This is a genomic window from Pantoea sp. UBA5035 (genome assembly GCF_002415245.1).
Classification (GTDB): domain Bacteria; phylum Pseudomonadota; class Gammaproteobacteria; order Enterobacterales; family Enterobacteriaceae; genus Pantoea; species Pantoea septica.
Genome location: NZ_DICD01000003.1, coordinates 114524 through 464300, shown reverse-complemented (window position 1 = coordinate 464300; position 349777 = coordinate 114524). Strand labels below are relative to the sequence as shown.

Annotated in this window: 324 protein-coding genes, 7 pseudogenes and 1 riboswitch (1 of these 332 only partly in view); of the genes and pseudogenes, 169 read left to right on the top strand and 162 right to left on the bottom strand. The window is 56.6% G+C overall.

Annotated elements, in window-relative coordinates; genetic code table 11:
- The first annotated feature begins 521 nt into the window (after window positions 1-521).
- The 3 genes and pseudogenes from B3229_RS03050 to B3229_RS03040 all read left to right on the top strand — a co-directional run.
- A complete protein-coding gene (locus B3229_RS03050) occupies window positions 522-1484 on the top strand; it encodes a chromate resistance protein ChrB domain-containing protein (protein ID WP_349679554.1) in 963 nt (320 codons plus the stop codon).
- Window positions 1447-2820 carry a chromate efflux transporter gene (gene chrA, locus B3229_RS03045; protein WP_286868469.1) on the top strand — a complete coding sequence of 458 codons (1374 nt, stop codon included), beginning with the start codon at window positions 1447-1449 and terminating at the stop codon, window positions 2818-2820. Before B3229_RS03050 ends, chrA begins: the two co-directional genes overlap by 38 nt.
- A gap of 298 nt (window positions 2821-3118) precedes the next feature.
- A pseudogene (locus B3229_RS03040) lies at window positions 3119-3375 on the top strand (VOC family protein); the annotation flags it as partial.
- Window positions 3376-3615: 240 nt separating this feature from the next.
- On the opposite strand, the gene B3229_RS03035 reads toward B3229_RS03040, so the two are convergent.
- Both B3229_RS03035 and B3229_RS03030 read right to left on the bottom strand, forming a co-directional pair.
- Window positions 3616-4245, bottom strand: coding sequence for a TetR/AcrR family transcriptional regulator (locus tag B3229_RS03035; RefSeq protein WP_286868466.1), 630 nt, complete (start codon window positions 4243-4245; stop codon window positions 3616-3618).
- Between the two features lie 158 nt (window positions 4246-4403).
- On the bottom strand, window positions 4404-4922 hold the full coding sequence (locus B3229_RS03030) for a hypothetical protein (protein WP_286868463.1): 519 nt from the start codon (window positions 4920-4922) through the stop codon (window positions 4404-4406).
- A gap of 102 nt (window positions 4923-5024) precedes the next feature.
- Here B3229_RS03030 and B3229_RS03025 point away from each other — a divergent pair.
- Window positions 5025-5486 (top strand): annotated as a pseudogene (locus B3229_RS03025) (zinc-binding dehydrogenase); the annotation flags it as partial.
- Window positions 5487-5565: 79 nt separating this feature from the next.
- Here B3229_RS03025 and B3229_RS03020 read toward each other — a convergent pair.
- Window positions 5566-6312: an SDR family oxidoreductase gene (locus B3229_RS03020; RefSeq protein WP_286868461.1), complete on the bottom strand. Its 747-nt coding sequence runs from the start codon at window positions 6310-6312 to the stop codon at window positions 5566-5568.
- Window positions 6313-6411: 99 nt separating this feature from the next.
- On the opposite strand from B3229_RS03020, the gene B3229_RS03015 reads away from it, so the two are divergent.
- Together B3229_RS03015 and B3229_RS03010 are read left to right on the top strand one after the other, a co-directional pair.
- Window positions 6412-7299 (top strand): AraC family transcriptional regulator, encoded by an 888-nt coding sequence (locus B3229_RS03015; RefSeq protein WP_286868458.1) that lies wholly within the window; start codon window positions 6412-6414, stop codon window positions 7297-7299.
- Between the two features lie 440 nt (window positions 7300-7739).
- The gene (locus B3229_RS03010) at window positions 7740-8825 is read left to right on the top strand and encodes an acyltransferase family protein (protein WP_277268393.1); all 1086 of its coding nucleotides are present in this window, start codon (window positions 7740-7742) and stop codon (window positions 8823-8825) included.
- Here B3229_RS03010 and B3229_RS03005 read toward each other — a convergent pair.
- From B3229_RS03005 to fetA, 3 genes are all read right to left on the bottom strand, one after another.
- Window positions 8815-9060 (bottom strand): hypothetical protein, encoded by a 246-nt coding sequence (locus tag B3229_RS03005; RefSeq protein WP_286868456.1) that lies wholly within the window; start codon window positions 9058-9060, stop codon window positions 8815-8817. The genes B3229_RS03010 and B3229_RS03005 overlap by 11 nt on opposite strands.
- A gap of 141 nt (window positions 9061-9201) precedes the next feature.
- Window positions 9202-9981, bottom strand: a complete 780-nt coding sequence (gene fetB, locus B3229_RS03000; protein ID WP_286868454.1) for an iron efflux ABC transporter permease subunit FetB — start codon at window positions 9979-9981, stop codon at window positions 9202-9204.
- Window positions 9968-10636 carry an iron efflux ABC transporter ATP-binding subunit FetA gene (gene fetA, locus B3229_RS02995; protein ID WP_286868451.1) on the bottom strand — a complete coding sequence of 223 codons (669 nt, stop codon included), beginning with the start codon at window positions 10634-10636 and terminating at the stop codon, window positions 9968-9970. The genes fetB and fetA overlap by 14 nt, the downstream gene beginning before the upstream one ends.
- Window positions 10637-10843: 207 nt before the next feature.
- Between fetA and B3229_RS02990 the strand changes: the two genes are divergently transcribed.
- Together B3229_RS02990 and B3229_RS02985 are read left to right on the top strand one after the other, a co-directional pair.
- A complete protein-coding gene (locus B3229_RS02990; protein ID WP_286868449.1) occupies window positions 10844-12256 on the top strand; it encodes a hypothetical protein in 1413 nt (470 codons plus the stop codon).
- A gap of 267 nt (window positions 12257-12523) precedes the next feature.
- Complete coding sequence (locus B3229_RS02985) at window positions 12524-13264, top strand: GntR family transcriptional regulator (protein ID WP_286868446.1); 741 nt, start codon at window positions 12524-12526, stop codon at window positions 13262-13264.
- Here the strand turns inward: B3229_RS02985 and B3229_RS02980 are convergent.
- From B3229_RS02980 to B3229_RS02965, 4 genes are all read right to left on the bottom strand, one after another.
- Window positions 13251-14231, bottom strand: a complete 981-nt coding sequence (locus B3229_RS02980) for a PfkB family carbohydrate kinase (protein ID WP_286868443.1) — start codon at window positions 14229-14231, stop codon at window positions 13251-13253. The genes B3229_RS02985 and B3229_RS02980 overlap by 14 nt on opposite strands.
- Complete coding sequence (locus B3229_RS02975) at window positions 14218-15246, bottom strand: ADP-ribosylglycohydrolase family protein (protein ID WP_286868440.1); 1029 nt, start codon at window positions 15244-15246, stop codon at window positions 14218-14220. The genes B3229_RS02980 and B3229_RS02975 overlap by 14 nt, the downstream gene beginning before the upstream one ends.
- An 11-nt stretch (window positions 15247-15257) precedes the next feature.
- The gene (locus B3229_RS02970) at window positions 15258-16532 is read right to left on the bottom strand and encodes a nucleoside permease (RefSeq protein WP_033748399.1); all 1275 of its coding nucleotides are present in this window, start codon (window positions 16530-16532) and stop codon (window positions 15258-15260) included.
- Window positions 16533-16684: 152 nt separating this feature from the next.
- Window positions 16685-17119, bottom strand: a complete 435-nt coding sequence (locus B3229_RS02965; RefSeq protein WP_277268418.1) for a rhodanese-like domain-containing protein — start codon at window positions 17117-17119, stop codon at window positions 16685-16687.
- Window positions 17120-17214: 95 nt separating this feature from the next.
- On the opposite strand from B3229_RS02965, the gene ftrA reads away from it, so the two are divergent.
- The 4 genes and pseudogenes from ftrA (at window position 17215) to B3229_RS02945 (ending at window position 19939) form a co-directional block, all read left to right on the top strand.
- Window positions 17215-18207 (top strand): transcriptional regulator FtrA, encoded by a 993-nt coding sequence (ftrA, locus tag B3229_RS02960; protein WP_286868439.1) that lies wholly within the window; start codon window positions 17215-17217, stop codon window positions 18205-18207.
- 133 nt (window positions 18208-18340) lie between these two features.
- On the top strand, window positions 18341-18859 hold the full coding sequence (locus tag B3229_RS02955; protein WP_286868438.1) for a DUF2569 domain-containing protein: 519 nt from the start codon (window positions 18341-18343) through the stop codon (window positions 18857-18859).
- Between the two features lie 105 nt (window positions 18860-18964).
- Window positions 18965-19552 carry a TetR/AcrR family transcriptional regulator gene (locus B3229_RS02950; protein WP_286868437.1) on the top strand — a complete coding sequence of 196 codons (588 nt, stop codon included), beginning with the start codon at window positions 18965-18967 and terminating at the stop codon, window positions 19550-19552.
- 31 nt (window positions 19553-19583) lie between these two features.
- Window positions 19584-19939: pseudogene (locus B3229_RS02945) on the top strand (MmcQ/YjbR family DNA-binding protein).
- Window positions 19940-19999: 60 nt separating this feature from the next.
- On the opposite strand, the gene B3229_RS02940 reads toward B3229_RS02945, so the two are convergent.
- Complete coding sequence (locus B3229_RS02940) at window positions 20000-21343, bottom strand: FAD-binding oxidoreductase (RefSeq protein ID WP_286868435.1); 1344 nt, start codon at window positions 21341-21343, stop codon at window positions 20000-20002.
- Window positions 21344-21627: 284 nt separating this feature from the next.
- On the opposite strand from B3229_RS02940, the gene B3229_RS02935 reads away from it, so the two are divergent.
- Complete coding sequence (locus B3229_RS02935; protein ID WP_048781418.1) at window positions 21628-22743, top strand: mechanosensitive ion channel family protein; 1116 nt, start codon at window positions 21628-21630, stop codon at window positions 22741-22743.
- A 51-nt stretch (window positions 22744-22794) separates the two neighbouring features.
- On the opposite strand, the gene B3229_RS02930 is transcribed toward B3229_RS02935, so the two are convergent.
- From B3229_RS02930 to B3229_RS02920, 3 genes are all read right to left on the bottom strand, one after another.
- Entirely contained in the window at window positions 22795-23109 is a 315-nt protein-coding gene (locus B3229_RS02930) for an ArsR/SmtB family transcription factor (protein WP_048781417.1), read from the bottom strand.
- 14 nt (window positions 23110-23123) lie between these two features.
- Window positions 23124-24242 (bottom strand): alkene reductase, encoded by a 1119-nt coding sequence (locus B3229_RS02925; RefSeq protein ID WP_277268405.1) that lies wholly within the window; start codon window positions 24240-24242, stop codon window positions 23124-23126.
- A 241-nt stretch (window positions 24243-24483) separates the two neighbouring features.
- Window positions 24484-25212, bottom strand: a complete 729-nt coding sequence (locus tag B3229_RS02920) for an SDR family NAD(P)-dependent oxidoreductase (RefSeq protein ID WP_048785470.1) — start codon at window positions 25210-25212, stop codon at window positions 24484-24486.
- Between the two features lie 98 nt (window positions 25213-25310).
- On the opposite strand from B3229_RS02920, the gene B3229_RS02915 reads away from it, so the two are divergent.
- The gene (locus B3229_RS02915) at window positions 25311-25694 is read left to right on the top strand and encodes a winged helix-turn-helix transcriptional regulator (RefSeq protein ID WP_286868426.1); all 384 of its coding nucleotides are present in this window, start codon (window positions 25311-25313) and stop codon (window positions 25692-25694) included.
- Between the two features lie 118 nt (window positions 25695-25812).
- Here the strand turns inward: B3229_RS02915 and B3229_RS02910 are convergent, their stop codons facing one another.
- From B3229_RS02910 to B3229_RS02895, 4 genes are all read right to left on the bottom strand, one after another.
- A complete protein-coding gene (locus B3229_RS02910; protein ID WP_286868425.1) occupies window positions 25813-26310 on the bottom strand; it encodes a surface-adhesin E family protein in 498 nt (165 codons plus the stop codon).
- A complete protein-coding gene (locus B3229_RS02905) occupies window positions 26307-26927 on the bottom strand; it encodes a hypothetical protein (RefSeq protein ID WP_286868423.1) in 621 nt (206 codons plus the stop codon). Before B3229_RS02905 ends, B3229_RS02910 begins: the two co-directional genes overlap by 4 nt.
- A gap of 437 nt (window positions 26928-27364) precedes the next feature.
- A complete protein-coding gene (locus B3229_RS02900; RefSeq protein WP_053092205.1) occupies window positions 27365-27841 on the bottom strand; it encodes an ester cyclase in 477 nt (158 codons plus the stop codon).
- A 10-nt stretch (window positions 27842-27851) separates the two neighbouring features.
- The gene (locus B3229_RS02895) at window positions 27852-29279 is read right to left on the bottom strand and encodes a gamma-aminobutyraldehyde dehydrogenase (protein WP_286868419.1); all 1428 of its coding nucleotides are present in this window, start codon (window positions 29277-29279) and stop codon (window positions 27852-27854) included.
- Window positions 29280-29601: 322 nt separating this feature from the next.
- On the opposite strand from B3229_RS02895, the gene B3229_RS02890 reads away from it, so the two are divergent.
- Complete coding sequence (locus tag B3229_RS02890) at window positions 29602-30327, top strand: FadR/GntR family transcriptional regulator (RefSeq protein ID WP_033748378.1); 726 nt, start codon at window positions 29602-29604, stop codon at window positions 30325-30327.
- Between the two features lie 23 nt (window positions 30328-30350).
- Window positions 30351-31043, top strand: a complete 693-nt coding sequence (locus B3229_RS02885) for a cache domain-containing protein (protein WP_286868416.1) — start codon at window positions 30351-30353, stop codon at window positions 31041-31043.
- A 138-nt stretch (window positions 31044-31181) separates the two neighbouring features.
- Here the strand turns inward: B3229_RS02885 and B3229_RS02880 are convergent, their stop codons facing one another.
- From B3229_RS02880 to puuE, 3 genes are all read right to left on the bottom strand, one after another.
- Entirely contained in the window at window positions 31182-32663 is a 1482-nt protein-coding gene (locus B3229_RS02880) for an APC family permease (RefSeq protein ID WP_286868413.1), read from the bottom strand.
- A 240-nt stretch (window positions 32664-32903) separates the two neighbouring features.
- The gene (locus B3229_RS02875; RefSeq protein ID WP_286868410.1) at window positions 32904-34352 is read right to left on the bottom strand and encodes an NAD-dependent succinate-semialdehyde dehydrogenase; all 1449 of its coding nucleotides are present in this window, start codon (window positions 34350-34352) and stop codon (window positions 32904-32906) included.
- A 12-nt stretch (window positions 34353-34364) separates the two neighbouring features.
- Window positions 34365-35630, bottom strand: coding sequence for a 4-aminobutyrate transaminase (gene puuE / locus B3229_RS02870; protein WP_286868407.1), 1266 nt, complete (start codon window positions 35628-35630; stop codon window positions 34365-34367).
- A 102-nt stretch (window positions 35631-35732) separates the two neighbouring features.
- Between puuE and B3229_RS02865 the strand changes: the two genes are divergently transcribed.
- The 3 genes from B3229_RS02865 (at window position 35733) to B3229_RS02855 (ending at window position 40556) form a co-directional block, all read left to right on the top strand.
- Complete coding sequence (locus tag B3229_RS02865) at window positions 35733-37211, top strand: PLP-dependent aminotransferase family protein (protein ID WP_286868404.1); 1479 nt, start codon at window positions 35733-35735, stop codon at window positions 37209-37211.
- A gap of 532 nt (window positions 37212-37743) precedes the next feature.
- Complete coding sequence (locus B3229_RS02860) at window positions 37744-39069, top strand: APC family permease (RefSeq protein WP_048785491.1); 1326 nt, start codon at window positions 37744-37746, stop codon at window positions 39067-39069.
- 59 nt (window positions 39070-39128) lie between these two features.
- Window positions 39129-40556, top strand: a complete 1428-nt coding sequence (locus tag B3229_RS02855; protein WP_286868401.1) for an NAD(P)/FAD-dependent oxidoreductase — start codon at window positions 39129-39131, stop codon at window positions 40554-40556.
- Between the two features lie 207 nt (window positions 40557-40763).
- On the opposite strand, the gene B3229_RS02850 is transcribed toward B3229_RS02855, so the two are convergent.
- Both B3229_RS02850 and B3229_RS02845 read right to left on the bottom strand, forming a co-directional pair.
- A complete protein-coding gene (locus B3229_RS02850) occupies window positions 40764-41474 on the bottom strand; it encodes a lysogenic protein (protein WP_286868398.1) in 711 nt (236 codons plus the stop codon).
- 448 nt (window positions 41475-41922) lie between these two features.
- On the bottom strand, window positions 41923-42090 hold the full coding sequence (locus B3229_RS02845) for a hypothetical protein (RefSeq protein ID WP_286868395.1): 168 nt from the start codon (window positions 42088-42090) through the stop codon (window positions 41923-41925).
- 352 nt (window positions 42091-42442) lie between these two features.
- Here B3229_RS02845 and B3229_RS02840 point away from each other — a divergent pair, with 352 nt between their 5' ends.
- Complete coding sequence (locus tag B3229_RS02840; protein WP_286868393.1) at window positions 42443-44035, top strand: methyl-accepting chemotaxis protein; 1593 nt, start codon at window positions 42443-42445, stop codon at window positions 44033-44035.
- Window positions 44036-44089: 54 nt separating this feature from the next.
- On the opposite strand, the gene B3229_RS02835 is transcribed toward B3229_RS02840, so the two are convergent.
- Genes B3229_RS02835 through B3229_RS02825 form a run of 3 tightly spaced genes read right to left on the bottom strand, consistent with a single transcriptional unit; the run spans window position 44090 to window position 47190 of the window.
- Entirely contained in the window at window positions 44090-45031 is a 942-nt protein-coding gene (locus tag B3229_RS02835) for a sugar phosphate isomerase/epimerase family protein (RefSeq protein ID WP_048785496.1), read from the bottom strand.
- Window positions 45032-45040: 9 nt separating this feature from the next.
- Window positions 45041-46219, bottom strand: coding sequence for a Gfo/Idh/MocA family protein (locus B3229_RS02830; protein ID WP_286868389.1), 1179 nt, complete (start codon window positions 46217-46219; stop codon window positions 45041-45043).
- 47 nt (window positions 46220-46266) lie between these two features.
- Window positions 46267-47190 carry a substrate-binding domain-containing protein gene (locus B3229_RS02825; RefSeq protein WP_286868386.1) on the bottom strand — a complete coding sequence of 308 codons (924 nt, stop codon included), beginning with the start codon at window positions 47188-47190 and terminating at the stop codon, window positions 46267-46269.
- 370 nt (window positions 47191-47560) lie between these two features.
- Here B3229_RS02825 and B3229_RS02820 point away from each other — a divergent pair, with 370 nt between their 5' ends.
- Window positions 47561-48571 carry a LacI family DNA-binding transcriptional regulator gene (locus tag B3229_RS02820; protein WP_204372957.1) on the top strand — a complete coding sequence of 337 codons (1011 nt, stop codon included), beginning with the start codon at window positions 47561-47563 and terminating at the stop codon, window positions 48569-48571.
- A 132-nt stretch (window positions 48572-48703) separates the two neighbouring features.
- Here the strand turns inward: B3229_RS02820 and B3229_RS02815 are convergent, their stop codons facing one another.
- The 4 genes from B3229_RS02815 to B3229_RS02800 all read right to left on the bottom strand — a co-directional run bounded on the left by B3229_RS02815 (window position 48704) and on the right by B3229_RS02800 (window position 53944).
- Entirely contained in the window at window positions 48704-49504 is an 801-nt protein-coding gene (locus B3229_RS02815) for an inositol monophosphatase family protein (protein ID WP_048785501.1), read from the bottom strand.
- A 21-nt stretch (window positions 49505-49525) separates the two neighbouring features.
- Window positions 49526-50587 carry an ABC transporter ATP-binding protein gene (locus B3229_RS02810; protein WP_048785503.1) on the bottom strand — a complete coding sequence of 354 codons (1062 nt, stop codon included), beginning with the start codon at window positions 50585-50587 and terminating at the stop codon, window positions 49526-49528.
- Entirely contained in the window at window positions 50584-52818 is a 2235-nt protein-coding gene (locus B3229_RS02805; protein WP_286868380.1) for an ABC transporter permease, read from the bottom strand. Before B3229_RS02805 ends, B3229_RS02810 begins: the two co-directional genes overlap by 4 nt.
- 97 nt (window positions 52819-52915) lie before the next feature.
- Window positions 52916-53944: an ABC transporter substrate-binding protein gene (locus B3229_RS02800; protein ID WP_286868377.1), complete on the bottom strand. Its 1029-nt coding sequence runs from the start codon at window positions 53942-53944 to the stop codon at window positions 52916-52918.
- A gap of 217 nt (window positions 53945-54161) precedes the next feature.
- Between B3229_RS02800 and B3229_RS02795 the strand changes: the two genes are divergently transcribed.
- From B3229_RS02795 to B3229_RS02775, 5 genes are all read left to right on the top strand, one after another.
- Window positions 54162-55196 (top strand): LacI family DNA-binding transcriptional regulator, encoded by a 1035-nt coding sequence (locus tag B3229_RS02795; RefSeq protein WP_286868376.1) that lies wholly within the window; start codon window positions 54162-54164, stop codon window positions 55194-55196.
- Between the two features lie 64 nt (window positions 55197-55260).
- The gene (locus B3229_RS02790) at window positions 55261-56241 is read left to right on the top strand and encodes a LacI family DNA-binding transcriptional regulator (RefSeq protein WP_286868504.1); all 981 of its coding nucleotides are present in this window, start codon (window positions 55261-55263) and stop codon (window positions 56239-56241) included.
- Window positions 56242-56366: 125 nt separating this feature from the next.
- Complete coding sequence (locus B3229_RS02785; RefSeq protein ID WP_286868374.1) at window positions 56367-57176, top strand: inositol monophosphatase family protein; 810 nt, start codon at window positions 56367-56369, stop codon at window positions 57174-57176.
- Between the two features lie 109 nt (window positions 57177-57285).
- Window positions 57286-58644, top strand: a complete 1359-nt coding sequence (locus B3229_RS02780; RefSeq protein WP_048785528.1) for an MFS transporter — start codon at window positions 57286-57288, stop codon at window positions 58642-58644.
- 22 nt (window positions 58645-58666) lie between these two features.
- A complete protein-coding gene (locus B3229_RS02775) occupies window positions 58667-59953 on the top strand; it encodes a histidine-type phosphatase (protein ID WP_286868372.1) in 1287 nt (428 codons plus the stop codon).
- A 243-nt stretch (window positions 59954-60196) separates the two neighbouring features.
- On the opposite strand, the gene B3229_RS02770 is transcribed toward B3229_RS02775, so the two are convergent.
- From B3229_RS02770 to B3229_RS02755, 4 genes are all read right to left on the bottom strand, one after another.
- Entirely contained in the window at window positions 60197-60412 is a 216-nt protein-coding gene (locus B3229_RS02770; protein ID WP_033748357.1) for a YdgH/BhsA/McbA-like domain containing protein, read from the bottom strand.
- Window positions 60413-60709: 297 nt separating this feature from the next.
- Window positions 60710-61171, bottom strand: a complete 462-nt coding sequence (locus tag B3229_RS02765; RefSeq protein WP_048785529.1) for a MarR family winged helix-turn-helix transcriptional regulator — start codon at window positions 61169-61171, stop codon at window positions 60710-60712.
- A 14-nt stretch (window positions 61172-61185) separates the two neighbouring features.
- Window positions 61186-61605 (bottom strand): SRPBCC family protein, encoded by a 420-nt coding sequence (locus B3229_RS02760; protein WP_286868367.1) that lies wholly within the window; start codon window positions 61603-61605, stop codon window positions 61186-61188.
- 89 nt (window positions 61606-61694) lie between these two features.
- The gene (locus tag B3229_RS02755) at window positions 61695-62525 is read right to left on the bottom strand and encodes an SDR family oxidoreductase (protein WP_286868366.1); all 831 of its coding nucleotides are present in this window, start codon (window positions 62523-62525) and stop codon (window positions 61695-61697) included.
- A gap of 100 nt (window positions 62526-62625) precedes the next feature.
- Here B3229_RS02755 and B3229_RS02750 point away from each other — a divergent pair, with 100 nt between their 5' ends.
- Window positions 62626-63522: a LysR family transcriptional regulator gene (locus B3229_RS02750; RefSeq protein ID WP_286868363.1), complete on the top strand. Its 897-nt coding sequence runs from the start codon at window positions 62626-62628 to the stop codon at window positions 63520-63522.
- A gap of 77 nt (window positions 63523-63599) precedes the next feature.
- Here B3229_RS02750 and B3229_RS02745 read toward each other — a convergent pair whose 3' ends face one another.
- Window positions 63600-64802 carry a lactonase family protein gene (locus B3229_RS02745; protein ID WP_286868361.1) on the bottom strand — a complete coding sequence of 401 codons (1203 nt, stop codon included), beginning with the start codon at window positions 64800-64802 and terminating at the stop codon, window positions 63600-63602.
- Between the two features lie 150 nt (window positions 64803-64952).
- The gene (locus B3229_RS02740) at window positions 64953-65864 is read right to left on the bottom strand and encodes a LysR family transcriptional regulator (RefSeq protein ID WP_286868359.1); all 912 of its coding nucleotides are present in this window, start codon (window positions 65862-65864) and stop codon (window positions 64953-64955) included.
- 135 nt (window positions 65865-65999) lie between these two features.
- Between B3229_RS02740 and B3229_RS02735 the strand changes: the two genes are divergently transcribed.
- Window positions 66000-66719: an SDR family oxidoreductase gene (locus tag B3229_RS02735; RefSeq protein WP_376747190.1), complete on the top strand. Its 720-nt coding sequence runs from the start codon at window positions 66000-66002 to the stop codon at window positions 66717-66719.
- A 156-nt stretch (window positions 66720-66875) separates the two neighbouring features.
- On the opposite strand, the gene rclR is transcribed toward B3229_RS02735, so the two are convergent.
- Window positions 66876-67754 (bottom strand): reactive chlorine-specific transcriptional regulator RclR, encoded by an 879-nt coding sequence (gene rclR / locus B3229_RS02730; protein WP_286868355.1) that lies wholly within the window; start codon window positions 67752-67754, stop codon window positions 66876-66878.
- 150 nt (window positions 67755-67904) lie between these two features.
- Here rclR and rclA point away from each other — a divergent pair, with 150 nt between their 5' ends.
- The 3 genes from rclA (at window position 67905) to B3229_RS02715 (ending at window position 70624) form a co-directional block, all read left to right on the top strand.
- The gene (gene rclA / locus B3229_RS02725; protein WP_286868353.1) at window positions 67905-69236 is read left to right on the top strand and encodes a reactive chlorine resistance oxidoreductase RclA; all 1332 of its coding nucleotides are present in this window, start codon (window positions 67905-67907) and stop codon (window positions 69234-69236) included.
- 338 nt (window positions 69237-69574) lie between these two features.
- Complete coding sequence (locus B3229_RS02720) at window positions 69575-70111, top strand: carboxymuconolactone decarboxylase family protein (RefSeq protein WP_048781007.1); 537 nt, start codon at window positions 69575-69577, stop codon at window positions 70109-70111.
- 90 nt (window positions 70112-70201) lie between these two features.
- On the top strand, window positions 70202-70624 hold the full coding sequence (locus B3229_RS02715; protein WP_048781008.1) for a cupin domain-containing protein: 423 nt from the start codon (window positions 70202-70204) through the stop codon (window positions 70622-70624).
- Between the two features lie 495 nt (window positions 70625-71119).
- Here B3229_RS02715 and B3229_RS02710 read toward each other — a convergent pair whose 3' ends face one another.
- The 5 genes from B3229_RS02710 to B3229_RS02690 all read right to left on the bottom strand — a co-directional run bounded on the left by B3229_RS02710 (window position 71120) and on the right by B3229_RS02690 (window position 76141).
- On the bottom strand, window positions 71120-71506 hold the full coding sequence (locus B3229_RS02710; protein ID WP_286868350.1) for an acyl-CoA thioesterase: 387 nt from the start codon (window positions 71504-71506) through the stop codon (window positions 71120-71122).
- A gap of 47 nt (window positions 71507-71553) precedes the next feature.
- Window positions 71554-72753, bottom strand: coding sequence for an L-dopachrome tautomerase-related protein (locus tag B3229_RS02705; RefSeq protein WP_286868348.1), 1200 nt, complete (start codon window positions 72751-72753; stop codon window positions 71554-71556).
- A 58-nt stretch (window positions 72754-72811) separates the two neighbouring features.
- On the bottom strand, window positions 72812-73813 hold the full coding sequence (locus B3229_RS02700; RefSeq protein WP_286868346.1) for a zinc-binding alcohol dehydrogenase family protein: 1002 nt from the start codon (window positions 73811-73813) through the stop codon (window positions 72812-72814).
- A gap of 189 nt (window positions 73814-74002) precedes the next feature.
- A complete protein-coding gene (locus B3229_RS02695; protein ID WP_286868344.1) occupies window positions 74003-74857 on the bottom strand; it encodes an N-acyl homoserine lactonase family protein in 855 nt (284 codons plus the stop codon).
- A 78-nt stretch (window positions 74858-74935) separates the two neighbouring features.
- Window positions 74936-76141, bottom strand: a complete 1206-nt coding sequence (locus B3229_RS02690; protein WP_286868342.1) for an MFS transporter — start codon at window positions 76139-76141, stop codon at window positions 74936-74938.
- Between the two features lie 157 nt (window positions 76142-76298).
- Between B3229_RS02690 and B3229_RS02685 the strand changes: the two genes are divergently transcribed.
- Together B3229_RS02685 and B3229_RS02680 are read left to right on the top strand one after the other, a co-directional pair.
- Window positions 76299-76853, top strand: coding sequence for a TetR/AcrR family transcriptional regulator (locus B3229_RS02685; protein WP_048781013.1), 555 nt, complete (start codon window positions 76299-76301; stop codon window positions 76851-76853).
- A 48-nt stretch (window positions 76854-76901) separates the two neighbouring features.
- A complete protein-coding gene (locus tag B3229_RS02680) occupies window positions 76902-77867 on the top strand; it encodes a LysR family transcriptional regulator (RefSeq protein WP_286868339.1) in 966 nt (321 codons plus the stop codon).
- A gap of 43 nt (window positions 77868-77910) precedes the next feature.
- Here B3229_RS02680 and B3229_RS02675 read toward each other — a convergent pair whose 3' ends face one another.
- Both B3229_RS02675 and B3229_RS02670 read right to left on the bottom strand, forming a co-directional pair.
- The gene (locus tag B3229_RS02675) at window positions 77911-78120 is read right to left on the bottom strand and encodes a DUF1471 domain-containing protein (RefSeq protein ID WP_286868337.1); all 210 of its coding nucleotides are present in this window, start codon (window positions 78118-78120) and stop codon (window positions 77911-77913) included.
- 481 nt (window positions 78121-78601) lie between these two features.
- Entirely contained in the window at window positions 78602-78811 is a 210-nt protein-coding gene (locus B3229_RS02670; RefSeq protein WP_286868335.1) for a YdgH/BhsA/McbA-like domain containing protein, read from the bottom strand.
- A gap of 301 nt (window positions 78812-79112) precedes the next feature.
- On the opposite strand from B3229_RS02670, the gene B3229_RS02665 reads away from it, so the two are divergent.
- From B3229_RS02665 to B3229_RS02650, 4 genes are all read left to right on the top strand, one after another.
- Window positions 79113-80051 carry a GlxA family transcriptional regulator gene (locus B3229_RS02665; protein ID WP_081141706.1) on the top strand — a complete coding sequence of 313 codons (939 nt, stop codon included), beginning with the start codon at window positions 79113-79115 and terminating at the stop codon, window positions 80049-80051.
- Between the two features lie 150 nt (window positions 80052-80201).
- On the top strand, window positions 80202-81017 hold the full coding sequence (locus tag B3229_RS02660) for an SDR family NAD(P)-dependent oxidoreductase (RefSeq protein WP_286868328.1): 816 nt from the start codon (window positions 80202-80204) through the stop codon (window positions 81015-81017).
- Between the two features lie 53 nt (window positions 81018-81070).
- Window positions 81071-81832, top strand: coding sequence for an SDR family oxidoreductase (locus B3229_RS02655; RefSeq protein ID WP_048781019.1), 762 nt, complete (start codon window positions 81071-81073; stop codon window positions 81830-81832).
- Between the two features lie 44 nt (window positions 81833-81876).
- Entirely contained in the window at window positions 81877-83079 is a 1203-nt protein-coding gene (locus tag B3229_RS02650; RefSeq protein WP_286868325.1) for an MFS transporter, read from the top strand.
- Between the two features lie 50 nt (window positions 83080-83129).
- Here B3229_RS02650 and B3229_RS21265 read toward each other — a convergent pair whose 3' ends face one another.
- On the bottom strand, window positions 83130-83405 hold the full coding sequence (locus B3229_RS21265) for a hypothetical protein (RefSeq protein WP_410477768.1): 276 nt from the start codon (window positions 83403-83405) through the stop codon (window positions 83130-83132).
- Between the two features lie 99 nt (window positions 83406-83504).
- On the opposite strand from B3229_RS21265, the gene B3229_RS02645 reads away from it, so the two are divergent.
- On the top strand, window positions 83505-83972 hold the full coding sequence (locus tag B3229_RS02645) for a DUF4174 domain-containing protein (protein ID WP_286868322.1): 468 nt from the start codon (window positions 83505-83507) through the stop codon (window positions 83970-83972).
- 276 nt (window positions 83973-84248) lie between these two features.
- Here B3229_RS02645 and mqo read toward each other — a convergent pair whose 3' ends face one another.
- Complete coding sequence (gene mqo, locus B3229_RS02640; RefSeq protein ID WP_286868320.1) at window positions 84249-85904, bottom strand: malate dehydrogenase (quinone); 1656 nt, start codon at window positions 85902-85904, stop codon at window positions 84249-84251.
- 663 nt (window positions 85905-86567) lie between these two features.
- Here mqo and B3229_RS02635 point away from each other — a divergent pair.
- On the top strand, window positions 86568-87020 hold the full coding sequence (locus B3229_RS02635) for an acyltransferase (protein ID WP_048781023.1): 453 nt from the start codon (window positions 86568-86570) through the stop codon (window positions 87018-87020).
- A gap of 118 nt (window positions 87021-87138) precedes the next feature.
- On the opposite strand, the gene B3229_RS02630 is transcribed toward B3229_RS02635, so the two are convergent.
- On the bottom strand, window positions 87139-87627 hold the full coding sequence (locus B3229_RS02630) for a DinB family protein (RefSeq protein ID WP_048781024.1): 489 nt from the start codon (window positions 87625-87627) through the stop codon (window positions 87139-87141).
- Window positions 87628-87894: 267 nt separating this feature from the next.
- Here B3229_RS02630 and B3229_RS02625 point away from each other — a divergent pair.
- From B3229_RS02625 to B3229_RS02590, 8 genes and pseudogenes are all read left to right on the top strand, one after another.
- Window positions 87895-88323, top strand: a pseudogene (locus tag B3229_RS02625) (DUF6130 family protein).
- Window positions 88324-88342: 19 nt separating this feature from the next.
- On the top strand, window positions 88343-89335 hold the full coding sequence (locus B3229_RS02620; RefSeq protein ID WP_286868501.1) for an alpha/beta fold hydrolase: 993 nt from the start codon (window positions 88343-88345) through the stop codon (window positions 89333-89335).
- A gap of 69 nt (window positions 89336-89404) precedes the next feature.
- Window positions 89405-90145 carry a response regulator gene (locus B3229_RS02615; protein ID WP_286868316.1) on the top strand — a complete coding sequence of 247 codons (741 nt, stop codon included), beginning with the start codon at window positions 89405-89407 and terminating at the stop codon, window positions 90143-90145.
- Complete coding sequence (locus B3229_RS02610) at window positions 90142-91449, top strand: ATP-binding protein (RefSeq protein WP_286868314.1); 1308 nt, start codon at window positions 90142-90144, stop codon at window positions 91447-91449. The genes B3229_RS02615 and B3229_RS02610 overlap by 4 nt, the downstream gene beginning before the upstream one ends.
- Before the next feature lie 136 nt (window positions 91450-91585).
- On the top strand, window positions 91586-91783 hold the full coding sequence (locus tag B3229_RS02605; RefSeq protein ID WP_286868311.1) for a hypothetical protein: 198 nt from the start codon (window positions 91586-91588) through the stop codon (window positions 91781-91783).
- Between the two features lie 10 nt (window positions 91784-91793).
- Window positions 91794-92984 (top strand): cytochrome c biogenesis protein/redoxin, encoded by a 1191-nt coding sequence (locus B3229_RS02600; protein ID WP_286868309.1) that lies wholly within the window; start codon window positions 91794-91796, stop codon window positions 92982-92984.
- Window positions 92985-93804: 820 nt separating this feature from the next.
- Window positions 93805-95010, top strand: coding sequence for an HD-GYP domain-containing protein (locus tag B3229_RS02595; protein ID WP_286868307.1), 1206 nt, complete (start codon window positions 93805-93807; stop codon window positions 95008-95010).
- On the top strand, window positions 94979-96427 hold the full coding sequence (locus B3229_RS02590; RefSeq protein ID WP_286868499.1) for a GGDEF domain-containing protein: 1449 nt from the start codon (window positions 94979-94981) through the stop codon (window positions 96425-96427). Before B3229_RS02595 ends, B3229_RS02590 begins: the two co-directional genes overlap by 32 nt.
- A 110-nt stretch (window positions 96428-96537) precedes the next feature.
- On the opposite strand, the gene B3229_RS02585 is transcribed toward B3229_RS02590, so the two are convergent.
- The 3 genes and pseudogenes from B3229_RS02585 to B3229_RS21260 form a co-directional block, all read right to left on the bottom strand.
- On the bottom strand, window positions 96538-96768 hold the full coding sequence (locus B3229_RS02585) for a hypothetical protein (protein ID WP_286868306.1): 231 nt from the start codon (window positions 96766-96768) through the stop codon (window positions 96538-96540).
- Window positions 96752-97321, bottom strand: coding sequence for a hypothetical protein (locus B3229_RS02580; protein WP_286868304.1), 570 nt, complete (start codon window positions 97319-97321; stop codon window positions 96752-96754). The genes B3229_RS02585 and B3229_RS02580 overlap by 17 nt, the downstream gene beginning before the upstream one ends.
- A 189-nt stretch (window positions 97322-97510) precedes the next feature.
- Window positions 97511-97717, bottom strand: a pseudogene (locus B3229_RS21260) (DnaT-like ssDNA-binding domain-containing protein); the annotation flags it as partial.
- A 120-nt stretch (window positions 97718-97837) separates the two neighbouring features.
- Here B3229_RS21260 and B3229_RS02575 point away from each other — a divergent pair.
- From B3229_RS02575 to urtE, 10 genes are all read left to right on the top strand, one after another.
- On the top strand, window positions 97838-98083 hold the full coding sequence (locus B3229_RS02575; protein WP_033790797.1) for a ParD-like family protein: 246 nt from the start codon (window positions 97838-97840) through the stop codon (window positions 98081-98083).
- Window positions 98080-98868, top strand: coding sequence for a type I methionyl aminopeptidase (gene map / locus B3229_RS02570; RefSeq protein ID WP_048781032.1), 789 nt, complete (start codon window positions 98080-98082; stop codon window positions 98866-98868). Before B3229_RS02575 ends, map begins: the two co-directional genes overlap by 4 nt.
- 174 nt (window positions 98869-99042) lie before the next feature.
- Window positions 99043-100839 carry an allophanate hydrolase gene (atzF, locus tag B3229_RS02565; protein ID WP_286868301.1) on the top strand — a complete coding sequence of 599 codons (1797 nt, stop codon included), beginning with the start codon at window positions 99043-99045 and terminating at the stop codon, window positions 100837-100839.
- Between the two features lie 2 nt (window positions 100840-100841).
- A complete protein-coding gene (uca, locus tag B3229_RS02560) occupies window positions 100842-104459 on the top strand; it encodes an urea carboxylase (protein WP_286868299.1) in 3618 nt (1205 codons plus the stop codon).
- 9 nt (window positions 104460-104468) lie between these two features.
- Window positions 104469-105167: a GntR family transcriptional regulator gene (locus B3229_RS02555; protein WP_286868297.1), complete on the top strand. Its 699-nt coding sequence runs from the start codon at window positions 104469-104471 to the stop codon at window positions 105165-105167.
- A gap of 29 nt (window positions 105168-105196) precedes the next feature.
- Window positions 105197-106465 carry an urea ABC transporter substrate-binding protein gene (gene urtA, locus B3229_RS02550; protein ID WP_048781036.1) on the top strand — a complete coding sequence of 423 codons (1269 nt, stop codon included), beginning with the start codon at window positions 105197-105199 and terminating at the stop codon, window positions 106463-106465.
- 57 nt (window positions 106466-106522) lie between these two features.
- Window positions 106523-108085 (top strand): urea ABC transporter permease subunit UrtB, encoded by a 1563-nt coding sequence (gene urtB / locus B3229_RS02545; protein ID WP_286868295.1) that lies wholly within the window; start codon window positions 106523-106525, stop codon window positions 108083-108085.
- Entirely contained in the window at window positions 108085-109161 is a 1077-nt protein-coding gene (urtC, locus tag B3229_RS02540; RefSeq protein ID WP_286868294.1) for an urea ABC transporter permease subunit UrtC, read from the top strand. Before urtB ends, urtC begins: the two co-directional genes overlap by 1 nt.
- Complete coding sequence (gene urtD / locus B3229_RS02535; RefSeq protein WP_286868292.1) at window positions 109154-109945, top strand: urea ABC transporter ATP-binding protein UrtD; 792 nt, start codon at window positions 109154-109156, stop codon at window positions 109943-109945. Before urtC ends, urtD begins: the two co-directional genes overlap by 8 nt.
- Window position 109946: 1 nt before the next feature.
- Window positions 109947-110645: an urea ABC transporter ATP-binding subunit UrtE gene (gene urtE, locus B3229_RS02530; RefSeq protein WP_286868290.1), complete on the top strand. Its 699-nt coding sequence runs from the start codon at window positions 109947-109949 to the stop codon at window positions 110643-110645.
- An 84-nt stretch (window positions 110646-110729) separates the two neighbouring features.
- Here the strand turns inward: urtE and B3229_RS02525 are convergent, their stop codons facing one another.
- Complete coding sequence (locus B3229_RS02525) at window positions 110730-111791, bottom strand: diguanylate cyclase (RefSeq protein ID WP_286868288.1); 1062 nt, start codon at window positions 111789-111791, stop codon at window positions 110730-110732.
- Between the two features lie 242 nt (window positions 111792-112033).
- Between B3229_RS02525 and B3229_RS02520 the strand changes: the two genes are divergently transcribed.
- The 3 genes from B3229_RS02520 to B3229_RS02510 all read left to right on the top strand — a co-directional run bounded on the left by B3229_RS02520 (window position 112034) and on the right by B3229_RS02510 (window position 114511).
- The gene (locus B3229_RS02520; RefSeq protein WP_048781047.1) at window positions 112034-112942 is read left to right on the top strand and encodes an aliphatic sulfonate ABC transporter substrate-binding protein; all 909 of its coding nucleotides are present in this window, start codon (window positions 112034-112036) and stop codon (window positions 112940-112942) included.
- A gap of 12 nt (window positions 112943-112954) precedes the next feature.
- Window positions 112955-114274: an NtaA/DmoA family FMN-dependent monooxygenase gene (locus B3229_RS02515; protein WP_286868285.1), complete on the top strand. Its 1320-nt coding sequence runs from the start codon at window positions 112955-112957 to the stop codon at window positions 114272-114274.
- A 78-nt stretch (window positions 114275-114352) separates the two neighbouring features.
- Window positions 114353-114511: a hypothetical protein gene (locus tag B3229_RS02510; protein ID WP_156943229.1), complete on the top strand. Its 159-nt coding sequence runs from the start codon at window positions 114353-114355 to the stop codon at window positions 114509-114511.
- Here the strand turns inward: B3229_RS02510 and B3229_RS02505 are convergent.
- The 9 genes from B3229_RS02505 to B3229_RS02465 all read right to left on the bottom strand — a co-directional run bounded on the left by B3229_RS02505 (window position 114508) and on the right by B3229_RS02465 (window position 121622).
- Window positions 114508-115026 carry an O-acetyl-ADP-ribose deacetylase gene (locus B3229_RS02505; RefSeq protein WP_286868498.1) on the bottom strand — a complete coding sequence of 173 codons (519 nt, stop codon included), beginning with the start codon at window positions 115024-115026 and terminating at the stop codon, window positions 114508-114510. The genes B3229_RS02510 and B3229_RS02505 overlap by 4 nt on opposite strands.
- Window positions 115027-115095: 69 nt before the next feature.
- On the bottom strand, window positions 115096-116037 hold the full coding sequence (locus B3229_RS02500; RefSeq protein ID WP_286868280.1) for an ABC transporter substrate-binding protein: 942 nt from the start codon (window positions 116035-116037) through the stop codon (window positions 115096-115098).
- 9 nt (window positions 116038-116046) lie between these two features.
- Window positions 116047-116781: an ABC transporter permease gene (locus B3229_RS02495; protein ID WP_286868277.1), complete on the bottom strand. Its 735-nt coding sequence runs from the start codon at window positions 116779-116781 to the stop codon at window positions 116047-116049.
- Entirely contained in the window at window positions 116774-117508 is a 735-nt protein-coding gene (locus B3229_RS02490) for an ABC transporter ATP-binding protein (RefSeq protein ID WP_286868274.1), read from the bottom strand. The genes B3229_RS02495 and B3229_RS02490 overlap by 8 nt, the downstream gene beginning before the upstream one ends.
- On the bottom strand, window positions 117505-118473 hold the full coding sequence (locus B3229_RS02485) for a HesA/MoeB/ThiF family protein (RefSeq protein ID WP_048781052.1): 969 nt from the start codon (window positions 118471-118473) through the stop codon (window positions 117505-117507). The genes B3229_RS02490 and B3229_RS02485 overlap by 4 nt, the downstream gene beginning before the upstream one ends.
- A gap of 12 nt (window positions 118474-118485) precedes the next feature.
- Window positions 118486-119244 (bottom strand): thiazole synthase, encoded by a 759-nt coding sequence (locus B3229_RS02480; protein WP_286868271.1) that lies wholly within the window; start codon window positions 119242-119244, stop codon window positions 118486-118488.
- A gap of 3 nt (window positions 119245-119247) precedes the next feature.
- Window positions 119248-119445, bottom strand: coding sequence for a sulfur carrier protein ThiS (gene thiS, locus B3229_RS02475; protein ID WP_033748282.1), 198 nt, complete (start codon window positions 119443-119445; stop codon window positions 119248-119250).
- Entirely contained in the window at window positions 119429-120370 is a 942-nt protein-coding gene (locus B3229_RS02470) for an FAD-dependent oxidoreductase (protein ID WP_286868269.1), read from the bottom strand. Before B3229_RS02470 ends, thiS begins: the two co-directional genes overlap by 17 nt.
- Before the next feature lie 140 nt (window positions 120371-120510).
- A riboswitch (TPP riboswitch) is annotated at window positions 120511-120630 on the bottom strand.
- 41 nt (window positions 120631-120671) lie between these two features.
- Window positions 120672-121622: a DMT family transporter gene (locus B3229_RS02465; RefSeq protein ID WP_286868266.1), complete on the bottom strand. Its 951-nt coding sequence runs from the start codon at window positions 121620-121622 to the stop codon at window positions 120672-120674.
- Window positions 121623-122224: 602 nt separating this feature from the next.
- Between B3229_RS02465 and B3229_RS02460 the strand changes: the two genes are divergently transcribed.
- The 4 genes from B3229_RS02460 (at window position 122225) to B3229_RS02445 (ending at window position 126059) form a co-directional block, all read left to right on the top strand.
- Complete coding sequence (locus B3229_RS02460) at window positions 122225-123118, top strand: SDR family oxidoreductase (protein ID WP_048781060.1); 894 nt, start codon at window positions 122225-122227, stop codon at window positions 123116-123118.
- Between the two features lie 85 nt (window positions 123119-123203).
- Window positions 123204-125045 (top strand): glycoside hydrolase family 15 protein, encoded by a 1842-nt coding sequence (locus B3229_RS02455; RefSeq protein WP_286868263.1) that lies wholly within the window; start codon window positions 123204-123206, stop codon window positions 125043-125045.
- On the top strand, window positions 125045-125569 hold the full coding sequence (locus B3229_RS02450; protein ID WP_048781064.1) for a VOC family protein: 525 nt from the start codon (window positions 125045-125047) through the stop codon (window positions 125567-125569). The genes B3229_RS02455 and B3229_RS02450 overlap by 1 nt, the downstream gene beginning before the upstream one ends.
- 322 nt (window positions 125570-125891) lie before the next feature.
- Entirely contained in the window at window positions 125892-126059 is a 168-nt protein-coding gene (locus B3229_RS02445; protein ID WP_071997418.1) for a general stress protein, read from the top strand.
- Window positions 126060-126329: 270 nt separating this feature from the next.
- On the opposite strand, the gene B3229_RS02440 is transcribed toward B3229_RS02445, so the two are convergent.
- The 3 genes from B3229_RS02440 to B3229_RS02430 form a co-directional block, all read right to left on the bottom strand.
- On the bottom strand, window positions 126330-128309 hold the full coding sequence (locus B3229_RS02440) for an autotransporter outer membrane beta-barrel domain-containing protein (RefSeq protein WP_286868496.1): 1980 nt from the start codon (window positions 128307-128309) through the stop codon (window positions 126330-126332).
- A 259-nt stretch (window positions 128310-128568) separates the two neighbouring features.
- Window positions 128569-128895, bottom strand: coding sequence for a gamma-glutamylcyclotransferase family protein (locus B3229_RS02435; RefSeq protein ID WP_286868258.1), 327 nt, complete (start codon window positions 128893-128895; stop codon window positions 128569-128571).
- 439 nt (window positions 128896-129334) lie between these two features.
- Window positions 129335-130384: an NAD(P)-dependent alcohol dehydrogenase gene (locus B3229_RS02430; RefSeq protein ID WP_286868256.1), complete on the bottom strand. Its 1050-nt coding sequence runs from the start codon at window positions 130382-130384 to the stop codon at window positions 129335-129337.
- A gap of 109 nt (window positions 130385-130493) precedes the next feature.
- Here B3229_RS02430 and B3229_RS02425 point away from each other — a divergent pair, with 109 nt between their 5' ends.
- Window positions 130494-130883, top strand: a complete 390-nt coding sequence (locus B3229_RS02425; RefSeq protein ID WP_048781072.1) for a winged helix-turn-helix transcriptional regulator — start codon at window positions 130494-130496, stop codon at window positions 130881-130883.
- Window positions 130884-130917: 34 nt separating this feature from the next.
- Here the strand turns inward: B3229_RS02425 and B3229_RS02420 are convergent, their stop codons facing one another.
- Entirely contained in the window at window positions 130918-131739 is an 822-nt protein-coding gene (locus B3229_RS02420) for a Cof-type HAD-IIB family hydrolase (RefSeq protein ID WP_286868253.1), read from the bottom strand.
- Window positions 131740-131983: 244 nt separating this feature from the next.
- Between B3229_RS02420 and B3229_RS02415 the strand changes: the two genes are divergently transcribed.
- Both B3229_RS02415 and B3229_RS02410 read left to right on the top strand, forming a co-directional pair.
- Complete coding sequence (locus B3229_RS02415) at window positions 131984-133246, top strand: DUF1479 domain-containing protein (RefSeq protein WP_286868252.1); 1263 nt, start codon at window positions 131984-131986, stop codon at window positions 133244-133246.
- 75 nt (window positions 133247-133321) lie between these two features.
- Window positions 133322-134071, top strand: coding sequence for a DNA-binding transcriptional regulator YciT (locus B3229_RS02410; RefSeq protein ID WP_033748258.1), 750 nt, complete (start codon window positions 133322-133324; stop codon window positions 134069-134071).
- 8 nt (window positions 134072-134079) lie between these two features.
- Here B3229_RS02410 and B3229_RS02405 read toward each other — a convergent pair whose 3' ends face one another.
- Window positions 134080-134964, bottom strand: a complete 885-nt coding sequence (locus B3229_RS02405; protein WP_048781076.1) for a LysR family transcriptional regulator — start codon at window positions 134962-134964, stop codon at window positions 134080-134082.
- 99 nt (window positions 134965-135063) lie between these two features.
- Here B3229_RS02405 and B3229_RS02400 point away from each other — a divergent pair, with 99 nt between their 5' ends.
- Window positions 135064-135789: an SDR family oxidoreductase gene (locus B3229_RS02400; RefSeq protein WP_286868247.1), complete on the top strand. Its 726-nt coding sequence runs from the start codon at window positions 135064-135066 to the stop codon at window positions 135787-135789.
- An 83-nt stretch (window positions 135790-135872) separates the two neighbouring features.
- On the opposite strand, the gene B3229_RS02395 is transcribed toward B3229_RS02400, so the two are convergent.
- From B3229_RS02395 to B3229_RS02385, 3 genes are all read right to left on the bottom strand, one after another.
- A complete protein-coding gene (locus B3229_RS02395; protein ID WP_048781080.1) occupies window positions 135873-136094 on the bottom strand; it encodes a YdgH/BhsA/McbA-like domain containing protein in 222 nt (73 codons plus the stop codon).
- 101 nt (window positions 136095-136195) lie between these two features.
- The gene (locus tag B3229_RS02390) at window positions 136196-136894 is read right to left on the bottom strand and encodes an aspartate/glutamate racemase family protein (RefSeq protein WP_048781082.1); all 699 of its coding nucleotides are present in this window, start codon (window positions 136892-136894) and stop codon (window positions 136196-136198) included.
- Between the two features lie 143 nt (window positions 136895-137037).
- Entirely contained in the window at window positions 137038-139086 is a 2049-nt protein-coding gene (locus B3229_RS02385) for an FUSC family protein (protein WP_286868244.1), read from the bottom strand.
- A gap of 190 nt (window positions 139087-139276) precedes the next feature.
- Here B3229_RS02385 and B3229_RS02380 point away from each other — a divergent pair, with 190 nt between their 5' ends.
- Window positions 139277-140221, top strand: coding sequence for a sulfonate ABC transporter substrate-binding protein (locus B3229_RS02380; protein ID WP_286868494.1), 945 nt, complete (start codon window positions 139277-139279; stop codon window positions 140219-140221).
- Window positions 140222-140586: 365 nt separating this feature from the next.
- Here B3229_RS02380 and B3229_RS02375 read toward each other — a convergent pair whose 3' ends face one another.
- The 3 genes from B3229_RS02375 to B3229_RS02365 form a co-directional block, all read right to left on the bottom strand.
- Window positions 140587-141561 (bottom strand): ParB family protein, encoded by a 975-nt coding sequence (locus B3229_RS02375; protein WP_286868241.1) that lies wholly within the window; start codon window positions 141559-141561, stop codon window positions 140587-140589.
- Window positions 141562-141568: 7 nt separating this feature from the next.
- Complete coding sequence (locus tag B3229_RS02370; RefSeq protein ID WP_048781090.1) at window positions 141569-142768, bottom strand: AAA family ATPase; 1200 nt, start codon at window positions 142766-142768, stop codon at window positions 141569-141571.
- Between the two features lie 1410 nt (window positions 142769-144178).
- On the bottom strand, window positions 144179-145111 hold the full coding sequence (locus tag B3229_RS02365; protein WP_033748239.1) for a RepB family plasmid replication initiator protein: 933 nt from the start codon (window positions 145109-145111) through the stop codon (window positions 144179-144181).
- A gap of 436 nt (window positions 145112-145547) precedes the next feature.
- Here B3229_RS02365 and B3229_RS02360 point away from each other — a divergent pair, with 436 nt between their 5' ends.
- On the top strand, window positions 145548-146918 hold the full coding sequence (locus B3229_RS02360) for an aldehyde dehydrogenase family protein (protein WP_286868235.1): 1371 nt from the start codon (window positions 145548-145550) through the stop codon (window positions 146916-146918).
- A 162-nt stretch (window positions 146919-147080) separates the two neighbouring features.
- Here B3229_RS02360 and B3229_RS02355 read toward each other — a convergent pair whose 3' ends face one another.
- Entirely contained in the window at window positions 147081-147971 is an 891-nt protein-coding gene (locus tag B3229_RS02355; protein WP_286868233.1) for a LysR family transcriptional regulator, read from the bottom strand.
- A 105-nt stretch (window positions 147972-148076) separates the two neighbouring features.
- On the opposite strand from B3229_RS02355, the gene B3229_RS02350 reads away from it, so the two are divergent.
- Window positions 148077-148586 carry a phenolic acid decarboxylase gene (locus B3229_RS02350; RefSeq protein WP_048781095.1) on the top strand — a complete coding sequence of 170 codons (510 nt, stop codon included), beginning with the start codon at window positions 148077-148079 and terminating at the stop codon, window positions 148584-148586.
- 60 nt (window positions 148587-148646) lie between these two features.
- Here B3229_RS02350 and B3229_RS02345 read toward each other — a convergent pair whose 3' ends face one another.
- From B3229_RS02345 to B3229_RS02330, 4 genes are all read right to left on the bottom strand, one after another.
- Complete coding sequence (locus tag B3229_RS02345) at window positions 148647-149879, bottom strand: sensor domain-containing diguanylate cyclase (protein WP_286868492.1); 1233 nt, start codon at window positions 149877-149879, stop codon at window positions 148647-148649.
- Window positions 149880-150418: 539 nt separating this feature from the next.
- Entirely contained in the window at window positions 150419-151963 is a 1545-nt protein-coding gene (locus B3229_RS02340; RefSeq protein WP_286868229.1) for a methyl-accepting chemotaxis protein, read from the bottom strand.
- A gap of 358 nt (window positions 151964-152321) precedes the next feature.
- On the bottom strand, window positions 152322-152840 hold the full coding sequence (locus tag B3229_RS02335; RefSeq protein ID WP_048781102.1) for a GNAT family N-acetyltransferase: 519 nt from the start codon (window positions 152838-152840) through the stop codon (window positions 152322-152324).
- 88 nt (window positions 152841-152928) lie between these two features.
- On the bottom strand, window positions 152929-153474 hold the full coding sequence (locus B3229_RS02330; protein ID WP_286868226.1) for a helix-turn-helix domain-containing protein: 546 nt from the start codon (window positions 153472-153474) through the stop codon (window positions 152929-152931).
- Between the two features lie 102 nt (window positions 153475-153576).
- Here B3229_RS02330 and B3229_RS02325 point away from each other — a divergent pair, with 102 nt between their 5' ends.
- Both B3229_RS02325 and B3229_RS02320 read left to right on the top strand, forming a co-directional pair.
- Complete coding sequence (locus tag B3229_RS02325) at window positions 153577-154242, top strand: AzlC family ABC transporter permease (RefSeq protein WP_286868223.1); 666 nt, start codon at window positions 153577-153579, stop codon at window positions 154240-154242.
- Window positions 154239-154562 carry an AzlD domain-containing protein gene (locus B3229_RS02320; RefSeq protein WP_033748218.1) on the top strand — a complete coding sequence of 108 codons (324 nt, stop codon included), beginning with the start codon at window positions 154239-154241 and terminating at the stop codon, window positions 154560-154562. Before B3229_RS02325 ends, B3229_RS02320 begins: the two co-directional genes overlap by 4 nt.
- Here B3229_RS02320 and B3229_RS02315 read toward each other — a convergent pair.
- The 3 genes from B3229_RS02315 to B3229_RS02305 form a co-directional block, all read right to left on the bottom strand.
- Window positions 154544-155089, bottom strand: a complete 546-nt coding sequence (locus B3229_RS02315) for a GNAT family N-acetyltransferase (RefSeq protein WP_286868219.1) — start codon at window positions 155087-155089, stop codon at window positions 154544-154546. The genes B3229_RS02320 and B3229_RS02315 overlap by 19 nt on opposite strands.
- Before the next feature lie 82 nt (window positions 155090-155171).
- Window positions 155172-156125: a glycosyltransferase family 32 protein gene (locus tag B3229_RS02310; protein ID WP_286868216.1), complete on the bottom strand. Its 954-nt coding sequence runs from the start codon at window positions 156123-156125 to the stop codon at window positions 155172-155174.
- Window positions 156126-156144: 19 nt separating this feature from the next.
- The gene (locus tag B3229_RS02305) at window positions 156145-157098 is read right to left on the bottom strand and encodes a glycosyltransferase family 32 protein (RefSeq protein ID WP_075203151.1); all 954 of its coding nucleotides are present in this window, start codon (window positions 157096-157098) and stop codon (window positions 156145-156147) included.
- A 286-nt stretch (window positions 157099-157384) separates the two neighbouring features.
- Between B3229_RS02305 and B3229_RS02300 the strand changes: the two genes are divergently transcribed.
- From B3229_RS02300 to B3229_RS02265, 8 genes are all read left to right on the top strand, one after another.
- Window positions 157385-158281 (top strand): alpha/beta hydrolase, encoded by an 897-nt coding sequence (locus B3229_RS02300; protein ID WP_286868210.1) that lies wholly within the window; start codon window positions 157385-157387, stop codon window positions 158279-158281.
- 43 nt (window positions 158282-158324) lie between these two features.
- Complete coding sequence (locus B3229_RS02295; protein WP_286868206.1) at window positions 158325-159023, top strand: DJ-1/PfpI family protein; 699 nt, start codon at window positions 158325-158327, stop codon at window positions 159021-159023.
- A gap of 449 nt (window positions 159024-159472) precedes the next feature.
- Entirely contained in the window at window positions 159473-162184 is a 2712-nt protein-coding gene (locus B3229_RS02290; protein WP_286868203.1) for a cation-transporting P-type ATPase, read from the top strand.
- 309 nt (window positions 162185-162493) lie between these two features.
- Complete coding sequence (locus tag B3229_RS02285) at window positions 162494-163693, top strand: M20 metallopeptidase family protein (protein WP_286868200.1); 1200 nt, start codon at window positions 162494-162496, stop codon at window positions 163691-163693.
- Window positions 163694-163703: 10 nt separating this feature from the next.
- The gene (locus tag B3229_RS02280; protein ID WP_286868198.1) at window positions 163704-164552 is read left to right on the top strand and encodes a transporter substrate-binding domain-containing protein; all 849 of its coding nucleotides are present in this window, start codon (window positions 163704-163706) and stop codon (window positions 164550-164552) included.
- 6 nt (window positions 164553-164558) lie between these two features.
- Entirely contained in the window at window positions 164559-165284 is a 726-nt protein-coding gene (locus B3229_RS02275) for an ABC transporter permease (protein WP_033790876.1), read from the top strand.
- 9 nt (window positions 165285-165293) lie between these two features.
- Window positions 165294-165980, top strand: coding sequence for an ABC transporter permease (locus B3229_RS02270; protein WP_048781121.1), 687 nt, complete (start codon window positions 165294-165296; stop codon window positions 165978-165980).
- Window positions 165977-166756, top strand: a complete 780-nt coding sequence (locus B3229_RS02265) for an ABC transporter ATP-binding protein (RefSeq protein WP_048781123.1) — start codon at window positions 165977-165979, stop codon at window positions 166754-166756. Before B3229_RS02270 ends, B3229_RS02265 begins: the two co-directional genes overlap by 4 nt.
- Before the next feature lie 81 nt (window positions 166757-166837).
- On the opposite strand, the gene B3229_RS02260 is transcribed toward B3229_RS02265, so the two are convergent.
- From B3229_RS02260 to B3229_RS02240, 5 genes are all read right to left on the bottom strand, one after another.
- Window positions 166838-168871: an acyltransferase family protein gene (locus tag B3229_RS02260; protein ID WP_286868193.1), complete on the bottom strand. Its 2034-nt coding sequence runs from the start codon at window positions 168869-168871 to the stop codon at window positions 166838-166840.
- Window positions 168872-168975: 104 nt separating this feature from the next.
- Window positions 168976-169389 carry an ASCH domain-containing protein gene (locus B3229_RS02255; RefSeq protein WP_048781124.1) on the bottom strand — a complete coding sequence of 138 codons (414 nt, stop codon included), beginning with the start codon at window positions 169387-169389 and terminating at the stop codon, window positions 168976-168978.
- Entirely contained in the window at window positions 169389-170186 is a 798-nt protein-coding gene (locus B3229_RS02250) for a molybdate ABC transporter permease subunit (RefSeq protein WP_048781179.1), read from the bottom strand. The genes B3229_RS02255 and B3229_RS02250 overlap by 1 nt, the downstream gene beginning before the upstream one ends.
- The gene (locus tag B3229_RS02245; RefSeq protein ID WP_286868190.1) at window positions 170186-171103 is read right to left on the bottom strand and encodes an extracellular solute-binding protein; all 918 of its coding nucleotides are present in this window, start codon (window positions 171101-171103) and stop codon (window positions 170186-170188) included. The genes B3229_RS02250 and B3229_RS02245 overlap by 1 nt, the downstream gene beginning before the upstream one ends.
- Window positions 171104-171247: 144 nt before the next feature.
- Window positions 171248-172180 (bottom strand): diguanylate cyclase, encoded by a 933-nt coding sequence (locus tag B3229_RS02240; RefSeq protein ID WP_286868187.1) that lies wholly within the window; start codon window positions 172178-172180, stop codon window positions 171248-171250.
- A 577-nt stretch (window positions 172181-172757) separates the two neighbouring features.
- On the opposite strand from B3229_RS02240, the gene B3229_RS02235 reads away from it, so the two are divergent.
- The 3 genes from B3229_RS02235 to B3229_RS02225 all read left to right on the top strand — a co-directional run bounded on the left by B3229_RS02235 (window position 172758) and on the right by B3229_RS02225 (window position 175239).
- Window positions 172758-173282 carry a phenolic acid decarboxylase gene (locus B3229_RS02235; protein ID WP_033748190.1) on the top strand — a complete coding sequence of 175 codons (525 nt, stop codon included), beginning with the start codon at window positions 172758-172760 and terminating at the stop codon, window positions 173280-173282.
- Window positions 173283-173832: 550 nt separating this feature from the next.
- Entirely contained in the window at window positions 173833-174240 is a 408-nt protein-coding gene (locus B3229_RS02230) for a DUF2382 domain-containing protein (RefSeq protein WP_033790887.1), read from the top strand.
- A 24-nt stretch (window positions 174241-174264) separates the two neighbouring features.
- The gene (locus tag B3229_RS02225) at window positions 174265-175239 is read left to right on the top strand and encodes a YsnF/AvaK domain-containing protein (protein WP_286868182.1); all 975 of its coding nucleotides are present in this window, start codon (window positions 174265-174267) and stop codon (window positions 175237-175239) included.
- A gap of 478 nt (window positions 175240-175717) precedes the next feature.
- Here the strand turns inward: B3229_RS02225 and B3229_RS02220 are convergent, their stop codons facing one another.
- Complete coding sequence (locus B3229_RS02220) at window positions 175718-176275, bottom strand: DsbA family protein (protein ID WP_048781134.1); 558 nt, start codon at window positions 176273-176275, stop codon at window positions 175718-175720.
- A 289-nt stretch (window positions 176276-176564) separates the two neighbouring features.
- On the opposite strand from B3229_RS02220, the gene B3229_RS02215 reads away from it, so the two are divergent.
- The 3 genes from B3229_RS02215 to ahr all read left to right on the top strand — a co-directional run bounded on the left by B3229_RS02215 (window position 176565) and on the right by ahr (window position 178575).
- On the top strand, window positions 176565-176834 hold the full coding sequence (locus B3229_RS02215; protein WP_033749046.1) for a hypothetical protein: 270 nt from the start codon (window positions 176565-176567) through the stop codon (window positions 176832-176834).
- 113 nt (window positions 176835-176947) lie between these two features.
- Complete coding sequence (locus tag B3229_RS02210) at window positions 176948-177529, top strand: flavin reductase family protein (protein ID WP_033748183.1); 582 nt, start codon at window positions 176948-176950, stop codon at window positions 177527-177529.
- A 29-nt stretch (window positions 177530-177558) separates the two neighbouring features.
- A complete protein-coding gene (ahr, locus tag B3229_RS02205; protein WP_286868174.1) occupies window positions 177559-178575 on the top strand; it encodes an NADPH-dependent aldehyde reductase Ahr in 1017 nt (338 codons plus the stop codon).
- A gap of 32 nt (window positions 178576-178607) precedes the next feature.
- Here ahr and gstA read toward each other — a convergent pair whose 3' ends face one another.
- On the bottom strand, window positions 178608-179210 hold the full coding sequence (gene gstA / locus B3229_RS02200; RefSeq protein ID WP_277268491.1) for a glutathione transferase GstA: 603 nt from the start codon (window positions 179208-179210) through the stop codon (window positions 178608-178610).
- Between the two features lie 203 nt (window positions 179211-179413).
- Between gstA and B3229_RS02195 the strand changes: the two genes are divergently transcribed.
- From B3229_RS02195 to B3229_RS02185, 3 genes are all read left to right on the top strand, one after another.
- Window positions 179414-179770, top strand: coding sequence for a type II toxin-antitoxin system RelE/ParE family toxin (locus tag B3229_RS02195; protein WP_286868170.1), 357 nt, complete (start codon window positions 179414-179416; stop codon window positions 179768-179770).
- Window positions 179763-180068 (top strand): helix-turn-helix domain-containing protein, encoded by a 306-nt coding sequence (locus B3229_RS02190; RefSeq protein WP_048781140.1) that lies wholly within the window; start codon window positions 179763-179765, stop codon window positions 180066-180068. The genes B3229_RS02195 and B3229_RS02190 overlap by 8 nt, the downstream gene beginning before the upstream one ends.
- 150 nt (window positions 180069-180218) lie before the next feature.
- Window positions 180219-180752: a sterol desaturase family protein gene (locus B3229_RS02185; protein WP_048781141.1), complete on the top strand. Its 534-nt coding sequence runs from the start codon at window positions 180219-180221 to the stop codon at window positions 180750-180752.
- Here B3229_RS02185 and crtB read toward each other — a convergent pair.
- The 7 genes from crtB to B3229_RS02150 form a co-directional block, all read right to left on the bottom strand.
- Entirely contained in the window at window positions 180691-181620 is a 930-nt protein-coding gene (crtB, locus tag B3229_RS02180; RefSeq protein ID WP_048781142.1) for a 15-cis-phytoene synthase CrtB, read from the bottom strand. The two genes, B3229_RS02185 and crtB, sit on opposite strands and share 62 nt — an antisense overlap.
- Window positions 181613-183094 (bottom strand): phytoene desaturase, encoded by a 1482-nt coding sequence (locus B3229_RS02175; protein WP_286868164.1) that lies wholly within the window; start codon window positions 183092-183094, stop codon window positions 181613-181615. The genes crtB and B3229_RS02175 overlap by 8 nt, the downstream gene beginning before the upstream one ends.
- The gene (gene crtY / locus B3229_RS02170) at window positions 183091-184254 is read right to left on the bottom strand and encodes a lycopene beta-cyclase CrtY (protein WP_286868162.1); all 1164 of its coding nucleotides are present in this window, start codon (window positions 184252-184254) and stop codon (window positions 183091-183093) included. Before crtY ends, B3229_RS02175 begins: the two co-directional genes overlap by 4 nt.
- Window positions 184238-185527, bottom strand: coding sequence for a glycosyltransferase (locus tag B3229_RS02165; protein ID WP_286868160.1), 1290 nt, complete (start codon window positions 185525-185527; stop codon window positions 184238-184240). Before B3229_RS02165 ends, crtY begins: the two co-directional genes overlap by 17 nt.
- Window positions 185524-186558, bottom strand: coding sequence for a type 2 isopentenyl-diphosphate Delta-isomerase (gene fni / locus B3229_RS02160; protein ID WP_286868157.1), 1035 nt, complete (start codon window positions 186556-186558; stop codon window positions 185524-185526). Before fni ends, B3229_RS02165 begins: the two co-directional genes overlap by 4 nt.
- Before the next feature lie 34 nt (window positions 186559-186592).
- Window positions 186593-187450, bottom strand: coding sequence for a polyprenyl synthetase family protein (locus B3229_RS02155; RefSeq protein ID WP_048781182.1), 858 nt, complete (start codon window positions 187448-187450; stop codon window positions 186593-186595).
- 275 nt (window positions 187451-187725) lie between these two features.
- On the bottom strand, window positions 187726-188313 hold the full coding sequence (locus tag B3229_RS02150; protein ID WP_286868156.1) for a YtfJ family protein: 588 nt from the start codon (window positions 188311-188313) through the stop codon (window positions 187726-187728).
- A 183-nt stretch (window positions 188314-188496) separates the two neighbouring features.
- Here B3229_RS02150 and B3229_RS02145 point away from each other — a divergent pair, with 183 nt between their 5' ends.
- Window positions 188497-188709, top strand: a complete 213-nt coding sequence (locus B3229_RS02145; protein WP_286868155.1) for a hypothetical protein — start codon at window positions 188497-188499, stop codon at window positions 188707-188709.
- A 31-nt stretch (window positions 188710-188740) separates the two neighbouring features.
- Here the strand turns inward: B3229_RS02145 and B3229_RS02140 are convergent, their stop codons facing one another.
- From B3229_RS02140 to glsB, 4 genes are all read right to left on the bottom strand, one after another.
- Window positions 188741-189451 (bottom strand): pirin family protein, encoded by a 711-nt coding sequence (locus tag B3229_RS02140; protein WP_376747221.1) that lies wholly within the window; start codon window positions 189449-189451, stop codon window positions 188741-188743.
- A gap of 126 nt (window positions 189452-189577) precedes the next feature.
- Window positions 189578-191305: a DUF2534 family protein gene (locus B3229_RS02135; protein WP_286868153.1), complete on the bottom strand. Its 1728-nt coding sequence runs from the start codon at window positions 191303-191305 to the stop codon at window positions 189578-189580.
- A gap of 75 nt (window positions 191306-191380) precedes the next feature.
- Entirely contained in the window at window positions 191381-191800 is a 420-nt protein-coding gene (locus B3229_RS02130) for a DUF2946 domain-containing protein (protein WP_286868150.1), read from the bottom strand.
- A 121-nt stretch (window positions 191801-191921) separates the two neighbouring features.
- A complete protein-coding gene (glsB, locus tag B3229_RS02125; protein WP_048781151.1) occupies window positions 191922-192842 on the bottom strand; it encodes a glutaminase B in 921 nt (306 codons plus the stop codon).
- A 114-nt stretch (window positions 192843-192956) separates the two neighbouring features.
- Between glsB and B3229_RS02120 the strand changes: the two genes are divergently transcribed.
- Window positions 192957-193307, top strand: coding sequence for a cupin domain-containing protein (locus tag B3229_RS02120; RefSeq protein WP_286868146.1), 351 nt, complete (start codon window positions 192957-192959; stop codon window positions 193305-193307).
- Between the two features lie 4 nt (window positions 193308-193311).
- Here the strand turns inward: B3229_RS02120 and B3229_RS02115 are convergent, their stop codons facing one another.
- Window positions 193312-194517 (bottom strand): CynX/NimT family MFS transporter, encoded by a 1206-nt coding sequence (locus B3229_RS02115; protein ID WP_286868144.1) that lies wholly within the window; start codon window positions 194515-194517, stop codon window positions 193312-193314.
- 458 nt (window positions 194518-194975) lie between these two features.
- Between B3229_RS02115 and B3229_RS02110 the strand changes: the two genes are divergently transcribed.
- From B3229_RS02110 to B3229_RS02100, 3 genes are all read left to right on the top strand, one after another.
- Window positions 194976-195452, top strand: coding sequence for a ferritin-like domain-containing protein (locus B3229_RS02110; protein ID WP_033749031.1), 477 nt, complete (start codon window positions 194976-194978; stop codon window positions 195450-195452).
- A gap of 56 nt (window positions 195453-195508) precedes the next feature.
- Window positions 195509-196015: a ferritin-like domain-containing protein gene (locus tag B3229_RS02105; protein ID WP_048781154.1), complete on the top strand. Its 507-nt coding sequence runs from the start codon at window positions 195509-195511 to the stop codon at window positions 196013-196015.
- 61 nt (window positions 196016-196076) lie between these two features.
- Window positions 196077-196982, top strand: a complete 906-nt coding sequence (locus B3229_RS02100; RefSeq protein WP_048781155.1) for a manganese catalase family protein — start codon at window positions 196077-196079, stop codon at window positions 196980-196982.
- A 94-nt stretch (window positions 196983-197076) separates the two neighbouring features.
- Here the strand turns inward: B3229_RS02100 and B3229_RS02095 are convergent, their stop codons facing one another.
- From B3229_RS02095 to fucO, 4 genes are all read right to left on the bottom strand, one after another.
- Entirely contained in the window at window positions 197077-197250 is a 174-nt protein-coding gene (locus tag B3229_RS02095; protein ID WP_193390062.1) for a hypothetical protein, read from the bottom strand.
- A gap of 147 nt (window positions 197251-197397) precedes the next feature.
- Window positions 197398-197571, bottom strand: coding sequence for a GhoT/OrtT family toxin (locus B3229_RS02090; RefSeq protein WP_065426280.1), 174 nt, complete (start codon window positions 197569-197571; stop codon window positions 197398-197400).
- Between the two features lie 219 nt (window positions 197572-197790).
- The gene (locus B3229_RS02085) at window positions 197791-198303 is read right to left on the bottom strand and encodes a 5' nucleotidase, NT5C type (protein ID WP_053092175.1); all 513 of its coding nucleotides are present in this window, start codon (window positions 198301-198303) and stop codon (window positions 197791-197793) included.
- Between the two features lie 197 nt (window positions 198304-198500).
- Window positions 198501-199649, bottom strand: a complete 1149-nt coding sequence (gene fucO / locus B3229_RS02080) for a lactaldehyde reductase (protein ID WP_286868137.1) — start codon at window positions 199647-199649, stop codon at window positions 198501-198503.
- Between the two features lie 231 nt (window positions 199650-199880).
- On the opposite strand from fucO, the gene B3229_RS02075 reads away from it, so the two are divergent.
- Window positions 199881-200918, top strand: coding sequence for an NADP-dependent oxidoreductase (locus B3229_RS02075; protein WP_048781157.1), 1038 nt, complete (start codon window positions 199881-199883; stop codon window positions 200916-200918).
- 31 nt (window positions 200919-200949) lie between these two features.
- Here B3229_RS02075 and B3229_RS02070 read toward each other — a convergent pair whose 3' ends face one another.
- The 3 genes from B3229_RS02070 to B3229_RS02060 all read right to left on the bottom strand — a co-directional run bounded on the left by B3229_RS02070 (window position 200950) and on the right by B3229_RS02060 (window position 207985).
- Window positions 200950-202017 (bottom strand): SDR family oxidoreductase, encoded by a 1068-nt coding sequence (locus B3229_RS02070; protein ID WP_286868134.1) that lies wholly within the window; start codon window positions 202015-202017, stop codon window positions 200950-200952.
- A 109-nt stretch (window positions 202018-202126) separates the two neighbouring features.
- Complete coding sequence (locus B3229_RS02065) at window positions 202127-202864, bottom strand: helix-turn-helix transcriptional regulator (RefSeq protein WP_286868132.1); 738 nt, start codon at window positions 202862-202864, stop codon at window positions 202127-202129.
- 528 nt (window positions 202865-203392) lie between these two features.
- A complete protein-coding gene (locus B3229_RS02060; protein WP_286868130.1) occupies window positions 203393-207985 on the bottom strand; it encodes an ATP-dependent helicase in 4593 nt (1530 codons plus the stop codon).
- 175 nt (window positions 207986-208160) lie between these two features.
- Here B3229_RS02060 and B3229_RS02055 point away from each other — a divergent pair, with 175 nt between their 5' ends.
- Window positions 208161-208718: a YbhB/YbcL family Raf kinase inhibitor-like protein gene (locus B3229_RS02055; protein WP_286868128.1), complete on the top strand. Its 558-nt coding sequence runs from the start codon at window positions 208161-208163 to the stop codon at window positions 208716-208718.
- Window positions 208719-208762: 44 nt separating this feature from the next.
- On the opposite strand, the gene B3229_RS02050 is transcribed toward B3229_RS02055, so the two are convergent.
- From B3229_RS02050 to B3229_RS02020, 7 genes are all read right to left on the bottom strand, one after another.
- A complete protein-coding gene (locus B3229_RS02050) occupies window positions 208763-209620 on the bottom strand; it encodes a PfkB family carbohydrate kinase (RefSeq protein ID WP_286868126.1) in 858 nt (285 codons plus the stop codon).
- A 2-nt stretch (window positions 209621-209622) separates the two neighbouring features.
- On the bottom strand, window positions 209623-210480 hold the full coding sequence (locus B3229_RS02045) for a MurR/RpiR family transcriptional regulator (protein WP_286868123.1): 858 nt from the start codon (window positions 210478-210480) through the stop codon (window positions 209623-209625).
- Window positions 210480-211451 carry an ABC transporter permease gene (locus tag B3229_RS02040; protein WP_286868120.1) on the bottom strand — a complete coding sequence of 324 codons (972 nt, stop codon included), beginning with the start codon at window positions 211449-211451 and terminating at the stop codon, window positions 210480-210482. The genes B3229_RS02045 and B3229_RS02040 overlap by 1 nt, the downstream gene beginning before the upstream one ends.
- A 36-nt stretch (window positions 211452-211487) precedes the next feature.
- Window positions 211488-212987, bottom strand: coding sequence for a sugar ABC transporter ATP-binding protein (locus B3229_RS02035; protein ID WP_286868118.1), 1500 nt, complete (start codon window positions 212985-212987; stop codon window positions 211488-211490).
- Between the two features lie 16 nt (window positions 212988-213003).
- Window positions 213004-214044, bottom strand: coding sequence for a substrate-binding domain-containing protein (locus B3229_RS02030; protein WP_286868116.1), 1041 nt, complete (start codon window positions 214042-214044; stop codon window positions 213004-213006).
- A 56-nt stretch (window positions 214045-214100) separates the two neighbouring features.
- Window positions 214101-215081, bottom strand: coding sequence for a TIM barrel protein (locus tag B3229_RS02025; protein WP_286868114.1), 981 nt, complete (start codon window positions 215079-215081; stop codon window positions 214101-214103).
- A 468-nt stretch (window positions 215082-215549) separates the two neighbouring features.
- Window positions 215550-215738: a general stress protein gene (locus tag B3229_RS02020; RefSeq protein ID WP_286868112.1), complete on the bottom strand. Its 189-nt coding sequence runs from the start codon at window positions 215736-215738 to the stop codon at window positions 215550-215552.
- Between the two features lie 432 nt (window positions 215739-216170).
- Here B3229_RS02020 and B3229_RS02015 point away from each other — a divergent pair, with 432 nt between their 5' ends.
- The 4 genes from B3229_RS02015 (at window position 216171) to gap (ending at window position 220499) form a co-directional block, all read left to right on the top strand.
- Complete coding sequence (locus B3229_RS02015) at window positions 216171-216332, top strand: hypothetical protein (RefSeq protein WP_161801235.1); 162 nt, start codon at window positions 216171-216173, stop codon at window positions 216330-216332.
- Window positions 216333-216954: 622 nt separating this feature from the next.
- Entirely contained in the window at window positions 216955-218880 is a 1926-nt protein-coding gene (locus B3229_RS02010) for a methyl-accepting chemotaxis protein (RefSeq protein ID WP_286868488.1), read from the top strand.
- A gap of 193 nt (window positions 218881-219073) precedes the next feature.
- Entirely contained in the window at window positions 219074-219304 is a 231-nt protein-coding gene (locus B3229_RS02005; protein ID WP_048781162.1) for a hypothetical protein, read from the top strand.
- Window positions 219305-219497: 193 nt separating this feature from the next.
- Window positions 219498-220499 carry a type I glyceraldehyde-3-phosphate dehydrogenase gene (gap, locus tag B3229_RS02000; RefSeq protein ID WP_286868107.1) on the top strand — a complete coding sequence of 334 codons (1002 nt, stop codon included), beginning with the start codon at window positions 219498-219500 and terminating at the stop codon, window positions 220497-220499.
- A 15-nt stretch (window positions 220500-220514) separates the two neighbouring features.
- Here the strand turns inward: gap and B3229_RS01995 are convergent, their stop codons facing one another.
- Window positions 220515-221402 (bottom strand): LysR family transcriptional regulator, encoded by an 888-nt coding sequence (locus B3229_RS01995; protein ID WP_286868105.1) that lies wholly within the window; start codon window positions 221400-221402, stop codon window positions 220515-220517.
- A 123-nt stretch (window positions 221403-221525) separates the two neighbouring features.
- Between B3229_RS01995 and B3229_RS01990 the strand changes: the two genes are divergently transcribed.
- The gene (locus B3229_RS01990; RefSeq protein WP_033790929.1) at window positions 221526-222251 is read left to right on the top strand and encodes a pirin family protein; all 726 of its coding nucleotides are present in this window, start codon (window positions 221526-221528) and stop codon (window positions 222249-222251) included.
- 67 nt (window positions 222252-222318) lie between these two features.
- Here B3229_RS01990 and B3229_RS01985 read toward each other — a convergent pair whose 3' ends face one another.
- The 6 genes from B3229_RS01985 to B3229_RS01960 all read right to left on the bottom strand — a co-directional run bounded on the left by B3229_RS01985 (window position 222319) and on the right by B3229_RS01960 (window position 228778).
- Window positions 222319-222996: a hypothetical protein gene (locus B3229_RS01985; RefSeq protein ID WP_286868101.1), complete on the bottom strand. Its 678-nt coding sequence runs from the start codon at window positions 222994-222996 to the stop codon at window positions 222319-222321.
- 246 nt (window positions 222997-223242) lie between these two features.
- Window positions 223243-223881 carry a glutathione S-transferase family protein gene (locus B3229_RS01980; protein ID WP_286868099.1) on the bottom strand — a complete coding sequence of 213 codons (639 nt, stop codon included), beginning with the start codon at window positions 223879-223881 and terminating at the stop codon, window positions 223243-223245.
- Window positions 223882-224187: 306 nt separating this feature from the next.
- Entirely contained in the window at window positions 224188-224889 is a 702-nt protein-coding gene (locus tag B3229_RS01975) for a glutathione S-transferase family protein (protein WP_286868096.1), read from the bottom strand.
- Window positions 224890-225196: 307 nt separating this feature from the next.
- Entirely contained in the window at window positions 225197-225640 is a 444-nt protein-coding gene (locus B3229_RS01970) for a hypothetical protein (protein ID WP_286868095.1), read from the bottom strand.
- 407 nt (window positions 225641-226047) lie between these two features.
- Window positions 226048-226578, bottom strand: a complete 531-nt coding sequence (locus B3229_RS01965) for a GDYXXLXY domain-containing protein (RefSeq protein WP_286868093.1) — start codon at window positions 226576-226578, stop codon at window positions 226048-226050.
- A complete protein-coding gene (locus B3229_RS01960) occupies window positions 226571-228778 on the bottom strand; it encodes a DUF4401 domain-containing protein (protein WP_286868092.1) in 2208 nt (735 codons plus the stop codon). The genes B3229_RS01965 and B3229_RS01960 overlap by 8 nt, the downstream gene beginning before the upstream one ends.
- 401 nt (window positions 228779-229179) lie before the next feature.
- Between B3229_RS01960 and B3229_RS01955 the strand changes: the two genes are divergently transcribed.
- Window positions 229180-230538 (top strand): esterase-like activity of phytase family protein, encoded by a 1359-nt coding sequence (locus B3229_RS01955; RefSeq protein ID WP_286868487.1) that lies wholly within the window; start codon window positions 229180-229182, stop codon window positions 230536-230538.
- Between the two features lie 180 nt (window positions 230539-230718).
- Here B3229_RS01955 and B3229_RS01950 read toward each other — a convergent pair whose 3' ends face one another.
- From B3229_RS01950 to B3229_RS01940, 3 genes are all read right to left on the bottom strand, one after another.
- Window positions 230719-231783, bottom strand: a complete 1065-nt coding sequence (locus B3229_RS01950) for an alkene reductase (RefSeq protein WP_286868089.1) — start codon at window positions 231781-231783, stop codon at window positions 230719-230721.
- A gap of 32 nt (window positions 231784-231815) precedes the next feature.
- Complete coding sequence (locus B3229_RS01945) at window positions 231816-232568, bottom strand: SDR family oxidoreductase (protein WP_286868086.1); 753 nt, start codon at window positions 232566-232568, stop codon at window positions 231816-231818.
- Between the two features lie 153 nt (window positions 232569-232721).
- Window positions 232722-233672 carry a LysR family transcriptional regulator gene (locus B3229_RS01940; protein ID WP_277268561.1) on the bottom strand — a complete coding sequence of 317 codons (951 nt, stop codon included), beginning with the start codon at window positions 233670-233672 and terminating at the stop codon, window positions 232722-232724.
- 286 nt (window positions 233673-233958) lie between these two features.
- On the opposite strand from B3229_RS01940, the gene B3229_RS01935 reads away from it, so the two are divergent.
- The 8 genes from B3229_RS01935 to B3229_RS01900 all read left to right on the top strand — a co-directional run bounded on the left by B3229_RS01935 (window position 233959) and on the right by B3229_RS01900 (window position 242322).
- On the top strand, window positions 233959-234348 hold the full coding sequence (locus B3229_RS01935; RefSeq protein WP_286868084.1) for a Rid family hydrolase: 390 nt from the start codon (window positions 233959-233961) through the stop codon (window positions 234346-234348).
- A gap of 461 nt (window positions 234349-234809) precedes the next feature.
- Entirely contained in the window at window positions 234810-236180 is a 1371-nt protein-coding gene (purB, locus tag B3229_RS01930) for an adenylosuccinate lyase (RefSeq protein WP_048782436.1), read from the top strand.
- Window positions 236177-236680: a GNAT family N-acetyltransferase gene (locus B3229_RS01925; protein ID WP_286868082.1), complete on the top strand. Its 504-nt coding sequence runs from the start codon at window positions 236177-236179 to the stop codon at window positions 236678-236680. The genes purB and B3229_RS01925 overlap by 4 nt, the downstream gene beginning before the upstream one ends.
- 34 nt (window positions 236681-236714) lie before the next feature.
- Window positions 236715-237512 carry an amino acid ABC transporter substrate-binding protein gene (locus B3229_RS01920; RefSeq protein ID WP_286868080.1) on the top strand — a complete coding sequence of 266 codons (798 nt, stop codon included), beginning with the start codon at window positions 236715-236717 and terminating at the stop codon, window positions 237510-237512.
- A gap of 62 nt (window positions 237513-237574) precedes the next feature.
- Window positions 237575-238246 carry an amino acid ABC transporter permease gene (locus B3229_RS01915; RefSeq protein WP_033748973.1) on the top strand — a complete coding sequence of 224 codons (672 nt, stop codon included), beginning with the start codon at window positions 237575-237577 and terminating at the stop codon, window positions 238244-238246.
- A 7-nt stretch (window positions 238247-238253) separates the two neighbouring features.
- Entirely contained in the window at window positions 238254-239015 is a 762-nt protein-coding gene (locus B3229_RS01910) for an amino acid ABC transporter ATP-binding protein (protein ID WP_048782442.1), read from the top strand.
- Between the two features lie 50 nt (window positions 239016-239065).
- Window positions 239066-240217, top strand: a complete 1152-nt coding sequence (locus B3229_RS01905; RefSeq protein ID WP_286868076.1) for an amidohydrolase — start codon at window positions 239066-239068, stop codon at window positions 240215-240217.
- Window positions 240218-240369: 152 nt separating this feature from the next.
- Window positions 240370-242322: a methyl-accepting chemotaxis protein gene (locus B3229_RS01900; protein WP_048782453.1), complete on the top strand. Its 1953-nt coding sequence runs from the start codon at window positions 240370-240372 to the stop codon at window positions 242320-242322.
- 55 nt (window positions 242323-242377) lie between these two features.
- Here the strand turns inward: B3229_RS01900 and B3229_RS01895 are convergent, their stop codons facing one another.
- From B3229_RS01895 to B3229_RS01885, 3 genes and pseudogenes are all read right to left on the bottom strand, one after another.
- Window positions 242378-242857, bottom strand: coding sequence for an Hcp family type VI secretion system effector (locus tag B3229_RS01895; RefSeq protein ID WP_286868073.1), 480 nt, complete (start codon window positions 242855-242857; stop codon window positions 242378-242380).
- 220 nt (window positions 242858-243077) lie between these two features.
- Window positions 243078-243769 (bottom strand): annotated as a pseudogene (locus B3229_RS01890) (hypothetical protein).
- A gap of 248 nt (window positions 243770-244017) precedes the next feature.
- On the bottom strand, window positions 244018-244659 hold the full coding sequence (locus B3229_RS01885) for an HD domain-containing protein (protein ID WP_048782459.1): 642 nt from the start codon (window positions 244657-244659) through the stop codon (window positions 244018-244020).
- A 113-nt stretch (window positions 244660-244772) separates the two neighbouring features.
- Here B3229_RS01885 and B3229_RS01880 point away from each other — a divergent pair, with 113 nt between their 5' ends.
- A complete protein-coding gene (locus B3229_RS01880) occupies window positions 244773-245756 on the top strand; it encodes a GlxA family transcriptional regulator (RefSeq protein ID WP_286868069.1) in 984 nt (327 codons plus the stop codon).
- 79 nt (window positions 245757-245835) lie between these two features.
- Here the strand turns inward: B3229_RS01880 and B3229_RS01875 are convergent, their stop codons facing one another.
- The gene (locus tag B3229_RS01875; protein WP_286868067.1) at window positions 245836-247044 is read right to left on the bottom strand and encodes a zinc-dependent alcohol dehydrogenase; all 1209 of its coding nucleotides are present in this window, start codon (window positions 247042-247044) and stop codon (window positions 245836-245838) included.
- A 343-nt stretch (window positions 247045-247387) separates the two neighbouring features.
- On the opposite strand from B3229_RS01875, the gene fdhF reads away from it, so the two are divergent.
- Genes fdhF through B3229_RS01855 form a run of 4 tightly spaced genes read left to right on the top strand, consistent with a single transcriptional unit; the run spans window position 247388 to window position 253149 of the window.
- Window positions 247388-250360 carry a formate dehydrogenase subunit alpha gene (gene fdhF, locus B3229_RS01870; protein WP_286868064.1) on the top strand — a complete coding sequence of 991 codons (2973 nt, stop codon included), beginning with the start codon at window positions 247388-247390 and terminating at the stop codon, window positions 250358-250360.
- Window positions 250360-250848: a DUF1641 domain-containing protein gene (locus tag B3229_RS01865; RefSeq protein ID WP_048782468.1), complete on the top strand. Its 489-nt coding sequence runs from the start codon at window positions 250360-250362 to the stop codon at window positions 250846-250848. The genes fdhF and B3229_RS01865 overlap by 1 nt, the downstream gene beginning before the upstream one ends.
- Window positions 250841-252208, top strand: coding sequence for a cytochrome ubiquinol oxidase subunit I (locus B3229_RS01860; RefSeq protein ID WP_286868063.1), 1368 nt, complete (start codon window positions 250841-250843; stop codon window positions 252206-252208). Before B3229_RS01865 ends, B3229_RS01860 begins: the two co-directional genes overlap by 8 nt.
- Complete coding sequence (locus B3229_RS01855) at window positions 252205-253149, top strand: cytochrome d ubiquinol oxidase subunit II (protein WP_286868062.1); 945 nt, start codon at window positions 252205-252207, stop codon at window positions 253147-253149. Before B3229_RS01860 ends, B3229_RS01855 begins: the two co-directional genes overlap by 4 nt.
- Here the strand turns inward: B3229_RS01855 and clcA are convergent.
- Together clcA and B3229_RS01845 are read right to left on the bottom strand one after the other, a co-directional pair.
- Window positions 253146-254546, bottom strand: coding sequence for a H(+)/Cl(-) exchange transporter ClcA (gene clcA / locus B3229_RS01850; protein ID WP_410477767.1), 1401 nt, complete (start codon window positions 254544-254546; stop codon window positions 253146-253148). The two genes, B3229_RS01855 and clcA, sit on opposite strands and share 4 nt — an antisense overlap.
- Before the next feature lie 97 nt (window positions 254547-254643).
- Window positions 254644-255321, bottom strand: a complete 678-nt coding sequence (locus tag B3229_RS01845; protein ID WP_286868483.1) for an SOS response-associated peptidase family protein — start codon at window positions 255319-255321, stop codon at window positions 254644-254646.
- Between the two features lie 167 nt (window positions 255322-255488).
- Between B3229_RS01845 and B3229_RS01840 the strand changes: the two genes are divergently transcribed.
- The 3 genes from B3229_RS01840 to B3229_RS01830 all read left to right on the top strand — a co-directional run bounded on the left by B3229_RS01840 (window position 255489) and on the right by B3229_RS01830 (window position 257044).
- Complete coding sequence (locus B3229_RS01840) at window positions 255489-256175, top strand: hypothetical protein (protein ID WP_286868060.1); 687 nt, start codon at window positions 255489-255491, stop codon at window positions 256173-256175.
- A 317-nt stretch (window positions 256176-256492) separates the two neighbouring features.
- Complete coding sequence (locus B3229_RS01835; RefSeq protein ID WP_179944755.1) at window positions 256493-256666, top strand: hypothetical protein; 174 nt, start codon at window positions 256493-256495, stop codon at window positions 256664-256666.
- Window positions 256667-256696: 30 nt separating this feature from the next.
- Window positions 256697-257044, top strand: coding sequence for a hypothetical protein (locus tag B3229_RS01830; RefSeq protein WP_286868057.1), 348 nt, complete (start codon window positions 256697-256699; stop codon window positions 257042-257044).
- A 37-nt stretch (window positions 257045-257081) separates the two neighbouring features.
- Here B3229_RS01830 and B3229_RS01825 read toward each other — a convergent pair whose 3' ends face one another.
- Window positions 257082-258275 carry a zinc-dependent alcohol dehydrogenase gene (locus B3229_RS01825; protein ID WP_033748946.1) on the bottom strand — a complete coding sequence of 398 codons (1194 nt, stop codon included), beginning with the start codon at window positions 258273-258275 and terminating at the stop codon, window positions 257082-257084.
- Between the two features lie 287 nt (window positions 258276-258562).
- On the opposite strand from B3229_RS01825, the gene B3229_RS01820 reads away from it, so the two are divergent.
- Window positions 258563-259270: a phage antirepressor KilAC domain-containing protein gene (locus B3229_RS01820; RefSeq protein WP_033749107.1), complete on the top strand. Its 708-nt coding sequence runs from the start codon at window positions 258563-258565 to the stop codon at window positions 259268-259270.
- Window positions 259271-259337: 67 nt separating this feature from the next.
- Here B3229_RS01820 and B3229_RS01815 read toward each other — a convergent pair whose 3' ends face one another.
- Together B3229_RS01815 and B3229_RS01810 are read right to left on the bottom strand one after the other, a co-directional pair.
- Window positions 259338-259622, bottom strand: a complete 285-nt coding sequence (locus B3229_RS01815; protein ID WP_286868049.1) for a DUF1330 domain-containing protein — start codon at window positions 259620-259622, stop codon at window positions 259338-259340.
- 3 nt (window positions 259623-259625) lie between these two features.
- Window positions 259626-260303: a GntR family transcriptional regulator gene (locus tag B3229_RS01810; RefSeq protein ID WP_286868047.1), complete on the bottom strand. Its 678-nt coding sequence runs from the start codon at window positions 260301-260303 to the stop codon at window positions 259626-259628.
- Window positions 260304-260759: 456 nt separating this feature from the next.
- Between B3229_RS01810 and B3229_RS01805 the strand changes: the two genes are divergently transcribed.
- The 7 genes from B3229_RS01805 to aroD all read left to right on the top strand — a co-directional run bounded on the left by B3229_RS01805 (window position 260760) and on the right by aroD (window position 268153).
- On the top strand, window positions 260760-261362 hold the full coding sequence (locus tag B3229_RS01805) for an amino acid synthesis family protein (RefSeq protein WP_048782477.1): 603 nt from the start codon (window positions 260760-260762) through the stop codon (window positions 261360-261362).
- The gene (locus B3229_RS01800; protein ID WP_286868043.1) at window positions 261334-262179 is read left to right on the top strand and encodes an alpha/beta fold hydrolase; all 846 of its coding nucleotides are present in this window, start codon (window positions 261334-261336) and stop codon (window positions 262177-262179) included. The genes B3229_RS01805 and B3229_RS01800 overlap by 29 nt, the downstream gene beginning before the upstream one ends.
- Window positions 262166-263086, top strand: a complete 921-nt coding sequence (locus B3229_RS01795) for a flavin reductase family protein (protein ID WP_048782482.1) — start codon at window positions 262166-262168, stop codon at window positions 263084-263086. Before B3229_RS01800 ends, B3229_RS01795 begins: the two co-directional genes overlap by 14 nt.
- Window positions 263087-263106: 20 nt before the next feature.
- Entirely contained in the window at window positions 263107-264144 is a 1038-nt protein-coding gene (locus B3229_RS01790) for an LLM class flavin-dependent oxidoreductase (RefSeq protein WP_033748929.1), read from the top strand.
- 11 nt (window positions 264145-264155) lie between these two features.
- Window positions 264156-265622, top strand: coding sequence for an aldehyde dehydrogenase (locus B3229_RS01785; RefSeq protein ID WP_286868039.1), 1467 nt, complete (start codon window positions 264156-264158; stop codon window positions 265620-265622).
- 208 nt (window positions 265623-265830) lie between these two features.
- Complete coding sequence (locus B3229_RS01780; protein WP_286868037.1) at window positions 265831-267219, top strand: purine-cytosine permease family protein; 1389 nt, start codon at window positions 265831-265833, stop codon at window positions 267217-267219.
- 94 nt (window positions 267220-267313) lie between these two features.
- Window positions 267314-268153: a type I 3-dehydroquinate dehydratase gene (aroD, locus tag B3229_RS01775; RefSeq protein ID WP_286868035.1), complete on the top strand. Its 840-nt coding sequence runs from the start codon at window positions 267314-267316 to the stop codon at window positions 268151-268153.
- 99 nt (window positions 268154-268252) lie between these two features.
- Here the strand turns inward: aroD and B3229_RS01770 are convergent, their stop codons facing one another.
- Window positions 268253-268963: an IclR family transcriptional regulator gene (locus B3229_RS01770; protein ID WP_048782493.1), complete on the bottom strand. Its 711-nt coding sequence runs from the start codon at window positions 268961-268963 to the stop codon at window positions 268253-268255.
- A 171-nt stretch (window positions 268964-269134) separates the two neighbouring features.
- Here B3229_RS01770 and B3229_RS01765 point away from each other — a divergent pair, with 171 nt between their 5' ends.
- Complete coding sequence (locus B3229_RS01765; RefSeq protein ID WP_286868034.1) at window positions 269135-269827, top strand: RraA family protein; 693 nt, start codon at window positions 269135-269137, stop codon at window positions 269825-269827.
- The gene (locus tag B3229_RS01760; RefSeq protein ID WP_286868032.1) at window positions 269827-270774 is read left to right on the top strand and encodes an NAD(P)-dependent oxidoreductase; all 948 of its coding nucleotides are present in this window, start codon (window positions 269827-269829) and stop codon (window positions 270772-270774) included. The genes B3229_RS01765 and B3229_RS01760 overlap by 1 nt, the downstream gene beginning before the upstream one ends.
- 55 nt (window positions 270775-270829) lie before the next feature.
- Here B3229_RS01760 and B3229_RS01755 read toward each other — a convergent pair whose 3' ends face one another.
- Together B3229_RS01755 and B3229_RS01750 are read right to left on the bottom strand one after the other, a co-directional pair.
- A complete protein-coding gene (locus B3229_RS01755; protein ID WP_286868030.1) occupies window positions 270830-272158 on the bottom strand; it encodes an MFS transporter in 1329 nt (442 codons plus the stop codon).
- Window positions 272159-272430: 272 nt separating this feature from the next.
- Window positions 272431-272853 (bottom strand): DUF2000 domain-containing protein, encoded by a 423-nt coding sequence (locus B3229_RS01750; protein WP_048782503.1) that lies wholly within the window; start codon window positions 272851-272853, stop codon window positions 272431-272433.
- 147 nt (window positions 272854-273000) lie between these two features.
- Between B3229_RS01750 and B3229_RS01745 the strand changes: the two genes are divergently transcribed.
- Window positions 273001-273465, top strand: a complete 465-nt coding sequence (locus tag B3229_RS01745) for an Lrp/AsnC family transcriptional regulator (RefSeq protein ID WP_048782505.1) — start codon at window positions 273001-273003, stop codon at window positions 273463-273465.
- Between the two features lie 29 nt (window positions 273466-273494).
- Here B3229_RS01745 and B3229_RS01740 read toward each other — a convergent pair whose 3' ends face one another.
- Window positions 273495-274085 carry a CGNR zinc finger domain-containing protein gene (locus B3229_RS01740; protein WP_286868027.1) on the bottom strand — a complete coding sequence of 197 codons (591 nt, stop codon included), beginning with the start codon at window positions 274083-274085 and terminating at the stop codon, window positions 273495-273497.
- A 168-nt stretch (window positions 274086-274253) separates the two neighbouring features.
- Between B3229_RS01740 and B3229_RS01735 the strand changes: the two genes are divergently transcribed.
- Window positions 274254-275135, top strand: coding sequence for an alpha/beta fold hydrolase (locus B3229_RS01735; RefSeq protein WP_286868025.1), 882 nt, complete (start codon window positions 274254-274256; stop codon window positions 275133-275135).
- Window positions 275136-275208: 73 nt separating this feature from the next.
- On the top strand, window positions 275209-275424 hold the full coding sequence (locus tag B3229_RS01730; protein WP_033748899.1) for a hypothetical protein: 216 nt from the start codon (window positions 275209-275211) through the stop codon (window positions 275422-275424).
- Between the two features lie 55 nt (window positions 275425-275479).
- Here B3229_RS01730 and B3229_RS01725 read toward each other — a convergent pair whose 3' ends face one another.
- Window positions 275480-276685 carry a diguanylate phosphodiesterase gene (locus B3229_RS01725; RefSeq protein WP_286868022.1) on the bottom strand — a complete coding sequence of 402 codons (1206 nt, stop codon included), beginning with the start codon at window positions 276683-276685 and terminating at the stop codon, window positions 275480-275482.
- A 500-nt stretch (window positions 276686-277185) separates the two neighbouring features.
- Window positions 277186-278142 carry a LysR family transcriptional regulator gene (locus B3229_RS01720; RefSeq protein WP_286868021.1) on the bottom strand — a complete coding sequence of 319 codons (957 nt, stop codon included), beginning with the start codon at window positions 278140-278142 and terminating at the stop codon, window positions 277186-277188.
- A gap of 96 nt (window positions 278143-278238) precedes the next feature.
- On the opposite strand from B3229_RS01720, the gene B3229_RS01715 reads away from it, so the two are divergent.
- The 3 genes from B3229_RS01715 (at window position 278239) to B3229_RS01705 (ending at window position 280228) form a co-directional block, all read left to right on the top strand.
- Window positions 278239-278673 carry a DMT family transporter gene (locus B3229_RS01715; RefSeq protein WP_048782770.1) on the top strand — a complete coding sequence of 145 codons (435 nt, stop codon included), beginning with the start codon at window positions 278239-278241 and terminating at the stop codon, window positions 278671-278673.
- 1 nt (window position 278674) lies between these two features.
- Entirely contained in the window at window positions 278675-279133 is a 459-nt protein-coding gene (locus B3229_RS01710; RefSeq protein WP_048782514.1) for a DMT family transporter, read from the top strand.
- A 108-nt stretch (window positions 279134-279241) separates the two neighbouring features.
- Window positions 279242-280228, top strand: a complete 987-nt coding sequence (locus tag B3229_RS01705) for a UV damage endonuclease UvsE (protein ID WP_286868018.1) — start codon at window positions 279242-279244, stop codon at window positions 280226-280228.
- Here the strand turns inward: B3229_RS01705 and B3229_RS01700 are convergent.
- The 4 genes from B3229_RS01700 to B3229_RS01685 all read right to left on the bottom strand — a co-directional run bounded on the left by B3229_RS01700 (window position 280200) and on the right by B3229_RS01685 (window position 282486).
- Window positions 280200-280733, bottom strand: a complete 534-nt coding sequence (locus B3229_RS01700; protein WP_048782518.1) for a hypothetical protein — start codon at window positions 280731-280733, stop codon at window positions 280200-280202. The two genes, B3229_RS01705 and B3229_RS01700, sit on opposite strands and share 29 nt — an antisense overlap.
- A gap of 37 nt (window positions 280734-280770) precedes the next feature.
- Entirely contained in the window at window positions 280771-281064 is a 294-nt protein-coding gene (locus B3229_RS01695) for a hypothetical protein (protein ID WP_065426294.1), read from the bottom strand.
- Window positions 281065-281233: 169 nt separating this feature from the next.
- Entirely contained in the window at window positions 281234-281473 is a 240-nt protein-coding gene (gene ycgZ / locus B3229_RS01690) for a regulatory protein YcgZ (protein ID WP_033791039.1), read from the bottom strand.
- Between the two features lie 263 nt (window positions 281474-281736).
- The gene (locus B3229_RS01685; protein ID WP_048782522.1) at window positions 281737-282486 is read right to left on the bottom strand and encodes an SDR family oxidoreductase; all 750 of its coding nucleotides are present in this window, start codon (window positions 282484-282486) and stop codon (window positions 281737-281739) included.
- A gap of 154 nt (window positions 282487-282640) precedes the next feature.
- Between B3229_RS01685 and B3229_RS01680 the strand changes: the two genes are divergently transcribed.
- The gene (locus B3229_RS01680) at window positions 282641-283546 is read left to right on the top strand and encodes a LysR family transcriptional regulator (RefSeq protein ID WP_286868014.1); all 906 of its coding nucleotides are present in this window, start codon (window positions 282641-282643) and stop codon (window positions 283544-283546) included.
- A 30-nt stretch (window positions 283547-283576) separates the two neighbouring features.
- Here B3229_RS01680 and mdtI read toward each other — a convergent pair whose 3' ends face one another.
- The 5 genes from mdtI to B3229_RS01655 form a co-directional block, all read right to left on the bottom strand.
- Window positions 283577-283906 (bottom strand): multidrug/spermidine efflux SMR transporter subunit MdtI, encoded by a 330-nt coding sequence (gene mdtI / locus B3229_RS01675; protein WP_048782527.1) that lies wholly within the window; start codon window positions 283904-283906, stop codon window positions 283577-283579.
- Window positions 283893-284243 (bottom strand): multidrug/spermidine efflux SMR transporter subunit MdtJ, encoded by a 351-nt coding sequence (mdtJ, locus tag B3229_RS01670; RefSeq protein ID WP_048782528.1) that lies wholly within the window; start codon window positions 284241-284243, stop codon window positions 283893-283895. The genes mdtI and mdtJ overlap by 14 nt, the downstream gene beginning before the upstream one ends.
- Window positions 284244-284847: 604 nt before the next feature.
- Window positions 284848-287391, bottom strand: a complete 2544-nt coding sequence (locus tag B3229_RS01665; protein WP_286868012.1) for an excinuclease ABC subunit UvrA — start codon at window positions 287389-287391, stop codon at window positions 284848-284850.
- Between the two features lie 236 nt (window positions 287392-287627).
- Complete coding sequence (locus B3229_RS01660) at window positions 287628-287957, bottom strand: DUF1471 domain-containing protein (protein WP_048782532.1); 330 nt, start codon at window positions 287955-287957, stop codon at window positions 287628-287630.
- 251 nt (window positions 287958-288208) lie between these two features.
- Window positions 288209-289009 (bottom strand): MetQ/NlpA family ABC transporter substrate-binding protein, encoded by an 801-nt coding sequence (locus B3229_RS01655; RefSeq protein ID WP_033748873.1) that lies wholly within the window; start codon window positions 289007-289009, stop codon window positions 288209-288211.
- Window positions 289010-289250: 241 nt separating this feature from the next.
- Here B3229_RS01655 and B3229_RS01650 point away from each other — a divergent pair, with 241 nt between their 5' ends.
- The 8 genes from B3229_RS01650 (at window position 289251) to B3229_RS01615 (ending at window position 298094) form a co-directional block, all read left to right on the top strand.
- Window positions 289251-290252 (top strand): zinc-binding alcohol dehydrogenase family protein, encoded by a 1002-nt coding sequence (locus tag B3229_RS01650; RefSeq protein ID WP_048782534.1) that lies wholly within the window; start codon window positions 289251-289253, stop codon window positions 290250-290252.
- 455 nt (window positions 290253-290707) lie between these two features.
- Window positions 290708-290965: a sugar dehydrogenase complex small subunit gene (locus B3229_RS01645; protein ID WP_286868008.1), complete on the top strand. Its 258-nt coding sequence runs from the start codon at window positions 290708-290710 to the stop codon at window positions 290963-290965.
- Between the two features lie 83 nt (window positions 290966-291048).
- Window positions 291049-291552, top strand: coding sequence for a sugar dehydrogenase complex small subunit (locus B3229_RS01640; RefSeq protein WP_286868006.1), 504 nt, complete (start codon window positions 291049-291051; stop codon window positions 291550-291552).
- Window positions 291553-291572: 20 nt separating this feature from the next.
- Window positions 291573-293177 carry a GMC family oxidoreductase gene (locus B3229_RS01635; protein ID WP_286868005.1) on the top strand — a complete coding sequence of 535 codons (1605 nt, stop codon included), beginning with the start codon at window positions 291573-291575 and terminating at the stop codon, window positions 293175-293177.
- Complete coding sequence (locus B3229_RS01630; RefSeq protein WP_286868004.1) at window positions 293170-294507, top strand: cytochrome c; 1338 nt, start codon at window positions 293170-293172, stop codon at window positions 294505-294507. The genes B3229_RS01635 and B3229_RS01630 overlap by 8 nt, the downstream gene beginning before the upstream one ends.
- Window positions 294508-295154: 647 nt before the next feature.
- Window positions 295155-295691, top strand: a complete 537-nt coding sequence (locus tag B3229_RS01625) for a GNAT family N-acetyltransferase (protein ID WP_286868002.1) — start codon at window positions 295155-295157, stop codon at window positions 295689-295691.
- Between the two features lie 286 nt (window positions 295692-295977).
- Window positions 295978-296709 carry a complement resistance protein TraT gene (traT, locus tag B3229_RS01620; RefSeq protein WP_286868001.1) on the top strand — a complete coding sequence of 244 codons (732 nt, stop codon included), beginning with the start codon at window positions 295978-295980 and terminating at the stop codon, window positions 296707-296709.
- A 269-nt stretch (window positions 296710-296978) separates the two neighbouring features.
- On the top strand, window positions 296979-298094 hold the full coding sequence (locus B3229_RS01615; RefSeq protein WP_286868000.1) for a metallophosphoesterase: 1116 nt from the start codon (window positions 296979-296981) through the stop codon (window positions 298092-298094).
- 6 nt (window positions 298095-298100) lie between these two features.
- On the opposite strand, the gene B3229_RS01610 is transcribed toward B3229_RS01615, so the two are convergent.
- Window positions 298101-299039, bottom strand: a complete 939-nt coding sequence (locus B3229_RS01610; RefSeq protein ID WP_286867999.1) for an alpha/beta fold hydrolase — start codon at window positions 299037-299039, stop codon at window positions 298101-298103.
- Window positions 299040-299222: 183 nt separating this feature from the next.
- Window positions 299223-300110 carry a LysR family transcriptional regulator gene (locus B3229_RS01605; protein ID WP_286867997.1) on the bottom strand — a complete coding sequence of 296 codons (888 nt, stop codon included), beginning with the start codon at window positions 300108-300110 and terminating at the stop codon, window positions 299223-299225.
- 90 nt (window positions 300111-300200) lie between these two features.
- On the opposite strand from B3229_RS01605, the gene B3229_RS01600 reads away from it, so the two are divergent.
- From B3229_RS01600 to B3229_RS01565, 8 genes are read left to right on the top strand one after another with little or no spacing between them, the layout of a single operon-like run.
- The gene (locus tag B3229_RS01600) at window positions 300201-301568 is read left to right on the top strand and encodes an MFS transporter (protein ID WP_286867996.1); all 1368 of its coding nucleotides are present in this window, start codon (window positions 300201-300203) and stop codon (window positions 301566-301568) included.
- Window positions 301547-301954, top strand: coding sequence for a hypothetical protein (locus B3229_RS01595; protein ID WP_286867995.1), 408 nt, complete (start codon window positions 301547-301549; stop codon window positions 301952-301954). The genes B3229_RS01600 and B3229_RS01595 overlap by 22 nt, the downstream gene beginning before the upstream one ends.
- Window positions 301951-302889, top strand: a complete 939-nt coding sequence (locus tag B3229_RS01590) for a flavin reductase family protein (protein ID WP_286867994.1) — start codon at window positions 301951-301953, stop codon at window positions 302887-302889. Before B3229_RS01595 ends, B3229_RS01590 begins: the two co-directional genes overlap by 4 nt.
- An 8-nt stretch (window positions 302890-302897) precedes the next feature.
- Entirely contained in the window at window positions 302898-304193 is a 1296-nt protein-coding gene (locus tag B3229_RS01585; protein WP_286867992.1) for an aromatic ring-hydroxylating dioxygenase subunit alpha, read from the top strand.
- Window positions 304183-304665 carry an aromatic-ring-hydroxylating dioxygenase subunit beta gene (locus B3229_RS01580; RefSeq protein WP_286867990.1) on the top strand — a complete coding sequence of 161 codons (483 nt, stop codon included), beginning with the start codon at window positions 304183-304185 and terminating at the stop codon, window positions 304663-304665. The genes B3229_RS01585 and B3229_RS01580 overlap by 11 nt, the downstream gene beginning before the upstream one ends.
- An 8-nt stretch (window positions 304666-304673) precedes the next feature.
- Entirely contained in the window at window positions 304674-306374 is a 1701-nt protein-coding gene (locus B3229_RS01575) for an NAD(P)/FAD-dependent oxidoreductase (protein WP_286867988.1), read from the top strand.
- Between the two features lie 13 nt (window positions 306375-306387).
- On the top strand, window positions 306388-307725 hold the full coding sequence (locus B3229_RS01570) for an amidase family protein (RefSeq protein WP_286867986.1): 1338 nt from the start codon (window positions 306388-306390) through the stop codon (window positions 307723-307725).
- A gap of 21 nt (window positions 307726-307746) precedes the next feature.
- Entirely contained in the window at window positions 307747-308994 is a 1248-nt protein-coding gene (locus tag B3229_RS01565) for an aromatic amino acid transporter (protein WP_286867984.1), read from the top strand.
- Window positions 308995-309263: 269 nt separating this feature from the next.
- Here B3229_RS01565 and B3229_RS01560 read toward each other — a convergent pair whose 3' ends face one another.
- From B3229_RS01560 to B3229_RS01550, 3 genes are all read right to left on the bottom strand, one after another.
- Entirely contained in the window at window positions 309264-309644 is a 381-nt protein-coding gene (locus B3229_RS01560) for a hypothetical protein (protein WP_286867982.1), read from the bottom strand.
- A gap of 108 nt (window positions 309645-309752) precedes the next feature.
- Window positions 309753-309923, bottom strand: a complete 171-nt coding sequence (locus B3229_RS01555) for a hypothetical protein (RefSeq protein ID WP_193390076.1) — start codon at window positions 309921-309923, stop codon at window positions 309753-309755.
- A gap of 191 nt (window positions 309924-310114) precedes the next feature.
- The gene (locus B3229_RS01550; RefSeq protein WP_286867979.1) at window positions 310115-310315 is read right to left on the bottom strand and encodes a hypothetical protein; all 201 of its coding nucleotides are present in this window, start codon (window positions 310313-310315) and stop codon (window positions 310115-310117) included.
- 760 nt (window positions 310316-311075) lie between these two features.
- Here B3229_RS01550 and B3229_RS01545 point away from each other — a divergent pair.
- Window positions 311076-312437, top strand: a complete 1362-nt coding sequence (locus B3229_RS01545; RefSeq protein WP_286868481.1) for a carbohydrate porin — start codon at window positions 311076-311078, stop codon at window positions 312435-312437.
- 199 nt (window positions 312438-312636) lie between these two features.
- Entirely contained in the window at window positions 312637-313530 is an 894-nt protein-coding gene (locus tag B3229_RS01540; RefSeq protein ID WP_286867978.1) for a GntR family transcriptional regulator, read from the top strand.
- Between the two features lie 96 nt (window positions 313531-313626).
- On the opposite strand, the gene B3229_RS01535 is transcribed toward B3229_RS01540, so the two are convergent.
- Window positions 313627-316275: an aconitate hydratase gene (locus tag B3229_RS01535; RefSeq protein ID WP_286867977.1), complete on the bottom strand. Its 2649-nt coding sequence runs from the start codon at window positions 316273-316275 to the stop codon at window positions 313627-313629.
- Between the two features lie 31 nt (window positions 316276-316306).
- Window positions 316307-317377, bottom strand: coding sequence for an isocitrate/isopropylmalate dehydrogenase family protein (locus B3229_RS01530; RefSeq protein ID WP_286867975.1), 1071 nt, complete (start codon window positions 317375-317377; stop codon window positions 316307-316309).
- 358 nt (window positions 317378-317735) lie between these two features.
- Between B3229_RS01530 and B3229_RS01525 the strand changes: the two genes are divergently transcribed.
- Together B3229_RS01525 and B3229_RS01520 are read left to right on the top strand one after the other, a co-directional pair.
- Window positions 317736-317927 carry a tautomerase family protein gene (locus B3229_RS01525; protein WP_286867973.1) on the top strand — a complete coding sequence of 64 codons (192 nt, stop codon included), beginning with the start codon at window positions 317736-317738 and terminating at the stop codon, window positions 317925-317927.
- Between the two features lie 119 nt (window positions 317928-318046).
- Complete coding sequence (locus B3229_RS01520) at window positions 318047-318631, top strand: DJ-1/PfpI family protein (protein ID WP_048782588.1); 585 nt, start codon at window positions 318047-318049, stop codon at window positions 318629-318631.
- A 32-nt stretch (window positions 318632-318663) separates the two neighbouring features.
- Here the strand turns inward: B3229_RS01520 and B3229_RS01515 are convergent, their stop codons facing one another.
- Complete coding sequence (locus B3229_RS01515; RefSeq protein WP_048782590.1) at window positions 318664-320691, bottom strand: choline transporter; 2028 nt, start codon at window positions 320689-320691, stop codon at window positions 318664-318666.
- A 231-nt stretch (window positions 320692-320922) separates the two neighbouring features.
- On the opposite strand from B3229_RS01515, the gene betI reads away from it, so the two are divergent.
- Genes betI through betA form a run of 3 tightly spaced genes read left to right on the top strand, consistent with a single transcriptional unit; the run spans window position 320923 to window position 324712 of the window.
- Window positions 320923-321519 (top strand): transcriptional regulator BetI, encoded by a 597-nt coding sequence (gene betI, locus B3229_RS01510; RefSeq protein WP_286867969.1) that lies wholly within the window; start codon window positions 320923-320925, stop codon window positions 321517-321519.
- Window positions 321520-321532: 13 nt separating this feature from the next.
- Window positions 321533-323005, top strand: coding sequence for a betaine-aldehyde dehydrogenase (gene betB, locus B3229_RS01505; protein WP_286867967.1), 1473 nt, complete (start codon window positions 321533-321535; stop codon window positions 323003-323005).
- Between the two features lie 27 nt (window positions 323006-323032).
- Window positions 323033-324712, top strand: coding sequence for a choline dehydrogenase (betA, locus tag B3229_RS01500; protein WP_286867965.1), 1680 nt, complete (start codon window positions 323033-323035; stop codon window positions 324710-324712).
- 33 nt (window positions 324713-324745) lie between these two features.
- Here the strand turns inward: betA and B3229_RS01495 are convergent, their stop codons facing one another.
- Genes B3229_RS01495 through B3229_RS01485 form a run of 3 tightly spaced genes read right to left on the bottom strand, consistent with a single transcriptional unit; the run spans window position 324746 to window position 327518 of the window.
- A complete protein-coding gene (locus tag B3229_RS01495) occupies window positions 324746-326074 on the bottom strand; it encodes an NAD(P)/FAD-dependent oxidoreductase (protein ID WP_286867963.1) in 1329 nt (442 codons plus the stop codon).
- A 26-nt stretch (window positions 326075-326100) separates the two neighbouring features.
- Entirely contained in the window at window positions 326101-326706 is a 606-nt protein-coding gene (locus tag B3229_RS01490) for a cupin domain-containing protein (protein WP_216493239.1), read from the bottom strand.
- 47 nt (window positions 326707-326753) lie between these two features.
- Window positions 326754-327518 (bottom strand): ABC transporter substrate-binding protein, encoded by a 765-nt coding sequence (locus tag B3229_RS01485; RefSeq protein ID WP_048782601.1) that lies wholly within the window; start codon window positions 327516-327518, stop codon window positions 326754-326756.
- Window positions 327519-327809: 291 nt separating this feature from the next.
- Between B3229_RS01485 and B3229_RS01480 the strand changes: the two genes are divergently transcribed.
- The 4 genes from B3229_RS01480 to B3229_RS01465 all read left to right on the top strand — a co-directional run bounded on the left by B3229_RS01480 (window position 327810) and on the right by B3229_RS01465 (window position 334945).
- Window positions 327810-328460, top strand: coding sequence for an amino acid ABC transporter permease (locus B3229_RS01480; RefSeq protein ID WP_286867959.1), 651 nt, complete (start codon window positions 327810-327812; stop codon window positions 328458-328460).
- A 1-nt stretch (window position 328461) separates the two neighbouring features.
- Window positions 328462-329229, top strand: coding sequence for an amino acid ABC transporter ATP-binding protein (locus B3229_RS01475; protein WP_033790397.1), 768 nt, complete (start codon window positions 328462-328464; stop codon window positions 329227-329229).
- Between the two features lie 441 nt (window positions 329230-329670).
- Window positions 329671-333426: an NAD(P)-binding protein gene (locus B3229_RS01470; RefSeq protein WP_286867956.1), complete on the top strand. Its 3756-nt coding sequence runs from the start codon at window positions 329671-329673 to the stop codon at window positions 333424-333426.
- A 418-nt stretch (window positions 333427-333844) separates the two neighbouring features.
- The gene (locus B3229_RS01465; RefSeq protein WP_286867954.1) at window positions 333845-334945 is read left to right on the top strand and encodes an NADH:flavin oxidoreductase/NADH oxidase; all 1101 of its coding nucleotides are present in this window, start codon (window positions 333845-333847) and stop codon (window positions 334943-334945) included.
- A 255-nt stretch (window positions 334946-335200) separates the two neighbouring features.
- Here B3229_RS01465 and licT read toward each other — a convergent pair whose 3' ends face one another.
- The 3 genes from licT to B3229_RS01450 are packed head-to-tail and all read right to left on the bottom strand — an operon-like array spanning window position 335201 to window position 338295.
- Window positions 335201-336070 carry a BglG family transcription antiterminator LicT gene (licT, locus tag B3229_RS01460; RefSeq protein ID WP_286867952.1) on the bottom strand — a complete coding sequence of 290 codons (870 nt, stop codon included), beginning with the start codon at window positions 336068-336070 and terminating at the stop codon, window positions 335201-335203.
- 54 nt (window positions 336071-336124) lie between these two features.
- Window positions 336125-337456, bottom strand: a complete 1332-nt coding sequence (locus B3229_RS01455; protein ID WP_286867950.1) for an OprD family outer membrane porin — start codon at window positions 337454-337456, stop codon at window positions 336125-336127.
- A gap of 50 nt (window positions 337457-337506) precedes the next feature.
- Window positions 337507-338295 (bottom strand): histidine phosphatase family protein, encoded by a 789-nt coding sequence (locus tag B3229_RS01450; RefSeq protein ID WP_286867948.1) that lies wholly within the window; start codon window positions 338293-338295, stop codon window positions 337507-337509.
- Window positions 338296-338834: 539 nt separating this feature from the next.
- Between B3229_RS01450 and B3229_RS01445 the strand changes: the two are divergent.
- Together B3229_RS01445 and ascB are read left to right on the top strand one after the other, a co-directional pair.
- Window positions 338835-340214: pseudogene (locus B3229_RS01445) on the top strand (PTS transporter subunit EIIC); the annotation flags it as partial.
- 30 nt (window positions 340215-340244) lie between these two features.
- A complete protein-coding gene (gene ascB, locus B3229_RS01440; RefSeq protein ID WP_286867946.1) occupies window positions 340245-341642 on the top strand; it encodes a 6-phospho-beta-glucosidase in 1398 nt (465 codons plus the stop codon).
- A gap of 34 nt (window positions 341643-341676) precedes the next feature.
- Here ascB and eptA read toward each other — a convergent pair whose 3' ends face one another.
- Window positions 341677-343311: a phosphoethanolamine transferase EptA gene (eptA, locus tag B3229_RS01435; protein WP_277268609.1), complete on the bottom strand. Its 1635-nt coding sequence runs from the start codon at window positions 343309-343311 to the stop codon at window positions 341677-341679.
- 154 nt (window positions 343312-343465) lie between these two features.
- Here eptA and B3229_RS01430 point away from each other — a divergent pair, with 154 nt between their 5' ends.
- On the top strand, window positions 343466-344482 hold the full coding sequence (locus B3229_RS01430) for a lipoate--protein ligase A (RefSeq protein ID WP_286867943.1): 1017 nt from the start codon (window positions 343466-343468) through the stop codon (window positions 344480-344482).
- On the opposite strand, the gene B3229_RS01425 is transcribed toward B3229_RS01430, so the two are convergent.
- The gene (locus B3229_RS01425; protein WP_286867941.1) at window positions 344479-345495 is read right to left on the bottom strand and encodes a LacI family DNA-binding transcriptional regulator; all 1017 of its coding nucleotides are present in this window, start codon (window positions 345493-345495) and stop codon (window positions 344479-344481) included. The genes B3229_RS01430 and B3229_RS01425 overlap by 4 nt on opposite strands.
- Before the next feature lie 269 nt (window positions 345496-345764).
- Here B3229_RS01425 and ascF point away from each other — a divergent pair, with 269 nt between their 5' ends.
- The 3 genes from ascF to B3229_RS01410 all read left to right on the top strand — a co-directional run.
- Window positions 345765-347219 (top strand): PTS cellobiose/arbutin/salicin transporter subunit IIBC, encoded by a 1455-nt coding sequence (ascF, locus tag B3229_RS01420; protein WP_286867939.1) that lies wholly within the window; start codon window positions 345765-345767, stop codon window positions 347217-347219.
- An 8-nt stretch (window positions 347220-347227) separates the two neighbouring features.
- A complete protein-coding gene (locus tag B3229_RS01415) occupies window positions 347228-348658 on the top strand; it encodes a 6-phospho-beta-glucosidase (RefSeq protein ID WP_286867937.1) in 1431 nt (476 codons plus the stop codon).
- Window positions 348659-348754: 96 nt separating this feature from the next.
- On the top strand, window positions 348755-349777 hold the 5' portion of the coding sequence (locus B3229_RS01410; RefSeq protein ID WP_286867935.1) for an esterase. 153 nt of this gene lie beyond the right edge of the window; the window shows 1023 of its 1176 coding nt (coding positions 1-1023); the start codon lies at window positions 348755-348757; its stop codon lies off the right edge, out of view.

The window sequence follows — 349777 nt, the reverse complement described above, 5'->3', positions numbered from 1 at the left end:
TCGATTTATTCAACAAAGCCAAGCTGGAGCAGCTAAAACGGCGAAACCTATAACAAGTGCAAATGCTGCTTTAAGAGTGCGATGCTTGAGCATGATATTTCCTCAATGTTATTTATTATTCGAATGAAATATAAGATGAAGCCGCAAACCTGACAATGTCAGTACGGCCTGAATTACTCCCAGCCAATGGTTAAAGCTAAAATCAACTTTCATGCTTTTAAGTTTATGAAAAGACGTGAGCAATAGCCTGACTGTAATACCGAGCCAGACCATTTACAGGACTGGCGCAAACTTTCTTCCTGCCATCGCAAAAAGACAGTGCGGGCGCTTCCGGCTCGTCTGAAAACGCTTAATGACACACAGAAATCGCTTTGCTGATGTCAGACTGACATAAGGTCAGGCTGGTGAGCTCTCCTACTCTCCCATTTACCAGTCAGCCGTAACACTCTCCTTTTAATGGCACACCCCACTAAAAATATGTAGCACTTAAAACAAATTGTAGTAATGTCTACATCATGAAAATGCACATATTAGTACTTAAGCTTACAACGGCCCAGTCTACGCTGCGTATGCGTGTCTGGCGAACCCTTAAAAACAGTGGTGCTGCTGTCCTGCGCGACGGTGTTTATCTCGTCCCCGACGCAGAGGAAGGATATCAAACCTTCTTGGCAACGTGCCGGGAGATAAAAGATGAAGGCGGAGCGGCTTATGTCTTTACTGCTGACGTTTCTGAAGAGGAGGGATTCCAGCCGCTGTTTGATCGTTCTGAGCAGTACGGGGAAATTTTAAAAAAACTCTGCGCATTCCGGAGCGCACTTCAGGCTGACGGTCTGCCGGGAGAACTTAAAAAGCTGCGTAAGCTGCGCAGGGAATTCGACAGGCTCGGAAATATTGACTTTTACCCAGGTGAAGCCCGACAGCAGGCGGCATCGGCGCTTGCCTCTGTGGAGCTGGAGATAAACCAGCTGATATCCCCGGGGGAACCGCATGCCGTGCCGGGCACACTGATGCGACTCAGCCGGGAGGATTACCAGGGCCGGATCTGGGCGACGCGCAGCCGTCCCTGGATTGACCGGCTTGCCAGCGCCTGGCTAATCCGGCGTTTCATTGACTGTGACGCGCGTTTTCTCTGGCTTGAGGACACGGGAGCCTGTCATCCGGATGCGGTGGGCTTTGATTTTGACGGCGCCATGTTCAGCCATGTCGATAACCTGGTCACCTTTGAAGTGCTCATCAGACGCTTCGGGCTGGAGCAGAGGATACCCGACGATATGGGTCTGCTTATTCACTATCTGGATATCGGAGGCGTACAGCCTTCTGACGCTGCAGGTGTGGAAAGCATTCTGGCAGGCCTGCGTGAAAGCATTACGGACGATGACAAACTGCTGGCAACAGCCTGTGCGCTGTTTGACGGTTTACTGATGTCTTTTGAAATGAGGTCTGGCAATGAGCAAAATGATGGAACTCCCCCACGCTCAGGATAGCGCTGAGCCGCCATCGGTATCCTTCAGAGAGGCCATCCTCTTCTGGCTGAAGCTCGGCTTTATCAGCTTTGGCGGCCCGGCAGGACAGATTTCGATTATGCATCAGGAACTGGTGGAAAACCGGCGCTGGATATCAGAGCAGCGATTCCTGCATGCGCTGAATTTCTGCATGGTATTACCCGGCCCGGAGGCACAACAGCTGGCAACCTATATCGGCTGGCTGATGCATAAAACCTGGGGCGGTATCGTTGCCGGTCTGCTTTTCATTTTGCCATCGTTGCTGATTCTGATTGCGCTGGGCTGGATATATATTGCCTGGGGTGATGTAGCCGTAGTGGCCGGGATTTTTTACGGCATTAAACCCGCCGTTGCGGCGGTAGTGTTGCAGGCTGCACACCGGATCGGCTCGCGCGCCCTGAAAAATGGTGCCCACTGGGCGATAGCCGCAGCAGCATTTGTCGCTATTTTTGCCCTGAATGTACCGTTTCCGCTGATTGTACTGGTCGCCGCCGTTACCGGATTTATCGGTGGGCGTATAGCGCCGGACAGGTTCAGGGCCGGTGGGGGCCATAAAGCTCAGGATAAAGGCTATGGGGCTGCCATCATCGACGATCATACACCGCTGCCCGCGCATGCCGTCTTCAGCTGGATGCGCATGGCAAAAGTCATTGCTGCCGGGGTGCTGCTCTGGCTTATACCTATGAGCATGCTGACGCTGATGCTGGGATGGACCCATCCGGTGACGCAGATGAGCTGGTTCTTTACTAAGGCTGCACTGATGACCTTCGGCGGTGCCTATGCAGTCCTGCCCTACGTTTATCAGGGCGCGGTAACGAATTATGGCTGGCTGACGGCGGGGCAGATGATGGATGGTCTGGCACTGGGTGAATCAACCCCCGGTCCATTGATTATGGTCGTGACCTTTGTCGGTTTTGTGGGCGGTTATACAAAAGCCGTGTTCGGCACCGATGCTCTTTTTTTAGGAGGCACAGTAGCCGCCTGCCTGGTAACGTGGTTTACCTTCTTGCCATCATTCATTTTCATTCTCACCGGCGGGCCGTTTATTGAAACCACCCATAACAATGTCGGGTTTACGGCTCCTCTGACGGCCATAACTGCTGCTGTGGTGGGCGTCATCCTCAATCTGGCGCTCTTTTTTATCTGGCACATTGTCTGGCCAGCAGGTGCAGGCGGTAGTATTGACCCGTGGGCCGCTGCCATTGCCGTAGCCTCTGCTGTTGCGCTTTTTCGCTTCAAATGGAAGGTTACGCACGTTATTGCTGCCGCGGCGATAGCGGGCCTGGTTATACACACAACAGGACTTTCCGGTGCATGATGAAGAAATAAAGAATTGTATGAGCCTGATCGTTTTCTGAAAGTCACTGCGAACCTCGATATCTCAGTGCTCAGTTTCTGCATCAAAAAGTGAGATTGCCGTGTGTTAGCTTTGAAAAAGTGTCCGCTCCTCGCTCACACCGGACCTCGCCCTGCGCGCCTGTCTGCTCAGAACCAGAAGCGGACGTTAGCACCTAAGATTTGGCTATTATCTTTTGTGATAAAAAGGCGCCTCCAGGCAAATATGTTAGAAACCTGATGGAGCAAAAATAACAACGCAAATGCGATGCATGGGATAGGTGGCCGTAGGGGTTGATGATGACGATCGGGCGAGTATTACACGGACAAGCCAGGCTTTACGCTTGCCGAGGACACGCCGCAGCCAGATAAGCGCTGGGCCGTGGTGATACCCAACCCTAAAAGCGACTGCAATATTCTTCTGGCCCGCGCCTTAAACGAGAATCATTAAAGTTTTATCGGCAATCAGTGTGACAGGCGCGTATTCCTGTTTCTACAAACGGATGACTTCTGGCGCGACTTCAGTGCCATGAAAGCAAATTAAATTTTGGCAAGATTACAACTTCTGTCGGCTTCAACTACGTTGTACCGCAACGCATTCAGGTAAAAGGCCAAAAACATGAATAGGGCACGCAGGTTTTCAGCTGAGATAGCGGAAAACGTCTTTTGAAAAAGCGCCCTTTATCGATCCAACCGCACAGCGCCATGCCCTCTTCGCATTCAAGCACAACCATTGTTCTTCTTCTTTTTCGACGTCGCACAAGCGTGCCTGCCTCCATCATATTGAGGCCTTTACTGAATGATCAGCATCTCTGTTTATCAGCACCGATTCGACAATAAACGCATTACACTGTTTAAGTTCCTCGTTGTCTGGCTGGATTTTTCCATATACCCGCATGCCTTCCAGCATCATAAAAATGCTCAGGGCCATGACTCGCGCGCTCTCATCGCGTCGAAAAAGCCCCTGCGCCTGGCCTTCGCATACTATTTTTTCTAACCGATTAATTATCGAATTGAATTTATTATTGACCTTACTCTTTACCTCTTCATCGCCCGGTAAAAGTTCACTGGCAGCGGCAATGGTAAAACACCCCTTCTCTCCATCAGGCGTGGATGACAGAAGCGCCACAAATTCGAGCGTTTCGCGCAAGGCCGCTTCTGGCGATAAATCTGTATCGTGTTTCGCTCCTCTGGAAGCGCCCTCATCCATGTAATGCTGCAATGCCGCGAGATAGATTGCTCGCTTATCGGGATAGAGCTTATAGATACTGGCGCTGGCTAAACCTGAGGCTTTCATAAGATCGCTCATCGAGGTTGCCCGATAACCTTTCTGCCAGAAGCACTCCAGCGCAGTGTTGAGAAAGTCCTCTGGATCGAACTCTCGGGGTCTGCCAACAGATGATTTCATTGCTTTCTCCTGTGCTGATGATCAATTGTAGATCGATCAATCTACAATTAAAAGCGCTTGTTTATATCTGGCTTTCTCCTCATTGCTGGATGCTGCTTTATGACATCCTTAGCTGTCTCAGGGATTAACCCTACGGCAGCTAAGGCGCGTCGCGGATATCAGTCAGGCTTGCAGTGGTAGCGCATGCCGGTTGGATCGTCGGGAGCGGGCGCAATCTCCCAGGACGGAAAGTGGGTGGCGTCGAACTCTTCAAATCGCAGGCGGGTAGTGCCGTTGGCACGAACAAAGCGAGCAATCTCATCGGCCTCTTTTTTACTCTCCGGGAAAATGACGTGGACGCTGTCCGGATCGAGTTCAGTAACCTCTGCATCCTGTTCCAGCCATGAGGTCACTTCATAGGTATAGCGGGCGTAAACCACGCCATCCACCGTACCGATGCTTTCGGCTCGTGAGCGCTGTCGCCCGTCCTGGAAGGAGAGGATTTTTCCGCGTACATAATTTCTGACCGTTACGCGATGCATCCCGGCGGAAAGACTCCCCTCGCCCTGGCAGATCAACACCGTGCCTGGCGGCTGGGCGTTTTCGAAGCGCTCTATTTCTTCCCTCGTGGCCGCTCCGGCTCCGGCGGCGTACAACATTATGGCTGGCAACAGCCAGGCGGCTTTTCCATGCGTCATTTTACTTTCCTTGCTATAGCGAGTGATCGATCGGTTATCGGCAAGAACAGGCTCGATCATGAGAGTTAATGTTAACGTCCGCTTTTCACTCACCGCAACCCCCACCTCGCCGTTCAGGTCGCCAGATGGAAAGGCGCGCAGGTGACAGCCGTGGCTTCAGGTAAACACGAGGCGCTGTTACGCGCGCTGGGCGTCGAAGCCTTTATCGACTATCGCTAGCAGGCCGCCGAAACCGCCGTGCAGCCTGTCGATCTGGTCATTGACGCCGTTGGCGGCGCGAATATGGAGCGGTTTCTGGCAGTTATCAAACCTGGCGGAGCGCTTTATCTGGTTAATCCGCTGGGGTTCGCCGGGCATCAGGAAGCCGCCAGACGCGGCATAACGGTATCATCAACCCAGGTTCGTTCAAGCGGGAAACAGCTTGAAGAAGCGGGTCGCTTACTGGAAAGCGGCGCCCTGCGCGTGGTGACAGACAGTATCTACCCGCTTTCAGAGGCCGCGGCAGCGCACAGACGGGCGGCACAAGGCGGCATTCAGGGCAAGATCGTCTTGATCGTTGACTGACCCAGCTGCCAGCAGGTAGACCCTGATGAAATGGCGAGCTGCCACTAACTGATGCAGTAGCAGTCGTAAACGCGCAGGATTAACCCACTTCGTGCATCAGCGCCACCGCATCGTCTCCCGCAGGTATACGCAGCGGCGTACCGGGATCGGTGGCGGCACGCCATATCGCTTCCGCAACGTCAATCGCCCTGGTGGTGGGTTGCGGCTGCTGCATACCGGTGAACACGCGCTCCAGCAGCGGCTGATAGGGTTCAGGCTGGGTGTTCTCCATACGCGACCGGGCGTTTTTGCCGAAATCCGTGGTCGGAGCCAGGCCCGGCAGAACCAGGCGCACGTTGATGTTGAACGGCTGTAATTCCAGCGCCAGCGATTCGGTAAAAGCGTTCACCGCTGCCTTGCTTGCCGTATAAACCGCCAGCAAAGGCAGAGATTTAAGCGTCACGGTAGAGGTGACGTTAATCACCGTGCCGCTCTGCTTCGCGCGAAACTGCGGCAATACAGCCTGCGTCATCGCGATGGTGCCGAGCGTATTGGTCTCGAACACCTCACGCACCGTGGACATCTCCATACCTTCCAGCGCGGCGAGCACGCCTATTCCGGCGTTGTTTACCAGAACATCAATCTCGCCCGCTTCTGCGATAGCCTGCCTGATGCTGGCCTCATTGCTGACATCCAGCGGCAGCAGACGCAGATTATCGGCATCCGGAAAGAGATCGGCTCGTGGATTACGCATGGTGGCAATCACCTTCCAGCCGCGTTCAAGGAAATAATGCGCCGTTTCATGACCAAAGCCTGAAGAACATCCGGTGATTAAGATCGTTTTCATAATTTACGCCTGCCTGGTGTTGGGATAGGCGATTACTATATAGTCAGTTTTATGTACGGACTATAATGCATAGTCCAGCATTCATTCGCAGGAGTCCAGATGATCGATCCCTTGGCTGAAATCGTTTCGCTGCTACAACCGCAAGCGGCGTTCTCTAAGCGCGTGTGCGCCAACGGCCGCTGGCGGGTAGAGCGCAACGAAACCGGTCAGCCGTTCTATTGCCTGCTGCTGGAAGGCTGCAGTCAGCTCACCATGAAAGGAAACCCGCCAATCATTCTGGAGCCTGGAGACTTTGTGCTTATCCCCGCCGCGCTGGAATTTTCTATGAGCAGCATCGAACCGCCTGCGGCCGATGCGCCAGACACTCTGCCGCAAATGCTCGCGCCTGGTGAATTCTGGATAGGCGATCCTGAACAATCCGCCGAAGTGCAAACCCTGATTGGCTATTGCCACTTCGACGCGCCCGATGCTGGGCTGATTGTCTCGCTGCTGCCGCAGCTGATTCATGTTCGCGGTGAATCGCGGTTGACGCTGCTGGTGCAGCTGGTGATGGACGAATGCCGTGCACAACGTTCGGCACGCGATATCGTCCTGGAACGATTGCTGGAGCTGTTATTAATTGAAGCGTTACGATCGATAGCGCTCGGCAGCGCATATCCGGGTGTGATGAGTGGACTGGCCGATGAACGCGTGGCAGCGGCGATCCGTGCCATTCACGCCAGACCAGAGCATAGCTGGACGGGCGCCGAACTGGCGAAAGCAGCAGCGCTATCGCGTTCCGCGTTCTTTGTACGCTTCCGTGAAACGGTGGGCCTGGCGCCAATGGACTATCTGCTGACCTGGCGCATGGCGCTGGCGAAAAAACTGTTACGCGATAAAAATATGGCGGTGTTCGAAGTGGCCGAGCGCGTCGGCTATCGCTCTGCCAGCGCTTTTAGCGTTGCATTTACCCGCTATACCGGTATTGCGCCCGTAAAATATGGATAATTTATAAGTATGCTAATTAATTTATAAGTCTGCTAACTATTCTCTTGTCGAAGAATAAACGGGAAAGATAACGTATAAATTCCGCTCGATACCATACCACCCTATCCTTCTGATAATAAATTTGTAATGTAGATAAATTTGGCATATAGCTTCAGGCTAAGACAGCAACGGGACGACTAAGGTTAACGTCAGATGACGACGGAAGCTGGACTTAATTCGCTTCTAAAAAATGCAGGTTACTGAAAACCAGCCAAATGATATTTTACGCTTTTCGCTCACAGCAGACCTGTCGCCATCGATAATATTAAAGCCATAACGGCTCAGAGCATGGCGCTGTTAATTCCTCACAGCCGTCAGTTCGCGTTTATTTTATGCGCAATTTTCCAGGATAATTCTGGTTGAGTGTAAATCTACGTCAGTGTTAATTTAGCCTTAACACTTTGCACCATTTTTCTTTACTAAGGGAATATATGCACGCACGTATTACGCATCTCGATGGCATGCGCGGTTTAGCCATTCTGATGGTCATTGCTTATCATGCCTATGCACGATGGCCTGAACTATTACCTTACGTGGCGACGACGCAACATATTCCGCTGCTGGCGTTTGGCTGGGTAGGCGTGCAGCTATTTTTTATGATCTCTGGCTTTGTCATTTTTATGACGCTGGACAAATCGCGCAGCTATAATCACTTCCTGAAAAAACGCTGGCTGCGCCTGTTCCCGGCGATGCTGATCGCCAGTCTGCTGCTCTATATCGCGGGCGGATTTTTTACCGAATCGTCAGTGATTACCACAGAAAGCAAGAACCTTCTTCCCGGCCTGATATTTGTCAATCCAGAAACCCTCACGCAATTTACCGGAATCGAATTCAGCTCCATGGCGGGCTCGTTCTGGTCGTTATATGTCGAAGCGCTGTTTTATCTGATTATCGGCGCTGTTTACTTTACCCTGGGACGAAAATATTGTCTGCCAGCGCTGATCGTGCCGATGTTATTACTTTCGGCATCATCGGTGCTGAAATCTCTTGGTCACCCCTTGCTTATTGATGTGATTTCAAAATTTGGTTTTATCCATTACGCCTGGTTTATGGTGGGCTGTCTGGTTTATGAACGACTGCACGGCCGCGATAAAGCCTATCACTATGCTCTGGTATTACTGGCGCTGCTGATTAATTTTAGTTACTACGTTAAACACGATGGTGCTATCACTATCCTGCCATTATTAATGGTGATGTTCTTTTTTATAGCCAGCTTTTATTCAAAACAGATGGAGCGCTGGCTTTCGGTGCGCTTTTTTACCGCCATCGGCTTTGTCAGTTACGCACTCTATCTGATCCATGAAAATCTGATGATCGCCATGATGATCAAGCTAAATATTTATATCAAGAGTGAAGCGGTGATGATAGCGCTGCCGGTGGTGGTGGTCAGCGTGCTCTATTATATCGCCTGGCTCATCAGCAAATATGCCGAGCCGGCGCTGCGGAGTGCTTTAGGCAATGTCGTTGACAGACCCGTCAGGGCGTAAGATAGCCTTTCAACGCTGACTGCGTTTTATATATCAGCGTCTCATCAACGCTTTGCTGAGCAGGCTGAGAATATTCAGCCTGCTGCTCGCTTAATCCTGAAGATACCTCTGATAAGGCCGGCTCTGTGCCAGAAGCGGCCTCTAGTGATGCATACCAGTCAGAACGCAGCCTGAGAATGTTGGTCACTGTCAAATGGCTAATCAGGACGTTCAGCTTCCTCTTTTTGTTGAGCATACACTACTAACCTTAAATGTCTCTCTTCATCCACAATCAGTGACGTGAATTCGAAAGACACGGGCATTAGCTAAGAAATCATCTCCGCTAAATTGCGTTAAGTTACGCAGAATGAAACACACAGAGGAATGACGATCGGGCTTAATCTCCCTGTTTATCGGACATTTTTAGCTGTGACCTGGCATTGTAAAATCGTCGATAGGATAAGTAGACCGCGATGATAGTTGAGAGGCTGGCGGTCCCTATAAGCATAAATGTCACCATAATCTGATATTTAATCGCCTTTAGCGGGTCTATTCCCGCGAATATCAGCCCAGACATCATACCCGGCAAACTGACCAGCCCAACGGTTTTGGCCGCATCTACTGTCGGGATCATGGCTGTACGAATACTGTCAGCAATAATGCGGCCCGACGACATTTTTACCGACGCGCCAAGGCTCAGCATCTCCATTATCTTCTGGCGGTTGTCGCTGAAGCGCTGGTTCAGATTGCTGTAACACAGCCCTACCGCGATCATGGCGTTCCCCGCGATCATCCCTGAGATGGGAATAACCTGCATCGGCACAAAGGCTATCGCGCCGCTTAATACCAGAATAGTAAGCGTGATAACGGTGCCGCTAAAAATAGCGGCAAAAGATATCGCAAAAACGTTAGCAATATTGCGACCGCGTTTACCGGCATTGATCGCGGCATTGACGCAGATAAACAGCACCATCAGCACCGTCAGCCAGCGATTATTAACATCAAAAATCGACTTCAGCACAAAGCCGACGATAACCAGTTGTATAATCGCCCGACAAACGCTCCAGAGAATATCTTTGCCCATACCGAGCTTTTCTTTCTGGCTGATAAGCAACGCTATCATGACCAGAGAGAGCGACAGTATTAGCGAGGTATCACTGATATTATGCTGATTCACGCCTGCTCTCCTTTTTTGGCGGCTCAAGGCGAAGCACATGCTCAGCCTGCTGAATATCATTTACATCATGACTGATCCGCACCACGGCTACCTTCTCTTCGGCTGAGATCCGGTTAATCAATGAAAGCACTGCCAGCCTGTTCTCTTCATCGAGGGCGCTAGTGACTTCATCCAGTAACAGTACCTCAGGCATAAACTGCAGATTACGCAGCAGTCCGATACGCTGCTTTTCTCCGCCTGAAAGTTGTTCTACAGATTTATTCAGCATATCCGCAGAGAGATTGACGCTCTCCAGCCCAGCAACCATTTTATCCCGCTGGGGTTTTTGCCGGCGAATCTGCCATGGCAACGCAAGGTTTTCATATACCGTCTGGCCAAACAGCTGCGGGGTCTGAAAACAGTACGAAACCTGCTGACGATAGCTTTCTGGACTGAGCGTCGTGATATCACTGTTTTTAAAACGGATATGTCCGGTCGTTGGGGTGACAAGCGAAGCAAGAATTTTCAAAAGTGTGCTTTTTCCGCTTCCAGAGGGGCCGGTCAGCAACAGGGAGTCGCCCTGATGTAATTGCACCGATACGGGTTGCAGTAGCTGACGTTCACCAACGGAAAAAGCCACGTTTTGCACATCAAGCAGGGGCAAAACATTGTTCATAGTTACCATTCAGGTTTTTATAAAACGGGAAAGAGTGATGTTGTGGGTACAGCACACGCATTGAGGCTGCTCGCTTTTGCATGTGTCCGCTATGTGCCACCAGCGATAATAGCTTACCTCAGTCCAGGCTTTACACATCAAGTAAGACTAACAATCAACGTCCTGGTGCCGATACCCACATTTCTTACTCGATATGAAGGAACATAGATGTACAGCATACGCCCTTTAATGCGCCCCCTTTTTTTTCTGTCGCTGCTGCCGTTTTCTTTCGCTCAGGCTGTTGATAAGCCGGTATCGACAGGGGGTAATATTACTCCTTTTTATATAACCAGAATCCACGATCGCGTGAATTACATGGTGTCGCTAAACCTTAATAACGGAAAAACAGTTCAGGAGTGGCGAACCGTGGATTGTAAACAGGGCAAAGCACAGCTTCTGTATAAAGACTGGCTGAATGATAAAGGGTTGACTCAGACTCGCTTTTACGGAAACAGCTACCTTCGTTACGCGCCGGCACAGGATGACAGGCAGATGACGGCTGAGGATATCAGCAGGGTTTGTCGGTTACCGATTAAAGAGGCTCGCTGGGAAAGATTATCCGCAACAGATAGCGTCGGCATAACCGATTTGGTCGATGTTAACAGCATCAAACGTATTGACGATATTTTATCGGTACGTATGGGATATGACTTTGCGGATATTATCTGGGAACCGCCGTTTGACGCGCCGCTTGGATTAAAGATTGAGCATTACCTGTATAACTGTACAACGCATCAGGGAGCCGTTGTCGCATTAATGAACATTGACAGCGAAGGCCGCGTTACGGACTCGCTTATTACCGCGGATCTTGTGCGCCGCAAGGATGAGTTCAAAATTGACGCGCAAAAGACGCAACGCTTCGAGCAGCTTTGTCAGTTGCCAGCAGGAAAAGCCTTCACCGCCAAAGGGCATTTTATCCCCGCCGCCCATAAGCCCGAATCGAAGCTCATGGGGCCATCCCTGCCCGACCTGAGTAATAATAACCCGCAGTGGCTGAATAAATTCCCCCTTTCAGCGGCAATTGAGCAGCAGGCGCAGTTACTGATTAAACCCTGGGCCCTTCCGCGCTTTAAGCAGATTCGTTATACGCAAGTCAGCGCGCAAGGTAAGATCAAAGTCCAGCTGGATGCACAAAGGGATGGCTATATACGCAAGCTGGAAGACTATGGCATCTGGACGGTGCAACGCTTAACGCTGGCTAATCAGCTACAGCTGAAGTTCACCATGTCGATCAGTAGTGGCGCCTCGCTGCTTAATAAGTTGCAGACGGATCTGCGTTTTCCGCTGGTAGCTGGTCAGCGATACCAGGCGCAGTGGGACGATATCGATTCCGACAAGAAAGTTACGGCTTCAGCGTTAAGTTGCAACGTTACGGGCGAGGGAGATGCAGGTAAAATTTCCCCTCAGTTTAGCGGCAAATATCTGTTAGTTGAGTGTCATGAAACTAACGAAGGCCAGGCGGGAAGCCATGACAAACTCGCCTGGCTGCAAGACCTTAACATTTTTGTCCCGGTCGCTATGCAGGTAGGTGATAAACCTGAAAGCCCCGTGACGCTGCAAGATGTTAACGTGACGCGTTGATAAACAAGCAGGCTCACTGCTTTAACTGGTGAGTCTGCTGCCAGTCAGCCGACTGAAGCCTCTTCTCGACGTCTCTTTCATACGGCAAACTGGCATCGTGCGCCCCTGTGTAGTCTGATTGTTACAGGTTATAAGCCCGGCCGCTTTTCGAGCGGGCCGGTTCAAGCCAGACAAAAATCTCTTCTACCGATGATGGCGCTTCGCCGCCGCCGAAAATTCAGTATCATAGCCCATCCGCCGCTTACTGAAATGAGTGCCCAGCCTGTTATGACCGATCACGATGCGCTATTTTCGCGGCTTACCGCCACGCTGGCGCAAGAGAGCCGCACGCCGCTGTACAAACGCTTCGCCAGCACGATCAAAGAGGCGGTGCGCGACGGCACCCTGGTGCATGAAGAGATCCTGCCGGGCGAACGGGAATTCAGCCAGTCGCTGAATATTTCGCGTATCACCGTGCGTAAGGCGATGGATGAGCTGGAAAAAGAGGGCGTGGTGTTTCGCTCGCGCGGATACGGCACGCAAATTTGCAGCCAGCTTGAATACTCCTTAAAAGAGCCTAAGGGCCTGTCGCAGCAGGCGGTATTGCGCGGCAAAAAGCCCGATACCGTCTGGATCAATAAAAGTAAGATCTCTTGCAGCGCGGACATCGCGGAAAAACTGGGACTGAGCACCGGCAGCGACGTTTATCTGCTGAAGCGTATTCGCTATGTCGATCAGCAGGCGGTTTCCGTCGAAGAGTCGTGGGTGCCGGCGCGCTATATCGCCGACCCCGATAAGATTGGCATTTCGCTCTACGACTACTTTTACCAGCAGCAGATTTTGCCGGTGAAGTCGCAGAGCAGAGTGAGCGCTCGTATGCCGGACGAGGCGCTGCAACAGCAAATCGCCCTGCCCGCCACCGTGCCCGTGCTGGTGATTAAGCAGCTGACGCTCGACGCGCAGGGCAATCCGCTGGAGTACAGCATCAGCTATTGCCGCAGCGATATGTACGTGTTTATCGCGGAGTAAGGCGCTGCTGCCAGTAAGCGCGCAGCGCCGTGCGATCCGGCGCGCAGTCGCCGCCGCGCTGTGAGACTACGTACGAGGCGACCGCATTGCCCAGCGCCACGCTCTCCCCCAGCGGCCAGCCGGACGCGAGCCCCGCTAACAGCCCGCCAGCGTGGCTGTCGCCTGCGCCGATCTTATCGACGACCTGGGTCGCCAGCGCCGGGATCCAGCCCGTACCGGCGTCGTCGATAAAGCCCGCGCCTTCGCTATCCAGCCGCACCACCATCGCGCCGCTAAAACGCTGCCGCCAGCGCGCCATCAGCTGCTGCGCGTCGAAAGGCGCCGAGAGAGACAAACGCTCGCGCCATAACAGTTCAGCCTCCTGTCGGTTGACGGTAATCAGCGGCCGCAGCGCCATAATGCGGTCAAAATGCGCATCGCCGATATCCGCCAGCCGCGGGCCAAAATCGATCAGCAGCTGGAAGGGCTGCGCCTGCCGCTCCAGCCAGTCGATCAGCACCTCACCGCTTTTGCTGGTGAGCTGATAGCCGGAAAGATAAATCCAGCGGTGCTCAGGCTGCGGCAGCGTGCTCAGCTGCGCCGCATCCCACAGGTTCTCTACGCCGCTCACCGATAAAAAGGTGCGTTCGCCGTCCGGCTCCACCAGCGCCAGGCACCAGCCGTTATCCCCTTTGGCGCTTTCCAGCACGCTGTGAATGCCGTAGTCAGCGAGTTTTTGCCGCACGATACTGGCCCAGATACCATTGCCAAGCGGCAGCGCGTTGATTGCCGGAATACCGAGGCGATGCAGCGCAATCGCCACGTTGAGGGCGCAGCCGCCAACGTTGACGCCCTGCTGATGCAGTTCAATATCGCTGCCGCGATGCGGCAGCGTGTAGGCATCGGCAATCACATCGACCACCGCCGCGCCGATGACGCACACCGGCAGCTGACCCTCCAGCCGCGCCAGATCGTCAGGCGTCAGCATAGGCGGCCTCGCGCTGCTGGCGGAAGCGCAGAAAAGCGCGACTGTAGTGGGTGAAATCCAGCGCATTGGCGGCGTCCAGCTCGGCTTTCAGCGTCTCGTCAATCGCGTCTATGCCGTGCAGCGCGCCGCAAATTGCCACCGCCATCGCGCCGATGGTGTCGGTATCGCCGCCCAGGTTGGCGCACAGGATCGCGCAGCGGTTCGGGTTGGTTTGCGCCAGCTCGACCATGGCGATGGCCGCGGGCACGGATTCTATGGTGCTGGTGCCGGTGCCCACCACATCGTAGATCTGCTGCATAGCGGATTCCACGCCTCGGCTCTGGGAGACAACCTGCAGCGCCAGCTCAATACGCGCCGCCATCGACGCGCTAAAGGTGGTGATGCGTTTCTCCTGCGCCGCGCGGGCGATGGCCGGCAGTTCGTCACGAATCGTTGCCCAGTCGCCGCCGTCGATGGCGCGCGAAACCGCCCAGGCGATGGCCGTGGCGCCGGCAATCGCCACATCCGACTTATGCGTCGGGCTCGACGCCAGTGCGACGGCGTCAATAAAAGCGCTGAGATGGCGCGCGGGCAGCAGGCAGCCCAGCGGCGAGACGCGCATGGCGGCGCCGTTAGTCATGCCGTTATTCTCCAGCTGCGCCACCGGCGTGCCGTTTTTCAGCGCGTTCAGCGCGATTTTGGAGGTCGGCCCAAGGACGTTCTTATTAAAGGCGTCGAAGGCTTCAGCCCAGCGTAGAATATTGGCGCCGATGGTTTCGGCATTGATTTCGCCGTCATGGCTGATAATCGCATCCGCCAGCGCCAGCGCCATCGAGGTATCGTCAGTGAACGCCGCACGGCCGAAATAACAGGCGGCGCTGTTCTCGGCAGGCCCCGGCAGAAAGCGATCGATCCAGCCAAAGTGCTGCTTAACGCGGCTGCGCGGCCACAGCTCCGACGGCATGCCCATCGCATCGCCCAGCGCCTGGCCGTAAAACGCGCCTAAAATCCGTTTTTCCTGGTGTGTTATCGTCATGTTTACATCTCTTATTTATGGCTGTCAGCGGTGGCTGAGTGGTCGAAAGTGGTTAATTCGTCGCTGCGCTTTTTGCCGTCGCGGAACAGTACGATAAAGGCGACGGTGATGATGACGATCATCACGCTGCCGAACAGCCACATGCCTGCCCAGTTAAAGGTCTGGCCGTTGCGCGGCTGGTCATAGGCGAACATCTCCTGCATCAGATAACCGCCGAGTCGGTAGCCCAGCAGGCTGCCGACTCCCTGGCATGCCAGCGTAATCAGCCCCTGCGCCGCGTTACGCATTGCTACCGGCGCTTTTTTATCGACATAGATATAGGCGGTGATGAAGTAGAAGTCATAGCTGACGCCGTGCAGCAAAATGCCCATAAACAGCAGGCCGAAGGTCAGGAGGTTCTGATCGCTGCCGAAGATAAAGAACAGGTAGCGCAGCGCCGCCGTCGTCAGGCCCAGCAGGAGAACCTTGCCGATGCCGAAACGTTTGATAAAAAAGGGCAGCGCCAGCAGGAAGAAAATCTCCGACACCTGGCCAAGCGTCATCCAGCCCGTGGCGTGCGGCAGACCGACTTCGGTCAGGTAACCTTCGGCAAAGATGTAGTAAAACGCCAGCGGCATGCTGAACAGAAAGGAGCAGACAAAAAACACCAGAAAGCTGCGATCTTTCAGCAGGTGCAACGCATCTAGCCCCAGCGCGACGCGCAGGCTAAATTTCGCCGTGCTTTTCGGTTCAGTGGCGGGCAGCGTCAGCGCGAACAGGCCGAGCAGCAGCGAGCTGGCGGCGGTGATCAGCAGTGGAACATTGCTGGCGGAGATATCGCCGAAGCCGAACAGCGGCGGCAGAAAACCGCAGGCGATGCCGGAGGCGATCCAGCCGATAGTGCCCATCACGCGGATGCGCGGATAGTCGCGTTCGACATCCCCAACGTGGGAAAAAGCGATGCTGTTGGTCAGGGCGATAGTCGGCATGTAAGTGAGCGCATAGAGCAACAGCAGCGGAAAGAAGCCGCTGAAGTGGGTTTGCTGAGCGGCGAAAAACATCAGTAGCGCGCCGACAATGGTCAGCAGCGACAGGACCTTTTGCGCCTGGAAAAAGCGATCCGCCAGCGATCCCACCAGGATCGGCGACAGAATGGCGGCGATAGAGGTACAGGCGTAGCACCAGGCGATCTCAACCGGTGAAAAGCCGTTTTTGCTGAGAAAGGCCCACAGCGGCACGAACCATGCCCCCCATATGAACCACTCAAGGAACATCATAAAAGCCAGTTTTGGTATTGTTGTTTTCATTGGAAAGGACTCCCCGGTGTTGGTAGAGGCAACCTAACACCAATGACAATACCTTTATAATACCTTTAGCGGAAAGCTTGAGCTACCCCACAACATTTTTGCGGGGTAAGCGACCGCCCTTTCCGGTTGGGAAACAGAAAAGGCGTCCCGATTCAGCATTCGCAGGAGAAGCCATCAACGGGAGCAGTGCCGTTTTCCTGCTGCAGCGCAAGCCCTTCGTCAACCCAGCCGGTCATGCCGCCAATCATCTCTTTAACAAAGAATCCCAGGCTTGCCAGACGCACGGCGGCGCGATGGACGCCGTTGCAGTGTGGACCGGCGCAATAGACGACAAACAGCGTATCGCGCGGATATTCGGCCATGCGCTTTTCAGTGATGGCGCGCGTTGGGATATTGATCGCGCCCGGCACGTGCGCTTTTAAAAAGGCTTCGTTGCTTCTGACATCGACCAGCACATAGTCGATATCGCCTGTTTTCTGGCTGTGGTGAACATCGGAGCAGTCGGTCTCAAAAGCTAAGCGACGGCTAAAATGCTGCAAAGATTCCGCAGGGGTGGCTGGCGCGATTTCGCTGATTAAACTGGTCATCATTTCTCTCTCCTGTCTGAATGTGTGTTGATTGTATGAAGCACTATCAGACTGTTAAAGTGGCGGTTCTGACAATAACCGGTAGTTTTCCGCCAATGATGAATCAAGCAGGTTTAGTGGCCGTTCTGGCCTATGACGGACTCTGTACCTTTGAGTTTGGCATTGCGGTAGAGATATTTGGCCTGCCTCGACCTGAATTCGATTTCCCCTGGTATCGTCACCGCATCGTCTCGGTCGACGCCTCGCCGATGCAGGTTGCAGAAGGGATTCAGATCGTATCGAGTTTCGGCATTGCGTCGCTCAGCGAAGCGCAAACCATTATTATTCCCGGCTGGCGTAATCGCGATGAAAGGCCGCCGCAGGCGTTACTGGACGCCTTATGCGAGGCTTATCAGCGCGGGGCGCGCCTGTTGTCTATCTGTTCGGGCGTCTTTGTTATCGCTGCGGCTGGCCTGTTGAACGGCAAGCGTGCCACCACCCACTGGCGCTACACCGACGAACTGGCAGCGCGCTATCCTGACGTTACGGTGGATCCGAACGTGCTGTATGTCGACAGCGGGCAAATCATCACGTCAGCGGGCAGCGCGGCGGGCATTGATGCCTGTTTGCATTTGATTAGCCGGGATTACGGCACCCATATCGCCAATATCGTAGCAAGACGTTTGGTGATGGCGCCGCAACGCGCCGGCGGGCAAATCCAGTTTATCCCCTCTCCTGTCGCGCAGAAGCCTCGCGATGAGATTACGCCGGTGCTGGACTGGGTGCTGCAGCATTTGCACTGCCCTTTGTCGGTCGGCGAGATGGCGCAGCAGGCGCTGATGTCAGAGCGGACCTTCCTGAGACGATTCAGAGAAGCGTTGGGTACCACGCCCAAAGCCTGGCTGCTGCAGGCGAGAATGAATCTGGCGCGCGAGCTGCTGGAAAGTAACCAGCTCGCTAACGAGCAAATCATGACGCGCTGTGGATTTGGATCGATGGAGAGCTTCCGCGCCGCATTTCGTAAGTCGGTCGGGATCTCGCTCTCATCCTATCGCAAGACGTTTGGCGGAATGCGTCGTGAGAGAACGAGCGCTGTGGAAGTGTGCTAACGCTCTGACGTCCAGAATGGGCATAAAAAACGCTAAAGAATGCCCCTCGGTTGGCCGATAGCGATCTACACGACTTTTATCCGCTCTGCTACGATCGGTGACCGTAAGAACGGAATAACAACAAGGATGAATAATGACCGACGCCCCTTTCAAATGGACATGTATAAAGTGCGATAACGAAATCTCTCAATATCAGGAATATTGCGCTGAATGTGAGGAGAAGCAGTTTCGCAAAATTGGCGGCTTCTTATATCTGCCACTGTTAAACCTGTTTGTTTTAGGCTACAGCTATTTCTCTTCGCTGCAGATTACTTTAAAAGCCGCTCTCTATACGGCAGGCCGCGCGCCGATCGCGCAATCGAGCTATTTTTTTATCGCCTCTGGCGTTAACTTTTTCGCGCTGCTTTATATTATTTACACGGCTTCTCTCTTCGTACGTAAAAAGAGAGCATTACCCCGAGCTTATATGCTCTTGCTCGCCGTTGGCGTGGCGATCATGCTGCTTGACCTGGCCTGTACTAAATATCTTTTCCCGGAAGTTTCGCTGGGTTATGAGCAGATAATGCCGATTTTCAGGCATATCCTTCACGCCTGTATCTGGATACCTTACTTTCACTATTCGGTACGCGTTAAAAAAACCTTTATTCACTAATAACAGAGTTTTTGCAGGCTGGGGTGCCAGCCTCAGCCTGCGGCAATATTGCGTTATCTGGCCGGTTCGCTACTCTATGTACACATGTACTTATAAGGGGCGACCATGGCTGAAGAGAATCAGGAAAGCGCAAAAAGGCTTCGTCGCTACGATCCGCACCGCAAGGAAAAGATCCTCGATAAGGCTTTTGAGCTGATTGCCGAGTGCGGCGTTGCGGGGATAACCCATCGCCGTATTGCCGCGCATGCTGGCGTGCCGCTAGGATCGATGACCTACCATTTTAACAGCATGGATGAACTGCTGTTCCTTGTATTCAGTCGCTTTGCCCAGGGCGCCGCGGATTTTGTCAAAGCCAAACTTGAACCAGCCAGCACGCCTGAAGAGGCGATCAGCGCATTCGCCTCCCTCATGACCGACAAAGGCTGGGTGAACCGCCGAAATATGGCGGCGCTTTATGAATTTTACTCGCTGGCTACCCGCGAACCGGCCTATCGCCAGATACTGAACGCCTGGTCAGACTCAACCAGACGCTGCCTTGAACGGTTCTTTTCCCCTGCAACGGCACGGGCGTTTGACGTGTGCATAGAGGGCGTTCTGCTGCAGAACTTTCTCAATCCTGACGGCGGCCTGCCGCGAGAGGAGATCATCGCCCTGCTCCGGCGCATATCCGTTCAAGACTCACCGCCGCATTGATAACTATTAACCAGTTAACCCGGGAGATACGATGAAACGAGAGACGCTATTCAAATATGCCCGCGAGCACTACCAGGCGGAACCGGAATATTTATGGAGTAATCTGCCTGGCTATGCTGTGCTCCGGCATCACGACGGAAAAAATGGTTCGGCATCGTGATGAACGTGCCCGGCAGCAAACTGGGGCTTGCAAGCGACGAAGAAATTGACGTGCTGGAGGTCAAGATCCGGCCTGAGCATATCGGGTCCCTGAGGCAGAAAGAGGGTATCCTGCCGGCTTACCATATGAATAAAGAGCACTGGATAAGCGTTGTTCTCTCCGGCCCGCTATCGCCGAAAGAGATTCACGATCTGCTGTCGGAGAGTCATGAGCTGACCGCCGGCTGAACGTTAATACGCCGCTCTTGAGCGGCGTATTAACGCTGCCTGAGATTAATAAAATATCTTTTAAAATAGCCCGTACGGGGCGTTAAATCGGTTTTCTGGATCAAACCTTTTTTTCATCTCATGCAGTTTGTTCAGCGATCCCGCATAAAACGCCCTGGCGCGCTGCTGGCCTGTCGCTCCCACCACGGCCGGGTAAGCGCTGCCATCGCTGACCGGCTCGATGATACGCTGAATCTCCGCCATCCACTCCTCTCCCTCTATTTTTTCCGCAGGCGTTTGCCAGCTTGCCACTACCTGCATATTGAAATGATTGCGGCGGTGGGAAAAGGCCGTTTCTTCTGGGGCAACGCACGCGGCCGCGCCGCGGAAATCGTGCAGCATAATGCAGTTTTGTGCGGAGGGCATACGCTGGCAGCAAGCTAAAACCGCCTCGACGGTTTCCCGATCCAGACGGCTAAGGTTGAAGGCATCCATCCGATAGCCTCGCCCTTTGGGCCAGGAAGATTGATCGGAGGCGCTGTCGTAGGTGTCCCGGTATTTAGTCCAGCCCTTATTGATCACGCTGGCGCCCCTCAGCGACGCTAACTGACGTAGCCACAGCTCGCCTTTGGCTTCCTCTCCCGTCCACAGGGGTTCAAGAACAAGTCCCGTTCCTCTGCCTGGCAGAGCGGAGAAAGTGGAAAACACGCTCAGCCTGTCGCCTGCCTCATCCAGTATTGCCTGCAGGCTTTGCCACCCCTGCTGTGCATATTCCGGTTCGATAAACAGCGTCGCGCTCAGCACCGGCGAGAGAGGGTGAATGGCAAACTCTGCCGATGCCACAACCCCGAAGTTTTTGCCCGCGCCCCTGAGTGACCAGAATAAATCCGCATTCTCTGTAGCGCTGGCGGTAACCAGAGAGCCATCCCCCAGCACCACCTCTGCCTTTTTAAGATTATCGGTCACCAGTCCGAAGCGGGAATTGAGCTTTCCATAGCCTCCGCCCAGCGCCAGCCCGGCAATCCCAACCTCAGTGTGCACGCCGGTGACCACTCCGTAGCCATCAGGCAGCATGTCGATAGCATTTTTTACCCGCGCGCCGCCGTCGGCAGTAAGCGTCAGGCGTTCCCGGTTAACTGAAACTTGCCGCATCGCGCGAAGATCGAGCGTGATGCCCTGCGCGCAAACAGATCGTCTGTTCCAGTCGTGACCGCCACCCAATACGGAAACAGGCAGATCGTGCTCAGCGGCGATGCGGATAGCGTTTTGCAGGTCGGAGAGATGAGCGCAACGTACGGAAACAGGAGCGTTGACCTCATCGAAGCCGTTCCAGAGGCCGGTCTGGAGTGATGCTCCCGCCTCACGACCAGACAGTATCTTCTCCCCCAGATGCTTTTTTAGTGAGCTAATGATCTGCTGGTGCATGCTACCTCCCATATGTACAAGCGTACTTATAAAGGTAGCAGAATTAGAACAGCCCAGCCTGGACGCAAAAAAATCTCATTAAATATCAGACAAATGAGTTTAAAGCCTTATCGGATTAATGACTCTTTTCGATTTTTCATAGGGTAAACCAGGCAGGTCACTCACTTTCTCATAAACTAAGGGGGGGTTAATTATGTCATCAGCAGATAACCGAGATGAAAACGGTTACTGAATTTTGCGACTTATCTGACAGCATTGTTGTCAGCTGAACATAAGGGAAAATAATGCCTTTACTATCTGGTGAGTTATCTGACATGCCAACATGGGTGCCTGCTGTATTGCTCGTCATCGGCTCGTTAGCCACGGGCTTTCTCTCCCGATTCTTACTGTTGAGATTCATTCGCTACTGGCAGGGACGTGACAGGAAGCTGTTCAAATCTCTGGAAAAACATCTGCGCGGCTCGATGTTTCTTTTCATCCCGCTACTCATGATCAATGTCGGCGTGAATTATATTGATATTCACCCGGAATCATTTTCGTTTGTCACAACCACGCTTAATATCGTTATTATATTATCCGTATGTTCAGTTTTAATTCGCCTGATTAATGTCGCGCAAGATATGCTTTTTATCCGCTATGACATTAACCTTTCCAACAATCTGCGCGCCCGTAAAATCCGTACGCAGATTATCTATGTTAAAAAGGTCGCGATTGTTCTGCTTGTTTCCATCTGTCTTTCCCTTATTTTGCTCAGCTTTCCTGGGGTGCGGAAATTCGGCACCACCATCCTCGCCGGGGCCGGGGTGGCGGGCATAATCATCGGCTTTGCCCTGCAGAAGTCGCTGGTCAATCTGTTTGCCGGCATCCAGATAGCCTTTACCCAGCCGATTAAAATAGATGACGCAGTAGTGGTTGAAAAGGAATGGGGCTGGATTGAAGAGATCAACCTGACCTATGTGGTCGTTCGTCTCTGGGATCTGCGAAGACTGGTGTTGCCCATTACCTATTTCACTGAAAATCCCTTTCAGAACTGGACGCGGACCAATGCGCAAATTTTAGGTTCCGTTTTTCTTTACCTGGATTACTCCATGCCGCTGGAGCCGCTGCGTAAGCACTTTGAAAAAGTCCTTAGCGAAACCAGACTCTGGGATCAACAGACCCAAGTGCTTCAGGTCACCGATGCCGATGACAAAACCATGACCATCCGACTCCTGATGACGGCGCAGAACTCCCCAACGGCCTGGGATCTTCGCTGCCACGTGCGGGAGAAAATGATTGAGTTCGTTCAACAGAATTATCCGCATAGCCTCCCTCGCATGAGGGCGACGCTGACGGATCCCGCGCTGGATACCCCAGCAGGCCCGACAGAGCGTTCTGAAGATGCGGGGATAAAGGCATAGGCTGACGCGCACGAAGCGGCTGCTCAGCGCAGCCGCCTGCATATGACCGCTTTACAGCTCCTGCAGAGACTGAATAACCATCTGGTTCATCTCGCGCACGGCCTGTTCACGCCGCCGATAGTAGGTCCATTTACCGACCTTGCTGGCCTCAAGCAGGCCCGCATCATGCAGCGCTTTAAGGCACAGCGAGGTGGCGGGCTGCGACAGGCCCGCCTTGTCCTGAATGAGACTGGCACATACGCCGTACTGCTCGAAGGGATAGAGCTGAGTGTAATCAGCAAAGGCTTCGTCAGGGTTTTTAAGCCATTTCAGCACCGCAACCCGCGTCGGGTTGGCCAGTAATTTAATGGCATTTTCTGGTGACATGCCGTCTCCGAACGTCAGGCGGAATAAAAAGGATAGTCAGTATATCCTTTCCGGCTCCCGCCATACAGTGAGGCTGCGTCGACCTTATTCAGGGGATGGCCCGCCTTAAAACGCGCCGGTAAGTCCGGGTTCGCAATAAAGGTGCGTCCAAAGCCGAAGAGATCGCCCCAGCCCTTTTCCAGCATGCGTTCCGCTTTTTCTCGGGTGTAGCGGCCGGAATACATAATGGGCGAGCGGAAGGTTTCCCGCAGCGCAATGCGGAACGACTCCGGCATCTCTGGGCTATTATCCCAGTCGGCTTCGGCGATGGATAAATAGCCGACTTCAAGCTCGTTCAGGAGCTGCGCGGCGCGGATGTAGGTGGCATGCGGATCGCTTTCAACCAGCCCCAGATAGACGCGTTCTTCATCTGTGCTTGAGAAAAGCGGCGCGAAGCGTACTCCGACGCGGTGGCTACCGAATACGCCGCTGACCGCTTCGGTGACTTCGCGCAGGAAACGCAGGCGGTTATCGAGTGAGCCGCCATATTCGTCGCTGCGGAAGTTGGTATGTTCAGAAATAAACTGATTGATGAGATAACCGTTAGCCGAATGAAGTTCGACGCCGTCGAAGCCCGCTTTTTTGGCATTCTCTGCCGCGGTACGGTACATCGTCACCAGCGCTTTCACTTCTGCCGTCGTCAGTTCGCGCGGCATGCTGGGCGCCGTCAGCATCCCGGCGCCTGGCCCGGTTTCGATAAACACTCTCACGCCGGTAGCGGCAACGGCTGAAGGCGCAACAGGCGGCTGCTTGCCTGGCTGAAGTTCATGGTGCGACACGCGGCCGACGTGCCAGAGTTGACAAAAAATCGTCCCGCCCTCTGCATGCACGGCATCGGTCACTTTTCGCCATCCCGCAATTTGCGCCTCGCTGTGTATGCCTGGCGTCCAGGCATATCCCTGACCGCGAGGTTCAATTTGCGTGCCCTCAGTAATCATAAAGCCGGCGCTGGCGCGCTGGCGATAATAGTCCACCATCATCTCGCCAGGAACGTTGCCAGGCTGATCGCTGCGGCAGCGGGTCAACGGCGGCAGCGCAATGCGGTTGCGCAGCATGAGATCGCCTAAAGGCAGGGGCGCGAACAGAGACGACATAACAAACATCCTCAGATAAAAAAGAGAGGGCATTATATTTACACATTTAAATTTGTAAATGTGTAAATAGTGCCATTTCTCTCTCTGCTTTCGTTTTCTCGCGCCTGCCTGCGCCATATCAGCTTTAAGCTACGCCCTGGTCTGCCTGACACGCTTCCGCATCAGCGCAATATGCCCTGATGCGGCCTGTGCCCTCTATGTGTGACCTTTACTCAGCGCGACAGTGCGCAAGGGATGCCCTTCACGCCGTCATCCCGCCATCAATAACCAGTTCTGCGCCGCTGACGTAAGCGCTGTCGTCCGAGGCCAGGTATAAGGCCGCGGACGCCACCTCATCGGCATTCCCCAGACGCCCGGCCGGTATCCGCGCGGTCAGCGTCTGCCTGACGTCGTCGCTGGCCCGGTCGAACATCGGCGTGTCGGTAGGTCCCGGGCTCAGCGTGTTGACCCTGATGCCACGCGGCGCCAGCTCCGTGCTCCAGGTGCGGGCATAGGAGCGTACCGCAGCCTTGCTGGCGGAATAGGCGCCGTAGCCCGGATTAGCGATGCTGCCGGCAATAGAACCGACCAGCACGATAGCGCCGCCCTCGCCCATATGCTGGACCGCATGCTGCACCGCAAACACCATGGCGCGCACGTTCAGGTTGAAGGCGCGATCGAAATGCTCCTCAGTGGTATCGAACAGGCTTGCAGGCTCGGAGACGCCTGATGAATTGACAAAAATGTCGAGACGGCCTGCTGTGGCGTGGATGGTCTCGAACAGACGAGCAAGGTCGCTGGCACAGGTGAGGTCGCCGGCTATCGCCTCGACGCGGCCGCCGATAAGCCTGACCGCCTCAGCCAGCTGCGCTTCGCGTCGGCCGGTAATGAAAACATGGGCGCCTTCTTGCACAAAGCGGCGCGCGACCGCAAGGCCGATACCGCTGCCGCCGCCGGTCACCAGGGCGGTCTTTCCTTCGAGTTTCAACATGGCTGCTCCAGAAATAGGGTGGAAGCCAGATAATATATTTCGTATATTTAGTGTCAATTACGCACTTAATCTATACCAGATATACAGAGGGAAACTATATGGCGACCGATATCCCGGCTCTGCTGGCAGAGATCAACAGCACGCGCCCTATCCTGGAACAGGTGGCGAACAAGTGGTCGGTATTGATCCTGACCGTGCTGTGCAGCGAACCGGCGCGCTTTAACGCTATCAAGCGCAGGCTTGATCCGATTACGCACAAGGCCCTGACAGAAGCGCTGCGCCGACTTGAGCGCAACGGTCTGGTCAGCCGCCGCGTAATCGCATCATCACCCGTGGCGGTGGAGTATGCCATCACTCCGCTGGGCCGGACCTTGCAGGCGCCTTTTGTAGCGCTGGTGGGCTGGGCCAGGGAATATGGCGCGGCCATTGAGCAGGCGCAGGCGGGTTATGACGCGCAGCGTGCCGATGAGGCGTTGGCGTGAGCGCCGCATAATCTATTTGAACTTCGGCTGGCCGTGAGATGGGTTTTCGGACAGAACGCCGCACGCTTAGCCAATGGCAGATAGCCCGCTATCAAATCAGGCTATCTGCTAACGCTGATTAATCCAGCAGCGGCTTGCGCGTCTCTTTTGGCGGCTCTGGCTTGAGTTTCTCTACGGGAATAAGACACATGCTTTCAGCGACGATCCCCAGCAGAGACTCTTTCGAATAGGTTTCCCATTGCCCTATTTCCAGTTCCGCATGGATAAGATCCCCTTCCGCGAACGGTTCGGAAAACAGCGTTCGTCCCATAACGGCACGCTGATTTGTGTCGCAGTTGATCACGTCAATGGCCCGGGAACTGGAAACGTAGACAGGCGGCTCTTTAATAATCAGCGTCCGCTCTGCGTAGTTATTGATGAAATAGAACCGACGCAGGCGGCTGTTACCCTGGTAAGTTGAAATCACCCGGAAATCGATATAGGAAGTCACCCGGTCATCTTCCAGAATTTTTATTAACCCAGCCGGTGCTTTGGCAGGCGTTCGCGGTTGTGGTTTACCGGTCGTGGCGCAGCCCGTCAGCAGCATCACTGATGCCAGCCATATTAGCTTTCTCATTTTGCCGCCCCATGGGTTAAATCCGGGCGTAATGTCGTAAGCATATCGGCTGTGACATTTCCCTGAATCGAACAGAGCAATAATGTCCCGTCCTTGCCCTTATCGAGCATTAACAGCTTTTCAGTGCTTTCTTTGGCCGGCGCGATGCCCGACACCGCCTGCCTGTTTATTTCCCAGGCACTTTCTGGCGTGGCTTTAATCATCGCCTGCGATAAGTAACCCTCATCAGATTTGCTCCAGCTTAAGCGATCAAGCCGGGACTTAACCTCTTCGGGCGACTCCTTGAAAACCAGTCCCCAGTAATAGTACTTACCGTAATTAATTTCATCGAGGTTGCTGGTTTGTAGAAAATACCCCATCACCGTCAGATTTAATTCATGGAGAGGCTGGGCAAACCAGACGGTGCCGTTACCGTTAGCCGGCGCTTTGAACCAGGCGTAATGACGCTCGACGGTTAAAGGCGCTACGCGGCTAAGAGCAGATCGCTGACGATAGATCTCACTGAAAAAAGTGGTGTCGCATTGCGTCAGACTTTGCGTCAAGGTTTTGGCGTAAACAGGTAATGTTGCTCCTGTCATGCCCAGAAGGAGGCCAATGGTGCAGGCAATTTTACGCATCTAATATCCCTATCATTAAAATTCACTTATTTATCGGCGCTCAGCGCTAAGACTTTATGCCTCGATGATTTATTTCCCGACCGAGTGCATTAAATATGCCGAATGGCAATTTTCTCTGATCGTGAACCTGACGGCCGCTCTTAGCCGCCCTGCGTGTGCTGAAGCAGAATACCAAGCTGCGTAATTTTTTTTCCAATACCGATTCCGCCTGAACGGATTTAACAGATAGCTCGCTACGCTGAACAGAAAGGAATACAACTGCCTGGCCGGATTTTCGGCTATTAATGAAGGGCAAAAAAGAATTGACTAATAAAAAGTGGAGGTAGTGCAAGCGGCGCACGAACGCACTATGTTCGCCCGCTATACAGCCGCTGAGCTTCCGGTCTACCGTCCTGTTCTTCTCCACGCCTGCTGGTGGAGAAGAACAGGCGCCTGCGTTACGGCTTCTTCGCTTCCAGTTCAGCCTCTAGCTTTTTCGAATCATAATAGTCGCCCTGATAAGCAATCTTACCGTCGACAACCTTGATAAAACTGACGCCTTCAAACTTGATATCGTTGTTGGTGGCTGGCGCGCCCGCCCATTCACCGGAGTTCTTTCCGCTAAATTCCCACTGAAAAGCGATGGTGTCCTGGTTGAAGACGGGCTTGCTGGTCATCTTCCACTGCAGGTCGGGCACCGCCCGGATAAACGCGCCGATCACCTCTTTTTCCGCACTCTGCTGCCCCTTGACCGGCGAGCCAGTTGCCGCGTCGTAATAGACAACATCTTTCGCCAGATACTGCGCAGCCTGTGACGCGCTGTGGGCATTCCATGCGGCCATATAACTGTTTATCACGGACTCAGGCGACGCTTTTGCCATCACGCCGCATGAGATAAGCGCCAGAGAGAGCGCAGCGATTCGAATCGATTTCATCTTGCTTCCTTTAGTCGTTGATGTCGCACATGATGTGTTTTACGCGGGTGTACTCATCAAGTGAGTAAGAAGAGAGATCTTTACCATAACCCGATTTCTTAAAGCCGCCGTGCGGCATTTCCGCACACAGCGGGATATGGTTATTGATCCACACCGTGCCAAAATCGAGTTCGATGCTGAAACGCTGCGCGCGGCCGTGGTGCCGGGTCCAGACGCTGGCCGCCAGTCCATATTCCACATCGTTGGCTTTGTTCAAGGCGTCCGCTTCGTCAGAGAAGCGCTGGATGGTCATCACGGGACCAAAAACTTCATGCTGGATGGCTTCGTCATGCTGGTGAAGGCCAGAGATGATGGTGGGTTCGAAGTAGAAGCCCGGTCCTTTTCCGGCGCGGCCCCCGGTTTCGATTTTGGCATGCGCAGGCAGGCGCGCGATAAAGCCGCTTACCTGTTCCAGCTGGTTACGGCTGTTTAACGCGCCATAGAGGGCATCGCGATCGTCGGGCGTGCCGAAGGTAATGTTGCGCGTCCGGGCAACCAGCTTTGCAAGAAAATCGTCATAGGCTGACTCCTCAACAAGGATGCGCGTTGCAGCGGTGCAATCCTGACCGGCATTGAAAAAACCGGCCGTGGTAATCGTCTCAACCGCCTTATCCATATCGGCATCCGCAAAGACGATAACCGGCGCTTTGCCGCCTAGCTCAAGATGTGCTTTGGTCAGGTTTGCGGCGGCGGAGGCGGCAACCTGCAGTCCGGCCCGCACCGATCCGGTAATCGAGACCAGCGACGCCACAGGATTTGACACCACCAGCGAACCCGTCTCCGCTTTACCCAGCACGACGTTAAACGCGCCGGCGGGAAACAGGGGCGCGGCCAGTTCAGCAAGCAGCAAAGTGCTGACGGGCGTCGTATCGCTTGGCTTCAGGACCACCGTATTGCCGGCGGCCAGCGCCGGGGCGATTTTCCACACGGCCATCATAAAGGGGTAGTTCCAGGGCGCTACCTGTCCAACGATGCCAAGCGGCTCGCGACGGATCACCGACGTGAAGCCGGCAGCGTACTCGCCGGCCGCCTTGCCTTCCAGGCAGCGAGCGGCGCCCGCAAAAAAGCGGATAGCGTCGCATGACGCCGCGATCTCCTCTTTCTCAATAAAATGTTTGAGCTGCCCCGTTTCTTTACTTTGCCATTCTGCCAGGCGGGTGACGTTTTTTTCGATTTCATCCGCTAAACGGAGCAGCGCTTTTTGTCGCTCTGCCGGCGTCGACTTTTTCCAGACTGAAAACGCTTTCTCAGCCGCCGCGTAAGCGAGATCGACTTCCGCCTTGCCGCCATTGGGCGACTGCGCATAAATTTCACCATCAACCGGACTGACCAGATCGAAAAAATCGCTTCCCTGACTTGATACATACTGCCCATTGATAAAGTGCTGTAGGGTTTGCATCGCCTTCTCCGCTTACGTTAATACATAAAAGATATTATGTAATATATTATAAGGCGTTGTTTCAATGCTCGTGTCCCTACAATATGAAGCGCATCGCATTTCTAACAAATTGATTACAATCCGCTCAGCCGCTCCTGCACGCTGGTTAACACTATGCAGGTAAAGGCGCTATGTACCCGGCGGCATTGGCTAACAACGGCAGCAGGATGGCCTGCTAACTTTCGGCATCTTTTAACAAACTATTGACGTTATTTACTTCTTTCGTGACAGGTATGTTTATGCTAAGTATGGCGGCCTGTATAAGGGACTTTCAGAGAAGATTATGATTACTCACGCGGTTATATTCGCTCCTATCGGCCAGGCCAGCCGTTCCGATCAAATCGTTCAGCGCCTGACCAACGCCATCGTCACCGGCCTGCTTGAACCGCATGAACAGCTGCCAAATGAGTCGGATCTCGCCAGGATGATGGGCGTCTCCCATATTACCATCCGCGAAGCCTTGAATACCTTGCGCGCCAACGCGCTGATACATACGGTGCGCGGCCGCAACGGCGGCAGCTTCGTCTGCGAAACCGTGCCCGAATCGGGCAAGAATCTTCACCCCTTTCGCAGCATCAGTACGGATTACCTGGCGGACCTGGGAGAGATGCATTGCGCGATCATCAGTCACAGCGCGAGGCTCGCTTCGAGGAGGATGACTCACGCGGATTTGAATCGTCTTCTGGAATTTACCGAGGTGCTAACGAACGCTGAAACGCCCGAGCAGCGAACGCAGGCGGATATGCGCTGCCTGCTGGCGATCGCGGCGAGTTCGCAATCTGCCCGACTGGCCAACCAGGAGCTGCAGTTGCAGGCGGAATGGGCTTCACTGGTCGCCGCGCTTTACCGCTCCGATGACATTCATCGCGAAGTCATCGCGCTTTACGCCGGGCTGACGGATGCGCTCGCCGCGCATGCAGAGCAGCCTGCCGTTCAGGCCGCCACACAGCTTATCGATACGTTCACCGACTATTTATTAGAAAAGAAAATGAATTATCACTCTGAATAATCACCGTATAGGCAGTGTAGAAAATGAATCACTCAGAGCACCTTAGCGCGCTAACCCGTAAAATTGACGACATCATTAACTCCACTGTCGAAAGTACTGGTTTATTAGCAGACGAGATCAGGCAATCTCTTAACGTTCATCAGGAAAGCCGCCCTGAAATGTTGCTGGAGCCGGGCGTTAAAGCGGCGATCCAGTCTTACATCAAAAAAACGCTTAACCATCACCACTACTGCTCGGGAACGGGCTTCGCGAGCCACATTGAAAGCGCCGGCACGGTGCGGGAGTACTGGCTGCTGGAGTGGTGGTATAAAAAAGATAATGGCTTAAAGCAGGTGAGTCTCGATCTTGACCAGGCGACGCAGCAGCGACTCGATTTCCGCACCTTTGAATGGTTTAAAACCCCCGTCTCGGAAGGCAAAGCCTATATCCACGGCCCCTACGTCGACTATATCTGCAATACCTCGCTGACGCTGACCGCCGCCGTGCCCGTGCTTATTCAAGGCCAGGTGCTGGGCGTCGCCGCGCTCGATATTCTCGTCAGCCGCGTTGAAGAAGAGCTGCTGCCACTCTGCGGCAAGGAAAAATTGCTCCTGACCAACCTTGACGGCAGGATCATTTTTTCAACTAATCCACGGTTGCGCATCGGCGAACTCTTCAAGGCGGACGAGCGGAAACCGGTCTACCAAAACAGCTACGTGCTTCTCTACCAACTGTAGCCCTGCCCGTCAGCGTTCAGGCGAAAGCAGCCTGAGCGCCATGCCTTCTCTGTCAGGACGCAAAAAAAAGCCGTAGCGTGAAAGCTACGGCTCAGGATGATGCACTTAAAGACAGTGTCGACAGCGAGCGTAAATTTTTTAGAAGCCCTCTTTTGCCCGGAGCCTGGTGGCGTGCTCAATGGCGTCGTTTTCCGGCGCGCTGGAACGCCCAAACGGTTTGGCAATCATCATATAAAGCAGGCCGGCGATCAGTACCACCGCCAGGCCCACCAGCACCGTCCAGCGATCCAGGAAGCTATTGCCGTCGGCAGGCTGTGCGAGGAGCCAAATTCCGCACAGGCCATAGATCAGCGCGAAGAGATTGACGATGAAACCCCAGGAGCCGAGCGTCCACTCGCCTGCCGGTTTCCAGCCTTTCAGACGCTGGCGTAGCGCGGCCAGCACCACCAGCTGGAAAGAGATGTAAATACCGATCACGGCGAACGCGGTGATGCGAGAAAGGTTATCCGGCTGGAAGTAGACCCAAACGCAGATGATGACGGGCAGGATGCAGCTGACCAGCATGGCGTTATCCGGCACGCTGTTTTTGGAAATTTTCGCCATCCATTCGCTGCCGGGCAACATCCTGTCGCGTGAGAAAGAGAAGATCAGACGGCTTAGCGCGGCCTGAAGCGAGAGAATGCAGGAGAGCATCGCGATGATTGCGACCACGATAAACACCGTGGCGCCCGTGCTTCCCAGCGCCTCGTTAAGAATAGCCGGGATGGGATCGGCGATTTTACCGGTGACGATATTAACCAGATCGGGCGAAGAGAGCAGATAGCCCATGACCGAAATCACCGCTGAAATGGCGCCGAAAACGATGCTCAGGATCATCGCCAGGGGGATCTTTTTGCCTGGATTTTTCACCTCTTCCGCCACGTTGCCGCAGGCTTCGAAACCAAAAAACATAAACAGGCCCATCAGCGCGGCGGACATGAACGCCGTCGTGTAGCTGCCATCTTTAGCGATCACGCCCATCGAGTCGAAGAGAACGGAGAACGGCTGAGAGCGATGGAAGATCAGCAGATAGATGCCCAGCGCGATCACGCTGACGATTTCACACCAGAAACCGATCTTCGCCACGCGCGCCAGGTTTTTGGTACCCGACATATTCACGCCCATCATCATCAGCAGCAGCACCACCGAGGTCATCAGCAGATTAAGCGGCGTCTGGGCAAAATGAAACAGCGAGGCGACGAAGGTTGAGGTGTATTCAGCAATGGAGGTAATGGTGACCACCAGCGCCCACAGATAGATCCAGGCGGCGATCCACGCAAACTTCTTGCCCCACAGGCGTCTCGCCCAGGGATATAAACCGCCGGTAATCGGATACTGAGAAGCCACTTCGCCAAACACCAGCGCCACCAGCAGCTGTCCGCATGCGACAATCAGGATCCACCAGACGGCGGGCGGCCCGGCCAGGGTAACGGCAAGCGCAAACAGCGAATAAACAGCCGTCAGAGGCGAAAGGTAGGTAAAGCCGAGGGCAAAGTTAGAGATGAGTCCAATAGATCGCTTGAACTGTTCTTTGCTTTCGGGCTGATTATTATAAAGATTTTTTTCAGGTGTCTGTTCCATATGTCGTTCTCTTTAATGGCATAATCGCAGGCGATAGAGACTAATTTATAAAACATATTAAGTTATATGTATATTGCGCATGTCACAGTTTTGTTAAACATTTACAAGTGATTTGAGCGGCGGCATGAAACCGCTTAAGAGGAAAGTTGCCCCGCGCGGCGGGGCAAAAACGAGAGGAAAAAAAACGACGATAAGCGCTATCGTCGTGGCTCTTAAGAGCAAAGTACTACGGCATCAGGTTTACAGAGCGACGCAAACATATTTAATTTCGAGGTATTCATCCATGCCGAAGCGCGACCCTTCGCGCCCTAATCCGGACTGCTTAATGCCGCCGAAAGGCGCGACCTCATTGGATATCAGGCCGGTATTGACGCCCACCATGCCATATTCCAGCGCCTCGGGAACCAGCCACTGACGGCGGGCATCGCGCGTAAAGATATAGGCGGCCAGACCAAATTCCGTATCGTTGGCATAGCCGATCGCTTCTTCATCGCTGCTGAACTGGAAAAGCGGCGCCACCGGACCAAAGGTCTCTTCGCGCGCAAAACGCATCGACTGCGTGACGTCGCCGATCACCGTCGGCATAAAGAAATTGCCGCCCAGCGGATGGCGTTTTCCGCCCGTCAGCAGCGTTGCGCCTTGCTCCAGCGCATCGCTGATATGCGATTCGACTTTGCTGACCGCCTTCTCATCAATCAGCGGTCCCTGCTGGCTGGTTTCATCCAGACCATTGCCGACTTTAAGTGACTGGACCGCGTTCACCAGCGCATCCGACAGCGCGGCGTAAATGCCGCGCTGCACATATATCCGGTTAGCGCAGATGCAGGTCTGGCCGCTGTTGCGGAACTTCGAGGCCATAATGCCGCTCACAGCCTGCTCAATGTCAGCGTCGTCGAAGACGATTACCGGCGCGTTGCCGCCAAGCTCAAGGGAGAGCTTTTTAATGCCCGGCGCGCACTGCGCCATCAGGATGCGCCCGGTTTCGGTCGATCCGGTAAAGCTCAGTTTGCGAACCGTGGGATTCTGACAAAGTTCGCCGCCTATCGCCCGCGGGTCGCCGGTGAGCACCTGCAACACGCCGGCGGGCAGGCCAGCCTCTTCGCCCAGCTTTGCCAGCGCCAGCGCCGTCAGCGGCGTCTGCTCCGCGGGCTTGACGATAATGGCGCAGCCGGACGCCAGCGCGGGCGCCACTTTGCGCGTGATCATCGCCGCCGGAAAATTCCATGGCGTGATCGCCGCGCAGACGCCGACAGGCTGTTTGGTCACGACATAGCGCTGCGAAGCGTTGACCGGCTGCAATATCGCGCCGTCCACCCGACGGGCTTCTTCCGCGAACCACGTCAGGAACGACGCCGCGTAGCCGACCTCGCCCCGCGCTTCGGCCAGCGGTTTCCCTCCCTCTGAGCTCATCAGGCGGGCGATATCCTCACGCTTTTCCTCGATCAGGGCAACCCAGCGGTGCAACACCTTAGCGCGTTCGCCCGCGGTGCGACGTTTCCACTCGCGCTGCGCCTTTTGCGCGCCCTCGATGGCACGCTCTGTTTCAGCACGCCCCATCAGCGGCACGCTGGCAATGGTCTCGCCTGTCGCGGCGTCTGTTACGGCCAGCGTCGCGCCCGAATCGGCGCTGACCCACTGGCCATCCACCAGGTTTTTCTCGATCAGAAGAGCCGGATTATTCAGTTTCATCGCTTCGCTCTCCTACTGTTTCGTCACGGATTCGATAATTCTCAGCGCCGCTTCGAACTGGGCGTCTGGAATGGTCAACGGATAGAGGAAGCGGATCACGTTGCCATACTGGCCGCAGGTCAGCAGCAGCAGTCCCTGCTCAAGCGCCAGCTTTTGAACTTTTTGCGCCGCGGCGGCAGACGGCTCGCCGGTCTGCGCGTCGCAGAATTCCGCCGCGATCATCGATCCCAGACCGCGTACTTCCGCCAGCTCGGCGCACCAGGCCTGACAATCCCTTAATACCACGCGCAGGCGCTCGCCCAGCGCGTCGGCGCGCTGACAAAGCTTTTCATCCTCAATGATATCCAGCACGGCGTGCGCGGAAGCCACCGCCATGGGATTGCCCGCATAGGTGCCGCCCAGACCGCCCGGCGCCGGCGCGTCCATAATCTCTGCTTTGCCCACGACGCCAGAGAGCGGCATACCGCCCGCCAGGCTTTTCGCCATGGTCATCAGGTCGGGCTGGTGCTGATAGTGATCCATGGCAAACAGCTTGCCGGTGCGGGCGAAGCCGCTCTGTACCTCGTCCGCGATCATAACGATGCCGTGCTTGTCGCAGATTGCACGGATAGCGGCAATCAGCTCTGGCGGAGCCACATTAAATCCGCCCTCGCCCTGTACGGGTTCAAAGATAATCGCCGCGACCTGGGTCGGCTCAATATCGCATTTAAACAGGCGCTCGATGGCGTTGACCGCATCAGCGGTGGTCACCTTATGCAGTTCGGCAGGATAAGGCACATGAAAAACCGAACCCGGGAAAGGCCCGAAACCGATTTTGTAAGGCGCCACTTTGCCCGTCAGCGCCATCGTCATATAGGTGCGCCCGTGGAAGCCGCCGCCGAAGGCGATGACCCCAGGGCGTTTGGTATGGGCGCGCGCGATTTTAATCGCATTCTCCACCGCTTCGGCGCCGGTTGAGAAAAAAGCGGTTTTTAGCTCGCCCTGGATCGGCGCGGCGGCGTTGATTTTCTCCGCCAGCGAAATGTAGCTCTCGTAAGGCACGATCTGATAGGCGGTATGGGTAAAGGCCTTAAGCTGTTGCTCCATCGCCTCCACCAGGCGAGGATGACGATGCCCCGTGTTGAGTACGGCGATGCCTGCGGCAAAATCGATATACTGATTTCCCTCGACATCCGTCAGCGTACTGTTTTCCGCCGAGCTGGCGTAGAAGTTACACATTACGCCCACGCCGCGCGGCGTGGCATTCAGACGGCGCTGCTGAAGATTGTTATTACTCATAGTAAGCCCCTTCCCTTCACAATTTATTTGAACTCTTGGGGACAATCTGTCAGCGTTTGGTACCTTATTCGAGAGCCAAATCATTTTATTTGCAGGATCCAAATGCACTCACTTGCTGGAGATGTGATCAGACAAGCATTTTTTAACGGCACGGAAGGAAAGCTGCATAAGCGATTGTATATCGCCATTTGCAACGCCATTCTTTCGGGCAATCTGACGCCCTCTTCGCGCATGCCGCCGACTCGCGATCTGGCCAGTGAGCTTGAGCTGTCGCGCAATACGGTACTGCGGGTGTATGAGCAGCTGCAGGCGGAGGGCTATATCTCCTCTCGTGCGGGCAGCGGAACGGTCGTCACGCACAGCGTGCTCGATAATTTAGAGTGCCGGCCTGCCGTGAGTCAGGATGAGGCGCCCGCTGAGGACTATTCCCTGCTGTCGGAGCGCGGCCTGCTGTTACTGGAGCACGCCAGCGCAAGCCCCAGACAGTGGGGAGCCTTTTTACCCGGCGTGCCCGACGTTGCGAACTTCCCTCACCGCGTGCTAAAAAAATTCTACGACCGTCAGGCTCGTCAGCTGTCCCCGGCGCTTTTAACCTATGACACCACGGGCGGCTCCGAGGTGCTTAAAGCCGCTCTGACCGATTACCTGCGCACGGCGCGCGGCGTCCAGTGCACGCCGGATCAGATCCTGATTACCGAAGGCATTCATCAGGCGCTCGATCTGGTGACGCGCTCGCTCTGCAATCCGGGAGACCGCGCCTGGACAGAGGAGCCTGGCTACTGGGGAATCAAAAATATCCTGCGTATGAACGGTGTTGAGATCGTCACCATGCCCGTGGACGAACAGGGGCTGATCCCCGACGGTGAGGGGATCGTCCCGCCTGAGCTGATCTTTGTTACGCCCTCTCACCAGTATCCTCTGGGTTCGGTGATGAGCCTGAGCCGCAGGCAGCAGCTGCTGGCGCAGGCGCGTAAAACCCATAGCTGGATCGTGGAAGATGACTATGACAGCGAGTTTCGCTTTGCCGGCCAGCCTATTCCCGCGTTACAGGGTCTGGAGGCCAACAGCTCGGTGATTTACGTAGGCACCTTCAGTAAAACCCTCTATCCCGCACTCCGGCTCGGCTATATGGTTTTGCCTGAGCAGCTGAAAACACCGCTGAAAAGAATGCATAGCGAGCTCTATCGCGGCGGACATCAGCTGACGCAGGCAGCGCTGGCCGATTTTATCCGGGAAGGCTATTACGCGGCGCACATACGGAAAATGCGTCAGCTGTATAGCCGTCGCCGGCAGGTTCTGGTGAATTTAATCAACAACGAATTAGGCGGCGGTTTTTTAGGCCAGTACAACAGCAATGCCGGGCTGCATTTGATTTTGCAACTGCCCGCAGGCGTGGACGACGTCACGCTGGCGCAGCGCGCCAATCGCCAGGGTATCCTGGTGCGCGCCCTGTCGAGTTATTATGCCGGCGAAAAAAGCCAGTCAGGCTTATTGCTGGGCTTCGCCAGCATGGAGGAGAGCGAAATTCATACCCAGTTCCACAGGCTGGCCGCGCTAATCAAAGAAGCGCAGCAGGCGTAAGCTCTCGACAGGCGTTTTTTACCGCTGGCGCTGAAGCGGTAGCCACATCAGCAACGCTTCAGTGCGTTTTATCCTCCGAGCCTGAAAAAGTGACTGTGCCTGCGCTCATCTGGCTCGCTCCGCCTCACCTCACTCCGCTAACTGTCTGAATAATCGGTATTCATGGGCGAGAAAGGCAACAGCGATGCGGCATGAATCTAAAATGGCTTACATTACATCGCGATAAGACAAATTTAACATTTTTGTGACACCAACCATATACATATATAATATTATGTTTTATATATTGTCATATCAGGATTAGCAGCTGACCTGATAAACCAGCAGAGAGGCTAAATCATTCTCACTCCCGCTGTGAGGAGCTGGTTGCCCATAGCGATCATGCTGGAATAGCAGACATGATGAATTTTTAACACCTTAAACTGGACACGCTAAGAGACAGGCCCGGTTCACTACGTTGCGCATCTTTCTAATTGCTAAATGCTTCAGAGGTTAAAAGTCATTCAACTGAAATTTCGAGTGAGATATTGCTATGAGATTAAAAGAGACAAATAGCGCCTGCCTCTCATTATGGCAGGTTGTCATTATCGGCATCGCTTATATGACACCGATGACGGTATTTGACACTTTTGGGATCGTTTCAAATATAACGGAAGGAAGAGTGCCGCTGGCTTATCTGCTGGCGCTGGCCGCAGTATTATTGACGGCAATTAGCTATGGCAGAATGGTTCGTCTGCATCCCTCGTCGGGATCGGCTTATACCTATGCGAGAAAGGTGTGTGGCAATAAAACCGGATTTATCGTCGGCTGGTCCTCCCTGCTGGATTATGTTTTCCTGCCGATGATAAACTCATTGCTGGCGGGGATATATTTACAGACTCTGCTGCCTGAGGTGCCTGTCTGGCTTTCTATTTTAGTGTTCACCTCGCTGGTTACCTTCGTTAACTGCTGCAATATTAAAACGCTGGCAAATGCGAACTTCATATTTGTCGGCATTCCGGTCATTCTTATGGGCGTCTTTATCTATTTCGTCATCCATAATCTCCTCAGGGATTATGGCGATAGCCATATCTTTACTACGCAGCCCCTGTTCAACGGGCATAACAGCATTATCCCGTTGATCAGCGGCGCGGCGGTGCTCTGTTTCTCCTTTCTTGGCTTCGATGCCGTTACAACGCTCACGGATGAAACCAAAAGCCCGGTCAGCACCATCCCTAAAGCGGTGTTTTATACGGCGCTGAGCGGAGGCTGTATCTTTTTTGTCGCCGCATGGTTTATCCAACTCTACTTTCCGGACAACTCGCAGTTTAAAAACCCCATGGAAGCGCTGCCGGAAATCGTATTGAACGTAGGCGGCAAACTGTTTCAAACGCTGTTTCTAATCGCCATTCTGCTCAATACCTTTGCCTCAGCGCTGGCTTCCCACGCCAGCGCCGCCAGGCTGTTGCATATCATGGGTAAAAACAACAACCTGACGCACCGCTTTTTCGGCTACCTGCATCCTGCAAATAAAAACCCGGTCTACTGTATTTTATTGATCGGCCTGATATCGCTGACCGCGATTTTTATCCAGCTCGATACCGCCGTCTCCTTAATCAGCTTTGGCGCGTTAGTGGCTTTTAGCGCGGTCAATTTATCCGTCATCATACACTTTGCCATTATTAAAAAAGAGACTATTGGTATAAAGAAAATATTCCACAATATTCTTTTGCCGCTGGCGGGTCTGGGCTGCGTCGCCGTTATGTGGGTTAACTTAAGCTTTGATGCCTTTATATTGGGCCTGACCTGGGCAACTTTAGGTCTCGGCTGGATCCTTTACTGTAGTTTTACCAAAAAAGAAGTCGCTATATCTGAATAAACAGGTTTTGCATTCACAGTGAAGTCTCCTGTGGTACACGCTACTTACCGAGAAAACATATGAGTGGAAATAAAACGTTAATCAAGCCGCAATTAATATCTGACGCGAAAATTACCATGATGAGTCAGGCCGACCCAGATGCAGACTGGAACTGGGTGCGAAATAAAGAGGATACGCAGATCAGCGATCCTGGAAACCCCGCAAATTACTACGAGTCGACACTTGCACCCTGGATCGACTTTCCCTCTTTGAAAAAAGAGGAAGAGTGTGAACTCGTAGTGATCGGTGGCGGGCTGCTTGGCGCTTCAACCGCGCTTCATCTTTCTGAAGCGGGTATTGATACCATCCTGCTGGAAAAGAACACCATCGGTTCTGGCGCCTCTGGCAGAAATGGCGGACAGCTCACGCCTGGCCTGGCGCGCTGGGAAGCCGAGTCGATGATTGAACATCTCAGCTTCGAAGAGGCGAAACGCCTGTGGCATTTTACCTCGACGGAAGCCATGTCGCTGATTGATGAAATCGCGCAGCGCTACGATTTAAATTTCGACCGTCATCACGGCCATATCACCGCCGCCGTTCATCCCGGACATATGAATGCACTGGTACAGGGCGTTGATGCCAGGAAATTCCTTGGCGAAGATAATGTTAACGTGCTCGGCAGCTATGAGCTGCAGGAACATATCAACTCTGACTTATATTATGGCGGCGTGTTAGATAACCTGGGCGGTCAGGTACACTCATTAGCCCTGAATCGCGGGCTGGTTTATGGTTTCCTGAAAAATGGCGGCAGCGTCTATGAACATAGCGAAGTCATTAAAATTGAGAAAACCAGCAGCGGCACCCGAGTGATTACCCCTGAGGGGGTCATTCTTGCTAAAAAAGGCGTGGTAATTGCCGTACATGACGCCACCCATAAACTTCTCGATGAAAACAAAGAAACCACGATCCCCTTCTATACCTATGTCGGCGTCACGTCTCCTGTAGCAGGCGGTTCAAAAACGCTGCTGCCCACGGGAAAGCCCGTTTACGATACCCAGTTGCAAATCGATTATTATCGCCCCGTGCGCAATGAGAGGATCTTATTCGGCGGCCAGGGAACGGGTCTGCGCTGGGATGACAGCAGAACGGTGGAATATTTAACCTCGAGCATACGCGCCGTTTTTCCCGAACGGGACGATATCGAACTCGATTTCGCCTGGAGCGGCACCACCGACTTAACCCTGAATGGCGCCACGGACTGTAGAAGAAACGGCAATATTTATTCGGTTCATGGCTGGAGCGGCCACGGCATCGCGCAAACGGTCAGGATCGGCAAAGCGATTAAAGATGATATCCTTAAGGCCAATAAAGATTTCGCCATGCTGACCACCATCAAGCATACGCCGCTCATGATAGGTCGCGCGCTGGCGCCGGTCGCCATCCCGCTCGCCAAAACCCTGTTAGGGATTACTACAAAGATTGCTCCTGGCAAGATGATTTCGTTCTGACATGCACCTGCCGCTCAGGCGGCAGGTTTTTTATAGCGGCTAATGAGGTATGGGATGTAAAAAAATAAGCAATTAATCAAAATTTTTAGAATGAATGTATATCATATCAAGAAGTTTGCGTAGTTCATAAATATAAAACCATATTTAAAACATATCTAATTCATTGCGATATTCAGCATTTTATTAACTTGTGTCAAGTGTGATATTTTATATCTTCGTGCGCTCTCTACCATTAATTCTTACTTGTTTGGGGTCGAGATAGTCAAGCAAATCAATTAATGCATGTTGTAATCTTAGCAGGCGAGGACGATAATCATTTATATTTCCTGTCATTTTCATGACTTCTCCTTTCAATTCCTCAAATAAAAACTCATTGCAAAATGCGTCTTTTTTTAAGAACTCCCCATATCCTATACAGTTATACCCTTTATCTATTTTTGTTAACATTTGCTCACCAAGAGCTCTTTGCTCTCCCGCAAAAAAAACAAAACTAGCGCCAAGGGTATCGGTTTGCATTAAAGAATATATTTTACTTTGTAGTTCAGATAATTCTCTAGTTCTTAAATCATTTTCAAGATTCAGGAATTGAACATCAATGCGAGCAGCTTCAGTCCATGCAAAGAATTGAGCTACAAGAAAAACAGTATTATTTATCACATAATTTTTATTTCTGACACTTCCATTATGGTAATATCTTTCTATAAAATTACCCTCCAGTATATTGTAAATCCGACTTTGTAGGTCTGCAGCTGATCGAATTAATGGTTCAAGGTAATACTGATGCTTCCTTCTTGACTCTATAGAATTATTTATTTTATTGACCCTGTTCTGATTGAAAGTGGTAATTCCAACAGATATTGCAACAGAAGCTATAGCAAAAAAACCGCTGATTATGCTCGAAATTAAAGTCACGTTCATCTATCAAATCCTCTTTGAAAATACTGTCATTTTTTATAGACTAACATTTTACTATAAACATAGTGAGACTTGTCATTCAATTTATCTAGTGAACGTTTATACCTAGAACTTGCGAAAAAGGCAATATTATGAAAACAGATTATAATGTTAACTCGCTATCAGACAGCGTTTTTTCCTTCACATTAAGTAAATTAATCAAGAGTTCGTGCCTTTCCAATGTAAATAGAATAGATTAATCCAGAGCATTACCCCAAAAAAACATATGCTACGAAATATATACAATGCGTTTTGTCTAAAAACCAGGCTACTTTACTAAAAAAGATAGCAAAAAAGTAGTTGCATTGAAAACCTGTCACATTGCAACAGCAGAGCATAACAGATTACATCTTATGCATAATATGTGAAAACGCAACATGACAGGCTAACAATCAGCTCGGTTATCCTCGCTTTATAAGCTGATTTTAAAACAATACTTCCACTGAATAAGCGCGCCGATAAGCAGGTACATTTCCAGAATTTCTTCCTGGGAAGCGGTGTCAACTTGCTCCTGACTTCCCGCAGAAAGCGCACGAACAAGGTCAGCGAAAGCGGCTGAGATAGCTGGATAGGCTTCCATATTTTTTCCCTGTGTTAATTGCTTTAAACCCTAGAATTTTTCTAATCAGGCTAAATCGTGTAGTCGATAGTAACAAATGCAACATTCATGTATATCAAATGCAACATTACAAAAATCGACTTCGCAATACCAGAGAAAAGTAAGCCTTCCGTGAGTAAAAGCTGGACCTAATACCCCCTCTATCACGTAATGAAGTGTCACTCGCGCTGCTTACTCCCTTCTGTTCGCCTGTTCGACGCACCTGACGCGCCCGTATGGATGAAGCCAGAAAACATGTGTCCGGCATAATCACTAACGGAAAGAAATTTCCTGCCGATAATCTCATCGACTCTTCTCTTGCGGACCCACACCTATGTTCAGAAATCTCAGACTGACGACCGGCGTTATCGCAGTGCTTATTATTTTTACGCTCCTGCTGGCTGTGACCGGCGCGCTTTTTTACGCCTCAGCCCTCAAGGCGGACAAAAACTTTGTCACCGCCCAGCAGCTGACTCAGCAGCAGCAATATCTGGGCGATACGGTCCAGACGCTGATCAAGACGCGCGTGACCATCACCCGCGTCGCGATTCGCTTTTTAAAAAACCAGAAAGATCCTGCTTCGCTTGCCGCTATAGCGACGCTGCTTAATAAAGCGGAAGGAACGGCCGACGATGCTCAGAAGCTATTCAAAAGCTGGCAAGCCATTCCGCCCAGCGTCGGCCAGAGCCCGCAAGAAGCCGAAAAAGTGGTCAGCGCCTGGCAGGAGATGTACTCCACCATGAAAGCGTCGATAGGTTTTCTCAGGCAGGGAAATTATCAGGCATACGGCAATCTCGATGCGCAGCGGGTGCAGGATCAGCTCGATCTGGCCTATGAGAGCTGGCGCGCGCGCAATAATGACCTGATGAAGCAGACCTTTCAGCAGAACCAGCAGAGCCTGACGGATGCGCTGCGCACGCTGCTGGTTATCGCGCTGTCAGCCTGCGCGATTATTCTAGCCGTCTGGGCGGGACTCAAGGCGCTGCTGCTCGGCCCGGTAAACCGGCTTACCGGTTATATGCGCGCTATCTCGGCCGGCGACCTTGCTTCGGAGATCAAGAGCGAGGGCCGTAATGAACTGGGGCTGCTGGTCACCGAGATGCAGCTGATGCGGGACGCGCTGATTACCACGCTCAGCTCTGTAAATGAAGCTACCCGTGCGATCTTCACCGGCGCATCAGAAATCTCTTCTGGCAGTACGGATTTGTCGTCGCGTACCGAGCAACAGGCGGCCGCGCTGGAAGAAACCGCAGCCAGCATGGAGCAGATCACCTCTACGGTGAAACTCAACGCCGAGAATGCCCAGCAGGCTTCCGCCGCCGCCAAAGAAGCCTCGGGCATGGCCACGCACGGCGGAGAGACCGTGGATCGGGTCATCGCTAACATGGAAGAGATCAGCGAAAGCTCGGCGAAAATCGCCGGTATCATCGGCATTATCGATGGCATCGCTTTCCAGACCAATATCCTGGCGCTCAATGCCGCCGTTGAAGCCGCCCGTGCAGGCGAACAGGGTCGCGGATTCGCCGTTGTGGCAGGAGAGGTGCGTTCCCTGGCGGGTCGCAGCGCCAGCGCCGCGCAGGAAATAAAAACGCTGATTGAACAGTCGGTGCAGCGCATCAAAAGCGGCGCCGGGCACGCCTCGGAGGCCGGGAAGTCGATGTCTGGCATCGTCACCTCGGTTAACCGCGTGACCCTGCTGATGGAGGAGATCGCCTCTTCCTCTGCAGAGCAGACGCGGGGTATCGAGCAGGTGAGCAAAGCCGTGTCAGAGATGGATGGCGTGACGCATCAGAATGCGTCGCTGGTTCAGCAGTCTGCCAGCGCCGCGGCCTCGCTTGAAGAGCAGGCGATGCATCTGCGACAGGCCGTCGCAACCTTTAAGATAGGCACCATGGTGGCGCAAAGCGTGCCGCAGCCAGCCGTTTAATCTTGTGGTATCCCGCTATGGCTGCCGTCCAGCACGGCAGCCATAACAGCGATCTTACTGACTGATGGTCTGCTGAAGGGCGGCAACGGATGAGGTGATACCCGCTTCCACCGACATGGTTAAATCTTCCATCTCCAGCGAAACCCACTCGTTATAGCCCATCATGCGCACCACCGAGAAGAACTCTTTCCACCACTGAAGATCCTGACCGCAGCCTACCGCCACATAGTTCCAGGCGCGATTCGCGACATCCTCCACGGGTTTGGTTTCCAGCAGACCGTTTACGTTGACCAGCCCACGCTCCAGCCGCACATCTTTGCCGTGGCAGTGATGTATCGCCGGTCCCAGCGCGCGCGCTGCGGCAATCGGATCGGCACCCATCCAGATCAGGTGGCTGGGGTCGAGGTTCATCCCCACCATCGGCCCCACGGCGTCGCGCAAGCGGAACAGGGTTTCCGGATTCCAGACCAGCATCGAGCTGAAGTTCTCCAGCGCGAACTTCTCGACGCCGCAGGCTGTTGCCCGTTCAGTCAGCCCCCGCCAGTAGGGAATAGCCACCTCGTTCCACTGGTAATCCAGGCAGTTTTTCAGCGTCGGCGGCCAGCTGACGGTATAGGTGATCCAGTTAGGCACGGTATCGTGCGGGCTGGCGGGCGGCAGGCCGCTCATCATCACGATTTTCTTCACGCCGAGCTCGCCGGCGAGGCGCAGCGCGTTTTCCGTATCCTGCTGATGACGCTGGCCCAGCTCGCCGGGATCGAGGGGGTTGCCGGAAACATTCAGCGCGGCGATGGTCATGCCGCGACTTTCGATAGCCTGAAGAAACTGCTGGCGCCTGGTAGCGCTTTCCAGCAGCGCGGCCGTGGGAACGTGCGGCGCAGCGGACCAGCCGCCCGTGGTCATCTCTATGCCATAGACGCCGAGTTCAAGCAGCTTATCCAGCATTTGCTCAAACGGCAGATGGCCGAGACTGTCGGTGCAAAAAGAGAGTTTCATTGCCGTTCCTTATTCGTAGTTGACCCAGCTTGCGCCGCTGTCCGCGGAGCGCACACAGTTTTCAATCCAGCGCACGCCTTCAGCGCCCGCGTTGATATCGGGGTAAATCAGCCTCTCCAGCGTCTTGCTGTCGCCGCGCTGCGCTGCGCTGATTGCGACAGCAAACTTCAGATAAATGTTGGCCCAGGACTCCGCCAGCCCTTCGGTATGCAGCGCCCCAAGACGCTCATCCGCCAGGGCGCTTTCATCGAGATAGGGCATCCCGTGATGCAGGGTCTGGTTGGGCTGGCCCTGTACCTCGAACTTCAGCTCGCCCGGGTGAGAGTCGCTCCACTCCAGGCTGGCGCGAGAGCCAATAACGCGGATGCTCTGGCTGTCCATCGATCCGGCATTGATAGCGGAAGCCCACATCCGCCCTACCGCACCGTTTTCGTAATGCATCAGCACCATCGCGTTATCCTCCAGCGGCGCGCGAGACGGAATAAAGCTCTGGCGATCGCACAGCAGGCTTTTGATTTTCAGATCGGGCAGAACCAGCTGGGATATGTAAAACGTGTGGGTGGAAATATCCCCCAGCACAAAAGAAGGCCCGGCGATTTTCGGGTCGACGCGCCACTTCTGCGCATCGCTGAACTTGTCGGCGCTGTCGCTGGCGCTGAAGCCGTGGGTGTACTGCAGCTCGACCATGCGTACCTCGCCGATTTCGCCTTTCGCAATCATCGCGCGCATCTGCATCAGAAGCGGATGGCCGGAGAAACCATAGGTGACGCCGACAATCAGCCCTTTTTGCGCCGCCAGCGCCTTGATTTCCTGCGCTTCTGCGGAGGTAAAGAACAGCGGCTTTTCACAAATCACATGCACGCCAGCGTTTAGCGCCGCCCGGGCAATCTCAAAGTGAGTGCCGTTGGGCGTGGCGATCGTCACCGCTTCAACGCCGTTCTCGCGCTTCGCCTCTTCTTCCAGTAGCTGCTGATAATTGTCATAACAGCGCTCGGCAGGTACGCCGAGATTGACGCCAAACTCGCGGCCGCGCGCGGCGTCAATATCAAAGGCGCCAGCCACCAGCTGGAAAGCTGTGTTATCCCGTAGCGCGCCAGAGCGATGCTTATAGCCGACCTGGCTAAGCCGACCGCCGCCGATCATGGCCCAGCGTAGCGGGCGGGGAATGCTTTTTTCACCGTTTAACATAGGTTCTCCTGTTTTTTGCAACCGGGTGCAATGCGGGTTAAAAAAACTTATTTTTGATTAAGTTTGCTGAACTGCGCGTAATTCTCTTTGGTCACGGTTTGATACGGGATCCAGTGATAGTTCTCCGTTTTCTGCTTATTAAGCAGCTGCGAGGCCACCTTCACCGCACCCGTCGCCTGCGCGCGGGCATCCTGAAAAACCGTTACCGCCATTTCGCCATTTTTAATGAACTGAAGACCATCCGGCGTACCGTCGATACCGGCCACCAGGACATTCTTTTTTCTCGCCTGATTCAGCGCCATGATGGCGCCAATCGCCATTTCGTCGTTATTGGCGACAATCGCATTGACTGGCGTGCCGTTAAGCACCCAGGCTGAAACCACGTCCACCGCCTCATTGCGCTGCCATTTGGCGGTCTGTTTCTCCACCACCTTCATCTCTTTGTGCTGCGCGACAAACGCTTCGACGGCCCGGGTACGCTCGCGCGCCTCCTCGTTCGACAGTGCGCCCATCAGGATGGCGATATTGCCGCGGTAATTCATCAATTTGGCCAGCGCTTCGATCTGCATTTTTCCACTGAGGGCGGAGTCCGAGCCGACATAGGCCATGGCGCCGGTCAGCGGCACTTCGGGCTTACGGTTGACGAAAATCAGCGGTATTCCTGCGTTCTTCGCCGCATTGATCATCGGAAGGACGCCTTGCGTATCCACCGGGTTAAGAATGATGGCGTCCACGCCCTGATTGATAAAATCATCAACCTGCTGCACCTGCAGCGCGACGTCCCCTTTGGCGTCCGAGAACTGCCCTTTCATCCCCTGTACATCCAGCTCGTGCATCATCTGCGTGCGCAATATCGAAACAAAATTCAGGTCAAAATTCGCCAGCGCTACGCCAACCTGCGCCGTTTTTGCCTGCACCGCACTGCTCAGCGTTAGAGTGATCAACATCAGTAAACAGAATGTCTTATTCATCGTCAGGCCCTGTCAGATAGGATTTTTACGTCCTCAAGGTAAAGAGCGACCGCTTTCTGCTCAGACTCTCTTCAGTCTCTGCCCGCCTGTAAATCCCCTTATTGCACCCGGGTGCAAAAAAGTTTGCACGCGTGTTAATCAGGCTTGCGGGCACATCTCTGCTGAAGACGCCTCGACAGTGAGTCAGATAAAAAATTTAGTCAACATTGCTTTAACCAAATGCATACGCACGATCACAAAATTTTTGCAACCGGGTGCACGAACCGATGTTATGCTGTAAAAACTTGACGCTAATGGCATAACAGATCCTGATAAACAGTAGAAGCAGGCTGATTCACTTAACCTTTTTGCCTATAAAGACAGGCCCCGAATGACGACCAAATCCGTAAAACGACAAAAAATCACCGCCAGCGATGTCGCCATGCGCGCCGGCGTATCGAAATGGACGGTATCGCGCGCCTTTACTCCCGGCGCCTCTATTTCCGAGAAGGCGCGTGAGGCCGTTTTGTCTATCGCCGAGGAGCTGGGCTATCGCCCCAACCTGCTTGCCCGCGGACTGTCGCAGAAACGCACTCATATCATTGGCGTGGCGATTGATGAACTGAAAAACCCTCACTCCATGCTTATGCTGGACGAAGTGACCCGTCAGCTTCAAAAGCGCGGCTATATGGCGCTGCTGCTCAATATTACCGGCGACAATTACGCGGCCGTTATGGCGCTTGCCGATCAGCTCCAGGTAGATGGCATCCTCTTCCTGGCGACGGTGCTGACGCCCGAATTCGTCTCGATCGCCACAGAGATGCATGACGTTCCGCTGGTCCAGGTCGGGCGCAACGCTGAGGGACAAAAAATCGAGACGGTGAATATTGACGACTATCAGGCTGGCCGCGTTATCGCCCGTCTGTTAACCGAACAGGGCCATAAGCGGTTCGGTTATATAGCTGGCCCAGGCAGCGAGGCGGAACATCTGCAGCGGAAAAAAGGATTTTGCGATGAACTGCAGGCGCGTGGATTCAAGCTGGCGCTTGAATTCAGCGTCGAACACTACGATCGTCAGCTAAGTTCCGCCCTTATGAAAGCGTATTTGCAGCGAACATCCGCCGCTGAGCGCATTGAGGCGCTCTTTTGCGAGAACGACATACTGGCGTTAGGCGCATTAGAATCGCTGCGGGACGCGGCAGATAATCCGCCACTTGCTGTAGTAGGCTTCGACGATATTGATGAGGCGGCCTCTGCCGGATGGCAGCTGACAACATACAGTCAACGCCTTGACCTGCTCATGGCAGAAGCGCTTAACCGCCTGATAGACGGGAAGGAAAACCCGGATGGCAGCTGGAAACAAGGCGAGCTGCGCATTCGGCGTTCGCATCTGAAACGCTGAACGGGCAGGTAACGTTAACGATCGGCAATCACACCCATTCGCCATCCAGCACCAGAGAATTCACGCCAGCCGGAGAGGCTTTCGTGCCGATTATCAATACGCCTGACCAGGCTGACGTCAGGCGTATTCATGCTAAACGCCGGCGATTTTCTTCAGCTCATCGCGGGCGCCGGGCGCAACGGCCAACACTTTTGCTCCTTTCGTTAAGCGCTCGCCTTCCGTGTTAAAAGGTAAATACCAGCCGCCGGCTTCGCGCACCAGGCAATACCCTGCCATGCAATCCCAGGCATGCATGTAAGGCTCCAGATAGCCCACCACCCGCCCGGCCGCGACCCATGCCAGCATTAACGCGCCCGACCCGATGCGAATAAAATTTCCGCCTGCCGCTAACAGTGCGGTCAGCAGTTCGCCTACGGCTTGCGGTGTAACGTAACTGTTCGCGCCAAAGCCGACCACATGATTTTGCAGCGTTCTGTCAGGGTCAACCTGCAAGGCGCGACCATTGAGCGTCGCGCCCTTTCCTGTCGCGGCAACATAGCATTCGTCAAAGCATGGCGCGAAAATCACGCCAATCACCGGCTCCCCCTGATACAACACCGCGATAGAAACACACCAGTTCGGCATTCCGTTAAGAAATGGGCTGGTGCCATCAATAGGATCGACCACCCAGGTAAAGCCCGACGTGCCGGGTTGTAAGCCGAACTCCTCGCCCAGAAAACCGTCTTCCGCAAATGTCTCACGGATACGGGCATCAATCATCTGTTCCACATCGCGGTCGGCCCTGGAGACGACATCCTGTAGATCTTTTTTAGTTTCTACCACTAAACTGTCGCGCTGGTGAAACCAGCTCAGCGCAAGACTCCCGGCGTCGCGCGCCGTTTTTTCTGCCAGCGCCAGACGCGTCATCAATGCACTATTATCAAGCTCACTCATATTGTTTCCTTCATGGCCGGTTTAGGGGACGATCAGCGCCAGTCCCTGTGGTTTAAAATCTACGTTGACGTTCGCAGCAAGCGGCAGTCGCTGCTCCATCTGGTTATCCACGATAAACAGCGCCCCGAGAGGGGTTTCCACTTCATACTCAATATGATCGCCTAGCCAGGTGGCATGAATAATTTCGCCCGGCAGCGCACCTTCGCCAGAAGGGCACAGCGTAATGAACTGCGGACGCACCGAAAGCTGTGCTTTTCCCGGCGTGGCGCCGCTGCCGCGCACGCGATAAAGTCGCTTGCCAAGGCGAACCATCGCCTCCTCACCCTCCAGCGACTCCACTTCACAGGCCAGGATGTTGGCCTCTCCCATAAAATCGGCGATGAAAACCGAATTGGGCGACCGATAAAGCGTTTCGGGCGCGCCCTGCTGGGCGATTTCTCCTTCTTTCATCACGATGATTTTGTCGGAGACGGCCAGCGCTTCCTCTTGATCGTGCGTGACGTAGACCGCGGTAAAGCCCAGACGCTGCTGCAAATCGCGAATATCTGTGCGCACGCGGCGGCGCAGTCGCTCATCCAGATTAGAAAGCGGCTCGTCCAGCAGCAGCACCTGCGGTTCCAGTACCAGCGCGCGCGCCACCGCAATACGCTGCTGCTGGCCGCCGGAAAGCTCCGACGGCAGTCGTTCCCCCTGATTTTCCAGCCCGACCAGCTTTAGCCCTTCCCGCGCGCGATCACGCGCTTCACGCTGACTCATGGCACCGGAAAGCAGGCCGTACATTACATTTTCCAGCGCCGACATATGAGGAAACAGCGCATAGGACTGGAACACCATCGCAACGTCGCGCTCGTTGGCAGGCAGATGCGTTACCTCTTTGCCGCCAATCAAAATGCGCCCGGAAGTGGGATGCTCCAGACCTGCCAGCAGACGCAGCGTCGTGGTTTTGCCACAGCCGGACGGGCCCAGCAGCGTCACCAGCGTGCCGGCCTCCACCGTTAGCGAGAGGTCCGGCACGGCGGTAAACCCGGCAAAGCGTTTAGCGACATGTTCAAAGACAACGGTTCCTGCTTTTGCTGTGCTCATACGGCATTCTCCTGAGTTAATGACGTTGGTGCGCCGGGCGCTGCGGCGATTACGCTGCTTTTGGCTGCCCGACGCAGGCGTCGTTCGCCAACCAGCAGCTGAAAGAGCGCAATGATGGCGAGCATCACGACGATCAGCACAGAGGAATAGGCTATCGCCACGCCATACTCACCATTTTCGACCAGGCCAACGATGTAGGATGTCGCCATGTTGTACTGCGCGCTGACCAGAAAAATCACGGCGCTGATAGAGGTAATGGCACGGACAAAGGCGTACACCAGCGCAGCGCTGATGGCCGGTTTCAGCAGCGGCAGCACGACTTTGCGCAGCGTGCGGAAGCTGGTTGCGCCCAGCGTCAGAGAGGCTTCATCCAGACTTTTATCGAGCTGGCTCATGGCGGCTATTCCGCCGCGCACGCCGACGGGCATATTACGGAAAACGAAACAGACGATGAGAATTAACGCGGTGCCGGTGATCTCCAGCGGCGGCAGGTTAAAGGCCATCACGTAGCTGACGCCGATAACCGTGCCGGGAATGGCAAAACTCAACATCAGGGCAAATTCAAACGCCTGACGTCCGGCGAACTTCTGCCGTACGATAAGCCATGCGGTCAGTAACCCGACGATAGCCGTCAGGGGCGCCGCAATCAGGGCAATTTCAATCGTGGTCCAGAATGAGTTCCACGCAACGCCGCTCCAGACCAGATGTCCCTCCTGCAGCGTGATGCGAAAGGCGTGAATGTAGTGCTCCAGCGTCAGGCTGTTATCCAGTCCCCATGACTGTACAAACCCGCCAACCATAATCATGCCGTAGACCACCAGCGTGAACGCGCCCCAGGGGATCACCAGTCCGTAAATGCCTACGCGCATCGGCCTGGGTAACACGCTATGCGTGCCGCCATCGCCTTTGCCGGTCACGGTGGCGAAATTTTTGCCGGACAGCCACAGACGCTGAATGATAAAGGCGCACAGGGTAAAACAGAGCAGGATCATCGCCAGCACCGCGGCCCTGCTGGGATCGTTTTGCGCGCCGACCACAGAGAAAAAGATCTCCGTCGAAAGCACGCCGTGACTGCCGCCCAGCACCATCGGATTACCGAAATCGGCCATACTTTCGATAAAGCCGATCAGGAAAGCATTTGCCAGCCCCGGCGCCATCAACGGCAGCGACACGCGAGTAAAGGTGCGCCAGCGGTTGGCGCGTAGGGTTTGCGAGGCCTCTTCCAGCGACGGGCTAATTCCTTCCACGACGCCAATTAAAACCAGAAACGCCACGGGCGTAAATGACAGCACCTGGGCGATCCAGATACCGGTCATGCCATATAACCAGCGGCCGGGCTCAATGCCGAACAGCGTCGCCAGATAGCTGGTCACCACGCCGGAGCGGCCAAACAACAGGATCAGCGCCAGGCCGATGACAAATGGCGGCGTGATGATCGGGAGGATAGTAAGAAGACGCAGCGCTTTTTTGAATGGCAGCGCGGTGCGCGTTGCCGCCAGCGCAAAGGCCAGCCCCAGCAAAGTGGAACCGGTAGCGGTCATCAGCGCCAGCATCAGCGTGCGCCAGGCGGTTCCGCAGGTGCCGCCTGCAAGACAAGACAGACTCCATATCGATGGGTCGCCCATATTCGCCAGCAGGCCATCTGGCTTGAAGCTACCGTCCACATCTTGCACCGACACCACAAACAGGCTCAGCACTGGATAGAGCACGAAGGCGCTGACCAGCGCCACCAACAGCACGATAGAGGCGACCACAAAGGCATCACCTCTCAGCACGCCGCGCTCAGCCAGGGCAAACGCGAACAGCAGCAGAAAAGTGGTCAGCATCAGCAGCGCGCCTGCGCCAAAAGCGGGCTGGCCTTGCTCCAGCGTTCCCATCACGCTTTCCAGCCACGCCCAGCTCCAGCCGCTGTAGCCAATGGCATGGCCCTCTGCGATCATAAACAGCACGCCGATGGCGCTAACGCCTGACAGCAAAGCGCTTCGCCATGCGCGGTTTTTAATTAATCCGCACAGAGCCGCAAGGGCAAGCAGCCCTATGACAACAGCGAGCCATGGACGGCGCCAGACGACCGTTTGCCACAATGCCGGGGCGGCGGCTTCGTCGTGCCAGAGGCCGCCGAGCCATGATAAATCAAAAAAGCCCGCCTCAAGGCTGTACCACGGAAGCAGCGTTAACGACACGGCCCCCAGAGCCAGCGCGCCGGTTAAGCGCCGGTTATTTGCATTCATGAATCACCTCGACCTGAGCGTTCAGGCTGAAGCGGACATCAGGCTTACGCCACCGCCGTTGAATTGGTTCGTCGGGCATTACGCCGACAAAACAGGATTATTGAGCGCTGGCGCCGATTTCTTTATCCCAGCGGCTAAGCAACGCTTTGCGCTTCGCGGAATCCCCGTAGGTTTTGAAGTCGTAATCGATCAGTTTGATGTTTTCGAATCGCGGCGCGTACTGAGAGATTTCCGCCTGAGTATTGGAAGGAAGCTGAAAGGATTTCGCCTCTTTCATGTGCGACTGCGCTTCGGCGCTGAGCGCCCAGTCATACCAGATTTTGGCACTGGCCAGGTTGCGCGCGCCCTTCACGATGGACATCGATCCAATCTCGTAGCCGGTGCCTTCGCAAGGCGCAACGGTTTTAATGGGAAAACCGTCGACCTCCATCGCCACCGCATCGTGCATAAAAACGATGCCGACGGTTGTTTCTCCGCGCGCCGCGGCTTTTACCGGCGCGGAACCCGATTTGGTATATTGCGAGATATTCGCATTGAGTTTTTTCAGATATTCAAAAGCTTTGTCTTCACCCATGATCTGCACCAGCGTAGCCAGCGTGTTATACGCGGTACCGGAAGAGTTAGGATTGGCGATCTGTATTTCGCCCTTGAAACTCGGATCAAGCAAATCTGACCAGCAGACAGGCGCCTTTAGTTTTTTTGCGGCAAGAAGTTTCGTGTTGTAGCCCCAGCCCAGCGCGCCCGCATAAATGCCCACCGTGCGAAAATCTGAGATTTCAGCCTGTTTTTGCGCCCAGTCATGCTGCTGGCTCAGCAAGGGAGATTTATAGGGCTGCGTCAGCTTTTCTTCAGCCGCCTGCATATGCGGATCGCCCGTCCCTGCCCACCAGATGTCGGTGCGCGGATTACGCGCTTCGCTGCGAATGCGCGCATAGGCTTCACCGGCAGAGAGCCGCACCATGCTGACCTTGATGTCCGCATGCGACTGGCTAAACAAGCGCGTCATATGTTCGCATACCACCACATCAGCGGAGCAGATCATATTAAGATTACCGGCGGCATGGGCGGTGAACGGCAGGGTCGAGCAACACAGGGTTATGGCTGGGACCAACAAGGTATAACGCATGGTGTTCTCCTGGGGTCAGAGGTGATGCTGCACTGGCATCTGTTTTTTGCACATGTGTGCAAATTAGTAGAGAACAAAAAATAGCCTGTCAATCTGCTTACGATGCAATTGATTAGTCATGTCACAAAATTGCAACATTATGTCGGACTTTTCTTTTGCACATATGTGCAATCTGATACAGACTCTTTCTGGGCCTGTGGCCATGACGAGGAGAAACATGAATCAGGGGAAAATGGTTGTCAGCGCTGAGGATGTGGCCCGCCGCGCCGGGGTCTCACGTTCCGCGGTGTCCCGCACCTTCACGCCCGGCGCCAGCGTATCGGAAGCGATGCGCGCTCGCGTAATGAAGGCGGCAGAAGAGCTGGGTTACCACGTTAATCATCTGGCGCGCAGCCTGGTGCGTAACCGCAGCGGTATTGTCTGTTTGATCGTCTCTGAAGTCGCCACGCCTTACCGTGCCAGCCTGGTAAGCTGGATGACGCAATGTCTGCAGGCGGCAGGCAAAGTAGCGATGATAATTAATACCGATCGCTCGGACAGCAGCGTCTCAGCCGCGCTACAGCAGGCCATTAACTTCCGCGCCGACGCCTCCATCATTCTTTCCGGCATGCCTGACAGCGGGATTACTCACCTGTGCTACCAGCATGGTCAGCATCTGATGCTGATCAATCGTGATGAAACCCTGCCCGGCTCGCTCAGTATTAATCTTGACTCCACGCAGGCGGCGGAAACTGCATTGATGGCGTTTTTGCGCGCCGGCTGTCGCCGCCTCGCCTTTGCTAACTCGCTGGCTGGCACGCCCAGCCTGATGAAACGTGAAGGCGACTTTCTTGCAGCAGCGTCGCGCGCAGGTGTGGCGGTCACAGTTGAACGTTACGGAAGCACCTCTTATGAAAGCGGACGGATTCTGGCGCATCGCCTTCTCACCCGTCCGCAGCGGCCTGATGCCGTATTCTGCGTAACCGATTTGGTGGCGTGCGGCTTTATGGACGAAGCGCGTCATAGCTTCGCGTTGCGTATCCCTGAAGATCTTTGCGTGGTGGGCTATGACAATATCCCGCAAAGCGGCTGGTCATCCTATAACCTCACCACCTTCGCTCAGCCGGTCGAGCAATTTGCACATGACGCGGTGCAGTGGCTAATCGCCCAGGAGGAACACCAGGAAGAGCTGCGTCCACGTGCGGAACAGCAAAACGACCGTTTAATCTATGAGGCCAGTGTGGTATGGCGCGGATCGGTGCGGCGTGGCTGAAGGGCTGGATTATAACGTGCCGGATGCATAAGCTATGGCTGATGAAAATCAGCGTGGATGCAGCATGAGCGACACTAAAAAGAACTGGGTAAAAGCGGAAGACGTCGCGCGGCTGGCAGGCGTGTCGCGATCGGCCGTCTCGCGAACTTTTACGCCGGGCGCTTCCGTTGCAGAGAAAACGCGCGCCAAAGTCATGCATGCTGCCGAGCAGCTGGGCTATCAGGTCAACATTATCGCTCGCACCATGAACACTGGCAGCAGTAACTTTATTGGTATCGTCACCGCCGGCTTTGATAATCCCTTCCGCAGTAAACTGCTCTCTCCGCTGGTTCATCAGCTGGCCCTGCATGGATTTATGCCGCTTCTGATGAACGCTGACGATCCTGACCAGCTGGCGCCTTCGCTTAAACAGCTTTTGAGTTACCATGTGGCGGGCGTGATCATCACTTCCGGCGCGCCACCCCTTTCGCTGGCAGAAGAGTATCTACAGCGTAAAATCCCCGTTACCCTGATTAACCGTCATGCCGATCTTGAAGGCTGCGACCGAGTGGCCAGTGATAATAAACAGGGAATGCAGCTGATAACTTCCTATTGTCGCCAGCGAGCCTGGAAAAATATTGGGTTTATCGGCGAGGATCACGATAATTTCAGTACCATGGAGCGTTATCAGGCGTTGCTTTCTGCAGCAGGAGAATTGTCGATCTCAACCCGTTTTATGGCGGGAGGCGGATATGCCGCTGGCCGGGCCGCTTCACTTGAGCTTCGCCGCTGCCACGCCCTGGTATGCGCAACAGATATGCTGGCATTAGGAGCTATCGATGGCCTGCGATCGTCCGACGACAAAGGTAACATTCCCGCTGTTGTTGGGTTCGATGATATCCCTCAGGCAAGCTGGGATCCCTATCAACTCACTACTATTCAACAAGATACAGATGGCCTGGCTCAGCAAGCCGTTGACCTCCTGGTAACCCGTATCGCTCGGTTTGATCTTCCATCCCGGCATCGCGCCGTACCAGTGAAACTAATCGTTCGTAAAAGCGCATAATGGAAAATTAATTTTATGCGGGTCTGGTCACAGACTCCTTTCTCTAATATCGCCACACTCCTTCCTGCCCTTCGGGGCTTATTTTTTGGCAACTAATGCACACGTGTGCATTTTGAGGAGAAGTTATGGCTACCCATGAAGATGATTCACTGTTGGCGCGATACCGCTTCGCCTGTGATCTTGCTGAGTCCGGTGGGAAACTGGCCAACAAGTTTTATTTGCAGCGTGACACGCTTCAGATCGATCACAAGGGTACGGACCTGCAGGACGTCGTCAGCCTCGCAGATCGTGAGGTTGAAACCTTCATCAGGTCGCGCATCGCTGAAGCCTTCCCTGAAGACGGTTTTTTAGGGGAAGAGAGCGGAACGACCGATGCCAATAAGCACGTGCTTTGGGTAGTGGATCCTATTGATGGCACCAGCTGCTTTCTTAACGGTCTGCACACCTGGTGTCTGTCACTTGCCGTTGTTGTCGACGGCGAGCCGGTAATAGGAATTGTGTATGACCCAAATCACCACGAACTGTTTCACGCGTTAAAGGGCCAGGGTGCGTGGCTGAACGATCGCCAGATTCAGCCTCATTCAGCACCCACGGTCGCAGGCGGCGTCATGGGCGTGGGCACATCACATCGTGTATCGTCCTCCAGTTTTCTGCCGTTTCTGGACGCGCTTTTGCAACACGGTGGCATGTTTGTTCGCAACGGTTCCGGTGCGCTGATGAGCGCCTGGGCTGCTGCCGGGCGACTGATTGGCTACTACGAACCTCATATGTACCCATGGGATGGTTTACCCGGCGTTGTACTCATGCGTGAAGCCGGGGGCGCCACCAATGATTATCTGTCGGATGAGGGGATCGCGCGCGGTAACCCCGTGTTACTGGCAAGCAAAATTCTCTATCCACAATTACAACAATGGGTTAAGCACCCGTTGCGCTAACCTGCACGAGCAAGGCGTCTGATTCTGTACTCTACACAATAACAGGGACTCGACCGTCAGGGATGATATACAGCACTCAGCTGCGCCTCCGCCTACTGGAGATAAGATGATGTCTGGATTACTCAGTTTTTTCCGTGCGAGTCCCGAAAAACAGGCAGGGGCTTTTAATGAGCAAAAGTTCCGCTTTGTCCGCTGGCAGACGTTTCTGGCTATGACACTGGCCTACGTCACGTTTTATGTTTGCCGCCTTTCCTTCACCGTCGCCAAGAGTGCGCTGGTGGATCTTGGTATCTCGCCCTCTGAATTGGGCATGATTGGTTCCGCCCTCTTCTTCAGCTATGCCATTGGCAAGCTGGTTAACGGCTTCCTGGCCGATCACGCTAACGTGGTGCGCTTTATGAGTCTGGGTCTGCTGCTTAGCGCGGGCATGAACCTGATGATGGGCATGACCACCAACGCCATGATGCTGGCGATCTTTTGGGGCATCAACGGGTGGGCGCAATCCATGGGCGTCGGTCCCTGTGCAGTTTCATTAGCGCGCTGGTACGGAACCCAAGAGCGTGGCACTTTCTACTCTGTCTGGTCTACTGCTCATAATATCGGGGAGGCGGTGACCTATATCGTCATCGCTGCGGTAATTGCGGGATACGGCTGGCACATGGGTTATCTCTCCACTGCGGCGTTGGGTGCAGCAGGCGTCGTGCTCATGCTGTTGTTCATGCGTGATTCACCGCAAAGCAGCGGCTTCCCTTCTATTCATGAAATCTGCCATGAACCGATGGAAGAAGAGGAGGCGAAAAGTTCCATTCTGAAAAACCAGCTTCTGGCGCTGCGCAATCCGGCCCTCTGGACGCTGGCGCTGGCCTCGGCCTTTATGTATATCGATCGCTACGGAGTGAACTCGTGGGGCATCTTTTTTCTGCAGCAGGGCAAAGGGTATACCACGGTTGAGGCCTCAGCCATCATTGGCGTGAATGCGATTGCAGGTATTGTGGGTACTATTCTGGCCGGGATACTGTCCGACCGTTTCTTTGCCCGTAACCGCAGTATTATGGCCGGATTTATTAGCCTGCTAAACACCGCAGGCTTTGCCCTGATGCTGTGGTCTTCGCACAGCTATTATACCGACATCATCTCAATGGTGATCTTTGGCGCAACCATTGGTGCGCTGACCTGCTTTTTAGGTGGGTTGCTGGCCGTTGATATTTCGTCACGCAAGGCGGCTGGTGCTGCACTGGGCACCATTGGCATTGTCAGCTACGCCGGGGCAGGTTTAGGCGAATTCCTCACGGGTATCATTATCGACAAAACCTCGGTTATTGAAAACGGTAAAAAGCTCTACGATTTTCATACGCTCTCCCTGTTCTGGGTGGCAGCTGGTCTCGTTTCCGCGCTGTTGTGTTTTGTCACCGCTGCGATGGTGGCGAGGCGTAACGCTAACGAACATCGCACTCTCTGTTCATCTTAATTAGCCCCATAAGGAAGACATTATGATGCCACGCAGATATCAGGCCGCTGCACGCCTGTTCATGGCCGGCGCGCTGTGGTTAAGCGTAACGCAGGCGCACGCGGAAACTCAGTATCAACTGGAGAAAGTGGTTGAGCTGAGCCGTCACGGTATTCGCCCGCCTACGCCGGGGAATCGCAAAGATATTGAGGCAGCTACCCATCAAGCCTGGACAATCTGGACGACACACGACGGCGAACTCACGGGTCACGGCTATGCCGCGGTGGTCAATAAAGGCCGCTGGCAAGGCGAGCACTACCGCGGGCTTGGCTTGCTGACCGGGGGTTGCCCACAGCCGCAGGATGTTTATGTCCGCGCCAGTCCGCTTCAGCGCACACGTGCGACCGCACAGGCGCTGGTGGATGGGGCATTTCCCGGCTGCGGTGTTGCCGTTCATCGTGTGGAAGGAGAAGACGACCCCCTGTTCCAGACTGAGGCCTTTCCGGCAACAAATACCGATCCTGCGCAGCAGCTGGCGGCAGTGAAGCAGAAAGCGGGTGATTTAGCCGCCCGTCAGCAGGCTCTGCAGCCTGCGGTGAAGGCGCTTAAATCTGCCGTCTGCCTTCCCACCGAAGACTGCTCATTCTTTGATAAGGCCTGGCAAATCAGACAAGGAAAAAGTGGTAAAGCCTCAATTGAAGGATTAAGTGTGCTGGCTAACATGGTGGAAACCCTGCGGCTCGGCTGGAGTGAGAATTTACCCCTCAGCCAGCTGGCGTGGGGACATATTACTTCTTCTCAGCAAATCACCGCTATTCTTCCCCTGCTGACCGCAAACTACGATCTGGGCAATGACGTGCCTTATACGGCGCAGAAACGCGGATCCATCCTGTTGAATGCGATGATTCAGGGAGTCGAACAGGGAATCATTAAAACCGCAGACGCCATGCCGGACACTCGCTGGTTATTGCTGGTTGCCCATGACACGAATATTGCGATGGTACGCACGCTGATGGACTTCAGCTGGACCCTGCCTGGCTATTCGCGCGGCAATATACCGCCCGGCAGCAGCCTGGTGTTTGAACGCTGGCGTGATATGAAAAGTGGCGAACGATTCCTGCATGTGTACTTTCAGGGACAAAGTCTGGATGATTTACGCGCGCTGCAATCTGTTGATCGGACACACCCGCTGTTGCGGGCAGAATGGCGACAATCAGATTGTCGTGTTACGGGTATTGGCACGCTATGTCCAATGAAAACAGCGTTACGGTCGTTGAGCAAAAATCTTGACCGTAGTGCAATAACGCCCGTCAGTTATCCGACATATTAAAGGAAGACAAACAGCAGGAGGATTCGCCTGCTGTTTCACGGTGAGCAAATTCCGCGGGCCGCTATTACAACGGTTATGTACGAGTGTTGCTTAAAATTCATCTTATCAGGCGCGGTAAAAGAGAATGTGTAGCTAGCGAACGGGCAGGTTGCGCATCATCAACTCTTTTCGTTCATGTTAGCAAATGCGAAAGAGGTCGCCCTCTGGGCGACCTCTTTCGGCACTTCCTTTTGCGACCATTCCTTATTTGTAGAGCTCAGCGGTCATATGGACGCGATTATTGGTGTTAGCCTCAGTAATTTTATACTGAGCGCCCTGCTGCTGAGCCTCTGCGGCGATTTTGGCTTCTGCACCGTCAAGCGTGCCGGAGGTGACAGAGATGCTCTGCGCGAAGCTGGCTGCTGACATCAGTGAAAGGGCGGCGACGGCGGCGATAGAGATTGCTTTGATGGTTTTCATGGTCTTAATCCTTGGTTTGTATGGTTGAAAGCACGTTTGCTTTCGATGGGATAATGATACCCAAGGTTACTATTCGAATGTTATCAATAAGTGCTGGTATTGTTACCATGCTAACTATCACACCAATAGGTGGCTTGTATAAACGCCCAGCCGCGTGTGCATTGCTCACCTGCCTTTTCTTTTTATGCTGGAAATCACGTGACAGGTGACTTTCGCTTGTGCCAGAGCGGCCTGCGCTGACGGCGGAGATTGAGTGGCTAACCCTTTTAAAGAGCTGGCACAGGCTAAAAAAGTGAATCAGGCTGAGCTGAGCAGCTTTTGGAAAAGTGTAATAAGTGACGCGCCGTGATCGTCAAGCGGCCCGAAGAACGCCTTATCTGTCGCTTCTACAACCTTAACTGCTCGCGCTGCCAGCGTCTGGCCTGCTTCAGAGACCAGGATAACTTTGGAACGGGTATCTTCTGGATGGGGGGCGCGCTGAATATATCCTTGTTTTTCGAGCGCCCGTACGACCTGAGAAATCGTCATCGTATCACTGCCCGTTAGCTGCGATAGCCGCGCTTGCGTCAGGGATTCTTTTTCCTGAAACCAGCTGGCTACGGCCAGAACAACGAATTGCGTATGGGTCAGGCCCAGACTTTGCAGGGCATGTCGTTGCTCACGTTGCCAACTGTTTGACACTCTCCACAGTAAAAATCCCGGGCTGTCGTCCGGCCCTTCAAACTGGGTTGGGAGAGGTTTGTGGTCTTTAGATGACACAGGCATTCAACCTTTTACTCGGCAAGATAGTTCGCCAGTCCGGCCATAACATCTGGAAAATCCTCGCTAACAGCTTCTCCAGTAGCCTGAGCATCTGGACCCTGCGTGCTGATTGCATAGATAAGCCTGCACTGACCGGCATGTAATGCCTCGATACGGTGTTCGACTCTGACCAGAGTCTCATCTATCAGGGTCTCATCAACAAACTGTTTTTCTTCAGAGACGTCGATGAGCTGACTACGAATAACCTCTCCTTCAGGTAACGTCATCGAAAACCATGTTCCCGCCTGAAACGGCCCTTCCAGATGCATTGCTTTTACGCCCGGATTCCATTGTTGCCAGGCTGAGGTGTCGCTCAATGCCTGCCATATCTTCGCCGACGTACTGCTGACGTCACGTTCAAAGGACTTACTCCAGACGTTATCTTTGCTCATGCTTGCCTTCAATATTAGAAGTATGGGAATTATTGTAAGTGCACTTACAATATCAGGCGCGTTAAGGATGTCAAACATGTACATACCGGCTACTTCTCCGGATTGTCAGCACTGTACGCCACGGTTTTCATTGCCCGCAGCGCCTCAAGCCGCATATTTAGCGCCGTTTCAATATTGTTATAGGCCGTGCTGCCAAGCGGTAAGCGCAGTGGCGGATTGTCAGCATCAGCGGCAGCGATCATCGCCGTCACGCATTTTTGCGCATTCCCTTTAATCTCAAACTCGCCGTTGATTAGCGCTGCCCGCAATTTTCCTGCCGCTGTATCGCCGTAAACGGGTAAAGCATCCGCAATATCGAGCCCCGCACCAAATCGCGTCGCCGTCGGCCCTAGCTCCACTAACAAAAAGTCGATGCCAAACGCGGCCACTTCCTGTCGTACGGCTTCGACAAAACCTTCTATTCCCCATTTAGTGGCGTGATACAAACTGAAGTCAGGATAAGCAATCTGACCGCCTTCCGAGGAAACCTGCACAATACGACCGCCGCCCTGTTGCCGCAAAAACGGAATCACCGCGCGAATCAGTTGAATGGAGCCGGTGAGATTAGTCGCAATCTGACGTTCAATTTGCGTATCACTCAGTTCCTCCGCTGCGCCAAACAGCCCGTAAGCCGCGTTGCTTACCACCACATCTATAGTGCCCGCCTGAGCGAATGCGGCCTCAATAGCGGGTTTAATCGTTGCGGTCTCGCTGATATCCAGCAGCATAAGCTGTAGATTATCGCCGTATTGCGCACGCATATCCTCTAATGCGGTTTCGCGACGGACGCTTGCGACTACCCGATCGCCACGGGCCAGCAGACTTTCACACATCAGTCGACCAAGGCCGCTGGATGCGCCGGTAATGAGCCAGGTTTTCATCAATATTCTCTCTGTTTAGTGAACCGACATTCATCATAAAACGAAAGATTGATGCCATAATCTCCCCAAACCGGCATGCGATGGTGGGAAATTTTAAACAATGAAGCGTCCGTCCTGGAATGAACTGCTGGCGGTGAAAACGGTTGCTGACCAGCGCAGTTTTCGCCGCGCGGCGGATCTGCTCGGCCTGAAGCGTTCAACGCTCAGCCATACCATAAAAGGGCTGGAGACGGCGCTTGGCGTGCGGCTTTTCCATCGAACAACGCGAAGCGTGGCGCTGACCGAAACTGGTGAAATGCTGATTGCGCGCATGACGCCGCTGCTCGCTCAAATGGACGAGTTGCTGAATGAGGTCACCGCCAGCGATCGCCAACCCTACGGAACACTACGCATCAGCGCCAGCGATGCAGCGATTGGCCTTCTGCTGGAAACGACATTGCCAACCTTCATGCAAAAATATTCAGGGATTGAAATTGATTTAGTTGCGCAAGGTGAGCTGGTTGATATTGTCGAGCAGGGTTTTGATGCCGGTATACGGCTGTTTGAAGATGTGCCTAAGGATATGGTGGCCATTGCACTGAGCGGGCCGTTACGCTTTGTTACGGTGGCATCGCCTGATTATTTAGCAGCACGTCCACCCATTAAGCACCCGCAAGATCTTATGCAGCACACCTGCTTACGGCATCGTTTACCGGGCGGGAAACGGTACCATTGGGAATATGAGCAAAATCAGGAGCGGTTTGCGCTGGATGTCCCCGGGAGTTTGACGCTCAACAGCGGTGCGTTAATGACAGAGGCCGCCATCGCCGGATTAGGGGTAGCCTATGTGCCGCAGCGCTATGCTCAGCACGGGCTGGACAGAGAGCGCCTGGTTACCTTGCTGGATGACTGGACCATCGCTTCGCAAGGGATCGCGCTCTACTTTTCGCAGCATCGTCATATGCCCCTCGCGTTACGCTTGTTTGTCGATACAGTCAAAGCAACCACGCGCGTCTGATACTCATCAGCTACAGGGATAGCTGACTGATGCCAGGGGCGCCCAGTACGGTCGCCCCTGGCGAGTGAGCATTTGCCTTAATTAAAGAATTTAATATCCGTTGGCGTAGATATTTTCGCCGCATCGCCCGCCGCTTTCATTTCGCCGGTATGCTCATTGAAATGGAACAGAGAAATAGTGTTGGTGAACACGTTCGCCACGTAAAGATATTTGCCGCTACCGTCGAAGGCAAAGGCACGCGGTTCAATACCGTTAGCGTTATAGCTCGCGGGCTTACCCAACATGCCATCCGCTTCAATTTTGAACACCAGCAATTTATTATCTGAGCCGCGATTCGAGGCAATCACATATTTACCGTTCGGACTTAAAATAATGCCTCCACCGCTGCGGTATTCTGCGCTACTGTTCTCCGTATTCAGCTTGATATGGCCAACCGGCTCAAGACGATCCTGATTCACACTGAACACGACAATTTCACCGGCCATTTCAGTAATGACATAGGCATGCTTACCATCTGGCGCAAACACCATATGGCGAGGGCCCGAACCGGCAGCAAAACTCACGTCGCGCGCGCTATCCGCCTCCAGCGGCTGTGCTTTATCAGCGTGATAGCTATAGGCGTGCAGCTTGTCACCGCCGAGGTCGGCTGCGTAGAGATACTTGCCATCATGGGTAAAAGTGGTGGCGTGCGCATGGCCGCCGTCCTGACGCCCTTTAACGGCACCGGTACCCTGCTCGAAAGGGAAATGTTGAACCTGTTCGCCCAGTTTGCCATCGTGATGGATCGGGAAGACCGATACGCCCGCTCCCCCCTTCGCCACGGAGTAGTTGGAGACAAACAGGAACTTTCCGTCCGAGCTGATTGTCGCATGGGTAGGCTGCTGACCGTGACTCTCCACGCTATTAAGCACCCGCACCTGTCCGCTTTCATCCACACTCAGCGCGGTAACCGCGCCGTCATTCTCTTCATTGGTGGTGTAGGCAAAACGCCCATCGCGGGATTTCACAATCCACGACGGACTTTTCATCTTGATCACATCGAGTGGCGTCAGCGTACCGTCGCTGTTCACCTTCAGGCGGTATAACCCTTCACTGGGATGGTCGGGTTTTTGCGCTGACGGCGCATCTGGAATCGATGTCCATGTTCCTACTAATGCTGTTTGATGCTCTACTGCGGCATTTGCCATTGTGCTTCCCGCCAGTGAAAAAACAGCCAGAGATAATGCCATGGTTATGTTTGCGGCTAAACGGCTGTGCACCGCTTTTTTATTTCTTTTCATTTTAGTAACCCACCGTAATCGGAATGTTTAACGACTATAGTGGGATTCGTTTGAATAGCGTCCGGCGAGGAAGTGACCGGGTTCACAATACAGAAGATTAAATGCAGGACATTGCCGACTCGCGCAAAGGCTGGTTGAGAGAGGTCTCGCTCATTCTTTTTTTAGCCAGTCGATAAAAAACTCACTGAATGCCGCCACCTGTAAAGGTTGAAGCTTACGCTGTGGATAGACAAACTGCAGTCCAACATCTTTGCGATCGAAGCGGCTGAACCCTATAAAGCTGTCTGCAAACAGGACACAAAGCCTTCCCTGTTCTACATCTTTTTTTACATCCCACCAGGATTTGCAGGCAATTCCCGCGCCATCAAGAACCCACTGACGCAGAAGAGCGCCATCGTCACACACCATGACAGGATTCACATGAATAGCTCTGCTAACGCCTTCTTCTTCAAATCGCCATTCATTGATGACAACCCCGTGTAGCTCCAGAGCCAGGCACCTGTGGTCGTGAAGAGTGTCAGGCGTAGAGGGCATTCCAAAGCTCTGGAGATACCTATCTGATGCGACAAGCACCCTGTGATTAGGCGCGATATTCCTGACGATCAGGCTGCTGTCCGGCAAATTACCGAAACGGATACTCATGTCCAGCCGGTTAGCGATCAGGTCCTCAACGCGCTCTCCCAGGTAAACCGACGGATTTACATCAGGATGGAGGCGAGAAAAATCCAGTATCGCAGGGCTAAGATATTGCCTTCCGAAATCAGACGGGGCAGAAATACGAATGTTCCCGCTGAGTACTCCCTCTCTCTGTATCAGCAGCGATTCTGCGTGTCGTGCTTCGTCCAGTACCCGAAGAGCGGCATGATAAAAACTCTCTCCAGCTTGTGTCAGCGTGATGGCACGTGTTGAACGATGAAAAAGCCGCGTCTGGTAGCGCTCTTCAATTGCTTTCAGTCTTGCCGTCATTGACGCCGGTGAGAGTGAAAGACGTCGCCCGGCTGCCGACAGTCCGCCGGTCTCGGCCACTTCGACAATAAGCGCCATGTCCTCAAGCTTTCCCATATTTCATCTTTTCCGAAAAGCAATTGCACTTTCGCTGTCATTATCAAAAAAGGACTTAGAAAGTAAAGTGCTTTCAACATCACCTTTCGGAACGGCTTACAGAGTTTCATCTTTTGATAAATATGAGGAATAAATCTGATGAGTAAAACATTAATCATTGGCGGCGCGTCAGGCATTGGTTTTGCTGTGGCCAGCGCACTGGCGGAGCATGAAAACGAGCTTATCCTTGCAGGACGAAATAATGAAAAACTGGAAGCCGCACGCCAGTTGCTTAATCTGAGGCCTGCAGATGTCAGGACATTAAAACTGGATGTCAGTAACGAAGCTGAAGTTATTGCGCTGAGTAGTTCACTGGGCAATGTAGATAATATTGTGTTTACGGCAGGCTCATATGCACCCGGTGGGTTTCTTTCTGAAATGGATCTCAGCGCGGCGCGGCTGGCTTTTGATACCAAATTCTGGGGCAGCATCTATACCGCCCGTCATCTCAGCGGAAATATCCGGCCCCGTGGAACGCTTACGCTGACCAGCGGCTTTGTGGCACGACGTACGCTGAGCGGAACCATTGTTAAATCAACGATGAATGCTGCCATTGAATCAGCTGCAAAGGTGCTGGCTAAAGAACTCTCTCCGCTGCGCGTGAACGTAGTGAGTCCGGGGCTGACCGATACGGAGGCGTACGCAAGTATGGACCCCGCTGCTCGTGAAAGAATGCTCCAGTCTGCTGCTGAAAATCTGCCGGTGAAAGCATATGGCCGCGCGCAGGATATCGCTAAAGGTTATCTGTTTTTGCTGGATAACCCGTTTGTCACCGGCACGGTTATTGATATTGAAGGCGGTGCGCTCATCAACTGACCCATCATAATGACGTTACAGCTTACCGTGATGCCGAATGAATTGTCTTCGGCATTCACGAATGCTGTACTGAGGATGTACCACCACGAGTTAATCTCAGTACTACAGCATAAAACTCAGCGCCAGGAGCTAACAGCGTCTGAAAAGCTTTAAGCATTATGCCCGAAAAAGCATCACATCCTCTTTCGCCAGCATTTCTGTTCGCCGGCGGTACTCGCCCGGTGTGCAGTCAAACTCCCGCAGAAAAGCTTTATGAAATGAGGACTCACTGGCATAGCCCACAGCCAGGGCAATATTGATTATCGGTGCGGAATCGCGCGCCAGCTGCTGAGCGGCCAGCTGCAGACGAATAGAGGTCAGCACGGCAAGCGGCGTGGTTGCGCTCAGCTGGCGGAACAGCTGCGCAAAAGATGCGCGCGACATAAAAACGCGCTGTGCCATTTCTTCCACGGTCCACGGCTGTTCCGGCGCCGCACACAGTTGCGCAATCAGCGTACCGACCCGTGGGTGCAGTGCCAGCGCCAGCAGGCTTTTATTCTGCAAGGTATCAGATAGCCCGTTGCGGATAGCCAGGGTAAACATCGCGCTGATTTGATGGCTGCACAGAGCCTCGTCGCCCGGCGCACTGGCGGTATTACTCTGGATAAGTAAAGGCAGTGCGGCGGCCAGCCAGCGTGCTTCATTACTCTCCGCCGCTGGCGCCAGCATCAGTATTTCCGGCAGCGCCGTAAGAAAAGCCTGGGCTGACGCGGGCAATTCCAGCACTCCGCATACCAGTTGCGTTGGCAACGTACTCTGCTGATAAAGGCGGTGTGCGGCATTTTGCGGCAGGAATACCACGCTGCCGGAAGACAGCTCGACTTTCGTTGAGCCAGGCATATCCAGCATTACAGAGCCACCGATTACGGTGTGCCAGCGTACTACACACAGATGACCCGCCCGATGCGGCAGCTGCCAATCCCCACTCAGTACGCAATTCTTGTCGATACTTCCCTTCGAGTTATGCAATAGCAGCAGATGACTCAGTGGATCCATACTCGTCCTCTGTTTTCCATTTCCTGTTCTCAAATCCGTTAATTCAGACGCAAAGACAAAAAAGCCAGCGTTACGGCGTAAAAGCGCGTCGCCGTCAATCGTAAGCTGAGGGTGTTGACTATTTCTACAGCTTTTATTGCGGAGAACATCATGAACCATTATCAGGCAGCGATTATTGGATTTGGTAAAGCAGGCAAAACGCTGGCCGCCGCTCTTGGGCGTGCTGGCTGGCGCGTGGCGATCGTTGAAAAATCTAAAGCGATGTACGGCGGCACCTGTATTAACGTCGGCTGTATTCCTACCAAGGCGCTGGTGCATGATGCGCAAACCACCGCCGACTTCAGTGAAGCGATGCAGCGCAAAACCGCTGTCGTCGAGCTGTTACGTGAAAAAAATTACCTGAATCTGGCCAATATCGCGCAGGTCGAGGTGATTGATGGTCATGCGGAATTTATTGACCCCCACACGCTGAAAATTACCACTGAGCAGGGAAGCCGTCAGCTCAGCGCCGATCGCATTTTCATTAATACTGGCGCCGAGGCGGTTATCCCGCAGATTGACGGCCTAATCCCCGGGCCACGCATTGTCGACAGCACCGGCATCCTGAATTTATCCAGCCTGCCAAAACGGCTGGCTATTCTGGGTGGGGGTTATATTGGCGTCGAGTTCGCTTCTGTGTTTGCCAGCTTCGGCAGTGAGGTCACCCTGTTTGATACCTCATCGCAGTTTCTGGCGCGTGAGGATGCGGATATCAGCGCGGCGATAAAAAACATTCTGCAGGACCAGGGGGTAAAAATTGAGCTGAACACCAGCGTGCAGTCGGTTACCAGTGACAATAACAGCGTTACGCTCCATACGGGTCACGGCGATCGTCAGGCAGATGTATTACTGGTGGCAACCGGGCGCCGTCCGGCAACGCAGACACTGAAACTGGAAAACGCTGATGTAACCACGGATACGCGTGGTGCCATCCTGGTTGATAAGCATCTGAAAACGTCAGTGGACCACATATGGGCGCTGGGTGATGTCACTGGTGGCCCGCAGTTTACTTACATTTCGCTAGATGATTTTCGCATTGTGCACGATCAGCTTCTGGGTAAAGGAAAGCGAACCACAGACGATCGCGTGAATATCCCCTATTCCGTATTTATGACGCCAACGCTGTCGCGCATCGGTCTCACTGAAGCGCAGGCGCGTGAACAGGGCAGGAATTTTCAGGTGGTGTCACTGTCCGTGGCGGCCATTCCACGTGCTCGCGTTATTAACGATACGCGAGGCGTCCTGAAAGCGCTGGTAGACAATGACAGCAAAAAAATTCTCGGCGTGGCGCTGTTGGCAGCAGACTCTCACGAGGTGATCAATATTGTAAAAACCGTCATGGATGCGGGATTGCCGTACACGGTGCTCAGAGATCAAATTTTCATGCACCCTACCATGAGCGAATCGCTTAATGACCTGTTCGGGCTGGTAAAACAGGCGTGAAGAAGAGATCTGTGCCAACAGCAAAACGGTGACCGGTGCGAACGCGCCGGTTTTTTTCAGGCGCGCCGCGACGCTATTCCCTCAACGTTAGCCGCTCTTTTTCCTCTTCTGGCCTGAGCCAGACCTCTGACCGTCAAAGTCTGATGCTGAGCTTTAAAAAAAGCTTAGCAACGTACTCCCCATTTTACCTTTTCAAGATAAAGTCCTGACTCCGCCAGCAGCTTTTTCATATCTTACAGCCGCAGTACTGTACTCCTGACTTCAGCGCGACAGAGTCTGATAAGCCAAACGACTCTGGCACCTGTACCCCTACCCGTAGATAAAACCAGGAGTTGACTATGAGCCGTTTACATACCATCACTGAAAGCGATGCCACGGGCATAACCGCCCAGCTGTTTAGCGCGATTAAAGGCAGCATGGGTAAAGTCCCCAATGCCTATCTGACCATCGGCAGCAATTCGCCTGACGTTCTGGGTCAGATGCTTCAGCTGAATGCGGCCCTGCACAAAGGCAGCCTGAGCGCCCGTGAGCTGGAAGCGATTAATCTTGCGGTTAGTGAAGAATCGGGCTGCGACTATTGCCTGGCCGCTCATACGCTGATGGCTAAAAAGGCGGGTTACACCGACGAGCAAACGCTGGAGCTGCGTGAAGCCCGCTTCAGCGGCGACGCGCGTATCGATGCGCTGGTGCAGTTTGTTCAGTATCTCGTTTCCACTCGTGGAACAGTCTCTGCAGATCGCGTTGCGTCTTTTCGCGAGGCCGGATTCAGCGACCAGCAGGTTGTGGAAACCATTGGCGCCGTCAGCGCCATTCTGTTTACCAACATGGTGAACAGGGTAAACGACACCGTCGTTGACTTCCCTAAAGTGAGCTGATGCTCAGGACTTCAGTGGCGCAGAGGCGGGAAAGAATTCGCCGCTTCTGCTCCCTGCCCTTATCCCTGGAATCGCTAAGGAGAAACTGACATGGCGGATATCACCGCGCAGAAGTCAGCGCGCTTCAGACCGGCCGAAATCGCAAAGAACCTGCCGGAGTCGGCCACCACGATGCTGGCCGATATTTATTTAACCGACCGCCCGGATGCCAGCAGCCGTGTGTTCCGGGCTTACCGGGGTGTTCCCCCTCACTTTCATCGCGAATGCGATGAGTACCTGTACGTGCTTTCAGGCCGCGGAACGTTCTGGATGGAAGATGCGTCGACCGAGGCCGAGTTCGGACCCGGCGATATGCTTTTTTTCGAGCGCAACGTCGTACACGCGCTTCCCGTTCTGCTGGAAGAACCCGTGATTTTCCTGACGCTGGACACGCCCCGCCGCTCACCCGGTGACGTCGTGTTTATCGACCCGGACGCCGGCTCTGCCGGTACGTTTATGGACAGAAACCGCTGAATCTTCCTTTAGCGGTTATAGATTGTCGGCAAAAGGCCCCGTACGCAGCGCGTCGGGGCTTTTAACATTCCCGGCGCCTTTGTCTTAACTCCCTGTTCCGACGGCTTCTAAGCAACCTGGCCTGAAACCATCTGCAGTGAGCAAAACGGTCAGCTGCCACAAACGCCCCTCGAGTTAATACTAATGGAGCACTGGCCTGATTTGAGCAGCTGTCTTTCTCCGCTGCGCCGTCGCAGCTTCTCAGCATCAGTTTGCCGCCGGGGTATGGTCGACAGCGCATATTTCCCGCCTTCATGAGGTGAGTGCTGAATACCGCGATTTATCGCTTCACATTACACTGGAAGAAATGGCGACAGGGCTGGAAGGCAGTTAGGGTATGGCGTATCTGACCCTCACGTATCGCAGGAAATTAAGGACGTTCGGGCAGCCAGAGGTGATGCAGAAAACCCGGCGCATGTAAACTTCGTCACGGACGCGCCGGGTCTGACGGCAATATCAGAAAGTTAACGCGTTTGTCACCGCTTCGGGCATAAATGGCCGGCCATTGAAAAGGCATGTGGCGGTGAAGGCCGCTTCAGCGCAGGTTACGCCTTCAACCCGGATTTGCTGGTAAAAATTCACGCGGTTGCGCTTCACATTTTTTTCCAGCTGGCAGGTCACCTCCATTCTGTCTCCCTTTTTCAGGCTCTGACGGAAACGCAGGGAGTACTCCAGCACCATATAAATGCGTCCCTGGCTGAACTCCTCTTCAATATCAATCCCCAGCGCTTCTTTCATGAAGGCGTGACGGGCCCACTCCATATAAAACGGGTAGTAAAGCCCGTCGACCACCTCCTGAAAATCAATGTGGTCTTCATCAACGTCATACATTTTACTGAACATGCCTTCTCCTGTTAGCGGGGGCCCCGGGCCCCCTGATGTAGAGTGATTTAGTGCGTTGGTGCGGGTGCTGCATTAATTTTGATGCGTAACAGGGCATAAGGCTTCTGGCGCAAATCCTTACCGCCGTGGAAGCCAGGCTGACGGTTCAGCTGGTTCGTGGTGAAGTAGAGATAGCCATCCGGTCCGACGGACAGGGTATCCGGCCACAGAATCTCAGGACCGTGCGCAATGGTTGTCCACTCCCCGCCTGCCGGCAGCTTACGGATAGCATTACGCTCATAGTCACCGGCATAAACGGCTCCTTTCGCATCGCTTTCCAGGCCGTCTGACGCCCCTTTTTCACCCAGGTCCTTCACGGATGCCGAGAGCTGAGACTCTGTGACGGCCGGATCGCGAAGCAGCGCCGTGGAAACGGCATACAGATGACGCCCCGAGAGCGGGCTGTAGTAGAGCGTTTTACCGTCCGGAGAGATGGCAATACCATCGGAGGCTACGCTGAACGGCGCGGTTGTTCCATCCGCGTGACGCTGAAGCAGCGTTTCGCCCTCTACGACAGGTGAAAAGCCCGCCTCAGGTGACGTTGTGCGGTCGCCTTCCAGACGGCGCAGCGCTTTGCCGGTGTCCAGGTCAATGACGATAATCGCGCCAGTACCGGACAGTGAAGAGTCAGTCACGTACGCCACGCCGGCTTTACCGATGCGAAAATCAAAGCGCATATCGTTGACGTAGGTGGCGGGTTTGATTACGTCAGCCGGGAAAACAATGGTTTTCTCAACCTGATTTGTTTTCAGGTTAACCGCGACAAGCTTTGCGCCGCCTGCAACCGGTTTTGAAAAGCCCGGCGCGGCGGTATCGAGTATCCAGACCCGGCCCCGCCCGTCGGCCACCACGCTCTGTACGCTCAGCAAATGCGTACGGGGAGCAGAATTGTCAGCGGTATTTATCGCGGCGTCCGGGTAGGGCACCAGCCGGTTCCCTTTTACCTCGGCCACGGTAAACGGAACGTCGTCACCCCAGCGCGGGAAATTCACAAAAATACGGCCCGTTTCGGTAACGGTGACCCCGGTCGGCATGGCGCCGCTGAACGTCGCCACCACTTCAGGTTTGCCAATTGCGCGGTCCTGAGCAAGCTCGCTGAGGGCAGGTAGCGCGTGGGCGTCTGCCGCCAGCGCATTCAGGGCATTGCTGCCCGCCACCAGAGCCACAGACAGCGCTAACGCCGTTTTCATCATACGTGTTTTCATCATTGCATCTTCCTGAGATATTGAATGGGCCAGCCAGCCTGTGGCATGACTGGCAGGGAAATCAGAAACCTTCCAGCACGATTTTTCCGCGCGCCCGTCCGCTTTCGATAAAGGCGTGCGCCCGGCGAAGGTTTTCCGCGCTGATTTTTCCGTAGTGCTCACCTTTAGTGGTACGCAGGGTGCCGTCCTCGATCAGGCGGCGTACGCTCTCCAGAATCTCGTTCTGGCGGATCATATCCGGCGTCTGAAACAGCGAGCGGGTGAACATCAGTTCCCAGTGCAGGGAAGCGGCCTTACGCTTGAGCGGTAAGGCATCCAGCGTTTCCGGATCGTCAATAACAGCCAGCCGGCCCTGAGGCGCCAGCGCTTCGACAATCTGCTGATAGTGTTTGTCGGTGTGCGTCAGGCTCGCGACGTAACGTACGGAAGAAACACCGATTTCACGCAGGCCCTCCAGCAGCGGACGGGAGTGATCGATGACGTCATGAGCGCCGAGTTCGCGCACCCATTCCGCCGTCTCCGCGCGGGAAGCGGTGCCGATAACGCGAAGACCGGTCAGCTTGCTGGCCAGCTGAGTGAGCACCGAACCCACGCCGCCGCCGGCACCAATGATGAGAATGGCGTCGCCGTGTCCTTCCTTCACTTCAAGGCGGTCGAACAACAGCTCCCAGGCGGTAAGGGAAGTGAGCGGGAGCGCAGCCGCGTCGGCATCGCTCAGTGAAGCGGGCTTATGAGCGGCAATACGCTCGTCAACCAGACTGTATTCTGCATACGAGCCCGGGCGGACAATGGAGCCAGCGTAATAGACCTTGTCGCCAGGCCTGAACAGGGTGACGCGCTCACCGATAGCCTCCACTATACCCACGGCGTCCCAGCCAAGGATGCGCGGCTGCGTCACAGGCGAGCCCGCACGAACTTTGGTATCCACTGGATTCACCGAAATCGCGCTGATTTTCACCAGCAGATCGTGCGCGTCCGGGCGAGGTTTCGGTAATTCAGTTTCGTAAAGAGACTGCGGACTGCTAACCGGCAATCCGTTCTGGCTGTAAACAATGGCTTTCATGTTGTGGTCCCCGTTTGTTATGGCGTGAGCAGCATCGCTGTCGATTCGTTGATGGGAGATTACGGGCTCAGCGCATGCAGAAAAACGGGGGAAAACCATCAGCACTTTCACTCCTGCAGTGAAAATCATTACGGAACAGGTTCATCAAAGGACAAAGTAAAAGCGGAGCCTGGCAGGCTCCGTGGAGTCTTACAGCAATGTGTAGGCAGTAGAGTCAGTGACGCGGGCTTCGGGATTAGAAATCGCATTATGCAGGAGACCAATAACCCTGCCTCCCTGAACAAGTGCAGGCACATCATGGCTGGGCAGCATAAAGCGGACGCCGGCCAGGGCTTTTTTGATCGCGGTCTTCTCCTCAAGCGTCGACATTGCCCGGTTGCCGGTAATGGTCGGTTCGCCAGGGTTCAGACTGTCGAGGAAGGGATCGATAAGACTGCCCTGCAGGTTGTACACCACATCGCCGCTGATGTTGGCAATGCCCTCGGCGGTATCCACCAACACGGAAATCGAACCTGGCGTATGACCGCCGCTCAGGCGCACCGTTACCCCCGGGATAACCTCCTCTTCATAGCTACCGTCCACATCGAACAGGCGCAGCGCGCCTCTGGTATACAGGCGGTCAAGCAGATGGCGGGTATCTTCAAGCGCATACATTGCCGGCCCCATAATGCCTGAGGCGGCAAACGACAGCTCACGTCTCGACAGGCAAACCGTCGTGGTCATGGGAAAGAGATAATCTCCCCCTGCATGATCAACATGCGCATGCGTATGTATAACGTAGCGAATATCGGCAGGCTTCAGGCCATGCTGGGCAAGCAGCCATGTAAGGGTCATCTCGCGCGTCTGTTCAGCCTCAAATCCGAACTGACGGTAATATTCCGTTGAGCGCGAGCCGGTATCAACCAGCACCGGATACTCGCCGCCGGTGATGAGGAAACCCAGCGTGGGGATCGTGGTTTTCACGCCCGCATCCTGAAATAACACCAGACCTGATTTATCGAGCGTAATATTGCCCAGGTTGAGCGGATAGATGTTTAAGGACATTGTATTCTCCTGAATTTCGGTAAAAGAAACCTGTAGCGCTGCATGACATCTCAGCGCCGGTGAGTGGTAAGAAACGTTTCAGATGTCGGCTGCAGAAAGCCGGTTAGTGCTGCGCAGCTGAAATAAACCAAGAATAATCAGCACTGCACAGATGAAAATAAGGATCAACGCGCCGGTGAACACCGCCACCGCCAGGTTCAGCTGTGTGGCCATTTTGCCGAGGAAAACGGCGAGCCCGCCGGTAAAGAGATAGGCAAAAACGAACAGCATAGACATGGCGCTGCCGCGATCCGACTGCCGTGCCTCGCGCGCAATCAGGCCCAGTCCGCCAAAGGTCATAAAGGCATAGCCGGCGCCGGAGATAAGTGAGGCGCTGATAAAAAAAACCAGACTGTGTTCAGATACGGATATACACAGGCTGACCATACCCGTCGCGGAGACAATCGATCCCGTTATGACTGAACGGCGAGCCTCAATCTTTCTGGCAAGGCTTCCAGCGATCCCCAGCGCCACGGGAAAAAGCGCCAGCGCCACGCTGTTAATCCACGGGCTGGGTGAACCGATGAGCGAACGGGCAATCTGAGCGCCTACAGATGATATAAGCACCCCGTGGGTATAGGCGCCCGTTACCGCCAGCGCGGCATAGATGAAAGTGTGGCGCAGGTATACTGGCACGTCAGGACGGGCCAGCAGTCTGGAAGGCATCCCCACAGGACGGTCGCCCGGGATGAACAGACAAAGAACGATCAGGACTATCAGCAGCGCAAAGAGAACATAAAAACTCAGGCGCGTAGGCGCCGGTGCCCACGTGACCAGCGCCCCGGCCAGTAAAAGGGCAGCGGCGAACCCCACCGACTGCGCCCCGAGCGTCACAGCACCCGCGCGCGCTGAGCCGCCCTGACCGGCGTAATCTACCAGTGCCGCGGCCGAAGGCCCTGCTGATAATCCCACGCCTATTCCCATCATGACCCGCCCCGCCAACAGGACAGCTACGCTGTCTGCAGCCGCAAACATCAGCACGCCCGCAGCTGAGCTGAGCAGGCCAGCGAGCATGACATATTTTCTGCCTGCTCTGTCGGACAGGCCCGCAAACAGCAGCATCGTCACCACGACTGTCAGCGGATAAACAGCAAAAATCACCGTTACAAGAGTAAAGGACAGGTGCCACTGTGCGGCATAGAGCGGATAGATCATTGCGGGCGCTGCGCTGGTCCAGAGCGTATGGGCCACTACGGCGGCACTAATCCAGAAGGCATATCGGGCTGAAAGCGACTCGGTTTTCATGTTGGAACCCTGTTTTAAACTGTTCGTTTTAAAACTAGTCGTTAATGTCGGGAGAAAGCAAGCGGTTTTGAACTAATCAGTTTTTTATTTTTATCAGGCTGGTAATTTTTGCGGGTAAGATGCATATTAAAATGATTGGTTTAAAACGGAGATCCTGATGGCCAGACCGAGGAAAATAAGCAATGAAGACGTTCTGAGTCGCGTTATTCCGGTCTTCTGGAAGAACGGGCTGGCTGGAACCAGCCTTGGCCAGCTTGAAGAAGCGACGGATATTAACCGCTCAAGCCTGTACGCAACCTTCTGCAGTAAGGAACAGCTTTTTGTCAGCGCGCTTGAACACTATGTCAGTAGCGCGCCTGCCCAGTTTCTGTTACAAAAACAGCCGTATGGCTGGCAAAATATTGAGCAGTTTCTGCTGGCTGCGCCTTTTAATAATCCCGCGTTTACCGGTTGCTTCATTATCAACTCAACGCGGGAAGTTGCCGTTCTGCCCGCGGCTGCGCTGGAGATCGTGCGTGACTTTCGTGGGACGGTCATTGAACAGATACGGATGAACATCCCCGTACAAGAAAACGCCGGCGTAATGGCAGAAATTATCTGGTCTTTTCTGGTTGAAGCCTGTCTGGAAGCGAATGACAGACTTGAGCCGCAGGGCTGGCAGGCGCGCGTGACCTCCCTGCTCCGCTTTATCAGGCCTTCTGATAGCCAGTAATGTCTTAGCCTGACCGGATCCGAATACGTTTTGCATTCTGGAGTCTGAATGATACGTCTTGAAGATGTTACGTTGTTCGTCCGTTCCGCCGCGCTGGGCAGCTTTTCCAGTGCAGCCCGTGAAGCCGATATTCTTCCGGGGCAGGTCAGTGCCGCCGTCAACCGCCTGGAGCGCGACCTGAATAAACGATTGTTTGCGCGATCCACGCGCAGCCTGCGCCTTACCGCAGAGGGAGAAACCTGGCTTCCTTATGCACAGGAAATGCTGACCATCCTGCAGGCAGGCACCGAGCGCCTGCAGGGCAGTGAAGATGAAATGCAGGGTGAACTGAAAATTGCCATTCCGTCAGACATCGGGCGAAACATCATCCTGCCGGTGATCACCGCTTTCTGCGAAAAACATCCCAAAATATCCCTTCGCCTCTTTCTGTCCGATCAGGTCAGCGATGTTTTTCGCGATCCGGTGGATGTGGCCATCCGCTATGGCACGCTTGAAAACAGCAGTTATGTGGCGTTGCCGCTGGCCGAAGATAACCGGCGCGTGCTCACCGCTTCGCCCGCCTATATCAACAAACACGGCAGGCTGCAGCACCTTGATGATTTGCTCAGGCACCACTGTCTGCTCTACACCCTTAACGGACACGCTTACGATAAATGGTCATTTCCAGAAAATGGCGTTCGGCGCCAGTTGACGGTGAGCAGCAGAATGCTGTGCGATGATGCCGATCTGGTGAGGCGCTGGGCAGTAGCGGGAATGGGCATTGCCTATAAGTCGTGGATAGATGTCAGCACCGATGTGCTGGCCGGTCGGCTGGAAGTGCTGCTTCCCGAACAGCCTGGGGAAGCCGTGCCGCTAAATCTTATTTGCCCCCACCGTAAACAATTTTCGCCAGCGATCCGGGAGCTACACGCCCTGCTGCGCGAACATCTAAAGTCCATTACAGCGTTAATGCGTACACATCCGGCTTTCGCGCAGGGAGCGCAGGCTGTATCAGCCGCAAACCAGAGCGCCTGAATTAAAAGGGCCATTTCACTGAAATGGCCCTTCCAGACTCAACTTATTTATGCAGCGTCGCCGTCATGTGTACCTGATTACCTGAATAGCTTTCGGTAATTTTATAAGTGGCGCCTGCTTTCTGAGCCTGCTGCGCAATATGAGATTCAGCGTCATCAATTGTCGAACCTGTCGCAGTAATGCTTTGCGCGAAACCAGCGAATGAAACAGCAGTAAGAACGATTGCAATCAGTGCGGATTTTACAGTTTTCATTTTCATTTCCTTTAAAAGTAGTCGTGATGTCAGGTCAGTGTTTTAAGGTGGCCGTTTAATTCGACCGCCTTGTATGAGTTAAATATTAATAAACACTCCCGTAATGAAAAAGAGCCTTTTTCGGGAAAGACTTTCACGTGTGGAATGAAGATAAGCCGGGCTTGTCTTAATTGCTTCAGCTCTTAGATAAACATTGCTGATAAAAAGCAATTGGTTAAACGCAGGCTCAGGCTGCTTTTCAGTATGACTAATTTTAAGCGAGCAAAGGAAGCCACACCTCAGATGTCATGATTAACCTATTGATAGGCAATCAATTTAAACGAATTTCCTTGATAGCGAGCTTGTCAGTGATATCACTACTGAAGGAGCGGGACGGGTTTATAGCGGCGTTTTTCTAAAAGGTTAAATAAAATAAGGATATGGGGAATATAAAAAAGAAAAGGCCATTCAGATAAATGGCCCTTTTTCATCATTTTAATATTTACTTAATCAGCTCGGCCGTCATATGGAACTGATTACCAGCATAGCTTTCGGTAATTTTATAATCAGAGCCCGTTTTTTTAGCCTGCTGTGCAATTTGTGACTCCGCTTCATCCAGCGTCGAACCCGTTGCGGTAACACTCTGAGCGAAGCTGCCAAATGAAATGGCGGTCAGGGCGGCAATAATCAGAGCAGATTTTACAGTTTTCATTTTCATTTCCTTAATCAGTGATTGAGATGTTCAGGGTTATCTATCAGGGCAGCCGGTTATTTCCGCTGCCTTGTGTGAAATGAATAATAGTGCGGACATCTGCTGTAAAACAGGTGCAATAACAGCAAACACTTTCACGTGAAAAGTGAAGATGGAAAGTCCGGTTCTGAAGGAAGATTTACGCAGACTGAAAAAGGCAGTACGTGAAGCGTCTTATTCAGGGTATTGTTAATGCTCAACGTTTTCAGCGATACCGGCAAACCCAGAGGGTTCCGGCGCCAGGCTGTAACAGGAGAATATGATGCATCGGGTAGGCTTACTGATTTCTGATTACTTTCAGGTTTTAGGATTGTCCACGCTGAGTATCTTTGAGTTCGCCAATCAGGTTAAGGGAGAACCTTTCTATGATTGCGCGGTTTACTCTGAAAGGGGTGGATCCGTTTTATCTTCGTACGGCTTCAGCGTCGACAGCAAACCGCTTGATGCGGACGCGCCCGTTGATACCTGGCTTATCGCCGGGGTGCTGACGCCGGTTGAGCTGCCGGCAACGCCCGGCGTGGTGACCTTTTTGCAGACCCATGCGCTGAAAGCGCGCCGCGTGGCCGGTATCTGTACCGGCGCCTTTGTGCTGGGCCAGGCGGGACTGCTTGCGCAGCGCCGCGCCACCACCCACTGGATCCATGCGCAGACCTTGAAAACGATGCACCCCACCACCCGGGTGGAGGAAGATCGCATTTTCATCATCGATGACCACGTCTGGACGTCCGCCGGCTTAACCGCCGGTCTTGATATGGCGCTAGGCATGGTGGAGAAGGATCTGGGAACAGAGGTCGCGCGCAGCGTGGCGCATCTGCTGGTCATGCACCACCGCCGCTCAGGTGGGCAGACCCAGCATTCGGAGATGCTGATGCTCTCGCCGCGCAGCGATCGCCTGCAGTCTGCGCTGGAATACGCGCGCAAAAACCTTAGCAAGCCTTTAACCATTGAAGAAATGGCGGATGCGGTGCACGTCAGCGCGCGCCAGCTCAGCCGTCTGTTCCGCTCTGAAACCGGCAAGTCGCCGGCGAAAGCGGTGGAGGCGTTGCGTCTCGAAAATGCCAGGCTGCTGATTGAGCAGAGCAGGCTGTCAATGGAAGTGATTGCGCGTGAGTCAGGATTTCGCGACCGGCGACACATGCGCGAGGTCTTTATGCGTGGCTATGGCATTCCGCCGCAGTCTATACGCACCGGAAAAGCCTGACGCCCCCGCCTCTCTTGCTGCTTCTTCCATCATGATGTCCATTAATCCGGCCATCATGATGTCCTGAAACACACCCTTTCTTGTCAGCCGCGCCGGTGCGTGGCTGCGTACTATGAATTCACCAACCCGATAACTGACAAGGTGAACATCATGACGCAGCAAACACACACCGACCACGGTACCGCCGTTGTCACCGGCGCCTCCACCGGCATGGGCGCACTTTACGCCGGCCGCCTGGCACGCATGGGCTATGACCTGATTATCGTGGCACGTAACCACAACCGCCTGAACCAGCTGGCAGAGCATATCACTACCGACAGCGGCCGCAGCGTCGAGGTTGTCGCGGCTGACCTGGCCGATGCCGTCCAGCTTGCCAGAGTGGAAGAAAAGCTGCGTCAGGACGCCAGCATCACGCTGCTGGTTAACAATGCCGGCATCGGCACCCACACGCCGCTGCTGCAGAGCAGCGCAGAGCAGATGACCGCCATGATCAACCTGAACGTCACGGCTCTGACCCGCCTGACCTACGCCGTGGTACCCGGATTTGTTGACCGCGGACGCGGCGCCGTCATCAATATTGCCTCTATCGTCAGCGTCGCGCCCGAGTTGCTGAACGGCGTCTACGGCGGCACTAAGGCCTTTGTTCTGGCATTTACGCAGTCGCTGCATCACGAACTGGCCAGCAAAAGCGTTCAGGTGCAGGCCGTACTGCCTGGCGCCACCGCCACGCCTTTCTGGGATAACGGCGGCCTGCCTGTCGGGCAGCTCGACCCGAAAATCGTGATGAGCGCACAGGAGATGGTGGATGCCGCCCTGACCGGCTTTGCCCGCGGCGAGCTTATCACCATTCCCTCCCTGCAGGACGAAACCCTGTGGACAAATTACGAGCAGGCGCGCCAGGCGATGATCCCACACCTTGGCAGCGATGCGCCAGCTCCACGCTATCAGCCTGTTTCCATGCACTGATCCACCCTGACAACTTAATAACCTTACAACTTATCATCTGAAGGAATATGACCATGAAACTGACTAATAACACTGTCTTCATCACCGGCGGCACCTCTGGCATCGGCCGCGCAATGGCCGAGAAATTCCACCAGCTGGGTAACCAGGTGATCATCTCCGGACGCCGTGAGGCGCTGCTGAAGGAGGTGACGGCGGCCAGTCCGGGCATGGATTATGTGGTGCTGGATGTGACGAGCGCCGACAGCATTAAAGCCGCCGCGCAAAGCGTGCTGGCGCGCTATCCGGCACTGAACGTGGTGATCAACAACGCCGGCATCATGCCGTTCGACAACGCGGCTGGCGAGCTGGACGATGCGCAGGCGGTCACCCTGCTGGACACCAATATTCTTGGGCCGGTGCGCGTCAGTGCCGCCTTCATCGAACACCTGAAGCAGCAGCCTGACGCGGTGCTGATCAACAACAGCTCAGTGCTGGCGTTTCTGCCGCTGGCAACCAACGCGCTCTACTCCGCCACCAAGGCCGCCATTCACTCTTACACCCTGTCGCAGCGTTTCCTGCTGCGCGACAGCGGCGTACAGGTGATTGAAATTTCTCCGCCGTGGGTTGATACCGACCTGATTTACAAGAGCGGTGATCCGCGCGCCATGCCACTGGAAGACTTTATTCGCGAAACCTTTGACAAGCTCGGCACCGACACCATCGAAGCCATTGTCGATCGCGTGCTGCCGGTGCGCGATAACCCGGGCGCAGACGAGCATACACTGGTGAACCAGTTCAACCAGTCCGTGGCGGATAACCCAATCCCTGTTCAGTAACATCATCAGGGGCCTCAGGCCCCTGCTCTATCTGGAGCTGAATCATGAACGCTGCTATCACGTCTTCCCAGCGCCGCGCCTTGCGCGCACTAAGCATCGCTTACTTTGTACAGGCTACCGGTGCGCTGTCTGTCGCCGGCAGCCTGCCTGCTATCTCTGCTGCCTGGCAGCTGACTGATGCGCAGAGCGCGCGCTTACTGAGTATATTCGGCCTGACCTTTGCGCTCGCCGCCCCGCTGGTTCAGGTCATGTTTGGCCATCTGCGCCGTCGCCAGCTGGTACTCACGGGTATCGGGCTTTTTGGACTGGGCGCCTTCGCTTTTGCTCTGTCTCCGGCCTACGGTGCGCTGGTTGCCTCCCGCATACTAATGGGCGTAGGTGCAGGGTTTATCGGCCCGGTGCTGGTTGCGCTGGGTTCTGAACTGGTACATGAACAGCAGCGCGGGCGGGCTATCGGCATGGTGCTCCTCGGGGTATCGATGGCGAGCCTGGCCGGTATTCCGCTCGCCGCGTGGGTTGCCGGCATGTGGGGGGCGAAAGCACTGTTTGCGTTGGTCGGACTGGTGAGCCTGCTGAGCGGGCTGAACGTCCTGCTGACGGTGCCAGATGAAAGTGTGGGTTCGCGTATCCGGCTCACCGAGATGGCGGGCGTCCTGTCTGAGGGGAAATACCTGACGGCCTTCATGGTGGTGTTTTTCATCACCTCCGGGGTCTACAGCTTTTACTCTTTTATCGCCCCGCTCATCCGCGACACCTACGCCGGTGGCACACATGCGGTCTCCGCGGCGCTGGCGGTGCTGGGCGTAGCCGGGGTGTTGGGAAACCTCTGGGTCACCCGGGCGGCGACACGCTTTACATCTGAAAAGCTGCTGCTGACGGGCATGATACTGCTCATCACAGATACGGCGCTGATTGCCCTGCTGCCGAAAGCGCTGGGGGTGCTGCTTGCGGCGCTCGTTTTCTGGGCCTTTGCCACAGACCTGCTCTGGCCCAGCCAGCAGCGCAGGATCGTTGAACTGTCGTCTGCCCGACATCGCGGCATTGCGCTGGCGCTGACCAGTGCCTTTATGTTCGGGGGCATAGGCTTTGGCTCAGCGGTGGCCTCCTGGGTTTATCCGGTGGCAGGATTTTACGGGCTAGCCGGGATGTCGGTGGCCTTCATTGTACTGGCGCTGGTCAGCCTGCAGCTGTCCGAGAAGCTCAGGAAGCCCGTAGCGACTGCTGAGCCCTGTCAGAGTGAAGCCTGATCCCCGCATCCACGGGCTATCCTTCAGGTATCGCTTGCCGGGAAGCGCGTTTATTCCGATCGGATCATTCTTCCGATCATGCGCTGTAGCATATTCCTGATGTCATCGGCCGGCACGCCATCGCAGAATGCTCCAAACGGACTGGCGACGGACCACGCTACAAACAGGGCCATCATGGTAGTCAGCAGAAACGCCGGCGGGAAGATTTCGCTTACCTGTCCGGCGGCCTGCGCCTGGCTAAGCGCTGCCAGAGTGCGTCTCCAGCGCAGTCTTGAAGAGCGTTTCTTGTTCCCTCTCGTTGTAAATATACGAAAGGAGACGTTCATACCTGGCCAACTCCACTACTGTTGATATATGACCGGCATTTATCTGTCCGATCATTCTTTCTGTCTGAATGCCCCCAGCCTGACCAGGAGGAGTAAAGGATGCGTATGAAAAATTTACTACCAAAACAAGTATATCTGTCTCACAGCTGCTTCATGGCTTCAGGCATGTTGATGCTGTCATTGTTCTTTTACAGTTCTGCGCTGACGGCAGGTACCACGATGTTCAACTCTTTGCCCCCTGATACAGCAAGCCTTGAACAGTATCAGTGGCATAGCCGCCCTGTTGTTATATTTGCTCCATCGGAAAAAGATGCTGACTATGTCAGGCAAATTGCCATGCTTGAGCAAAGCAAAGCTGATTTAGCGGATCGCGATATCATCGTGCTGAGCGATACCTCACCTGCTGCCAGTGGCCAGCTGCGTTCGCAATTTAAGCCCGACGGTTTTGAAGTGGTACTGGTCGGTAAGGATGGCGGGGTGAAAATTCGTCAAAAAACACCGCTTACTTCAGAAGATTTGCTGGCTACCATCGACAGAATGCCAATGCGTAAGGCTAATTTGCGTTAATACCTCATGTTACGCGACAAGAGTATTAAACGGGGTATAGCAGATAACAGTTATTTGGCATTTACAAAATGCCTTTTGTATAGAAAGTGACAATGCTGAATAACACCGTAACTCGCCCAACTACAATTCACACAATTATAAAATAGTGAGTATTTATATCTGGCTTTTTTAGTTCTAACGCAGATTACATTGCAAAGATGAAATTTGATTGTGTAGCGGCTTAATAATAAAAGCCCCTGAAGAGAACGTCAGGGGCTTTATCATCATCCGTAAGGATTAGAGAGCCATATCATGCTGAGCTTCAGCGGCGGCTTTTGGTTTCTGAGGTTGAGCCTGAGGAGATTCCTGCGCGTCCTTCATCTGGATCACTGGCGGTTTTACCAGCTGCAGCGTTGCCGCCGTTTCATCCCAAACCTGCTGGGTCAGCGCAACGTTGCCGTTCAGTTTCTGTCCATAGCTAGGAACGATGCTACGGATCTTGCTCTGCCACTCCGCCGACTTGAATTGCTCAGGGAACAGCTCCTTCATCACATTGATGGAAATAGGCGCGGCGGTCGATGCGCCCGGAGAAGCGCCCAGCAGCGCAGCCAGGGTTTTCTGTTTATCGGTAACGATTTCAGTTCCCAGTTTAAGTACGCCGCCTTTTTCAGCATCTTTCTTGATGATCTGTACGCGCTGGCCTGCCTGAATGAGTTTCCAGTCCTCTTTACGCGCTGACGGATAATACTCTTTCAGCGCCTCGAATCGATCTTCGTCACTTAACATCACCTGGCCAATCAGGTATTTCACCAGGTCAAAGTTATCCAGCCCTACGTCAGTCATCGGACCTACGTTTTTGGTCGTAGTGGTACTTAACAGATCGAGGAAAGAGCCGTTTTTAAGGAACTTGGTCGAGAAAGTCGCAAAAGGCCCAAACAGTACGACACGTTTACCATCCAGGAAACGCGCATCCAGATGCGGTACCGACATCGGTGGCGCACCCACGGAAGCCTGTCCATAAACTTTTTGCGCGTGTTGACGGGCTATGTCCTGATTCTCTGTTACCAGGAACGAACCGCCGACAGGGAAACCTGCATAATTCTCAGCTTCCGGAATCCCCGTTTCCTGCAACAGTTTTAAGGCCCCGCCGCCTGCGCCAATAAAGACATATTTAGCGTCTACAGCGTGCTCTTTGCCGCTTTTCACGTCAGTGATAGTGACGTGCCAGGAGTTATCGCTGTTACGTTTAAAACCCGTAACTTCAGATGAGGTTTCCAGCTTAAAGTTATTGTCTTTTTTCAGGCTACCCACCAGCTGGCGTGTAATTTCGCCATAGTTCACGTCGGTGCCAACCGGCGTCCAGGTTGCAGCCACTTTCTGGTGGGGATCGCGTCCGGCGATAATCAGAGGAGCCCATTGCTTGATCTGATTCTGATCGGTAGAGAACTTCATCCCCTGAAACAATGTAGTCTGCTGCAGAGCAGCATAACGTTTAGTCAGGTAATCAACGTTCTTGTCACCCCATACAAAACTCATATGTGGCGTAGAGTTGATGAACGAGTGCGGATCGTTTAATACGCCACGCTTTACCTGTGATGACCAGAACTGGCGAGAAATCATGAAGGATTCGTTGATTTCAAGCGCTTTAGACACATCAATCGAACCGTCTGGACGTTCTGGCGTATAGTTCAGCTCCATATTGGCGGAGTGACCCGTACCGGCATTGTTCCAGCCATTAGATGATTCGAGCGCAACGCCATCCAGCTTTTCAATCATAAGCTGTTTCCAGTCAGGCTGGAGCTCTTGCAGTAATGTGCCCATTGAGGCACTCATAATACCGCCGCCAATCAGAAGTACGTCTGTTTTTTCGTTGGTGTCTTCCGCATGTGCAGTCGCACTGACTAACATCGCGATGAGAGATAACGCAGGGAAAATTTTATTTTTTTGCAGCATTATAGTTAGTACTATCGAAAATAAATGAGTGAAGCAATATTTTAACTTACTCGTATCTATTTTTAAACACTACATATAAAACACTACCTCAAAAAGATGACAATATTTAATTTTTAAATTAAATAAAAAATATTTTAACTAAAAAAACCAAGCCACCTTGTTTTTAATTATCAATTCCTGGAATTTGCCGCAGAAACTAAAAAATCAGGCAGCGCGGAACTCGAAAAAGATAACAGACGGGTTCCGTACGATGTGTGCGGACAAAAAAAGATCTACATTGGCATCTAACTTAAATTTTTATTATTTCATTGCAAGTGGCCTTCTTCACCCACCTAATGTCGGGGTCAGGTTTTTTCTCTTTTATGCGAAATTAATGACGCAAGAGAGAGCATATTTTTAATTCGCAGGGATTTAAAATTATTTATTTTCTTTGCTCAAAAAACCATGGAATTTCTTAAGCCTAAAGGAATATCCCACTCAGACTAAGACGCCAGCCGTTTCGTCACTGTCAGCACGAATATTTATTGTCCGCTTTTCGAGAAGCGGACCCTGGTTCGCTAATAAGCGGAGGCGGGTTATTGGGCCACCTGATGGAAATAAAAACGTGTTCAAGCTTTTTAAGCTATTCTGAGCCGAATCATCCCGAGTAAGGACGCAGCCTATATGAAGATTATCGAAAGCGGCATTCGTGACGTAGAGCAAGGTAAAAATGTGAAAGTCGTCATGCCGGTAAACATCTATGAATGTGAGTTAGGCGATGATGTTTTTGTAGGACCATTCGTAGAGATACAAAAAGGATGCGTTATAGGCGACAGAACCAGAGTACAGTCTCACACTTTCATTTGTGAGAACGTTACCTTAGGCAAGGACTGCTTTATAGGTCATGGCGTAACCTTTGCAAACGACCTGTTCAGGAGTGGCGGCCCTGATGCGTCTGCAGAAAGCTGGATACATATCGTATTAGGTAACGCGGTAACCGTGGGTAGCGGAGCAACCATTTTAACAACGGAAATTTGCAGCGGTGCGGTGATTGGTGCAGGTAGCGTGGTTACGAAGCCCGTGCTGGTAAAAGGCGTGTATGCTGGCAATCCTGCCAGGCTTTTGAGAAAGCTCTAAACATTACCTCTGCAAATTTTTAGCCCAAACTATAGCCATCCTGGGTCGTTAAGGTCGGCGTGTCGCCAGGGCGGCCATCGAAGCCGCCAGACAGATAATGAGCAGAAGAACAGACCTGTCAGTGATGATGATCCCTCAGGAAAACAGTCAGCACATCTTTCGGAGGAGCGCTTCCGCACGCTGAAATTAACCATCCGACTGCCCCACGGTGGTAGGTTCCATGAAAAAGCATATGGTTCAGCATATCTATGGCTGTCATTTCTCCCTCTCCACCATCGACAAAGCTGAACTTAATCGTTTCCCCTAAATCGGCCGGAGCCATTGATCTGACGTGCTGAATATACCAGTTGGTACAGTCGTCCATTTTGACCTCAAGCTCATCTACAGAGGGTGTTTCAGGGGTATTCAGGGCAGTGTAACCATGCTGCTGTCCCGAAATATTTGCTCTGAAGATCAGGTCTACCACATGAATATGGTTCATCAGTCTTAGCATCAGATGACGTTTTTCAGCATAAGCAGATTCGCTGATGCCTTTAATCGTTTTTAGGGTTTCAGCATCAATCCAGCGTTTGAATTTTAAGAGTGTAACCAGCGTGTTCTTGTCCATGAATTTTATCCTGATTTGCCTGTTCCGATAGCATATCAATAAAGCATACTCCTTAGCAGACTATCCGCGGCGCTTTTCTTCGCCTGGCGTTGTGAATTTTCACTGTTTTTGTATCGCAGTGTATCTGCCTGCTGAACATATACACCCCGTTGCACAAGACGCCATTTCGAACATATCCCCCGTACATTGTCGTGTTCTTCTTAACGCATCAAATCACTGCGTGGAGATACCCCAATGTTAACCCGACTACTGATTTCATCTTTTCTGATGGGCGCTTCAGCGACCTGTGCCTAGGCCGACAGGCTCAGCGACCTCAGCGCCGGCGATGTACTGGGTCCGGCTGCCGTCGCGCCGCTGGAAAACCCTCAGCCTCCGGCGAAATTGATTGTTGATGCGCCGCTGGCCGGCCCGCTGCGCAAAGGCGCGGTTTTTATTCAGTACCGGGCCGAAAATCTGCGCATCGAGCCGGTCTTTGGCCCAGAGGCGCTGAAGATCACCCCGCGCATTGGGCATATTCACGTGATTGTTGATGACCATCCGTGGCACTGGGCAGACACCAGCGGTGAACCCGTCATTCTGGTCGGGCTGCCCGCCGGCAAGCACAAGGTGACCCTTATTCTTGCCGATCCCACCCATAAGCCGCTCGATAGCAAAACCGTTATTTTCACCGTACCCGACCATGCTCAACACCACTGACAGATTAAGGAACACCGCTATGAACGCTTTCTTCCGTAAGTCACTGCTGGCCGCGCTGGCGCTGAGCGCTGGAACCTCCGCCCTCGCGGCCTCGACAGAAACCGACTATGCCGCCGCCTTCAGCAAGATTCATCAGGTCAAAGCCGGCGTGCTGAACGTGGGTTATGTGGATATTGGCCCGCGAGATGGGCAGCCCATTATTCTGCTGCACGGCTGGCCCTATGACATCCAGAGTTATGCCACAGTGGCGCCGAAGCTGGCGGCCAGGGGCTATCGCGTTATCGTGCCCTGGCTTCGTGGCTACGGCAGCACGCGCTTTATGTCAGACAGCACGCCGCGCAACGGTCAGCCTTCGGCCATGGCGGCCGATGTGGTGGCGCTGATGGATGCGCTTAACATCAAACAGGCTGTTTTTGGCGGATTTGACTGGGGCGCACGTACGGCGGATATCGTCGCCGCGCTCTGGCCAGAGCGTGTGAAATCGCTTGTGTCCGTCAGCGGCTATCTGATTGGCAGCCAGGCGCTGGGCAAAAAACCACTGCCGCCGAAGGCGGAACTGCAGTGGTGGTATCAGTTCTATTTTGCCACCGAGCGTGGCCGGCAGGGCTATGCGCAAAACACGCATGATTTTGCCCGCCTGATCTGGCAGCAGGCTTCACCAGGCTGGAAGTTTAGCGAGGCGACCTTTAATCAGTCCGCTAAGGCGCTGGATAATCCGGATCAGGTGGCCATCACAATCAGCAATTATCGCTGGCGCATGGGTCTGGAAAAAGGCGAGCAAAAGTATGATGCTTATGAGAAAAAGTTAGCCGCTCTGCCGGTTATTACCGTGCCTGCGATCACTATCGAGGGCGATAACAACGGCGCGCCTCATCCGGCACCGGAAGCATACCGGGCAAAATTCAGCGGAAAATATGAACACCGGACCTTCACCGGGAATATCGGACACAATCCACCAGCTGAAGATCCGGACGAGTTTGTTAAAGCCATCACGGATGCCGCGGCTCTGTAACGGCGCCTTAATTCGTTGCACCGGTTCTCACCATCGCTATTAGCGTATATCGCACAGAAGGAGGATGTTTTGGAACATACCGATCACATTCTGGTCGTTGACGATGACCGCGATATACGCGAGCTGGTCACTGGTTACCTGGAAAAGTCCGGCTATCGCGCAACCGGTGCCGCTAACGGGCGTGAGATGCGTGCGGTGCTGGCGTCGCAGCATATCGATTTAGTGGTGCTGGATATTATGATGCCAGGAGATGACGGCCTGACGCTGTGCCGCCAGTTGCGCAGCGACACGCAGCGTAATCTGCCGGTGCTGATGCTGACCGCACGCAGCGAGGATACCGATCGTATTCTCGGTCTGGAGATGGGCGCGGATGATTATCTGATCAAGCCTTTTGTTGCGCGCGAGCTGCTGGCGCGCATTAAAGCGATTCTGCGGCGCACCCGGGCGCTGCCGCCTAATTTACAGATTACAGAAGCTGGACGTCTTATTGCATTTGGCGAATGGCAGCTTGATACCTCTGCGCGCCATCTGATTGACAGCAGTGGCGTCATCGTGGCGCTCAGCGGCGCCGAGTATCGTCTGCTGCGCGTCTTTCTCGACCATCCTCAGCGCGTGCTCAACCGCGATCAGCTGCTAAACCTGACTCAGGGACGCGATGCCGAGTTGTTCGAGCGATCTGTCGATTTGCTGGTCAGCCGACTGCGTCAGCGGCTGCGAGAAGATGCGCGCGAGCCGGCTTACATCAAAACGGTGCGCAGTGAAGGTTATGTGCTGGCCACGTCGGTAATGATAAAAGAGGCGCGTGAATGAAACTCTGGCCACGCTCGCTGCTGTCGCGCCTGCTGATTATTGTGCTTGGCGGACTGCTGCTGGCAAATGCCTCCACGCTGGTCAGCCTGATGATTGAACGTATGAGCAGCGCCAAAAGCGTTATGCTGGGTAACCTTGAATATGATGTTGCGACCAGCGTGGCCATTCTTGATCGCCTGCCCGCGGCGGAGCGTCCTCTGTGGCTGGCGAAGCTGGCGCGCGGCAACTACCGCTATCTGCTGGCGCCTGGCGAGCAGGGTCCCTTCCCCAGCAGCTGGCGAGCACGCGACGCGGTGCGCTCCTTACAGGAGACGCTGGGCGGACATTACCAGATGAGCATTCATGCCATTCCAGGTCCGCGCGAGCATATTCAGGTGCATCTGACGCTTCATGATGGCGCGCCGCTAACGCTCGACCTCTGGCCACGCATGCCCGCCATCGCACGCTGGCTACCGCTGGTGCTGGCGGGTCAGCTGCTGCTGCTGCTTTTCTGCGCCTGGCTGGCTGTACGTCAGGTTGTACGCCCTTTTCTGCGCTTCACGCAGGCGGTCGATGCCCTGAAGCCTGAAGGCAGCACACAGATGATGGCAGAGAGCGGTCCGGCAGAAGTGCAGCAGGCGGCACGCGCGTTTAATGCCATGCAGACCCGTATCCAGGATCATCTGAAAGCGCGCGCGCAGATTCTGGCAGCCATTTCTCACGACCTGCAAACCCCTATTACGCGCATGAAGCTACGCGTAGAGATGGCAGAACAGCCGGAACTGCGCGACAAGTTGCTGAGCGATCTCGACAATATGAGTCAGCTTGTGCGCGAGGGTATCGCTTATGCGCGCGCTTCTGACGTGCGGGAGGAGAAGCGCCAGAACGTCAGCCTGAATGCGTTTCTCGACAGCATTGCCTGCGACTATCAGGATGTCGGCAAAGCGGTGACGTTTGTGCCCTGCAGCGGAGAGGATACCTTTGCCGTCCGGCCGCAGGCGTTGCACCGTATTATGACCAACCTTATCGACAATGCCCTGAAGTTTGGCAGCCAGGCGGAGATTCAGCTTTGCGCGCCCCATGAGGAGAGCGTCACGATCCACGTTCTGGATAACGGTCCAGGCATACCCGAAGAAGAGCTGCAGGCGGTGCTGGAGCCGTTTTACCGCGTGGAAAGCTCGCGCAATCGTCACACGGGTGGAACCGGACTGGGGCTGGCTATTGCCACCCAGTTAGTCGGCCAGATGTCCGGCGCGCTGCGCCTGAGCAACCGCCCAGAAGGCGGACTCGATGCGTGCGTCACGCTGCGGCAAACCGATTTGTAGCCTTTTGTATCCCTCGGGCAGTTATACATACCATCCAACAAAACCGGCAATCGCGGAAACAGGCTGAACACATGCGGTGGGTTTAATGAGGACGCTGCCAGCAGGCAGACATTCATCCACCGTTATGAGGTTACCTATGAAAGCCATTGCCAGCTTTTTCTCCGCGGGCCAGCTGGCCCACTCTGTCGCTCAGTTCGCCCACGCCGGCGACATCCGCTCTGTCGTGCTGGTGCACGGCGCCTTTGCCGACGGCAGCCGCTGGGATCGCATGATCAATCCCGATCTGGAACGCGCCATGGCGCGCATCATCACGGCGGCCGTTCAGGCTAAATAAGGAGCTGACTATGTCACTGTTTATTGCTTTTCTGGCTGGCATGCTGACGCTGCTCAGTCCCTGCACCCTGCCGGTTATTCCGTTTGTATTCGCCAGCGTGCGCGGCCGTAAAGGGCAGCTGCTGGCGCTGCTGGGCGGTATGGTCATCATGTTTACCTCTGTGGCGTTGCTGGCGGCGGTGGCGAGCCAGTGGGTCACTCGCGTGACCGCCGCCGGACGCTGGATTGCTCTGCTGTTTCTGACCCTGACGGCGCTAACGCTGCTCTCTTCGCGCATAGCGCAGTTTATTACCCGGCCATTTGTCGCGATGGGTAACCAGCTGAATAGCGCCAGCAGCCGTAACAGCGGCCTGCTTGCGGCCCTGCTGGCAGGAGTGGCGACCGGCTTGCTCTGGTCGCCGTGCGCAGGTCCGGTCCTGGGTGCCATTCTCAGTCTGGCCGTCGTGGCAAAAAATCCGGTCTCGATCGGCCTGCTGCTTGCGGCCTACGGCAGCGGCGCGGCCTTTATGCTGGGGCTAATCTGGCTCGCCGGACGCAGTCTGGTCATCCGCCTTCGCCCGGGGCTCGCCTTCACGACGCGTCTGCGCCAGGGAGCCGGCGTTCTGATGCTGGCATCGGTCGCGCTGATCGGCAGTGGCTCCTTGAGCCTGCTGCAAAGCGCGCCAGCCTTTGCAAAGAATCTTGAGCAGCAGATGAGTCAGTGGATGGCAAAACCGAAATCCGCTGTTCGCCTTGAACCCGTGGCGATGCCGCAAACCAGCAGCGCGCTACCCTCTCTGGATGGCGGGACGGCATGGCTGAACGGCACGCCGCTCACGCCGGAAAAGCTGAAAGGTAAAGTGGTGCTGGTGGATTTCTGGACCTATGACTGCATTAACTGCCAGCACACCTTGCCTCACGTTCGCGACTGGGCGAATCAATTTCAGTCACAGGGGCTGGTGGTGGTCGGCGTACATACGCCCGAATATCCGTGGGAGCGAGACGAGAAAGCCGTGAGCCGCGCGATCAAACAGTGGCAGCTGCCCTACCCCGTCGTGGCAGATAATAATTATGTTATCTGGAACCGCTTTGGCAATCAGTACTGGCCTGCGCACTATCTTTTCGATGCGCACGGACAGCTGCGCTATACCGCCTTTGGCGAAGGAAACTATGCAGAGCAGGAGAGAGTTATTGAGCAACTGCTGAAAGAGGCGCAGGGGTAGCGGACTTTAATCATCATAGAGGCCGTCTTCCCAGACATAAGCCCTTACCCTGTAAAGCACTCGCCCTGTCGCGCAAATTTCGCAGATGGACATTACCCGCGAGAACAGCCTCTGGAATTGAGCCTTGAAAATCCAGAGGCGCCGATGGTCTGATATGAATTTAAACCCTTTCTCTCGCGTGAATGCTGGCCAGGCTCGATTATATAGCGCCGGGAACTGCCTGCTCTAAGTGACTGATGTCTCACACCCGCTTGCCAGCGGATGCTGGCAGGTAACCTGTAATAATGAAAAGCCTTTTAGTTTTCTGATTGAAAATAATTTACATTTCTTGACAGCTAAATGAAGCACGAACCTGAGCCATCTTCAGTCCAGACCCTCCACAGCGTTATTGATTATCATTTATATAAATTGCGTCCGGATGAAAAAGTATTTCCCGACGGTGAGGTATCTTTTGCCCAAAAGTGAATGGTAACGTTCAGCCAGACAGATCTGCCACCGCGATAACCTGGGCTTTAATACTCTGCGGCGACCTTCAGCCACGCTAACTATGCCAACCCTTAGTACGATAAAACATGCAGATGTAATCATGGTGTCGCCAGAGGCTTCTGTTCCCGGAACCGCTGTGGCGAATAAGCCATAGTGAGATTAAGTAATTTTTCAGCATCCTTTTGATATAGTCGCAAACCGACAGCAAATTATCTTTCCCTCTCAGGAAACCACTTAGCAACGACATCATACAATTCATATTAATTTGATTTAAATCTATTTCTGGAAAGTTAGATCGCCGTAACATCCTCGGTTTTTTGAACGGTAGATGTATATGATTTTTAACATCGGCAACACTTTAATTTTACTCTACAGAGCCCACCGGTTAGTCAGGGAGAAAAATCTCATTAACGGTGAGTACTCCGCTTATATCGCCTATCGCCTGTCGCTGATTATGGGGCTGGATGAAAACTTCTGCGCTAAATCGCTGGTTTGCAGCTTGTTGCAGAACTATTCCTCAAGCGCCAAAAACTATAACGGCAGAGAAATGAACCTCGATCACGCGCCGAGGCGAATTAAACTGAGCGACTGCTCTGTCTTTCAGGAAATCTCTATTCCCGCACGTTACAGGGAATATGGCTTCGCGGAGCTCAAAAAACTCAACATAACAACGCATGAGTTATTAATGAGCTCGATATTAAAAATAAGCCATCTTTTCAATAACTTTTTGCAAGAGACAGGTTTTTTAGCCGCGCTCGAAAAGGACAGAATGCTTGCCATACAAAGCTTCGACTTCGAAAACTTTAAAAACAGGGTCGTTAGCGAAGATTTTCATCCGGGATTACTCACTGAGTTAGAGAGATTGTCTCAAATGGACGACTTCTGGTTTTACCTCAGAGATGACTATATAGAGGGAATGATCAGGACGATGAATTTCAACAATGTATTACCCGCCATGAATGACGAACATGCTCTAAGTCTGGCGCGTCTTCTTTCAACCATTGTCGATATGAAAAGTCCCTTAACGTATCAGCATTCTATTAAGGTCGGTGAACTGGCCTGTTTCATCGGTAAAAAAATGCACCTTGATAAAAAAACCTGTACGCGTCTGCATCTTGCCGGTCTGTTACATGACATCGGTAAAATAAATGTTGAGGACGCCATATTGAACAAATGTGGCAAGCTAACGCCCAGCGAGTACAGAAAAATACAGGCGCACGCAACAGATACCAGAGGTATTCTTCGCAGTATTATCATCGACGCAAATGTCGTTGCCTGGGCGGCAGAGCATCATGAGCGACTTGATGGCCAGGGATACCCGATGAAAAAAACAGGAGAGCAGCTGACATTGCCCAGTAGAATACTGGCTATCGCCGATGTGTTTCAGGCCCTGTGTCAAAAACGAAGTTATCGTGACAAGCTTAATCTCGAAGAGGTTTTAAACATCATACGCTCAGAGTGCGATCAGAATAAATTATGTTCCAGAACGTTCGCCGTGTTTGAAGAAAATGCTGAGCAGTGCTACGAGATCGCCAAGTGAATTATTACCCATGATTAAATCAATACTCAAAACTAAAAACGACAAAAGACTGACATTCATTGTGGTCTTTCTGGTGCTTTTTCCTGTAACAGCCTATATACTAGGCTCCTTTAGCTATTTGAATAAAATCTCAAACAATTCAATTGATGCAATAACCGGAATTTTGCTGCATGAACAAGCAGTAAATGATGGCATTGCTTCAATGATGTCAATCTCAGCAATACCAGAGGTCAATTTACAGAAAAACTCATTAAACTTATCAGGTGTGCTGTATAAAAACAGCAGTTACTCTGAACAGTCATACCATAAGCTCAGGGCAATAAGCCTTATCGAGAGTTATGTGTCTAGAGAAATATTAGAAAACAGGTATTATTCTTCACCAAAGTATGGCTTCGTCTATTTCTTTAACAAAGATAAATATCAAAATCTCAAGCCAGAAATGTACAACGACGTTGTTAGCCTTACCGGTAACTTTGCCAGGTTTGTATCGAAAAAAAATCTTGGGGGAGATTTTTGGGATAATCACCTTTCACTGAATGAAATCTACAAAGACGCGGTTACTCAAAAAATGGTGATGACCATTGCGTCGCCAGTTCTGAGCATTTCCACAAAAGAAATCACTGGGTTCTTTTATTCCGATCTCAGTGAGGAAGAGCTATGGAAGCGCGTACACAGTAAAATCAAAATCCCGACATGGCTAAGCATTACGGCTAATAACATTTCTCAGGATCGCGCGGGCAGCCTGTGTGTCACAAAAAACTGTGACGCTAATAACTTAATGATTAAACTGTCATCTCGACCTCTTGCTGACATTCTTATCCTTGAGTCCGCCGTTAATGTCAAAACACTTATCATGAACAACGTCACGTTCATGCTCTTGACTTTATTATGTTTCGCCCTCTTATTTATCGCCTTTACCAAACTTGCTCATTTGATAATTAGAGTTCAACGTAAGGCGGTGATTGACCCGCTCACCAAAGTGTATAACCGGCAGATCATCGGATATTTATCCTCTGCCAGCTTCAATAGTTTGATTATTTTTGACTGCGATGACTTCAAAATTATTAACGATGAGTTTGGACATGTCGTCGGAGATGCGGCGTTAAAGCATATCGCCAGCACGATTTCTAAAAACATAAGAAATGAGGATGTGGTGATTCGCTACGGAGGAGATGAATTTATCGTTCTTTGTACTAAAGAGAAAGTGGGCGCCGCCAGGATGGCTGAAAGGATATGTAATAAAATTTATGCAATGCCTTTCGAGGTGGATGGATTAAAGTTACAGCTGTCGCTATCGTATGGGGTTGCGCACTTTTGCGACAACTTACAATCTGCCTTACGCTCGGCTGACGAAATTCTGTATGCGCATAAGGCAGAAAAAAAGGAAAGAAAATCGAAAGATAACGCTACGCGTTAACATTGCCTGACTCACGTATAGTTAGCAAAATTCAAAGCACGTTAGTTCATTTTTCAGATGCCAGAAAACAACAAGGCCCGATGATCGGGCCTTACCATTAAACAATTATATTAAATTTCATGCAGTTCTCGCACGAGATGGCCTTTCAACTTCTTACGGAGTAAGGTCGCTGAAGAATGCTTTTTAGTCGCAGTAAAGCTGGCTTTAAGGTCGCATAAATGTGTTTCAGCATCCACAGGGCAATTTTTCATTTCCGTAGAAACTAACGCCTTAAATACTTTCTTCTCACCATGAACAGAGGTGGCAGGCATAGGACGCTCTTGCTTATTGTAAGACGACATAACAGGCTCTCCCCTCTATTACTAATTTGTACGATTGTAGCTCTTCCGGTATCAATGGTCGCGGAGCTTTCTTTGGCAATCCTGTGCGCTGATTATAACGTGGTTCACTTTTTAACCCAAGCATATAGTCATAAGTCTCTTCCAGGGTAGTGCGGCGACCAACATCAACAACGCCACCGGCGGCGGCATGGAAAACGAAACCGCCTATGTCAAACTCCTCAAAATGCGCGATCAAGGCTAAGGAGACTGTTTGCAGGACGACAGCCCCTCCTAACCCTTCAAAATGCAAGTGACGAAATTCCCCCAGATTGTCTATCCCGTCGAATACATCAAAGTAGACTTCTGCCATTCCGTTCAACGGAAATGCCACGCCCGCAGGCATTTGGTATCCAAATTTTTTAAAAGTAAATTCGTCAACAAGACTGCCTATGATAACCGTATAAATTTCGTTTCCGGCAACGAAAACGTAGCTATAATGGACCCGTTTATCATAGACGAACCTCTTACGTTTCAAAGGATAATCGTCGAGATATACTTCTTCGTCTATATGCACTTGTCACTCCTTTGAGAGGCACATAAGTAGTGATGAGATATTGTTCGATACTTAACAAATTCAGTCAAATTAACCTTGTAACATCACTGCTGTTGAAGAAAGTTCGACATTTCTGGTTATGTGAAATTTATGTATTTCGCCCCATGCGGTCCTTAACCATTTATACAGCGAGCAACCTCAACATACACGTTAGTAGCAAAGCCCCGTGCAGTCTCGTCGTTCTCTGGAGCGCTTTATGGGAGGCTGTTTACGCCCATTTTCGACATAACGTGCCACCTTCATTTCCCACTGGCCTTGATAATGCGCCACGTTTTCTGCTTTCCAGTAATGCACGAATTCAGCCAACTGAAGCCTGTCAGGTGCAGTTGAAATCTTTATGCCTGTACGACCGGCCGTTTTAGTGAAGGCTGCCTTCCGTTAAACCTAACAAACGTAATGAGAGCAAATCTCCCTTTGCAAATAAAGCCTTCTGCATTAACCTATATACAAACCATATACGTTTCATATAGGCCACCCATGGGCATTGTCAAAATATCCGATCTGATGCATGAAAATCTGCGCATCGCCAGCCAGGCGATGAGCCGCTCCATTAACGCGCAAGCCGAACACTGGCTAAAGCTGGGCATGCTGGCGGAACTCTATCCCCACTTTACCCAGCAAGAGCTGGCGCAGCTGCTGATCCGCGTCGAACTGGAGCATGGCAGCGACCTGCGTCAGCTCATCTCCCCTGCCGAACGCCTGCCACAAGGAGAAGCGCAGTGAACAGAAGCGTAAAGATCCACACTCAGGAACAGATCGAGCTGGCGCGCGCGGCGGGCCATGCGGCGGCGCAGGTACTGGCGATGATTGCGCCGCACGTGCAGCCAGGCGTCACCACGGAAGAGCTGGATGACATTTGCCACGACTTTATCGTTAACGAGCTGAAGGTAATCCCCGCCAATATCGGCTATCAGGGCTACACGCGCACCACCTGCACCTCGGTCAATCACGTGGTGTGTCACGGCATTCCCTCAGCCAAAAGGCTGAAAAAAGGGGATATCGTCAATATTGATATCGGCGTTATCAAAGATGGCTGGTACGGCGATACCAGCCGCATGTACTTTGTCGGCGAACCCTCGGTGCGCGCGCGGCGGCTGGTGGATATCACTTATCAGTCGCTGGTCGCGGGCATTCACGCCGTGAAGCCGGGCGCGACGCTGGGCGATATCGGCGCGGCGATCCAGCGCGTCGCGGAAGGCGCCGGTTTCTCTGTGGTGCGCGACTACTGCGGCCATGGCGTCGGTCAGATCTATCATGATGAGCCGCAGGTCCTGCACTACGGCACGCCCGGGCAAGGCTTAGCGCTCCAGCCTGGCATGATTTTCACCATTGAACCGATGATCAACGCCGGTAAAGCGGGAACCAGCGTGCTCTCGGACGGCTGGACGGTGGTCACCAAAGATCGCTCGCTCTCAGCGCAGTGGGAACATACCCTGGCGGTAACGGAAAGCGGATTTGACCTGCTGACGCCCTGGCCGGACGGCTACGGCGACTATCCTGCCATTTAACGCCGCTTCAACCGCGCTTCTGCTTTAAGCCGGTGCTGCGTTGCACCACGACACATCAGGTAACGAGGCTGAGCGCGCAGCGCTGAAAAAAATAGCCAGCATATTCATGCCATTAGCAAATGGCATGCATTTTGCTCGAGGAATTCCATCTTGTATACCAGGTGGAATTCACTCATGGCCTCAACCTTCGGACTTACGCTTCAGGAGTGGCAACGCCGCTACCAGCAGGACCCGCACTGCATCGGTGCGCTGCTGACCGCGCACCTCGACGCTCTCGATCAGCAGGATAACGCCTGGATCTATCTCGCCACCCCGGCGCAGTTACAGGCGCAAATCGAACCGCTGCTGGCCAGCTATCTGGCAAATCCGGCTGCGCTGCCGCTGTTTGGCGTGCCCTTTGCGGTGAAAGACAATATCGATGTGGCAGGCTGGCCCACCAGCGCCGCCTGCCCCGCCTTTACTTATACCGCCGACGCGGACGCTTTTGTGGTGGCGCAGTTAAAAGCGGCGGGCGCGGTAGCGATCGGCAAGACCAATCTCGACCAGTTTGCGACAGGCTTAGTCGGCACGCGATCCCCGTTCGGCGCGGTGAGCAATACGTTTAATCCTGACTATGTCAGCGGCGGCTCCAGCTCAGGTTCCGCTTCAGTGCTGGCGCGCGGCCTGGTCGGCTTTTCGCTCGGCACCGATACCGCCGGTTCCGGCCGTGTGCCGGCGGGCTTTAACAATATCGTCGGGCTCAAGCCGACCAAAGGCTGGTTCTCCGCCAGCGGCGTGGTGCCTGCCTGCCGCCTCAACGACACCGTCTCCGTGTTTGCCTTAACGGTGGAAGATGCTTTTGCGGTCGCCTGCGCCGCAGGCGGCTATGACGCCGGTGACGCCTATTCGCGCCACAATCCGCGCACCGCGCCTGCCAGCTTCAACGCGCAGCCCGCTTTCGCCGTTCCCGCCTCGCCGGAATTTTTCGGCGACAAGCAGGCTGAAGGAGCCTGGCTGCGCGCGCTGGAACAGCTGCAGGCGTGCGGCGCCACGCTGCATCCGATCGATTTCACCCCCTTTCACCAGCTTGCGGAGCAGCTCTACTACGGTCCGTGGGTAGCGGAACGCACCGCGGCGGTGGGCGAGATGATCAACCGCCCGGAAGAGATGGATCCGGTGGTGTACGGCATCGTCAGCAGCGGGCTGAAATATAGCGCCGTCGACGCTTATCAGGCGGAATATCTGCGCGCCGAACTGACGCGTCAGATCCAGCAAACTCTGGCGCAGTTCGATGCCGTGGCGGTGCCGACTTCGCCCACCATTCACACGCTGGAAGAGATGAAGCAGGAGCCGGTGCGCTTCAACTCGCACTTTGGCACCTACACCAACTTCACCAATCTCGCCGATCTCAGCGCCTTAGCGCTGCCTGGCCCGTTCCGGGACGATGGCCTGCCTGCGGGCATCACACTCATTGCGCCTGCCTGGCAGGATCGCGCCCTCGCCGATTTCGGCCTGCGCTGGCAGCAGCGGATGGCGCTCTCCCCTGGCGCCACCGGCCAGCCGCCGCGTGCCCTGCACGCGCCGCTGCCGCTCTCTGCCGATCACGTGCGCGTCGCGGTGGTCGGCGCGCATCTCACCGGTATGCCGCTCAATTTCCAGCTCACCACCCGCAACGCGGTCTGGGTAGAAGAGACGCGAACCGCCAGCAACTATCGCCTCTTCGCCCTGCTTGACGGCCCGATCAAAAAGCCGGGCCTGCTACGCGGCGACAGTGGCGCAGCGATCGTGGTCGAGCTGTGGGATATCCCGCTGGCGCGCTTCGGCGAATTCGTGGCCGAGATCCCGGCGCCGCTCGGCATCGGTTCGCTGACCCTCGCCGACGGCCGCGTCGTAAAAGGCTTCATCTGTGAACCGGCGGCGCTGACGCAGGCGCTGGAGATCACCGAATTCGGCGGCTGGCGCAGCTGGCTCGCCTCTCAGGGGAGTAAATAACCATGTTCAGCACCGTTTTGATCGCCAACCGTGGCGAAATTGCCTGCCGCGCGATTCGCACCCTGAAACGCCTCGGCGTGAAAAGCGTTGCCGTTTACTCCGATGCCGATCGCAACGCGCGCCACGTTAAAGAAGCGGACGTGGCGATCGCGCTCGGCGGTGATAAAGCCGCCGACAGCTATCTGCGCATCGATAAAATCCTCGCCGCCGCCAGCGAGAGCGGCGCGGAAGCGATCTGGCCCGGCTACGGTTTTCTCTCGGAAAGCCTGCCGTTCGCCGCAGCCTGCGAAGCGGCGGGCATCGCCTTTGTCGGCCCGACGGCGCAGCAGATTGGCGAGTTTGGCCTGAAACATCGCGCGCGCGAACTGGCCGCCGAGGCCGGCGTGCCGATGACGCCCGGCACGCCGCTGCTCAGTTCCCTGGAGGAAGCGATCGACGCCGCAGCGCGTATCGGCTATCCGGTCATGCTGAAAAGCACCGCCGGCGGCGGCGGCATTGGTTTGACGCGCTGTGCCGACGAAGAGGCGCTGCGCAACGCCTGGGAGAGCGTGCGCCGCCTGGGCGAACAGTTCTTCAGCGATGCAGGGGTGTTCCTGGAGCGCTGCATCGATCGCGCGCGCCACGTTGAAGTGCAGATTTTCGGCGACGGCAGCGGCAAAGTGATCGCCCTTGGCGAGCGCGACTGCTCGCTACAGCGCCGCAACCAGAAAGTGGTGGAAGAAACCCCGGCGCCCCATCTTCCGCAGGCCACGCGCGACGCCCTGCTGGCCTCAGCGGTGCGCCTGGGCGAGCGGGTCAGCTACCGCAGCGCAGGCACCGTTGAATATATCTATGACGCCGAACAGGATGCTTTCTACTTTCTTGAGGTAAACACCCGCTTGCAGGTGGAACATCCGGTGACCGAATGCGTTACCGGCCTCGACTTAGTGGAGTGCATGCTCAGGGTCGCGGCGGGCGACGCCCTTGACTGGGCGCGCCTGCAACAGGCGCCTGTCGGCGCGTCGATCGAAGTGCGCATTTACGCCGAAGATCCGCTGAAAAACTTCCAGCCCGCGCCGGGCACGCTCACCAGCGTTGTCTTCCCTGATGAGGTGCGCGTCGATAGCTGGATCGACACTGGCTCAGAAGTCTCGGCGTTTTACGATCCGATGGTCGCCAAACTGATTGTCCATGCGCAGACGCGCGAAGCGGCGCTGGCGAAGATGCAGCAGGCGCTTGATGCCACCCAGCTGCACGGCATCGCCACCAACCTCGACTATCTGCGGCAAGTCGTCGCTACCGAGGCGTTCCGCAGCGGTCAGGTATGGACCCGCTTTCTTGACGGCTTTACCCCGTCCGCCAGCGTAGTTGAAGTGCTGCAGCCGGGCACCTTCAGCACCATTCAGGATTTTCCGGGCCGTCTCGGCTACTGGGATATCGGCGTACCGCCCTCCGGCCCGATGGATGATTTCGCCTTCCGCCTCGCCAACCGCATTGTGGGCAACCACGAGAGCGCTGCCGGACTGGAGTTTACGCTGCAGGGGCCAACGCTGCGTTTCCACAGCGATGCGGTGATTGCCCTGACCGGCGCCAGCTGCCCGGCTGCGTTAGATGGCGTAAACCTGACCTACTGGCAGCCCGTTGAGGTGAAAGCCGGGCAAACCCTGACCATAGGCCGCGCCCAGAGCGGTTGCCGCACTTATCTGGCGGTTCGCAACGGGTTCGACGTGCCGGAATACCTGGGCAGCCGCTCCACCTTCTCGCTCGGCCAGTTTGGCGGCCATGCCGGACGCACGCTGCGCGTGGCGGATATGCTGCCGATCTCCCTGCCGCGGCTGGCGGCCTGCACCACGCCCGCGCCGGTCAGCGCGCCGCAGGCGCTGGATCAAGCGCTGGTGCCGCATTACGGCAGCGAGTGGCGCATCGGCGTACTCTACGGCCCGCACGGCGCGCCGGACTTCTTTACTCAGGCCGCTATCGACGAGTTTTTTTCCAGCGACTGGCAGGTGCACTACAACTCCAACCGTCTTGGCGTGCGCCTGGTCGGGCCGAAACCGACCTGGACCCGCGCCAACGGCGGCGAAGCCGGTCTGCACCCCTCTAACGTCCACGACTGCGAATACGCCATTGGCGCGGTGAACTTTACCGGCGACTTTCCGGTGATCCTGACGCACGACGGCCCCAGCCTTGGCGGCTTCGTCTGCCCGGTTACCATCGCCAGAGCCGAATTGTGGAAAGTGGGCCAGGTGAAACCGGGGGATCGCATTCGCTTCCATCCGATCGGCGTCGAAGAGGCGGCTGCGCTGGAAAAAGCGCAGGCGGAGTGCGTCGCCACCCTTCGCAGCCATCACGCCGCGACCTTTGCGGTGCCGTCGTTAGCGGCGACCGGGTTCGGCTCCGCGACGCTGCTGGCGGCGTTGCCCGCTACCGAAACCTCGCCGGCCGCCGTCTATCGCCAGGCTGGCGACAAATATGTGCTGATCGAATATGGCGATAACGTGCTGGATCTGGCGCTGCGCCTGCGCGTACATCTGCTGATGCAGGCGCTGCGCGAGCGCGCCGTGCCCGGCGTGGAGGAGCTATCGCCCGGCGTGCGCTCGCTGCAGGTGCGCTATGACAGCCTGATCCTCAGCCAGAAGCAGCTGATGAATCTGCTGCTGGAGCTGGAAGCCGGGCTCGGCGACGTCAGCCAGCTGAAAGTGCCGTCGCGCATTGTCTGGATGCCGATGGCGTTCGAAGACAGCGCCACGCTCGGCGCCGTGGAGCGCTATCAAGAGACGGTGCGCGCCAGCGCGCCCTGGCTGCCCAACAACGTCGATTTTATCCAGCGCATCAACGGGCTGGAGAGCCGCGAGGCGGTGCGCGATACGATTTTTGACGCCAGCTACCTCATCCTCGGCCTGGGCGACGTCTATCTGGGCGCGCCCTGTGCGGTACCCATCGATCCGCGCCATCGCCTGCTCAGCTCCAAATACAGCCCCGCACGCACCTTCACCGCCGAAGGCACGGTAGGCATCGGCGGCATGTATATGTGCATCTACGGCATGGACTCGCCCGGCGGTTATCAGCTGGTGGGCCGCACGCTGCCGATCTGGAACAAATTCCTCAGGAACGATCAGTTCGCGGCGGATGAGCCCTGGCTGCTGCAGTTCTTCGATCAGGTGCGCTTCTATCCGGTCAGCGAAGAGGAGCTTGCCCGGCTGCGCGATGACTTCCGCGAGGGGCGCGCCAGCGTGCGTATCGAAGAAACCCTGTTCGATTTCGCCGCCCATCGTCAGTTCCTTGCAGAAAACGCAGCGTCGATCGGCGCCTTCCGCCAGCGCCAGAGCGACGCGTTTGAGCGCGAAGTGACGCTATGGACGCAGGAAGAGCAGAACGCGCCGCTAACCAGCGAAGAGACGCTGGCGGTCGCTGAAGCCGATGACGAGGCGCTGGCGGTGTGCGCCGACATGAACGGCAACATCTGGAAAGTGCTGGTGCAGCCGGGCGACAGGGTGGCAAGCGGCCAGACGCTGATCGTGGTGGAAGCGATGAAAATGGAACTGCAGATTATCGCGCCCCAGGCCGGTACGGTGAAACGCATCGCCTGCCAGGCGGGACGTCCGGTGAGCCCGGGCGACGCCCTGCTGTGGCTTGAATAAGGATCGTCCATGAATTTACGCCCGCGTAGCAAAGGCCGTCCTGAAGCCCTGGCGGAGAAAGTGTATCAGGCGCTCAAGCAGGACATTTTTGCCTTCCGCCTGATGCCCGGCGACCGCTTTAGCGAAAACGAAATCGCCGAGCGGCTGGAGGTAAGCCGCACGCCGGTGCGCCAGGCGCTGTTCTGGCTGGAGCGCGAGGGCTATGTCGAAGTGTGGTTCCGCAGCGGCTGGCAGGTGAAGCCGTTCGACTTCGAATACTTCGAGGAGTTGTACGACTTCCGCACCGTTATTGAGTGCGAAGCGGTGCGGCGCCTGTGCGCCCTGCCGCCCCTCGCCTGCGCGGAAATGCTCGCCGCCCTGAAGCGCTTCTGGATTGACGATCCGCGCCTTGAAGAGGGCATCGCGGTGTCGGCGCAGGACGAGGCGTTTCACATGGCGCTGGTGGCGGCGGCCGGCAACAGGGAGATCGCCCGCGTCCACGGCGAATTAACCGAAAAAATCCGCATTATCCGTCGGCTCGACTTTACGCGCGACGATCGGGTAGAGGCGACATACCGCGAACATGCTCAGATTTTACGGGCGATATTCCAGCAAAAAACCGAGGAGGCGCAGCGCATTCTGACCGACCACATCGCCGTCAGTAAAGCGGAAGTCAGAAAGATCACATTGCATATGTTACAGCAGGCCCGGCTTCAGGTTACTGAATAATAAAACCATTAAATCTTAGAGGGTTACTGATGAAAAGACGTTCATTGCTCAAGGCTTTCGCGCTCTCCGCCACCGTCGCCAGTCTGGGCTTTGCCTTTGGCGCACAGGCCGCAGAGACCATTAAAGTCGGCATATTATCTTCGCTTTCCGGCACCATGGCCATTTCAGAGACGCCGCTAAAAGATATGGCCCTGATGACCATTGACGAGATCAACGCCAGCGGCGGCGTGCTGGGCAAGAAGCTGGAGCCGGTAGTAGTCGATCCGGCCTCCAACTGGCCGCTGTTCGCAGAGAAGGCCCGCCAGCTGCTGACGCAGGACAAAGTCGCCGCGGTGTTTGGCTGCTGGACCTCGGTATCGCGCAAATCGGTGCTGCCGGTGTTTGAAGAGCTGAACGGCCTGCTGTTCTATCCGGTTCAGTATGAAGGCGAAGAGATGTCGCCGAACGTTTTCTATACCGGCGCTGCGCCTAACCAGCAGGCGATCCCCGCCCTGCAATACCTGATGAGCGAAGATGGCGGCAGCGCCAAACGCTTCTTCCTGCTGGGCACCGATTACGTCTACCCGCGCACCACCAACAAGATCCTGCGCGCCTTCCTGCACAGCAAGGGCATTCAGGATAAAGATATTGAGGAAGTCTATACGCCGTTTGGTTACAGCGACTATCAGACCATCGTCTCTAATATCAAGAAGTTCTCCGCCGGCGGCAAAACCGCGGTGATCTCCACCATCAACGGCGATTCGAACGTGCCTTTCTATAAAGAGCTGGCGAATCAGGGCATTAAAGCCACCGATATTCCGGTCATCGCCTTCTCCGTAGGAGAAGAGGAGCTGCGCGGCATCGATACCAAACCGCTGGTGGGCCAGCTGGCGGCCTGGAACTACTTCGAGTCGGTAGACAATCCCACCAACGCTAAATTCGTCGCTGATTATCGCGCCTATGCCAAAGCGCATAACCTGCCGAACGCAGGCACGGTCGTCACCAACGATCCGATGGAAGCGACCTATGTCGGTCTGCATATGTGGGCGCAGGCGGTTGAGAAAGCGGGCACCACCGACGTAGATAAAGTGCGCGCGGCCATGGCGGGACAAACCTTCAAGGCGCCGGACGGTTTTACCCTGACGATGGATAAAACCAACCACCATCTGCACAAGCCGGTGATGATTGGCGAAGTAGAGGAAAACGGGCAGTTCAACGTGGTGTGGCAGACCGAACAGCCGGTCCGCGCGCAGCCGTGGAGCCCCTATATTGCCGGCAATGATAAAAAGCCCGATTACCCCGTGAAGTCGTCGAAATAACATCATGCCCTTCAGGACGCCTGAAGGGCGCTCAGCGCTACTCAGAGGGCGGTATTGATGAACTTCAAACCCTTTTTTTGTGCTCTGCTGCTCCTGTCCTGGTTCGCTCAGGCGGGGGATGGCGCCGACTTCGCCGTCGCCAGCCGCACCGAACAGGCAACGCTGCTGCAGCAGTGGGCCGCCGCGCCGCAGGCGAGTCGCGTACCGCTGTTGCAGGCGCTGCGCAATGAAAGCCTGGTTATCGACCAGAAAAAACAGCCGTTCAGCAAACAGGGCGACATCCTTACGCCGCTCGACAGCGCCCGCCAGCCCAGCGGCGACACCAAAAAGCTGTTTATGAACAACCGGCTGCGCGTGCTGATCGCCAGCGCGCTCGCGGCCCACCAGCTGGTGAGCGACGATGCGGCAATCCGCCTGCGCGCCGCGCAGCAGCTGCAAAACGACGCGGCGGCCGATCAGCTGCCGCTTATGGAACAGCGCCTTGCCGCAGAGAAGGATGCGCAGGTGCATACGGCGTTGGCCATGGCGGTCGCCAGCCTGCAGCTTGCCAGCCCGGATGCCGCCCTGCGCCTGAAAGCCGTGACGCTGCTGGGCGAAGGAAGCGATCCCAACGTGCAGGCCAGTCTGGACCGCCTGACGCAGGCCAGCATCGAACCCGATGCGCAGGTGCGCGCCGCCGCTGTCGCCAGCCTGCAGCACATCAAACACCGGCTGATGTGGGGCGATCTGTTGGGTCAGGCCTTTACCGGCCTGTCGCTGGGGTCGATCCTGCTGCTGGCGGCGCTCGGACTGGCGATCACCTACGGGCTGCTCGGCGTGATCAATATGGCGCATGGCGAAATGCTGATGCTGGGCGCCTACGCCACCTGGTTTGTACAGCACCTGTTCCAGCAGTTCGCGCCGCAGTGGCTGGCGTGGTATCCGCTGCTGGCGCTACCGGCAGCATTTCTGATCACCGCGGGTATCGGCATGCTGCTGGAGCGCGCCATCATTCGTCATCTGTATGGTCGTCCTCTGGAAACCCTGCTCGCGACCTGGGGCATCAGCCTGATGCTGATCCAGCTGGTCCGCATGCTATTCGGCGCGCAGAACCTGGAGGTCGCCAATCCCGGCTGGCTCTCGGGCGGCCTGCAGGTGCTGCCCAATCTGGTCCTGCCCTACAACCGACTGGCGGTGATCCTGTTTGTGTTTGCCGTGCTCGGCCTCACCTGGCTGCTGCTCAATAAAACGCGCCTGGGGCTGAGCGTGCGCGCCGTGACCCAAAACCGCGCGATGGCCGACTGCTGCGGCGTGCCCACCGGGCGCATCGATATGCTGGCCTTCGGCCTGGGCTCGGGCATTGCCGGCCTCGGCGGCGTGGCGCTGTCGCAGCTCGGCAACGTCGGCCCGGAGCTTGGACAGGGTTACATCATCGACTCCTTCCTGGTGGTGGTGCTGGGCGGCGTAGGCCAGCTGGCGGGAACCGTGGCAGCCGCCTTCGGGCTGGGCATTCTTAATAAAGTGCTGGAACCGCAGATTGGCGCGGTGCTGGGCAAAATCCTTATTCTCGTGCTGATCGTGCTGTTTATTCAGAAGCGTCCGCAGGGCCTGTTTGCCTTTAAAGGGAGGGTAATTGACTGATGAGCCAGCCTTTGACCTTAACCCTGACGCGCAAAACGCCGCGCCTCAGCATTAGCCTGGGAATTCTGATGACCCTGCTGCTGCTGGCGTTGCCGTTCTGCGCGCTGTTGCCCGCCAGCCACCCGCTGGCGATCTCCACCTATACCCTGACGCTGGTGGGGAAGATTCTCTGCTACGCCATCGTCGCCGTGGCGCTCGATTTAGTGTGGGGCTACGCCGGATTGCTGTCGCTTGGGCATGGCCTGTTCTTCGCCCTCGGCGGCTACGCCATGGGCATGTATCTGATGCGCCAGGCCGCGGGCGATGGCCTGCCGGCGTTTATGTCGTTCCTGTCCTGGGACGCGCTGCCCTGGTTCTGGGCAGGCACTCAGCATTTCGCCTGGGCGCTCTGCCTGATCGTTCTGGTGCCGGGCCTGCTGGCGCTGGTGTTCGGCTTCTTCGCCTTTCGCTCGAAAATCAAAGGCGTCTATTTCTCCATCATGACGCAGGCGTTGACCTACGCAGGCATGCTGCTGTTCTTCCGTAACGAAACCGGCTTCGGCGGCAACAACGGCTTTACCGGGTTCACTACCCTGCTCGGCTTTAACGTTACCGCGACCTGCACGCGTATCGGGCTGTTTATCGCCACCGTCGCCTTGCTGCTGGGCAGTCTCGGTGCCGGTTTCGCGCTGGCGCGCAGTAAGTTTGGCCGGGTGCTGACGGCGGTGCGCGATGCAGAGAACCGCCTGATGTTTGTGGGCTACGATCCGCGAGGCTTTAAACTTTTTGTCTGGACGCTCTCGGCGGTGCTGTGCGGTCTGGCTGGCGCGCTCTATGTGCCGCAGGTCGGCATCATCAACCCAGGCGAAATGTCGCCGACCAACTCGATTGAAGCGGCCATCTGGGTGGCGCTGGGCGGTCGCGGCACCCTGATTGGCCCGCTGCTGGGCGCGGGGATCGTCAACGGCGCCAAAAGCTGGTTCACCGTCTCCTTCCCGGAGTACTGGTTATTCTTCCTGGGCCTGATGTTTATCCTTGTGACGCTGCTGTTGCCGCGCGGCGTGATCGGCCTGCTGCGCCGGAGGCATAATGACTGATACCCCCTTTACCCAACCGCGCCCCACCGATCGCCATCGCGCTCAACGCGACCCGGTGCTTCAGCTGGAGCGGATCAACGTCTCTTTTGATGGCTTTCATGCCCTGACCGATTTGTCGCTGCAGATCGGCGTCGGCGAACTGCGCTGCGTGATCGGCCCCAACGGCGCGGGTAAAACCACGCTGATGGATGTCATCACCGGCAAAACCCGGCCTGATAACGGACGGGTGCTGTATGACCAGGATACCGATCTTACGCGCCTCTCGCCGGTGGAGATCGCCCGGGCCGGCATCGGCCGCAAGTTCCAGAAGCCCACGGTGTTTGAAGCGTTAACGGTGTTTGAAAATCTGGAAATCGCGCTGAAAAACGATAAGTCGGTATGGGCAAGCCTGCGGGCGAAGCTCAGCGGCGAACAGCAGGATCGCATCGACGAGGCGTTAAAACTGCTGCGGCTCAGCGGCGAGCGCCAGCGCAAAGCGGGATTGCTGTCGCATGGCCAGAAGCAGTTTCTGGAGATCGGCATGCTGCTGGTGCAGGAGCCGCATCTTCTGCTGCTCGACGAACCGGCTGCGGGCATGACCGACGCGGAAACCGAGTACACCGCCGAGCTGTTCCGCAGCCTGGCGGGCAAGCACTCGCTTATGGTGGTCGAGCACGATATGGGATTTGTGGAAACCATTGCCGATCATGTCACCGTGCTGCACCAGGGGCAGGTGCTGGCAGAGGGATCGTTACGCGACGTACAGGCGGACGATCGGGTCATTGACGTTTATCTGGGGCGCTGAGATGCTGCAAGTTGTCGAACTGAATCAATATTATGGCGGCAGCCATATCCTGCGCGGCCTCTCGTTCGAGGCGAAGCCGGGCGAGATTACCTGTCTGCTGGGGCGTAACGGCGTGGGAAAAACCACGCTGCTGAAATGTCTGATGGGGCTGATCCCGGCGAAGTCGGGCGAGATCCGCTGGCACGATAACGTGATCAACGGCCGTAAACCGCACCAGCGCGTGCAGGCGGGCATCGCTTACGTGCCGCAGGGGCGCGAAATTTTTCCGCGCCTGACGGTAGAAGAGAATCTGTTGATGGGCCTGGCCCGCTTCTCTGGCGCGCAGGCCAGAACGGTGCCGGAGGAAATTTATCAGCTTTTTCCCGTGTTGCGGCAGATGAAAGCCCGGCGCGGCGGCGATCTCTCAGGCGGGCAGCAGCAGCAGCTGGCGATAGGTCGCGCGCTGGCGTGCAAGCCCCAGCTATTAATCCTCGACGAGCCCACGGAAGGTATTCAACCGTCGGTGATCAAGGAAATCGGCGCAGTCATTCGGCAGCTGGCCGGCAAAGGTGAAATGGCGATTCTGCTGGTGGAGCAGTTTTATGATTTTGCCGCCGAATTAGCGGACAGCTATCTGGTGATGTCGCGCGGAGAGATAATCCAGCGCGGCGCGGGAGCCGATATGGCGGCAGAAGGGGTGAGAAGCCTCGTCGCGATTTAGCCCCGTCAACTCGCTGACGGAAGCTTTTTGACTATCCGGCGTGAGCGCTCGCCGCAACGCGGTCCGCGCATTCGCGCTTTGCCCTTACGCCGGCTGCCAGAGGCACACGCCGTTGCGGCCGTCGCGCTTCACCTGATAGAGCGCGTCGTCGGCGTGGCGCAGCCAGTGATGGATCGACTCCGCCTTGCTGGCGGGCGCGATGCCGATACTCACCGTGCAGGAAAAGTCCGACGACGCGGGCAACCGAAGCTGCGCGATGCGCGTTTTCAGCGTTTGCGCCAGCGCCAGAATCCCGGCATCCTGCGCATCGCGCACGATAACGCAGAGTTCGTCGCCGCCGAAGCGCGCCGGAATATCCTCGATGCCGACGCCGTCGCGCAGCAGCGCGGAGATCTCCGCCAGCAAAAAATCCCCCGCTTCATGGCCAAAACTGTCGTTGACCGCTTTGAAATGGTCGACGTCGATCAGCATCAGCCAGGCGGCGCTTTCCCCACGGCGGGTGCGCAGAAATTCGCTCTCCAGGCGGCGTTCAAACAGCCGCCGGTTAGGGATCTTCAGCCCCGGATCCATCAGCGCGATACGCTCCAGCTCGCGGTTTTTCAAACGCAGACTCAGCGTCAGGTTATAAGAGACCACGCTTAACGCCAGCAGATAGAAGGTGGCGAGCGGCAGCGTGAGCCATACCGTGCGCGTGCTGAAGCTCATATTGACCGGTGCGCCCTGCAGCACCCAGGTGAGCGCGAAGGCGACCAGAAAAGCCTGCAGCGCGGCGATAAGCTGCGCCCAGCCGCCCGCGGCGTAGCGGTCCGCCACCAGAACCGCCATGATCACGAATGACGGCAGCGGGCTGATCGCCATCATCGCCACCCAGATGCCGCCAAAGGCGGCGTCCAGCGTCAGATTGGTGCGTTCGCGTCCGGTAGGATCGTCCGAAGCGAGCGCCAGCCGCCACGCCATCCAGGGCCAGAAAAAGGCGTTGACGAACAGCAGCGCGCAGATGCTCAGGCTTTTTCCCGACTCCATCAATACCGACATAATGGGATAGAAGCAGAGAAGCGTACCCAGCTGTCGCATAGCAAACATGCGCCTGACGAACCGTGTCGAGCGCAACTTCAGATGTCTGTCATCAGGAGAATAATAATTCATTAAATCAGTGTGGAGAGGCGGGATGGTTCACGCAGTTTATCGGGATTTGATTTAAACCGGTGAGATTTTTTAGGAATTTTCAGCTTGTATTATTCTTGACTACTGATTTCCGTTTTAACTGTTTCTGAAAAGCCTCCTCCAGTACGGGTTATTCTCTCCGCAGATAACCTTTGCCGCATTCCTTATTACCCCTTTCCGCAGCAGATACTTAGTCTGGTTTCTTTTTCACCGGGAAATCAAAGATGAAAATATTCGCGCTAACGCTCTGTCTGGCCGCTTTTGCCAGTCAGGCGACGGAAACGCAGTTGGTGGTAGGCGATCAAAAAGGCAACGCGCGCGCCGTGATGGAAGCGGCAGGAGAACTCAGCAACCTGCCCTATGCGGTGAAATGGTATGAATTTCCCAACGCCGCGCCGCTGCTTGAATCACTCAACGCCAGCCACCTTGACGCCGGGCTGGTGGGCGACGGCCCACTGTCGTTTGCGGTGGCCTCCGGCGCAGCGATCAAAGCCATTCAGGCTTCGCAGTACCTGGGCAACGCCATTATCGTAAAAAATGGCAGCAGCATAAAAAGCGCCGCCGATCTAAAAGGTAAAAAGATCGCTACGGTGAAAGGCTCTTCCGGCCAGAATCTGGTTTTCAACGCGCTCAGCTCAGCGCATCTGCCCGCCGACAGCGTGCAGTTTGTCTTCACCACCCCAGCCGAGGCGACGCTGGCGCTGGATAACGGCGCGGTGGATGCGGTCGCCACCTGGGAGCCCTATGTCTCTTTCGCTATCGCCCAGTCGGGCGCGGTCATCGCGGTGGATGGCGATGCCTTTCCGGTATCCAACTACCTGGTGGCGACCGATCGCGCCATTACCGATAAGCGCGCGGCGCTACAGGATTTTCGCCAGCGGCTGATCCGCGCGCGCGAATGGGGCGTCGCCCATCCGCAGGCGTATGCGCAAGGCATTGCGACGCTGCTGCGCCTGCCGGATGCGGTGGCGCTAAGCAAAGTGAAGCGCGAGAACAACGCGCCGGTGGGCGACGTTGCGCTGGTGCGACAGCGCCAGCAGGCCGCTATCGACACCTTTACCCGCAGCGGCCTGATTAAGCCCGGACTCACCGCCGACGCGGTGATCGACGCCAGCTTCTTTCATCAGCCTTAAGGAGATGCAGCTATGATGAACATCGCGCTCTATCTTGACGCCGGCATCCATCAGGGCGGCTGGCGTCATCCTGATGCGGTTTCCAGCGGCGGCACCCGCTGGCCGCTGTTTCGTCGTATCGCGCAGCAGGCGGAAGCCGCAAAGATCGATATGATTTTCGTCGCCGATAAGCTGGCGATTGACGATATTTATGGCGGCGATCTCAGCGCCACGGTGCGCAGCCGCCCGCAGGGCTGGTCAGAACCGCTGACGCTGCTCGCCGCGCTGGCGGCGGTCACCGATCGCATCGGCCTGGGCGGCACCGTCTCCTCCTCTTATTCGCTGCCCTACACCATCGCGCGTCAGCTGGCGAATATCGATCATATCAGCGGCGGACGCGCGGCGTGGAATCTGGTTACCTCGGTCAGCGACGCCGAAGCGCGCAATTTTGGCCGCGACAGCCACTATTCCCACGCCGAGCGCTACGCCCGCGCCGCTGAGTTCATCAGCCTGATGAAGAAGCTGTGGGACAGCTTTGACGATAACGCCATCGTAATCGACAAAGACAACGCCACCTTCGCCAGGCCAGACGCTTTCCGCTATCTCAACCACCATGACACCTTTTTCAACGTGCGCGGGCCGCTTAATATTCCACGCCCGCCGCAGGGCTATCCGGTGACGATTCAGGCTGGCGTATCAGAGGCGTTTATCGATCTGGCGGCACAGCACGCCGAAGTACTGTTCGTCGTGCAGCCGGAGCGGCAGCGCGCTCAGCGTTTTTATCAGACGCTAAAAAGCAAAGCGCAGCACTATGGCCGCACGCCGGATCGGCTGCGTATTTTGCCTGGCATGGTGCCGGTGCTGGCGGAGACGCGCGCCGCGGCAGAGGAGAAAGATCGCTACCTCAAATCGCTGATTACCGCTGAATCGGCGCTGAGCTTTATGTCCGCCAGCATGAATCACGATCTGGCGCAGTATCCGCTCGACGCGCCGGCACCCGATCTGCGCGACGTGATTACCGGCAGCAAAGGGCGCTTCCAGTACGTTATCGCCCAGGCGCTCGAACAGAGGCTCACGCTGGGCGAAATGGCGATTCGCTATGCCGAAAGCCTGTCGTTTCCCTCGCCGGTCGGCACGCCGGACGACGTGGCGGCGATGATGATCGAGTGGTATCGCAGCGGCGCATGCGACGGCTTTGTGGTGCTGCCTGCCTACCTGGAAGCCAGCGGCAACCTCTTTCTCGATGAAGTCGTGCCCCGACTACAACACGCCGGCGTGTTCCGCACCGACTATCCGACCGGCACGCTGCGCGACACCCTGGGTCTGGCGCGTCCGGCTAATGGTCTGACATGAGTTTTTAGAGGAAGTGTAAATCGGCTACCGCCCCTGCTGCTGGCATGTTAAATAAGGCTTTTTTAGCGGGAGTCTGGCATGTCAGCATACTTACTGGTTTCACTCATGGCGCTCTGCATCGCGCTGGGATTTTTAATCATGGGCGTGAAGCGCCAGCAGAAAAATCTGCTGACGCGTGCGGGCGTCTATGCCGTAGTGGCCGTCGTGCTGCTTATCCTTGGCCTGGTGATGAATTAGTTAAGCAGTTCGGCATAAATCGCGTAATTCTCCTCATCGAAACAGACGATTTTCACCTCTTCCAGCGCTGGATTCTCCGCCAGCGCCTCGCACATCGCCGCCAGCGCAATGTCAGCCGCCTTTTGCTTTGGAAAACGATAGATACCGGTGCTGATGCTGGGAAACGCGATGGTCCTGATATCGTGCTGCTGCGCCAGCTGAAAGCTGCTCTGATAGGCGCGCTTCAGCAGCTCCGCCTCTTTCTGACTGCCGCCATTCCAGACCGGACCGACAGTATGGATCACATAGCGCGCAGGCAGTTTGCCCGCGGTGGTGATCACCGCATCGCCGGTATGGCAGCCACCCTGCCGGTTGCGAATGACTCTACACGCCTCCAGTATCTCCGGCCCGCCGGCGCGGTGAATCGCGCCATCTACGCCGCCGCCGCCGAGCAGTGAACTGTTCGCCGCGTTAACAATCGCGTCGGCCTCGATTTTGGTGATATCGCCTGCCACCAGCGTGATCTTCTCTGTCATCATTAGCTCCTTATCCTGTTTGTTAAGTCTAGACGCGCCGGATAAAGAGCACGCGGGCAAAGCGCGCATTTACTGCGACGGCAGCGAATAGCGCGACATCGGCGCGATCTGGCCGATCAGCTTGTTGTCCAGCATATAGCGAGCAAAAGCCTGATAGCGCGCCGCGTCAAAGCGGCCAGCATCGCTGGCGAACAGCGGCAGCGTCGCCTGCCACGCCTGGTGGTTAAGCGGCGTGTTCAGCTCCGGATAAGCGCGGATAAACGCCTGCCAGACCGCTTCCGGATGGGCACGCAGGTAGGCCACGCCTTCGTTCAGCCCATGCAAAAACTTGCCGATACGCGGGTCGGTCGCCGCGGTTCCGGCGTTCGCCAGCAGGATCAGTTCGTCATAGGCGGGCACGCCGTGATCTTCCGGCTTGAACGTCAGAGTTTCCGCGCCCTGCTGCTTAAGCTCCAGCAGCTCGTAGTTGCGATAAATGGTCATCGCGCCGCTGATTTTATGGCTAAGCAGCGCCGAGGCGGCGTCCATATTGAGGTTGATCAGTTTGACCTTATCGACGTCCACGCCTGCGGATCGGAGCATGGTCTGGATAGCGACATCCTCAAACCCTGGGATGGCGTAGCCGAGCGTTTTGCCCTCGAAGTCTTTCAGCTGGTGGATATCACTGCTTTTCAGCGCGGTCAGGGTGTTGAGCGGCTGGCCAATCAGCGTACCGACGCGGATCGCCGGCACCCCTTTATCCACCAGCGTGTAGAGCTGAGGCTGATAGCCTACGGCGAGATCGGCCTTGCCTGCCGCCAGCAGCAGCGGCACCGAGGCGGAGTCCGCCGGCGCGATCATCTCAACCTCCAGCCCCTGACGCGTAAAGGCGCCGCTCTCTTTTGCCGCGAAGATCGCCGCATGGTTGGGATTGACGAACCAGTCGAGCAGCAGGCGCACCTTCTGCGCCGCCTGCGCGGGCGCCGCGGCCGCAATCAGCAGCGCCGTCAGCATCAGCATCACTTTTTTCACGATTATTCCTTAAGCAGAGTAGAGAAAGCGGCGGCGCAGCAGCGCGACCCCGCCCGATAACAGCAGCGCCAGCAGCATCAACAGCGCCAGCGCGGCGAAACTGAGCGGCGTCTCCAGCCGCGCGCTGGCATGCATCATCAGATAGCCGAGCCCTTCGCTGGCGCCGACCCATTCGCCGATCACCACGCCGACCGGCGCGAGGATCGCCGCCATTTGCAGGCCGGAAAAAAAGTGCGGCAGCGCGGCGGGCCAGCGCACGTGCAGGAACAGTCGCAGCCGCGAGCGATTCATCGTCTGCGCCAGCTCCAGCCAGCCGGACGGCGTGCGGCAAAGCCCGTCGAACAGCGACAGGCAGAGCGGGAAAAAGACGATCAGCGCCGCGACCGCCACTTTAGAGGCGACGCCGAAGCCGAGCCACAGCACCAGCAGCGGCGCCAGCGCGAATACGGGAATGGTCTGGCTGGCGGCGACCAGCGGAAACAGCAGGCGGCGCAGCAGCGGACTGGCGGCCATCGCTATCGCCAGCGTGACGCCAGCGCCGCCGCCCAGCAGCAGCGCCAGCGCGATCTCGCCGAGCGTGTAGCTGGCGTGATGGATCAGCAGGACGTGCTGTTGCAGCAGCGCCTGCCCTACCGCTGCTGGAGAGGGCAGCAGAAAAGCGGGCACGCCGCTGTAGCGCGCCAGCTGCCACGCGCCGACGACGATCGCCAGCAGCCAGGCCAGGCTTAACAGGCGTTTAATCATGACTGAGCACCTGAAAGAGCCGGCTTTGCGCCTGCAGGACCGCCTCTGTCTGCGCCGCGCGCGGCACCTCGCCGTCGGGCGCGGGCAGGTCGCGGACGCGCAGCGGCGTATCCTCCAGCAGATAGATATCATGCGCCAGGCGGCACGCCTCGAGCGGATCGTGCGTAACCAGCAGCAGGGTTTTGCCGCGCAGCAGCCCGGCGGTCAGGCTTTGCAGCCGCAGTCGGGTCATGACGTCGAGGGCGGCGAACGGCTCATCCATCAGCACCACCGGACGATCCTGATAGAGGGTGCGCGCCAGCGCGACGCGCTGACGCATGCCGCCGGAGAGCGAATCGGGCTGCGCATCCCCCAGCCCGGCGAGTTCGACCTGCGCCAGCAGCGCCTCGGCGCGCCTGTTGTCGGGCCGCTGGCCGTTAAGCCGCGCGCTGAGGGTAACGTTGTCGCGGATCGACAGCCAGGGATAGAGATCGTCGCGCTGTCCCATCCAGGCGACCTGCTGCGACAGCGCGCCCGGCAGCGAGCTGCTAATGCGGCCTTGCTGCGGCGTTGACAGCCCCGCCGCCAGCCGCAGCAGCGTGCTCTTGCCCGCGCCGCTGCGACCCAGCAGCGCGCTGGTTTTGCCGCCGCGCAGCCGCAGGCTGAAGCGCGCGCAGAGGGGCTTGCTCTCCCAGCCGAAGGTCACCTCGTCAAAGAGAATGTCGGGGCTGTGCGACCTCAGGTTCATGGCTGGTTCGCCGCGATAATCGCCAGCCGTTCGACGCCGCGCTGCGCCAGCGCGGCGGCCGCTTTCGCCGCGCGAATGCCGCTGGCGCAGACCAGCACCACGCGCCGATCGGCGGGCGGCTGCCATGCGGCTATCGCGTCGGGCAGCAGGCGCTCTACCTGCGCCGCCACGCTGTACGGCGCTTCCGCCAGGCTGCGCAACTCGACGATACAGTCGTCGGCGCGCAGCAGATCGCGATCGATAAAGGGAATCGCGGGCTGCGTCGGCTCCTGCGCGTCGTCAAAGCGAAAGGCGCGAAAGTGCCACTGGCTGAAGTCGCAGTTTATCAGGCTGCCGAGCGGCGACGGCGTGTGCCCCAGCAGCACGCTGAGCGCCATCTGCGCCTGCATCGCGCCCAGCGTTGCCACCGCCGGTCCCATCACGCCCGCGGTGTCGCAGCTGGCGGCGGAAGCGGGCAGTCGGGGAAACAGGGCGCGATAGCCCGGCGCGCCGCCGCAAAAACCGCCGACATAGCCCTGCCGACCCAGCACCGAGGCGCTGATGAGAGGGATGTTGCGCGGCCAGCAGGCGTCGGAAAGCGTATAGGTCACGGCGAAGCTGTCCGCTGCGTCGATCGCCAGATCCACCTGCGACAGCGCCTGCCCGACCGTACTGGCGCGCAGCGCCTGCTGTCGCGCCTCGGTAACGCACTCTTGATTGCGGGCGGCCAGCGCGCGCGCGGCGCAAAGCGCCTTCGGCTGGCCGACATCCTCCTCGGTGTAGAGCGTCTGGCGATGCAGATTGTGCAGCGCCACCCGGTCAGGGTCCCAGATACGCAGATAGCCGACGCCCGCGCCTGCCAGCAGCGGCAACAGCGTCGATCCCAGCCCGCCCGCGCCGACCACCAGCACGCGCGCGGCGCGCAGCCGCCTCTGTCCCGCTTCGCCGATTTCCGGCAGCATTTGCTGCCGCTGATAACGATTCATCATCTTGCTCCGTTAGCTGAACTGCGCCAGGCCAAACACCGGCGTTGACGCGGCGGCCATATCGCGCCGCTCCATCAGGCCCGCCTGATGCGCCTGATGCCCCGCGCGAATCGCGCTTGCGAAGGCGCCCGCCATCGCCGCCGGATCCTGCGCTTTCGCGACGGCGGTGTTGAGCAAAATGGCGTCGAAGCCCATCTCCATCGCCTGCGCCGCCTGGCTCGGCGCGCCGATACCGGCGTCAATCACCAGCGGCACCTCTTTGAACCAGGCGCGGAAGCTGCGCAGCCCTTCGATATTGCGCAGCCCCTGGCCAGAGCCAATGGGCGCGCCCCAGGGCATCAGCACTTCGCAGCCCGCCTCCAGCAGCTTTTCGCCGACGATGAGATCCTCGGTGGTATAGGGAAAGACCTGGAAGCCGTCGGCGCAGAGAATGCGCGCCGCCTCGACCAGCGCAAAGGGATCGGGCTGCAGCGTGTCGGCGTTGCCGATCACCTCCAGCTTTATCCAGGGCGTGTCAAAGAGTTCACGCGCCATATGCGCCGTAGTCACCGCCTCTTTCACGCTGTGGCAGCCGGCGGTGTTGGGCAGCACGCGGCGGTTGAGCTGGCTGAGCAGCTCGCGAAACGCGCCGCCCTGGCTGCCTTCGCGCCGCAGGCTGACGGTGATGATCTCCGCCTCTGCGGCGCAGATCGCCTGCTTTAAAATATCGGGCGACGGATAGCCTGCGGTGCCGAGCAGAAAACGCGAACGGGGAACAAAGCCGTAAAACATGCTTCAGCCTCCCTGCATCGGCGACAGCACTTCCAGACGGCATCCCGCCTCTAGTCGCTGGCTCTCATACTGCGCGCGCGGCAAAAACTCACCGTTAAAGGCGCTGGCGACGCAGGCGGCGTCGATCTGCCGCTCCTGCAGCAGCGCGGCGACCGTCGCCGCCTCGGTTTCCACTCTCTGACCGTTAAGTTCGATTTGCATCATTCGACTCCTGACTAAGCAGTTGCATAAGCTGCTGCGCCATGGCGGGCGCAAGCAAAAAACCGTGACGATACATGCCGTTAAGGGAGAAAACCCCGTCTCGATAGCGCACTTCCGGCAGGTTATGGCGATAGGCGGGACGCCGCCCCGTGCCGCTCTCGACGATGCGCGCTTCGGCCAGCGCCGGATGAATGCTCCAGGCGGCGCCGAGCAGCTCCATCATGGCGCGGGCGCTGATCGGGCTGGCGTCGTCGCTCTCGACCATAGTGGCGCCGAGCATAAAAAGGCCGTCGGCGCGCGGCACCAGATAGCAGGGAAAGCGCGGATGCAGCAGCCGGACGGGACGGGAGAAGTGGAGTTCATCGCACTGCAGGATCAGCATCTCGCCGCGCACCGCGCGCAGGTCAGGCTGGCGATCGGCGGCGTGAATGCCGCGACAGTCGATAACCGTGCCGCCTGGTTTGCCGCGATGAAAAACCACGCCGCGCGCTTCCAGGCTGGCACGCAGCTGGCGCATGGCGTCGCGGGGATTAAGATGCGCCTCGTCGGGGAAAAACAGGCCGCGCGCAAAGCGTCCTGCCAGTTCGGGCTCAAGCTGGGCGGGATCGCGCCACTGATGCTGCCGCGTCATGCGCGCGAAGCGCGTCAGCTCCGCGGCGTCGCGCGGCGCGGCTACCACCAGCGTGCCCTGACGCGCGACGCCGTCGACCCGCTGCGCCCACCAGCCGGCGGCGCGCTGCCCCAGCTCGATAACCTGTTCAGGCGCACTCTCCCCTTCGCAAAAGGGCGCCAGCATGCCGCCCGCCCAGTGCGACGCGGGCGTCTCATCGCTGACGATCACCTCTGGCGTTTCGCCCTGTTCGGCCAGCAGCGTCGCAACGCATAAGCCGGCGACGCCGCTGCCGATGACCGACCAGCGGCTCATGGCGCGCACCTGACAGAGAAAACGGTTTGGAAAAAAGTCATGTTCACGCAGGCCTCGCTATTGACGACCCGTGATACGTGAAGGGAAAAAGCGTGAGCAGTGAACAGGCTCGCGCGGCAGGCATCTCAACCAGGCTAAAAACAATGAGATACGAGTCTTCCTACGCCAGTATCAACTGGGTCAGGTTCAAAGGGTCGCTAAACCGCGCGCTGCGCTATTAGCCTCTCAGTCTCTCTGGCGAGACTCCCCCGACGGCCATTAGTTGTAGGGCAACTGCCAGCCCGACGTCAAGTACGGCGTGTTAATCAGGCGTTAAATCGGCGGTTTCGCTGCGGGCGGTCAGCGCCGATGCCGCAGCCCGACGCCGCTGCCGCCGCTCGCTTAACACCGCGTAAATGCCGGCGCACGCCACCAGACTGGCGCCGATCAGGGTGAGCTTCTCCGGCAAGGCGCCGAGAAAAATCAGGCCGATAATCACCGACCAGAGCAGCGAGCTGTAATCGAACGGGGCAAGCAGCGAGGCGTCGGCGTAGCGCAGGCTCAGCGTCAGCAAAATTTGCGTCAGTCCGCCGCACAGGCCGCACCCCAGCAGCAGGAGCAGCTGCTCGCCCTGCGGCAGGCGCCAGCCGAACGGCAGCGTCAACAGCGATGTCACGCCCGTCATGGCGGTGAACCAGAAAGCGATGGCGCCCGGCTTCTCTTTACCGCTCAGATAGCGGATCTGAATCAGCGCGCCGGCCGTACAGAGCGCAGAGAGCAGCGCCAGCAAGACGCCGACGGAAGAGGCCAGGCTGTCTACCGTTAGCCTGGGCGGACCGCTGAGCGACAGGTGGCCGGAGAGCATAATAACGATCCCCGCGAAACCGGCCGCTACCGACAGCCAGCGATTCAGCCGCACCTTTTCGCGCAGCACGACGGCGGCAAGCAGCACGGTGAACAGCGGCGCGGCGTAGTTGATAGCGGTGGCGTCGGTCAGGGAGATATAAATCAGCGACAGATAGCTGAGGTACATGCTGCAGGTGCCCGCCAGGCCGCGACCAATATGCCCTTTCACATTGCGGGTTTTGATGCCCTGAATAATGCCGCCCTGAAAAGTGAGCCATACCAGCAGCGGCATTACGCCCACCAGTGAACGAAAGAAGATCACTTCTCCCACCGGCAGCGCGCCCTCCAGACCTTTTACGCAGGCAAGCATCAGCGTCGAGCTAAGGGTCGCCATAATTTTGAGTGAAATTCCCGTCGACGCGCTCACGTCGCGCTCCTTATTTTCCCGTTGCAGAAAGTGAGCGTTAAGGGTAACGCAGACGCGCGGCGCGGACGGTGGGAAACCGCAGCAAATACAGCGTATTCTGCCTTTATCGACCAGGCGCGCAGCACAAATATGCGTCCGGTTTTTGCGCTGTCTCGACGCTAGCTCGAAAGAAGATTATTTCCCGGCTTGCTTAACAAGGATGAATATAATTTACCGCTTCGGCGACAGGTTTAGCCTGCGCCAGCCAAAGCGGCCGCAACAGAGAAACCAGGCCAGCAGGAATCAATTTAAAATCCCATCCAAAAAAACAGGGATAATATTTAATATATTGATATTATTAGCATTTATAACAGAACCACTCTCAGAACAGTCTGACCTCCTCAAGTAAGAAGAGGTTATATAAATCGTTTACTAAACCGTCAGTTAAATAGCCAGAGCAAAAAAAATAGCGCCGCTCGCCCTGAAACTCAAAAAGGCGTCTTATTATTAATGCTGATCCCTATACAGGTGGATTTAATAAGCTCCGGCGAAATTAAATGTGACAAACCTCACATATGTGCCAGGCTTATTATTATCCGAAAACGATGTGCAAGGAGCTAAGCATGAGTAATCAAAACGACAAAACACTCGTCCCGGTTGAATTTCCGAAACCCTCTTTTCCAGGGCAGAAACAACCCGTGCCCGGTCTTGCCAGCAAAATGGATCCGGTTCCGGACCATGGGGAAACCACCTATCGCGGCACCGGCCGTCTGACCGGTCGTAAGGCGCTGATCACCGGCGGCGATTCCGGTATCGGCCGCGCTGTGGCTATCGCCTATGCCCGTGAAGGCGCTGACGTGGCGATTAACTATCTGCCGGAAGAAGAGTCAGATGCGGCGGAAGTGATTCAGCTGATCGAAGCGGAAGGCCGCAAGGCCGTCGCGATCCCCGGCGATATCCGCGATGAAGCCTTTTGCCAGTCGCTGGTAAAACAGGCCGTCGAGAAGCTGGGCGGACTGGATATTCTGGTCAACAACGCCGGCCGTCAGCAGTTTAACGAGTCTATTCGTACCCTCTCCACCGAAGACTTCGACGCCACGTTTAAAACCAACGTCTATGCCATGTTCTGGATTACCAAAGCGGCGGTCGACTATCTGCCGCGCGGCGCGTCCATTATCAATACGTCGTCCGTGCAGGCTTATCAGCCAAGCGAAATTTTGCTCGATTATGCGCAGACCAAAGCGTGCATCGTCGCCTTTACCAAAACCATGGCACAGCAGCTGGGCAAAGAAGGCATCCGCGTAAACGCGGTGGCGCCTGGTCCATACTGGACGCCGCTGCAGGTTTCCGGCGGGCAGCCGCAGGAAAAAGTGAAAGAGTTCGGCGCCAGCGCGCCGCTGGGCCGTCCTGGCCAGCCGGTTGAAATCGCGCCGCTCTATGTGACCCTCGCCTCGGTTGAAAGCAGCTATACCTCAGGTCAGGTATGGTGCTCCGACGGCGGCACCGGCACGCTGTAACCTCCCTGTTTTCCTTCCAACTGGCCGCCCTGTGCGGCCAGTTTTTTCGTCTGTAGAGAATGCGTTTCAGACAAGGATGCTTCTGATGAAAAACGGTGATTACGCCTCGCCCGTGCGCGAGGAGGGATATGCTGGCCTCGGCGACTACGCAGCGATTGGCGAAGGACGCTCCGTAGCGCTGATTGCCCCCGACGGCGCTATCGACTGGTGGTGCGCGCCGAACCTGGATTCGCCGCCGCTGTTCGATCGTTTGCTCGATCCGGACATCGGCGGTTTTTTCGCGCTAACGCCGGTTGAGCCCTATCGCATGGCGAGACGCTATCGCGAAGAGAGCAATGTGCTGGAAACCTGTTTCACCACCGACCAGGGCGAAGTGCGCCTGACGGAGTCGCTCAACAGCACGCTGGCGGGCCGGCTGCCGTGGAGCGAACTGGCGCGGCGCGTGGAAGGCGTGCGCGGCAGCGTGAAACTTAAACTGCATTTGCGCTTCGGCACCGTGGCGGAAACGCGCTCGCCCTGGATGGGCGAAACCACCCAGGGCAATGTGTTTCATATTGGCGATATCATGGCGATGTTGCGCACCAGCGACGACGTGCAGATTACCCATATGGATGACGAACAGGTGATCGCCGAGCTGATCACGCAACAGGATTCTCGCTCGCTGGTAGCGCTGCTGATTACCCAGCGCGAACCGCTGGCGGTGCCCGATCTCGACGCAATCGATACCCGTATCGAAACCAGCCATACCGCCTGGCAGGACTGGTGTAAAAGCCTGAGCTACGAGGGCGAGTACAAAGACCACGTTAAACGCTCGGCGCTGTCGCTTAAGTTTCTCTGGTACTCCCCTACCGGCGCGCTGGCCGCGGCGGCCACCACCTCGCTGCCGGAAGGCATCGGCGGGGAGAAGAATTACGACTATCGCTACGCCTGGGTGCGCGACGCCTGCCTGATTATCAAATCTTTCGTCTATCTCGGCGCGCTGGAGGACTGCAAAGCAGCTTTCTCCTGGCTGTCGCAGACCATTCTGCGCCACGGCATTGAGCTACGCACCTGCTATACGCTGGAAGGCGATATTGTGCCGCCGGAACGTTACCCGTCGCTGCGCGGCTACAAAGATTCGCGGCCGGTACGCGTCGGCAATAACGCGCGCGACCAGCGCCAGCTAAGCATGTATGGCGATATGCTCGCCACGGCGCAGCTGTTTATCGAAGCGGGCCACGTGCTGGATCTCGGCACCTCGCGTCTGCTGGGCCAGCTGGCGAACCACTGCGCCGACCGCTGGCGGCTGAAAGATTCCGGTATCTGGGAGCTGCACGACGAGCAGCACTACACCCATTCGAAAATGGCATGCTGGCTGGCGCTGGATCGCGCGGTCGCCATGGCGGAGGCGCGCCATATCGAACCCACCTGGATGGCGCGCTGGGCGCGCGAGCGCGACCGCATTCGCGACTGGATAGAGGCGCACTGCTGGTCGGAGAGCAAGCAGGCCTATCTGTTTTACGTCGGCAGCGAAGATCGGCTGGACGCGTCGCTGGCGCTGGTGCATCACTACGGCAACGCGGTCAACCCGGCGCGTATGCGTTCGACCTATGCGGCGATCCAGCGCGAGCTGGGCCAGGGCCGCGCCATGCTTTACCGCTATAGCGGCGTGGAAGAGGAAGAGAGCACCTTTATCGCCTGCTCGTTCTGGCTGGCGGAAGCCTGGGCCTCAATTGGCGAGATCGATAAGGCGCGCGCCTGCATGGAGGAGATTCTGGAGACGCTGTGCGACAGCGGCAACGTTGAGATCTTTAATGAGATGTTTGACGTGCGCAGCAACGAGTGGCGCGGCAACCTGCCGCAGGGGCTGAGCCACCTGGCCCTGATCTGCGCGGCGCAGGCGTTGACCTCTCATCAACCTAATCAGAACACCAAAGGAGAAGCCTGATGGCGATCAGAGGCATTGAGCATATCGGCATCACCGTCAGCAATATTGAGCAGGCGGAAAACTTTTTTATCCACGCCCTCGACGCATCGATTCTCTACCGCATCGTGCCCTGGCAAAAAAGCGAGCAGCGTATCAGCGGCGATCAGATGCGCCCGGTTAACGGCTTTCCGTCGCAGCTGAGCGTGATTGGGTTGTCGATGCTGCGCCTGGGCAACGGCTGTAACGTAGAGCTGTTTCAGCTCGATCCGGGCATCGCCGACGATCTGGCGAATATCGGCCAGCCCGGCGTCAACCATTTCTCGCTGCTGGTGGATGACATCCATGAGACGGCGGAGAAGCTAAAGGCGCACGGCGCTCGCTTTTATGACGGCCCGAGCGATTGTTTTGCGCAGGAAGAAGGGCCAGGCAATCAGACCTGGTTCTGCCTGACGCCGTTCGGGGTACTGATCGAGCTGATTGCCCTGCCCTCGCCGTTAAAGTATGACAGCGAAGCTACCCAAACGCGCTGGCTGCCCGCCGAATGACATCTTTGCCAGACCGCGCTTCGGCGCGGCTGTGCCGCCCTGCCAGGAATACTCTGAATCATTAGCAGCAGCAAGTTAAGTGATATTTTTACGTCAGTCTAAACCTGTACAGTAATATTATTTCTATACAACTTCAGAGATATTTTCCTTTATTTCCAGCCGTTTCTTGTAGCCTTATTTATTACCCTTTCATTTAAGCTGATATTTACCGCCTCGCCGTAGCGCTTGCGTAATGAAACAGGGCTTCTAATCTTAAGGTTGTAAGACGCACACAGCTTTTCAGACCGGCTGTGTTATTTCTAACTCACGAAGAGGACCCATTATGGCTCAACATCGAGGCGGATCAGGTAACTTTGCTGAAAATCGTGAAAGAGCGTCAGAAGCTGGTCGTAAAGGCGGACAGCACAGCGGCGGCAACTTCAAAAACGACCGTGAAAAAGCGTCAGAAGCAGGTAAAAAAGGCGGGCAGAACAGCCGCCGTGGCTCCTGATCTCTTCTCTTCCTGCCGGCGTTCAGAGGTGTAAAAACGCTGCATCGCCAGGATTAAGCCGCTAGTGACTGCGCCGGGTTGCAAAACCTGGCGCATATTTTTTGGCCCGAGAAATAAACCGCCTGTTATCTCTCCGATTTAATCCACCCTGCTTTGCGCTCCGCGCTTTTTACCCTTGTTAATAAAATGCCTGACATCTGAACCCATTAATCCGCGCAGGCGCAAAACCCATTAAATCAGAGCCAGCTGTCAAGGCTGGCCCTGTTAAGATTAAAAGGTGGCGTTTACGCCGATATTCCAGCCGAGCTGATGCGCATCGCGATTGCCGCCGACGGCCGATACGCCGGCAAAGGCATTGACCGTTTCGCCCAGCGGCACGTTGGCGCCGACGGCTGCGTCCAGCCAGTTGCTGTCGCGTGCGCCCGTGGTTCGACTGAAAGCGGTGCGGGTCGACTTCAAACCGGCGGTTACGGTGGAGTCGGTATCGCCAAACTGATGGTTGTAGCTCACCTGCGCCCAGGGATTGACCGGCCACTGATGGCTGTCGATGCGCCAGCCGATGGCGCCGATTTGCGAGTGGCTGGTCTGGTCGCCGTAGCGCATCGAGGTGCTGCTATTGCCCTCTTCGCGGTAGCCGCCGATGCGGCCATAGTCGAGCGCATAGCTGGCTACGGGTCCGGTAGTCAGGTGATCGCCCAGCGGCAGGTCCCAGCCGGTCTGCACGCGCATGCCCAGCAGCTTGCCGCCAGTGTTGCCCTGCTCGGTGCGGGTCGCCGGACCGATTTTTATGTCACGCTGGATATCGTCAAAGTCCAGGTCGGCATAGTGCAGATCGGCGTTGATCCACGCCTGGTCGCCCAGCTCAAGCTGGCTGTAAAGCGCCACCAGATTGCCGCGCAGGCGGTAGTCGTAGCGCGATGAAGGCTCCTGCCGCTGGTTGGTATTCGAGAAAAGCACGCCGGTCTGCCAGCTATCGGTAAGCTGATAGCCGAGGCCCAGCGTAAAGCTGGCGGTGGTGGCGTCGCCGTTGTACCAGGCATCGCCTTGATAGTCCACATGCTGGCCAGCATAGCCGCCGAATACGGAAAGCTGCCCCGCGCTGCTCGCCTGATGCCGCTGCTGTTGCAGATGACCGTCGAGCGTGTTTTGCATATCGCGCGCCAGGGTGTGCGGCGCCTGCGACAGGGCCGCGACCTGTGCGGGCGCGTCGAGAATCGACTGAATATAGTCCGCCATCATGGCGTGTACGTCCGGGCTGGGATGCAGACGATCGGCAAACAGATAGGCCTGCGCGCGGGAGAAGCCGGCGTCGGTAGAGGCGCACTCATCCGCGGCGGTGCCGACCGGACAGGCGATACCGATGGTATTGGTCAGGCCGTATCGGGTCGGATCGGCGATCACTTCGTTAAACAGCCCGGCGATATCGACGCGCACGATATTGCCGTTGAGCGTCGCCAGCCCCTGCTCTTCCTGCTGGTTGTAGCCCGCCGTCAGCGCCGAGACCTCTGTGCTCAGCGCCTGCCACGCGCGGTAGAGCTGCTCCGCCAGCGCGTCGCGCACGGCGGGTATCCCTGACACCTGCGCCGCTGCCTGCGTAAAGGCGTTGCGCACCGCCTGCTGGCGCGAGGCGGCATCGGGCGTGGCGGCGCCGTCGAGCGACTGAAACGCGGCGGCCGAGGCCGCGCTGGAGGCGGGCCCCAGCGCTCTCAATACCGTTAAGATCATATAGGGCGTTTCACCCAGCTGCGGTACGGTCGGCACAATCACCGCGCCTGCGCCGGCGTCCAGCAGCGTTTTCACCTGCGCCGTCGCCGCGGCCGCGCTGGTGCTGAGGGTATTGGTCGCGGTAAAGGGATTGGTGACAGCGGCCGCAACGTCGTTAGCGCCGACCCAGTGGATATAAAGTCCGTTGCTGTCGGCGCGGCCGCCGGTCGATCTCAGGTAGCCGGCGAGCTGGTCTTCGGTGTTGAGCTGCGGGTTGAGCTGCGGCCGCGATACAGCGTTGCCCTGAGCATAGTTGCTGCCGCCCAGCCTCGATCGCTGTAAGTCCTGTCCCAGATTCGCAGCCAGAATTTCATCGTAGAGCGGATGGCGACCGCCATCCCAGGTAAAACGGCCAATATTGCCGCTGTCGCTCAGGCTGTCGCCAAACACGGTAAGACTATCCCATGCCAGCGCCGACAGCGGCGTCAATAATACGCCAAGGGCTGCGAAGGCAGCGAGAGAACGCGCGTCTTTAAGGGTTTTCATCATCGACTCCGGAAATCGCCAGGCGTTGCTCGCCTGACCGCAGTAGTGAAAGACAGACGCGGTCGAGGATGCCCGCGCAGCCAGAAAAGCGCCGCATCTATGATGCGAACGTAAAAAAAATGTTAACAAGGACGATTAAAAAACTAGTCAGAGAAAGAGGCGCTCGCCACTATTTCGGCAATATTTCGTCAGGCTGAGGTTAAAACGAAGCGGAGGGTAACGCATTGTTGTGCCAGTACTCCTTACCGGCACAGACTTTTCAGGCGGTCTGAATTTGATAAATCCAGGCGGTGACGAGGTCGCCTTCTTCAGTGTTCACTGTAGCAGGCACGCGATCGTATCCTGCTTCAAATTCATCCAGCATCGGCCAGTGCTGCGCGAGGCTGGATGACTGAAAAACGTAGCCATGTACAGGCGTTCCCTGAGCATCCAGCTGGATAGCCGGAAACCCCAGCGCCGCGCCCCAGCCCGATTCATGCAGCACGCCTTTCACCCATCCCGCTAGCCAGTCGCCGCCGATATTTTCCAGAATATGGGCGTTGGAACGCCCCGGGCACAAGGTGCCGTAGACAAACAGCTTTTCCATTTACCTCCCCCTTTTAAAAGTGAAAGCCTGACTTTACCGACGATAGCAGGCAATGTCATGCCCTGCGCCGGTTACAGTGAACAGGTCTGACGTGCGGCAGGGTTACTGATTACAGTGAACGTTATTGCAGAGAAGTAAGCACAGCGCTGCTGATTACAGTGAATGTTATTGTGTCAGAGAAAGCATGCCGCTGCTGATTACAGTCAATCTTCATACATAGCGGCTCTGCCTGCGAAAAACTGGCCGATCTGTTTGAACCCTGAGCGATTACCGAATGAAATTTGATCACATCCGCCAACTCCGAAGCATTCACTGTAATCAGTAGAAAAGCACGAAAGCGGAGAGCGCAGCGAATTGGCGGTTAGCGCCAGGCATTGCTGGCGATTTCAGGCTGAAACGCTTAAAAATCAAGGGACTTATCCTTAAGTCCCTTATGCAGTTACCAGCACGTCTTCTCCATATCGATAACGAAGCGATATTTTACGTCACCTTGCAGCATGCGAGCGAAGGCGCTTTCAATCTCTTCGCCAGCGATCATTTCGACGTCGGAGGTGATGTTGTGTTGGCCGCAGAAGTCGAGCATCTCCTGCGTTTCGCGAATGCTGCCGATGGAGGTGCCGCTAATGCTCAGTCGACGGAAAACCATCGGCGTGACGTTCGGCGACGGATGTGGCCGATCGGGAATGCCCACCAGAACCAGCTGACCGTTGGTTTTCAGGGTCGCCAGATAGGGATCAAGATCGTGCGGCGCGGCGACGCAGTCGAGAATAATATCCAGTGAAGCCTGACAGGCAGCCATCTGTTGGTCATCGCGCGATACCACTACATGACTGGCGCCCAGGCGACGCGCATCGGCGCCCTTTTCCGGCGAGGTGGTAAACAGCGTCACCTCTGCGCCAAGCGCGCTGGCCAGCTTCACCGCCATATGCCCCAACCCGCCCAGTCCGATAACGCCGACTTTGTGGCCCGGCTGCACCTGATAGTGACGCAGCGGCGACCAGACGGTTACGCCGGCGCAGAGCAGCGGCGCGACCGCTTTCAGATCGAGATTCTGCGGAATGGAAACCACAAAATGTTGATCGGCAATCACATGCTGAGCGTAGCCGCCGAAGGTGGTGGAGCCGGTGTATTTATCGGTGCCGTTATAGGTGGGGGTGAAGCCCGCCTCGCAGTACTGCTCTTCCTGCTGCTGGCAGAAGCGGCACTGACCACAGGAGTCGACCATCACGCCGACGCCGACAATGTCGCCCGCGTTGAAGCGGGTGACGTTAGCGCCAGCGGCTTCGACACGTCCGACAATTTCATGGCCAGGCACCAGCGGATAACGGCTTACGCCCCATTCATTGCGCGCCATATGCAGATCGGAATGGCATACGCCGCAGTAGATAATGGCAATTTTAACGTCGTCCGGCTGCAGTTCGCGTAACTCGACCTGGCCTACAGCCAGCGGTTGCGTCGCCTGCTGAGCGACCAGTGCGTTAATTTTCATGGTTTCCTCCTGATGTCTGCCTGAAGCGGCAAAGAAAGCGGCTCACTATAGACAGACGGGGAAGCTATTGGTAGTAGTTACCTTTTGGTGACCATGAGGAAATTTTGCCATGCCTGCCTGGATCGATGGAAAGCTGATGTTTTTTGCGGATTCACCGCCGCGGCGTCTGCTGGAGCTGTTTGCCGTTAAGTGGAGCACCATGGTGCTTCACGCCCTTTATCACTGGCCTGATCAACGTGCGCGCACCGGCGAACTACAGCGCAGCCTGCAGGGTATTTCAAAAAAAATGCTGGTGCAGACGCTGCGTGAGCTGGAGCAGCGCGGGCTGGTGTCGCGCAAGGTATTTGAAGTGGTGCCGCCTAAGGTGGAGTACGCGCTGACGCCGCTGGGGAGAACCTTCGCCGAACCGATTGAGCGGATGTATCAATGGGGGCTGGAGCATCAGGCCGCGCTGGATGAGATGGAGCAGAATCTCGAAGCAGCGCGGCGGCAGGCGTAACCCCGTATGCGTCGCATGCGGGGTCGGCAGAGGCTTAGTTGAAGGGAAATTCGCGCGACAGCACGCGGGCGATAACGTTTAACGCGCCGTCGTCATTGTTGCTTTCGGTTTTATAACGCGCCGCGGCGCGCACCGGCTCCACGGCGTTCGCCATCGCAAAGCTGAAGCAGGCCTGACGCAGCATCTCCAGATCGTTGGCGCTGTCGCCGATAGCGACCACTTCGCAATCGCTGATGCCCCATTTTTCCTGCAGCAGCGCGATGCCGTGCGCTTTGTGACAGCCCGGGATAATCAGATCGATAAAGCCATAGCCGCTGGAGACCGGATGCATAATGTTCTCGATCTCGCCCAGCTGGTTATGCAGGCGCGCCAGTAGCGCATCGACGCCTTCATGCGCCAGGTTCAGGGAGAATTTAAAGATGGTGTCGTCGATAGCGTAGAGGTCGTCGCGTTTTTCCAGCCGGGCATAGTGGTTGGACAGCAGGTTGACCACCTCATCCGGGACCGATGAATGAACGTATGCGCCGTTGCGCCCGCACACTACGGTGCTGATATCGGGCTCTTTCGCCAGGATGTCCAGCACCTGATGCACGCGCGACTGCGTCAGCTCGCCACAAAAAATCTCTTCATTGCTGTCTGAAACCCAGGCGCCGTTCTCGGCGACAAAGGCGATTTCGTCTTTAATCTCAGGAAAGTAACGCTGCAGCTGGTAGTACTGATTGCCGCTGGCGACCACGAAACGAATGCCTCTCTCTTTCAACAGCGCGTACTGCCGTAAAAAGCGCTGAACGTTGTACTCCTTGTTGTCGTCGAGAAAGGTGCCATCCATATCCACCGCGATCATCTTTACCGCCATTGTCATCTCCTTGCTGAGGCTGTTGTTTCAGTGATGCCCACTCAATGGGTAAAGCTTACCCGCAGTGTGGATTAATGAGAATTCTAATAATAAGAATGTTCAGGGCTTTCGGAGCTTTCCTGACGCAGTGTGCAGCCGATCACGAAACTGGGGGTTGCCTAAACATAACTGCTCTGCTTAAACTTACGAACGAAACACATTTTTATTACAAATGAAAAACACTTACCAGCCTGCGGAGGCCAAAATGACCCTACATACTCAGGCTACGCCGTTGCCCGACGACATCAGCGTAGCGATTCGGACGTTTAAGCAGCAGCTTCGCGAGCAAATCGGCGATGTCGAGGCGCTTTTCGCCCGCGTCAGTCAGCGCATCGAAAGCGCGATTGCGGAAGCGAAAGAGGAAGAGCAACGCTACGGTACGGCCTGGCCGATCGTGACGCAGGAGTCTATCGCTCAGGGAGAGGTTTCGAATGAAACCCTGGCGCGCATTAAACGACGCGGCTGCGTAGTAGTGAAGCAGCAGTTTCCTCGCGAGCAGGCGCTGGCGTGGGATCAATCACTGCTGGATTATCTCGATCTGAATGATTTCGACGCGCAATATCGTGGCCCTGGCGATAATTTCTTTGGCAGCCTCGAAGCGTCGCGTCCGGAAATTTTCCCCATTTACTGGTCGCAGGCGCAGATGCAGGCGCGCCAGAGCGACGCCACCGCGCAGGTGCAGTCTTTCCTGAATCGTCTGTGGCGTTTCTCTTCACAGGGCAAGCAGTGGTTCGATCCTGACGTCAGCATTATTTATCCCGACCGCATCCGTCGTCGTCCGCCGGGCACCACCTCGAAAGGGCTGGGCGCGCATACCGATTCCGGCGCGCTGGAGCGCTGGCTGCTGCCCGCCTATCAGCAGGTGTTCGCCGCCGTCTTCCATGGCGATATAGACGCTTACGATCCCTGGGACGCAGCGTGGCGCACCGAGGTGAATGAATATGACGTGCCCGACACCACCAAATGCTCCGCGTTTCGAACATTCCAGGGCTGGACCGCGCTGTCAGATATGCTCGCCGGACAAGGACTGCTGCATGTCGTGCCGGTGCCGGAGGCGATGGCCTATATTCTGCTGCGTCCGCTGCTCGACGACGTGCCGGAAGACGAACTGTGCGGCGTAGCACCCGGCAAGGTGCTGCCCGTCAGCGAGAAGTGGCATCCGCTGCTGATTAACGGGCTCTGCTCCATACCGCCGCTGGAAGCGGGCGATTCGGTATGGTGGCACTGCGACGTCATCCATTCCGTCGCGCCGGTGGAAAATCAACAGGGCTGGGGAAACGTGATGTACATTCCCGCCGCGCCGATGTGCGCGAAAAACCGCGTCTGCGCGCAGGAGGTCGCTGAAGCGCTGGCGCTCGGCCGGTCGCCTGCAGATTTCCCGCCTGAGGATTACGAAACAGGCTGGCGCGACCGCTTTACGTTCGACGATCTCAACGACAATGGCCGCCGCGCGCTCGGTCTGGCCTGATCGTTGCCGCGCAGCGTCCCCTGCGCGGCCTCTCTCTGTTACACTGGCGTCTCCCTTTTCCATAAAACGGCCCGCATGAACGCTCGTCATCAACAGATTATTCAACTCGTTAATACGCGCGGCAGCGTGACGGTCACCGAACTGGCCCAGCTGACCGGCGTTTCCGAAGTCACCGTCCGTCAGGATCTCAACCTGCTGGAGCGCGACCATTTCTTGCGTCGCGTTCACGGCTCCGCGATGGCGCTGGACAGCGATGACGTCGGCATGCGTATGCATACGCGTTACGAACTCAAACAGGCGCTTGCCAGCCACGCCGCGGGCCTGATTGACGCCGGCGAGGCGGTTTTTATCGAGGGCGGCAGCACCAATGCCCTGCTGGCGCGCCTGCTGGCCGATCGCGCCGACATCACGGTAATAACCGTCAGCCATTTTATCGCCCACCTGTTGAAAGACGCGGCGTGCGACGTGATCGTGCCGGGCGGACTGTTGCAAAAGAGCAGCCAGTCGATGGTCGGCCCGCTGACGCGCTACTGCATTCAGCAAATACACTTTCATAAAGCCTTTATCGGCGTTGACGGCTGGCAGGCGGAAACCGGTTTTACCGGCCGCAATATGCTGCGCTGCGATGTGGTGGATGCGGTACTGGCGAAGAATGTGCCGACCTGGGCGCTGACAGACGCCTCGAAGTTCGGGCAGATCCATCCCTATCCGCTGTCGTCGGGCTATAGGGTCGCGCAGGTGATAACCGATAGCGGACTTAACGCCGAGGCGCTGGCGCAGCTAGAGGAACAAGGGGTGGCGGTAACGCGCGTCGCGTCTCGCTGACCCGCCGCTCAGATCTTCATATGATCGATGAGCGCCCGCAGCTTGGGCGCCAGATTTTTTCGGCTGGGGAAGTAGAGATAGAACCCGGCGAAGGTCGGCAGATAGTCCGCCAGCAGCGGCACCAGCTCGCCGCGCGCGATATAGGGCCGATAGGTCTCCTCCATGCCGAATGCGATGCCGCCGCCCGCGCAGGCGGTGCGGATCATCACCCCCATATCATTGGTATTGAGCCGCGCGTTAACTGCCACATCGAACTCCCTGCCCTCTTCCGCAAATTCCCAGCGATAAGGGGCCACGCCCGGCTCGCGTCGCCAGCCGATGCAGCAGTGCTGCAGCAGCTCATGAGGATGGCGCGGCGTGCCGCAGCGCGCCAGATAATCGGGCGAGGCGACGGCGATTTGCCGCTGACGCAGCGAGACCGGCACTGCAATCATATCCTGCGCGATAATTTCTCCCAGTCTGACGCCAGCGTCATAGCCCTGCGCCACAATATCGAACTCTTCGTCGGTTACTGAAATATCCAGCTCGATATGCGGATTGCGGCTGAGAAACGACGCCAGCAGTTCGCCGTTGATAAAGCGCTCGGCAATTGAAGAGACGGCGAGCCGCAGCAGCCCTCGTGGCTCGCCCGCCAGCGCGCTGACGTCCACTACCGCCTGATTGAGCTGCGAAATAGCCGGTGCCGCCTCAGCGTAGAGTCTTTCCCCCGCTTCGGTAAGGCTAAGGCTGCGCGTGGTGCGATGAATCAGCGATATCTGTAAACGATCCTCCAGCCGCCTCAACGCCTGACTCACTGCCGGTCGCGTTACGCCCAGCTTCTCTGCCGCCACGCGAAAATTACGCGTTTGCGCCAGGGTGACGAAAACCTCCAGCGCGTTTTTATCCAGCATCATTGGTTAGCCTCAGTTACCAGTCAGGTAAGGAATGGATGGATTCTCTTTATAAAGTAGCAGGCATAAGATCGCCAGACACCTAACGACAGGAGCGAAACCATGAGCAATAAAGTGATCTTAATCACCGGCGCCTCAAGCGGCATAGGCGCAGGCATCGCACGTGAACTGGCGGCGAGCGGCGCGACTCTGCTGTTGGGCGCACGCCGCGTCGATCGCTTAGAGACGCTGGCAGCGGAGCTTAAGCAGCAAGGCGCAGAGGTCGCCGTGGCCGCGCTCGATGTCACCTCGCGCGCTTCCGTGCAGCAGTTTGCTGAAGTCGCGCTGGAAAAATGGGGACGGATCGACGTGATGATTAACAATGCGGGCGTCATGCCGCTGTCGCCGCTGGCGTCTCTGAAGGTTGATGAGTGGGATCAGATGATTGACGTCAATATTAAAGGAGTGCTGTACGGCATTGCCGCCGTGCTGCCGCCGATGCTGGCGCGTGAAGCGGGCCATATCATCAATATTGCCTCTATCGGCGCGCTGAGCGTCTCGCCCACCGCCGCCGTTTACTGCGCGACCAAGTTTGCCGTGCGGGCAATCTCAGACGGTTTGCGTCAGGAGAATACGCAGCTGCGCGTGACCTGTATTCACCCTGGCGTAGTGGAAAGCGAACTCGCCTCTACCATTACCGATTCCGCCGCCGCCGCGCTGATGGATGATTACCGATCTATCGCGCTCCAGCCGGCGGCAATTGGTCGCGCCGTCCGCTTCGCCATCGAGCAGCCTGACGATGTCGACGTGAGCGAGATTGTGGTGCGCCCTACCCGCTCGCCCTATTAACGCCGCCTCAGCGGGTAACGCAGGACAACAAAAAAGGCTGCCTTGCGGCAGCCTTTTCTGGCACGTCCCTGTACGACCATCCGTTATTTATAGAGTTCAGCGGTCATGTAGACGCCGTTATCGGCGCGGGCGCTGGTAATTTTGTAGCCTGAAGCGCCTTCAGCCTGCGCTTTCGCGGCGATATGGGCTTCAGCGCTGTCCAGCGTGCTGCCGTGCGCAGAGATGCTTTGTGCGGCAAAGCTGCCGAATGAGATCATTGAAAGTGCGGCGACGGTAGCAATAGCGAGAGTTTTTACGTTTTTCATGGTCAAAATCCTTCTTTTGTTAGTGCAAGGCAACATGCCTTCGATGGGGACAATAATAACCATAGTTACCATTACCTGACTAACAAAAAATGCGATCTTGATCACTCTTTTTTTAACGCCTGTTGAACAGCCCATTGCGCATGAATTTGTGTGGTATCGAACAAGGCCACGCTGGCGTCATTCACTGTAACCAGCATGGTGATCTCGGTACAGCCGAGGATAATCCCTTCGGCGCCCTGCGCGGCAAGCATGGCCATAATCTCGCGAAACCGCGTCCGCGATTCGGCATTAATCACCCCCTGACACAGCTCCTGATAGATAACCTGATGGACAAAATCGCGATCTTCTTTCTCAGGCGTGATAACTTCCAGACCCCATTTATCCGTAAGCCGTCCGCGGTAAAAAGCTTCTTCCATGGTAAAGCGCGTGGCTAGCAGCCCGACCTTTTTTAATCCTTCGTCATGGATGCGTTGCGCAGTCGCATCGGCGATATGCAGCAGAGGGATCGTCACAGCCTGTTCAATCTGAGGGGCGACCTTATGCATGGTGTTGGTCGCCAGCACCAGAAAGTCAGCGCCCGCACGCAAAAGCGCCTGCGCAGCTTGCGCCAGCAGCAGGCCAGCTTCGTCCCATCGTCCTGCGCTTTGCAGCTTCTCTATCTCGTCGAAGTCCAGGCTGTAAAGCACCACGCGCGCCGAATGCAGGCCGCCCAGGGCGAGCTTAACCTCTTCATTTAAAATGCGGTAATAGAGCGCCGTCGATTCCCATGACATACCGCCAATTAAGCCGATCGTTTTCACATTACGCCTCGCTTCTTCAGATGATGATTGTTATAGCATGCCTGATAACAGGCCGCGCTGACGCGGCTTTATTGGCATGAGGGTGCGCTTTAGCACAAAAAACACAGCCATGGATGTGGCTGTGTTTATATTCCGGGAAGGGATTACGCCTGCTGCGGCCAGCGGGCCTGAGGAAACAGCGAGAGCCGTACATTGAACAGATACAGCAACGGCGCATAAAAGCGACTATCGTGCCGCGCCAGCGTTTCCAGCGCCAGCACCAGTCTGTCCAGCTCATTCAGCAGCGCCTGATGCGGCGGCGTTTGTAACACCCTGATACGGCTTTTAAGGAACAGCCTTAGCTCACCGAACAACGAGTCGCTGCTAATCTGCTGCTCGGCCAGCAGCGGCTGATGACGTACGTAGAAGTCATAGCAGTTGGCGCCCAGCCAGGCTTCGGTAATCAGATTGCCGCCCGCCGCCAGTTCGGCATCGTTGTCGATACGCTTGCGAGGAAGGATAACGTTAACCTTGTCCAGCGTGCGCGCCACAAACTGCTGACGCATTAGCAGTGAAGCGCTATTGAGCTCAACCGCATTAATAAAGTGCAGCAGCTCTTTCAACCCTTTGCGCAGTGCACGTTTGGCAGTCCAGGCCGGCCGTTTGTTGCGGATCACCGCGGTAACCATTACCGCTGCCGCAATGCCGCTGAGGGTAGAGAGCGAGGCGTTCACTATAAGCAGCAGGTTGGGTTTAAAGTGATGACTCATTCCGATCAGGCCAGGGATCTGCGTCGCCACAATCAGGCCGATGAGATTAGTCGAGGGATTAGCAATCACCAGCCCTAACGCCATCAGCCCTGGCGCCAGGCAGAGCACCAGCGCTTCAAAGGAGGTCGCTTCCGGTATCAGCAAGGTGGTGTAAAGCATGCTGATGACGATCGCCACTACCACGCCCTTGAGAAAAATCTTCATCGGCGCAAGCGGACTATCCATGGCAGCAAAGAAGGAGCAGAGAACCGCCGCCATCATGGGGGCAGTGGCACCATCCACCCAGCCGCTGCCTATCCAGAACAGACAGGTCAGGAAGGTGGCGAGAAAAGCGGTCAGGCAGGAGAGCAGCAGCATGCCTTTATCGACATGTTTATGGCTGCGCGCCACCTTGCCAGGCTTCGCGCTCGGCGTCAGATCGCTGACGCGCTCGCCCACCGTCTGGTAGGCCTCGGCGATACGCACAAAATTTAGCAGCCTTTCCAGCAGACCGGCGAGCAGGATACTCTCCTCAACCGGCAGCTCACCGCTTTCCCACTCCGCCTTGAGCTGCTGCTGCGTTACCGCCAGCCTTTCCTTAATCACCTGCGTTTCGGCACCGTGCTCGGCGCTGTTCAGCCAGTGCAAAAACTGCTGAAACGTCTGCGCGACATGCTCTGGAAAGCGTATCTGCTGTTCCGAAAGCAGGCTCAGGCGCGCCTCAATCGCCGTGAGCGTGGGAATTAAATAGGAGAGATGCTGATACTGAACGCTGACCAGCCGAATTAGCCGCCGTGCCGCTTCGCCTTCATAAACGCAGTGGGTAATCAGGGTCTCAACGTTCAGCGGATAGTTCGCCATCTGGACAAGGATATCTTCCCGTTCCAGCGACTTCTCCTTAGGCATCACTGTAATCAGCTCGGCGCAGAGTTTTCTGGCGTTTTGATACCAGTTGCTGACGCTCTGCTCCAGCATGCTGCTCATCGAGACCGGCATAATGAGCCGATGCACCAGGCTGCTGCAGAGGATAGCTACGCTGATCTCCTCCACGCGCGAGATAACCGTATAGGTGATGTCGGCCGGCGCGGTGACGTCGGGAAAGCCCATAATCGCTGCGCTGTATCCCGCCAGCATAAAAACATAACTTTTGGGCGTACGGTCGTGTAGCGACAGGTAGAGACAGAGCGCGACCCACAGCGAGATGCAGAGGCTGAACAGCATTGGGTCCTGCACCGTGGCGGGATAGATCAGCAATACGAAAATGCCGCCCAGCAGCGTGCCTAAAAACCGGAAAACAGACTTTGAAATAGTGGAGGCGGAATAAAGCTGTGAAGCGACATAGACGGTGGTCAGTGACCAGGCAGGTTTATCAAGGTTGAGTTCTAATGCGATATAGAGCGCTAAGAAGGCGGCCAGACAGGTTTTGCTGGAAAAGAGTAGCGCGCTTTTTGAAAACCACTTCATACAGTGAATGGACCTCAGACAGGCATTTTTGGCCGTATCCTGGCAGAAGGCCTGGAGGAATGCTCTTTGATTATTACTACAAATTATTAACGTGCTAACTATTCTTTCGCAGCATAAGTGAATGCAATTGGTTATTTATTGGTTATATACGCTGTTTGCTAAGGTTAGCGAAAAAACCGGAGAGCAACAGATGAAAAGAAATGGATTAACGCTGGCATTAGTAGCCTGCGCCCTGGGTTCCCTGACGGCGGCCAGTCACGCAGCACCCGAGCAGGTAAATATCGGCTATCAGAAAGCGAATATTTTTGCCTTGCTTAAATATCGCGGCACGCTAGATGCCGCCTTTAAAAAAGAGGGGGTCGCCGTTCGCTGGGTTGAGTTTCCCGCCGGCCCGCAAATGCTCGAAGGACTGAACGTAGGCAGCATCGACCTGGCGGCAACCGGCGATGCGCCGCCCGCATTTGCTCAGGCGGCAAAAGCCGAGCTGGTTTACCTGGGACATTCGCCTGCCAATCCGAAAACCGAAGCAATTATAGTGCCTTCCATATCTGCCATTCACAGCGTTAAAGACCTGAAAGGTAAAAGAGTGGCGCTGAATAAGGGCTCAGACGTTAACTATCTGCTTATTGCTGCGCTTGAAGAAGCGGGGCTAACCTACAAAGACATTACGCTGGTTTATCTGCCGCCCGCCGATGCGCGTGCCGCTTTTCAGAAAGGCGCGGTGGATGCCTGGGTGATTTGGGATCCCTATCTTGCGGAAGTTGAAGCCAGCACTGGCGCGCGGCAGCTGCGCAATGCAGAGGGGCTGGTGCCGCATTACACCTTTTATCTCGCCAGCCGAAAATTTGCCGACAGCCAGCCTGATACGGCCAGGAAAGTGCTTGAGGAGTTGGGTACTTTAAGCCGTTGGGCAAATGACCATCAGGATGAGGCAGCCGCGATTCTGGCGCAGTCCACCGGTCTGGATAAAGCGATCTGGCGCACCACGCTGACACGTCTGCCTTATGGGGCGGAACGCATGTCCGACAGCGTGTTTTCGCAACAGCAAACGCTGGCAGATACCTTTACCCGGGTGAAGCTGCTGCCGGTTAAAGTAGACGTGCGATCGGCTACCTGGTCAGAGGATAAGAAGTAGTGCGTCAGTGCCCTGACATCAGGGCAATCATTCCCCGCTTGTCGCCAAAGCCTGGCGATTTCAGCCTGAAATCCTGTTAAAAAGATATTTTTATTCAATAACTTATTTATGAAATTGCACTGGAGAAGGTTGTTTGATTTTCAGCGCAGGCAAGGTGCAGGGAATGGTCTTGCGTCTTTTAAAGCGCTTTGCCCGAAGGATTTTTTGATTTTAAAACAGAAGGAAATTCTGGCGATTTCAGCCTGAAATTATTCTGTAAGAATCGCAAAAACAGTAGGTTAGCGTTGAAATACTGATGGCGAAAAGAGAGGCGCGAAGAAGAGGATAAAACACATCCGGGCAGTGACTTACCCGGATGCAGGAGCTTACTGGTCGCCCAGATATTTGCGTAACGTCTCGGCAATCACTCTGTCGAGTTCTTCCTGCAGCTCTCTGGACTGTCGGTTAAACTCGTAGCTGAACATGCGGCCGCGGATTTTTTTCCGGGCGAAACGATCTTTATCCGCAAAGGTCCAGAGGTTTTCTGAGACAGGTTTCTCTTTTGCGGGAGCTTCCATCAGCGTTTGACTGCCGTTGCGCACCAGACGAAGGATATGGTTTTTCACCTCATCTTCCGCCAGCCCTTCGCGGGCGCAGATACTATCCACATCCATAGAAACAGTCTCGATGAGCCGCTCAATTGGCTGTCCTGTCTCGGAGAGTTTATCGGCGGCCATCAGCAGCGCCTTGTAATCGGGATAGGTCAGTTCGGAATGGTTGGGAAAAAGTGAAATCAGCTCTGCCGGCACGCTCGCCGCCTGCAAAGCTCGCGTCACTTTCGCCTGCGACAGGCCCTGACTCTCTGCGATCTCTTTTTGCGACAGGCCGCCGTTTTTCAACGACAGCAGACGCAGGCCCACTTCGCGCAGGTTATGCTCGCGCGCAGTCTGAATATCCTGCGCCAGCCGACGCGCTTCTTCGGTGGTAATCGCGGTTTCAGAAACCAGAATATCCAGCCCGGTTTTACAATACAGCGCGGCAGCGCGACGGCGCGAACCATCCAGGATTTCTATGCGCCCGTCCCGCTTTACGCCGATAGCGGGGAAGAACTGCTGCAGTTTAATGGTGCGGATAATGTCGCGCAGCGAATCGGGCGTCAATCCAGCCTGATCGCGTCCGTTGGTTTCCATCACCACAAAAGTTTTCTCTTCTATCTCCCTGGCTTCAATACGCTCAAGACGAAACACGGCGCGCTTGCCGGTAGAAAGAACAAAGGTTTGTGTTGGCGTATCTGTTGACGCTTCAGCCTGTACAGGCGTCTGGCTGAAGGTTCTGCCGATAGTAATTCTTTTTGCACTCATAGCGACCTCAATTCAGGCGAATAAATTCAATACGGTCAAAAACCGCTTTCGCAAAATCTTCCGCAGCTGAACGCGCGTTTTTTAACGCTTCGCTGCTGCCGACGTAGGTAGAGGGGTTAGCTGAAATAACGGTGTCAAAGGACTCACCGCAGCGCTCAAACCCGTCAAGGCGCGGCAGAGCGGCATCCAGCATATCGCCGCCGAATATCTCTTTCGCCAGGCTGTGGCAGAGTTTGTGGTCTGCCTTATTTGACAGCTTGGACATAAAGCCGATATTGCCCTGTAAGCGGCAGGGCGCACCAGACTGTTCGATGATGTCGATCAGTTCGGGAAGGCGCGTCAGATACTTCAGGGTAGAGTGGAAATCGACCTGCGCAGGCGGCACGGGCGTCATCAGCAGATCGGACGCCGCAATGGCGTTTTTCAAAAACGCATCAAGATGTGGGCCGCTGTCGATAAAGATGAAGTCATAATCTTTCTTCAGTTTAGCGATAACGTTCTCATACAGCACCGCATGCACATTCTGTCCGGAAAGATGTTCAGCGCAGAGTTCGTCCCAGCGGGAAGCGATAAAGGCGTCGTCAATGGACGCCGGCAAAACATCCACGCCAGGGATAATCGACGGCACGATAAATTCTTTTATTAGCTCTTCACGACTGACGTTTTGCAGCATCGCCTGCGCGGCTGTCGCTTCGACAATACCTACTGAACGTTCGTGGTTGAGGAACATGGTCGCTGAAGACTGGGGATCAAGGTCGATAACCAGAATACGCAAATCTTCAAAAAGCAGATGGGGATGCGCTCGCAGCGCGTGGGCAAGAGAGACGGTCGAAACCGTTTTAGATACGCCGCCTTTAAGATTACCAACAAAGATCGTATAGGCTTCCGGATGGCGATCGCGATATTTAGGCACGCCGCGGTGGTGATAGATATCGATAATATTTTCAATCGACATGGCGTACTTAGTCGAACTACCTGCTGCGCGCTTGTCAAACTGGTAGCCACTTTCTTCCATCTCGTTAACAGCATAGTCAACGCTGGCGCGCGTCAGCTTGGGCAGTTTAGCCAGCGCAGCTTTAGCGTAAACCTGGTAAAAAGTATTCTCATGCAGCTCTTCTTTCTGCGCCTGAATCTGTTCTGTCAGGCTTAGCAGCATTCGCTCAGACCGTTGTGCGACCTTCAGCACCTGCTTTTCGTCGTTAGCCATACTTGCTCCACACATGTAGGATTTGTGACTTTATACATAAATCCTGCATGTCGGGCAAGAAAATATCTTTCATACCGAAATAAAGGTTGATGCAAATTTGGCTGCAAAGATAAGGAGTTGTTTTTAAGGTTCACTGTAATCAGTATCAGGGCGTGGCAATGTTAAAGGGAAGACCAAAACATTCACTGTAATCAGCTTTAGGTTCACTGTAATCAGTAAATGGGCAAAGCCTGAAGCAACGGCACGCTTCTGGCTTTCTTCTCTCTGCATTAACAGGCGAAACATTCACTGTAATCAGCAGTTGCCTCTGAAAGCGTTCACTGCAGTCAGCAGAAGAGAGCAGGGGCGGGATATGATGTCGTAACATTCACTGTAATCAGCATCTGCACAGGGAACGCCGGAATTGAGGTTATCTCCACAGAAACGTTCACTGTAATCAGTTCAACATTCACTGTAATCAGTAAAGTGTTCGAACGTTCACTGTAATCAGTAACAAACACTATGTTTAAGCGCGAGTAGGGCTGTCAGAACCCTTATCAGGCAAAGATTCACTGTAATCAGTAAACACGCAGCAGAGCGGGTTGAGCAGGGCCCTGACATTCACTGTATTGAGTAAACGGCGCTATAACCGGCGAATGAGCCATGCGTCAGCACTAAAAGAATACAGCAGGGATGCATATAGCAGGGGAAAAGCGTGAAAGATTCACTGTAATCAGCAAAGGAGAACAGGCGCTGGGAAATAAAAGGGAGTAACAGTGTTCACTACAGTCAGAATCGAGCAGATGAGCTGTATCTTGAGGCTTTTGGTTTCCCCGTGTGAGACGGAAGGTTCACTGTAATGGGCAATAACGCTCAGATAACCCGCTAAATCAGCTCGCTATCCTGCATATGTTCACTGTAATCAGCAGAGACGCTAACCCTGTCACGTTTCGCTGCAGGATAAATGCTGATGTTCACTGTAATCAGTAACATTGAAACCGCAGCAGGAGGAAGCATTAATTTAAACAATAAATTCAAATAGTTAAAAGGTCACATTCACTGTAAGCAGTAAACAGACCTTTAAACACATTCACTATAAGCAGTAAAACCCCCAGGCCAGAGCTGCGCCAGAGAATATTCACTGTAATCAGTGTAGACAGCATTCTTAAGATAGCAAGAAAGAACAACCATATGTTAGTAAGCGCTAGCTTACTCTTTAACTCATTGTTTTAAAGGAATATATAAAAAAATAAGACAGAACAGGAAGGCAGCTCATTGGCTCATTTTTACTGACTACAGTGAACAGTGCCCATTACAGTGAACGCCACGAAGAGCCGACTACAGTGAACGTCAATGCAGTAGCGGCGACTGTCACGTTTTCCATGAAAGTAACAGTGCCGCAGGCAGCATACCGATTACAGTGAATGATACTTATGACTCGTCAAAATCGATCTCGTCGAGAGAGTCGATACTCTCCAGCGTACTGATTCCATCGAGTTTTGGTGTGCGGCTATGGATAATAAAAAAGACCGAGCGCCCACGTTTAACCTCAGAGTAATCAAGATAGCCAATCTCCTTCAGCTGCTCCATCGCGCGTCGTACAACGTGGTTCTGCGTAGTGGTTTTAGAGCCAAGGTTCAGGCGCATACGCAGGCGCGCCAGCGAGATAGGCGCAGGATTGGTCGGCAGGCTCTCAAGAAAGGTATAGAGCGCCTGCGCAGACTCTTTGCGCTTAAGCCGGGATATCGCCCTGAGCTGCAGCAGCACCTTATGGTCGAAGTTATAGAGCTCAAACAGCTTGGGATCGGCCTGAATGCGCACCACATCTTTTTCCCGATCGTAATAGGCTGACTGCACAAGGTGCGTATGGTAAGCCTTGCCATTGCCCTCAAAGGAGAGGGTATTGGTGGCAATGCGACGCAGCGAGGCGTCCAGCCGCTTACGCAACGCCGCTGAGGAGTTAGCGGAAGGAATACCGCACATCTTAACGAAATCGATAAAGGGCAGGGTAACGGTATCGCCCTGAGTAGGGTAACGGGAAAAAGACTGAATGATCCCGGCCCAGGTTTTGAAATCGTTATCCATATCCAGCCTCGCGCCGGTAATGGTAATCTTCTCGTAACCCTCTGCTTTCACCAGCGACAGGTTTTTAAGCTCTTTAGTCGCATCGGTGGAAGCCATTGCACCTGACTTTCCGCGCGCCGTTGATTTCAGTGTCGGGACAAACAGTCCCAGACGCATCAAAGCGACGGGCTGAACAGTATTGTTCTTATTGGGATGAAGCTGAATAACTTCACCGCTGTTTTTGGTCACCGACAGAAAAGGTTCAAGTAACGCTTTGTTTTCACTCTCTTTATCTGCCATAGCATGAGATCTTCATTCTGTGGATGAAAGGGATCGTTTTCTGACTACAGTGAACACTATCACTGTTTACAGTGAACATTCTACAGTGTGCAGTGAATAAAGTACTGATTACAGTGAACTCTTTACTGATTATAGTAAACACGATCACCTTCTGAGCCCTTGTGCCGTGCGGCCTGCGGCGATCGGGGATCTCTTAGGATCTCTTTTAGATCTCTTTATGATCGTTTATTAGGATCTTCTCTCTGTATATGTGGATAAACGATCGTTGCCATGATGCCTGACAGGTGTCGTCTGCAACAGAATGCTTAAAAAACTACGCATGGTGCAATTCCTCTCTTCATAATATGAAAACAACTTACTCACTATTATTCATTTTTCATCACTAATGCAGAAGCGTAGGGTTAACTCATCGTCCACAGACATTCTGAGAGGCACCATGACCGATTACGCTGTTTCAAAAAATCCCGCCAACGGTGAAATTCTGGCTCGCTACCCTATGCAGTCACTGACTGAGCTGGAAAACACCCTTGACGCCAGCGCTGTAGCCTTTAAACAGTGGCGCGAGACCGATATGGCGTCGCGAGTGAAAGTGCTGCGTCAGCTGGCTGAACAGCTGCGCCAGCGCGAACCGGAACTGTCGCGCACTATCACGCTGGAAATGGGCAAACCTCTGGCGCAGGCGCGCGCTGAGATCCTTAAATGCGCCAGTCTGAGCGACTGGTACGCTGAGCACGGCCCGGCAATGCTGGAAGATCAACCCACGCAGGTGCCGGACGCCTGGCAGCGCTTTAAACCTGTTGGTACCATTCTGGCGGTAATGCCGTGGAACTTCCCGTTCTGGCAGGTGCTGCGCGGCGCTGTTGGCATGCTGCTCGCTGGAAATACCTATGTTCTTAAACACGCGCCGAACGTGATGGGCTGCGCCACGCTGATGGCGGAGCTGTTTGACGCAACCGATCTGCCGAAAGGCGCTTTCGCTTCCGTTAACGTCGACAATGACGGCGTTTCCGCCGCGATCAAGGATCCGCGTATCGCCGCCGTCGCCGTAACCGGCAGCGTGCGCGCTGGCTCGGCAATTGCCGCACAGGCGGGCGCAGCCCTGAAAAAAACCGTTCTGGAGCTGGGCGGATCGGATCCTTTTATCGTGCTGGCTGACGCCGATCTGGACGAAGCGGTGAAATCAGCCGTGACTGGCCGCTATCAGAACACCGGACAGGTCTGCATGGCCGCTAAACGCTTTATCGTCGAGACGTCCATTGCAGCGGAATTTGAAGCACGCTTCAGCGCTGCGGTACAGGCATTAACCATGGGCGATCCGCTGGATGAAAAAAATTATCTCGGCCCTATGGCCCGCTTCGATCTGCGCGATGAGCTGCATAATCAGGTTCAACAGTCGCTTCGCGAAGGCGCGCGTCTGGTGCTGGGTGGCGAAAAGATCGCAGGCGAGGGCAATTACTATGCGCCGACGATCCTGTCAGATGTCACCACCGAGATGACGGCGTTTCGTGAAGAGCTGTTTGGTCCGGTCGCGGCGATCGCTATCGCTCGCGACGCCGATCATGCGCTGGCGATCGCCAACGACAGCGAATTCGGTCTGAGCGCCACGGTCTGGACCAGCGATAGCGCTGCGGCGGATCATCTGGCGGATCGGATCGAAACCGGCGCGGTGTTTATTAACGGCAACGGCGCGTCTGATCCTCGCGTCACCATTGGCGGCGTTAAAAAAAGCGGTTATGGTCGCGAACTCTCCCATTTTGGCGTACATGAGTTCTGCAACATCCAGACCGTCTGGAAAAACCGCCGCTAAGGCCTGCTGCGCGACGATAAGAGAAGCGAGGGCATTGCCATCGCTTTTGCAGTTTAAGAGCACCATGCTGCGCTGAGGCGCTTAATTCGCGCTTCGCTGCGTTGATTTCCGATTTGGCAGTAATCTTAAACCTCTGTTTTACTCCCGCGCGACAAAACCGGCTTATTTCGCCTGCGCTATCCGCTCGATAAACATGTCAGCCAGCGCAGAAATTGCACTGTTGCCCGGCAGTCTCTCCTCGTTAATGCGTAACATAAGCGAGGTTGAGCGTCGTCTCCCCTGCAGCAACGGCAGCGGACGAAGTTCGCCGCTCTTCAGTAACGGGGCGATATTCAGCTCCGGCAGCCAGCCATAGCCTAACTGATGCTGGACCGCCTCAATGGCGGCCGATAGCGTAGTGAAGGACCAGCTCTCGGCCTGCTCGCCGTTCAGTTCCGTCTGTTGCTGCTGCTGACGATCCAGAATCGTTATGCAGGGCCAGCGCGCGAGTGTGGCAGCGCTTAGCGGCGCCGGTTCGCTGTGCAGCGGATGCTCGCGATGGGCGACGGCGATAAAATCGACGCTCAGAAGACTTTCTCCCGCTATTTGCTCATCGCCATACTGCGCCACCAGCCAGAGATCGGCCAGCTGTTCGGCCAGCCTGTCAGCCGTCTCGCTACGGACGATTTCGCTTAGCCAGATACGAACATGGGGATAGCGCTGCTGAAACGCATGCAGCACATCGAAAAGCAGCGGTTTCGGCATAATCGCATCAACCATCAGATCGATGCGCGAGCGTTCGCCTCGTTGCAGCGCATTTGCCCTGGCTTCAAGCGCGGTGAATCCCTCCAGCAGCGGACGCACCTGCGCGAGAAGCTGGTGCCCCTCCGCGCTGAGAACGGCGCGACGTCCTTCCTGCCTCAGCAGCGTCATGCCCAGCCGCTGCTGTAGCAGGCCAAGCTGATAGCTTAATGAAGACTGGCTGCGATTGTTCCTCTCCGCCGCCTGCGCAAAGCTGCCTGCCTTCACGACGGCATCAAGTAAATACCACTGTTCGAGCGTTGTTTTGTGCATCTCTATTCATCTAAAAATTGGATTATTAAGCGCTAAAAATAGCGTTATTAATCGTTTTTGCAACGAGTAATAATCTCCTCAAGGCAAATAAATGAGGAGGCCACAATGAGCACTTTCGATAAACACAATCTGTCTGGTCTGGTCGGCAAACATCTGGTCTACACCTACGACAACGGCTGGAACTACGAGCTATATATTAAAAATGCCAACACCGTTGATTACCGCATTCACAGCGGTATGGTGGGCAACCGCTGGGTTAAAAATCAGCGCGCTTATATCGTCCGTCTGGCAGAAGACGTCTATAAAGTTTCCTGGACCGAGCCTACCGGTACCGACGTCAGTCTGGCCGTTAACATGGCCGATAAGGTGTTCCACGGCACCATTTTCTTCCCACGTTGGGTGATGAACAATCCGGAAAAAACCGTCTGCTTCCAGAACGATCACCTGGAAGAGATGGCCAGCTATCGCGAAGCGGGCCCGGCTTATCCCACCGAAGTGATTGATGAGTTCGCGACGCTGACCTTTGTGCGCGACGCAGGAGAAAATAACGACAGCGTGATTGATTGCCCGGCCAGCGAACTGCCCGCCAATTTTCCGGACAACCTGAAAAACTAATGGTCGTCAGAAGAGCTCGTGATGAGCTCTTCTGCTTTCTGATTTGCGAGGATGAAAGCGCTAAAAAAACTGGTATGAACCATCACGTCGCGCTTTCGCCTGGTACATCGCGATATCGGCGTTTTCAAATAGCGTTTCAGCCGATGCTGTACCAAATCGTGCGAGACTGATGCCGATAGCTGCCCCGATCCACACATCCATGCTGTTAATAACAAAAGGCTCTTTCAGACTTTCTATGATGCGCTGAGCGATAGCGGACGCGGCGTCGCGATGGCCGCACTTCGCAGCAACCACAAATTCGTCTCCGCCCAGTCGCGCCACCGAATCGCCTGGACGCATGCAGCGTTGAAGCCGTTCGCCTACCTGCTGCAGCAGGGCATCCCCTGTGGCATGTCCCATCGAATCATTCACCGCCTTGAATCCGTTAAGATCGATAAACAGCACAGTGGTGTACGCCGGATCGTTGCTCTGCGCGAGCATGGCGCGAATCTGGTCGTTGATCCAGGCGCGATTAGGTAAACCGGTTAAGGCATCGCGGGTCGCCAGCGTCTCCAGCATGCGTATTTTTTCTTTGTCACGCGTGATGTCGCGCGAAACCAGCACCGCGCCGATATTGTTGCCTGTAGAAGGATCGCTGACGCCGCAGGCTTTGGTGCCAAGCGTCATATAATGGCCGTCGCGATGAAGCTTGCGCACTTCGACCACGTCCGGCAGCACGCCGCCTTTAAACAGGCTTGCCAGCGCCTCGGCAGCAGGTGCGCGGTCGTCGGGATGCAGAAAATCCACCACCCGTTGACCAATTACTTCTTCGGCCGACCAGCCGATCATTTCACTGTAGGAAGGGGAGATCGAAACGTATCTGCCCTCTGCGTCGCAATGGGCGATAAGGTCAGTGCTGTTTTCTATCAGCAGACGGTATTCCGCCGCCGTGCGCAGCGCATCTTCCAGCGCTTTGCGCTGCCCGGTAATATCAAGAATGAAGCCGTTGTACTGCAGGCGGGAAGCCGCAGGCTGGCCATCCGGCAAGCCTGACACCAGCACGCGTCGCGTCGTGCCGTCAAGACATTGAATCGGCACTTCGATATGAAATGGGGTCACGCACTCTAACGCCGCAGTAAGCTGCAGCGCGATTTGTGCATCATCATCAGCCTGAGCGAATCTTAGCCAGTCGCACAAAGTGACGCCTTTCAGCGCGGGGATCAGGCCTGCAGGGCACTCCTGACTGACAATGCAAATGCCTCGGGCGTCCGTGGTCCAAACAGCGGAAAAGGTAGGTTGGATCACAGGATTCATAGTGGTCGGCTCCATTGTTGGCTGACAATACTGGATAACCTCGATACCCGTCGTGACAAACCTCTCAATCGCCTTGTTAACAGCATTCGCAGACCAGGCAATGCGTCATAAGGCGTGCTGTGCTGCGGCAACGAGCGTCATCAGCGGTGGCGAATGCTGCGGCTTGTCTGACCGCTTTTATATCGCGCCTTTTTACGTGTACAGATGCGCGGCATTCTATTGGTGGCGCGATGCAGGGTCAGAAGTATGAGTCTGTTATTATCGGCAAATCGACCCACAATCTTTAATCATCCCGGCTGATGGCTACGAATCGACCCACAATCTTTAATCATCCCGGCTGATGGCTACGATTGGCAGCAAGCCGCTGTCGCGTATCAGCAGCGCTTTAATTATTGATGATATCCATGGGCCTGGAGGGTGAACAAAGAGGCGTTTTCCAGACGGCGATTTGAAAAAGTCTGGCTGTAGCCAGCCAGACTTAGAGCAGGCAGGGGAATTAGCGGCAATTTCCCCTGAAGAGGCTTGTGGCCTGGCCGGCCTTAGCCCGTTGAAAGGCGGAAGGTTGAAACAGAGTGGGTCAGATGTTGCACCTGATCTTCAAGCGATGCCGCTGCCGCAGCCGACTCCTGTACAAGCGCTGCGTTTTGTTGGGTAACGGAATCCATTTCAGTGACCGCTTTTTCAATTTGCGCGATACCGCGACTCTGCTCGTCAGAGGCGGTTGAAATATGTTCCATCAAGACGTTCACGCGGCTGACAGAGGAGATGATGGCATTCATCGCCTCTCCTGTCCGGCTGACCTGCTCAGAGCCTCTGCCGATGATGTTGACCGACTCGGCAATCAGGCTTTCAATTTCCTTCGCCGCAACGGCGCTGCGCTGCGCGAGGTTACGTACTTCACCGGCGACAACGGCGAATCCTCGTCCCTGTTCGCCGGCGCGGGCGGCTTCTACGGCTGCGTTGAGCGCCAGAATATTGGTCTGAAAGGCAATGCCGTTAATCACGCTAATAATATCTTCAATTTTCTTCGAACTTGAATTAATCAGGTCCATTGAAATAATCACCTCACGCGAAACATTTTCTCCTTTATGCGCATTTTCAACCGCTTCACCTGTAAGACGACAGGCTTCATACACATTATCTGTATTCTGTTTTACCGTCGCGCCAAGCTCTTCCATACTGGCTGCCGTTTGCGTTAATGCAGCCGCCTGCTGTTCCGTTCGGGAAGCGAGATCGACGTTCCCTGCCGCTATTTCGCTGGAGGCGGAGGAAACGGAATGAGCGGAATCACGTACCTGCATAATAATCGTCGTCAGGGACAAGCGCATAGCCTCAAGTGAACGCATCAGGCTCTGAATTTCGCTGCGCGAAGCAGACTTAACCGGAACGGGCGTATCAAGATGGCCATCCGCGATTAAATTACATTGTTTTCCCGCGTTGATTAAAGGCGTAAGCACAAAGCGATGCATCAGTATTGATATAGCAATCACCACCAGGCCAAATAAACTCCCAATTAACAGCAGCAGCATAACGCCTGAGCTGAAATGGCTCTGGGCATCTTCATTCAGTTTTTTCGCGTAGGCTTCATGCTGCGCCAGCACTTTATCCAAGATGATTTCATAGGCGCGATCAAGACGAATGACATCAGGCAGGCGTTCCCTGAATCGAGCCTGATCCCGGGCTTCAGCCGCCTCTATTAGAGGCTGAATGCCCTGATTTCTGTAGGCCAGAAAAGCCTGACGATAGGCCTCAGCCTCCGCTTCTTCGCCCTTGAGTCGAGGGCTGTCGAGATAGGCGTGAAACGCCACGTCCGCTTTCTCTGCGGCCGCTTTCACGCCCTCCAGCGACGCGGCCGACTGGCCGTCATTGACCTCAATCTCTTTCATGTATTCCATTAACCGGACGCGCAGGGTGCGGCTGTGGTTGATGGGATCGATAACGGAGAGCACGACGCGAATCTCTTTATTCACAGCATTAAGAGATTCATTGCTGCGGACCAGCAACCAGATGCTTACCGCAACGCTGGTCAGGAAGAGGATTATCATCAATGAAAACACGAGCAGCGAAGATTTTTTCAGCGACATATCAAATTTCCAGTTTACTAAGGTTAGCCGGTATATCGGCCTTGCCGGCTTACTCCTTAGTTGATTACGCGCTGACTGACGTGTTATTTACTTAAACCAATGATTAGTTTGATAATGAATCGAGAAAAATAAGAACGGACCAGCTGGTTCATAAAGAGGACGCTGGTTATAAATGGCGTGATATTTTTAAGGGGCAAGCAGTGCGAGGTGTTAATACTCTCTTCATGTCGTCTGGCGAGAAAAATTGCCGTGGGCAGACAACGTTAAACCTGTCTCTGTATTAACCCCAACACTATGCTGAAAAAGAGAAGCAGAAAGGATTAGCGAATATATAAAATATGAAACGCTAAAACCCGCTTTATTCCGGCGAAGTGGCGTTGCCTTCGCCAAGCTCGCGCTGCATAAGGTGCGTATCCAGCCAGCTGCCATGCTTAAATCCTACCGCTTTCAGCACGCCGGTTGCGCGAAAGCCGAGCGCGCGGTGCAACCCGATCGACGCCTGGTTGCTGTTGCCTGCGATCACGGCGACGATCTGCCGGAAACCGCGCGCTTCGGCAAGACGAATAGCTTCTGTCAGCAGGGCGCGGCCAGCGCCGCGGCCGGTATGTTCAGGATCGAGATAGATCGAATCTTCCAGCGTGAAGCGATAGGCGTAACGGGGACGATAGGGCGCAAGATAGCAATAGCCGATCAGGGTATCCTCCTCCATTGCCACCAGCCAGATTCCGCCTTTCTCCAGTAGCGCGTTGAGCCGGTTCTGCATCTCCTCGACGCCAGGCGGCTCGGTTTCAAAGGTGGCGCTGCCATGCAGTACATGCCAGGCGTAGATATGTTGAATCGCGGGTATATGATGGGCTGTGGCGGGAAGAATGCGCATAATGTCCTCGTAAGCAATCTTGATAACGCCATACTACACCTGCGCTAACCTGTCGGCAGCAGCGCGAGCCATAGGAAAAAGTGATGGCTCAACTATGCTCCATCACCAGCACCGCCAGCGTATCCGGCTCCAGCGCGCGAAACACGTGCTCCTCATCGCCTGCGTAACAGATGTAGTCGCCGGGATGCAGTTCAACGGGTGATGCCTTCGGACCGACCAGTGCGCGGCCCTGGGTGACAATAATATGCTCGATAGTACCGGGCGAGTGGGGCAGCGAGCCGCGTTCGCTGCCGGGCTGGGTATTCAGCAGATAGATGTCGCGCCGCGCGCCGGGCGGACAGGTCGCCAGCAGCACCGCCTGATAGTCCGCCAGCTCGGCGGTGACTGTTGGCCCTTCACCGCGTCGGATTATCTGCATCCGTTTCTCTTCCGGCTCCATCAGGCGCGCGAAGGGGATGTTCAGCGCGACGCACAGCGCCCACAGCGTTTCAATGCCGGGATTGCCGTTGCCCGCTTCCAGCTGCGACAGCGTAGACTTGGCGATGCCCGCACGGCGCGCAACTTCAGCCAGCGAAAGGCCGGCGCGCTGACGTTCGCGCACCAGGCCATTGGCAATAATTGTGATCGGGGTCACGTTAACTCCTGTTTTTTAAATCGAACGAATCGTTCGTATTGTAAAGCGATTCTGCTGCGTTCATTATAATGTAAATTTCGTTCGTTATAGGAAGAATTTCTTATGCAAAGGCAGCGCATCCCCTTAAGCCGGGAAGTAATCAAAGCCATTATTCTGGTCTGTCTGGCCGACGGCATCGTCGGCTTATCCTACGGCTCGCTGGCCAGTGCTGACGGCTTCCCGCTCTGGGTGCCTGTGGCGTTGTCGACGCTGGTGCTGGCGGGTGCCTCGGAATTTCTGTTTATCGGCATCGTGGCGGGCGGCGGCAGTCCGATCACCGCGGCGCTGGCGGGTCTGCTGGTCAATGCGCGTCACCTGCCGTTCGGCATCGCAGTGAAAGATCTGGTGGGGAGCGGCGCGCGCGGCCTGTTCGGCTGCCACATCATGAACGATGAAAGCGTGGTGTTCGGCATTTCCCAGTCAACGCTGGCGCAGCGGCGGGCCGCATTCTGGCTGTGCGGTATCGGGATTGGCCTGATCTGGCCGCTGACGGTGATCACCGGCGCCGCCATTGGCCAGTTTATTCCCGACGTCTCCGCCATCGGGCTGGACGCCGTGTTTCCAGCTATTCTCATCGCGCTGATATTCCCGGCGCTGCGTCAGCGCCGCACGCTGATCCCGGCGTCTGGCGGCGCGCTGTTGTCGATTCTGGCGACGCCTTTCGTTCCGGCCGGCATGCCGGTGTTGTTTTCACTGCTGGGATTACTGTCGTGGAGGATGCGGAAATGAGCCATCAGGCCCTGATTATCGCGGGTATCGCGCTGCTGGCGTCCGGGACATATCTGATGCGGCTGGCGGGCGTTAAGCTCGGCAACCGACTGCCGATCGCGGAGCGAACCCAAACCATGCTGTCGGACGCGGCGACGATACTGCTGCTGGCGGTCGCCTCTACCAGCACGCTGTTCGAAGGCCAGCATTTTGCCGGCATGGCGCGGGTGCTGGGCGTGGCCTTCGCCATCTTTCTCGCCTGGCGCAAGGCGCCGCTGATCGCAGTGATTATCGGCGCCGCCGTGATGACGGCCGCGCTGCGCTACTGCGGCGTGCCCTGAGCGTCGCGCCACTGCGCAAGCGTTATCTCAAAGGTCAGACTGGCGGGCGCGTCGGGCACATCGTAAACGTGCCCGTTCACCGTAAAGCCCGCCTTCTCCAGCACGCGCTGGGAGGCGAGATGGTTTGCCCGCACCGCGGCGTCGATAACCTGTAGCCCGCACTCCTCAAAGCCATAGCGCACCATCGTGCGCGTAAATTCGGTCGCCAGGCCCTGGCCCCAGGCGTGGGTCGCCAGACGATAACCCAGGTTATTTACCGGCTTGCCGCCAAATTCGCGTAGGCTGAAACCGCCAAAGCCCAGGATCTCACAGGGGGCATCGCGCTGTATCAGCGCCATATTGCCAAAGCCGTGCTGCTGCCAGTGCGCAATCCAGCGATCCAGCAGCTGCTGCGCCTCGTCCAGATTTTCCAGCGGCCCGGCGGGGTTGAAGGTATTAGTGGCGGGATCGCCATAAATACGCATCAGCATTTCTCTGTCCTGCGCGACAACGGGGCGTATCACTAAACGTTCGGAAATCAACTGCATGTTCAGATCCCTGTGGCGGCGATGACCGGCGGTCATCCGCCCACCAGCATAGCCTGTTTTTCTCCCTGAATAACGCGCGGCGTTAAGGCGCGCGCTGCGGCGTCAGCAGCTTGCCCATTACGCTGTCGCGCTCAAGGATATTCAGCTTGCGCGCCAGCGGCAGAAAGCGGCGATCGTCGTTGGTGAGTTTAATCAGTTTGGGATGCGTCGCCGGCTCGCGCGCGCAGAGCAAAAACAGCGACATCTTCAGGCTGTCCCACTGGAACACGTCCTGATAGAAGAAGGCGGAGCTTTCGCACTTTTTCAGATAGCAGCTAAAGCCGGGCTGTTCCCGCATCACAATCTGGCAGAGAAAATTGATAATGATATAGCTGCCGCGGTTGATGCCCTGACGGATCTCGGCAAAATCGCTGCGTCGGGTAATTTGCGCGTAGTAGTCGTCGATGCCGATCTGCGTCAGCGGCATAATCAGCTCCAGCCAGCGAGCGATAAACGCGTTGCCCGGCGGGGAGGCGAGGAACCAGGCTTCCACCACCGGAAAGGCTTTGTCCACTGTGGTGCCGTCGCTGTAGTAGCCGACGATATCGTAACCGCTGCGCTGGTGCACCCAGGAGAAGTCCTGATAGACCAGCGTTGAGCTGTCGACCCAGATGCCGCCGTAGCTTTTCAGCAGAGCGAGGCGGATCACGTCGCCTTTATGGGACATGCCGATCTGCGCGTAGTCAAAGCGCAGCCACGGCAGAAATTCCCTGACCGACTCGCGATTGAGCAGATGAATCTGGTGGTCCGGGTTCATCTGCTTCATTTTGACGTAAAACGCCTGAATAAAGTCGGGCGGCGTCAGGTTGTCCCAGTACATCCAGATCACTTTTGGAATAGCGGGCGCCGCCGTAGAGGCTCGCCGACCGATATCTTTTACGTCGTTTTCGTGCGCCTCTGAATAGGCCAGATCGGGAAAGCGAAAAAGGCGCAGCTTATATAAAACATAAAGCAGGAGAAATTTTGCCGTTCTGAGATGTCGTTTCAGCTGTTCCATTTTTTTATCCGCTTATTGATTAAGGATGCTGTTGTTCCAGCATTAATTTCCCGAGAATACTTTCTGCGTCGAGAATGCGCAGCTTACGGGCCAGCGGTAAAAACTGGCGGTCGCTGTTGGTCAGCTTAATCAATTTCGGATGGGTGGTCGGCTGGCGCGTACAGAGTAAAAACAGCGACATCTTCAGACAATTCCACTTAAAGACGTTCTGATAATAAAAGGCCGAGGTTTCGCATTTTTTAAGATAAAGGTTAACGCTATCCGCTTCGCGCATGGCAATCTGGCAGAGGTAGTTAGTGGTTAAATAGCTGCCGCGTGGAATGCCCTGTTTAATGCGCTCGAAATCGGGACGATCTTTGATGCGATTGTAGTAGTCATCGACGCTGATCTTGGTCAGCGGCATGATCAGATCCAGCCAGCGGCTGACGAACGGATTTTCAGGCGGCGCGCACATAAACCAGGTTTCGATCACCGGAAAACGCGCATCCTGGGTGTTGGCGTCGCTGTAGTAGCCCACCATGTCATAGCCGCTGCGTTCATGCACCCAGCTGAAATCCTGATAAACCAGCGTCGAGCAGTCAACCCAGATCCCGCCGTAGCGCTTGAGCAGGGCGAGGCGAATGACGTCGCTTTTATGCGCCAGTCCAATCCCCTGGAAATCGAAATGCAGCGTGGGAAGATATTTTCTCAGGCTGTTGCGGTCGAGCAGGATAATTTCATGCGCCTGATTAATCGTCTTCATTTTTTGATGGAAGGCCATGATATGGTCAGGCGGGTTAGGAGTGTCCCAGTACATCCAGATCACTTTTGGGATAGCGCTTTTTTCGCTGTCATGTCTGGTGAGAATATCTAATGCCTCATTTTCATGGCTATCAGAATAGGCGAGGTCGCTGAATTTGAATAATCTCAGTCGAAACAGGGCGTACAGACATAAAAAGCGTACAACCCTTATCTGGTATTTAAGGCGATCCATTTAACAACCTCTGATTAATGGCTTTGCTGGTGTCGGTTGAAAGGAGCATCGGCGCGTTTGTCGTAACAAACGTCCGGCATCAAAATAAAAAAAGTCTGGTCGAATGCTGAAATTTAACGATCTGTGATGTCGATTCGCAATCCCTGTATCGCTAAATCAGAGTTTAGCTAGCGGCTCTGATAAGCAGGCATAAACCAATGTAATCTGTTCTATTGCGAAAGCTTCTCATTATCACGTGTGATTTGTTAGGATGGCGAATCTTTTCGTCAGGTCAGGAAGGCTTTTCATGCAATACCCGCTGAAGATTTTCTCCACGGCGCTGCTGGCGCTCAGCGTTGGTTTGACGCTCGCGACACAGGCGAACGCCAGGCCACACATGGCTCCGCTGGGCGACAACGTTGCCGATCGCGGCTCGGCGTTTTATCGCTTTACCAGCCAGACCTTCACCTCTGCCGATGGCCTGCGCCGCTATAAAGTCTGGCTCGGCGTGCCGAAGCAGGCGGCGCCGACAGCGGGCTTCCCCGTGCTCTACCTGCTGGATGGCAATGCGGCGATGGCGCGTCTCAGCGAAGATCGCCTGAAGCAGCTGGCGGGACACCAGCCGCCGACGCTGGTGGCGGTGGGATATGACACCCGATTGCCGTTCGACGTCGAGTCGCGCGCGTTCGACTACACCCCGCCTGGCGGGCAGCGCGGCGATGCGCGGCATGAACGCTATCCAGGCGGCGGCAGTCACGCCTTTCGCGCGCTGCTTCTGGAGCAGATTATGCCCTGGGCGGAGAAACAGGCGAAAAGCGATCCGCAGCGGCGGGCGCTGTGGGGCCACTCTTATGGCGGACTCTTCGTGCTGGATACCCTCTATAGCGACGCCGCTTTTACTCACTATTTCAGCGCGGCACCGTCGCTGGGCTGGCGCCATCAGCGCATCGTCGAGCTGGCGCAGCAGGCTGCGCCGCAGGCGCTGAGCGGTAAAACCCTCTATCTGATCGAAGGGGACGGGCGCAGCGATCGCCGTGAAGAGAAGCGCGCTGCGCAGCTTAACGAGGCCGATCGAGCGCTGATCGCTACGCTGCGCGATAAAGGCGTCAGGCTGCATGAAATACGTTATCCTGGTCAGACGCACGGCGAACTGCTGCCCTCTTCGCTTGAGGCAACGCTGAAAATCGTCTCTGGCGCGCAGTAACGCACGCGTCGCCCTTATCCACAGCTCATAAAGGATCGCCGCCATGAAAACGCCGCTGCATATCGGCATACTGCTTTTCCCTGATGTCACCCAGCTTGATCTTACGGGACCTTTCGAGGTGTTCGCCCGCACGCCGGACGTGGTGTGTCATCTGGTCTGGAAGGATAAACAGCCGGTGCGCTCGGATCGCGGCTTAATGCTGCTGCCGAGCTGCGACTTTAGCGACTGCCCGCCGCTGGACGTGATTTGCGTGCCAGGCGGGCCGGGCCAGATTGCGCTGATGTCGGACAGTGAAACGCTGTGCTTTTTGCGCCGTCAGGCAGAGCAGGCGCAGTTTATTACCTCCGTTTGCACCGGATCGCTGGTGCTGGGCGCCGCCGGGTTGCTGCGCGGCTATCGCGCTACCTCGCACTGGAGTTCGCGCGATCAGCTGGCGCTGTTGGGGGCGGAGCCGGTTGACGCGCGCGTGGTGCGCGACCGCAACCGGCTAACCGGCGCGGGCGTCACCTCAGGGATCGATTTTGCGCTGACGCTGGTCGCGGAATTACGGGGTCACGATGTCGCTCAGTCGATTCAGCTGCAGATCGAGTACGATCCCGAACCGCCGTTTAATGCCGGATCGCCGCATTCCGCTCTGCCTGAACAGGTCGAAGCAGCTCGCGCGCAGATGGCGGATTTTATCGCGGTCAGACGCCGCGCAACGGAGCTGGCGGCGAGGAATCTTGCGCAGAATAAAGCGTAAACAGAGCCATTTTTTATATTGCTGTTTAGCTGCCGTTTAATTTGCGGCAGAGATCTGTTTACGCCATGTCTAAATGCCTACGGAAAAAAGGGGTATTTTTATTGCAAAAGAATAGGGCCAGTTAAATAAGCTACCCTCGCCATAAAAGTTAACGCTTACAAGAAATTATCAACTACGTAATATGTCAGCCAGCCTACGGCGCTGGTCGCGGCAACAGCAAAAACTACAAATATTAACACCTTGATTTTTAAGTTATTTTCCACGATTCTCGCTCGCTTTGTTTCGACGATAACTGATATGACGGGATAATTATTCCGGCAACAGTTTTACTGAATTAAAACAACAAAAATATGACCTGAATCAGTATCGGCTTATTTAAGCTGTCGCACTATGCTGGCCCATTTAATTTAACTGCGATCCAGTCGCCGGTTGCCTGCACGGAGTAAGAAATGAATAACGACCGCAAGACATTGCAAAATGCCGCTTTAAAAGCGCGGCCGTGGTATCAGCATCGAAGCGAAGCCGTTTTCGCCGAGCTTGATAGCTCCCCGCAAGGGCTATCTGTCGACGAAGCGCAGGCGCGGCTGGCGAAAAACGGCCCCAATACGCTGCCGCAAAAGAAACCTCAGCCGGCCTGGCTGAAATTTCTGGCCCACTTCAACGATATGCTGATTTATATCCTGCTGGCGGCGGCGGTGATTACGGCGATTATGGGCCACTGGGTCGATACCTTTGTCATTCTTGGCGTGGCGGTAATCAACGCGTTCATCGGCTTTATTCAGGAGAGCAACGCCGAGAAGTCATTAAAGGGCATACAGAATATGCTCTCGAATGAGGCGGTGGTGGTGCGCGGCGGCGAGATTATGACGGTGCCGGGCGAAACCCTCGTGCCTGGCGACGTGGTGATGCTGCGGCCCGGCGATCGTATTCCTGCGGACTTGCGGCTGTTCGAAGTGCACAACCTGCGCGTGGAAGAAGCTATCCTGACCGGCGAATCGACCGTAGTGTCGAAAAGCAGCGAGGCGCTCGAAGGTGATAAATCGCTGGGCGACCGGCTCAATCTTGCCTTCTCCGGCACCACCGTCAGTTCCGGCACCGCCTCAGGCGTGGCGATCGCTACCGGCCGCAACACCGAGCTGGGTCATATCAACGATATGATGAGCGACATCGAGACGGCCAAAACGCCGCTGCTGCTGCAAATCGATAAGCTCGGCAAAGCGATTTTCGCGGCGATCCTGCTGATGATGGCCGGACTCTTTGTCTTTGGGTATCTGCTGCGCGACATTCCGCTGGCCTCACTGGCGCTGTCGGTGATCAGTCTGGCAGTGGCGGCGGTGCCTGAAGGCCTGCCGGCAATTATCTCAATTATTCTTTCGCTCGGCGTGCAGTCGATGGCGCGCAAAAACGCGATTATCCGCAAGCTGCCGACGGTTGAAACCCTGGGCGCCATGTCGGTAATCTGTTCTGACAAAACCGGCACCCTCACCATGAACGAGATGACGGTGAAAGCGGTGGTGCTGGCGGAAAGCCGGTGGCGCGTGAGCGGCGACAGCTACGAGCCGGTGGGCGAGATTGTCCCCGAGACGCCGGACAGCGGACTTATCGCGGCGCAGGATCCGGTCATGTCGCGCTTTCTTGCCGCCATCGATATCTGCAACGAAAGCCAGATCCAGCAGGATGCGGCAGGGCGCTGGCGCATCGTCGGCGGACCGACCGAGGGGGCGCTGAAAGTGCTGGCGGCGAAAGGGGGCGTAAAGGCGGGCCAGCAGCAGCTGACCAGCAAACTGCCGTTCGACTCGCTCTATAAATATATGGCGGTCAGCGGCGAAGCGGACGGCGAGGCCTGGGTGTTGATGACCGGCGCGCCGGACGTGCTGCTGTCGCTCTGCACGCATCAGCAGAGCGCCGACGGCGCGCAGCCGCTGGATCGCGCCTACTGGGAGGCGGCAATTACTCGCTACGCCAGCGAAGGGTTGCGCACCGTCGCAGCGGCGTGGAAACGCGTGCCAAACGCGATCGCAGCGCTGGATCATGGGGATCTGCGTGAGGAGATGGTGCTGCTGGGCCTCGCCTGCATGATGGATCCGCCGCGTCCGGAAGCGGTCGCGGCTATCGATGACTGCCAGCAGGCCGGCATCCGCGTCAAGATGATCACCGGCGATCATCAGGAAACGGCAATGGCGATCGGCAAAATGCTGGGCATCAGCAACAGCGATAAAGCCCTGACGGGACGCGATCTGGAGCATATGAGCGACAGCGAGCTTGCCGAAGCGGCGCGTCAGTACGATATCTTCGCGCGCACCAGCCCGGAGCATAAGCTGCGTCTGGTGAAGGCGCTGGCCGCCAGCGGCGAAGTGGTCGGCATGACCGGCGATGGCGTCAACGACGCGCCTGCGCTGAAGCAGGCGAGCGTCGGCATTGCGATGGGCATCAAAGGTACAGAGGTGACCAAAGAGGCCGCCGACATGATCCTCGCCGATGACAACTTCGCGACCATCGCCGCCGCGGTGAAAGAGGGGCGGCGAGTCTACGATAACCTGATTAAAACCATTCTGTTTATTATGCCGACCTGCCTGGCGCAGGGGCTGCTGATTATTATCGCCATTCTGATGGGCAACCTGCTGCCGCTGACGCCGGTTCAGATCCTGTGGATGAATATGGCGACCTCCGCCACGCTCTCATTTGGTCTGGCGTTTGAAGCGGCCGAGGCGAATGTGATGCGCCGTCCGCCGCGCGACGTCAGCGCCTCGGTGATGGACGGTTACGCCGTCTGGCGTATGCTCTTCGTCGGCCTGCTGATCTCCGTCAGCGCCTTCGTTCTCGAAGCCTGGCTGCAGACGCGCGGCTATGAGCCGGAATTCATCCGCACCGTGCTGTTGCAGATGCTGGTCACCGCGCAGTGGGTCTATATGCTGAACTGCCGCAGCACCAACAGCTTCTCGCTCGACAGCGGCATGCTGAAAAATCGCGGCATCTGGCTGGTGAGCGGCGTGCTGGTACTGCTGCAGGCGCTGATTATCTATCTCCCGCTGATGAATACCCTGTTCGGCACGCGCCCGCTGCCGTTTAAATACTGGGTTATCGCCTTTATCGTCGGCGCCGCGATCTTCGTCGTCGTCGAGCTGGAAAAACAGCTGACGCGCCGCTGGCGCCGCGCCTGATTAACGCTGAAAACGCCCTGTTCGCAGGGCGTTTTTTTATCGGCGGCAGCACACTTTGTGCAATAACATAATTAGACGATGTGATGAACGATCGGGGATTATTAATAATCTTGCTGATCCGCTGCATTCTCAGGCGCATTAAAACCAGGCTTTTATAATTTATTGATTTTAATGCTTTTTCACTAATATCCCGCGCGTTGCTTTCTGCTTTCCTCTGTGAATAAATAAAGCCTGCAAACACAACAATATAGCCAGCGGCCCGATCCGCTGCGCCTGACGCCGTAAGTAAAGGCATTCTGCAGGGAAAATATGACTGACGAAAAAGCACGTCTGGCCAGGGAAATAAGCGCCAGAGTGGCCGATCTTGAGCCGCAACTGATCGCCATCCGACGCGATATCCATGCGCATCCGGAGCTCGGCTTCGATACGGTGCGCACTGCGGAGATCGTCGCCAGCTGGCTGCGCGCCCATGGCCTCACTCCCCAAACAGGCGTCGGCCGCACCGGCGTGCTGGTGGACATTGTCGGCGCGCAGCCGGGTAAAACGCTGCTGCTGCGCGCGGATATGGACGCGCTGCCCATCCAGGAGCAGACCGGTCTCTCCTTCAGCAGCACGCTGCCTGGCAAAATGCACGCCTGCGGACACGATCTCCATACCGCCACGCTGCTTGGCGTCGCCGCGATCCTGCCGCACTACCGTCAACAGCTGAAAGGCCGAGTGCGGCTTATCTTCCAGCCTGCGGAAGAAACGCCGGAAAGCGGCGCGGAAGCGATGATCGTCGATGGCGCCGCTGAAGGCGTAGACTGGGCCGTCACGCTGCATAACAAGCCGGAGCTGGCGGCCGGCGACGTGGCGCTGACGCGAGGCGGCAGCACCGCCTCGAGCGACGAGTTCGACGTGCGGGTGCATGGCATTTCGACGCACGCCGCGCGGCCCCATATGGGCGTTGATCCCATCGTTGCCGCGGCTTCTTTGATCGGCCAACTGCAAACGCTGATCTCGCGCGAACGCGATCCGGCCCATTCCGCTGTGCTGACCATTGGCCATATCCAGGGTGGCGCCACGCACAATATCATTCCCGACAGCTGCCTGCTTCAGGGCACTATCCGCACGAAATCGCCGCAGGTGCGCGCCGATATGGAAGCCTCCTTCCGTCGCATATGCGCAGGCGTCGCGCTGGCGATGAACGTGCGCGTCGAGGTGGACTATCTGCGTGGCGTGCCGCCGCTGATGAATGACGACCGGCTGATTGACGCGCTGGAGGAGATTCTTTCGCATCAGTTCGGCAAACCCATCGTCGCGAAACCGAGCGACAGCTTCGGCGCCGAAGATTTTTCCCTGTTTACCGAGCGCGCGCCGGGTTGTCAGATCCATATCGGCTCCGGCACGCCGGGCCGCGACGACCACTTGCATAACTCCGATTATCAGCCGGATGAGCGCAGCATCGCCGCCGGCGCCCAGGCGCTGGTGCGCCTGTCTGTCGATCTGCTTTCTGACAATAATAAATGAGGATATCACTATGATGATGCGCAAAGGGCTGTTCGCGGCCACCCTGGCTCTGGGTCTGGCAGCCGTACCGGCGCTCAGCCTGGCAAAAGATTTTGGCACCCTGAAATTCGCCACCGAAGGCAGCTATCCTCCGTTTAACCAGACCACGCCGAACGGCAAAATCGTCGGTTATGAGCCCGATATTGTGGCGGAGCTGGCGAAGCGCGTCGGCTTCAAATATGAGATTAGCGCCCAGAAGTGGTCAGGCATGATCCCCGGCCTGATTGACGGCAAATATGATGCGGTTATCGACGCGGTAACGGTCACGCCGAAGCGCGCTGAAGCGATCGACTTTACCCAGCAATACACCGTCAGCGTCTCCAGCTTCGTGACGGCCAAAAGCTCGCCGCTGGCGACGCTGCCCGGCACGGGCACCGTGGTGACGGCCGATGACGCCGACGGCATGCAGAAAGCGATCGATGAACTGAAAACCACCTTCAAGGGCAAAACCATCGCGGTGCAGGTCGCCACTATTCAGGCGGACTTCCTGCAAAAATATCTGGGCGACGTCGCCACGATTCGTACCTATCAGGCCGGCCCGGAAACCTTTGCCGATCTAATGAACGGCCGCGTAGATGCAGTGATGGCGTCGCGCACCAACCTTAACGCTTTTGTGAAAAAGCATGCGAACGCCATCAGCAGCAGCGGCTATGGATTTAGCGGCGGCGTGCTGGGCGCGGGATCGGCGATTGGCCTGCGCAAAGGCAACGCTGAGCTGAAGGCGGCGCTGGACGACGCGCTTGCCGCGATGATTAAAGACGGCACGCTGAGCAAACTTTCCATCAAATGGTTCGGCGAAGACGTCGCGCCGAAAGCCTGATAGCCGATGTTGACGCAAATCGACTGGCAGCTAATCGGCTTCGGCGACGAAGGCTGGGGCGGCGTGCTGCTGAGCGCCGCCACTGTCACGGTAACCGTTTCGCTCTGCGCGTGGCTGCTGGGCGCAGCGCTGGGCAGCCTGCTGTGCTGGATGCAGATTGCCGGTTCGCGCTGGCAGCGGCGTCTGGCGGCAGGCTATATCACGGTGTTTCGCGGCGTGCCGGAACTGCTGGTGATCTACCTGTTTTACTTCGGCGGCCGTCAGGTGCTCTCTTCGGTCGGAACCGCGCTGGGCATGCAGGGGCCGTTCGATATCAACGGCTTTATCGCTGGCGCCATCGCCATCGGCCTGATCTCCGGCGCCTACCAGAGCGGCGTATTTCGCGGCGCGTTCTACGCCATTCCGCGCGGCACGCTGGAGGCGGCGACGGTCACGGGCATGGGGCGGCTGATGCTGTTCCGCCGCATGATTGTGCCCCAGGCGCTGCGTACCGCGCTGCCGGGAATGGGCAATCAGTGGCAGTCGGTGATCAAGGAGTCGGCGCTGGTCTCGGTGACCGGACTGGTGGAAACCATGAATCAGATCACTACGGCCGCTAACTCCACGCAGATGTCGTTTTTCTTCTACAGCGTCGGCGCCGTGATTTATCTGATTATCACTACCTGCTCCGACTGGGTCTTCCGCGCGGTAGAGAAGTTCGCTATGCGCGGCCAGCAGCGCGCTAACGTTTAAGGAAAGCCGATGGACCTCCCTTTTTTGCAGGAAACCCTGCTGTCGCTGCTTAAAGGCCTGCCGCTGACCCTTAATCTTGCGGTGTTGTCGCTGCTGGGCGGCGGCCTGCTGGCGCTGGGGCTGAACCTGTTGCGTCAGACGCGCGTCGGCGGCTACTTCGCCCGTTTTTACGTCTGGCTGTTTCGCGGCACGCCGTTGCTGATTCAAATTTTTATGATCTATTACGGCCTGGGCAGTTTGCCGGCGGTGCGTGAGAGCGTGCTCTGGCCGCTGCTGCGCGATCCTTACTGGTGCGGGCTGCTGGCGCTGATCCTCAACGATGCGGCCTATACATCGGAAATTTTGCGCGGCGGTCTCAACGCGGTGAGTCGGCAGTCGCTGGAGGCGGCCAGGGTCTGCGGCATGCCGTCACATAAGATCTTCACTCGCATTACGCTGCCTATCGCCATCCGTCAGGCGCTGCCCGCCTACAGCAATGAAATTATCTCTATGCTCAAGTCTACTTCGCTGGTGAGTACGATCAGCCTGATGGAGATGACCGGCATCGCCGACTCTATCGTCTCCTCTACTTTCCGCGCGCTGGAAGTTTTCCTTAGCGCGGCGGCGATCTATCTGCTGCTCAGCATACTGGTGAGCAAAGGCGTCTCCCTGCTGGAGCGACGCCTCTCCCCCTACTATTTCGGAGCGCGTTCATGACCCAACCCACCATCATGCTGAGCCATCTCAGAAAAAGCTACGCGGGACATGAAGTGCTGCATGACATCAGCCTGACGGCGCAGGACGGGGATGTCATCTCGCTAATCGGCGCCAGCGGATCGGGCAAAAGCACGCTGCTGCGCTGTATTCCCTTTCTTGAAGTGCCGCAGGCGGGTGCGATCGCCGTGGGCGAGAACAGCGTGACGCTGGATAACGCCGATGAAAAGCTGAGTCGCGCGCAGCGCCAGCGCATTAAGCTGATGCGGATGCAGCTCGGCTTTGTGTTCCAGAGCTTTAATCTCTGGCCGCACAAGACGGTCATGCAGAACATTATCGAAGCGCCGGTGCACGTACAGAAGCGCAACGTCAAAGAGGCGACGGAAGAGGCCGAGGCGCTGTTGCATAAGGTGGGGCTTTACGCGAAGCGCGACGCCTGGCCATCGCAGCTGTCGGGCGGTCAGCAGCAGCGCGTGGCGATTGCGCGCGCGCTGGCGCAGCAGCCCAAGGCGATTCTGTTCGATGAGCCGACCTCTGCGCTCGATCCCGAACTGGTGGGCGAGGTGCTGCGCGTGATCCGCGGCCTGGCGGAAGAGGGGCGCACGATGATTATCGTGACGCACGAGATGGGCTTCGCGCGCGACGTGTCAAATAAGGCGGTGTTTCTGCATCAGGGAATGGTGGAAGAGGAGGGCGCGCCGGAGCAGCTGTTTCTTGACCCTGTTTCGCCGCGCTGCCGCGCGTTTGTAAACAGCCACTTCCAGCGCAATGCGAGCTAGCTGTGGCTGTAGTAAACGATTCCTGAATAAGTGGCCCGCCGCTCATCGCAGTCGCGGGCCAGTTATCACTTCACTGGCAGATCAGCCGCTAAAGGGATTCCCTTTTTGTTCCAGGTAAATCTCGCCAAATCGGTATGAAGCATAATCCGTCAGATGTCCCACATCGCGATATAAAGGAATACCATCAATCTGGCTGATACACTGGCCGCCAGCACACTGAATATCTTTAGGATCGATGATTAACAGTGAGGGGTACTCTTTCTTTAACTGAGCGAAAAGTGAGGTTATATACGCATCCTCACTACCTTGCGCTCGTCGCTGATTACATTCCTCATGGTTAAAATCACTGCGCCTGACTGCATGGCGATTGATACATTCCTGATAGCCAGACGGCATAGGAAAAATTGTTTTGATAAAAACGGGCCGCGCCCCTGAAGCGATAATGATATCGAGCGCTTTTCTGACTGCGCTATTCATCCTCGTTTTGGACAAGGCATCAGAACGTACATCATTCGTATTATTGATAAGATGAGGACCGTTAGCGTATTGCTCCCATATTTCACCAATAACCACAAAATTATAGTGATTATGCTGGATGAGCTGGAAATAGTTCTGCGTTCTGTCGTGGCATTCGGTATAGGGCATATCCTTATAAATCCACCAGTCGAATTGCCAGATTCCTGGCAGCGTCAGGCAGGATGATACGCTTAACGCGTTTACCTTCACGCCTGCTGCTTTAGCAAGAACATCAAAGAATCCCCAAAAATGATTGGAGTTTGAATCACCAATAACCAGAGCGCTACGTGCGCCTTGTGCATCGCCCAACTGACACTGAGCAGGATCGTTGGTATTATTCAGGCAATTTTCTCTGTTGCCCGATTTAGCCAGGTATTCATCGAGAACATGCTGCTGGCGTGCGTAATCCTGTCCAAGACGCTGAGGAAAGCCGTGATGCTTTACGGCCAGAGCGTATAATCCATTGAACAAAAGCAGCGGAAGCAGCACTAACAGGGAAAAAGTCCATTTAAAAGAGAGGCGTTTTTTTCTTAACGGCTCTTCAATCAAAAAATAACTTCCAGCAGAAAGAAGAACAATGGCAGTAAGAGCAAGCAGGAGATTAAAACCACTGAGAGCGATACCCAGGTATCGACAGAAGGCAAAAATGGGCCAGTGCCAAAGATAAAGTGAATAGGACAACTTCCCCGTAAAAACGACGGGCTTTATTGTCATTAACCCTGATATTAATTTCTCGCCATAGTGTCCTGAAAATAAAACTATTGTTGAGGCCAGGACGACACCCAATGTCCAGATGCCAGGGTAAATATTTAGAAGATCTGTTTGTAAGGCGGTGAAGAATATTAAGCCTAACGCTAATCCGCTCAATAGTGAAAGAAGAGCAGGCCGCAAGGTAAAGCCCATTCGACCAAGAAGAAATGCTGAGCTCCCGGCTGTAAATTCGAAAGCCCGCGTGATTAAGAAGTAGTATGAGGCGCCAGGTGATTTGTGACTTGTCGCGATCGACAGGGTGCTTAAAGCCGCTGTAATGACCACAAAAAGTAACGCAATATATACATTCTTTTTTTTCTCATCCTGAACCCATCGTATGCCAGAGCGTTTCAATAGCTTATGACATGCCAGCACAATTAAAGGCAGAAAAAGATACCACTGCCACTCGACCGATAATGACCACGTATGAAGCAGTGGAAAGAATTCACTTTGAGGAGAGGCATAAGTCACAGACTGCTTTGCAAAAAACTGATTGGACAGAAAAAGCGAGTTGTATTTAGCACTTTTCAAGAAAGTGAGGTAATCAGGGATAACGTATAAAAAAGAAGCGACAAGAAGCGTCGCCAGTGAAACCGTGATTAGGGCTGGCTGGATACGCCACAAGCGGCTGATAAAAAAGCGATTTAATGAAAACCGCTTTTCGGATATTTGCGTCAGAATAATGCCTGTAATGAGATAGCCAGATATGACAAAAAATATATCTACGCCAATAAATCCCGAAGCCAGCCAACCTGAGTTTGCATGGAAAATAATAACCAAAATAACCGCTATAGCACGTAACCCATCGATATCAGGTCGATAACGGGCAACAGTCTGGCAAGTGTTCATAAAAGCTCAGGTATCGTTTGCAAAAGTAAGGGCGAATTATATTTAAAAACGACGCCTGTGCCACTCTCCTATCGCCTGTCACCTGCTGCAGTACGCTGTCAGAACTACACCACCTCAACCAGCTGGAAGGTCTCGAACACCAACTCCATCTCGGGGTGAAAGGTGCCTTCGTTCTGGAAAAAGCGCTGATGCTCGCGGCGCCAGCTCTCCAGACTGAGATCGTCTTCGCCTTCCAGCATCGCCATCTCCGGCGTCACGCGGTCGAAGCGGGTCAAAAAGAGGCCGGTGGTGCGGATGACGCAGCGCGGCTGCCCCGCGCCGTCGAGGATAATGCTGTAGCCGCCAGGCTCAGGCTTTGATTCCTCATCCTGCCATCCGTGCAGCGAGCCGCAGCTCGCCATCTTTTTACCGGCAATCACCAGCGTAACGAGACGGTCGGCCAACTCGGCCGAGTCACCGAACGCCCATGCGTGCGCCTCTGGGTACTTCTCGATCAACTGCTCCAGCGAAACGGACATCAGATCACTCCCGATCGGGTGCGCCGCGGCTCTTTTTCGCGTGCGTAACGACGCACAAAGGCAAAGCAGGCCAGCGGCAAAGGTAAGGTAAACAACAGCAGCAGCCACAGCAGCACATATACCGCATCCACGCCGTCATTCTGCAAATTGTTGTAGAGCTTAACCGGAATACCCTGAGGGAAATAGGCAAAAATCATCACGATGCCGAATTCGCCGATAGCGCGCACCCAGGCGAGCGCCACCGCCGTCGCCAGACCCGGCGCGGCGAGCGGCAGCGACAGGCGGCGAAAACGCTGCCACGGCGACGCGCCCAGCGTGCGGCCCGCCTCCAGGATGGCAACGGGCACCGCGGCAAAGGCCGACCGTGCCGTCGTAATAAACCAGGGCAGCGCGCCGTACCACTGCGCCAGCACAAAGGCGGCCGGATTGTTAACCAACTCAACGCCCATGCGCGCCAGCAGCGAGCCTGCCGGCCCATAGGGACCATAGGCGCTGACCAGCAGAATGCCCATCGCCAGCGGCGGCGTCAGCAGCGGGATCAACACCAGTATCTCCACCACCGTCCGCGCCTTGCCGCGCGCCTGCGACAGCCACCAGGCGACAGGCAGGCCGGTGGTCACGATCAGCAGCAGCGAAATCACCCCTAGTCCGGTCGAGATGGCGATAGCGTTGCCGTCGCCCCAGGCAAGATGAAAATGGCGCCAGCGAGTCAGGGCGATCAGCGTCAGGAAAGGTACAGCCAGCAGCACAAGCGCGGGCAGCGATAACCAGAGCGCCGAAGAGGGGCGACGCGTTATCACGGGTAGAGCGCGTCGCCTTTAGGCGCGGCGTAGCCATGCTGCTGGTAGAGCGCCTGACCCGCCTTGCTCAGCATAAAATCGATGAAGGCCTGTCCCGCTTTCACGCCGTGGGGCGCATTTTTCAGCACCGCCGCGTAGTAGACCAGCGGCTGAGTGTGCAGAGTTTTCTCCTCGCCTTTGCTGTCTTTGATGGTAAAGCTGACGGTGCCGTACCACTTTTTGGCCTGTGCCGGATTGCTCAGATTGATCTCGTCCGGTAGCGCGATATAGGGAAGATGCGCAGAGATGACTTCGCTTTCATAACCCGCCGCGGCGTCGACCTGGCCGCTCTCAAGCCGTGCCAGCAAACCGCCTTCGAGATGCGTCTGCGCCGGATTCTGCACGCCGCCCATAATGGTGTCGGCTGCGCCAGGCTTGCCGTAATACTTCTCCGCCAGCAGCAGAGAGAAGACAATATTCTGCCCTTTAGGATCGTTAACCGGATCGGTACGGCCAAACTTCAGGCCCGGCGTCGCCAGCACCTTAAGCCAGCTGGCATCACCCGCCTTCGCGGCGGCGGCGAACTGCTGCGCATAGGGTCCTTTCGGGCTATAGGCGATCACCATGCTGGTGCTGGCGACCGGCACGGCATTATCGATCAGGCCCGCCTCTTTCAGGATTTGCATCGGACCTGGCGTAATCGAGACAAAAACGTCAGCGGTGATTTTTTTGCTCGCCAGCAGTCGCGCCATGCCGTAGGCGCCCTGGCCCTGTCCCTGATAGCTGCCACTGTTTGTTTTAGCGAATGCCGGGCCTAAACTTTCATCCATCACTTTGCCCATTGAACCAGCGTAGGTGACGCGAATATCGGTCGCCATGGCGGAAGCGCTGCATAATAGGGCGCTTATCAACGCGATAAGCCTGAGCTTTTTCATCTGTACTCTCGTTATAAAGTAAAGTAGATAGCGATTATCGTGAGGTCGGGTCAGCCAGACAAGCGTCAGCCGTGCGGTAAGAGAGAAAAGGCGGCAGCGCGAGGCGGAAAATCGCGCTGCGTTGAGGAAGAGTTTAGGTTTCGCTTACCAGCAGATCGCTTCGCCAGCATGGCTCGGCGCCTGGCTTTCGTGCGGACAAAAGATAATGCGATCGCGGCCCTGCTGTTTGCCCAGATACATGGCCCGGTCGGCCTTTTCGATCAGCGTCTGTAACGCCTCATCGCTGACTGCATGCACGGCGCAACAGGTTACCGTAATCTGCAGCGTGCCGGTCGGCGTAATGAAATTATGTGCGCGAATCTGCGCCATAAGTCGCTCCAGCGTGGCGTTAAAGGCCGCATCGCTGTCGCAAACATGCAGCAGAATAAATTCTTCGCCGCCAAAGCGGTAGGTTTTGTCCTGGCTGCGGCTATTCATGGAGAGTAAGCTGCCAAGCTCTCTCAGCACCGCATCGCCAGTCGTATGGCCATATTTGTCGTTGACCTGTTTAAAGTGGTCAATATCTATCAGGGTCAGATAGAGCGAAGGCGCCGCATGACGACCAACGGCCTTCTGCAGCAAGGGAAAATCGCGATAAAGCAGTTTTCTCAGCGGCAGCCCCGTTAGCGCATCGTGATTATTCCGTAGCGCGATCAGCTCGGTTTTATAGCGATCGATGGCGTCGAGGAATGCCCGTTGGTCTGCGTAATAGTCCTGTAACTGCGCGCGCGTTAAGGTGCCTTGCTGCATCGCCAGCAGCAGTTCGCGCATAGAGGCGTGCATCGCCGCGTGGCGCTCTTCAATCTGCTTAACCTCCGGATCTTCAACGTTTTTGAGACGCAAACGAATGGCCAGCCATTTGCTGAAGCGGCAGTGCAGATGAGACTCAGTGTCCATTACCTCTGGATCGGGGCTGTCATGAAACAGCGCCGTCGTGGTTAACTGACTGGACCAGATATAATGTTGAGCGATCGCCTGGTTAAGTTCGCCTATATCACGTTCTAATTCAAAACCGTTAATTTTTCGCAGCGTTATCATTTTATTCTTTAGGTTAGTAAAAGCGTTAACGAAGGGTAATGAGAGGTGCGTCGAAGGGCGTTGATTACGATCATATCCCGTGTTGTCTGAGGTCTGCTTGCGGGGAAATAACACGCTTCTGATTAATTTAACAACGAATTTTAATTGTCATAAATATATGCCTGATGTAACAGGCAGTTTCAGCGGGATTCTGTTTCGCAAGACGATAAACAAATACGCGTTTATTTTACCCGCAGATTTGAATAAAAAGAGTGCTATAGCGTTTGGCGGGTTGCTTATATATTCATCTCTCTTGTGAAAGACATTTTATTTAAAAATGGCCGCTTTTTTTCGAGTTATCCTCTGATTCGCTGCACCTTTATCGCTGAGGATTTCCAGCATCAACACGGGGAGAAAAGCCGTGCGCGACATGCCTGATGACGTCGCATGGCGTATCTTTGATCGCTGCTGAAGTGGTGAATAATGGATCCTCATCAATAATAAGTGAGCCGGCAAAAGATTAATGTCCGGTGTCAAAAGAGAATTCGGCTCTGCGCAACAGGCCGGAGCCCTCCTTACTGATAACATGAGGTAAGCCATGACTATCGCTTCGCTTAACGAGTCATCACGCGATCTTTCGCAGTTTGTCGGTACGCATTTTGTCTATACCTACGACAATGGCTGGAAGTATGAGTGGTACGCACGTAATGAAACGACCTGCGACTACCGTATTCATCAGGGGCTGGTCGGCGGACGCTGGGTGACCAATCAGAAGATGAATGCCGTGCAGTTCGCGCCCGGCATCTTTAAGGTTGACTGGCATGAGCCGACCGGCACCTGCGTCAGCCTGCTGTTTGATTTGAACCGGAAACTGCTGCATGGCACTATCTTCTTCCCGCAGTGGATTGCCGGAGAAGGGCAGCACCCTGAAAAAACCATCTGCTATCAAAATGAGTTTATCGAAGATATGCATCGCTTTAGAGATGAAGGTCCCGCTTATCCCTACGTGATCATTCCCGAGTTCGCCGAAGTCACCTATATGAAAAATGAAGGGCCAGATAACGACAGCGTTATTGACCGCGCGCCGGGACAGTTGCCTGAAAATTTCTTTGAAGGGAAATAATGACCTCGCTCTGCCGCGATGCGTCGCAGCAGAGCGTACCCCATTCCCCTCTGCTATGTTTGCCCCCGCGCCAAAAAACCACATTTCAGCTGGCTTGAAATGGGTCGCGCTGGCGAATTAATTCCCCTAATAATGCTTCTACACGCCTACAGTCGTAATTATTCACTCGCTGACATACTTTTACATGTTTATGCGCTTTTTTATTCAAAGGCAATATAAAAACAAAGCATATCAGCGCGTTAATAATGAATTTTAGCCGGCGTAGCTAAATTTAATTTTTTTGCTGGTAGGAATTATCCTGAATTAAAAGTGCGCACAATTAACAAAGGTTTTAGCAATAAGTCATTGGTCGAAAAGGATAATTTTCTGCTGGGTTAAATGCTGGCTTTTTAAATGCAGTTTCGCCTTTGTTTTTATTTTCCTTTTTTTTACCGTTTGGCTTGCAACGGCTGGGTTTTGATTCAGACTTAAGTTTCATTAGTTGTAAATGCTTTTGATTTGATTATATCAGGGTGTTTATTTCAACCGGGCATTTCATTAAGGGTGAAATATGGCTTCTTCTTCAAACAATGACGAACATCCGAATGCAGAAGAGGAAATACTGCATCTGGCTGAAGAAAAGCTGAGCGTATCGCGAGAAGAAGTACTGGATGGATATGTCACAGTTAAACGCCAGACTTCAACTCATAGTGAGCCAGTAAGTCTACTGTTGCGCCGTGAAAACGTTGAGGTGACGCATGTGCCGAAAAATGAGCGCATCGCGTCTATGCCGGATATCAGGGAAGAGGAAGGCGTCCTTATCGTGCCGGTCGTAGAGGAAGAGGTTGAAATCATTCGCAGGCTGGTTTTGAAAGAGGAGTTGCATATCCGGCGAACGCATGAAGAGGTTCCCTGGGAAGAGACCGTTTCACTACGTAAACAGCATGTCGAGATTAACCGGAAAAAAGACGACACCTAAGCCATCATCACGCAGGAGGAAATCATGGCACACGAAAAAATCGTAACAATGTTCAGTACCCTGGCTCAGGCTGAAGGGGCTAAGCGTAGCCTGATCAAGGCGGGTTTCGCCGAGCATGATATTGATGTGATTTCTGGCGAGCGTCTGAAATCGGAAGGACACGAAGCCCGTCATCCAGGCTTCTGGCAGCGACTGTTCGGCAGCACGCTGGATGAAGAGCAGAGCGGCGTGTATGAAGATGCAATTAACTCAGGCAGCGTCGTGCTGACGTTGCGCGCTGAAGAGGATAAGCTGCCGCGCGCCTACAGTATTCTGGATGCGCATGATACCGGCGAACTGCCGGCCGGCAACAGCCTGTCGCAGGATGACGGCTATACCGTCTCAACCGCGCAGAGCGCGACTGGCGTCAACAGCGTCGCCGACAGCGGTCTGACGCAGCCGGTTCGTACTTCGCTTACCGGCGATGAAAGCGAAGAGGAAGTGCTGCGCCTGGCTGAAGAGCGTCTGGAAGTTGGCAAACGTCTGGTCAGCGAAGGAACCACCCGCGTCCGTCGCTATACCGTGACCGATCAGGTTTCAGAAAATATTTCTCTGCAGGAGCAGCATGCGGATATCTTCCGCCGTTCAACCAACGATTTAGCTGCGACGGATAACGTCGACTGGGAAGATAAAACTATCGAAGTAGCGGAAACGCATGAACAGCCGGTTATCAACAAAACCGCGCATATCAAAGAAGAAGTGGTGGTACGCAAAGACCAGAGCGAGCGCGTTGAAAACATCACAGATTCTGTTCGTCGCCAGGAAGTGGACATCGATCATGCAGACAGCCATCTTGCTGCGGATGCCCCTCTGACAGGTACTGGCAGCGCTACGGCAAAACCTGCCGGCGCTTTCAACACTACCGGAACAACCGGCGTAGATGATGACATCGTTGAGAGAAGCGGCGTATCAGGCGTTGAAGAAAAGGATAAAGTTGATCCTCTGCTGAAACGTCCTTAAGGTTCTGTTCAGCCTGGCGAGCAGTCGTCAGGCCGAACCTGAACAGCTGCAGCGGGGAAGTCGACGCGGTTGCCCTGGTGTTGGCTCGCTGCCAACCTCCCCGTCTGCACGCATCAATCTATCGGCATCGCCGCAATTTTCAGTAGTTTATTATATTGCCAGATGTTACCAAAAATCGCTGCACGCTACGTTTTGCGTTCTGCTTCGCTAACCGCATGATTGCTCAGGCAATGACGCAGGTTAACTCAACGTGTTAAATGCGGATCTGCGTAGTCTGCGCTTTTTGGGTTAGAAGGCGTCTGAAATTAGCGTTGTTGTAGCGATATGTCAGGTTTTTCATAGCCGCCCGAAGGAGCTTTATCATGTCTGAACGTCCCGATACTGAACCGCTGCCGGATGATGCGGAAATACCTGCTTACGAAGATGATGACACCGACCAGTAATCCATATCGCCTGCGCTCTCCGCAGGCGATGCTTGCTACGCCATCAGACGCTTTGCCCACTCGCTAATCTCATCGCCACTGCCCATCTCCGGTTGAATTAACCCATTGATCATAAAAGTCGGTGAAACGTGCACGCCATTCTGACGCGCATATTTGCAGTGCCACTTGATCTCGTTTTGCAACTCTGCGCGATCGAACGGAGCGCGAGCGTCGACGCCGCTGTAGCGCTTAAGGCGGTCGACTATTTCTTCAGGCGTCGTGTGCATATTGGGGCCGCGACAGTGATCGGCAAACTCAAATTCTTCGCGATGATCGGCTACCGCTTTCATCACCGCTCTGGCGGCATGTTTCCCGTCGGGTAGAGTCGAGGCCGCCAGGATATAGCGCACAATCAGGCCTGAATAGAGATGCCACGGCTGTGACTGCAGGCGGATTTTCAACGTCATCTCTTTTTCGCCGACATATTCCAGCAGCGCATCAAGCTTATTGAAGGCGCGTACGGAAAAAGGGCATGTTGGTTCCAGAAAAATCTCGAAAACGCGCGGTCCCTGTCCCCATACCAGCGCATCAGCCACGAATTTGTCTCTGCTCATTTTCTCTCTCCTGTTTAATCTGACATCTCTGCCATTCAAAAATGCGCCCTGTCTCAGCACGTTACAACGGTGCCCTAATCAGGCATTAAAAGCCCGCTTTTACCGCTAAACTAGCTGCTTTTTTGAAAACGCTTCCACGGTGATAATCCCACTGTGTAAAAGTCGCCGAAAGCCCGGCGATGCAGCTATAGTTAATGCCATGTTAACATTATCCCGCCCGCGGAGGTGTCGCCCACGCGGTAAAAGTTATCACGGTTCCGGAGCCGGAAAGCGCTAGAAGAGGTTGATTTTGCTTACTAATCTTTCCTGGAAAACTATCCACGACGTCATTATCAAGACCATCGAAGAGATGCTGGACGAGCAGCAGACGCTCAACGTGCCGACGCTGCGCGCACGGCTGAAAGAGCTGGCCGAAAGCGAGACTGATGAAGTGATGGTGTTGTGCTACTGGCAGGCGAGCAAAGTGCTGACGCGACTGCCGCCCACCGTTACGGCCGCTCAGCTGATGAGCGCAGCCCGCCACGCTTTTCGCACGCCGTTGAATCACGATCTATTATAAAAACGGCTCGGCACGCAGCGGTAAACCGCTGCTGGCGAAAACGCGTAAAGTAAAACGTTTACAGCAATTTATGATGTACAAAGCAGCGTGCGTCAATTCAGTAAGGAACCGCTATGTCGCATTTCCGTCCGGTGGCGCTTCAGCACGCCAGCCGTCTGCTCAATCACGGTCCTACCATTCTGATTACCAGCCAGCATCCGCAGACTCAGCGCCGCAACGTCATGGCCGCTGCCTGGTCGACGCCGGTGGAGTTTACGCCGCCGCGCGTGGCGATCGTGGTGGATAAGGCGACCTGGTCGCGTGAGCTGATTGAGTCGAGCGGCGCCTTTGGCGTCTGCGTGCCGGCTGCCGCCTTCGCCGATCTGACCTATGCCGTCGGCAACCGATCGGGACGCGATGAAGATAAATTCGCCGCCTGGGATATTCAGGCCATTAAGGGTCCTGAGCTGGGCGTGCCGCTGCTGGAAGAGAGCTGCGTCGCCTGGCTGGAGTGTCGGCTGCTGCCGGCAACTGAGGCGCAGCAAAACTACGACACCCTGTTCGGCGAAGTAGTCGCGGCGGCAGCTGACAGTCGAGTCTTTTATGACGGCCGCTGGCATTTCAGCGCCGAAAACCGCGCGCTTCACACTTTGCATCATCTTGGCGGCGGGCAGTTCGTGACGGTTGCGGACAGCTTCAGCGCCAAAATGCCTTAAGCGCATTCATTATCTCAGCGAGGAAAAGCATGAAATTTAAAAGTTACGCGGCCATGAAGGCTGGAGAAGCGCTTCAACCCTATGAGTACGATCCCGGCCCGCTGGCTGCGGAAGATGTCGAAGTTGAAGTCGATTACTGCGGCGTGTGCCACTCCGATCTCTCGATGATCGACAACGAGTGGGGCATCTCGGCCTATCCGCTTATCGCCGGTCATGAAGTGATTGGCCGCGTGGTCGCGCTGGGCGACAGCGCTAAAAATAAAGGCCTGAGCATGGGCCAGCGCGTCGGCATCGGCTGGACGGCGAAAAGCTGTCAATATTGCGATGCCTGCATCAACGGCGAGCAGGTTAACTGCGTCAATAATAACGTTCCCACCATCAGCAACCATGGCGGCTTTGCCAGCCATTTACGCGCCAACTGGCAATGGGTTATTCCGCTGCCGGAAAATCTGGACGTGGCGACCGCCGGTCCGCTGCTGTGCGGCGGCATCACCGTCTTTAAACCGCTGCTGATGCATAACATTACCGCCACCAGCCGCGTGGGCGTGATCGGCATCGGTGGTCTTGGCCATATGGCGATTAAACTGCTGCGCGCGCTGGGCGCGGAAGTCACGGCGTTCAGCTCGTCGCCTTCCAAAACCGAAACCATTAAGCAGATGGGCGCGGACTACGTCGTCAACAGCCGCGATCCTGAGGCGCTGAACAAGCTGGCCGGTCAGTTCGATCTGATTATCAGCACCGTCGCGGTCGATCTTGACTGGCAGCCCTATTTTCAGGCGCTGGCGGCCAATGGCCGTTTCCACACCGTTGGGGCGGTGATGAAGCCGTTCGAAGTGCAGGCGTTCAACCTGATCCTCGGCGATCGCGGCGTGACCGGCTCTTCTACCGGTTCGCCGGGCCAGCTGCGCTCGCTGCTTCGTCTGGCGTCGCGTGCGGATGTCGCGCCGACCGTGGAATATTTCCCAATGTCGAAAATCAACGACGCGCTCGATCACCTGCGCGCTGGCAAGGCGCACTACCGCATTGTGCTGAAAGCGGACTTCTGATCGAACAGCGCGCCCTCGGGCGCGCTGTTTTATTACATCAGGCCTTCCGATTTCATCGCGGCGATCACTGACGGACGCTGCGCATGAGTCGCAGCAAAGCGCTGCAGCGCCGGCCAGCGATCCAGGCTGAAATCAACCACGCGGAACCAGCTCAGCACATTGAACAGATAGGCATCGGCAATGGTGAAGTGGTCAGCGTATAAATAGCGGTTATCCCCCAGCGCTTCCGCCAGCCAGTCCAGACGTTTGGTCAGCGTCGCCGTCGCAGCCGCCTTCCATTCCGGCGTCATAGCCGGGTTGAAAAACGCCCCAATGCCTTTGTGCAGTTCGGTGGAAATAAAGTTCATCCACTCCAGCACCGCATAGCGCGCTTCACCGCCTGCCGCCAGCAAATGGCTTTCCGGCTTCAAATCCGCCAGATACTGGGCAATAACGGCGCCCTCGGTCAGCACGTGGCCGTTATCGAGCTGTAATGCCGGCACATAACCTTTGCTGTTAATCGCCAGAAAATCGTCGCCTTCCGCGGTACGTTTGGTTTTTAGATCCACGGCAACGGAGGTGTGCGGCAATCCGGTTTCGTGCAGAACGATGTGGGTAGTCAGCGAGCAGGCGCCCGCTTTATAGAACAGCTTCATGTCGTTGTAATCCCTGTTTTGTTTTTTGCTGCCGCAGTCTACGGCAGCGCGGGCCGCTTGCGCCATTGCCTTTTGTGCTAACAGGCTAGAATGACGAGAATTTTTCCGTTCACTTCAGGCCTGGCCATGTCTGGTATGCGCTTGCCGCTATAAGAGAAAGCTTATATATTTGTATAAGGAATCGCTTATAAGGAGAGCTGGCGATGTGGGCGGTAATACTTACGGACGAGTTTAAAAGATGGCTACGCGGTCAGGAACCAGCCTTAAAAAAGCGCATCGCCGCCAGCCTGCTAAACCTCCAGCATTATGGACCAGCATTGCCTCGGCCCTATGCGGACACCGTCAAGGGGTCCCGGTTTACCAATATGAAAGAGCTAAGAATTCAGTACGGCGGACATCCTGTACGCGCCTTTTATGCCTTTGATCCGGCGCGTCAGGCGATTGTGCTGTGCGCTGGCGATAAAACGGGCGATAAGCAATTTTACGAACGCATGATAGCGCTGGCAGATGACATATTTAGCCAGCATCTGGAAGAACTTAAGAGAAACCCTCATGACTGAACTGAATGATTTCCTGAAGGCTGAGTTTTCTGAAACTGAACTGGCGGATGTTCAGCAAATGGCTGGCACCATGATCCTCGAAACTGGCCTGCAACTGTTACGTGAAGAGCTAGCGATCTCGCAAAAAAGCGTGGCCGCCGCGATGGGCGTTAAGCAACCGCGGATCGCGCAAATTGAACAGGCTGGAGCCGATCAGCGTCTGATTACGATTAAGCGTTACGTTGAAGCGATGGGCGGCACGCTAAGCCTGTTGATCGAAATGCCTGATGGCCTGGGCGGCCGAACGCTGCGGGTCTGAGCGCACCTCCTCTGCGGCAGAGCAATGCTTCACTTTAAACCCTGCGGCGAATTACAGGCCATAGCCTAAACTTAATGTTCGCCTGCGGGGTGCCGCAGCAGATGATAGCCAGCCTGAGCTGGCTGGCAGGATGCACTGACGGGAGAAGATATGCTGTGGTTGTGGAACGCTGGAATCGTATTACTGACCGTCGTAGCGATGGAGATTACCGCCGCGCTGTCACACAAATATATTATGCACGGCTGGGGCTGGGGCTGGCACCGGTCGCATCATGAACCGCATAGCGGCTGGTTTGAGGTCAACGACCTGTACGCCGTAGTGTTCGCCATGCTGGCGATTCTCTTGATCTACCTGGGCAGTCGCGGCGTCTGGCCGCTACAGTGGATAGGCGCAGGCATGACGCTTTACGGCCTGCTCTATTTTATTGTGCATGATGGGCTGGTGCATCAGCGCTGGCCCTTTAAGTACATCCCGCGTCGCGGCTACTTTAAACGACTCTATATGGCGCATCGTATGCACCATGCGGTGCGCGGTCGTGAAGACTGCGTCTCCTTCGGCTTCCTCTATGCGCCGCCGCTGGCGAAATTACAGGCGACGCTGCGCCAGCGTCACGGTCGTCAACCTAACGCGGACGCTGCCAAAGCTCGGCCGGACGCGGCGGCGAAGCGGCCGCCCGAGACCTGATCGCCTGCGCCGCACCCGCCGCCAGCAGCAGGAGCTTCTCCTGTTTGCTGGTGGACTGGCGGCGATCCCAGGCGGTTTCGCCCGCGCCGTAAACTTTAACCCCAATGCGGCGATAGACCTCTTTCGCCGTGGCGATCGCCCAGGCGGAGCGCAGCGGCAGCCCAGCCAGGCCTGCCGAAGCAGAAGCGTAATAGGGCTCTGCTTCGCTTACCAGCCGCCGCGCCAGTCCCGCCAGCGCCGGTCGATGCGCGCGATCGGCAAAGTGAAGTCGATCAAGACCGGCTTCTTCCAGCCAGCTCTCTGGTAAATAGCAGCGGCCAACCCGCGCATCCTCGACGATATCGCGCGCAATATTGGTCAGCTGAAAAGCGATGCCGAGATCGCAGGCGCGATCCAGCACCGCCTCGTCGCGCACCCCCATAATTTGCGCCATCATCAGCCCGACTACGCCCGCGACGTGGTAGCAGTAGCGCAGCGTATCCTGCAGCGTTTCATAGCGCGCGCCGCGCACGTCCATGGCGAACCCTTCCAGATGGTCGAAGGCGTAAGCGGGGGAAATGTCATGGCCGAGCGCCACCTCCTGAAAGGCGGCGAACGCCGGTTCGTGCATTTGCGCGCCCGCATAGGCCTGGCGGGTTTTGCGTTCCAGATTCGCCAGGCGCTGCTGGGGCGTCTGCGCCGAAGGAACCTCGCCGGGAAAACCAAGCTGCTGATCATCGATTACATCGTCGCAGTGGCGGCACCAGGCGTAGAGCATCAGCACGCTGCGACGCGTTTTGGCGTCAAACAGCTTAGAGGCGGTAGCGAAACTCTTCGATCCCACTTCCATCGTCTCCACGGCATGGTGCAGCAGCGTCGGATTATTCATGCAGATCCTCCAGCATCAGGCTTGCGGTGGCCTTGGCGGAACCGATCACGCCGGGAATGCCCGCGCCTGGGTGCGTGCCCGCGCCAACCAGATAGAGATTGCGAATATGGCTGTCGCGGTTATGCGGCCGGAACCAGGCGCTCTGACGCAAAATGGGCTCGACGGAAAAGGCGGAGCCCTGATAGGCGTTAAGCTCGTCGCGAAAATCGAACGGCGTAAAGATGCGGTGAGTCACCAGCTGGCTGCGCAAGCCGGGCATATAGTGCTCTTCCAGATAGGCGAAAATACGATCGCGCAGGCGCGGTCCCTCAATATTCCAGTCCAGATCGGCGGTACCGAGGTGGGGCACCGGCGCCAGCACGTAGTAGCTGCCGCAGCCCGGCGGCGCCAGCGAAGGATCGGTGACGCAGGGCGCATGGAGATAGAGAGAAAAATCCTCCGCCAGCCCGTCGTGGTTAAATATTTCGTCAATCAGCTCACGGTAGCGCGGGCCAAAGCAGACGGTATGGTGCGCCAGCTGATCGTGATGGTGGTTCAGGCCGAAATAGAGCACGAACAGCGAATTGCTCATGCGCTTGCCTTTTAGCTTTTTGGCCTGCGCGGCGGCGGCAGGATGTTTACCGAGCAGATCGCCGTAGGTATGCACCACATCGGCGTTAGAGGCGACCGCGCGGGTTTCGAATACCCGGCCATCCTCCAGATGCACGGCGGAAATCGCGGCGTCTTTCGCCTCTATATGGCTGACGCGCGCGTTCAGCTCCAGCGTGCCGCCTAGATCCTGAAACAGCTTCAGCATGCCCTGCACCAGCGCGCCGGTGCCGCCGCGCGGAAACCAGACGCCCCATTCGCGCTCCAGCGCATGGATCAGGGTATAGATCGACGAAGTGGCGAAGGGATTGCCGCCGACCAGCAGCGAATGAAAAGAGAACGCCTGACGCAGCTTATCATCTTCGATAAAGCTCGCTACCTTGCTGTAGACGCTCCGCCACGCCTGCAGGCGCGCCAGCTGCGGCGCGGCGCGCAGCATATCGCGGAATGACAGAAAGGGGACGGTGCCGAGCTTGAGGTAGCCTTCGGCGAACACGGCGCGCGAATAGTCGAGGAAGCGCTGATAGCCCGCCACATCGTCTGGATTGAATTTGCGGATCTCCGCCTCCAGCCGTGCCTGATCGTTGTCGTAGCTAAACACCTCGCCCGACTCCCAGCAGAGCCGGTAGAAGGGCGTCACCGGCAGCAGCTCAACATAGTCGCTCATCGATTTGCCCGCCAGGGCGAACAGCTCTTCGATGGCGGACGGATCGGTAATCACCGTTGGGCCCGCATCAAAGGTAAAGCCCTGATCCTGATAAACATAAGCGCGGCCGCCCGGCTTGTCGCGCTGCTCCAGCAGCCGCGTTGGAATGCCTGCCGCCTGCAGGCGAATCGCCAGCGCCAGTCCGCCAAATCCTGCGCCAATTACCGTGGTGTGCTTCATCGTGATGCTCTTCGTCCAGAAGGGTGAGTGAGAATAGCCTGCAGCGCCGCCAGTACCGGGACGGGCGGCTTGCCGCTAAGAATGCGCGCGCGGTCGGCCAGGGTAAGCCGTCCGGCGTAAAACCGGGCGATCAGCCCCTCGGGCAGCCCGTAAAAGCGCTGCATCACGCGCCAGCGCTGATCCCCGTCGGCGGCCAGAAACAGCATGCGGTTGAGCATGCGAAAAAAGCCCTGATCCCGCCATGCCGCCTGCGCAAAGCGGTGGATACGCGGCGCGAGCGCATCAGGGGAGAAATCGTCCTCTGCAGCGAGTGCGTCCGCCAGCGCCGCCGCCAGCGGCAGCGAATAACCTGTAGTCGGGTGGAAAAGCCCGGCGCGCAGGCCGACGCTGGGCGGTCGCTGATGCCAGAAGCGGTCGAAGTCGCCCGCCAGGGTAATCGGCAGCGCGCCGCGCTCTTCGCGCACCAGCGTCTCCAGCTGCCAGCCCTGACGAGCGGCGTAGTCGCAGACGTTCTGCCGCGCCTGCGCCGCCGCCAGCGAGGCATCGTCGATATAGTGAGTATCCTCGATCAGCAGACGTGTCGGCGAGAGCGGCAGGGTATAGACGAAGCGATAGCCGCCCTGCTGGTCAACGGTGGCATCCATCAGAATCGGACCTTCAAGCCGATGCGGCTGGCTCAGGGTCCACTCCTGACCGAGAAAAGCCTGAAAGCCGATCTGCAGGGCGGCGTCGGGCTGATAGCCGCGGCCGTCGATCACGGCGCGCGCGCGCAGCACTTCGCCACTGGCGAGCTGAACGTGGTCAGGCCCGCTGCAGGCGATGGTCTGGTTAAGCCGCAGCGCGTCGCGGAGCGTCGCGCGCAGCACCTCGTCAAAACGCGCGGAAGTCATGCAGAAATAGCCGCTGTCGAGCTGACGCGTCAGCTGAGGAAAGCGCACTTCGTAGTGCGGCCAGCGGTGCGCCACCAGCGGCGCGATCCACTGATGCTGCGAGGCGCTGAGATCCTCTTCGTGGAAGCACCAGGTGTGGTTGCCGCCTGCCCGGGCGTCGGCTTCAAGCACCAGCACGCGCAAACCGGGCTGCTGCTGTTTAAGCCGCAGCGCCAGCAGTCCGTTCGCCAGCCCGGCGCCGAGCAGTAGCAGATCATACTGCGATGTCATAGCACTTCTCCGCACGCACCGGCTGGCGCGTCAGCAGCGCGCGTTCGGTAATATCGGCCGCGCGCTCGACGCCGCCGCAGGCCGCCAGCTGCGGCTGCAGGCGCGACATGCGCTGTTTAATCGTCCGATCGTCCAGCAGGCGACGCAGGCGGCGCGCAATCTGATGGCTGGTGGAGAAGCGCGACGCGCGTATTCCCAGACCATGGTGCGCCAGCCGCGCGGCGATGCCGGGCTGATCGAACGCCAGCGGAATCGCCAGCAGCGGTGTGCTCTGCGCAACGGCGTCCAGCACCGTATTCAGGCCGCCGTGGGTAATGGCCACGTCCGCCTGCGCGAGCGCGGCACGCTGGTCGACGAAATCCGTCACCAGGGCGGCACCGGCGCGCAGCAGTTTTCGCGCCTGAAAATCGCTCAGGCCGCCGCAGTGGGCGATCAGCAGCTCCGCCTGCAGTTCACGGCAGGCTTTCGCCAGGGTTTTGAACAGTCCGTAGCGGCCGCCCTGTAAGGTGCCGAGCGAGGCGAAAACGCGCGGCTGGCCACGATTGCTGAACAGCGGCAGCTCAGCGGAGGTCGCAGGTTCGCGCAGTGGACCAGTGGCGTGGAAATGCGCGGGGAGTTCGCCGCGCGGAAAGTCGAGTGCGTGCGGCAGCTGGCTGATTTGCGCCAGCGGCGACAGGCACTGATGCGGCTGACGGCGGTCCGGAAGGCCGAAAGCGTCGGCATGTCGCGCCAGCACGCGGTCGTGGCTGCGCATCAGCCAGTCGTAAATTTTTTCGCTGGAAGCGAAGCGCTCGCGCGCGGCGCTGCTGGTGCCCCACAAAAAGGGCATCACCGGCAAAGGGAAATGCGCTTCGCGGTTCACGGGCAGCGCGCAGGCGACCGAAACGAAAGGCAGCCGCAGCGCCTCCGCTACCAGTCCGCCTGCCGGCGCCATCTGATCGACAATAACACCGTCTACCGCCAGCGCCCGCAGCGCATCCGGCAGCTCCCGGCACAGCATATCAGTGCTGCTGGCCATATCGCGGATCAGGCGCAGAATGCCTAATCCCCCAGGATGGGCCGCCAGCTGCAGCGTACGATCGAGCGTGCCGACAGGATGCGACGCCAGGCCGATGGCGTGAAAGCCGACGGCCGCATCGCTGAGCAGCGCGGCGACCTCTGCCTGTTGAATAAAGGTAATTCGATGACCGCGCGCGATTAACCTCTGCGCCAGCGCCTGAAGCGCGCGTACGTGACTGTAAAAGGGCGGGGCGATAACTGCGAAATGGCTCATTCGCTTGCTCCCGCGCGCTGCAGCGGCGCGAGGCGCAGCTGGCGTAGATTAGCGCTGCCGGTGCAGAAACAGGCGACGCGCAGCTGTTCGATCAGCGTCTCAAAGTGCGCCACTACCGCGTCGGCGGAGTGCAGGGCGCTGCTAAGCACCGCCGCCGCCTGGCCGACCACGTCCGCGCCCAGCCGCAGCGCTTTCGCCGCATCGATGCCGTCGCGAATGCCGCCGGAGGCGATAAGCGGCATAGCGGGCAGCCTGTGGCGCACGGCGCGCAACGCTTCATCAGTGGGAATGCCCCAGTCGGCGAAGGCCATCGCCACCGCGCGCTGCTGCGGCGTGCTGGCGCGTTCGCCTTCTACCGCCGCCCAGCTGGTGCCGCCCGCGCCTGCGATGTCGATCATGCTGACGCCCGCCTCGGCAAGCCGCTGCGCAACCTCCGGCGAGATGCCCGCGCCGACCTCTTTCACGATGACCGGTACTTCAAGCGTTTTAACCAGCTGCGCAATCGCCTGCAGCACGCCGCGCCAGTCGCGGTCGCCGCCGCGCTGCAGCGCTTCCTGCAGCGGATTAAGATGGACGATCAGCGCATCCGCTTCAATCATGCTTACCGCGTTCTGTGCCAGCCCGCGGCCCTGCTCGCCGAGAATCTGCGCGGCGCCCAGGTTGGCCAGCAGCGGAATATCCGGGGCGATACGGCGCAGGTCGCGCGTCAGGCCGAAATTGTTGTCGCTTTCCAGCGCCACGCGCTGTGAACCGACGCCCAGCGCCAGGCCAAGCGCCTGCGCCGCTTCGGCGAGATGGTGATTAATAGAGAGGGCGCGCGCCGCGCCGCCGGTCATTGAGCTAATCAGAAAAGGCGCCTGCATGGGGCGATTGAACAGCCGGGTGCGCAGATCGATCTGATCCAGGTGCAGTTCCGGCAGAGCGCAGTGCGTGAATTGCCAGCGGGCGAAGCTGCCCGATGCTGGCGTGGTGTTACGCAGAACAATGTCCAGATGATCGTTTTTGCGTTTCGTCAGGTCCGTGTCCTTCATTGCTGCTCCATATACTCAGACGGGAAACGCGCGGTCAGCCGACCATAGCGAGTTTTTTGTCGAACCAGGCCTGCACGAAATGCCGGGTGGCGTAACCGCTGTCGCAGGCGGAAGCCAGATGGCGATCCGCGCGGCGCAGATGGTCGCGCAGCCGCTTCTCCACCGCTTTGCTGCCCAGCATATTGACCAGCGTCGATTTTCCCACATCCTGATGGGCGTCTTTTCCGGTGTCGCTCTGACCGTCGGTCAGGTCGTCCAGCAGCTGGAAAGCCTGGCCGAGATCCCGCGCAAAGCGGTGCAGCTTTTCACGCGACTCCAGCGGCGCGCCGGCGGCCACCGAGGCCATCTGCATCGCCGCGCTGAACAGCGCGCTGGTTTTGAAATGGTTAGTGAGCTGAATAGCGTCGGCGCTGCGCGGCTGGCCGCCTTCGGTCAAATCGCGAAACTGTCCCTGTACCAGTCCCTGAATGCCCACGGAGTGGGAAAGTTCCGCCACAGCCTGGGTTTTCGCCTGGCTACTGATGCCGTCCGCCATTGCGATAACGCCGAAGGCGCGGCTCAGCAAGGCGACGGCGGCCAGTATCGCCACCGGCTCGCCAAACTGGCGATGGATGGTCGGGCGGCCGCGCCGCAGTTCGGCGTCGTCCATGCAGGGAATATCATCGAGTATTAGCGAGGCGGCATGTACCATCTCAACGGCACAGGCGAAATCGAGCAGGCCGCTGAGTTCGTCGCGGTAGCCCAGGTCGTGCGCGGCCAGCATCAGCAGCACCGGCCGGATGCGTTTGCCTGGCGCCAGCGCCCCTTCGCGCATCGCGAGCCCCACGCAGTCGCGTTCGCTTTCTACCGGCAGCAGTCGATCAAGACGCTGTTCGATACTCGCGAGTAACATCAGGGGATCGCTGTAAATGAGGGTAGGATCTCTTTCAGCAAAAATGGTCATGATGGCAGTCCTTACTTGCAGGTGAGCGTCGGCCTGTCGTAATTGCAAATGAACAAAGTGGCGCAGAAGGAGCCATCTAAAAAAGTGAAGCCTGTTATTTTTAGCACCGCCGTAAACTGAGCGTTATTGTTTGGTTTTGACGCGGCGGTGCAATAAAGCGTAGACGAGAATTGCCGCTCTGACGGGGGAAACGGAGATAAGTGGCAATAAAATAATAATTTTATTCACGAACTAAGTGCGGTGTCAGAGGGCGCAGGCGCTTCGGACAGCATCTGGTTAAGCAAAGCGACGGCCTCTTTAACTTCCCGTGCCGTCAGGGCGCCATCTTTCGCGAAGCGAACCACGCCCTGTGCGTCCAGCAGAATGACCGTAGAGCCGTGCGGCGTCAGCTGCCAGCTGTTTCGCGCCACGCCGCTGCTGTCGATAACAAAATGCTGCCAGGGCGCGTCGCGCTTGCTCGATTTGATGCTGCGCTCGACGAAAATCGCGCTGCCAGGGATCGCGTCGTCCGTATTAACGATAGTAGTGGTCTGAAAGCGGCTGCGCGGAAAGTTCGCCTGCTGAATGGCGGCGATCAGCGGCGCGTTTTGCTCTTTGGCCGAAAGCCGCCCGGCAACGTGGATCACCATACGAACTTTACCGGTCAGCGACTGGCTGCTCCAGCGCTGGTAGCCCAGCATCTCATGTTGCATCACCAGTTCGCCCTCGTTGGCGATAAAGACTGGCGGAAGAGACTTGCCCGTTTCCACGCTGTGCGCGGCGGCCAGGCCGGGAAAAAGCAGGCAGATAAGCAGCAGAGAGTAGGGTTTCACGCAGCCTCACACGCAGAAGAGAGAGCCTCAAGCCTGGGTGAAAATCTGCCGCTTCGCCAGTCAGGAAAAAAATGAATTTTACGCTTAGCTCAAATTTTAATCACTCCTTCAATGCGCCAGATCAAACAACGCGCGGTCAAAGGATTCGATGATGCAGAGAATCATTGGCAAAAGGAGACGTATATGAAAAGTGAGTTAATGACCTTGTCTGAATTCGCGCGCTACCTGGGCGTCTCTCCGCTGAGGCTGGTGCGCGCCTACTGTAATCGCGGATCGCTGGACGGGGTGCCGTTGCCCGAGCCGGTAAAAAACGTGGCATTCAGAGAACGCTGCTGGTCACGCGAGCAGGTGCGCCAGTTCCGGCATACGCTACAGCGCGCGCATCACCACGAGTGAAGAAAAGGGAAGGTTTTCACCTTCCCTTGCTCTAACTGCCGCTGACGGTTCCGCTCATCACGCCGGTCGCTTCCGCATCCACCAGAAAGCAGATTAGCGTGGCGTCGCGCTCAGCGGTTACGGCCGGCAGCGCTTCGGTGTCGCCGGCCACATCGCCTTTATGCAGGCGCTGCCCCTCCAGATTCACCACGCCGTCCAGCACCGCCAGCCAGGGCGCAAAGCCGGGAATAGCGGGCACCTCCAGCGTGTTGCCGCGCTCCAGTCGCACGTCGTAAATATGCACCGCCTGACGCAGCGTCAACGGCGCGGCGCTGCCTTCCGGCCCTGCCAGCCACGTCCAGGCGTTGTGGGCGACGCCGTCAGCGCGCTCCAGCAGCTGGGTTTTCGCTTCGCCGCCGGCGCGCGCCGGACGGATAAACGCCTGCAGCACTTCGGCTTCAATCAGCGGCGCGGACTCTTCGTGCCGCAGGCCTTCGCCCGCATTCACCACCATCACCCGTTTCGCCGACAGCGGCGTGCGTTCGCCCTGCAGGTCGGTATGCTGCACCGAGCCGCGCCAGACGTAGCTGAGGATGTCGTCGTTCACATGCTCGTGCATCGAAATGCGCGCGCCGAGTTTCAGCGTCGTCATATCGACAATCGCTAGCGGCCCGAAGCGTTCGCCCGGGCGCAGACGGCGAATGGTAAAAGGACCATATTCAAACAGCTGGCCGCGATGGGCACGCACAACGTTCATCATCATCTCCTGTTATGAGCTTACAGAACGATGATAAACCGATGGGAAAAGATGAGAAGCAGGGGGATTTGCTGAGAGAGTTCAACTTTTTTGAATAAGCTGCCCGTCGCGGCGGACGGGCAGTTGGCGCCTTTATTTGCCCTGTTCGTCGCTCTCGCCGAGGAAGAAATACCACAGCGGAATCGACATCAGGCCGGTAAAGACCGAGGTATAGAGGAGCACCATTAACGCCTGGGTGACGTACATCATCAGCGACCAGTCGCTAAAGGCGATCTGATACTGCTCGATAACGCCGCTGATAATGGCTTTACCCATCACCGTGCCGACAATCAGCCATAAAATCACCACGCTGCGCAGGAAATAACGCATCTCTTTCTGCTTTGCAGCGAAGCGCCCGCGCACGATACCCAGCGGTGACTGCTGCTCCAGCGGCGTTTCCGGCTGCGGCATGGCGGCACGCTGCGCCTTACGCCAGCGCAGCAGATCGATAGCGATAAACGCCAGCAGGCTACCTCCCATTACCGGCAGCGCCCAGCCCAGCGCCAGCGCAACGATCAGCGAGGCGGCCTGCGCATAGCGCGGCATCGCCAGCCAGGCGACAAGGAGCGTTTGCGCCGGATTCTGCGCGGGCAGCGCCGGGCGACGGATCCACCACATGCGGTAGCCGAGCGCGATAGTGGCGCACAGGCCAAAGCCGAACAGGGCCAGCAGCAGCTGGTTCGGCCAGCCGAACAGTACGCCCATGTGGGCGTCAACGCCCCAGCGCGTCAGCTTCGCTACCAGCGGAAAATGCGCGAATTCGACGCGGTCGACAATGGCGAACGTGGTGGGATCCACCGAAACGGCGTCAACCTGACTCGGCCAGCTGCGGTCGATCTCGCTTACCGTCCAGGCCTGTCCCTCTGCTTTAGGCTGGCGCAGCTCTAGTTTTGCGGCGTGGATGTCGCTGCGTCGCGCGGCGTTAAGCACGCTGTCCCAGTCGGCGTCCGGCGCGTTTATCGCTCTGGCCGGCTTCACTGGCACCGCCATACCGCTCATATCCATGCCGTCCATCTGCGGCATAGCGTGATGATCGGCATGGGGATCGGCGCTGGCAGCGGGCGCGCTGGCATCCAGCGCGGTGCGCACCTGCGGCGTCATCCAGCCCAGTTCGCTGCGCATTTTATCAATATTGCCGCCCGCCCACTGCGACCAGGTGAGGCCCGTGACCGAGAAGAAGACCAGACCCAGCGACAGCGCCAAACCAAGCGTTATATGCCAGTGGCGGGCGAAGGCGAAGCCTGACGCAGGTTTTTTCATTTTTCTGCGCGGGCGGGTGCCGAGCCACAGCACCAGGCCGCCGAGCGCGGCGACCCACAGCCAGGAGGCGGCCAGTTCGCTGTAAATTCGCCCGACGTCGCCTAGCAGCAGGCCGCGATGCAGCTGATCCAGCCACATGCGCAGCGGCAGCACGCCGCTGGTGCCGTAAACCGTCATATCGCCCTTGACCTGCAAGGTGTAGGGATCGATAAACACCGAGCGCGATTCTGACGGCCCAAGGTCGCTCTGGCTGAACTGCACGCGCGTGGTTTCCTGTGCGCCAGGTGCCGGACGCACCGCATAAACAGGCGCCGCCTCGCCGATATGGCGTCGCGCCGCGGCGACCTGCGCCGAAAGCGGCTGCGCCGTTCCCTGCGGCTCGGTGGTCAGTGCGGAAGCGTAAAGAACATTCTCAATCTGCGGCGTCAGCACGTACAGCGTGCCGGTCAGCGCCGCAATAAAAATAAAAGGCGCGATAAACAGCCCGATGTAAAAGTGCAGGCGGCGCAGCAAATTGAATAACGAGCCGCGCGGCGGCGCCGTTTCCCGAAGTGATGACATAGCACATCCATTTTTATTCAGTTAAAGACGAACCCGTTTCCGTCGCTTTACTCGGCGGAAAGGCAGGCATTCTGATTAAAAAACGCAGCGGGAAGGCGGGGCACGAGGCCGGTAGACGCGGCGTTCGCGTCGGCACAGCGGCGGGTCCGCGCGCGGCGTCGGGGGTGGCGCGCGCGCGATCAGCATCATCAGCCAGAGAAGGGGAATCGCAGCCCAGATCATCAGCGGCACATGCACCAGTAGCTCGCAGTAGCCGCAGGCGACGCCCTCTTCGCCCGACATCATATGGCCGGAAGGCATCATAGCGTCGTCCATATGATGCATCATCGGCATGGCGTCGGCGCTGTGCGACATCGCCATCACAGGGGCGGCCATCGCGTCGCCGTGGCGCGCCATCAGATCCTTCGACACCACGGGCGCGACGAACAGCAGCAGCACCGCCAGGATAGCCAGGCAGGCGCTGAGTCGCTGTTGCAACGGGGTGAAAAAGGTCATGAAAACATCACTGGCTGGTAAACGTCAGGCGCTATTTTACCGCGTTAAGGTTCTGAACGGGGCTAATTCTGTAAAAATTCTTAGGCTATGCGTGTACAGCCTGACGTCCGCTGCGCGCGCGCTAGAAAACCGAGCTGCCCAGGCGATCGCTAAGCAGCTCCAGCGCGGCGGTGCCCGCCAGCGAGTTGCCGATGGCGTCCAGGCCTGGCGACCAGACCGCAATGCTCATTTTATTGGGAATTACCGCGATAATGCCGCCGCCGACGCCCGATTTTCCCGGCATGCCGACGCGCCATGCGAACTCGCCCGCGCCGTCATACATGCCGCTGGTGATCATCAGCGCGTTAATCTGTCTCGCCTGACGCGGAGTAATCATCTGCACGCCATCCGCCGTTTTGCCCTGGTTGGCCAGATAGACGAAGCTGCGCGCCAGCTCGACGCAGTTCATCGAGAGCGAGCAGTAGTGGAAATAGGTCTGCATAACCTTGCTGACGTCGTTATCAAAATTGCCGAACGACTTCATGAGCCAGGCTATGGCAGCGTTGCGCGCCGAGTGCTCATACTCCGAGCGGGCGACGTGGCGATCGTAGTTAATATCGGGCTGGCCGCTTAGCTGACGCACAATCTCCAGCATGCGCTGGCGCGGTGCGGTCAGGCGCGTTTCCAGCATATCGCAAATCACCAGCGCCCCGGCGTTGATAAAAGGATTGCGCGGCTTGCCGTGCTCCAGTTCCAGCTGTACCAGCGAGTTAAACGGCTGGCCGGAGGGCTCTTTGCCGACGCGCTGCCAGATTTCATCATCGGAATAGCGGGTGAGCGCGACGCTTAGCGACAATACTTTAGAGATGGACTGGATCGAGAAGCGCTCCTGCGCGTCGCCCGCCTGCCAGCTCTGACCGTCAGGCGTAGCCACGGCGATGCCGAGCGCGTGCGCGGGCGCTTCGGCCAGCGCGGGAATATAGCTGGCGACGCTGCCGCGCGAGGTAAGCGGGCGTACCTGCTCCAGAATCTCTTCCAGTAGCGCATTGCTGAGTTCGGTCACGAGTGAATCTCCTTTTCTGAGGCGTCTGGCGCCGGATAATGAACGCGAGTCGCCGCTGAATCAATGCAGCGCGTGCAAAATCTGTGAACTCTTCACCGCAACCCCGAGGCCGCTATGATAACCAGCCTGTTTGACGCTTTACCGCAAGCCGCCGAGCGTGGCGAGCAGGAGACTTTTGAAGAATTGCTGCGCCGACCCGATCTGCGCATCGAGCGCATTGTCTCTACCGGCCAGGCGAGCCCGCCGGGCTTTTGGTACAGCCAGCCGCAGGGGGAGTGGGTGCTGGTGGTGCAGGGCGCGGCAGGGTTGCAGCTAGAGGATGAAGCGAAGGAGCGGGTGCTGCGCGCGGGCGATTTCATCAATCTGCCCGCGCGGACGCGCCACCGCGTGAACTGGACCAGCAGCGACGAACCGACCCTCTGGCTGGCGGTTCATTATGAGCTGCCGCCAGACGAAGGAAGTTAAAGGCTCACTCCATTTGCCTGGCGCTGCCGGCCAGCGGCGCGAGCAGCATTTGCGCAAAGCTCAGCAGCGCCAGCAGGGTTAGCGGCAGCGTCCAGTCGCCGCTCCGCTGGTGCAAAATGCCGAAAAACAGCGGGCCCAGCGCCGCCAGCGCATAGCCTACACACTGCGCCATGCCGGAAAGCTGCGACGCCTGACGATGATCGCGAGCGCGCAGGTTAAACAGCGACAGGCAGAGCACCAGCGAGGCGCCCGCACCTAAGCCGGCGATAATCAACCAGAGCGCCGCCAGACGGGGCATCAGCAGCAGACCCAGCACGCCGCAGAAAATGGCGGCAGAGGCGACGAAAGCCGTGAGGCGCGCGTCGCGCAGCCGCTTTAGCGCCACCATACAGCCGAGGTTGGCGACAATCGCGATCGCCTGGTAGAGAAACAGCAGCCAGCCCGCTTCCGCCTGGCTGTAGCCTTTACTCTGCGCGTAAGGCGTAAACCAGTCGATCAGGGTGTAAAACGCCAGCGACTGTAGCGCCATAAACAGCGAAACCTGCCAGCCGATCGCCGACCGCCAGGGCGTAGCGCCGTCTGCGGCGAGAGAGGGCGTGGCGCCTGTCGGGCCAGCTGCGCGCGGCGTCAGCAGCGGCAGCCAGGCGAGCAGCGCCACAAGGCCTGGCACTGCCCAGACGCCAAGCGACAGGCGCCAGTCCGCGTCGGAGAGCGCGGCGAGCGGCACGGCGATGCCTGACGCCAGGCTGGCGGTCAGCGACATGGTGGCGGCATAAAGCCCGATATATTTTGCGGTGTGTTGCGTAAAGTCGCGTTTAATAAGCGGCGGCAGCAGCACGTTGGCGGCGGCGATGCCGGCGCTAAGCAGCACCGTACCGCTCCACAGCGCCGCCTCGAGCGGCAGCCAGCGAACCATCGAACCCAGCGTTATCAGCAGCAGCGCCGCCCAGAGGCTGCGCTCCAGCCCAAAGCGATTGCCCACCATGGCGGCGACCGGCGCCAGCGCGGCGAACAGCATTAGCGGAATGAAATTAAAGAAGCCCGCGGCGGCGGCGCTCAGGCCGAAAGCGTGACGCATGTTTTCCAGCACCGGACCGACGGCGGTAATGGGCGCGCGCAGGTTCGCAGCGGTCAGCAGCAATACCAGCAGGAAAAAGCCAGAGTGGGTAAAGCGAGAAGCGCGTAGGGCAGAGGTCTGTCGAAAGGTCATAAGATCCGCATCACAAAGTGCGGCAAAGCCGCTGTGGTGCGTTGGTTGACGTTAACGCTTACGCACCAGGAAGAAGGGAGTCCGGTGTCTGCGCGCTACTTTAAAGGCTGACGCCGCCGCTGTAAAGCCGACCCGCCGCGGGCGTGTTTTTAACGCCGCGCGATAACGTAGTGACGGCAATAAAAGCGCTAATTTATTTGCATCTGGCAGACGCCGCGCGTGCTAAATAAGCGAGCCGATGATCCAAACGTGTTTTTTAAATAGCGGAACCGTGCTCTGCGCTATTTAACTGAAGCGGCAGCACCAGCAAAAATAAGATTATTCCTTAATAATCAACCCATTTTTCTTCCGCGCTTCGCTTTTATTAAATTTGCGCAATTGTACTTAGCAACTATTATTAATTTCTGTAGCGTCCTGGCCAGGAAAGCAATCACCTAATTTGATAAGAGGAACCTGTAATGGCGATTAAAACACTGGTGGATCTCTTTATTCATGACCTTTCTGATGTCTACAGCGCAGAAAAGCAGATCACTCGCGCACTGCCGAAAATGGCGCGCGCCGCAACAGACGCATCGCTGAAAGCGGCGTTTGAAGCACACCTTGAAGAGACGCGCGGACAAATTGAACGTCTGGACCAAATTGTTGAAAAAACAGAAGAACTGCGCATCCGCCGTATGAAATGCCATGCGCTGGAAGGCTTAGTGGAAGAAGCCCAGGAGATTATCGACTCCGTAGAAGCGGGTCCGGTGCGTGACGCTGGCTTAATTGGCGCCGCCCAGAAAGTCGAACACTATGAAATTGCTACCTACGGCACGCTGACTGCAATGGCGAAACGCCTGGGCTTTGACGAGGCGGCAAAATTACTGGCCGAAACGCTGCAGGAAGAAAAAGCCACGGATGAAAAGCTGAATGTGATTGCTGAGAAAACCAGCTAATTATCCGACGTGATGAAATCTGTATTTGCAGCTCTCACATTTTAAAGAGGTGAATCATGTCACATCAAGAGAATTATTTGGCCTGGTTGAAAGACGCGCACGCTATGGAAAAGCAGGCGGAAAGCATGCTGGAAAAAATGGCGTCTCGTCTCGAACACTATCCTGATTTAAAAGCGCGTATTCAGCAGCACATTGAAGAAACGCGCCAGCAGCAGACTTTATTACAGTCCGTTATCGACCGTAACGACACTTCTCATTCCGCCTTTAAAGACGCGCTGGGCAAACTCTCCGCGATGGGTCAGGCAATGGGCGGCATGCTGGCCGACGACGAAGTGGTGAAAGGTGCGATCAGCGGTTACGTCTTTGAGCAGTTTGAGATCGCTAACTACACCTCGTTAATCGCTGCGGCGGAGCTGGTGGGCGACCACGAAGGCGTGCGTATTTTTGAACAAATTCGTGAGCAAGAGATCGCGATGGCGGAATGGTGCCTGACGCACCTGCCGGACGTGACTCAGCAGTTCATGACGCGTGATGCAGCTGAAGGCGTTGAAGCAAAAAAATAACAACGCTACAGCCAGGCCCTCTTGCCAGAGGGCCGACAATCCAACTGGAAAGGAATGAGCAATGTTCAGACACGTTAAGAAACTGCAGTATACAGTCCGTGTTGAAAAGCCCAATCCAGGACTGGCTAACCTGCTGCTTGAGCAGTTTGGCGGTCCGCAGGGCGAACTCGCTGCGGCATGTCGCTATTTTACCCAAGGCCTAGGCGATGACGATCCAGGCCGTAAAGATATGCTGATGGATATCGCGACGGAAGAGTTGAGCCACCTGGAAATCATCGGCTCGCTGGTGGGTATGCTGAACAAAGGCGCGAAAGGTCAGCTGGCTGAAGGCACAGAGGAAGAGGGCGAGATTTATCGCAACATTACCGGTGCCGGTAACGACAGCCATTTGACCTCGCTGCTTTACGGCGGTGGACCGCCGCTGACTAACTCTGCTGGCGTGCCATGGACTGCGGCGTATGTCGATACCATCGGCGAAGTGACCGCCGACCTGCGTTCGAACATCGCTGCCGAAGCGCGTGCAAAAATCCTGTATGAGCGTCTGATCAACATGACCGACGATGTCGGCGTGAAAGATGCGCTGGGCTTTTTGATGACGCGTGAAGTCGCGCACCAGATCTCGTTTGAAAAAGCGCTCTACTCAATTCGCAACAATTTCCCGCCGGGTAAATTGCCGCCGATTGAACAGTACGCCAACGTCTACTACAACATGTCGGCGGGCGAAGGCGATATGCGCGGTAGCTGGAACTCTGACGAGAACTTTGAGTTCGTGGCCGATCCGGCGCCGGCAGTTGACGGCGGCGACGGTAGCGCGTCGGTAACCCTGCCGTCCGATCAGGCGACCGATCTCGCCAATATGGCCAGCCGCACCGCGTCCGATCCCAGCCTGAACCCAACCACGGGCGCAGAGCTTGGCTCAACGCTGGGCGAAGCGAACCAGATCAAATCTGACAAACCTCGCTCGTAAGTACCTCTCGCGTCAGTCACCTGCTGACTGACGCGATTTTCCCTTCTTGAATGATGCTCCAGCACAGGCTCAACGCCGCGTCCGCTCTCACTGCTTAATGAAATTCCGGTTCAGGAAAATGGCCGCAGTCATTCTGGCTGGCGGTAGTGCCCGGCTGGCAGGTCTGCTGTCGCGTTTCAGCGGAAGGCACGGGTTTTTCTGGCGCCATGGGGCCTGACCGACAGGCGCTAAGCAGAGTGATAAACAGGGCAAAGGCAACAAAACGCATATCCGCTCCTTGTGATGAGAGGAAGTAAGCAAACAAACGTCGTTGGTCAGCAGCGTGACCAGAGGCGTACTGCTAAGTGTAGCTGGCGGCAGGAAAAGGTCGAAAAATCAGGATGAAGCCGCAAGGCGGCTTGCAGAGCATTCAGGATCAGAACAGGGCGAACATCAGGGCGACGGGAAAACTCATCGGCCAGGTGGCGCCGACCAGAAAGGCGCTTAGCGCGCGAATCGTCAGCTTATCCTTTGCGATAAAAAAGGTGATTAGCGTGGCGATCGAAGCCATAACCGCATAGAACACCAGCATATGTTGATAAAGGCTCATCAATACTCCGCATCGTTATAGTGGTTTTGTTGCGCACTATGCGGAAAATCGTGATCCAGATCAAGTAAAAAGCCGCAGCGTTTTTTAAAGAAATTGATTTCTTGCTGGCGGGGCGTTTGACGCGTGCGATTTCAGGCTGAAATTAGCCGGGGAAAACGCGCCGGATCCTTCAGGCGCGGGGCTTGCACGCACGAATGCGCGTGGCGAAGTCAGCTCGGTTCAGAGAAAGCGCTGTTCAATGTCGCGCCAGCTATCGACGCGCGCATAGCCGGTTTCCTGCTGGTTTTGCGCTGTGGTGAACAACACGCCTTCGCCGGTGAACTGTGCGAAGTTTTGCGGATTGGCGTCAATCAAATAGTCCGCGTTAAGAATGCCCTTGCTGCTGCAGCAAATGATATTCATCGGGCTGATAAACGGAAAGTTCGCTTTCAGCCACTCAAGTTTTGCCGTTAGCGAGCGCGGGAATTCCACCGCTGCAGTGGTGATAAAAATTTCATACTCCTGCGACAGGCGCTCAATAACGCGCTGTGCATCAGGCAATGCCGGCAGTCCAGCGTAAAAACTCTCCTCGCCGATCAGTTCTTCAATCTCCTGAAACAGCGCCGGGCGCGACTGTTGTGGTTTTGCTGAGTCCAGTGAACCTGTCTGCGCCTCATGGGAGGCGGCTTCAGGACTAAATTTGTGGTTCAAGTCGATAATGACTTCATCCATCTCAATGGCGATACGTTTCATGGTTTCCCCTCGTCAATCATCATGCCAAGGCGGCTAGAATAGCAGTCGCGCGGCTCCGCTTGTAGTCTCTGGATAAACGCCGGCCAAACAGGTCATTAAATCAACAATTGAAGCCTGTTATATCGCCGATTACTGTGAGGTGCGCCGGAAGCAGGAAAAAGAGAGGAGAATGCCGCCCCGAAAGGCGGCACAGAGGCTTAACTTTGCAGATAGAGCGCTTTGATATCGTCCAGCGTGGCTTCGCGCGGATTGCCGCCGGTACAGACATCGTCCAGCGCGGCCTGGGCCAGCGCCGGCACATCGTCTGGATTCAGACCGACGTCGCGCAGCGAAGCCGGTATGCCTACGTCACGGCAGAGCTGTTTTACCGCCTCGACAGCCGCCTGACGCGCCTGTGCCAGCGACAGCGTATCCACGCCTTTTACCCCCATTGCGCGCGCGATATCGCGATATTTCTCGCCGGTATAGTCTGCATTCCACGCCATCACCGTAGGCAGCAGAATCGCATTGGCGACGCCGTGCGGCACGTTATAAAAAGCGCCCAGCGGGTGCGCCATACCGTGCACCAGGCCAAGCCCAACGTTAGAAAAGCCCATGCCGGCGACATACTGACCCAGCGCCATCTGCTCCACCGCCTGCATATCGCCTTTCACTGAGTCGCGCAGCGACTGGCTAATGATTTCAATGGCGTTGAGATGCAACATATCGGTCAGCTTCCAGGCGCCGCGCGTAATATAACCTTCAATGGCGTGTGTCAGCGCGTCGATGCCGGTTGCGGCTTTCAGCGCCGGCGGCATGCTGGCCATCATCTCCGCGTCGATGATCGCCACCTTTGGAATATCGTGCGGATCGATGCAGACGAATTTACGGCGTTTTTCTTCGTCGGTAATGACATAGTTGATGGTGACTTCCGCCGCGGTGCCTGCGGTAGTGGGGATCGCGATCAGCGTAACGCAGGGATTACGCGTCGGCGCGAAGCCTTCGAGGCTGCGCACGTCCGCGAACTCGGGATTGTTAATAATAATGCCGATCGCTTTGCTGGTATCCTGCGGCGAACCGCCGCCGATGGCGATAAGATAGTCCGCCTCAGCGCGCTTAAATACCTCGACGCCGCGCTGCACCACGGCGATGGTGGGGTTCGGCACCACCTCGTCGTAGAGCGCCCAGTGAAGCTGATGCGCATCCATCAGGTCGGTGACGCGCTTCACGGCGCCAGCGGCGACCAGCGCTTTATCGGTGACGATTAGCGCCTTCGTCAGGCCGCGCCGCCGGACTTCATCTGGCAGATTGCGGATAGCGCCTGCGCCAAAAAAAGCGGTCTCATTCAAAATCATACGCTGTGTCATTTTCACATCCTTGCTTAACAAAATTCCCATTACCTTCCCGCTTAACCGCTCTGCGTTTCTGCTGGCTTCGTCACATTCCGTGTGGAATACAATTGATAAAAATCAACAGATTAGCGGTTAATTGCCGCGGCAGCATTATTTTCTTACCCAGGTAAAGCCATTCCTGCCAGGCAAGTTTCTCATCCTCTGATAGCCTCAATGGGAGCATTAAAGCTTTAACCAACGGAGGAAATGATGGCGAAACCGCAAAATCACGGCTGGAGACTGGCCTCGCGCCCGCACGGTAAACCGGTTCAGGAGAACTTCGAATTCGGCGAAATCCCGCTGCCCGCGCTGGAAGAGGGCGATCTGCTGCTGCGCACCATCTACCTGTCGCTCGATCCCTATATGCGCGGCCGGATGAGCGACGCAAAATCCTATGCCGAACCGGTGAAGCTAGGCGACGTGATGGTCGGCGGCACGGTGAGCCGCGTCGTGGAATCGCGCCATGGCGATTTCCAGCCCGGCGACTGGGTGTTGTCGAGCGGCGGCTGGCAGGCTTATTCGGTCGCGCCCGCCTCTGCGGTGAAAAAGCTGGGTAACGACCTTGCTAATCCTTCCTGGGCGCTGGGTGTGCTGGGTATGCCGGGCTTTACCGCTTATATGGGTCTGCTGGATATCGGCGAACCGCAGCCTGGCGAAACTCTGGTGGTGGCTGCGGCGACCGGGCCGGTGGGCGCAACGGTAGGGCAGATCGGCAAGAAGAAAGGCTGTCGCGTCGTTGGCATTGCCGGCGGCGAAGAGAAGTGCCGCCATGCGGTCGAGGTGCTGGGGTTCGATCTCTGTCTGGATCACCATCAGGATGATCTGGCGGCGCAGCTGGAAAAAGCCTGCCCGGACGGCATCGACATCTATTATGAAAACGTCGGCGGCAAGGTATTCGACGCGGTACTGCCGCTGCTGAATACCAAAGCGCGTATTCCGGTGTGCGGGCTGGTCTCCGGCTACAGCGCAACTGAGTTGCCGGACGGCCCGGATCGCCTGTCGCTGCTGATGGGCGATATTCTGAAGAAACGCCTGCGGGTGCAGGGCTTTATCATATTCGACGATTACGGCCATCGCTATGGCGAATTCCTTGAGGCGATGGAGCCCTGGGTAGAGCAGGGTGAAATCCGCTATCGCGAGCACATGATTGACGGATTGCAGAATGCGCCGACGGCGTTTTTTGACATGCTGGAGGGGAAAAACTTCGGCAAAACCGTGGTGCGCGTGGCGCAGGACGAAGAGTAAAAAAAGGTCCCGCCCGCAGGCGGGACTTTTTTTATGCCGGGATCAGCTTTTCCTGCTTCAGGCGGTCAAACAGCGCGAAGAGATCGTCGCGCGTGCTGTGATAGCCGGTAAAGCCCGCTTTGCGGCTCTTACTCATATCGGTGAAGACCTCCATCGGACGGCCCAGATCGGCATCGGTGTGCCACCAGGAAACCAGACGGTTGATATCCGCCTCGCGTAGCTGGTAGTGCTGCGCCACTGCTTTCCACTGCGCCTCGGCGTCTGTCATACGCTGCTCCAGCGGCTGGGGTTCATCCGGCATCGGCTGCGCCTCAATGCCGAAGTAACTGGCAATCTCGCCCCACATCCATTTCCAGCGGAACACGTCGCCGTTTACGGTGTTAAAATCCTGGTTTTGCGCGCCTGGCGCACTGGTCGCCCATTCCAGCTGCTCTGCCACCAGCGTCGCGCTGCTCATGTCGGTTACGCCGTGCCACTGCGCCGCCGAGCCGGGGAAGATAAACGGCAGGTTATGGAATTTGCACAGCGAGGCGTAGACCGCCAGCGTCTGTCCCATATTCATCGCGTTGCCCAGCGCAAAACCGATCACGGTGTGCGGGCGATGCACGCTCCAGCGATAGCCATATTTCTCCGCGCCGGCGAACAATTCATCTTCCTGCGCGTAATAGAAGTTATCGACCGGCTGGCGTCCCTGCTCTTCACGAAATGGCGTCATCGGCACCGCGCCTTTGCCGTAAGCGTCGAACGGGCCGAGATAGTGCTTAAGGCCGGTCACCAGCGCGGCGTGACTGCCGTTAAGACGGTCGCCCAGCGCCTCTATTACGTTGCGCACCATTGCGCCGTTAACGCGAATGTTCTCTTTTTCCGTTTCCTGGCGCGCCCAGACGCTGAAGAAAAGCGCGTCGGGCTGGAGATCTTTCAGCGCTTCTTTTACCGAATCCGGCGAGGTCAAATCGGCGGTAAGGGCATGGCAGCCCTGTGGCACCGGCGTGCGTCCGCGCGACAGCCCGTAGACTTCCCAGCCATCCGCCAGCAGGCGCTCCGCCGTCGCGGTGCCGATCACGCCGCTGATCCCGGCGATAAGTGCTTTCTTCGACATGCTTTTCTCCCTTAGCTCTTACAACAAGACAATAGGGGAGTGTAGACCGAGATCGGCAGTTAAGCTTCGCGTGCAGGCGAATTGGCTCAGGCTGCGCCAGCATCCTATGCTAGCTTTCCGCCATAGCTGGCGAGCTAATGAGGTTCATCGCAGCGCAGCGCCTGATGGCCTGGCGCGCGTTGGCTACCTGAAGTTTATTGACAATGTTGCCCATATGAAATTTTACCGTACTGACGGAAATAACAAGGATAGTGGCGATCTCCGGATAGGTCTTTCCCATGCTGGCCCAGTAAAGCACCTCCTGTTCGCGCTGTGTAAATATTGCTTTGGTTGCGTCCGGGCAGATAACCTGCATCCCTACAGCCGCCATATCAATCAGCCTGTACATTTGCGCATTGAATTCAATTAGCCGCATCTGCATAAGCTGTCTTTCACGCCAGAGAGGCGATTCGGCCGCATAAGCGTCATCGCTTTGGGAGATAACCGAAAGCAGCGCTAGATTATTGTGATGATCGTGCAGCACAAAGGTGAAGCCATTAAGAATATTATAGCGGCGCGACAGCGTGAATATTCTGTCGGTGAGAAAAGTAATGTTCTCGTCCCAGGCAAAAGGCGAAGATTGTTTAAACGCTTTTAGAACGACGGGATCGATAAACTGGAAGTGATTATCCTGATAAATCTTAATCCATTCATCAGGATAGTTGGAAACAAGCAGCGTTTTATAAGGATTGCTTTTACTAATTACCAGATAAGCGTATTGATGTACTTCGGGCGTAGCCATTTTCCTGTCTATATAATCCCGCAGAGTTTGCAGCGCCGAAGGATTATTCGCCAAAAAAGAGAACATATTTTCTCCTTACTTATGATGTCCATATTCTGCAAAGTCCTGTACTAAAGTACAGCCAGGTAGGGTACCCTGGTACAGTTTTAAATTGAGATGAGAGTGCTTATAGTGCTCATTATAGCAACGGAAAACTGGCTATAATATTCGTTTGCTATAAAAAGCGACATCAGGGAAAAATGTCAGCCAGTCAAATTAATTTGATTTGCTGGCTGACACCATCACAACCTGATTATAAATATAAAAATCAATGGGTTATTATGATTATTTTGCCAGGAATTGTCTCTCAGGCAGAGAAGGGTATTTTATTTGTCACTAAAATTCTCATCTGGTTAATCTGCTTTCATTAATATGCCCATGGATTTTTATTGTTGAATTTAACATTAACCTCATAATGAAGATTAATATGTCGCGAAAGTCTGGTATTTGAATTAAATGTTAACCAAGTTAATTATCATTTTTGAATCATTCCCAGCACCCATCGAGTAAGAAGAGAGTCAGCCAGTCGCCTGGCTCACCCCAGACGCTTATCCCTTACCCATACCAGCCGTACCCTTTCGGCTCGCGTGAAAAGCCAGCGCGGCGCAGCGCGTCGATCAGCGGCGACTGCCCTGCGGGTTTGCCGTCGATCGTTTCCAGCGTAAAGCCAGATGCTCTCTCTCGACGCAGCGCGACGGCCAGCGCCGCAATCGCGGCGGCGTGCCAGCTCTCTTCGCCATAGCTCAGCAGCTCTTTCCCGCCCTGCGCCAGGTAGAGCGCCAGCTGACCATGACAGATCACCACCAGCGCGCCGCTGCGGCGAACCGGACGCGAAGCGGCGCGATGCGCGGGCCAGCGCAGCGTTACGCCATAGGGAGAGGCGGGATCGACGGCGGAAAGCGCCACCGCCAGCGGATCGCGCGCGGCGCGTTCAGCGATAATGCGCAGGCGCTCGATAGTGGCGTTCTCCGCAAACTGCGCGCCGCCCAGCCCGGCGACGAAGCGACCGCGTAGCACGCGTCCGGCATCCTCCAGCCCGCGCATCACCGGCTGCAGCGCCGGGAAACCGCCCGGCACCTGCTCCGCGATCGCCGCGCCGCGCGTCACCACGCCCCAGCGGTCCAGCATATTCTCGGCAATCGCCAGCGCCAGCTGGGCCGGGGGCGCGACCGAACGATAAAGGCGCGACCAGCGTCCGGGCAGGGCGGGCGTGGCCGGACGTCCCAGCGACAGGCTAATGCGACCGCGCCGCGTGCGCAGCGAACGGGTCGGTTTCGCTCGCGCGCTGTTCGCCATGCCAGTCAGCTGGCGTAGCGCCGCCCAGGTATCGGAGGTGACATAGCCTGCCCATGCCAGCTCCCACAGCGCGCTCTGGATCTGCGCCTCATCGACGGTTTGCTCGGCGGCGACCGCGGCGGCGATCTGGTGCGCGAACCATGCGCCGCCGTCATCCAGCCGCGCCAGAATAGCGTCGTGCAGCGGCGTCAGACACAGCGCGTCATTGCCCTGTGGCTGCGGCAGCAGCGTTTCCGCCGCGAACTCGCGCAGGTGCAGCGAAACCAGACCGTCGTTATGGCCCAGCGCACGTTCGCCGGCCCAGATAACGTCGCCCGCCGACAGCAGCTCGTCCAGCATGGCGGGCTGATAGTCGTGCACGCGTGACGGCAGGATTTGCGACTGCCAGATCGACGCAGGCAGCCCCAGTCCGGCAAGCTGCTCTACTACGCGCGCCACGCCGTTTACCCCTTCGTAACGTCCCTGCGCGACAGGCGAATGCGGCGCCTCGCCGGTTAATCCCTGCCGCTCCAGCAGCAGCGATACCCAGGCTTCCGGCGGCACCGGACGCGTCGCCTCGCGCGCGGCCTGCAAGGAGCGAATGCGCAGGCGCCTGAAAACCTCTTCGGCCACCCACCGATCGCGCCTGCCGGTCGCGTCCTCTTCTTCGGGATCGCCAAAATCCCCCTTAAGCAGTTTGCCCTGGCCGCGCATGCGCTCCAGCGTTTCGCTGACCACCGCCGGGCCCAGCCCGAAATGACGCGCCAGCTCGCCGGTGGTAAATGGCGTATGGGTGCGCGCGTAGCGGCCGAACAGATCGCGCAGCGGATCGGCGGCTGGCTGTAAAAAGGCGGCGGGAATATCTGGCGGCAGCGTTACCCCCAGCGCGTCGCGCAGGCGCGCGGCGTCTTCAATCGCTGCCCAGCGCTGTTCACCGGCAATGGTTACGTCGATGGCGCGATGCGCCTCCACCAGCTCAGCGACGGCACGCTCGGGTGCGTCGCCGTCGAAGCGGGCTGCCAGCGCCGCTGCGCTCAGCGGGCCCAGCTCGCGCAGCAGATCGGCAACGCCCTCTTTGTCGCTGGCCCTGTAGCGCGCGGTGAGGCGCTGCAACTCTTTCGCCACCTGGGCCGTCACCCCGGCGTCCAGCAGTTCGCGCATATCGGCCTGGCCAAGCAGCTCGCTCAGCAGGCCGCTGTCGAGCGCCAGCAGCGAGGCGCGCCGCTCCGCCAGCGGCGCATCGGTGGCGTAGATAAACTCTGCCACGTAACCGAACAGCAAGGGCGCGGCGAAAGGCGACGGCGCCTCGGTCGTCACCTCGGCAAACTGCACGCTGCCGTTCTGAATGCGCGCCATCAGCTCATGCAGCGCAGGCAGATCGTACACATCCTGCAGACACTCGCGCGCCGTCTCGATCAGAATGGGAAAGTCGGGATAATCGCGCGCTATAGCCAGCAGCTCGCCGGCGCGCAGACGCTGCTGCCAGAGCGGCGAGCGCTTGCCAGGATTACGGCGCGGCAGCAGCAGGGCGCGCGCCGCGCATTCGCGGAAACGCGCGGCAAACAGCGCCGAATGACCGATGGCTTCGGCGACCTCGCGCGGCAGGGCATCGGCGTCGAACTGAAACAGCTCGGCGCCTGGCACGCGTCCCTCCATATCGGGAAAGCGCGCGACAATGCCGTCATCGCTCGCCACGACAGAGGGATCCAGGCCCATCCTGCGGCGTATACGCGCCGCGACCGCCAGCGCCCAGGGCGCGTGCACGCGCTGGCCCCACGGCGAATGAAGAATAACGCGCCAGTCGCCGGTCTCATCGCGGCAGCGCTCGATCAGCAGCGTGGCGTCGGTCGGCAGCAGACCTGTCGCCTCGCGCTGTTCCGCTATCAGCGCCTGAAGATTGTGCTGCGCGCTGGCATCGAGCCCCGGTATCTGGCTGACCTCGCCGGACTGTTGCTCCCAATCCAGCTCGCGTAAAAAGCGGCCGATGCTTTCGCCCAGCAGCGCCGATCTTCCCAGCCCGTCGCCGCGCCAGAAGGGAAGACGCGCCGAGCGGCCGGGCGCGGGCACCACTACCACCTGATCGTGGGTGATCTGCTGAATGCGCCAGGAGGTGGCGCCGAGCGTGATAATGTCGTTTACCCGGGATTCATACACCATCTCTTCATCCAGTTCGCCGACCCGGCGCGATCCCGCCTGCTCTTCGCCTTCCGGCAGCATCACGCTGAAGGCGCCGCGATCGGGAATGGTGCCGCCGCTGGTGACGGCGAGATGTTGCGCGCCGGGACGAGGCGTCAGCAGATTCGCTTCGCGATCCCATATCAGGCGCGGACGAAACTGGGCGAACTCGTCGGAAGGATATTTGCCCGCCAGCATATCCAGCGTGGCGTCAAACAGGCTACGCGGCAGGTTGCGAAAAGGATCGGCGCGACGCACGACGGCGAACCACGCATCCACCGAGAGAGTATCCATCGCCACGGCGGCGACCGTCTGCTGCGCCAGCACGTCGAGCGGATTCTGCGGCGGCGCAACCGGCTCCAGTTCACCGCTCAGCATGCACTGCACAATCACGGCGGCGTTGAGCAGATCGCGCCGCGTGCGCGGAAAAACGATGCCGCTTGAGATGCCGCCGACCTGATGACTGGCACGGCCGACGCGCTGCAGCGCGCTGGCGACCGACGGCGGCGCGCCGACCTGAATCACCAGATCGACCGTTCCCATATCGATACCCAGTTCCAGACTTGAGGTGGCGACGACGCAGCGCAGCTCGCCAGCTTTGAGGGCGTCTTCGATTTCACGCCGCTGCTCTTTTGAAACCGAGCCGTGATGCGAGCGGGCGATAGTGGCTGACGCGCCGTCGCTGCGTTTCTCGGTGCCGCCGCTGAATGATCCGTAGGCGTGGGCGGGTTTCGCCAGCGTCTCTTCGTCGCTGAGGCTGGCGGCGTAGCGTTCGTTAAGGCGCGCCGTCAGCTTCTCTGCCAGGCCGCGAGAGTTGGCGAACACAATGGTGGCGCGGCGCGCCAGCACCAGCTCAAGGATGCGCTGTTCGATATGGGGCCAGATGGAGCCAGATGCGCTACTGGCGTCGGGCGCACCGCTGCTATCGGGGCGTCCTGGTATATCGGTCATATCTTCAACCGGCACGGCGATGCGCATCTCCAGCGCGCGCGAAGCGGGCGGATTGACGATGAGGGTTTCCTGCGCGCCGCCGAGAAACTGCGCGATGCGTTCCACCGGCCGCACCGTGGCCGAGAGACCGATGCGCTGCGCCGGCTGGGGCAGTAGCGCATCCAGCCGCTCCAGGCTCAGCGCCAGCTGCGCGCCGCGTTTGCCGCCCGCCACCGCGTGCACCTCATCCAGAATCAGCGTCGTAACGCCGCGCAGCGCTTCGCGGGCGCGCGAGGTCAGCATCAAAAACAGCGATTCCGGCGTTGTGATCAGAATATCGGGCGGCGTGCGCTGAAGCTTAGTCCGTTCATTAGCTGGGGTATCGCCTGAACGCATGCCCACCGTCAGCGTAATCGCCTTTTCGCCGCGCGCGTGACGCTGCTGGTAAACGCCCTCCAGCGGCAGCTGCAGATTGCGCTGCACGTCCGCCGCCAGCGCTTTAACCGGCGAGATATAGAGAATGCGCGTGCGCGTGGCTTTCTCCAGCGTCTCTTGCGCTTCGCGCTCGCGAAACAGCGCGTCGATGGCGTGCAAAAACGCCGCGAGGGTTTTACCCGATCCGGTCGGCGCGATCACCAGCGCATGTTTGCCGCTGGCGATGGCATCCCAGGCCGCCAACTGCACCGGCGTGGGCGCGGCGAAGGAGAGCTGGAACCAGCCTTGAGTCGCGGGAGAAAAGCGTGAAAGCGCAGCAGCCTTAGCAGACATATAAGATTGAAATCACCGTGTTAGCAGGGAATGCCTAAGCGTAGACCCTGGCGCTAAGCGCTGCGCGGTGAAAAGAGGCCTCAGGTTTTCCTTTATGATGTGTTCTCATTTTCATGCCTGTTCCCGCTGCGCCTTCCATACTTAGGCTTCAGCCACCCAAACGGAGACAGAATTCATGAGATTAGCAAGCGCCTTTCTGCTGGCGGCACTGCCGACGGCGGGTTTCGCCGCCGCGCCGCTTTTTACGCTGCAATCGCAGGATTTTACGGACAACGCCTTTTTATCAAAATCTTTTGCCGGAAATAACAAAAGCAGCCCCGCCTGTACCGGCAACAACGTTTCCCCTGCGCTGAGCTGGTCGAACGCGCCGCAGGAGACGAAAAGCTTTGCGCTGCTGGTCACCGATCCTGTCGGGGCCAAAGGCCTCGGCGTCACCCACATGGTGGCCTACAATATTCCTGCCGCTACTAACGCCTTCGCCCAGGGCGACCTCACTAAAGGCAAAGGCTATACCGGCGGCAAAAATACGCCCGGCACCAACGCCTGGTATGGTCCCTGTCCGCCGGTCGGCAGCGGCATGCATCACTATAATTTTGTCGTCATCGCTACCGATTTGCCGCCCGACCAGCTTAAGCCTGGTCTGACGCATGAAGAGCTGGTGAAGCAGCTAAAAGGCCACACGCTCGGCGCCGCCTCGCTGGTGGGGCGGTTCAGCAACGATCCGCAGGAGTAAAAGAGAAGGGCGCAGGCCGGAATGGCCTGCGCAACGGAGGCAGGTTATGCGCCGGAGACGTGCTTCGCCGCCGCCGCGTTCGCCTGGCGGACTGCGTCGGCGAGGCTCTGCTGTGCCGCCAGTTCGCGACAGAGCACGCCGGTAAAACAGTCGCCCGCGCCGTGAGTGCTGATCAGCTGAATCTTTTCTGCGGGCTGGCTTAGCGCTGCCGCGCCCTGCTGGCAGAATGCGACGCCGTGCTCGCCAGCGGTCACCACCACCTGACGAAAGCGCTGGGCGAGCGTCTCGGCGGCCACCCTTGCCGAAGTGAGATCGTCTACCGTAACGCCGCACATATCGCGCGCCTCGACCGCGTTAACCACCAGCAGATCGATACAGGTTTCCAGCGCCGGCTCCAGCGGCCGGGCAGGCGCCGCGTTGATGCAGACGGGAATGCCGCGCGCCTTCGCTGCCGCTGCCGCCAGAAGATTAGTTTCGGCGGCGATTTCATTCTGCAGGATTAGCATCGCGGCGTTCCGCCACAGCGGCTCGCTGCGCAACGCGTCCGGCGCGATATGCTGATTGGCGCCTGACACCACTACCGCGCCGTAGTCGCCTTCCGCGTCGCTGATCGCCACACTCATGCCCGACGCGATGCCGTCCACCACCTGCACGTTGGCGATGCCAACGCCGCCCGCCTGCAGGGCGGAGAGCAGAAACCGGCCCGGCTCGTCCGCGCCTACCGCGCCGATAAAATGCGTCTCTGCGCCGGCGTGCGCGGCCGCCAGCGCCTGATTGCCGCCTTTGCCGCCGAACTTATAGCGACAGGCGGTGCCCATAACCGTCTCGCCCTTTTCCGGGCGATGGGGCGCGTCCAGCATAATGTCGTAATGCAGACTGCCGACGACGACAATTTTACTCATGGTTAGAATTCCCGAAGATCCTGAACCGCATGCTGAGTCTTCATTAAATTCCGCTCCGCGCGCTTGAGGTCTTTTTTGGCAATCGCCACAAACAAGGCATCAAGAATATTAAGCTGCGCAATACGTGAAGCGGCGTTTTCCCCGAGCAGATGCGATCCCTGAGAGGTTGAATTAAGCACCACATGCGCGTTGCGCGCTACAGGCGACTCGGCGTAGTTGGTGATGGCAATGACCTTAGCGCCGTTGCGCGCCGCCAGTTTTACCGGGTCGTTTACGGCGCGCGTGGAGCCGGAATGGCTGATAGCGATAACGACGTCGTCGTCGGACAATACCGCCGCGGACATCAGCATAATATGGGCGTCGTCATAGGCTGTGGACTTGATGCCAATCTTCAGCATCTTATGCGAGAGATCGCGCGCCACCGTCGCTGAGCCGCCCACCGCATATAAATCGATATGACGTGCCTTAAAAATAATATCCGCCGCGCGATTGAATTCAGAAATATCCAGAATCGACATCGTCTCTTCTATCGCCTGAATAGAGGTTCTGAATACCTTCGCGAGTAATTGTTCCGACGAGTCGTCTGGTTCAATTTCCGCGTGCAGTCCGGCCACTTCAGATTCGTTGTAATAAATTAAACCGCTTCTGAAATCCCGGAATCCGGAGAAGTTAAGCTTTTTAGCGATCTTGACTACCATCGCCTCGGAAACATTATTCTCCTGCGCAATCTCTTTTAATGAGGTGCGCTCGCTAATGTCCGTGCGTGCAAGGATCGCTTCTACCACGCGCCGCTCAAGCGGCGTCAGCTGTGGAATGCGCATCCGGATTTGAGCGCCAATGGCTCGCGGATCTAGCTTCATTAATTGCCTCGGGTCGCTCTGTCGATCAACATCGCTATGATAATAATCAGGCCGGTGGCAAGCAATTGATAAAAAGCCTGAATATTTAGCAGCGTCAGACCGTTACGCAGCGCGCCAAGAATAATGACGCCGATGAGCGTGCCGAAAATGCTGCCTTTGCCGCCCATCAGCGAAGCGCCGCCGATAGCCGCCGCCGCGATGGCGTCCAGCTCCCACAGGTTGCCGATGGTGGGTTCGGCCGCGCCCAGACGTCCAATCAGGATCAGCGCAGCCAGCGATGCCAGCGCGCCGGAAATCACGTAGACCGTAACCTTGGTGCGCTTGACCGGCACACCCGCAACGCGCGCCGCCTCTTCATTGCCGCCGATAGCAAGAATATATTCCCCCAGCGGCGTTTTATTCATCACTACCCACAGCGTGAGCGCGATAAGCGCGACGATGACGATCGGCACCGGAATGCCGAACAGCGTGCTGTTAATCAGGCTGCGAAACGACAGCGGGATGCCGAATACCGGGCTGCCGCCGGTGTAGATCAGCGCGATGGCGCGGAACAGCGACAGGCCGCCGAGCGTGACGATAAAAGGCTGAAGACCGGCGTACGCGATAAGCGAGCCGCTGAATACGCCGCACAGCGCGCCGATGCCCAGCGTAGCGAGGATCGCCAGCGGCACCGGCACGCCCGCGATCATCAGGGTGGCGCCCAGCACCGCCGAGAGCGCCGCCGTCGGCCCGACGGAGAGGTCAATGCCGCCGGAAATAATCACCAGCGTCATGCCCAGCGCAATTAAGGCGTTAATCGAAGACTGCTGCAAAATATTCAGCAGGTTCGGCAGGGTAAAAAACACCGGCGACAAAAAGGAGAAGGTGATAATTATTATCATCAGTCCGATTAAGGTGCCTGCGTCGCGCAGATTAAACTTTAACAGCGACGATACGGGCGTCGTCGCGCGATGAGTGGTTTGCGTCATCATAGTCAGGGCCTTTTTTAAACTCAGCAAGTGAAAAGGTTAAGCAGATTCCAGATCGTTAATGGCGTAGCGAGCGATGTTCTCTTCCGTAATGGCGTCATCGGTTAATTCCTTCGTGATTTTCCCTTCGCGCATCACCAGCACGCGGTCGGAGATACGGATAATTTCCGTCATCTCCGACGACACCACGACGATCGCTTTACCGGCCTGTGCCAGTTTTTCAATCAGGTTATAAATTTCCGATTTGGCGCCGATATCGATGCCGCGCGTCGGCTCATCAAATAAAAAGACGTTGGCGTCCGCTGCGACCCAGCGACCAATAATTACTTTTTGTTGATTGCCGCCGCTCAGGGTGCCGATGGTTTTTTCAATATCGAGCGGGCGCAGTTTTAGATCGCTCATCACCTCCTGCGCCGCACGGTTCAGCTTCTGCCTGCTGACAATCCCCGCGCGGGTGAACTGGCGCAGCGAAGGCAGCGCCATATTCATCTTCACCGCACGCGCTTTAATGATGCCCTCTTTTTTACGATCTTCCGGCACCAGGCCGATCCCGGCGCGGATCGCCGCGCTGACATTGTGGTTGCGCACCGGCTGTCCGTTGACGAATACGCTGCCGCCGCTGCGTTTGTCGAGTCCGGCAATGAGCTTCAGCAGTTCGGTGCGTCCCGCGCCGACCAGTCCGGCGATGCCCAGCACTTCGCCGGCCCGCACGCTAAAGCTGGTGGGCGAGATTTCGCTGCCGCGCGCCAGATTCTCTACCCTCAGCACTTCCCGCTCGGTTACCCAGGCGTTGTGGGCGAGCTTTTCGATTTTGCGTCCGACCATGCGAGCGACGATGCTCTCTTCATTCTCGTCGCAGATATTCACCACGCCAACCTGGCGGCCGTCACGCATAATGGTGGCGCGATCGCAGACGCGGAAAATCTCGTTCATCTTGTGGGAGACGTAGATCAGCGAGACGCCCATCGCTTTCAGGTCGGCGATCAGCTCGGCGAGGCGATCGAACTCACGCGGCGTCAGGCTTGACGTCGGCTCATCCATCGCGATGATTTTCGCGTCATCCAGCAGAGCGCGGGCGATTTCAACGATCTGCTGCTGAGACACCTTAAGGCTTTTGATCGGCGCGGCGGGATCGATAGTAGGATCGAGCTGTTTAAGCAGCAGCGCCGCGCGCGCCAGCTGCGCCTGCTTGTCGACCCACAGGCCGCCCGCTCGGGTCAGCGGCCGCCCGAGGAACATATTCTGCGCCACGGAGAGCTCCGGCACGTGCTGTAGCTCCTGATGGATCATGGCGATGCCGGCCTGACGCGCGCTGAGCGGATTTTTCATCTGCACCGCTGCGCCATTGACGCTGATCTCGCCGCTGTCCGCCGGACGCACGCCGGAGAGGATATTCAGCAGCGTCGATTTGCCCGCGCCGTTCTCACCGATCAGCGCATGGACCTCACCCGGCTTCACGGAAAAGTCGACATTTTGTAAAGCGGCGGCGCTGCCGTAGGTTTTGCTGATGCCGCGCATCGTTAAGCGATACTCTTCCATATCCCCTCCGCCTGCGTTATTGCTGGGTTAACAGCTGACGCAGCTTGTCGTTGTCTTTGGTGGAAAACGCCTCGACGTTCTCTTTGGTGATCAGCGCCTGCGGCGTTGAAATCACGCGCGACAGCTTTTGACCGTTAACCAGCCGCAGCATCACATCCATCGCCACTTCGCCGGTCAGCACCGGGAAGCTGTCGACCGTGCCGGTCAGTTCGCCGCGCTTGATCGAGGCGTAGGCGTCGGAGATACCGTCGGTGCCGAAGATTTTGGTCTGGTCGGCCTTGTTCAACGAGCGCACCGCCTCTACCACGCCGAGCGCCATGGTGTCGTTGTTGGCATAGAAACCGATGAGATCGGGATGCTGCTGCAGAATGGTCGATGCGGCGTTAAACGCCTGCTCGCGGCTCCAGTTGGCGGGCACGCTGGCGACAATGTTGAATTTGCCGTTCGCCTGCAGCGTCTCTTTAAAGCCGCGCGTACGCTGGCCTGCGGCATAAACGCCGGGCTGACCTTCGATCACCGCGACCTTGCCGCCCTGCGGATAGTGCTGAATAAACCATTTGGCGACGCGCACGCCGTTATCTTTCTGCACGTTGCCGACGTAATAGCGCGCATTCGGCATCACCGCGTCGTTAACGTTGACTACCGGAATATTTTTGCCGTTGGCGCTTTCCAGCGCTGGCTCGAGGTTAATGTCGGTCTGCGGCGATACCAGCAGGCCGTTAAACCCCTGCGAGATTAGCGTTTCCGCAATAGAGAGCTGGCCAAGCTGATCGTCTTCGTTAGCGGCGGCCTGATAGGCGACGGTAAAGCCATATTTTTTCGCCGCGTTCTGGTAGCCCTCGCCGAGTGAGCGCCAGTACTCGTTGGTCAGGGTCTTGGACACGCCGCCAATTTTCAGCTTGCTGTCGACTTTTGGCAGCGCGCCATATTTGCTGTCGAGCTGCGTCCAGTCGGTGCGATCGGGTTCGGTGTCGGACTGCAGCGGCGCCAGTTCGGCGGCGTACAGGCTGCTGCAGAACAGTGAAGAGGCGAGTACAGAGAGTAAGAGTTTTTTCATTTTATTATCCTGCGGTCTCGTAGTAAGAAGGGCCTGGTGCAAGCGCGCGTCAGCAGTTATCTGGCGAGCATAATGTCGTTGACGATCTGCTGAGAGGTGACCGCATCCTGACGGCCGATGGCGTCGAACAGCGCGGCGTTGTCGTTGAGCTGCTCGCACAGCTTCAGCAGACGGGTGACCGTGGCGATATTGGTTTCGGCTTCACGCACCGGATCGAGTCCGCTGGCGTCCGGGAAGGTGTCGAAGTAGTAGGCGCCCTGGTAGCCGTCACGCTGCATCTGCCAGAGAAATTCCAGCGTGGCGCGCGGATTCACCGAGCCCGCCATCAGACCGTCGTCGCGTTTGCCCCAGCCGTCATTGAGATCCAGTCCCAGCAGGCGAGAGCGACGCGCGACCATCGCCGCCGCATAGGCAGGGATCTCGTTGGCGAACAGCACGTGAGCGAAATCCAGCGTGATGCCGAGATTAGGGCTTCCGGCCTCCTCTACCGCCAGCAGGCAGGTAGTAACGTTAGGAAAGATGCTGAAAGCGCGCGGCTCGTTAGGCTTATATTCAATGCTGACGTCGATATCCGGCGCATAGTCGGCGACTTCGCGCACCGCGCTTACCGCGTCTTCCCACATTTTTTTGTAATCAGCCTGAAAGCAGTAGTCGAAGCCATCCTGACCCATCCACAGCGTCATCAGGCTGGCGCCGAATTCGCGCCCGGCATCGATGCCGCGCTTGGTTAATTCAATCGCTTCGCGGCGAACCGCGGCGTCAGGATGGGTAAAGGCGCCGATTTTGAACTGCGGCGCATCCCAGCGCATTTGCATGCCGTTGACCGCTAACCCGGCGTCGGCAATTGCCTGACGCATCGACGGAATGTCCTGCGTAATATGCTGCGGATAGTTCAGGTCCAGGTGCGTCAGGCCATTAACGGTTCCGGCACGAGCAATCATCTGCAGCACCGAGGGCTTGCCCTGCAGATCTGGCCAGTAGCGGTGTGCGCCAGAGGCAAAGGAGTTCAGGCGTGTTGCGAATTTTAATTCCGACATGTGAGGTCCCTAACCGATTGTGAAGTACTTTCTATTTTCACAAAAATATGTGAAGTGGTGTTTTTTATACGCCTGCGATTTTTTTAAACAAGAGGGGTAGCGGAACAAAAGTGCGTTTTGCGAGGGCGCTCACGAAAGCGCAGGCAGCGACCGGATGATGACGAATGTTTTTGCAGGGTTGAATAAAGGCGGTGCGAAACGATTCGGCAAAAGGACAAAAAAAAAGCCTGTGCTAAGACAGGCTAAAATTTAAAAAAGATAACTGATAACGATGGTGTGTTTATTCACTTATTTTCAGACGCCGGTAATATCTGAGAGGCTTACCTGGCGTATTCCCTGGTGAGGCAAAAAGGTGCCAGTGCATAACCGTCGAAAATTATCCTGAATAGTCGTTCATCAGTCAGTTAATTAAGTTAACATTGGCGGCAAAGTAAACAACCGTTTCCAACAAGATTAAACAGATCCTAATCAGTTATTGCGCGTTTTTTCTGATGACGGTCGGCGGCTAATTTTGCCGCCCGTTCGTCCCGCTTCAAGCGCACGTTCACGACTGTTTGTAACATGCCCGCCGCTTAGCTGACCGCCTTTCCGGCCCGCCCCGCGCGCTTTTTCCGGGTTGTCGGCAAAGTTACCCGGACCCCCGCGTCGTTGAAACATATCGTCACCTCGCTTAGAGGAAAATATCCATAGACGAATGAACTATGAAATCAGAAGCGTAATATTTCAATCATACTCGGCGGAGATAATATTTAATTCCTGGAAAGGATTAATAGTCAGGCAAAATAGAGGGCATCTAATCTGTTCATATTTAAAAAATTAAATGGCACTTTTGTACAATTAATGGTCAGCTGTATAGGTTTTCTGAAAATGCTAATTCGTGAAGGGAATCACAAAGTAATCGCTGTTATTCACGGCAGATTGCGTTTAAGTCAGCATTAATCTCTGGCACGGTTGTCAGGCAGGCAGCCTGGAAAGGCATTGTGCCCCACACTATTGCGGCGGCTGGCGCGCCAGCAGCGCAGCGGGACATTTCAGTGGTCTACACTTGATGTAACCGAAGCGAGAAACAGCAAGCAAGATGAGGTGACAATGAACGAAGAGGTTGAACGCCAGCTGTTTGAGCGCTGGATCCGCAGCGATGAGTTCTTTGAGGAGCGCTGGCTCAGACGAGACAGCTTCCGAGGCTATCGCTACCATCTGGTGGAAAATCGCTGGAAGGCGTGGCTCGCGCGCAGCAAGCTGAGCCCGTAATCTGTCCTGATGCAGCTCTGGCGGGTAAACGAGGATCTCTCCAGACAAAAGCGCCGGTCTCTTTTCTCCGTTATTACCTCGGTAAGAAAAAACCTCACTCTCAATTGACCACCCTCTCTGATACATAAACGGCAGCTCGTAGAAAAATTAATCAATACGAATAGCAAAGCGGAATATTTATTAATCCAGTGCGGCGGCTGCGCCTCCGTGACGCTTATTTTTTCTGTCAGGTTAAGCTGAAAATAAACGCTGACGGCGAGGTATCGGCATGCGTGCGGTAAACTTTAGTTTTAGATACTAATAAAATCTTATCCTCCAGCCAGACTTACCGAAACGGGAAAAAAGAATAGGGAGTATTTATTTAACTACATGTATTATAATGGTTTTAATCGGTTTGACTTAATTTTCCTGTGCAGTAAATATCGTCTGTACACTCAGTGGTAAATCACCGTTAGCAACCTATACTCCATTTCCGTTGAATATATTTGCAGTGCGTTTTTTTAAAAAAAGGTGACGCAGAGCATTAGCTCTGCAGCCCTGATTATTTATTGAAAATTAGCCCGGCTTATTTTTTTACACTTATTGCCAATGCCACCAGTCAGACTTACCAGGATGGAAAATGATGAAGAACCTGCTTGATAAAATTAACCTGCCCGCTAAATTTCTTATCCTCGGCTTATTCGGCTTGATTTTGTTTGTTTTGCCAACAACCCTCTTTATCCAGACTGGCAACCAGCTTATCGACGCCAGGCAGCGCGAGCTGAGCGGCGTTCCAGTGGAAAAACATATGCTGAAGCTGCTGAATTTGCTGCAGCGTCATCGTGCGGAAACGGCTATCGCTATCGCGCTGAAGAAGTCTGACAACCCGCCGCGGATGGCGCTGGTAGCCGAGATCAACCGGCTCTCCGACGTTATTCAGTCGGAGCTGCGACAGCAGGACGCCAGCGCGCAACCGTTGCAGCGTCTTGATAAGATGGAACAGGCGTGGCTGCAGCTGCAGAGCGATATCAACGGCGGCGCGCTCTCTTTCGCCGACAGCCTGACCGCACATGCGCAGCTTATCCAGCTCATGCTGAGCGCCAACCTTGACGTGCTGGACTATTACGGCATGTCGCTCGACAGCGATTTGAATACCTACCAGCTGATTACCAGCATTTTTAACCGACTGCCGCAGCTCACCGAGACGCTGGGGCAGATCCGAGCGGCCGGCGCTTCGCTGATTGCCTCCGGTGCCATCTCTGAAAGCGATTACAGCCGCATGTCATTTCAGGTAGATACAGGAAAAACGGCGCTGGATCAGTTTAACGGCAACCTGGAGAAGGTATACGCCATCGAACCGGCGCTGGCTGCGGATTTTAGCGCCGCCGCGCAGGAGGCGGAGCGCCAGGCGCTCGGCGCGCTGCAGCTGGCCGAGCGCATTTTTGTCAGCAGAAGCGCCAGCGTCGCGCCGGTCGAATATGTCCAGACCTTTACCCACGCCATCAACCAGTTCAGCGCGCTCGGCGAGCAGAACAGCGACCGCCTGACGCAGATGCTGCAAAAGCAGATCGATACGCGTCGTCATGCGCAATTTATGCTGCTGGCCGGTCTGCTGGCGGTCGCGCTGGTGGCGATTTTCATGGCGCTGATGATCAGCCGTTCGGTGACGCGTCCGCTGCAGGACGCCGTTCGCCTCGCCAGTCAGGTCGCGGCAGGCGATCTCACCTCGACGCTGCACATCGGCGGCAGCAACGAAATGGCTGAGCTGCTGCACGCCCTGATGAAGATGCAGCAGCACCTTGCCCGTCTGGTTTCCGATATCAAAAGCCATGCCGCCACTATCGCGACCTCTTCCGAAGAGATAGCCCAGGGCAACGGCGATCTCTCTTCCCGCACCGAAGAGCAGGCCGCCTCGCTGGCGCAAACCGCCGCCAGCATGGAGCAGCTGGCCTCGATTATTCAGCAGAACGCCGACAATACCCGCTTTGCGTCGGATAAAGCGGTTTCCGCCACCCAGGCGGCTCTGATGAGCGGCGAGGCGATGGATTCAGTGATGGAGTCGATGCGCAAGATCCGCGGCAGCTCAGGCCAGATTGAGGAGATTACCTCTGTGATCGACAGCATCGCCTTCCAGACCAATATTCTGGCGCTCAACGCCGCAGTAGAAGCCGCCCGCGCCGGCGAGTCAGGCAAGGGCTTCGCGGTGGTCGCCACGGAGGTGCGCGCGCTGGCGCAGCGTTCCGCCAGCGCGGCGAAGGAGATTAAAAGCCTGATTGAGCAGTCGGTTGGCCAGGCGCAGGAAGGAATGAACATGGCGCAAAGCGCGGGCGAGAAAGTGAAGCAGAGCCTGAGCGCTATTGAGCAGACCTCGCAGCTGATCCGCGATATCTCCTCTTCGTCAGCAGAGCAGAGCAGCGGCGTTTCGCAGGTCAATATCGCCGTAAATCAGATGGATCAGGTGACCCAGCAGAATGCGGTGCTGGTGGAGCAGTCGGCGGTTTCGGCGGACGATCTGGCTGAACGCGCCGGGCAGCTGCGCCATATGGTCGCGGTCTTCCGTACGCTCTGAGGCTGAGAGAGAGCGTCAGCAAAACGGCAGTAAGTTTTCTGCCGTTTTTGCGTAACGCATACGGCTGAAACCGCTATGCTTATGGGCCAGGCCAGAAAGAGCAGAGGTAGGTTTGTATATAACAGAGGTCGATGTCGATCATTATGCGCTTGAATTAAGACGCATTGCAGCAGGGTACCAGACAGGCGAAAAATTGCCGGATGTAAAAAAGAAGGTCGACGGGCTTATCGATACGCTTAAAACCACCCTGACCAGCGACGCGCAGCAGCAGGTGCAAGCCTGGAGCGAGCTGGCGGATGCCTTGAGCTACTATATGAAAAACACCGCCGATCCCGACTGGACCACCATCATGGCCTACGCCAAACGAAAGGTGAACCGCAGTAAACAGAACGCCATGTTCAGACGTAAACGCTTCAAGGATTAAACCGCCAGCGGCGGTTTTTTTCTGCCTGTCATCTCCTTCTTCGCGCCTCTTGCTGACAAATCCCGCTATCCCGCTCAGGCTATACTCTCCTGCTTCACCGCAGTGCAATGTTGTTATGCAGTAATGGTTTGATGCGCAGATTCACCCGCTATTTACCCTCAACACGCAGTGTTACCGGAATTGGGAGATCACCATGAAGAAGATTGGCATCAACGGTTTTGGACGTATTGGCCGTCTGGTTTTAAGACGTATTCTGGAACAGCAGGAAGCGGTGGAGGTGGTGGCGATCAACGATCTCACCTCGCCCGAGATGCTCGCCTACCTGCTGAAGTATGACTCCAACTACGGCGCATTCCACGGCGACGTCAGCGTGGACGGCAACGCGCTGCTGGTTAACGGCAAGAAAATTACCGTTTTCGCCGAGAAAGAGGCGAAGAACATTCCGTGGGGATCGCTGGGCGTTGACGTGGTTATCGAATGCACCGGCTTCTACACTTCGGCGGAAAAAGCGCAGGCGCACCTGGACGCGGGCGCGGGCAAGGTGCTGATCTCCGCGCCGGCCGGCGAGATGAAAACCATCGTCTATAACGTTAACCACGACACCATCAGCGCCGAAGACAAAATCATCTCCGTCGCCTCCTGCACCACGAACTGCCTGGCGCCGATGGCGAAAGCCCTGCACGACAATTTCGGCATCAAGGTCGGCACCATGACCACTATTCACGCCTACACCGGCACTCAGGCGCTGGTGGATGGACCGCGCGGCAAAGATTTCCGCTCTTCGCGCGCCGCAGCGGAAAATATTATCCCGCACACCACCGGCGCGGCGAAGGCGATCGGGCTGGTGATCCCAGAGTTGACCGGCAAGCTGAAAGGGCATGCGCAGCGCGTGCCGACCAAAACCGGTTCGGTCACCGAGCTGGTGTCGATTCTGGATAAAAAAGTCACGGTCGACGAGATCAACGCGGCGCTGAAGCGCGCCTGCGAGAACAATGAATCTTTCAAATATACGGAAGATCAGATCGTCTCCACCGACGTGATCGGCGTGCCTTACGGCTCAATATTTGACGCGACCCAGACGGAGATCAGCGAAGCGGGCGACCTGCAGCTGGTGAAAACCGTCTCCTGGTACGATAACGAATATGGCTTCGTGACCCAGCTGGTGCGCGTGCTGCATCTTTACGTATCGCTGTAATCGCAGGCGGGCTGCTCAGCCCGCCTTATTTCCCAGTTGCTCCTGCAAAAAGTTCAGCAGCACGCGGTTCACCTCGCTGCGCTGGCGATGCTGCGGATAGACCGCATTCAGGCAGAGCGGCGCGGGCTGATATGCCTCCAGAACGCTCACCAGTTCGCCGCGCTTTAGCGCCGGCTCGACGATAAATCCCGGCAGCAGCACCAGCCCCAGCCCGGCGATCGCCGCATCGCGCAGCACCTCGCCGTTATTGCTCAGCATCGGGCCCTGCACCGTCACGCTCTTGCTTTTGCCCGCCTGCTGGAGTTCCCAGCCGCTCAGGGCTTCCCGGCCATAGCGCAGGCAGGCGTGCTGAGCGAGGTCGTCCGGCGTAGCGGGCGTGCCCGCGCGCGCGAGGTAAGCGGGGCTGGCGCAGATCAGACGCCGCTGTTCGCCGAGGCGGCGCGCAATCAGAGTCGAATCCGCCAGCGCGCCGATGCGGATCGCCATATCGAATCCTTCGCCGATCATATCGACGTAGCGATCGGCCAGCTCGATGTGAAACTGCAGGGCGGGATGCTGCGCCAGAAACTGCGCGATAAGCGGCGAGAGGTGGCTCATGCCGAACGACATCGGCATGCTGATGCGGAACGTGCCGTGCAGCTCCTGGCGTCGGGTCGACATCGCCTGCTCCGCTTCATGGATGTCGTCGAGAATGCGCTGCGCATGGGTCAGAAACAGCATGCCCGCTTCGGTCACCGAAAGCTTACGCGTATTGCGGATCAGCAGCTGCGAACCGAGCGACGCCTCCAGCGCGGCCATGCGGCGGCTGACGTACTGCTTGGAGAGCATCAGCTGTTCCGCTGCGGCGGTAAAATTGCCCGCATGGATCACGGCAACGTAAATACGAAGATCTTCAGTCTGCATATTGTCCACTTATTTGTGACAGTGATTGCCATCTTAGCCTGTTTTTAAGAATTTTAGTTTACGGTATTGTCTGTTCCATCGGAAGGGCACAGGCGCTTCCCCCTTACAACACAGGAGCAGACCATGATTGAGCAACGACTGTCAGAGCAACGCGGCCATGGCGACCACGGCTGGTTGAACTCACGCCACACCTTTTCGTTTGCGAACTACTGGGATCCAAAACAGAGCGGCTTTTCCGACCTGCTGGTGATTAACGACGATCGGGTTGCGGCTTCTCGCGGTTTCGGCGCGCATCCGCACTCCAACATGGAGATCCTCTCTTACGTGCTGGAAGGGGCGCTGGAGCATAAAGATTCCATGGGCACCGGTTCGGTTATCGTCCCCGGCGACGTGCAGCTGATGAGCGCGGGCAGCGGCGTGACCCACAGCGAGTTCAACCATTCGAAAAGCGAAGGCGTGCACTTTCTGCAGATCTGGATTGTGCCGGCTGAAAAAGGAACGCCGCCCGGTTATCAGCAGATTTCGGTGCCGGAAAGCGAAAAGCGCGGTCAGCTGCGCCTGATCGTTTCGCCTGAAGGTGAGGACAATGCTTTATCGGTGCGTCAGGATATGCGCCTTTACGCCGGTCTGTTCGATGGCGATGAGCAGCAGACTTTCCCGCTGGACGAGACGCGCTACGCTTATATCCACGTTGCGCGCGGCAGCGTGACGGTGAACGGCATGCGTTTCAATGCAGGCGACGGCGCGCGCGTGCGTAATGAGGCAAGCCTGACCTTTAGCGAGGGCGATAATGCCGAAGTGCTGCTGTTCGATCTGCGTCCGATCGAGGTGAATCATCCGAGCCGCTGATCGCTGTTAAACGCCAGCACCCTGTCACTTAAAGCAGCACGTCGCATTGTCGACGTGCTGCTTTCACTTATTTATCGTCCCGCTCTTCCTCTTTCTCCAGCCCAAGCGGCACTTCATGATCCAGCCTGTGCGGCTTCAGCAATTGAATATCCAGAATCACATAGGTCATGGTAGTAATAAACAGCGAGATCACGCTGCCGATAACGCCACTGGTAGTGAAGGTAAAGAAGTTGTACATCACCACCCAGGTCACGCAGATAAACAGCGCCAGCGCGACGTTAATCGCGGAAAACGAGTAGTGCGTGGTGCGCGCGCCAAGATCCATTATCTGCTTATAGAGATTGCCGCCGGCATACTTCTCCAGCAGCACGATGGAACGCTCCCAGTTTTGCTGCCGACGGGCGCTGCTGCGGGTAACGAACAGAAACAGCAGCGACACAAAAAAGCCGGAGAAGGCGAGCAGCACCGGCACCGCCTGCAGCGCGTAGTCGAGGCTCTTATGACCAGTGGTGCGCGAGAGATCCAGCGTCAGCGAAGCGCCGAGCGCGGCATAGAGAAAGACGAACAGCGCCAGGAACAGCGCGTTGCGCTTCCAGTCGCTCTCTACTTCAACTGTTCGCTGCGCCCGCGCGCTTTGCAGCGCCTGGCGTATTGACTCCGCCTGAGTGGAGCCGGGCTCGATTGTCTCTACCGGCTCGCCGAAAAAAGTGTGCAGAAACGGCTCATCCGCTTTTTCAATTATCATTTCTTTTATCCATAAAGGTGATACGCGATGGGCACAGTGTAATGGAGGGATAGCGCAGGACAAAGCGCGGCCCTGCATGCGGAAGATTTACTCAAATGTATTGACGGCGTGCATGACGTTTTAGCGCTTTTCTGGCGGGTATCGCTTTTACTTTCTCTGGCTATCCCGCAACGCCTCACTGAAGCAGCACGAAGAGTGTTGGACTCAACCAGCTCGATGACCCGGTCTTATCACTATTTTCAGAGACTAAGCCCTGAGTTCATCATAAGAAACCATGACATGTTCACGGAAAGCCTGTCGGGAAGTCAGGCGCATATAATATGCCCGCACATTGGGAAGGGGGCGTCGGTCAATATCGATATCATAATAACGGTACAATACGTGACCGAACTGAATATCTGCCAGAGTAAAGGCTTCTCCGACCAGAAAGCTCTGGTTTGCCAGGCGCTCCTCGGCAATCTGAAGCTTTATTTCAAAATACTTCACTGCTGCATTGATAGCCTCAGCATCCCGCTTATCTTCAGGCGTGCGAACGACTCGCCAGAAAACTGGCGCAGTAAATGTCTGAGCGATATTGAGCTTTGACCACTCCGCCCATCGATCAACTTCGGTTTTAGCGAACAGCTCAGTAGGCCAGAAGCTTTCACTCCCATACCGATGAGCGAGATAACGTAATATCGCTCCTGTTTCCCACAGTGGGGGATTTGCGTCATCCTGCAAAACCGGTACGGTACGATTGGGGTTAAGGGCGTAAAACTCGTCAGTGTCTGTTCCCCCATACTTATGGCCAACATCCTGACGATTATAAGGCAACCCCATTTCACCTATGCACCACATCAGCGCCTGTACGTTCGACGATGTTTTCCTTCCCCATACTTTCAGCACTGATTGCTCCTGTCTGTAACGACTTAAACCATAAAGAAGTGGCTTCCCTGGCGTTGACGCTTTCGTCCTGAGACGTGAGACGATCGCTTAAACAGGGAAGGTTAATTTATAGCAGACGCCTGCCGGGTGACAGGAGGATTGTGAGGGTGAGCAGCCCGTTCATGGCGACCAGGCTGCTCAGGCAGACGTTGTTTCATCGTGATTCAGCAAACGGCATCGACAGGCGAGGCTATCGAGATCGCTACGGCCGCCGGGAAAGTCAGAGAATGGCGATCCCGGCGTACCGGCATTGCTAGTGAGAAGCGGTTACTGGGCTGGCGAATCCAGCTCAGGAATGCCGCTGCTGCGATCGGCGTAGGCCGCCTGAAAGGCCGGGCGTTTTGTCCAGCGCTGCCAGTACGCATCTAAGAACTCAAAACGCTCGTCAAGTGGAGTGGCATTGACCGGGAATTTCGAGAAGGCGATTGCGGTTGCCAGCGTAATGTCCGAGAAGGTCGGGGCGTCGCCGCCAAGCAGCCATTCACGGCCGTCTGACAGATGACGATTGACCAGCGCGGCGTGAGCCAGCGCTTCTTTACGGCAGTGTTCGCCCCAGGCCTCATTTTTGGTCAGTTCAAGCTTGAAGCCGAGGCCGGTATGCAGCACGTGGAACGCTGTAACAATGCGATACAGGATGTGCACCCACACTCGGTTATCCCACATGTTATCCAGACCCTGTTCCAGTGCCGTCTCTCCCATGATCTTGCGGCCGGGATACGTCTGGTCGAGATAACGAACGATGGCGGCCGTTTCGGAAATGTAACTACCGTCAGCCAGTTCAAGGGTAGGCGTTTCGCCCCACGGGTTCATATTCAAATGACGCCAGCCACGCTGTTCGCCTACAGGGGACATGTCATAAATGGTCTCGGCAAAGTGGTCAGCGATGCCTTTTTCGTGCACGAACAGACGCAGACGCTGTGGATTGGGAAAGGCCGAAGGTGAGGTAAAAAGCTGAAGTTTAGTCGTCATGGTTAATCCTGAAAGTTGATGGCTGGATTGTCTAACTAACGTAAGTTAGGTAAACCTTAGCGGGCGATTCGATGCACGTCAACATCTATCTAACGTTTGTTAGGTAAATCTTTTGTGCGTCTTGCGATGGATGAGGGGATTTATAACTTGCGCTGGGGTGCGCTATGGGCGAAAAACGGACGTAAGCAATGAATGATTTATGATTTTTTTCAGTTCTCCAGCGAGTCAAGCCCTCAGCCGATTTCGGTACCTGAAGTGTAAAGGTTGTGCAGGAAAGCTTTCCTGACGTTGGATTGTGATAAAGGAGTCAGTGACAACTGAAATGTATGAGGTATCTGCCGTATTGTGATTCGATGACAAACTCTTCGTGTAGGGAGGCATACCACACAGGTGGGCTAGTGATGAGACTATAGAACAGGGCATTACCGGTCATTTCATTAAGATCATCTATGAAATTGCCGAGGAGATTCTGCTTCAATGAGGATGGCAAAAGCTGCATGTCCTCATGTTCAAAGAACCAAATTGCCACTGTTTCCATAAATATTGTTTGAGAACACTCTCTAAGTTGTGGGTGCCAGTATGCAGCCGGAAACTCATTTGTAATGGATGAATGGTACCTCGCCAAAGAAGTCAGCATGCTCTCGCTTTCCTCAAGCTTAACCACAAAATAGTCAGATATACGGTTTGCAGCATCATTCATACAGCCTACAGCTCGCATAAACCCTGTAAGTCGTTCCGCATACTTATCCATTTTTCCTCTTTAAGCGCATAGCCGTACCTGAACTCATGTACAAGAGTTCATTATTGATAGTAACCTTTGAGAACATTACAACATGTCTGTAAGTTCACGTATTAAACAGCGTGAGTGAACATTAAATCTTTGAACCGCTCCCGACTAATTAAACAAGCTGCTTTATCAATCTCCGCTTCTGGCACAAAGCAGACATTCAGTTCACCCTTTGTCAGCAGCATGGTTTTTCACAGGAGATTACCCGTATTGCAGCGCTGAGACGAGTACAAGTTAAGCTACACAAGCCAGAACGATGGACGAAGAGCTGCGCAGGCATCGCGATGATCTGCTAAGAAAATCCTTTCACTAAGGATAATAAGGCCGCCTGCCAGTCTATTTTTGTCCAGGTCAGAGAGCATCTCGTAAAGCTAAGGCTGAATCACCTTACCCTGTTCATCAAGCAAATTCGTCAGCAGTGCCGTGCCATCGCTCCCCACGCGGAATGCCCCGTATCGTGCCTGCGCGAAACGCTCGGCATGACCTTCCTGAAAGAAATAAGCATCGGTTCCGACGTTCAGCGAGCCAGAATTGTAATGATATTTCACCCTTAGCTGATTCGCCTGCAGAGGCTCACCCTGATCAAACCGGGCCTGAGTCGCATGACGCTGCGCATCGAGGTCAACAATCAGGGTCCCGCGGGTGGGGAGGCATGGCGCTGACAGGGTCGCGCGGCAGGCCACCGCCTGTTGATAAAACGTCTGCTCCAGAGGTCGGGTGAGGGCATAACTGAGCGCCATGTAATCACCCTGCATCAGGGAGCGCGGGTCAGCCGGCGCAAGAGGTAAAATCATGACCGCGCCCTGTTTCAGCAATTGTTCTTTTTGCCAGATGCTGACATTGACGGCCATCAGCGCCAGCGCTATCACCGCGCAGGCCAGCCATCGGCTCTGTTTACGCATTCTCACTGGCACCTCCAGTCTGTGCGGGTAACACTTTCCTGACTCCCCATGCCAGCCCCAGTAACATCAGACCGACAGCCAGCAGAAGCAGCGCTTTGTGCAGCAGTATGACCTCCAGGAAGTAATACCAGCCAATGAGATACAGCGCCATGAAACCGCCACTGACCACCAGCAATCCCAGACTTCCCTGATATCGCGCCATCAGAATCAACCACAAGCCCAGCCCAATACCCGGTGCATAGAGGGCAGCAGCCCCGCAGATAAGGGCTGCGGGCAGTGTGATAATCGACAACAGCGGCTGGCTGTTCTTTTGCTGTCTAAGCGCACCTAGCACTAAACCTGCCGCTATCCCTGTGCCTGTCGCAGACTGAAGCAGAGAAAAAGGCGCAGTAGACCAGATGAGATCCGTAAGAAACGCCGCGTTTATCCCGAGAAAACTCAGCAACATTAGCCCCGCCGGAATGCCATACAGCAGGGGATGTACCGCGTCAGCATAGGGCCCTGCCTGTAACCTCAGCTGATGAGTGACAATCCAGAGCCACCAAAACATGACCGCCGCCACCAGTATGGAAACAGCAAAGCGACCCGCCGTCGGTGACAGGTAAAGCCGGGCCAGTAAATAGCCTGCCAGTACCAGAAAAAAGGTCAGGGCAGTGATGGCCATAAGCCGGTAGGTGCGGTCAGGCATCGCCATCGCCATCGCGGCAAGGATCGGCAGCGCGCACAGTGAACTCAGCATCATAAAGCGCACGTCATTGCTCGGGATTTGCAGCGCAACGCCGACTATCAGCCCGCACGTCGCCGCAATGGCCCATGCCAGCCCGAGGTGATATTTACCGTCGCGCTCATTGCGCAACAGGCCGCGCGCAATAACAGCGAGCACCAGTGAAGGAAGAATAAAAGTAACAGCGTCCGGGTCATCAAGCAGGTCAGAGATATAGAGCAGCAGTACCATCAGTAACAGAATGATAATTGCGGCGACCCAGCCTCCGACGCTCAGCGCCAGCCGCAGATACCAGGGCAGGTCAGAAGCATGGCCGCGTTGCTGAATCTCCTCAACCTGTGAGACGCTCAGCAAACCCCGCTGACACAGGGTATCTGTCAGTAAGGTCAGCTCGGCCGGAGCCTGATCGACAGGACTTTTTTCAGCCAGCTTGCGTTGCCACTTCAGCAGGATCGTACCATTTGCCGCCACCCAGAAAATCATCAGGGTGCCGGTCAAAAACAGGTCACCCGTATCATAGTCTAAAAGAAATAACTGCACGATCAGCGCGCAGCCTACAACGGTCAGACTTGCGATGCCCAGCGTCAGCATGCAGAGATCCACAAAGCGATAACGGTACAGGTAGTAGCCTGCCAGCAGGGCAATCACCCAGCCGGCCGTCACAGAAGTAAAGTGATGAGCACCATGCCAGTCAGCGATGTTTTCGGCCACGATGGCGGCCAGCAGCAGCAGTAAAAATCCGGCCATGACCCGCGAGAACCAGCGGCTTGCCAGCCAGCTCTCAGGGCGATGTGTTATTGCCCGCCAGGCCAGGGCTTCCCTGATTATCAGGCAGGCTGCCAGCAGCGCCAGATAGCCGTGAAGCACCGTCGTCGGGAGCCGGGTGACGCTGTCAGACACGGCGACATCCAGCAGCGAGGACGGCAACGTGGTGGTGTAGAGCTGGAACGCCAGGTTAGCGATCAGCCAGCTGCAAAACCACAGGCTGTTTTGCCGGGCGATCAACGCCAGCGGCAGAAGAACGCATAACCAGGCCCGGAATAGCTCCCAGCTGTCCGCACCGGTCTGATAAATCTGTCCATAAAGCGCAAACAGGGCGCCGAAACTTAGCCCTGCCGCCAGCAATGCGCTGCGTGCCAGCCTGCTGTACCAGCGCCACCAGACCACCACCGCCAGCGCGACGATCAGCAACTCTGCCAGGGCGAATTTCGCCATCTTCGGTAGCCAGGCCCAGTTCCAGGCAATAAAAAACAGCGATCCGGCAACCAGTGACAGTAATCCCAGCAAGCAAAGAACCGGGATAAGAAACTGACGCCACTGAGTATCTGAAGGTCTGATACCACAGCAGGCAAAGATGCGCTGGCAGGTCTCCGGGTTCAGGCTTCCTGCTTTAACCAGGCCAGCAATCTGACGGCAAAGATACGCTGCCGCTCGTGACGGCATCCCGGTTATGCGATCAGTTGCAATCTCGCTCATTCTTTCCCTGCCACTGGTTGCGGTGTAATTTTGATAATGACGTTAACCACTGTTCTTGCCCGCGATTAATCCCTGTGTCGGTCAGTGACGCTCTGCTGAGCGGCCGATAGTTTTGCTGAACAAATGTAAACATCTTTTATGGGATAGAACAGCGTTAATCAAAGGCGAGCGGTGAACTCAGCGCGATCCGCCGCATCCTGATAATCATGACTATCGCTGACCGGAAGCGCCTGCGTTTACTGCTCGCGGAGTCTGGATTGCTGTATCTAAACAGACAGGTTCATCCCACTAACCTGACGGGGGAATAATTACCCGGTTAACCGCCAGTGTTTCCCGGCGATTTCATTTTTTTGTCATTTTTATTCTTTAGGCTCGTGACTTTCCTTCATGGATATAAAAATATGAAAATCAACGCTATTTCTCTGGTTATCGGTTGTGTGCTCTCTTTTTCAACGTTAGCGGCACAGCCGAAGGCCGAACGTTACGTCGTCAGTTTCCCTGAAGGGACGCGCGTGAGCTACAACGGTGCGTTCGCCAGCGCATTTCCTCAGGGTCTGCCGGTGGGGATAGGCTCTGGTTTGCTGTTTACCGGCAAGCAGGGGGATGCGCTGACTTTCGCGACCGTCACCGATCGCGGGCCAAATGCTGATTCGCCTGATGCGGGTAAGAAAGAGTCAAAGATTTTCGTCACGCCGGACTTCGCACCTCTGCTGATGAATATTCGGGTGCAGAACGGCAAAGCGGAGGCCACAGATGCCAGACCGTTGCATGACGATAAGGGCAACGTTAACGGATTGCCGTTGCAGGATGGCCTCATTGGATCAACCAATGAAGTCGCGCTAAGCGATACGCTGAAAGTGCTGCAGGGTGACAACCGCGGTCTGGATACGGAAGGCATTACGCCGGATGGGAAGGGCGGATACTGGCTGTGCGATGAATATGGCCCATTCCTGATTAACGTTGATGAACGCGGCAAAATCCTGGCGATTCACGGGCCGCAGGCAGCAGAGGGAGAAACATCCATCGCGGGCGGGCTGCCGAACATACTCAAATGGCGTCAGCCCAATCGGGGCTTTGAGGGCATCACCCGCATGCCGGATGGGCGTATCATGGCTGCGGTGCAGAGCACGCTGGATATCGACGGTAAAAGTAAAAAGCAGGCGCTTTTTACCCGCCTGGTGAGCTTTGATCCAGCCACCGGAAAAACCGCGATGTATGGTTACCCTGTCGACAGCGAGGCTTACAGTAAAAACAGCGACGCAAAAAATGGCGATATCGTGGCGATCGACAATCAGCATATCCTGCTGATAGAACAGGGCAGCGACAAAAACGACGCCATGCGCAACCTTGTTTATAAGGTTGATCTCAGCCCGGCTACCGAGCTTTCACCCTTTGATAAGCCTGGCGAATATCCGGAGTTTGACGACGAGAAAGCCATGGCCCAGCGCGGCATTAAGCTTGCCGCTAAAACGCAGGTGGTCGATTTACGTCAACTCGGCTGGCAACAGGAGAAGGCCGAAGGGCTGGCGCTGATCGACGATAAAACGCTGGCGGTCACTAATGACAATGACTTTGGCGTAAAAACGGTAATGAAAAACCCGGTTGAAGGTAAGAAGCGCAAGGATTACCGGTTGACCGAGCAGGGAACGCTGACGATAGATGATAAGCCGGTTGCAACGACTATCGATCTGAAGCCGCTGAAGAAACCGGAGTCGGACAGTGAGTTGTGGATTGTCACGCTGACGGAATCGGTGAAATAAGATTCAAGAGTATGAAACGTCAATGTCCGCTTCTGGCACAAAGCGGACATTCACCCTTACCCAATAAGGCTTACAGCGTATTTATGCGATTTAAATAGAAATACCCTGGCCTGATAATCTCAGGCTGGCTCAGGGCCAGGGATATTTCGGCTCAGCAAGGCCCATTTAATCAGTGCCGCCTCAGGCGTAATCGGTATAACCCTCTCTTCCCTGACTAAACCAGGTGTCGCGATCGTCAGGCGTGAGCGGCCGCCCTTGAGCGACACGATAGGGAAAGTCCGGGTTACTTATAAAGGGGCGGCCAAAACTGACCGCATCGCCGGTTCCCTCCAGCAGTGCCTGCTCAGCACGGGCTACGCTGAAGTCCGAGTTCAGGATCAAGGGGCCGCGAAAAGAGCCTCTCAGCACCTGCGCCAGCGGAGGCTGCTCACCCACGCCAAACGTGCCATCAATGGGTGGCTCTCTTAACTCCATGTGAGCAATCCCTATATCTGACAAGGTCTCCAGCGCCAGGCGGAAAAGCGGCACAGGATCGGAGTCACGTATGCCCTGGGTTTCACCATTAGGGGAAAGGCGCACGCCGACCCGATTTGCGCCAATCTCATCTGACACCGCCTGAGTAATCTCCGCCAGCAGACGAATGCGATTATGCCTTGAGCCACCATAGTTATCGGTTCTGTGGTTGTCGCTGTCGCGTAGGAACTGATCGATAAGATAACCGTTAGAGGCATGAAGCTGTATGCCGTCGAAACCGGCATTGATGGCATTTCTGGCGGCTTGCCGATACTGCGCGATAATCTCGGGGATCTCGCTGAGGTCGAGCGGACGCGCCTGTTCATAAGCTGTTTTTCCCGCGTAGGTATGAGCATGGCCCGGCGCGGTGGTCGCTGATGCCGACACAGGCTGCGCGCCGCCCATGCTGGAGTGAACCACGCGGCCCATATGCCACAGCTGCGCGATTATCCTGCCGCCTGCCGCATGCACCGCCGAGGTAACACGCTGCCAGCCCGCTATCTGCTCTGCATTCCATATGCCGGTGGCATAGGGCCAGCCCAGGCCCTGTCTGGAAATGCCGATAGCTTCGCTAATGATTAAGCCTGCAGACGCTCGCTGAGCGTAGTACTCCGCCATTATCGCCGTCGGCACATTATCCTGCGTACCGCGGGCGCGCGTCATAGGCGCCATAATAAAACGATTAGGCATGGCGATAGCGCCCAGCTGCAGGGGTTCAAAAAGTTTACGCATTATTTTTTTCTCCAGGTCAAAAGCCGGACGTCTCAAACGAGGCGTTGTCCACCATCGATGTGCAGCACCTCGCCATTCATAAACGGGTTCTGCATAAGAAACAGCACGGCAGCGCCCGCCGCATCAGCGGAAACAATGTGCTTTAAGGGAAGCTGCGCGCTTAAGGATGCAACGTAGCCGTCGCGCGCGTCGCCTAGCGTACGTCCCAGCAGGGCCGTATTGGTGGTGCCGGGCGACAGCGTATTAAAGCGGCGCGGCGCGAGTTCCAGCGCAAGGCCTCGGGCAAAACCTTCCATCGCTGAGGAGGCGGCAGCCAGAACAGCCGTTCCGATGGCGCTGGGACGATCGGCCAGTATGCCTGAGATAAAGGTAACGGATGCGGTTTCGCTCAGCCGCTCGCCAAGCGCGCGAAGAATATCGACCGAGGCCCAGATACGCTCGTCGAACGCGCGGCGCAGATAGCCGGTGTTCGCTTCCATAATTTTTCCTGCCACAAAGGACCCAGCCAGCAGAACCAGGTGATCCACGACGCCGATGTCAGACAAGGCGACGTTAACGGCTTCGGTATCGGTAACATCCGCACTACGCCAGTCGAATCCGTGCTGCATCGCAACACTGGCTGTGCGAGCCGCATCCGATCCGATAATAGTGACGCGGGCGCCGGCTTCCTTCGCCTGGCGCGCAGCCGACAGGCCGATGCCCGAACTGCCGCCAAAAATCACGATATGAGTGCCAGCGATGCCCTGCGCCTTGTCTGTAACTGGAAGATCTTTGGTGATGTTCATATTCTTCTCCGGGAATGCAGTTGTGGGTCATTAACTCTTCCCGGACATACTAGGAGATTTTATTTGCTGATTTAATGGCGTTAATACTCACCTTGTAAGTGCCATTATGGAACAAATCAGGCTATAGATTTAGGCTCGCACCCAGGCAGAGATTCAGACTGGATCTTTTACGGCCATCAATTCCTGTTCCCAGGCGGTTGGCGACGCGAACACCTCGCTTAACATATCGATAAATGCCCGCACGTTAAGGCTGTTGCGGCGACTTTCAGGCCATAGCGCCGTGATCCAGGCCCGATTGAAGGCGTATGCCGGCAGCACAGGCACCAGAACGCCATTTCTGACATGATGGGCGCTCATATAGGTGGGTAAAAATCCAATGCCGCCGCCTGCCGCGATCACGCCAGAGACTATTTCGCTCGCGTCCGCCATCATCCAGGCGTTGACCGGGTACTCCTCAATTTCATCCTCAATACTGAATGCCCAGCGAAATACCTGCCCGGTGCTTTGGAAGCGGAAATTCACGCAGTCATGATGCTTTAATTCGTCAGGATGTGAGGGCATCCCTTTGCGGTTGAGATAGGAGGGCGAAGCAAAAGCGCAGACGCGATGATGACCTAGCCGACGAGCAATCAGGCGCGAATCTGGAATACTCCCTACCCGGAGGGCGATATCGATGCCTTCCGCCGCCATATCGCTGACCTGATCGCTGCTACGAATATCGACAAAAATATCAGGATAGCGTTCATGAAAGGCGGGTAACGCTGGGGCCAGTATATGCACGGCAATGGGCCAGGGCGCCGTCACTCGCAGCAGGCCAGAGGGACGGCTTCGGGTAGAGATGACAGCCTGCTGAATATTTTCAGCTTCCTGTAGCAGCTGGAGCGCTTTTTCATACAGCACCCGGCCTTCCTGCGTCAGATGTAAAGAGCGCGTTGTGCGGGTAAAAAGCGTCAGGCTCATCTGCTTCTCAAGCCGCGCAATGCTTTTACTGACGGCCGAAGGAGAAATACCCAGCGCTTTAGAGGCGGCAGAGAAACTGCCGAGCGATGCCGCACGCGTAAATGCAATCAGGCCCGTCAGGCGTTCAATCGTTATCTGTTCCATAAGGGCATCTGTTCAGCAAAGATTCAGGTTTCCAAATCATATAAAACGGAACCTCTATTGAACAGTCACGCTGTTGCGTCAAAACGCCCGCTATCGATACGCGGTCGTTTTCAGCGATACGTTTTTTGGGACAGCGCCTGAGCGCGGACTGTTGCGTCCATTGCGGTGACGAAAAGGCTCCGCCGCCCGCGCTGAAGTACAAACAGATGGCAAGCCTCTGGCTCATTGCTCCTCATTAGGGTAGATATAGGCTGGGGTTTATGACGTCATCCAGGTGAGAAAAATCATGAAAAAATCGATAGTTCCTGAAGAATTCCAGCATTATTTCAATGACTGGCACTTCTCTCCCGTCATTGAAGCAGATGGCACAGTTTATCTGTCAGGCGTTACCGCCGCCCGTAAGGACAAACCTATAAGTAAGCATCCTGAAGAACAATTCCATGATGCGTTTTATAAACTTGGTGTTTATTTAAATGCCGCTGGTTTAACCTATGAAAACATATTAGAGATGACCACCTTTCATATTGATTTAAAAAAGCATATAGACGTTTTTTCCAGAGTGAAAGATGAATATATAAAGGCTCCCTATCCGGCATGGTCAGCCATAGGCGTATCAGAATTCATTCCAGAAAATGCGCTTGTGGAAATGCGTATAGTGGCAAAAAGGTGGTTTTAGGCCTGAATGCTGGAAATATTAGTAATGTCCGCTTCAGGCATATCGCGGACACCTGCTTCAGGAAAAATTCTTCAGGTAACTACTGCGATGCTTAGTGCGTGTGAGGCGGCAGAATGGCAGGCCGCATGACAAAGGATAATCAGCGTCAACCTCTGTTTTCGGATGATTATTAAGGGAAATGCAACTTTTCTGAAAAAAACAGCGCAAAGCTCTCTTCTTATAACAAAAGCGCAATAAGAAAATCGATTTTTGTTTACATGCCTCAGGTTAACACCGCGTGCTTTCCTTGCCAGACAAGGGCTAAGGCTATTTTAGCCCTGTATTGCGCCGCGCCGCGCGAAGAGAGGCTTTTGCCACAGAGTTATAACTTACCGCTATAACATATGCCTTTCCATTATCGGCCAGGCCCGTTTAGAGGTGTTATTTTAAAGCTCTGTAAAAACAACATAAGTGACAAAGCGATGGCGTCACATATTATTGATTTTCTTTTAATTGGCAACAATTTTGGTACACCAGAAATGCGCGACGTCTGGTCGGAGCAAAACCGACTGCGGCAGCAGGTGCAGGTCGAGGTTGCGCTGGCGCAGGCGGAAGGCGAACTTGACGTCATTCCGGCGCAGGCGGCAAAAACCATTATCGAACGCGCCGACCCGTCGAAGCTGAATATCGACGAAATCGCGCAGCAGGGCGCGCAGATGAAACACTCCCTGATGCCGACGCTGATTGCGCTGCAAAAACAGTGCGGCGAGGCGGGCGAGTTTATCCACTACGGCGCTACCACCCAGGATATCGTCGACACCGCAACCGTACTGCAGCTGCGCGACGCGTTCGCCATTATTCAGCGCGACGCGACCCAGCTGGCGAATGAACTCGCAGTCGTCGCCAGGCGCTATCAGCATACGCCGATGGTGGGCCGCACCCATGGCATGCAGGCGCTCCCGACTACCTTCGGCTTCAAAGTGGCCGTCTGGCTGGATGAGTTCCTGCGCCATCTGACCCGCCTTAACGATATCAAACCGCGCACGCTCACCGGCAACATCAACGGCGCCATCTCCACCTACGCCTCCTTCGGCCCCTTAGGCCCGGAAGTGGAAAAGCGTACGCTCGATATTCTCGGGCTGGCGACGCCGAATATCGGCTGGCAGTCGGCGCGCGACCGCTTCTCGGAGTTCGCCTCCGTGGCGGTGCTGATCAGCGGCTCGCTGGGCAAAATCGGCAACGAGCTTTACAACCTGATGCGCACCGAGATCAACGAGATTGAGGAGCCGTTCTCCGCCGGCAAGATCGGCTCGACCACCATGCCGCACAAGCGCAACCCCGCCGCGCTGGAAGGGCTGGCCAGCCTGACCGCGCCGGTGCTGAAAAGCGCCGCGCTGATTTATGAGTCGATGCATGTCGAGCACGAGCGCGACGCCATGAGCTGGCGCGCCGAGTGGATCGCGCTGCCGGAAATCTGCATTTACCTCTCTGCGCAGCTGCAAAACGCCATCGCCATTCTGCGCGGCATGACGGTGAATGAAGCGCGCATGCGCCGCAATCTCGACATGCAGGGCGGCCTGCTGCTGTCGGAAAAAGTGATGTTCGAACTGGGCAAAAAGATGGGCAAGCAGACCGCGCACCACGTGGTGTACGAGTGCGCCATGCAGGCCTACGAACAGCAGCGCGACTTTAAAGAGACGCTGCGCGCCCATCCGCAGATGGACAACAGCATCAGCGACGACGAACTGAACCGCTGGCTCGATCCGGTGAACTATCTCGGTTCGGCGCCGCGCAAGGTAGATGAGGTGATCGCCGCGGCGCAGGCGTCGGGTCTGCTGGAGATGCGGGCATGAGCGACAGTTTCCGCCAGCTGACCGAGGCCGATACCGCAGCCTATTACGCGCTGGTGCACGCGGCCTACGCGTCCGCGCGCGATCTGGGCATTAAATTCGATGCCGCCACGGCCGATGCGGCGCAGATGCAGCGCCATATCGCCGCTCACGGCGTCTACGGCATGTTCCGCGACAGCGAACTGGTGGCGTCGGTTACGCTGCGCTATCCCTGGGGGCCGCTGCCTGGCCCGTTCGGGCTGCCGCACATCGGCTGGTTCGCCACCGCGCCGCACTATCGCGGACAGCGGCTGGGCGTGAAGATGCTCGACTGGCTGGAGCAGGCGGTGTTGCGCGATCAGCTGCGCGCGCCGGCCTATTCCCTTGGCACCGCCGAGAGCCATCCGTGGCTGATTCAGCTTTACGAGGCGATGGGGTTTGAGAAGGTCAGCAAAAAAGACCTCGGCAAAGGCCACATCACCGTTTACATGCAAAAAAACCTTCATTCACAGCACGCCCGCTAAGCGCGGCTGCAGATAAGAAACCAGGGAGATCACCATGAAAAAAGGGTTAATCGCACTGTCCGTCGTAATGGCGGCCTCACTGCTTAGCGCCTGCGACAACAGCGACAAATCGGCACAGGGCGGCTCCGACGCATCCACTATCCGCGTCGGCGCGACCGGTCTGAGCTTTCCCGGCGCGTTCAAAAAAGATGGCAAGCTGACCGGATTCGACGTGGAGGTCACCGAAGCGATCGCTAAAGATCTGAACTACAAAATCGAGTGGGTCACCTCTGACTTCAGCGGCCTGATGGGCCAGCTGGAGGGGGGCAAGCTCGATACGGTGGCCAACGTGGTGGCGATCACCCCGGCGCGCCAGGCCAAATATAACTTCTCCATCCCTTACAGCTATTACGGCAGCCAGATTGTCACCAACAAAAGCAACGCCGATATCAACACGCTGGACGACCTGCGCGGCAAAACCATCGCCGGCGTGCTCGGTTCTAACCACCTGGTCAACCTGAAAAAAGCTTTCGGCGATAACGGCGTAACTATCCGCACCTACGAGAGCCGCGACGGCGCGATGAACGACGCCATCAACAACCGCGTGCAGGGCTACGTCAACTCCGGGCCGATTCTGCTGGCGGAGATCAACCAGAAAGGGCTGCCGCTGAAGTTTGTCGGCCAGCCGCTGGTGATCGAGTCGGTCGGCTTTCCGTTCCACAAAGATGAGAAGGGCGACAAGCTGCGCGCCGCGTTCGACAAAGAGGTCGATGCGATGCGCAAAGATGGCCGCCTGAAAGCGATCTCGGAAAAATACTTCGGCGAAGATATCACCGCGCAGCCGTCTCACTAATCCTGGCGTTTACTTGTCAACGTTTGCCACCGCCGGGTGGCAAACGTCGTTAAGGGCTTTTTATGAATTTCGATTTTAATTACCTGCTGAAAATCTCGCCGCAAATTCTCAGCTATCTGCCGGTTACCCTGATGCTGGCGGTGGTGTCGATGGCGTGCGCCATGGTGATCGGCCTGGGGCTGTCGTTACTGCGCAACAGCAAATCCACGCTGGTGAGCAAGCTGGTCGAGCTCTATATTTCGCTGTTTCGCGGCATGCCGTCGCTGGTGCAGCTGTTTATTATCTACTTCGGCCTGCCGCAGCTCTTCCCGGCGCTGACCGGCATGTCCGCCACCACCGCCGCGATTATTGGCTTCAGCCTGAAGACCTCAGCCTATATGGCGGAGATCTATCGCGCGGGTCTGGCGTCGGTGGATCCCACGCAGATGGAAGCAGGGCTCTCTATCGGCATGCGTCGGGCGCAAATCTATCGCCGCATCATTCTGCCGCAGGCGCTGCTCAATGCGCTGCCCGCCACCGGTAACACCTTTATCTCGCTGATCAAAGATACCTCGGTCGCCTTTGCGCTGGGCGTCTCGGAGATGTTCGCCGAAGGCAAGATGATCGCGGCGGAGTCGCTGCGCTACTTTGAAACCTTCCTCGTAGTAGGTCTGATTTACTGGCTGGTGATTATTGGTTACGCCCGCCTGCAGGCGCTGCTGGAGAAAAAACTCAGTCACTCACTGCAACGCTAAGGCTCTTATGATCAGTGTAAAACAGCTCAATAAACGTTTCGGCGACAAGGTGGTGCTGGACGATATCAGCCTGACCATCGGCGAAGGCGAAGTGGTGGCGATTATCGGGCCCTCCGGCTCCGGCAAGTCGACCCTGCTGCGCTGCCTCAACTTACTGGAAAAGCCGGAGTCCGGCGTGATCCAGATTGGCGAAGTGGCGCTCGACACCGCCAGCTACAGCGCAAAAGAAGAGCATGCGCTGCGCGGGCAGACCGCCATGGTGTTCCAGAACTACAGCCTGTTTCGCAATAAAACCGCGCTGGAGAACATCACCGAAGGTTTGATTATGGTGAAGAAGATGCCGAAAGCGCAGGCCAGCGAGACCGGCATGCAGCTGCTGGAGCTGGTCGGTATGGCGCCGCAGGCGCATCAGTATCCGATCACCCTTTCCGGCGGTCAGCAGCAGCGCGTCAGCATTGCGCGCGCGCTGGCGGTTAAGCCGCGCGCCATTCTGTTCGATGAGCCGACCTCCGCGCTCGATCCCGAGCGCGTGCACGAGGTGCTGCAGGTGATGAAGAGCCTGGCGCAGCAGAAGACCACTATGGTCATCGTCACGCACGAGATGCAGTTCGCCAAAGAGGTGGCCGATCGCGTCATCTTTATGGCGGATGGCCATATCGTCGAGCAGGGCCCGGCGGAACAGGTGATCAGCTTCTCCGACAACCCGGTGACGCGCCGCTTTTTGCGTCAGATGACTAACATCGACACGAATGATGATTTCAATATTTAAGCGCGCCGCCGCATACTTTGCCGCAGGCCGTCGCACTGGAAGGAAATAATATGAAAGAGATCCGCGAGCAGGATCGGGCGCTTGCCAGCCAGATCCAGGCGTTTCGCCACGACATGCACCGTTTTCCCGAACTGTCGAATCAGGAGTTCGAAACCACTAAAAAAATCCGCGCGGCCCTGACCGCGGCGGGCATCCGCATCCTCGATCTGCCGCTGAAAACCGGCCTGGTGGCCGAGGTCGGCGAGGCGGCGGGACCGCTGGTGGTGGTACGCTCCGATATCGACGCGCTGCCGATTGAAGAGGAGTCGGGCGTCGACTTCGCCTCTGAGAACGCGGGCGTAATGCACGCCTGCGGTCACGATTTCCACACCTCTGCCGCGCTGGGCGCCGCCATTCTGCTGCAGCAGCAGGCGGCGTCGCTGAAAGGGCGCGTGCGCATCCTGTTCCAGGCCGCTGAAGAGACCGGCCTGGGCGCGCCCGACCTGATCGCCACCGGCGCGCTGGATGACGCCGCGGTGATTTTCGGCATCCATAACGATCCGACTTTGCCGGTGGGCGTCGTGGGCGGCAAAGAGGGCGCGCTAACGGCTGGGGTCGATCGCTTTGAAATCAAGGTGGCGGCTAAAGGCGCGCACGCGGCGAAACCGCATGAGGGCAACGATCCCATTATTATCGTGGGGCAAATTATTAGCGCGGTGCAGACGCTGATCAGCCGTAACGTGCCGTCAGATCAGAACGCCGTGGTCTCGATCACGCAGATCCACAGCGGCAGCACCTGGAACGTAATCCCCGATACCGCCTATCTGGAGGGCACGGTGCGCACCTTTAGCAGCGAGGCGCGCGCGCTGATCGAGCAGCGCTTCCGGGCGCTGCTGGACGGTCTCGCCGCCGCGTTCGGCGCGCAAATCGAATTCCTGTGGCACGCCGGCCCGCCTTCGGTGGTGAATACCGCGGAGTGGGTCGATTTTGCGCTGGAGCAGGCGAGCGACGTCGGTTTCGAGGCGCGCCGCATCGACGCCAGCCCGATTGGCGAAGACTTCGCCTTCTATCAGCAGAAGATCCCCGGCACCTTTATGATGGTCGGCTCCGGCGGCCCCTGGGCGCTGCACCATCCGAAGTTCCGCGTTGACGATAAAGCGCTTTTCCCGACCGCACAGTATCTGGCGCAGCTGGCGGTTAACGCCTTGATTAAGCTGGCCTGATTCTTTTCTATCCGGGGCGAACGCCTGCGCGTTCGCCCTCCCGCCCCGCATTCCCGCGTTTAGCTGCTTAAGTTTCAATCGCCCACGCCGATAAGGTTTTTAACAGCGCTGCTGTTTTATTCGCCTGTATCCGAAAAGTGGGGAAACCAATAATGAAAGCGGATCGCATTCCGAAAAAGAGATTAAGTACCCGCGCCATGATGCTGCTGACCGGCGCGCTGACTATCGCCACCGGCTTCGCCGTCACTATCGGCGTGCTGAGCTGGCAGTCGGGCCAGGCGCAACGCACGCTGGCGGAAGAGTATCTGCAACAGATTGCGCGCAGCAAGGCGCTGGAAGTAGAGCAGAGCCTCAACCACGCGCGCGATGTGGCGCAGAGTCTGGGGCAAAGTATCATCGCGCTGCCGGATGCCGGCGTACACGATCGCCACGTCGCCGACAAGCTGGCTGAATATGCGCTGCGCAGCAACCCTGACTACCTCTCCATTTCCGTCATCCTGGAAAAAGATGTTTTCGACGGACGCGACGCCGAGTTCGCCGCGCAGAGCGGCCAGGCGCCGGAAGGGCGTTACGCCTGGTTTGTCGATGTCGATCAGGCGGGCAATTATAAAATGCATCCCCTGACCTCCTATCTGACGCCCGGCCAGGGAGATTACTATCTGGTGCCGCAGCGTACGCGCAAGGACTTTCCGACCGAACCCTACAGTTATGCCTATAACGGCGTGCCGACGCTGTTGACCTCGATCACCACGCCGATTATCGATCGCGGCAAACTCTGGGGCGTGGTCACCTCCGATATTTCGCTGGCGAAGCTGCAGCAGCGGGTAAATGAGATCAAACCCTGGCAGGGCGCGGGCTACGCCATGCTGCTTTCCAGCGGCGGTAAGATCGTCTCTTCGCCCGATAAAGCGCAAAATAACCAGCAGTGGAAGGGCGACAAAAGCCGCCTGACCACCGCGGTGACAGAGCAGGAGGATGCGCTGCTCGGCGAGAAAACGCTGATGACCTGGCAGCCGATCGCCATCGGCAACAGCAGCAACGTCTGGTATCTGGGCGTTGCCGCGCCGCTGGACTTAGTGATGAGCGCCGCGCGTCAGCAGCTGCATAACGCCCTGTGGATGATGCTGGCGAGTATTGTGCTGGTGAGCCTGCTGCTGGGCGTGGTGTTCAGCCGCATCGTGCTGCGTCCGCTGGGCGGTGAACCCGCCGATGCGGCCGCCTTTGCGCTGGCGGTAGCGGATGGGCAGCTCAATACGCGCATTCCACTGAAGGCGGGCGACCAGAACAGCCTGTTCTATGCGCTGCATACCATGCAGGCGCGGCTGATTGCGATGGTGGGCCACATTAAAGAGACCAGCGCCTCGGTGCGCGACGGCGCGGAGGAGATCGCCAAAGGCAATATCAACCTGGCGTCGCGCACCGAGCAGCAGGCCGCCGCGCTGGAGGAGACCGCCGCCAGCATGGAACAACTGACGGCAACGGTGAAACACAACGCCGCCAATGCGCATCAGGCGACGTCGCTGACGGAAAACGCCTCGCAGACCGCGCGCAAAGGCGAGGCGCTGGTGGGCGAGGTGGTGCAGACCATGGCGCAAATCAACGACAGCGCGCGCAAGATCGGCGATATCACCGCCATCATCAACAGCATTGCGTTTCAGACCAATATTCTTGCGCTTAACGCGGCGGTGGAAGCGGCGCGCGCCGGCGAGCAGGGCCGCGGTTTCGCTGTTGTCGCGTCTGAGGTGCGCAACCTGGCGCAGCGCAGCGCCGCGGCGGTAAAAGATATCGCCTCGCTGATCGAAGAGTCGACGCAGCGCGTTGACAGCGGCGTTAGCCTGGTGCGTCATGCGGGCGACACCATGCAGGAGATCACCCAGGCGGTGACCTCGGTGCAGGCGATTATCGACGAGATTGCCACCGCTTCCGACGAGCAGAGCCGGGGCATCAGCCAGGTCTCTGTGGCGGTCAACGAGATGGACAGCGTTACGCAGCAGAATGCCGCGCTGGTGCAGGAAATTTCCGCCGCCGCCAGCGCGATGGAGGATCACTCCTCTCTGCTGGCGCAGTCGGTCGAACAGTTCCGGCTGGAGGGGCAGCCTGCATAAGCCCATATGCAAAAGCAGCCTGAGGGCTGCTTTTTTTATCAGTACCTCAACTGGTTCAGGCCATCGCGCGCTCATTCCATGTGTCGCGGTAAATAACATTCCCGTCGACATATTTCCATGTAATAGCTTCATAGCGCATTTCCAGCGTTTCCAGATGGGTGCTGCTTATACTGTTAGGGGCAAGGTAGGGCGAAACGGTAGTGATTTTTACATTTTCCAGAATGATATTGAAATATTCGACTTCTATACCCGCTTCCAGAATACGATACATTTTAATCGTCGCTTTCTTCATTGGGCGGCCCTCACATACGGCGCGATAAAGAATCGGAGTCGTATTATCAAATTCTTTGACTATAGTGATCGGCCGATGAATCCGCGTTCCCGTTAATTTACCCCTGTTGGGATCAACCGGAATAGTTACGCCGTGAGAGAAAGACTTTAACTCGATAGAGCCTAAGCGCTGTGGCATGGTACAACCACCAATAACAGGCGATCCGTTTTCATCTTCAAGCCAAAGGTGTGCGGGAGTAGACATAGTATTTCCTTAAAAATTTACGATAATCATTTCCATGAATGTCACCATTTAAACAAAAAAATGACACTGAAGAAAAATAGAGGGATAGGCCAGAGTGGTGCATTGGGAAATAGCCAAATTTGCAATAGTGCAAATGCTATAGTTAACAATGATGGGCCGTATAAGGATAGTAACGATCTGAAAGTTCTGTAAAAAACTCTAGAGATAAACTGCCGAAGCATTAGCGAATCATCCCTGAAATGATATCGGCAACTTCAGGATCTGAGATGCATTGTTCTATAGTGCCGTTAAAACGTTCGAAAAGTGGTTCTATCAAAAAATACATCATCTCTAAATCCTGACTATATAAAGCAGAGTAGTAGACTGGATTGGTAAATTTAAGGCGGTTTGCGCTATTCGCCGCTTTCTGAAAGATACCATAAATTCCGATGCCGCTAATAATACCAGACGCGCGGCCTCCCACTGATGCGCTCAGCTCAATATTCATGTTCATGCCTGCGGCGGCGGCAGATGCCGTTGCTAGTGCAAAACCAGTAACTGTTAGAGAAATTGAAGCAATATGAATATTAACATTCATTAATAAGGCTTTTATATGTTGTAATTGATCGTTAGTCTTATATCTAAATATTTCCTGGAAATAAACTCTCAGCATCTCGCTAATAATATTTTCGTGCTGTAAAAGGCGTAATACGCCCAGAGTAAATCGATAATCCTCATTTTCTGGTTTTCACAGACATCGTAATAGTCTTCAGTAAAACAGGACGTGTAATAAAGAGCGCGTCTTGCACCTGATCCAATCGTATTTATCTGATCTAAAATGGCATGGCGAACGCCTGTTATTGCATGGTCGAGTTTTAAAGCAAGAATATTGTTGGATTGCAAATAACTGATAATGTCATCTTTGTAATACATAGCCCTCTCCTTTTGGCTGTGGAACTATTGGGTTAACCATCCCTTAGCTCTGGGCTTCACGTCAAAACAGGGGAGGCAACCTTATAGCCATGCTAACTATAAGGTCTTTTTGGTTAATATGTAAACAGAGAAACTGTTCCTTATGGTGGTCGACGTTATTTTTTAACGTTAGGGCGGAAAGAGGCTGATCTTCAGGTCTCCGTAAGCGAAAAAAAGCAGCCGTGAGGCTGCTTTTTTATTGCCGGCACTCAGCCTTGCCAGCGCGACTGCCGAATGATGCTGCAAAAATTAAGCGGCGCGAAGCCAGGCTGCTTGTCCGCGATCACATCCGCCTTGACGTTGCCGAAGGTGGTCTGCGGTTTGTGTTGAATGCCGTCATAGAAGGCCTGAATAATCTCCTCTTTAAAAGCGGCGCTGCGCGGATGCTGGCTTACCACCGCCTCGCGCGCCTCGTCGCTAAACTCGTCGTAGCGGATCCCCAGCACGTCCATTTCAACGCCTGCGGTCACCAGCGCGATCTCCGCCGCCATAAATTCAGGAATGCCGGGCGTGGTGTGCAGGGCGATCGCCGTCCAGACCTTGTCGATATCGCTTTGCGCAATGCCGTAACCGGCCAGGAAGGCTTTCGCCGCGTCTGCGCCGTCTACCTCGAAACGTTTGTCGCAGCTGCAGTGCTCATGCGTCAGACCGATATCGTGAAACATGCAGCCGACATAGAGCAGTTCGCGATCGACCTTAAGCCCGCGCTGCTGGCCCGCCAGTGCGCCCCAGTAGTAAACGCGGCTGGAGTGGTGAAACAGCAAATCGGATTCGCTGTCGCGGATAAAGGCGGTCGCGTCGCGGGCAAGCTGTGTGTCAGGAATGGCAATACCGTTTATATGAAAGCTCATCAGGATTCTCCGTTGGGTTAGCTGCCAGTGAGCATAAAACGGATGATCGCTGTCTCAAATTATCTTATAACGATGATTCAGGACATAACTGCAGTTCAGGACACCCCGCAATCATGTCGCATTCCGTTACCCTGTTCGCGCTGCCCGGCGTGCAGCTGCTTGACGTTTCCGGCCCGCTCGACGTATTCGCCGAGGCGAACCGCGCGCTGCGTCGCCAGTTTTACAGCCTGCGCGTAATGGCGGTGAATGCCAGCGCCATTACCGCCTCTTCCGGCGTGCGGCTCAGCGCCGATTTCCTGCTGCACGAGGCGGCGCGCCATCCGATCGATACGCTGCTGGTGGCGGGCGCGCCGGATGCGCAACAGCGCTATTTAAACGAGGCGCAGTGCGCGCAGCTGAGCGCGATCTGCGCGCGCAGCCAGCGCTACGGCTCCGTTTGCAGCGGCGCACTGCTGCTGGCGCAAACCGGGCTGCTGCGACAGCGGCGCGTGACGACGCACTGGGCCTGCGCCGATCTGCTGGCGCAGCGCTGCCCCGAGGCGCGGGTCGAACCGGACGCGCTCTGTATCGCCGACGGGCCGCTGCGCACCTCGGCGGGCGTGACCGCCGGGCTGGATCTGGCGCTGCGGCTGGTGGAGGAGGATTTGGGCCGCGAGGTGGCGGAAGAGGTAGCGGCGAATCTGGTGATGTTTTTTCGGCGGCCGGTCAATCAGGGCCACTTCGCCCGGCGCGACAGCGTATCGATCAGCGGCCGCGCCGCGCTGCAGGAGCTACAGCGCTGGGCGCTGGCCCATTTGCCAGAGATTGGCGGCGTGCAGGATCTGGCGACGCATATCGATCTCAGCGTGCGTCATCTCGGACGCCTGTTCCGTCAGGAGCTGGATATGCAGCCGGGAAGCTGGCTGGAGGATGCCCGTATTGAAAAGGCGCGCGAACTGCTGGAAGCGGGACGGCTGCCGCTCAAGGCGATTCCGGAAGCGTGTGGCTATCGCAGCGGCGACGTCATGCGCCGCGCTTTCGCGAAACGCACCGGCATGACGCCGGCGGTGTATCGACGCCTGTTTTTGCAGACGTCAGCAGCGTCTCGCCGTGAATAGCTCGTGCCAGTTAAACGATAAACGGCCCGAAGGGGCGTTGACATAGCTTGCATGCAGCAAAAAGTGACCCACTGGCTACTTAGGTCTCCAGCTCTACTTTAATCCAGCCGGGCTCACGTTTATCGAACGCCTCATAAGCCTTAATGACATCCGCAATCGGCTCGACTTTGGTCAGCACTTTGGCTGGATCGATAACGCCGCTGCGCGTCAACTCCAGCAGATAAGGGATATGGGTATGGTGGTTGCAGTTGCCCATTTTAAGGGTCAGGTTCTTGTTCATCGCTTTGCCGATGGGGAAGATCTCCGCCGCGGGAGGATAAACGCCAATGATGCTGATGCGGCCTGCTTTTTTCACACCCGCGATCGCCCATTCCAGCGCCTGGGTCGGCGCATCGCCCGGCACCCATTTGCCATGCTGCGGATGAGTTTCAGGCGCCACCTGAGCCACCTCTTCGCTGAATTTCTCCGCTTTCTCTTCGGCCTCCTCGCTGGCCGGGCCGTGATGAGCGTGCTGACTGTCAACGCCAACCGCGTCGATGGCGCAGTCGGCGCCGGTGCCGCCGGTCAGCCTTTTGATCGTCTCCACCGGATCGTCGCGTTCGAAGTTAACCGGGAACGCGCCCTGCTGGCGCGCCATCGCCAGTCGATCCTCGTGACAGTCCACTGCAATCACCCGCGCCGCGCCCATCAGCAGGGCGCTGGCGATGGCGAACTGCCCGACCGGCCCGCAGCCGAACACCACGACGATATCGCCGCGGGTAATATCGGCCAGCTCGGCGCCGAACCAGGCGGTAGGAAAGATATCGCTAATCAGGATTGCCTGATCGTCGGTTACGCCGTCAGGAATTTTTACCAGCGTATTGGCTGCGAAGGGAATGCGCGCCTTTTCCGCCTGTAAGCCGTTTACCGGGCCGGTGGCTTTGGGGCCGCCGAAAAAGCAGGTGCCCGCCTCAGGGCCGTTAGCATTAGCATTGTCGCACTGTGCGGTATGCCCGGCGCGACAGGGAGGACAGACGCCGCAGGAGACGGTGGAGCAGACCACCACGCGATCGCCCGGACTGAAGTTGCGCACCTCGTCGCCTACCTGTTCAACGATGCCGACCGCCTCGTGGCCGAGAATGGTGCCGGGCTGCATATCGCTAAAGGTGCCGCGAATAAAATGCAGATCCGTCCCGCAGATCGCCGAGGCGGTAATACGAATGACGGCATCGCCCGGTTGTTCGATTTGCGGATCGGGAACGTTATCCAGCTGAATATTTCCCACGCCGTGCCAGACGAGTGCCTTCATTATTCACCTCTGTCGCATATATGTCGTTTGCTGTAAATCAGCCAGAATAAAAAGTATAGAAAGCGTCAGAAATTCTGCGCGGCAGATAAATAAGCGCGACGGTTAGCAATGATTAACACTTTTTGGGATCTCTCTCGTAAATAAATTTACCTCTCTGAAATAGCTCATCTTTTATGGCTAAACCCCAGGCGAAACGCGGGGATTTTTACCAGGCTGTGGTTAATAAACGAAGCCGTTCAATGGCAGGCAATTTAATAGTCGCTAAGCTGAAGACATAACTTTACATAACAAACAAAAAGCACGCTGGCAGAAGCCAATTGCAATGTCGAGAACGAGGCGTTAAATGTCAGAGAAAACCTGTACCATTATTTATAATGGCGAATCCCTGGTGGGCGCCGTTAATCAGCCCTTGATCGACTTTCTTACCGAGCAGGGAAAAAAATTGCCTCACGTCTGTTACCACCCGGCGCTGCAGCCGCTGGAGAGCTGCGATGTCTGCTGGGTGGAAGCCAACGGGGAAAAGGTGCGCGGCTGTACGCTACGCACCTTCCAGGGACTGGAAATCAACAGCGAAGGGGAGTGGCCGCGCGCCGCGCAGCAGGAAGGGATGGATCGCATCCTGAATCGCCACGAGCTTTACTGTACGGTCTGCGAGCACAACACCGGCGACTGTACGCTGCATAACACCGTCGCGGATATGCATATCCCGATTCAGTATTACCCCTACCAGCGCAAGCCCACCAGCAAGGATCATTCGAATCCCTTTTACACCTACGATCCTGACCAGTGCATTCTCTGCGGACGCTGCGTCGAGGCGTGTCAGAACGTTGAGGTGAATGAGACGCTGAGCATCGATTACACCCAGGAGCATCCGCGCGTATTGTGGGACGGCGGCACGCAGATCGCCGGATCGAGCTGCGTCAGCTGCGGCCACTGCGTGACGGTCTGTCCCTGCAACGCGCTGCTGGAGAAGACCATGCAGCCCGACGCGGGCCCCTTTACCGCGATGGATGAAGGGCTGAAACGTCCGATGATCGACTTCGTCAAATCGCTGGAGAATAGCATCGGCATGGAGCCGATCACCGGTATCTCGCTGATCGACGACGCGCTGCGTCAGGCGGAAATTAAGCGTACCAAAACGGTTTGCACCTACTGCGGCGTGGGTTGCAGCTTCGAAATCTGGACGCGCGATCGTCATATCCTGAAGGTGCAGCCGGTCGCGGATGCGCCCGCCAACGGCATTTCCACCTGCGTAAAAGGCAAGTTCGGCTGGGACTTTGTTAACAGCCCAGAGCGCCTGACCACGCCGCTGATCCGCGAAAACGGCCGCTTCCGTCCAGCCAGCTGGGACGAAGCGCTGGATCGTGTGGCGCAGGGGCTGCGCGACGTGGCGCGTCAGTACGGCGGCGACGCTATCGGCTTTATCGGCTCCAGCAAGGCCAGCAACGAAGAGGCCTACCTGACTCAGAAAATTGCCCGCCTGATTTTCGGCACCAATAACGTCGATAACTCGTCGCGCTACTGCCAGAACCCGGCGACCGAAGGACTCTTCCGCACCGTGGGTTACGGCGGCGACGCAGGCACCATTCGCGACCTGCAAAAAACCGAGCTGATTATCACCGTCGGCAGCAATCTGGCGGAGAACCATCCGGTCATCGCCTCGCACATCAAGCAGAGCCACAAGCATCGCGGGCAGAAGCTGCTGGTGGTGGATCCGCGCAAACATGAGATGGCCGAGCGCGCCGACCAGTTCCTGCGCATCAAGCCGGGCACCGATATGGTGTGGGCCTCGGCGATGGCGAAATATATGTTTGATCACGGTTATGCCGACGAGGCATTCCTGGCGCAGCGCGTCAATCATGTCGAGGAGTATCGCGCGTCGCTGGCGCCTTTTACCCTGGACTTCGCCAGCGAAGTCACCGGTCTGAGCGTGGAAGAGCTCACTACGGCGGCGGAGATGATCGGCCAGGCGGGCAGCGTCTGCCTGCTGTGGGCAATGGGCATTACCCAGCACAGCCACGGCGCGGACACCAGCACGGCGTTGTCGAATCTGCTGCTGGTGACCGGCAACTACGGGCGTCCAGGCACCGGCGGCTATCCGATGCGCGGTCACAACAACGTGCAGGGCGCGAGCGATTTCGGCTGCCTCAGCAACGTTTATCCCGGTTATGAAAAAGTCTCTGATCCATTGATACGCGAAAAATGGGCGCGCGCCTGGGGCGTGACGCCGGAAGAACTCTCCGACCAGCCCGGCGCAGATAACTTTATGATGGTGCAGCACGCGCACGAAGGGAAACTGCGCGCCATGTATATCACCGGCGAAGAGACCGCTTTCTCCGACGCGGATTCCACCAACGTGCATGAAGCCTTCAGCCGCCTCGACTTTATGGTGGTGCAGGATATTTTCATGAGCCGCACCGCCGAGTTCGCTGATGTGGTGCTGCCCGGCAGCCCAAGCGTGGAAAAAGAGGGCACCTTCGTCAACACCGAGCGCCGCATCCAGCACTTCTCGCCAGCGATGGCTCCGCTGGGCGACAGCCGCCCCGACTGGCGCATCTTTACCGATCTGGCCGCACGTCTCGGCCATCACTGGAACTATCCTAATCCCGGCGCGATTATGGCGGAAGCGGCCAGCATCGCGGAGATCTTTGCCGGCGTCAGCTACGAGCGGCTGGTAGGCTGGCAGTCGCAGATCTGGCCGGTAACGCCGGACGGCGAAAGCACGCCGCTGCTCTATACCGAAAAATTCAAGTTCCCGGACGGCAAGGCGCGACTCTATCCGCTGAGCTGGCAGCCGCCGATGGAAGAGGCGGACGCGGAATACGACCTGATGCTGGATAACGGCCGTATGCTGGAGCATTTTCAGTCCACTAACCAGACCGGCCAGGGCGGCCGCATGATGTCGCTCTCGCCTAACTGGTTTGTCGAGATCTCTCCGCAGCTGGCGCAGGCGCGCGGGCTGCAAGAGGGCGAATGGGTCGCGCTCACATCGCGGCGCGGCACGTTAGAAGTGCCGGTGGTGGTGACCGATCGCGTAGCGGGCAACGTGCTCTTTATCCCGATCCATCACGGCAAGCCGGGCGTCAACGGCCTGACGGGCGAGCACCACGATCCCGACGTCAATACCCCGGCCTATAAAGAGCTCGCCGTCAGCATGACGAAACTGACGCGGACGCCGCAGCCGAACCCTATTCCACGCCATAATTTCCGCCACGGCCAGCGCACGCCGCTGGATCATCTGCCCATTGAGCAGAAATGGCAGCAGGAAGGCTACGTTGAGCCGCCTGAACACGTTGAACACCCGGAGAAATTCTAATGGCCGAACGCCTTTCCTATACCGTGCCGCCGACGCGCACCGAGAAAACCGCGCAGGAAGCGATGGATGAACTGGTGGAAAACCTGCATGAGCACGGTTTTCTGCGGCTGGCGAACGACGCCATCAAAGCCAATAACGATATCGGCAAAATTCTGGTTGCCGGCCTGAACCGACCCGGCACGCAGAGTGCGCTGCAGAATATATCGCTGATCCTGATGACGCTGAGCACCATTCCGCCGGAGCGGCTCAACCATATTTTGCTGGCATTGCGCGACGCGGCGATGGCGATGAAGCCCGCCAGCGACGCCACACAGCAGGAGGGTAACGCCGCGCCGGGGATCCGCGGCGTGCTGCATCTGCTGAACGACGAGAAGCTATGGCAGGGATTGCGGCCACTGTTCGCCGCGCTGGAAGCGTTTTCCGCAGGCATGCAGCGCGAGGAGGAGAAGCCGATCACCCGCTATAGCGGAAAGCCGAGCAATGAGTGACGCCGAATGGGTGCTGCTGCTGTCGCGAGGACAGTTCGCGCTCACCATGGGGATGCACATTACGCTGGCCGCGCTGACGCTTGGTCTGGCGCCTTTTTTGCTCTGGTTCGAAGCGCGCTGGCTGTGGGGAAAGCAGCCGGGCGCGCGCGAGGCGCTGCACTTCTGGCTAAAGGTCTTTGCGCTGACGGTGGCGATCGGCGCGGTGTCCGGCGTGGTGATGGAGGTGCAGTTCGGTACGCACTGGGCCGGGCTATCGCAAAAGGTGGGCGGAGTCATTGGTCCGCTGCTGTTCTACGAAGTGCTGGTGGCTTTTTTTCTCGAGTCGGGGCTGACCGGCGTCATGCTGTTCGGCATGGGCAAAATCAAACCGGGCCTGCACTTTATCGTCACCTGCTTTGTCACGCTCGGCGCGCTGCTGAGCGCCTTCTGGATCCTGGCCGCCAACTCCTGGCTACAGACGCCGACCGGCTTTACGCGCGACGAGAGCGGGCGCTTCCTGCCGGAAAGCTGGGCGATGGTGCTCTCGGCGCCCAGCTTTCCCTTTCGCTTTAGCCATATGCTGCTGGCCTCGCTGATCGCCGTGGCCTTTATGATTGCGGGCGTGGCGGCGCGGCGCCTGCTGCACGATGTTCAGGAACAGGCTGCAAGACGCATGCTGACGGCCGCGCTTACCTTCACGCTGGTGGCGGTGCCGCTTCAGGTAGTGGTCGGCGATCTGCATGGGGAGAATACGCTGGCGCATCAGCCCGCCAAGCTGGCGGCGATAGAAGGCAGCTGGCGTCCGCCTGCGGCAAACAGAGGCGAGCCGCTGCGGCTGTTCGCCTGGCCCGATCAGCCGGCGCAGCGCAACCGGCTGGAGGTGGCGATCCCCGATATCGCCTCGCTCTATTTGCGCCATAACCTCACTGGCCACATTAAAAGCCTGAGCGAGTTCGATGCGCAAAACCTGCCGCCGGTCGCGCCGGTTTTTTTCGCCTTTCGTCTGATGGTGGGGCTGGGCGTGGTAATGCTGCTCGCCAGCCTGGTGGCGAACGTGCAGCACTGGCGCGGACGGCTGACCACCTCGCGCCGTCTGCTGCACATGCTGGTATGGCTCTCGCCAGCGGGCTTTATCGCCATGCTGTCGGGCTGGCTGGTGACGGAAATCGGCCGCCAGCCCTGGACGGTCTACGGCATGCTGCGCACCGCTGACAGCATCTCTGCGCTCTCGCTCTCTACCACCGTGGCGATACTCGCCGCCATTGTGGTGATTTACGGCCTGAGCTTTGCGTTAGGGCTGCGTTATCTGCTGAGGCTGGTTTCAGCGCCGCTGCAGCCAAAAGGTGACGTTGTCACTCAAGAGATCAGGACATCGCCATGACGCTCGCCGACTTCGCGGCGCTGGCGCTGCTGCTATCGATGCTGATCTACGTGCTGCTTGACGGCACCGATCTCGGCGTCGGCATGCTCTTTCCCTGCTTCCGCGAAGAGTCGCAGCGGCGGCGCATGGTTAACAGTATCCTGCCTGTCTGGGATGCCAACGAAACCTGGCTGGTGCTGCTGGCGGGCGGCATGTTCGCGCTCTTCCCGGCGGTATACAGCCTTTTGTTCAATGCGCTCTGCGGCCCGGTGTTCGCTATGGTGCTGGCGCTGTTTCTGCGCGGGCTGGCGCTGGAGTATCGCGCGCAGGCGCAGGAAGCTTTTCGCCACTGGCTGGATCGGCTGATGTGCGCCAGTTCGGCGCTGGCGGCCTTTCTTCAGGGCTGGTGCGCAGGCGTAGTCTTCGGCGCGGAGCCGCAGCGTGGTCTGGAAATCGGCTTCTCTCTGACGCCGCTGCTGTGCGGGCTGGGGCTGGTGGTGATCTATCTACTGCTTGGCTGCTGCTGGATCCGCTGGCGCATCGGCGAGGATGTTGAAGAGCGCGCCAGCGCGCTGGCCTGGCTGTGCTGGGTACTTTCGCTGGTGCTGTTTCTGTCGGTGCTGCTGCTTAACCGCGATATCTGGATGACCGCCTGGCAGCGCTGGCCGGGCAAAATCGCCGCCATGCTGATTTTCCTCTGCTGGCTGGGCCAGCTGCTGGCGCTGTGGCGCGGGCGAGCGACCTGGCAGCTGACGCTGACGCTCGGGCTGATTACGGCGGTATTTGCCGGCGTCGCCTGCGGTTTTTACCCCTGGCTGATCCCCTGGCAGCAGGATCTGCACCGCAGCGCGGCGCCGGCGGCGACGCAACGCTTTGTGCTGATCGGCACCGCCATCGTGATGCCGCTGACGCTGCTCTATCACAGCTGGGCATTCTGGGTATTCCGCGGCAAAGTGCGCTAGGCCTTGCCGCTCTCCGTTTGCTGCTGACGCGCCAGGGTGCGCGCCAGAAGAGAAGAGTAGAGCGGCTTGCCGCCGAGGAACTGCGCCAGCAGCGTCGCGCCCAGTCCGGTGACGATCATCGGCAGGATCAGCTGATAGTTATCGGTCATCTCCAGCACCAGCACGATGCCGGTCAGCGGCGCGCGCACCGAAGCGGCCAGCAGCGCGCCCATGCCGGCGATGGCGAAGGTGGCGGGCTGCAAATGATAGAGTGGGAAAAGATCCGCCATCAGCACGCCGAAGGCGGTGCCCAGCACGGTGCCCAGCGCCAGCATCGGCGCGAAAATGCCGCCTGGCGCGCCAGAGCTGAAGCAGAGCAGCGTGGTGAACAACCGCACCGCAAAGATCACCAGCAGCACGCCGAAGGTATAGTGGCCACCGGTCGCCTGCGGGATCAGCTCGAACCCGCCGCCTGCCCCCGGCGCGAACCACAGCGCCAGCAGACCGCAGCCGCCGCCGAGTGCGCCGCCAGTGGCGACCACGCGCCAGATCCGCCCGGCATAGAGGCGGGCGAAGGCGTCCTGACAGAGAAAAATCAAGCGGTTAAGCAAGACACCCACCATACCGAACAGCATACCCAGCACCAGATAGAGCCACAGCGTCTCTACCGGCGCGTCCGCCAGTTTGCCGACGGAGATCACCGGATGCGCACCGTTGATCAGGCGGAAGACAATGCTCGCCATAATGACGCCGGTAAACACCGCTTTGATGGAAATAAGGTTGTAGCGAAACTGCGGGCGCATCTCTTCAATGATGAAAAGTATACCCGCCAGCGGCGCGTTAAAGGCGGCCGCGAGCCCGGCCGCCGCGCCGGTCGCCAGCAGGGAGTGGCGCGCTTCGTCACTGCGAATACGCAGCAGATCGAGCACCATGCGGCCAATATTGCCGCCAAGCTGCACCGTCGGTCCTTCGCGACCGAGCACCATGCCCGCGCCCAACGTGCCCATCCCGCCGAAAAACTTCACCGGGATAACGCGCCACCAGCGTACGGGACGCAGCTCTTCCAGCGCGCCTTCGATTTCAGGAATGCCCGAGCCTGCGGCTTCCGGCGCAAAGCGGCGTACGAGAAAATAGCCCACCATCGCCAGCAGCGCGGAGAGCGCAAACGCCAGCGCGTAAAGCTTCCAGCCGCTGAGCAGCGTCGGATCGGCCAGCGACAGACGCCAGTGCTGTACCCAGTGAACCGCGCTGGCGAATGCGCTGCCGACCAGCCCGACGAAAACGCCGACCAGCGCGGCGGAGATAAGCACTGCGACAGGGGTTTTATCGCGGTTAAGCAACGCCCGGAACATGCGATTGCGCGCCGGGATCGACTGAGGAACGTTAACTGAGGAGTGCGTTTCGTTATTCACTGTCATTCACTGCTGCAGAAAAGGAGAGCTGAAGTTTACTGCAATCGCCATTTTCCGTCCTGCATTGAGATCATTTGATCGCTAACGCGGCCTGGCCGAGCGGCTACTCCGCGTCGACCGTCTCCTCAATCATCTCTTCGCCCTGATTATGAATATTGCCGACCTTCTTCGTCACTGGATGCCAGCGAAATGTCGTCTCCGGCAGCGCCGCCTGCTCGGCGATTTTTTGCGCCCGTTCAGGCGAGGTTTCCTCGCTGAGCCACTCCTCCACCGCGTCGGCGCGCAGCACCAGCGGACGACGATCGTGAATATCTACCATGCCTTTGTTACTGGCCGCGGTCACGATAACGAATCCCTCATGCCCATGCTCTTTATCAAAGGGCGCCTTGCCGATAGCGGCGAAAAACAGCGGCTCGCGCTGCTGGTGGTAGATAAAAAAGGGTTGTTTGCGGCTACCCTCTTTTTTCCATTCGAACCAGCCGTCGGCAGGCACTACGGCACGGCCATGATGCCACAGCGGCTTGAACATGCGGCCGGTGGGCGCGGTTTCGCTACGGGCATTAATCAGCGGCTGTTTATGCCACCACTCGGGGCCGTAGCCCCAGAATACCGGATCGAGATGCAGATGCTCGTCGCGCATGTTAAGCAACAGCACGCGGGTGCCCGGCGCAACGTTGTAGCGGGCAATCGGCTCGGGATCGTAAATCAGCCTGTCGTCTTCGATGCCGAGCGCGTCAAAATAGTCGTTCCGGCTGCGATACTGCGCAAAGCGTCCACACATAGTCATTACCTCCGCTGTTAAGCATAGCTTGCCAGGCGGCAGTATGAATTCATTACTAAAGCTTACCGATCTTTGTCCGTTAATAGTGTCAGATTGTCTTGCGCAGCGCTGACGCAAGAAGGCAGGCGGCGTGAGATGCATGAGGGACGTTAAAAAAGGAAAGGCCAGTGAACATCAAGACTTTTGCAGCAGGCACGCTCGCTATCACGCTCCTTGCAGGATGCGCAGGCGGCAAAAAACCCACGGTAGTTAAAGGCTCAGGCGGAAGCAGCCTGGAGGTTCTTACTACCCTGGCGCAGACCGATATGAACGGCAACCGTTATGCCGACGCTCACCTGCGCGTCGTTGGACCTGGCTCCACCGGCGTGGTTGCGGGCCTGACTGCGGTAGGCGCGTTGCTGGGCGGTGCCAGCATCAGCTCCGATATGTTTGATAAAAAAGGTTATCGGGGCACGACAGTAGACGCGTTGCCGGAGCCGACCAGCCGCTACTTCGCGCCTAAGGCTGAAGCGAAAATCGCGCAATATTTAGATAAAAACGGCGGAAGCTATGCCTGGCAGCACGCGCTCATTATCGGCGCGTCAAGCTGGTCTCTGGTCTATACGGATTTATCTTCCGCTAACAGCAATTACGACCTCTCTTACCGCGTAATCTTCTATAAGCGCCCTGAAGGCGGCACGGTGTTTAGCGCCTTTACGGTCGCAAGCTGCGAGCCTGCGGCGAAAACCGCGCCGCTGGCTGAATGGCAGGCGAACAATTATCAGAAAGTGACGCAGGAGACAGAGAAAATGATGGATGCCTGCCTGCTGGAACTTGATAATCAGCTGCCGCGGCTGTTGAAAAAGCCCTCCTGACGCGCGGTTTAGGATAAAGACGCTGCGCCGTATCGGCAGCGTTTTCCAAAAGCGCTAAAGGCATAACCGGCAACCGCATACTATTAAGCATTAATTTCGCACTAGTTTACCGATGACGATAAAGTTCAACTTTTAGTAAAGGTATGTCGAAAAAAACAAACCGATTCTACAGAAAAGTTCGAAATAGAAGCCTTCGTGCTGAAGTGGCTCTTAAGCGCAGCGCCTAATCCAGCTTGAAATCTATTTACGCTCCTCTCCCGCTATTACCTCAAAAACTGACTATCCTTCTATGAAATAAACGACTTTCAGGAGGGAAGATGAAGTTTTTCTATTTCGTCTCGCTTATCGCCGCTGCCGGTTATCTGCTGGCTTTTCTGCCCAAACTCCGAACCAAACGTGAACCCGTCGCCTATTGGGGATGCTGGATTTACCTGGCCGCAAACGCCATTTACTGGGCGATCTATGCGCTACGTTATTATTTCCATTTTTAACCGCAGAAATAGTCTGCCGCAGGAGAAGAGATGTCTGAAAATAAACGTGACCTGATGCCTTACTTACTTTATTACTGCCAGTCTCGCCTGCTGGTGGAAAATATCGACGGCCATGTGGTCGATATCGGCGGCGCCGAGTTGGTTGGCGGTAAGCTGCGCTGGCAGCTCGACGGCAAAGAGGCGAAGGGCACTACGGAAAATGAGGCTGAAGAGATGCTGAATGATGTCGCCCGGCACCTGAGCTTTTTATTTGTCGACGGTCAGTTTACCAGCCTGGCGGACGTGCGCGGCGAATATGGCGACCGTCTCGATAACGCGCCGTCGCGCGAAATTTCGCTGTCGGAGCTTAACGACAGCGATGAAGATATCGTGCGTTAACCGCCGCCAGGCTGCCGTGGCAGCCTGGACGACCGCATTAGCTGGCGGCGCGCTGCGACGCCATGCCCGGCACCAGAATAACCTTGCGGCAGTCATCCTTGCGCTTTTCAAAGATCTCATAGCCGTGCGCCGCGTCTTCAAGCGGCATATGGTGGGTAACGATCTCTTCCGGCGTCAGCAATCCCTGTTCGATCAGCGACAGCAGGCGCGGCAGATAGGCCTGCACGTGCGTTTGTCCCATCTTGAACGTCAGCCCTTTATCAAAGGCGTCGCCGAACATAAAACCGTGAATAAAGCCGGCATAAACGCCTGGCACGCTCACCACGCCGCCACGCCTGACGGCGGCGATGCACTGGCGCAGCGCTTTGCCGCTGCTGCCTTCCAGCTTGAGGTTGCTTAATACTGTTTCGGTCAGGCTGCCTTTCGCTTCAAAGCCCACAGCGTCGATAACCGCATCGACGCCCCTGTTATTTTTCGTATGCTCGATAATCCATGCCGCCGGATCGTCGATATCGTCGAAATTGATTGGCGTGACGCCGTAACGCTGACGGGCGAACTCCAGACGATAATTGTTATGGTCGATCATAAAAATCTCTTCCGCGCCGACCAGACGGGCACACGCGGCGCTGAGCAGGCCCACCGGACCCGCGCCGAAAATCGCCACGCTGGAGCCTTTATCCAGACCGGCGTTCTGCACCGCCTGCCAGGCGGTCGGCAGGATATCAGACAGGAACAGCACCTTATCGTCCGGCAGCGTCAGCGGCACTTTAAACGGGCCGACGTTGGCTTTTGGCACCCGCACATATTCGGCCTGACCGCCGGGTACGCCGCCGTAGAGGTTACTGAAGCCGAACAGCGCCGCCGGCGGCGTGATGTTCTTTTTGTTCAGGATAGCGCCGCGGCCGCTGTTGGTGGTTTCGCAGGCGGCATACTGATGCAGATGGCAGTAAAAACAGTCGCCGCAGGCGATGACGAAGGGCACCACCACGCGATCGCCGACGGCGACGCTGGTCACCGCCGAACCCGCCTCGACGACTTCGCCCATAAATTCATGGCCGAATATCTCGCCATGCTCGGTACCGGGGATCTTGCCGCGATAGAGGTGCAGGTCAGAGCCGCAAATCGCCGTGGCCGTCACGCGCAAGATAATATCGTCCGGCTCCTGCAGAACAGGATCGGGAACGGTCTCAACGCGTACCCGGTGCGGGCCATGATAGGTCAGAGCTCTCATAACAACATCCTTTCTTGATGAGTGTGCCGGTCGCCATGACGCAACACGGAAATTCCACGCCGGGGGTGCGCTTCCCAAACTTTCCAGGGATGGCTGGCGTAGAAGACGGAATTGGTTTAAGCCTGGCCGCAGATACAGGTAAAGCAAGCGCGGCGGCTGTTGCGCAATCAGGCGAGACGGCAAACGCTTAGTAAAACGCTTAAAAAAAATACTGGATATAACAACAGTATCCTGTATACTTATTCAACAGCCCAAACGGCTGCGTACGTTTGCATGAGGTGACGCTGATGATGTTCTCTACTGAAAATCTTTCTGCTCTCAACGCTTCTGTCCTGATGAGCAGCCGTGAAATCGCCCGACTGACCGGCATTACCCACGGCGAAGTAAAACGTTTGATCAAAAGCCTGGAAACCGCGCAGCGGCTTTCGCAGCCGGTGACGATCAACCTTTACGAGCATGAAGGAGAGATGCGTCAGGAGTTTTGCCTGAACAAGCGCGACTCGCTGTTAGCCGTTGCGCGCCTGTCGCCGGGCTTTACCGCCGATCTGCTGGATAAATGGCAGGAGCGTGAGAAAGTGGCGCATCTGCCCGACTTTACCAATCCCGCCGAAGCCGCACGCGCCTGGGCCGAGCAGTTCGAGCAGCGCCGCGCCGCCGAAGAACAGCTGGCGCTTTCTGCCCCAAAGGCGGAATTTTTTGACCGCTTCGTCGAGGTGACGGACTCGCTCGGCTTTCGCCAGCTGTGCAAAATGCTGAAGGTGAAAGAGCCGGAGTTTCGCCAGTTCCTGCTGGAGCGCAATATCATGTACCGCGACAAAGGCACGCTGACGCCGCAGCATCACCATATGCAGGCGGGCTACTTTACGCTGCGCTCGGGCGTGGGAGAAAATCAGCATGCGTTTTCGCAGGCGCGCTTTACCGCCAAAGGGGTGAAGTGGGTCGCCAGCCTGTGGGCGGGACATGTCGCTACGCAGCCCAAAGGCGTCGCCGCCTGAATCTTGCCGCATTGCTGTTAAAACCGGTCGCTGACCGGTTTTTTTATGCCTGCCATTCAACAGCGCGTTATAGCCCGTCCACGATGGTGATCATCGCTTCCGCTACGTCGGCGCGTTCGGCGCGGGCGCGCTGATAGGCCTCCGAGTGATAGCAGTTGAGCGCGCTCTGATAGTCGTCGAACTCGATTAACACATGCTTCTGAAAAGCGGCGCCCTCCAGCGACGTCGCTTCGCCGCCGCGCGCGAGAAAACGCGCGTTGTAAGCCTGAAAGGCGGCGGGCGCCAGCGCCATATAGTGCTGATACTGCGTCAGGTCGTGAATGGTGACGTGCGCAATCCAGTAGGCGGCCATGGTTTACTCCGGTTGAGAAAGAATCTGCTTCGCCAGGCTGGCAGCTTCGGTAAGATGCTCATAAACCGCCTGTTTTGCGCGCGGCGCATCGTTCTGCTCGATCGCCTGGCAGATACGCGACATACGCTCAAAGCCCGCTACTTCGCGCTCCGGCCAGGCAAGCGTCAGGGCGCGAAGGCGGCTGATGCGGCTGTTCATACGCTGCACAATCTCCCAGGCGATGGTGTGATGCGCCACGCTGAACAGCGTTTCGTAAAACGCCTGCGACGCCTCGACGCGCTTGATATCGTCGTGCTCGCGCGACGCCTGCGCAATCTGCTGCAGCTGCTGGCGCAGCCGCGCTTTATCGGCCTCGCCGGCGCGCTGCGCGCAGTCATAAGCCGCTTCCTGCTCAAGCAGCAGGCGAATATTATAAATCTGCTCGGCGATCTCCCACGTCAGCAGGGCGACGATCGGCCCTTTTTTCGGCAGGATCTCAATTAAGCCTTCTGCTTCCAGATAGCGGATCACTTCACGCACCACGCTGCGGCTGACGCCAAGCTGCTCGGTAAGCTGGCGCTCCACCAGCCGATCGCCCGCTTTGAAATAGCCAGCGATAATCGCCTGACGCACTTTCTTGAGCGCCAGTTCGCGCAGGGTCACCGGCGCGTTTTCAATTCTCAGAGAATGGTTATCAACCATCAAATCCCTCTGTATTCAATTAGATAAATAAACCTGACGCGGGTCCGACTGCGCCGGAAGATAACTTACTATTAACACCGAATAATCGGCGCGCGCAATGCCTGCGCTGCGGCGGCGGATGCGCTTTCAGATGGTAAATTCGGCCCGCCTCACACTTTTGCATTCTGCTTAAAATAGTGCATCGCGCCGGCTGGCGATGCGCAATCCCTTGATGCACGTGGCTTTTTCGCTTCCGTATTTTACACCTGTCAGTAACCAGCGGCTCAAGAACGCAGTATGGCCCCTGTCTGAAATCCTGTTTCAAATCAGCTGACTACCACTCCAAAATGCATGTCGATCGCCAGCAAATTGCCATTCCGTATGATGGTATACCATATTTTGACATGGCAATTTCCCCAATGCTATACCACTCACGAAACATTCATTTAGCATTTTGATAACTTTCAGGAGAGGACTATGCATCCCGCCATTCGTAAAACGCTAGTGACCACCGAAACGCTATACGTCGACGGCGGCAAAGCTGCCGCAAAACCGCTGGTGATGATCGCCGCCGCCGCCGTAGTGAAAAACCCCTGGGCCGATCAGGGCTACGTTGAGGATCTTGCGCCGCAGATCCGTGAGTTTGCGCCGGTGCTGGGCGAACTACTTACCCGGCTGATCCTGAAAGAGGCGGGCAGCGGCGAAAACGTCGAAGCCTTTGGCAAAAGCGCCGTAGTCGGGCTCGATGGCGAACTGGAACACGCTTCCGCACTGATCCACACGCTGCACTTTGGCAACCACTATCGCAGCGCGGTGCAGAGCAAAAGCTATCTGGCGTTTAACAACACGCGCGGTCCGGCCAACACGCCAGTACTGATCCCGATGATGCATAAAAACGACGAAGGCAGTCGCGAACACTACCTGACTATGCAATTCAATATCGGCGACGCGCCGCGCTACGACGAGATCGTCATCGCGCTGGGCGCGGCGCTGGGCGGCCGTCCGCATCACCGCATCGGCAACCGTTACTCCGACCTGAAAGAGTTAGGCCATGATGCGAAAAACCCAGCGGCTCTCTGACAGCCAGATGCGCGTCAGCTATCTCGAGGCCGGGCAAGGCGTGCCGCTGGTGCTGATCCACGGCGTCGGAATGAACGCCGAGGCCTGGTACCCACAGATTGAGGCGCTGAGCGCGCGCTTCCGCGTGATAGCGGTGGATATGCCGGGGCACGGCGAGAGCGACGCCTTTAGTCGGCCGGTCTCGCTGCCGGATTATGTCGCCTGGCTGGCAGCGTTTCTTGACCAGCGGCCGGAGTCACGCTTTGCCGTAGCAGGGCACTCGATGGGCGCGCTGATCGCCGCCGGGCTGGCGATCGACTACCCAGAGCGTGTCAGCCACGCCATCGTGATGAGCGGCGTCTACCGCCGCAGCGACGCGGCGCGTGAGGCGGTACTGCGGCGCGCTCAGGAGCTGGCGGCCGGCAGCGCCGATCTCGATTCACCGCTGGCGCGCTGGTTTGGCGACGACGAACGCGAGGAGGCGCTGCGTGAGCGAGTTGGCGGCTGGCTGCAGCAGGTCAATCGTCAGGGTTACGCCGACGCCTACCAGGCATTTGCCAGCGGCGACGAGGTCTACGCCGATCGCTGGGACGAAATGACCTGTCCGGTGCTGGTGCTCACCGGCGAGCTGGACGCCAATTCGAATCCGCAGATGGCGCGCGCCATGGCCGCTGCGGCGCCGCAGGGACAGGCGATCGTTATCGCCAACGCGCGGCATATGGTGAGCCTGACGGACGCAGAGCGCGTCAGTCAGGAGATGATGACCTTCTTAACCGCGCCCGTCGCGGCGGAAAAACAGATCAACGCACTGGCAGGAGTTTCTCATGCAGACAGATAAACGCAGACAGCTGCGCGACGCGTTCGGCGCCTTTATGACCGGCGTCACCGTGGTGACCAGCCGCGACAAAGCGGGCCAGCCGATAGGCTTTACCGCCAACTCTTTTACCTCGGTGTCGCTCGATCCGGCGCTGCTGCTGGTCAGCATCGACAAGCGTTCGGCCAACTTCGCCAACTTTACCGAGTGCGCGCACTTTGCGGTGAATATTCTGGCGGAGCAGCAGAAAGAGACGTCAAATATCTTCGCCTCGAAGGTAGAGGATCGCTTCGCCCTGGTGGAATGGCGCGCCAGCGACAACGGCACGCCGCTGCTGGAGGGCAGCTCCGCCTGGTTCGACTGTGCGCTGCATCAGGTGGTGGACGCGGGCGACCATGCGATCCTGATTGGCAAGGTCGAGGCGTTCGACTCTCAGGCGACCGCCGGTCTGGGCTACTACCGCGGCGCCTATTTCACGCCGTACCAGAATGCGCAAACCCTGATCAATCGCCTGAGCGTCGAAGTCAGCGCGCTGATCGAATGCAACGGCCACGCCATCATGGTGCAGAAAGAGGGCGGTGCCAGCCTGCCTTCGCGCCATGTCGCCGACGGCAGCGTCAGCGAGACCCTTACTGCGCTGCTGGCCGATCTGGGCGTCAACGCCAGTCCCGGCTTCGTCTATTCGGTTTACGAAGATCGCCAGAGCAACAAGCAGCACATTGTATTTCTCTGCGCACTGCCGACCGACAGCACGCCTGGAGCGCTCAGCCAGGGCGAATGGCTCGATCTGGAAAAAATTTCTGCGCTTTCCATCAAAGATTCGGCGCTGAAATCGCTGATGAACCGCTTCGTCAGAGAGAATAGCGTCGGCAATTACAGCATCTATTACGGCGATGAAATCAACGGTTCAATAAAACAATTCGCCAGCTGAAACTCGTACCGGGGTACCCTATGAAACTGTCACTCTTTATCCATATGGAACGCATTTCGCCCGATGAGCCGCAGGACAAGCTCTACCAGGAAATGATGGCGCTGTGCGAGATGGCGGATCAGGCCAATATGCACGCCATCTGGACCGGTGAGCATCACGGCATGAACTTTACCATCGCGCCTAACCCGTTAATTAACCTGGCGGATCTGGCGAACCGTACCAAAAACGTGCGGCTCGGCACCGGCACGGTGATCGCGCCCTTTAACCATCCGCTGCGGCTGGCGGGCGAGGCGGCGATGACCGATATCATTACCGGCGGTCGCCTGGAGCTGGGCATCGCGCGCGGCGCGTACAGCTACGAATATGAGCGTATGATGCCGGGCCTGACCGCCTGGGATGCCGGCCAGCGCATGCGCGAGCTGGTGCCGGCGGTGAAAAAATTGTGGGAAGGGGACTATGCCCACGACGGCGAGTTCTGGCAGTTTCCGCTCTCTACCTCGTCGCCGAAGCCGAAGCAGCAGCCCCACCCGCCCATCTGGATCGCCGCGCGCGATCCCAACAGCCACGAGTTCGCCGTGACCAACGGCTGCAACGTTCAGGTGACGCCGCTGCATCAGGGCGATGAGGAGATCGTGCGTCTGGCGCAGTGCTTCCACGAAACGCGCCAGCGCCTCGCACCGGAGAAGCCGCTGAAGATCATGCTGTTGCAGCATGGCTACGTGGCCGAGGACGAAGCGGACGCGCAGCAGGCGGCGGAAGAGCTTAACCGCTTCTACAACTACTTCGGCGCCTGGTTCAAAAACGAACGTCCGGTCAGTCAGGGACTGATTCAGCCGCTGAGCGACGCCGATATCGCCGCCAATACCTACTACTCTGCCGCAGCGATGCGCAAGAACCTGGCTATCGGCAGCGCCAACGAGGTGATCACGCGCCTCAAACACTACGAAGCGCTGGGCTATGACGAATTTGCGCTCTGGATCGACAGCGGCATGACGTTCGAACGTAAAAAGGCGTCTCTGACCCGCTTTATCAACCAGGTGATGCCCGAATTTCACTAACAGGTGCCGAGATGGAATCGTTCAAACTCTTTATCAACGGCCAGTTTGAGTCGGGCGCCGCAACGTTCGACTCGCTGAATCCCGCCACCGGTCAGCCGTGGGCGACCATCGCCGAAGCGCGCGCGGAAGAGGTCAACCGCGCCGTCGCGGCGGCGCATCAGGCCTTTAACGCGCCGGAATGGCGCGACCTGAACGCTTCAATGCGCGGCAAGCTGCTGATGCGGCTGGCGGATTTGGTCGAACAGAACGCTGACGAGCTGGCGCGGCTGGAAACGCTCGATACCGGCAAAATCATCCGCGAAACCCGGGCGCAGATCGCCTATGTCGCCGACTATTACCGCTACTACGCCGGGCTGGCCGACAAGATGGAAGGGCGCGTGCTCAGCATCGACAAGGCCGACACCGAAACCTGGACGCGGCGCGAGCCGGTAGGCGTCGTGGCGGCAATCGTTCCCTGGAACAGCCAGCTTTTTCTTTCCGCGGTGAAGATCGGCCCGGCGCTGGCGGCGGGCTGTACGCTGGTGGTGAAGGCGGCAGAAAGCGCGCCGACGCCGCTGCTCGCCTTTGCTCGCCTGATTGCCGAGGCGGGTTTCCCGGCGGGCGTCTGCAACGTTATTACCGGCTTCGGCGAGAGCTGCGGCACGGTGCTGACCACCCATCCCGACGTAGCGCATATCGCCTTCACCGGCGGTCCGGAAACTGCGCGCCACATCGTGCGCAACAGCGCGGAGAACCTCAGCAAAACCACGCTGGAGCTGGGCGGTAAGTCGCCATTTATCGTGTTTGACGACGCCGATCTGGAGAGCGCGGCCAATGCGCAGGTGGCGGCGATCTTTGCCGCGTCGGGCCAGAGTTGCGTCGCCGGTTCGCGCCTGCTGGTGGCGGAAAGCATCAAAGAACGCTTTCTGGCGACGCTGGTGGCGCGCGTCGAGCGCATCGTCATCGGCGCGCCGCAGGAGATGGCGACGCAGTTCGGGCCGCTCTGCACGCAACAGCAGAAAACCCGCATTCAGTCGCTGGTCGCCCGCTCGCTGGATCAGGGGGCGAGACTGCTGACCGGCCACTACGTTATCGACCGGCCCGGCTTCTACTATCCGCCGACCATTCTCGACTGCTCTGCCGCGCCGCGGGCCGAAACCGTGGTGAACGAGCTGTTCGGTCCGGTGCTATCGGTGGTGAGCTTTCGCGACGAAGCGGAGGCCATTCGCCTCGCTAACGATACCGCCTATGGGCTGGCCGCGGGCGTCTTTACGCAGAACCTGGCGCGCGCCCATCGCGTGACGAAGGCGCTGCGCAGCGGCGTGGTCTGGATCAATACCTACCGCATGGTGTCGCCGCTGGCGCCGTTTGGCGGCTACGGCCTCTCGGGCCACGGCCGCGAAGGCGGCATGGAGGCGGCGCTGGAGTTCACCACCACCAAAACGGTGTGGCTGCGCACCAGCGATGAGCCCATCGGCGATCCCTTTGTCATGCGTTAATTGCGTTTCCACACCAGGAAAAAACCTCACGGACGAGGTTACCCGCAGGCGCGCGCCGCACGGATACCGGCGCCGCGTCTGACGTAAAGGATGAATCCAGAAGCCCGATTGTTGTCGGGGCCACGACGGCCTCCGGCCAGGCTTTGCCGCAGTTCAGCTAATCAACCCTACACATCACAAAATAAAAATCCCCAGTGCGGAGGATAAAATGTCTCAAAACAACGTGATAGAAAACAAATCGGTGGACTACGTGCCGGAAAACGAGCGGCACGGCCAGGCGCGCAGCCTGTTCACTCTGTGGTTCTGCACCAATATCGCGCCGCTGGCGGTGGTGACCGGCGCCATCTCGACCCAGACTTACCATCTCAATATTCTCTCGGCGATCTCGGCGATTATCGCTGGTCATCTGTTTGGCGGGCTTTTTCTGGCGCTGACTTCGGCGCAGGGGCCGCGCGTCGGCATTCCGCAAATGGTGCAGAGCCGCGCGCAGTTCGGCCGCTACGGCTCGCTACTGGTGATCTGCTTTACCACAGCGATCTATCTCGGCTTTTTTATCTCCAACGTGACGCTCTCCGGCAAGGTGATCAATAACGTGATCCCGGCGCTGCCGGTCCACAGCGCCACCATCCTCGGCGCGGTCGCGGCGACGCTGATCGGTATCGTCGGCTATCGTTTCATCCACCATATCAACAAGGTCGGCGCCTGGGTGATGGGCATTGCGCTGGTGGTGGGGTTGATCGTGATGCTCGACCGTCCGCTACCGGTGGATTTCTGGCAGCGCGGCAGCTTTAGCCTGAACGGCTGGTTCGCCACCTTCTGTATCTGCGCGGTGTGGCAGATCAGCTTCTCACCCTATACCTCTGACTATTCCCGCTATCTGCCCGCCAATATCGGGGTGTTCAAACCCTTTATCTGCACCTGGCTCGGCGCATGCTGCGGCACCATTCTGGCGTTTTTGTTCGGCGTGGTGGCGGTGAATTTAGTCGGCGGCGAAGGGGATGCAATGGCGGCGGTACGGCAGGCGACCGGCTGGCTCGGGCCGATCCTGATGGTGCTGTTCCTGCTGAATATCATCTGCCATAACTCAATGAATCTTTATGGTTCGGTGCTTTCGCTGATTACCGCCGTGCAGACCTTTCGCCCGGCCTGGCTGCCGGCGGCGCGCGTGCGCGTGATATTTTCAGCGGTGGTGCTGGTAGGCGGCGTGCTGGTGTCGCTGGCGGCATCGGCCAACTTTGTCTCTTTCTTCCTGAATCTGATCTGGGCGCTGATTGGGGTGCTGATCCCCTGGAGCGTCATCAACCTGCTCGACTTTTATGTGGTGAAGCAGCAGCGCTATGACATCCCTTCGATTTTCCGCGCCGACGGGGGGCGCTACGGGCTGGTGAACGCCAACGCGCTGCTGATCTATTTCGGCGGCGTGGTGGTGCAGATTCCGTTCGTTGAGAACGCTTTCTTTACCGGACCCTACGCGCATCTGATCCCTGGCGCCGATATCTCCTGGGTGATCAGCCTGGTGGTGACCAGCGCCGCCTATCTGCTGTTCCATAAAAAAGGCGCATCGCTGACGGCGCCCCAGCAGCAGCGCGCGCAATAGGTAAAGCGACGCCGGAGGCGTTCCCGCTTGCTGATGGCAAAAGTGTGAGCTAGATCTTAAACCCTGGGTTTTATTCAGGACAGGGAGAGGTTTTATGCTCAAAGCACCATTAGCGCTACTGATGATGGCGGTTTCCGCAGCGGCTGCGGAACCGCCAACGCCGCACGTGCGGCCGCTGCAGGTGGGCAATCTTACTATTCAGCAGGGCAAACCCGCCATTATCGTCTCGACCACGGGCGACGATGCGCAGAGCGCGCTGAAGCTGGCGCGCCAGGCGGCGCAAACGCCGCAGGTGCAGATGGTAGAGCTGCGCGTCGATAAGCTCAATTTCGCCACTAACGTCGACAAGGTCGCGCAGCTCGGGCGAGAGATGCGCCGCGAACTACAGGGTAAACCGCTGCTGCTGACGCTGCGCACGAAAAACGAAGGCGGCAGCCTGTCGCCGGACGACGCCAGCTATATCGCACTCTATCAGCAGTGGATCGAGGCAGGCTTCGCCGATCTTATCGATATTGAGATGCGTATCGGCGCGCCGGCGGTGGATCGCCTGGTGGCGCAGGCGCACCGCCGGCACGTCGCGGTGATCCTCTCTTATCACGACTTCCAGACGACGCCGGATAACGCCGACATGCTGCAGCGGCTGACGTGGCAGGAGGCGCACGGCGCAGACATTCTGAAGATAGCGGTGATGCCGAAAACGCCGCACGACGTCAGCCGCCTGAGCGACGTGACCTGGCAGATGCGCCAGCGCAGCGACAGGCCGCTATTGACCATGGCGATGGGCGGACTGGGCGCGGTGACGCGCATGTCGGGTGAGGTTTTCGGCAGCAATCTGACCTTCGGCACTCTGGACGACGCGTCCGCGCCGGGTCAGCTTGAGGTGCAGGCGCTGGAGCGGGCGATGAGCACGCTGCATAAGGCGAATGGGTCATGATGCTGAAACACAGCAATGTGCCGCTCATGGCGTAAATAACGTCGAGCACCGCTCAAGCAACGGCGGTGCACGATCTTCCTCTCTTTTTTCCGATACCCGTCAGCGCTGATAAAAGCGGTCGCAAAATCCTTTGCTGGCGCCCAGCCGCGTCGACAGGCGATAAGCGCTATCCTGCATCGCGCGGGCGACGTCGCGGTCGGTGCGATCCGGCGTCAGACGTGATGAGGGGCCGGTAATGGCCAGCGCGGCGGCCAGCGTATCGCCTTCGCCGAATACCGGCAGCGAAAACGCGGCGATATGCGGATCGCGGATGCCGGACGTATAGAGCGGCAGCGCAGGCGGCTGGGCAAACAGCGGCTCGTGCAGACCCCAGTGGCGCAGCACCTGGCCGATAGCGGAGTTATCCAGCGGCAGCGAGCTGCCCGCAAGCCGCGTTTCGCGCAGGCCTTCCGACGATTCGGCGCGGAACAGGCAGAGCCGTTGCCCCTCCTCGATAACGTACCAGGAGGCGCTTTCGCCGGTGGCGGCCGCCAGCGCGTGCAGTTCCGGCTGGACAATATTCGCCAGATGAAAAGATTGTTCATAGAGCTTGCCGAGGTAGAGCAGACGCGGCCCAAGCGAGTAGCTGCCGTTCTCACGGCGGATCACATAATGCATGCGCTCCAGTGAATTCATCAGGCGATAGACCGTGGTTTTATGCTGGCCAGAGGCCTGCGCCAGCGCGGTCAGCGTCAAGGACTCCTCGCCCGGTTTAAAGCAGTCGAGCAGCGCCAGCGCTTTCTCTACGGCAACTACGCCTTCATTTCCCATCCTGTTCCTCCTGATTTTGGCGCTACGGATTGTAACCTGCAATTTGTGATTTACATCGTGTTTACATCACAAATGAATCGTTAACAGTGGCTTTGCCAGGGGCTGGCTAGCTATAGTTGTTTTATATAGTAAAACACAGTTTTACAGAGTAAAACAACAGGAGCGAGAGCCATGACCGATCATCCATCATCTCTATTAAAACGCGCTATTACGCGCGTCGAGCCCGACCTCGTCAAACGCGCCGCAGAATTTCAGGCGGCCATACTCGCGGATGTGGCGGGACGGCGCGGCACCCTACACGGGCGAATCAAACCGCTAAACCCAGCCATGAAAGTCGCCGGGCCGGCGGTAACCGTGGAAGTGCGTCCCGGCGATAATCTGGCCATTCATGCGGCGCTGGCGATTGCCCAGCCGGGCGACGTCATTGTCGTCGACGGGAAAGGGGATCTGAGCTGTGCTCTGATTGGGGAGATTATGTCTGCCCAGGCGCACGCCGCCGGCATTGCCGGGATAATTATCGATGGCGCAGTGCGCGATAGCGATGCGCTGGCGCAGGGCGCTTTTCCGGTTTTCTCCGCCGGGCTTAATCCCTGCGGTCCGACTAAATCCATTGCCGGGCGCGTTAATTACCCGGTATCGGTGGCGGGCGCGGCGATCCAGCCAGGGGATCTGATTATCGGCGACGCAGACGGCGTGGTGGTGCTGCCGCGGGAAGAGGTCGCGGCGCTGCTGGAAATGGCGCAGAAAAAGCTGGATAGCGAAAATCGCCGGCTTCAGGCCATTCATCAGGGCGATATTCGCGCGCCCTGGCTGGAAGAGGCGCTGCGCGCGGCGGGCATGCTGAACGACGGGGAGATGCTGTGATGAGCCATAAGCCGACCATTATCATTACCGGCAGCGACCTGGCGCAGGAGGCGGTCGATCTGCTGCACGCTTATCAGCTGATCTATGCCGGCCGTCAGCCAGGCGAAGCGGATCTTATCGCCCTGTGTCAGCAGCATAATCCGCTCGCCATCATTGTGCGCTACGGCAAAATTAACGAGCGCGTTATGGCGGCCGCGCCCGCGCTGCGGGTGATCGCCAAACATGGCAGCGGAATCGACGTAATCGACCAGGCGGCGGCGGCGCAGCGCGGTATTCGCGTGCTGGCCGCGCCAGGCGCCAACGCCGCCGCCGTCGCGGAGCACACCTGGGCGCTGCTCCTCGCCTGCGCCAAATCGGTGATTACGCTGGACAGGCGCCTGCGCGAAGGGCACTGGGATAAAGCGCGGCATAAATCGCTGGAGCTGGAGGGACGCACGCTGGGGCTGATCGGACTTGGCGCGATCGGCGGCCGCGTGGCGAAAGTGGGCGCAGCCTTCGGCATGCAGGTCATCGCCTGTGATCCCTGGGCGAAACAGCTGCCCGACGGATGCGAGTCGGTCGAGCTGGCGACGCTGCTGCGTCGGGCCGACGTGGTGTCGCTCCACTGTCCGCTGACCGCCCAGAATCAGGGCATGATCGATCGCGCGGCGCTGGCGCAGTTCAAACCGGGCGCCATGCTGATCAACACCGCGCGCGGCGGTCTCATCGATGAAGAGGCGTTAGCGGAAGCGCTGCAGGATGGCACGCTGCGCTGCGCCGCGCTGGACAGCTTCGCGCAGGAGCCGCTGACCGCGCCGCACCGCTGGCAGCAGCTGGACAACCTGATCCTCTCTCCCCATATCGGCGGCGTAAGCGATACCTCATACGTGAAGATGGGCTGCGCGGCAGCGCGCAATGTGCTGAGCGTGCTGCAGGAAGACGCTGCCGAGGCGCCTTCGCTGGTATAAGCTCCAGGCAATAAAAAAGGCGCTTATCGCGCCTTTTTTTACGTCTGTCGATCCCTTATCGCGGCTGCGCCTCAGCCTCAACCCGCAGCTGAGACTTGCGGCCCATCACCAGCACCGCGATACCGCCCGCCGCGCAGAGCAGCGCCAGCGGCATCATCGCCAGCGTATGGCTGCCGGTCGCCTGGTTGATCATGCCATACACGTTCACCATCAGGCCGCCGCCGATCAAATTGGCGACGGCGCCGATAGCCGCCAGCCCGGCCGCTACTGTCGAAGAGGATAACCAGCCTGACGCCAGCGCCCAGAACGGTCCTTTCATCGAATAGGCGCCAATCAACACCAGCGACAGGATCACCACGCTGCCGGTGAGGGACTGGCTGATAAAGGCGGAAAGCAGGCCGCCCGCAATCAGGAACAGCGTTAGTGCGGTATGCCAGCGGCGTTCGCCGGTGCGGTCTGAGCTGCGGCCCCACACAATCATCAGCACCGATGCCAGCCCGTAAGGGATCGCGTTCACCAGACCCGTCGTAAAGTTATCCAGCCCAAACGACTTTAACAGCTGCGGCGACCAGACGCTGAGCGTGGAGCCGGCGGCGGAAGCGCCGGCGTAGATCAGCGCCATGACCCAGATATGCTTGTGGCGCAGCAGCTGCCACAGGGAAATATGGCCGATGGCTTTGCGCTGGGCATTTTCCGCCGCCAGGGTGGATGATAGCCAGTTGCGCTGCTCGTTGGTGAGCCAGCTCGCGCTGTCCGGGCGATTGCTCAGCACGAAGAAGGCCGCCACGCCCAGCAACACCGCGGGAACGCCTTCGAGAATGAACAGCCAGTGCCAGCCGCGCATGCCGAACCAGCCGTCCAGCGACAGGATCGCGCCGGAAATCGGCGACCCGATAAAGTTAGCGGCCGGGATCGCCACCATAAAGGTGGCGATAACGCGCGCGCGGTACTTCGCCGGGATCCAGTAGGTGAGATAGAGGATTACGCCGGGAAAGAAACCCGCTTCCGCGGCGCCCAGCAGAAAGCGCAGCAGATAGAGCATTTCGCTGCTCTCTACAAAAGCGGTGCAGACCGACACGATGCCCCAGGTAATCATGATGCGGGAGATCCAGATCTTTGCGCCGATCTTTTGCATCGCCAGGTTGCTCGGCACTTCAAACAGAAAATAGCCGATAAAGAACAGGCTGCTCGCCAGACCGAAAACGGCTTTCGACAACCCCAGATCCTCATTCATTTGCAGCGATGCCATGCCGATATTGCCCCGGTCGATGATCGCAATCAGGTAACAGACGATCAAAAAGGGCAGGATCCGCCAGACGACGCGCCTGACGGTTTGCCTTTCCAGCTCTGAGGGCGCAGGTGAAGCGTGCATCTTTTCAGACATGATGTACCTCTTAACAGAAATCGTCCCCGGCAAAGCGCGACCTTGCGGGTGTAGGTTGTTTTACTGTGTAAAACTGTTATGTACAGAGTACAACTAATTATCTCTGCATGCGCTTTTATCTGCAGTGGCATGTTGCAAGGTTGAGTGAGATGTCACAAAAAGATGACGCGATCATAGCGGTTATGTGATGGCATTAAAATTCTGCGTGCTCAGGCATAGCAGAAAGGAAAGGCAGAGGAAGGGATATCCCCGACAGACGTCGGGGAGCAGCTTCAGCGATAGAGCTTCAGATTGCCCGTCAGGCGGGTAATCGCTTTTTTCGGACCCGCCAGGCCCAGCGCCACCAGTTCAATTTGCGGACTGACGGCGTCGCGCATGCGGGCTTCATATTCGTCATAACTTCTGCACGACTGCGCCAGGGCGCTGAATGGCATGGCGAACAACGTCTCGTCCGCCGCGCTGCGCTGATGCAGTTCGCGTAAATAGTCTCCTGACGCCAGCAGCACCGGCAGCGAGGCGGTGATCACGCCGGGAAAGATAACGCCATCCTGGCTCTGCAGCGCCGCGCCGACCAGGTTTTCAATCGCACGGCCAAAGCTGATGCCAACGACGCTGGCGGCGTTCATCGCCAGCCCAGGCGGCAAATCTTTATCGATGATGAGGGTGCAGCGGTGAAGCTCGGCATCAAATCGCATAGGTTCCTCTGAGATAAACAGTCTGAATAAGAGGTGAAATTATGTGCGTTTATTGCCGGTAAGTGCTTGCGAATTGTCTGGCGAAACAGGGGGCGTTAGGGCAGGATTATTCTTCTGTTGGCTAAATACAGGCAAGGAATACCACTAATGGCGCTTAGCAAGGCAGAAATAAAAATAGTGGCGCAGCTGCAGCAAGAGGGGCGCATCACTAACCAGGAGCTGGCGGATAAGGTCGGTATGTCGGCGTCGCCCTGCTGGCGGATGGTGCGCAAGCTGGAGAGCGACGGCGTTATTCAGGGCTATCGCGCCGTGCTGAACCGTAAAAAAATCGATCTTAACGTGATGGTCTTCGTGCGGGTGATTATCGACAGCCACAGTGAAGCGCAGGCGCGCAAATTTGAGCAGGAGGTAAGCGCGCTGGAGAATGTGGTGGCCTGTTACAGCATCGGCGGCGACAGCGACTTCCTGTTGCAGGTGGTGGCCGTCGATCTCGACAGCTACGCCGATTTCGCCATGGGCGTTATTCGTCGCCTGCCGGGAATTAAAGAGATGCAGAGCATGTTCGTTCTGAAGGAGATAAAAGGGCTGAGCGCCTGGCCGCTAGGGATCTAACCCGACCGACGCGGCCAGCCCGTGTCGCTTTAGCTCTGTGTCATCCGGCGAAAGCGCGCCGCCTTGGCCCGGTTGCCGCAGAGCGCCATGCTGCACCAGCGGCGGCGATGCGCTTTGGTGCGGTCGTAAAACCAGAGCGTGCAGTCGGGATGCTCGCACTCGCGCACCAGCGAGAAATCGCCGTTCACCAGCAGATCGGCAGTCTGCTCAGCCACCGGGCCAAGCTGCTGCTCCGGCGTAGCCGTCGCATAGACGCGGCGATATTCATACTGGCCGTCGCGGTTTAGCGTCAGCTCAAAGTGGCTGGAGGCGCTGCGCAGGAAGCGATTGAGCTGCTCCGGCTGCCATGTCTCTTCTCTCTTTTTCCGCTGTACCGCCTGCAGGATAACGGCGCGCAGTTCGCGCGCCGCCTTGAGCAATCCGTCAGCGTCCGCTTCTTGCTCTATTCCGGCTGACCCGCATCCCGCCGCCTCAAGCCAGCGCACCACATCCTCGCCGCGCTGAAAAAAATCACGCGGCTCGCCATCGACCTGCGCCACGGTGTTCAGAAAATCGAGCGCCAGATGATCGCCAATTTGCAACGGCGCGGCGGGCAGGCTTTCGCTGTTTCTTTCTTTCATTTAATTCGAGCCTCCTGATAACCGTTAAAGATTACTTTATCTGGTTACCTTATGCAACTGTGGGGCTGCCAGATAACCGTTAAAAATAACTTTTAAAGGTTGTGTTTCTGTGCCAGGGTAGAATGAAACCTGTAAAAAACAACTTTAACAGTTACAAGAGAGGCCAATATGATCAGCAGTCCGCTCTATCCAGTGCATTATCGCTATGTCGACGCTGACGGTGTGCGCATGTTCTATCGCGAGGCAGGCAATCCTGAACTCCCCACGCTGCTGCTGCTGCACGGCTATCCCAGCTCCTCGCATCAGTTTCGCGATCTTATTCCCTTGCTGAGCGACAGATTCCATCTGGTGGCGCCCGATCTGCCCGGTTTTGGTTTTACCGACGTGCCGGACGCGCGCCGTTACGTCTACAGCTTCGACGCGCTGGGCGAAACGCTCGCCGCGTTCGTCGATGCGTTACGGCTTGAGCGGTACGCGCTTTACGTGTTCGACTACGGCGCGCCGAGCGGACTGCGGCTGGCGCTCGCTTATCCCGACAGGGTAACCGGCCTGGTGTCGCAAAACGGCAATGCCTATCTCGAAGGGCTGGGCGACGCATGGGAGCCGATTCGCCGCTACTGGGCGCAGCCGACGACGGAAAACCGCCAGGTCGTGCATGACAACGTGCTCAATCTGGCCGGAACCCGCTGGCAATATCTGCATGGCGTCAGCGACGAAACGCTGGTGGCGCCGGAAGGCTATATGCTCGATGCGCTGCTGATGGAGCGGCCCGGCAACAAAGCGATTCAGCTGGATCTCTTCCTGGACTACGCGAATAACCTGACGCGTTACCCGGCTTTTCAGCAGTTTTTCCGCGAAAAACAGCTGCCGACGTTGGTTATCTGGGGCAAACACGATCCCTTCTTTATTCCGCCGGGCGCGCAGGCTTATTTACGAGATAACCCACAGGCGCAGGTTGAACTGCTCGATACGGGCCATTTTGCGCTGGAAACCCATGCGGTCTATATCGCTCAGCGCATCAGGCAGGTGATCGGCGGCGAAGCGGTTTAGATGGCGGATTTGCCGGGATAGCGTATGGTTAAACTTTGGCCGCACTATTTAAAGTGAATCATCAGGGGGAAACATGGATTACGCTATCGCCAGCAATCTGGATGAGCTGAATGAGCTGCTCAGCAGCGGGGAGCATAAATCAGTGGTTATCGGCTATGAGCTTTCCGCCGATGAGTTTTTCGGCATCGCGATGTACTGGGGCGATCGGGGCGCGAAAATCAAACGCGTCGACGGCAGTTTTCTGGTGAAGCTGGGGAAAAACGCGATTCCGCCGAACGACGAAATCTAGCATCTGGCTGAGTGGTACCAGGCGGGCCGCGCTGAAGGCGGCTCGCCTGGTAGCCTTACTGAATCTCCGGCCACGCGACCGCCGGAATGCCGTTCAGCTGCGGGCGGGCAAAAAGATAACCCTGGAAATTGCTGATGCCGGCGGCTTCCAGCCACATCCACTCTTCCGGCTTCTCGACCCCTTCGGCGATAACGCTGATCTCCAGCGAGGAGCAGCATTTAAGAATCGCATGCACGATCGCCTGTTTCGGCCCGCTTTTATGCACATCGATAATGAGATTGCGGTCGATTTTGATTTTGTCCGGCTGGAAGCGAGACAGCAGCGACAGCCCGGCAAAACCGGCGCCGAAATCATCCAGCGCAATGCTGATGCCTGCCGCGCGCAGTTGCTTAACGGCGACGGTAAACTCATCAAGACGTGAAATCACCTCGTTTTCCGTCACCTCTACCACCACCTGTTCCGGCACCAGCCCGTTCTGCTTAATCTGATCCAGCAAAATCTCTACCGCGTTCGGTACGACCACCAGCGACATCGGCAGTAAATTGACTGATAACGTCTGGCCCTGAATATCGAGCTTTTTCGCCAGCGCGAAGGCGACGCCTTTCGCTTTGATATCGGCAGCGTAAATATCGTCGCCGGAGAACTGGGCGAAATAGTCGGTCGGCGCGCTGCCGTCCGGCGTGCGGATCAGCGCCTCCAGCGAGACGATTTGCTGCATCAGCGGATCGATAATTGGCTGAAAGGCGAAGCTGCAGTCAGCGGCGTCCGGCGGCGCAATGGCTTTTTCCAGCGCCTCCTCTACGACAAAATGCAGGGTATCGGTCGGCGGGATTTCAAAGTAGTTAGCTTTTTCTCTCGCTTCGACGAAGGTGCGCAGGAACTGCAAGGCGCGGTCGTCATAGGTAAGCTGGTACTTTGAGGTACCTTTATCGAGTACCGCCTGCAGCACCGTCTCTTTGTCATACTTGCGCAGGTCGAACAACTCCATGCCGACATTGCCAAAGCGGCGCGACGGCGAATAGTCATACATTAACTCAACTAAGTTATGATGACGTTTATCCGTGCAGATGCGTTCATAAATTGCACAAACCGCCGCATCAGAACCCTCCAGAAGCTGGAAAAAATGGGTGCCGTCAAACAGCAAAATGCCGGTAACGTCGTAGGTCTCATTCGTTTTATTGGCGCGTGTGGCTAAATTATCCAGCGTTTTTACAGGCACGTCGTCTGATAGATGGCTGCGATAGATTATTGTTGTCAGCATGGATAATTCCAGTCTTAGCTTTTGTGAGGCACACATTAACAGAGGTCGCGCAGGAATTGTCTAGCGGTTTTTTTTAGAAATAAAAAAAAGTTTGCGGGACGCTGTTTTTTAAAAAATCAGTCATAAAAACTTGCCGGTTCGCTTTAATGGGCCGTCCGCTACCTTCTCTTTTTTTAATCACTAATAAAAATTATAACTTATTGAAAAATTTTATTTTTCACAAAGCATAAAATAACCCGTGACGATAGCGTTCTTGTTCATATAAAGTTGCATAATTAATGCATCTTATCTTTAAGCCCCGTAGCGCCCGGCGCGTTGACGGCGCTAAAATAATTTCGTCCGCAATTAACTGCTTCGCTTTTAATAATCGCCACTGGATGGCTCGGCTGTTTTTTTACGCATCAGTCAGGATGTTTTATGCCCAAAAAGCCGGATATCATTGAAAAAGCGTTATCTGTCGCCGCCCTTGTTTTTCTCGCGCTGGCGCTGGTGATTATTTATTACTTCTGAGCGTCGTTCGACGCCTCGCGTTGCCAGTAGAGTGGCGAACCATATACCTCGACAAAGTAATCAATCACCGCGCGTACGCTGAGCGGCGGATGGCGCGTATTGGGGTAAATGGCTGCAATTTGCTGCGGCACAGGATTGATCCCCGCTTCATACTCCTCCAGCAGCCTCACCAGCTTACCCGTGCGCAGATGATCGCCCGTGAGCCAGTCAGGAAAAAGCACCATCCCCATGCCGCCCAGCGCGGCGGTGAGCAAGGTTTCGGCGTTGTTCGACGACAGCAGCGGCATAACCGGATAGTGCACCCATGGCGCGCCGTCGCGCCGGAACAGCCAGCGATTAGCGCCCGCGGATCCGCGATAGACCAGACAATGATGCTCGCTCAGCGCATCTGGACTGGCGATAACCCCATGCCTGGCGAGGTAGTCCGGCGCCGCGGCCAGATAGTAGCGCTGATTGCCCAGCACCCGCGCGTGAAACGAGGAGTCGGTGAGCGTGCCGATGCGAAAGATAAGATCGGTCGCGGTGCGGTGCGGGTCGACATAGTCGTCAGTCAACGTCAGCTCAATCTCCAGCAGCGGATAGCGCGCCGAGAGGCCCGCCAGCCAGGGCGCGATATGCCGCTGGCCGAAAAAAACAGGCGCATTGAGCCGCACCAGCCCTGACGGCTGAAGCGATCGCTCCTGCAATGCCTGCCGCGCGTCGCTAAACTGGCTGTCAATGGCGCGCGCATAGTCGACAAACAGCCGGCCCGCTTCGGTCGGGATCACCGCGCGCGTGTTGCGGTAGAAGAGCTGCTGCTCCAGCGCATCCTCCAGCTGAAGAATAGTGCGCGACACCACGGAGGCGGAAACCCCTTCGCGCCGCGCTACCACGGAAAAGTTTTGCGCATCATACACGCCCAGGAAAAAGCGCAGCGCGCGCAGATCAATCGAGCCGGTACTGTCCATTAATGCATTTCCTGCAAAGGTGTTTGCTACACTATAGCGTTTTTCATCTTAATCGACTCCATTATGCTGTTTCGCTTCGATTTAAAGGAAGCGATTATGCAACTCATTTTTCTATTTCTGGTTATCGCCGGCGGGATGGGACTGTCGGTAGAGGCGGGGCTGCTCGGCCCATTGGGTCAGCAGGTCGGTGATCTCTGGGCGACGTTCAGCATTTTTGGCGTCGGCGCGGCGCTCACCTTTTTGCTGATGCTCTTTTTCAGCCCGCGCAACAGCCCGTCGTTTTTCGCCCAGCCGGGCTGGCAGCTGCTCGGCGGAATTTTAGGCCCTGGCTACGTGGTGATCCTGACGCTGGCGACGCCGGTGATCGGCATCGCCATGACGATGATCGGCATTCTCGCCGGTCAGGTATTCAAAAGCCTGGTGATTGACCACTTCGGCCTGCTGGGAACGCCGCATCGCAGAATCGATGGCAAGCGCATTATCGCGCTGGTGTTTATTGTTATCGCACTGGCGCTGGTCGCCCGAGGTTAATATGACGATTTTGATGATCTGTTTAGCGGTACTGGGCGGCGCGCTGCTGAGTATTCAGGCGGCGATTAACGGCCAACTCGGCGCGAAAGTGGGCGTCTTCCGCTGCGCCTTTCTCACCTTCGCGCTGGGCGCGGTGGTGACGGCGCTTTTAATCTTCTTTTTTGAGCCGCCGCAGGCGCACAGCCTGATGGATGTGCCCAAATGGCAGCTGCTGGGCGCGCTGTGCGGCGTTCCCTATATTGTGATTATGGTGCTGGCGGTACAGCGCATCGGGACGGCCGCCGCTACCGTCGCGGTTATCTTCGGCCAGCTCGCCATGAGCATGCTGATCGATAATTTCGGCTGGTTAGGCAATGCGGCAATCGCCTTCTCGCCAGGCCGGCTGGCGGCGGTGGTCTGCCTGGCGATCGCGCTGTTCTTTATCTACAGCAGCAATAAGCCGAAAAAAACAGGTGCCTGACCACGATGCCTGCGCCTCCTGCGCAGGCATTCCTTATTGTCCCGCCGCGCATCCGGCTGGTTTTCAAATAACTGTTAAACTTACTGTTTGTGTTTAACAGGGGGAAATATGAAATTAGGCTTCGCGTGTAAATATCTGGATGCAGACGGCAAACAACATTTCCCGTTCAAGAGCACCACCCGTACCCGTTTTCTCAGATTGCCGCGCGATGAGCAGATTGCGCTGATCGCCAGCCTTGCCCGCCTGAACCTGACGAATCTTGCCGGCCTGCTTGAAACGCTGGCTACCCAGCCGGAGACCCTGCGCATGATGCGTATCGGCAGCGATCTGCTGCCGCTCTTTACCGTGCCGGAAGCGATGCCGCTTTACCGTGAATTTCTGCCCGATCTTTATCCGCTGTTTGAGCGCTGCGGCGCGCTGGCGCGGCAGCATGGGATCCGTCTCTCTTTCCATCCCGGACAATATTCGGTGCTGGCGTCGGATAATCCCGATGTGGTGCAGCGGGCGATCGAGGATGTGGAGTACCATGCGCTCTGCGCCGTACTGATGGGCTACGGCAAAACGTTTCAGGATTTTAAAATCAACATTCATATGAACGGCAAAAAAGGCTTCGAGGGATTTCAGCAGGCCTTTGGTCAGCTCACGCCCGAAGCGCGCAATATGCTGACGGTGGAAAACGATGAGATCTCCTGTTCGCTGGATGACGTGCTGCAGGCGAGGGCGCTCTGTCCCATCGTGCTGGATATCCATCATCACTGGGTGAAAGAGAACGCCTTTATTCAGCCGGACGATAGTCGCATCGCCTTGATTCAGGAGTCATGGCGTGGCGTTCAGCCGGTGCTGCACTATTCGATCTCGCAGGAAGGATTAATACCGGAACATGGCTATCCCGATCAGCAGAGCCTGGGCGTGGCGAAAACCAAACTGCGCGCGCACTCGGACTACTATTTCAATTCGATGCTGAACGACTGGGCGCTGTCGTTCAGCGCCTTTGATATCATGTGCGAGGTGAAAATGAAGAATCTCGCCAGTCAGCGGCTTTATGACTATGCGCTGACCCGAGAGGTTATCGATCCCAGCCGAAGTGGGCGGTAATGGCGCGACGATAAGGGGTATCGATCTGCGCGGGCACCTGCAAAATATAGGCGCGCGCGTGGTCTGCCTCTCTGCCTTCCAGCTGCTGCAGATAGCCTATCGCCTGCGGCAGCGTCGGCACTAAACCTTCAACGCTGCCCAGCTTCGGCGGCAGTCCGGTCCAGATGACCGCATCCAGTTCGCGCGCACGCGCCCACTCGGCCAGCACGCCAGGCGTATGCGCCGTTACGGAAAAAATGCCGATGCCGTCGACGCGCTCATCAGGGATCCCTTCGCGCTCGCGTAGCTGCAGGCAGGCCTGACCTAAATCCTGCGTCGCCAGCCTGGCCCACAGCACCGGAACCGGCGGCGCGTTCATGCAGATCGCGGTCGCCAGTTCGCCGCCGTCGCTGGTGCGAGAAAACTCGATAGGAAAGCACGGCCCATCCTGATGCCACGCGCCTTCGACGGGAAGATCGCCCGGTTTCCAGATCAGCGAGCCCCAACCTAAACAGGCAATATTCATCGCGCGCTCCTAAAAACGAAAACCGGAAAAGAGAGGGTCAGTGCCTGCGTTTATCGTCAGGCATCGCATCGCCCTTAAAGTGATGCTCATTGTTGTTGCGATCGCGTAGCGTCACGCGAGACTGGGTGGATTGCGTGGTGAGGTTCTGCTGCACCTCGTTAATGGCGCGAACGATAACCTGCTGCCGATCTTCATCAGCTTCTTCCGTCGCCATGCGCTGCAGGACGTCCATCAACGCGCGGCTGGAGACCGCTTTATCAGACAGCAGCAGCTCCAGCGTCGCTTCGCCAATAACGATGTCGGTCAATCTTTCTTCATTACTTTTATACATAACATTTGCTCTGTGTCCCGCTGCACGCCCCAGCAATTGGGGCAGGATTGAGGTGCGGTTGACTACAGAAAGAACCAGCGCACCTGGCTGGTGCTGGCGTGAGCCAGCGAATGCCTGCTTACATCTTAAGGCCGTGCCGGAAAAACGGAAATCGTAACTTCAATCGGAATTAGCGGCCCAACAGCAAGCCGATCAGACGCTGATAGTGTTTCTCTTCTTCGGCCGTCGAGGCAACTTCCAGTCGTCTTACCAGCTTAGTGCAAATACCTTTACGGTTGACGTTTTTGCCTGCGCGGAGAAGCTCAACAACGATCTGGCCCAGCGTTTCCTGTTGGGAAGGCAGGCTGGCTTCACGAAAATAACGCGCGATATCTTCGGATGAAGAGAGAAGGCTGCTGCTCTGACGCATAATTTTACCCCAAAATGAGTTAAACGATGATCAGTCAAAAAAACTGACAAGTTGTACATCGATAGAAAATGTGTACAAGAATATGCAAGAAAAAACCGTTAACTTTTTTGCAAAAAATGCTCTCAAATGAGTATATCTTTTGTTAACCCTTTGTATTGTGGCGAAAGCGGGCCCAACGTCAAGTATTTTTAGGACTCTTTTACGGTTGTACAACTTCTGTTTACAGCAACGCCCTGCAGGAAACTCCCTGCAGGGCATCAGCCTTATACCTGCGCCATACCGCCATCAACAAAGAGCTCGGTGGCATTAATAAAGCTGGCCGCGTCGGAGGCGAGGAAGGCAACCACCTTGCCAATCTCTTCCGGTTCGCCCAGGCGACCTAACGGCACCTGCGCCGCCAGCGCGTCGAACAATCCCTGGCGGTTCGCTTCATCTACCAGCTCTCCCAGGCCTGGCGTACGAACCGGACCGGGGCTGACGACGTTGACGCGGATGGCGCGCTCTTTGAGATCCAGCGCCCATGAGCGGGCGAAGTTGCGCACCGCCGCCTTGCTGGCGCTGTAAACGCTGAATCCGGCGGTGCCCTGCACCGAGGTGGTCGAGGAGGTTAAAATTACCGATGCGCCGTCTACCAGCAGCGGCAGGGCTTTTTGCACGGTAAACAGCACGCCGCGTACATTAGTGGCGAAGATGCGGTCGAAATGCTCTTCCGTAATCGCGCCCAGCGGCAGCATGTCTCCGCCGCCCGCATTGGCGAACAGAATATCCAGGTGGCCAGCGCTGCGCGCTATCTCGGCGTAGACCGCATCAAGATCGGTGAGAAGCGAGGCGTCGGCGCGAATGCCGGTGGCGGCGGACCCAATAAGCGCAACCGCTTCATCCAGCGCCTCCTGACGGCGTCCGGTAATAAAGACGCGCGCGCCCTGTGCGGCGAGCTGCTGTGCTGACGCCAGGCCGATGCCGCTGGTGCCGCCGGTTACTAAAGCGATTTTGCCGTTAAGTGCGTTAGTCATGATGGTTTCCTCTTAAGCATGTGGGTTAGGGTTGCTGCGCCAGGTCACTGCAGCGCTGAGGAGCAATCTATCCCTTCTGGCTTTGTTGAAAAATCCTGTAAAATGAAAAGCACTATTTCTGTGTGTGGATAATCGACAGGATCAGGAGACGAGGATGGATCAGCTGATGGCGATTCGGGCATTTGCCCGCGTGGTGGAGGCGGGCAATTTTACCCGCGCGGCGGACTCGCTCGATATGCCGAACGCCACGTTAAGCAAGCTGGTGCAGGAGCTGGAGGCGCATCTCGGCATCCGTCTGCTGCAGCGCACTACGCGCCGCGTCACGGTGACGCCGGAAGGGCGGGAATATTATGAAAAAACGCTGCGCGTCCTGCACGATCTTGAGGATATCGACGCCTCTTTCAACGTGGCGCGCAGCTCGCCGCGCGGCGTCTTGCGCATTGACGTTGGCGGCTCGACCGCCAGCGAGGTGCTGATTCCGGCGCTGCCTGATTTTATGGCGCGCTATCCCGATATCCGTATCGATCTCGGCGTCGCCGACCGCGCCGTCGATCTGATTAGCGACAATGTCGACTGCGTGATCCGCGGCGGCCCGCTAAACGACTCCTCGCTGATCGCGCGCCAGATCGGCTTTGCGACCTTAATCACCTGCGCCACGCCCGCCTATCTCAAGCTCTATGGCGTTCCGGCTTATCCTGACGAACTCAAAAACGGCCATCGCCTGATCAGCTACCTTTCGCCGCAGAGCGGACGCGCCTTTCCCTTCCGCTTTGAGCGCGACGGGGAAAAAACGGAGATTAAGGCGGACTATCGCGTCGGGGTAAACGAAAGCAACGCGCATCTGGCGGCGGCGCTGGCGGGGCTAGGCATCGTACAGACCTTTACCTATGCCACCGCGGCGCATATCCAGGCGGGGAAACTGGTGGAGATCCTCACGCCGTGGCGGCCGGCGCGCTATCCGTTTCATGTGGTTTACCCGCAAAATCGCTACGTGACGCATCGACTACGGGTATTTATTAGCTGGTTGCAGGAAATCTTTCCCGCGCGGGTGGGGCCGTAACGTCCCGCAGCGGCAGGACGTTACGTATTATCAGGCGAGCTTAATTAAGATCATGCCCGCCAGCAGCAAACTCAGCCCCGCCCAGCCTCGGGCGTTGAGCCGCTGACCAAACAGCACCCAGCCCGCTGCGACCGTAGCGGCGATGCCAAAACCGCCCCACAGCGCGTAGGCGACCGACAGATCGATACCTTTTACCGCCTGAGAGAGCGCGCTGAACGCCAGCAGCACCGAAATGAGCGAGGCGATGCCCAGCAGCGGTCTTTTAAAGCCGTCGGAATATTTGAGGAAAATATTGGCGGCGATTTCCAGCAGGATCGCCAGCGCCAGCCAAAGCAGATGCGTAATATCAGCTGATGACATGCTGCGGCTCCTTTTTCTGCGTGGTACCGGTTTTAATCAGCATAATGCCGGCGATCAGCACCGCCAGGCCGGCGATTTTCATCGGCGACAGCGCCTCTCCGAACAGCTGCACGCTAAATATCGTAATTAATATGATGCCGATGCCTTCCCACAAGGCGTAAGCGACGCCAAGCGCGATTTTTTTGACGGCAAAACTCAGGAAAATATAGGAGCAGGCAATCATCACCAGCATGATTAAATAACCCGATCCGCTTTCATCGACGCTGGACCACTTCATCGCCAGCGTGCCGATAATTTCACTTAAAATAGCAAGTAATAATAAAACCCATGCAAACATGGCTAACTCCTGTCGCAATTGTTCAATCGACCTGCACCGCACGGGCGCAAGTTACTTTGGCAAACGGAAACGAGGAGAGGGCCTACAGGGCGCTACGCCAGTGCTGATCGGCGATATTCCAGACGGGAAGAGAGCAGATGAAAAGAAAATGATTGATAAATGCTACGCGCATAATTTAAACAAGACATCCACGCTGTTGCTTCTCATCGGTGGACGGATTGTACTCCAGTAATAGACACGGAGCAGTTATAGCATCTGCCTTAGGCCGTTTAAATAGCAGTAATTTCTAATATTGATTTATGACAAGGTTTATTGTGTTGTTCTGACAGCCGGTGTCAGGCAGGTTAAACAAGATTTCATTGCATATAGTTACAACATACTTAATTCGCTCTCAACATCTTGTTTCAGCACCGTGCAAGACCGCGTCGAGCAGGAAAGTATTAGTGGTGACGTTGTCACTCGACGTAAGCCTGGCAGGGGTAATGCTTGCCCCTGTCGCTCGTCGCAGCGGCGAAGCACCCGGAAGCGAAAATGTCTCCGGATGCCTGCTGATTTCTCTGTTTTACCCGTCAGGTTATCGCTAAACGCAGACTAGTGTCCCGCGCTACGCCTGCGGATCGTCGCGCCTGTTTTTAAGCCGCCGGGCTAAATAGGGCGCGGTCACGCTGTTCTCAGCGCGGCTGACCTCTTCCGGCGTACCGCTCGCCACGATTTGACCGCCATTTTCCCCTGATCCCGGCCCAAGATCGATTATCCAGTCAGCCTCAGACGCAATTCTCATATCGTGTTCCGCCATCACCACGCTATCGCCGCGTTTCACCAGCTGATCCAGCACCCGCATCAGCTTATCCATGTCTGAGGGATGCAGGCCGGTCGAGGGTTCGTCGAGCAGATAGAGCGTTTTACCGCGCTGCGCGCGCTGCAGTTCCCAGGCGAGCTTGATGCGCTGGCACTCTCCGCCTGACAGCTCTGTCGCCGGCTGGTCTAGCGTCAAATAACCCAGCCCCAGCGCCTTGAGCGCGGTGAGAGAGCGCTGAATGCTCTCATTGTCGCTGAAAAACTCGGCGGCTTCGTCTACCGTCAGCGCCAGTACGTCAGCGATAGTTTTGCCGTTCCAGCGCACTTCAAGCGTCTCGGCATTATAGCGACGGCCGCCACAGGTAGAACAAGGCGCGCTCGCCTGAGGCATAAACAGCAGCTCTATGGTGATGAGACCCTGTCCTTCGCAGGCGGGGCAACGTCCGGCGGGCAGATTGAACGAAAAACGGCTGGCATCGAAGCCGCGCGTCTTCGCCTCATCGGTTTCGGCAAACAGCCGCCTGACGGTGTCAAAAAAGCCGGTATAGGTCGCAAGATTGGAACGAGGCGTTCGACCAATAGGGCGCTGATCGATACGTACCAGCCGCTTCAGGGAAGCGCCGCCGGCAACCACCTTGCCCTGAACCGACGTGACGGCCTCATCCTCATCCTCGCCCTCATCGGCAGGCGTGTTATCCAGCCGCTGGAGCAATGCGGGCAGGACGCGAATCAGCAGCGTCGATTTTCCTGAGCCGGAAACGCCGGTAATCACCGTCATTCTGTCGAGCGGCAGCGAAAAATCGAGCGCGCGAAGGTTATTGCAGGTCACCTGTTCAAACTGCAGCCACTGCTCAGGCAGTCTGCGCTGACGCAGGCCGGGATAGCGATCGCCAGACAGATAGCCCGCCGTCGCTGACCGGCCGTTGCGCGCCAGGCCGGAGGGCGCGCCGTTATAAACGATTTCGCCGCCCAGTCGGCCCGGTCCCGGGCCAATCTCCGTCAGCCAGTCCGCTTCGGCGATAACGTCAAGATTGTGCTCGACGATCACCAGAGAGTTGCCCGCCGCCAGCAGAGCGCGCAGCGAGCGGATCAGCGCGCGCACATCTTCCGGATGCAGACCCGCCGCTGGTTCGTCCAGCACATACATGACGCCGAAAAGCTGCGAGATCAGCTGCGTCGCCAGCCGGATGCGCTGTAACTCGCCGGAGGAGAGCATGGTCGTCCTGCGGCCGAGGGAAAGATGGCCAAGGCCGAGGTTTTCCAGCTGGTCGAGACGACTGCAAATATCCGTCGCCATGCGCATCGTCGCTTCTCTTAGCGCCCTCTCTTCAGGAAGATATGCAGAAGCGCCTTCCGCCAGCGGGGAAAACAGCGCCTTGAGTTGAGCGATGGTCAGCTCGCCCATTTCAGCGATGTCGTAACCTGCGAAGGTCACGGAGAGCGCCTCCTGGTTAAGTCGTTTTCCCTGGCAGAGCGCGCAGGGCGCTACGGCGACAAAGCGGGAAAGACGTTTTTTGACGCTCTCTTTGCCTCCCGCGTAGCTTTGCAGCACATATTTTCTGGCGCTGGTATAGGTGCCGGTATAGGCGGGTTCGACCCCTGCCGCTATCGCCGCTTTGCGCTGTTCGGCGGTCAGCCCCATAAAGATAGGCACCGAAGGCTGTTCATCGGTCATCAGGATCCACTCTCTGTCCCGTTCAGAGAGCGTTTCCCAGGGGGCGTCGATGTCGTAATCCAGCGCCTCCAGGATTGAGCGCAGGTTTTTCGCCTGCCAGCCATGCGGCCAGGCGGCGATAGCGCCTTCGCGGATGCTCAGAGAGGTGTCCGGCACCAGGGCTTCTCTCTTCACCTGATGCACCATGCCCATGCCCTGACACGCGGGACAGGCGCCCTGCGGATTGTTAGGCGAAAAAGATTCGGCGGCCAGAAAGGCGACGCCGTCAGGCCGCTTCCCCGCGCGGGAGTAGAGCAGTCTGAGGGTCACAGAAACGCGCGTCAGGCTGCCGACGGTGGAGCGCTCCTGCGCGCCCGCGCGGCTCTGCTGCAGCGCAACCGCCGGGGGCAGGCCATCAATACTGTCTACGTCCGGGGCCGCCGCCTGATCTATCAGGCGACGCGCATGGGGCGCGACCGATTCCATAAACCGCCGCTGCGCCTCTGCATAGAGTGTGTCGAACGCCAGCGACGACTTACCCGATCCCGAAACGCCGGTGAAAACTACCATGGCGTCACGGGGAAAAGTGAAGGAGAGATCTTTAAGGTTATGCGTTCTCGCGCCCTGAACGTTCACGCCGCTGTGGTTGCTGCGATGCGGTAAATTGCCGCTCTTTTCCTTTCCTTTAGACGTCATAACGCTCCCACAAAAAGAGATTCCATAAAAAGTGTCGTTCTGCCGACTCGCCGTCTGCGCAGCTAGCCGGTAAGTCGTCAAAGGGTAGCAGGGATATGCGCTGACTGAGGCGCGGGAGGCAAAAAGCAGGGTAAAGGCTGCGGCGGCCTGGGCCGCCTGAGCCTGAAAGCGAAGGGCGTTTTATGAGAGACAGAAGACAGCTGGCGGTATTTAAGGCCTGCGCCGATTCGGACGGATTACAATATAAATCCCGCCGCCGCCGGCGCATTGTCGCTGTCGTCAGGAATATGATAGAGCGTCGCTTTCGCCGCCAGCAGCGGCTGGCCATCGCTGCCCGATTTGTGCGATTCCACATCGCTAATGTGGTAGCCGACGGCGCCTGCTTCATGCGCTTTATGGGCAAACGCGGCGTTAAGTTCTTCCATAGAGGTCGCCCAGCTGACCGAAGTCACGGCGAAGGGCTGAACGGAAGCGATTTCACGCTGAGTGAGGCCCGTCCGAATCAACACGGGATTCACGCTCTGCGGAGAGAAAATGGATAAAACATCCTGCACTAACTCTTTCATTAGCCGACTCCTTAAGGGATTAACGCACGGTTATCTTTATTTTCGGTCGTACGAAAGTAATAAACGTCAGAATTTGTTATGCGTTTTAGCTTTAATTGCTAATGAGATGTTATAGAAACAGCGGCTGATAACTTAACGAGGATTTAGCGAAGATATTTTCATTTGATTACATTCTGGCTGTTTTTGACATGCCTGAATGAGAGAGCGAAACGCCTCCGCAACCTGTAGGGTATGCGGAGGCGGGAGCGGTTTTACCAGCCTTTGATAATATCGCCTTTATAAAGCTCGTTGGCTTTATCCAGCACTTCCTGCGAGCGGAACGCCTCTTTCAGCTTCTGGATATTCGGGCTGTCTTTATTATCTTCGCGCGCCACGATGGCATTCACGTACGGCGAGGCTTTCCCTTCCATAAACATGCCGTCGCGCGAGGCGGAGAGATTGGCCAGCGCGGCGAAGTTATTATTGATAATAGAAACGTAAACCTGCGGATCGTCGAGCGTGCGCGCCAGCTGCGGCGTATCGACCTCGACAAACTTCAGTTTTTTCGGGTTGTCGGTCACGTCCAGCGTGGTCGGCAGCAGGCCCGCTTCCGGTTTCACCTTGATCAGACCCTGCGCCTGCAGCAGCAGCAGGCTGCGGCCCAGCGTGGTCGCTTCGTTAGAGATGGTGATAGTGGCGCCGTCCGGCAGGGCATCCAGCGATTTGATTTTGCGCGAATAGCCGGCGATCGGGAAGACGAAGGTATTGGTGACCACGGCGAAATGGTAGCCGCGCTCTTTAGACTGCATCTCCAGATAGGGCAGGCTCTGGAAGGCGTTGGCGTCGACATCTTTATTGAACAGCGCTTCATTCGGCTGCACGTAGTCATTGAACGCCACGACATCGACATCCAGATGGTATTTGTCATGCGCCACCTGTTTAACGGTATCCCATAACGTCTGGTCCGGGCCGGTATTAATAGCCACTTTGATTTTGCTGTCGTCGTCTTTATTACAGGCGCTAAGCAGCGTAACTGACGCGGCCAGCAGAATAGAAAGCACTTTTTTGTTCATAAGCCAGATCCCTTTTGTCGTAGGGAAACGACTATAATCTACATCTAGACGTCTGTACATCCATAACTGCGCGACTGCCGTTTTTTTATCCGCTTCATTTGACACCGTTTTCTGCCGATGTAGCGCTATTTTCACTCCGGCAGTGAAAGTGCTGCTGTCGTCAACAGGTGTTTCTCCCGGCGCAGGCCGCCTATGCTGTTACCCAGCATCAGCAAACTTATCACTGCAAAAAGGAACAGAGATGAAAGCTATCGTCTACAGCCAGAATGGATTGCCGATCGCCGATCCGCAATCGCTCTACGACACCACGCTGCCGCAGCCCCAGCCGGGCGCGCACGATCTGCTGGTGAAAATCGCCGCGATCGCCGTCAATCCGGTCGATACCAAAGTGCGCAATAACGCGCCGACGCAGCAGCCGCGCATTGTCGGCTGGGACGCCGTCGGCACGGTAGAAGCGGTCGGCGAGAGCGTGACCCGGTTCAAGCCGGGCGACGAGGTCTTTTACGCCGGCGCCATCGATCGTCCCGGGTCCTATGCGGAATATGGCCTGGTGGATGAGCGTATCGCCGGTCACAAGCCTGCTTCGCTGAGCAACGCCGATGCCGCCGCGCTGCCGCTGACCTCGCTGACCGCCTGGGAGCTGCTGTTCGACCGCCTTGAGGTGAAAGAAGATGAGAACGAAGCGCTGCTGATTATCGGCGCGGGCGGCGGGGTCGGTTCGATTCTGACGCAGCTGGCCAGCAAGCTGACCGGGCTGCGCGTTATCGCCACCGCGTCGCGTCCTGAAACCGCCGAGTGGGTGCGCGAACTGGGCGCACACGACGTTATCGATCATTCTCGACCGCTGACGGAAGGGCTGCGCGAAATCGGCGTCGAGAACGTTCGCTACGTCGCCAGCCTGACCCATACCGACAAACACTATCAGCAGATCGTCGAGGTGCTGGCGCCGCAGGGCCGTCTGGCGGTGATTGACGATCCGGACACCCTCGACGCAATGCCGCTGAAGCGTAAAGCGATCTCGCTGCACTGGGAGCTGATGTTTACCCGCTCGCTGTTCCAGACGCCGGATATGGCGCGCCAGAATGAGATTCTGGAAAACGTGCGCCGCCTGATCGACGATGGCACGCTGCGCACCACGAAAGGCGAGCATTACGGTGCCATCAACGCGGAAAACCTGCGTCGCGCCCATGCGCTCATCGAGAGCAACCGGGCGCGCGGCAAAATCGTGCTCGAAGGATTTTAACCCAACCTGACAAGAGAACGACCGCAGTTTGCCTGCGACAGACTACCCGGCCAAATGGCCGGGTTTTTTATTTGCGGCGAGTGGAATGCGTTATTTTTTATCGGACGCGCAGTTCAGAATAATAGGTCTGGTGAAAGCATGCCGCTTAACGGTGCTATTTTAATCAACCTTGTCAGTAAAATAAGCGTGATTATCACGTAAGCTGATAATGTTTTTCAGATAAGCCTGCAACGGCGTGCTGCTGTCTGACATGGTCGGAAAGGATAATGAAAAGTTAATTTTTTATGTTATTTGTTTAGGTTTTATTTAATGTAATTATAACTATAGTAATAATAAAAGAGGCAGGGTTAATTAGGGGAGGTAATTATTCCGTGATGGTACTGTCTGTTTATTAAAAAATATATTTATCGTCATCTTCAGATGATATTGAGCATTGTCTTTTACAGGGATACGCCATGCGTTCTTCATACGATCTGCCGCCTGGCCGGGTCAATTTGTCACGTCGGCGAATATTGCTTTCCGGCGCCGTGATTATGGCCGGCGGCGGCGTCACCTCAGCTCTGCTGCGCTTCGCGTTAGCCGCATCCTCGACCAATTTTATTCCTTTTATGCCGCTCTCCCGGCCTCTGGTGAATCATCAACTGGGCGACGGCGTTGGGCAGCGCCTGCTGGCGCAGGCGTGCTGGCGGCAACCGCGCTGCTGGTCTGGCTGATGGTACGCCGTAAGCGCCGCCGCTAAACGAATCTGATTTTGTCGCCCGCGGTATGGCGGGCGACGTATTAACGGAAAAATACTATGACGCACTATTCACGCCGCCGCGTGCTAAAGCTGGCCGGACTGGTGGCAATCGCCAGCGCTGGCGGTCAGCTGCTGTCGCTGCCGCCCCTTAAGGCCGCACAGCCGCAGGCGCCGCTCGCGGGACTGGATGAATTCCTCCAGGTTTCGCGCCTGCTGACCCAGCAGGCGGATCTCAACGCCACCGTGGCGCATGCGCTGATGCTGGCGCTCGACCAGACGCAGAAAGGCTTCGTCAGCGGGCTGGCGCAGTTAAACCATCTGCTGCAAAGCCAGCCCGCGCTGCTGCAACAGGATCGCCTTGCGTTTGCCGAGGCGGATGCGGAGAGCGAAAAGCTGGCGAAGGCGATCCTCGGCGGCTGGTACAACGGCGTGGTCGGCAAGGGCGAGCGCGCCCTCTATGTCACTTACGTTAATACGCTGGCCAGTCAGCTGGTGAGCGACAAGCTGGTGCCGCCGGGTTTTTCCTACGGTCCTGTAGGCAGCTGGGCGCAACAGCCCTGATGAAGAGAGTTGAGTCGTCAATGAATAAGAACTATTCCGCCGACGTGGTGGTGATCGGCGCGGGCGTCAACGGATCGCTGCTCGCCACGCGTCTGGCCAAAGCCGGTAAATCGGTGCTGCTGCTGGAGTCGGGTCCGAAAGTGGGGCGCGACCAGCTGGTCGAGCGCTTCCGCGCGTCCGCCTTTAAATCTGACTTTATGTCGCCTTATCCGTTCTCGCCGATGGCGCCGCAGCCGCGCTATACCCCAGAGCCGAACGACTATCTGCATCAGGCTGGCCCGCATCCTTTTGCAGCGCAGTATATCCGCATTTTCGGCGGCACCAGCTGGCACTGGGCAGCGCAGCTGTGGCGTTTTGTGCCGAACGATTTCCGCCAGCACAGCCAGTACGGCGTCGGCAAGGACTGGCCGATCGGCTATGAGGACCTGGAGGATTACTACTATCAGGCCGAAGCGATTGCTGGTGTCGGCGGCTCGCCGGATAACGGCTCGCCGCGCAGCAAGCCCTACCCGATGGAACGGGTGCCGGCATCGTGGCTGCAGCAGCGCGTCACCGCGCGCCTGGCGCCCGATTTTACCGTGCTGGACGACAGCACCGGCCGCAACAGCCGCAGCTTTGATGGCCGCCCGGCCTGCTGCGGCAATAACAACTGCATGCCGGTTTGCCCGATCGACGCTCAGTATCATGGCGGTATTGCGGCGCAGCAGGCGGAGAACAGCGGCGTGAAGGTCATCACCGAAGCGGTGGTCTATCAACTGGAGCATGACGCGCAGGGCCGAATTACGGCGGCGAATTACTATGACTGGAATAAAGTCAGCCATCGCGTGACCGCGGAAACCTTCGTGCTGGCGGCCAACGCAATCGAAACGCCGAAGCTGCTGCTGATGTCCACCAGCAGCACATTCCCGCAGGGGATTGCCAACGCGCGCGACAACGTCGGCCGCAACCTGTGTGACCATCCGGCGATCGGCGTCACCTTCGACGTTGACGAAGAGATCTGGCCGGGCCGTGGCCCGGTGAGTCCCTGCTCGATCGGGCAGTTCCGCGACGGGGATTTCCGCCGCGAACACGCGCCGTTCCGCATCGATATCTCTAACGCCTCGCAGGTCGCCTCGGTAACCAAAGAGGTGCTGGCGGAAGGCTATTTCGGCAAAAAGCTGCAGGAGGAGATCCGCTTTCGCGCCGCGCGTCGTCTGAGCATTAAAAACGCGCTGGAGCAGCTCCCCGATCCCAATAATCGCGTCACCCTGAGCAGAAAAAAAGACGCGCTTGGCCTGCCCACGCCGTCGCTCTACTGGGATATCAACGACTACGTCGTGAAGGGCACCGAGAAAACGCGCGAATGCTATGACGCGATTGCGGCCCGCCTCGGCGCCACCAACGTTAAGCACAGCAAAAGCGGCAAATTCTCTAACCGCCAGCATATTACCGGCACGCTCTCGATGGGACGGGATCCTGCCACCAGCGTCACCGACGCGTGGGGACGCGCCCACGACCATGAGAACCTGTTTATGGTCGGCACCGGCGTGATGCCCACCGTCGGCACCTGCAACGTGACGCTGACCGCTATGGCGCTGGCGTTGCGCACTGCGGACAAAATTCTGCAGGAGACGCAACATGGTTAAGCACTGGAAATTGCTACTGGCGGCTGGCGCGCTGATTGTCGCCTCCGCGCAGGCTTACGCGGCGGATCAGCACGCGCTGATCAAGCGCGGCGAATATCTGGCGATCGCCGGCGACTGCGGCGCCTGCCACACGGAAGAGGGCAAAGCGCCGTTCAGCGGCGGCCATGCCATCGCCAGCCCGCTCGGCACTATCTTCAGCACCAATATCACGCCGTCGAAAAGCGCCGGTATCGGCAACTATAGCGAAGCGCAGTTCGCGGCCGCGCTGCGTAAAGGCGTGCGCGGCGACGGCAGCCAGCTCTATCCGGCGATGCCCTATACCGCTTACGCTCGCCTGACCGACGACGATGTGGCAGCGCTCTACGCCTACTTTATGCATGGCGTGCAGCCGGTCGACGTAAAACCGGAAGCGACCGCGCTGCCGTTCCCGTTTAACCTGCGCTTCAGCATGGCGGCGTGGAACCTGCTCTTCGCCGACAGCAGCGTCTATCAACCGGACGCGACGCAGACGGCGCAGTGGAACCGCGGCGCTTATCTGGTGCAGGGATTAACCCACTGCAGCACCTGTCACACGCCGCGCAATCTGCTGATGGCGGAGCAGCAGGCGAAAAGCCTGCAGGGCGCATCCCTTGGCACCTGGTACGCACCGGATATCACCGCCGCGACGCTGCAGAGCAAACCGCGCTGGACGCGCCAGATGCTGGCGGACTATCTCGCGACCGGTCATGCCGCCAACGGCGCCACGGCGGGCGGCCCGATGCTGGAGGCGATCGACAAAAGCTTCTCGCGCATGACGCCGGAAGATCGCCAGGCGATCGCCGCTTATTTGCTGCCGGTCGATGTTGAGGCCGCGGCGCCAGCCGCAGTGAAAGGCCTGACGCCAGTAGCGGGTAACGATCTGCCGCAGACGCTGGCGGGGCTCAGCGAGGGCGAGCGGGTATATCGCGACAGCTGCGCCTCGTGCCATAACCTCTCGGGTCAGGGGCTGAACGGGCTGCCGGCACTGCAACATCATCCGGTGTTGAATAAACCCACGGCGGATAACGTGGCGATGGCGGTGCTGCAGGGCGTCTGGCCGGAAAAAGAGCAGGGCATGATCGGCTTTGCCGACTCGCTGAGCGATAGCCAGATTGCCGCGGTCACTAACTATGTGATGCAGGATATGGGGCACAGTGCGGTGCGCATCACGCCTGAACGCGTCAAAGCGCTGCGCGCCGGCGGAGAAACCTCGCCGTTGATGCTGTTGTCCCGCGTCGGCATGGCGCTCGCTGCCGTCGCGGCGGTTCTGGCGTTGCTGTGGCTACGTAAAAAACGCGCCGCCAGGCGTTAATGCCTTCGCCTCCGTCTCGTTACCGGGACGGAGGCTTCCCCGTCTGCCTGCTTCCTGCTGGCCCGATTGCGCACCTGCGCTGCTGGCAACCGCCGCGCCGCCAGCGTGATGCCCGGGCGCCGTTGCCGCGTCCTTAACCACTATTTAGCGAAAAAGCCATGCCTGCGCTCGCAGAGCGTAATATTTGAGAATAACTCTCATTGCTACCAGTGCTGCTGTGCCCGTAGGTTGAGGCAACAGGTCAGACTGCGGAATATGCCGGATGTGGGCAGTGCCAGTTATTTATTGGGTGCTTCGCCGCCGGCAAAAGCGTCGCAGTTAACATCAGGCGTTAAACGCTGTTTTGACCGCTGGCGAACGCATCAGATAATAAGGAATGTATGGGAGCTTACTGCAGGCACTGCCGCGCGCTTTTAAGCCGGGACGAATATTTCTGGTTTTACGACAGCTGTCTCCGCTGTGAAAAATGCGCGCAAATTCGTGCTGAAGAGCGGGAGATTTTCATTAAGTCGCCGCTATATGTCTGGAGTGAAATACGCTTTCAGACGCGCCGATTCAAACACCGACTGGCGGCCTATTTGAAAAGGCAGAATCTTGTCTGAACAGCATCATCTGGTTTAACGCTGGGCAGTGGGGAAAGGGACGAAATGCGATCGGTTATTTCTTCAGAACGGCTTGTTTATCGGCCGCTAAAACAAGAGGACTGGCTTTTTTTCCTGGCGCTGTATCAGGACAGAAACCTGATGGCGTACATAGCCGATCCCCGGGATGAAGAAGAAATACGATCCGTATCGTTTCAAACGCGCTTATTACCCTGGCGTACAGGCGAGGCGCACTGGTTATGTCTGGTTATTGAGCAAAAAGGTTGCCGGACGCCGGTGGGCGTTACCGGCTTTATTGAGCGTAACCCGGACGTGGCGGAGGTCGGGTTTATTCTGGCGGCTCATCATCAGCGTAAAGGCTATGGCGCAGAGTCGCTGAACGCCATCATTCGCTTTGCGTTCGATGCTCTGGGTTACAGAAAACTCACCGCCACGGTGACGGCGGGAAATATTGCGTCAAAGCGTCTGCTGCTTAAAAGCGGATTCAGCCAGGAAGGGGTGATTCGGCAAAACTATTATTTAAACGGCGAGTGGCGGGACGACTGGGTGTTCGGGCTGCTGGCTGAAGAATATCACGGCTAACCTTCACGGTGGCCGCTTATCGTTGCCGCTCAGGTGTAGATCCTGACGTTTTCTTTATCAATTCTACCCATGCCGCTGGCGCTGGGCGGACTGCGGGTGCGCGACGCTTGCAAAAAGTCACAGCGCGATCCCACCACACCGATGAAAAAGATTTAAGTTTCTCTCCTCTCTTCCGATAACCATTCCGCCACTCTGAGGGTAGAGGATGCGTTTTCAAATATATCCATCACCTGAGTGCGCGTCGGGGCGCGACTGTCCCGTTTTTTAATTTAACAAGGAGCAGTAAATGAAAAACCGCAATTCAGTTATGGCGGCTGTCGTCGCATCATGTCTGATTCTCTCAGGTTGTAGCGCAATGGGAACGGCTATCAAGAAACGTAATCTCGAAGTCAAAACGCAGATGAGCCAGACAGTATGGCTTGAGCCGTCAAATGAAAAAACGGTTTATCTGCAGGTTCGTAATACGTCAGATAAAGATATGAGCGATCTTCAGACATTACTGGCACAGGATCTGCGCGCTAAAGGCTATACCGTGACATCGTCGCCTGACACAGCATATTACTGGATTCAGGCCAACGTGCTTAAGGCAGAAAAAATGGATCTGCGTCAGTCACAGGGCTTTCTGTCGACCGGCTATGAGGGCGCGGCCACCGGCGCGGCGCTGGGTGCAGGCATTACCGCCTATAACAGCAACTCAGGCGGCGCTATTCTGGGAATTGGCCTCGCGGCCGGACTGGCGGGTATGGCGGCAGATGCGCTGGTTGAGGACGTAAACTTTACCATGGTGACCGATCTGCAAATTTCCGAGCGCAGCAAATCCACCGTTACGACCGATAATATCGGCGCGCTGCGTCAGGGTAATGCCGGCATTAAGCTGCAGACCAGCAGCGAAGAGGGCAACCGCATGAAATACCAGACGCGCGTGGTCTCTAACGCCAATAAGGTCAACCTGAAATTCGAAGAGGCTAAACCGGTGCTGGAAGCCCAGCTGGCGAAATCAGTCGCCGGTATTATGTAATTTTCTTCGCTTCAGTCACGCCTTAGCGAAATCAGGCGTGGCTGAGCATCCGGTTATCGCTTTATGCCAGACGAGCATGAAAAGCCCGCCTTTCCTGCCTTATTTATTCCCTCTTTTCCAGCCTAACCCTTTCACCGGCATCGACGTCAGAGATCATAACGAAGCGACCGGTCGCTTTCGTGCTACGCTTCAACTCCTGAACAAGCGTAACACCATCCCGTCAAACCCCTTTTCGCGCTGAACAAGCGCCTGTAACCCAGGGAAGATCCATGTTTCATCTGATTTTCAGTATACCGAGCTGGTATGTCATCGTGCGTTTCCTTATCCCGTTAGTGATGCCGCTAGCGTTGAAAATCGTCTTATCAGCGCTGGTTTTGCTGGCCTCGCAATATCTGTTGATTAGCCGCTTTACCGCGGGCGGCATCTTTTCACCGGAGATGCCCCGCGCGCTGATTATCCTGTGCAACTGGGCGTTCGGCGCCGTGCTGTTTCTTGCGCTGCTGCAGATGCTGATTGACGCGGTGGCGTTAATGTCGTTTTTGTTCAGGCATCCGCTGGAGATTACGCCGATGGTGCGTTACCTGGCGGCGCTGTTGGCTATGGCGCTGGCGGCCGTTGGGGTACAGCAGGCAATACGCGTGCCGCCGGTGAAAGAGGTTACTATCAGAATTGATCATCTGCCGCACGAGTTTGAAGGCTATCAGCTTCTTCAGCTGACGGATCTGCACATCACCAGACTCTTCAACGCCGCCTGGGCCACGCAGATGGTCAATAAGGCAGTGGCGCTTAATGCCGACCTGATCGTAATAACGGGCGATGTGATTGATGGAACCGTGCAGAACCGTATAAAGGATGTTGAACCCTTGGGTAATCTGCGCGCGCCGGATGGCGTTTACGCCATTACCGGCAATCACGAATATTTTTTCGAACAGCAGCGCTGGACCGAGCACCTCGCTTCGCTGGGCCTGCCGACCCTGCATAACAGCCACATTATTATTAAACGCGGCGTAGCGGAGCTGGTTATTGCGGGCCTGCCTGACATCTCCGCATCACGAAGAAATGCGGACGGCCCCGATCTGGCGATGGCGTTAAAAGGCGCGCCGAAAAACGCCCCGGTTATTCTGCTCGACCACCAGCCGCGCAACGCGCGCCAGAATGCGCAGCAGCAGGTCGATTTACAGCTGTCGGGTCATACGCATGGCGGGCTGATCGCCGGCTTTGACCGGCTGTTTGCCAAACCCAACGGCGGCTTTGTTTCAGGGCTTTATCAGGTGGATGGCATGCAGCTTTACGTTAACAACGGCACCGCCCTCTGGCCCGGCATGGCGATCAGGTTAGGTCGGCCGTCGGAACTGACGCGCATAACGCTGCGGGGAAGAGAGTAGCGCGCTTTACACGTGGGTACCGGCGCCTTCCTGAACCGGCATGCTCGCTGATCCCGCACAGCGTGAAAAAAATCGCATTAAGGCGTCCGCGACGGCATCGGGTTTCTCCTCGGCCAGGAAATGCCCGCACTCCGTAATCGTTTCTCCGGCGACGTCGGCGGCAAACGAACGCAGAAGGGCAGACATATCCGGAATCGACCCCTGATCGGCGCTTAAACCCAGCACCGGCATGGTGAGTTCGCCCTTTTGCGCTAACGCCCGGTTTTGCTCAGCGGATAGCGCCGCAGAGCGGTAAAAGGCCAGTCCTGCGCGCATGCCGCCGGGCGCGCCGTAAATCCTCAGATACTCGGCGATCTCCTCTTCGCCATAGCAAGCCGGACTGGCCGTTTTCGTCCAGAAAAACCATTCAAGATAGGCGCGTTCACGCCCCTCAAGCAGGATTTCAGGGAGATCGGGCACGGCGTGAAAAGCGAAGTGCCAGGTCTTCCAGGCATCAGGGGAGGCGGCCGGGAGCCTGTCCGGCAGCGTCACGCCAGGGATACCGGCATCCATCAGTGCCAGCGCCTCCACTTCCTGCGCGAACAGATGCGCATAGGGAAAGGCGACCCATGCGCCAACGTCATGGGCCGCGAGGCTGTACCGCCTGACGCCCAGATGATTCAAGAGATCGTGGGTGCGGCGAGCAACGGTCTGCGTGTCATAGCCATCTAGCGGGCGATCGCTGTCGCCCTGACCGGGCAAATCGAGCGCGATAATATGGAAACGGCGACCCAGCTGCGGCATCACGTGACGCCAGGCGTACCAGCTTTCTGGAAACCCAGCCATCAGCACCACTATCGGCTCTCCTGGCGCGCCGCCTTCGACATAGTGAAAGCGTAAACCGTTGACGGTGGCAAATTTGTGGCTGAAACCCTCAGGCGCGGTCGGCATTGAACCATGGATCATGACGTTGTTCCTTGTATGCAATGAAAGTAGGGTAGCGCTGCGGGTTGAACACGGCGGCATGCATGCCTCAGGCACGCTGCTTAGCTAAATTAGGAAACGATCATATCCTAATTGTGTCCGTCGGAGCGCGTCAAGCGTCAATGCGACTTTTCTTGCAGGGACTGATTTCAGGCGATCGGGGGATTATATTTTGATTTTTTTTATTAAAAAGTCGATAAAAATTCGGCATTTAAGTCGAATGCGATGGTCGCCTGCATAAACTATCGTAATATCTTGAGTCGGTAAGGCGTAGTCCGCAAAAAGCTGAATCAGCTTGCCTGCTTCACGCTCCTGGCGAACCATCCATTCAGGAAGAATGGCAACGCCAAGACCGGCGATAGCCATTGATTTAATGGCGGTTGACGAGTTGGAGTGGTATTTCGCTATGGCGCGTATTTCTGTGGACGTTCCGTCTTTATGACACAGCGTCCACTGCGTCGGCGTCTGTAGATTACTGTTAGCAATCCAGGGTGCGGTGTTTAAATCCTTGATAGAGCGTAATGGATTATTTTCCAGCCATTCAGGCGAGGCGACCAGCAAAATATCATAGCTGGCTAACTTTCGACTTTTTAATTCCGAATCACGTAGCGTGCCAAGGCGAATAGCTAAATCAAGGCGATCGGAAACTAAATCATTCAGAGATGAGTCTGCGTAAAAATTAATACCCAGGTTAGGGTGTAGCTGGCAGAACTCTCCAGTCAGCGGAATGATATATTGTTCGCCGAATTCCGTGGTTGAAGTAATATTTAACGCGCCTGAGAGCGACCGATGGCTGTCAGATACATTTTCCAGTGAGTTCTGGATGTTAATGAAGATTTCGCAGAAATCTCTGTATAGCGCTTCGCCCGCTTCAGTCAGGATAATACCGCGCGAGTTGCGAATTAACAGCTGAACCTTAAGCGCTTCTTCGAGCGATTTGACATGAATGCTCGCCATGGCTTTGCTGATAAAGAGACGCTCTGCCGCGCGCGTAAAGGAACCGCAGTCGACCACCGCGATAAATGTCTGGATTCGGTTTAAATGGTTAAACATTAACTGTTAATTTTAAGTAAACACCGCGTTTAATTTAATTTAATCGACTCTCAACGTCAAGCCGCCTTAGACTCCGCGTCGGAGGTCACAATGACGTATCGCTATCGCATTGCTTGTGTTTTTCTTGCTGGTTTTTTTATCGACTGTATCAATATATTTATGTCGGCTATCGCCTTGCCTGACATATCGCGCGAGTTACAGGTCTCAGCTTCCAGCGTTGCCTGGGTCGCTAATAGCTATATTCTTGGTTTAACGCTTATTATTCCGCTTAGCCACTGGCTTGCCAGCCGCTTTGGCGCGCGTCTGACGATGACAGCTTCAATGCTGATATTCTCTGCTGGCGCACTGCTCTCTGGATTTGCCGACCACTTTGGCAGCCTGGTGTTATTCCGCTTTATCCAGGGTGTAGGCGGGGGCTTGCTGATTCCCGTAGGGCAGGCGTTAACCTTTGGCCTGTTTAAAAAGGATGAAAGAGCCAAAATTTCTACGCTGGTGATGGCTGTCGCCCTTATCGCTCCGGCCATTTCACCGGCTGCTGGCGGGGCAATTGTCGACCATTTTTCCTGGCGCTGGGTCTTTCTCTGCAATATTCCTTTTAGCCTCGTGACTGCTGCGCTGGCGCTGCTGTGGATCAAATCTGAAAAAAGCGTGGCGCCACGGCCCGATATCCCTGGCCTGATCATTATCAGTCTGGCGCTGACGGCTCTGCTGTCAGGCATGTCCTTATATGCTGATTCTGCTCACCAGAGCTTGCCTTTGGGGCTGGTTCTGGCGGGCATAACGCTGGCTTTTGCTTATGTGCTGCACTACCGCCGCCAGGCTAACCCTGTGCTGGATTTAAGCGTGCTTGGAAACGCGCACATGCGTTTTTCGGTCATCGTTTATTACGCTGTGCCGGGCATCTTTACCGGGGTCAATCTGCTTAATATTTTTTTTGTGCAGGAGGTGCTGGGCTGGACAGCGAGCGAAACGGGTCTGCTGATGGTGCTCTACGCCGGCGGATCGTTCTGCGCGATGACGCTTTGCGGCCGTTTGTATAACCGCACCGGCGCCGCACCCCTTTTCCTTGCTGGTCTACTGCTTCACGTCGCCGGTATTGCGATGCTGTCGGTCACCGAGGCGTCACACGATCTTCTGTTTCTTGTTTGCGCTTATCTGCTCATGGGAACCGGGGGCGGTATAGCGGCCAATACCGCCCAGACCACCGCGATGATGGATTTTGAAGGGGATCGCCTTGCACGCGCCAGCACTATCTGGAATCTGAACCGTCAAATTTCTTTCAGCACAGGCGCAGCGGTTTTTACCCTGTTATTCAACCTGCTGCAGAAGTCCACAACGATGACGTCAGCTTACCATTCCGCGTTTCTTATTGCCGCCGGGCTAGGGTTACTTCCTCTGCTCGGGCTCATCAGTCTTACCCAAAAATCGGAGGTCTTATGCGATCGGAAAGAGAGTTAATCGCCCATTACAGCGTGACTGAACTGCATCAGTGGATTGAAGAGGTATTTACCGGGCGCGCTGGGTATCCCTCAGCCCTTGATCGGCTGCTCGCCAGCTTCAGCGACGCTTTCAGCATGGTTACGATGAAGGGACAGCCTATCGGCTTATCCGAAGTGGAAAGCCTGTTCCGTAACAACACTGGAATACGGCCAGACCTGCGTATTGAGACGGACGCCTGCGAAACGCTCGACCAGTCGGAAACGTCGGTAACCTGTCGCTATCGCGAAACGCATCATGAAAATGGCGCCACGCATGTCCGCTGGTCGATCGCCATTATTGAGTTTGAGTCAGGCCAGCCTCGCTGGCGCTATCTGCAAGAAACGGCGGTAGCGGAATCATTATGAAGCGTTTTGTCATCACGACTATTCGTTCTCTGGGCGAAGCCGTTCGCGAGTTCACTCTCGACGCGGATAACAATGAGCTGGCTTTGCTCACGCCGGGAGCGCACTACCGCTGGCAAATGCCTGACGCGATCGGCGCGCGGTGTTATTCCTGCGTCATGCTGGAACTGCCCGCGACCGCGCTGACGTTTGCTGTGCGACTCTCGCCGGACTCGTTGAGCAGCGGCTATCTGTCAGGACTGGCGGAGGGGGACATCGTCACTCTGGAAGGGCCGTTCAATCATTTCCCGCAGCTATCCGCGCCCTTGGATGGAAGAGATATCGTTATCGCCGGCGGGATTGGGATAACGCCCCTGACGGGGATCGTCACGCGTCTGGTCGCCGCCGGGCGCCAGCCTGAATGCCATTACTTTGCCTCTTCTCGATCCCATGCGGCTTACTCGGATCGCCTGGAAAGTCTGACGCAAGAGAGGTTTCGTTTGCACACCTCAGAAGGCCCACGCATCACTATTGAGGCGTTGCTGGGTAAGCTGCAGCGCAACGATCGCATTCACGTTTGCGGACCGGCGCGTTTGTTGAGTGCGGTGCTGGACTACTGCGATGCCCATGATTTTCCCCGCAGCCATCTTGCATTTGAAATCTTTAACGCTCTTCCCACTGAGGTTGAATCGGGCGGTTATGAAGTCGAGGCGACAGAGACGGGGGTAAGGTTTCAGGTCACTCGCGGTCAGTCTCTGCTGGACGCGCTGGAAGAAGCTGGTCTGGAGCCCCTTTACGATTGCAGACGAGGGGAATGCGGACTCTGTGCGCTTGAGGTCGTTGAGGGAGAAGTCGAGCACCGCGACTTTATTATGACGCCGCAGGAAGCGGCAACCAGCCGGACAATTTATCCTTGCGTTTCCAGAGCGAAAGGAAGCGTTCTCAAATTAGCTTTATGAGTTAAGCCATGAACCTCAACAACCTTTTTCGCGGCAGCGAAATCCATAAATCCGCCTACCTTGATCAGACGCTTTTTCTCACGGAGCAAAAAACTGTCTTTACGCACAGCTGGCTTTACCTTTGCCACGCCAGCCAACTCCCCGCTGCGGGGGATTATGTTACCGTTGAGCTTGCTGCTCAGCCCCTGGTCGCTATTCGTCAAAAAGCAGGTGACATCACCGTCTTGTTTAACCGGTGCCCGCATAAAGGCGTCAAGGTTTTAGCCGAATCCTCAGGCAACTGCGGTCGCTTTCTACGCTGTCCTTACCATGCATGGACGTTTAAGCCGACAGGTGAACTGCTGAGCATTCCTGTGAAAAATGAATACGATCCCTGTGTGATGTCCGCGTGTGAAGCAGGCCAGGGCATGGCGCGAGTCGAAAACGTCGTCAATTATCGCGATTTCATTTTTGTGCGTCTGAGTCAGCACGGCCTCTCCTTTGAAGCGTTTTACGGCGATGCGCTTTCTACCCTGGGCAATATGGTCGATCGCTCTCCAGCTGGCCAACTTCGTGTCGTCGGCGCGCCGCTGCGCCATCGCCATCGATGCAACTGGAAAATGGTCATGGATAATCAGACTGACACTTGCCATCCCATGGTGGCGCATGAATCTTCAGCAGGAGAAGCCGTCAATCTCTGGGCGCAGTCAGCGCGGCAGGCTGAACAGCCGATGGCGGTGGAGCTCTTTTCTCCGTTTATGTCGTCGCACGCTTTCTTTGCTGAAATGGGGATTCGCATCTGGCCAAACGGACACGGACATACGGGAACCCGTAACTCAATCCACAAAGATTATTCCGCCATCCCCGGTTACTGGGAAAGTATGGTTGAAAGCTATGGCGAAACCCGGGCCCGGCAAATTCTCGATGATACGCGGCACAATACCGTCTACTTCCCCAACCTAATGGTAAAAGGCCCAATACAAACCCTTCGTATCATTCGTCCCGTCTCGGCCACCGAGACCCTGGTCGAATCCTGGATACTGGAACTGGTTGGCGCACCGCAGCAGATGCTGGAACGAACCGTTCAGTACAACAACCTGATCAATTCCCCCTGTTCAATGGTGGCGCATGACGATGTAGAGATGTATGAACGCGCGACGGCGGGGCTGCAAAGCCAGGCAAGTGAGTGGGTCAATATCGCACGTCTCTATCAGGCGGATGAGCAATGGAACCGCACGGCCGTCACCTCAGGAACCAGTGAGATTGCAATGAGAAACTTCTATGCCATGTGGCAGCATATGCTGGAGGGACATCATGTCTCCTGAACATGTTTATAAGCTGCTGACCGACCTGATCTATAACGAAGCCGAACTGCTGGACGAGCAAAATTACGATGCATGGATGGCGCTTCTCTCTGAGGATTACACCTGGTGGATGCCGCTGCGTCATGGTCAGCCTGATCCTTTAACCGAGTCTTCGCTGCTTTATGAGGATCGTTTTGTCACGCAACTACGCGTTAATCGCCTGCGCAACGCGCGTAATTTTTCTCAACAGCCAAAGAGCCGCAGTCAGCACCTTTTGCAGCGGCCGGTGATTGCCTGGCGCGAAGGCGAGCCGAAGGCTGCGGCCGCTACTCAGGTCATCTACAGCGAAAGCCGCGGCGAGCAAGAGTGGCATTACGCTGCCCGTATTGAGCATGCGTTTCGTCTGGTGGAAGGGCAATGGCTAATCGCTGCGCGCAAAACGATTCTGCTTAATCTTGAACGTCCTCTCGACAGCCTCCAGTTGATCATCTGAGAACACTTATGACATCTCCATCACATGAAAACGGGGCGGCGCATGCTTTCCCCTATATTGATACGCTATTTGATTACGGTGATTTTCTTGCGCGAGCGCAGTCGCAGGGAGGCATCGGCCAGTGTCCAGGGAGCGAAAGCGCGCCTCGCGTCGCTATTATTGGCGCCGGCTTAAGCGGGTTGATCGCCGCGCGTGAATTGCTTCGGGCGGGAATACGCCACGTGACGCTGTTTGAGGCTGAGCAGGGCGGGTATGGCGGTCGACTGCTCAGCCAGCGCTTTGATCCTTCCATGCCGCACTATATTGCCGAAATGGGGGCTATGCGCTTTCCTCCCACGGAAGTCGGGCTGTTTCACTATTTAAACCATTTCGCTATTAGTACTGCATCCGCTTTTCCAGACCCAGGCATTGTCGATACCGAAATCCACTATCAGGGACAGGCATTTGCCTGGCGCGCTGGCGCGCCGCCGCCCGCGCTGTTTCAGAAAGTCGATAAAGGATGGCGGTCGTTTATAAAAGAGGGTCTGACCCTGGATAACGGCAAGGTGCTGGTTGCGCCCGCCGCCATCACGCAGGCGCTGAAAGAGGGAAGGCTCGCAGACGCAAAAGAGGCGTGGCAATGTTATCTGGATCTGTTTGGCGACAGCTGTTTTTACTCGGCTCTGGTTCGCATTTTCACCGGCAAAAATCCGCCCGGCGGGGAGCCCTGGCTTAAACCCACTGATTTTGCCCTGTTTGGCTCGCTTGGCATCGGCTCCGGTGGTTTTCAGCCCGTTTTCCGCGCTTCTTTTATTGAGATCATGCGGCTGGTTGTCAATGGCCTGGAAGAGGATCAGCGGCTGGTGCCGGCAGGGATTGCTACGCTCACTCATCGCATGGGCGAAGAGCATATTGACGGGCAGCCGCTGTCGGACCGCATTCGCTATCTAAAAGTTACGGCTATCGTAGAGCGTGACGATAAGCTGTTCGACGTTGTGACCGCCGAGGGCGATGCTACGCTGTTTGACCGCGTCATTGTTACGGTATCGACGCGCGCGATGCAGATCGCTTTAAAGCTCTCTCAACGCCCGCAGTGGCTTTCGCCAGCGGTCTCGCGAGCGATAAATGAGACGCATCTTATCGGTTCGTCGAAGCTTTTCTTGCTTACCCGGGACAAGTTTTGGCTAAAAGAGAAACTGCCGCACACCATTCTGACAGATACGCTCGCGAAAGGGGTCTACTGCCTTGACTATCAGCCAGGCGATCCCGACGGACACGGCGTCGTGCTCATCAGCTATACGTGGGAAGATGATTCGCACAAGCTGGTTACGCTGAAGGATAAAGAGACTCGGCTGGCAAGGCTTGTCGAGGAGCTCAGCCAGACCGCGCCAGATTTCGCCTGCCACCTTGTTCCAATGAATAACGATCCAAAATTTATTCTGGAGTATGACTGGCTGACCAATCCTCTCTCGATGGGGGCGTTCAAACTGAACTATCCGGGCGACGACCGTTACTCAGAAGCGCTTTTTTTCCAGTTCCAGAGCGCCGTCAAACCTGAGACCGACAAAGGAATATACCTCGCAGGATGCAGCTGCTCCTTTACCGGAGGGTGGGCGGAGGGGGCCGTCCAGACGGGGATCAATGCCGCGTGCGCCGCTATCTCTAGTCTGGGTGGTTCGTTGATACCTTATAATCCGCTGCACGCCATGGCGCGCCATTTTCACTACTGAGAGCGACACGTTCATGCTGACTAAACAACCTGGCTCTTTGGCCGCTGAGGTGGCCTCGAATCGCCACCCGACCGGATTAAAAGAGAATCATCTGTACCGATTTGAACGCTACCGTGAAACGCTGTCGCTTAATGCATTTATTGCTTATGACCCGCAGCGTTTGAACGGTGAAGCGGCACCTGCAGAGAGCACCCACGCGCCGCTTTTTGGACTGCCTTTTTCCTGTAAAGACAACATCAACGCTCGCGGATTCGCGACGACAGCAGGTACGCCGGGACTGGCCGATTTCCTTCCTGAAAAAGACGCCCCCGTTGTTGCACGCTTAATCGAGCAGGGTGCAGTGCTGTGCGGCAAAAATAATATGCATGAATTATCGTTTGGCGTGACCTCATGTAACGGCACCTGGGGCACGGTAGGCAATCCCGTTCATCCCGGACATCTTGCCGGCGGAAGCAGCGGGGGGTGCGCGGCTGCCGTTGCTGCCGGCGCCAGCGCTTTCGCCGTCGGGACCGACACCGGGGGATCGGTGCGTATTCCGGCCTCGCTATGCGGTCTGTCAGGGTTCCGTCCGACCACCGGACGCTACTCGTCTGTCGGCATCGTGCCGGTTTCCCACACTCGGGATACGCCAGGCTTTATTGCGCCCGGCGTTTCCGATATCGTGCTGCTCGACGCCGCCCTCATGGGTGAAAAACCGGTTGAGCCAGTTATGCCGCGCCGCGTGGGGATTCCTGAGCGCTTTCTGTGGCAGGAACTGGATATATCGGTAGAGAAGCGATGCCGGGAGGCTGTCGCCAGGCTTGAGGCTCAGGGCGTGGAGGTCATCAGACTTGATGACAGCCATCTTGGTGAACTCAATGCGTCAGTTCAGTTTGCCGTTCCGTTTTATGAGTTTTTTATCGATTTCCCTCGGTTTCTGCTGGCTGAAGGGCTCGAATGGCGATTTCACTCCATTCTGGAACAGCTGAGCGATGACCAGGTACGTAATCTTCTTCAGCGGCAGCTGCAGCAGTGCAGCGTTTCCTGGGATGACTATCTGGCAGGCCTGTGTACGACAGGTGATGTGCGCACCGCCTGGCAAGAGATGTTTTCTGAACATCAGCTTGACGTTTTACTTTACCCAACCGTGAGCTGTGCAGTACCGCGTCTGACAGACGCGCACGATCCTGCTGTTTTTGAAAAACTGGTTCGCAATACGGATATCGCAAGCAGTGCAGGCGCGCCCAGTCTGACTTTGCCGGTTGGAAGAGCGGGCGAACTCTCCGTCGGCCTTTCTGTGGATGGTCTGCCAGGAGAGGATCGCCAGCTAATGAGTTATGCTCTGGCCGTCGCTCGCCTGGTGCAGGCTTAATATTTTTTATCGGAATACGTAATGACAGAAATAGCATTAACCCAGCGTCAACCTTCAGTATGGTGGGGCGCGATGATTATCTGCGGGACGGTAGTTGGCGCAGGTATGTTTACGCTGCCTGTGGTCATGGCCGGCGCCTGGTTCGGCTGGTCGTTGCTGATACTGCTGGTGAGCTGGGGATGTATGCTGCTGTCGGGACTGCTGTTTCAGCAGGCGAGCCGCTATTTTCCGCTCGGGTCTGGCTACGATACCTTAACCCGATCGCTGTTAGGACGCCGGTGGGCTGCGCTCAACGGCCTGAGCATCCTGTTTGTACTCGGCATCCTGACCTATGCCTATATTTCGGCCAGCGGGCCGGTCTATCAGCATTCGCTTAACAGCGCCGGTCTGCCTGTCTCCACCGCGGGCGCGAAAGCGATCCTGACGCTGTGCGTCGCCATTGTCGTCTGGCTGGGCACAAAAGGGGTCAGCAGGATCATGACCTTTTGCGTGCTGGCCAAACTTCTGCTGCTGGTAACGGTCTTCGGCGGGCTGCTCACGCAGGTCGATCTGCTTACGCTTGCCGACGCCGGCAACGGCGAGGGCGGCTACTGGCCTTATGCGTTCGGCGTTCTGCCGTTTTGCCTCGCCTCGTTTGGCTATCATGGCAATATTACTGGCCTGATAAGCTACTATGGCGGCGAGCAGAAGCAGGTCAGGCGCGCGCTGGTTTACGGCACCCTGATGTCGCTGATTATCTATCTGTTCTGGATTACCGGTACGATGGGCAATCTACCGCGCGCCGCGTTTCCCGCCGTAGTGGCGGCTGGTGGAGATATCGCCGCGCTGCTCGCCGCCTTACGCGATCGCATGCATGTCGGCGCGCTGAGCTTTATGATGACGCTGTTTTCCCATTTTGCGGTGATTGCTTCGTTTTTGGGCGTAACGGCTGGCCTTTTTGACTTTATCGCCGATCGCCTGAAGCAGGGCGACACGCCGCTGGCGCGCTTTAAGGTGGCTCTGCTGACCTTTGTGCCCGCGCTGAGCGCTTCATTATGGTTTCCAGACGGCTTTCTCGCCGCTATCGGCTTCGCCGGGCTGTTCGCCACGCTCTGGGCGGTGATTGTGCCAGCCTTACTCTATATCAAAGCGCGCAGACGCTTTGCCAGTCAGGAAACAGCAGGGGCGCTGAGCACCTTTGCGCCAGCGATAGTGATAGCTTTTGGCGTGTTAAATATTCTGGCGTGGACGCTGAGTTGGCTCGGTATGTTGCCAGTGTTCAGCGGATAGCGTACATGGCGTTTTAACGGCGGGCCTGCTGCAATTAGCGCTCGGGGCGGCTCGCAATTTAGCGGGTGCGCACTTCATTTAATATAATGGGTGTTACGCGCCCAGGCGGATCGGCACTCGTCGCCGGAACGCCCCGAAGGCCGCAAAAGGATCGGTAATCCGGGCCAGAAACAGCCCGGTTTTATGTTGCTGGTTTGTTAACAGAATAGCGGTTCTGATTTGGGCGCGTTTTCACGTCGAAAGGCCCGTTTTACACACTTTCCTGAAAGCTACCAGCAAGTGGTAACGCCGCGATCATCCTTGCGGCAGGTTGTGTAAGTGCCGTCTGCGTGCCTCGTCGTGATGTAGCCGCGGTCGTCTACTCTGGTCACGTCGCCATTACTGCCGTATGTCACTCCATCAATGGTACGCCAGTCATTGCCCTTGTTGTCGCTAACTTTGCCGTTTGAGTCGCGGCGGTAAATAGTGCCGTCGCTGCTGGTCGTTACACCACGGTCATCAGTTCGATAATCTTTGCCGTTGTCGCAACTGGTTTTCCCGTAGGAATCCGTGCGGCAGGTAGTCTGGCTGTTGGCTGCTGTAGAAATCGCGGTAATAGCCAAAATAAACAAGGTGCGTTTGAGGACGCACTGGAGGAATCTGTTAGTCACTGTGGTGCCTTTTAAGTTAAGTTTCCTGTAATACGCAAAGGGTAGCGGGCGTAAAAAAGGCCGCTCGCGCGGCCTTATCTTTTTACTTTATATTGCTGTGCTTTCAACTCACAGTAGAGTATCAAGCGATGCTGTTACGCGCTCATAACTCGCAAACAGGCCATCCTGCAATGCCTGCTGGTAAGCTGTGGGCTGACGTGAGGTGGCATGAGCAGCAAGGGCGTTACTGTAAAACTCTTGTTCGGCTTTTAACCGCTGGATTTCTTTTTCTTTTGGCATAATTGTTTCTCCATGAATATGCACTCCCAAGAATCATTCCTGGTTCCAGCAGTATAGAACACATCCGTTAATCGTTTCACGATTATTGAGTGGCGCGGTACTGGAGAAACTGCTGTTCTGCCCAATCAGGGAAAAAGAGTGGCGCGGCATAATGGCGTCAGAGGGTTTTCTGTTGCAGCCAGGCAGTAACGTCACGTGAGTCTTTCTAATTTCTCTTCAGAAAGGCTATAGCCCGGAAGAGAAACAAGAATTTTTTTCAGGCCAAACTCCAGCAATTGCGCCTTGCCCATAAACAGCCCAAACCGCTCGATGAAGGGTTTACCTGTATAGATTTCGAGTCCAGCATAAATCTTATCCTGAAGTTCCTTGCCGCCCAGTGTATCGTTAGCCATGTGCCGTCAGTTACGAACTCAACTTCCGCGAATGCCCGACAGAGCCATTCAGGCCGGAGGCGCAGTTCAGCCGCGTGGCTTCGTATGACTACAGTGCCGACCGGCCGGAGCAACAGAGTCGCATATTGCTGGAGAGCGCCACCGCGACATACGGGATGGTTATTACGGTCGGCCGTAAAGGGCGCCAAAGCGGTTTGCATTATTTCAACGCCCGACAGCGTTCGGCGTTTTTCATCAAGTGGAATGGCGAACAGGCAGAATGCGCTGTGGCGAATGGACGTGCTTAAGCGGTTAAAGGCGAAAAGGGAGGAGAGAAGCCGTATGAGCACAGCGTCCTGCCCATGAGTAATATTTAATTTAACATAATGATGATTGTGCGCACTTTGTTGTCCGGCAAGAATACCCGCTAACATGCTATCAAAAATAATTGCAATGCCAAATACCGAGATAAACAAGCAATCAACAAAACGTTAATCAATTGATTTAAAAAAATTAGAATTTCATAAAGTTAGCTTTGTAAAATCCGATCTGATTCACATTAAGAAACTAAGTTATTCACACCTGTTGCCAGAGCTGCAGGATTTAATAATTATTGGCTTATTCAGGCTTGTTACTTTCAATAAGGCAAAACCTAAGCCTTCTCACTTCGGGTTCCGAAAGCGAGAAGGCTTAGGTTTTTTTGCTTTTGATTTGATGCGCTGCTGCGATAGCCAGCGCAGATATCTCCCTGTCAGATAACTTTGAAGATGAGATGAAAACAATGAAAAAATTATGCTCTTTGCACTTAACTTTGCTGGCTCTCCTCTTAATACCTGCTTTAAACGTCCGGGCGGAAAATAAAGAATGGGATGGCACTGTATTAGGTTTTGAGGCCCCCGGGGTGGGTTTTACTGGCGATATGGCAGGCATTCGACCGTTGCTTCAGGAGCATGGATTCAATTATAACCTCAACTACCTTAACGAATTCGCCTATAATTTTTCTGGCGGATACGATCAGAGTGAACATCTCGCTTATATCGATCAATTTTCCCTGACTTTTATTCAGGATCTGGAAAAATATACGGGCATTCCTGATGGGAAAATTGAAGGCAATATTGTTAACCGCAATCACGATGATAATTTAACAACCAGACGGATTCAGGATAGAAGAGTCAATATCAATGACTCCGCTCAGGAAAGCCATGGGACAGGTTCAATTACGCGTCTTGGCTGGCTCACCTTTAGCCGCTCTTTTGACGATCGCCGCTTGCAATGGCGAATCGGGATGATGAATAAGTTACAGACGTTTGATCAGACAACGCCCTGCGATTTTCAGTTGCTTACGCTGTGTGGAGGAAAATCGCCTAATTCCTTTTTCTGGAGCAACTGGAACATTCATACCTGGGGCACCTCCGTAGCTTATAAAATTACGCCGGAAGTTACCTTCAAAACCGGTATTCTCGAGCAAAATTCCCATGCCACCGATCGTAGCCACTCGTGGAGCTGGTCAACTAAAGGCAGCAAAGGGTTCTTACTGCCGTTAGAGCTGGAATGGAAGACAACTATTCACACCCTGCCCGGCATTTATAATGTTGGTACGCAATTTACTAATGCTGTGCAGTATGATCTCTATAGAGGAAAATCGCAGAAAGAAGGATTAACCGATCCTGAAGGCTATCGGTCTTATAATCGCACCTGGTTTATGTGGGCAGGCGCTAACCAGCAGGTCACCCGTCGGGGAGATGATGCTAATCGCGGTATGAGCCTGAGCTGGGATATTGGCGTGGGCGATCGCCGCAGCAACTTTTTGCACCTTGTTACCGCTGCGTCTTTACGCTATCGGGGGTTATTTGATGCCAGGCCGGAAGACTGGATTGGGCTTGGCGTCAGCTATATCGATATCAGTCATCATTACAGCCGTAATCAACGCGCTAAAAATGCACTTTCAGGAGTCGATGAGTATAGCCATGCGCTTTATCATCCCATTCCGGGACATGCAGTCAATGCAGAGCTCTATTATCGTTTTCGTCCGGTAAGCTGGCTTGAGCTTCAGCCTGGCATTCAATACTGGCATCGTCCGGGAGGTTTAAGCGAAACCCAGGATGCATGGGTCGGTGAGTTTAAAACAAGCGTGACTTTTTAAATAAGGCAGTATGCGGAAAACCGCGCCCCTTGAAACCATTACGGTTGGTGACGCGATTAATGCCGGTCATAAGGCGCGCAAGGGGTGCTGCTCATTACGAGTAAAGATTACGCCTTACGGCCGCATACGGTCTTTGCATTGCATTTGATTTTATTTAAATGCAATATTCTTCTATTCATTACTTAACGCTACGCCATAAATGAAAATAAGCGCCCTGACTGAGCGACTCTCGCAGAAAATCGTTGGCCTGATCGATACCGGCAACATTGCACCGGGCGCGCACCTGAGCGTGCCTAAACTGGCCGAAACCTTTGACGTCTCGCGCTCACCGGTACGCGAGGCGCTGGTCTATCTTGAACAAAAAGGCGTTCTGCAGCAAAAGCTCAACCGCGGCTTTTTTGTCAAAGAGGATTATGCGCCACAACAGCATGACGAAGCGGCGCCTGCCGACGGCAGCGACCTGCCGGAGTATTACCAGCTGGCGGAAGACTGGCTGCAGGACAATATCGACGCGGAAGTCACCGAGCTCTATCTGATGAAGCGCTACAACCTGACCAAAAGCCAGCTCTCGACGCTGCTGGCGCGCGGCATCAGCGAGGGTTGGGTTGAGCGAAAACAAGGTTACGGCTGGCGTTTTTTGCCGGTGGCGAAAACCAAAGCGGCGCTGGAGCATATTTTTAGCTTTCGTATGGTGATTGAGCCGATGGCGATTCTGGAGCCGACCTTCAACGCGCCGCAGGAGAAAATAGACGAAATACGCCGCGAGCTGGAGATGCTGCTCGACAACGGTATTGAGCGACTCTCGCCAAAACAGCTGCAGCTTGCTGGCTACCGCTTTCACGAGACGGTGATCGCCTTCTCTAATAACCCCTTCTTCGAAATCTCGCTGCGCAACGTCAACCGCATGCGCATGCTGATGGACTACCGCATTATGGACGACCGCAGCCGCTATTACCCAGAGGTCAAAGATCATCTGCGTTTGCTGGGATTGATTGAGTCGGGGCAGCGTATCGAAGCTTCTTATATGATGAAACAGCACCTCGCGGCGGCGCTGGAAAATAAAAAAATGCGCCGCATCATTCCGGAAACCTGAAAAAACGGTCTATTCTCTTTGTCCTCAGAAGGTCATGCAGAGCTGAAACGCCCATCTTAAGAACGATTTCTTATGAGACCCGATCGTAACGCATAGTCAGCCTTTCAGGGTTTGCTGGATAACAAAGGGCAAGATGCCGCCGTGCAGCAGATAAGCAAGCTCCTGCTGTGAGTCAATCACCGCCGTCAGCGCAAACTCGCCGAGCAGCCTGCTATCCCGACTGATGCGCAGTTGCAGCGTCGTGCTGCCGGGCTGTAAATTCTCCAGCCCGATAAAGTCCAGCGTTTCGCTGCCGTCCATTTCTGGCAGACGCGCCGCCTCGCCCGCGCAGAAGTGCAGCGGCAGGATCCCCATGCCAATCAGATTGGTGCGATGGATACGCTCAAAGCTCTCCGCCACTACCGCCTTAACGCCCATCAGCGCCTGCGCTTTCGCCGCCCAGTCGCGACTGGAGCCGGCACCGTAACGTTCGCCGGCGAACACCACCAGCGGCACGCCGCGCGCCAGCCAGCTCTGCGACGCTTCATAAGCGGGCAGGATCTGCTGGTGATCGGCATCCCAGGCAAAACCACCACCGCCGCGTTTTTCCGGCGGCAGCAGCCGGTTCGCCAGCGCCTTGTTGGTGAAAGCGCCGCGTACCATCACCTCATGATTACTGCGGCGCGTCGAGTAAAGATTGAGATCCTGCGGATCCTCATGGTGTTCCAGCAGCCATTTTCCCGCCAGGCTGGTGGGCGGAATCGCGCCAGCGGGCGAAATATGATCGGTGGTGACGTCGTCGCCGAACCACAAAAAGGGGCGCGCGTCGTGCAGCGACAGCGACGCAGCGGGATCGCGCGGCAGACGCTGCAAATAACCGGGACGACGCAGATAGGTCGAGCTCGCTTCCCACGGATAGTGCATGCTGCCCGACGCAGCGATCTGCTGCCAGTGCGGCGTGCCCTGCCAGATAATCTCGCGACGGTTAACGTAAAACTCTCGTTTCATGGCTCGCTCGACCCACTCTTCCACCTCTTCCCGCGTCGGCATTAAATCCCGCATGCGGATCGGCTGCTGCTGCGCGTCATAGCCCAGCGCGTCGTGGATCATATCATGGGCAATATGGCCTGCCAGCGCCCAGGCGATCACCAGCGCCGGAGAGGTGAGGTAGCCGTGTCCCAGGCTGGGATTGACGCGGCGGGGAAAGTTACGGTTGCCCGACAGCACGCAGACCGCCTGCAACCCCTCGTTCACCAGCGTCTCCATAGCAGGCTGCAGCGCGCCGGAGCTGCCGATGCAGGTCATGCAGCCGTAACCGGTCACGTCAAAACCGATCTTTTCCAGCTCGCTCAGCAGACCGCAGGCGCTGAGATAGTCGGTAACGGCGCGCGATCCCGGCGAGAACGAGGTCTTCACCCAGGGTTTGGGCTTCAGGCCGTGACGCGCGGCGTTGCGCGCGAACAGCGCCGCCTGGATAACCAGCCAGGGATTGGCGGTGGTGGTGCAGCTGGTAATGGCGGCAATGGCGATAGCGCCCTGCTCAATCGTCTGCGGGTATGCGGCGTGCTGCCAGCGGCGGTTACGCGCTTCGGCCTTCAGGCTGGCGCGAAAGCTTTCGGCAGCGAGGCCCAGCGGGATCTGCTGATGCGGATTCACCGGCCCCGCCATGCAGGGTTCGATGCTGCCGAGATCCAGCGCGATAAGCTGGGTAAATTCAGGCGTCGGCGTCTCCGGCGATCGCCACAGATGCTGCTCTCGCATATAAGCGTGAATAATCGCCTGCTTCTCTGCGCTGCGTCCGGTCATCTGCACATAGTCGGCGCTGCGATCGTCCCACGGAAAAAATACCACCGTGGCGCCATATTCCGGCGCCATATTGGCGATGGTGGCGCGCGACTCCAGCGGCAGCAGATGCAGCGACGGGCCGGTAAATTCGACAAACTTGCCGACCACGCCTTTTTCGCGCAACAGGCGGGTGATATGCAGCGCCAGATCGCTGTCGCTGACGTCAGCGGCAAGCGTGCCCGACAGCGAAATGCCGATGACATCCGGAAAGCGCAGCGTGACCGGTTCGCCGACCAGCGTCGCCTGACCCTCCAGTCCGCCTACGCCCCAGCCCAGAATGCCCAGCGCGTTGATCATCGGCGTATGGCTGTCCGTCGCCACCATGCAGTCGGCGTGCAGCAGCGGCACCTCTTCCTGCGCATCCACCGTGACAATCTCTGCGATCGCCTCCAGGTTCATCAGGTGAATAATGCCGGTGCCTGGCGGGATCACGCGGAAGTTATCAAGGCTCTGCTCCGCCCAGCGAATAAAGCGGTAGCGCTCGGCGTTGCGGCGAAAGTCAAACTGCAGATTCTGCTCCAGCGCGTCGGCAGAGGCGTAGCTTTCCACAATAACGGAGTGATCGATGGTCAGCACCGCCGGGATATGCGGATTGATACGCTGCGGATCGCCGCCGAGTTCGGCGGTGAGATCGCGCATCGCGGCAAAGTCCGCCAGCGCAGGCAGGCAGGTGGTGTCGTGAAACATCAGGCGGTCGGGATAAAAGGCGACCTCTCCAGCCGCCTCTTCGCCCTGTAGCATGCGCAGAAAATGGGCCAGCGCCTGCGGCGAGCGCAGCGCGACGTTCTCCAGCAGAATGCGCAGGCTGAACGGCAGGCGCTGTAGCCGATCGAGCGGCAGCAGCCGGGTCAGATCGAGAAACTGAAAGGGGCGGCCATCAATGACCAGCGTTGAGCGTTCCAGAGATAAGGGCGATGTCATACAAACCTTCCGTAGCCAGATGTTGTTATGGCTACGCTCGGATGGCCGCAGACACATGCTCCGCGAACGCTCTGGTGCCGCAGTTGCCGCCCAGATCCGGCGTGCGCGTTTCGGGATTTTCCAGCACTTCGTCGATAGCGCGGTTAATCTCCTGCGCTGCTTTCAGGAAGGTCGGCTGGTTATGCTTTTCTGCATACCACGCCAGCATCATCGCCGCTGACAGGATCATCGACACCGGGTTGGCCTTGTCCTGATTCTGGATATCCGGCGCAGAGCCGTGCTGCGCCTGCGCGCAGCAGTGGGTATCGCTGGCCATGACAGAGCCTGCCAGACCCAGGCTGCCTGACAGCTCGCTCGCCAGGTCGCTGAGGATATCGCCGTAGAAGTTAGTGGCGACCAGCACGTCGAAACGCTCCGGGTTACGCACCAGATGCGCGGTTGAGGCGTCGACCAGCAGATCGTCCAGCTCCACTTCCGGAAACGCTTTGGCGACGTCGCGCACCGCTTCCAGGAAGAGGCCGTCGGTCATATGGAAGCTGTTGGCTTTATGGATGGCGGTGACTTTTTTACGGCGCTGCATCGCCAGCTCAAACGCCTTGCGCGCGATACGCTCAGAGCAGTGGCGGGTAATTTTACGCGTTGAAAGCGCCATGTCCGGGCTCGGCATTACTTCGCCCCAGCCGCGCGTCATGTTGCGATCGGGATAGAAGCCTTCGGTCGCCTCACGCATGATTACCAGATCCATGGTCTTGCCCTCTTTCATATTGGATGTCAGGAACGGACGGGTGCGCGCCGGGCGCACGTTGGCGTAGAGGTCAAGGCCGATGCGGAAACCCGCGGAGACGTTGCGTCCGCCCTTCTCCGGCGCAGGATAGTCGGCGTGCGACTGGGTGCCGAGAATAATGCCGTCATAGGTTTTGGCTTTTTCCAGCAACGCCTGACGCAGCGTGGTGCCGTGCAGCTCCAGGCTTTTAAAGCCGACATCCTCATAGTCAAACTCAAAATCCAGGCCATAGGCTTTGTCCAGCGCGTTCAGCACGGTTACCGCAGCTGAGGTAATTTCGGGACCGATGCCGTCACAAGGCAGAACCAGAATACGCATATATGCTCCACAAGAAGCTGGGTTTAGTTGCATTTTTATATCAATAAATGCAATGGCCATGAAGTGATGACAGTCACATTTATCGCACAATAAAATCACTTACGCTCAGGGTTATCAGCAGTAAACAGCGTACCCGATTTATTTATGTTTACGTGCTGGCGACCCTGGCGTGGGGCTTCGAAATGCCCACGGCCGTGATCCACGTTGCAAATAGCCTTTGATCTTCTTTGCATATATACATAATCAAAAGCAGTATGAGTTGCTTCGCCTGAGATAAAAGCAAAAGCAGCCCCCGAACCGCAGTCGCACCTGCACGGCTGTACCCGTCTGTTTATTGATAAGAAAAGAGGAGATCAGAATGCCTGAGATTGTGGTGTATGCGGTGGAAGGCCGCTCTACTGAGCAAAAAAAGACTTTGATGGTGAAAATCACCGACGCCGTGGTGGAGAGTTTCGGCGTGGAGCGCGATCGCGTGGTGGTGTCGATCGTCGAAACTAAAGCCAGCGATAAAGCGCGCGGCGGCGTGCTTTATAGCGAACGCGGCAAATAGTGCCTCCCGCTGCTTGATCTCTCTTTGTGCGGCTGTCAATTGCAGACTAATCAGGATATAAATGAAACACTGTTTTAATTTCACATTTCCAGTCCAGATGACAGATGCAAGGAGAGACGATGTCAAAGAAAGCTGCCCTACTGCTGGCACCGGGCTTCGAAGAAGCGGAAGCCTTTATCACCCTTGATATCCTGAGCCGGCTGGGCGTCGTGGTAACCACCGTCGCCTGCCATCCGCACAATCAGGTTATCAGCTATCACGGCGTGGTAACGCTGGCAGACCGTTTGCTGGAAGAGACCCAGCACGAGCTGTTTGATGCGGTTATTATTCCCGGCGGCCCGGAGGGTACAATGAATCTGGCCGCGAGCCCGGCGGTGAGCGCCTTTATCCGCCGCCACGACGAGGCGGAAAAGATCATTGCCCCCATCTGCTCTGCGGCGGCGCGCGTGCTGGCGGGCAACGGACTGCTGAAAGGACGCCGCTATACCTGCTCGGGCGAACTCTGGATGCACTACGAGGATGGCGAGTATGTGATGGCGGACGTGGTGGAGGATGGCAATCTGCTCAGCGGCAGAGGGCTGGGCGTCGCTTTTGACTTCGCGCTGCAGCTGGCGCTGCGGCTGACCGGCAAGGCGGGCGCGGCGGATTTCCAGGCGGAGCATATCTACTATGACCGCTGGCGCAGCGATCGCCTGGGCAACTAATAGCGGGCCAGCCTGGCTGGCCCGTTTAAATATTACACGCTCGGGAAGGTAATATTGTTGCCCGGCGCCTCACGATGCAGATGGATAAAGTTCAGGTGACGCTCGTACTGATCGAGAATGTCGATAATCACCTGCTCTTTGCTGTAGTCCATCAGGTCGTTGCCCTGACTCCCCTCCAGCAGAAAGGTTTCCAGCCGGTAGTAGGTCGATTTGCCGCTGCGCGCGCGATAGGTAAAGCCCGGCACGGAATACTGCTGCGGCCACACCTGATAGACGAAATCCTGCTCTTCGCCCAGGTTGACGCGCAGGTCGATGTAGCCCAGCGCGCTCTCTTCCGCCTCCAGTCGCTCCAGGGTCACGCGGCCGCCGCGCAGCTCCAGCTCTTTCGCCACTTCCTGCATCGCCGGAAAGATCACGCTCTCCATCATCTGCTGGGTATAGCGCGAGCCAGGGTAGTTCATCAGCCGCGACAGACGTTTTTTCCAGCTCAGCCTGTCGTTGCTGGTCGCCAGATAGGGCGCGGTATCGCGGCTGGCGCTGGCGCGACGGTAATCTTCTACCTTCAGGGATTTGTAGAGTCCCGCCATCACGAAGAAGATCACGAAGCTGAACGGCAGACCCATTATCACCGTGGTGTTTTGCAGCGCGGAGATGCCGTTGGTCATGAGCATACTCAGCGTCAGCACGCCGATCGCCACCGACCAGAAGATGCGCAGCCAGTTTGGCGCGTCGCTGTTAATGTCCTTCAGCTTCGACGTGAAGTTGCCCAGCACCAGCGAGCCGGAATCCGCCGACGTCACGTAGAACAGCATACCGGTAATGGTCGCCACTGAAGCGCTCAGCTTAAAGGCGGGATACTGCTCCAGCAGCAGATAGAAGCCGCGTTCCGCATGCGCCATCACTTCCTGCGCAAAACCGGTGTTGCCGTGAATAATCTCGTAAAGCGCGGCGTTGCCGAACACCGACAGCCAGAGCAGCGTGAAGGTAAAGGGAATAATCAGCGTGCCCAGCACGAACTCGCGAATAGTGCGGCCGCGCGAAATACGCGCCAGGAACAAACCGACGAACGGCGACCAGGCGACCCACCAGGCCCAGAAAAAGAGCGTCCAGCTGTTCATCCACTGCGTGGGACGATCGAAGGCGAAGGTATTGAGCGTCATGCCCATGAAGCGGTTGATATAGTCGCCGACGTTAAGCACCAGCGCGTTGAGCAGGAAATCGGTTTTGCCGAAAAAGAGCACGAACAGGATGAGGCCGAGCGCCAGCGCCACGTTCAGCTCGGAAAGAATACGAATACCTTTGTCGACGCCGGAGGTCACCGAAATCGTGGCGATAACCACCGAGAGCACAATCAGCGCGGTCTGCGCCGCCAGCCCTTCTGGAATGTTGAACAGTACGTTCAGCCCGTAGTTCAGCTGCACGACGCCGATGCCGAGCGTGGTGGCGATGCCGAAAATGGTGCCGACCACCGCCGCAATATCGACGGTATGGCCGATGGGGCCGTTAATGCGTTTGCCAAAGATGGGATAGAGCGCCGAGCGGATGGTCAGCGGCAGGTTGTAGCGATAGCTGAAGTAGCCCAGCGCGATGCCCATCAGCGCATACATCGACCAGCCGGTCAGACCGTAATGGAACAGCGTCCAGACCATCGCCTGCCGCGCCGCTTCCAGCGTCTGTCCCCCGCCTTCCGGCGGCTGCATATATTGCGTGACCGGCTCCGCCACCGAGAAAAACATCAGGTCGATGCCGATACCGGCGGCGAACAGCATTGCCGACCAGCTCAGCAGGCTAAACTCCGGCTTGGACTGCTCTGGTCCGAGCTTAATCGCGCCAAAGCGCGAACAGGCCATAAACAGCACAAATACGATGTAAAGCGTCGCGGCCAGCATGTAATACCAGCCGAACGTAGACGATACCCAGTTCACTGCCGCCTGAATCCATGCCGCGGCCTGCTCGCTGTAGAGTATCGTCACCAGTGAAAATGTCAGAATCAGTCCGGCCGAGGCGTAGAACACCACGGGATTGATTCTGTCCTTTTCACTTGCAGGTGGATTAATCATCAGTTACCTCTGGTTTATAATAAATTCAACAGGTTATATTGTCCTCCGCGTGCGAACGCGTCTCCTTTATTTTTCTCCTCCTGACCGTTAAGCGTAGCGGTAAAGCGATGCGTTGCACGCTGCGCTTTGCAACAATCCAGGCACAGTATCCTAACAACTTTCTTTTTTATATTGAACGTTCAATCAATAAAAGTTCTAATAGTGGACTTGTTTAGCGGCGGAGCACTTGTCATGCCAAAGGTAGGAATGCAGCCGATACGACGTCGGCAGCTGATTGATGCCGCTCTGGAAACCATTAACGAAGTCGGGATCAACGACGCCACCATCGCGCAGATTGCGCGGCGCGCGGGCGTTTCGACCGGCATCATCAGCCACTACTTCAAAGACAAGAACGGTCTGCTGGAAGCCACCATGCGCGACATTACGCGGCAGCTGCACGACGCGGTGGCAGTCAGGCTCCGGCCGCTGGCCGGCGCCAGCACCGAAGCGCGCCTCTGCGCCATCGTCGAAGGCAACTTCGACGAAAGCCAGCTGCATAAGGCGGCGATGAAGGCGTGGCTCGACTTCTGGTCGAGCAGCATGCATCAGCCTCAGCTCAACCGGCTGGAGCGTGTCAGCAGCCGCCGCCTCTTCTCGTCGCTGGCCGCAGAATTCCGCCGCGAGCTGCCGCGCGACGCGGCGCGCATCGCCGCTTACGGGCTGGCGGCGCTGATCGACGGCCTCTGGCTGCGCGCGGCGCTGGGCGGCAAGCCCTTTGATTTTCAGCTGGCTCGCTCGCTGACGACCCAGTTCATTCGCCAGCAGTTAGCTGGCAACACCCATCCCTGATAAAGGAGGAACCATGTCCCGATTCGCAGAGCAGCACCTCTATATTGATGGCGCTTACGTCCCGGCAGCGGCTGGCGACACCTTTGACACCATCAATCCCGCCAACGGCGAAGTGCTGGCGAAGGTGCATGAGGCTGGCCGCGACGACGTCGACCGCGCCGTTGCCGCCGCACGCAAAGGCCAGAAGGTCTGGGCGGCGATGACCGCGATGCAGCGTTCGCGCATTCTGCGCCGCGCGGTGGATATCCTGCGCGAGCGCAACGACGAGCTGGCCGCGCTGGAAACTCTGGATACCGGCAAGCCGCTGAGCGAAACCGCCAGCGTGGATATCGTTACCGGCGCAGACGTGCTGGAGTACTACGCGGGCCTGATCCCGTCGCTGGAGGGCCAGCAGATCCCGCTGCGCGATACCTCTTTCGTCTATACGCGTCGCGAACCGCTCGGCGTGGTGGCGGGTATCGGCGCGTGGAACTATCCGATTCAGATCGCCCTGTGGAAATCCGCGCCGGCGCTGGCGGCCGGCAACGCGATGCTCTTTAAGCCGAGCGAAGTGACCCCGCTCACCGCCCTGAAGCTGGCGGAAATCTACAGCGAAGCAGGCGTGCCGGACGGCGTGTTCAACGTGCTGCCAGGCAGCGGCGCGGTGACCGGTCAGCTGCTCACCGAGCATCCGGGCATCGATAAAGTCTCTTTTACCGGCGGCGTCGCCAGCGGCAAAAAAGTGATGGCTAACGCAGCGGGCTCGACCCTGAAAGAGGTCACCATGGAGCTGGGCGGCAAATCGCCGCTGATTGTCTTTGACGATGCCGATCTCGATCTCGCTGCCGATATCGCCATGATGGCCAATTTCTACAGCTCAGGTCAGGTTTGCACCAACGGCACGCGCGTCTTTGTTCCCGCCAGCCTGAAAGCGGCATTTGAAGAGAAAATTTCGGCGCGCGTCGCCCGCATTCGCGCTGGCGACCTGAACGATCCCGCGACGAACTTCGGCCCGCTGGTGAGCTTCGGCCACCGCGACAACGTGATGCGCTACATCGAGCGCGGCGTTGCAGAAGGCGCGCGCCTGCTGTGCGGCGGCAAGCGGATGACAGGCGCAGGCTTCGACGACGGCGCCTGGGTCGAGCCTACCGTCTTTACCGACTGCAGCGATGAGATGACCATCGTGCGTGAAGAGATCTTCGGGCCGGTGATGTCGATTTTGACCTATCAGAGCGAAGAAGAAGTGGTGCGCCGCGCCAACGCTACCGAGTACGGCCTGGCGGCGGGTCTGGTCACTCAGGATCTCAATCGCGCGCACCGCGTTATTCACCAGATTGAAGCGGGTATCTGCTGGATCAATACCTGGGGCGAATCTGCCGCAGAGATGCCGGTCGGCGGCTACAAGCACTCCGGCGTCGGCCGGGAGAACGGCCTGATGACCCTGCAGAATTACACCCAGGTGAAATCCGTGCAGGTCGAGCTGGACCGTTTTCAGTCTGTGTTTTGATTAATGAAGAAACCTGAGGAGCGACTAATGGAATTTGATTACATCATTATCGGAGCCGGATCCGCAGGGAACGTTTTGGCTGCCCGACTGACCGAAGATAGCGACGTCAACGTTCTGCTGCTGGAAGCGGGCGGCCCAGATTACCGTATGGATTTTCGCACGCAGATGCCTGCGGCGCTCGCCTTTCCTTTGCAGGGAAAACGCTATAACTGGGCCTATGAAACCGAGCCGGAACCACATATGAACAATCGCCGCATGGAGTGCGGACGCGGCAAAGGGCTGGGCGGCTCATCGCTGATCAACGGCATGTGCTACATCCGCGCCAACGCGATGGATCTCGACGGCTGGGCGGAAGCGCCCGGCCTGGAGTCCTGGCGCTATCACAACTGTCTGCCCTACTACCGCAAAGCGGAAACGCGCGATATCGGGCCGAATGATTATCACGGCGGCGACGGTCCGGTCTGCGTGGCAACGCCGAAAGCAGGCAACAATCCGCTGTTTGCCGCGATGATCGACGCGGGCGTCGAGGCGGGCTATCCGCGCACCGAGGATCTCAACGGTTATCAGCAGGAGGGCTTCGGCCCGATGGATCGTACCGTGACGCCGCAGGGGCGCCGCTCCAGCACCGCGCGCGGCTACCTCGATCAGGCGAAAAACCGTCCGAACCTGAAAATCGTTACGCATGCCACCACCGATCGCATCCTGTTCGACGGCAAGCGCGCCGTCGGCGTGCAGTATCTGCTGGGCGCGAGCAATACCTCGCACAAGGTGCATGCGCGGCGCGAGGTGCTGCTCTGCGCGGGCGCCATCGCCTCGCCGCAGATTTTGCAGCGCTCCGGCGTCGGCGCCGCCAGCCTGCTGAAGTCGTTCGATATTCCCGTGGTGCACGATCTGCCGGGCGTCGGCGAGAACCTTCAGGACCACCTGGAGATGTATCTGCAGTACGAGTGCAAAGAGCCTGTCTCGCTCTACCCTGCGCTGAAGTGGTGGAACCAGCCGAAAATCGGCGCGGAGTGGATGTTCAACGGCACCGGCATCGGCGCCAGCAACCACTTTGAAGCGGGCGGCTTTATCCGCAGCCGCGAAGAGTTCGCCTGGCCGAATATTCAGTATCACTTCCTGCCGGTGGCGATTAACTACAACGGATCGAACGCGGTCAATGCGCACGGCTTCCAGTGTCATGTCGGCTCAATGCGTTCGCCGAGCCGCGGCCATGTGCGCATTAAGTCGCGCGATCCGCGCCGTCATCCGGCGATCCTGTTCAACTATATGGCGAGCGAGCAGGACTGGCATGAGTTCCGCGACGCGATACGCATCACGCGCCAGATTATCAACCAGCCGGCGCTGGACAAGTTCCGCGGACGCGAAATCAGTCCCGGCGTAGAGTGCGAGACCGACGAGCAGCTGGATGAGTTCGTGCGCAACCACGCGGAGACGGCCTACCATCCTTGCGGCACCTGCAAAATGGGCAGCGATGAGATGGCGGTGGTGGATGGCGAAGGCCGGGTGCACGGCATGCAGGGGCTGCGCGTCATTGATGCGTCGATTATGCCGCTGATCATCACCGGCAACCTGAATGCGACCACCATTATGATCGGCGAAAAAATCGCCGATAACATTCGCGGCCGCCAGCCGCTTCCCGCCTCGACGGCAAGCTACTTTGTCGCTGGCGAGACGCCGGTACGAGGCGAACCGCGACGCGCGTAACGCGCTTTAGCCCGCTTCGGCGGGCTTTTACCGTTACATCATCTGCGGCTCGCGGATCGCATTGCCTTTGTCGAAGCGCGCCAGGCGGTACGGCGCGATATCGGTAAAGAGCGGCCGATTTGTCATCAGCTGCGCGCAGAGCAGGCCCGCGCCAGGGCCGATGCCGAAACCGTGCCCGCTGAAGCCTGAGGCGATAAACAGACCGGGCACGCGCGGCATCTCATCGATAACCGGCACCAGATCCGGCGTGGTATCAATCCAGCCGCCCCATGCGTGATCGATTTTAATTCCTTCCAGCGCAGGAAACGCCCTCACCAGAATACCCAGCGCTTCATTAAGAATTTGCCGATCGGGCTCAGGATCCAGTACACGAATCTTCTCGAACGGCGACACCGCGTCATTCGACCAGCGCCCCGCCGCCTCCGGCCCGTTAAAAAAAGAGCCGTTCAGCCGGAGCTTGAGCTTTTTGGCGATCTTGCTGCGGTACATAGGGTAGAACTTCGTCGCATAGCGAATATTCTGCGGCGCGAGATCGAGCTGGCCGCGGCCGGGGATCGCCACGGTGTAGCTGCCGTCCAGCCGGCGGCGGATACAGAGGTCCGGCATGCTCAGACAGCCCTGAATCACCTCCGGCGCTGCCGTGGTTTTAAACGCGGTGCCGAGAATATTGGCGCTGGGCAGGTCGATGCCATACTGCTTGCAGAAGCGCGAGCTCCATGCGCCGCCGCAGCAGATCACCTGGCTGGCGCGCACGCGACCGCGTTCGGTCCAGACGCCGGTGACGCGGCCCGCGCTAATATCCAGACAGCGCACCGCGCAGCGTTGATGAACGGAGGCGCCCAGCTTTTGCGCGCCGACGGCGATAGCAGGCGCCGCCAGCGACGGCTCGGCGCGTCCGTCGGTCGGCGACCAGACGCCGCCGACCCAGCGCGCCTGGTCCCCCAGCCGCTCATGCACCTCTTTCGGCGACAGCAGATGGCTGACGAAACCGATCTGCTGCGCCTGCTTGCCCCACTTTTCCCAGCGCGCCACGTCCGCCTCGTTCTGCGAGCCGTAGAGGATGCCGCTACGGCGAAAGCCGAGATCCAGGCCGATTTCGCCGCCCAGCTCTTCCCAGCGCTGCAGGCTGCGCATCGCCAGCGGCAGTTCGTAGAGGTCGCGGTTCTGCTGCCGTACCCAGCCCCAGTTGCGCCCGGACTGCTCGCCGCCGATCGCGCCTTTCTCGAACAGCGCTACCGCAACGCCCTGCTTCGCCAGTTCGTAGGCGACGGAGGTACCGATAATGCCGCCGCCGATCACCACCACATCGACCTGGTCGGGAAAGGCCGGGCTGTCTGTGACAGCATTGATTTTTATGCGCATAGAGAAACCTTTTAAGTTCAGGGCATTCAGAGATGCTTTTCAGGCGGGATATGCATGATCCACAACACTCTGGCATCGCTCTCGGTATGGTTGAAAATGTTATGCGGCAGATGGCTCTTAAACTGAAAGCTGTCGCCGGTCATCAGGCGCGCGGTATCGCCATTGATCTCCAGCGTCAGTTCGCCTTCAACCACCAGCCCCGCTTTTTCGCCCTGACCGATCAGCATTTCGTCGGAGCGGACGCCTGGGGGGATGTCGATGACCATGAACTGCATATCGTGGTCGCCCGACGGTGACAGCATCTCTTTGGCGATGCCGCGCTTGCCGACGTTGAAGCGCGGCCGCTCCGCGCTGCGGCGAACGTAATGCTCTGCGCCGCGCAGCGAGGCGGCGCTCTCCTCCAGAAAGGCCGTCAGCGGCACTTTCAGCACCAGCCGCAGCTGTTCCAGCACCCTCACGGTGGGATTGGTCAGGTTGCGTTCAATCTGGCTAATAGCGCCGGCGGAAACGTTCGCCAGCAGCGCCAGCTCGGTAATGGTCAGATTGCGCGCCTTGCGCAGGCTTTTCAGCCGCGAGCCGATATCCGTTTCAGCGGCGCCGGGTTCCGCCTTGTGTTGCGATGCGTTTTTCATCTCATGCTCTTGTTTGCCGTCGCGCCTGTTCGCCGACCTGGGTTAAATCAGGGCATGCCCCATTTATCTTTGATGGTCTGAAGCGTGCCGTCCTGTTTCATGGCGGTCAGAGCGCTGTCGATCTCCGCCAGCAGCTTGTCGTTGCCTTTTTTCACGCCGAAGGCCATGGGAGAAACATGTTCCGGCTTATAGCCCTCTACAACGTGCATGCCTTTCAGCCCGCCCGCTTTGGCCTGCGCTTTCAGGATGGGATAGTCGTTCATGCCCGCCGCGATGCGGCCCAGCGAAAGATCGCGCGTCATGTCCGCCGGGCTGTCATAGACCTTCACCTCTTTGGCGATGCCGCTCTGCATCAGACTTTGCGTGTAGTCGGTACCCGCCATGGTGCCCACCACGTCGCCTTTTAAATCCTGCCAGGAGCCATATTTTTTAGCGTTGTCGTCGCGCACCACCAGCCCTGCGCCGAAGGCGGTGACCGGCTGCGAGAAACCGATTCGCTTCGCGCGTTCCGGCGTCGGCGTCATACCGGCGACGATCATATCGATTTTCCCGGCAATAACCGATTGAATCAGCGTTGAAAAAGGTACGGCGGTGAAACTGACCTCCAGATGCTGACGCCGGGCCACTTCCGCCGCGACGTCCGGCATAAAGCCTTCGATTTTTCCACTCTGGGTATTCAGGAAGGTGGTAGGCGCGCTGGAGGGTGGCGACCCCGCCGTTAACGCGGCGGCCTGGGCGTTAACGCTGACCATGGCGGCAAGGCTCAGGGCTATAGAGATATTCAGCAGGCTTATTTTACGGGCGACAGACATAACTCACTCCTGGTTCAGTAGCGAAAGGGCGAACGTCTTTTTCACTATAATGAAATTTATGCTGCCGCTGTCAACGTTTTATTTTGCGAAAACGCCGCACCTCACACATTGCCGAAAAAGCCATTGCTTTAATCATTGGGCCTATCTATAGCTGTTTCTTATCGCGGTAATAACAATTCGCTATCTCGCGAGAACCGGTATTTATTGACAGCGCGTGGCGGGTAAAGATATTCATTATAATGAATTGTCGTTGCCCCAAAACCCGTTACGCAGCACGTTCAGGAGCCTAAGATGGACTGGAGCAGCATTGATACGTATCTGCCCTTTTTGCTGAAAGGGGCTGAAATGACGATCTCTATCACGCTATTGTCGCTGGTGATTAGCACGCCGCTGGGATTAATATTTGCCGCCGCAAAGATGTGCCCGTGGAAAATTATTTCCTGGCCGGTGGCGATGGTGATTAATATTACCCGCGGCCTGCCGATGATTGTGGTGCTGTTTTATATTTACTTTGTTTTTCCCGATATTGGCATCACCCTGACCTCTTTTCAGGCCAGCGTCATCGGCATCGCTTTTTGCTTTTCCACCTATATCGCTGAGATATTTCGCGCGGGCATCGAGTCGGTCGATCGCGGTCAGTTTGAAGCGGCGCGCTCAATGGGCATGGGCTTTGCCAAAGCGATGCGCCGCGTGATCCTGCCGCAGGCGTTTCACGTCGCGCTGCCGCCCTATAGCAATACGCTGGTGATGATGCTGAAAGATTCCGCCCTCGCCTCCACCATCGCCGTTACGGAAATGACCCGACAAGGTCAGCTGATCGCCGCATCGACCTTTGACAACACCACGGTTTATACGCTGGTGGCGGTACTCTATCTGCTGCTGTGCATGCCGCTGATGGCGCTGACCAAACGGCTGGAAAAACGCCAGATTAAAGGAGCCTGAGATGATCGAAATTGACGAAGTCCACAAAAAATTCGGCCGCGTCGAGGTATTGAAAGGCGTCAGTTTTTCCGTGAACGCTGGCGAGGTGGTCTGCCTGATCGGCCCGTCCGGCTCTGGCAAATCGACCATTTTGCGCTGCATCAACGGGCTGGAAAGCTATGAAGGCGGCGAGATCCGCGTGCTGGATCGGCGAGTCGATAACCGCCATAAGAGCATTAACGATTTGCGTCGCCAGATCGGCATGGTGTTTCAGCGCTTCAACCTTTTCCCGCACCGCAGCGTGCTGGAAAACGTCATGGAAGGCCCTGTTCACGTCAACGGCGAGTCGCGCGCTCAGGCGGAGAAGCGCGCCAAATCCCTGCTGGCGCTGGTGGGGCTGGCGGACAAGATCAACGCCTGGCCGGGGCAGCTCTCCGGCGGTCAGCAGCAGCGGGTAGCCATTGCGCGCACGCTGGCGCTGCAGCCGAAAGCGATACTCTTCGACGAGCCGACATCCGCGCTCGACCCCGAACTGGTCGGCGAGGTATTGCAGGTGATGCGTAACCTGGCGCAGGAAGGCATGACGATGATTGTCGTCACGCATGAGATGCAGTTCGCCCGCGAAGTGGCCGATCGCGTCTGCTTTCTGCACAGCGGGCAGATTGTCGAACAGGGACCGGCGCAGCAAATTCTGCTGCAGCCTCAGGAAGCGCGCACTCAGGACTTCCTGCGTCGCGTTCTCGGCAGCAGCGACACCCATTTTTGTCGCCAGTGTCAGGCGGCCGTTTAAAGGCTGCCCCTCTGCGCGCGGCTGGCGCTAAACCGCAAAGGAGGACGCAGCGCCGGCGCGGCGCAGGTGCCTGTGTGCAGGACCGCTGTTCTCATAAAGTTATACAGCTTTTATTCCCTCCACTGATCCGCCGCTTTGCCGCTTGGCTTTTTTGTTTTGCTTCAGATACTTGTGAGAAAACCAGGCAGGGTTATACTCTGATTAACAGTGATTGCTCACTGAAACTAATAATCTCTGCCCCCCTTTTCTCTGCGTGCGGGATAACGCTTTTACTGCGGCCAGGCCTGGCCGGTCGCGCACCGTCTTCTTTTCCGGACACGGAATTCACGACAGCAACGTTGTTCTCTATCGCTTTTCCAACCTGATTGCTATGCCGGGGAGCATTCCGCGCGCGCAATAGCATAGGCCCCCTTTTTCATCCTGATTTTACAGGAGGAGACGATGTTGCCTTTTTCTAGCTTCTGGCAGGCCGGGTACGAAGGCGCCGACCATATCAATACGGCAGGCCAGCGCCTGGTGATGGATGCGTTGACGGGTCATCAAACGCGCTTTCGCAACGACTATCTCGCTCTACAGCATTTTGGCATCCGCACCGTGCGCGAGAGCATCGGCTGGCGCCAGGCGGAAGAGGATCCGGAACGGACGTTCGCCACGCTGCAGGGCAAAATGCAGGCGGCGCAGGAGCTGGGTATTCAGATTAACTGGACCTTCTGCCACTACGGCTGGCCCGACGACGTCGATCTTTTTTCAGACAATTTTGTCCCACGTTTTGCCGCTTTTTGCCAGCGCGTCGCCGCTTTCCTCGCCCCCTGGTATCATCGCGCGCCGATCTATTCGCCGATGAATGAGATCTCCTTTCTTAGCTGGGGCCTGTCGGTCGGACTGTTCGGCAACCACCGCGAGGCGGCTCCCGACGATATCAAGCGCCAGCTGGTGCGCGCGACCCTGGCGGGCTGCGACGCCATCTGGCTGGCCGATCCCCGGGCGCGCTTTCTTCATTGCGATCCCCTTATTCATCTGGTTCCCGATGAAGAGAGCGAAGCCTGTTATCAGCTCACCGCGGAGCTGAACGCCGCGCAGTTTCAGGCCTGGGATATGCTGGCCGGCGCGCGCGCGCCGGAACTGGGTGGCGCGCCGCGCTATCTCGATATCATCGGCGCCAACTACTATCACGCCAATCAATGGGAGGCTAACTCCAATCAGCGGCTGGCGTGGCATCTAGGCGACGGACGACGAAAGCCGCTGCATAAGCTGCTGCTGAATTTAGCGCAGCGCTATCAGCGTCCGATACTGCTGGCGGAAACCAGCCATGTCGGCAGCGGACGTCCCGCGTGGATGAGCTATATCACCGCGCAGATTGCGCAGGCGCAGCTGGACGGCTGCGAGATCCTGGGCGTCTGCATTTACCCCATTATAGAAAGCCCTCTCTGGGAAGATCCTCATCACTGGCCGCGCAGCGGCCTGTGGGATGTCGCCCCTGATTTTACGCGTCAGCTACACCAGCCTACCGCCGCAGCGTTGCGGCAATCACAACGTTCGCTGCACCGGTTTCACGCGCTTTTGTCTCCGGCCGGCGAGCCACAGGAGTCCTCTATGAAACAGTCTGTTTTGGTGGTATTTAGTCATCTTCGCTGGGGTTTCGTCTTTCAACGGCCACAGCATTTACTGTCGCGTCTTGCCCAGCACCATCGCGTGCTGTTCATTGAGGAGCCGGTTTACCAGCCCGGCGAGGCGGGATTGCGACAGCAGTCGCCCGCGCCTAACGTCACCGTTATCGAGCCGCACACCGACGTCGCGGCGCCGGGCTTCCATGACAGCCAGATCGCCGTGCTGCAGCCCCTGCTCGCCACGCTGCTGGATAGCGATGAGCAGCCGCTGGTGTGGTTCTATACGCCGATGGCGCTGCCGCTGCTGGTCTGCTTCAATCCCAGCGCCATTATTTATGACTGCATGGATGAGCTTTCCGCCTTCAATATGGCGCCGCGCCAGCTGCAGCAGCGCGAGTCTGCGCTGCTGAGCCGCGCCGACGTGGTTTTTACCGGCGGCACCAGCCTGTATGAAGCGAAAAAGCATCGCCACCAGAACGTGCACTGTTTTGCCAGCAGCGTCGACGCCGCGCATTTCGAGCAGGCGCTCGATCGCAGCAACGGCCACCCGCTGCAGGAAAATCTGCCTGGCCCGATACTGGGCTACTACGGCGTAATTGACGAGCGTATGGACATCGCGCTGGTCGCCGCCCTCGCCGATGCGCATCCCGACTGGCACATCGCTATGGTCGGTCCGGTAGTGAAAATCGATCCGCTCAGCCTGCCGCAGCGGCCCAATCTGCACTGGTTCGGCCAGCAGCCCTATGAAGCGCTGCCTCATTTTCTGGCCGGATGGGACGTCTGTCTGATGCCGTTCGCGCTAAACGCCTCAACGCGTTTTATCAGCCCGACCAAAGTGCTGGAGTATATGGCGGCGCAGCTGCCGATCGTCAGCACTGCCGTGCCGGATGTGGTGCGCCACTATAGTGACGTGGTGAGCATCGCCGATACGCCGCAGGGCTTTATTCTCGCCTGCGAAACTGCACTTGGGCTGAGCGAAGAGGCGCGGCGTCAGCAGGCGGCGCAGATGGCGGCGATCATCGCCGAAACCTCATGGGATCGCACCGCTGAACAGATGCAGGCGCAGATCGTCAGGCTGCGCGATAACGTCGTGCAGCGGGTTGTCGCGGCGCAAGCGCCAGAAACCACCGACGGCGTGCGTGCGGTAACGCTGCGCCCGGTGGAGTGTCTGATCCTTGGCGCCGGGCCGACCGGCCTGAGCGCGGGCTACCACTACGGCGAAGGCGCGGTGGTGCTGGAGAAAAACGAGACGCCTGGCGGCTGGTGCCGCTCTATCGCAGATAAGGGATTTACCTTCGATTATGCGGGCCACATTATGTTCTCCAACGATCCCTACGTGCTTCAGCTTTACGACAAACTGCTGGGCGATAACCTGCACTGGCAAAACCGCGAAGCCTGGGTTTACAGCCATGACGTCTTTACCCGTTATCCTTTCCAGTCGGCGCTGCATGGGCTGCCGGCAGAGGTGATTGGCGAATGCGTACTGGGCGCGATCGAAGCGCGTTACGGTGTCACGGGCGCACAGGAGGCGGCGCCGCTTAGCGCGGTGCGGTCGGCGGCTAACACTGACTGTCGCGACTGCTGCGCCGACGGCGTGCTGGGCGCCGAGGCGACAGAGCCTGCTGGCGCAGATGCGGCAGAAGAAGATTTTGAAAACTTTATCTTCCGCACCTGGGGTCGCGGCATCGCGCATCACTTTGCCGTTCCATACAACCGAAAACTGTGGAAAACCTCGCTTGCCGACATGGAAACCTCCTGGCTCGGCGGGCGCGTTCCGCTGCCCGATCTTCAGCAGATCATCTCTGGCGCGCTGGCGCCGCTGGATAAACCTGTCGGCCCTAACGCCCGCTTCGGCTACCCTAAGCGTGGCGGTTTTCAGGCGCTGATGAATGGCTTCCTGCCGCATCTTACCTGCGCGCTGGAAACGGATTCGGAGATCGCCGACATCCAGCCGCAAAACCGCAGCGTAATTCTTAAGGATGGTCGTCATTACCACTACGATCAGATGATCAGCACCCTGCCGCTGCCTGAGCTGGTGCGCCTGATGGGCAATCGCGCGCCGCAGGCGGTGCAGCAAGCTGCCTCGCTGCTGCGTCACGTGTCGGTGCGCTGCGTTAATCTCGGCATCGGCCGCGCCAACCTTAGCGACAAGCACTGGATCTACTATCCTGGCGATACGCTATTCCACCGCATTTTCCTGCAGGGCAACGCCAGCCCGGAATGCAACCCGCCGGGCGGTTTTGGTCTGACCTGCGAAATCACCTATCGCGCCGATCAACCGCTGCCGTATGAAGGTGACGCGCTGATCCAGCGCTGCATTGATGACTGCATTCGCGTCGGCATTATTCGCGAGGATGACGTTATCGTCACCGCCAATGAGGTAGATATGCCCTATGCCTACGTGGTTTACGATCATCAGCGCAAAGCCAACGTGGCGCTGATCCGTAACTGGCTGGCGGCGCAGGGCATTCATCTTTCCGGACGTTACAGCGAATGGGAGTACTACAATTCGGATCACGCCTTCCTGGCGGGCAAGCGCGCGGCCGAAACGGTGAAAGCGCTGCTCACTAACCGTAAGACAACGGCGTAACCAAAGCGGACGCCGGGCGCGTTGCGTCTGGCGTCCGCCATCGATCCCGTTAGCAAAAAGGATCTTCCCGATCGCTGGCTTTCTATAATGGGCATTATATAAAGCCAGATGCAGGCACATGGATATTTTATAAACGGCAAAATGGCAGCGCTACGTAAATTTTGCAGCACTCTTTCCCCTGCTTGACCGCCAGAATTCGCGTAGCGCGATCGATTTCAGCGATGTTTAAACTTTATACGAAATGCGCTTATTCTCTCGCCATTTAGCGGAAGTGAAGCCAATTGCCTCTCCGCGCAGCCCTAACGGTAAACTCTCACCTGCTGGCTTTATGCTATTTTTTTGCATTAAGCCGATGATCCGCCAGTAGTCGATTACACTTTCTGTTTCGAGGCAGTCATTACAAGGAAATGAGGTATTCATGAGTCAACTCTTTAGCGCAACGCATATTGGCAAGCTGGCACTGGAAAACCGCATTGTTATTGCGCCGATGTGTCAATATTCCGCCAGCGAAGGCAAGGCCACCGCATGGCATCGCATCCATCTTGGGCAGCTGGCGCTTTCCGGGGCGGGCCTGCTGATTATTGAGGCCACCGCGGTTGAGTCGATTGGCCGCATTACCCCGGGCGACCTTGGCCTGTGGGACGACGATACCGAAGCGGCTTTGCGCACGGTGCTGGAAGATATTCGTGCCTATTCGCCGATTCCGGTCGGCATTCAGCTGGGCCATGCGGGCCGCAAAGCTTCGTGCGCCGCGCCCTGGGAAGGCGGTCATCAGCTGACGCTTGAAGAAGGCGGCTGGGAAACGGTGGCGCCTTCAGCGGAAGGTTTCCATGAAGAGGATCGCCCGCCGCTGGAACTGAGTCGCGACGACCTCGCGCGTATTAAACAGAAGTTTGTCGAAAGCGCGAAACGCGCGGAAAAACTCGGCATCCAGCTTATTGAGCTGCACGCTGCGCATGGCTATCTGCTGCATCAGTTCCTGTCGCCGCTCAGCAACCACCGCAAAGATGAATATGGCGGTTCGCTGGAAAATCGCATGCGCTTCCCGCTGGAAATTTTCCACGCGGTGCGCGAGGCGGTCTCTGATGATATCGCGATCGGCGTGCGTATTTCCGCAACCGACTGGGTTGAGGGCGGTTGGGATAATGCGCAGTCCATTGAATTCAGTAAACAATTTGAGGCCGCAGGCGGCGATTACGTTCATGTATCGAGCGGCGGCCTTGCGCCTCAGCAGTCGATTACGGTGGGACCGGGCTACCAGCTGCCGTTTGCGCGCGATATTCGCAAAGAGGTGAATATTCCGGTTATCGCCGTCGGCCTGATTACCGAGCCGAAACATGCCGAAGCGGTGCTGCAGGAAGGCACCGCCGATCTGGTGGCACTGGCGCGCGGCGTGCTCTACGATCCGCGCTGGCCGTGGCATGCTGCCGCTGAACTGGGCGCGCAGGCGATTGCACCACCGCAGTATCTGCGTTCTGAACCGCACGGATTGAAAGGTACGTTAAAAGCTAACCGCTAACTCTCTCTGCCGGCTCTCTCTTCAGGGCCGGTTTCTTTCCCGTTTCTGTGACGCGCGACAGCAGCGCTTTTTCCGTCTTAAGGTTTCTCTAAGCTGTAAAATGTAAAACTCTACTCAGTTACTGAGGAGAGTAAAAATGAAATCTGCCCTGCTTTTTAAACGCGAAGAATATCTCGCTTTGCTGATCGCGTCTTCAAGCGTAATTAGCTATTTAGCTATCTGGTTCAGAACCTGAATAAAATGTGACGCTGTCACCTATAGGGCGCCGCTCTCTGTCGCGCCTTTGGTTGATGCCGTCATACACTTTCTTATTCGCTCGATATGGAGCGTTAGATAGACCAGTTCGTCCCTTTCCAGGTCGTAGTGATAATTTATTCGCAGGAAATCTTCTATTTTTTTCGCACACCGCCATGCGGTAGCGTAATTACTTTTTATCGTATTACAGAGCGTGTCATCTTCACCAGATTCAGTTTTTCGCGCGTGCATCCGCAGGGCGAAAAACTTCAGATGGGTAATAAATCGCTGATAGCTTAGCGAGTCAGGAATATAGTTTATCTGGAGCTGTTGTTCTACCAGATCCAGTATCTCCTGCATCACTTGCGTCATTTGCATCACTTCCGGCATGGCGCTGTTAAGCTGCGCCGTGACCAAATGAAGGGCAAAAAAACCCGCCTCATCTTCCGGCAGTTGAATATTCAGACGACGGGCGATAATCGCACACGCCTCCTCGCCCATTGCATATTCGTGAGGATAGAGGCGACGGATCTCCCACAGCAGCGCATTTTTCAGGCTGAGTCCCTGCTTCTGGCGTTCAATAGCGTAATGGCAATGATCGGTCAGCGTCAGATAAATGCTTTCATGCAGTTCGCCCAGCTGTTCCGTCGCCCGTGCGATTATGCGATCGCAGGTAATCATCACCTCAAGCGGGATTTGTCGCAGGAGTTCACCCAGCCGACTGTTAAGCTCATCGCTTTGCAAACAGAAGACTTTCTCGATGCGCGCCTTATCCAGCGTCTCACCCGGCCGCTTTTTATACGCCAGGCCGCAGCCCATTACCACGACTTCTCGCTGCTGCGCATTTACCGCTATTACGGCGTTGTTGTTGAGTATTTTCGCTATTTTCATTATTTCCCCGGCGACAATGATTTTACATTTGCCGATCGCAGCGGAATGCGAGAGCTATAACAGGTTGAATTTATATTCAATGATTATTTCTGATGCGAGTGTGTGGGTTCGTCTGTAACGCCCATTTATCAGATGCGGCGTTTTGCCATTGCTTTTATAAGACCAGCCTGGGCCAGCCATCGCCGCTATACTTACACCGTTAAGCGGTTTCCATTGCGTAAAGAGATTAATTTCCCCGCTGCGGACATGATTTTGTCGATAGCTAAACTGTGCAATATTACCTGTTACTCCAATGGCCATATTGGGCGCCACATTATAGGCTGTGAGGTTCGACAACACTTTTTCTCTGTCGCGCATATAATCATCACCCGCGTAAGCCATTGAGGTAAAGGTTCCACGCGAATATTTACTGATATGACGCGGATAAAATCCCACCTTATTTTCTTTGCGGGCGTCGGTATAGCCGAATCCCCATTTACTTCGCCAGCGATCGTTTTTCCAGCTGATATCAAGCGCATAGTGGGCGGCATAGCTGTCGAAATCACGCTTATTGTCCGGCATTGACCGATAATTATTGCGTGCCTGAGTGATATAAATCTGTGTGCCGATGGTAAGGGGTTTAATCGGAGCGTACTCGGTGAGCAAGAGATGTCGGGCTAAATAGTGGGCGCTTTCGCCGTATCCATACTGCATGCGGAGCTTATCGCCTTCCCAGGCTAAAGCGCCGCTGGAGAGGTGATTAATCTCTTTGCCGGTATTGGTCTGAAAGCGCTTTTTATCCGGTGAATTTCTCGCCATCGCATTTTCGAAGTAGGCTCCGCGCAGCGTCAGTCCGTCATAAGCTGCCGAGCCGGTCCAGCCAAAATAGGTTGTGGGCGACAGCCGCGTCGAGGAAGTGATGACGCCAACGTTTTTTACCGCCTGCCATCCCCAGCGTGCATTGAGCTGCATCTGGTGCAGCTGGTATTTTACCTTCAGATTACGCTGTCCCCATTTAGCATAACCGTGAGCATTTTTTTTATGATTGCCGTTACCCTGGCTGTAGAGCACGCCACGAGAGTTAAAATAGTCGCTAGCGCCTAACTTAACGGCGCCATAATAGTCAGCGTCTACGCCGATAACATCTCCCAAAAAGCCCGACTGATAATTCACGGCAATGCCCTGACCCCAGGCATTATGCACCCGTTCGGGGTTTTCATTTTCTTCTTTAAGATACTTCCAGTAATTTTTTAGCGATAAGGTTATTTGCGACTGCGTAAAGAAAGGCGCAGTGAACTCAGCGCCAGTCGCACCACCTGCGGGGACGATATTTTCCTTTTCTTCGGCATGAAGCGCGCTGGATACAGAGAGCGCAATCAAAATAGCCGTGACAGATTGAATCTCCATTTTTGCTTCCCTGATGTTTGCTGCACTCACGTGGAATAAGCAGGCGCGTACTACGAAGTGCTGAGCATCTTTTTCCCTGCTTCGATATATCGCATTGTGCCGATTTCAGATACCTGAAATTTTCCGTCTCGACTAATAATCTTTATCACCGCGCCATTGGCGATGGGTTTATTTTTATCGGGATTGTCCGTCAGATCGGATATCATAATTTGCATGGCGGTGCCTGAGGAAACGACCAGCACGTTTTTATCCCCCGCTTTCTGAGCAGACTCAGCGATTGCGTTTAACGCAGACTGCGTGCGTTCTTTAATCTGAATATAGTTCTCTGCAAGTCCTTTGCTATCCGCTTTCGCAATGGCATTAACCGTTTCGCTAATCGGCAAGGCACCACTCTTCATTCCTGCATAAAGCGCTGCGCTATCTTTAAGCCCCAGTTCGCGTGCGGCAGCGGCGGCCATATTCTCATTGAAATCCCCTTCAAATCCGCCAAAAAACGCTTCTCGCAGGCCTGTCAATTCTCTCAGTTGATAATCAGAAACGCCCGCCTGCTGCAGGATAGCGGCTATCGTTTCCCTGTGCCGCCCTGCATCGCTGACGTAAAAGCGGTCGAACCGAATACCTTTCATTCCCTGTCCCACAAAACGGGCAATGCGAAGGCCTTCCTCCGTCAGCGGCGAATCTGCCCAGCCTTGTACACGGTCGAAGGTGTTAAAAAGCGTTTTGCCATGACGAACCAGGTAGATATTAACGCCTTCATCTGTCACTGTTTCGACTCTTGTTTTAGCAAAACATATTCCTGGGAGCGTTATTATTAACAAAATGGTTAACCACTTTTTCATATTCTCTCCTTTCCTTTGCGGTATGCAAAAAATCGTCGCAGTCGTAAGGCGAAATTACTTGTTCCTGTTATTTATGATAGAGGTTTCGCCTGTTTAAAAAAGTAACGGCCGAGAGAAAAGAATAACACTGGAGCAATTAAATCAAACGGCTTTTTAGTGCTCTGATTAGTATTTGTGATCCTGCACTCAGGAATGGGTTTTATATTTTTATATTACCCTTCATGTAAACGAAAGGTAAATTTCGCGACATGAGGCGCTTCGGTGCGTGCCTTTTTCTGTTACCGTTTTTTCGCAGCGCGTTTTCGATTGTGGTAATTGCCAGGTATTGGGTGTCATTGAATTGCCGTTTATTGAACGGCGTCACAGTTAATGCTGCCGTTTGATCTGGACTCTTATTTTCTGGGCTGTTAGTTTTTCACTGTTTCGGGGTTGTTACTTCCAACAGGCAAAACCTGAGAGGCTTATCGCAGCATGGCTGTAATAAGTCTTCTCAGGTTTTTTTTGCGCTTTATTAATCTTGAATCAATGCGGGTATTAATATGAAATATCAGGCACTCGCTCAGGACATACTCAGGCATGTCGGCGGCAAAGAGAATATTCACAGTCTGGTTCACTGCGCCACCCGACTGCGCTTTAAGCTCAACGACAACCAGCTGGCGGACGCTGAAAGTCTGAAGGCCAATCCAGAGGTCATTATGGTGGTCGAAAGCGGCGGCCAGTTTCAGGTGGTGATCGGCAGCCATGTGCAGGAAGTGTATGCAGCGCTCTGTCAGGAAGCGGGCCTGAACGACGTAAAGCGCGTCGTGCCAACGCAAAACAAAGAAAAGCAGACGCTGGCGGCGGCTTTTATCGATGTGGTGTCCGGCATATTCACGCCCTTTCTCGGCGTCATGGCCGCCTGCGGTATTCTGAAAGGCGCGCTTGCCCTCTGCCAGGCGGCAGGATGGCTAACGGAAAGCAGCGGAACCTGGCGGATATTATTCGCTGCGGCCGACGCGCTGTTTTACTTTTTGCCGCTGGTGCTCGGCTATACCGCCGGTAAAAAGTTCGGTGGCAACCCTTTTGTTACCCTGGTTATCGGCGGCGCGCTGGTTCATCCCACCATGCTGGCTGCTTTTCAGGCGGCGGCGACGGGAGAAACTGCGACCTTCTTCGGGGTGCCGATTGTGTTTATTAACTATGCCTCGTCGGTAATCCCCATCATCTGCTCCGCCTGGTTCTGCTGCTGGCTGGAGCGCCAGTGCGACAAGATCATGCCCTCGGCGGTGAAAAGCTTCTTTACGCCATTGATATGCCTGGCGGTGACCGTGCCTCTGACCTTCCTCGCGATCGGCCCGCTGGCGACCGCCCTTAGCCAGCTGCTGGCGGACGGCTTCCAGTTTGTTTACAAAGCCGCCCCCTGGCTGGCTGGCGGCCTGCTCGGCGCGGTGTGGCAGGTCTGCGTGATTTTTGGCGTGCACTGGGGACTGATCCCGCTAATGATGAACAACATGGCGGTGCTGGGGCACGATCCGATGCTGGTTATCTTGCTGCCCGCGGTGTTTGGTCAGGTCGGCGCCGCGCTTGGCGTGTTCCTGAAAACCCGCGACGCGCGACTGAAGGCGCTGGCTGGCTCGAGCGTAATCTCAGGGGTATTCGGCATTACCGAACCCGCCGTTTATGGCGTGACGCTCCCCAGCCGTCGCCCCTTCATTTTCGGCTGCGTCGGCGGCGCGCTTGGCGGCGCTATCGTTGCGCTGAGCCATAGCCAGGCCTACTCGTTCGGGCTGGCGAGCATTTTCACGCTGGCGCAGATCATTCCCGCAAGCGGCATCGATAGCTCCGTCTGGGGCGCCATCGTCGGCGCCGCCCTCTCCCTGATTCTTGCCTGCCTGCTAACGGTGATTGCAGGCTTACCACAGCCGCAGCGCGCCGACGCCGGTTAAGCGCTGCAATAAAAGGAGACGTCTATGAAGAGTGAGTTCCCGCAGGAGTTTCTATGGGGAGGCGCGCTGGCAGCTAATCAGGCTGAAGGCGCGTATCGAGAAGACGGCAAAGGATTATCGACTTCCGACATGCTCCCTCAGGGCATTTTTGGACCGGTGGTAGCGCGCCAGCCTGGCGACTTTAACATCAAAGATATCGCTATCGATTTTTATCATCGCTATCCCGAGGATATCTCGCTGTTCGCGGAAATGGGCTTTACCTGTCTGCGCGTCTCTATCGCCTGGGCGCGCCTGTTTCCGCAGGGCGATGAACAGCAACCAAACGAGGCGGGACTGGCCTGGTACGATAAGCTGTTTGACGAACTGGCGCGTCACCATATCCAGCCGCTGGTGACGCTGTCGCACTATGAGATGCCCTGGGGGCTGGTGCAGAACTATGGCGGCTGGGCTAATCGCCAGCTCATCACCTTCTTCGAACGCTACGCGCGCACCGTTTTTACGCGCTATCGCGACAAGGTCAAGCTGTGGCTGACCTTTAATGAGATCAATATGTCGCTGCACGCGCCGCTAACCGGCGTGGGTATACGGGGCGACGCGAGTCAGACGGAGATTTATCAGGCTATCCATCATCAACTGGTTGCCAGCGGCCTGGCGGTAAAAGCCTGTCATGAGCTTATCCCCGATGCACGCATCGGCAATATGCTGCTTGGTGGACTGCTCTATCCGCTGACCTGCAAGCCTGATGATGTGTTCGCCGCGCTGCAGGAGAATCGACGCTGGCTGTTCTTCGGCGACGTACAGTGCCGCGGCCGCTATCCAGGCTATATCAACCGCTATTTTCGCGAGCAGAATATTACGCTGCGCACCGAACCGACGGACGTCGAGGCGCTGAGCCATACGGTCGATTTCGTCTCGTTCAGCTATTACATGTCCGGCTGCGCCACTGCCGACGCCAGTCAGGCGGAAAAGCTACGCGGCAATATTCTCGATATGGTGCCTAATCCCTATCTCGACAGCTCGGAATGGGGCTGGCAGATTGATCCCGTCGGGCTGCGCACGCTGCTGAATATCTTGTGGGATCGCTATCAGAAGCCGCTGTTTATCGTTGAAAACGGCCTTGGCGCCCGGGAAAAGCCTGATGCAGACGGCCAGATCAACGACGACTACCGCATTCGTTACGTTAACGATCATCTGGTGCAGGTCTGGGAAGCGCTTAATGATGGCGTAGAGATCATGGGCTACACCTACTGGGGACCTGTCGATCTGGTCAGCGCCTCAAAAGCGGAGATGGAGAAACGCTATGGTTTTATCTATGTAGACCGTCATCAGGACGGCTCCGGCACGCTGAAACGCAGCCGGAAAAAGAGCTTTTACTGGTATCGCGACGTGATCAACAGCCGTGGCGCGACGCTGAGCCGCTAGCAAAAAAAGCCCTGCGCTGGCAGGGCTTTCACGATTAGCCTTTCCGACAGGAAGTCAGAATATCGTCATCCGCTTTATAGACGTTAGTCGCCGTGCCGGTCAGCCCCAGCATGGTGGAGAAGAGGTTGTCCTGCGAAAAGTTATCCTGCGCAGCCAGCTTATCAAGACAGCTTTTGTTCACCCCATAACGTTGCTGATAGTCCGGCGACAGCCAGATCAGCATCGGCACATGTTTCTGCACCTCCGGCGCGATGGCATAAGGCATCCCGTGTAAATAGGTGCCGTTCTCGCCCAACGATTCGCCATGATCGGAGAGATAGACCAGGCTGGTGGTAAATCTGTCCTGATGCGCCTGCAGCAGCTTAATCGCCTTATCGACGATAAAATCGACATACAGCAAGGTATTGTCATAGGTATTGACCAGCTGCTCTTGCGAACAGTCCTGAATCTGATTGGTGTCGCAGGTCGGCGTAAAGCGGCGGAACTGCGGAGGATAGCGATTGTAATACGTCGGGCCGTGGCTGCCGATGGTATGCAGCACGATTACGCCGTTACCCTGCAGCTGCTGAATATACGCCTCCAGCCCGTGAAACAGCACCTCGTCGTAGCATTCACCTTTTATGCACATGCCTGCCAGGTTCAGGCTGGACACATCCTGATGCGGCACGCGATCGCAGGCGCCTTTGCAACCGCCGTCGTTATCGTTCCACAACACCTTAACGCCGGCGCGCTGAATCACATCCAGCAGCCCTTCCTGATGCCCGGCGAGCGCGTCGTCATAGTGGACGCGCGGCATGCCGGAAAACATGCAGGGAACCGACACCGCCGTCGCCGTGCCGCAGGAGGCGGTATGCGGGAAATAAGTGACGTCATCTTTTTTCAGCAGCGGATTGGTTTCGCGATCGTAGCCGGAAAGAGAGAAATCCGCGGCGCGCGAGGTTTCGCCGACGATTAAAATGGTCAGATTCTTTTTGCCCGTTTGCATCGCCGGTTGCAGATGCGCGTCTTCGCCGATTTTCACCAGCGGCAGATTCAGATCCCGGTTGTGTTTATACCAGGAGATAGTGGCGGCAATGGAATTGGATGGGCTGAGCGACTTCACCAGCTCTTTCTGATTGCGAAACAGCGAGGCGTAATCTTTGTAGAACAGCGACGCCACCAGCAGAATGCAGATCACCGACGCCGCCACGCTGATAATGCGATAAACCGCGCTTTTCCAGAAGGGCCTGGTAGTGCGAACGCGCACCCAGAACGCCAAAGCCGCCATCACCACGCCGGAAAGCAGCAGCGTCGCCACCAGCTGCGGCGTCATCAGCGCCAGACTCTCTGACGGCGTGGTATCGAGGATATTCACCAGCATCGACCGATCAATAATCACCCCATAATTCCAGATGAAATACTGCGCGGCGGCGGAGACCAGAATAAACAGCGCGATCACCGCGCGATCGAGCCAGATAAAAGAGGCAAGGGTCACGACGATATTAATCACCGACATCGCCACCAGCGGCATCGAAAGAAACACCAGCCAGTTGCGCACGCTATCCAGCGGCATGGCGGCAATCACCTGGTGATAAAAGGCCAGGTTAAGAAACACCGCGATATAAACCGAAAAGAGCAGCAGAAAAGAGAGCCGATTTAGCGTCGGTCTTTTATTGAGCGGGAAAAACATGCTTACAGTCCATCTGTTAACAGGAGCGGGCAGCATGCCGTATTAACTTTAGGGAAACCTTAAGCCGCTTTAAACAGAGCACGCGTCATCATGCTGTCGGCGGCAAAGCGCGTTAAACTTGTTACCCGCCTTGCTTACGCCCACAGGAAAAGAGATGACCACGCTGCGCCTACTGCTTTCGGAATCCAACGATCCCTGGTTTAACCTCGCCGTAGAGGAGTGCATTTACCGCCAGATGCCCGCCACGCAGAAAGTGTTATTTCTCTGGCGCAACGCCGAAACCGTGGTCATTGGCCGGGCGCAAAATCCCTGGAAAGAGTGCAACACGCGGCGCATGGCGCAGGACGGCATTAAGCTGGCGCGACGCAGCAGCGGCGGCGGCGCGGTGTTTCACGACCTGGGCAACTGCTGCTTTACCTTTATGGCGGGCAAGCCGGAATATGACAAGAGCGTCTCAACCGGCATTATTTTGCAGGCGCTGAGCAGGCTAGGGATCGAGGCCGAGGCGTCGGGACGTAACGATATCGTGGTCAGACGCGGTGAAGAGATGCGCAAAATTTCCGGCTCTGCCTATCATGAAACCCCCGATCGCGGCTTCCATCATGGCACTTTTTTAATCAATGCCGATCTGTCGCGGCTGGCGGATTATCTCAACCCGGACATCAAAAAGCTGCAAACCAAAGGCATCACCTCGGTGCGTTCGCGCGTGGCGAACTTAACGGAAATCGCGCCAGCGATAAATTACGCCGCAATTTGTGACGCCGTCACTGAAGCCTTTTTTGACTACTATCAGGCGCGCTGCCAGCCGGAGCGCATTTCGCCGCAGGCGCTGCCCGACCTGCCTGGCTTCGCCGAACAGTTTGCGCGGCAGAGCAGCTGGGAGTGGAACTTCGGCCACTCGCCCGACTTCTCTCACCTGCTTGATACGCGCTTTGCCTGGGGCGGCGTGGAGATCCATTTCGACGTCGAGCGCGGCGTGATTAGCCGCTGTCAGATTTTTAGCGATAGCCTGAATCCTGCGCCGCTGGAGGCGCTGGCGACGCAGCTACAGGGCGTCGCCTATCGTCCCGATGCGCTGGCCGCCGCGGTGGCTCGCCTGCAAACGGCATATCCCACGCAGTATGAGGAGCTGGCGCAGCTGAAAAGCTGGCTCACCGCCAGCGTCAGCTAGCGCGCAAAGGGGCCGGGCGCCACCGATTCGCGCAGCGACAGACTGGCGGAGAACGCATGGGCGTCTTGCCACGAGCCGCCGTCGAGCATCGCCAGCAGGCGCGCAATCGCCTCCTGGATCATTTCAGTAACGGGGATTTTGACGCTGGAAAGCGCGGGCACGGTAAAAGGCGCCAGCGGAATATCGTCAAAGCCCAGCACCGACACCTGCGTCGGCACCGCGATCTGCGCTGTGGTCAGCGCGCGAATGGCGCCGATCGCCATCTCATCGTTGCTGGCTACCAGCGCGCTAAAAGCGCAGTTGCTGGCGAGCAACGCAGACGTAGCCTGCGCGCCGCTCTCCGCATGCCAGTTTCCCTGCGCGATAAGCGCCTCACGCAGCGGGATGCCGCTCTCTTCCAGCGCCGCTTTATAGCCGGCCAGGCGCTCAAGGCCGGTCGGGGAATCGAGCGAGCCGGTGATAAAGGCGATATCCCGATGGCCGAGATCGATAAGCGATTGTACCGCCATCGCGCTGATCCGCTTCTGATCGGCGTAGATGCAGAAGCTGTGGTGCTGGCGCAGACGTCGGTTCACCACCAGCACCGGCTGTTTGTGCTGCGCGATGATCTCGTCCATTTCGTCGATGGTAAGAAAGCGCGGATAGATGATGATGCCGTCGCAGCGCAGATCGAGCAGAAAGTCGATCGCCGCCCGCTCCTGCGCCGCGCTGTGTTTGCCGTCCGCCAGAATAAGCTGGCGGCCCTGCTGTTCCAGCATGCGCGCGGAGTGCGACATCAGCTCGGAAAAGTAGTTGCCGCTGTAGAGGGTGTTGGTTACCACCAGCCCGATGGTTTGAGTCGATTTCACCGACAGGTTGCGCGCCAGCAAGTTAGGGCGAAACTCTGTTTCTGCCACCGCCTGCATCACCTTTTCCCGCGTCTCCTGACTGACATAGCCATTGCCCGACAGCACTCTGGAAACCGTGGCTTTAGACACCCCCGCCCGTTTCGCGACCTCAAGTATGGTGGCCATAATTTTTCCCTTCTCCCTCAGTCAGCTGAGCAGTCTACTTAACCTCAGACGCCGCTCGACAAGCATCGACCCAGTAAGTGATGCTAGTCACAGTTTGAAAAATATCCGCTTTTGCCATCTTGTTATCAATTTTGCAACTGTTCATGATTTTGTGAAACCGGTTTCCTATAGCGCATCACCCTGCCTTAGCGAATCAGCGCGCAATCTGTCCCTACAACAGCAGGCCGCCGGTAAACACACTCTACTCATAACAACAGAGACGCAAAACTATGCCTAATCCCTACGCAGAAGTCTCTCGCGCCATCGTTCAGTCGCTGGGCGGCATGCAAAATATTGAGGCGGTCACCCATTGCATGACCCGCTTGCGGTTCGTGGTGAAAGATCGCGCCCTGATCGACAGCGCCGTGCTCAAAGCGCTGCCTGGCGTGATGGGGGTGGTCAATAACGACACCCAGTGCCAGGTCATTATCGGCAACAACGTTGGCAAGGCCTATCAGGCGATCCTTGAACTCGGTACCCCAGCCGCCTCAGGCGGCGCGCCGGTGAAACGTAAAATCACCCTGAGAAGCATCGGCGCCGGCATTCTCGATGCGCTGGTGGGCACCATGTCGCCGCTGATACCGGCCATTATCGGCGGCTCGATGGTGAAGCTGCTGGCGATGGTGCTCGAAATGAGCGGCGTACTGCCGAAAGGCTCCTCGACGCTGACGATTTTGACGGTGATTGGCGACGGCGCCTTTTTCTTCCTGCCGGTGATGGTGGCCGCGTCCGCCTCGCTGAAGTTTAAAACCAATATGTCGCTGGCGATCGCCATTGCAGGCGTGCTGCTGCATCCCGGCTTTATCGATCTGATGGCGAAAGCGGCGCAGGGCCAGGCGGTGGACTTCGCCTCAATTCCGGTGACGCCGGTGAAGTACACCTACACGGTGATCCCGGCGCTGGTAATGACCTGGATCCTGTCGCATATCGAACGCATCATCGACCGCATCACGCCGGCGGTGACGAAGAACTTCCTGAAGCCGATGCTGATCGTGCTGGTCGCCGCGCCGATCGCCATTCTGCTGATTGGCCCGCTCGGCATCTGGATCGGCAGCGGCATTTCCGCGCTGGTTTATACCGTTCACGGCTATCTCGGCTGGCTCTCGGTGGCGATTATGGGCGCAATCTGGCCGCTGCTGGTGATGACCGGCATGCATCGCGTCTTTACCCCGACCATTATTCAGACCATCGCAGAGAGCGGCAAAGAGGGCATGGTAATGCCGTCGGAGATCGGCGCCAATCTGTCGCTGGGCGGCTCCTCGCTGGCGGTCGCCTTTAAGACCAAAAACCGCGAGCTGCGCCAGACCGCCCTCGCCGCTGCCGCTTCCGCGATTGTCGCGGGCATCTCCGAACCGGCGCTCTATGGCGTGGCGGTGCGTCTGAAGCGTCCGCTGGTCGCCTGTCTGATCAGCGGCTTTGTCTGCGGCGCGGTTGCCGGGGTCGGCGGGCTCGCCAGCCACTCGATGGCGTCGCCGGGACTCTTTACCAGCGTGCAGTTTTTCGATCCCGCCAACCCGATGAGCATCGTCTGGGTGGTGGCGGTGATGGTGCTCTCCGTAGTGCTCTCTTTTATTTTGACGTTGATTTTAGGTTTTGAAGATATTCCGGAAAGCGTGCCCGAGGCCAGCGCCTCGCCTACGCCAACCGACGCGATTAAGCCCGTTAAGGCAGCAGTCCATCATTGAGGTAATTTATGTCGGAACTGACATTTCCAGCAGGTTTTTTATGGGGTGGCGCACTCGCCGCGAATCAGTCTGAAGGCGGCTATCGTGAAGGCGGGAAAGGCCTGACGACGGTGGATATGATCCCGCACGGCGCCGCGCGCATGCCGGTTAAGCTGGGGTTAGAAAAGCGCTTTGCGCTGCGCGAAGACGAATACTATCCGAGCCATGAGGCGATCGATTTTTATCACCGCTACAAAGAGGATATCGCACTGATGGCGGAGATGGGCTTTACGGTGTTCCGCACCTCTATCGCCTGGAGCCGCCTCTACCCGCGCGGCGATGAACGCGAGCCCAACCCGGAGGGTATCGCCTTTTATCGCAGCCTGTTCGAGGAGTGCCAAAAGTACGGTATCGAGCCTCTGGTCACGCTGTGTCATTTTGACGTGCCGATGCATCAGGTCATGGAGTATGGCTCGTGGCGCAACCGCAAAATGGTCGATTTCTTCGCCCGCTATGCGCGCACCTGCTTCGAGGCGTTCGACGGGCTGGTGAAATACTGGCTCACCTTCAATGAGATCAACATTCTGCTGCACAGCCCTTTTTCCGGCGCGGGACTGGCATTCGAAGCGGGTGAGAATCAGGATCAGGTGAAGTATCAGGCCGCGCACCATGAGCTGGTGGCCAGCGCGCTGGCGACCCGCATCGCCCACGAGGTCAACCCGGTCAACCAGGTCGGCTGTATGCTGGCGGGCGGCAACTTTTATCCCTGGTCCTGCAAGCCGGAAGATGTCTGGGCGGCACTGGAGAAGGATCGCGAGAATCTCTTCTTTATCGACGTGCAGGCCAGAGGCGCCTATCCATCCTATGCCGCCCGCTTGTTCCGCGAAAAAGGCGTCGCTATCGAGATGGCGAGCGACGACGTGGAGATTTTGAAAAACAGCGTCGACTTTGTGTCGTTCAGCTATTACGCGTCACGCTGCGCCTCGGCGGAGATGAACGAGCAGAACAGCAGCGCCGCCAACGTAGTGAAATCGCTGACCAATCCCTATATTAAACGCAGCGACTGGGGCTGGGGCATCGATCCGCTGGGTCTGCGCATCACCATGAACATGATGTACGACCGCTATCAGAAGCCGCTGTTTCTGGTAGAGAACGGGCTGGGCGCGCAGGATACGGTGGAGGCGGACGGCAGCATCAACGACGACTACCGCATCAGCTATCTGCGCGAGCATATTCAGGCAATGGCGCAGGCGATCGACGACGGCGTGCCGGTGATGGGCTATACCACCTGGGGCTGCATCGACCTGGTCGCCGCCTCGACCGGCGAGATGAGCAAGCGCTACGGCTTCGTCTATGTCGACCGGGATGATTTAGGACGCGGCACGCTGGCGCGCTCGCGGAAAAAATCGTTCTGGTGGTACAAAAAAGTGATCGCCAGTAACGGCCGCGATCTCAGCTAAGAGAAGAGGAATCAGGCAGCAAAATTCACGCGCGGCAGCTCAATTTTCTCAGCTTATGCCACACTTAACGCACCCGCCTTCTGTTAAGGATATCTGATGAATTTTCGCTGCCTTTTTCTCGGCCTGACTCTGGCGATATGGAGTCAGTCGCCACTGGCGATTCCGCTGCCCCAGCGCCCGCCCGACACCCTTCCGCCGGAACAGTACATCAGCCACGTTAACGCTAACAACACGATAACGTGGCAGTTATGGGCGCCTGCCGCTAAAGCGGTCGAGGTGGTGACCGGAGCCACGCCCGATCGTTACGTTTCCCATCCCATGAGCAAAAACGATCAGGGCATCTGGTCTTTTACCAGCGAACCTCTGCAGCCCAGCTTATATGAATACTTTTTCAACGTGGACGGCTTTCGCAGCGTCGACACGGGCAACGCGCTGGCGAAACCGCAGCGGCAGGTGAATACCAGCCTGATCCTCGTGCCGGGCAGCCTGCTGGACGATCGCGAGGTGCTGCACGGTGAGATCCACACCCTGAGCTGGCATTCGCCGTCGCTGAAGCGCGAACGACGCATCGCCGTCTGGGTGCCGCCCGGCACGCGCGCCGATTCGCCCCCGCTGCCGGTGCTTTACTACTATCACGGCTTTGGCGATACCGGCATGTCGGTGCTGACTCAGGGACGGGTGCCGCAGATTATGGACAACCTGCTCGCCGAGGGGAAAATCGTGCCGATGCTGGTGGTGATGCCGGATACCGAAACCGACGCCGAGGGCGCGATACCGGAAAGCTTCGCTCCCGCCGCGCGCCGCGAGGTTTTCTATCCGCGCAACGCGCAGGCAGCGGATAAAGAGCTGACAGAGGAGATTATGCCGCTGGTGGCCGCGCGCTATCCGGTGCGCAAAGATGCCGGCGGCCAGGCGCTGGCGGGCCTCTCTCAGGGCGGCTATCAGGCGCTGGTCAGCGGTATGCGTCATCTGGATAAATTCGCCTGGCTGGGGATTTTCAGCGGCGTGACCACCGAAACGGTGCCTGACTTTCGCGTGGCGGCGCAGCTGAAGAAGCCCGCAGCGATCAATCGCCAGCTTAAGCTGCTGACGCTGGTGAGCGGCGAAGAGGACATTATC

Bases quoted from the DNA above. Each gene is read 5' to 3' on its own strand.
- B3229_RS01940 (WP_277268561.1), bottom strand. From the start codon at position 233,672: ATGGAACAGATAACGATTGAACGCCTGACGGGCCTGATTGCATTTACG.
- fetA (WP_286868451.1), bottom strand. From the start codon at position 10,636: ATGAACAATGTTTTGCCCCTGCTTGATGTGCAAAACGTGGCTTTTTCC.
- aroD (WP_286868035.1), top strand. From the start codon at position 267,314: ATGCTCAAAGCACCATTAGCGCTACTGATGATGGCGGTTTCCGCAGCG.
- B3229_RS01480 (WP_286867959.1), top strand. From the start codon at position 327,810: ATGGACTGGAGCAGCATTGATACGTATCTGCCCTTTTTGCTGAAAGGG.
- B3229_RS02865 (WP_286868404.1), top strand. From the start codon at position 35,733: ATGCACTCACTTGCTGGAGATGTGATCAGACAAGCATTTTTTAACGGC.
- B3229_RS02810 (WP_048785503.1), bottom strand. From the start codon at position 50,587: ATGAGCACAGCAAAAGCAGGAACCGTTGTCTTTGAACATGTCGCTAAA.
- B3229_RS01615 (WP_286868000.1), top strand. From the start codon at position 296,979: ATGTTTCATCTGATTTTCAGTATACCGAGCTGGTATGTCATCGTGCGT.
- B3229_RS01450 (WP_286867948.1), bottom strand. From the start codon at position 338,295: ATGAAAAAGTGGTTAACCATTTTGTTAATAATAACGCTCCCAGGAATA.
- B3229_RS02635 (WP_048781023.1), top strand. From the start codon at position 86,568: ATGAAGATTATCGAAAGCGGCATTCGTGACGTAGAGCAAGGTAAAAAT.
- B3229_RS03005 (WP_286868456.1), bottom strand. From the start codon at position 9,060: ATGCTCAACAAAAAGAGGAAGCTGAACGTCCTGATTAGCCATTTGACA.
- B3229_RS02115 (WP_286868144.1), bottom strand. From the start codon at position 194,517: ATGACCTTTCGACAGACCTCTGCCCTACGCGCTTCTCGCTTTACCCAC.
- atzF (WP_286868301.1), top strand. From the start codon at position 99,043: ATGGCCTCAACCTTCGGACTTACGCTTCAGGAGTGGCAACGCCGCTAC.
- B3229_RS02470 (WP_286868269.1), bottom strand. From the start codon at position 120,370: ATGAGCCGCTGGTCGGTCATCGGCAGCGGCGTCGCCGGCTTATGCGTT.
- B3229_RS02265 (WP_048781123.1), top strand. From the start codon at position 165,977: ATGACCCAACCCACCATCATGCTGAGCCATCTCAGAAAAAGCTACGCG.
- B3229_RS02990 (WP_286868449.1), top strand. From the start codon at position 10,844: ATGTACAGCATACGCCCTTTAATGCGCCCCCTTTTTTTTCTGTCGCTG.
- B3229_RS02130 (WP_286868150.1), bottom strand. From the start codon at position 191,800: ATGACCTTTTTCACCCCGTTGCAACAGCGACTCAGCGCCTGCCTGGCT.
- B3229_RS01795 (WP_048782482.1), top strand. From the start codon at position 262,166: ATGCAGACAGATAAACGCAGACAGCTGCGCGACGCGTTCGGCGCCTTT.
- B3229_RS01985 (WP_286868101.1), bottom strand. From the start codon at position 222,996: ATGATAATTGAAAAAGCGGATGAGCCGTTTCTGCACACTTTTTTCGGC.
- B3229_RS02650 (WP_286868325.1), top strand. From the start codon at position 81,877: ATGAACGCTGCTATCACGTCTTCCCAGCGCCGCGCCTTGCGCGCACTA.
- B3229_RS02845 (WP_286868395.1), bottom strand. From the start codon at position 42,090: ATGGAAGCCTATCCAGCTATCTCAGCCGCTTTCGCTGACCTTGTTCGT.
- B3229_RS01700 (WP_048782518.1), bottom strand. From the start codon at position 280,733: ATGAATATTGCCTGTTTAGGTTGGGGCTCGCTGATCTGGAAACCGGGC.
- B3229_RS01875 (WP_286868067.1), bottom strand. From the start codon at position 247,044: ATGAAGGCACTCGTCTGGCACGGCGTGGGAAATATTCAGCTGGATAAC.
- B3229_RS01640 (WP_286868006.1), top strand. From the start codon at position 291,049: ATGACGCACTATTCACGCCGCCGCGTGCTAAAGCTGGCCGGACTGGTG.
- B3229_RS02190 (WP_048781140.1), top strand. From the start codon at position 179,763: ATGACTGAACTGAATGATTTCCTGAAGGCTGAGTTTTCTGAAACTGAA.
- B3229_RS02930 (WP_048781417.1), bottom strand. From the start codon at position 23,109: ATGTCACCAGAAAATGCCATTAAATTACTGGCCAACCCGACGCGGGTT.
- B3229_RS02585 (WP_286868306.1), bottom strand. From the start codon at position 96,768: ATGTCGTCTTACAATAAGCAAGAGCGTCCTATGCCTGCCACCTCTGTT.
- B3229_RS02830 (WP_286868389.1), bottom strand. From the start codon at position 46,219: ATGTTAAACGGTGAAAAAAGCATTCCCCGCCCGCTACGCTGGGCCATG.
- B3229_RS02320 (WP_033748218.1), top strand. From the start codon at position 154,239: ATGAGCCATCAGGCCCTGATTATCGCGGGTATCGCGCTGCTGGCGTCC.
- B3229_RS02105 (WP_048781154.1), top strand. From the start codon at position 195,509: ATGTCACATCAAGAGAATTATTTGGCCTGGTTGAAAGACGCGCACGCT.
- B3229_RS02380 (WP_286868494.1), top strand. From the start codon at position 139,277: ATGAAAAGAAATGGATTAACGCTGGCATTAGTAGCCTGCGCCCTGGGT.
- B3229_RS02505 (WP_286868498.1), bottom strand. From the start codon at position 115,026: ATGACAGAGAAGATCACGCTGGTGGCAGGCGATATCACCAAAATCGAG.
- B3229_RS02165 (WP_286868160.1), bottom strand. From the start codon at position 185,527: ATGAGCCATTTCGCAGTTATCGCCCCGCCCTTTTACAGTCACGTACGC.
- mdtJ (WP_048782528.1), bottom strand. From the start codon at position 284,243: ATGTTTGCATGGGTTTTATTATTACTTGCTATTTTAAGTGAAATTATC.
- B3229_RS01425 (WP_286867941.1), bottom strand. From the start codon at position 345,495: ATGGCCACCATACTTGAGGTCGCGAAACGGGCGGGGGTGTCTAAAGCC.
- B3229_RS02120 (WP_286868146.1), top strand. From the start codon at position 192,957: ATGATAACCAGCCTGTTTGACGCTTTACCGCAAGCCGCCGAGCGTGGC.
- B3229_RS01575 (WP_286867988.1), top strand. From the start codon at position 304,674: ATGACATCTCCATCACATGAAAACGGGGCGGCGCATGCTTTCCCCTAT.
- fucO (WP_286868137.1), bottom strand. From the start codon at position 199,649: ATGACACAGCGTATGATTTTGAATGAGACCGCTTTTTTTGGCGCAGGC.
- B3229_RS02850 (WP_286868398.1), bottom strand. From the start codon at position 41,474: ATGAACGTGACTTTAATTTCGAGCATAATCAGCGGTTTTTTTGCTATA.
- urtE (WP_286868290.1), top strand. From the start codon at position 109,947: ATGCTGCAAGTTGTCGAACTGAATCAATATTATGGCGGCAGCCATATC.
- B3229_RS02795 (WP_286868376.1), top strand. From the start codon at position 54,162: ATGAATCAGGGGAAAATGGTTGTCAGCGCTGAGGATGTGGCCCGCCGC.
- B3229_RS02460 (WP_048781060.1), top strand. From the start codon at position 122,225: ATGAGTAATCAAAACGACAAAACACTCGTCCCGGTTGAATTTCCGAAA.
- B3229_RS02245 (WP_286868190.1), bottom strand. From the start codon at position 171,103: ATGAAAAAGCTCAGGCTTATCGCGTTGATAAGCGCCCTATTATGCAGC.
- B3229_RS02980 (WP_286868443.1), bottom strand. From the start codon at position 14,231: ATGCTGACGCCTGACGATCTGGCGCGGCTGGAGGGTCAGCTGCCGGTG.
- B3229_RS02325 (WP_286868223.1), top strand. From the start codon at position 153,577: ATGCAAAGGCAGCGCATCCCCTTAAGCCGGGAAGTAATCAAAGCCATT.
- B3229_RS01525 (WP_286867973.1), top strand. From the start codon at position 317,736: ATGCCTGAGATTGTGGTGTATGCGGTGGAAGGCCGCTCTACTGAGCAA.
- B3229_RS02040 (WP_286868120.1), bottom strand. From the start codon at position 211,451: ATGATGACGCAAACCACTCATCGCGCGACGACGCCCGTATCGTCGCTG.
- B3229_RS02175 (WP_286868164.1), bottom strand. From the start codon at position 183,094: ATGAAGCACACCACGGTAATTGGCGCAGGATTTGGCGGACTGGCGCTG.
- B3229_RS01745 (WP_048782505.1), top strand. From the start codon at position 273,001: ATGGCGCTTAGCAAGGCAGAAATAAAAATAGTGGCGCAGCTGCAGCAA.
- eptA (WP_277268609.1), bottom strand. From the start codon at position 343,311: ATGTTTTTCCCGCTCAATAAAAGACCGACGCTAAATCGGCTCTCTTTT.
- B3229_RS02435 (WP_286868258.1), bottom strand. From the start codon at position 128,895: ATGGAAAAGCTGTTTGTCTACGGCACCTTGTGCCCGGGGCGTTCCAAC.
- B3229_RS01610 (WP_286867999.1), bottom strand. From the start codon at position 299,039: ATGATCCATGGTTCAATGCCGACCGCGCCTGAGGGTTTCAGCCACAAA.
- B3229_RS01545 (WP_286868481.1), top strand. From the start codon at position 311,076: ATGAAAAAATTATGCTCTTTGCACTTAACTTTGCTGGCTCTCCTCTTA.
- B3229_RS01605 (WP_286867997.1), bottom strand. From the start codon at position 300,110: ATGTTTAACCATTTAAACCGAATCCAGACATTTATCGCGGTGGTCGAC.
- B3229_RS02670 (WP_286868335.1), bottom strand. From the start codon at position 78,811: ATGAAAACTGTAAAATCTGCTCTGATTATTGCCGCCCTGACCGCCATT.
- purB (WP_048782436.1), top strand. From the start codon at position 234,810: ATGGCGTCACATATTATTGATTTTCTTTTAATTGGCAACAATTTTGGT.
- B3229_RS02255 (WP_048781124.1), bottom strand. From the start codon at position 169,389: ATGTCCGTTTCGCTGGAGCAGTTGATCGAGAAGTACCCAGAGGCGCAC.
- B3229_RS02340 (WP_286868229.1), bottom strand. From the start codon at position 151,963: ATGTCGCTGAAAAAATCTTCGCTGCTCGTGTTTTCATTGATGATAATC.
- B3229_RS03030 (WP_286868463.1), bottom strand. From the start codon at position 4,922: ATGACGCATGGAAAAGCCGCCTGGCTGTTGCCAGCCATAATGTTGTAC.
- B3229_RS02350 (WP_048781095.1), top strand. From the start codon at position 148,077: ATGAGCACTTTCGATAAACACAATCTGTCTGGTCTGGTCGGCAAACAT.
- B3229_RS01585 (WP_286867992.1), top strand. From the start codon at position 302,898: ATGAACCTCAACAACCTTTTTCGCGGCAGCGAAATCCATAAATCCGCC.
- B3229_RS01835 (WP_179944755.1), top strand. From the start codon at position 256,493: ATGAAGTTTTTCTATTTCGTCTCGCTTATCGCCGCTGCCGGTTATCTG.
- licT (WP_286867952.1), bottom strand. From the start codon at position 336,070: ATGAAAATAGCGAAAATACTCAACAACAACGCCGTAATAGCGGTAAAT.
- B3229_RS01535 (WP_286867977.1), bottom strand. From the start codon at position 316,275: ATGACATCGCCCTTATCTCTGGAACGCTCAACGCTGGTCATTGATGGC.
- B3229_RS02935 (WP_048781418.1), top strand. From the start codon at position 21,628: ATGCCTTTACTATCTGGTGAGTTATCTGACATGCCAACATGGGTGCCT.
- B3229_RS01790 (WP_033748929.1), top strand. From the start codon at position 263,107: ATGAAACTGTCACTCTTTATCCATATGGAACGCATTTCGCCCGATGAG.
- urtB (WP_286868295.1), top strand. From the start codon at position 106,523: ATGAACTTCAAACCCTTTTTTTGTGCTCTGCTGCTCCTGTCCTGGTTC.
- B3229_RS02520 (WP_048781047.1), top strand. From the start codon at position 112,034: ATGAAAATATTCGCGCTAACGCTCTGTCTGGCCGCTTTTGCCAGTCAG.
- B3229_RS02555 (WP_286868297.1), top strand. From the start codon at position 104,469: ATGAATTTACGCCCGCGTAGCAAAGGCCGTCCTGAAGCCCTGGCGGAG.
- B3229_RS02700 (WP_286868346.1), bottom strand. From the start codon at position 73,813: ATGAAAGCCATTGTTTACAGCCAGAACGGATTGCCGGTTAGCAGTCCG.
- B3229_RS02515 (WP_286868285.1), top strand. From the start codon at position 112,955: ATGATGAACATCGCGCTCTATCTTGACGCCGGCATCCATCAGGGCGGC.
- B3229_RS02030 (WP_286868116.1), bottom strand. From the start codon at position 214,044: ATGAAAAAACTCTTACTCTCTGTACTCGCCTCTTCACTGTTCTGCAGC.
- B3229_RS02440 (WP_286868496.1), bottom strand. From the start codon at position 128,309: ATGAAAACCCTTAAAGACGCGCGTTCTCTCGCTGCCTTCGCAGCCCTT.
- B3229_RS02365 (WP_033748239.1), bottom strand. From the start codon at position 145,111: ATGGCAGATAAAGAGAGTGAAAACAAAGCGTTACTTGAACCTTTTCTG.
- B3229_RS02890 (WP_033748378.1), top strand. From the start codon at position 29,602: ATGATTACTCACGCGGTTATATTCGCTCCTATCGGCCAGGCCAGCCGT.
- B3229_RS03050 (WP_349679554.1), top strand. From the start codon at position 522: ATGCACATATTAGTACTTAAGCTTACAACGGCCCAGTCTACGCTGCGT.
- B3229_RS01715 (WP_048782770.1), top strand. From the start codon at position 278,239: ATGCAACTCATTTTTCTATTTCTGGTTATCGCCGGCGGGATGGGACTG.
- mdtI (WP_048782527.1), bottom strand. From the start codon at position 283,906: ATGTCATCAGCTGATATTACGCATCTGCTTTGGCTGGCGCTGGCGATC.
- B3229_RS01595 (WP_286867995.1), top strand. From the start codon at position 301,547: ATGCGATCGGAAAGAGAGTTAATCGCCCATTACAGCGTGACTGAACTG.
- B3229_RS01705 (WP_286868018.1), top strand. From the start codon at position 279,242: ATGAAATTAGGCTTCGCGTGTAAATATCTGGATGCAGACGGCAAACAA.
- B3229_RS02785 (WP_286868374.1), top strand. From the start codon at position 56,367: ATGGCTACCCATGAAGATGATTCACTGTTGGCGCGATACCGCTTCGCC.
- B3229_RS02855 (WP_286868401.1), top strand. From the start codon at position 39,129: ATGAGTGGAAATAAAACGTTAATCAAGCCGCAATTAATATCTGACGCG.
- ycgZ (WP_033791039.1), bottom strand. From the start codon at position 281,473: ATGCGTCAGAGCAGCAGCCTTCTCTCTTCATCCGAAGATATCGCGCGT.
- B3229_RS01970 (WP_286868095.1), bottom strand. From the start codon at position 225,640: ATGGATAAGTATGCGGAACGACTTACAGGGTTTATGCGAGCTGTAGGC.
- B3229_RS02135 (WP_286868153.1), bottom strand. From the start codon at position 191,305: ATGTCATCACTTCGGGAAACGGCGCCGCCGCGCGGCTCGTTATTCAAT.
- B3229_RS01660 (WP_048782532.1), bottom strand. From the start codon at position 287,957: ATGAAAGAGTTAGTGCAGGATGTTTTATCCATTTTCTCTCCGCAGAGC.
- B3229_RS02710 (WP_286868350.1), bottom strand. From the start codon at position 71,506: ATGTTCAGTAAAATGTATGACGTTGATGAAGACCACATTGATTTTCAG.
- B3229_RS01490 (WP_216493239.1), bottom strand. From the start codon at position 326,706: ATGAAAAACGCATCGCAACACAAGGCGGAACCCGGCGCCGCTGAAACG.
- B3229_RS02895 (WP_286868419.1), bottom strand. From the start codon at position 29,279: ATGCAAACCCTACAGCACTTTATCAATGGGCAGTATGTATCAAGTCAG.
- B3229_RS02610 (WP_286868314.1), top strand. From the start codon at position 90,142: ATGAAACTCTGGCCACGCTCGCTGCTGTCGCGCCTGCTGATTATTGTG.
- B3229_RS02260 (WP_286868193.1), bottom strand. From the start codon at position 168,871: ATGAACACTTGCCAGACTGTTGCCCGTTATCGACCTGATATCGATGGG.
- ahr (WP_286868174.1), top strand. From the start codon at position 177,559: ATGAAATTTAAAAGTTACGCGGCCATGAAGGCTGGAGAAGCGCTTCAA.
- B3229_RS02955 (WP_286868438.1), top strand. From the start codon at position 18,341: ATGACCGACGCCCCTTTCAAATGGACATGTATAAAGTGCGATAACGAA.
- B3229_RS01465 (WP_286867954.1), top strand. From the start codon at position 333,845: ATGAGTCAACTCTTTAGCGCAACGCATATTGGCAAGCTGGCACTGGAA.
- B3229_RS01780 (WP_286868037.1), top strand. From the start codon at position 265,831: ATGTCTCAAAACAACGTGATAGAAAACAAATCGGTGGACTACGTGCCG.
- B3229_RS01830 (WP_286868057.1), top strand. From the start codon at position 256,697: ATGTCTGAAAATAAACGTGACCTGATGCCTTACTTACTTTATTACTGC.
- B3229_RS02355 (WP_286868233.1), bottom strand. From the start codon at position 147,971: ATGCACAAAACAACGCTCGAACAGTGGTATTTACTTGATGCCGTCGTG.
- B3229_RS01885 (WP_048782459.1), bottom strand. From the start codon at position 244,659: ATGAGCTTTCATATAAACGGTATTGCCATTCCTGACACACAGCTTGCC.
- B3229_RS02950 (WP_286868437.1), top strand. From the start codon at position 18,965: ATGGCTGAAGAGAATCAGGAAAGCGCAAAAAGGCTTCGTCGCTACGAT.
- B3229_RS02345 (WP_286868492.1), bottom strand. From the start codon at position 149,879: ATGAATCCTGTGATCCAACCTACCTTTTCCGCTGTTTGGACCACGGAC.
- gap (WP_286868107.1), top strand. From the start codon at position 219,498: ATGAAGAAGATTGGCATCAACGGTTTTGGACGTATTGGCCGTCTGGTT.
- B3229_RS01540 (WP_286867978.1), top strand. From the start codon at position 312,637: ATGAAAATAAGCGCCCTGACTGAGCGACTCTCGCAGAAAATCGTTGGC.
- B3229_RS01415 (WP_286867937.1), top strand. From the start codon at position 347,228: ATGTCGGAACTGACATTTCCAGCAGGTTTTTTATGGGGTGGCGCACTC.
- B3229_RS02280 (WP_286868198.1), top strand. From the start codon at position 163,704: ATGATGATGCGCAAAGGGCTGTTCGCGGCCACCCTGGCTCTGGGTCTG.
- B3229_RS02310 (WP_286868216.1), bottom strand. From the start codon at position 156,125: ATGGAACAGCTGAAACGACATCTCAGAACGGCAAAATTTCTCCTGCTT.
- B3229_RS02825 (WP_286868386.1), bottom strand. From the start codon at position 47,190: ATGAATAAGACATTCTGTTTACTGATGTTGATCACTCTAACGCTGAGC.
- B3229_RS02965 (WP_277268418.1), bottom strand. From the start codon at position 17,119: ATGACCAGTTTAATCAGCGAAATCGCGCCAGCCACCCCTGCGGAATCT.
- B3229_RS01880 (WP_286868069.1), top strand. From the start codon at position 244,773: ATGTCGCATTCCGTTACCCTGTTCGCGCTGCCCGGCGTGCAGCTGCTT.
- B3229_RS02100 (WP_048781155.1), top strand. From the start codon at position 196,077: ATGTTCAGACACGTTAAGAAACTGCAGTATACAGTCCGTGTTGAAAAG.
- B3229_RS02400 (WP_286868247.1), top strand. From the start codon at position 135,064: ATGAGCAATAAAGTGATCTTAATCACCGGCGCCTCAAGCGGCATAGGC.
- B3229_RS01695 (WP_065426294.1), bottom strand. From the start codon at position 281,064: ATGTATAAAAGTAATGAAGAAAGATTGACCGACATCGTTATTGGCGAA.
- B3229_RS02605 (WP_286868311.1), top strand. From the start codon at position 91,586: ATGAAAGCCATTGCCAGCTTTTTCTCCGCGGGCCAGCTGGCCCACTCT.
- B3229_RS02910 (WP_286868425.1), bottom strand. From the start codon at position 26,310: ATGAGAAAGCTAATATGGCTGGCATCAGTGATGCTGCTGACGGGCTGC.
- B3229_RS02360 (WP_286868235.1), top strand. From the start codon at position 145,548: ATGACCGATTACGCTGTTTCAAAAAATCCCGCCAACGGTGAAATTCTG.
- urtA (WP_048781036.1), top strand. From the start codon at position 105,197: ATGAAAAGACGTTCATTGCTCAAGGCTTTCGCGCTCTCCGCCACCGTC.
- B3229_RS02915 (WP_286868426.1), top strand. From the start codon at position 25,311: ATGGCGACCGATATCCCGGCTCTGCTGGCAGAGATCAACAGCACGCGC.
- B3229_RS01910 (WP_048782442.1), top strand. From the start codon at position 238,254: ATGATCAGTGTAAAACAGCTCAATAAACGTTTCGGCGACAAGGTGGTG.
- B3229_RS02940 (WP_286868435.1), bottom strand. From the start codon at position 21,343: ATGCACCAGCAGATCATTAGCTCACTAAAAAAGCATCTGGGGGAGAAG.
- B3229_RS01565 (WP_286867984.1), top strand. From the start codon at position 307,747: ATGACAGAAATAGCATTAACCCAGCGTCAACCTTCAGTATGGTGGGGC.
- B3229_RS01955 (WP_286868487.1), top strand. From the start codon at position 229,180: ATGAAAATCAACGCTATTTCTCTGGTTATCGGTTGTGTGCTCTCTTTT.
- B3229_RS02880 (WP_286868413.1), bottom strand. From the start codon at position 32,663: ATGGAACAGACACCTGAAAAAAATCTTTATAATAATCAGCCCGAAAGC.
- B3229_RS02385 (WP_286868244.1), bottom strand. From the start codon at position 139,086: ATGAAGTGGTTTTCAAAAAGCGCGCTACTCTTTTCCAGCAAAACCTGT.
- B3229_RS02455 (WP_286868263.1), top strand. From the start codon at position 123,204: ATGAAAAACGGTGATTACGCCTCGCCCGTGCGCGAGGAGGGATATGCT.
- B3229_RS01730 (WP_033748899.1), top strand. From the start codon at position 275,209: ATGGATTACGCTATCGCCAGCAATCTGGATGAGCTGAATGAGCTGCTC.
- B3229_RS02800 (WP_286868377.1), bottom strand. From the start codon at position 53,944: ATGCGTTATACCTTGTTGGTCCCAGCCATAACCCTGTGTTGCTCGACC.
- B3229_RS02430 (WP_286868256.1), bottom strand. From the start codon at position 130,384: ATGAAAATTAACGCACTGGTCGCTCAGCAGGCGACGCAACCGCTGGCT.
- B3229_RS02805 (WP_286868380.1), bottom strand. From the start codon at position 52,818: ATGAATGCAAATAACCGGCGCTTAACCGGCGCGCTGGCTCTGGGGGCC.
- B3229_RS01905 (WP_286868076.1), top strand. From the start codon at position 239,066: ATGAAAGAGATCCGCGAGCAGGATCGGGCGCTTGCCAGCCAGATCCAG.
- rclR (WP_286868355.1), bottom strand. From the start codon at position 67,754: ATGGATCCACTGAGTCATCTGCTGCTATTGCATAACTCGAAGGGAAGT.
- B3229_RS02755 (WP_286868366.1), bottom strand. From the start codon at position 62,525: ATGAAAACCTGGCTCATTACCGGCGCATCCAGCGGCCTTGGTCGACTG.
- B3229_RS01520 (WP_048782588.1), top strand. From the start codon at position 318,047: ATGTCAAAGAAAGCTGCCCTACTGCTGGCACCGGGCTTCGAAGAAGCG.
- B3229_RS02875 (WP_286868410.1), bottom strand. From the start codon at position 34,352: ATGAAACTGAATAATCCGGCTCTTCTGATCGAGAAAAACCTGGTGGAT.
- uca (WP_286868299.1), top strand. From the start codon at position 100,842: ATGTTCAGCACCGTTTTGATCGCCAACCGTGGCGAAATTGCCTGCCGC.
- B3229_RS02740 (WP_286868359.1), bottom strand. From the start codon at position 65,864: ATGGGAAAGCTTGAGGACATGGCGCTTATTGTCGAAGTGGCCGAGACC.
- B3229_RS01635 (WP_286868005.1), top strand. From the start codon at position 291,573: ATGAATAAGAACTATTCCGCCGACGTGGTGGTGATCGGCGCGGGCGTC.
- B3229_RS02405 (WP_048781076.1), bottom strand. From the start codon at position 134,964: ATGATGCTGGATAAAAACGCGCTGGAGGTTTTCGTCACCCTGGCGCAA.
- B3229_RS02060 (WP_286868130.1), bottom strand. From the start codon at position 207,985: ATGTCTGCTAAGGCTGCTGCGCTTTCACGCTTTTCTCCCGCGACTCAA.
- B3229_RS02770 (WP_033748357.1), bottom strand. From the start codon at position 60,412: ATGAAAACCATCAAAGCAATCTCTATCGCCGCCGTCGCCGCCCTTTCA.
- B3229_RS02970 (WP_033748399.1), bottom strand. From the start codon at position 16,532: ATGAAAACAACAATACCAAAACTGGCTTTTATGATGTTCCTTGAGTGG.
- B3229_RS02045 (WP_286868123.1), bottom strand. From the start codon at position 210,480: ATGAAGCTAGATCCGCGAGCCATTGGCGCTCAAATCCGGATGCGCATT.
- B3229_RS02290 (WP_286868203.1), top strand. From the start codon at position 159,473: ATGAATAACGACCGCAAGACATTGCAAAATGCCGCTTTAAAAGCGCGG.
- B3229_RS02185 (WP_048781141.1), top strand. From the start codon at position 180,219: ATGCTGTGGTTGTGGAACGCTGGAATCGTATTACTGACCGTCGTAGCG.
- B3229_RS02145 (WP_286868155.1), top strand. From the start codon at position 188,497: ATGAAAAGTGAGTTAATGACCTTGTCTGAATTCGCGCGCTACCTGGGC.
- B3229_RS02595 (WP_286868307.1), top strand. From the start codon at position 93,805: ATGATTTTTAACATCGGCAACACTTTAATTTTACTCTACAGAGCCCAC.
- B3229_RS02985 (WP_286868446.1), top strand. From the start codon at position 12,524: ATGACCGATCACGATGCGCTATTTTCGCGGCTTACCGCCACGCTGGCG.
- B3229_RS01530 (WP_286867975.1), bottom strand. From the start codon at position 317,377: ATGCGTATTCTGGTTCTGCCTTGTGACGGCATCGGTCCCGAAATTACC.
- B3229_RS02035 (WP_286868118.1), bottom strand. From the start codon at position 212,987: ATGGAAGAGTATCGCTTAACGATGCGCGGCATCAGCAAAACCTACGGC.
- B3229_RS02335 (WP_048781102.1), bottom strand. From the start codon at position 152,840: ATGCGCATTCTTCCCGCCACAGCCCATCATATACCCGCGATTCAACAT.
- B3229_RS02020 (WP_286868112.1), bottom strand. From the start codon at position 215,738: ATGTTTCAACGACGCGGGGGTCCGGGTAACTTTGCCGACAACCCGGAA.
- B3229_RS02905 (WP_286868423.1), bottom strand. From the start codon at position 26,927: ATGCGTAAAATTGCCTGCACCATTGGCCTCCTTCTGGGCATGACAGGA.
- B3229_RS01935 (WP_286868084.1), top strand. From the start codon at position 233,959: ATGAAAAAATCGATAGTTCCTGAAGAATTCCAGCATTATTTCAATGAC.
- B3229_RS02155 (WP_048781182.1), bottom strand. From the start codon at position 187,450: ATGTTACTCGCGAGTATCGAACAGCGTCTTGATCGACTGCTGCCGGTA.
- B3229_RS02675 (WP_286868337.1), bottom strand. From the start codon at position 78,120: ATGAAAACTGTAAAATCCGCACTGATTGCAATCGTTCTTACTGCTGTT.
- B3229_RS01630 (WP_286868004.1), top strand. From the start codon at position 293,170: ATGGTTAAGCACTGGAAATTGCTACTGGCGGCTGGCGCGCTGATTGTC.
- ascB (WP_286867946.1), top strand. From the start codon at position 340,245: ATGAAGAGTGAGTTCCCGCAGGAGTTTCTATGGGGAGGCGCGCTGGCA.
- B3229_RS02285 (WP_286868200.1), top strand. From the start codon at position 162,494: ATGACTGACGAAAAAGCACGTCTGGCCAGGGAAATAAGCGCCAGAGTG.
- B3229_RS02750 (WP_286868363.1), top strand. From the start codon at position 62,626: ATGAAGCGTCCGTCCTGGAATGAACTGCTGGCGGTGAAAACGGTTGCT.
- B3229_RS02140 (WP_376747221.1), bottom strand. From the start codon at position 189,451: ATGATGATGAACGTTGTGCGTGCCCATCGCGGCCAGCTGTTTGAATAT.
- B3229_RS02925 (WP_277268405.1), bottom strand. From the start codon at position 24,242: ATGTCGTCTCTGTTCGCGCCCCTGCCTTTAGGCGATCTCATGCTGCGC.
- B3229_RS01570 (WP_286867986.1), top strand. From the start codon at position 306,388: ATGCTGACTAAACAACCTGGCTCTTTGGCCGCTGAGGTGGCCTCGAAT.
- fdhF (WP_286868064.1), top strand. From the start codon at position 247,388: ATGTCAGAGAAAACCTGTACCATTATTTATAATGGCGAATCCCTGGTG.
- B3229_RS01990 (WP_033790929.1), top strand. From the start codon at position 221,526: ATGATTGAGCAACGACTGTCAGAGCAACGCGGCCATGGCGACCACGGC.
- B3229_RS02410 (WP_033748258.1), top strand. From the start codon at position 133,322: ATGAACGCTCGTCATCAACAGATTATTCAACTCGTTAATACGCGCGGC.
- B3229_RS02860 (WP_048785491.1), top strand. From the start codon at position 37,744: ATGAGATTAAAAGAGACAAATAGCGCCTGCCTCTCATTATGGCAGGTT.
- B3229_RS01895 (WP_286868073.1), bottom strand. From the start codon at position 242,857: ATGTCTACTCCCGCACACCTTTGGCTTGAAGATGAAAACGGATCGCCT.
- B3229_RS02450 (WP_048781064.1), top strand. From the start codon at position 125,045: ATGGCGATCAGAGGCATTGAGCATATCGGCATCACCGTCAGCAATATT.
- B3229_RS01810 (WP_286868047.1), bottom strand. From the start codon at position 260,303: ATGGTTGATAACCATTCTCTGAGAATTGAAAACGCGCCGGTGACCCTG.
- B3229_RS02575 (WP_033790797.1), top strand. From the start codon at position 97,838: ATGGGCATTGTCAAAATATCCGATCTGATGCATGAAAATCTGCGCATC.
- fni (WP_286868157.1), bottom strand. From the start codon at position 186,558: ATGAAGGACACGGACCTGACGAAACGCAAAAACGATCATCTGGACATT.
- B3229_RS01475 (WP_033790397.1), top strand. From the start codon at position 328,462: ATGATCGAAATTGACGAAGTCCACAAAAAATTCGGCCGCGTCGAGGTA.
- B3229_RS02085 (WP_053092175.1), bottom strand. From the start codon at position 198,303: ATGAAACGTATCGCCATTGAGATGGATGAAGTCATTATCGACTTGAAC.
- B3229_RS01805 (WP_048782477.1), top strand. From the start codon at position 260,760: ATGCATCCCGCCATTCGTAAAACGCTAGTGACCACCGAAACGCTATAC.
- B3229_RS01765 (WP_286868034.1), top strand. From the start codon at position 269,135: ATGACCGATCATCCATCATCTCTATTAAAACGCGCTATTACGCGCGTC.
- B3229_RS02275 (WP_033790876.1), top strand. From the start codon at position 164,559: ATGTTGACGCAAATCGACTGGCAGCTAATCGGCTTCGGCGACGAAGGC.
- B3229_RS02695 (WP_286868344.1), bottom strand. From the start codon at position 74,857: ATGTCCTTAAACATCTATCCGCTCAACCTGGGCAATATTACGCTCGAT.
- B3229_RS02480 (WP_286868271.1), bottom strand. From the start codon at position 119,244: ATGTTTTACGGCTTTGTTCCCCGTTCGCGTTTTCTGCTCGGCACCGCA.
- B3229_RS02270 (WP_048781121.1), top strand. From the start codon at position 165,294: ATGGACCTCCCTTTTTTGCAGGAAACCCTGCTGTCGCTGCTTAAAGGC.
- B3229_RS02090 (WP_065426280.1), bottom strand. From the start codon at position 197,571: ATGAGCCTTTATCAACATATGCTGGTGTTCTATGCGGTTATGGCTTCG.
- B3229_RS02210 (WP_033748183.1), top strand. From the start codon at position 176,948: ATGTCGCATTTCCGTCCGGTGGCGCTTCAGCACGCCAGCCGTCTGCTC.
- B3229_RS02690 (WP_286868342.1), bottom strand. From the start codon at position 76,141: ATGAAAACCGAGTCGCTTTCAGCCCGATATGCCTTCTGGATTAGTGCC.
- B3229_RS02760 (WP_286868367.1), bottom strand. From the start codon at position 61,605: ATGAGCAAAGATAACGTCTGGAGTAAGTCCTTTGAACGTGACGTCAGC.
- B3229_RS02510 (WP_156943229.1), top strand. From the start codon at position 114,353: ATGTCAGCATACTTACTGGTTTCACTCATGGCGCTCTGCATCGCGCTG.
- ascF (WP_286867939.1), top strand. From the start codon at position 345,765: ATGCCTAATCCCTACGCAGAAGTCTCTCGCGCCATCGTTCAGTCGCTG.
- B3229_RS01485 (WP_048782601.1), bottom strand. From the start codon at position 327,518: ATGTCTGTCGCCCGTAAAATAAGCCTGCTGAATATCTCTATAGCCCTG.
- B3229_RS02375 (WP_286868241.1), bottom strand. From the start codon at position 141,561: ATGAGTGCAAAAAGAATTACTATCGGCAGAACCTTCAGCCAGACGCCT.
- rclA (WP_286868353.1), top strand. From the start codon at position 67,905: ATGAACCATTATCAGGCAGCGATTATTGGATTTGGTAAAGCAGGCAAA.
- B3229_RS02025 (WP_286868114.1), bottom strand. From the start codon at position 215,081: ATGTCGGAATTAAAATTCGCAACACGCCTGAACTCCTTTGCCTCTGGC.
- B3229_RS02900 (WP_053092205.1), bottom strand. From the start codon at position 27,841: ATGAAATCGATTCGAATCGCTGCGCTCTCTCTGGCGCTTATCTCATGC.
- B3229_RS02645 (WP_286868322.1), top strand. From the start codon at position 83,505: ATGCGTATGAAAAATTTACTACCAAAACAAGTATATCTGTCTCACAGC.
- betA (WP_286867965.1), top strand. From the start codon at position 323,033: ATGGAATTTGATTACATCATTATCGGAGCCGGATCCGCAGGGAACGTT.
- urtC (WP_286868294.1), top strand. From the start codon at position 108,085: ATGAGCCAGCCTTTGACCTTAACCCTGACGCGCAAAACGCCGCGCCTC.
- B3229_RS01845 (WP_286868483.1), bottom strand. From the start codon at position 255,321: ATGTGTGGACGCTTTGCGCAGTATCGCAGCCGGAACGACTATTTTGAC.
- B3229_RS02705 (WP_286868348.1), bottom strand. From the start codon at position 72,753: ATGATGAAAACACGTATGATGAAAACGGCGTTAGCGCTGTCTGTGGCT.
- B3229_RS01950 (WP_286868089.1), bottom strand. From the start codon at position 231,783: ATGCGTAAACTTTTTGAACCCCTGCAGCTGGGCGCTATCGCCATGCCT.
- B3229_RS02300 (WP_286868210.1), top strand. From the start codon at position 157,385: ATGCAATACCCGCTGAAGATTTTCTCCACGGCGCTGCTGGCGCTCAGC.
- B3229_RS01470 (WP_286867956.1), top strand. From the start codon at position 329,671: ATGTTGCCTTTTTCTAGCTTCTGGCAGGCCGGGTACGAAGGCGCCGAC.
- B3229_RS01600 (WP_286867996.1), top strand. From the start codon at position 300,201: ATGACGTATCGCTATCGCATTGCTTGTGTTTTTCTTGCTGGTTTTTTT.
- B3229_RS01800 (WP_286868043.1), top strand. From the start codon at position 261,334: ATGATGCGAAAAACCCAGCGGCTCTCTGACAGCCAGATGCGCGTCAGC.
- B3229_RS02600 (WP_286868309.1), top strand. From the start codon at position 91,794: ATGTCACTGTTTATTGCTTTTCTGGCTGGCATGCTGACGCTGCTCAGT.
- B3229_RS01900 (WP_048782453.1), top strand. From the start codon at position 240,370: ATGAAAGCGGATCGCATTCCGAAAAAGAGATTAAGTACCCGCGCCATG.
- B3229_RS01550 (WP_286867979.1), bottom strand. From the start codon at position 310,315: ATGGCTAACGATACACTGGGCGGCAAGGAACTTCAGGATAAGATTTAT.
- B3229_RS02490 (WP_286868274.1), bottom strand. From the start codon at position 117,508: ATGAACCTGAGGTCGCACAGCCCCGACATTCTCTTTGACGAGGTGACC.
- B3229_RS02055 (WP_286868128.1), top strand. From the start codon at position 208,161: ATGAGATTAGCAAGCGCCTTTCTGCTGGCGGCACTGCCGACGGCGGGT.
- B3229_RS01735 (WP_286868025.1), top strand. From the start codon at position 274,254: ATGATCAGCAGTCCGCTCTATCCAGTGCATTATCGCTATGTCGACGCT.
- B3229_RS03020 (WP_286868461.1), bottom strand. From the start codon at position 6,312: ATGAAAACGATCTTAATCACCGGATGTTCTTCAGGCTTTGGTCATGAA.
- B3229_RS01685 (WP_048782522.1), bottom strand. From the start codon at position 282,486: ATGACTAACGCACTTAACGGCAAAATCGCTTTAGTAACCGGCGGCACC.
- B3229_RS01855 (WP_286868062.1), top strand. From the start codon at position 252,205: ATGACGCTCGCCGACTTCGCGGCGCTGGCGCTGCTGCTATCGATGCTG.
- puuE (WP_286868407.1), bottom strand. From the start codon at position 35,630: ATGAGTAATAACAATCTTCAGCAGCGCCGTCTGAATGCCACGCCGCGC.
- B3229_RS01965 (WP_286868093.1), bottom strand. From the start codon at position 226,578: ATGCGTAAACAGAGCCGATGGCTGGCCTGCGCGGTGATAGCGCTGGCG.
- B3229_RS01590 (WP_286867994.1), top strand. From the start codon at position 301,951: ATGAAGCGTTTTGTCATCACGACTATTCGTTCTCTGGGCGAAGCCGTT.
- B3229_RS02235 (WP_033748190.1), top strand. From the start codon at position 172,758: ATGACTATCGCTTCGCTTAACGAGTCATCACGCGATCTTTCGCAGTTT.
- B3229_RS01665 (WP_286868012.1), bottom strand. From the start codon at position 287,391: ATGACGTCTAAAGGAAAGGAAAAGAGCGGCAATTTACCGCATCGCAGC.
- B3229_RS01925 (WP_286868082.1), top strand. From the start codon at position 236,177: ATGAGCGACAGTTTCCGCCAGCTGACCGAGGCCGATACCGCAGCCTAT.
- crtB (WP_048781142.1), bottom strand. From the start codon at position 181,620: ATGAATAATCCGACGCTGCTGCACCATGCCGTGGAGACGATGGAAGTG.
- B3229_RS02050 (WP_286868126.1), bottom strand. From the start codon at position 209,620: ATGAGTAAAATTGTCGTCGTCGGCAGTCTGCATTACGACATTATGCTG.
- crtY (WP_286868162.1), bottom strand. From the start codon at position 184,254: ATGACATCGCAGTATGATCTGCTACTGCTCGGCGCCGGGCTGGCGAAC.
- B3229_RS01555 (WP_193390076.1), bottom strand. From the start codon at position 309,923: ATGCCAAAAGAAAAAGAAATCCAGCGGTTAAAAGCCGAACAAGAGTTT.
- B3229_RS01580 (WP_286867990.1), top strand. From the start codon at position 304,183: ATGTCTCCTGAACATGTTTATAAGCTGCTGACCGACCTGATCTATAAC.
- B3229_RS02370 (WP_048781090.1), bottom strand. From the start codon at position 142,768: ATGGCTAACGACGAAAAGCAGGTGCTGAAGGTCGCACAACGGTCTGAG.
- B3229_RS01915 (WP_033748973.1), top strand. From the start codon at position 237,575: ATGAATTTCGATTTTAATTACCTGCTGAAAATCTCGCCGCAAATTCTC.
- B3229_RS02485 (WP_048781052.1), bottom strand. From the start codon at position 118,473: ATGAATCGTTATCAGCGGCAGCAAATGCTGCCGGAAATCGGCGAAGCG.
- B3229_RS02240 (WP_286868187.1), bottom strand. From the start codon at position 172,180: ATGATAACGCTGCGAAAAATTAACGGTTTTGAATTAGAACGTGATATA.
- clcA (WP_410477767.1), bottom strand. From the start codon at position 254,546: ATGACAGTGAATAACGAAACGCACTCCTCAGTTAACGTTCCTCAGTCG.
- B3229_RS01430 (WP_286867943.1), top strand. From the start codon at position 343,466: ATGACCACGCTGCGCCTACTGCTTTCGGAATCCAACGATCCCTGGTTT.
- B3229_RS02840 (WP_286868393.1), top strand. From the start codon at position 42,443: ATGTTCAGAAATCTCAGACTGACGACCGGCGTTATCGCAGTGCTTATT.
- B3229_RS02745 (WP_286868361.1), bottom strand. From the start codon at position 64,802: ATGAAAAGAAATAAAAAAGCGGTGCACAGCCGTTTAGCCGCAAACATA.
- mqo (WP_286868320.1), bottom strand. From the start codon at position 85,904: ATGCTGCAAAAAAATAAAATTTTCCCTGCGTTATCTCTCATCGCGATG.
- B3229_RS02110 (WP_033749031.1), top strand. From the start codon at position 194,976: ATGGCGATTAAAACACTGGTGGATCTCTTTATTCATGACCTTTCTGAT.
- B3229_RS02835 (WP_048785496.1), bottom strand. From the start codon at position 45,031: ATGAAACTCTCTTTTTGCACCGACAGTCTCGGCCATCTGCCGTTTGAG.
- betB (WP_286867967.1), top strand. From the start codon at position 321,533: ATGTCCCGATTCGCAGAGCAGCACCTCTATATTGATGGCGCTTACGTC.
- B3229_RS02425 (WP_048781072.1), top strand. From the start codon at position 130,494: ATGCCTGCCTGGATCGATGGAAAGCTGATGTTTTTTGCGGATTCACCG.
- urtD (WP_286868292.1), top strand. From the start codon at position 109,154: ATGACTGATACCCCCTTTACCCAACCGCGCCCCACCGATCGCCATCGC.
- B3229_RS01995 (WP_286868105.1), bottom strand. From the start codon at position 221,402: ATGCAGACTGAAGATCTTCGTATTTACGTTGCCGTGATCCATGCGGGC.
- B3229_RS01865 (WP_048782468.1), top strand. From the start codon at position 250,360: ATGGCCGAACGCCTTTCCTATACCGTGCCGCCGACGCGCACCGAGAAA.
- B3229_RS02315 (WP_286868219.1), bottom strand. From the start codon at position 155,089: ATGCAGTTGATTTCCGAACGTTTAGTGATACGCCCCGTTGTCGCGCAG.
- B3229_RS02885 (WP_286868416.1), top strand. From the start codon at position 30,351: ATGAATCACTCAGAGCACCTTAGCGCGCTAACCCGTAAAATTGACGAC.
- B3229_RS02230 (WP_033790887.1), top strand. From the start codon at position 173,833: ATGGCTTCTTCTTCAAACAATGACGAACATCCGAATGCAGAAGAGGAA.
- B3229_RS02075 (WP_048781157.1), top strand. From the start codon at position 199,881: ATGATGGCGAAACCGCAAAATCACGGCTGGAGACTGGCCTCGCGCCCG.
- B3229_RS01815 (WP_286868049.1), bottom strand. From the start codon at position 259,622: ATGGCCGCCTACTGGATTGCGCACGTCACCATTCACGACCTGACGCAG.
- B3229_RS01920 (WP_286868080.1), top strand. From the start codon at position 236,715: ATGAAAAAAGGGTTAATCGCACTGTCCGTCGTAATGGCGGCCTCACTG.
- B3229_RS01655 (WP_033748873.1), bottom strand. From the start codon at position 289,009: ATGAACAAAAAAGTGCTTTCTATTCTGCTGGCCGCGTCAGTTACGCTG.
- B3229_RS02630 (WP_048781024.1), bottom strand. From the start codon at position 87,627: ATGGACAAGAACACGCTGGTTACACTCTTAAAATTCAAACGCTGGATT.
- B3229_RS01960 (WP_286868092.1), bottom strand. From the start codon at position 228,778: ATGAGCGAGATTGCAACTGATCGCATAACCGGGATGCCGTCACGAGCG.
- B3229_RS02015 (WP_161801235.1), top strand. From the start codon at position 216,171: ATGAACGAAGAGGTTGAACGCCAGCTGTTTGAGCGCTGGATCCGCAGC.
- B3229_RS02790 (WP_286868504.1), top strand. From the start codon at position 55,261: ATGAGCGACACTAAAAAGAACTGGGTAAAAGCGGAAGACGTCGCGCGG.
- B3229_RS02820 (WP_204372957.1), top strand. From the start codon at position 47,561: ATGACGACCAAATCCGTAAAACGACAAAAAATCACCGCCAGCGATGTC.
- B3229_RS01650 (WP_048782534.1), top strand. From the start codon at position 289,251: ATGAAAGCTATCGTCTACAGCCAGAATGGATTGCCGATCGCCGATCCG.
- thiS (WP_033748282.1), bottom strand. From the start codon at position 119,445: ATGCAAATCGAACTTAACGGTCAGAGAGTGGAAACCGAGGCGGCGACG.
- B3229_RS02095 (WP_193390062.1), bottom strand. From the start codon at position 197,250: ATGCGTTTTGTTGCCTTTGCCCTGTTTATCACTCTGCTTAGCGCCTGT.
- B3229_RS01720 (WP_286868021.1), bottom strand. From the start codon at position 278,142: ATGGACAGTACCGGCTCGATTGATCTGCGCGCGCTGCGCTTTTTCCTG.
- B3229_RS02220 (WP_048781134.1), bottom strand. From the start codon at position 176,275: ATGAGCAGAGACAAATTCGTGGCTGATGCGCTGGTATGGGGACAGGGA.
- B3229_RS02680 (WP_286868339.1), top strand. From the start codon at position 76,902: ATGATACGTCTTGAAGATGTTACGTTGTTCGTCCGTTCCGCCGCGCTG.
- B3229_RS01975 (WP_286868096.1), bottom strand. From the start codon at position 224,889: ATGACGACTAAACTTCAGCTTTTTACCTCACCTTCGGCCTTTCCCAAT.
- B3229_RS02065 (WP_286868132.1), bottom strand. From the start codon at position 202,864: ATGTTCTCTTTTTTGGCGAATAATCCTTCGGCGCTGCAAACTCTGCGG.
- B3229_RS02685 (WP_048781013.1), top strand. From the start codon at position 76,299: ATGGCCAGACCGAGGAAAATAAGCAATGAAGACGTTCTGAGTCGCGTT.
- B3229_RS01625 (WP_286868002.1), top strand. From the start codon at position 295,155: ATGCGATCGGTTATTTCTTCAGAACGGCTTGTTTATCGGCCGCTAAAA.
- B3229_RS02445 (WP_071997418.1), top strand. From the start codon at position 125,892: ATGGCTCAACATCGAGGCGGATCAGGTAACTTTGCTGAAAATCGTGAA.
- gstA (WP_277268491.1), bottom strand. From the start codon at position 179,210: ATGAAGCTGTTCTATAAAGCGGGCGCCTGCTCGCTGACTACCCACATC.
- B3229_RS01760 (WP_286868032.1), top strand. From the start codon at position 269,827: ATGAGCCATAAGCCGACCATTATCATTACCGGCAGCGACCTGGCGCAG.
- betI (WP_286867969.1), top strand. From the start codon at position 320,923: ATGCCAAAGGTAGGAATGCAGCCGATACGACGTCGGCAGCTGATTGAT.
- B3229_RS03015 (WP_286868458.1), top strand. From the start codon at position 6,412: ATGATCGATCCCTTGGCTGAAATCGTTTCGCTGCTACAACCGCAAGCG.
- B3229_RS02920 (WP_048785470.1), bottom strand. From the start codon at position 25,212: ATGTTGAAACTCGAAGGAAAGACCGCCCTGGTGACCGGCGGCGGCAGC.
- B3229_RS21265 (WP_410477768.1), bottom strand. From the start codon at position 83,405: ATGAACGTCTCCTTTCGTATATTTACAACGAGAGGGAACAAGAAACGC.
- B3229_RS01945 (WP_286868086.1), bottom strand. From the start codon at position 232,568: ATGAACATCACCAAAGATCTTCCAGTTACAGACAAGGCGCAGGGCATC.
- B3229_RS02620 (WP_286868501.1), top strand. From the start codon at position 88,343: ATGAACGCTTTCTTCCGTAAGTCACTGCTGGCCGCGCTGGCGCTGAGC.
- B3229_RS01495 (WP_286867963.1), bottom strand. From the start codon at position 326,074: ATGCGCATAAAAATCAATGCTGTCACAGACAGCCCGGCCTTTCCCGAC.
- B3229_RS02780 (WP_048785528.1), top strand. From the start codon at position 57,286: ATGTCTGGATTACTCAGTTTTTTCCGTGCGAGTCCCGAAAAACAGGCA.
- B3229_RS02305 (WP_075203151.1), bottom strand. From the start codon at position 157,098: ATGGATCGCCTTAAATACCAGATAAGGGTTGTACGCTTTTTATGTCTG.
- chrA (WP_286868469.1), top strand. From the start codon at position 1,447: ATGAGCAAAATGATGGAACTCCCCCACGCTCAGGATAGCGCTGAGCCG.
- B3229_RS01750 (WP_048782503.1), bottom strand. From the start codon at position 272,853: ATGCGATTTGATGCCGAGCTTCACCGCTGCACCCTCATCATCGATAAA.
- B3229_RS02415 (WP_286868252.1), top strand. From the start codon at position 131,984: ATGACCCTACATACTCAGGCTACGCCGTTGCCCGACGACATCAGCGTA.
- B3229_RS01455 (WP_286867950.1), bottom strand. From the start codon at position 337,456: ATGGAGATTCAATCTGTCACGGCTATTTTGATTGCGCTCTCTGTATCC.
- B3229_RS01515 (WP_048782590.1), bottom strand. From the start codon at position 320,691: ATGATTAATCCACCTGCAAGTGAAAAGGACAGAATCAATCCCGTGGTG.
- B3229_RS02395 (WP_048781080.1), bottom strand. From the start codon at position 136,094: ATGAAAAACGTAAAAACTCTCGCTATTGCTACCGTCGCCGCACTTTCA.
- B3229_RS01680 (WP_286868014.1), top strand. From the start codon at position 282,641: ATGGATCAGCTGATGGCGATTCGGGCATTTGCCCGCGTGGTGGAGGCG.
- B3229_RS02715 (WP_048781008.1), top strand. From the start codon at position 70,202: ATGGCGGATATCACCGCGCAGAAGTCAGCGCGCTTCAGACCGGCCGAA.
- B3229_RS02420 (WP_286868253.1), bottom strand. From the start codon at position 131,739: ATGGCGGTAAAGATGATCGCGGTGGATATGGATGGCACCTTTCTCGAC.
- B3229_RS01645 (WP_286868008.1), top strand. From the start codon at position 290,708: ATGCGTTCTTCATACGATCTGCCGCCTGGCCGGGTCAATTTGTCACGT.
- B3229_RS02660 (WP_286868328.1), top strand. From the start codon at position 80,202: ATGACGCAGCAAACACACACCGACCACGGTACCGCCGTTGTCACCGGC.
- B3229_RS02195 (WP_286868170.1), top strand. From the start codon at position 179,414: ATGTGGGCGGTAATACTTACGGACGAGTTTAAAAGATGGCTACGCGGT.
- B3229_RS02590 (WP_286868499.1), top strand. From the start codon at position 94,979: ATGCTGAGCAGTGCTACGAGATCGCCAAGTGAATTATTACCCATGATT.
- B3229_RS01725 (WP_286868022.1), bottom strand. From the start codon at position 276,685: ATGCTGACAACAATAATCTATCGCAGCCATCTATCAGACGACGTGCCT.
- B3229_RS02665 (WP_081141706.1), top strand. From the start codon at position 79,113: ATGCATCGGGTAGGCTTACTGATTTCTGATTACTTTCAGGTTTTAGGA.
- B3229_RS02815 (WP_048785501.1), bottom strand. From the start codon at position 49,504: ATGAGTGAGCTTGATAATAGTGCATTGATGACGCGTCTGGCGCTGGCA.
- B3229_RS02225 (WP_286868182.1), top strand. From the start codon at position 174,265: ATGGCACACGAAAAAATCGTAACAATGTTCAGTACCCTGGCTCAGGCT.
- B3229_RS02720 (WP_048781007.1), top strand. From the start codon at position 69,575: ATGAGCCGTTTACATACCATCACTGAAAGCGATGCCACGGGCATAACC.
- B3229_RS02070 (WP_286868134.1), bottom strand. From the start codon at position 202,017: ATGTCGAAGAAAGCACTTATCGCCGGGATCAGCGGCGTGATCGGCACC.
- B3229_RS02010 (WP_286868488.1), top strand. From the start codon at position 216,955: ATGAAGAACCTGCTTGATAAAATTAACCTGCCCGCTAAATTTCTTATC.
- B3229_RS03035 (WP_286868466.1), bottom strand. From the start codon at position 4,245: ATGAAATCATCTGTTGGCAGACCCCGAGAGTTCGATCCAGAGGACTTT.
- B3229_RS01820 (WP_033749107.1), top strand. From the start codon at position 258,563: ATGATGTTCTCTACTGAAAATCTTTCTGCTCTCAACGCTTCTGTCCTG.
- B3229_RS01785 (WP_286868039.1), top strand. From the start codon at position 264,156: ATGGAATCGTTCAAACTCTTTATCAACGGCCAGTTTGAGTCGGGCGCC.
- ftrA (WP_286868439.1), top strand. From the start codon at position 17,215: ATGATGAATCAAGCAGGTTTAGTGGCCGTTCTGGCCTATGACGGACTC.
- B3229_RS02975 (WP_286868440.1), bottom strand. From the start codon at position 15,246: ATGACGATAACACACCAGGAAAAACGGATTTTAGGCGCGTTTTACGGC.
- B3229_RS01860 (WP_286868063.1), top strand. From the start codon at position 250,841: ATGAGTGACGCCGAATGGGTGCTGCTGCTGTCGCGAGGACAGTTCGCG.
- B3229_RS02295 (WP_286868206.1), top strand. From the start codon at position 158,325: ATGAAAACGCCGCTGCATATCGGCATACTGCTTTTCCCTGATGTCACC.
- B3229_RS02655 (WP_048781019.1), top strand. From the start codon at position 81,071: ATGAAACTGACTAATAACACTGTCTTCATCACCGGCGGCACCTCTGGC.
- B3229_RS02525 (WP_286868288.1), bottom strand. From the start codon at position 111,791: ATGAATTATTATTCTCCTGATGACAGACATCTGAAGTTGCGCTCGACA.
- traT (WP_286868001.1), top strand. From the start codon at position 295,978: ATGAAAAACCGCAATTCAGTTATGGCGGCTGTCGTCGCATCATGTCTG.
- B3229_RS01710 (WP_048782514.1), top strand. From the start codon at position 278,675: ATGACGATTTTGATGATCTGTTTAGCGGTACTGGGCGGCGCGCTGCTG.
- B3229_RS01755 (WP_286868030.1), bottom strand. From the start codon at position 272,158: ATGTCTGAAAAGATGCACGCTTCACCTGCGCCCTCAGAGCTGGAAAGG.
- B3229_RS01740 (WP_286868027.1), bottom strand. From the start codon at position 274,085: ATGAAAGAAAGAAACAGCGAAAGCCTGCCCGCCGCGCCGTTGCAAATT.
- B3229_RS01825 (WP_033748946.1), bottom strand. From the start codon at position 258,275: ATGAGAGCTCTGACCTATCATGGCCCGCACCGGGTACGCGTTGAGACC.
- B3229_RS02775 (WP_286868372.1), top strand. From the start codon at position 58,667: ATGATGCCACGCAGATATCAGGCCGCTGCACGCCTGTTCATGGCCGGC.
- B3229_RS01770 (WP_048782493.1), bottom strand. From the start codon at position 268,963: ATGGGAAATGAAGGCGTAGTTGCCGTAGAGAAAGCGCTGGCGCTGCTC.
- B3229_RS02495 (WP_286868277.1), bottom strand. From the start codon at position 116,781: ATGATTAAACGCCTGTTAAGCCTGGCCTGGCTGCTGGCGATCGTCGTC.